Source organism: Spongiibacter taiwanensis, assembly GCF_023702635.1.
GTDB classification, from domain to species: domain Bacteria; phylum Pseudomonadota; class Gammaproteobacteria; order Pseudomonadales; family Spongiibacteraceae; genus Spongiibacter; species Spongiibacter taiwanensis.
This window is the reverse complement of record NZ_CP098455.1, coordinates 1604457-2065829: the sequence shown is the minus strand read 5'-3', so window position 1 is coordinate 2065829 and position 461373 is coordinate 1604457. Positions and strand designations below refer to the sequence as shown.

Here is a 461373-nt window from a genome sequence, read left to right as displayed (position 1 = left end):
GTGGGAACGTTTGAAAAATGTTTCTAAAAAAGTGATACCTAAATACACACTTTGACCATTGTATGCATGCTAATCAGTTTTGGCAACGGGGTGGGTCAAGATTTCCGGGCGTGAAAAGTGGGCCGCAGGCGGCGAATGGCGCGGGTTTTGAACAAAATGACGGCCACTGTCTTGTTGACCAGAGGGGAAGGAAGTGAAGTTAGGGGGTGTTACCGGGTGTATCAGTCGCGGGTGGCGATTGAGCGATTGTAGGCGTCGGTCAGGCGGTTATAGCGCTCAGCGACGTCTTCGAGCTCGGCAACGGCAGCATTGTAGAGAAAGGTGTCGTCGCGGGGCTCGCACTGGGATAAGGCTAACCCGGCACGGCTCAGGTAGCGTTTAACTTCCGCGCCAAGTGCTTTGACCTCTTCGTAACTGACCTCGCCGATTTCAGGGATGTGGGGCGCACCGGCGGTGGCTTCTTGGGGGCAGTGGGCGCTTGCCAGCGAAGGCAGTGCCACCGCAATCAGCAGTGCGAACAGCTTGGGTGTGGACTTGGCGATTGTGTTCATAAGCTGGGCGATAGTAGTGAGGTCTTGGAATCTAAAATACACAAAAATAGCATTGTGTGCACTACTTGCGATGAAGATTTTGCTCAATTGCCAATAATATTTGGTGTTAGAGTGTGTCTTGGAAGAATTTCGATACAAATCGGCGCTATTTGCCGGGGTTTTAGGATGGGGTCTGAATATTATTTTCGCTCTGCTGCCAATGCGAGGCGCGACCGAGCCGCAGGAACAGCCCCAGCATAATCAGGCTGCGACTGCCATTGAGGCAGGCAAAACTCAGCCAGAGTCCGTGGTTGCCCCAGTTTTGGGTGAGGTACCAGCAGGGCAGGTAGATACCAAAAACGCAGAGCAGCATGGCCCACTGCATGGCTTGGGTGCGCAAGGCGCCAATAAAGATGCCGTCAAACAGGTAGCTGGCCACCGAGATCAGCGGAAAGGCCAGCATCCAGGGGTAGAACTCGCCGGCCAGTAAGCGCAGTGCCGGCAGGTCGGTCATGGTGTGAATGATGGGCTGTTTGAGCAATGCCAGAATCAGGGTGGCCAGGGCGGCGCTGAGCAAAGACCACTCGGCGCAGGCTCGGCACATGGCGAAAAATGCCCGCCGATCCCGCTGGCCGAAGGCGCGGCCGCAGAGGGCCTCTGCGGCATGGGCAAAGCCGTCCATGCCGTAGGCGCTGGCCATCACCAGCTGCAGCAAAATGGCGTTGGCGGCGAGGATTTCGTCGCCGAGTCCGGCACCTTGCACGGTGAAAAACAAGAAGCCAAACAGCAGCGCGGCGGTTCGGATAAAGATGCGGCCATTATCGGCGAGAAACTGTTTGCCGCTCTGCCTCGCCTGCAATACGCCGCGCCAGCCCTGTCGACCCAGTTCGCCTAAGGCCCGCCGGCAAATGACCAGACCAATAACCAGGCCCGCCATTTCGCTGCACACGCTGGCCCAGGCGGCGCCGGCACTTTGCCACTGCCATTGCACAATAAACAGGTAGTCCAGCAGGATGTTAAGGCTGTTGATCAGCACGGCAATGGCCAGTGGGGCTTTGGTGTTGCGCTGGCCGATCAGCCAGCCGCTAATGCCGTAGCTGCACAGCACCGCCGGGGCGCTGAGCAGGCGAATGCTCAAATACTCTTCGGCCAGCGGGCGAAGCGAATCGGGGGTGTTGATCAGGGCAAGGGCAAATTTGGTAAGAGGGAGGTGCAGCAGTGCAATCAGCAGGCCGAGGATGCCCCCCAGCATCAGTGCCTTTGCGAGCACTGCGCTGCTCCCGCTGGGGTCGGCCTGAGCGCTGGCGCCGGTGGTGCCCATGCGCAGAAAGCCAAAGCTCCAGAAGATAAAGGTCAGCACGCTACTGCCCAGGGCGGCGGCACTCAGAAACTGACCGCTACTGAGGTGGCCCAGCATGGCGGTATCGGCCAGCCCTAGGGCAGGAATTGACAGGTTGGCCAGAATCATCGGCCAGGCAAGTTGCCAGATCTGGCGCCGGTGGTCGCGGTGTGAGCGTGTTGGTGGAGTCGGCATTGGCGAGTCTGTCGGCCTCAGTAAAAGCGCCAGTGTAAAAGAAAAATGCACCGTTGCCGTGCCGATTATCAGCCAGGCCAAGCCTGCGGCAAGATGAAAATTACCCCAACGGTAATCCTTTGTTTCCCAAGATGTTGTGGCTGTTTCCCAGATTGTCCCCTTGACCTAGTAGAGACGGGCGATTTCGGGGGGTGGGGCCCATTGAGGCTGGGTTTCTAGAGTAGCCTTGACTAGGTGATCGTGTTTATAATTGCGGCGTTTTGTCGCACCCAAAGCCACGGCGTGGTGTCGCTGAGCAAAATTCCCGGGATAACAAGAACGGTCAACCGCATCGCTGTGCGGCGCCCAAAGTCTTGCCCGACCTGTTTAGAAGCTAATGATAAAAAATTGTTCCTTCAGCAGGATGGAAAGTTCACGGCCAACGCAGAGATGCGCCAAGGGTTTTTTAAACTGTACACGGAGACACGGGAGATGCTTCAACAAGCGAAACGGCTGTCAAAGCTGGCGCTTAGTCCTGTGCTAATGCTGTTGAGCCTGGTGAGTTCAGGCGTCTGGGCTGCCGAACCGGCACAGCGTTGGCAGACCAATATGACGCCTGGCGTAACTGAGGTAGGGGCGAAGATCTACGACCTGCACATGTTCGTTTTCTGGATTTGTGTGGTTGTGGGTATCGTTGTTTTTGGTGTGATGTTCTATTCGGTATTTGCTTACCGCAAAGAGCGTCATCAGGAGCCTGCGACCTTCCACGAGAATACCAAGCTTGAAATCGCGTGGACGATTGTTCCCTTCATCCTGCTGATCTTCATGGCAGTACCGGCTACCAGCACCCTGATCGAGATCTACAACACCGACGACGCTGAAGTCGATGTTCTGGTCACTGGCTATCAGTGGAAGTGGAAGTACGAGTACATCAATCCCGACGGCGACAATGTCAGCTTCTTCTCCAACCTGCTGACTGACAAGGCGGAAATTGGTAACACCGAAGAGAAAGGCTCCAACTACCTGCTGGAAGTGGACGAGCCGCTGGTGTTGCCAGTGAACAAAAAGATTCGTTTCCTGGTCACCGCAAACGACGTACTGCACGCCTGGTGGGTTCCTGCCCTGGCGGTGAAGCGCGATGCGATTCCCGGATTTATCAACGAAGCCTGGACCATGCCCACCGAGACCGGCGTATACCGCGGCCAGTGTGCGGAGCTTTGTGGTCGGGACCACGGCTTTATGCCGATTGTGGTTAACGTGGTCACCGATGCCGAATACCAGGAGTGGATGGGCAAGAAGCAGGCCGAAGTGGCTGAGCTGAAAGAGCTGATGTCCAAAGAGTTCACCATGGACGAGCTGGTTGCTCGCGGTAAGGGCGTTTATGACCGCTCCTGCGCGGCCTGTCACGGCGCCAACGGTGAAGGCGGCGTGGGTAAAGCCATCGCAGGCAGCCCCATCGCGACCGGTCCGGTTAAGGATCACATTGATGTGCTGGTTAACGGTGTGCCCGGGACTGCCATGCAGGCCTTTGGTACTCAGCTGAACGAGGTCGATCTCGCAGCCGTTATCACTTACCAGCGCAACGGGTTTGGCAACAATATGGGCGACATGTTGCAGCCAGTTGATATCTACAAATTCAAGAAAGGTCAGTAGGAGGATTCACCATGGGTGCTCACGGACCTGCTAAAGGTTTCAGTCGGTGGTTATTTACCACCAACCACAAGGACATCGGAACGATGTACCTGTGGTTCAGTTTCGCCATGTTCCTGCTTGGCGGTTCTTTCGCGATGATCATTCGCGCCGAGCTGTTCCAGCCCGGTTTGCAGATTGTTCAGCCCGAGTTTTTCAACCAGATGACCACCATGCATGGTCTGGTGATGGTGTTTGGCGCCATCATGCCGGCCTTCGTGGGCCTGGCCAACTGGATGATCCCGATGATGATCGGTGCGCCAGATATGGCGTTGCCCCGGATGAACAACTGGTCTTTCTGGATTCTGCCGCCAACCTTCGCGTTGCTGGCAGCGACCTTGTTCATGGAAGGCGGCGGTCCTAACTTCGGTTGGACTTTCTACGCACCGCTGTCCACTACCTATGCACCGCCGAGCGTGACCTTCTTCATCTTCGCGGTTCACGCCATGGGTATCTCCTCCATCATGGGTTCCATTAACATCATCGCTACTGTAGTGAACATGCGCGCGCCCGGCATGACCTACATGAAAATGCCGATGTTTGTCTGGACCTGGTTGATCACCGCCTTCCTGCTGGTGGCAGTAATGCCCGTACTGGCTGGCGCGGTCACCATGATGCTGATGGATATTCACTTCGGTACCAGCTTCTTTAACGCCGCTGGTGGCGGTGACCCGGTTCTGTTCCAGCACGTGTTCTGGTTCTTCGGTCACCCCGAGGTATACATCATCATTCTGCCCGCCTTCGGCGTGGTGTCTGAGGTTATTCCGACCTTCTCTCGCAAGCCGCTGTTTGGTTACGACTCGATGGTTTACGCCACGGCGTCGATCGCCTTCCTGTCGTTCATCGTGTGGGCTCACCACATGTACACAGTGGGTCTGCCGATTGCCGGTGAGCTGTTCTTCATGTACGCCACCATGTTGATTGCGGTACCGACGGCGGCCAAGGTGTTCAACTGGATCACCACCATGTTCAAGGGCTCCATTACCCTTGAAACGCCGATGCTGTTTGCTATCGCCAAGGTGTTCCTGTTCACCGTGGGTGGTTTCTCCGGTCTGATGCTGGCGATTGCGCCCGCTGACTTCCAATACCACGACAGCTACTTCGTTGTTGCTCACTTCCACTACACCATGGTGGCCGGTGCGATCTTCGCCCTGTCTTCAGCCGTGTACTACTGGCTGCCCAAGTGGACCGGCAAGATGTACAACGAAACCATGGGTAAGGTGCACTTCTGGGTGTCTTTCCTGGGCTTCAACCTGACCTTCTTCCCCCAGCACTTTGTGGGTCTGGCAGGTATGCCCCGTCGTATCCCCGACTACAACCTGATGTTTGCAGACTTCAACATGATGTCTTCCATCGGTGCGTTTATTTACGGCTCCAGTCAGTTGCTGTTCCTGTTCAACATCGTGCGGACCATTACCCACGGTAAGCCAGTGAACTCCGACAAGGTCTGGGAAGGTGCAACGACGCTGGAGTGGACAGTTCCCTCCCCTGCGCCGTACCACACCTTCACCACTCCACCGGAAGTGAAGTAACGCGATTGGTGCGATAGAGGGCGGCATGGCGCAAGCATTGAATGGCAAGGTAATCAAAACCACCGGCAAGCTACTGGTGCTGTCGGTGGCCATGTTTGTCTTTGCCATGTGGGTCATGCCGCCGCTGTACAACGCCTTGTGCGAAGTACTTGGGATCAACGGAAAAACCGGTGGCCGGTACCAGGTTGTAGACAGTGCAATCGATACCAGCCGAGTGGTTAAAGTGCAGTTTGTTGCACAGAACAATGAGCTGATGCCTTGGGAGTTTGCGCCCAACACCAGTCAGGTCGAGGTTCACCCTGGCGAGCCTGCCCAGGTGACCTACTTTGCAAAGAATACCCAGGGCCACGATATGGTGTCTCAGGCGATTCCGAGCATCGTCCCCTCAAGGGCGGCGGAGTACTTCCACAAGACGGAATGCTTCTGTTTTAACCAGCAACCGCTGGGTGCCGGTGAAGCGGCTGACCTGGGTCTGCAATTTATTGTCGACCGGGATCTGCCCAAAGACATTCACGTGATCACGCTGTCGTACACGATTTTTGATATAACTGAGATGGCGGCCAAGCAGGCTCCTGTAACCGCCGCGTCGAATTAGGAAGAGAAGTTTCTCTCGCGAGAAAACGGAGATAGTAACAATGGCAGGTCAAAGCAATACCGGGCACGAAACCTATTACGTGCCAGAGAGTAGTAAGCTTGCTGTAAGTGCAACCATCGGTCTGGTTACCGCTGTTTATGGCGCAGCCAGCGTAATCAACCACCACAGCTACGGCGCAGGCGAAGAGAGCAACTCTTCCTTCATTCTGGCGGCGGGCCTGGCCTGGTTGTTTGGAACCCTGTATGTGTGGTTCCGCACCACCATTACCGAAAACCGTGCCGGCATGAACAGTGCCCAGCTGAAGCAGTCCTACGTGATTGGCATGCAGTGGTTTATCTTCTCAGAAGTGATGTTCTTCGCCGCCTTCTTCGGCGCGCTGTTCTACATCCGTAACCTGGCTGGTCCCTGGTTGGCAGGTGAAGGTGCAGGCACCATGAACTCGCTGCTGTGGCCTGGCTTTGAATACAGCTGGCCGCTGATGAACACGCCTCAGGATGCCATCGGTGGTGTTCAGGCCCAGGCCGCTGCAGGTCACCTGGCCAATGCGGGTGAGTTTACCGGCTCTGAGAAGCACCTCTCCTTCCCCGGCTTCTCTAACATCGGTCACTGGTTGCCGCTCTACAACACCATCATCCTGCTGGCGTCGAGCTTCACCTGTCACATTGCTCACATGGGCATCAAGAACAATGACCGCAAGAAGTTCAACACCTGGCTGACCATCACCGTGGTTCTCGGGGTGATCTTCCTGTTCCTGCAATACAAGGAATATCACGAAGCCATTGTTGAGTACGGCATTCGTCTGAACAGCGGTGTGTACGGCACAACCTTCTTTATGCTGACAGGCTTCCACGGTTTCCACGTGGCTATGGGTACCTTCATGCTGCTGGTGCAATTGCTGCGCTCAGTCCGCAAGGGCCACTTCAGCGCCAACGACCAGTTCGGCTTCGAGGCCTCTAGCTGGTACTGGCACTTTGTTGATGTGGTGTGGGTATTCCTGTTCCTGTTTGTCTACATCATGTAAACCAACAGAAAACAGCGGTTAGCAAGGAGGCCGGGCGTCGAGCAGTCGATCCCGGCCTCTTGTTTGAAGGGCCGGGTGAGTTTGCGTTGCTCTGCCAGAAAGGGAAAGGTTTTAGTCAGCTTGGGGTACGGCGTCGCCGCTGTCGAGATAGCGTTGATCCCAGGGCGCGTTCGAGCCGAGTTGGCCGGTGTAAACACCGTAAAACAGAAAGCCCATCAGCAAGGTGGCAAGTATCAGGCGAACGCCGAGTGAGTTCCAGGTGCGCATGGTTTTACCCTGATCCTTCAGCAGAAAGAACAGGCCGCTGAACAGGCTGATGACCAGGGCAACAAACAGAATCATGATGACGACTTTCAGCCACATAGCATTTCACCTCCAAAGACTTGGTCGCAGTATACACAACCCCAACGATTAATGAGCCCACACCCGACCCGCTTCAGATGGCAGCTAGACTGGAAGTCACTTCTGGCTATCGTGCTGTTTCTGCCGATTCTGGTGGGTCTTGGCATGTGGCAGCTCAACAGGGCCGATGAGAAATCGGCGCTGCTGGAGAGTTACCAGCAGCGCCAGCAAATGGCGCCGGTGGCGCTGTCCACCTTAAGCCAATATCCCAACTATCAGCCGGTATTGGCCGCGGGCATGTTTGACCCCAACCGTTACTGGCTGCTCGACAACCGCATTGTGCAGCGCCAGTTCGGCTACCAGGTCATCGGCTTGTTTCAGTTGCGCGACGGTGGTGCCGTGTTGGTTGACCGGGGCTGGATTGCCGGCGACCCCAGTCGTCGACAATTGCCCAAGGTCACTTTTCCTGCAACTGAGGTAGAATTGCGCGGGCAATTGTATCTGGGCGAGGACAAGCCCTTTAGCCTGGGCGAGATGGCGCAGGATCAGTGGCCCCGCCTGCAGCAATGGTTGGATGTTGAGGCGCTGCAGCAGGAAATGCCCGCCCTGCTGCCCACCGTGCTGCAATTGAATGATCAGAGCCCCAGCGCCCTGCGTATTCAACGCATTGTGGTGAACGTCAGTCCGGAAAAGCATACCGGCTACGCAGTGCAATGGTTTGGTATGGCGCTGGTACTGGCCATCATTTTTCTATGCCGCAATAGCAACATCCTGGCGCTGTTGCGGCGCAAAACAACATCGAGCGACGAGAATTCATGAGCGACGTAAATCCTGGCACCAGCAAAAAACAGGTGGCCCTGATTCTGGCGATTCCGGTTTTGGTGGTGGTGCTGTCCAGCATCCTGTTCCTGATGGCCAAAGAAAATGTCATTAACTTTGGCACCGTAAACCGGGGCACCCTCATTCGCCCACCGGTGCCGCTGCCGGAGCTGCAATTGAGCCGCAACGATGGCAGCGAGTTTATGTTTGATCTGCCCGATTCGCGTTGGTTGTTTGTGGTGGTCGGCGGCACGGATTGCCGCGGTGCCTGCGAGAAAATGCTGTATCTGACCCGCCAGACCCACATCGCCCTTGGCAAAAAGACCAACCGGGTCGAGCGGGTGTATCTCGCCCTCGATGGCACGGTGTCGCCATCGCTGCGGGACTTCCTCGAGCGCGAACATGAAGACATGACTATTCTTTATGCCCCCGCCAGCCCCTTTCTCAAGGCCTTTGAGCATCTTGAGATCAACCCGCGAGATCCGCGTGCCTTTTATGTTGTCGATCCGCTGGGCTGGGCAATGATGTACTACCGCGCTGCCAATACCGACCAGCTGGAATTGGCCGCCCTGGGCAAAGATGTATTGAAAGATATGAAGCGGCTACTGAAATAGCCGGGCGTAACAATTTTTGGTTTTGGTAAACGACGATGGGATTTTTTAATTTGGCAACCGAGCGCAAGGCAGGGTTCCGGCTGACATTGATAGCCTGCCTGGTAGCAGTGATTGTGTTGGGCATGGGGGTATTTACCCGCTTGGCCGACGCAGGTTTGGGGTGCCCGGACTGGCCCGGTTGCTATGGTCACATTCTGTGGCCAAATGAGGATCATGAAGTGGTTGCGGCCAACGAGGCCTACCCCGACATGCCGGTTGAGCACGACAAAACCTGGCCGGAAATGGTGCACCGTTACCTGGCCACCAGCCTCGGTCTGTTCACCATTGCCATTGCGGCCATGGCGCTGCGACGTCGTCGCACCGACCCGAACCAGCCGGTAAAACTGCCGCTGTTCCTGTTGGGCTTTATCATTCTGCAGGGGATGTTCGGTATGTGGACTGTCACCCTGAAGCTCTGGCCCCAGGTGGTGACCGCCCACCTGCTTGGCGGTTTTACCACCATTAGTCTGCTGTGGTTGCTTTGTTTGCGGTTAAACAACCACCGCTGGCGCCTGCAGCCAGCCCAGAAGAGCTTGCTGACCAGCCTGCGGCCCCTTGCCGTGCTATCGCTGCTGGTGGTGATTGGTCAGATCGCCCTGGGTGGCTGGACGACCTCCAACTATGCCGACATCGCCTGCCCGGACTTTCCCATCTGTCAGGGAAGCTGGATGCCGCCGATGGACTTTGCAAATGGCTTTAATGTGTTCCAGCATATCGGACCCAATTATCTGGGCGGACAGCTCGACAATGCGGCGCGGGTGGCAATTCACTTCAGCCATCGCGTGGGAGCCATTATTACCACCGTGGTGCTGCTGCTGTTAATCTTCCGCCTGCGGGCGCTGGCCACCGCCCCGGCCCGGCGTCTTGCCACCGCCATACTGGTGGTGCTGATCGCACAGATACTGTTGGGTATTAGTAATGTGGTGTTCGGCTTTCCCATTGCGGTTGCCGTGACCCACAATCTGGTCGGGGCACTTTTGCTGCTGACCATGGTGACACTTAATTATCTGCTGTTGACCGCCAAGGTTCAGCAGGGGAGCGTGCGCATATGAGCACTCAGGCAGCTGCTACCGCCAGCGTTTCATGGCGGGACTACTACGAACTTTGCAAGCCCAATGTGGTGCTGTTAATGTTGCTCACCTCGGTGATCGGCATGTTTATGGCCGTGCCGGGCATGGTGCCGCTGCGCGTGCTGATTCTCGGCAATCTGGGCATTGCCTTGTGCGCGGCCTCGGCCGCCGCCGTCAACCATCTGGTGGACCGCCGCATTGACCTGATCATGGCGCGCACCAAGAATCGCCCCATCGCCACTGGCCGCCTGCCAACCCGAAATGCCGCTCTATTCGCCGGGGTGTTGGGTGTCGCGGGCATGGCGGTATTGCTGATCTACATTAATGCCCTCACCGCCTGGCTGACCCTAGCCTCCCTGTTGGGCTATGCGGTGGTCTACACCCTGTTTCTCAAGCGCGCCACCCCACAGAATATTGTCATCGGCGGTATTGCTGGGGCGGCGCCGCCGCTGCTGGGCTGGACTGCGGTTACCGGTGAAATCCACGGCCACGCCCTGCTGCTGGTGCTGATTATTTTCGTTTGGACACCCCCCCACTTCTGGGCGCTGGCCATTCACCGTCGGGATGATTACGCCAAGGTGGATATTCCCATGCTGCCGGTCACCCACGGCATCGGCTACACCAAGCTGCACACCCTGCTTTACACTTTGCTGCTGTTCGTGGTCACCCTGCTGCCCTTTGCCACCGGCATGAGCGGCCCGCTGTATTTGCTGGGCGCGGTGTGTTTGGGCGCGGGCTTTATTTACTGGGCGATTGTGCTGATACGTGGGCAAAATCCCAAGGCGCCGATGGCCACCTTCAAGTACTCAATCGTATACCTGATGGCGTTGTTCATTGTGATGCTGCTGGATCACTACCTGTACCCCGCTGTCACCGTCTTCGAGGTCAGACAATAATGGCTGGTTCCAACACCCACAGCGCCAAACAGCGGCGTGGCATTCGGCTCACCGTGGCGGTCATCATTGCCGTGGCTGCGGTTTTGGTTGGCGGTTTTTTCTATGCCTTTACCAAGGCCCGGGTAATGACCGTGGAGGAGCTGAAGGCAGAAGGCGCCTATCTCTACGAAAACCCCCGCCTGCTGCCCAAGTTTGACCTGGTCGACGATCAGGGTCAGGAGATCACCCCAGCCTCCCTGCAAGGCAAATGGAATCTGCTGTTTTTTGGGTTTACCTACTGCCCTGATGTCTGCCCGACGACTTTGGCCCAGTTGAAGAACTTCTATCAGGAGCTGGACCCGGCGGTGCAGGCAGACACCCAGATCTGGCTAGTGAGTGTTGACCCGGCCCGGGATACTCCCGAGCAGCTGCACAGCTATCTTGAATTCTTCCACCCGGAGTTTCGCGGGGTGACCGGCGAATTTCTCGAGATTCACCGCTTTGCCACGGCGCTGAATATTCCCTTTGCCAAAGTCCCGGGCGGCGGTGACAGCTACCTGGTGGATCACAGCGCCAATGTGGCGCTGGTTAATCCCAAGGGACATTCAATGGGTTTTTTCAAAGCGCCGCTGGAAATTAGCCGCCTCAAGCGCACCTTCCTCACCATTCGCGAACACTACTAAAGAAAGCTGGTGCGCCAGTTAACTTGGCGTGATCAGTTGTTGCGGCGGTAGGCAGGCCCAAATTGAGCCAGCAGGAAAATCAGGCTGGCCGCGCAGACAATGGCCGGTCCCGCAGGCAAGTCCCACTGCCAGGCGCCAGCCAAGCCAAAGCCGACGGCGAGGATGCCTGCAACGCTGGCCAGCACAGCCGTTTGCTCCGGGCTGCGGGCAATCCGCCCTGCCGCCGTCGCGGGAATAATCAGCATGGCGGTGACCAGCAACACCCCCACAATCTTCATCGCAATCGCGACGGTGGCCGCCACCATCAACATCATCAGCAGACGCAGGCGGTTCACGGGTAAACCTTCAATGGCTGCCAGTTCTGCGTGGGCTGTGATGGCCACCAGTTTGCGCCAGAAGCCCAGCAGCAAGCCCAGCACCAGTGCGTCGATCACCGCCAGCTTGATCAAATCCTCGCTCATCACGGCCATCAAATCGCCAAACAAGAAAGCGGTCAGGTCTAAGCGTTGCTGATCCATCAGTGACAGCGCCACCAAACCCAGCGCCAGGCTGCTGTGCGACAGAATACTGAGCAGGCTGTCGGGCGGCGTGTTGTGCCAAACCTGCAGGCCAAACAGGGCAAGGGCTAGTAGCAGACAGCACAGCAGTACCGACAGCTGCAGATCGAGTTGCAGGGCCACCCCAACCGCGACACCCAGCAGGGCCGAATGGGCCAGGGTGTCGCCGAAGAAGGCCATCCGCTGCCATACCACCAGACTGCCGAGGGGGCCAGCGGTGATGGCAAGCAGCAGTCCGGCGAGAAGCGCGTTTAACAGAACATCAATCATGGTGGTGGTCGTGCTCGCAGACCACGTCACCGTGCATGTCGTGGCGATGATCGTGGTGGTGTTGATACAGGGCCACTGCCTCGGCGTGGCGGCGGCCAAACAGTGACAGGTAAGCAGGATCGTTGCTGACCTGTTCCGGGTGACCGTGGCAGCAAATGTGCTGATTCAGGCAAATGACGGTATCGGTTTGCGCCATCACCCAATGCAGGTCGTGGGATACCATTAAAACGGCGCAGCCCAGGGTGCGGCGCAGTTCGCCAATCAGCTCATACAGCTCGGTCTGGCCGGTGATATCCAGTCCCTGGGCGGGTTCGTCCAGTACCAGTAACTGCGGGTTGCGCAGCAGCGCCCGGCTCAGCAATACCCGCTGGGTTTCGCCGCCGGAAATATCATGCAGGGGGGAGTGGCGCAGGTGTTGGATATTGGTCAGCCCAAGGGCGCGGTCGACCTCTTTGGGGCTGGCATTGGCCATGCGCAGAAATCGCTCCACGCTGACCGGCATCAAGGGGTTCAGGCTCAAGCGCTGGGGCATGTAGCCAATGCGCAGATCACTACGGCGATGGACCTTTCCTGCGGAAACGTTAATCAGCCCCAGGGCGGCTTTAATCAGCGTGGTCTTGCCGGCGCCATTGGGGCCGATCACCGTCATGATTTCGCCGGGATGCAAACTCAGGTCGATGTTCTCAAGCAACACCTGACGCCCCTGCAGCAAGCACAGGCCGTCCAGTTGCAACAGCGCCTTGGTCATACTGCTTGACCCTCATCGCACTGCTGACACAGTCCGGCAACCTCAACGCACTGCCCGGTTACGGTAAAGTGTTGGCGCTTGGCGGCAGTATCGATGGCTGCATTAATGGCCGACGAATCCATTTCAATGGCCACGCTGCAGCTCTGGCAAATTAAAAAGTGCCCTTCGTGCCGATGGCTGGGGTCGTTGCAGCCGACAAACGCGTTTAAAGACGCTATTCTATGCACCAACTTGTGTTCCAGCAGAAATTCCAGAGCGCGGTAAACCGTCGGTGGCGCCGGCGGTTTGGCTTGGCCCTCCGCCAGGCGCTCTAAAATGCCATAGGCGCCAATAGGTTTGTGGCTGGACCAAACGATAGCAAGTACGGTCTCTCGAATAGGCGTGAGGCGACTGTCACGGCGCTGGCAAATTTGCCGGGCAGTGGCCATGGCGCTATCGACACATCGTTGGTGATTGTGTGGGGCGGTAATGTCTTCGGGCATGTTGGGTGAGCTTGTCAGACTTGACCGCAGATGACGCCCGAAATCGATTCTGGGCCAATCACGCCAGCGGCGCATAAAGTTAAAATGTTATAATATTGCATTTGTGGCATGCTCACAATGGGGATGGGGTGTTGAAAGGTTTTTGTGTTTGGCTATTACTGTTGGCGGTCATTGCTGCGCCGGTGCGCGCAGATGACAAGCCGCTGGTGCTCAGCAGTATCATGCCGATCCAGTTGATGGTGGCCGAAATTGGTGGTGATGCCATCAACAGCGACCTGCTGATTCCCCCTTCCCTGTCCCCCCACGATTTTCAGCTCAAGCCCTCGGATGCCCAGCGCCTGCGCGAGGCCTCCGCCGTGATTTGGGTGGGGCCGGCAATGGAGCCCTCGTTGCGCAAACTGCTTCGCAAGCTCGACCATGCCACGGCGCTGTTTCCGGTTATTGGTCACGACGACGATGCCCACGTATGGCTGGACGGTGACAAAGTGCAGCAAATCGCGCACCGGATCGCCAAGGTCCTTTCCGACAAGATGCCGATCAGAAGTGCCTTTTTCCACGCCAATGCCGCCCGTTTCGGCGCAGAGTTTCGCGCTTACGATAAGCAGCTGGCGGCGGACTTTCAGCGCTTCCCGCCCCGTCCCTACCTGATCCTGCACGATGCCTTCTCTCGCTTTGAGAGTCATTACAATCTGCCCCGGGGGGCGGTGGTGATGAAATCAGACGAGCACATGCCCGGTGCCCGGCATGTGGTGGAATTGCGCAAGCGCCTTCAGGCGGGGGAGTTTCAGTGTGTGTTTCGGGAGCCCCAGTATTCTGCTTCGTTACTGCAGGCATTAACGGCAGATTTGTCGGTGCCAGTGATAGAGGTGGACCCGCTAGGGGTAGAAAGGAACAAAGCTGACGGCTTTTTAAGCTTATACCGTCAGCTGGGTGAGGCGTTTCTACGTTGCTTTCGGCAATCGGGCGTCTGAGCCCCCTGATTGGCCATTCCCGCTAATTATTTAGCGAACGTAGGCAGTTTTGCGCCAATCTTCTCATCGAGCTCCACGCTCAAGGTTGCCGACACCAATCCCAGAGTTTCGCTCAGGGCGCGGTCGGTGCGGGCCTCGCTGGCCACTTCTACCTCATTGCGGGGCTGTTCTACTTCCATGCTTGTGTTGTAAGCAATCACCAGCGACTGGTCGGCAGCTTTTTGTTGTGGCTCGTTAGCAGTCGCCAGGGTGCTGGCAAGCAAAAGCATCATTGCGCTGGTTGCGGTTTTCATGGTGTTACTCCTCATGCTAGTGGGCGTCTCGCCCGGAACAAGGTGTTTTTGTCACCTTGTGTTACGTAAGGTAACACAACATTGATCACCATGGAGGTTAATCTTTGGTAATTTCTCCCATGTGCCCGCATATTCGCCGTTCTGGGACGTTTCCTCCCTGTTTATTTGGGTAACACTTTAAGCTCGTTTGGGGCGGCGGCAGGGTCGCTGGCAGCGTGATACACTCCTGTTCCCCAAATTTGAAAAAAGAACGCTCCCGCTATGACTGCTCCTGCCCCGCTGGTACTGGTAGATGGGTCTTCCTATCTCTACCGCGCCTTTCACGCCATGTTCAAAGCCGATCTGCGCAACTCCGCTGGCCAGCCCACCGGCGCGGTGCGGGGGGTGATCAGCATGCTGCGGCGCCTGCAGAAGGATTACCCCGACAGCCCCATTGCGGTGGTCTTTGACGCCAAGGGCAAAACCTTTCGGGATGAGATGTTTGAGCAGTACAAGGCCCAGCGCCCGCCCATGCCCGATGACCTGCGGCTGCAAGTGCAGCCCATTAACGACATCATCGACGCCATGGGTCTGCCCCGGCTGGTGATTGACGGTGTAGAGGCCGACGACGTGATCGGCACCCTGGCCGCCCAGGCGGGCAGCGAGCGGCCGGTGATTGTCTCCACCGGCGACAAGGATATGGCCCAGTTAGTGAATGCTCACGTCACCCTGGTCAACACCATGACCGAAACGGTGCTGGATGAGAGGGGTGTAGAGGAAAAGTTTGGCCTGCCGCCCCGCCTGATCATCGATTATCTTGCCCTGATGGGCGATAAAGTCGACAACATCCCCGGTGTTCCTGGCGTCGGCGAAAAAACCGCCCTGGCTCTGCTGCAGGGGCTGGGCAGCCTGGAAGAGATCTACGCCAATCTGGATAAAGTCGCCGAGCTGGAGGTACGGGGCGCCAAAAGCCTGGGCAAAAAGCTGGCCGACAACCGGGAAATGGCCGAGCTGTCCTACAAGCTGGCCACCATCAAATGCGATGTGGAGCTGGAGCTCGATCTGGCCGCCCTCACCCCGACCCCGCCCGACAACGACAAACTGCTGGCCCTGTTTCAGGAAATGGAATTTAAGTCCTGGATTGAAGAGCTGTCTGGTGGTGATGCCGGTGATACGGACGATGGCGGCGCGGCCAAAACGGCTGCCGAGACCGATTATCAGTTAGTACTCACTCAGGCGGATTTCGACGCCTGGCTTGAAAAGCTCAAGGCCGCCGAGCTGTTCGCCTTTGATACCGAAACCACTGCCCTGGAATATATGCAGGCCAGAGTGGTCGGCGTGTCCTTCGCCGTTACCCCCGGCGAAGCCGCCTATGTGCCCTTTGGTCACGACTATCTGGATGCCCCCGACCAGCTCAGCGAGGAGCAGGTACTGGGCGCCCTCAAGCCCCTGTTGGAAGACCCCAAGGTGGCCAAGCTTGGCCAGAACCTGAAGTACGACGCCCATGTACTGGCCAATCACGGCATCATCATGCAGGGCATCAGTGATGACACCATGCTGGAGTCCTACGTGCTGGACTCCACTGCCAGCCGCCACGACATGGACAGCCTGGCCCTGAAATACCTGGGTCACAGCACCATCCATTTTGAAGACATTGCCGGCAAAGGCGCCAAGCAGCTTACTTTTAACCAGATCGCCCTGGAGCAGGCCGGCCCCTATGCCGCTGAGGATGCCGACATTACCCTGCGTCTGCATCAGGCGCTGTCCGCCAAGCTGGAGCAGCACCCCTCGCTGATGTCGGTCTATCGCGAAATTGAACTGCCGCTAGTGCCAGTGCTCACCCGCATTGAACATAACGGCGCCTTGGTCAGTCGGGATATGCTGGCCAAGCAGAGTCAGGAGCTGGGCGAGAAGATTCAGGCCCTCGAGCTGGAAGCCCACGAGCTGGCGGGCGGGCCTTTTAACCTGTCCTCCCCCAAACAGCTGGGCGAAATCCTGTTTGAAAAGCTGGAAATCCCGGTCATTAAAAAGACCCCCAAGGGCGCGCCCTCCACCGCGGAAGAGGTGTTGGTGGAGCTGGCCCACGACTACCCCCTGCCCAAGGTGATACTGGACTACCGGGGCATGGCCAAGCTCAAATCCACCTACACCGACAAACTGCCCCTGCTGATCGACCCCAAAACTGGCCGCATTCACACCTCCTACCACCAGGCGGTGGCGGCCACCGGGCGGCTGTCCTCCTCCGACCCCAACCTGCAAAACATCCCCATCCGCACCCCCGAGGGGCGGCGCATCCGCAAAGCCTTTATTGCCCCCGAGGGCTACAAGATATTGGCGGCGGACTACTCCCAGATCGAGCTGCGCATCATGGCCCACCTCTCTGGCGACAAAGGCCTGATCGACGCCTTTGCCAAAGGCGAGGATATTCACCGGGCAACGGCGGCGGAAGTGTTTGGTGTGGCGGTCGATGAAGTCAGCGACGAACAGCGCCGCAACGCCAAGGCCATCAACTTCGGTTTGATCTACGGCATGTCGGCCTTCGGTCTGGCCCGCCAGCTCCATATTGGCCGCAACGAGGCCCAGGAATATATCGACCTCTACTTTGCCCGCTACCCCGGCGTGCTGCGTTACATGGACGACACCCGCAAACTCGCCGCCGAAAAAGGCTATGTAGAAACCCTGTTTGGCCGCCGCCTGCACCTGCCAGAAATCAACGCCAGCAACGGCCAGCGCCGCCAGGCCGCCGAACGCACCGCCATCAACGCCCCCATGCAAGGCACCGCCGCCGATATCATCAAGCGGGCCATGATTGCGGTGGATGAATACCTCGCCAGCGAAAAACCCGACGCCAAAATTATTATGCAGGTGCATGATGAACTGGTGCTGGAAGTGGCCGAAGAGCAGATCGATGCCGTCAGCAAAAAAATTGAAGCGCTAATGGCTGGGGCGGCCAAACTGGATGTGCCGCTGGAGGTTGGTTTGGGTGTGGGGGATAACTGGGATGAGGCGCATTAGGGATAGGCTTTTTCTAGGCGGTGGATGATTATAAGGCTTACCCGCTATCCCATGCTGGGCTGCTGAGAAGCGAATGCCTCGTGTTCGAGCTGCATGTAGGACAGTACCAGCCCCTCGCGTTTTGCGCGCTCTGACGCAGAAATAAATCTTTCTCTAGCGGGGTTGGTTTGGTCTTTGCTAGCAATTTTAAATACTTGGTAGATTGCTTTTTCGATTATTGAGTTTCCATAGCTCCTGCGTTCACTTTCAACAATTTGCTCGAAGGAGTATTGGTTGGTTGCGTCTTCGAGATAATTCAGTGTGCGAACGGATATAGAGGCCGCATCTTTTAGGCACAAGTGACGAAGGACTCTGACCAGCATTCCCAGCGGGTTTGGGTTGTGTATAAGAACAACATCTAGCGCCCGAGTATTGAGCTCATCTAAATATTTAGGCTTATAGATAAAACGCTTTGTCCTCCAGTTCATAAGAATCGCATCCCAGTTCAAAACCGTTGTTTCGAGTAGGGATGATATACCGTCATAATTGACATGGCCGTGTCTTATTGCCCAAGTTTCTCTAGCGTTCCAAATATCAATAGGTTGTCCATATTTATTAAGCCTATAGCCACCGAATTTATTCCTAACTGCCCCCAAATGTTCAAGGAAAAAAATAAGTGACTCCCAGTCTCCGTCAACCACCAAATCGATATCCGATTTAAACCCCTTTTTCCCGAAGAGGCCTATGTCTCGAATTAGCCCTCCAAATATATAAAGATCCCCCACGGGGATTTTGTCACACAGCAAATCTAAAAATCCTCCAATACCACTGTAAGGAGATTCAAGTTCGGAGAACATATCTTGGGTAGCGTCGAGATTCAGAGAAAATTGGTTCTCTCTCACTTGTTTATGTTGCAGGCCCTTGCCAAAGAGCCTTTCAACTCTCTCTCTTAGCGCTACTGCAGAGGGGGCCGGTGCGTGCGATACAAAAGTCATACGGACATTAGCTCCCTGTACTCTTCATATTTCTTTATAAGGTATGTCTCAGTCATTCCAGAAAGTGCGTCACACATTAATTGGCATTTTGCATAACCACTAGAGTCGGTGTCGTTATAAACCCGTCGGTAATTTTCTGAAACTTCGCCAAATATGTATCGCTCAAATGGCCTGCCAGCATCGTCGCCATTGATTACCGCAGAAGACAGCATATCCATCATTCCTTTGATGTAATTGCTACCCTGCAGTTCCAGTTTGAGGACATCTCTATTTTGGAAGCCATATCGTCGGTCAAAGTCTTTGACGGCTTTGCATAACTGAGCGCTTTCAGAGTTCTTAATAAGCTCAAATCCTGGAGTTATACTTCCACTCATTATCTTATCGATATTGGAAACAAAGCCAGTAGTAGCAGAATTTATCATATGAAAAATCGCATTTACGCGAAACATCTGCATTGACATATCATTGAGCTCTTTAGAGCTTAATTTTTCTTTCTTGAATATTAGGTTTTTCTTTTTAGATTCGGAAATAACCTTTTCTATTACTGAATCTTTTTCAGGCCAACTATCCAGATGATCGATTAGATCATAGAAAGATGCATAACCTTTTTTTACCGTATCTTCGGCGTCGATAATAGAATACGCAATGTCGTCGCACGCTTCCATGATGTATGCAAATGGGTGTCTCACGCCCTCATTGAGACCGGTGTTTTCCCAGACCTCTTTTGCTATTTCTCTCTCGCTGTGGAACACGCCGTATTTTTTATAGCCACCTTTTTTCTCTTCCGGTGATCCGTATATGCTTGGATACTTCAATAATGCTGCCAATGTGCTTACGGTTAGGTTTAAGCCGAATTCATCGTTTAGTAATTGCAATCGTGTTAGTAGGCGGAATGTTTGAGCGTTGCCATCAAAGCTCAAAAAATCGCTGGGGACTTGATCAATTTCTGAAGCTTCCCAAAGTTTTTCTCCGCTAGCCTCAAACCACTGCTGCATCGCTAGCTCACCCTGATGGCCGAACGGTGGATTTCCTAGGTCGTGAGCTAAGCCAACGGCTGCTAGGACCGCTGGTACGTTTCGCTTTACTTTGAGGCTTTCGTGGTTTGGCCCAAATACTTCTTCAGCGTGTTCGAATGCTAATCTGACACCGATGCTTCTGGCCAGATTGCTTACCTCGTGAGAGTGAGTGAGCCTGTTCCGAACGGAGTCGTTTTCCTCCATCGGGAAAACCTGGGTCTTGTCGGCTAATCTTCTAGTTGGAGAAGCGAATAAGATGCGGTCGTAATCTCTCTCTAGCTCCTCTCTCCCGGTGCCAGTGCCGGTTATTTCGCTGGAGCCGTGCAGTTCTTTCCGTCGAACAGGGTTTAGCAGCTTTTCCCAGCTGAGCATAGAGTGCCTGCCTCTTAACTATATGATAAATATGGGGTTTGGCCTTTCGGCGAATTTTGTCAGTCGTGAGGGGTGTAAAAAGATGATAACTGGTCTGCGGGATTCACGGAATGTTTAATGGCACTTTTGTGTCGATATTTGGATGTTGATGCATTTCATTTTATGTGGGCTGGGGCAGGTCTCACATTTGACATTGAGGTCAAGGCGCTAGAAGGTCTTGTACCCATTATCGGATTCAAGCCATGCCAACGGAAGTTCAGCTAGTTTCAGCCGCCCCGGTTCTTGCTTCTCTGGATATTGAGAAATCCGTCGCTTTCTACTGCGACAATCTCGGCTTTACTCGTATCTACGCCGAGGCAGGCATCTATGGCATCGTTCAGCGGGATCAGATCGCCCTGCACTTCTGGGCCTGCCAAGACCCGGCCATTGCCAGGGCGACCAGTTGCCGTATTGGGGTTCAGGGAATTGAGGCCTTGTATCAGTCCTGCTCTGACCTGGGCGTTGTTCACCCCAATGCGCCCCTGGCGGAAAAGCCCTGGGGCGCAAAGGAGTTTGGCGTGCTCGATCCGGATGGTAATCTGGTGATCTTTCACCAGTAAGCAACCCTCCCTGCGAAGACCCTCCATGACCAAGCTCTACATCATCAAAGTCGGCACCACCTTTGCCGCCACCGCCCGGCAATATGGCGATTTCGATAACTGGACCGGCGCCGTGCTGCGGGAAGCAGGTTGGGACCCTGTGGTGGTGGATGCCGAACATGGCGAGCCCCTCCCCGCCATCAAGACCTGTGCGGCGGCGGTGATTACCGGCTCTCATTCCATGGTCACCGATAATCTGCCCTGGAGTGTCCGGCTGGAGGGCTGGTTGCAGTCGCTGCTTGCTGCCAACACGCCGATACTGGGTATTTGCTACGGCCATCAAGTGCTGGCCAAGGCGGCGGGTGGGCAGGTGGATAATCATCCGGGCGGTATCGAGATCGGTACGGTGGGTATTAACCTGCAACCAGCCTGTGACGATGATCCGCTGTTTCAGTCCTTGCCGCCCGCTTTCCCTGCCCAGGTCACCCATCGGCAAACGGTAATGACCCTGCCCGAAAACGCCACCCGCCTGGCGGCCAACGCCTTTGAGCCCAATCACGCCTATCGCATTGGCGGTTGGGCCTATGGGGTGCAGTTCCACCCGGAATACACCGCCTCGATTATGCGCTCCTACATTGAGCAGCAGCGCGAGCGGCTGGAGGCTGAGGGCTTGGATGTATCCGCGCTACTGGCGTCGGTTACAGAAACGCCTGCCGCCACGCAGGTGCTCAAGAACTTTGCTCACCGGGTTGCGGCTCGGGTGGCGGGTTCTTAAGGGTTGTCATATAAATCAATCATTATTGATATATTTATGCTGATAATCGCCAATAGCTATCACTTATGATAGTTAATCGGCGCTAGTAAAAAACCATCACTAGTGATATAAAATTGAGTGGAAATCCTGTTTTCGCTCATTAATGATATGAAAATTACCCATCTCACCCCCCATGCCACGGCGCTGGAAGAATTCGGTCAGCGCTTGGCCAGACAGCGCAAGAACAAGGGCTTTCGCCAGGAGGAACTGGCGGAGGCAGCCGGCATTGGTGTGGCCACCCTGCGGCGGATGGAAGGCGGGCTGGATGCGCATTTCAGCTCCTGGATCAAGGTGCTCGCGGCGCTGGGGGAAAGTGAATCCCTGGATACCTTGCTGCCCACCGAGTTGAAGTCGCCCCGGCTGGCGGTGCAGGGCAAAGCAGGAAGCGCAAAACGTCGCCGCAGCGGTGCTGAGGTCGAGCCGGGCGCTGCCGAGGGCTTTCGCTGGGGTGATGGTCTGGTGGCGGAGCCGTTAACCGACAAGCCGGCGGACAAGCAGCCTTGAGCGAGGTAAAACAGCCATGAGCGAGATAGCAAAGCCATGAGCCAGGCCGAAGTTCGTCTCTGGGGTACCACCATTGGTTATGTCGCCATGGAGCCCGGCGAGACCCATGCCCGTTTTGAGTACGACCCGGACTTTGCCAATGCCGGTATCGAGTTGGCGCCCCTGCATATGCCGGCCAAAGCCGGGCAAATCTATCAGTTTCGCCACCTTCATCCCCGCACCTTTTACGGCTTGCCGGGCCTGCTGGCCGACAGCCTGCCGGACAAATACGGTCACCGCTTGATCAATATCTGGCTGGCCAAAACGGGCCGCAGCGAGGCCGACTTTAATGTCGTAGACCGGCTCTGCTATGTCGGCCAGCGGGCCATGGGGGCGCTGGAGTATTTTCCCTCCACACCGATCAAGGCCGCGCCGGATCAGAAACTGGAAATGGAACAACTGGTGGAGCTGGCGGCCCTGGCCTTTGCCGACAAGGAGGCGCTGGATGCCCACCTGAGCAGTGATATGGCCAGCGACGACTTGCTGGATATTCTCAGCGTGGGCACCTCGGCCGGTGGCGCACGGGCCAAGGCGGTGATTGCCTACAACCCCGTCAGCGGCGAGGTGCGCTCTGGCCAGTTGGATTTACCGGCGGGCTTTCAGCACTGGCTGATCAAGTTTGACGGGGTCAGATTCAGCGGCGACTGGGGCATTGCCGACCCCGCCGGTTACGGCCTGCTGGAATACAGCTACGCCCAGGTCGCCCAGCGCTGCGGCATCAAGATGATGGAATCTCGCCTGTTCAGCGAAAATGGTCGCCACCACTTTATGACCCGCCGCTTTGACCGGGGCGAGAATGGTGCCAAGCATTTTATGCAGACCTATGGTGCCATCGCCCACGCCGATTATTACGAGTCCGGTGCCTATTCCTACGAGCAGGTGCTGCTGGATATGAAGCGATTGGGCATGGGCAAAGACCAGCTGGAAGAACAGGTGCGGCGCATCATCTTTAATCTGGTGGCCTGCAACCAGGATGACCACGTGAAGAACATCAGCTTTATGATGGACCGTCGCGGCCAGTGGTCCCTCAGCCCCGCCTACGACCTCTGCCACGCCGAGGGCAGCGACTTTACCCGCCACCACCAGCTCAGTGTGAATGGCAAGGTTACTGACTTTACCCTGGCCGATCTGCGCGGCATTGCCGAGTATGCAGGGCTGCCTAGAGGCCGGGAGAAGCTGATTTTGCAGCAGACCCTGGATGCCTTTGCCGACTGGAAGCAGGAAGCCAAGGCCCTGGAGATTCCCAAAAAACTGCGCCGCCATGTGCAGAAAACGCTGCGGCTGAGCTGGTAGCGTGCCCTCTGCCACATTATGTGGCCCCGGCCCCTGATCATAGTCCGGGGCTGGCCCCGAGCCGGCATCCATAGGCCCACTACGTTAGCAACATACGGGATACCCGCGTTCGCGGGCATGACGATATTCCAGGCTTTCGTAAATTAGGGCTCGCCCCGGCAAATTCTGTACTGATGTTTGCTGTGGATTCCGGCTCGCAAAAAGCGCGTCCGGAATGACGGGAGCGGATTGGGTGTTGGAGAGTCGCGGTCGGCACCCGCTCCTGCAGGGTTGGTGGGCCTTGGCCAGGGCGGAGCTGATCCTGTCGGCTTCTGGGCTGTACGCCCTGAATGGTTTTGCTGAGTTCGTCACCCCGGCCCCCGAGCCGGGGTCCAGGCAATGACCCGGAGTATGAGTTGCAGTGGCTCTGGATTCCGGCTTGCAAAAAAGCGCGTCCGGAATGACGGGAGCGGATTGGGTGTTGGAGAGTCGCGGTCGGCACCCGCTCCTGCAGGGTTGGTGGGCCTTGGCCAGGACGGAGCTGATCCTGTCGGCTTCTGGGCTGTACGCCCTGAATGGTTTTGCTGAGTTCGTCGCCCCGGCCCCCGAGCCGGGGTCCAGGCAATGACCCGGAGTATGAGTTGCAGTGGCTCTGGAGTCCGGCTTGCAAAAAAGCGCGCCCGGAATGACGGGAGCGGATTGGGTGTTGGAGGGTTGTGGTCGGCGCCTGCTCCCGCTGGGTAGGCTGGACCCTGGTTAAGGCGGATCTGGTCCTGCCGGCCTCTGGGCTCGGCGCCCTGAATAGATTTGCTGAGTTCGTCACCCCGGCCCTCGGATCATAGTCTGGGGCAGGCTCCGAGCCAGGGGCCAGTGTTTGTACGCTTTTAGTAGCGCGCCCTTATTCTGCAGGCGTGATTTCGTCTACTGGCTCGTCGCCGTCAATGCCGCCTTCCAGGCTTAGCCAAATATCGAGCTGTTCTATCAAGTCTTCCAGGCCTTCGCCACTGGTGGCCGAAAACAGCTGGGCCGATACCAACCCACCGTACACCTGCAGTTGCTTGCGGACTGCCAGCAGAGTGCTTTTGGCCGGGCCGCGCTTGAGCTTGTCGGCTTTAGTGAGCAGGATGCGCACGGGCATGCTGCTCTGGGCCGCCCAGTTGAGCATGGTGGTGTCGAATTCGGTAAGCGGGTGGCGCACATCCATCAGCAATACCAGCCCGGTGAGCGCTTGGCGGTGCTGCAGGTAAGACTCGAGGTTTTTCTCCCACTCCTTCTTTACCGCCAGGGGCACCTTGGCAAAGCCGTAGCCCGGCAAATCCACCAGCCGCTGATGGCCTGCTTCGTCGAGGGTAAAGAAGTTGATCAGTTGGGTGCGGCCCGGGGTTTTACTGGTGCGGGCCAGTTTGCCGTTGCCGGTGAGACGGTTGATGGCGCTGGATTTGCCGGCGTTGGAGCGCCCGGCAAAGGCCACTTCGGCACCGCTGTCGGCGGGGCATTGGCTGAGCGAGGGGGCGCTTTTCAGGTAGGTGGCGCGGCGGTAATTAATACTGGGGGCTGAAGACATCAGGAAATCGCTGTTTAATAGGGCGTTGAGGGGGGATTTAATGCCCCTGTAGCGGGTGTGGGAATGGCCCTCCCCGTAACTAGTTGTGTATAATGCCGCAGTTTTTAGATGGGGTCATCCGCAATCGCTGAGGCCCGACAATAGGGGGAAAAGGTGAAGAAAGTTCTGTTGGCAGTCCTTGCCGTGGCCGCCGTCTCTGCTGTGTCGGCTCAAGATCGCGATATCCAAGCGTTGTACAAGAAAAGCTGTTATGCCTGCCATGCTTTTGGTGCCAATGGCGCGCCAAAAACCGGTGCCGTTGATCAGTGGGCGCCGCGTATGGAAAAGGGCATGGAAACCCTGGTCACCCATGTGAAGGATGGTTTCAACACCATGCCACCCAAGGGTTTGTGCTTTGACTGTAGCGATGCCGAGTACAAGGCTCTGATCGAATTGATGGCTGCGCCCCAGTAAGGGCGGGCTGCACCTGGATTCCACTTATTAGAAAGAGTAAGGGACAATGAAAAAATCTCTGGTAGTTATTTTGGCCTCTCTGCTGTGCACTTCTGCTGCAGTGGCAGTGGAAGGCGATGCCGCCGCAGGGAAGGCAAAAACCGCCTCCTGCGCTGCTTGCCACGGCGCTGATGGCAACAGCCCCGCTCCCACCTTCCCCAAACTGGCGGGCCAGGGCGAGCGCTACCTGATCAAGCAGATCGAAGACATTAAATCCGGTGCCCGTCCGGTGCCGATGATGGCTGGCCAGGTCGATAACCTGTCTGAGCAGGACATTGCCGACATCGCCGCTTACTACGCGTCCAAGCAAGGCAGCACGGGTCAGGCTGATCCCAAGCTGGCTGAAAAAGGCGCTGCCATTTACCGTGGTGGTATCGCCGAGCGCGGTATTCCCGCCTGTTCTGGCTGTCACTCGCCCACTGGTCAAGGCATGGCGGCGGCGGGCTTCCCGGCGTTGGCGGGTCAGTATGCCGAGTACACCGTTGCCCAGCTGAAAGCCTTCCGGGCGGCAGCGGATGGCCGTGAAGGTCGCAGCAACGACGGCGAAGGCAAGATGATGCGCACCATCGCTTTCGAAATGAGCGATTCTGAAATCGAAGCGGTAGCGAGCTTTATCCAAGGCCTGCATAAGTAATCGGGGCTAACCAAAAAGGCGGCTACGGCCGCCTTTTTTATTGCGATAGATGACAGTGATTGAACAGGGATAGTCAGCGGCGGCGAAACCACCCGGCCGTTATCGGGTCTCAAAGCCCTGACTATCGAGTTGGATGACGAGGACAAAACAATGAAACGCATCTTTAGTACTCTGCTGGCCACCCTGGCCATTGTGATGATCGCCGCTTGCAGCAAGAGCGCCGACGCACCTGCACCGGCCAAAACGGAAACCAGCACCCAGACTGCGGCGGCGCCCCAGCCGACCACCGCCCGGGAAGGTGAAGGGTTTATTCGCATCGCCCAGCCGGTGCGCACCGATGCTCCTGGCAAAATCGAAGTGACTGAGGTGTTCTGGTATGGCTGTAGTCATTGCTTTGACTTTGAGCCGATGCTGATGGCCTGGGCCAACAAGCTGCCTGAAGACGTGTCCTTCCGTCATTCACCGGCCATGTGGAACGACCTGATGGTGCTGCATGCGCGGGCTTTCTACACCGCCAAGGCGATGGGGGTACTCGAGAAGGTTCACCAGCCGATCTTTGATGCCATTAACCTGCAAAAGAATCGTCTCGACAGCGCTGAAGCGATTGAAACCTTGTTTGTCGATCACGCGGGTGTGGATCCTGAAGCCTTCAAAAGCACCTTTGGCTCTTTCGGCGTGAACGCCCAGGTGACGCAGGCCGACGCACGGGCCCGGGCCTACGGCATTGCCGGTACGCCTGAGCTGATTATTAACGGTAAATATCGCATCACCGCCCGGGCGGCGGGCGGCAAGGCCGCCATGCTGGATGTGGCTGATGAGCTGATTGCCAAAGAGCGGGCGGCCATGAAGTAAGCCGCCAACAGGCGCTCAAAAAAACGGCCAGTACCTTCTCGGTGCTGGCCGTTTTTTTATGTCTGGCAATTGGCGAAGAAGCGCAAAGACGCCGAGTTATTGCGGCGGGTTTTGATCCGGCGCTGGCGCTGACTCATCGCTGGTCGGTGGCGGCGCGGGCTGCTCTGTGGCCTGGCTTGCTGCAGGCGGCTCGGCGTTGCTCGCCGCACTGCTACTAGCCACCGCAGCGTAGCGCGGATCAAAGAAGTTCTTCTGGCAAAAGGCCATGCGCTTTTCTGGTGACGGTCTGGCAATGCCCTTGGCAGCCAGGCGGGCGATTTCCTTTTCGACCTTTTCGCAACGCAGTGCCAGACCGCAGTCGTTGGCAATCTGAATGCTCAGGCCGGGCCGGGCGTTAAGCTCCAGCATTAGCGGGCCGAGGTCTTTGTCCAGCACCATGTCTACACCCAGGTAACCCAGGCCGGTCAGCTCGTAGCAGCGGGTGGCCAGGCTCATAAACCCATCCCAAAAGGGCAGCTGCACGCCGCGCACCGGGTTGGTGGTATCGGGGTGAATCTGAATTTTCTTGTTCTGCCAGGTGCCGTCCAGGGTGATGCCGGTGGCCAGATCGACCCCTACACCAATGGCGCCCTGGTGAAGGTTGGCCTTGCCGCCGGACTGGCGGGTGGGCAGGCGCAGCATGGCCATAATCGGATAGCCGCGCAGCACAATAATGCGGATATCGGGCACACCTTCATAGCTGATGGCGGTGAAGATGGGGTCGGGTTTGACCCGGTATTCCACCAGCGCCCGGTCACGGTGACCGCCCAGGGAGTAAATGCCGGACAAAATGCCGGACAGCTGAAACTCAATGTCTTCTGCGCTGAGCATCTTGCCGGAGGTGGTGCGGTAGTAGCCCTCAAACTGGTCGGCGATGACCATAATGCCGTCGCCGCCGGCGCCCTGGGCCGGTTTGATCACAAAATCCCGGTGACCTTTGACGATATCGCCAAGCTTGGCGATGCCCTTTTCCGAATCGATGATGCCGTACATGGGCGGCACATGAATCCCGGCGTCACTGGCCCGGCGCTTGGTTTTGATCTTGTCATCTACCAGCGGGTAAAGGTGGCGGGAGTTGTAGCGCAACACATAGTCGGCGTTGCGCTGATTGATCCCCATGATGCCCTGCTCGCGCAGGGACCGCCAGGTACTGAACAACGACATTATTTCTGCCTCTCAAGCATGGCTTTGAAGCGGAACAATTCCATCAGTCGATAACCCCGGTAGTGGCCCATTGCCAGCATGATGGCCATAAAAATCAGCAAAACGCCGGGGAAAGTGAACACGAAGTACACCCAGGGTTGATAGGTCATCAACAGGTGGGCCAGGGTGGCGGCAAACAGGGTGCCAATGCCCACTTTCATGCTGTTGAGGCCGCCCCGCTCTTCCCAGACAATCGACAGGCGCTCTATCGACATGGTGAGAATAACCATTGGGAACAGCGCGATCGACAGGCCTTTATCCAAGCCGAGTTGATGACCGAGCACGGCGATAAAGGCCATCACAATCACGACAAAGGTCAGTACCACCGACAGCCGCGACAGCAACTGCAGGTGCAGGTGTTCGAGGTAGGAGCGCAGCGACAGCCCCAGCGCCGAGATAAAGGTGAACATGATAATGCCCCACATCACCTGGGTTTCCCGGAAGGCGAGGCCGATCAGTACTGGGGTAAAGGTGCCTAGGGTTTCAATGCCGATAATGTTGCGCAGGAACAGAATCAACAGCACCCCGATCGGGATCATCATGATGATCTCGAAGGTGGTTTGCGACTGGAGCGGCAGGTCGTACAGCGACAACGCCCACATCATGTTGTTTTTGCGCTCGGCAATCGACTGGGCCAGCATGATGGAGTTCATGGTCTGCTGGTTGGCGTTGATCTCTACCTTGAGCTGACTACCGCCGTCGACATCGGCGATGGAATCGGTGCCTGTCCACCAGACAATACGGTCATTGGGCAGGCCCTGGGCGCCGGTTTCCGGATTGAAGTACAACCAGCGTTTGCCGTTGTAACTGCGCATCCACAACTCGGGGGACTGGCTGGTGCCGGTGACCAGGCGCAGGGTGTGCACCTGCTCGACCGGAATGTGCGCCGCTGACAGTAGCAGCTCCAGCACCTGGGATTTGCTCTCCTGGGAGTAGTCGTTGGCCAGCAGCAGGCGGGAGTTGTGGTTGTCGGTATCGTTGATCAGCTTGATGGCTTCGCGGATAAAGGTTTCGATATCGGCGGAGTGCTCGCGAATGGGTTTGAGCAGGGCCTCCACGGCCACTTTCTCTACCCCTTCAAGCTGGGGGCTTTCCCGGAATTGGGGGCCGGGCTCTTCGTTGGAGAGGCGGGCGTTACTGCGCTGCGTGAGCATCAAGCGGTAAAACAGCTGCTGTTTGCCCTCGGCCCGGCGCGCGGACCACACCGCCTTGCGGTTGTGTTCCATCACATCAATGTTCACGCCATAGTTCTTGGAAATGAAGCTCTCGTTCAGGGTAATGAACTTGCTCCAGCTCGGCGGCACATACATTTCTACCTTCACCGGCGTGTTGGGGCGAGCGTTAAAGCTGACCTTGGTGTCGATGACCCACACCGGCTCGGTGGTTTTGGCAGAGACAGGAATATTGGCCACGAACAGTTGCCAGGCCACACTGATGGCGCCGATCAAAAACAGGGCTGCCGCAATAATCTTTACGTGAAGCTTTACGCCTTTCATTCCTCGTTATCCTTAGCACCAGTGTCCTCTACCGGTGCTTTGCACAGTTCAATGCTTTGCAAGTTGGCCGCGCTGGGGTCAACCAGCGCCTTGAAGTCAACCAGCGGCTCATGGCCGATCAGTACTGGCTTGGAAAATTGTCGCCGGTCGGCCAGGTTCGCTTCCACCTTGCGGTGCTCCCCGCCAATACACAGGTCGAGTTCGAGCACAGGCCGGCGGGCGTAGTCTTTCTCGTCATCATCATAGTCGCTGGCGCGACGTTTGATGCGAATATGTTTTTTGAGCGCGTGACTCATGGATTTCAGGCTGTTGTCCGGCATCACCAGATCGAAGTGGACCATGTCCTCTTCGTCATCGCCGCGGCCCTTTTCAACCCGGATATTGATGGCGTTCACCGACACGCTTTCGGCGCCGGTGTCGACTTTCGCGTCGAAGGTCACGTCAAAATCTTTGATGTACACCTGCTCTGACAGACCGAAAATACGGTTATTGTTGGCGAGAGCCTCGCCGGCGAACAGCAGCAGACAACCTATTGTTATAGCGGGGACGCGCACCCGGCCCTCCATACCCTGTGAGTTTACGCGCTTAGGATAGAACACTGGTCAGAACAATAGCCAGCTTGACGCAGCTGAAATGATTGGTGCTTTTCAGCAAATCCCGTTTTTCTCGGCCTGTGCACTATCGTGAAAGGTGTTAGTCAGCCAAATCCTTAAAAAGTGCGAGACTGATTTGTCGGGCCTGACTGTGATCGACAATCGGCCCGGGGTAGTTCTTTAGCGCGGGCGGTTGATGCAGAGCCTTACCGCTCAACCCGGCAAGCTCGGGCACGTACTGGCGAATAAACTTGCCCTCAGGGTCAAAACGCTGGCCCTGGGTGGTCGGGTTGAAGATGCGAAAGTAAGGCGCGGCGTCGGTGCCAGTTGAGGCAGCCCACTGCCAGCCACCATTATTGGAGGCGAAATCGGCGTCCACCAGATGCGCCAGAAAGTGCTTCTCTCCCCAGCGCCAATCGATATGCAGGTCTTTGCATAAAAAAGACGCGGTAATCATCCGCAGACGGTTGTGCATCCAGCCCCGTTCTTTCAGTTGGCGCATGGCGGCGTCGACAATGGGAAAGCCGGTACGCCCTTCCCGCCAGGCGTCGAAATCGTCCTGGTCGTAGCGCCAGGCGATGTGATCGGTGTGGGGCTGAAATGCCTTGCCCATCACCACCCGCGGGTAGTGGTAGGCAATGTGCCGGTAAAAGTCCCGCCACAACAGCTCATTGAACCAGGTGCCGGGGCCAGATTTGGTATCCCATATGGTGTCACCACATTCCGAATACAGTCGCGCGAGACACTGCTGGGGGCTGACCAGCCCCAGGGCCAATGCCGGAGACAGTTCTGAGGTGCCGGCTTCGCTGGGCAGGTCCCGGCGCTCTTTGTATTTTCCGGCCTGTTTGCTGCAAAAGCGGCGCAGCTGTGCCAGTACCTCGCTTTCGCTGGCGGCCCAATCGTCGGAGGAAACCTCCTCGCCAAACACCGGGCAGGTGCTCGGTTCTATGGGCTCGCCCTTGGTCTTGGGGCGGCGCAGGCATTGGGGAAAGTGCTGGCGCAGGTGATCCCGGCAGCGGCGCGAGAAGGGAGTGAACACCTTGTAGGGATCACCGTCGTCTTTGCTGATCTGCAGGGGGCTGGTGAGGCTGTCATCCAGCAAGCGGAAGCGGCCTTCAAGTGCGGCAGCGCAGGCATCGTCCCGGCGAATTTCATCCACCAGCCATTCCCGGTGGGCAAAGACTTCATCGATGTTGAATTTGTCGCAGTAGCCGACCAGGGCCTGGGGCACCTCGCGAAAGTGCCAGGCATTGACGATATCCAGCGGAATGCCCAGCGCCGCGAGCTGGGCTGCCAGCTCGTCCAGCGCCCGGCGCAGAAAGTGGCGGCGCATGGGCGCGGTCACGTGCTCATCTAACTGGGCGGGGCACAGGAAATACACCCCGCGCACCTGTTCATGTTGCTTGCATGCCTCGCTCAGTGCCTGATGGTCCAGGCAGCGCAGATCATTGCGAAACCAGACGGCCGCGATGCTCATGGGGTCAGTTCCTTACAGGCCAAGGCGCAGTTTGAGATTGCGGGGATAGGGTTCGAAGTAATACTGATCGAGCAGATAGTCGATGTGATACTTCTTCAGAAACAGGGCCAGCATTTCCAGTGGCACCAGAAGGGGCAGCAGACCGCTGGCGTAGTCCTTGATGACCTGGGTGAGCTGGGCCCGATCGTCGCTGTCGAGATGATTTTTGAAGAAGCCCTGAATGTGCATCAGGGTATTGGTGTGGTTTTTGGTACTCGCCGGGCGCTTCAAGGCAAGCATAAAGCGGTGAATGTACTCTTCGGCGGCCGCTTCCAGGTTGTCAGGGTTGGCGACCAGTGGCCCCAGTTCCCGATAGATCTGCTGGTTGTGTGCCAGCAGCAGGAATTTATGGCGGCGGTGAAATTCCTGCAGGCCGTGAGTGCTCAGCCCGTCTGCCATCAGCGCCTGCCAGCGGGCGTAGGCGACGACCCGCAGCACAAAATTTTCTCGCAGGCGGACATCGTTAAGGCGGCCGTTTTCTTCCACCGGCAGTAATGGCAGGGCTTCCATCAGTTCTCGGGCATAAATGCCCACACCGACTTTGCCCAGGCCGCCGCCCTCTTCGGCCACCACCGGTACCCGCTCCATGCCGCAGCTCGGTGACTTGGCGCAGAGGATATAACCACTAATGTGGGTAAGCTGGCTGGCGGTGTCCCGGGCAAAGACTTGCATTTGCTCGGTGATATCAACACTGGGATCGTTGCTGCGTTGCAGCCGGGGTGCTTCGGGGTCGCCGACCAGGCGAATGGTGGGGCGGGGTACGCCCAGGCCAATGGCCTGCTCTGGGCAGACGCGAATGAAGTCAAAGTGCTGGGCCAGGGCGTCGGTGGCAAAGGGCAGGCGCTTGTGGCCACCGTCGTAGCGGACCTCGTCACCCATCAGGCACGCGCTAATTCCGATGTGAATAGGGTCGGGTAAGTTCATGGCGGCTGGTTGGCGATAATCTCGTGGCAGAAGGAACAAACGAGTTACTACTACGCCTGACTTTTCCTTGCGGATCAAGCCCTGCTGCCTTTGTCAGGCGCTCAGTGGGAGGGGGCGGATGGGTCGGGCTCGCCGGTTTGCTCTTGCCCCGCCATAAAACGAATCAGCGCGGCCAGGTCGGCTTCTGAGCAGTTCATGCACATGCCTTTGGGCGGCATATTGTTGTAGCCCTTCACGGTATGCGCGACCAGGGTATCGATGCCCTGTTGCCAGCGGGGTGCCCAGTCCGCCTGATTACCGGTGCGCGGCGCTTTGCCTGCGCCAGAGCTGTGACAGCCATAGCAGCTCTGAATGTAGAGGCTTTTTATTGCGGGGTCGGCAGGCATCAGGGACTTGCTGGACGCGACCTGATTGGCGGCGCCCGAGGCGCTAGTGTCGCCTTGGCCGCAGCCCGCCAGTGCCAGCAGAGTGAATAAACCGATCAGGATTCGACGCACGATTGGGTCTCAGCTGGCCTTTTTGCTGTCGGCCTCAAAGCCGAATTGGGGGTGCTCTTCTTCAGACTGGCGATCAATGGCGCCAACGTCCAGCAGTGGTGCGGCATCGATATGCTGGGCGTCCATCATTTGGGCGAGACGTTGCAGCGAACTGAGAATCTGAGTCTGTTCCCAGTCGTGCAGGTCGCCAAACTGGCGCTTGAAGTAGTCCTGCAGCGGTGTGGGGGCATTGCGAATCAGCTCAAAGCCCTCATCGGTCAGGCAGGCAAATACCTTGCGCTTGTCCTGGCTGGAGCGGGCACGGGTCACCAGACCGCGCTTTTCGAGGCGATCGATAATACTGGTGACGGTGGCCTGGCTCAGGCTCACCTGGCCTGCAATGTCGCTGATGATCGCGTCGCCCTGGTCACGCAGGGTTTGCAGAATCAGCATTTGCGGCGCGGTGAGGCCCGCCGTTTTCATCAGGTATTTGGAGTGAAGATCGATGGCCCGGGTAACCCGGCGCAGTGAAACCAGTACTTCTTCTATACGGTCCATCAAATTTTTCTGCATGGCTGGAAACGCCCCAATAGTAGCCCTTTTGGTGATTTTTCGCACATAAATTGTGCTGTACTGTCAATATTTGCGTTTGGCATCCGCGGGATGTCTCGCTATAATACTTCGTGTTCAAAGTAATTGAAACGGAGGTTGGGTTCTCATTTGTCAGGATTTGTACCACTATACGCGGTTGTAGAAGTGGTAAAGCCTTGAAAATCTTGCGCAAATGTTACGAACACAAATGAATTGTGTTGAATGTAAATAAAGCGACTTCGGAAGACGCTTCGGTGCACCATTTTCGTCAGCCCACAGCGGAAGATGGTTACGCTCTCAACAAATTGGTGGAGAACAGTCCACCCCTCGACCCTAATTCGGTCTACTGCAATCTGCTGCAGTGCACCCACTTCGCCGAGACCTCAGTTGCTGTTGAGGAGAATGGCGCGCTGGTGGGCTTTATCTCTGGCTACATCCCCCCGGGCAAACCCGACACGGTGTTTGTCTGGCAGGTTGTAGTGGATAAAAGCCAGCGCGGCCGTGGTCTGGCGAAGAAGATGCTCCATGCCATTGTCGAGCGGCCCGCTTGTGCCGCGGTGACGCACATGGAGACCACTATTACCCCCGACAATGAGGCCTCTTGGGCGCTGTTTCGCAGTTTTGCCCGGGATAAAGGCGCCGACATTGTCGATCGCATTTGGTTTGAGAAAAACGCGCATTTTGGCGGTCAACACGATAGTGAAGCCTTGCTTCGCATTGGCCCCTTTGCCCGTGATTCACAACAGACATCCTGAGAAAGCCGAGAGGAAAAAATCATGAGTATCTTCGATCAACTGGAATCGGAAGTGCAGTGTTACGCCCGGTCATTCCCGGTCACCTTCAACAAGGCCAAGGGTGAGCATCTTTACGACATCGACGGCCGTCAGTACATCGACTTTCTGGCGGGCGCCGGCACGCTGAACTATGGCCACAACAACGACGTGATGAAGGCGGCGCTGATCGACTACATCAAAGAAGATGGCGTGACCCACGGTCTGGACATGCACACCGCAGCCAAGGCCGAGTTCCTGAAAGCGTATAACGAGATCATCCTGAAGCCCCGGAACATGGATTACACCTTCCAGTTCACTGGCCCCACCGGCACCAACGCGGTGGAAGCGGCCATGAAGCTGGCCCGTAAAGTGACTGGACGCAATACTATTGTTTCCTTCACTAACGGTTTCCACGGTGTGACCCTGGGCAGTGTGGCGGCTACCGGTAATGGTCACCATCGCGGCGGTGCCGGTGTGGCGCTGGGCGATATCAACCGCATGCCGTTCTGTGGCTATCATGGCCGTGACGTAGACAGCCTGAAGATGATCGACAAGTTGTTGAGCGACCCCTCTTCCGGTATCGATCTGCCTGCTGCCATGCTGGTTGAGCCTGTGCAGGGCGAGGGTGGTCTGAACGTGGCCACCAACGATTGGCTGCAAGGCCTTGAGAAGCTGTGCCGCAAGCACGACATTCTGTTGATTGTCGATGACATCCAGGCCGGCTGTGGCCGTACCGGCACCTACTTCAGCTTTGAGCCCTCAGGCATCAAACCCGACATCATTACCCAGTCCAAATCCCTGAGCGGCTATGGTCTGCCCTTTGCCATCGTGCTGCTGCGTCCTGACCTGGACGTGTGGGAGCCCGGTGAGCACAACGGGACATTCCGGGGTAATAACCACGCCTTTATTACGGCGGCAGCAGCCCTGCGTCACTACTGGAAAGATGACAGCTTCTCTAAGGAAATCACCGAGAAAGCGGGCATCGTCAGCCACCGCTTCAAGAAAATTGCGGATCGCTACGGCGTGACCCGTCTGCAGCCTAAGGGTCGCGGCATGATGCAGGGTCTGTCCTGTAAAGACGGTGACACGGCTGATGCTATCGCCAAAGCCTGTTTCGAGCGCGGTCTGATCATCGAGACCTGCGGCAACCTGGGTCAGGTGGTGAAGTGTTTTGCGCCGCTGACCATCGACAAGGGCGAGCTGATCAAGGGGCTGGATATCCTGTCAGACAGCATCGCCGAGGTCTTTGACGAGAAGGTCAGCAAGGCTTCCTAAATCCGACGCAGTGGGGCGCGTTGTAGCGCCCCCTGTTTTATCAGCTACTCGGTAACGAATTTAACGGACGCAAACATGATTGTTAGAACTCTGAAAGACTGCGAGAACTCTGAACGCAACGTTGAAGGTGGTAACTGGAAATCGGTGCGCATGTTGTTGAAAGACGACAAGATGGGCTTTTCTTTCCATATCACCACCATTCGCGCCAATACCGAAACCCCCATCCACTACCAGAATCACCTGGAGTCGGTGTACTGCATTTCTGGCAACGGCGAAGTGGAAACGGTTGAAGATGGCAAGGTGTACCCGATTGAAGCGGGCACGCTCTACATTCTCGACCAGCACGACAAGCACCTGCTGCGCGGCGGCAGTGAAGACATGATTATGGCCTGTGTGTTTAACCCGCCGATTACCGGCAAGGAAGTACACGACGAGAACGGCGTTTATCCCCTGGTGGATGAGGCCGGCTAAGGAAGATTGACTCTTTCAAACTTTGAATCAGCCAATCAACGGAGATCAACATGACACATAGTGTCGAAAAAATCGGTGGAACGTCCATGAGTGATTATGCCGCGGTGCGGGATAACATCATTCTTGGTGGTGAATACAAGGAAAAGCCCTTCGGTCGGATTTTTGTGGTGTCAGCCTACGGTGGCGTGACCGACTTATTGCTGGAAAACAAGCGCAACGGCAACCCCGGTGTGTACGGCCTGTTTGCCGAAGAAGGCAGCGAGCCCCTGTGGCGTGAAGCCTTGGAAGAGGTGCGGGTACACCTGCGTAAAATCAACGCCTCCCTGTTCACCACCCAGGAAGAGCTGGATGAAGCAAACGAGTTCATTGAGGGGCGTCTGAAAGAGGCTGAGCGTTGCATGGACAACCTGCACCGACTCTGCCAGCACGGCCACTTTGGATTGGAAGACCACCTGCTGACTGTGCGCGAGATGCTGGCCAGTATCGGCGAGGTTCACAGTGCGTGGAACACCGCCAAGTTGCTGCGCCGGGACGGTGTGGCCGCGCGTTTTGTCGATCTATCGGGCTGGCGCATGGAAGTCGCTGTACCGCTGGATGAGCATATTGCTCAAGAGCTGGCAGGGATTAATCTGGATCGTGAGTTGCCCATCGTTACCGGTTACGCGTACTGCAAAGAGGGCTTGATGGCCACCTTTGACCGGGGCTACAGCGAGATGACCTTCAGCCGCATGGCGGTGATCAGTCGTGCCTCGGAAGCGGTAATCCACAAGGAATACCACCTCAGCAGTGCTGACCCTCGTCTGGTTGGCGCCGAGAAAGTCGTGCCGATTGGTCGCACCAATTACGATGTTGCCGACCAGCTGGCAAACCTGGGGATGGAAGCGATTCACCCCCGTGCAGCCAAAGGCCTGCGTCAGGATGACATTCCCCTGCGGGTGAAGAACACCTTTGAGCCAGAGCATGCCGGTACCCTGATTACCTGTGGTTACACCAGTGAGAGCCCCTGTGTGGAAATTATCGCCGGTCGCAAGCAGGTGTATGCACTGGAGGTATTTGATCAGGACATGGTCGGCAGCCTGTGGCAGTACGAGCAGAAGGTGCTCAATGCTATCCAGCGTTTCAAAGGCACAGTCATTACCAAGGACATCAACGCCAACACCATTACCCACTATCTGGGCGCCAGCCTCAAGACCGTGAAGCGTATTGTGAAGGCAGTGAGTGAAGAGTTTCCCAGCGCCGAAGTCAGCACTCGCAAAGTGGCCATCGTGTCGGCGATTGGCAGCGATATGAAGGTGCCGGGCATGCTGGCAAAAACCGTCTCTGCGTTGGCCTCTGCTGATATCAGTGTGCTGGCAATGCACCAGTCCATGCGACAGGTAGATATGCAGTTTGTGATCAACGAGGACGATTACGAGCAAGCGGTGGCAAGTCTGCACAGCTGTCTGGTTGAGGTTCATGATCACGGCGAGGCGATATGTGCCGCTTAGGCATTCTGCTATTTTTCCTCACCTTTTCAGTTGTTTCTCAAAGTGCGCCTGACCAGTCTGGTCAGGCGCCTTCGGCTGAGCAGTTGGAAAACAGTGTTGAGGCCCTGGACGAGCCCTTGTACTCGCCGTTTATCGAGCGCTACATGCTCGATGAGCTGCGTCAGCTACGTGTTGATATGGAGCGGAAAGACCGGGAGCTCGCTGAACAACTGGTGCAAAAAGAGCTGAGCTTGTCCGACCGGGCAATGAGCTACTCCAATACCACCGTCACCTACTTTTTCTATCTGATTGCCGCGGTCAGTTCGGCGCTGGTGTTAATTGGCTGGAATTCGCTGCGGGAAGTAAAAGAGAAAGTGCACAGCGCCGCCAGTGAGCAGGTTGCCGAGTTGGTGGAAAAGTATGAGGACCGGCTGCGCAAAGTGGAAACTCAGCTCAAGAATGAAACCGAGCTGATCGAACGAAACCGGGACGAAATCAGCCTGACCCAGGAGGTTCACTCCCTGTGGCTCAAGGCCAGTCAGGAATCCTCGTCGGCCGGCAAGATTTCAATCTATGACCAGATCATTGCATTGCGCCCGGGTGATGTAGAAGCCTTTACCTTTAAGGCGGATGCGGTGCTGGAACAGGGTGAGGCCCAGTGGGCCATCAACCTCTGTCACCAGGCCCTGGCCCGGGAAGACAACAACGCCCACGCCTTCTATCAGCTCGCCTGTGCCCATGCCAGCTTGCAGCATCTGGATGAGGCAGCCCGTTACTTTGCCAAGGCGGTCGCCCAGTCAGAAAGTTACCGGGAAGAACTGCACCGGGATGAAGCCCTTGCCGCACTGCGAGGCCACGGCCCCCTTCAGGAGATGCTCAGCCCTGATCTGGAGGAAGCCGAGTGAGTGTGCTTCGCCAACACCAATAACAAAAGGTCCTGCCCATGATGGTTACCGCATGGAGTTTCGTCGCATTTCTATTGATATTTGTGGGGATCGGCTTGTCGTCGGTGTTGGCCAATAAGCATCACAGCAGTGATTATTATCTTGCCAGCAACAGCGTGAAGCCCTGGCTGGTCGGCCTGTCGGCGGTTGCCACCAACAATAGCGGCTACATGTTTATCGGTGTCATCGGTTACACCTACAGCGTGGGGCTGTCGGCTTTCTGGATGATGGTCGGCTGGATTCTGGGCGACTTGATGGCTTCCAGTTTTGTGCACAAGCGCCTGCGCTCAATGACGGGTAACACCGGTGAAGTGAGCTTTATCGGCGTGCTGGCCAACTGGGGCGGCGGTAGAAATATCGCTTATCAGCGCCTGGCGGCGCTGGTGTCGCTCACCTTGCTGCTGGCCTATGCTGGGGCGCAACTGCTAGCGGGCAGCAAGGCGCTGCAGGTCTTGTTTGGTTGGCCAAGCTGGGCTGGGGCAGTAGCCGGCGCGGTGCTGGTGGCGCTGTATTGTCTGGCCGGCGGGATTCGCGCCTCAATCTGGACCGATGCCGCCCAGTCCTTTGTCATGATTGGTGCAATGGGTCTGTTGCTTTGGGTTGCGGTCGCTAACCTCGGCGGATTTGGTGCCACGGTGGATCAGCTGCAGGCGGTGCCGGACTACATGAACTGGTTCCCTGAAGATCTTGCCATGCCCGGCGCGGCGGGGGCGGTGTTGTTCGCCCTTGGCTGGTTGTTTGCTGGTTTCTCAGTGGCGGGTCAGCCCCACGTGATGGTGCGCTTTATGACCCTGTCAGACGAGGGCAGCATGGGTCGAGCGCGCTTTTGGTATTACGGCTGGTTTACCGCCTTCTACCTGATGGCCACCAGCGTTGGCCTGCTGTCCAAGCTGTACCTGCCGGATATTGGCAGTTTTGATGCGGAACTGGCGTTGCCGACCATGGCCCAGGAGTTGCTGCCGCCGGTGATGGTGGGGCTCATTCTGGCGGGGGTGTTTGCGGCCACCCTGTCCACCGCTGACTCACTGATACTCAGCTCGTCTGCCGCGCTTACCCACGACCTGTTGCCACACAATATTGAGCGCCCCCTGTTGATCAAGGCAGCGACCCTGTTCGTTACCTTGTTCGCGCTGGGCTGGGCGCTGTTCAGCGCCCAGAGCGTGTTTGGCTTGGTGGTGATGGCCTGGTCGGGGCTGGCCAGCTTCTTTGTTCCGCTGTTGATCGTGCTGATTTTTGGTGGTCGCCCCGGCGGCGTTCTCAGTGTTGCCATGGCCTTTACTGGGCTGCTAACAGCACTTTTATGGCGCTATGCTGATCTGCATAATATGATTTATGAGGGGTTGCCGGGAATGATGGCCGGGGTGGTGTGCTATCTCATCTTTCGCAAGATAGGTGCCCGGCCCGCGCAGCCCCAGGCTTAGCAAAATGAGATTTGCGAACTAACAGGCCTTAGAACTGCAGCCACAGGGGCTGTTGTTCACTGCCGAGAAACCCGAGGTATTGTCGCTCCACAAATTTGCCTTCGGCATTGCGCAGCGGGTCAGTTTCAATCTCGGCGTAGAGGGTAAAGGGCACTGCCGGATGCAGGCCGGTTTCCCCCAAATGCACCGCGGCCTCATACTGGCGATGACCCCGGGTCATGGACGACGCGCCATAGGCGTGCTGGTACAGGCCCCAATCGTTGATGGCGTATTTCTTCCAGCGCTCTTTGTCACTCGCCGGTGGCGCTCCCTGCCAGCGAAAACGGGTTTGGCGGATACTGGTAATGCCGCCACTGCGACCCAGGTGAATGCGCTCGTTAACCAGCTTGCTCAATAGGCCCGTGTGAAAATACACTCGCAGCTGATCATAGCCGCCGCTGGTCTTTTCAGCCGGGGCATCACAGCCGATAAATAACCACTCCCCTACTATCTTCAAATACAAGCGGGTGTCGGCCTGCTTGTCGGCGATAAAAAAGGTGGCTTCGTCCCACTCACCCTCGGAAAAGACGCCATCCAAACTCGGCTGGCTGCTACTGTGGCGAATCTCACCCAGAGTCTGACCGGCAGGCAACTCACGCTTGGCGGCTTTGTGGCTGCGTGCGCTTTTGATCTTGCGCTCGATCTCGCTGGTATCAACAGACCGGCTGTCACCACTTTTGCGGCGCTGGTAGGCGGCGCTATCGATTTTTGCTAGATACAAACGGCGAAAGGTATCGCCTTCATGCAGGGCTGCCTGATAGTCAGACTCGGCAACCTGCTTGGGCAGGCTGACCCTCCTTGGGCTGCCTTTGCTTTGATTCGCGGCACTTTGGATTACGCTATTGGTGGTCGAAGCGGCTTGGTGCGCTGAGTCGTCACGCATAAAAAAATAAAAGATGATGGCGCCAACGATCAGTGCGTCCACCAGCAGGAACAGTATCAGTGTCTGGGGCCGAAAGCGGGCCGGGCGGATGGCTTTCTCTGTTGTACTCGCGCTGGTGCGAAAGATCCAAGGCTTGCGCTCTTGCAGCTCGGCTGTCATTGCGTCGATTGCCGTCTTGGCCTCCAGCAGGTCGCACTTGATGGCGTCCCGGTAAAGTTTAACGGCCTCGACCTGGCGGCCTTCGGCAATCGCCTTTTCAATGTTGTGAGACTGCAGTGCGGTTAGGGTCATGGCACTCCATTGCTCCTGAGAATGGCAGAGGGTTCCCGCCCGGCTTGTTAGGCGAGCCGTCAGCGGAGGAAGCTGGATGCACTAACGATACCCCAACTGCGCTGCGCTTCCGTTATTGGCTCGATGAATGGGGTGTCGGTGTTTTGCAAAACATCACCAGCATCAGAATCCCGGCCACCAGCACTGCGATTGACGAACTGGCCAGCAAGGGCTCGATTTTCTCTGGCGCAACGATACCGCCATAAAGCAGGTAGAGTCCGGTGAACATCCCGAGCGCTCCCAATTGATGCAAATAGAATTGGATGGTCGCCAGGGTTTTGTTAATGCCGTCCAGCCACAATTTATGGCACAGACCGTAGATAAATGACACCACAAAGCCTACCAGCAAAATATGCGCATGGGTCACCATCTGCCCGTGGTTGTGGGAGGCTGCCATCATGTTGCCAAGGACCATACCGAGAATGCCGTATACAAGACTGCTAATGACAAACTTTTTGTCCATAGTGGTTGCTCGAAAAAAGAAAGGTGGAGGGAATGCTGCGGCGGCTCCTATCGCTGGGGCGCAGCAGGCCCTAGCATATAAGAGGCTACTTTGAATAAACAGTGGCTCGCATTTGCCGCGCCCCCAATCGGCCCTGCCAATACAGTGGCGTAGTGGTTTAGTCCTCGATAACGCCGGCCTTGTCCTCGGCATCCCGCTGACGTTGGTATTCATCAAACGACCGATTCGCCTCGGCAAGGCATTCGTCATACTGGGATGGCGGGACTTTGCCGCATTCCTGGCGATTGCTCTGTTGAATTGCCTCATAGCTTCCCCGGTAGGTGCAGGCGCTGGCGCTGATGGCAATCGACAGCAAGCAAAGCAGCGGCAAGGGGGAAATGCGGATGTGATTCATAGCACTATCTTCCTGAGTCGGGCAGGGTTTATCCCCCAAGCCCCCGCATCAGCAGGGCAAAGGGAATTTCTGTGATGACGGCGACGACCGGGACGGCAATCGATAATTTCATCGCCGGGCCGCGCTCGTACTCCAGGCCGTAACGCAAAATAGAGAAGGGAATCACCAAATAAAAGATGTAGCCAAGCAGTGCAAAGTCGGTAGGTAGCTCCATCAGGCGGAGTCCGGCGGTGATCAACAGGATCAGAATGCCCGGCACGATAATAAAAACAAATGCCAGCCACCAGGTGATGTCGTAATCGCTTTTGGTATTGATGAACTTGTAGATCCCGAGAAGAACTATTGCGCCAATGATCGCGTGCAGTATGACAAATGTCCCTAAAAAACGCTCGTGTCACCTGAAGATAGAAGATTCTTAGTCGAGCGAGTAGTGAGCAAAAAAGAGCCAGTACCGACTCAGATTCGCTCACAAACTTTGATGTTGGCTCGCAATCTCGATTGCAGCTTGTGGCCGTTTAAATGTTTAAGGCTCAGGTTGTTTCGGCTGAGGGTCTTTCTTCAGTGCCACAACCAGGCTAAGAATGGCGATGCCACACAAGCTAAGCAATCCCCAAGCGGCACTTGAGCCGGCCTGAACGAGGAATAGCATTGATATGCCAAGCGAGATCGCGGCAGCAATAATCATAATTTGATTGTTGGCATTCCATGCTCCAAAAATATACAGGGCGGAGCTGGCCAGTAATAAATAGGCGATGCCGCCTATATGTTGGCCAGTTTGATACATTTGCATGCCTTCAAACATCCCGCCTCCAAAGCCTTGCATATCGACATAGGCCAGCGGCATGAACCAAAGAATGATGGCTGAGACACCTAAAAGAATTCTAAGAGTTTTCTTGTCCATTTAACTTCTCCCTAAGTAATGATGGAACGCTTAACTACCTTGTTCGAAATGGTCTCTTTTAGTCCTCCTCCTTTTGGGTTCCGGTCGACAAAGATTGTGCAAATATGATCGTTATTACTTTGGCAGTTTGCCTGTGTAGGCTTGTGTTCAGCGGTAGTGCGGCAGCGCAAAAATGTGGGGCGTCGTCGCCGCCAGAGTGCTCAGGCGTTTGAATGGAGTGCCTGGCAATTGTTGGCGCAGTAGAGGGGGCGTTTATCATAGGAAAGCTCACGTCCATTGTGAGTACAGCTGGTAGATTTCGAATTTAACAACGGCGAACTGGGTGCCTACTACCTGACTGCTCTGGATCGAGTTTTATCTTTTTTTATCAGTGGTGCAAGTCTACTTCCGAAAAAAAAGGCGGCCGAAGCCGCCAAAAGATAACGAACTTTTTTACTTGATGAACAGCAGTTCCCGGTACTTGGGCAGCGGCCAGTATTCGTCGGCCACTTCGCCTTCGAGGGTGTCGGCGTGGTCGCGAACTTCGTCCATCAGCTTGCGCACTTCATAAGCCAGGAAGTTCATGTGGTCATCCGTGCTGGCGAAATCGTGCATCTCCAAGGCGGCTTCGAGCTTGGCGACGGCGGCCAGCATGGCATCGGCTTCGGCGGCCACTTTGGCGGCGGGGCCATTGCCCAGGCTGACACCCATGTCTTTCAGGGCGGCGCCGGTTTTGCTCAGCTCGGACAAGTAGCTGATCGCAGCGGGGTAGATCAGGGTTTTGGCCATTTCGATGACCAGCTTGGCTTCTACCTCAATGGAGAGAATGTACTGCTCAGAGTAGACGTCGTAGCGGCTTTTCAGCTCAACCGGGGTGAACACGCCGGCCTTGGAGAACAGGCTGACGACTGCCTCGTCGCACAGCTCTGGCAGCGAGTCGGCGGTGGTGGGCAGGTTTTTCAGGCCGCGCTCTTCCACGGCAGCCTTGTGCCATTCGGCAGAGTAGCCGTCGCCACCGAAGATCACATTGCCGTGCAGCTCCATCAGCTCTTTCAGCACGCTAATAACGGCTTCGGTCTTGCTGGCGCTGCTGGCCAGTGCACCCTCGAGGGTATCGGCCACCCAGTTCAGAGAGTCGGCCAGCATGGTGTTCATGGCCACTAGCGGGCCGTGGACAGAGGCTGAGGAGCCCACCGCGCGGAATTCAAAGCGGTTGCCGGTAAAGGCAAAGGGCGAGGTCCGGTTACGGTCGCCGGGGTCGCGCTCAAAGGTTAGAATCTGGGACAAGCCCAGGTCCATGTAACCGCCCTTGGCAGAGGCTTCCAACTTGCCGCTCTTAATGTCCATAAACAGCTTTTCGAGCTGGTCACCCAGATACACAGACAGGATGGCCGGGGGCGCTTCATTGGCGCCGAGGCGGTGATCGTTGGATGCTGAGGCGATGACGGCGCGCAGCATTGGGCCAAAAAGGTGCACTCCGCGAATAACCGCACCACAAAAGAGCAGGAAGTTCAGGTTCTCATTTGGGGTGCTGCCAGGGTCCAGCAGGTTGCCCTGGGTGCTGTTGCCAACTGACCAGTTCACGTGTTTTCCCGACCCATTCACGCCTTTAAACGGCTTTTCGTGCAGGAGGCACATAAAGCCGTGTTCTTTGGCGGTGGACTTCAACAGCGTCATCAGCAGCTGCTGGTGGTCGGCAGCAATATTTGCTGACTCAAAATAGGGCGCGATTTCGAATTGGCCGGGGGCGACTTCGTTGTGATGGGTCTTGGCAGGGATGCCCAGTTTGTACAGCTTGTCTTCCAGGTCCTGCATGTAGTTCTGCACGCGGGCGGGAATGGCGCCAAAGTAGTGGTCGTCAAACTCCTGCCCTTTCGGTGGCTTGGCGCCAAACAGGCTGCGGCCAGCCAGGACCAGGTCGGGACGAGCATTCGCCAGGGCTGCATCGACCAGGAAGTATTCCTGCTCAGCGCCGCAGCTTGAATTCAACGGTGCAATATCGGTTTCGCCCATCAGCGCCAGCACCCGCTGGCCGGCCTTGTTCATGGCGGCGTTGGAGCGTAGCAGGGGGATTTTCTTGTCCAATGCTTCGCCGGTCCAGGACATAAACACGCTGGGGATCATCAGCGTGGCGCCGTTGGCGGTGTGCATGATGTACGCCGGGCTGGTGGGGTCCCAGGCAGTGTAGCCCCGGGCAGCGTTGGTCATCCGCAGGCTGCCGTTGGGGAACGAGGAACCATCGGGCTCGCCCTTGATCAGCAGGCTGCCGGTGAATTCGGTAATGGCTGCGCCTTCCGGGCTGGTGATGATAAAGCCATCGTGCTTTTCCGCTGTGGCGTTGGTCATCGGGTAGAAAATATGGGAGAAGAACTTGGCCCCTTTGGCCATCGCCCACTCTTTCATCGCGGCAGCGACCACATCGGCGGTTGCCGGGTCCAGGGGCGCACCGGTTTGGAAGGTGTTCTTCATGGCTTTGAAAGCGTTCTTTGACAGCGCTTCTTCCATGGTTGCCAGGTTAAACACGTCGCTCGCCCAGATTTTGTTCAGGGGCTGGGTCGCGCTTACCTGCTTGGGTTGACGATTCAGAATGGAGGAAATGGCAGCCGCGCGGCCGGGGTTCGCACTCATAGGGCGCTCCTAGATCAAAAAACAAACACAAAAAGTTATGGATTCGATTTGAGAGGTCGTTGGCGGAGGGCAATGGGAGTGAAACTGGCCAGCAGTCAGCGATTTCCCCTGGGGATGGGGTCTCTTATCAAAAAATGCCCAGCAATTTTCGGTCCAAAAGTCTTGCTTAGCGCCCTTTGTTACAGATTTTTTTCACTGACCTGGGCGCTAGCACCAATTTCACCCTTTCAATGGCCACTCTGCCGAATTTGGGCAGTGGCGGCTGGGAACTCTGCCGGGATGCTACCGGACAAAGTGCGTGGTGGCTGACGCACTTTCAGCCGGCTCTGCGCAGGAGGAAACACAATGACAACGCTAACAAGATGGGTTTCGTCACTCGGCCTGATGGCCGCACTGATACTGACCGGTTGCACCAGTCCGGGTGAACCAGCCACCCTTGAGGAAAAACTGGCCAAGCACGGTTTTGCCCAGGGCGAGGCGATTCGGGAAGTCAAAAATTATCGGATTGATGGCTGGAACTACCTGGATACCGAACACCTGATTTTTAGTGCCGGGCCGAGCGGAGACTACATGGTAACCCTCAGCCAGTCCTGCACTGATTTGCGCTCTGCTGAAGACATTGCCTTTACCTCAACCAACAACAATCTGACCGCCTTCGAGAGCGTGGTTGTAGCGACCCCCACCGGGCGCCGCCGCTGTCCGATAGAGTCGCTCCATACGCTCAGCAAGCTGGCGCCCTAACACGCCGATTTCTGCACCGGTTTACCGCCCGCTGACCTAACGATTGGTCGGGCGGCTTGCTGGCAAAATCGAGAAATGTGACGTAGTTAACGACCCTGAACCCTTATCGGGGTAAGTCCTGATGCGTCCCGGCGAGCAAAGCCGTTTTACTGGCGCGACACAAAACATAAGACATATTCCATTGGTTAGATGGAATGGCGCCTGAGGTTTAACAATGAAAAAGGTAAATGCAACGCTGATCATGCTGCTCAGCTGCGTGGTATTGGCTGCCTGTGGCGGCGGTTCTGGCGGTAGCGCCTCCAACAATACGAGCGGTGACAGCCTGGTGGAGGGTGACAACAGCCCCGGCTCGAGCAACGAAGAGGGGGACGGCAGTCCAGCCGACCCTGAACCCGAACAGCCTTCTCCTGAAGAACCCGGCACCGCCCAGGATCAATGGCCCCAAGCCGGGGAAGTGATTCCCGACCAATATATTGTGGTGTTGAACAAGCTGACCAGCGCCGATCTGCTCGGTCTGGGGCTGCTGGACCTGCCGCTGGTGGACCAGTTGCTGTCATTGGTCGAGGGCTTGGGCGGCACCTTGCTGACCACCTTCGACAACGCCCTGAATGGCGGGGTGATTCAACTGCCGCCAGAATTATTGGGCCTGCTGGAGGCCAGCCCGCTGGTGGCCCTGGTTGAGCCCGACCGGATCGTGGCGGCCACGGCCAGCCAGTCCAACCCGCCCTGGGGGCTGGATCGCCTCGACCAAAGCGATCTGCCACTGGACAGTTTCTATGAATACTTTGGCGATGGCTCCGGGGTAAACATCTATATTCTCGACACGGGCATCCGTGCCAGCCACCAGGATTTTGGTGGCCGGGTGGCCAGCGGCAGAAACTTTGTCAGCAGTGGCTTTTTATTCTCCTCGGTCGATCCCGCCGACACCGATGATTGCAACGGCCACGGCACCCATGTCGCCGGCACTGCAGCCGGGCAAACCTGGGGGGTGGCCAAGGGTGCGACTTTGTATCCGCTGCGGGTACTCGGCTGCGGTGGCTCGGGCAGTACCTCGGGGGTGATTGCTGCCATCGACTGGATGATTGCTAACCATCAATTACCGGCGGTGGCCAACCTGAGTTTGGGCGGCTTTTCCAGCACGGCGCTGGACCAGGCGGTTGAGTCAGCGGTGGATGCCGGCATTACCATGGTGGTCGCGGCAGGCAACAATAACGTGGATGCCTGCGGTGAGTCCCCCGCCCGGGCACCCAAGGCGATCACCGTGGGCGCCTCAACAATCGATGACCAACGCGCTTCCTTTTCCAACAAAGGCACCTGCGTCGATCTGTTTGGTCCCGGCGCGAACATTCGCTCCGCCTGGTACACCGGTGACTCGGCGGTGGCCGACCTCAGTGGCACGTCCATGGCGGCGCCCCACGTGGCGGGTGTGGCTGCGCTGGTGCTGGAAATGGATGGTGGCGCTTCGCCCGCCGATGTCGCCCAGACGCTTCAGGACAGCGCAATCAGCAATCGCCTGGCCAATGTGGCGGGCAGTCCCAATCTGCTGTTGCAGTTGGCGGTGGATGATGGGGTAGACCGGCCGCCGGTCGCCCGCCTGGCGGTGAGCTGTGATGACCTGTTGTGCAGCTTCAGTGCGGCGGCCTCCAGCGATGATCAGGGCATCAGCCAATACCGTTGGCAATTTGGTGATGGTGCCACCGCCAGCGGGGCCAGCGCGAGCCATCGCTACAGCGGTTACGGCGAGTATCAGGTGAGCCTGTCGGTGACCGATAGCGCGGGACAAAGTGATAGTGCCGGGCAAGCGCTGGTATTGAGTGAGGCGCCGGAAACCCCCTGCAGTGAGTGCGATGCCTTCTCCGGCGAATTGGCGAGCGGCGGGCGCGCCTATTACGATTCCAGCTTTGGCTTCCGCAGCGATGGTGGCAACTTTGTCGGCTTCCTGGAAAGCCCGGAAGGCGCTGACTTCGACCTGTATCTGGAAAAACTGACCGGATTTATATTGCAGTCCTGGACCGTGGTCGCCAAGTCCGAGTCACCCGGTGGCAGTGAAGCTATTGACTACAATGGCACCTCCGGTCAGTACCGCTGGCGGGTGAATGCCTTCTCGGGAAGCGGCCAATACCAGGTTTATCTGGCCAACCCTTGAGTCCGGTCAGTATTGCCAGGTGGAGCCGGCTAATGAGCGCCTGCCCGACACAGGGGCAGGCAGCGCTGGTGGGCCAGACTGAACTCGCTCTGACTGGCGTCAAAGTCCCAGCGTTGCAAGGTGCAGTGGTGGGCGCCGTCGCCGCATTCGTGCTCAATCAGGTTAACGGAGTTGGGCACACTGTCGCGCAGCCGGTGTGACAGTGCCGTGCCTGCCTGGGCTGTCCAGGCGAGGCGCTGGCCCGGCGCCCCCAGTTTGGCCACGTAGGGCAGGTGAATATGCCCGGCCAGCACCAGATCTACCCCGGCCTGAACCCAGGCGTCGACCGCTTTGCGATGCCGTCGCACCAGGTTTTCCCGGTCTTTTTCTTCAATCACTTTCACTGGATGGTGCAGAGCAACCACCCGCAATTGCTCGGGGCTGGCCGCGGCGAGGCGCTGACTGACGTGGCGAATCTGGGCCATGCTCAACTCGCCATCCACATGGCGGCGGGGCCGGGTTGAGTTCACCCCCAGCAGCATCAACGTCGGGCTGAGAAATTCCGGTTCCAGCTCCCGGTTGATGGCCTGTTGGTAATGCAGATAGGGGCGCAGCCCGCGCCGCAACAGGTTGAACAGGGGGATGTCGTGATTGCCGGGCACGGCGAGAACGGGTGCCGGCAGGGAGTCGATAAAGGCACTGGCCGCGGCAAATTGCCGGGGCCGGGCGCGCTGGGTGATATCGCCGGTGAGTACGATCACCTCGGGTAGCAGGCGGTGGCTCAGCGCCAGCAAGGCGCGTTGCACATCGTCCATCTCGGTGCCGAAGTGGGTGTCAGAGATGTGAAGGATTCTGGTCATGTCGCACGATCCTTACTGGGTATCAGCACCGAGAGTTTCTGTTCTGCCACGGCAAAGTGCAATGGGGTCGTCAGCCATTGTATCTCCCCGTCTGTGGCGACTTTGACTCGCTTGCGGCGACCGAGCATCACCGTCATTCGGCGCAGTGGAAAGCTTTCAATCTGGTCGGCCTCACCCAGGCGACTGATCAGCCCGCGCAGCAACAACCCATACAGTGACAGGCGACCCCGAGGTCGGGCAGCAATCGCAACCAGCTTGCCATCGCCAATGGCGTCGGCGCCGTCGACACCCACCTGATGCAGCTGCAAGGGGTTGTTGTTGATCAGCACCGAGACGCTGTGCATCTGGGTCGACACGCCGTCTCGCTGCAGGCTGATATGTAGCCGCCGATGGGCTTGGCTCAGGGTCACCAGGGCCGACAGCAAGGCTACTGTGCGGCTGCGCCCGTAGCGTTGCTTGTAGGCCTCCCGGTCTTCTAGCAACTTGGGGTACAAGCCCAAGCTGGCGTTCACCAGAAACACCCGTTGATTGACCAGCCCCAGCTGTACCGGTTTGACCTCGGCGGTGGCCAGTGCCAGCGCCGCGTCCGCCGGTGATTCGGGAATCCCCAGGGAGCGGGCAAAGTAATTGAAAGTGCCTCCCGGGATGATTCCCATGACGATATCACTGCCAAGCACCGCCTGGGCAACCGTATTGAGGGTGCCATCCCCTCCCGCTGCCACCACAATGCCGCCTCGCTCCCGTGCCTGGGAAACGGCCCGGGCGGCGGTTGCGGCCAGCGTGGACTCCGAGTCGATAAACTCGAAGGGTTGTGCCGCCTCGGTCAAGGTCTGGCGGATTTGCTGGCGCAGTGTCGAGCCTGCCTGGCTGCCTGCGCCGTCGTTGAGCACAATGAAATACGGCCCTTGTGGGCGCTGCTCGCTCATGCTGATGTCCCCAGCTGTGCTATTTCAAAGAAGACCGTGCAGGCTGGCAGGGGTTCCGACAGTCGCACGTGCGCGTAACCGCCCGCGTGTCACCCCCGCGTATCACCAGAGTGTAGCTGCGCGGGGGCACATTCGGCGCAAGGGTTCGCTTGCGCCGGCGAAATCGATAGACTTGTGGGCTGATTCGATACTGGGAGTTGTCCTACATGAATGTGACCGAGGCGATCAAAGCGCGCCGTTCCATCCGCGGGTTCAAGCCGGATCCGATCCCCGATGATCTGCTTCGCGACATCTTGGATGTGGCTCGCTTCGCCCCCTCCAACTGCAACACCCAACCCTGGCACCTGACCGTGGTGTCGGGCGAGGCTCGCCAGCGCCTGCGTCAGGCAATACTCGATGAAATCAATGCGGGCAAGGCGCCCAGTCCCGTGTTTACCCCGGGCGATGTGAATCTGCAGGGACCGCTGAAAGACCGGCAATACCAGTGTGCAATGGATTACTACGGGGTGATGGGCATTGAGCGCCACGAGCGCGATAAACGCACTGCCCTGGCGATGAAAAACTTCGAGTTTTTCGACGCGCCCCATGTGGGCTTTGTTTCCATGCCCGCTGATCTTGGTCCCACCAACGCGGTGGATGTTGGCATCTTTCTGCAAACGCTGATGTTGGCACTGGTGGAGCGCGGCCTGGCCAGCGTGCCCCAGGGCGCCCTGGCGCTCTACCCCGATCCGGTCAAGGCGATTGGCGGAGTGCCTGAGGGATACGGCATTATTTGCGGCCTGTCCTTTGGATATGAAGACGTTGGCGCCCAAATCAACGACGCCATTATGGGCCGGGCCGACATTGACGATATTGTCACTTTCATTAGGGCCTGTTAACACTAATTGAATTGCACCTGCTGGAGGGCATTTTTGCCCCCAGCTAGGCGGAGGAAGCGTAGTTTGGTTATTCCAAATAAGCGACCGAGAACGACGCTGGGGGCAAAAATGGCTGCAGCCCTTTGGGTTGTGGCTAAAAATCCACCACTCGTCGTCATTCGTCGTTCATTTGGAGTAACCAAACCTCTCTCCTCATTTCCGCGCGGCGTCCGCTAGATTGGCGAATTTTTAGCCACAACAGGCGTAATCCAATTAGTGTTAACAGGCCCTAAATAGGCCGGCATTATCTTGCTCACAGCGCGCCCTCTTTGGCGCCGCGATGCAAATTGTCACGGGGTCGGGCTATCGTCGCGATAACCGCCCCGACTGATTACCCCCGCATTGTTCCGGACGGCTCCGGTTTTCGTTGACGGGGCGCACCGTCATCACTCGCCGGGCCCGGCACACCACCCTGACAACCGTGTGACCGCCGCCAGGCACGCACCATCGACAGCACTGACATACACGTTACCGTGAGGATTTCGCACCGATGTGGATAGAAACCCGCTGCCAGTTTCATTTTGATATTGCCGTTCCCTCCCCTTTTTTGCTGATGTTGCGGCCCCGAAGTGGCGCCCAGCAATGGATTTCCCGGGAGTCGTACCAGCTTGCGCCGATGGTACCGGTGGAGGAATTCACCGACCTCTACGGCAACTTGTGTCAGCGTCTGGTCGCGCCGGTGGGCGACTTTCGTATCGAGACCAGCGCCACCGTTCACACCACCGACGAAATGGACAGCCAGCCCGGCGCGCCCTTCATCGATGTGCAGCAACTGCCCACCGATGTGTTGATTTATCTGCTGCCCAGCCGCTTTTGTGAAACAGAATCTTTCAACGCGCTGGCGGGGACCATTACCGCCGGTGCGCAACTCGGCTATGATCAGGTGGCCGCCATTCAGCGCTGGCTGCGCACTAACATTGCCTATTTGCCCGGCAGTAGCACAGTGCCGGTATCGGCAGAGACGGTGAATGAACGAGGCTATGGCGTGTGCCGTGATCTGGCCCATCTGGGGATTGCCCTGTGCCGCAGTCTGAGCATTCCCGCGCGGATGGTCGTGGGCTGCCTGAAAGGGCTCGAGCCAATGGACCTGCATGCCTGGTTTGAGGCCTTTGTGGGTGGCCGCTGGTACACCTTCGATGCCACCCAGGCCACGCTGTGCAGCGGTTATGTTGCCTATGCTTACGGCAGAGATGCGGCCGACGTAGCGATTTATACCCAGTTCGGGCCGCCGGTACTGCCGTATTTTCAGCAGGTCACGGTAACCAATCCCGATGAATCTCATCAGTCTTAACGGAGCAATTTATGTTTGAGTGGATGGCAAGTCCTGAGGCGTGGGTAGCGTTGTCGACCCTGATCGCCTTGGAAATTGTGCTTGGTATCGACAACATCATCTTCATTTCGATTCTGGTTGGTCGCTTGCCGGAGTCACAGCGACAAAAAGCCCGCCAGATCGGCCTCGGCTTGGCCATGGTGACCCGTCTGGCCTTGCTGTTCAGCCTGACCTGGGTGATGGGGCTGGTGGAACCGTTGTTCACCGTACTGGGAGAAGCGATCTCCGGCAGGGATATTATTCTTATTGTGGGTGGCCTGTTCCTGTTGGCCAAATCCACCCACGAGATTCACGCCAGCCTGGAGGTAGAGGAGCACAGCGAGGGTGGCTCGGCCAAGGCGGCCAGCTACACCGCCATTCTGCTGCAGATTGCAGCGCTGGATGTGGTGTTCTCCCTCGACTCGGTCATCACCGCAGTGGGTTTGGTGGACCACCTGATGGTAATGGTGATCGCCATTGTGGTGTCGGTGGGGGTCATGCTGTTTTCTGCCAAAGCGATTGGCAACTTCGTTGATGCCAACCCCACCATCAAGATTTTGGCCCTGGCGTTTTTGCTGATGATCGGGCTCACCCTGATGGCAGAGGGCTTCGACGTACATGTGCCCAAGGGCTACATCTACTTTGCTATGGCCTTCTCCTTTGCGGTGGAGTTGCTCAATATCCGCATGCGCAACAAACGCGCCTCGGCGGCATTACATTTGCAGAAAAAAATCAAAGACGGGTGAGGTTTAACGATCAAGCCAATCTTTGAGCCCCTGCCAGGCAGTGGGTGAAGTGAGGCTTTAGGGAAACGAAGCGCTTATGATCAATCGGTTGCCGCCCTGGGTAGAGGGCGGTGCTTTTCTGTTAACGCTGCTGGCAGGCATGGTCAATGCCATCGGCCTGCTGGGGTTTAGCCACCAGGCTGTCTCCCATCTTACCGGCACGGCAACTCTGCTGGGTCAGCAACTGGCGTCGATGAATATCAGCGTGGCCCTCCACCTGCTGCTGATTCTGATCAGCTTTGTGATCGGTGCGGCCCTGTCCGGTTGGTTGATAGAAAACACCGCGTTAAAGCTGGGACGCCATTACGGCAGTGCTCTGATGTTAGAGGCGCTGCTGTTGCTCCTCGGTATGTGGGCATTGATGGCCGGCTGGAGCGCGGGTCACTTCTTGGCGTCGGCGGCCTGTGGTTTACAAAATGGGCTGGCCACCACCTTCAGCGGCGCGATTATTCGCACCACGCATGTGTCAGGGATTTTTACCGACCTGGGCTTGATGCTCGGTGCTCGCCTGCGCGGTCAGCCCTTGGACCGGCGTCGGGCCAGATTGTATTTGTTACTGGTGACGGGCTTTATTCTTGGTGGAACATTGGGCAGCGTGATATTTCTGGCCTGGCAGTTCTTGGCGCTGCTGGTACCGGTGTTGCTGGCCGTATTGCTGGCGGGGCTGTATTGGCGGCTGCTTGCACAAAGTGACGCGGTGTCAACTCAGGAGACGGGGCGGTGATAGCGTGGCTGGTGGTGGGTTTTGTCGTTGTGGTGCTGATTTTGCTGGCGCTCATTTACGGCGGCGGTGCCAAGGTCGAGGATATGCCCTATGAAATGGGCAAAGCCCTGTTCAGCCCGGCAGAACGCGCTTTTATTGGTGTGTTAGAGCAGGCGGTTTCGCCCCAGTATCGGGTGTTTGGCAAGGTGAGGGTGGCCGATGTCATCAGCGCCAAACGCGGCATGCTACCGAAACAGCGAACTGCTGCTTTCAACCGGATTAAGGCAAAGCATTTTGATTTTGTGCTGTGCCGCACCGAGGACCTGAAAGTGGCAGCCGTAGTGGAGCTGGATGACAGCAGCCACGACCGGGAGGACCGCCGTCAGCGGGATCAGTTTTTGCGCCGGGCCTGTGCGGCAGCAAAATTACCGCTGCACAACATCAAGGCGCGGCACAGCTACAACATCGCGGACTTGCGAGCCCAACTGATGCCCGGCGAAAGTCTGGGTAGTCCGGCTCGCACCGGCCGCAAGTCGGCGCCGATCCGAGTGGAACCCTCTCTGGGGCTGACCCTGCCTGCAGCGCCCTCCCTCGGCAATTGCCCCGACTGCAACAGCCCGTTGACCGAGCGCGTGGCCGAGCACGGCGACCTGGCGGGGCGTCGTTTTACCGTATGCGGCCGTTTTCCGGTGTGCCGTTATATTGAGAAAGAACCCATCCTCTAGTTCTCATGGCGCAAGCTTGTTGGCATTCAGAATGCCCAGCAAGGCCTGCTGCTGCGTTGCAGCCCGGCGTTAGACGCTATCGGCACGCGGGCAATCGCGCTACGCTCTTGTTCGCTGCCCCGGTCACTGCGGCGCGTCGTTTGCAATCGACCGGTGGCACGGGTCCAAAAATAAGGAGAAGTTGATGATTGCGTACACCATGCTGGGCTCGGCGGATTTGGCCAAGGCAGAGGCCTTTTACACGCCGCTGTTTGACCTGTTGGGCAAGAAATTGTTGATGAGCACTGAGCGCGTTCGCGCCTGGGGCGATGCGGCCGGCCCGATGTTTACCGTGTGCTATCCCTATGACGGCCAGCCAGCCGCACCCGGCAATGGCGTGATGGTGGCCATCGGCGCGGCCAATACCGAACAGGTGGCCCAGCTGCACGCCAAGGCGCTGGCACTGGGCGCGACCAATGAGGGTGATCCCGGTCTGCGGATGGCGCCCTTCTACTGCGCCTATGTGCGCGACCCCGATGGCAATAAGCTCAACTTCGTTTGCATGGCGCAATAGGCCAACTCGATGAGCAAAGCCCAGGTGGAACTCATTTACCGGCAGGAATCGCGCCGGGTGTTTGCCACCCTGGTGCGCTTGCTCGGTGATTTTCAACAGGCCGAAGAAGCCTTGCAGGATGCGTTTCTGGCGGCGCTGAAGCAGTGGCCCGACCAGGGTGTGCCGGCCAATCCCCGAGCGTGGCTGGTGTCGGCGGGCCGCTTTAAGGCCATCGATCGACTGCGCCGGGATGCCCGCTTTGATCTGGGGCTGGATGAGCGCGCCGATCAACTTGAGGGCAACTCACCCGACCCTGCCGACTGGGACGATGACGACATCGAAGATGACCGGCTGCGTTTGGTGTTCACCTGTTGTCATCCCGCCCTGGCGCAAGATGCGCGGGTGGCCCTGACTCTGCGTGAGGTTTGCGGCCTGACCACCGAGGAAATCGCTCGCGCCTTTCTGATCAGCCCCTCGACCCTGGCCCAGCGCATTGTGCGCGCCAAAACCAAAATCCGCGACGCGGGTATTCCCTATGAAGTGCCCGCCGGTCCAGCATTGGCTGAGCGGCTTGAGGCGGTGTTGCAGGTGGTCTATCTGCTGTTTAACGAGGGCTATAGCCCGGCGGCAGGTGATAGCGCGGTGCGCGGTGATCTGTCGGCAGAGGCCATTCGCCTGGGCGAATGGTTGGTGACCCTGTTGCCCGAGGCGGAGACCCGGGGTTTGCTCGCGTTGATGTTGCTGCAGGAATCCCGGCGAGAGGCGCGCAGCGATGCCCAAGGGGAATTGATATTGCTGTCGGATCAGGATCGCCGCCGCTGGAATCGCCAGTTCATCGAACGCGGTTGTGCCTTGGCGGCAGAGGCTCTGCAAACCCCGGGGTTTGGCGTGTATTCCTTGCAAGCGGCCATCGCGGCAGTACATGCGGAAGCGGCGAGCGAGGCCGACACCGATTGGCGGCAAATTGTGGGGCTGTACGATGTGTTGTTGCGGTTGTCACCCACGCCAGTGGTGGCGTTGAACAGAGCGGTGGCACTGGGCATGGCCCAGGGGCCGGCGGCGGGTCTGGCGGCGGTGGATGCCTTGCTCGATGCCGGGCAGTTGCTGGACTATCACCTGGCCCATGCGGCCAGAGCCGATTTTCTACGGCGTCTGCAGCGTGTTGATGACGCGATTTCAGCCTATATTCAGGCGCTGAATCTGGCCAGGCAGGGGCCTGAGCAGCGCTTTTTGCAGCGCCGCATTGACCAGCTTCGCGCCGGTTGTGGCAAATAATTTCTGCCGGACTGTCGAATTGCCGCGTTGACATTCGACTAGAGGTGAAAGGGACACTCACCGGTGTCATCCCCATGGCCAAATTGAGCAGTGGCCAAAATGAGAAACGGCCGAATTTAGAAATCGCTGTATTTAGAAATGGCTGCATTTAAAAATGGAGAGTCACAAATGAAATACCTGTGTCTGGTTTACGGCGAGGAGTCGTTGATGGCCACCATGGATGATCGGGAGTGCATGGCCTGTGTGTCCGGGTTGATGGACAGCGGCCATTTTGTGGCGGGGCAGGCCTTGCAGCCGGTGGCCACGGCGACCAGTCTGCGGGTGCGCAATGGTAAGGTCAGCGTGACCGATGGCCCCTTTGCCGAGACCAAGGAGCAGCTGGCGGGCTTTTACCTGCTCGAAGCCCGGGACCTCAATGAGGCGCTGGATAAGGCCGCCAAAATTCCGCCTGCCCGTATTGGTACCATCGAAGTGCGACCAATTCGCGAATTGCAGGGCTGAGCGGGGCAAATAGCAGCAAGGTGCGCAAGAATCGGGTCGATCGTGTTGGCTGTGATCGCTAAAGTGCCATCTACTCCCTTAGGGTTCAGCGAAAGGCGCGACCATAATGAGCAAGGCAAGCACTCCGCAGAGCACAATCCCGCTGTCGACGTTGTCTGCACGGGCTGGTCACGGACAGACTAACTATCAACGCATCGCCCTGGCCATCGACTTCCTGCAGCACCACTTTACCCGTCAGCCCTCCCTCGATGAGGTGGCCGCGGCAGTGCACTTGAGCCCCTTTCATTTTCAGCGCCTGTTCACCGAGTGGGCCGGGGTGAGTCCGAAGAAATTTATCCAGTATTTAAGCCTGAATTACGCCAAGGGCTTATTGCAGGAGCCCCGATCACTGATGGAAACCGCCCATTCGGCGGGCCTGTCGGGTAGTGGCCGATTGCACGATCTGTTTGTGAAGATCGAAGGCATGACCCCCGGGGAATATCGCCAGGGCGGCGAGGGCCTCACCATCCGCCATAGTGTTGCCGATAGCCCCTTTGGCCAGGTGTTGGTGGCGTCTACTGATAAAGGGGTTTGCCATCTGGCCTTTGAGGACGAGACGACAAAGGCGCTGGCCGAATTGCAGCACCGTTTTCCCAAAGCGAGCTATGTGGCGGGTCAAGACGCGCATCAGCGGGCGGCCCTGACTATCTTTCGTCCCGCTGGCGAAACCGGCGGTACGCAGCCTGTCCCGCTCAGCACAATAAAACTGCATCTGCAGGGCACCCCCTTTCAGTTAAAAGTCTGGGAGAGCTTGCTGCGAATTCCCGAAGGCCAATTGCGAAGCTATGGCCACCTTGCCCACGCATTGGGTCAGCCCAAGGCATCCCGGGCGGTGGGTACCGCCATTGGCAGCAATCCGGTCGCCTTTTTAATTCCCTGCCATCGGGTGATTCAGGCCAGCGGCAAGCTGGGCGGCTATCGTTGGGGCCCCACCCGAAAATCTGCCCTGATCGCGTGGGAGGCGGCGCGATTGCACGGCCGTGCTGCCGAGGCTGGCGGGGAGTAATGTCGGGTGACAATGCTTTCCAACATTGATTGGTCTGAGGTGGGTGCGGCTCTGGATGCCAAGGGCTTCGCCCAGGTGTCGGGGGTGCTGCCACCCGATATTTGCCAGCAGTTGATTGCGGGTTACACCGACTCCGGCTATCGCAAAACGGTGGTGATGGCGCGCCATCGCTATGGTCTGGGTGAGTATCGCTATTTTGACTATCCCCTGCCCAACGTGGTGGAAAACCTGCGGCAAGCGGTTTACCCCCATCTGGTGCCGGTGGCCAATCGCTGGATGCAACAGCTCAACATTGCCCGGGAATTTCCCCCCTCACTGGACGCACTGTTGGCCCAGTGCCGGGCCCAGGGGCAGTGCAAGGCCACCCCACTGATTTTGAAATACGGGCAAGGCGGATTTAATACCCTGCACCAGGATATTTACGGTGAAGTGTATTTTCCGCTGCAGGTGGTCTTTATGCTCAACAACCCACGTACTGATTTTGGTGGCGGTGAGTTTGTGCTCACCCAGCAAACCCCTAGAGCCCAATCGGCGGCCCGGGTGTTCAACCTTGGCTTGGGTGACATGCTGATTTTCGCCACTCGCTTTCGGCCGGTGAAAACTGCGCGCGGGTTTTCTCGAAGCCCAATGAAGCACGGGGTGAGTGAGGTGCACTGGGGGCATCGCCACACCCTGGGGGTGATCTTTCACGATGCCCTCAGTTGAGCCTCGCCGATGCTAGCGCACACGGCGGTCAGCGGTCGGGCCCTGCGAGGATTGATCCGCCGGCGGCAAGTTTGCCTGGCGGGCAATGCCCGCTTGAAAATATACGGCAGCCTGGCGTGCGCCTCGGGCCAGCGCATGAAGCGCGCTAACCGGGTGTTCTTTCGGAATGCGGCCGAGGCTCGGGCGGCGGGCTTTCGGCCTTGTGGCAACTGCTTAAGGCAGGACTATCAGCGATGGATTTGTTCGACTCATTAGACGATGCGATCAGCCTGCTCCCCTGTGACGGTGACGTTTTCTACCACGAGGTGGTGCTGTCTGCCCCGGAGGCTGATGCGCATCTGGCTCAGCTGCTGGCCGACATCGAATGGCGCTGCGACGAGGCGGTGATCTTTGGCAAGCGGATTGTCACCCGGCGCAAGGTGGCCTGGTATGGCGACCGGCCCTTTCAGTACACCTACTCCAACACCAGCAAACAGGCCCTGCCCTGGACCGACCAATTGCGGGCGCTGAAGTCATTGGTGGAGCGGGAGACCGGCGAGACTTACAACTCCTGCCTGCTAAACCTCTACCACGACGGCTCCGAGGGCATGGCCTGGCACAGTGATGCCGAGATTGATCTTAAGCGGGATGGCGCGATTGCGTCCCTGAGTTTGGGTGCCTGCCGCAAGTTTTGCTTCAAGCACAAAGTCAGCAAAGAAGTGGTCGCGGTGCAGCTGCAGCACGGCAGCTTGTTGGTGATGAAGGGGGCGACCCAGCGCCATTGGCTGCACCGCCTGCCGCCCACCAAAAAGGTTCACGAGCCCCGGGTGAATTTGACCTTCCGCACGATCAATACCACCGATTAAGGGTTCGGGCTCACCCGGTTACCCTGGGAGTCTTCCAGCCAGACATCGGAGCGGCGGGTGTCGATGTGGCCTCTTACGGTGTAGGCCTCGCCGGGCTTGGGGGTAAAGGTGATGGTCTTCTGGACCGTGCGCTCATCGGCAAAGCGGCCCTCGACCTCCGAGGGGAAAAAGATCAGCCCCACCAGGGTGAAGGTCTGCTTACTGGGCAGTACCTGACGCGATAGCATGTTGGGCGTAAAGTCGTGGGGGTGGCCGAGGTTGGCGGCTTTGCTGGCCATCCAGCTACTGGCAATGCCCTTGCCATCGATGCGCTCAAGGAGAAAGTAATGGGCGCTGGTCGGCTTCTTGTTGCTGTAAGAATCTTGAATGGTGGCGGTGGGGCCTTGATAGCCCTCGGGCACAGGGTCGTAGACCGAGCAGGCGCTCAGGATCAACAATAGTGCCGTTAGCAAAGGTCGTTTCATGGACAAATTCCTTTTGTCGACAATCCCTGATGGCAAAGTAAAAGCGCGTGGGCCTGCTTTGCGACTGCGGTTGGCTCTGTGCCGTATACCGTGGATTGTGAGTGTAATACATCGGTGGCTCGGCGCCAGCCCGATGCGTCAAATTGTTGAAGTATCACTACATTTTCAGGATGGCGCAACGCAAAAACATGACAAATATTTGAAGCGGGTCGCGCAGCCCGCAGGGCCGCTGTGTCATAAAGGGCGCCAATGCAATTGCCGGGGAGCATGATCAGAATGCCATCAATACGGCTTGTGATGTTGGGCATGCTGCTTTGGGTGCCACAGGCTTGGGCCGAGCTTCACTCTGGCGATACCGGGGTGAGCGAGCAGTGTTTTGTGCTGCAATGGCAGGAGTCAGCGGCCATTGCCGCGCTATTCGACAAGGCCGGGGTGACCGGCACCTTTGCCATGCTGGACCCACAGGAGAAGCGCCTGGTCGGCTTCGATCATCGTCGGGTCAAACAGCGCTTTGTGCCAGCGTCATCATTCAAAGTCGCCCATACCCTGATCGGTCTTCATGCGCAGGCGGTGACCAGCGTGGACGAGGTATTGCCCTGGGATCGCTCTCCCCAACCCTTTCCCGGCTGGGAGCAGGATATGAGTCTGCGTCAGGCAATTGCCGTATCTAACGCCGCTATCTATCAGCAACTCGCGCGCCGGATCGGGCCGGAGGTCATGCAGCGCGAACTCAATCGGCTGGGTTATGGCAACGCCGATATCGGCAGCGAAGTCGACCGCTTTTGGTTGGACGGCCCCCTGCAAATCAGCCTGTTGGAGCAGCTGCGCTTTCTGACGGCGCTAGCCCAGCAGCGCCTGCCTTACCGCCCGTCGTCCCAAGCCGATGTGCGTGAGATCATCGCCCAACCTGCCCCGCCTGGGGTAGCCCTGTTTGCCAAGTCCGGCTGGGAGAATGCGCCCGGCCCGGGAGTGGGCTGGTGGGTTGGCTGGGTGGAGAAAGACGGCAAGGTCTATGCCTTTGGCATGAATATGGATATTCAGTCGCCAGACCAAGCGGCGCAGCGCGAGGCCCTCGCCCGGGCCAGCTTGTCCCTGCTGGGGTTGTTGTAACGAACTAGCCGCGCAAACCCTTGGCGCTTGGCCCTTGGCCCTCGGCGTTGCTTTACTCCACCGCCAAAGCCGGGTTAATTTCAAAGGCTGTAAACCGACCTCAGGCGACCGGCCCTGCCATGTCCTACACCTGCCGTCTCGGCGATAGTCAGTACCGTTTCCATAACCTGGCCGATTTGATGGCCAAGGCGACCCCGCTGCGCAGTGGCGATGTACTGGCGGGAATCGCCGCCCGTTCCAATGAAGAGCGGGTGGCGGCCCAGATTGCCCTGGCGGATTTGCCGCTCACCACCTTCCTGCAACAGCCACTGGTGCCCTACGAGACGGACGAAGTCACCCGGCTGATTTTCGATTCTCACTGCCCTGCTGCCTTTGCGCCGGTCAGTCATTTAACCGTAGGTGGGTTTCGCGACTGGTTGTTGGATATGAAGGTGGACGGACCGATGTTGGCGGCGCTGGCACCGGGGCTGACCCCGGAAATGGTGGCCGCCGTCAGCAAGCTGATGCGGGTTCAGGATCTGATTCTGGTGGCCAGCAAGTGCGAGGTGGTGACTCGATTCCGCAATACTCTGGGCTTGAAAGGCCGGTTTGCCACCCGCCTGCAGCCCAACCACCCCACCGATGATGCCGCGGGCATTGCTGCCAGTATTGTCGACGGCCTGCTGTATGGCAGTGGCGATGCGGTGATTGGCATCAACCCGGCCAGCGACAACCTGCAAACCGTTTGCCGCTTGCTATCGATGTTAGATGAACTGATTCAGCGCTTTGAAATTCCCACCCAGAGCTGTGTGCTCACCCATGTCAGCAGCACGCTGGAAGCAATGGATCGGGGTGCGCCGGTGGACCTGGTGTTTCAGTCCATCGCCGGCAGCGAGGCGGCAAACCGCAGCTTTGGTATCGATCTGGCACTGCTGGCCGAGGCTCGCGCCGGGGCGCTGTCGCTGCAGCGGGGCAGCCTCGGTGATAACGTAATGTACTTTGAAACCGGCCAGGGCAGCGCGTTGTCGGCCAATGCCCACCACGGTGTCGATCAGCAAACTATGGAGGCTCGGGCTTATGCGGTGGCGCGGGCATTTTCACCGCTGCTGGTGAATACCGTGGTGGGCTTTATCGGCCCCGAGTACCTCTTTGATGGCAAACAGATTCTGCGCGCAGGGCTGGAAGATCATTTTTGCGGTAAGTTGCTGGGCCTGCCGATGGGCTGTGATATCTGCTACACCAATCATGCCGAAGCGGATCAGGATGATATGGATATGCTGCTCACCCAGTTTGCGGCGGCCGGAGGTAACTTCATCATGGGTATTCCCGGCAGTGATGACATCATGCTCAACTATCAGGCCACCTCTTTCCACGATGCGTTGTATATCCGCCAGCTGCTGAATCTTCGTCCAGCGCCGGAATTTGAGCAGTGGTTGCTGGAGACCGGCATATTTGCTGAGCCCCACCGGCTCGCTGCCGGGGGGCAATTGCCGCCGCGCTTTGCCGACGCCCTGCGCTTGGTTGGGCGGTCGGGAGATGAGCAATCATGATTGAGCTTTGCGCAAAGGCGTCGGCCACGAGGAAGGCTTATGACGGATGATCCCTGGCAGGGTTTGCGGCAGTTCACTCGCGCCCGCATTGCCCTGGGCCGGGCGGGGGCATCGCTGCCGACCTCGGCAACGCTGGCCTTTCAGCTGGATCATGCCCGGGCCCGGGATGCGGTACACCAGTCGCTCGATGAGGCGGCGCTGCTTGGCGGCTTGAGAGATCTGTTTGGCGCGGCATCGATTCTGCACAGCCGAGCGCCCTCCCGGGCTGAATATCTGCAACGGCCAGACCTGGGGCGCCAGCTCAATGAAGCGGACTGGCAGCAGCTGGCAGAACAACACAAAGCTGATGCCGCAGCGGCAGACGTGGTGCCGATAGTGACCGACGGTTTGTCCGCCACCGCGATTAACCGGCATGCCCTGCCCTTTCTTGCGGCGTGGCAGGCTGAAATGGCCGAGGCCAAGGTTGTTGTGGCGCCGCCGCTGCTGGTGCATCAGGGCCGGGTGGCTATTGGCGACGATATTGGTGAGGCCCTCGACGGGAAAATGACCTTGTTGTTGGTCGGCGAGCGCCCGGGCCTGAGTTCGCCAGATAGCCTCGGGTTGTACCTCACCTATCGGCCCCGCCGGGGCTGCAGCGATGCCCAGCGCAATTGCATCTCCAATATCCGGCCCGAGGGGCTGTCTTACGAACGGGCAGCCCAAACCTGCTGCTATCTAATTCAGCAAGCCCTTAGCAAAGGGGTGACCGGGGTCGGCTTGAAGGACGATTCTCAGCAGCTGGAGGCCGACACAGAATCGGCAATTCCGTTTTTGCGCTAGCGTCTGCATCGCACCGGTGTGGTGGCAAACCCAGCACTTTGTGACGTAGCGGCGAAATCATTGCTAACTAGTTCGCTTTACTGTGTGCGGCCCTTGCCATTGGCTGCGCTGGCGCGGTAATAATGCGATTTTGGTAGCCGGTCTTTGCTGCCCTTCCGTCCTATTTCCACTGCTTATTCCGCACCGGAGCATAATGTGATTGCCCCTCCACTCCCCCACGACGAAGCCCAACGTCTGAAAACGCTGCGCGCAATGAACCTGCTCGACACCCCTGCCGAGGAGCGATTTGATCGCCTGACCCGCATCGCCCAGCGCTTGTTTGGCGTGCCGATCTCACTGGTAAGTCTGGTGGACGAACAACGGCAGTGGTTCAAATCCTGCCAGGGTCTGGATGCCTCCGAGACACCCCGGGATATTTCCTTTTGTGGTCATGCGGTGCTGGGTGACGAGGTGTTCGTGGTCTCTGATGCCCGTGAGGATCAGCGCTTTTTTGACAACCCCTTGGTGCAAGGCGAACCCCGAATTCGTTTTTATGCCGGGTGCCCGCTGCGGGCAATGGACGGTCGCAAGCTCGGCACGGTCTGCATTATTGACCGGCAACCCCGGGAATTCAGCGAGGCAGACAGCCGCATCCTCAGCGACCTCACCCTGATGGTCGAGCGGGAATTGGCCGCCATTGAAATGGCGACGGTCGACGAATTAACCACCCTGGCCAACCGGCGCGGCTTTCTTATGCTGGGCCAACACATGATTGATGTTTGCCGGTTGCGCGAAGATCCGGCAACGCTGGTGTATTTCGACCTGAACAAGTTCAAAGGTATTAACGATACCTTTGGGCACGCCGAGGGTGACCGTGTTCTCTCGACATTTGCCGCCACCATGCGCCGAAGTTTGCGCAGCACCGATGTGCTCGCACGGCTGGGTGGCGACGAGTTTGTGGTACTGCTACCGGGGGCGAGTATGGAACACGCCCGTGAACTGATGGCGGGTTTTGAGCAGCGCATGTGCGAGCATAATCAGCAGCACCAACCTGAGCGGGGCTATGAAATCGCCTTCTCTTGGGGCGCAGTAGGCTTTGACGCCGAGGCACATCACAGCATCGACCAGTTAATGGCCGCTGGCGATGCGCTGATGTACGAGCAGAAAAAACAGCGCTGATTTTGACACGGCTGCCGTGGGCTGCCTAAATGAAGCGACAAGCCTCAAGACCTGAGAAGAGCCTCATTAAGGAGATCATGTGAGCGAAATCAGCTATCCCCTCAAAGGCAGTTGTCAGTGTGGCCAGGTCAGTTACACCCTGAAAGCACCGCCTCTGAAAGTGGTTGCCTGCCACTGTCGGCAATGCCAAAAACTCTCCACCAGTGCCTTTAGCATCACCGCACTGGTGAATACCGACGATGTGGAGTTTGTTGGCGAGCTAGTCGAATGGCAGCGTCTGGCTGAAAGCGGCAATAAAAACTACGCCAAGTTTTGCCCCGGCTGCGGCAACCGCATGTACCACTATAATCCCGATGCGCCAGACACCCTCAAGCTCAAGGCCGCCAGCCTGGAAGACACCCGGGTGCTACAGCCGACCGTGCACCTGTGGGTGAGTGAAAAGCAGGACTGGTTTCATATACCAGATGGCGTGGAAACCTTCGACAAACAGGGTGGCGTTTGACGTCAGCCCGCCCGTAGGTTGCTGCACAAACGTAGTGTAGAAAAGCACCCGTGTATTTAAGGCAATGTATCTGCCCTGCCGCAGACACATTGCGCTCAGTTATCGGGAAAGTGAGCAACGCCTTAACCGCAAAAGGCGGCAACACTGACGGGTGTTTCATGCCGTGAAAGGGTATGAAATACTTGATCGATTGCTGATAAGGCTTCACGGACCGCATACTATAACGCCGAACCACATAAATTTTTGAACGGAATCGAGAAAAGGTGAACGTGGCATGGGTGAATACTCCTCCCTGAGATCTACCTATCAATGGCCATTCCATGGCCGACAGTCTCATTATCGTGAACGTTTCACGATTTCGCCAATACCGTGGCTGGCTGAAAAAATTCATGTTGATTTTCAACAGGTTGCAAGGCCGCAAGATAAATCGTGAAAATTATGATGACTTCACGCTAATAATTATTATGAGGCCATTGGCCTCATTAACATGCTGTTAGAGCTCAATCATGGACTTGATGCATGAACGATAGAATCAATGAAGAAATAGATCAGCCCGTGATTGTCAGCGGGTTGATTTCAGGTATGAGTATCGGGACGTGGCAGGAAGATTACCATCTCACCGGTCGCGACTACGAACATCTAAAGAATGGAAAGCCTGTCACTTTCAATTGGGCGAACTCGATTCTGTTAACCTCAATTGGTATAGGCCTAACTCTGCTCGGTAAATATATATCCCAGCAGACAAATCCATCGGTGGTGATCTACAAAGGAGAATGGATAGGCCTTGGTATTGGCATAGCCATATCAATCATCTTATACGTTATTGGGCTCTGTTTGCCCGATGATAGAAAAAAGTTAATGAGAAAGCTCAAAGACCATTTCGATAACTCCCCCAAAATGCGTCAAATGATGAAGGAGGGAGAAAAATGATTACGCGAGAAAATTTGCCAAAAAGCTATGTTCCCTATGAGAGCCTTGTGATTTGCAGTAACACAATGAAAGGCGGCGGCCATATAGTCGCAGTTGGAGATGAATTGCCGTTGGTTATTGGCAGTGGAGAAAAACCACAAATCTGGCTTCAGGCTATAAGCAATCCAGAAACCAAAGAATTTGTTTCCATAGTCGAGGCTTCAGTATCTAAGCACCCTGCAGTTGAGCTGCTTGAAAAGCACGGAAGTATAGAAATCAAAATAGAAAACAAGATAGTGCTTGTGGTGCGACAGGAATCGCCAGAAAAAGGCGTGGTGACCCAGATGGATCTCAGGCCCATTGGGCTAAATCTATATGGAGATAAGTCAAGCCTGAAAGTTGGTGGGTCTAATTTTTCAAATAATACAATGTCTGGTGGTGGAGTTCTAATTGGCTTTGGTGGTTGAAAGCTCTAACAATCGCAGTCAATCCGACGGCTTTTTCGTTCCGCCTGCGGCTCCACTACAAATCCGCGGTTGCTGCGGGCGTTATGAATATGAGTAAACGACCCAACTTCATATATATGGCCGGAATGATCCCTGTTCTCTTTGTTGTGGGCCTTCTGTTATTCCTTACGTTCGATAACCTGCTGTCTGGTAGGGCTGTGTATGGAGCCAAGTTTGGGAATGCATTTGAGGTTGAGGGGGTTGCTGCAATTTTAGTGAACCTGGGCATATTGGGGCTTATTGTCTGGCTGGGCTCTTACTTGGCATTCCTTGTAAAGCGCAGCCCAAAGCTCATGCAGTTTCATAGAGCTGCTGGGGTCGTTAGCAGTGTTCTTATAGCAGTTGGGTTGGTCTATGGGCTTTCATAACAAGCGGCGGCAGCCGGATCAAATTTCCGCTCGTTCCTCGCTTCAATTTGCCCGCTGCGCCGGGCGTTATGCATAAGGAGATCAGATGGAAGTAACCGTACTAAAGCAGCTGGCAAACGTGTTATCAATGGATAGCTCATGGCTCTTAATATGCCTAGGAGCTCTTTGGGTATATAAAATCCTAAAGAGTAAATATGAGCAGCATAAAATTCGAAAAACGGAGACACTCGGCAATATAAAGGAATATTTTGACTTGCCTCAGAGCGAGAGAAATATATTCCTTAAGGAGCTTCTCTTCGAAGATCATTTTGGAAAACTATTATCTTGGCAAGAAATATCATTTTTCTTAGAAAGACGATCGCCTATTCAAAAGATAAAAAGGTATATGTCCTGCAAAAAATATATTGATATATGCTACGAATCTGGCTCTCTATCTGTTAAAAATGGAATCAACTTAAATAGAAGAAAATGGCTTTTCCTGGTTATGTACTTTGCCACAGGTATACCAGCTTTATATATGCTCTTAGGGGCTAATTACGTATTTTCAAATAATGGCCCTGAACTATATGCACCGTGGGCAATTGTGACATTAAGCCTAGCAACCCTTGCGGGAATATTTATGGCAGAAAATATCGCTACTGATACAGCCAAACAGTTAGTTTCTGAGTCAAATGCATAACAAAGCCAAGCACAATCGCCAGCGCAAAAGGAGCGCTGGCTGGACCTCGCTGTCGCTCGGCTTGTATTTGTGGCGATATAGGCTCCTCGAGTGTGGAGGAAAACAATGAATCGTGGAGTGATTGCGGCACCAGCAATAATAAACATTCAAGGCAATGGCTTTACGATGGAGAGAGGGTTATCTCTCGAGGAGATTCGTTATTACGCCTTGTACTGGGACAGAGTTGTAATACCGGGTAACAATTTGGTTTACATTGGGCTTCCTGATGAGGATATATTAATCGAAAGTGGAGTCATAGAACGCCCCCGGGTAGGGTTTCAGGGATCTTTCGGTGGTGCGGATTTAGGCCATGCTTTCGCCGTAGCGCAATCTCTGGTTGCGAAAAAGCTTATAGAAGAAGACAAATCCATAGATTGGGCGCTTCATCAAATTGGTAACAAATTGAACATCCCTCAAGAATATTGTGAGGAAAAGCATTCGCTTCGATTTGAACTTATCAATTTATTACCAGTTCCTGAGGGTGAAGTTCCAATTCCAGACATATTAGAATTTAAGGAACGCAGAGGTGACGAGCTAGAGGCTCTTCACCAGGCAATCGAAGCGGCATATGTTGAGGCCCTCAAAAACCCAGATCCAGATCTTGGTTCTGCTGTTTCCATCAGAGAGCTTAGGGCCAGCATTGATAACTTGAATGTAGTAGCTGATGAACGCTGGGAAAAAACTTCGAAATTTGATTTTTCTGCGTCATTTAATTTAGATGGTGGCAAGTTTATCCAGTCGGTTGCAGGAGGCGCAGCTTTCGATTTCTTTACAAATGGGTTTACGATGCCAGTTGGTACAATAGCTGGTGGGTTAGCTTCTTTATTCAAATTAAAGGCATCATATGGCGCTAGCTTTAAGCCAGCTGCCAATAGTTCAACACTTGCTTTTTTATCTCATGCCAGCGATGAAGGCATCATCGGTGAATAAGTCTATAACAAACACATCTTGTTCGCCCCTATGAGGCTGGGACCTCCATTCCGGCGCTTCGCGCCTCCACTGCGGCTCCAAATGCGGGCGTTGGGCGGCAAGAAGCGATGGAGGTTGAGGGACGCAATGAGGAAGCTTAATTCGCTATGGACTGTATCTCTGGTTGCCTGGGCTTCTGCAGTAGCCGCAGTTGACTATCCGACGCTTGGAACCGTTCACGGCACTGTTGACAACGACGCAATTCGCTTTGACTGTAAACCGGATTCAAAAGAAACCATTTCTTGTGACTTTATTCAGGTTTCAACGACGCATGCAGCAAAGGAATCCGATTGGCCAAAGCGTAAACGGGCCGCAGAAACGAGCTTCAAGAAAATGACGCCCGCCGAGTTGAAGGAAGAGCTATCTGGAGTATGTAAATTCACAATCCAGCTTGAAGGAATTCTTGCTGGAACGGTCGAGCCACCTGATCCAACAATGTGGGCTGCGCTGTCTGCTGAAGAAGTTAAGTTTTTTGAAAAATCGGCCGTAGCATCAAAAAGGATGTGCGATAAGCCGAGTGCTGAAAATTTGGCCGCAATTGGCAGGGTATCGTTTGAGAGAGAGCTGCGGACATGCAAGATTTCGATCAATCCGTTCACGCAGAGATTTAGAAAATCCTCCGGCGGTTGGAGTGTCATCAGCGAGCCGACTGGGGAGTGTGGAATCGTCCAGCTTTCAAAGTTTGAAAAGGCAGAAAATATTTTCTGGAACTACACGTCACGCAAGGCCGTGACCAACCCACAGAATGAAATGTTGCTGGGCATCAAGTGCAGCGATTTGGATGAAGGCGTTTATCCCTACGTGTGGAATGGCTCTGACAAGCACATGCAGTGCGATTTCATTGATTATGAATAGGTCGGTGGAGTTGCCGCCCAACAAATCGTTGCACCGGACATTTGACCCGCTGCCCATTTTTGCTACCGCAAAAACTGGCATCGCCTCAAATGCCGTTGAGCTCAGGCATTAGGATAAGTAATGGAGCTTGCGTTAAATATTTCGTCCATCCTTGGGGATACTGGTCAATTTCTACTCGGCCTTTTTACGATTGCGATTTCTATTTTCGCGCTGACTAAAAAGAGAAAGGTCACGGCGAGACCAATATCCTGAATGGGCGTGTTTGAGCGCCTCCGGTTTTCCTATCCCCTCGAAAGGTTCTCGTCTGATTTCTTTGATAAGGGTATTAATTCGTTTCAGTATTTGTTTGTCTGTTCTTTGCCAGTAGCGGTCATCTTCCCACTCCTTCTCCGCAAAAATTAATTTCTTTCAACCAGGTCCCTTTCTTGCCCTTTGCCATCCTCAAGCTCGGCAATAGACTCGATCAGACGGCGAATATTTTTGGGGCTCCTCAGCAGATACGCTGTGTCTTCCAAGGCTTGGTAGTCGTCCCAGATGCCAACGCCCGACCGCTAACGCGGTCGGGCAACAGGTTGGTCTGCGGCTTTGCTCAAGCGGCGTGAACCTTCAGCTTCTGCTCCATTTCCTCCAGCACTTCACCGGTGTACACCGCAATGCGCTGCATGCTGGGCACGCCGTAGCGGCATGAGGTGAAGCCCACCGCGTAGTGTCCGGCATAGCTCAGGAAGGTAATGTTCAGGGCCTGGCCGTCCATGACCGCGGAGATGGGGTAAAAGGCCTCCATCTGGGCGCCGTTCATGTACATGGGCTTCTTAGGGCCGGGAACATTGGAAATGATCAGGTTGTGCACCGGGGTCAGGCGGCCGGCCAGGTTTAATCCGACTTGACCAAGATAGGGCCCGAGCAGCGCGGCGCCGAGTAGCTCCCGGCTGGTTTTATCCGGCAGGCCGCGCAGGCGCTCCTTGGACAAGGACGTGGAGCGATGAATGGCGTGGAGGCGGTCGTAGTGGTCGGCAATGCCGGTGTTGAGTTTGGCCAACAGAAAGGTAATGGCATTGCCGACCGATTCGTTGTCTCTGATGGAAACCGGCACCCCGGCGGAGAGGGATTTTTCCGGCAGTTCGCCGCGCTCAATCAAGTAGCGGCGCAGGGCGCCGGCGGCCATGCACAGGGCAACGTCATTCATGGAAACGCCTTCATGCTTGGCGATGCGCTCCAGCCGGGAGATTTCAATCAGCTGGGTGGCTACCCGGCGGGATTGCTGCAGCCGCACGTTGAGCGTGGTTTTGGGCGAGGTGAAGGGCCTCACGTTGTCATCGCTGCGGTTGAGGTAAATGTCGCCCAGTGCCCAGGCGAGCTTGTCTAACCGGGGTAGCGCAAAGCGACTTTTTTTAGTTGCCGATTCAGGTGGGGGTGAGGGACGGGGTGGAACTTCCCACCAGATCGGCGTGTTAGTGTTTTTGGGGTCGGGACTCAAGAAGCGTTCAATCATGGCGATGGCGCCCATGCCGTCTACCTGGGAGTGGTGCAACTTGAGAAACACGGCAAAGCGGTTGCGCTCGAGACCCTCAATCACGTGCATTTCCCACAGTGGGCGGGTGCGGTCGAGGGGGTTGGAGTGCAGGCGCGAGGCGAGAATGCCCAGCTCCCGTTCGCCGCCGGGCGCGGGCAGCGCTGAGTGGCGCAGGTGGTAGTCCAGGTCAATCTGGTGGGGGGCGAGCCGCTCCCAGTCGGGCAGCAGGCCCGGTTTGAGGCGCAGATTAAAGGGCTCCTCAAAGTGTCTGGATTGACGCCAGCGGTCCACCATATTGCGCAGATACGTTGCCGGTGCATTTTTGGGGAGGTGCCAGGTGGTCAGCATGCTGACCTGGGCGCCACTTCGGGGTGTTTCGGCGAGCAGAAAGCCCGCATCGGCGAGTTTCATCATGGTAATTGCACCTTCCGTTGTTGTTTCTTGTCGTTATTGTTGCGCTGTGTCGAATATCAGACAGCCGCAGGTCTCCCGCGAGGGTATCGCTGGGTGTGTTCCGTAATGCAGGATCGGAATGTGGTTGCAGCCGCTTGTTATCGTTGGTTTGCGTGCCGCGTCGGTGTTGCCGTGGTTGTTGTGTTGCCCCTTACGGGACTTGCTCAACACGCTGTAAATTATGCCTCAGCACCTGGTGCAGGAGGATTACCCCACAGGTCACAGTTGGATTTCGCTGTGTTATAGGCGAAAGCTTAGTTCAGCGTTTGCGCCTTTGCCCGACGGATTTTTGTGGCCAGGTCATCGCGGATCGGCAGCCTGGCAAAGGGGCTGATATTGCTGCCGCCGGTATTGCCGCTGGGCACCAGGCCGATGGCGGTTTTGCTGGCGGCACCAACAATGCGCAGGACTTGCCCGGCAGCCTCCCGCCAATCACGCTGGTGAAAGGCCCAACGCAGCATTTGATAGTGGGCACTTACATGCAGGGAGGTGCAGGCCTGCCCGAGAATGTGAGCATTTTCCAGATGCTCAAAGGCTGTCTGTGCCTGGCCTTCGCTGAGGCAGCGTCTGGCGGCGTTGAGCTCCGCAGTCACCTCCGGGGCAATCGCCCGGCGGTAGGATGTTTTCTGCTGTGCCATTTATTTCGCTCTGGGGTGGGGGTTGCTGGAAAAGGTCAGCCGAAACTGGCTGCGCTGCCACAGGGCGGCAAGGGCGAACAGCTGCAGATTCAGCATCATCAATAGCCACCACTCAAAGGCATTTTCTACCCGGTTGTAGGTCTCTCCCAGCAGACCATCCAGGATCAGGGAGAATATCGCCACCGCCAGGGTGAATAGAGAGTAGCCCAACATCGCCCGGCCCGCCCGTTGCAGGGGGCTGCGGATCAGACCTGCGGCGCAGGCGACAAAACAAAAGAAACTCAGCGCGATATACATCACTACGCCAAAGCGGCGTAGCAGACGGAAGGTGTCGCCGGCGTGGCCCAGTGACAGGGTGTAGACCACCAGCGCCGCGGCGGCCGCCCACCCGAGCCAGGGCAGTGCTTTGCCACCGCTGCTGCCCAGGGAGGTCAGCCACTGCCGGCTGAGCTGCCAGACCAGCCCCTGAAGCACGCAGGTGGGAATAATGCCGCCCTTGAATACAAAATAGGCCACACCCTGACGGCCAGTTTTGCTGATGCTGACGCAGTCCGCCCAGTAGGGGTTGCACCAGTCGATCATCCCCTGCCAGCTCGCCAGCCACCAGCAAAGGTGGATGGTGACCAGGCTGAGGGCGGCGGTGCAAAAGGCGATGGGTGCCACCGAAACAGCAGGGCTTGGTGTCATGGTTCCTCCGCCGGGTTGTTAAAAATCGACCCGGCCTTTGATCAGAATCTGGTAGTTGTCGATATTGTCGCCCTCGTCCAGCGGCCAGGCGATATCGATGTGGGCGACCCGATCAATGCGAAATTTTGACGGGCTGATGCGCAGCCCCATGCCGATATTGCTCAGCACCCGCTCGTCCACATCGGGGTCGTCGCTGTCACTGTCCCAGGTCCGTCCGGCATCAAAGTAAATTGCCCCGCCCAGCCAGGCCAGATTGAGTAGATGGATATCGGTGAAGTGACGGCGCTCGGCGGTAAAGGTCCATTGATGATTGCCGCGCTGAATGTCGCTGGGGTAGCCGCGCAGGGCGTCGCCGTCGCCGGTGGTGAAGGAGCGGTCATCGCGGATATTGCGCGCCAGGTTGTATTGCAGGTTGATAAACCAGCGATTGTTGGGGTCGATGAACTTGAAGTAGTCCAGGTTAAACGAGTAGATCGCCTCCTCCGGCAGATCGGTATCCAGATTGTAGCGGCCGCTGCCCTCCGCTCGGGTCCGCACCAGGTGGCTGTGCCCGGCATTGGTCGAGTAAGACAGGTTGTAGTTGTAGATAGCGGCATTGCGGTCGCTGCCGGCACTTTCGCTGGCGTAGCCCAGCGTTACGCTGCTGCGTAGGCCAATGGGAATATCTTCCTGACGGTGACTGCGGGTAATGTTGGAGGTGGTCCAAAAGCGGTCTTGCAGGTATTCCCAGTTTACCCAGGGGTAGCGCAGTTCAACATCATCTGGCGGGCTTGAGGGGTCCATTACTGCAGTGAACTCGTCAATTTGCTCGGTATAACCGATGCGCCAGCGATGTACTTCATTGTTCTCCAGGCCGGCTGACCAGCCCCAGAACGCGCTGTTGTTGATCGATTCGCGCTGGTAGCGATTGATGACCACATCATCGCGCTCTACATTCTCGGTGAGGCGAATCTGGTCCGTTGACGCCCCAGCGCCCCAGCGGCTATCGAGTTTGTAAAAGGGCCGCTTGAGGTTTACCGAGAGCTCGTCGCCATCGGAGTTGTCGTAGTAGTCCAGCGCCAACTCCAGGTGCTGGGTGATCAGGTCAGGAGCGTAATAGGAAAAACCGTAACCGTCCCGGTCGTCGTTTTCGTAATACCCCACGCTGAGTTCCTGACCGAGGCCGAACAGGTTGTTTTCGGTCAGGCCGGCGCCCACGCTGTTGTCACCACCGGAGCGGGATGCCGAGCCGCTGGCGTACAGGGTCCACACATCCCGCACCACGGTACGCAGGCGAATGCCATCATCGCAGACCTCCTCGGGCACAATCATGGCATCTACCAGATAGCCGTTCTCCCGGAGTTGGCGCTCGTTCTCGTAGAGCTCGTCGGGATTCAGGGGCTCGCCGGGGCTGAGCAGCATCTGCTTCTCCAGCGTGCCGGGCTTGGTGTCGATGTGCAGAAAATTGAACAGCCGGTAGATGGCGTAGTTTTCGTCAGGGTTGTTGGGGTCAAATATCGGCAGGACCTCGTAGTCGATCCCCTTGATGGGCATCCCCTTGTACTGGTCGTAATCGATTTTCTCGCGGGTTTCCACAAACTGAAACAGTGCCGGATCGCCTCGTGGCAGCAGGCTTTGGCATTGCTCACTGGGTTGCCGAGCTTTCTCGGTCTCACGGGTTTCTGTGGTTTCCTCGGCGCCGCTTGCTGTGCTGAGGGCAAGCAACAGCAAACTGGTCAGCGCCCGGGGGCAACGCAAGCGTTGAGGTGCAGACAGAATCTTTTTATACGGCATAGTCGGCGGTTCGGCCTTACATTGCGAGGGACCGGATACAGCTACTCTAGACTCGACTGCTCGGAGCGAGCTGTCAAGCAACCAGAACGTGGTTGAGACAGCTTGCGGTAGAGCCAGATTTACGTCGAGACAGTATCAAGATAGCAAATCGCGTCAGGTATTGTGTCGTAGCGGAGCACAAATGGGGTATGGTTAGACGATACCACCCCGCCCAGCAGCGGGTTTTTGCGCAATGGCGTGTGGCTGGCCGCCTCTGGCCCGCAACAGTTCAACACTCAGGGAATGACGGTATGGGACGCTTGCTACGTTTTTTGATCAGTCATGGCCTGGCGGTGGTGATCGGTTTTGCGGCCGGAATTTATGCGTTACCGATTTTGACCGCCCCGCCCTCACCAGACGAAATCACTTTGCAGCAGGCGGCGGCACGGGCTGAGTTCACCACCTATTTCAACCGCGATGTTGCCGGTAGTGACGCCCTGCACTGGGGCGAGGGAGTGGTTGCCATTGGGGGCGATAGCATTTCCCTGATGGGCAAGCTATCGCCGGGGCCCGATTTTGGCCTCTACCTGTCGCCGGTGCCGATTGCGGACAAAGCGGGATTTCTCGCCCATCAGGCTTCGATGGTGCGGGTGGGGGATATTAAAACCTTTGAGCATTTTGTGGTGCCGGTGGCTGGGGATATCGATCCGGCTGATTATCGGAGTGTAGTGGTCTGGTGTGATTCATTTAGGCAATTTATCACATCGGCGACCTATCAATAGGAGCTAACAGGTGTTGGGCCTGTCAGTTCAAGGATGAAAACACAAATGACAATCTCACTGGCGTTGCTCAGCGGCGCCCTCTCCCTCCCGGGCGCACTGATGGCTGGGGAGGCCATTTCTGTTACCCACAAGACCGGTGTGGTGGCCAGCAGCCGCTGCGCCGAGATGGAGCAGTCCGATCGCTACCCCCTTGCGCGGGATATTTGCCAGTCCATTGAGGTGCGCGACGAGACTCACCGGGTAAAGGGAGCCGTTGGCGCTAATTTCGGTGTGGAGTATGTCATCAGCGGGCTGGCCGACCAGGAGTGCCACACCCTCAGTCATGTACTCTTTCATCCCGAAATGATGACACCCTCTGGTGAGCCGCGCAGCTACTACGAGCGGCGCCAGCGTATTGGTGCCTGTGCCGGTGATCCCGACCTGTATGCCGACGTTTACAGCTGGTACATCGAGGAGCCCTGGGAACTGGTTGCCGGCGAGTGGACCTTTAAAGTGCTGCTCGACGGCAATGAGCTGATCAGCGAAACCATCACGGTGGAGTAGTTAGTTCAGCCAGGGCCAGGCGAAGTTTGCTCAGCATCGACGGGCTTGTCCAATCCGCTTTACCCTCAAACCGAAAGCGCACAACGCCACGGGTGTCCACCAGATAGGTGGTGGGCAGCCCGATGGGTTGCAGCCGCTGACTGTAGCGGGTGCTGATATCGAGCAGGACAGGAAAGTCGATGGGGTGCAGGGCGACAAACTCGCGAGTTTCTTTGAGGCTGTCACCTGAATTCAGCGCCACCATCGCCAGCTCGGTGTTGGCAAACTGCTGCCGCAGGCGATTCAGTGACGGCAGCTCCTCAAGGCAAGGGGCGCACCAGAGCGCCCACAGATTAATCAGCAGTGGCCGGTCTGGCTTCAGGTTGACGACCTGATCATTCACATCCAACAAGCCCAGGTCAGTGGGCAAGTGCATGTCGGTTACCGGGATGAAAAACTTCTCGCCAGCGGCCCCGACGGGGAGCAGGCAGATCAATAACAAGATGACGCGTGCAGGCAGCATGATGGAAGTTTAGGTCGACCCGAAAAAGCCGAAGTATGCCATAACCGAGTCATCACCCCCGCCTTTGCCCACTCAGGGCCAAAACGCGGAAAAGTTTTGGTCCGGGTGCCTGCCAATGATTACCATAGCGGTTTTTATGGCCACCGCCTTGGGCCGCAACGCTAGGGATTCGGTTTGACAGATATCGGCTTGGAAGAAATCTTGCGCCTGGAGGGTGAGGTGCTGGTACTGATGCCCAGTGACACCGCCGCCCGGCAGTGTCGCGATGCCATCGCCCGCCTCCGCGGCGAGCAGGATCAGGCCTTTCTGGAAAGCATTACGATTGTGCCGCCGGATCAGTGGTTGGCAGGCCTGTGGGACAACTGCTTTGCCGACCGTCAGGTGCTGCGTCCCATTCAGCTACTGGCACTGGCGAGAGGCATTATTGAAGCCAGCCCCCACTACCCCGCAAATTGCCTTAACCCCTTGGCGATTACTCGCCAGTTTGTCGATGCCTTCCAGTTGCACGCCGCCTATTGTCTGGGTGACCGCCGGGAGGATTACCTGTTCAGCCCGGAGTACCAGGCATTTAGCGAGTGGCGCGAGGCACTGCAAGACACCCTGGACACGCAGCAGGCCCTCAGCAGCCAACAGCTACCCCATTATTTGCTCGCCCAGCCTTCCCTGGCCCTGCCTGACCATATTGTGATCAGTCCCGACCTCGAATTTCCACCGGCGATGCAGCGATTTCTGGACCACTGTGGTTGCCACTGTCAGCGCTGGCGCCTGGCTGTACGTCGTTCAATGAGCACCCCCAGACTGGTGAGTGTGCAGCAGCAGCGCCAGGAATGTGAGCAGGTGGCCACCTGGCTGGCGAAAACCTTGCCCGACCGGGCGCCCAGCGACCTGATCTGTATCGCGGTGCCCGATATCGAACGCTACCAGGCTGACCTGCAAAGCGCCCTCGCCCGCTATCTTTATCCGCAAACCTTGTTCCCCCCGGTTGGCAGCGGAAGTGATCCGGACGTTGCCGCGCCTGCCATTCGCGAGCCCTGGGTGTTTGAGGGCAGTGAGAAAATTCTGTCTTTTCCGCTCATCAGTGCGGCCTGGGATGTTATTTCCCTTGGAAATTCCTCGGTAGAAACAGAGAAGTTAAGCCGCATTTTGCGTTCTCGTTTTATCCGTGGCTGGCCTGAGCATCGCAGTGATCGCGCAAGTCTGGATCTGCGTTGGCGAGAGTACCTTGGCCCGGAAACCACATTGGCAAGTGCATTGGCGCTGTCCCGGCATAGCCCGACAGTGACAGACGAAATGCTGGAGCCACTGACAGCCATTGCGCAGATCGTCGGCCAGGCCCCCGCACGCCAGTTACCCTCCAGGTGGGTACGCTTCTTTGACCAGCTGCTGCTGGCCGCTGGCTGGCCCAATGCCGACAATGACGATTTGGTCGTACAACAATGTCGACGGGGCTTCAGCCAGGCAATGGATGTGTTTCGGGCCCTGGATCGTCAGCTCGGCGAAATTGCTCAGGGAGATGCCCTTTCCTGGTTGCAGCATATCCTTGCGAGCAAGCGCTTTTCCATTGCCCGCGACTGGTGGTGTCCGGTGCGGATTATGTCTTACGAGGATGCGATTGGCCGGGAGTTTGACGCTATCTGGATTATGGGGCTGGACGACAGCGCCCTGCCCCGCCGCGTTGAACCGTCGCCATTTTTGCCTCTGCACTTGCAGCAGCGCGCGGCGATTCCCGACGCGAGCGCCGCGACCCGGCTGGCAGCGGATAAAAAGGTCTTGAATGCGCTGCTAGCGGTGGCGCCTGAGGTCATGGTCAGCCACTGCCAGCAAAATGAAAACGGTGCGCCGCTGGCGGCCTCCCCCTTGTTGAGCATGGCAGCGTCGGCCCCTCCCCTGACATCGGCACTGGGCTTTCAGTGCTCTGCCGACCTTATTCAGCCGCAAAACGATGCGGTGTCTCCAGTGGGCGTGGCCGAACGTGAACAACTTCGTGGCGGCACCGGGCTGTTCAAAGAGTATGCCGCCAGCCCCTTCCTCGCTTTCTTGAAATACCGTTTGCAGCTGGCCGAGTTTCCCCAGCCACGAGAGGGGCTGGATCAGCGAATTCAGGGCGTTCTGGTCCATGACAGCCTGCAGTTTTTCTGGCAACAAACCGGCGACAGCGCGGCGCTGGCAAGCCTTACTGCGACCCAGCTTGCTGTGCGTGTAGAGGAGTGCGTTGTGCGCGCATTTGCCCATCCGGAGCTGCGCAGTGGTCGCTATGGCGACACGCTGAAGCAGTTAGAGATCCGGCGCTTGTGCAGCTTGCTGGGTGCCTGGCTGGAAAAAGAACGTACGCGCCTGGAGCCCTTCACGGTGATTGCTACTGAACAGCAGCGGGAATATCGATTGATGGGAATTCCGCTTCGCTTAAGGGTCGACCGAATTGACCAGATTGGCGAGCATCGATTGGTGATCGATTACAAAACCGGTCGGGTAGAGGGGCGAAATTTAAATGTAGATCAACTGAGCGAGCCCCAGTTACCCATTTACGCGCTGGCCGAGGCCGACGCCGGGGCGCCCGTGGATGGGGTGATGTTGGCGCAGGTGAAGAGCGTTGATGAACTCAGTATTCACCTGCGCAGTAACTGGACAAATAGCGTGGTAAAGAAAGTGCCCAGAGACAAGGACGTGGATACCCCTGAAAAATGGGCCGAAGAGTTAAGTGCATGGGAAAGGGCGCTGACAACCATGGCGGAGGGCATTCTTGGCGGCGATATCGGTCACGATTTCAGTCAGGATCATCAGCGAGGCTTCAGCGCTTACCTGTTACCGCTTTTGCGGGGTGAGGGCGCCGCTGATGGCGAGTCAGCCGGGGAGGGTGCGCAATGAGTCATGGGTTGCCGCCGGATCAGGCGCATCGGGATCGGGCCGTGGATCCCCGTGTATCGGTGTTGCTGAGGGCGCCCGCGGGCTCCGGCAAAACCGGTGTTCTGTTGCTGCGTTACTTGCGTTGCCTGCTCACGGTGGCGCATCCGGAGCAGGTGGTTGCCATTACCTTCACCAACAAGGCAGCAGGTGAGATCAAAGAACGGGTTATCGGCGCTTTGCAGCGGGGCAATGCCCCGGCAGAAAATGCCTTCGAAAGCGACATAAACGAAGTGGTAGAAAAAGTGCTGCAGCGCGATGCCGAGCTGGGATGGCAGCTGCTGGAGAATAGCGCCCGGCTGCGCATCGCCACCTTTGACAGTTTTTGCGGCAGTCTGACTCGTCGCATGCCCTTGCTTTCAGGTATGGGCGCAGCACGTCCTTTGACGGATACCGATGCACTGTATCGCCAAGCAATTTTAACACTGTTTCGACAGCTGGACTCTGCGCGCTGTCCCCCCGATCTTGCCGCCTCGCTATCGCGATTGCTGGCTTACGGCAACAACCGCATAGAGAGCCTGTTACCGCTGCTGGCGGCATTGTTGGCCAAGCGGGACCAATGGTTGGGTGACATCCTCAGCGGCGATATCGATGCGATGGAAGAGGCCTTGGCAGCGGAAATTCGCGGTCGCTATCAACAGCTGATCGCCGTGCTGCGCAAGCGTGAATTGCCGGTGTTGTTGAGTGCCTTTATCGAAGCTTCGTCAGCAGTGGAAGAGCATGCCTGGGCCGCCGTGCTTGATCTGGACGAGGTTGATCACGATGAGCACATTCCGCTGTTACAGAAAGTGGCCGAATCGCTGCTCAATACCAAAGGTGAAATGTACAGGCCGGGCGGTGTGCAGCATGCCAAGTTTCGCAAGGGCCAGCCCGGCACCCAGGCCTTGAAAGATTGGTTGGCCCAGCGCGAGGCCCAGGGTGACTATCCCGAGGTAACGGCGTGCCTGGGAGAGCTGGCCAGTTTGCCCGCGCCCGGTCTGCCTGAGAGCAGTCGGGAGCTGGTAGAGGATTTTCGCTGCGCGCTGCGTTATCTCGCGGCTTACCTGCGGCTGGAGTTTGAGCACCAGGGCGGTGTCGATTTTGTGGAGATTGCCCAGCGGGCGATCTTTGCGCTGCGTCCCGGGCAGGTTGGCGACGAAGTCGGTGAGGCGCTACTGGTGGAGGACCGCATTGAGCATATTCTGGTCGACGAGATGCAGGATACCTCAGTGAGCCAAATCGAGCTGTTGAGTAACCTGTGCCAAGACTGGCAGGAGGGCGATGGTCGCAGCGTGTTTTTCTGCGGCGATCTGCAGCAATCAATTTACGCCTTTCGCGGTAGCCTGGTGGCTTTGTTTGACGACCTGATTCAGCAGGCTCGCTTTGCTAACCGGCCCCTTGAGCTACTTCAGCTCACCGCGAATTTTCGCTCATCTGCGACCCTGGTGAATTGGGTGAACAGGGGTTTTAGTCGTCTGTTTGACGAGCGCGGTGGCCAATATACCCCGGCCATTGCTCAGCGCAGCAGCGACGGCTGTCTGCATATCCACCCCTATGTGCAAGCCTATCAGGTTAATGCAAAAGGGCAGGTTGGCCAGCAGGAAGCGGCGGACATCGTCGCGCTCATTCAGCGCCGTCAAGCAGAGGATCAGGCGACTGGCAAAGTGTCCAGCATTGCCATTCTGGCCCGCAGCCGCCGCCATTTAGCGGCCATCGTCCCGGCTCTGAAGGGGGCGGGAATTGCCTTTTCAGGCCAGGATATCGACACGCTGGTCGAGACGCCGGCAGTGTTGGATTTTACCGCGCTGCTGCGCAGCCTGTGGCACGAGGCAGATAATGTGGCCTGGGCGCGGCTGGCACGTGCGCCCTTTGTTGGCCTCAGCTGGGAAGACCTGCGCTTGCTGCGCCAACCGGGCGGCTTATTGCGAGACGCGCTGTTTAACGCCGATGGGATTGCACTGAGCCCCGAGGGTCGCCGTCGGGTGAAACGGGTAACCGAGGTCATTGCCTGGATTGAAGCCCAGCCCCAGAGCCGGGACCTGCGTTGGGCATTGCGCACCGCCTGGCATCAGCTCGGTGGGCCAGCCTGTGTGACCGAGACCGAGTATCGGGATGTTGAGCGGGTGCTGGCATTGCTGTCACAACATGCTCCCGCCGGATTGCTGGAAGATATCGGCGCCTTCGAGTCGGCTTTGCAGCGTTTGTTTGCCACGCCGCCGGTGGCGCCGGTGGAACTGATGACAGTACATAAATCCAAGGGGCTCGAGTTCGACCTGGTGATACTGCCGGGCCTTGGCGGCCGGGGGCGCAATGAAGACAGCCCCCTGTTGGTGTGGCAGCGCCTTGGGGAGCATATGGTGTTCGCGCCCAAGCCCCAGGCGGGCGACGATCAGGCGGCGCGATTCTACCGGTTTTTTGATGGCCAGCGCCGCGCGGCGCTGGCCGAAGAACTGGATCGTCAGCTGTACGTCGCCCTTACCCGCGCGAAGGTCGAACTGCACCTGTTTGGTCTGGCGAGCGAGGACAAAAACGGCGAGATCAAGGCAGAATCCGCGTCCTTTCTGGGGCGTTTGTGGGAGGAGCTTGGTCCGTCCTTTGATTGCGCAATGCGCTTTGAGCAGGATGACGAGAAAGGTACTCGATGCGTACCTCTCGCTCCGCGTATGGAAAATTTTGCGGTGCAGCTTCAGCGTGACTACCAGGCCCCGGCGCTGCCGCTGTCGCCGCTGCAGCAGGCCCAGCGATTTAGCGAAAATGCGGTGCTTGAGGACAATATCGAGGAGCGGGCCACTGGGATCGTTTTCCACGAACTGATGGAAAAGCTGGGTCGCGGCGGCGTGGAGGAGGGCCTCTATGCTGATCGGGCCAGGCTTGGCCAGCGCATTGCGCTGCGATTACGTCATCACTGCCATCCGGAGCCGGGCCTGAGCGACAGCGTCGACAAGGTGCTCGGCCTGCTGGATAACACTCGCGACTGCGAGGTTGGCCAGTGGATACTGGGTAGTTTTGCCTGGCAGGCCAACGAGCAAACCCTGCGGCGCCTGGTAGGCGGACAGTGGCAGAGCCTGATCCTGGACCGGGTCTTCCTGGAAAGTGATCCAAAGGGTGACAAGTGCTGGATAATTGACTATAAAACCGCCAGGGGCAGTGGTGACCTGGAAACATTTTTTGCTGGCCAGGCAGAGCGTTACCGTCACAAGATGACAATATACCGCAATGCCCTGGCGGCAACTGGGGTACAATGCCCGATCGTTACTGCCCTGTATTTCCCCGCTCATCGGCGGCTGTTGATTCTGGATTGATATGCGCCGCTGGCGCCAATGAGTAGGATTTTTCTGTGATTTCGAGACTATTTCTGGTTGTTTGCCTGCTGTTGATGGCAGGCTGTGCCAGCATGACTGGCAACACGCCACCGCCGCCACCGCCGCCGAGCCCCGATCCAGTGAACCTCCGTCAGGCGGTGGACAAAGTCGAGGCCGCTGCGGAAGAGGAAGAGGCAGCGCCAACCAATAAAAGTACTCGTAGCGCGCCGACCTTTACCATGGCCACCCCCACCGCCCGCCGCATGTTGCTGGGCAAATGGTACGGGGTTGCCAAGAGCGCTGACGGTGGCAGTAAAGAGTGGCTGATCGAGCGGCTGGTAGACGGCACTTACCGGATAGATTTTCGCTTCAATCAGGCCAATGGGGTGGTGACTTCCCAGTCTGAGGTGGGCTTCTGGGGGGTGTCTGAGGATATCTATTTCCGGATTTTTCGCGGTTGGGTGCAGGCCGACGGGATGAAAGTAGCCGATGCCACAGACCCGGACCACTACGATGCCTATGAAATTCTGGCGTTGAGCAAGAACTACTTCCGCTATCGCCACCTCGGCCTGTCTGAAATCTACACCGTGAAGAAAATGCCAGACCACTTCCAGCTGCCGGTGGCCAGCAATGTGCAGCCCTCCGCCCCGCTGAAATTTGAATTCTGATCCGTCGTTAAATTGAACGCCCACTGAAAAGGCCCTTAAAGAAGGGCCTTTTTTTTCGCCAGTCTCTGGCTGCGCGACGCGACCGCGCTAGAAATGCAGGTTAAACAGGTCGATCACACCGATGGCAATCAGATACGCGGCGACAATGTAGTTAAGCAGCCGCGGCCGAATCAGAATGGCAACGCCAGCGGCAATTGACAGCAGCGGGATGAGGTCCAGTGTGATAGTCATAGTGTATTCCTTCGTTAGCCATCGTTGGCATTAGCCCGTTATTGAGTTTGGAGCTGAAAATCCCAGACTGGTTCAGTGGCGCTCAGTCGTCTGGAAAGCCGGTCAGTGGGAAGAGGTGGCGATAGGGGCGACCTTCGTCAATCACGCGGGCGACCGCGTTGCGGCTGAACAGGCGATCCCGGTAGCCGTGCAGGAACTTCAATTTGGACGGAATAGGGTGGGCCCAGTTTGCGTAAAACAGAAACGGCGCTGCTGCGCAGTCCGCCAGGGAAAACTTCGCTCCCGCGGCCCAGGGTCGGGTGGCCAGCGCCCGGTCGAGCCATTGGTAGCTTTGCTCCAGCTGAAAGCTGGCTTCTTCCTCGGCCAGGGGGTCCCGCAATGCCTCATCGCGCAGCGCGTTGTAGACCAGCCGTTGTTGCGGGGTGGCAACATAGTTATCGAAGAAACGATCCATAAATCGTACCTCCAGGCAATCGGGTCCCGCGGGTAGCAGGCGCGGGCCTGACTCAAACTGTTCGTCGAGGTACTCAATAATGCAACTGGCCTCGGCAATTTGCTTTTCACCATCGACCAACAGCGGAAAGCGCTTGATCGGCCAGCGCTTGGCAAACTCAGCGAGATTTTTTGGCTCTTCCTTCGTCAGTAAACGCAGTGAAAAGGGAATGTCCTTTTCGTACAGCGCAATAATGACTTTTTGGCTGTAAGAAGAAAAAGGGTGGGCAAATAGTTCCAGTCGCATTCAGTTCTCCATGGCAAGTGACAGCGCTTCCCGGTCGACCGAAGGGCTGCGGCCAAGTATACCGACTAATGGGGTTTATTAGAGCCTGTTCACACTAATTGGCTGGCTGTCAGTCCTTGGCGGGGCGTTGCTAGCAATGCCTCAGGTTGCGGAATTAGCGGGAAAATTGCGCGTCCAGAAAGGCAAACGGGTGGAGGGCGGCGGACGATCATGGAAAAAGGGCGGCCAATGCTGGCCGCCAAGTTCCAGGGTGAGTCTTACAACGATCAGGCCGGCTTGTTGTTGAGGTTGGCGGCATGGGCCGCCGTTTCCCGGCGGATCGTGCTGGCAGCCAGCATCAGGAACACAATGCCGAGCACGGCGGCGGTGGGAATAACGGTAAGCATGGCGTAGCGCAGGCCGTCGTTACCCATAGTGGGCGCCAGCATGTCGCTGATAAAGCCAATGCTCACTGGCCCCAGCCCCAGGCCGATCAGGTTAAGGATCAGGTAAACCACCGCCGACGACATGGCCCGCATGCGGTTGGGCACCAGATTGTGGGTGACCGCAATAATGGGCGGCAGGTAGGTGGTCAGAAATACCCCGGGGATGATGTAGAGCAGCAGCCCGGCGGTGGCATTGCTGACCAGAAAAATGCCAATCAGCAGGGGTAGGTATACGGCGATGGAAATGGCCGTCAGCCACAGGTACCAGCGTTCGTCACGGCGCCCCAGGCGGTCGGAAAAATAGCCTACCAGCCAGGTTCCCAGACCGCCGCCGACCCCGAGAATCAGGGCAAACCAGGTTCCGACGGTGGCGGTGCTCAGGCCGTGAATGCGGATAAAAAATGACGGTAACCAGTTGAGCAGACCATAGCCGGCAAAGGCGATAAATGCGGCCGCAACCGCCATGTAGCGGAAGGTGTGCAGCTGCCACAGGGTGGCGAACACCTTCATCAGCGAGGGCTGGTCGGCATCGGCCTGGCTTGCGCCGGCGTCGGTTGCACTTGGCTCATCGGTGCGGCCCCGACGGGGTTCATGGAGAAATACCCGGATGATAATGGCCAGCAGCACACCCGGAATACCCACCGCCAGAAAGGCGATGCGCCAGCCGAAGAATTCGTTCAGCCAACCACCGGCGAGAAAGCCCAGCAAAATTCCGATATTGACCCCCACCGTGTAAATGCCGATGGCAGTGGCGCGTTCGTAGCGGGAGAAAATATCCGACAGCATGGAGTGGGATGGCGGGCTGCAACCGGCTTCACCCACGCCGACACCGATGCGCACCAGCAGCAGTTGTACATAGCTGGACACCATGCCGCTGATGGCGGTGAAAAAGCTCCACACGCCAACGGCCAGTGAGATGATATTGCGGCGATTGCCCCGGTCGGCCCAGCGCGCAATTGGCAGGCCCATCACCACATAAAAGACCGCAAAGGCGAAGCCGGTCAGCAGGCCGAGCTGGGTGTCTGAAAGGGACAGCTCTGCTTTGATCGGCTCCTGCAAAATGGCCAGAATCTGCCGGTCAATAAAGTTAAACACATAGGCCGTCATCAGCAGCCCCAGGGCCAGGTAGCGGGTGCGAGGCTGATCGTAGGGGTCCCGGTTGGGGCTGTTGCCAGGGGGATTCGGTGTCATGGTTATTCTCACTCAAGCGGTGGGGCCCTAGCCCCGGGTCAGGCGGTCGGCAGCGTCCAGAAAGCGTTGCACCAGACCGGGTTCGGCGTAGTAGGCATCTTCACCCCGCTGGCGGGAGTACTCGTAGAGCACGGCCAGTTTCCAGTTGATGAACACACGGTACCAGCGCAGGCCAGTGATATCCCGGCCGCTTTGCTCAGCATAGCGCTGGGCCAACGCGGAGGGGCTGGCAAAGCCGGGTTCGAGCACGGCGGTGGCCAAATCCTGGGTGGGGGTGCGGGGCGCGCCTTGCTCGGGGTAACAGTTGAGGAAGTAGGCCAGGTCCATCAGCGGGTCACCCAGGGTGGCCAGCTCCCAATCGAGTACCGCCAGTAGTGTTGCCGGGCCCTGGGCGGCCCACATTACGTTGCCGATGCGGAAGTCGTTGTGAATGATGGTGGCGCCGCTTTCGCCGGGAATGTCAGCGGCCAGCCACTGGTCCAGCTCAGCAAAGGCAGTGGGCACTTTACCTTGATCATCGGTGATCAGGCTGCGAATGCGGCGGTAATGGCGGGCATTAAAGCCTTCCGGCTTGCCGAAGTCGGCCAGGCCACAGGCCCGCCAGTCGACCCGGTGCAGGGCGGCCAGGGTATCGATCAGTGTTTCGCCCATTGCCTGATGAATGTCGGGGGACGACAGGGCCGGAGGGGTACGCTCGGTGATCACTTCACCCGGTACAAAGTCCATCACATAAAAGGGCACGTCGAGCACTTCCAGCGCGCTGTCCACTGCCAGCACCCGGGCCACGGGCACGCCGCTGCCTGCCAGTGCCTGTAGTAGCCGCGCCTCGCGTAGCACATCGTGGGCGCCAGGCGGCAGGGGCGGTGGCGGCGGCCGCCGCACCACGACCTGGCGTTTGCCATCGCTGACCAGATAGGTCAGGTTGGAGTGGCCATCGCCAATGGGCTTGGTGGTAATCGGGCCGTGCAGCACATCGCGGGTTTCAAGGAAGTCCCGCAAACGGCCCAGGGTGGTGTCAGTCCAGGTCCAGCTCATGTCATTACTTCCCGCTCAGGCCCTTTTTATTCTGGGCAGATAAATATTCAACGTAGGACTTGGGCCAGTGGGTTTCAAATTGGCCCGCCGCGTCATGGCCGTCGATCTGCGCATTGCAGGCAGCCTCCATGATCATGGTGTCCATTTTGTCGTTGGTGGGCAGACGCACCAGGCCGAAGCGCTGCATTTCCAGGCGGGTGGTATTGCCGCTGGTGTCGAGAATGTCGGCCTGCAGGCGCTGCTGGCCCATATCGTCGTCGTACTCGGCGTGGTGCTCGATCCGGTCGATGGGGGTCATCACACCGTCTTTGACCACGTAGCCGGCAAAGCCCATTTCGCCCTTGGCAATGTAGATCCAGCCGTTCACCACATGACTGCCGTCGGGGGTGTAGGCAATCAGCCATTTCCAGTGGTGGGGAACGCCCCACTGGCGACTGCCCCAGGAGTGATCCCGGTGGCCAATGCGATCCCACTCAATCCGGCGGCCGTCAAACTCGAGAAAACCTTTTACCCGGCCGGTCTGTTCAAAGCGGTTGAGGGCAAACCACTTGGGCAGGCCCTGGGGGTTTTGATGAAAGCTGAAGGCCTCGTGGATGGCGGTGAATTCGTACTCCAGCTTGACCCGCTCGCTTTCGTAGCGAAGCACAGCGGTTTTGCGCACTTCCGGTTGGGTGAGGGTGAGGCCGTTCAGACTGAAGTTGTCGAAATCCATGTCATCGCCCACTTCGCCGTGACCAAATTCGAGCACGTGGGGCTTTTCGTCTTCGCCCCACACAATCACGTTAAAGCCAGCCTGGCCCGTGCCTGCCAGATACAGGTAGGCCTGAAAGCCCAGCTTTTCATCGGGCATGATCATTTCCCAGAACAGGGAGTCGCGCATTTTGCCGCCGGGGGCGGGACGGTGGCGCAGGTCGTCCTCGGGCTGGTAGTTGGCGGTGGGGGCGCCCTCGGCAAGGCGGATGGCGTATTCTTGATTGCTTGACATAGTGACTCCGTTACATGGTGAGTGGCAGCGCGCTTCAGTATTGAATGGCGGCGCGTCCGACCCGTTCTTTGGCAATAATCTGCTTCATGATCCCGGCGGTACCATCGCCGATTTCCAGTCCCATCACATCGCGCAGGCGCTGCTGATGGGGCAGGTCTTTGCTCCAGCCATAGTGGCCGAAGGTCAGCAGGCATTGGTGTATGGTTTCCACCGCCTTGCGGGGGCCCATCCATTTGCACATGGCCGCCTCGGCGGTATGGGGCAAATCGGCATCGCGCAGGGCGAGGGTGTGATAGCAAAGCTGGCGTATGGCCGCGGTGGTGGACTCGGCTTCTGCCAGCGGAAAACTGACTCCCTGAAACTGGGCAATGGGGCGACCAAAGGCTTCGCGCTCTTTGCTGTAGGCCCAGGCTTCGTCCAGCGAGGCTTGGGCGGCGCCGCAGCACTGCAGGCCGATCAGGGCGCGGCTGTAGTCAAAGCCCTGCATCACCTGGGTGAAGCCCTGGCCCTCGTCACCGAGGCGGTAGCGGGCCGGAATTCTCACGTCATCATAGAAAATTGAGCCCCGGCCGATGACGGTGCTGCCGAGGTCGTCGTAGCGGCCCCGGCTGATTCCGGGCAGGTCGTGGGGGACAAAAAAGGCGCTAACGCCATTGGCGCGCTCGCCGTGATCGGTGCGGGCGAATACCACCGAGGCATCGCTGCAGTCGGCAAAGGTAATGGACGCTTTTTCGCCATTGAGCAGGTAGTCGTCACCGTCCCGCCGGGCCCGCATTTGCAGGGCGGCGGCATCGGACCCGCCCCGGGGCTCGGTCAGGCAGATGGCGACAATCGCCCGACCCGCCACCATTTCCGGCAGCCATTGGGCCTGAATGTCGGCGCTGGCGTGGCGAGAAATAATGGCGCCAAGCAGGGATACATTGACCGGCAGTGCTGACAGATTGAAGTCGCCGTAGGCCATCCGCTCGGCAATCAGCCCGGCGGTGACGGCATCCAGGCCAAGCCCACCGAGATTTTCTGGCAGGTCGCTGCCGAGAAAACCGAGGCTGCCCATTTGCTTAACCAGCTCGCGATCCAGCACGCCGAGCTGCTCCCGACGCTGGTAATTGGGCGCCAGCACGTCGGTGGCGAAATCGCTGACCGCGTTGGCAATCTGTTGCTGATCGGTAGTAAGGATCATTGCTTAAAAACTCTGCTCGGGGCGGCTGGCGTACTGCTTGCGCAATTCCAGCTTGCTGATTTTGCCGGTGGGTGTCAGCGGCATGGCATCAATAAAGAGGATTTCCTCCGGCAGCCACCACTTGGCCACGTGCTGGGTCATGTGCTCGCGGAGGGTATCGGCATCCAGGGCCGAATCGCGGTTTTTCAGGGTGCACAACAACATGGGCCGCTCTTGCCAGCGGGGGTGGGGCACCGCGATTGCGGCGGCCAGCTCGATATCGGGATGGCTGATGGCGGCGGCTTCCAGCTGGGGTGAGCTGATCCACTCGCCGCCGGACTTGATCACATCCTTGGCCCGGTCGACGATCTGCATGGTGCTGTCGGGATAGATCACCGCAATATCGCCGGTATCCAGCCACTCCCGGGTTTGCTCTTCGCTCTCGCCGATGTAGCGGCCAAGGACGGTGGGGCCGCGAACCTGCAATACACCGGCGGCGACACCGTCGTGGGGCAGGGGCTGGCCGTCTTCATCGACAATGCGCAGGTCGGCGTGCAGCCCGACCCGGCCCTGGCGACCGATGGTAATCGCCCGGCGCTGGTCATCGCTGTGCTGACTTGCGCCGGGCGGCAGCGTGGCCCGGGTGGCGCCGGGGCTTTCGGTCATGCCCCAGGTCGTGCGAACCTGAATGCCCCGGGACGCCAGCTCGTCGAACAGGCGCTCGGGAATGGCGGTGCCAGCGACCAGCGCGGTATCCAGTGCAGGCAGGGTAATGCCACGGCGATCCACTTCTTTCATCAGATCGTTCCACACGGTGGGTACGGCACCGGCGATGGTGACCTGCTCCTGCTCCATCAGCTCGACGATGCCTTTGGGGGTGAAATCCCGACCGGGCAAGACCAGCTTGTGGCCATTCATGGGGGCAGAGAAGGGCATCATCCAGCCGTTGGCATGGAAGATGGGGGCCACCGGCATGGCGCAGACGAGCTCGCCATTGCGGGCGTTGCCATACATGTCGGCCATGGTCATGTTCATGGCGGTCAGGGTGAGGCTGCGATGGCTGTAGGCAACCCCTTTGGGGCGGCCGGTGGTGCCCGAGGTAAAGCACACTGTGGCGGCGTCGTTTTCGTCAAAGCTGGGCCAGGCCAACTGGTCGTCAAACCCTGCCTTGAACGCGCTCAGTGCCACCGCGTTGGGCAACGTAGTGGCGGGCATGGCCTCGCCCTCATCCAGGTAGATCCACTGGCTGATATGGTCGCTGCTGGCGGCGATGGCCTCGGCCAGCGGCTGAGTATTGGCATCGTAGAAGCACACCCGGTCTTCCATCAGCGCAATCATGTAATTGAGATCATCCACCGTCAGCCGGGGATTGAGGGTATGCAGCGGCGCGCCAATACCCAGCACCGCATAGAACACTTCCAGGTGGTTGTTGGTGTTCCAGGTCAGCGAGGCGAAGCGGGTTTCGCTGCTGAAGGGTTTGTCCAGCAGGGCGTTGGCCAGGGTTTTGGCCCGGCTGCGAATTTGCTGCCAATTGCTGTGTTCGATGCTGCCGTCGATGCGGCGGGCGACCACGGCGGTCTGGCCGTGGTGATTTGCTGCATAGTCGATGAGCCGTGACAGCAGCAAAGGCACATCCATCATTGATCCTTGCATTGGGCTTATCTCTCAGCGCGTTAGCAATTGCGGTAATTGGGGGAACGTTTTGTGCGGAAGGCATCAACGGCCTCCCGGTGATCGGCGGTGCCAATCAATAAATTCTGTTGCCGGTCTTCAATGGCGACGGCGGATTCCAGGCTGGGAGCATCGATCAGCGCGTTCAGCGCGTCTTTGGTCAGACGCAAGCCCAGCGGCGATGCCTGTAACATTTCATTGGCCAGGTTCAGGCCGGTGTCGAGCAGTGCCTCCAGCGGGACAACATCGGAGACCAGACCCATGTTCAGCGCCTGTTCGGCCTTGATAAAGCGGCCGGTCAGCAGATACAGCGACGCATTGGACAGGCCAATCAGGCGGGGCAGGAAATAGCCCGAGCCCATGTCGGTGCCACTCAGGCCGACCTTGAGGTAGGCGGCATTCATTTTGGTGTTGTCGGCGGCAATACGCACATCGGCGGCCAGGGCCAGGGAGAAACCACCGCCGCAGACCGGGCCGTGACACAGGGCAATAATGACCTGGGGACAGCTGCGCATTAAGCGGATCAGGCTGGAGGCCTGGCGCTGGGTTTCGTACTGGGCCACTTCCCGGCCTTCGCCAGCGGCGAAGGCGCTTGAGTCGAGGTCGGCACCGGCGCAAAAGGCGCGGCCCTCTCCGCGAAGTATCACCACGCGGCAGGTGTAGTCTTCCTGCAGGCCGGCAAAGTAATTCGATAAGTCAGTGAACAGCGCCTTGTTCAGCGCGTTGAGGTTTTCGGGGCGGTTCAGACTGACAATGTCAATATTGTCTCTGCGCTCGACCTGTAATTGGGAAAAGGTGTGGGCCATGGGGAAAAGCTCCTGGCGAGGTGAGCCGGTCCCGATGCCGCTCGCGGCATCGGGGGGCGGTTTTAGGTCAGGTGATTAGTAAGACCAGGACACGGTCGCGCCAAAGGTTCTTGGCAGGCCGTAGATGTTGATGACCTGGCCAGGCAACGCGAGGATGGTGCTGCGGTACTCTTCGTCAAAGACGTTGTTGGCCCACAGGGCGAAACGCCAGTTGTCTTTGTTGATGGTCGCGCGCAGGTTGGTCAGGCCGTAGCCGTCTTCTTTGGTGAACGGCGCAGTGCTGCCGTATTTGGCATTGGCTTCGCCGGGCTCGTGGTAGAACTTGCTCATGTAGGAGTAGTCACCGCGCAGCACCAACTCCATGCCACCACCAATTTCAAACAGGTACTCGGCGCCCAGGTTGAAGGAGTGCTCGGGTGCGCGAACCATGCGAGTGCCTGAGTAGTCGACGGCATCGCTGGCAACGTAGTCTTTGTACTCGGCATCGGTGTAGGCGTAGGCCAGACTCAGGGTCAGGGCGTAGGTGGGGCGGTACATCAGGTCCGCTTCCAGACCGCGAATCTCACTTTCACCAGCGTTATCGATCAGCGAAGGTGTGCTGCCGTTGGGCAGTTGCACCACGCGGGATACCTGAATGTCGGTGTAATCAAACTGGTAGATGGCGCCGTTGAAGGTCAGCGAGTTGTCCAGCCACTGGGATTTGAAACCCAGCTCAAGGGCAACCAGCTCTTCCGGATCAAATACCTGGCCGGCCTGTTCTGCTGTCAGCGGGGTGTACTGATAACCGCCGGACTTGAAGCCCTGGCTGTAGCTGGCGTAGACGCTGGCATCGTCGCTCAGTACATAATTGAACACGATTTTCGGGTCGGTAGAGGTGAACTCGCTGGTCGGATTCACGGTGGTGAAATCGGCGCTCACCAGGGGCGAGCTGTCGTTGGTTTCACCGTACATCACCGATTCTTTTTCGTCCTTGGTGTAGCGCAGACCCAGGGTCATATCCAGTTTTTCGGTCAGCATGATGGTGGCCTGGCCGAAGTAAGCGGTGCTCTTGGTTTTGAAGTCACCGCCGGTGAGGTCGCGTTGACCACCGGGCACGGTGGGGTCGTAAATCACCGAATCCTCACCGTAGAGGAAGGTGTCGGTGTGGGTGCTTTCGTCGTTGAAGTAGTACAGACCGACGATCCAATCGACTTTGCCGTCAAAGGACAGGTTGCCGTCCGGGTTGGACACAAAGCGCAGCTCCTGACTGGTTTGCTCTGATTCTTCGTCGGAGATCTGACGGATCACATCCAGATCGGTGTTATCAAAATCCCGGTCGTCGCTGTAGGTCATTTCCCGGTACGTCGAGATCGATACCAGGGTGCCTGCATCAAAATCGTATTCCACCCGGGCGTTGAAGGAATCAATATCCCGGCTGTAATCGGTATCCGAGCTGTAGTACTGCTTGTAGGGGTTGCTCGACTTGGTTGGTGTGCCGGTGCCCAGCAGTATGCCGTTGGGGTTGGTGGTGGAGCCGATGCTTTCGCCCTGGAAGGAGTCGCCGGTGTCCCGGGCGAATTCCCCAATCAGGTCAACGCGCAGTCTGTCAGAGGGCTTGAATTGCAGACGTCCGCGACCACCGGTGTTGTCCAGGCCCTGGGGGTTTTCGCCACTGTTCAGGTTGGTCATGTAACCTTCCCGGTAGCTGTCCCACAGCGAAATCCGGCCCAGCACGGTGTTGTCTTCATTCAGGGGGCCCGACACGGCGCCGTAGACATTGCGGCTGCTGTAATTGCCGATGCCGGCTTCCGCTTCCGCTTCAAATTCTTCAGTGGGGGCCTTGGTAACCACGTTGACAACCCCGCCGATGACGTTGCGGCCGTACAGGGTGCCCTGGGGACCTTTCAGTACTTCGATCCGTTGGACATCTTTCAGTGTGCCCAACACGCCACCGGTGCGGCCCAGGTAGGCTTCGTCGACAAACACACCGATGGAGGATTCTGAGCCGGGGTCAAATTGGCGAGTACCAATCCCGCGGATATAGAGCTGAGGGCGGCTGGTGCCGAACCCGCCTGCATAAAAGCCGGGGACTTTGGGGGCAACGGCACTGACATCAACAATGCCGCCATCGCGAATTGCCCGCTCGTCAAAGGCGGAGATACTGGCAGGAATATCCTGAATGCTTTGGCTGCGTCGTTCAGCCGTCACCACAACCTCTTCTATTGCGGTGCTTTTCTGGGTTTGTGCAATTAGTGGGGCAGTGGCTGGGACGGTTAGAAATACGATGCCTAGCTTCTGTAGTGCGTTTTTCATACTCAAGGCCCTTCGGGTTTTATTTTCACAAGTTATCGAGGGAGTTAAGCGATGGGCTCAGTTGTTGGTACTGAAGCGCCCCGGAAAGAACACGTATGCTGGTAAGAGATAACACATGGCCACCGATGCGGCCTTCTCTGTGAGCATTCCCTGTTATTTTCTCTGCTGAGAACTCACTCGTGCTGAGCATACTAACGGCGCGTTCTGTGGAGAGTCAACTAATTTGTTTGGCGCAAACAAGTTTAAATGTGTCTGAAACAAGTCGTTGTCAGATTGTTTTCTTATAAGCGCAGAGGTGTTGTTCATTGCGCCATTCAAGCAGCCTTATGGCAACGGTGTGCGCTATTAAGATATTGTTTTTAAATAAAAAATGCTTTTTTGGCAGCAGAGAGAGATGAGTTGTTTGGTAACACTCCGGCATGAGAAGTGCGTAGTATCTACGCAAAAAGAGGCGGGAATTGGCTAAAAATATATTTGCTCAAAACAAATAAGTTTCTTGTTTAGGCAATTATTGCTTTCTATAATTGCATCGGACTTCAGGGCTGCCGGTGCGACAAAGTGCGCCGCTGCCACGACTGACAGGAAGTGCCGCTATAATAAGCCGTTAATTTGATGAGCCCAGAACCATGTGCCCCACTGACAATGCCCCCCGACTGACCCAGGCGGAACGGGTCGCGATATCCGATAAGAAAATGCTGCAGGCTGCTACCGAGCTGCTGTTGGAATTTGGGACCGAAAAGATCACCTTAAAGGAAGTCGGAGAGCGGGCTGGCTATAGTCGCGGCCTGGCCAGTGCGCGTTTTGGCTGCAAGGAAGAGCTCTACATTCGCATTATGGATGCCCACCGGGAGCTGTGGTTTTCCACCTTGATCCGCCACACCGAAGGTATGACCGGGCTCGACGCCATCGTGCACCGGGTCGATGCAATTGAGGCCATTATTGTAGAGAACCCGGAGAACGTGAAGGTGATGTATACCCTGTGGTTCGATGCCCTGGGTCACCCTTCGGTGCTGCGCAACGAGTTACTGCGCTACAACACCGAGTCCCGCAACAGCCTGACCCGCATTTTGCTGCAGGGGATCGCCGAGGGGGAGTTTTCGCCAGAGCTGGATATTCAGCAATTTGTCACCGATTTCTACAGCCGGGTTTACGGCATGATTTATCAGTGGCTGGTCACTCCCGAGCTGGTGGATGTCAGTAAATCCATGTCGACGCTGAAAGGGTTCTGTCGCAGCAGCCTGGCCAAGCCTGCGTCAGCTTAGGTCGCAAACCACTGGGCGGCCAGTGGCACGACCACGGCAGTAAACGCGCCGGTCAAGCACAGTGCAAGACTGGAAAAGGCCCCGGCAACAGGGCTGCGTTCAAAGGCCCGGGAGGTGCCAATGGCGTGGGCAGCCAGGCCCAGGCAAAAGCCCCAGATCCGATCATCCTCTACCCCCAGTTTTTTGAATAACCACTCCACTGTCACGATGGCCACCACCCCGGTCAGAATGACCGATGCCACGGCGACGGTAATCAGCCCGCCGATGCCCTCGGTCACTGCGATCGCGATGGGGGTGGTGACCGATTTGGTGGTCAGCGACAGCAAAGTCTGCTGATTGGCACCAAACAGCCAGGCCAGGGCCAATGCTGACAGGCAGGCAAAGCTGCCGCCGATAACGGTGGTCAGCAGCAGCGGACCGGCGATGTCGCGCAGCAGGTGCAGCTGCCGATACAGGGGAATAGCCAGCGCCACGGTGGCGGGGCCAAGCAGGAATAACAGCCAGTTCACGTCCTGATAGAACGCGGTGATATCCCGGTCCAGTAGCACCAGGGCCAGGGCGATCAGCGCGGCGCCGCTGGCGGTAGGGTGAAGCAGGGCGAAGCGGCCGCTGCGTAGATACAGTTTCAGCGACACCACATAGGCGCCCAGCGCCAGGGTCAGCGCAAACAGCGGACTGTTGAGCAACTCAGTCATGCTTCTCTTGCCGGCGCTTGCTGAGCCATCCCAGTATCAGGGCGCTGAATACCAGCGTGGCCAGGGTGCCCAGCGAGATAGCCGCGATGAATCCCGGCCACTGGTCGGCAAACTGATCGCCGAGAAAAAACATGCCCGCCGCCGGGACCATCAATAACAGAGGCAGCAGGTCGATCAGGCGCTGGCTGCCGGTTTCGAGGTCTTTGGGCACCTCACCACGAATGCAGAGGTAGCCGAACAGCAGAAACATGCCGATTACCGGGCCGGGTAGGGGCAGGTCGAGCAGACGTTGCAGCACCTCGCCCAGCAGCTGGAAGGCGAGCAGGGTAAAAAAGCCTGCCAGCATCAGCGCTTGACCCAGGGCAGGGCGGCGATGATCGCGGCGCCGGCCAGGACGACAAAACAAATCAGCGACCAGTTGGGCATACTCAGCCCGAACAGGGTCCATACCACTTCAGCGCAATTGCCGTCACCCATCATCAGGGTGCGGAAGGCTTCGCCAAAGGGCAGGTTGGCGAACATGTATTCCAGGCTGGGGCCGCAGGCGGGCACCTGGTCAGCGGGCAGAGACTGCAACCAGACCTGTCTGCCGGCGACGGCAGCGCCGCCAGCGCAAAACAGTGCGACCAAGCCCGAGGCAAGGTAGCGGCCCTTGCGGCCGGGGTTGATCAGCGCTGCCGCCAGGCCAGTCAGCCCGGCCAGCACATAGAAGCCGCGCTGGGTCATACACAGCGGGCAGGGATTCAAACCATCGAAGTATTCGGTGTAGAGCGCATAACTCAACAGGGCTGCACAGGCGGCAGCAACAAGGGCATAAATCCAGCGGGCGGTCAGCGGCATGATGGTCCTGCTTGGCAATCAATGGGTAATGAGGCGGTTATTGTACGGGCAAGTCGCCGAGCCTGTCGTTAACGCTAAGGCGATTCTGTCAGAGCCTCAAAGCCGTCGCAAAGTTCCTCGATCAGTTGCGGGTACATCTCCAGAAAGCGGGCTTCAATGGTTGGCATCTGCCGGGCCAGGGTGGGCCCGCAGTTGGCCAGCGGGTTGGCCCGAACAATGCGCTGGCCGATGCGCTTGAGCATGGCTTCAATGCGTTGCCAGTCCGACATGCCGCTGAGCACATCGTAGTCCGCCAGAATTTGCATCTGGCGGCTGGCGGCCCGGGGAAAGTCAGCGGCGTGATCGAGTACCTGGCGATAAGTGCGTTGATTGAAGGCGGGCAGGGGGTCGGGGTGAAGTCGCGGCCACTGGGTGCTCAAACAGTGGTCGAAGCACAAATCCAGCATGATGCCGCCGTAGCGCCGATATTCCTTCGGCAAGTCTTCCAGGCACTGGCGGGTGAGGGGGTGAGTATCGGTGAGGGCGTCGATGCGCCGGTGCAGGCGAATACCCACTTCCCAGGGGTGGGGGTGAGCGCCGCGCAGGGGGCCTTTGACAAAATCACCCAGCAAACCGCCAATCAGCAGCCCCTGATCGTCAAAGCCGCTGCGGCGGGCAACCGCATCGGCCAGATGAAAGTGGGCCAGATAGTTCACAGTTGCTGGTACTGGGCGTAAAACCGCGCCAGGTAGTCCTCGAAGGTTTCAGTGGAGGCCGCTTCGGCCTCGGCCAAATCGGCCAGCGACTGCTCGCGCATCGCCTTAAAGCGCTGTACTTCGTCCTCGCTCAAGCCCTGGCCCCGGAAGGCCTCAGCGTGTGCAAGGGAATACCCCATGGCCAGCTCGTGAAAGCTCAGCCCCTCAGCTTCCAGTTTGGCAACGATCTGGGCGGAGGGGGTTAAGGCCGGATTCTCAACCTTGGCGCGTTGGGCCTGCCAGCTGGCCATATAACGCTCGCTTTGGTGGGCGCGATCGAGCAGGGCGGCGGTTTCGCGAATTCCGCCGAGCAGATCTTCCGCCCAATCCTTCAATCGCCGAGGGGTGCCCCGATCCATCAGCGTCAATCCGGGCTGGCGGCCGTCGTCGACTACCGCCAGCATATTGTCGATGGTGGCGGCATTGACGCTGTCGTCGCAGAGCGGGCTGGTGTCACAGAAACAGAACAGCAGGAAGGCGTCGAGAAAGCGGATCTGCTCGGCATTAATGCCCACCGGCAGCATGGGATTCACGTCCAGGCAGCGCACTTCAATGTATTCCACGCCGCCGCGCTGCAGCGCGCCCAGGGGGATTTCGCCGCTGGCGGTGACCCGCTTGGGACGAATCGGGCTGTAAAACTCGTTTTCGATCTGCAGCAGGCCACTGGAGAGTTGCTGGTCGGCGGCAATGCCTTCATAGCCAGGGTAACTGGTCACAATCGCCTTGCGCAGGGTGTTGATGTAGTTGTCCAGGCGGTTGTAACAGATGTTGAGCCCCTTCTGGGCATCGCTCTGATAGCCAAGGTTGCCCATGCGCAGGGAGGTGGCCTCGGGCTTGTAGAGGGTGAATTCACCGAGTTGCTGCAGGCTGTGTTGGCGGCCGTTCAGAAAACAGCGCGATACCGCTGGCGCCGCGCCAAACAGATACACCAGCAGCCAGGCGTAGCGGCGGAAGTTGCGGATCAGGCCAAAATAGCCCTCGGTGACAAACTCAGTGTAGGTGCGGTTGCCGCCTTCTTTCGCATACAGGGCTTCGAGCAGGGCTGGGGGCAGGGAGAAGTTGTAGTGAATCCCCGCGATGGTTTGCATTTTGCGACCGTAGCGATGGCCCAGGCCAAGCCGGTAGCGGGTTTTCATCTGGGCGGGATTGCTGCTGCCGTATTGGGCAACCGGAATATTGTCGTCGCTCTCCCCCAGAATGCAGGGCATGCTGGCGTTCCACAGAAACTCCTCGCCAAGCTCGCGGTAGGCAAAGCGGTGTATGGCGTCGAGTTCGGCCAGCGTGTCGTCGATGGAGTGGCTGACTGGCGTGATGAACTCCAGTAGGGCTTCCGAAAAGTCGGTAGTGATCGACGGGTGGGTCATGGCGGCGCCAAATGCCGCTGGGTGAGGGGTGTGGGCCAGTTTGCCGCCCCCATTCGCTCTCAGGCTTTCTTTCTCGATGCCCCGCCGAATGTCGGTGAGCATGGACAGGTTGTCGGCCTCGGCCAAAAAGGCCAGCCGGGACATTCGCGGTGTTGCCAAAATTCTGTCCTCAATGGAGCAGCGAAAGGCCGCTAAGTGTAATTCCGTGCCAGAGCTTGAACAAGCGCCATAGAGAGACGCCTGGGGGCTCAGGTCATTACGGTGGGGGCGAAAAACTTTTTTTGTAGGGGATGTGAACTTTCCTGGAGCGGCAGCGCTCTAAGTTTCCGAAGTCTCCTACTCTAGGTAAGTTTTTAGGGCGCCCATTGGGCGCCCATTTTTTTGCCTGTCAGTTGACCCCAGTCAGCGGCACCAACGCAGCAGGCGATTATTGGCAGGCATGGCAACATCGTCGGCCAGGGTCAGGCCAATCGACTGGGCGAGATCGTTCACCGCCTCAATATCCCGAATCCCTTGCTGGGGGTGCGTCTGGCGCAAATGCGCATCAAAGCGGGCATTACTTTCCGAGGTGAACTGGCCGCCGTAATTGAAGGGGCCGTAGATCACCAGGGTGCCAGGCCGCTGCAGGGTCTGGTCGATGCCGCGAAACAGCGCTTCGACCATGGCCCAGCTCATGATGTGGCAGGTGTTGGCGGTGTAAATGCCGTCAAAACGCTGAGCCGGCCACTCCCGGGTGACATCCAGCGCAATGGGGGCGGGGAGATTGCTTAATCGGGCCTCAGTCCGCCAGGCGTTAATGCCGGGCAGATTAAAATGCTGATCGCTGCATTGCCACTGCAGCTGCGGCATCGCCGCGGCAAAGTGCACAGCGTGCTGGCCGGTGCCGCTGCCCACCTCCAGCACGTGCTGGGTGCTGTCGAACCATCCGCTGAGCCTTTCCAGAATCGGCCCTTTGTTGTTTTCGCAGGCTTGGGAAAAAGGTTTGTCCATGAGGGTCCTACCGCAAAGTGGACCGACAGGGTAACCGGGCGGCCGGGGCGCCGCCAAGTTGGGTGGGGCGGGGCACACCCGCCCGGTGGGTTCAGAAGTAGCCGAGGATACCGATGGCAAGACCGGAGAATTCTGTCTGCCCCTTGTCGATATACTGCATGTATTCGATATTTAGCTGCACCCGGGTGCTGGGTAAATTCATGTCTATGCCGACACCGTAAGAGATATCTTTTTCTTTGGCGGTCGCTGAGCCGTTGCCGGAAGCTCGTAATGTTCCTTCTGTACGGCCCAGCATCAGGTAAGGATAGAAATAGTCGCCCAGCTGATATCCCGTTCTCAGGTAGGCGCCGACCATCTTGTCCACCTCGAAATCGGCGTAGTAGAGATCATCATCGACGGTGAAGAACACGCGCTCGTCCTGAGTACCTTCGCCGTAACGCAGTTCGAGTGAAAACATTTCGTTCACCACAAATCCCAGTCGACCGTAGGCCATAGGCAGGTCGATATCCAGGCCCTCGTCCGAGACCTCCGTTTCGGCATAGTTTGCACCCAGGTAAATATAGGGCAATTTTTCGGCGTGGGCGGTGGTGGCGAGGGTGGCACAAAACAGCAGGGGCAGGAGGTGTCCTTTCATCAGCGAGTCATCCGTGTTGAGGTTGTTGAAAAATTCGAACGGACTTTAACGGCGGGGCTTTAGGGCTAGAATAGGTGGAAATGCCTACCGCGGGCCTTGATGGGGAAAAGTGTGATGCAGTACTGGTTGATGAAGTCCGAGCCCGACACCTTTGGTATCGACGACTTAAAAAGCAGGGGGCGGGAGCATTGGGATGGCGTGCGCAATTATCAGGCGCGCAACTTCATGCGCGACCAGATGCGCAAGGGCGATAAGATTTTTTTCTATCATTCGGCCTGCAGTGAGCCAGGTATTGCCGGCATTGCCTCGGTGGTGAAAGAAGCCTATCCGGATCACACCGCCCAGAATCCAGAGTCCAAGTACTACGACCCCAAAGCCAGCGCCGACGACCCCCGCTGGTATATGGTTGACGTGAAATTCGAGAAAAAGCTCAAGCGATTGATCCCCCTCGGCGAGCTAAAGCGGAACCCGGCCCTGGAAGGCATGACCCTGCTGAAAAAGGGCAATCGACTGTCGATTATGCCGGTGGAGGAGGCCCACTGGCAGGCGATTCTGGCGATGGTTTAATGATAAGCGGAATGCCTGACGTCTAACCCAGAGGCAGTCCAGGGACCGGGCTGAAGGTTTGACGGGTGCCCATCGAATCTTTCGCGTCGCCCCGGCCGCCGAGCCGGGGACGCAAAAGTTTGATAAAGCTTGGCTCGCCTGAATACTTACCTGCGTCCTGCGTCCTGCGTCCTGCGTCCTGCGTCCTGCGTCCTGCGTCCTGCGTCCTGCGTCCTGCGTCCTGCGTCCTGCGTCCTGCGTCCTGCGTCCTGCGCTCAGAACACCTCCAGGGGATCCACATCCACCGACCAACGCAGATCGGCCTTGCGGCGCTGCCTTTCTCCCTGGGCGATGGCCAAATCCAGGGCCTGGTGGAGTCGCTGGCGTTGGCTGCTTTGAAAAATGATGCTGGCGCGATAGCGGCCTGCCCGGCGGGCCATTGCGGCGGGGAGGGGGCCGATCACATCACAGCCGGGGACGGCGCCGTTGGCGTGGTGACTGACCTGCTGGAGAAACTGCATGGCCTGGTCGAGTTGGCGGGCATCGCAGCGCATTACTGCCATATAGCCGCAGGGCGGCAGATTGAGGAGTTTTCGCTCGCCGAGCAATGCCTGGGCGAATTCGGAATAGCCCCGCTGGACGAGGTCGAGCAGCACCGGGTGTTCGGGACAGTGGGTCTGAATCAAAACGGTGCCGGGTTTGTCGCCCCGGCCCGCGCGCCCGGCGACCTGCAGCAGTAATTGGCCGCAGCGCTCGGCGGCGCGAAAATCCGGGCTGAACAGGCCGCCGTCAATGTCGACCACGGCAACCAGGGTGACGTCGGGAAAATGATGCCCCTTGGCCAGCATTTGGGTGCCCACCAATATTCCCGGCGCTCCCTGTTGAATATCGGTCAGCAGGTTGGTCATGCTGCCTTTATTGGAGGTGGTATCCCGATCGATGCGGATTACCGGTGCCTCGGGGAAGTGCTGTTGGAGTGCCAGCTCCAGTCGCTCGGTGCCGGGACCGTCGTAGATCAACGATGTATTGCCGCATTGGGGGCAGTGGGTGGGCAGTGCCTTGCGGGCATCGCAATGGTGACAGCGCAGTTCCCGGCGGCGAAAGTGAACGGTCATGCGAGCATCGCAGGCATCGCAGTCGGCCATCCAACCGCAACTGTGGCACTGCAGCAGCGGGGCGAAGCCGCGGCGGTTCAAAAACACCAGGCTTTGATTGCCCTGGCGGAGATTGTCGCTGAGTTGATCGATGACCAGTGGGCTCAAACCCTGTTCCAGGGTTTGCTGGCGAATATCCAGCAAACGCAAGGTCGGCGCCTGAGCTTGCCCCGCGCGGTTGACCAACTTCAAATGTTGATAGCGCCCAGCCTGGGTGTTGTAGAGGCTGTCGAGGCTGGGTGTGGCGCTGGCTAGCAGCACCGGGCATTGCCAGTCAGCTGCGCGCTTTACGGCAATGTCCCTGGCGGAGTAATGCCAGCCGTCTTGTTGTTTATAGGAGGGGTCGTGCTCCTCGTCCACAATAATGACGCCGAGTCGGGCGAAGTCGCTGAGCACTGCCGAGCGGGTGCCCAACACAATCTGACGCTCGCCGGTGCGAATCGCTTGCCAGTTGTTCAGCCGCTCACTGTCGCTGAGGCCGGAGTGCAGTGCACTTACCTGACCTGGAAAGCGGCGTTCAAAACGCGCCAGCGTTTGGGGTGTCAGGCCAATTTCGGGAATCAGAACGAGGGCTTGGTCGCCGCGCTGAAGGCACTCGGCAATGACTTGCAGGTAGACCTCGGTCTTGCCGCTGCCGGTAACCCCTTCCAGCAAAAATCGATTGAAGGCGCCAAGGCCGCCAACCACGGCCTGCACGGCGCAGTGCTGTTCCTCATTGAGGGTCAAAGGGCGGTCGGCGGTGGGCGGTGGGGGCGGTATGGGTGTGCAGGCCTGCAAATATTTGCCCCGGATAAGCTTGTTGAGAATATCGCCGGTGTAGCCCATGGCTTTAATTTGGCGCTTGCTTAGTTGGCCGTGCTCTGTCACTGCTGCGAGTAGCGCTTGCTGCTGGTGGGCCCGTTTGGACAGCGGTGGCAAGTCAGCGATTTCAGGGTTGAGCTGCCAGGCGGTGAGGGTTGCCGCCTTGGGCGTTTCGGCCCGGCGCAGCAGCACGGGCAGCATTTGCTGGAGGCACTCCCCCAGCGGATGGTGATAGTAGCGGGCGGACCACTGGGCCAGGTCGAGTAGATCCTTGCCGATGGCAGGCTGGTCATCATCGAGGCGCTGGACCACCGCTTTGAGTTTGCTGGCATCGACGTCGCTGTGGCGGCGGATCGCGGTGACCAGGCCAACGACCCGGCGGTTTCCGAAGGGCACCAGTACCCGCTCTCCCGGCCGGGGCGCCGGCCAGCTCTCGGGCCAGAGGTAGTCAAATTGCTTGCGCAGGGGACTGGGGTTGGCGACGGTGACCAGTTTTTGCATTTTCTAGGCGCCAGCGGGGCAAGATCAGTTCGGGGTGCCAGTGTATAGGACTTGCCGGGGGAAAAGAAAAGCGCGCTGGGCGGGTGCTCGATGGCCCAATTCGCCTGTGCCCAGGGGTGGCGGGCGATATCGCGGCTGAGCGCTTGCTTCTGGGTCGCATTCTGTTAATATTCGCCGCCTAATTTTTGATCACGTCTACCCGGCGCGGTGCCCGACAATACAGATCGGGTTAGCGGCGCCCCAAGAGGAATGACCCATGCAAGCCGATATCCATCCGAAGTATGAAGCAATCAGCGTGACCTGTAGCTGTGGTAACAGCTTCCAGACTCGCTCCACCCTGGCTGAAGACCTGCACGTTGATGTGTGCTCAGCTTGCCACCCTTTCTACACTGGCAAGCAGAAAATGCTGGATACCGGTGGTCGCGTGGATCGCTTCCGCAAGCGTTTCGGTAGCCGCGGCGTTAAATCTTAACAGTGTATCTTGTAGAGTGGCGCGATTGGGTCACTCTGATACACCGAATGCCCGGCCAGATTCTGCCGGGCATTTTTGTTTGTCTAGTCTGTTTCTGGGTTGGCATTGGCCACACCGCCGATTGTCCTCCCCAAACTACCCTTTCACCTGCGCGGGTAGTGTCCATCACGGACGGCGATACCCTCCGGTTGGGCGATGGTCGACGTCTCAGATTGCTGGCGATTAATGCGCCGGAGCTGGGGCGAGAGGGGCGCTCCGACGACCCCTTTGCTGTCACAGCCAAGCAAACTCTGGCAGCTAAGATCACAAATCAGCGGGTGTTTTTGCACGACCATGGCGAGGATCGCTACGGTCGGCGTCTGGTATCAGTATTTCAGCGCGCTGATGGCGGCCACTTGGGGGCCGAGATGTTGGCCGCTGGTATGGCCTGGTATATTGCCGTGCCACCGCAGGTTTCACCTTATCGGGCGTGTTTGCGGCGGATAGAAGCGATGGCTGCAGCGCAGAAGATCGGCGTATGGTCGCAGCCGGCGCTGCGATCGACGGCGCTGACGATGCGCGATCAGGGGTTTCAGCGCGTAACCGGGCGCCTGCTGCGTATTGACCGCAGCCGCAGCGCGATGTGGTTGGAGATGGAGGGCGATTTGGTACTGCGGTTGGCAAACGCAGATCGGCCCCATTTCTCGCAGGACCTCGATACCTTGGTGGGGCGTCAGCTTGAAGTGCGGGGCTGGCTGATGTCACGGAGACCGCCCCGGCCGGAAATGGCGCGCTTTAAAATGGATTTGCGTCATCCGGATATGCTGAACTGTTTGGATTGCCCATAACAGATTGGCAATGTGAAAACAGTGGTAGAAAAGTGGTGTTTGAGGCGCTGCCCTGGCGGGTGGCAGGTTGGCCTCAACGGTAAGAATTGGGCTCGTCGGCTGTGCGCCGGGGAGCGACTGACTGGGAATTGAGCATGTCCAAAGATGTAAAACAAGCGGCTCTGGATTATCACGCCCTGCCCACACCGGGCAAAATCGGTATCACGCTGACAAAACCAGCCGAGACCCAACGCGATTTGTCATTGGCCTACAGCCCCGGCGTTGCCGAACCCGTACGGGAAATTGCCCGTGATCCGGTCAATGTTTACAAGTACACCAGCAAGGGCAACCTGGTTGCGGTAATTTCTAACGGCACTGCCATTCTTGGCCTGGGTGATCTTGGCCCCATGGCCAGCAAGCCGGTAATGGAAGGCAAGGCGTTGCTGTTCAAACGTTTTGCTGACATAGACTCGATTGATATCGAAGTGGATGCCGAAGACAGTCAGGCGTTTATCGATACCGTTAAGCGGATTTCGTGCACCTTCGGCGGTATTAATCTGGAAGACATCAAAGCGCCCGAGTGCTTCGAAATTGAGCGGCTGCTGATCGAGCAATGCAATATCCCGGTTTTTCATGATGACCAGCACGGCACTGCTATCGTGACTGCGGCCGGTATGCTCAATGCCCTGGAAATTCAGGGTAAAGACATTGCCTCGGCCAGGATTGTTTGCCTGGGTGCCGGTTCGGCGGCTATCGCCTGTATGCGTCTGTTAGTCGCGCTGGGCGCGCAGTACCAGAATATTTATATGATCGACCGTCGCGGTGTGATTTACCCCGGACGGGAAGGATTGAACAAGTACAAGAAAGAGTTCGAGAACGACACCGACGCTCGCACCCTGAGCGACGCCATCAAAGATGCTGACGTGTTTGTGGGGCTCTCTGGCGCAAACCTGCTCAGCGAAGACATGCTTCGCTCAATGGCGCCCAAACCCATCGTGTTTGCCTGCTCGAATCCCGACCCCGAGATTCAGCCTGAACTGGCACTGTCGGTGCGGGATGACCTGATTATGGCCACGGGCCGGTCTGATTACCCCAATCAGGTGAACAATGTGCTGGGCTTCCCCTTCATCTTCCGTGGCGCGCTGGATGTTCGTTCGACCGCAATCAATGAAGAGATGAAAGTGGCTGCGGTACATGCCATTCGTGAGCTGGCCAAGGAGCCCGTGCCCCAGGTGGTGATTGATGCCTGTGGTGTTGAGGGCTTGAGCTTTGGCCCGGAATACATCATTCCCAAGCCGGTGGATCGCCGTTTGCTGGGTGTGGTGTCGGCCGCCGTTGCCCAGGCGGCGGTTGATAGTGGTGTGGCGCAGCTGCCGTACCCGGCCCACTACCCCCTGAAGTAACTCTCCCGGCCGCCCTGGTTTAGCGGAGCGGCCTCCCTTCTTTTTTCCGCCCGGCTTGTGAGCTCGGTGCGGCTGACCCACAATCCCCAGACAGCGATCGTATGTCGGCGTGGGATAATAATGATGACTAAGCGTGTATTTGTTACCGGTGGTGCATCCGGTCTGGGGTTGGCGCTGGCGCGCTGTTTTGCCCGAGGGGGCTATCGTGTCTGCATTGGCGATATTCAGTCTGCTCGTGGGCAGTCGTCGTTGGCGGAATTGGCGACCCTGGTGACACCCGATTGTGATCCCCATTACCTACATTGCGACGTGACGGATGACGCTTCAATTGCTGAAGCGGCAGCGTGGTTGTTGGCGAATTGGGGCGGTGTGGACGTGGTGGTTAACAATGCCGGTGTTGCTGCCGCGGGCAGTATAGAGGGCCTGTCCGTTCAGGATTGGCACTGGCTGCTGAATATCAATCTGCTCGGGGTGGTCAGGGGGTGTCAGGTTTTTGCGCCCCTGCTACAAACGCAGGGGGGCGGTCACATCGTCAATGTTGCATCGCTGGCGGGGCTGGTCCATCCGCCGAGTATGTCAGCTTACTGCGCCTCCAAGGCCGCAGTGGTTGCTCTGTCGGAGTCCCTTGGTTACGAGCTGGCGCCGGTAGGGGTATCGGTGTCGGTGGTTTGCCCATCGTTTTTCCGCACCAACCTGGCCGAGTCGGTGAGAGCCTCCGATGAAAGCGCCCGCTTGATGACCGAAAAATTGGTGAACCGAGCAAAGCACAGCGCCGATGAGGTGGCGGCGGTTATTTACAAGGGTATCCAACGGCGAGACCCGCTGATTATTCCCCAGGCCGAGGCCCGGGCAATCTTCCGTCTGAAACGGTGGCTTCCCGGCGGCCTGTATCGGCGTTTGATGCTCAGCCGAACGGCGGGCATGGCGGCTCGCCGGGGCTAAACGCCGCGCTGCTACAGGGTAGCCAGTAGTCCGTTAACTCCCATTACCAGCAGCGCCAGTGTGCCAACAAGAAATACACTGAAGCGCACCATCACCACATTGGATGTGCATTGAATAATGCTGTGCACAATGCGGCTGGCAACATAGAACCAGGCGAGGTAAAGGTTCAGGCCCTGATCCAGGCCGGCGACCGCCATGGCAACTGCCATCGCGTAGAACAGTGTTGGCTGCTCCATCAAATGATTGTAGTTGTCGGCTTTGAACTGCACCCGCCGGTCCAACTGGGTGGCAAGTTCCGCAGTGCGCTCGCCAGCCGTGGGCCCGAGACGTGCTTTCTTTATGGCGGGTAGCCGAGCCGAAGCCATCCAGAACAAAACGACGATACTCCACAGCACCAGAATAAACACCGGCGTGAGCATGGGGGAAATGGGATTCATGTTTGCCTCCATCGTATTGTTATGCTTGAGTGCAGCGTAAAAGATAGCAGTCCCGCAACTCAAAACAACAACGAGGGTGTTATGCATTTGTCGCGACCGAATATATTAATCACGGGAGCCAGCTCGGGTTTGGGCGAGGGTATGGCCCGGCACTTTGCCGCAAAGGGTCATCATCTCGCATTGTGCGCGCGCCGGATTGAGCAGCTAGAATCCTTGAAGGCCTCCCTTTGCGCGGCGCATCCCGATATTACGGTGGTGGTGCATGCCTTGGATGTCTGCGATCACCAGCAGGTGTTCTCGGTGTTTGAACGAAGCCGGGAGCAGCTCGGTGGCCTCGACCGGGTGGTTGTGAACGCTGGAATGGGCAAGGGCGCGTCGCTGGGCATCGGGCATGAAGCGGCTAATCGTAAAACAGCGGAAACCAACTTTCTCGCGGCGATAACCCAATGCGAGGCAGCAATGGCGATTTTCCGTCAGCAGGGACGCGGGCATTTGGTCACCATCTCGTCCATGAGTGCGCTGCGCGGGTTTCCCGGCTCGGGCAGCGTTTATGCCGCGACCAAAGCCGGCTTGCGAACCCTGTCTGAAGGCTTGCGCGCCGATGTTTACGGCACGGATATCCGGGTCAGCTGCATCTTACCCGGGTTCATCCTCACACCTATCAATGAAGACCTCAGACGGGCACCCTTTCGAGTTGGTCTGGAGGAAGGTGTGGCAGCGATGGTCAGGGCCATCGATACAGAGAAAGGGGAGGCCTGGGTGCCCGCCTGGCCTTGGCGACCAGTGGGCTGGGTGATGAAATGGTTGCCGCTGCGGGTGTTGGCCAAAATGCGCTAGGGGCAAGGCGAGATGTGCCTGAGGTCTATCATAGGATCAGCGCAGGGACCGGGCTGAAGGTTTGATGGGTGCTCATCGAATCGTTCGCTATGAAACGCTCTTTCGAGTCGCCCCTAATACTTTCCCGCGTCTTCAAGCCTCCTCTCGCAAAAATACCCACTCCCTTGCTGTCGATTGCTCGGGGCTGAAGTAGTAGCCCTCACTGTCAAAGGCCTTCAGGCCCTCGGGGTCGGTGAGCCGATGTTTGATAATGTAGGCGCTCATCAGCCCTCGGGCTTTCTTGGCGTAGAAGCTGATAATTTTGTATTTGCCGTTTTTGCAGTCTTTAAACACTGGGGTAATAACGTCAGCGTTGAGCTTGCCGGGCTGAACGGCGGAGAAATATTCCTTTGAAGCCAGGTTGATCAGCACCGGGCCGGCTTCCTTCAACTGTTTGTTCAGGGCTTGGGTCAGACGGTCGCCCCAAAACTGGTAGAGGTTGTCGCCGCCAGTGTTTTGAAAGCGGGTGCCCATTTCCAACCGGTAGGGCTGGATCAGGTCGAGTGGCCGCAACAGACCATACAGGCCTGACAAGATCCGCAGGTGGTCTTGGGCAAAGGCGAAGTCGTCCTCGGTCAAGCTGTCGGCATCCAGGCCGGTGTAGACATCGCCGCGAAAGGCCAGGGCGGCAGGCTTGGCGTTGGTGGGCTTGAAGGGTGTTTTCCAGTTCATAAAGCGCTGGTGGTTCAGCTCACCCAATTTGCCGCTGATGCTCATCAGCGAGGAAATCTGCTCGGGGTTGAGCTGTTGCAGCTCGCCAATCAGTTGCCGGGATTGTTTGAGAAAATCCGGCTGGGTGTGCTGGTCGATGTGGGGCGGCGTGTCAAAATCGAGGGTTTTGGCGGGGGAGATAACAACTAGCATGGTTTTGATCGGTTCCTGATATCGGTCATGGGCGGGCGCGCAAACAGGCTCAGGCCTGAAGCATATCTTGCCACCAGTTCAGCGGCTCGCCGGTTTCGGCATGGTATACGTTGCCGTACATCCATTGGACGGGTTTGCCTGCGGTCATGCGGTTGATCAGTGCCTCGATGGCTTGAAAGCCCACGCCAAAGTGAATGCTGTACACCAGCGCCCGCTCGGTGAGAATGTCCTGGCTGCCGCCAAGTTTTTCCAGCTCGGCTGTGAGTTGGTTTTCCAGATCGGCATCGGGCTGCTTAAAAAAGACCCGCAGCGCCAGAATGCCGCTGCGCTGCACCAGCTCAAAACGTCCCCGGGAGTCAGGATTGATGCGCACAATGTCCTGCGCGGCGATACCCCGCACAAACAGGGGGGATTTGAGCAGGCGGTATTCGTTTTCACCCTCGGCAGGGGTGGCCAGGATTTGTTCGAAGATGGGTTGGCGATTTTCGGGGTGAATCCCGGCAAGCAATTCGACCCGGGTTTCCTGATCGGCGAAATCGGCGTTGGTCATACGAAAAAGGCCCTGAACAAAAGGCGCCTATGATACCGATTTTGATGGCGCTGGGTCACCGGCTACGCCGCCGACCCAGCGCAAAGGGGCTTAGCGATTGCCGCCGAGCAGGCCCGGCATACTGAAACTGATGGCACTGGCGGGGGCGCTGTACATCTCGTCCGGTCGCTCCTCCTCGCCGATGGACACCAGCTGCAGGCCTTGGGCCTGCAGCAGGCCGCGGTGGCTGTGGTTGCGATAGATGTTGTCGAGGGCCAGGAGGCGGGCGCCCTGCTCATTGTTCATGGCGTTGGCGAAGCGGCGGAAGAATTGCGCCATGGCCTCGCCGGCCTTTACCACTGCGGGGTCGTTGGTCAACACCACGGAATAGTCCTGGCGACCGTCATTGATCACAAACACTTCGCCGTCGATGCCGGCAATTTCCCGGGTTTCACCGGTGCCGGTGATCGTGACGTCGCCCTGCTGGGGGATGCGGTCCTGGTCGGGTTTGTTGCGCATGGCGCTGAGAACGGCGCCCATCTGGTCCACATCCATGACCATTTGCCGGTCACCCTGATTGATGACCGCCACCGCCCGGTCGCCGCTGATCAGGGAGTAGCCGCCGCGGCTGGTATCGAGGCGAATGTGGTTGGCGTCCCGGTAGCTCAACACCACCGTGTCTTTGCCCATGGTATAACGGGCGACAATATCGGCGCTGGCGGCGTTGGCCAGCAGCCCCATCAAAATCGTTATCGTAAGTTTGCGCATGTCGTGCTCCTGACTTTGGCACCGAGAGCGAGTGCTCCGCCGCACTTAGCTGGCTATAATGTGCCGCTTAATTCTAATCATCTGCAAACCATGAAGAGCCTGGACATCATAGACCGCTTCACTGAGGGGCTTGGACGCGCGCTGGCCTGGTTAATTCCCGCAATGATGATTATTACCGCTCTTGTGGTGGTATTGCGCTATGGCTTCCAAACCGGTGCTACCGGTTTGCAGGAATCGGTAACCTATCTTCACGCCGCGGTGTTTATGCTGGGTGCGGGCTACACCCTGCGCCACGACGGTCACGTTCGGGTCGACATTCTCTACCGGAATTTTTCTCCCCGCAATCGGGCGTGGGTGAATTCGCTGGGCACAATCGTGTTTTTATTCCCGCTTTGTGGACTGGTCTTGCTGGGGAGCTGGGAGTTTGCCGCCCAGTCCTGGGCTATTCGGGAGCGGTCGGTGGAACCGGGCGGCCTGCCCTTTGTGTACGCGCTCAAGTTTTTGCTGCCGGGCATGGCGATTTTGCTCACCCTGCAGGGTGCGGTTGAGTTGGTAAAAAATGCCCGGATTCTGCTGTGTGGCGACGCGCCAGAGGCTGACGAGGACAACCACCATGCTGGTTGAGGCCATGCCCCTGCTGATGTTTGCCACCATCTGCCTGGTGCTGTTACTCGGCTATCCGGTGGCCTTCAGCCTGGCCGGTACCGCCATGATCTTCGCCGGGATCGGCATTGCAATGGGCCAGTTTGATCCCAGCTTTCTCGCCGCCCTGCCCAGTCGCCTGTTTGGCATCGTCAGCAACACCACCCTTATCGCCGTGCCGCTGTTTGTGTTGATGGGGGTGCTGCTCGAAAAGAGCCGGCTGGCGGAGCAGTTGCTGGGCAATATGGCGGCTTTGTTCGGTCGGCGCCCGGGTGGGCTGGGCTTTTCGGTCATTCTGGTGGGCATGCTGTTGGCCGCCAGCACCGGTATTGTCGGTGCCACGGTGGTGACCATGGGACTGCTGTCATTGCCCACCATGTTAAATCGGGGCTACGACCCGCGACTCGCCACCGGGGTGATCTGCGCCACCGGCACGCTGGGGCAAATTATTCCGCCTTCAATTGCCCTGGTGCTGCTGGGCGATACCCTGTCGAGTGCCTATCAGCAGGCCCAGCTGGATATGGGGGTGTTCAGCCCGGACACCCTGTCGGTGGGCGATTTGTTTATCGGCGCGCTGCTGCCCGGGCTCGGTCTGGTTGCCATGTATCTGGGCTATATGTTCTGGGTGTCCGTGCGCAGCCCCGACCGGGCGCCGGCGGCGCTGGATCTGAATCCGCCTCCGCTGTGGCGGGTATTGCAGGGCTTAATTCCCCCGGTACTGCTGATTTTTACCGTGCTCGGATCGATTCTGCTCGGTGCGGCTACCCCCACGGAAGCGGCGGGGGTGGGGGCCTTGGGCGCGGCGCTGCTGGCTGCCGCCAAGGGGCAGCTGGGCCTGCCCCGGCTTGGTGAGGTAGGCCGGGAAACCCTGAAAGTCACCTCGATGGTGTTTATGATCCTGGTCGGCGCGGCGGTGTTTTCGCTGGTATTTCGGGGTTTCGGCGGCGATGAGCTGATCGAGCATTTCTTTGCCGGCCTTCCGGGTGGAGTGATGTCGGCCACCATCGTGGTCATGCTGGTGATTTTCCTGCTTGGCTTCATTCTCGACTTTATCGAGATCACCTTTGTGGTGGTGCCGATTGTCGGCCCCATCCTGCTGGCAATGGGGGTGGACCCCATCTGGCTCGGCATCATGATCGCCATCAACCTGCAAACCTCCTTCCTGACCCCGCCCTTCGGTTTTGCCCTGTTCTACTTGCGGGGTGTCGCGCCGGCGTCGGTGCCCACCAGTGCCATGTACAGGGGCATTATTCCTTTTATTATCATGCAGTTGTTGATGTTGCTGGTGCTCGCCCAGTGGCCCCAGTTGGCCACCTGGTTGCCGGCGTGGGTAAAAGGCGGCTGAACCACCTGGTAACCGCTGGAAACAGTCTGTCGCCACTAAAGCGCATTCTACAAGTTAGTGCGCACTTTCTAGATTTTCCGGGGTAGTTTGCCCTTCTGGGGACCCATTTTGGTCATTGACATTACCCAGGGTGCCACGTTAACTAGGCCGCGGTTTTGAATGCCCTGATAAGGAATACGCTATGCGCGATATCGACGATACGCCCCTCCCTACTGGCGAGTTGGCCCTGCAAACCCTGGCGATGCCAGCGGACACCAATGCCAATGGCGATATTTTTGGTGGCTGGTTGATGTCCCAGATGGACCTCGCCGGCGGCATTACAGCCGGGCGCCGGGCCGGTGGCCGGGTGGCGACCGTCGCGGTAGAGGGGATGGCGTTTTTGACGCCGGTTAGCGTGGGCTCGGTGGTGAGTTGCTACACCGAAATCGTCGACGTGGGTCGCAGCTCGATTCGCATCCGCGTAGAGGTGTGGATCACGGACGATTATCACAACGATCCGGCCAAGGTCACCGAGGGTGATTTCGTGTTTGTGGCCATTGACGACAATGGCCGCACCCGCTCGGTCGACTGATTGTCGGGTCGGCCCCGTTAATATTCTTGAATACTGTCAGCGCTTGGGCGGGATCGCATAGGTCCCGCTGGCCTGGGCGACTGGCGCCTCCATGCCCTCCGAATACAGCAGCACATTTCCTATCGCCAAGGTGCGACCGCACTTCAGTAATTCGCAGCGGGCGATAATGTCCCGATCGGCCGCCGGTTTGCGCAAAAAATGGATATTCAGGTTGGTGGTTACCGCAAGGGGCTGCAGGCCGATTTCGCCGAGTACCGCTGCGTAGAGCGCCAGATCAGCCGCCGCCATCAGGGTGGGCCCAGAGACCGTTCCGCCGGGGCGCAACTCGGCGGGGCCGATTGGGTGACGGATGGTCGCGCTCATGGTGTCCAGAGACTCCACCCGGCAGCGAGTCTGGGGAAAGGCCTCGCCAAGAAAGTGGTTGAGGGAGTCGACCGTTACCGTTGTCATCACTTATAAATCCCGCGCTTCGCTGTAAGCCTGTTCAGAAATGCGATTGTAATTGCGCGCCCCGTCCAGAAAGGCGCTCCAGCTCCGGTAGACCTTCCCGGTAAAGGCATCACCTTCTGCCAACTCCTGCAAATAATCGTCCGATGCTGTGTGGAGTGCCTTTAATACCGCGTCGGGCAGGCGCCGAACCTGGACCTGGTGTTTGTTGATCAGCTCAACCAGGGCCGCGTTATTGCGGGCGGTGTATTCGTCCAGCATATCGGCATTGGCGTAGCGGGCGGCCACTTCAACCACCTTTTGCAGGTCCTCTGGCAGCGTTTCAAAGGCCTGCTTATTGATGATCAGCTCCAGGGTGGAGCCCGGCTCGTGCCAACCCGGGTAGTAATAATATCGGGTCACTTCGTGAAAGCCGAAGGCCAGATCATTGTAGGGCGCCACCCATTCGGTGGCATCAATTACCCCGGTTTGCAGCGAGGTATAGAGCTCGCCGCCAGGCAGCGTCACGGCGGCGCCGCCGAGCCGGGTCCAGACCTCGCCGCCGGAGCCCGGAATCCGCATTTTCAGGCCTTTGATATCGTCGACCGTAGTGATCTCCCGATTGAACCACCCGGCCATTTGTACCCCGGTATTGCCGGCGGCAAAGGGCACCAGATTAAAGGGGGCATAGGCCTCTCGCCACAGCGCCATACCGCCGCCGTGGTAAAGCCAGCCGTTCATTTCCTGGGCGGTCATGCCAAAGGGCACCCCGGTGAAGAAAATGGCCGAGGGCAGTTTGCCTTTCCAGTAATAGGCCGCGCCGTGGCCCGCTTGCACGCTGCCTGCCGAAACTGCATCGAACACGCCCATGGCGGGCACCAGTTCACCGGCGCCGTAGACCCGGATTTGCAGGCGCCCCTGGCTCATGGTGTTAACCACCTCGGCAAATTTCTCCGGCGCGGTGCCCAGTCCCGGAAAGTTTTTGGGCCAGGTGGTGACCAGCTTCCAGTGAAATACCTGTTGTTCGCCCTCACTCGCCGCCACGCTGTTTTCGGTGTAGTGGCGCCCACGCTCGGCAACAAACAGGTAGCTGACCGCCACCAGCGCGGCAACCAGGCTCAGGATGATCAGCGGGTAGACGTTTTTTTGTTGGCTCATTTACCAAGGCTCATTGTTTTATTCGGTTGTGCAAGTGCGGAGTGCTGAAGGGGAGACGCCCGCCCGTCCAGCGTTTGCCTGCTCCCGTCACAGCAGCTCCAGATTGGCATACTGCAGCACCAGCCATTTGCTGCCTTCGTCCTCAAAATTCACCTGCACCCGGGCGCTGGCACCCTGGCCCTCAAAACTTAAAATGACCCCGGCGCCGAAGATGCTGTGCAACACTCGCTGGCCCAGGGCAATTCCGTTGGCGGCCGCCTGCTGGCTGATGCTGGTTGAGGCAAAACTGCTGGGGCGAGTAACGGTGTTGTTCAGGCGAACTTCGTCGATCAGCTCGTTGGGAATTTCCTTGATAAAGCGCGACAGGCTGTTGAAGTTTTCCTGGCCGTGCAGCCGGCGGGATTCGGCGTAGGTCAAAAAAAGCTTTTGCTCGGCCCGGGTGATGCCCACGTAGGCCAAGCGGCGCTCCTCTTCCAGCCGGGTCGGGTCTTCCATCGACATTTTGTGGGGGAACAGGTTTTCTTCCACCCCGGCAATAAACACTACCGGGAATTCCAGGCCCTTGGCCGAGTGCAGGGTCATCAGCTGCACGCAGTCCTCGTGCTCGTCGGCCTGCTGTTCGCCGGCATCGAGGGCGGCGTCGTCCAGAAACTGGCGCAGAATATCGCCGTCCTCATCGTCGGCCTGGTAACTGCGGGCGGCGCTGACCAGCTCGTGCAGGTTGTCGACCCGGGCCTGACCCTTCTCGCCCTTTTCCTTTTGGTGAAACTCGATCAGCCCGGAGCGCTCGATCACATAGTCAACCTGACCGTCCAGCGGCATCTCCCGGCTCTGCTGGGCCATGTCTTCGACCAGCGACAAAAAGCTGCGCAGGGCGTTGCTGGCCCGCGCTGCCAGCAGGTCCTGCTGAATGATCGCCACGGCAGACTGCCACAGCGACAACTGATGCTGGCGGGCGTAATCCCGCAGGATTTCCACCGTGCGATTGCCAATGCCCCGGGTGGGTGTGTTGATGACCCGCTCCACGGCGGTGTCGTCATCGCGCAGGGCGATCAACCGCAGATAGGCCAGGGCGTTTTTGATCTCCAGCCGGTCGTAGAAACGCTGACCGCCGTAAATGCGGTAGGGCAGGCCCGCACGAATCAGAAATTCTTCCAATACCCGGGATTGGGCGTTGCTGCGATAGAGAATGCCAACATCGGCCCGCCGGTAATCGTCTTTCAGCAGCGACTCGATGCTGTCGACAATGTAGCGGGCTTCATCCTGCTCATTGAAACCCGCAAACAGCTTGATCTGCTCGCCGTCTTCGCCGCTGGTCCACAGCTCTTTGCCGAGCCGTTGACTGTTGTTTTTGATCACCGCGTTGGCGGCGTTGAGGATGGTGGCGGTGGAGCGGTAGTTTTGCTCCAGACGGATAATGCGGGTGTCGGCAAAGTCCTTGGAGAACTGTTGGATATTTTCGATGCGGGCGCCCCGCCAGCCGTAAATAGACTGATCGTCATCGCCCACCGCGGTAATGGCCATGCCCTTGCCCGCCAGCAGGCGCAGCCAGGCATACTGCACGGCGTTGGTATCCTGAAACTCGTCCACCAGCACATGCTTGAAGCGGCCCTGATAGTGGGCCAGCACGGCGGGGTTATCTCGCCACAACTCCAGCGCGCGCAGCAACAGTTCGGCAAAGTCCACCACTCCTTGCTGCTGGCAAATTTCCTCGTAGCGGCGATACACCTGCAGCATGGTCTTCACGTACAGATCGCCACCGTAATCGTCTATATGGGCGGCCCGGCGGCCCTCGTCTTTGTGGCCATTGATAAAGTACGCCGACTGCCGCGGTGGCCAGCGGCTGTCGTCCAGATTCAGTTCTTTGTGAATGCGTTTGAGCAGGCGAAGCTGATCGTCGCTGTCGAGAATCTGAAAATTACTGGGTAGTTTGGCCTCGCTGGCGTGGGCCTTGAGCAGCCGGTGAGCCAGGCCGTGAAAGGTGCCCACCCACATACCGCCGTGAAGGGGCTGGCCGAGCAGCTGCTCGATACGGCCCTTCATCTCCTTGGCTGCCTTGTTAGTAAAGGTCACCGCCAGAATGCTGTAGGGCGAGAGGTTCTCGATTGCGATCTTCCAGGCGATGCGGTGCACCAGCACCCGGGTTTTGCCGCTGCCGGCACCAGCCAATACCAGAGTGCCGGGGCTGTCTGCCGTCACTGCGTCGCGCTGGGCGTCGTTGAGCCCGTCTAAAATATAAGATACGTCCATGGCGCCGTATTCTAGCGGGTCTGGCCTCAGCTGACACGGCGCAATTTGGGGTGTGTGGCCAAAAGATCCAGGCCGGTGTTTGAGGGCGGCCTTTGCCTTCAGGCTTGCGGCCGACTATAGTCGGCATCATGGTGGACATTTTTTGCACATAAAAACGGCGTTAAAATATTAATTTTCCAATTAATTTAGAAGGTTATAGGGTTTTTTTGGTGGACATTTTTGGCGACATTTCGTGGCTTAAAAAATCGGTTTGTCGGGTTGAGACAGAGCGATTTGGGCCCTTTTTGTTCGAGCCCGGTGTGGCCCTTGATGCGGTCCATTTGCTGTACCAACGGGTAGAAGATGCCCAGCAGCGCTTCAAAAGTTCGCCTTTGGCCCAGGTTGCCAATGCTTTGGAAAAAGAGGTGGTGGTGTCCAGCGTTTTTGGCACCAACACTATCGAAGGGGGGGCTTTGGATGAAGCGCAGATTCAGTATGCCCTTGATCTGGACCCCGCCTTGATCGAAGAGGAGCAGCAGCGCCGGGTCGTCAATATCAAGGCGGCCTATGAACTGGCCAAGCAGGAGTGTAGCCAGGCCGACTGGCAGCCCACGCTGGCGTATATCTGCTCAGTGCATCACCTGATTACCGAGGGCTTGGTAGATGAAAATAACGTTCCGGGGCAGCTGCGGGATAACCCAAAGAGCAAGATAACGCGCGTCGGCGACGGTGAACACGGTGGGGTATACAAGCCGCCGCAGAATGGTCGGGATGTGGCGAAGCTGTTGGCAGCATTGATTGAATGGAATCAGTCGCTGGCCAGGCAGGGGGTGCCTGCGCTCATTCGGGCACCGCTATTTCACCTGTACTTTGAGTGGATACATCCCTTCTGGGATGGCAATGGTCGGGTGGGGCGGGTGCTGGAGGCCAGCATTTTGCTGGCGGCGGGTTTTCGCTATGCCCCCTTCGCCCAGGCCAATTACTACCTGAACCATATCCACCAGTATTTTGCCTTGTTTAACCATTGCCGTAAGCAGGGGGAAAACACCGCCTTCGTCGCTTTCTTTCTAGAAGGGATGCTCGAGAGCATCAACCGCCTGCACAATCGGGTGAATGCCCTGGTGGAGTTGCTGTTGTTCCGCAACCTGCTGCGCGACCGCCACGAATCGCGAGACATCAATCCCCGCCAATACGCCATCGCGGTTGAGTTGCTGAACCGGGGCGCGCCGGTGCCGCTGGACCAGTTTCGCGCCAGTCCCTGGTATAAAGTGCTGTACAACAGGCTGACCAGCAAGACGATGCAGCGGGATATGCGTCAGCTGCGTTCGCTGGGCCTGATTCACCTGGATGAAAAAGACCGGCTGTGGCCGGGGTGTATCGAACCGGATGCAGAGATCAAGCGGCCATAGCGGCTTCGCGCCGCTCTCGGCCGTGCCAGACTACAGCGCGTAATTCAGCCACAGCACCACCGTGTCATCGGGCGTCGGCGAAGACACGCCCCTCAGGTAGCCAAGTTTGTAGCCCAGTCCCAGCAGGCGGCCGCTGAGGGCGGGTCCCACCTGTTGCTGGCGCTCATTAAAGTCGCCCATGCGGTTGAGGGGGCCGTGGCTGATAAAGCTCTCCAGGGCAATCGAGTGATTGGCATCCAGGCGGTAACCCAGCGCGTAGCGTGAGCTGATCTGCCAGCCGGGCTGGGGGTTGTTATCAAATTGCTTGAAGGTGAGCAGCACGGCGGTGGCGCGCCAGCGATCAGCCAGCCGCCATTGGTTGGTCCAGTGCAGGCCAAGGTCCTTTGGCGCATCGCTGTCGCGGGTGACCAGGTCAAAGCGCAGGGCGCTGTCCCAGATGCCATTGGTTTTGCGGGTGTCCTGGAATTGCCATTGCAACTCCACCCGGGCCTGGTCAAAGTCCAGGTCGTCCTGGTTGTCCCGATACTGGGCGACCAGGCGCAGCCGGTATTGATCGTTGAAAGCGTGCTGATAGTGCAGTCGGTGGGCAAAGTTGTCGCTGCGGCCGTCTTCTCCGAGAGCGTTGGCGTAGCGATATTCCACGCTGCGGTCTGTCGGGTTAATGGCTGGGCCAAACACGCCGCCGGTGTTGCCCGCGTGGACGGGTGCCAGGGGAAAAATGATTGCGGCAAGTAGCGCGGCGCGGCGCCACAGTCGTGTTGTTTGCATGGTGTATTCCTTTTCCTGTTCGGTGTCAGTGGCCGCGTCCCAGGCGGTAACCGCAGCTTCTGACCGTCTCGATAAAGCTTTTGTTGTGATCTGGCTGATGGGGGGTGCCGCCGCCTCAGGGTCGACAATGCGTCGAAGTTGAAAACCTTACACTGCTGATCGTCGGCGTCAGCCTGCACGCGGCCCATTCTTTCGTCAATATCCCGCCGCGCGGTCGGCTGCGGAATTATCGTGCCGGGATGCCTCGTTACCCAGCGTGGCAGAATACCCGCGAATGAAAGGCAGTGCGGAGGTTGTCGACGCGTTGGCGACGCAAATGCTCTACAATCCAGCGTATTATCAGGGCCCGGTCGCAGCGCATGCCCGCGGGCAGAAGAAGATTTCTCGGCGCCAGATGCAGGGCTTCTGCCCGAGACAGGAGAGCAGCAGTGAAGCCACGCAATATCATTCGCGCCATTGAAAGTGCCCGGGAGGGCCTGCGCCGCAGCGAGCGGTTGGTGGCGGATTATATTCTGGCCAACCGCAGGGAAGTAATTCATATGCGCATCGTCGACCTGGCCCAGGAGGCCCACGTGAGTGAGCCGACCGTGGTGCGTTTTTGCCGGGCAGTGGGTTGCGATGGCTTTCAAAACTTCAAGCTCGCACTGGCGCAGCACATTGCCCACAGCCCCGAGTACGAGGCCTTTACCTTCACTGACGACGACAGCGCCCGCCAGTACACCTTTAAGGTGTTTGATGCGACCATGGAAGCGTTAAAAAAGGTGCGGGACAGTATCGAAGTAGACGCCATTGAAAAGGCGGTTGAGCTGCTTGCGAATGCGCGGCGGGTGGAGTTGTATGGTTTTGGCGCCTCGGCGGCGGTGGCCAGCGATGCCCAGCACAACCTGTTCCGTTTGCAGATCAGCGCCAGTGTCTATTCCGACCCCCATATGCAAGCGATGTCGGCCATGTCCCTGCACAGTGACGATGTGGTGGTCGCCATCTCCCAATCGGGCCGTACGCGCTCCCTGCTCGACGCCATTAAATTGGCTCGCCAGAGCGGCGCTGTGGTCATTGCCCTGGCGCCAAGCGGCAGCCCGGTGGCCGAGGCCAGCGATTTGCCGATCTACATCGATGTGGATCTGGAAGAAGGAAACTACACACCTCTGCCGTCGCGGCTGGCCCATATGACCGTGCTGGACATTCTGGCGGTGGGCATTTCTGCAAACAAAAAAGGGCTGCGTGAGCACTTGGCCACGATTGAAGCGGGCCTGCAGGCCCTGCGTCTGGAAGATAAAAATCCTTAGTTCTGTCGGTGGATTCCCATGATCAAGCGTTTATTCCTTGCGATCTTTTTTGCCGCCGTCGCGATTGTGGCGGTGGCGTTTGCCGCGTCGCTATTTTTGGACGGCTCGCCAAATCGGGCTCGCTACGATATCTATGTCGATGCCCAGAACCGGATTTTCATTAACGGTGAGCGCGGCACCGAAGATCGGGTCTACGACCTGGCTGGTGATATGACGGTGGATTTCAATCTGGAGCGTCACCCCGAGGCGACGTTGGGGTTCTGCTTCCGCTATCGGGGTTGCGACCGGGATTAAGGCGCGAGCTGTCAGGGTGGTGTCTGGCCTTTAAGACCGAAGCGCCGCCACTAACGCCGTGCGGCTGTGTACACCGAATTTCTTGTAGATGCGGCGTAGATGATTCTCAACGGTGAAGTACGACAGCGAGAGCTTGTCTGCAATTTCTTTGTTGCTGTGGCCTTGCAAAATTTCACATATCACCTGTTGCTCACGTTTGGTGGCGCAGGCCAGGGCGGCCTGCAGGCCATCCCCGGCGGACTCATGTTTGTCTCGCCGAAGGGCTTCCAGGGATTGGTCGAGGATGAAATCACGGCCGAATAGCATCCACTCTTCCATGCAGGCGATAGCGCTCTCGACGTTCATGTGTCGGCGCTGGGTCATCATTTGCAAACCGATGACCAGATGCAGATTGCTTGACAGCGAGTGAACCATACTGGCGGTTTCCTGGTAGCCGAAACCGCCTAGCCCCTTCCAGTAAACACTGTCACCGCGATGTTCGGCACCACTGGGGCGTGAAGGCCGCTCGCGCAATTTAACCGAGAAGCCATTCTGCTCTACGCCGGTACGGGGGATCTGCTGCAGAAAGGAATCATACTTATGCAGACGCTGGCGATAGGCCTGCATCGCCTCAGGCAAGGTATTTTGCTGGTGTAGAAAGAGGATATCGCCGCCGTCGCGCTTGTCGTACAAAAACAGGCTGATGCCGTCGGCTTTGCTGCGTTGCAGGGTTTTGCGGGCATAGGCCAGGCTGGCGATGTCAAAGCGATTATTGAGCATAGGCGATGTCGATAATTGGTGCTGAATCTGATTGTTTTTTGGACAGCGCAGTCATTGTGTTACACCTTTGCAGAAATATCAATCACCGGGAAATTGTCCTCCAAGCCAATGCAAATTGACGGATTTCCGTCTATTACCCCACCGCAGTGTCATTGCTAATGTCACTCAGCAGGTAGCTTGCCTGCCAAAAAAACAAAAATGAATTCGTGTGACAGAAGGCTGTGGCCCGCGTCGCAGCCCGTTGAGGACTTCAGATATGAAACCGTCTTTCCAGAAAAGTGCACTTGTCATCGCGGTCGCCAGTGCCGCAGCGCTCCCAAAGTTTGTTGATGCCGCCCCCGCATTGGAAGAGGTTGTGGTGACGGCTAACAAGCGGGCTGAGAATATTAATGATGTGGGATTATCCATTGCTGCTGTGACTGGCGAGCGAATGGCGGAACAAAAATTGACTTCGCTGGAGGAGATCTCCTCTGTAGTCCCCGGCTTGGTGTTCTCGTCGAGTACCTCGAACACGCCGATTTTTACATTGCGGGGTGTCGGATTTAACGAACAGACTCTGGGTGCCTACCCCGCCACCAGTCTGTACATTGATGAGGCGCCGATGCCCTTCCCGGTATTGGCTAGTCATGCGGCCTACGACCTGGAGCGGGTGGAAGTGCTCAAGGGGCCACAGGGCATTCTGTTTGGTCAGAACGCTACCGGCGGCGCGATCAACTTCATTGCCGCCAAACCCGGTGAAGAGTTTGAAGCCGGCGGTGATGTGGGTATTGGTAACTACGGTCGTCAGGAGTTCAATGGCTTTGTCAGTGGTCCGGTCAGCGAAACCGTGGGGGCAAGGTTTGCCTTCACCAGCCTGAGTGCGGATGAGTGGCAAAAAAGCGCCACCCGGGATGACGAAAATGGTGCGGAGGACTACAAGGCTGGCCGTTTGATTTTAGAGTTTGCGCCCACAGCATCGTCCACCTATTTGCTCAACATCAATGCCTGGCAAGACGACAGCGACCCTCAGGCTCAGCAGTATGTGGCTTTTAACCCGGCGATTAAACAGGATGCGGCAACCGGCAATCCACCGGCCAATGTCGCCAAAATCGCGGCCCAGCAGTTCAGCCGTGAAGACAATGAATCGGCCGATTGGGCGGACTACATTGATCCCTATTCCGACCGGGACTTCTTGCAAATTGTTGCCCGGGGCGACTGGGATCTCAACGACGAGCTCACTTTGACCGCGCTGACCACCTATCAGGATTTTGAGCAGGAACAGGCGACCGATGGTGATGGCCTCGCTCTTGTGCAGTTTGACCTGGCGCCGAGCTATGGCGAGATCGAAACCTGGATTTCCGAGGTACGACTGTCGTCTGTGAATGCCACGACCAAATGGGTGATTGGTGCGAACGTGGAGCAGAGTGAGACCAGTGAGGATCAGACCCTGCGCTATATCGATTCGACCAACTACACTGACCAGAACGCCTACATCAACTCCAGTGGCATCGCCCTGGAACAGGACATCAGCGCCTATGCGGTGTTTGGTAACGTAGACTTCAGCGTTAGCGATGCGATGACGTTGAAAGTGGGGGCACGCTACACCGACTCGACCATCGAGGTGGAAAGCTGCAACTACGCGGCCGCCAATATGCCCGGCGCCATCGATGCTGGTGATGGCTCCAATGTGGCGACCCTGTTCAATGCCCTCGGGAATATGCTGGGCACGGCGCCCTTTGATCCCATTGGCATCGGTGACTGCTATACCCTCAATGACAATCAGGTACCCGGTGATGCCTACCAAGATGAGCTGAGCGAGGACAATGTGTCCTGGCGCTTGGGTCTCGACTACGTCCTCGATAATGAGACGCTGGTTTACGCCAATATTTCGAAAGGTTTCAAATCCGGTAGTTATCCAGCACTGGCGGCCGCCAATTTCTTCCAGCTCGACCCGGTCACCCAGGAATCGGTACTGGCTTATGAGGCAGGTTTTAAAAGCTCGCTCATGGGCAACTCGGTCCAACTCAATGGCGCGGCTTTTCTCTACGACTATAAAGACAAACAGCTGCGCACCAAGGTTCTCGACCCGATCTTTGGCTTCCTTGATCGGCTGGAAAATGTGCCCGAGACGGAAATTTACGGTGTTGAGGCAGATATCACCGCCCAGCTTACCGAGCGCCTGAGAGTCTCCGCGGCCTTCACCTACCTGCAGTCAGAGGTGAAGAAATACCAGGGTGCCAGCTTCACCAGTGAAGCGGTGGTCGACAATGGCCAACTGGTGCTGGCAACCGGCGAGGAAGATTTCTCTGGCGACCCCATCCCGTTCACCCCCGAGCTGACCTACATGGTGGATGTTGAATACACGATCCCCCTCGATGGCGGCGACGAGTGGTTCGCCGGTGTCAATCTCAATGGCCAGACGGAGTCCGACGCCGCCTTTGGTGGCAGCCGCCTCACCTACACCCAGGCGCAACGGGATGCGGGTGCCAAGTCGATTACACCAAAGTTCAACGAAATGGACGCTTACAGCATTGTGAATGCCCGTCTTGGTTACCGCTCTGCCGATGGCCATTGGCGTGTAACCCTCTGGGGCAAGAATATTCTCGACGAATATTATGTGACCAACGTCATCGCCTCCTCCGATACCTCGGCACGTTTTGTCGGCCGTCCCAGGACCTTCGGTATCAGCGTGGGTTACACCTTCTAACGCCACTTTGCACGATCACCTTGATTGCGGTCCCGCACCCAATGGGGCCGCTTTTTTCACCACCAATACTTGAACAGTACAGGAGCGTTGTGATGCCTGAACTCACCACCGAGTACATGAGCGAAAACATTGAGCGATTGATCTCCAACCCTGATATCTACAAGTGGAATCAAAGCTTTTACTTCAATTTTTACGATCGCCACCAAAAGACAGGCGGCTTCTTTCGCATAGGTGTTCTGGAAAATGTCGGCGAGGTGAATTGCTTTGCCATTTTCTTCCGTGACGGCAAACCGTTATTCACCCGGGTGAATATGAACCTGCCCTACACCGAGCAACGCCTTGATCCGGGCATCACCGTGGCTGGCATTACCATGAAATCAACCCGATCCCAGCAGACTGCCATCGTCAAAGTCGACACCGATGACTTCAAAGCGGAGTTGGAGTGGGACCTGATTCACCCAATGGGAGACAGCATTGCGCTGAGCAAAAATGCCCAAGACGATGCCATTGCCCGGGAGCTGACTTATGTGCACCCGGAGGGCTTTTGCAAGGTGACGGGCGACATCCACCTTCGTACCGGTGAAGTGATCACTATTGATGACAAGGGCTTTCGCGATCTAAGCGTGGGGCCCCGTAACTGGACCGGCTTAATTCATTATCGCTTGGCCTGGCCGATTTTTGATAACGGGGTTGGCTGTGTGGCTGTGCACGGCATTACCACCGGTGGTGACAGCTACCAGAAAATCCTCCACGACGGTGAGCAATGGCTGACTCTGGAAAAGGTGGAGGAGCAAATCACCTATGAAGACGACGAAATTGGTTTCAAGCACGTGCATTGGAAGGTGTGGGACGAAAAAGGACGCTTGTGGGACTTTACCGGCAAACCCCTGTTCCGATGGATGTTCCCCTATGACTCCTTCATGTTTGTCGAGCAGATGATGGAATACACCCTGGCGGACGGCACCAAAGGCTACGGCATGGGCGAGGGCGGATTCAGCTTTCCCTGGCAGGGAAACGGAAATTGAGATTGGCGGCGGTGCAACAAGCAGTGAGAAAATAACGATGACCGATACTAGCGAACAAAATAATGCCTTAGTCGAGCCGCGATTGGCTTACATCCTCGACCGCAAAATTGCCCACAGCAAGCGTGGCCCCTATCGGCCCAAAACGGCAGAGCAGGTTGAGGCAGCACTGGAGCGTCTGCTCAACGCAGAGGGCTTTGATGACGTGCGGGTTTCCCGGGTGAAGCGGATGACCGGAGGTGCTTCCAAGGAGCAGTTCTCCTTTGCCTTGGACCACCGTGATGCGCCGAGCGCGCAGACCTATGTGCTGCGCATGGACCCCCTTGAAGGGATCGTGGAAACCTGTCGGCTACGGGAGGCAGAGCTGCTGCGGGCCCTGGCCAGCGAGTTTCCGGTGCCGCCTGTGCTGGCAGTAGATGGTGAGGGCGAGCACCTGGGTAACCCGGGTTTGATCACCGGGTTTGTGCCCGGCGTGACCAAGCCCACTGATATGGCTGGCCAGAGCGTTTCTGGCATCGGCTCCAGCTACGGCCGTTATGCCGAGATTATCGCGCCCCAGTTTCTGAAAACCCTGGTGGGACTGCATTCGTGGCAGGGCTGGCGCCAAGCCGAGCTGCCAAATTTTGTGATGCCCGCTGCCAATTCAACCGAGGCGGCTCTCTATCAGGTAGGACTCTGGTCCCGGGTGTGGCGTGAAGATCTGGTCGAACCTGTGCCGCTGATAACCTTGACTGAGCAATGGTTGCGCGCCAATGCGCCGGTCTGCGAAGCGCCCTGCCTGGTCCACTGTGATTACCGGGTGGGCAACTTTATGTTTGAGGAGCCCTCGGGCCAGATCACCACGATTCTGGATTGGGAGTTGGCACACTTTGGCGACTTCCACGAAGACCTGGCATGGATTCTCCAGCGCCTGTTTGGCAGTTGGGATGAGAAGGGCCATTTTTTGGTGTGCGGCTTGATGGAGCGAGAGCGCTTTCTTGAGGAATACCAGCGCCTTTCTGGCCGGACCATCGATCCTGCCGCGCTGCGCTACTACGAAATCATGAATGCCTGGAAGTGCGCGATTATGGATTTAAGCAGCGCAGTGATTGCTGGCCAGCGGGCCAACAATCATCAGGATTTGCTGATCACCTGGCTTGGCGCGGCCGGGTCGGTGTTTCTGGCGCAAATCGGAAAACTGATCGGAGAGGAGGTGAATCATGCTGCCTGATATTGCCAATCGCCTGTCGAATTTGAGCAAAGCACTGGAGACCGTGATTGTGCCGGCCATTCCCGACGATAACCCCTTTGCCAAAGAGCAGGCTGCGCTGATGCTTGGCCATCTGGCGATGTTGTCCGAGCAGTGGGACGCGGTGTATCTCTATGAGCGGGGATCCCTCCACAACATGACTGCACTGGCCCGACGTCTGATTGCTTGCACTGACGGTTTGCCGGCCAGCGCTGCTCTCGATCGGTTGGCGGCGCTATTGCAGGATCAGCCCGAGTGCCTGCCGCTGACGGCGTCTGGCCTCAACGCAATCACTAAAGAAGTGGGCACCGCTGTTGATCAGCTGATCGAGGTCGCCTTCAGTGAGGCAGGTCAGCATTACCGGGACTGCGTAACCTCCCAGGTGCTGCAGTACAACCGTTTGCAGGCAACTCGCGAGCGCATCTGGTTTCGGCGCCACGGAATGGACCCGGATGAAAAGGAGTTAGGCACCCTTGAAGAAATGCTCCACACCACCAAGTACCTGCTCGATGGTGATCTGTCGTGAGGGAAATGGGCCGGGCTGTATGGCCAATCGGTGCGGGCCAGCGCAAAGGGTTAAATAATGTGCGCGTAAATCAGCGGGCATGAGGATAAAAGGGACGACTTGATATGAATTTCGCAATATTTCGACAGCTGGCCTTGGGGCTAATTGCACTGCTTTCACTAGGGCTGACCTGGTATTTCGGTTATCTGTGGGTGGCTGCAGGCGGCAATATTCTGAACGTGTTCAGCTTCTTTGCCGATGCTTTCCAATCCGGCCCTGCCGCCGCCTTTCTGACCATCGATCTGTTGGCCTGCTGGCTCGCCTACATGATCTGGGTGGTGGCCGATGCGTCGCGCATTGGCCTCGGTCGCGGCAAAGGCTGGGGCTTTTTGGCGCTCTCCTTTCTCGGTACCTGCTTTGCCTTTCCCATTTACCTGATTGTCCGGGAGCGGCACCTGGCGCGTCAGGCGCATTGAAACTGTATCCCGGCCTCCAGTTTTCGTATGCTGGGGCTCAATGACAATAACGGGAGACAGGGACAGTGACAATGCAATCAGCCAAGGGGCACGGCGCCAACAACCGTGAGACGGCGCCCGGAGTTTGGCGCTTACTGCAGGCAATAACCTGGGCGGGCCTATTGCTGGCTGGCAGCTGGAGTGTGGCGGTGCAGGCCGCGGGTCAAGGGGGGCCATCGTCGGCACCGCTGACCGAGGCTCAGGTAAAGCGTTATCTGCAAATAGAAATAGAGCTGAACCAACTGCTGCGCCGCTATCAAGCCAATGCCGCCCAGTATGAGGATGCGCCCCGGGCCTTTGCCCTGGCTGAAGAAAAGCACCTGGCCAGCCGGGGGTTTAGTGAGGCGGACTGGGATTCTCTCGAAACTCGCATTATGAATGCCAGCACGGCGATTACCGATTACCCCGATTTGGTCAATGACCGCGCCGAGCGCAAAAGTGAAGTGGACGAAGTCTGCACCGAGGCGCAGGCGATGGCAGGTCAGCAGGGCCAGATGAAGGCCGAGCAAAATGCTGAAGCCCAGGCCATGGCTGCGCAAATGCGGGCGGCGGGCATTGATGAGGCGAAAGTGCAGGAGGTGCTGCGCCAGTTTCGGAATATGCCGACCGTGGCCGAGGTGCGAGCCGACCAATGTCAGCAGATGGCGCCGGTGGCGACGATGATCCACGAAGATGAGCGCCGCTGGATAGAAACCAGTCGTCCGGACTGGCCGGCGGTGCGTCCTTACCTGGAGGAGCTGGACCAGCTGACCGATTGGGCGGCGGGTAATACTGACCAGCCGCCGGTCATCAACTAGCTCAGTTGGCGAAGGGCCGCCAGGACAACGCTGTGTGCAACTGGGACTCCGGCATTTTGATCATCATCTTGGTCAGCATCACCGGATTCACCTTCATCATCTCCATACCGAGCATGCGCAGCAGCGCCGAGCGAGCGGCCGGATCTTCCAGGTAGTTGATGTAACCGACCATGTGTTGATACACAAACTGCATAAACCAGCCGTCAATGTCCTCGGCCAGGGAGGCGCTGATTTCCATGTAACGCGGGGTCTGGGTGTAATCCCGGTTCAGGGCCATGTTGTAGAGCAGCTTGATAAAACTCCGATCAAACTTGCCGACGTCCACGCTGGGGCCATACATGGTTGCCACGTTGGCGATTTCTGCCTGCACCCATAGCTTGGGAGCCAGATCCAGTGGGTTGGTGATGCGCAGGTTGTAGATGCCGTGGTCGGCAAACAGCTTCTCGGAGTAATCAACAAAGTCACTGTTGCCCGGCGACAGGCCGCCGGTTGCCCACAGACTGAAGCGCTGGTCGAGGGAAATGCCCGCCGCGCGAAATTCATCCATCAGCCAAATCGGGTACATCATCGCTGTCAGCCCACCCAGGCTGTGCCCGGCCACATTGATGTGGGCGTCCTCTTCCTGAGCGACCCCTTTGAGAAACTCCAGAATCGTTTTGCCCTTGTATTTCAGCTTGTTCACATCCTTCATAGTGAAGGAGGCGCCCGCCAGAATGGCGGGATCGGCATCGTCGGCAACCTTGGCCTGGGGCGATACCAGAGTCCAGGGCACCATGTTGCTCACGTCCATATCCTGAACCAGGATCGATGACCAAGAGGTGGGGTTGGTACCCCGAAAGGCCAGGGTGTACACGGCTTTGCCTTCGGCCTCGGCCACCGTGTTTTTGGTGATCATGGCCACGGTGGTGCTGAACAGGTCGAGCAGATTGCCACCCACCGCAGGGCCCCAGACAATTTTCTCCTCCGGGGTTACCTTCTTGGCGATTTTGCGAATGGCATGGCGGATGCCGATGCCTTCCAGGTTGTAATAACCGGCATAGGTGACATAGGCCAGACGGATCATCAGATCGATGCTGGCGCGTTCTTCCTTCCCTGGCTGAATCAGCATGGTGGGCTCCTCGGGGTAATGTGCGCTGAATGTGGCTGGTGAGTGTGGGTGGTAAGAGTGGGTTGTGGTTGCGATCAGTGATGGTAGCGCCGGCCCTTTCATCTCGACAAGAGTGAAATAGCGGCTTTTGATAACGATAAAGGTAGTATTTTTCTGTGACAGTCGTGTGTCGTTGTGACTTTTGTAATGGCAAATCACGGCCGCGGTTCGGTATCTGATGCGGTGGTCATTGGGGATTTTTTGCAACTGACTGCCGGGGCCGGAGTTCGTTTGTCGGCGGCAGGACCTTGCAATTGCGCGCTAGATTGCCGATATTGGATAAATCTAACGCTGATAGGCAGATGGCGCACGATAGCGTCTGCTCAGTCGAAGCAGGCTGGTTCGGTGCTGGCCAGCAAAATGAAGCGTTAGTAAGAAAAATTGCGCGATAAAAATATAAACCGCACCCCAAAAGGAAAGCCGCCATGGGCACTCAAGTCAAAGATACCTTTTGTCGAATTTGCGAGCCCCTGTGCCCGATGAAGGCTGAGCTCAATGAGCAGGGCGAGGTCGTCAAGCTGGTGCCCAACCGGGAGCACCCTATCAGTACGGGCTTCTCCTGCCACAAGGGGCTGTCTTTCACCGAAGTTCATCACGACCCCGACCGGGCCAATTACCCCATGCGTCGCCGCAATCCTCGCACCGAGGCCAAGGGGGATTTTGAACGGGTCAGCTGGGACGCGGCGCTGACGGATATCGGCAAGCGTCTCACCGCCCTGAAAGAAAAATACGGCGCCGACAGTATCGGCACCTATTACGGCAACCCCATCGCCTTTAACACCAAGGCGTTTCTGCCAGCCGTGTCGCTGGCGGCGAAGTTGGGCAGCAGTCGTTGCTTCGGGGCGTCCACCCAGGACATGGCCAACAAACCCGTGGCCCTGGCCGCCATGTACGGTAGCAGCCAATGGACCATTCCCGACTTTGCCAACACCGATTTTCTGCTCTGTGTGGGGGGTAACCCCAAGGTGTCGCACTGGACGTTGGTGTCGACCCCCAATGCGATGGGCGTGCTGCGAGATATCCATCAGCGCGGCGGCAAGGTGGTGTTTGTAAACCCGCGCAAGATCGAATCCAGCACACCAAAAACCGGGGAGGTGTTACAGGTAAAGCCCGACAGCGATGTATACCTGCTGGCGGCGCTGATTCACCATATTGATCAGCGCGGCGGCTTTGACGACGCGATCATGGCGAAGTATGGCAAACGTATTGACGAGCTGCGGGCCTTTGTTGGCCAGTATCCCGCCTCGCGCGTTGCCGATGTGGTGGGGGTCAGTGTCGAACAGATTACCGGTCTGGCCGAGCAGTTTATGGCGGCCAGATCGGCCAGTGTGTATATGGCCACGGGTGTGAACCAGAGTCGCCAGGGCACCCTGGCCTATTGGCTGCTGAACATGCTGTCCTTTGTGACGGGGAATTTGGGCAAGCCTGGTGGCAATTATTATGCTCGGGGCTTTCTGCCCGTGAGCACCAGCGAAGTCGCCTCAACCGACGTGTTTTTTGATACGCCGCTGGGCGAAATGCGCCACAGTTATGGCGCCCTGCCCGGCAATTTGATGGCCGATTTTATGGAGTTGGAGGAGAAGGATAATCCGGTACGGGCACTGATCGTGCTGTCGGGCAATCCGCTGTTGTCCATTTCCGGCGAGCAGCGCCTGCGCAAGGCCTTTGAGAAACTGGAACTGATTGTCTGCATTGATCTGTACCGCAATGCCACCGGCGAGATGGCGGACTATGTACTGCCCGCCTCTGATTGGTTGGAGCGGGAAGATATCAATCACGTGGGCAACGGCGCCCAGCCCAAGCCCTATATTCATTACACCGATGCGGTGGTGGCGCCCAAGTATGAGCGTAAGAACGACTGGTGGATTTTGTCGCGTCTCGACCAGGAGTTGGGCCTGAGCGAGGTGGAGGGCGACCCTGGCGACGGCGGCGAGGTGCTCGACGGTTTTCTCAGCGCGGGTAATCTGGACCGGGCCGCACTGCGGGCCGAGCCCTTTGGCAGCAAGTTGCTGGAGCCCGCCGACAAAGGGGATTTCTTTGATTACCTGCTGCGCCACCCGGACAGGAAGGTGGATTGCTGCCCGGATATTTTCAGTGACTCGTTGGTGCGGGCCGAAGCGATCTTCACGGAGCTGGCCAGCGAACCCCGCGACCTGCTCAAGCTGATTTCCCTGCGCACCAACTACATGCACAACGGCGCGCTGGATACCACGCTGAAATTTGATGACAGCCTGCGCTCGGGGGTGGTGGCCATGAGCCACGGCTATGGCCATCAGTACGCGGGTGCTTTGTCCCGTGCCCAGGCTCGCCCCGGAGTAAACGTCAATCAACTGTTGCCTACCGGCCCCGGCAGTTACGAGAAGTTAAGCAATATGTCGCACATGAACGGGGTGGTGGTGCAGGTCGAGGCCCGGGTGTAGCCCTAGATATCTTTGGCGGCCACCACCGGTCGACTTTCCCGGGTTGCCCGGTAGAGCAGGTCGGGCTCTCTCGGGTCGTTGGGGCAGATAATGATATGGTCGTCGTGCACTTCCTTGATGACCCCAGCAAAGGGAAAATCTCCCAGGGTTTCCGGCACCCGATAGCTCACCGTATCGCCCACCTTGAAGGTGTCGGGATCAAAATTGAAACTGAAGGGGCACGATTCGCCCTGCTCGCCCATATTCTGCATTGCACTACCCATCTGTTGTTATCGCTGTGGTTTTGGCCCCGGCATGATCGCCGGTCGCATCGCAGGGTCCATCTTAGGTGTTTTGCCGACAAATCTCACCCACTTATCTATCGCGAATAGGTTGGCGGGTTGTCGAGGATGCGGCGAGGGTGCGGTGCAAAAATGGGCGATATGGACGGAAGTTCGGCGGAAGATTATTGGAGCAAGGCCAGCACGGCGCTGGGGTTACTGTTGGCCTGGGCGGTGGCCGACTGACGGATTCCGGGCGCGCTTTTCAGCGCACCTGGATTTGGCATCTTCACATTGAATCTACTGTGCTACTTAAGTGGCAAATAAATATCCGTCACATCATTGCTGGCAGGGCCGTTCTCGGTCACGCTCACATAGTGAAAGAACACCGGAAAATCCCGGGTTTCCTCGTCGGTGGTGGGCAACCAGTCCCGGTACAGGTAGTAAATGCTGTCATCCAGATTCTGGTTGCTGCCGGTATGGCGCAGCACCGCGCAGCGGCCACCGGGAATTACCCCGTTTTTTACGCCAAAAGCGTTCTTCGGCACCTGGCCGTCATGCTCGCCACACACATCCCAGCGAAAATCCGCTGGCGGAGTGGTGTTGGGATCGCTGTAGGGCACCCCAAAGGTCTTGCACTTGGCCACCGGCGATAAGCCGGTCTGTTTGCGCCAGGCAATAAACTGCCCGGCGGTTTCCATTACCTTTTCGGCGGGGCCACGGTGCTCCAGCAGGGCAACCGGGGTCTCGGGAAAATCGACAATACGAACATCCATGGGTGAGGCTCCAGAATAGGGGTGCGCAAAGGCAAAGCGACTGTGCCAGGTTGGCCAGTCGGGTTGGTTGCGAAACTGGGAGGGTGTCTGCTGAAACTCGCGCTTAAACGCCCGAGAGAAAGCTTCCAGGCTGTCAAAGCCCGCCGCAAAGGCCAGCTCGGTTAGGCTGGTTTCCGGCTCAAAGGCCACCCGGTAAGACACCGGGCGCAGCCGCGCCAATTGAATGAACTTGGCCAGGCTCTTGCCCGTGGCGGCGCTGAACACGCGATGGAAGTGATAGGGCGAGAACGCCGCCACCGCGCTCAATTGGGTCAGCGACAGATCGCCGTCGAGGTGCTCGTAAATATACTCGCACACCCGTTGCAATCGTTGCTGGTAGCGTTGTTTGGCGTTGTCGGTCACTGACAGTCTCCGGTTTCGAGTGGCCAGAATGACAGTCTTGGCTAAAGCGCGCTTGATCGTACTTGCTAACTTGTCTGCATCCGTGCACACAGCTTGCAAGGACTAGATATCGTGGGCGGAAACAGAATCTGCCGGGGCGTGACTTGATTTAAGAAAGCCTCAAATATCGTCATACCCGCGAACGCGCGGTATCCAGTATGTTGCTAACGTAGCTGGTTTTCTGGATGCCCGCATAAGCGGCGCGCTACACCTTTTTCACAAATTCCGACTTCAGCTTCATGGCGCCAATACCGTCTATCTTGCAGTCGATATCGTGGTCGCCATCCACCAGGCGAATGTTTTTCACCTTGGTGCCCACCTTCACCACCAGAGACGAGCCCTTCACCTTCAGGTCTTTAATCACTGTCACGGTATCGCCATCGGTCAGCGGATTGCCGTTGGCATCTTTGATGGCCGCATCGGCCTCGGCTGCAGCTGCCTCGGCGGGTGACCACTCGTAGGCGCATTCGGGACAGATAATCAGCTGGCGGTCTTCGTAGGTAAATTCAGATTCGCATTTGGGGCAGGGCGGCAAGCTCATGGGCACCTCTCCATGGGTAAAGGGGCGGCAGTATAACTGCTACCGGCCAGAGCGGGGTGTTAGATGGTCTGCCGGTTATACCCGCTGATCAGACCACACCGCAAACTCGTTGCCGCTGGGCTCGGTAAAGTGAAAGCGACGACCACCGGGAAAGGTAAACACCGGCTTGATAATGCGACCGCCCGCCAGGCACACCTTGTTCAGCGTAGCCTCCAGATCGTTGCTGTAAAACACCAGCAACGCTGCGCCATTCTCGGTAGACGAAAACATATTGGCCCGAAAGAAACCGCCATCCAGCCCCTGGCCAGAAAAGGCAGTGTAGTTCTCGCCGTAGTCCACAAAGCTCCAATCAAAGGCCTTGCTGAAGAATGCCTTAGTTGCGGAAAGGTCCACCGCAGCGAACTCCACATAGTTCAGGGTTTCGTGTTGGTTCATACATCCTCCGGCAGGGCCAGCAGCACATTGGCTGGCTAGAGGCGGGCAGTGTAACAGGCTGGGGCAAGGTGCGGGGGAGAAAGTGGGGTGGGAGGCAGGGCGGTGTTTATTTAGATTTGCCTCTACGCAGGTCTCGAACCATAAATGAACTGCCGGGGCCGCGTTTCATTTCAAAAAGGTCTATGGCTTTGAACAAGCTGCTTAAATTCTTGAAGCCATAGTTTCTGGTGTCGAAAGAGGTTTGGTTGGAAATATGCGACCCTACCGGGCCGAGCAGGGCCCAGCCGTCATCGTCAGCATTGGCATCAATGGCTTGGCGCAGCAGATTGATCAGCTTTGTATTGGATTTTAAATTCTTTGACGCAGCCGGGTTTGGTTCGCTTGAACTTGGCTCGTCATCCAAAAATAAGAACTTAGAGCAAGCATTCACAAAAGGTGTGGGTGTTTTCCTTTCGCCAAAGCCCAGCACTACCTTCCCCTCCGCTAATGCCCGAGTGACCATTGGCGTAAAATCGCAATCCGATGATACAAAGCACATCACGTCAATATTTTTGGTGTACATCACATCCATCGCATCAATTACTAGCGCGATATCTGACGCGTTCTTTCCTTTGGACAAATCATACTGCTGGACTGGCTGGATCGCATATTCATGGAGTAAATCCTCCCAGGGCTTGATGGAGGTCTTCTTCCAGTTGCCATAGGCTTTGCGAATGGTCACCACGCCATACTTCGCCACCTCGCTGAGAATATCCTCAAATTTGCTGGCGGGGGCATTATCGGCGTCAATGAAGAGAGCGATTTTTTGTTTGTCTTCGTTCATCAAATTAGACCGAAAAAGTTATCAGAAATACTTCATTCTTGACGCCAGTGTGGTGGGGCGATTCGTGGCAGTCAATTCTCTCCTGTGCACATCGGGTCGGAAAGAAAAAAAGGCGTTGAAGAGAAGTGCGGCCCGCCTTGCCTGCCAATTTTATACTGCTCATCAATCTATCGATGCGCTGCTTGCTGATGCAACGAAATATGGTTCTCGCTTTATGGCCTTGTTGGCGATTTTACTCCCACACCTCGATATATCTTCGCCTCGGAAATCTCTTTCGGTCTTTTCTTTTGGCATTTAATACCAACTTCCATTTTGGCAAGTGATCTCTATACCAAGGCCTGTAGTAAAACGAAGTGTCAAGCGTCTTTTCGATGGTAAAGCTGAATGAGAGGACAGTTTTTCTATCTTCGATACAGTGGCTCAAAACGGCCCCTCTAGCCCACAAAGGATAGTGATCGTTTCGACCCGCGCCATCAAAACCACTTCTGTGTATTTCAGCAAGACCAGTGCCTAGTAGTTCAAATTCTTCATCAAAAATAATCTTGCATGAAAATGCTTTACCTCGCTTTGGAGGATATTCACTGAAGATCATTACGGCGTTTTTATACCTATGTCTTCGGTGCGCCACATAAACCAAATAGAAGATACCCGACGCGGCACAAAAAGCACCTATCCACCCATCGATTTCGTTGTATTCAAGTAGGTTCGACAGCCCAAAATATGCAAGAAAAATCGCAGCTAGGATGTGCCATCCTTCGGCTAAATCTTCCCAAACAGAACTACCGATAAATGGGATTGCTATTCCATCAGACATGATCGGGTCGCTATCAGCGTGTTAATGAGGCCAACAGCCTCATAGTAATTATTAGCGTGAAGCCACGATTTTCTGAACGCCTATAACGAGCTATTAAATTATCCATATCTGATCAATGGCTTGCGCAGGTGGGTATTGGCAGGATGCTAAAAATCATGGTTGGCGTCCTCTTCCTTGACGAATTAATTCCATTTATTGCTGCTGGATTCCGGCTCGCTGAGCAGCGCGTCCGGAATGACGAAATAGACCTGTCGCTCAGTTGAAAAGTATTACTTTCAGCATTGCATGGCAGCCCCGCTCGGGGAATACTTTTCTAGCGTCTAGCGTCTAGCGTCTAGCGTCTAGCGTCTAGCGTCTAGCGTCTAGCGTCTAGCGTCTAGCGTCTAGCCAACTATAGCCCCTAACGCCCGCCCAGCCAAACCTACACCGAAGCATACAACGTCCGATCCGACAGCCATCTTTCAATCAATGGCTTGGCATGCTCCGGCCGTTGCTTTAGCAACCACTCCGCTGCGTCCTTGACGCCATCGAGCAAGTCTTCATCCCGTTGTAAATCGGCAATGCGAAAGCTCATTAGGCCAGTCTGGCGGGTGCCGAGCACTTCGCCGGGGCCGCGCAGTTGCAGGTCTTGCTCGGCGATGACAAAGCCGTCGTTGCTGTCCCGCAGTGCCGACAGGCGCTGACGGCCATTGCGGGACAGGGGTGCCTGGTAGAGCAGTACGCAAAAACTTTGCTGACTGCCCCGGCCGACCCGGCCTCGGAGTTGGTGGAGTTGGGCAAGGCCGAGGCGTTCGGCGTTTTCGATAATCATCAAAGACGCGTTGGGCACGTCTACCCCAACTTCGATCACGGTGGTGGCAACCAGCAGGTCCAGCTCGGCGGCTTTGAAGGCGGCCATGACCTCGGCTTTTTCCTTGGGCTTCATGCGGCCGTGGACCAGGCCGATGTTGAGATTGGGCAGGGTCTCTTTGAGTTGCGCCCAGCTGGCTTCGGCGGCCTGGGCCTGCAGTTTGTCTGACTCCTCAATCAAGGTGCATACCCAGTAGGCCTGCTGGCCTTTGGCGCAAACCGCATTGAGGCGTTCGGCAATCTGATCCCGGCGGGCGTTGTCCAGCACCACGGTGGTGACCGGGGTTCGACCGGGGGGCAGTTCGTCGATAATCGAGGTATCGAGATCGGCGTAGGCGGTCATGGCCAGGGTGCGGGGAATGGGGGTGGCGGTCATGATCAGCTGGTGGGGTTGGCCGACCTCAATGCTGGCTTTCTGTTTGAGTGACAACCTTTGATGCACACCAAAGCGGTGTTGCTCGTCGATAATTACCAGGCCGAGCCGGGCAAATTCCACATCGTTTTGAAACAGGGCGTGGGTGCCCACGGCAATATGGGCCTCGCCGCTGGCGATCAACTCGCTTTGGGCGTTGCGGGCTTTGCCCTTTAGTTTGCCGCTCAGCCAGGCTACGCTCAGGCCCAGTGGCTCCAGCCAGCCGCAAAAACTGTGGTAGTGCTGCTCGGCCAGAATTTCAGTGGGCGCCATAATCGCCACCTGAAAGCCGCTGCTGATGCCGCGCAGGGCGGCCAGGGCGGCGACCACAGTTTTGCCGCTGCCCACATCGCCCTGTACCAATCTGAGCATGGGGGTCTGACTGGCCAGGTCAGCCGCAATTTCCTCGCTAACTCGCTGCTGGGCGCCGGTAAGGGGAAAGGGCAGCTGGGCGAGGAACTGCTGGTTCAGGTCGTTTGGGCCATCCAGTGCCGGCGCGCCAAAACGGCGGGTCTCATTGCGCAGTTGTTGCAGGGCCAGGTTGTGGGCCAGCAGTTCTTCAAAGGCCAGACGCTGCTGGCTGGGGTGCTGGCCCTCCTGCAATTGATACAGTGAGGCATCGGTGGGCGGGTGATGCAGGTAGCGTAGGGCTTCGGCCAGGGTCCAACGGCCGGGCAAGACCTGGGGCGGCAACCATTCAGCCACCGGGTGCTGCTCCAGGTAGCCCAGGGCCTGGTCGGCCAGCTTGCGCCAACTGGTTTGTTGCAGGCCTTCGGTGGAGGGATAAATCGGGGTAAGCCGCTCCTCCACGGCGACCGGGTCATCACCGGCCAGCAGCTTGTATTCCGGATGGTAAAACTCTAATCCGGCGGCACCCCGGCGGGGTTCGCCAAAGCAGCGCAGCCGGGTGCCGGCAACCAGTTGCTGCTTTTGCGCGGCACTAAAATGAAAGAAACGCAGAGTGGTGGTGCCGGTGCCGTCTTGCAGGCGGCACACCAGACTGCGGCGGCGACCAAAGGCAATATCGGCGGCCACCACCTTGCCTTCGATGACCACATCCTGGCCGAGCTGCAGCGCGCCGATGGGGGTAATGCGGGTGCGGTCCTGATAGCGCAGCGGCAGGTGAAACAACACGTCCTGAATACTGCGAATGCCGTAGTCGTGGAGCTTGGCTCGCATTTTGGGGCCAACGCCTTTGAGCAGGCTGATATCGAGCTGGTGGAGCGCCTGGGTCATCAGGCCGCGCTGGCAGAGGTCATCTTGGGGGCGGCGTCTTTGATGGCCTGGCTGATCACATCAATGGCCTGATGCCGGGGAAAGCTCGCCCGCCAGGCCAGGGCCACAGTGCGGGTAGGGGGCTTGTCGAAGGGCCGGGTGCAGAGCACGCCTTTGCCATAGGGGGCTACCTGGGCCGAAGACATGGGCAGAATAGTAATGCCGAGCTTGGAGACCACCATGTGTTTGAGGGTTTCCAGTGAGCTGCCCTCCACCACGGATTGCAGCAGGCGCTCGTCTCGGGTGGCGTGCTTGCGCAGATTGGGGCAAGCCTCCATGACCTGATCCCGAAAGCAGTGGCCCTCGCCGAGCAGCAGCACATTCTCGTTATCGAGGTCGCTGGCCTTGAGGGTTTTCTTCTTGGCCAGGGGGTGGTCGCAGGGCAGCAGGACCACAAAAGGTTCGTCGTACAGGGGTTGGGTGACCACTTCCGGTTCGTTGAAGGGGAGGGCAACTATGATGGCGTCGAGGCTGCCATTGCGCAGCCGTTCGCGCAGGGCGCCGGTAAAGTCCTCTTCAATATAGAGCGGCATATTAGGCGCGTCTTTGCGGATGGCGGTGACGCAGCGAGGGTAGAGGTAGGGGCCAACGGTGTGGATCGCCCCCAGCGAAATGGGGGAGCCCAGGGGGTCGCGGCCCTCGTCGGCCAATTCCCGAATGCGGTCGGCCTGGCTCAGCACCACTTGGGCCTGGCGTAAAATCTGCTCACCAATCGGGGTGGCTTTGACCTGGCCCCGGTTGCGCTCAAACAGGCACACTCCCAATTCGTCTTCCAGCTTTTTGATGGCCACGCTCAAGGTGGGCTGGCTGACAAAGCACTTTTCGGCCGCTTTGCCAAAGTGGCCGGTATCGCGCAGGGCGAGAATGTAGCGCAGTTCTGTCAGCGTCATGGTTGGGCCCGGGTCGAGTTGCAGCCGCTATAGTAACGCGAAGCGCGGGTCATCGGGCTTTAATCACCCACATGCAGCAGAATTTTGCCAATGTGCTCGCCGCCTTCCATGCGGTTGTGGGCTCGGCCCACCTGGTCGAAGGGGAACACGCTGTCGATCAGGGGGCGCACATCACCGCGCTCAATCAACGGCCAGACTTCCTCTTCCAGCTCCTTGGCGATGTTGGCCTTTTGGCTGGCGTTTTGGGCGCGCAGGGTGGAGGCGGTGAGGGTCAGGCGCTTCATCAGTACCGGAATAAAATTGATCTGAGATTTGAAGCCCTGCTGATAGGCGATGTTGACGATGCGGCCGTCGAGGGTGGCCAACTCCAGGTTCTTTTGAATGTAGTCGCCGCCGACCATGTCCAGAATCACGTCGATGCCCCGGCCGTTGGTGGCCTCTTTCAGAGCACTGACAAAATCCTCCTCGTTGTAATTGACTGCCTTGAGTGCGCCGAGGTCTTCGCAGGCGGCGCATTTTGCCGGGCTGCCTGCCGTGGCATACACCCGGGCACCCATGGCTTTGGCCAGGGGAATGGCGGCGCTGCCAATGCCGCTGCTACCGCCGTGAACCAGAAAATTTTCTCCGGCCTCAAGCTTGCCGCGCTGAAACACGTTGTGCCATACGGTGAACAAAACCTCGGGCAGGGCGGCGGCCTCTAGGGCGGTGACGCCATTGGGAATGGGCAGACACTGTTTGGCGGGCACAATGGCGTGGTCGGCATAGCCGCCGCCATTGCACAGGCCGCAAACCAGGTCGCCCTTCTTCCAGCGTTTGACGTCTTTGCCCAGGGCGATGATCTGGCCCGACACCTCCAGGCCCAAAATCGGGCTGGCGCCGGGGGGCGCGGGGTAGCGGCCCCGGCGCTGCATTACGTCGGGGCGGTTAATGCCGGCGCCGATGACGCGCACCAACACCTCGTCGGCCTTGGGGACGGGCATGGCCTCTTCGACAAGGCGCAGGCTTTGGTCAGCCTCATCAACCTGCACAATGCGGCGGCTCTTGGAATTTGTTGCCATGGTGCTTGCCCTCGGGACGGCGAAATTTGTAAGCTTCGAGTTTGTGCCCCGGTTTTCGGTTTCGTAATGCAACTGCCGCGTTTCGGAAGTCGGGGGCGTAGAGAATCTGCCAAAGTTTTCCTGAGTGTGCAACGACCGTTGTAGCACCGTCAAAAACTAAACTCAGAGTTGGGCTACCGGGTAAATGGCAACAAAAAGTCTGTTGATTGTAGGGTGTGGTGACATTGGCGCGGGCCTGGCCGGACATTTTCTGGGTGAAGGTTGGCGGGTGATGGGGCTACGCCGCCATGCTGAAAACCTGCCGGCGGGTGTTGAGCCGCTGCAGGCGGACATCAGTAGCGCGGAGTCGGTGGTGAAGCTCGGCAAGCTGCGGGCAGATTACGTGGTGATGACCCTCACCCCCCAGAATTACCGGCCCGAAGGCTATGAAGCCATCTTCGAACAGGGCCTGGACCACATTCTCAATGCCCTTGAGCCCCCCAAGTTGCTGCTGTTTGTAAGCAGTACCGGGGTTTACGATCAGCACGACCACTCCTGGATTAATGAAGATAGCCCGACGCTGCCCAATCGCTTTTCCGGCAAAAGCCTGCTGGCAGCAGAGCAGCGCATTGCGCAGACGGGCTGGCCGAGCAGCATTATTCGTTTTGGTGGTATTTACGGTCCGGGCCGGTTGCAGATGATCAACAAGGTGCTGGAGGGCGAGTGCGCGCCGCCGGAGCCGCTGCACTACACCAACCGAATTCACCGGGATGACTGCGTCGGCTTTATTGTGCATTTGCTGGCGCTGGCCAATGCCGGCCATCGCCTTGAGTCGTGTTATCTGGGGGTCGATGATGAGCCCGCCAGCATTCAGGATGTGCAACGCTGGCTGGCGGAGTTATTGCGGGTAACCTATCGGGCTGATGGTGAGGTGGTAAAACGCACTGGCAGCAAGCGCTGCAGTAACCGCCGTCTGCGCGACAGCGGTTATGAACTAAAGTATCCGACTTATCGAGAGGGCTTTCTCAGCGTCATTAGCGATCGGCGGGAACACTGAGCGCCAGGGCGACGCTTGGCGCTTGCCCTTGGTTGCGGGCCTTACAGGCTGAGAATCACTTCCACTTCGATCATGGCGCCCCGGGGCAGTGCGGCAACTTGTACGCAGGCGCGGGCCGGGAAGGGCTGCTTGAATACGCCGGCCATCACTTCATTCACCTGGGCAAAGTCGCCCAGATCGGTCAGCGAAATATTCACCTTCACCGCGTCATCCAGGCTGCCGCCCGCTGCGGCCGCCACCGCAGACAGGTTGGCAAAGACCTGTTTGGCCTGCTCAACCACACCGCCTTCAATCATTTCCATGGTTTCGGGAATCAGCGGAATTTGCCCTGACAGGTAAACCGTGTTGCCCACTTTCACTGCCTGGGAGTAGGGGCCAATGGCGGCGGGGGCTTTGTCAGTGCTGATGATTTCTTTGTTGCTCACGGGATGAATCCTTTTGCTGGTGAGTGTTAGGCCTAAGTAAAAGTGCTTTGCCGGGGGAGACGCTGGACGGGAGGCTGACGCTCGGGAGACGCAAAAGTGGTCACGGCTTCGCCGCGTTTTGTTGGCATCTCCCGTCTAGCGTTTGCCGTCTCCCGTACTAATGCTTCTCCCGCTCTACCTTAATCACCGCCGGAATATTGCGAATCCGGCGCATAATGTTGGCGAGATGGATGCGGGAATGCACGCCGATAATCAGGTGGATGGTGCTGATTTTGGGGTTTTCGTCTTCAACGCTGATCTTTTCGATGCTGCCGTCGGCGCCGTTTACCCGGGTGGCTAACACAGCAATAATGCCGCGCTGTTTGCTCAGCTCAACTTTGAGTTCGACCGAGAAGTCCCGCTCGATGCTGTCGGACCAGGTGAGGGGTACCACTCGCTCGGGCTGGCTACTCAGGGCAATGCTGTTGTGGCAGTTTTCGCAGTGCACCACCACGCCTTTTTCTGAGCTGACGATGCCGACAATGTGGTCGCCGGGAATGGGGTAACAGCAGCGGGCGAAGTTAACCAGGAAGCCCTCGGTGCCGTGAATGACCATGGCTTCGCGCATCAGGGCCGGGGGTACATCTTCGCGGCCAGTGTCGCGGATTTCATCGCGCAGGTTTACCAGTTGCTTGGCGGTGAGGTAGGCCACCCGGTTGCCCATGCCGATCTGCTCAAAAATACTGTCGATGTTGCGGGCATGGGTGGAGTGCACCAGTTTCAGCAATTGCTCGTCGTCGAACTCGGCCAGGTTTTCTGACAGGCTCGCCAATGCGCGGTCGAGCATACGCTTGCCAAGGTTTACTGCCTCGTTGCGGCGCTGGTGCTTGAGGAAGTGGCGAATGCCGGAGCGGGCCTTGGCGGTGACCACAAAGTGCAGCCAGGCCGGGTTGGGCTGGGCGCCGGGGGTGGTGACCACTTCAACAGTCTGGCCGCTTTGCAGGGGTTCAGACAACGGTGCCAGGCGGCGGTTAATGCGGCAGGCCACACAGCTGTTGCCGATGTCGCTGTGCACGGCGTAGGCAAAGTCGACGGCGGTGGCTCCGGCGGGCAATTCCATAATGTCGCCCCGGGGGGTGAACACGTAGACCTCGTCCGGGAACAGATCGATTTTGACGTTCTCGATAAATTCGAGGGAGTCGCCAGCGCGTTGCTGCATTTCCAGCAGGCCCTGTACCCACTGCCGGGCCCGGGCGTGGCTGGAGTTGCGTTTGGGTTCGGTTTCGTTGGCCTTGTATAGCCAGTGGGCGGCGATGCCGTTATTGGCCATCTCTTCCATTTCGTGGGTACGAATCTGGATTTCGATGGGCACCCCCTGCATACCGAATAGAACGGTGTGCAGCGATTGATAACCGTTGGCCTTGGGGATGGCGATGTAGTCTTTGAATTGGCCCGGCACCGGTTTGTACAGGCCGTGGACGCAACCCAAAACCCGGTAACAGCTGTCTACGGAGTCGACCACAATACGGAAGGCATAGAGGTCCATGATTTCGCGCAGGGACTTACGCTTGTTGCGCATCTTGCTGTAGATGCTGAACAGGTGCTTTTCCCGTCCTAATACCTGGGCACTGTGGCCCTCTTCGGTCAGGCAGTTTTCGATGGTCTCGCGGATCGACTCCATCACCCGCTTGCGGTCGCCGTAACGGGCTTCGATGGCTTTGCGGATGCGCCGGGCACGCATCGGGTGCATCGCCTGAAAGCCCAGGTCTTCAAACTCTACCCGCACTTTGTGCATGCCCAGGCGCTGGGCAATGGGGGCGTAAATCTCGAGGGTTTCCCGGGCGATGCGGCGGCGCTTGTCGGCGCGGAGCACGCCGAGGGTGCGCATGTTGTGCAGCCGGTCGGCCAGCTTGACCAAAATCACGCGGATATCCTTGGCCATGGCCAGGGCCATTTTCTGGAAGTTTTCCGCCTGCTGCTCGGCCTTGGACTGGAACTCGATCCGGGTCAGTTTGGATACGCCATCCACCAGCTCGGCCACGGTTTCGCCAAACTGATTGCTCAGGGCCTGCTTGGTCACGGCGGTGTCTTCGATGACGTCGTGGAGCAGTGCGGCCATCAGGCTCTGGGCATCCATGTGCATTTCGGCAAGGATGCTGGCTACCGCCAGGGGGTGGGTGACGTAGGGCTCGCCACTGCGCCGACTCTGACCCTCGTGGGCCTGTTCGGCGTAGTAATAGGCGCGTTTGATCTGTTGGACCTGCTCGGCAGGCAGGTACTCGGAAAGGGTATGGGCTAGGGCGTCAACGGTCTGCGCTGGCGCGGGTCTGCTTCTGGCAGGATTGAAAATACTGTATTGATGCATCCGCACCCCAGCCGTTCACGGTTATAGCGCCGCGTTGCCCAACTCAGCTTCCAGGTCCAGCTCGGGCTCTTCCTGCTGCTGGTCAGCGGCCATGATTTCTTCGCGGGTGATTTTGCCGTCGGCAATTTCGCGCAGGGCCAGTACGGTGGGCTTGTCACTTTCTTCCTGAACGCGGGGTTCTTTGCCGCCAGTGGCAAGGGCGCGGGCGCGCTTGCTGGCAACCATCACGAGTTCAAAGCGGTTATCCACTGCCGACAGACAGTCTTCAACGGTAATACGGGCCATGAGTTTTTCCTGAAATGCATTTACTACGGCGCCGAAACTGCGCCGACAAGGTTGACAAGTTTAACAAAGCCGCTGCCCTTATGACAGTAGCGCTGTGAGTAATGCCTGATGTCGTGCTTGCTGGGGGGCTAATTGCAGGCGGTGACTGCGGACAATGGCGCAGAGGTCAGCCAAGGCCACTTCGAAGTCATCATTGATCACGATGTAATCGCCCTCACTGTAGTGGGACATTTCCTCAACGGCGGCCTGCATGCGCCGCTCGATAACACTGCTGTCATCCTGGCCGCGACCCGTCAGCCGCTCGAGCAGCGCCTCGCGAGAGGGGGGCAGAATAAAGATCGATACCGTCTGCGGCATCAGTTTGCGAACCTGCTGGGCGCCCTGCCAGTCGATTTCCAGAATGACGTCTTCGCCTTTAGCGAGTTGGGCTTCAACCCAGGCCTGGGAGGTGCCGTAGTAGTTGTCGAATACCTTGGCGTGCTCTAAAAACGCGGCCGCGTCGAGCATCTCGCTGAACTGCTGGTGGGATACAAAGTGGTAGTTCACACCGTCTTGCTCACCGGGTCGCATGGTGCGGGTGGTGTGGGAGATAGAGACGCCGAGATGGTCGACGCTGCTGAGCAGCTTGGCCACCAGGCTGGTTTTACCGGCGCCGGAGGGGGCGGAAATAGTATAAAGGGTGCCGTGTTGACTCATGCTCGATCCCGAATAACTGCCACTGTGCTGACCGGGCTCGGCAATGAACCGCTGGGGCGAAGGTGGCGGACTTGGTTTCAGGGGCGCGGTTTATGTCGGTTGTTCGCCCCGGCTGGGCCATTCAGTGTACAAGAAAATTTCCCGGCAAACCCCACTCCAAACCGGAAAGCACTGCTTAAAATAATGTCCGCAGCCACAGGCGCAGGGCCGGGCCGCGATTGACCAGCATGGCGAGGAAGATCAGCCCGCAGCCGGTGATCTGCAGGGTGCTCATCCGCTCGCCCAGCCATAACGCTGCCAGTAAGGCGGTCCACACCGGTTCCAGCGTCATGATAATGGCGCTGTGACTGGGGGGTGCCATGCCCTGGGCATGGGTTTGAACCCAGAAACGCACACAGGTAGCAAACACCAGGCTGGCGGCAAACCAGCCCCAGATATCGGCTGGCTGCGTAAAACTCCACTGCTCAAAACCCAGTGCGCCGATACCGGTAATGGCGCCGGTAATCAGCAGCTGTATGGCGGTGAGGGGGAGCGCTGGAATCCGCGCCGCGGCGTGGCTGTTCAAAATAAACATCAATGCCAGAAACAGTGCCGCCATCAGAAAGCACAGTTCGGCCATGCCAAGGCTGAAATGGCTGTCGAGGGACAGGCAGGCCAGGCCTGCGACGGCCACCGGAATCGCCAGATACACCGAGGGCGAGGCCCGCTCGCCAAACAGCAGCGTCAGCAGCGGGACCGACACCAGGCCGAGGCAGGTCAGGAAGGCCCCGACCCCGACGTGCTCAGTGGTTTTCAAACCGATAACCCAGAACACCATGGCAATGCCAAACAGACCGCCCACCACGGCGGCATTGCGCCAGTCTTTGCTGGACAGCCTCGCCAGCTGCCGGCGACCCCAGAACGCCAGAATGAGGCCGGCCAGGGAAAAGCGCAGTGCCATAAAGGACAGAGGCGCAAAACCACTCAGGGCTTCTCTGGAGAATATCCAACCTGCTGCCGCAGTCAGGCTGGCGAGCAGCAACAGCGCGTCGGCTTTGAGGTGATTGTGGGGGGCTTGTGAAGATGCGGTTGTCACGGGTGGTTCCTGGTGGCGCCGGGGCGGCGAGCAATTGCCGCGTGTGGGGGCGCAGGTTACCACATTGATTTGCGCCAGAACTGCGATTTCTGACCGGTTTGCTTAGCGGATTGTCGCGACGTGGAAATTCACTGTTGGTAACTTATTTGTTTGGGCTGCAAGGCTGCTTTGTTCTGGCTTCGGGGCCTCGCTGTCATGACCGCAGAAGCGGGTATCCCTTGATGTGTCCTGACGGGTGGCTCGGTGTGCCCACCTGCGCGCACTGCTGTCCGGTATAGATTGAGCCGCGGCTTTAAATCGTGAGCGGAAACAGAATATGCCGGGGCGAGACTTGACTTGCGAGAGCCTGAAAGATGGTCATACCCGCGTTCGCGAGCATGACGATATAAAAATTATTCCGGACAGTAGTGGGCTTTCGCGAGCAAGGCGAGGCCTGGTTTTGCTGATTAAAAGGTGAGAAGAGATGCTCGCCAGTTCTGAACCGGCGTTACTCCAGATTCTGAATCTGTTCCCGCATTTGCTCGATCAGCACCTTTAACTCCACTGCGGCCTGGGTGCTGTCGACCACGACAGCCTTGGAGGACAGGGTATTGGCCTCCCGGTTGAGTTCTTGCATTAAGAAGTCCAGCCGGCGCCCCACCGCGCCGCCCTTGCGGATCACCCGGCGCACTTCGGCAACGTGGGTGTCGAGGCGATCCAGTTCTTCATCCACATCGGCCTTTTGCGCCAGTAGGGCAATTTCCTGCTCTAGCCGCTCCGGGTCCAGCTCGACCTGCAGCTCAGCCAAACGTTGCTGCAGCTTGGTCTTTTGCAGGTTGACGATATCCGGCATTTTGCCGCGCACTTCGGTGACGATGGCCTCGATGCTGTCGAGGCGCTGATTTACCAGTTCGCCCAGGGCCTTGCCCTCGCGCTCGCGGTTTTCGACGTGGCTGGTCAGGGCCTGTTCAAAACTGGCGGCGAGCTCCTTCTGGATAGCATCGCCATCGATCTCAGCGCTCTCCATCACCCCGGGCCAGCGCATTAACTCCAGCACGTTGATGGGGGCGGCGTGGGCGATGTCGGAGCGCAAACTGTTAGCGGCCTGCAAAATCTGGTTGACCAGCTGGTTGTTGAGTTTGAGGTCTCGGCTTTGCTCCTGCATTTGAACGCGCAGGCTGCATTCGAGCTTGCCGCGTTGCAGCTGCTTGCGCAGGCTGTCGCGCAACACCGGTTCCAGCTGGCGCCAGGCTTCGGGAAGTTTGAAGCTCAGTTCGAGGTAGCGGTGATTCACGGAGCGCAGCTCCCAGGTGGCACTGCCCCAGGAAAATTCGCTGCGCAGGTGGGCGAACGCGGTCATGCTGGATACGGTCACGGAAATACCTCAATACCTCTTGCTCGGACCGGCAGTCTATCAGTTTTTGCCCTGGGCTATCTGCTGTTTGGCTGGGGGTTGTGCAGTGCTTCCTTTATACTCTGCGCCTCAGTGAATTCAGCGAGGTGAACAATGCAGCGTCCCAGTCAGCGTCTTTTTGATGAGAAACGAACCCTGCGCATCCAGCGCGGTTTTACTTGCCATGCGGAGGGGTCGGTGCTGATTGAAACGGGCAATACCAAGGTGATTTGCACCGCCTCGGTCGACCAGGAAGTACCGCGCTTTCTGCGGGGTAAGGGGCAGGGCTGGATCACCGCGGAGTATGGCATGCTGCCTCGCTCCACGGGCAGCCGCATGATGCGCGAAGCGGCCAAAGGCAAGCAGAGCGGTCGCACTCAGGAAATTCAGCGGCTCATCGGTCGCTCCCTGCGGGCGGCGGTGGATCTGAAAGCCCTCGGTGAGGTGACCATCACCCTGGACTGCGATGTGATTCAGGCCGATGGTGGTACCCGCACCGCGTCTATCACCGGCGCCTATGTGGCTCTGGCTGATGCCATTGCCAGCTTGCAGGCCCGGGGTGTGATCAGCGGCCAGCCGCTGCAGAAAATGGTGGCCGCCGTTTCTGTCGGTGTGTTTAAGGGGCAGCCGGTGCTGGACCTGGATTACCTAGAGGACTCCGCCGCGGAAACCGATATGAATGTGGTGATGGACGATCAGGGCGGCATCATCGAGGTGCAGGGCACCGCCGAGGGCATGACTTTCAGTCGGCAAGAGATGGATGCCATGATGGATCTGGCCGAGAAGGGTATTGGCGAATTGATTGCTGCCCAGCGCCAGGCTTTGGCAGAAAGCTAGCCGTCCATGCGGTAAACAGGGTCACACTCAGAGCGTGTGGGTGAGTGCGGGCCGGTTGGGAAATAAAAAATGGGAGGCCTTGGCCTCCCATTTTTGTTTGTGCAGTGTGATCAATTGGGGTGATTACCAGGTCTCGTCTTCCGGCATTTCATAGTCGTAGTCCATGATCACCGGCGCGTGCTGACCAAATTGCTGCACTTTATAGATGGCGCCAAACTCAACCCGGGGCTTCATTCGCTCGGAGACCACCTGATAATCCACCCGCCAGCCGTTTTCGCCGGGGGTGCCGTCGGGCCACCAGCTGAACTCGTCTGCATCCGTTGTTACCAGGCGGAAAGCGTCGGAGTAGCTTTGCTCCCGGAACAGGCGATCCATCCACTGCTGTTCTTCGGGCAGGTTGCCGGATACACCGTGGTTTTCCTTCACGTTCTGCACGTCAATGCTGCGGTGGGCGATATTCCAGTTGCCGCAAATAATGAAGTCCCGACGCTTATTGCGCACTTTGGTCAGATGGTTCATGTACTGCTCAAAGAACTGATTTTTGCGCGCCTGGGCATTGGCATCCAGGTTGTAGGCGGACGGGGCCAGCAGGCTGCCAATACTGATGTCGTCGAAATCGGCCTGGATGTAACGGCCTTCCATGTCAAAGTCGAGAAAGCCCAGGCCGGTCATGATGGCCTTGGGCAGCTTGCGGGTATAGATCGCCACGCCGTTGCTTTTGCCGTCGGCGGCGTCGAAGAAATAGGGGTTGTACTCTCTGGGGAAGTAAACATCGTCCCGGAGCTTGTACTCGGCAATGCCCAGATTCTGCAGGCAAATGATGTCGGCGTCCTGCTCGGTCACCCAATCAAAAAAGCCTTTTTTTGCGGCATCGACAATGCTGTCAGCGCAAAAGCTGATAATTCTCATCTGAATCCTGTTTTACCTGTATCGGGCGCCTTTTTGTGGTGGCGCCTGGAAGTGCTTATAGGTCTTAATTTGATTTATTGCAGCGCGGTGAGATGCCCGGTAAATAAATCGTAAGCTGGTTTACTGCTTTAGACTACCTTTAAAAATTAGATACAACAATCAAATGGGAATTCTACCGTTAATCCGGCCAAAAGAGGAACGTGATATTGATATTTGGCGCCATTTCTATGGGGTTTGCGTAGGATAGGGTGAGGTTTTAGGTGGTTGGGCGTAAAATACGCCGGTTGTTAAGTTGGCTACCCGGAATCCTTATGAGTATTGCGCCCTACCAGTCTGCCTTTATCGAACAGGCGATAAAGAGCGAAGCCCTCGGCTTCGGTGAGTTCACCCTAAAGTCTGGCCGTCTGAGTCCCTACTTTTTTAATGCGGGGCGGTTTTGCAGTGGCGCCGCCCTCGCGGCGTTGGGGCAGTGTTATGCCGACGCGATTGTTGCGGCGGGTATTGAGTTCGATCTGCTGTTCGGGCCGGCCTACAAGGGGATTAGCCTGGCAGCGGTGACCGCCTATGCCCTGGCCGATCGTCATGGGCGTGATGTGCCCTACGCCTATAACCGCAAGGAAAAGAAAGACCACGGCGAAGGCGGGACACTGGTTGGTGCGCCGCTGCAGGGGCGGGTGTTGATTATCGATGATGTGATCACCGCGGGGACGGCGATCCGCGAGGCCATTGGCATGATCACCGGCGAGGGCGCTGAGGTGGCGGGTGTGGCCATCGGACTGGATCGTCAGGAGCGCGGCCAGGGTGAGCGTTCGGCAATTCAGGAATTAGAGCAGGACGAAAAACTTCGAGTCGTCAGTATTGTCAAACTGGCTGACATTGTTGAGTATCTGGAACGCCAGTCTAACGATGAAAATCTGGTGGAGAGAATTCGGGCCTATCGCAGCCAGTACGGCGTGGCGTAAACCCAGGCGGTTTTTCTTTCTCCTACATGCTTCATGGCGCCTGGCCCCGGCTGGGCGCGGAGGGAAATATGCTGAAATCGATCACCACGCTGGTGCTGCTGGCCGGGCTTTCGCTGGCTGCCGTGGCGCAGAATATTTACTACCGCTATCCCGGCCCGGGTGGCTCGGTGGTGATTGATGACCGGATTCCCCCCGATGCGGTGCCCCGGGGTTACGATGTCATTCGCGAGGACGGCAGTATTGTCAAAACCGTTCCTCCGCAGCTCACCGAGGCTGAGCGCAAGTCCCATGCACAGGAAATGGCGATTGCCAAGGCTCGGGCTGAGGCTGAGCAAAAGATGCGCGAGTGGGATGAATCACTGTTGCTGCGCTACAGCGATGTGGAAGACATTGAAGTTGCCAAGCAGCGTGCCCTGAACGATATCAAGGTGCGTATCAGTATTCTGAAAAGCAACCTGCGCGTGATTAAAGAGCAAATCCTGACTAATCAGGCCGAGGCGGCTGAGCTTGAGCGTCAGGGTGTGGCCGTGTCGGAGAATATGGCCAAGACCCAGGAGTTGTTGCGCCGGGAGTTGGCGGCAACCGAAGAGCAGATCATCACCCGCACCGCCCAGCTCGATTCGGTTGAGAGCGAGTATGAGCGAGACAAGGCGCGCTTTTCTATTTTGCAGGAGCGGGTTGAAAAACGTCGCTCCCTCGCCTCGCCCAAGTCCAGCAGGGCTCACTGAGCCGGTCGATTAACGAAACACCAGCTGTTGCAGCAGCGGCCATTGCTCGTCCCAGCCACTGGTGGGGAGCTTGCGAAAGTCGCTGCGTACAAACTGGCTGATTTTGCCTTCTGCCGATGCAATCAGCAGGTTGGCAGTGGCGCCGGCGGTGGCCTGGGTGCGCAAGCCCTCGCGCAGTTCCGCCTCGCGGAGTATCTGTTTGATCTGGGTTTCCAGGCGCTCGTAGAACTGCACCACCCGATCCCGCAAACGGGCATTTTCCCCCGCCAGGGCATCGCCATTGAATATCCGGGTGATGCCAGGATTCTTTTCAGTGAAGCCCAGCAGTAACTGCAGAATATTGCTGATCTTTTGCAGCGCGCCAGCCTCTTCTTTGGCGATGAGGCTGACCCGGGTAAACACGGCGTCTTCCACAAAGCCAATCAGCCCCTCGAACATTTTTGCCTTGCTGGGAAAGTGTCGATACAGGGCAGCTTCGGACACGCCCACCTCGGCGGCCAGCTTGGCCGTGGTGATGCGGGCGCCGGGCTGGGTTTCCAGCATGGTGGCCAGGGCCTGAAGAATGTCCTCTTTGCGCGAGCTCTTGGCGGCCATTACTTACCCGGCGCGCTTGTTGGTGATCAGGGTGCCGACACCTGTGTCGGTAAAAATCTCCAGCAGCACTGCGTGGGGCACCCGGCCGTCGATGATGTGCGCGCTCTGCACACCGGAATTGACCGCGTCCAGGGCACAGCGAATCTTGGGGAGCATGCCGCCGTAGATGGTGCCGTCGGCAATCAGTTCATCCACTTGCTCGGTGCGCAGGCCGGTCAGCACTGTGCCCTCTTTGTCTTTCAAACCTTCGATATTGGTCAGCAGCATCAGTTTTTCCGCCTGCAGGACCTCGGCGACTTTGCCTGCCACCAGATCGGCATTGATATTGTAGGAGGCGCCATCCGGGCCCACCCCAATGGGCGCGATGACGGGAATGAAGTCGCTGTTGACCAGCATGTCCAGGACATCGGTGGAGATGGCGGCCACTTCGCCAACGTGGCCGATATCGATAATTTCCGGCGCGGCGGTTTCGGGGGTCTTTTGAGTAATTTTCAGTTTTCTGGCCCGGATCAGCTGGCCGTCTTTCCCGGTTAGGCCGATCGCCTTGCCGCCATTGGCGTTGAGCAGAGAGACGATTTCTTTATTGACGGTGCCGCCCAGTACCATCTCAACCACGTCCATGGTTGCGCTGTCAGTAACGCGCATGCCATCGACAAAATGGGATTCAATCTGCAGGCGTTTGAGCAGATCGCCGATTTGGGGGCCGCCGCCGTGGACCACGATGGGGTTCATGCCCACCAGTTTCATGAGCACGATATCTCGGGCGAAATGGGCCTTGAGCTCGTCGTCGATCATCGCGTTGCCACCGAATTTGACGACGATGGTGCGGTTGGTAAATCGCTGAATGTAGGGGAGGGCCTCGGTAAGGACCTGGGCGACATTTCCCGCTTCGCTGCGGCTCAGTGACATGGCTATCTCGCTTGTTCTGGTTGGTGTAGGGTCGGGCGGCGAATTCGCGGGCCGCGTGATTGCGCCGGTCCCGCTAAAAGCCGCTATTAAAGACCATCTGCCAGCGTGGGATCAATCTCTGCCAGCACGCCGCGAAACCGGTTGCGAATGCCCTGCAGGGCGGTTTCGCTGTCTGCTTCAAAGCGCAAGCTGATTGCCGGCCCGGTGTTGGAGGCTCGGATCAAGCCCCAACCGCTGCGAAAGTCGGCTCGCACGCCATCGATGTCAGTAATGCTGGCGTCGCTAAAGTCCTGGCGGGCCTTAAATGCCTCAATTAGCTCGAACTTTTTCTCGTCTGCTACCGGCAGCAGAATTTCGCCGGTGGCAAACAGGCTGCCCAGGTTCTCCAGCGCGGCGTCCAGGGTGGTGCCGCCCAGGGACAGGGCTTCGAGCAGCCGCGCGGCGGTGTACATGCCGTCATCAAAACCATACCAGCGTTCGTTGAAGAAAATATGGCCGGAGAATTCGCCACCCAGCGGTGCGCCGGTCTCCAGCATTTTTTGCTTCATAAAGGCGTGGCCGCTCTTCCACATCAGTGGTCGGCCGCCCAGCTCAAGGATGTTTCGGTGCAGCAGGCGAGAGCATTTGATGTCGAAGATAATCTGGCTGCCGGGGTTGCGATTGACCACGTCTTCGGCGAGCACCATCAGTAGCTGGTCGGCAGCCGGGCAGCGTCCCCCGGCGCTGACCACGGCCAGTCGGTCGCCGTCGCCATCAAAGGCCAGGCCGATGTCGGCCTTGTGCTTGGCGACAGCGGCCTGCAATGCACTCAGGTTGGCGGGGATGGTGGGGTCCGGCGGGTGGTTGGGGAAGTTGCCATCGACTTCGCAAAAAAGCGGAATGACTTCGCAGCCCAGCTCCTCGAACAGTTCCGGCGCGGTATCCGAGGTGGCGCCGTTGCCAGCATCAATCACCACCTTGAGTGGGTGGGCCAGCACCACGTCCCGGGCGATACGGTTGATGTAGCGTTGTTGAATGGTGTCCTGACTGAGGCTGCCCTCGCCCTGGCTGAACTCCTCGTCTTCAATCCGCCGACGCAGGGCCTGAATGTCGTCCTCGGCCAGGGTGTTGTACTGCAGGTAAATTTTCATGCCGTTGTGATCGCCGGGGTTGTGGCTGCCGGTGATCATCACACCGTTGCCAATATTCAACTCCCTGCAGGCAAATTGCAGCATGGGGGTGGCGATCAAACCCAGATCAATCACGTTGATACCGGTGCTTTGCAGGCCAGTGAGCAAGGAACGGCGAATACGCGGGCTGCTCAAGCGACCATCGCGACCCAGTAGAATTTTGCTCTCGCCCCTGGCCAATGCCTCGCTGCCGATGGCGCGCCCGATCAGCTCGCAGCTGCGGTCATTGAGGTCTCGCTCGGCCCTGCCGCGGATGTCGTAGGCCCGGAACGCGCTCAGTGCCAGGCCGGTGGCCTGTCCTTCATCCAGTTCCGGTAGGGGCGGCGGCTCGTTGGTACTGGGAGTGGGCGCTTTTGTCGGGCTGGGCGCTGCCGGTAGGGGCTGAGGCTCCACTGCTGCCGGGGCCTTGGTTTTGATGGTCTTTTTGGCGGGGGGTGCCGATTGCGGAATGCTTCGGCTGCGGATCAGAAACACCGCATGGCTGGCACTGATCAGCGCGACACAGAGCAGGCACACCAGCCATAGCAGGGTGGTGTCGGTCTCGAGGGAGCGGATCAGCGCCTGCTGGGGAAACACTTCCACGGTCCAGCCCGGGACGGGCAGCGGCCGGCTTTCCATGTACTGCTTGAATTCAGTGTTGTTGGCGGCGATGACCACCTCGCGGCGCTTTTTGTACGTCTGCACCAGCTGGTGGTTAAAGGCCTCGCCGGCCAGGCCGGTGAGCAGGCTCCTGAAATAGCTGGCGGGGAAGGAGACAAATACTGCGAGCTGGGGAGACACCTGTTGAGAAAAACTGATCAGCCAGGTGTCTTGGGCATTGTATGCCTCAACGGCCACGTCCTTGCTGGTGAGGGTTTTGCTCAGCAGGTCAATTTCAATGTGGTTGCGCAGCCGGTTTGTTTGGCTTTTCTCGTCGGCGATGCCCTGGGGGCCAATGTGGATTAATTGTGCGCTCACCGCCTCGGGAAACGCGCTGCGCAGGCTTTCTTCGTAAATTTTGAGGGTGTCCCTGTTGGGGCTGGAGGCGGCCAACTGGGTCAGGCCGCTGTGTTCGGCCTGGCTGGCTACCCTGGCGCGCATACGCTGGATCAAGTTGCGAATGACCACGGCCTGATGGTCGGCATTGGACCCCGTGACGGCGGTGATGCGTTGGGTCATCGCTCTGGGCTGTTCGACCTGGGTGACCCAGTAGAACGCGCCTAGTATTGCACTAATGCTGAAGATGGCGGAAATGAGGATGTCGCGCTGGTTTCCAGAGACGCCTCGCTTTTTGGTGCCAGCATCGCCTTCATTTTTCTTTTTTCTCATGCTGTCGCGGTGATCCCTTTGGCTGCTGTTGCCGATAATTGAATCAGGAAGAGGGTTGCGCCGCCGCTCTGGCGTGCGGGTAATGCTGGGCCACTAGCGCCATTAGCTGACGGGCAAGTTGGGACTTGGCCATTTCCGCAAACGCCTGACGTCCTTCTGGCCAGAATACCACCACCTGGTTTTGGTCAGCATTGAATCCAATACGATTATCTGACACGTCATTGGCAATGATCATATCCAGGCCTTTGCGGGTCATTTTGTCTCGGGCGTAGTGCTCCAGGTCGCGGGTTTCCGCCGCAAAGCCCACCGTAAACGGCCGCCGGGGGTGGCTGGCCACCGTGCTGACGATATCCGGATTGCGCACCAGCGCAATTTGCATCTGCTCGGCAGCCTTTTTGATTTTGTGTTCTGCTACCGCCACTGGCCGGTAATCGGCGACCGCCGCGCAGGCGATAAACACGTCGCACTTGCCCAGGGTATTTAGTGAGGCGGCGAGCATATCCTCGGCGCTGATGACATCGACCCGGGATACCCGGGCAGGGCAGGGCAGATTGGTTGGGCCGCTGATCAGGGTCACGCGGGCCCCTGCGTCGGCAGCGGCCTGGGCCAGTGCGTAACCCATTTTGCCGGAGCTGTGGTTGCTGATGTAGCGCACGGGGTCGATGGCCTCCCGGGTGGGGCCGGCGGTGATGACCACGGACACGCCGTCCAGGTCTCGACTCTGAAACAGGTCGGCCGCCCTGCGGGCGATGTCCTCGGCTTCCAGCATGCGACCGGGGCCCACATCGCCGCAGGCCTGTTCTCCCGCGGCGGGACCGAACAGGTGCGCCTGGCGGGATTTGAGCACGGCAATATTGGCCTGGGTCGCGGAGTCGCGCCACATGGCCTGGTTCATGGCAGGCGCCAGGGCAATAGGCGCGTCGCTGGCCAGGCACAGTGTGGTGAGCAGGTCATCGCCCCGGCCACTGGCCAGGCGGGCGATAAAATTGGCACTGGCGGGAGCGACCAGAATCAAGTCGGCCCAGCGGGCCAGCTCAATATGGCCCATGCCCGCTTCGGCTTCCGGGTCGAGCAGGGTGGTGTGCACCGGATTGCCGGACAAGGCCTGCAATGTCAGCGGCGTAATAAACTCCTGCGCGGCCTGGGTCATCACGACTCTGACGTCGGCGCCCGCGTCTTTGAGGCGGCGAATAAGTTCGGCGCTTTTATAGGCGGCGATGCCGCCGGTCACGCCAAGGAGGATTTGTCGGTTGCTCAGTTGCTTCATGCTTGTGCCAGCCGCTGGTTTGGCGGCTATTATGACAGCTATGGGGCGCGGGCAAAATGCAGCATGGTGGCCGCGCCCAGGAAAATGTCGGGTGTCCAGGGAGGGACTATGGCAATTCGCGATTGGCCGGAATCTGAGCGGCCCCGAGAGAAGCTGTTGCAACGCGGCCCGGCGGCGCTGTCGGATGCCGAGCTTCTCGCCATTTTTTTGCGTACTGGGCTGCCGGGGCGTTCAGCTGTGGACCTGGCGCGGGATTTACTCAATCAGTTTGGTAGTTTAACGGCGCTGCTGGGCGCCAGTCGCGGGGCCTTTTGCGACGGTCCCGGACTGGGGCTGGCCAAATATGCCCAGCTGCAGGCGGTACTGGAAATGGCCCGGCGTTACCTTGCCGAGGAAATCGGGCGGGATGTGGTGCTGAGCTCGGCGGCGGCGACGCGGCAGTTTTTGCAGGCCCAGCTGCGAGGGGAATCCCGGGAGGTCTTTGCAGCGATCTTTCTCGACAGTCAGCACCAGCTCATTACCTATGAGCCGCTGTTTTTTGGCACCTTGGATGCGGCCGCGGTCTACCCGCGTGAGGTGGTAAGCCGGGCGCTGGCGCTTAACGCTGCGGCACTGATCATTGCCCACAACCACCCCTCGGGGGTGGCCGAGCCCAGTGATGCAGATCGGCGAATTACCGCCCGCATTCGCGATGCTCTGGCGCTGTTGGATATCCGTTTGCTGGATCACTGTATTGTGGCAGGCCGGGAAGTGGTATCGCTGGCTGAGCGCGGCCTGCTTTAGTGGCGCCAGATTTCTCGTGTTTCTGGTTGGCAATCTGGTTAATGATGGCGGCGGGTTTGGCTGTTTTTTTGCCGCCAGGCATTGCTTGGGGGCGGGGCTTCTGGTATAAAGTCGCGCTCCATTTGGGCCGTATCCCCACGCGGTGGTCGACTGCCACTGTTTTCGGTAGCTGTGCGGCGGGCCTGTAAAGAATTCGAAATGTTTGCGCCCTTCCTTAGTAGAAGGGTTGAAGAGGCGAGAGTAGCATGTCCAGAGTATGCCAAGTTACTGGCAAGCAGCCGGTAACCGGAAACAACGTATCCCACGCAAAGAACCGTACCCGTCGTCGGTTCCTGCCTAACCTGCACAGCCACCGTTTCTGGGTAGAAGCTGAAAAACGCTTTGTGACCCTGCGGGTGTCCAGCAAAGGCATGCGTATCATCGACAAAAAAGGTATCGACGCGGTGTTGGCTGATCTGCGCGCCCGCGGCGAAAAATATTAAGGAGAACGGTCATGGCAAAGAAAGGCGCTAGTGAAAAGATTCGTCTGGTATCCACTGCCGGTACCGGTCACTTCTACACCACTACCAAAAACAAGCGTAACACTCCGGACAAGTTTGAAATGTCCAAGTACGACCCCGTGGTACGCAAGCACGTCCCCTACAAGGAAGCCAAGATCAAGTAATTGATCGCGCACGCCGAGTAGTGAAAAAGCCGCGCATGTCGCGGCTTTTTTGTGTCTGAAATATGGGCGCTGGGGTTGGAGCGGGCCCGGTTGAGGCCTTGCGCGGCGGCTGTTAAAAAGCCGCGGAATAGCTCAGCGCCAGGCTGATATGGCGGGCCTTTTCCCAGTCGAGGCTGTCGCCGCCCAGGGTCAGGCTGAATTGCCCTCCAGAGAGCGAAAAGAAAAGCCCTTTGCTGCGAAAGTCGTAGCTGAGCTTGCCCGTCAGGCCGCCCCGGGTCTCCTGAATGCTGAGCCTGGAAAAGACATGGCGATCTATGCTGAAGACCTCGGCGCCGATACCCAGCTTGCCGGGTGCTGGCGTGTACAGGGTCGACAGCGTGTAGCGGGCGGGAAGGCGCTGGCTGTCATCGCGGTAACCCTCGATCCCGGAAACGGTGGGGCGGGAGTCAATGGTGCCGTTCTCATCAAAGGACACCGTCGCAGTATCGGCATCGGCGGTGGTAAAGGTCTGGTCCTTAAAGCGAATCCAGCTCAGGGCGTCTCTACCTTGAAGAGTGACGCTGAGGGCGTCGGAAAGCTGCCAGTAGAGATCAACGTCGAGGCCAAGACCCTGGCCGTAGTTGTCCTCCTCGGGGCGATCGAGCAAGGTATCCCGGCTGTAGCTGTAGTCCAGCCGCAGTTGGGCTTGGTAGCTGTCCTCGAGGGTGCGCACCTGGCCCTTCAGGTAACCGTTGGTGGTTTTTGATGCATGGAAGTAGTTGATCCGCCAGCGACTGCGCAGTGACGGGGAGTGGTGAAGCATTTTTGCCAGCCCCAGGCCCTGGGAGACAAGGTGGTTGGCTTTCAGATCAACGTTATACAGGCGGTTCTGGGGCAGTGGCAGGTCATTGCGCAGCAGGTAGGCCAGCTCGGCGGTATCGCCATTGAACTTCATGTAGTAGTCATAGCGAACGAAATAACTCAGTGACCAGTCACCTTGGGTTTGACCGATTTCAAACTGGTTGTGGGTAAAGGCGAACTCTCCTCGATCAACAGCTGGGCCGTCGAGGTCGTGGATCAACTGGTCGATGGGGGAGATGTCGCTGTAGCTTTCACTGAAGACGCTACTGAAAATCTCCCGGGGCTCTGCGTCGACAGGGTTTGCGAGCAGCGCAGTGGCCAGCGCAGCACAGCGGAGCATGAGGGGCGTCGTTGGGTGGGGCTTCACGATAAATGGGACTCGTCGGTAAAATTTGAGGTTGAGCGAAAAAAGGGGAGGTCAAAGACCTCCCCTGCACGGACTACGGAATCTCAGCCTGATTTACAGGGCGGATTCAAAGGTGCCGTCTGTGTAGCGGATGACCACGGTGCCAGACTCGTCATCGATGTCTGCGTATTTCACGTCATTCTGTGAAATGGTGCCGCTCAGGTTGGTTTCCTCATCTTCGGTGAGTGACATGATGACATCGTCATGGTTGCTCACAGTCAATGTCTGGCCACCCTCGTAGCTGAAGTTCAGCTGCATACCGCCATAGCTGAGATTCAACGTGCCCTTGCCGGTCTCAAGGCCAGTGCGGCTGGCATCGAAGTCGACAGCGATGTCGTCGGCGACGCCCGCCAGGTCCACGCTGAACGAGATCGACAGGCTTGCGGCGGCATAGTCATTGGCCGTTTCTTCGTCGGTGCATTCGTCCTCATAAGTGAACTCAAGTGAGTCGTAATTTTCCGAGCGAGATAGTGAGCACGTTTCACCGAAGTTGCTCAGCATCGCTGTGAGGCTGGCGCTCAGTTCGTTGCCATTGGCGTCGCTGAATTCACCAGACAGCGTGAAGCTGGCGTCATCAATTTCGATGGTTTCGGTGTACTCTTCTTCTTCAAAATAGGCGTCGTTTTGGAAGCCATTCTCGTAGCGACCGTCCTCGACAATGGTGGCAGAGCCGATTTCCAGGCCCATGCTGCCGGTAAAGGCAACCGGGTTGTCACCGGTGAGCTGCTCCAATGTGACGCTCAGCTGCGCGTTCAGGTCAGTGACAGAGAAGTCGTTATCCCACTCCTCTTCGTAGCCTGGGTCAGACTCACCAGTGAAAGTTTCTTCTTCGCGATTGTCGAAGTCACCCGAGAGCGATGAACCCTCGTCGATGGCGAGTGAGACGTTGTCAGTGGCCGCACTGCCCGAGAGACTGAGGTCGAGGGTAATATCGGCGGTCCATACGGTGGTGTCGCCATTCTCGGTCTCGTCAAAGGCCAGGTCCGAGCCATCGCTGGCGCTTAGGTCAACGGCAACCGTGGTCTCGCCGACAACGACATCTTGATCGACCACATAGGTGGTGGTGCCGCCGCTGGAGCTGATCGCTACGGTAATGCCCTCAGCCGTGAAGGTGCTTGGCGGGGTTTGCTCGTTGTCGAGCGCGTCATAGTAGGCTTCGACGGCGCCACCAATGGCAACCAGTGACAAGGCCATCGCTTCGGCAACCGCGCCGGCATCGCCATCAACGGCTGCGGCGGCAAGGCTGACTTCATCGGCAAAGGCCTGTTGGTTTTCGGTCAATTCACCGGCGTTGGCCAGATCGCGAATCTGTTTAACAAATAATTTGGCTGCGGCCAGTCCTTCGCTGGTGACAGGGATATCGCCCTGGCTCTGCTGGGTGCCGCCACTTGCTGCCGCTGTTTCCGCATTGGCAACGCTGGTGCTGGTTTGGGTAATGTTTTCGCCCTCGGTATCAACGCCGTCCAGACCCTTGATTTTGTCGAGGATCAGTAATGCCTCTTGTAACATTTCTTCCAGAGTGGTGGCTGCGGAATCGCTTTCCTCTGTAGGGGCGATACCGCCGTCGGAAAATTGGGTCACGAAGGCGGTCAGAGCCTGTTCAACGGTGGCGCCGGGGTTGTCCGCCAATGCCGCCGCGATGGCGCCGGTGGCTCTCAGGTTGTTCTCCAGTGCCTCCTTACTGGCGCCATTCACTGCTTCCGCTGAGGTTAGGTCCACAATAGGTTGACCGATCAGGCTGCCGACAATGCCTAGGCGCCCAGCCACTTGGGCATTAGCGCCGGCGGCGGCATCCGATGCCCGGGCCCCTGATAAGACCCGTTGCAGAGTCAGTTTGGCGGCGATATCGGTGAGGGGGGTCAGGTTTGCACTGACGCTGTCACCGCTGGCACTGGGTAATACCCCGGAAAGGCTGAAATTTGAGGCCAAGGGATAGGTGTCCCCAAAGCCGACATCCTCGGCACACTGCACCAGGTCACATTTCATCACGGTGCCGTCAACAGCGGTGATTTCCAGGAAGATGGCGGTGCCTTCCTCGTAGTCGCCATTGAGTTCAAGAGAGTAGCTGCCGTCTTCGCCCGTTGTTGCGGGCTCTGCCAGTGGCGTTAGGCGATCGACTTCGCCGGTGTCGCTGATGGGGTAAGCATTGACGATGCCGCCCACGATGATCCCTTTGGAGGAGGTGCCGGACACTTCGGCAGAACTTCCGCCGCCACCGCCGCCCCCACCGCCACCGCCACAGGCGGCAAGAGAGGCACTAACGGCCAGAGGCAGGATCAGTTTTCGAAACGCAGGCTTGATTGTCATAGGTCTACTACTCCATGTTTCTCCCCGGTGCGGGGAGGACGTCCTTTAGGCAAAACTCGGGCTGGCCCCAGTTACCCAAAGGCCTTTTTTTGATTTTGGAAGTTGATGTGACGCGGCAGAATTATTAGAAAACGCTGTACCGGGTCAGTCATCCTTTGACTGCTAAGGCGCAGCCTAAAGTTATTGATAGCTTGGCCCTATTAACATTTCAAGAAAAATTCACAAAACAGTCATTTTTCCATCGGTCGCTTGACTTCCACGATGCGATTTAAGCGATGTGTTTAGCCGGCTGATACCAGTGATTCCGCTATAGGCAATATTTGCGCATCAGCCCCTGCAGCAGCGCAATGCTGGGTTTGATGTGGTCGAGGGGAATAAACTCATCTGGCTGGTGGGCCTGGTCGATATGGCCGGGCCCCATCACCAGGGTTTGCAGGCCCAAGTTTTGAAAGAAGGGCGCTTCGGTGCAAAAGCTGACGGTTTCGGGATGCTGGCCAGTCAGGTTGCGGACGACCTCAACCAGATCCGAGTCCAGTGGTTGCTCAAAGGCGTCGATGCCGGGCATCAACGGGGTAATGCCAATATTGATCTGCCGGCGCTGGGCAATGGCTGCCAATCGACGTTCAATCTCCTGATGCAGCAGGCCGTTTTCCATGCCGGGAACGGTGCGCAGGTCAAAGTGCAGTTCGCAGCGGCCGCAAATGCGGTTGGGGTTGTCGCCGCCGTGGATACAGCCCAGATTGAGGCTGGGGGTTGGATAAGCGAAGCCGGGGTGGCGATGTTTTTCCTGAAGCTCTTTGCGCAGGGCCATCAATTCGCTCATGACCTCATGCATTGCTTCCATGGCGCTGTTGCCGAACAAGGGGTTGGAGCTATGCCCGGAGCGGCCCTCAATGACCACGCTCTCCATGATGATGCCCTTGTGGGCGTAGATTGGTTTGAGCCCGGTTGGCTCGCCGACAATGGCGTAGCGGGCGCCGGCCACATCGTCTTTTACCAGGGCCCGGGCGCCATCCATGCTGCTTTCTTCGTCGGCGGTGGCCAGAATAATAATCGGCGCCGTTAACGGCTGTTCTAACAGAGGTTTTATGGCTTCAATGGCTAGCGCAAAGAAGCCCTTCATATCGGCGCTACCAAGGCCGTAGAGGCGGTTGTCCCGCTCGCTCAGTGTAAAGGGGTCGCTGTGCCACAGGGCGTCGTCGCAGGGGACGGTGTCAGTGTGGCCGGCCAGTACCAGACCGCCGGTGCCACTGCCCAGAGTCGCGATCAGATTCGCTTTGTGGGGCTGGGTTTCCAGCGGCATGACCCGCACGTCAAAACCCAGCGGTTCCAGCCAATTGGCCAGCGTGTCGATGACGGGCCGATTCCCCATATCGCGGCTGCTAACAGTCGAGCTGACTGATGGGGTGCCCACCAGTGTGGTCATCATTTCAAGTAAGTTGGGCGCGGACATGGAGTGACAGCCAGGCGAAAATGTTGGCGACATTGTAGCGCTAATGGGGGAAGTCTGGCAGCGGGCCGACAACCGCGGCAAGGCGGTTGTCGGCCACGCGGGATCAGCCGAGGAAGGCTTTGAAGATAAAGAAGAACACGATGGCCAGACCGGCACCGGCAGGCAGGGTGATGATCCAGGACATGAAGATATTACGGATCACGCGCAGATTCAGTGCGCCAATCCCCCGGGCCAGACCGACACCCAGAACGGCGCCCACCAGGGTGTGGGTGGTCGACACAGGCAGTCCGGTTGCTGAGGCCAGAACCACCGTCGAGGCAGCACCCATTTCCGCGGCAAAGCCCCGGCTGGGGGTCAGCTCGGTGATTTTGGTGCCGATGGTGGCGATGACCTTGAAGCCGTAGGTGGCCAGGCCAAAGACGATGCCGCCGGCACCGAGCAGCAAGACCCACCAGGGCAGGGCAGACTTCGCGGCAATTTCACCGCCGGACTGGATCACGCTCACCACAGCGGCCACCGGGCCAATGGCGTTGGCAACGTCGTTAGAGCCGTGGGCGAAGGCCATGGCGCAGGCGGTGAATACCATCAACACGGCAAACACGCGCTCGACCGCGGCAAAGCGGAAACGGCCGTCGCCAATGGGCTCATCCTTGATGCGGCGAAGGAACAACTGGCCCACGCCCACGATGATCAAACCCACCACCAGCGATGCCAGCACGCACTGGGTGAAATTCAGTCCCAGGCCGATATGCTTGAGGCCCTTGGTCATAGTGACCATGGAGATCATGAAGCCAACCAGGAACAGGTAAAATGGGATGTACTTTTTCGCGGCTTCAAAGGGCTTGTCGGCGTTCAGAATCAGCTTCTGAGCACTCATGAATAGCCCGAAGGATATGGCCCCGGCGAGCACCGGCGAGACCACCCAGCTCGATACAATCTGTCCGACGGTGCCCCAGTCCACCGCGTCAACGCTGATGCCGACGGCGGCAAAGCCCACCAATGCGCCCACGATTGAGTGGGTGGTGGATACCGGCCAGCCCATGACGCTGGCCACAAAAAGCCAGGTGCCGGCGGCCAAGAGTGCCGAGAGCATCCCGAAGACCAGGAGCCCGGGATTATCGGCCATGACGTCGGGGTCGATGATGCCCTTGCGGATGGTGTCGGTAACTTCACCCCCCGCGAGATAGGCGCCGCAGAACTCGAACACCATAGCGATCAGAATGGCCTGTTTGATAGTCAGGGCTTTGGAGCCCACCGAGGTGCCCATGGCGTTGGCCACATCGTTGGCGCCGACGCCCCAGGCCATAAAGAAGCCAAACAGGCAGGCGAGTAGGAGCAGGAGTTGTCCGTGCTCTGCGATGATAGACATGGAAAGTCCTTATCTTTCTAAAAAGTTTATTAACAGGCCCTAGCGTGCAATCACAATTTCGAGTCGGGAGCCGACTTTTTGGGCGCCGTCTGCGATCTCGCCGATCATGCCCACCACCTGATACAGGAACATGGCATCCACTGGCGGAATGTCTTGCTCAATGGCAAACAGGGCGGTGCGAACCTCAACCTGGCAGGTGTCGGTGTGTTGCTCCAGTGAATCCAGCTCTTCGATCAGCTTCTCCACGAAGGACGCCTCGGGACCGTTGAAGCCGGTTTCCAGCAATTCGTCCAATTCTTCAATGGCGGTGTGGGCCTGCTTGGAGGTGGCGATCACCTTGGTGACGAAGTCGCGGATTTTCTCCGCTATTTCTGCCGGGATCTTCATTTGTCGGCCGATCATCAACCCGGCAACATCTTCTGCCCGGTTGGCAATGCGGTCCTGCATGCGTAGCAGCTCGAGGAGATCGGTGCGAGGTACCGGCAGAAACAGGCTGTTGGGGAGGCTGAGTCGCAAGCTCTTTTTAATTCGGTCGGCCTCTTTTTCCAGCTTCGAGATGGCTTGTTGGTGTTGCTGGGCATCGGCCCAGTTGTTGGCCAGTACAGCGTCAAAGAAGTCGCCTAGCCGTTCCGCTGCCTGATGGGCCAGCTTCATGTGGTCCTGAACTGGGCCGAAGGGGGACTTACCGAACAGGTTGTTGAGCTTGTTTAAAGGCACTGAATCTACTCCTCTGGGTCCGCGGTTGGCGGAATTATAAATTCCCAGGGCAAGGCTAACCATCAATTATGACAATAAGAAGTCATGGTGGCGCCGACACTGGCCCCGTTGTCATAATGGCGGCTGCGTTGAAATCCAATTTGGAGCCGCTATGCAAGGCCACATGAAATTGTCAGGTCCACTGGAAACCGGGGTGCTGCTGCGGCAATTGATCAGCGACAGCGTGATCGATCCTGCCCTGGCCAAGTCGGTCCGCCTGGAGCCCCAGCGGCGTGGCGGCAAGCCGCTGCACCCCATCAATCATCTTGCCCTGCAGCAAATCCCCGACGCCCGCAAACCTGGGCGAAATCTCAGTGTCGACAGCCTGCTGAATTGGCTCTCTGGCCATTGTGGGCAGGCGTTTCAGCGCATTGACCCGCTGAAGATCGATGTCACCGAGATCACCAAGGTGATGTCCTTTGCCTTTGCCCAGCGTCACCGCATTCTGGCGGTGAACGTGGCACCCGACGAAGTGGTCATCGCTGGCGCAGAACCCTTTGTGAATGGCTGGGAGGCCGATCTGCAACAGATCTTGCGTAAGCCGATTCGCCGGGTACTGGCCGACCCCCAGGACATCGACCGCTATACCGTGGAGTTTTACAGCCTCGCTCGCTCGGTGCGTGGTGCCAGCGGCGCTGCCCGGCAGTCCGGCGGCTCAGCTAACCTTGAGCAGTTGCTCGAAATCAGTAATTTCAAGGACCTGGATGCCAATGATGGCCATGTGGTCAATATTGTCGATTGGTTGTTGCAATATGCCTACGATCAGCGGGCCAGTGATATTCACATCGAGCCCCGGCGGGAGCTGGGTAACGTTCGCTTTCGGATCGATGGTGTGCTCTACGATGTGTACGAACTTCCTGCCTCCGTCCTGACGGCGGTGGTCAGCCGGCTGAAAATTCTGGGCCGCATGGATGTGGCCGAAAAACGCCGGCCCCAGGACGGTCGCCTCAAAACCAAGAACCCGGCCGGTGAAGAAATTGAACTGCGGCTGTCCACCCTGCCCACCGCCTTCGGCGAAAAGCTGGTGATGCGGATTTTCGACCCCGAGGTCTTGCTGCGCAGTTTTGACGAACTGGGCTTGCGCGGCGATGACCTGAGCCGCTGGGAGGGCATGATTCGGGCGCCCCATGGTATTGCCCTGGTGACCGGCCCCACCGGCTCGGGCAAAACCACCACCCTGTATTCCAGCCTTAAGCAGATCGCCAGCAGTGAGGTGAATGTGTGCACGATTGAGGACCCCATCGAGATGGTGGAGGACGCCTTCAATCAAATGCAGGTGCAGCACAATATCAATCTGGACTTTGCCAGCGGGGTACGCGCCCTGCTGCGGCAGGACCCGGATATTATTATGATCGGCGAAATTCGCGATGTAGAAACGGCCGAAATGGCGGTGCAGGCGGCGCTGACTGGCCATCTGGTGCTGTCCACCCTGCATACCAACGATGCCCCCTCCGCTGTGACCCGACTGACCGAGCTGGGGATTCCCGCCTATTTGATTCGCGCCACGGTACTGGGTGTGATGGCTCAGCGGCTGGTGCGCACCCTGTGCCCGCACTGCAAAGAACCAGCGCCGGCCGAGGAAGCGGCTTGGGCAACATTGACGGCGCCTTGGAAGGTTGCCATGCCCAAGCAGTTCTATCACGCTCCGGGTTGCCTTGAATGTCGTAATACCGGCTTTTATGGTCGTCAGGGTATATATGAAATTTTGCCGGTGGAGGGGGCGGTGCAAAGCGCGGTAGTGGATGACATGGGCCTGGATCAATTGCGGCTTGCTGCGATGAAGAACGGCATGCGTACCCTGCGTCTGAGTGGCGCCCAAAAGGTCGCAAAGGGTGAAACCACCGTCGCCGAGGTGCTGCGAGTCGCGCCGCCCATTCATCAGTAAGCCCTTAAAATAGTATCGCCGCGGGCCCGGCCCGCCAGCAGAAAATAATAGCGAGCAGAACAAATGGTTGAAGCAACAAAGGTCGAACTCGCCCTGAAAGCCTCGGACATACCGGAGGTGCTGGCGGTTGAGTTGCGGCTGGGGTGGCAGCGGCTGCTGGAGCGCTGTGACAGTCGGCAGCAACAGTGGTATGCCAAGGCGCTCACCGGGCCGTGGCAGGGCGAGATGTTAAAGGCCTTTGCCTGCAGTCCCGGCTTGCTGGAGTACTGCACCCGGTTTCCCAATATTCTGATGACCCTCGCCGACGATGGGACGCTCTGGCAGCCCTTGCCTGCTGAGAGTTGGCGCCCAACACTGGACGCGGCCTGCGCGGAGGCGTTAACCCCGGAGGAGTTCGCGGACCGCCTGCGGGTGTTCCGGCATCGCCATTGGGTGCGCATTGTCTGGCGGGATGTGAATCGGCTGGCCAGCATGGAAGAGACCGTGGCCGACCTGTCTCACCTGGCGGATGCGGCGATTCAGGCCGCGGTGGATTTTCACCACCAGCGCTTGGTCACTGAGTGGGGTGAGCCCCGTAGCGGCGACGGTGAGCCCCAGCATTTACTGGTCATTGGCATGGGCAAGTTGGGCGCCTGCGAGCTCAACCTGTCGTCGGATATTGATCTGATTTTTACCTTCCCCAAAGGTGGGGAGACCGTCGGTGGCCGTCGCAGTGTCTCTAATCAGGAGTTCTTTATTCGCCTCGGCCAACGGGTGATCAAGGCCTTGGATGCACCCACCGCGGCGGGCTTTGTGTTCCGTGTTGATATGCGGCTGCGGCCCTACGGCCAAAGCGGGCCGCTGGTGATCAGCGCCGAAGCCCTGGAGGAGTATTACCAGGATCAGGGGCGGGACTGGGAGCGCTACGCCCTGATTAAAGCCCGGGTAGTGGCCGGTGATGCGGCAGCCGGTGCAGAGTTAATGGCAAATCTGCGGCCCTTCGTCTATCGCCGTTACCTCGACTTTTCCGCCTTCGAATCCCTGCGTGAGATGAAGTCGATGATCCAGCGGGAGGTGCAGCGTCGGGGCTTGCAAGACAATATCAAGCTCGGCTCTGGCGGTATCCGCGAGGTGGAATTTATCGCCCAGTGCTTCCAGTTGATTCGCGGCGGTCAGGAAACCGAACTCCAGGCTCGGGGTCTGCTGACCATCTTGCGGCAGCTGCAGGTCAGCGAATATTTGCCCCACCAGGCGGTGACCGAGCTGGTGGAGGCCTATCGATTCTTACGCAACACCGAACACGCCATTCAAGCCTGGCGGGATCAGCAAACCCAGCAGTTGCCCTCTGCGGCCGAGGCCCGGGCGGGTTTGGCGCTGGCGATGGGCTTTGCCGACTGGGCTGCCTTTGAAACCGAGTTGCAGCGCCACCGGGAGGCGGTGGCAGAGCATTTCTCTCGCCTGATTGCGCCACCAGAGGATCAGAGCCAGGCGCATCGCGATGAGTTGCAGCACTGGCGCGCGGTGTTGGACGAGCCGGAACAAGAGGCGCTGCAGCAAGCGCTGGAGGCGGCGGAGTTTGAGGATGCCCAGGAGGCGGCCCGGTTGCTCAATGCCCTGCTCAATGGGTCGGCGGTGCAGCGGATGCAGCCGAGCAGCAAAGACCGGCTGGATGACTTTATGCCCCAGTTGCTCGAGGCGCTGCGCGAGGCCCAGCAGCCAACGGTGGCATTGCTGCGGATCATCCCGCTGATTGAGGCGGTGCTGCGGCGTACTGCCTACCTGGTGCTCCTGATGGAAAATCCGGGCGCGCTGGCCAGGCTGGTGCAGCTCTGCGATGCCAGTCCGTGGATCTCCCGGCAATTGGCAGCCAACCCGGTATTGCTCGACGAATTGCTCGACGCGCGCAGCCTCTTTCATCTGCCCGAGAAGGCGGGCTTGCGCAGTGAGTTGCGTCAGCGTCTGCTGCGCATCGACGAAGGTGACCTTGAGGCGCAAATGGAGGCCCTGCGCTATTACCGTCTGGCCCACGTGCTGCGGGTGGCGGCGTCTGAGGTCACGGGCAGTCTGCCGCTGATGAAAGTGAGTGATTACCTGACCTACATTGCCGAAGTGGTGCTGGAAGCCGTGCTGGATTTCGCCTGGCAGGGATTGACCGAAAAGCACGGCCACCTCACTGCCGACGGTCGGCGCCACTTTGTGATTGTGGCCTACGGCAAGCTCGGTGGTATTGAACTGGGTTATGGCTCCGATCTCGACCTGGTCTTTGTCCACGACATGGATGCCAATGCTGTCAGTGATGGTGAGCGGCCCGTTGACAGCAGCACCTTCTTTACCCGCCTCGGTCAGCGGATCATCCATATTCTTACCGCCCACACCCGCCTGGGGGATTTGTACGAGGTCGATATGCGTCTGCGGCCGTCGGGCAATTCCGGCTTGCTGGTCAGTTCGTTCAAGGCATTTCAGGAGTATCAGGACAAACAGGCCTGGACCTGGGAGCACCAGGCGCTGGTGCGCGCCCGGGTGGTGGCCGGAGATGAACATCTGGCGGCCCAGTTCAGTCGGCTTCGCCGGGAGGTGCTAAGTCGGCCCCGGGATGTGCCCGTGCTACTGGCGGAAGTGGTGTCAATGCGGGAAAAAATGCGCGGCCATCTGCTTCCCGCCGGCGGCGCTGAAAAAAACGCCCAATTTGACTTGAAACAGAGTCCGGGAGGTATCGTTGACATTGAATTTATGGTGCAATACGCGGTTTTAGCGTGGGCCCATCAGCACCCGCCGCTCGCCGAATATACCGATAACATCCGCATACTGGAGTCGCTCAATACCGAAGGGCTGATTTCCTCTGCAGATGCCCAGGCGTTGATTGACGCTTACAAAGCGTTTCGCAGTCAGGCGCACCGTCTCAGCTTGCAGGAGCAAAAAGGACGGCTCGCCTCAACCGCGCTGCCTGAACAACGGGCAGCGGTCATGCGCTTATGGCAATCGTTGATGGAATCTGAAAATTGAGTTGATGCGGCTCGGGTGGACATTGCCCGCCGTGCAGTGAGTGTTCTGAGGAGTACAAAACATGTCCATGGCTGATCGCGATGGCCTAATCTGGTTTGATGGCGAAATGCTTCCCTGGCGGGACGCAAAAGTTCACGTGCTGACCCACACCCTGCACTATGGCATGGGCGTGTTTGAGGGTGTCCGTGCCTACCATACCCGCGACCGGGGCACCTGCATTTTCCGCCTGCAGGAGCACACCGACCGCCTGTTCCGCTCGGCGCATATCATGAATATGCCGATGAGTTTTTCCAAAGACGAGATCAACGAAGCCCAGCGCACGGTGGTCCGGGAAAATGGTCTCGAAGAAGCCTACCTGCGGCCGATGGTGTTTTACGGTTCTGAAGGCATGGGCTTGCGGGCAGACAACCTGAAAACCCACGTGATTGTTGCCGCCTGGGACTGGCCAAGCTATATGAGCCCGGAAGCGCGGGATCGGGGTATCAAGGTGCGCTGCAGCAGCTACACCCGCCACCACGTGAACATTTCCATGTGCAAGGCCAAGGCCAATGGCCATTACATCAACTCGATGCTGGCCCTGCGCGAAGCCCTGGATAGCGGTTGCGAAGAGGCGCTGCTGCTCGACAACGAAGGCTACGTTGCCGAGGGTAGCGGCGAGAATGTGTTTATTGTTCGCGACAACGTGATCTATACCCCCGAGCTGACCAGCTGCCTCGACGGTATCACCCGCAACACGATCTTCAATTTCTGTAAGGAGTTGGGGCTGGAGTTGCGCGAGAAGCGCATTACCCGGGATGAAGTCTACGTTGCCGACGAAGCTTTCTTCACCGGCACCGCCGCCGAAGTGCTGCCGATCCGCGAACTGGATGGCCGCAAAATCGGTGAAGGCAAGCGCGGCTCCATCACTACTACCCTGCAAAGCATGTACTTTGATCAGGTAAAAGGTTGTCGGGAGCAGTTTCCCGAGTGGCTGTCACCGGTTCGCTGACACCGGTTGGCTGTGTTGAAAAAGGCGCTGTTTTCGGACAGCGCCTTTTTTGTATGTGCGTATTGAAGCGTTGCGGCCGTTTACTTCAGATATCTAACGGCGATGTATCTGGGGTGAGGGCCGCTTTTGTTTGTGACGCGCCGTATTATGATTCGGCCGTTTCGATGGTAGGGAACGTAGAACTGCGCGTGCATCACCGGCACTTCAACCCGTCGCCCGATATCCAGATCAACAATCATCATCTTTAGCGGCTTTGATTGTTCACTTTCGACAAAATAAGCATCCGAGAGGCAGCACACTGTGCCGGTGAATTCGGTATATCGGGCGGATGCCTCATTGTGAAGATGCCAAACAAAAAACGGCATCAGGAACAGGATGGGAATCGTTGCCATCAATGCTAAAGGGTGATCCTCAAACCAGATTTTTAGCCGGTCAACAAAGCTGATGCGTAATCGTTTGGGGGTGACCATAATTGAGCGCGCTGGTAGGGTGGCCTTTGGGGTTGTTTGGGGCGTAATCGCTTCGGGAGCTTCCGCCAAAATCACCTGAGGTGGCGTTTCAGCCGCTGTATTTGCACTCCCCGCGAATCTCCAGTTCATTCAGCACCGCGATGCGCTCGATCACGGTGAAACCATTCGGGCAGAATTCTTTTAGCTGCGGCTGGTTCTCCAGCTGACGTTCGATGTCCTCGAGTTGGTCGTCGCGGCGGTCGCGGCGACCACTGCTACCCTGGGGCGGTTGGCCCATTTGGGTGATGGGTCGCACGGGACGCTCAGGCAAGGTCACCACGAAGCGGAACAGGCGAATATCGCCCTTCAGGGTGTCGGTGTAGAGTTTTCCCTCAATACCTTCTGGCGGTGGCTTGCGTGGGCCGCTGCTACAGGCCGTTATGGCAAGCAGGCCGGCGAGCATAACGAATCGAAGGGCGGTGAGGTGAGAAACAAAGCGTGTCATCAGGGCAATATGTCCAGTCAAAATAGCTAGGCTGGGCAGAGTGTAGCACGCCGTTGTGGCCGGGTTAGGTTTGCTTCACGAGGGGCGATGGGGCGCCCGCGGGGCTGTGTGGATTTCTCCCGGGGTCGTGGTTACAATCCTGTAACCTAACCTCGGCCTTCTGTTGCCCTGTGTGTTCGGTGGTATAACGACAAGCCCTTTTTCATCATGAGTCGAGTCTGAAATTATGTCCGCTTCATACGCGGCTCAACCCTGCCGAGCCACCGACCCTCAGACTGCCAGCAGCTCCAGGGAGCAGGTTCAGCCCGCCCGCCCCCTGAAAATCTGTCTGCTCGGCTACCGCAGCGCGCCCTTCAGTGGTGGTCAGGGCATTTACCTGCGCTACTTGAGCAAAGCCTTGCTGGAGGCCGGCCATCAGGTTGACGTGATTTCTGGTCAACCCTACCCCGATTTGGTCGACGGCGTTCGGCTGATCAAGCTGCCGGGCATGAACTTATACGAAACCGGTCTTGGCTCGCTGCGGCTCCACCATCTGCGCTCCTGGACCAACATCGTGGAATGGACAGGTAAACTGAGTGGTGGTTTCAGTGAGCCTTACTGTTTCGGTCGGCGGGTGTACAAATATCTGCGCCGCCACGGCCGGCACTACGATGTGATTCACGATAATCAGTGCCTGAGCTATGGCACCTTGGCCCTGCAGAAAAAGGGTTTTCCCCTACTGACCACCATTCACCACCCAATTACCCATGATCGGGATATTGCGTTGGCAGCAGCCAAGACCGAGGGCGAAAGAAAACTCATTGCCCGCTGGCACAGCTTTCTGGACATGCAGCGCAAAGTTGCCCGCCAGCTTCACCATATTGTGACGGTGTCGGAGCGGTCGCGGCAGGATATTGCCGGCGCTTTTGCTATTCAGCCCGCGGCGATTCATTTGGTGCACTGCGGGGTGGATACCGAGGTGTTTCGGCCAATCCCTGAGATAGCAAAAATTCCCCGCCGAATCATGGCTACGGTATCGGCTGATCAGCCGCTCAAAGGCGTGACGTTTCTGCTGCGCGCGCTCGCCGAGGTGGTGCGGCATTATCCCGATGTTGAATTACTGATGGTGGGTAAGCCCAAGGCCGATGGCGAGGCGGAGCGGTTGATTGAGCAGCTGGGTCTATCGCCCAATATCCGCTGCGTTCGTGGCATCGACACCGACACCTTGGTGACCCACTACAATGAGGCTGAGATTGTGGTGGTGCCTTCATTGTACGAGGGCTTTGGCTTGCCCGCAGCGGAGGCCATGGCGTGTGGCACCGCGGTGATCTCCAGTGATGGGGGCGCGTTGCCCGAAGTGGTGGGCGATGCCGCCGAGACGGTGCCCGCCGGACACAGCGACGCGCTAGCTCGCGCGCTGATCAACCTGCTTGCCGATGATGGCCGCCGCCATGCCTTGGCGGCGGCGGGGCGTCGACGGATTGAGGGCATGTTTTCCTGGCGGCGGGCAGCCGAGGAAATGGTGACGCTCTATCGCACCACCTTAGTGGGTCAGTCAACGCAGGCTGGGGAATAACGTGCCAGGATGAAAACCGTTGATTTCAGATACTTTGCGCTTGCGCCGGGCGATTTGGTGCTCGACCTCGGCTGTGGTGAGGGGCGTCATGTGCTGGCGGCTTACCTTGAAGGAGAGGTGACCGCGGTGGGGGTGGATATTAACGGTGTGGATTTACAGCGAGCCCGTGACAAGGCGGCGGATTTTATTGATGCCAACGATCCGCGTCGCCAGCATTGCCTGACCCAGGCAGATGCCTGTCGCTTACCCTTTGCCGACCACAGCTTTGACAAGGTGATTTGCTCGGAGGTGCTGGAGCACATCGACCATTATGAGGCGGTCATCGGCGAGATCAGTCGGGTGCTCAAGCCAAACGGGGTGTTTTGTGCTTCGGTGCCCCGGGAGTGGCCCGAGCGAATTTGTTGGCAGTTGAGCAGTGCCTATCACCAGGTAGAGGGGGGGCATCTGCGTATTTTTAATGCGGCTGAGTTGCGTCGACAGATTTCCGATGCCGGTTTTCATTGCTTTCGGCGGCATTGGGCTCACGCCCTGCACTCTCCTTACTGGTGGCTAAAGTGCCTGTTGTGGGGGCGGGACGATCACTGGGCGCTGCGCAGCTATCACCGGCTATTGGTGTGGGATTTAATGAAGCGCCCCGCGCTGACCCGCTGGGTGGAAAAGGGCTTGAACCCGGTGATGGGTAAATCGGTGGTGATGTATTTTCGCAAAGGGGCGTCACATTGAGTGAGTTGCTGTTAGGCCCCGGCCTGTTTCCAAACGCGCTGTTGCGGCCCACGGTGGAATTTATTCAGCGCAGCCAGCTCAGCGATGGCTGCATCCCCTGGTTTTCAGGTGGCCACGCCGACCCCTGGGACCATGTTGAAGCCGCCATGGGGCTCGCCATCGGCGGTGAGTATGATGCCGCTGCCGCCGCCTATCGCTGGCTCAAAAATGTGCAGCTCCCCGATGGTAGTTGGTGGGCGAGCTACCAGGATGGTGTCGCCGCAACCGATGGCCACCGGGAGACCAACTTCGTTGCCTATATTGCCACCGGCCTCTGGCACTTTTATCTGATTACGCGAGACCGGGCCTTTTTACTGGAAATGTGGTCTTGTCTTGAGGGCGCAATCGATTTCGTGCTTGCCCAGCAGAGCCGCTACGGTGACATCAATTGGGCGGTCGATCATTGTGGGCAGCCTCTGGACGATGCGCTGCGCACCGGATGCTGTTCGATTTTCAAGAGCCTTGAGTGCGCCAGTAATATCGCGGTGACCTTGGGTGAGCATCGCCCGGGGTGGCGGGCAGCCCGAACCCAGCTTGGCCGGGCGTTGCGGGAACATCCAGAGCGGTTTGACCGAACCTGGGACAGCAAGGCGCGCTACTCCATGGACTGGTTTTATCCGGTGCTTACTGGGGTGATTCCTGGCGCCAAAGGCTTGGCCCACTTGCAGGCCCGCTGGCGCGAATTTGTGGAGCCCGGTTTGGGATGTCGTTGTGTGGCAGACCAGCCTTGGGTCACGGTGGCCGAGAGCAGCGAACTTTGCCTGGCGCTGCTCGCCGCTGGCGATCACGCCCGGGCGGTTCAGGTGTTCAGTTGGCTGGATCAGTGGCGCGGCCAGGGCGGCGAGTACTGGACGGGATATCAACTGGCGGAAGACCTGCTCTGGCCCGACCAGCGTCCCACTTGGACGGCGGCGGCGGTGTTGCTGGCGGCCGATGCCTTGACCGAATACAGTCCCGCGTGCCGCCTGTTTACCTCGACCAATTTGCTCGATGATTCCGCCATCTGCGCATCAAGCCGATCCTCAGAAAGTCGGTTTTTATAGCTTATATCAAGTAGTTATTTGAGCTTGTTCACCTTGTGTTTTGCCGGGCTGCGGTCGGTTTTTGTGAACCGGTCAGCACAATCCCCTTGCTCGATTCAGATCGCTGTCACATTTTAGTGCATTCGTGACGAAGTGCCGTTGAGCCACCAGATCGTCCCTTGCAAAATGCCGGAGCAGTTTCGATGCGCTCGCGTTGCGGCGGGCGCCGGAGGTGTTTATGAGCTGTCAGTCGTGACGATTGAGGGCAACGATGTTACGAAAGGGATGGATGAAGCATATGAATTTCAAACAAGTCGCAATGGGAGCAGCGCTGGTTGGCGCAGCAATGGGTGCACAGGCGCAACTGCCGGTTGTGGGTGATCTGCTTCGCGGTGGCCTGCCGCTGGTGGGTGATGTACTTGGCGGCGATCTGCTCGGCGGTCTGCCGGTGGTTGGCGGCCTGGGCGGCGACCTGCCCCTCGTGGGTGACCTGGCAGGTGGTGACCTGTTAGGTGATCTGCCGGTGGTTGGCGACCTGCTCGGTGGCGATCTGTTGGGTGGTGGTTTGCCGGTAGTGGGCGATCTCGCTGGTGGCGACTTGCTCGGCGGTGGTTTGCCCGTGGTAGGCGACCTTGTTGGTGGCGACCTGCTGGGCGGCGGTATCCCGGTGATCGGTTCTCTGGGCGGTAATGGCATTCCCGTTGTGGGTGGCTTGCTGAATGGCGGTTTGCCACTGGGCGCGCTGCCGCTGGACGTTCTGGCATTGCCGACTTTGCCGGTAAGCGGCCTGCTGCTCGGCGGTCTGCTGTAAGACGCAATTGAGTAAGCAGTAACAAACCCGGCATCTTGCCGGGTTTGTTCTTTCTACCCCACACCTACCTGTCGGGAATCAGCGTTCTTCCTTGTCTTGGTATTCCACCAGTTGGCGATGCAACTGCTGACTGATGGCCTTGGGTGATCCGCTGTTGCGAGCGAGCAAGCGATAGGCCATGGGAATGACAAACAAGGTAAACAGGGTGGCGGCAGTTACGCCGAAAACCACCACAATACCAATCACTGAACGCGATTCGCTGCCCGCACCCGATGCCATTAACAGCGGCACTGCCCCGGCCACGGTGGTGATCGCCGTCATCACAATGGGGCGCAGCCGCTGTTGGGCGGATTGCAGCACAGCGTCGTCAAAGGCCACACCCTGGTCGCGCAGCTGGTTGGCGAATTCCACCAGCAAGATCCCGTTTTTGGCCGCCAGGCCAACGAGCATGATCAATGCGATCTGGCTGTAAATATTCAGGCTTTCCCCGGTGAGGTAGAGGCCCAGCAGAGCCCCCGCTACCGCCAGTGGCACGCTGAGTAGAATCACGAAGGGATGAATAAAGCTTTCGAACTGCGCGGCGAGTACCAGATAGACCACCAGCATGGCCAGAGCGAAGGTGAATATCACGGTGCCGCCTGCCTCCATGTAATCCAACGATTCCCCTTTGTAATCGATCACGGCCTCTGGCGTTTTTTCGCGCGCCAGGTTTTCCAGATAGGTCAGTGCTTCGCCCAGCGAATAGCCTGGCGCCAGACTGGCCTCGATGGTGATGGCGCGAACCCGGTTGTAGCGATTGAGCACAGCAGCATCACCTAGCTCCCGCAGGGTGACCAGGTTGGCCAGCGGAATCAGCCGACCGGTGTCGGCACGCACGTAGATGTTTTCCAGGTCGGAGGGGCTGCGCTGGCTGTCGAGTTCACCTTCGAGGATCACGTCGTATTCTTCGCCGCCCATCATAAAGGTGGTGGCCGTGCGCGAGCCCAGCAGGGTTTCCAGAGTGCTGTTAATCTCCTGGGTAGATACGCCCAAGGTGGCCGCTCGGGCGCGATTAACCGTGACCTCCAGCTGGGGCTTGGTTTCCCGATAATCGCTGTCTACGCCGAGCAAGCCCGGATTGGTCTGGGCCTCGGCGAGAATAATATCCCGCCATTTGGCCAGCTCGGCGTAATTGCTGCCACCGAGCACAAACTCTACCGGTTTGTTAAAGCCGTGGCCGCCCAGGGCCTGGGGCTGAATAGGAAACACGCTCAGGCCAGTAAAATCACCGAGCCGTTGGCGAATGTCGGCTACGATTTCGCCACCGGGGCGGCGTTGGCTCCAATCGTTTAGCACCACGATGCCAATCGCCTGGTTATAAATGTCGGCGCCGCCGCGGCCGCCCGGTGCGCGCAGCAGCAGGCGGCGAATTTCCCCGTTGTCGACCAGGGGCATCAGGCGCTCTTCGACCTCACCCAGCTGGGCGGCGGTGTAGTTGTAAGACGAGCCTTCGGGGCCGCGCATCACCAGGAAGATCACCCCCCGGTCTTCGGTGGGGGCGAACTCAGCGGGGACTTTCTGTAGGAAGAAAATGCACAGGCCGATGGTGGCAAACAGAATGGCGCCAGATACCACCGGGCGGCGCTGGCTGGCCTCCAGGGTACGCCGGTAACTGCCTTCCATCCGATGCAGTAGCCCTTCAACAAAATCGGCCAGCTTGCCGTGCATGGCTTCGCGCTTTAGCAGTTTGGAGCACAACATGGGTGACAAGGTCAGGGCGACGATGCTGGAGAAGATCACCGCCATGGCCATGGCGACGGCAAATTCGCCAAACAGCCGGCCGATGTCGCCCTCCAAAAACGTGATGGGCGCAAACACGGCGACCAGCACGGCGGTAGTGGCGATGACTGCGAAGCCCACCTGGCGAGCGCCGCGATAGGCCGCCACCAGGGGCGGTTCACCGTCGAGGAGGCGTCGGTGAATGTTCTCCAGCACGACGATACTGTCGTCCACTACCAGGCCGATGGCCAGCACCAGGGCCAGCAGGGTGAGAAGATTGATGGTGTAGCCCAGTGCGTACAGTGCTGTGAAGGTGGCAATCAATGACACCGGCACGGTCAAGGCGGGGACCAGCATGGCGCGGAAATCGCCGAGGAAAATAAAGATCACCAGCACCACCAGGCCGGCGGCAATGAACAAGGTGCTGTAGACCTCGCTGATGGCGCCGCTGATAAATACGGAGCTGTCGTAGCTGGAGCGCAGGTGGGTGCCCTCGGGCAGGGACCGCCTCACGGCATCGGCCTCTGCCTTGGCGGCTTCGGCAACGGACAGGGTGTTTGCGGTGCTCTGTTTGATGATGCCCACACCCACCATGGGCACGCCATTACCCCGGAACAGATTGCGGTACTCGCTGGCGGCCAGCTCGATGCGGGCAACGTCGCTGAGGCGCAGCAGGTACCCGCTGTCTTCCTTGCGCAGCACCAGGTCGGCGAAATCTGATTCGGTCTGGTATTGCCGGCTAATTTTAATGGTGAAGTCCCGGTTGATTGACTTCAGGGTGCCGGCGGGGAGTTCTACGTTCTCCCGGCGCAGGGCTGCCTCGACTTCGCCGGCGGTGATATTCCGCGCGGCCATCGCCTCGCGGTCCAGCCAGATGCGCATGGCGTAGTCCGGGCCGCCGCTGACCCGGATACGGGCGACCCCGTCGACCGCCGAAAAGCGATCAACCACGTAGCGGTTGGCGTAATCGGCCAGCTCAAGCAGACTCATTTTGGTAGAGGTTAAGTTGAACCAGACAATCACGTTGTCGTCGGCATCGGCCTTTTGTACTTGGGGGGCTTCGGCTTCGTCGGGCAGGTTGCCCATCACCCGTGACACCCGATCGCGAACATCGTTGGCAGCCGCATCGATATCCCGGTCCAGCTCAAACTCGATATTGATCGATGAAAAGCTGTCCTGGCTGGCGCTGCTGATGGTTTTGATGCCCTCCACACCGGAGATGTTGTCTTCAATCACCTGGGTGATTCGTGACTCTACCACCTCGGCTTAGGCGCCAATATATTGAGTGGTGATCGACACAATTGGCGGATCAATGTCCGGGTATTCCCGCAGGGCCAAGCGCTCAAAGGACAGTAGGCCGAAGGCTACCAGTAGCAGGCTGACAACCGTGGCGAACACGGGGCGTTTCACTGAAAGATCTGATAGCAGCATGTTGGGCTTCGCAAAGAGTCGTGGTTACCTGGCGGGTGATTGTCCGGTCAGTCTTGCGGGGCAGCGCTGTCGCTTTGGGGTGCTACGGAAGCACCGTCGCGCAGCATGTCATAGCCCTGGTAGATGACCTTGGTACCGGCGTTCAGTCCGGCGCGGACTTCAACCAGTCCGGGCTGGCGCAGGCCCAGTTCAATTTGCTGTTTGCGCGCGGTGTTGCTGTCGTCCACCACCCAAACAAAGTGCTGGTCTTGCACGCTCTGCAGGGCTTCTTCTTTCACCATCAAGGCCTGACGTTGTTGGGTGATGAGCGCCAGGCGCATCAGCATGCCGGGCTTGAGTTGTCCGTCGGGGTTGGCCAGTTCGGCTCGCACATTGATGTTGCGGGCGACCCGGTCAATGCGGCTGTCGATTGCGGTAATCGTCCCGCTAAAGCGGCGCTGTAAGGCTTCGCTGTAGGCTTCCACGGTTTGCCCTTTGGCAATGCTGGTGAGGTAGAGGGCAGGAATCTGAAAATCCATTCGCATCACGCTGGTGTCATCCAGGGTGGTAATGACCTCACCCGGTGTCACCAGGGCGCCGGGGCTGACCTGGCGCAGGCCCACCTGTCCGGCAAAGGGGGCCGTGATGTTGCGCTCGGCAATCATGGCCTCCACCTCCTTGATTCGAGCCAGGGCTTGCAGCTTGGCAGTCTGGCGTTGGTCGTACTCGGTTTGGGCGGCCACCTTGCGCTGAATGAGTCCCTCCAGGCGTTTCAACTCTCGCTCTTGCTCCGCAAGATCGGCCTTGGCGGCGGCCAGCAGTGCCTGTTCTTCCTGTTGCGCCAGGGTGGCCAGGAGCTGGCCTTCGCTGACGGTGTCGCCATCGCTAAACTTCAGTGAGGTGATCTTTTCACTGACGCTGGCGGTGACGTCGATAGATTCACGGGCGAGCAAGGTACCCAGCGCCTGAATGCGCTGCTGGATTTCCTGAGGCGCGAGTGTTTGAATCGCTACGGCTGCAGGTGGCCGTGGGGCGGCTTGGGTAGCGTCAGTGTCGTTACAGGCACTGACCAGCAGCAGTGGCGAAAGCAGACACAGCAATGAGCGCATGCGGGCGGGCATGGGGTGTAGAACTCCTGAGGCAAAAAGGGTTGGCGTCAGATCGTGCGCCGTCATCTGCGCCGAAGCTAATCGGCGTCAGGTGAAACGACTAGCGGATTGAGCGCGCACCAAAGGGTTTACCATACCACCAAAAAGGGTAATTGCCTTCTTAGAAAGATAAATTTTGGTGTCGGTCAGATCAGCTGCGCTGGGCCAACTTCTCCGCGGCCCGCTGGGCGGCGGCTTTCACCTGGGCGGGTGCCGTTCCACCAATGTGGTTGCGCGCGTTTACTGAGCCCTCAAGGGTGAGTACGTCGAAGACGTCCTCGTCGATCAGGGTGCTGAACTGCTGCAGCTCGGCCAGACTGAGTTGGGATAGGTCGCGACCTTCCTTGATGCCAAAGGCGACGGATTTGCCGACGACTTCGTGGGCGTCGCGGAAGGGCAAGCCCTTGCGTACCAGGTAGTCGGCCAGATCGGTGGCCGTGGAAAAGCCCCGCAGAGCCGCCTCCCGAGTGACCTCGGCATTCACGGTAATTGCCGGTGCCATATCGGCGTAGGCCTTGAGGCTGTCGCGTAGGGTATCAATGATATCGAACAGGGGCTCTTTGTCTTCCTGGTTGTCCTTGTTGTAGGCCAGGGGTTGGGATTTCATCAAGGTCAGCAGGCTGAACAGATGGCCATTCACCCGGCCGACCTTGCCCCGAATCAGTTCTGGCACGTCGGGGTTTTTCTTCTGGGGCATAATGCTGGAGCCGGTACAGAACCGGTCGGGCAGGTTCACGAAGTTGAACTGGGAGGAGGTCCACAGCACCAACTCTTCGCTGAAGCGCGACAGGTGGGTCATGATCAAACTGGCTGCCGCGGCAAACTCAATGGCAAAGTCGCGATCGCTGACCGAGTCCAGAGAGTTTTCGGTGGGGCCGTCAAAGCCGAGCAGCTGTGCGCTGTAATGCCGGTCGATGGGGTAGGTGGTGCCCGCCAGGGCAGCGGCGCCCAAGGGACATTGGTTGAGTCGTGTGGCACAGTCCTGCAGGCGGCCAAAGTCCCGCTCCAGCATTTCATTCCAGGCCAGAATATGGTGGCCGAAGGTGACCGGCTGGGCCGTTTGCAAGTGGGTGAAGCCGGGCATGATGGTGTCGGCCTCCCGGGTGGCCAGGTCGATCAGGCCCGATTGCAGTCGAGTCAGTTCGCCGACAATTACGCCGATTTCATCGCGCAGGTACAGGCGAATATCGGTGGCAACCTGGTCATTGCGTGAGCGGCCGGTGTGCAGTTTTTTGCCGGTGATGCCGATCTTGTCGGTGAGCCGGGCCTCGATGTTCATGTGCACATCTTCAAGGCTGACCGACCAATTAAAGTTGCCGGTTTCAATTTCTTTGCGGATGGCTTCCAGCCCGCTTTGAATCTGTTGCAACTCGTCGTCGCTGAGCACCCCTACCTTGGCCAACATGGCGGCGTGGGCCAGCGAGCCGTTGATGTCGTGGTGGTAGAGTCGTTGATCAAAGGTCACTGACGCGGTGAAGCGCTCGACGAAAGCGTCGGTTGCCTCGGAAAAACGGCCGCCCCAGGGTTTGATGCTGGTCTCTTCATTGCTCATCGGTTGCTTTCCTGTACTGGCCGCGGCGACGGCCATGCTGCTCGGTTGATTGCGGGTGCGAAAAGGCGCGCATTATACCAGCAATAGCGGCTTGGCGTTTAGCCTCGCGCCGGCCTTGTTGGTGCCCCTTTCGCAGGCCGGACATTGCTGGCCGTATGTGTACTTACGTCATGTTCTTGTCACAAAGTCTACGGATACTTGCCGCCTGAATAATCCATTCGTTAGTTGAGGGCGGACAATGGCCGAGGTTTCTTCTCCCCGGGCGCGCTTGGTGGAACTGCTGTGGCAGTTAAAGCAGACCTACGACAAGCACGGCGACGGCGGTGTGCGTTACGTGCATTTCAGCACGCTGCTTAAAGATAGCCAGTATCGGCGAGAGCTCATTGATCAGGCTGCGATCAGTGGAAACGCAGAAATTCGTGAACTCGGTAAGCGCTTGCGCCAACTCAACGTGGACGGCGAACTCACTCACACCAGCTCGGCAGGTGACGCGGGTTTACCTTTCAATCCCGATATCGCGGAAACCATCACGGCGGGGAGGCCAGGTAACGCGGACAACGCCACCGATAAACGGCAGCGCTCGATGTTGGGCTTGGTAGCCGCGGCGGCGGTGGCCTGCCTTGCCGCAGGCCTGGTCTTTATCTTTGGCGGCGGCACCAGCAGCAACGTGGAGTCGGTCGCTGGCCCGCTGTATGGCAAACATCACTGGACCGCCGACCGGATCTGGCAGCTTGACGGGGTGGTGTATGTGGAAGCCGGTGGCCTGTTGACCATCGATGCGGGCACCGTGGTTCAGGGCGCTGCCGGCAGCGCCCTGGTCGTCACCCGGGATGCGCGTATTGAAGCTCGGGGCAACGCCAGAGCACCCGTGGTTTTCACCAGCGCCAACGCGCCAGGAGAACGCCATGCCGGGGATTGGGGCGGTCTGGTATTGCTGGGCGCGGCGCCGGTGAATAATCGCTACGCCCAGATTGAAGGGGTTCCTGCCGATGACAGCCGCGGCGCATTCGGCGGCGGCCGCGCCGAAGATAGCTGCGGCGTGCTGGAGTTCGCTCGCATTGAATACGCCGGCTTTGAAGTCTATGCCAATAATGAACTCAATGGCCTGACCCTGGGCGGCTGCGGCAGCAACACGATTCTGCGCAACGTGCAGGTGCACCGCTCGCTGGATGATGGTGTGGAAATTTTTGGTGGCAGTGTTGATTTGAAGAACGTCATTATCACCGGCGCGGGGGATGACTCCCTCGACTGGGATATGGGCTGGCAAGGCCGGGTGCAGCATCTGCTGGTGGTGCAATACCCCGACGTTGGCGACAACGCCATCGAAGCGGATAACCTCGACAGTGATCATCTGGCCAAGCCCCGCTCTGAACCCCTGCTTTACAATGTCAGCTTGCTGAGCATGCGCAGCGGCGAGAAGTTTCAGCGGGGCATGACCCTGCGCCGCGGCACCGCCGGGCACTTTCACAATGTGCTGATCAGCGGTTTCTCTGGCGAAGCCATCGACATTAAAGATTCGGCCACCAGCGCCAATGCCAGCGACGGCAGCCTCAGTTTCAGCGGTTTGGCGATCAGCAATGTGGGCCCCGGCGGCAATACCTTTTTTGCCGATGAAGCGGGGGCGCAGAATGATGACAATGGCCTGGACGAGCTGAGCTACTTTCGCAGCCGTGGCGAGCTGTTTGCCCAGCCTCTGTGGCAGGGCAACCCGGTGGATTACACCGTGGCGGCACTGCAGTTGCCGGTGGATTCCCCCGCCGGGCATGGCGCAGTGGCGATTCCCGAAGGTGAGTTCTGGGACGAGGCCGCTACTTATCGCGGCGCCGTTCGCCCCGGTACTCAGCCCCAGTGGTTTGACGGCTGGACCCGCTTCGACCCCAACTGATTTTCAAGCAAGCATGTATTCATCAAGCGGCGCCTGGCGGTGTCGCTTTTCAGCGGCTTGCCAAGTCCTGCTATGATTCAGCCATCCCAGCGGGCAGGCGTTTCATTGTGGCAGTGACTACCTCAAACAAACTGGTCGACGAGGGCGCCGGGCCAGCGCGCCCGGCGCCCTTTGTTGGTGATGTGTGCAGCCCCACATCGCTGCTCATGCTGGTGCTGTTGTCCGAATTGCTGGCGGTGGCCTACACCGTTCTGTTATCCGGTGTGCGCCAGTTCGATTTTCTGCTGCTCGCCTATGCCTCCTTGTTTTTGCTGTGGGGAACCCTGGGCGCCGCCGCGTTGCTTTGCCGACTTCGTGGAGTTTTTGCCCGGCTGGGCACGGCCCGCAGCGCCGGGCTGAGTTTTATCGTTTGCCTGTTGTGGGTCGCGCTGCTGAGTGTGTCGTGCCAGATGATATTGTCCGCCACCGGCAACGAGGGGATCGCAGGCCTGGATTGGTGGTGGATTCTCGACAGTCTGGTGTTGGCGACCATTATCATTGGCATCAGCCTGCGGTATATCTACTTGGGCCAGCAGCTGCGTGAGCGGCAACAAAGCGCATTGAACGCGCGACTGGATGCCCTGCAATCCCGGATTCGTCCTCACTTTCTTTTTAACACCCTGAACAGTATCTCCAGCTTGATTGTGGTTGACCCCCAGCGGGCAGAGCAGGCCGTTGAGGATCTGGCGGCGCTGTTTCGGGCAAACCTCAGTGGCAGCCAGAAGCGGGTGAGCTGGTCTGAGGAGCGGGCGCTATGTCAAAGCTACCTTCGCATTGAGCAAAACCGCCTCGCCGATCGACTACAGGTGGACTGGCAAGAAACTGCGTCACATTCCCCGGTGCGGGTCCCGTCACTCATTTTGCAGCCGCTGTTGGAAAATGCGATTTTGCATGGCATTCAGCGCCTGCCCGGCGGCGGTACTCTGCATGTGCAGGTTGTTCATCGTGACGGCATGATCACCGTGGAGATTCGCAACCCTTGTCCGCCGCTCGCTGCCAGGGGCGCTGGCAATGGCCAGGGAGGCAACAATATTCGCCAGCGTCTGGAAGCCCTGTACGGCAGCCGGGCTTCGCTGCAAATGCACTCCGCAGAGGATTATTTTGTTGCGCGCCTGAATTTGCCCACCACAGGCCCTGCTGGTGAGGTGGCCCCATGATGAGTGTCATGGTGGTGGACGATGAGCCCCTGGCCCGGCAGCGGATGCTGCGTTTGCTTGCATCCGTGGGCGAGGTGGCGCCGGTGACCGAGGCGGAAAACGGCGAGCAGGCGCTGAGCTGTTTTGCCGAGACGCCGGTCGATGTGGTGCTGCTCGATATCGAAATGCCCGGCATCAATGGTCTGGCGGTGGCCCAGCAATTGATGGCTCGGCATACAAGCGCCGAGCAACCAGCACCGGCGGTCATTTTTTGTACGGCATACGATGAGCACGCCATCGCTGCTTTTGAGGCGCAAGCGGTAGCCTACCTGTTAAAACCGGTGACGCGGGACAAGCTGCGTCAGGCGCTGGCTCGCGCGTCCCGTTTGAACCGCGCCCAGCTCAACGCGCTCGATGCCACGGCTATTGCTGAGAGAAATTCCGTAGATGGTCGGGAGTTCTGCGCCCGCAGCGCTGCCGGGATGCAACGCCTGCCCTTTTCCCAGGTCCGCTATTTTCACGCGGATAATAAGTATGTGTCTGCCGTGCACACAGGCGGCGAATTGATTCTGGACGACAGTTTGAAAGAGCTTGAAGATCAGCTCGGCGCTGCAGTTCAGCGGGTTCATCGCAATGCGCTCGTTGTGTGGGCCCAGGTAACGGGGATGCGCCGCAGCGCTGCCGGGCGCTACCGGGTGGTGCTGCGCGATGTTGATCAGGGGCCGGTGATCAGTCGTCGCCACCTGTCGGCGTTCAAGGCGCGGCTGGGCCAGTCTGGGCAGGGCAGCGGGGACTAACGCGATTTTATCGCTTCCCCTTGCTGGCGTATGATAGCCGGCTCTTGTCGTCCACCCTCCAACTTGCAGGAAGAAGCTTATGCCCCGCCAGACTGTTCGCATCGCCACCCGAGAAAGCCTACTGGCGCTGTGGCAGGCCGAATATATCAAAGCGGCCCTGGAACAGGCCCATCCGGGGCTGGCAGTGGAGCTGGTGGGAATGACCACGCGAGGCGACCAGTTACTTGACTCGCCGCTTTCCAAAATCGGCGGTAAAGCGCTGTTCGTTAAAGAGCTTGAGCAGGCCATGCTGGAAGACCGGGCCGACATCGCCGTGCATTCGATGAAGGATGTGCCGATGGAGTTTCCTGAAGGATTGGGGCTGGCCATTATCTGTGAACGGGAAGACCCCCGGGACGCCTTTGTCAGCAACCATTTTGCTTCCCTTGATGCCCTGCCCCAGGGTGCCCACGTGGGGACATCCAGCTTGCGCCGGGAATGCCAGTTAAAAGCGCTGCGCCCAGATTTAAACGTCTCCAGTCTGCGGGGCAATGTGCAAACCCGCTTGCGCAAACTCGATGAAGGGCAATTTGACGCGATCATTTTGGCTGCAGCCGGGTTGATTCGCCTGAGGCTGCAAGATCGCATTGCCCAGCTGCTGCCCGTTGAACAAAGCCTGCCCGCCTGCGGCCAGGGCGCTGTCGGGGTGGAAACGCGCAGTGATGATGCCGAGCTAATCGCGTTGCTGCAGCCCCTGCACGATGCTGCTACCAACCGTGATGTTCTCGCCGAGCGGGCAATGAACCGCCGACTGGAAGGGGGGTGTCAGGTGCCGATTGCCGGCTATGCCATTGTTGATCCGCAGGATCCCACGCAGCTTTGGTTGCGGGGCCGGGTGGGTACACCTGACGGCACCACCTTATTGGTGGCGGAGGCCCGGGGGCCGCTGGATAACCCTGAGGCGCTGGGAATTGCTGTGGCTGAAGATCTGCTGGCGCAGGGCGCCGACGCTATTTTGCGAGCGGTGTATGGCGATCAATCCGCGGGTTGAGCTGCCGGGCCTGCGAGTACTGGTCACCCGGCCGGTGGATCGGGCCGAGACCTTGCTCGACGCGCTTCGCGATGTCGGAGCCCAGGCCTGGCATTGCCCGCTGTTGCAGATTTTGCCGTTGGCGGAAGATAACCCGGCACTGCGCCTGAGCCGGACACGGATCCTGGACCTGGACCTGTATCAGCGGGTTATCTTTATCAGTGTCAATGCCGTGGCTCAGGGAATGGCGCTGATTGATCAATACTGGCCCCAGTGGCCGCAGCGGGTGGTGCCCTACGCCATCGGGGCGGCAACTGCCGAGGCGTTAGCCCGTTGGGATCTGCCGATACGCTGTCCTGATCAGTCCGTTGATAGTCGGACAATGACCAGCGAGGCCTTGTTGGCGTTGCCGGATTTGCAGAACCTGACCGGGGAAAAAGTGCTGATCGTCCGCGGTGTTGGTGGACGGGAATCCCTCGCGCAAGGCCTGACTCAGCGAGGCGCAAAGGTGGACTATGCTGAATGCTACCAACGGCAGGGTCCGGATCTGGAGCATGGCGAACTGCGCGCATTACTGGTAAAACATCAGATCAACGCGGTCTGCCTGAACAGCGGCGAGACACTGGCGAATTTTCACCGGCATTGCCCGCCAGGTGAACAGACAAATAATGTAACGCTGGTCGTGCCCAGTGAACGGGTGGCGCAACTGGCTCATGATTTGGGTTATGCCAGGGTGGTGCAGGCGGAAAATGCTGGCACGGAAGCGACCCTGATGGCCCTCGGCGAAATTGAGAGAGGATAATGAGCGGCGATAAACCAGACACGCCCACTCCCCCCGATGCGGAATCTCCGCTGGGATCAACCGGCGCCAGTGATGCAGCCGTGTCAGGCAAAACCGAAGGTGGCGCGGAAGACAAACCCGCCCCGCCTTCGACCCCACCCTCTGCGCAGAGCAGTGCCGCTTCAGACAAGCCTGCAGCCGCGCCGGTGACTGGCAAATCCAAGTCCCGTGGCAGCAACAAGCCCGGTGGTAAATCGGGGTCGTCGGGCCGTGGCGCCCTTCTGGTGGCATTACTGGCGCTACTGGTTGGCGTTGCGGCACTGGGTGCCAGCGCCTGGATGTACCAGCAGCAATACCTTTTGCCCGAGCCGCCGGACCCGTTGTTGGCGGCGCTGAAAACGGACGTGGAGCAACTTGAGAAGCAGCAAAACCGCTTGCTTGGCAGCCTCGAAAGTCAGCGGGAGAGTCTCTCTCAGCTTCGCGCCGATCAGCAGCAGCAGGTGTCGCAACTGCTCAGTCGCAGCCAGGCGCTGACTGCCCAGGTAGATAAGCTGGCCACCGTCGATCGCAAAGACTGGTTAGTTGCCGAAGCGGAATATTTGCTGAGGTTGGCCAATCAGCGATTGCAGTTGGGCCGAGATGCCAAGGCTGCAGGCCAGTTGTTGGCCAGTGCCGATCGCGTGCTTGAAGAGATGGATGATCCCGGTCTGCACACGGTGCGTGCCGAAATCGCCCGGGAGCTGTCTGCCCTGCAAGGGGTGGCGCAGTTTGACACCGAAGGGGTCTATTTGCGTCTTGAGGGCTTGTCTCAATCTTTCAGCAGTCTTTCCCTGTTTGATGCGCCCCGTTACGAAGCTGAACCGGTTCCTCCCGCCGACAGCAACTGGCAGGACCGCCTGGCCAATGGCTTTCGCCGGGCATGGGAAAAACTGCGCAGTTACATTCGCATTCGTCATCGCGAGGAGAACTTTCAACCGGTGCTGGCACCTGAGCAGGAAGCTGCGCTGGGTTACAGCCTGCAGTTGATGGTCGAGCAGGCGCAGATGGCGCTGCTGGCAGAGCGCCCGGCGCTGTATCAGCGCTCCCTGGGTCAGGCCAGAGAGTGGTTGACCAAGTACTACCAGCTCGATGACCGCTTGCAGGGTATTTTGCAGCAGCTCGATGAGTTGATGGCGGTGCCGCTGGATCGTCAAATGCCTGATATTTCCGCGTCGCTGGCGGCCTTGAAAACCTTTATCGATAGCCGGCGTTGGCAGCAAGAGGTGGGTGGATGAAAGTCTTTTTCGCCGCCTTATTAACGTTGTTAGTGGCGGCCGGCCTGGCCGCTGCAATTCAGTATGATCCGGGCTACATCCTCATTGCCTATGGTCAGACCACTATTGAAATGACCTTGTGGATTGGTCTTGGTCTGCTGGCGGTGCTGTTGGTGGTGGGTGTGGTGCTATTTATCGCGCTGCGTCGGGGTGCCCGCCTTTCAGATCGGGTAGTCAATTATCTTGGCAATCGGCGTTTGCGCCGTGGCCGGAGCAAAACCACGCTGGGGTTGATCGCCTTCGTTGAGGGCAATTGGGTAAAGTCGCGGCGCTTGCTGGTCGAGTCTGCCGAGGAAACCGATGCGCCGTTGATCAATTACTTGTTGGCAGCCAGGGCGAGCCACGCACTGGGCGAAAGCAAAGCCACTCGCCGTTATCTGGGTCTGGCAGAGGGAACCACTGCCAAAGCCGGCATTGCGGTGGAGCTCACGCAGGCTGAGCTGCTGCTCGACAATGGTCAGTTAGAGGAGGCGCTGGCAACCTTGACTCGGGTTCGGCGCAATGCCGCTCGCCACCCTTCGGTGCTGCTATTGCTAGAGCGGGTCTACCTGAGATTGAAGGACTGGGCGGGGCTGTTGGCTCTGCTACCGGAGCTTGCCAAGTATCACCTTCACCCAGAGGAGCGCCTGCGCGAGCTGGAACGTGAGGCATTGTTGGGTGGGCTGGAGAAGACTGCGCAAAAGGGGGACATTGATGAGTTACAGGCGTGGTGGAAATCCCTCAATAAACCCCAGCATCGAGATGTTGAATTGGTTGCCGCTTATGCCCGTAAACTGCAAGGCATCGACGAAGCGGTTGCCGAGGCATTTTTGCGCCAGGTGCTAAAGAATCAGTGGTCTGAAGAGCTAATCGCAATTTATGGGCGTCTGCAGGGCAGTGACCCCGGCCGGCAATTGGCGGCCGCTGAGCAATGGCTTCGGGAGCAGCCTGCCAACCCGGAGTTGCTTCTGGCCCTTGGGCGAATCAGCCTGCGCAATGAGCTGTGGGGAAAAGCGCGGGAGTACTTTGAGACTGCCTACGCCAAGGGGCGCGGCTATGAAGTGTGTCTGGAACTGGGCCGGCTGCTGGTCAATATGGGTGAGCGTGATCAGGGCGAGCGCTTTACCCGAGAGGCACTGGAAACGTTCCCGCAAGCCTTGCCGCCGCTACCGCAACCGAAAATCAGTCACTAGCCACATGCTCGTTGTCGGTCACTCGCAAAGAAAGCCGCCGCCTTCTGTGCTGGTAATCCGCACGCCGGGGCTTGCCGGGCAAACGGCGTAGTCGTAGCGCATGATCTGGTGGTGGTAGCGAGCCTGCACACCTTCAGCGGCGATTTCAAACTCGTGGGTATAAAACGGATTGTCGGGTTGCAAGCCCTCGCCACAGCGACGGTCTAATGCCTGGGGATTTGGCGAACAATAGGCGACCCGAATCGGGTGCGCGCACAGATTTCGCCATAACATGGCGTTCCCTTCATTGCTTACAGAGAGGCAGCCCATGGCCGAGGGTGCGGCTGTCGCAACGCCGGAGAGAGCACAGCAGGCAAGTGCCAAAAAACAGTGGTTTTTGTGCATCGTGTGGTCTTAGTTCACTAGAAGAATCACCGAGCGCGCCGGTCGGTTTGCAGTGGGCCGGCTGGTCGGTTCGAAGAAGAATAGTAACTGGCCGGGCCTCGCGCAAGTAACGACGTCGCATTTAGCAGACAATGACCCACTGCCGCTATTTCGCCTCGGAATGTAAAAAACGCAAGCGAAAAGGGGAGAGTCCATGAATATCGAAAAGCTTGAGGCGATGCTCGCCAAGGGGCAGGACAGCAGCCTGTTGCGCATGGGGCTGGCCCAGGCCTATTTGGATGCCGATCAGGTTGCCGACGCCATTTCCCACTTGCTGAAATGCCTGGAATTAGATGCCGACTACACCGCCGCCTGGAAACTGCTGGGCAAGGCCCGTTTGGCAGCGGGTGATATTCAGGGGGCGCGACAAGATTGGCAGCGTGGGCTGGCCGTCAGTCAGCGCCGAGGTGACCGACAAGCCGAAAAGGAGATCGGGGTCTTTCTGCGGCGACTCGATAAACAGTTCCCCTCAGAATAGTCGCCGCCAGCCGATATCGATGCTGTAAATTTCATTGCTCAGGGTAACCTTCTGCCCGGGGAAGCGCGGATTTTCCCCGGTGATGGTCTGCTTGGGCACAATGTTCAGGGCGATATCAACGCTGGTGGTGTTGTTGAGTTTCCAAGACAGGCCGGCGTTGTAGCGCTGATCAAACACGGCGGTGGACAGCAAATTGGTGACGACTTCGCTGCGGCGCAGGGGCTCTTGCAGCACGTCGGTATAGCCCAGTCGGAGGGTCAAAGAATCGCTGGCCTGGTAGTGAATTCCTGCTTTGATCGCGGTCAGGTCATCCCAGCCAAAACCGGGGCCATTGTCATCGCCGTAACGGCCGGCGGCATTCCCGGGATTGCCAAAGGCGCCGACGTTGGAAAAATAAATACGCTGGTAGTCGACCAATACCGTGAGCTTCTTGCTGGCCTGCCAGGCGAAACCAAACTGGATGTTGGCGGGAATGTCCAGGTTGCCTTGCTCCGGTAGCAGACCGGCATACTCCTTATGCTTCTGCATGTAGCCCTTAGATTGCAGCGCAATGCCACCTGAAAGCGAGTCGGTAATGTCGACGCTTGCGCCCAGTTTTATCCCGTAGCCGAAGCTGTTGGAATGCCCATTATTACTTAGTTTGTCGGGGCGGGCAGAGGCGGGGCCGAATAACTGAAATCCGTTGATCTCGATGGTCTGATAAATCAGTTCCGGGCTGATGCCCACGCGCAAGCGGGAGTTGACCTGGTGCGACCAGGTGGGCGCAATAAAGACCTGGGCGATATCCGAGCCAGTGTCACCAAAGCAGAAGTAGCCCTGTCCCGGCGTGCCCGGTGGGCAGTTGGGGTTGTCGAAGGCTTTGTAATTGATGTTGATGCCGCCGTTGCCGTAAACCACCAGGCCAATGGTGGTGTCATCATCCACCCGTTTGTGAATCGCACCGAAGGGAACGGGAAAGATTCCCCCGATTTCTGCGGGAACATCAGGCTCGGCTTCGCGCGAACCGGGAGCCAAGGGAAATGCCCCCGGTGGTGCCGTGTTCAGGTCGACCTCGTCAGCCTTCGCAGTCTGCCTGGCGCTCAAAAAGATGCTACCAATACCCCAGCCGTCGTGGGGTAGAGAAACGGCGCCTGCCGGATTGATGGCCATTACCATCCCGTCCTCGGCGAAGGCGGTGCCCGCGCCGGAGAGGGCACGGTTGTTGGCGCCGGCGCCATTCAGGTAACTTCCCAGTCCAGCCTGGGCGTCGCTGGCAGCAATCCCGGCAATGAGTAAGAACGGCAGCATGAAGCCGGTGCCAAAGAATCTCACTTGTCCCCTCTCCCAATTCGATACGTTTTGATTTTATGTTCGCTTACGAAATGTAAGTAGTTACACGATTTGCGGCTAAATGTGAAGCAGATTGCGCGCCGGTGCAAGCTTCGATGTCACCTTGGGGCGACCGCAGGAGCGCGGCCACCGGGGCCAATAACGCGGTATCAATGCTCCTGCGGCGAGGCGCCTTGTCGATATACAGAGACGAGATGCGGTGGCGAGATGTGTTGCCCAGGCATCATCTGTTCGGGGTTCTGCAGTGGCGAGAGGTCGCCATCGTTTGTGCGTCAACCCCGCTCACGAACCATCCCCGGTAAAGGTCCCCGGAACTACCCTCCTTTAGTATGGCGCGACGGGTTAATAAGGGCGCTAATCTGGAAGTTGGTTTTTACGCTTTGTAACAAGTTTTGTGTCGTAGCGCTGAGTAGGCGGATTACCTTTGGTAACAAACGATCAGATTAATGCGCTTTTCTCGTGGCTCTGTGCAATAGGGTTGGCTGATATTAGCTGTTATTGGTCCTTGCTGAATACACGCTGCGGTCTATTATGAAGTAGGCCGCTTTAGGTAGTGCTGGTTTTGTGAAAAAGCGGTTAATCAATAATAAAAAAGTCGATTTAACAGTGAGTTATCTTTTTTCGGTTGGGCATGGGTGTGCCTTTGGTGAATCTCTGGTGCGCCGGGGTGATAACTTGTGGTGTCGGGGGTCATGGAGTGATCCGATTGTTAAGTCGGCGAGTATTTTTTGATTTTCGCTAAATTGAGGTAAGTAATTACCCTTAGTTAGATGGATTTTTATGTAATTTAGCGAGAAGTAGATGTGTAATAGATAACAGTCTCGCTGCACTGTTAAGTGAGATGGATAAATATAACCAAGGTGATTGTATGAAAAAATTAAACTTACCCGCACTGCTTGCTTCTGTGCCCGTTGGACTGATCGGTGTCAGCTCGCTGTCATCAACCTTGAGTCATGCGGCACAGCTGGAAGAGGTTGTTGTTACGGCTACTCGGCGTGCAGAGAGCATGGATGACGTGCCTCTGGCGATCTCAGCCATCTCGGGTGACGATCTCACCAAGAGTGGTATTTTCTCCACCACCGACCTGAACCGGTCTTCGCCTAACCTGCAGGTTTCCTCTGCCTACGGTGAGGCTCAGCCAAACTTCTCGGTTCGCGGTGTGGGTGTTGGTACGGAATACAACGCCAACGCGGCTTCGCCAGTCGGTGTGTATGTTGACCAGGTGTATCAGACCTTCCGGGCGTCCCACGGTCAGCAGCTCTATGATATGGAGCAGATTGAAATTGTACGTGGACCCCAGGGCACGCTGTATGGCCGAAATACGACCGGCGGTGCGATCAACTTCATCACCAATAAACCCGACCTGGCTGAGAACAACGGCAATTTGACAGTGGGTATTGGTAACTACAATCGTCGTACCTTTGCCGGCGCTTTTGAATTCACGCCGGTGTCAGATGTTTTTGGCGTGCGCCTGGCAGGCACCTGGGTAGAACACGACCCCTATGTTGAAAATAAACTGGAGGCGGGGCCCAGCACTTTCGCGGCAGGCGGAGCCTCGGGCCTGAATTTCAACAGTGGTAAAGACCCCGGTGGATACGAGAACTCAGGCTTGCGGGCCACCTTCCGCTTCCGCCCGGACAGTGAAAAAGACTTTATGTTGAAGGTGTACACCGGCGAAAGCGAGGGGGGTACCGAGGTGCCCATCGCCACCGGGCAATCCAAATCCAATGATGTCATTGATTACACTAGCCCCAATTTCTTGCTCGGTTCCTACTTCCAGGCTGTGAACGGGATGGCGCCTGGCTTACTGCCCGAATCCTACAGTCGGCGGGCGCGCGGCCTTGACGACCGTGAGGTGGAGGTTGATAGCGTTGGTGAAGTGAATATTGAGGCAGAGGGTATTGTTTTTACCTCGGATATTGGCCTGAGTGACACCCTGAGCTTTATTGCGGTTGCTGGCTATGACTCAGGTGAATACCACCAGGATCCGACCACCGATTGTGACGGTACGCCGCTGGCCCTGTGCACCATTGGTTACAACTCAGAGTTTGACGCCTTCAACCTGGATATGCGCTTTGACTACCAGGACGGTCCGCTGAAATTGATTGTGGGCGCCTTCTATGGCGAAGACAGCATTACCAACGACAATAAGCCCAATTTCTTCAATTTCACCCGGGATGTGAATGCGGCCTTTGGTCTGCCCACCAGTTACTGGAACCCGGGCGGCCTGATTATCGCAGGCGACCTGCCAACTGGAATCACCGGCACTCAGCACAATGTGCAGGACCGGGAATCCTGGGCTGTGTATGGCGAAGCAAACTACGAGTTGGTGCCTGACGTAAACCTGACGGTGGGTCTGCGCTACTCAGACGATACGCTGGAATACAGCGAAGGTCGGTCAGTGTTTTATGATGACGCAGGCACCGCGCGGGCGATTTTCGTCTCCGACTTTGTCAATGGCGGCGCCTTTGCACCTTACTTCCTGGAAGATGTATATCGTTCAGACGGTACACTGGTTGCCACGGCTGACCAGTTGAATGGCGGCGCACCGATGCCGAATGATCTGTCTGTGGATGGCTCGTCCGATGATATCTCGGGCCGGGTCATTCTGGACTGGCACTACAGCGACGACGGTATGGTTTACGCCAGCTACAGCCGTGGCTATCGCGCCGGAACGATGAATGGTCTTTCGTACTCCAGCGCAGCTCAGGTTTACTTTGTGGAGCCTGAAGAGGTGGATGCGTATGAAGTGGGCTTTAAATCCACTTTGTTTGACAACACCTTGCAGTTAAATGGCGCGTTGTTTTACTACGACTACATTGGTCAGCAAGGCCAGGTGGTCGATGGCACTGCGACCGCCTTCCTGGTGTCTCTGGATGGTCAGATCACCGGTGCCGAAATGGATGCCACCTATGTGGCGTCTGACACGCTGACATTGAAGGCCTCCTTGGGTGTGCTGGATACCGAGTACGATGATGGCAAGTGCCCGGCGGGTGGCCTTAACGGTGCATTCCAGTCTGGTAACTGTATCGCCTCTTCTGGTGGTAACCCTGCCAATGTCGGCGGCAACCCCTTCCCCTACGCGTCTGAGTTCACCTTCAATGCCAGCTTTGACTGGGATATTGCTGAGGTCAACAACGGTGTGGTGACGCTGCATGGTGATGCCGCCTATACCGGTCAGTATTACTATGATGCCTTTGAGGACTACTCCGACTCAGCGGTGTCTTCCGTTGCCACGGGTAAGTACACCGATGGTGAGGGGGAGTACTGGACCTACAATGCTCGCCTTAGCTACCTGACCGCAGACTATGGTGTTGCGTTCTGGGTGAAAAACCTGACTGACGAAGAGGTTTATGCCTTCGGTATTTCTATCGAGAACCTGTTCGGTAACGGCTATCGGATGCTTGCACCGCCGCGCACCTTCGGTGTGGAAGTGCAGTACTTCTTCTAAGCCCATGTCTTGGCTTGCTTTGGCTGACCGCGTGCGGTCAGCCTTTTTTTTGCGCCGTGATTGCGCAACCACCTCAAACAATCAAAGCGGCTGCTTCAGGCGGCGATATTGCTCCGGGGGCTGACCGAACCAGCGTTTAAAGGCCCGGCGGAAATTAGAGCTGTCGTGGTAATTCAATAGACCGGAGATAGCATCGATCGACAGCGTGGTGTTGCTGAGATAGCCGGTCGCCAGCGAGATCAGTACTTCTTCCCTAACTTGGCGGAACGTTACCCCCTCTTCAGCGAGGCGTCTGGCCAAGGTGCGTTGGCTGACAAACAGCAGTGCCGCCACGTCGGACTCCAGCATTTGATGGTTGGGGTTGGTCAGTAGTAGTTTACGCACCCGGTTGTGGGTAGAGCTTTGCTCGGTTTTTAACTCTTCCAGCAGTTCGCGACACTGGCTGAGCGCGTGCTCATAATTAATGTGATCGGCTGACGCGTTGGCGGTATGCATCAGCGAAATCGGAATTAACAGGGAGCTCTCGGATTGGGAGAAATTGACCTTGCAGGGGCAGACCTCTTCGTACAGCTTGTGATAGCTGGGGGCGGGATAGGTGAGGTTGAGTACCGCATCGGTCAACGGGCGGGCCAAGATAAACTCACTGATTGAAAGCAGCGTCAGAAATAGCGCCTCATTACACAGGCGGTATATCTTTTGCCCTACCCGCGGGTCGGCGTAAAGCTCGCATCGCAGGCTGTCCTTGTCGGTATTAATTTCGATCTGAGTCAGATTCATACGCAGCGGCACGTAGTTTTTAAAGGCGTTGAGTCCGGCAATTAACGTTGGGCTGCTATGCACTAGAAAGCCGAGGGGGCCATGGGTAGGCGGTGTCAGTTTCTGGCCAAAGTACAGACCAAAAGCCGGGTTGCCACTGATATCCAGGGCGTTGCTCAGAATTTGAATTTGCTGATGCCCGCTAAGCAAAAAGTCGTCGCTTAACAGAGCGGAAACTGGCACCCCGGTACCCGCCAGCAGGCGGTCCAGCTGTTTTTCCTGCAGACCCAGGGTGCGTGCGGCAATTCGGGAGTATGTTGTGGGCAATGAGGGAATTTCGAGGCTGTGCTCAAATTTTGTCATTGAGATTCCTGAACTTTCAGCATGCGCTAAAAGTTTCCGCCAAAAAGCCTTTAGTGGCAAGAAATGACTTATTATTGATGAGAAATGACCTGTCTTGGTTGTGGGAAAAGGGGATAATCGTTTGTGATCACGGAGTAAAGCCCTGAAATGCTATTGGGCTGATAATAGTTTGCGACGGGTTCGCAGGGATAATAAACACTTAAAGGTGATTTGAATTATGTTCGATTATCTACGTTACTACTTTTCTCCCCTGGTGCAGGTGTGTACTGCCATCGGGATTGTTGTTGGCGGAATCTACGCCTGGTTTGGTGTTTCGACGCTGATCCTGTTTTCGGTGTTCGACACCATTCTGCCCCGAGACACAAAAGAGCGGTCTATTCGCAATCGTCAGCTCGCCGAGATTCCCGTTTGGCTGGGTGCGCTGTTCTCAGTGGGTCTGTATCTTGTGCTGGCTTGGAAAATTGGCCAGGGCGGAATGACCACTGCCGAGCTGATCGGCGCCACTCTGTCGGTTGCTTGGCTGGGTGTAATCGTCGGCGTTCCTACCACCCACGAGCTTTATCATAAGCAAGGTGTGTTGCAGCAATTCATTGGGATCTATTCTCAGGTTATTTACTTGGATTCGTCTCGCAATATTGCGCATATGGTCGGTCATCACCTGGATGTGGGCACCGAGCAGGACAGCGATACTGCTAAGCGGGGTACTACCCTTTACTCCTTTGCGCCAGCAGCGGTCATTCACAGCACCAAGACGGCCTGGCGTTTGGAGAGTGATGCGCTGGAGAAGCGCGGTTACGCTCGCTGGGGCATTCATCATCGGGTGTGGAAAGCCGTTGTCGCATTGGTCGTATTCCTCGGTGTCCTGTTCGCACTGGGTGGTACCACTGCGGTAATCTGTGGTGTGGCCGGGGCGTCGTTGGCGCGCATTTGGATTGAAACCTTCAACTACTTCCAGCATTACGGTCAGGTGCGCCTGCCCGGCAAGCCGGTTGGACGTCGTCACGTGTGGAACCACTTGGCTCCCCTCAGCCGGGTGACCGCCTATGAGATCACCAACCACGCTGACCATCATCTGGATGCCTATATTCCCTACTATCGGCTCAAGCCCGATACGTCGGCGATTGTGCTGCCCAGCGTGTTTGTATGCTTCCTGTCAGCACTGATTCCGCCGATTTGGCACAAGTTTGTTATCATGCCTGCGCTGAAAGAATGGGATCTGAAGTTTGCCAGTGCTGAAGAGCGGGAGCTGGCTAGGAAGCAGAACTTGGAGGCAGGCTGGCCAGACTGGTTTGGTGAGCCGGCTGAAGATCAGAATACGCCCCTGCAAGGCGCGGCGTAAGATGTGCTTCTGATCAAGGCTTCAATGCCGTAAACAAAAAAACGCCAGCGTTACGCTGGCGTTTTTTATTGGAAGTTTCGAAAACAGGTTTGGCGTTACCCCGTAACCTTTCCGGGGGTCTATCTCAATGCCCCTAGCCCGATGCCCCTGCGCTACAATCCGGCTTAGTGGCGCCATTTGCTCCTCAATTCTCACCATATGCGCGCGCTGCTGTCCGGAATGATTTTTATGTCGTCATGCTCGCGAACGCGGGTATGACGATATTCAGGCATTCGTAAATCAACTGTCGCCCTCGGCAGATTCTGCTTCCGCCTACAGTGTAAAGTCCTTGCAAGCCGTGGCTCACTTTATTCCGGGCAGCAGTATATATGCGTGGGGGTGTAGTATTCCCCGTGAAACGTGTCACTCATCGGGCAAAACACCTGCGCGGCAAATATGGTCAGGATGTGTCTCCTATTCCCACGCCAAGCCCTGGCCAAGGCTGGTCGACCGCGTTGCGGTCGGCCAGTGGCTTAGAGGGCCTGGGCAGGGCTCAGGCCTCGGTTGAGGAGAAGGCCGCTTTGATCAGAATGAAAATCGCAATCAGCGAAATGACAGCAAACACCAGCGCGGGGGCTAAACCGATAATGGCGGCAAGGTTGGTCTCACCTAGGCGATTGTCGCCAAAGGTCAGCGCACGATTGGGGGCAACCAGCGCGGCGAGATAAAACAGGGTATTGGCGTAGCCGGTACCAATCAGCATCCAGCGCAGCTTTCCTGCGGTGGCCTCGGTAATACCCATCGAGTGAATTACCAATGCGACAATGATGATCAACATGCCGTTTAGCATGCTGCCAATGTGAGTTCGCACCCAGCCATCGGTATTCCCAGGAATACTGAATTCAATAATAGAGCCGGGAATGATCTCCAGCCCGCCAACCAGGCTGACTAACAAGCCGACTCCCGCTAGCATCCCGATAAACAAAATAGTCGCCCCGTGGCCGATCATTCGCCGTTGTGTTGTTAGCATGCTTTATTCCCCTTTTTTATGGCATTTGCTTTTATGGTCTTAGCGGCTCACGTTATTGGTGGTGAGCCTCCGGTATTCTCCGAGCACCGCAGAATGAAAGCAACCGTAAGCATGCCTGGTGGGAAATGAGAGTGGGGAAATGAGGGTGGGAAAATGAGCTGCCTGGCATTACTTTGCGCAGATTCGCTTGTGCTGACATGTTGTTCACCACCACTATGTAGCCAAGGAATCGAGATGGTGGACCTTTTGTGACTCTGACAACGCTGTTGCTCTTAACTGCTGTCATGGCCGCCCTGGCGGCTGTGCCCAGTGTCAGTGTGTCGCTGGTAGTGCTGCGCGCCGCAACTGGCGGTTTTGTCGGTGGTGCAGCGGTCGCGTTAGGTGTGGTCATTGGCGACCTGATATTTGTGCTGCTTGCGCTAACAGGCATGGCGGCCATCGCTGAGCTACTGGGCAGTCTGTTTGTGGGGGTAAAAATCCTGGCGGCTATTTACCTGATCTATCTTGGTCTACGCCTGTTGCACAAACCACTGATGCAGCCCGTTACGACGGCGCCGCGGGTATCCGGCAGCGGCTTTTGCGGAGGGGTTGCTGCGGGACTGCTGGTGACGCTGGGTGATATTAAGGCCATCCTTTTCTACGCCAGCCTGTTTCCTGCGGTAGTGGATGTTGGTCAGATCGGCGCTGTTGAGATTTCACTGATTGTCATTGTTACGGTGGTGGCGGTCGGCGGTGTGAAGTTGGCCTACGCTGCCACTGCCCGGCACCTTGTTGGGCGCTGGCTTCGGTCAGGCCGTCAGCGGCCGCTGGAAAGGGCAGCGGGCCTGGGGATGGTCGGTGCGGGGGGCTATCTGCTGGTGCGGCACTGATCGGACTTTTTCAAGGTAAGTTATCAGGGGATTTGCGGACAGGCGTTGGGTGAAAAGCCCTTAGAATGTCTCATTGCGAAGGGGCAATGTCATGGGCGGGAGCGAAAATTGAGACGAGTGGTGAGGCACTACTTGCTGTTGAGCGTCGCCTGGCTGGTATTGCTGGCCGGCATCATCTTGCTGTTTTCACCGATTCCCATCGGTATTCTCTTTATTGGTGTGGGTTTGTCATTGTTGGTATCGACCAGTGATGCGGTCGCGCTGCGCTTGCGGGGCTACCGTGAGCGTAACGAAAAATTCAGCCGGCAACTCAATCGCATTGAAGACCGACTGCACCACCGCCTGAAGTTTGTTCAGGTGGCGATGCATAAAACCCGCCCCGTTGTGCCCTCGGAGCGGGATGATAGAGCCTGTTAACAGAACAGGCTCGGCTATATGAGCTGCTTGAGCAGGGCCTGGAAGGCCGCCTCCCGGTCGCCCAGTAACTGCTGATACTCACCGAGAATGTTCTGCTTTTCTTTCAGGGCGGCAATATCGTCGCCGTAGTCGGCTTTGATCTTCTGCTGCACTTCACTTTTTACCGAGGCGAGCTCTGACTTGAGCTTGGCGCCGAGGACATCACCCAGAATGCTGTCGAGATTCGACTTCAGCTTCACAATGGGGTCGTCCACGGTACCGTTGACGTTCAGGTCCATCACCAGTTTCGACACACCTTCAAGGGCGGTGGCCAGGGCCTTGGCCGTGTCGTTGCCCTCGGCGGCGTTGGCGACCAGTAGTTTGGCCTGGTTGACGAGTCCTTTCACCGAGCCACTCAAGTCATCACCATTGATGGCAAACTTGGCCGCGATATTGGCCAGGCCCTGGTCGAGCTCGAGGGGTAAATCCGGGCTTTTTGACAGGGCAACGCCTTTCAGGGCGAGTTGCTCCAGGCCCATGTTGAAGACGCTCTTCAGGGTATCGTTTCGCTGGTCAAATACCCCGTCGATAAGCAGCTGGGCCTTTTGCTCCATACCGCCCTTGATGGCCATGGTGATGGGCTTGTTCCAGTAATCCTGTTTGTCAGTAACATCGTTGATTTCACCGGCATAGGCGAGCTTTTCGCCGCCAATCACCTGATAGCCGTCAATCAAGATCTGACGAATCAGAATGTTCACTGGCAGTTCACCGCTGCCCTGAGGTTCTGGCGCCGGCTCTGATTTGGCCATATCGCCAACGGTTTCCTTGTACAGGGTGAGGCCGCGCTGGACGAAGTTATTGACCTCGTCACCCAGCAGAAACTTGAGCATCCCCTCTGCGCCCTGGTCCAGGCCGTATTTTTTCAGCATGCGGTCGGCCTGATTGGCAGGCAGGTTGGCCGCTCGACTGGTCAGCTCGCCGACCTGGGCGAGATCGGATTTGAGATCGCTATTGAGGCTTTTGAACTGGCTCAACTCTGCTTTGATGTCATCCCGGAGTTGCTTTGCACCGGCGATTCGCTCAATGGGATTCTTTTTCTTCAAGGCTTCCCAGCGCTGTTTGAATTCGTCGACCTTGGCCTGATCGGGCATGTCGGCGGACTTTTCCTTCCAGCGGGATTGGATGGTGTTCAGGTCGCTTTGAATGCTGTCGACCTCTGCCTGGATCTGGGATTTCTCCTCGGCGAGCAAGGCGCTGGCATTGGGAATCTGGATGCTGGGCAAGCCGCCAGCCTCATCTTCTGCCGGCGGTGGCATGGCGCCGTCGAGTGTGCCGGGGGTGCTGCGTTCGGTGTACATCTGCAGGCCGGAAAGCACGACTTTATCGGCAATGACCTGCTTCTTCAGCAGCGCTTTGATGTCGACATCGGCTGACACCAGCTCGCTGTTGATCAAATTGCGCATGGGTTCTTTCGGGTTTGCCACGACGAGTCCGTGAATGGCCAGGTGAGTGGGGTAGAACTGAATATCGACACTGTCGACTTCTACTTTTGCGCCGACCTGTTTGCTGCCTTCGGACTCAATCATCAATTTGGCGATGGGTTCCAGCGCGAACACCACCACAACAACGGCCAGTGCAACGATGGCGAGCAGGCCGCGAAGAATCCATTTCCACATGTGCGTATCTCCAGACAAAGTTTTTGCGTGGGTCGCTCGCCGGGGTGCTGAAAGGGGCGGCGCTGACCCAACCGTAGCCAGACAGGATAACGGCTTGAGCCACCTGCGCAAGGCGTAGCGCGATGGGGTGGCCAGGAATGCGATGGCGCCCCGCATTTCGCGAGGAAAAGCGCGTGGCTCAGTCGAGCCAGTATTGCCCCGGCCACTGGGCCCGGCGGCAAAGGGATAATGCCAGTTGGCCGGTGTCGGCCGACAGGTTGGACCACAGGCATTGGGGGTGGAGGTGGCGCTTATGCCACAAGGCCAGATTGCCGCGGGTTGGTGCAGAAAGCGCGATCAAAAAAGCACTGCCACTGCCTGTGAGGGTGACTGGGGGTGCGAGGCGGACATGGCGGCCACTGATCTGGTCAACCCGGCTCGGATCTACCCGGGTGGCCTGCAATACGGCCACTCGCTGGCCGAGCTGGGGTGGAGGTTGGCTTCCTGCCGCCAATTGCCAGTCGCCCTTGCTGGTGAGTTGGGCATGCCAGTAGCTGCCCTGACGGCTGAGCGGCAGACTCTCCAGCACCATGTCGCTGGCGGGATAGCTGATGCACAGGGGAATGTTTGCGGGCGCGTTCAGCCTGCGGCCGTCCCGAAGCGTCACCTGGCCGGCCACCAAGGTGGCTTCGCAGCGCAGGCAGTTGCCGTTGCGACAACTTTGGCTGAGCTTCATCCCTGATTCTGTGCAACTTTGCAGCAGGGATTTATCGGGGCTGACGATGATGTCGAGACCGGGCTGCTGAACCTGCAAACGGTGCCCGGCCATGGCGCTAACGCTGCAGTGCCCGGCGCAGGCGGGGCAGTAATTGGCTGAGGGCCTGGCCCCGGTGACTGAGCTGGTTCTTTTGTTCAGGAGGGAGTTGGGCGCTGCAGCATTTCAGATCGGGGATATAAAACAGGGGGTCGTAACCAAAGCCGTTGTCGCCCTGGGGCTGGTCGACAATCTCTCCTTCCCACACGCCCTCACAGATGACCGGGGCGGGGTCATCGGCATGCAGTACGAAGGCCAATGCACAGTGAAAGTGAGCCCGGCGATGGGTGTGTGTGGCCAGTGCTTGCAACAGTTTGGCATTGTTGTCTGCATCGCTGGCCTGCTCACCGGCGTAGCGGGCGGAATAAATACCGGGGGCGCCGCCGAGGGCGTCAACGCACAGGCCCGAATCATCGGCCAACGCGGGCAGTCCAGTCTGGCGGGCAGCATTACGGGCCTTGAGAATGGCGTTTTCGATAAAGCTCAGGCCAGTCTCTTCGGCTTCAACCACGGCAAACTCGCTCTGGCTGTGCACTTCCATAGCCAGCTCGCCCAGGATTGCGCCCAGCTCCTTGAGTTTGCCTTTATTGCCGCTGGCGAGAACGACCTTGGTGGGGTTGGCATTACTCATCGACATACAGCTTTTTGTTGAAGTTAATATCGTAACTGCGGGTATTACCTTCGGCGGTTACCTGCAGGCGAAAATCCCGTTGCTCGGTGTTATCAATCTCGAAACTGGAAATGTAGTAGATCGCCTGCTGCTCGATCACTTCCAGAAAATCCAGTTCGGTGCGGTGAATCAAATCTGACGTGCTGCCGCTTACCTGTGCGCGAACCGCTTCGCTACCGCTGTCACCCTGGCGACGCACGGCAACGTTGAGTAAAAATTTATCGTCACCCCGGACAATGCCGTAACTTTGCGCGACGTCTGCTGCCAGGAAGCTGGTATTGAGAACGGTGAAGTAAACGGTATCGGCGCCGAATTGCTTCTCGGTTGGGGTGGGCGGCGGCGCGCCGTCCTGAGCCCACAGCCCGCTGCTGGTCAACGACAGCAATATCGTAATCAAAATGCCGCGCAGCATAATGCTCTCCTGAGTGTTTATTTACTGATGTGGTAAACCGCCGTCACGCTGAGCAGGTTGGGCATGCGGGCACACAGTGCCCCCTGGCTGTTGCTGGCATCAATGTAGCGGCTGTTCAGTATGCGAATTCCCTTGTCCTCGCAGAGCTGGTCGAAATCTCGCACCGTGCAGAAGTGGATGTTGGGGGTGTCGTACCAGGTATACGGCAAAAACTTGGACACCGGCATTTTACCTTTCGTCCCCAGATACCAGCGGCTGCGCCAGTAACCGAAGTTGGGGAAGGTCACCACGCATTCGCGGCCCACCCGCAGCATTTCATCAATCACCAGATGGGGATAGCGCAGAGTCTGCAGGGCCATGGTCATGACGACCATGTCGAAGCTGTTATCCCGGAAGTTGGCCAGACCGGTGTTGAGGTCGTGCTCAATGACATTGACCCCCCGGGCCAGGGCCTGATTGATATTGTCGTGATCAATTTCCAGACCGATACCAAAAGCGCCGCGCTGGTCACGCAGCGCGGCCAGCAGCGTGCCGTCGCCGCAGCCCAGGTCGAGTACCCGGGCGCCCTGCTGAATCCACGGTTGAATCAGGGTGAGATCATGACGCATGGTTGATCTCCTCTTTGACCCGCTGCATGTAACTGTGGAAGGCCTGCATATAGCGGGGAATGGGAATGAGGAAGGCATCGTGGCCGTGGTCGGCTTCTATTTCGGCGTAGCTCACCGGGCGGTTGGCGGCGACCAGGGCGTCGACAATCTCCCGTGATCGGGCCGGGGAAAAGCGCCAGTCGGAGGTGAACGACACCACAAAGAAGGAGCACTTGGCGTGGCGGAAGGCAGCCACCGGGTCGTCGTCATACTCCCGGGCCAGGTCAAAATAATCCAGCGCCCGGGTCATCAAGATGTAGGTGTTTGCATCAAAGCTGTTGGCAAAGGTCTCGCCCTGATGGCGCAGATAGCTCTCTACCTGAAACTCCACCGGGCCTACCGAGCCCAGGCGCAAATCCCCCGCTTTGAGCTCGCGGCCAAACTTCTGCTTCATGCCGTCTTCGGACAGGTAGGTGATGTGGCCCACCATGCGCGCCAGCGCCAGGCCGGTGCGGGGCAGCGTGTTGTGCTCAAGGTAATCGCCGCCGTGAAAGTCGGGGTCAGAGGTAATCGCCTGACGGGCGACCTCATTGAAGGCAATATTCTGGGCGGAGAGCTTCATGGCTGAGGCAATGACCAGGCAGTGCCGAACTTCGTCAGGGTATTCCAGCGACCAGCGCATGGCCTGCATACCTCCGAGGCTGCCACCGACAATGGCGGCCCACTGGTCGATGCCGAAGTGCCTCATCATCAGGCGCTGGCTTTCAACCCAATCCCGGCAGCGCAGGTGGGGAAAGCTGGCCCCCCAGGGTTTGCCCGTGGCGGGGTTGATAGAGCGCGGTCCGGTGGAGCCGTGGCAGCCGCCGATGTTGTTGATGCTCAGTACAAAGAAGTGATTGGTGTCGATGGGTTTGCCTGGGCCGATACAGCTATCCCACCAGCCGGGTTTGCGATCTGCTTCGCTGTGGCGACCCGCAGCGTGATGGTGGCCGCTAAGGGCGTGGCAGATCAACACGGCGTTGGATTTGTCGGCGTTGAGTTGGCCGTAGGTCTCAAAGACGATGTCGTGTTGGGGAAGGTCAACACCGCAGGACAAGCGCAAGGGCTGATCGAAATGCAATGTCTGGGGGGTGACGATGCCCACGCTGCCCGGTGTGGCGAGGCTGTCGGGGGAAGATGTCTCTGTCATTTAGCCCTTTGTCCTTATTTGAACGATGGGGTATGTCATTCAGGGTGTTGGGCCGGTGATGCCCAAGCCTTCCGGTATTTGCTTTGGTGCGGCGATTTTAAGGGTTTTCTGCCGACTTTGCTCACCCGATGTGATGCTAACCGCGTGCTTGGCGACATCAAACTGACTGGCCACAAAGGCAATCAATGCCGTGTTGGCTTTGCCCTCGGCGGGCGGTGCGGCAATGCGCACCTTCAGACGGTGGCCGTGTTGCCCGCTAAACCCACTGGATTTGGCGCCGGGTTGAATATGGCAGTGGAGCAGGAGATTGTCACCTTGCCACTGGAAAAACGCGTCGGTCATTGAATTATCGGCGCTTTTCTTGCCAAGCGCATCCGGCGGCTTGCCGCGGTTCTTCGGGTTTGCCCACCGGCCCTTTACCGATTAAATGCCTAATACCAGCGCCGGGTGGAGACCCACGGAGGCCGCCATGTGGCGCAGAATCACCTCGAGTACATTGATCAGCAGGAACACCAGAATTGGTGAAAAATCGAGGCCGCCCATATTGGGTAGCAGCTTTCGGAACGGCGCCATCACCGGCTCGGTGAGTTGCTGTAACAATTGCACGGCGGGGTTGTAACTGCCCTGGGCCACCCAGCTCAGAATGATGCTGGCGATGATGGCAACGAAGTAGATGTTGAGCAGTGCGCCGCACAGTCCCAGCACGGACCACAGCAGAATTTGGGCTGGGTTGGGGAACAGGCCAAAGTAGAGCTGGGCGAGCAGGGTAATACCAATGGCCTGGACGATCAGGGCGCATAGCAATGACGCGCTATCAATACTCCACAGTGGCGGCAAAATTCGCCGCAGGGGCAGCACCACTGGGTTGGTCGCCTTCACCAGATGTTGGCAAATAGGATTGTAAAAATCGGCTCGCACCAGTTGCAGCAGCATACGCAGCAAGAAGGCCAGCATGACCAGCGTGATGACGGTGTTCAGCAGCAGGATAGTAATTTCATTTACGGCAGACATCAGTTCTCTTCCAGCTCCTTTGCCAATTCCTCGGAGCGCACCTTGGCGCCATTGAGGGCTTTCATAAACAGGCCGCGCAGGTCACCGGCCTCAAATATGCCAATGGCGCGTTCAGTGGTGCCATTGGGTGAGGTGACCCGGCGGCGCAGCTCGGCAGCGTCCACCTCACCGTTAATGGCCATTTTCGCCGCGCCCAGGGCGGTCTGCAGTGTCAGCTTCTCGGCCAGTTCTGGAGACAAGCCAAGCTCCCGTCCAGCGGCCTGTATCGCTTCCATCACCAGAAAGAAATAGGCCGGACCGCTGCCCGACACAGCGGTAACCGCGTCCAGTTCCGTCTCGGTGTCTACCCACAGGGCAATGCCGACGGCCTCAAGAATCTGCTGGGCCTGCTGGCGCTGCGTATCAGACACCTGGTTGTTGGCGAACAGCGCGGTGGCGCCGGTCTGCACCAGGGCCGGGGTATTGGGCATACAGCGAACGATGGCCTGCCGGCCGCCAAGCCACTGATCCAGACTGGCGCTGGTGATGCCGGCTGCAATGGAAATAATGAGGGGCTTGCGGCCAGATTCAAGTAGCGGCGCGATCGATTTGGCAACGGTGGCCATAATCTGGGGTTTGACCGCCATGACCACAATATCGGCGGCGTTGACCGCTTCGGCGTTGTCGGCGGTGGTGTTAACGGGGCCCAGGGCTGCGAGTTTTGCCAGGCTGTCGGGGTTGGGGTCGCTGGCCCACAGGCTTTGTGCTGTAAATCCGCTGGCCAGCAGGCCACCGATAATGCTGGCAGCCATGTTGCCGCCGCCAATAAATGCGATGCTTGGTGCGCTCACAGATTCTCCAATCGGGTCAGTATCGGCGCGCTGGGGTCGCCGTGGGGGTCGCTCTGGCGACCGCATGGAGGCCGCAGTATATCAGGCTGGGCCAGTGGGTGAGAGTTGCGGGTTATTGCCGGGGTCCAAAGATATCACTGCCAATGCGGACGATGGTGGCACCCTCGGCGATTGCGGCCTCCATATCGCCGGACATGCCCATGGACAGGGTGTCCCACGGACACTCGGGGAGCTGCTGCTTGAGTTGCGCCAGCAGTGTGCGCACGGCGGCAAAGCTGGCCCGTTGGGCGGCGGGGTCTTTGGTGGCGGCGGGGATGGCCATCAGCCCCCGCAGGCGAATATTCGGCAGCGCAGCGATGCTGCTGGCATCAGCCAGCACCGCTTCGACGGCAAAGCCCGACTTGCTCTCCTCATTGCTGATATTGACTTGCAGGCAGATGTTGAGCGGTGCCAGATCGGTCGGGCGCTGCTCGCTCAGCCGCCGGGCAATTTTCAGGCGGTCAACGCTGTGTACCCAGTCAAATTGCTCGGCAATCTGGCGGGTTTTGTTGGATTGGATGGGCCCAATGAAATGCCAGCAAATCGCCTCTCCGGCCAGTTCCTGTTGTTTGTTAAGGGCTTCCTGTAGATAGTTTTCGCCAATGTCGTTGACACCCTCGGTCAGCACCGCTGCGATTTCCGCCGCGCTGCGGGTTTTACTGACCGCCATCAGTTTGACACTGCCTGCCTGACGACCTGATTCTTTCTCGGCAGCCCAGATTCGCTGGCGAATTGCTGCTATATTTTTGCTGATAGTGGTAGCGTCAGTCATAAAGTCTCTGCTGTCTCTGGAAACCGTTTCCCTATCGGGTTAATAATGCTGAGGCCTGCCGGGTGCCACTGCGTCAACGATAATACGGTATGGCGCATTGTGCCGTTTTTGGCCGTTAAGGAATGTTATGGATATTACTGAATTACTGGCCTTCAGTGCCAAGCAGAATGCGTCCGACCTCCATTTGTCTGCGGGACTGCCGCCGATGATCCGGGTAGATGGCGATGTCCGCCGGATCAACCTTCCCCCCCCTTGAGCACCGCGAGGTGCATGCGCTGATCTACGAGATCATGAACGACCGTCAGCGCCGGGATTACGAAGAGTTTCTGGAAACTGACTTTTCTTTTGAAGTGCCGGGGGTGGCGCGCTTCCGGGTGAACGCCTTCAACCACAATCGTGGGGCGGGCGGTGTGTTCCGGACCATCCCCTCCAAGGTCTGGACCCTGGAAGATTTGAAAATGGGTCAGGTCTTCAAGGATGTCTCCATGCTGCCTCGGGGGCTGGTGTTGGTCACCGGGCCCACCGGCTCGGGCAAATCCACCACCCTGGCGGCGATGATTGACTACATCAATGACAACAAATTCGAGCACATTCTTACTATCGAAGACCCCATCGAATTTGTTCACGATTCGAAAAAGTGCCTGGTAAACCAGCGGGAAGTGCACCGGGACACCCACGGGTTTAACGAGGCGCTGCGCTCAGCTCTGCGGGAAGACCCCGATATTATTCTGGTGGGGGAGCTGCGGGACCTGGAAACCATTCGCCTGGCCCTGACTGCGGCGGAGACCGGTCACCTGGTATTCGGTACCCTGCACACCACCTCGGCGGCCAAAACCATCGACCGGGTGGTGGACGTCTTCCCCGGTGAAGAAAAGGCCATGGTGCGCTCGATGCTGTCCGAGTCCTTGCAGGCGGTTATCTCCCAGACCTTGATTAAAAAACCGGAAGGTGGCCGGGTGGCGGCGCACGAAATCATGATCGGCACGCCGGCCATTCGAAACCTGATTCGGGAAGACAAGGTGGCGCAGATGTATTCGGCCATCCAGTCCGGCGCCAATGTCGGCATGCAAACCATGGATCAATGTTTGAAAAATCTGGTACAGAACCGCCAGATCAGCAGGGACGCTGCCAAGACCCGGGCGCGATTCCCGGAGAATTTTTAACACTCTCCACCTAGCTGGAGGCAAAAATGACCTCCAGCTGGTGCAATTCAATTAGTGTTAACAGGCCCTAGGAGCTGTCCCTTGGAAATCGAAAAACTGCTGCGGGTAATGCAGGAAAAAGGCGCATCAGATCTGTTCATCTCGGCGGGGGTGCCTCCCTCCATCAAAATAAATGGCCAGATTGCGCCGTTGAGCAGCAATTCGCTGAGTCCTGAGCAGACCCGGGAAGTGGTGATGGGGGTCATGACCGAGCAACAGCGCCGGGACTTTGTCCGGGACAAGGAATGTAATTTCGCCATCAGCGCTCGCGGTATTGGCCGGTTTCGGGTCAGCGCCTTTTACCAGCGCAACCTGGTAGGCATGGTGTTGCGCCGCATTGAAACCCAGATTCCCACCACCGATGAGCTGGGCCTGCCCGATACCATCAAGGACCTGGCGATGGCCAAGCGGGGCTTGATTATCTTTGTTGGCGCCACCGGCACCGGTAAATCCACATCCCTGGCGGCAATGATTGGGCACCGCAATAATAATTCCAAGGGGCACATCATTACGGTGGAAGACCCCATTGAATTTCTGCACCAGCACCGCGGGTGTATCGTGACCCAGCGGGAGGTGGGGATTGATACCGACTCCTTTGAAATTGCGCTGAAGAATATGCTCCGGCAGGCGCCGGATGTGATTATGATCGGCGAGGTGCGTACTCGGGAAACCATGGAGAACGCCATTACCTTCGCTGAAACCGGGCACCTGTGTTTGTGTACGCTGCACGCTAACAATGCAAACCAGGCGCTAGATCGGATTCTGCATTTCTTCCCGCCAGAGCGTCACACCCAGTTGTGGATGGACTTGTCCCTCAACCTGAAAGCCATGGTTGCCCAGCAATTGGTGCCCACCCGCAATGGCGATGGCCGCCGGGCCTGTGTGGAGATTTTGCTGAATACGCCGCTGGCTTCAGATCTGATTCGCAAAGGCGATGTTGCCGGCTTGAAAGACCTCATGCGCCAGTCCACCGAGCAGGGTATGCAAACCTTTGATCAGGCGCTGTACGATCTCTACACGCAGGGCGAAATCACCTATCAGGATGCCATCGCCCATGCCGACTCCGCCAACGACCTGCGCCTGCTAATCAAGTTGGGCGCTGATAACCGGCCGGAAACCATCAAACAGATGGCAGGCAAACTGAGCATGCAGGAAGACGACAGCAAGAGCCCTCCGCGAGGCGGGAGCTTTGGTGCTGGGACTGGGCGTCGCACCTGATTCACTTTTGATTTTTTTGGACTGTATGCATTTTGATGTGCCGTCGAGGAATCTGCGGGACATACAGTTCACTGCATTGATTGAAGTTGGCCGAAATTGACTAATTATGGACCTCTTCCAGAACGTTCTAGCTTGGTTGTTTTGGGATATGTTCACGCTAATTTGATTGCTGCTGGCGGTCATTTTTTCCTCCAGCTAGCGGAACGCCTCCCGGCCCGTCGGGTTGAGGCTAAAATTGCGCCACTGTGCGTTGCTCGGACCCAAAGCACTCGCTTTGTTCGCGGGGCCAACTTTCGTTTATTTGGAATAACCAAACTGTTCTCCTCTCGTCCGCGCTCGGCGTCCGCTGGATTGACGCTTATTGGCCACAATATTGGCAATCAAATTAGTATGAGCAGGTCCTGGCTAGCTCTGACGCAATAAAACGCTTCAATCAGACTATGGCCGACCCAGTTGGCGATGGTTGGTGTGTCCCTTGCCAATGCTTGCCCGATAAAATTCACTCCGCGCCGTCGACTTTGCTCGTTTAGAAATTCTGTTAGTGGCTTGTGCTGGCCACTATGTCTCATGCGGATCTTTTTGTGATGCCCTAGGTATGACCTGTTGGATAGGGATTAGGCGGAAGTTAATTAATCATCGATCTAAGTAGTGGTTAATACCTATTTTGACTGTGACACATTTGCCTGAAGATAATTGTGTTTAGTGACTAATTTATCAATATTACATTACATGAATAATTTTAATAGGTGGTAGTGCGATGAAACTCTCTAAATCAATCAGGTTGAAGCCGCTCATATCGGGTATCCGTCTGAATTCCAAAGCAACGATATTGAGTGGGTTGGTTGTTTTTTCCTCTGTTCCGGTCCTGGCGCAATCCGGTAAGTCGTCCGGGTCTGTTATTGAAGAGGTTGTTGTTACCGCTCAAAAGCGTCAGCAGTCGATCAGTGATGTTGGTATGTCGATCACGGCGCGTAGCGGTGAGCAACTGCAAGAGCTGGGAATTGGCGATGTAGCTGGTCTTATGAAAGTAGAGCCTAGTTTTATGGTTTCTCAGGCTTCCTATGGTACGCCGGTGTATTCCATTCGTGGTGTGGGTTACAACTCAGAGTCTCTGGCTGCCAGCCCAACGGTCAGCGTATATGTGGATGAGGTTGCTTTCGCGTTTCCCGCGTTGACCAAGGGCGCCACCCTTGATCTGGAGCGAGTGGAAATTCTCAAGGGTCCTCAGGGAACCCTATACGGGCAGAATGCAACAGGGGGGGCAATCAATTACATTGCGGCAAAACCCACCAGTACCTTCGAGGCCGGCATTGAAGGCACTTACGCGCGTTTTGACGCGATTAATGTTAATGGCTTTGTCAGCGGTCCCTTGACTGACACGCTGGGAGCGCGCTTCGCCTTTGACGTGTCGGATGGTGGTGCTTGGCAAGAGAGTTTTACACATGGTGGCGAGCTTGGTGACACCCGGCAGCAAAAATTGCGTTTGCTGCTCAGTTGGGCGCCCACTGACCGGCTCGATGTTGCGGTGAACCTGAATACCTGGACCGATGAGTCGGACACGCCAGTGACCCAGTTGATTGATCTCAACCTCCAGGATCCTACCCAGGCGGATCAAGTTCCTGATCTGGTCAATGCGCCCTTCGCACCCAATGATGCCCGTGCGGCAAACTGGTTTCCCGGGTTGCCACATGAGAATGATCAACAATTCTATCAGGCGACAGTGCGGGCTGATTACGAGGTTTCAGACGGCCTGACGCTGACTTCGCTGTCTTCGATCCAGGATTACGAACAGGATGACTGGATTAACAATGACGGGGTTGCCGTTGATGGCAATAGCCAGCGTCAGCGCGGCACGGTCGAGTCCTTTTCTCAGGAGTTTCGTGCCAGTGGTGTAGCGGTGCAAAGCCGGATGGCTTGGTTGCTGGGTGTAACCTACGCTAAAGACGAGACCGAAGAGAATTCGCTGGGTCGCTTGCCTTACACCACGCCGGCCTTTGCGTTTACGGCATTTGGTCTTGAGCCCTTTGCTGAGATCAACACCTACGCCCAGCCCACGGCGACGACCAAGGCGGTGTTCGGTAACATCGAATTCGATCTCCTCGACAATCTAAACCTGCAAGCGGGAGCACGCTACACCAAGTCCGAGATCGACTATGAGGGATGCCTGTCGGGAGATGCCGAATTTACGGCAGGTATGAACTTCATTCAGGGCTTTGTCAAAGGCGACGATGCTGAGCCGGTAGCACCGGGCGAGTGCCTGACCTTTGACTCGACCTTCACCCCCGGCATGGTGAATTCCTCTTTGAATGAGGATAACGTCTCCTGGCGGCTCGGCCTGAATTGGCATCCTTTGGAAAACACACTGTTATATACCACTGTCAGCAAAGGCTTTAAGGCCGGGTCGTTCCCGACGCTGCCCGGCACGGGTGAAGTGCAGTTTGAGCCGGTAAAGCAGGAGGAACTGCTCTCCTATGAGGTGGGTGTTAAGTCGACTGTGACGCCGCAGTTTGTGGTGAATGGCGCCGTATTTAAGTATGACTACAAAGACAAACAGCTTCGCGGCCGAATCCTGGATCCAGCGCAAGTCTTTGGTGTGATCGACGCTCTGGTCAACATTCCCGACTCGTCAGCCCAGGGGGCTGAGCTGGAAATGATCTGGATGCCTGTTCAGGGCCTGCGGCTGAATTTGGCGGCAACCTACCTGGACGCGGAGGTCGATGGTGACTTCTTCACCATTGATATCTATGAAACCGGGTCAGATGCGACCAATTATGATGGCTACAGCTTCCCCTCTACTCCTGAGTGGACTGTGGTGGCAGGTGCCCGCTATGAGTGGCCGCTGAAGGACAATCTGCTTGCCTTTGTGGGTGCAGATTACCGTTATCAGACGGAAGCGCCGAGCCTGTTCCAAGATCGAGCTACTATCGGGGAGCATCCCTCTTTGGAATCTGACGAATACGGCTTGTTGGATTTGAGAGTCGGTGTGGCGACGGCTGACGGCCGCTGGACGGTTCAACTGTTTAGTCATAATGCCTTGGACGAGTACTACGCGACCCATGAAAACCGCATCTACGATACTTCTGTGCGTTATGCAGGTAAGCCTGTGACCTACGGCATTAAAGTCGCCTACCGGTTTGAGTAGGGTATTTTAGGGATTGCCTCAGGCCGGGGAGTAAGGGAATTAAGGGCGTAGGCCGGTACTGGGTTTGCGCCTAGATCTGACGAAACCAGCTCTCCAAAATGATAGCCGCGCTGCGGCTATCTACATTCTCTTGCTTGAATGCCTTGGAGTGGCGCTGTTCAAGAATGTCGCCCTTGGCTTCAAAACTGCTTAAGCGCTCATCGCTGAATTCCACCGGCAGACCAAAGCGGCCGTGCAGGCGGTTGCCAAATTTGCGCGCCCTGGCGGAAATGTCTGATTCACTACCATCCATGTTTAGCGGCAGGCCCACGACCAGCGTGTCGGGCCGCCACTCCTTAATCAGTTTCTCCAGCTCGGCCCAGTCCGGAATGCCATCCTTGGCCTTCAGGCTGGGCAGGGAGGTGGCGCTACCCAATAAGGATTGACCCACTGCGGCGCCGATCCAGCGAGTGCCAAAGTCGAAGGCGAGAACAGAAATCGGTTTGACCATGAGGAGAAGTGATTTTTCCTGAGGGTGGTAGGGAGCGAGCCGGGCTTCAGGCGTGGCCGCTGTCGGAGCCCAGTTGAATAAAGCTGATTCCCAGCTTGGCCAGGGCGGCATCGACCCGCTTGTCGGCGGGCACTTCAAACAGGATCGCGTCCTCGGCAGGTAGGGTCAGCCAGGTATTCTCCGCCAGCTCGGCTTCGAGTTGGCCTGGCCCCCAGCCGGCATAGCCGAGGGCAATCAGCGATTGTTGGGGGCCGCTGTCCCGGGCGATGGCGTCGAGAATATCCAATGAGCTGGTCAGGCTGATTTCGCTGCTGACGTCCAGGGTGGCATCCCATTGCTCCCGGCCGCGGCGATGGAGCACAAAGCCCCGGTCGGTATGCACCGGGCCGCCGGCGTAGACCGGCTCGGCGTGGGTATGGCGGTGCTCTTTTAGTTCCAGTTGCTCGAGCACCTGGTCCACGCTCATATCCAGTGGCCGGTTGATAATCAGGCCCATGGCGCCCTCTTCATCATGCTCGCATAGATAGGTAATACTGTGGGCGAAGATGCCCTCCCGCAGTGAGGGCAGGGCGATCAGAAAGTGGTTCTTTAGCGACGCGAATGAGCTGTTCATATCGCTAGTATGGGAGAAGATTGGCCAAACACAAGTAGAAATCTGCGTCAGCGGCAGGGGGCTTGGCCCGGATGCGCCGGGTTGATGATCAACTGCCGCGGGCGTTGAGGGCGGCCTTTTCAAAGCGCCAGGTACGGACGATGCCGAGGCGATTTTTGCCATCCAGCACCTCGGCGGGAATCGCCTCGTAGGGCGCCGCTAAGCGTACAATCCGGTTGGCGGCCCGATCCAGCAGGGTGACGCCGGAGCTGCGCAGAATCTTAACCTGGTCAACGCTGCCATCGGGCTTGAGCATTAACAGCAGTCGCAACTCACCCTCAATGCCGCGGCGCCGGGCTTCCTCGGGGTAATTTGCGTTACCGATTCGCTCGACCCGTTGCTCCCAGCGATTCAGGTACAGGGCGTCCGGCGAGCCTTTGGCGGCCACTGAGGTGATGAACTTGGGGCGGGGCATGTTGGCATAGGCCTGGTTCAATTGTGCGAGCTGGGCTTCCAGGGCAGAGATGTTGTCGCTGATTTCCGTGATGTCATCCTGCTGTTGCCATTGGCGCTGTTGCAATACCGTTTTGGTACTGTGCGACGAGCTCGATCGGCTGCTGGGGGCCGTGGTGCTGATGGTGTCGGACTGTTGGGGGGTGTTGTCGCTGCGCGCCATTTTCAGCGCTTGCTCGCTGATATCGTTGTTGTGAAAGGCGCTGTCAGTTACGGCGCTCAGCTCGGCTTTTTCGTCGAGGGTGCCGCTGCCCTGCTGGTCGTGCTGGGCCAGGTAATCGGCTTTGTCGGGGGCTTCCAGGCTTTGGTAGCTGGCCACCGTTATTTCCAGGGTGGGCAGTTTGACGTCGGCTTGCTCGGGGGCAAAGCGGATGCCGAGGATCAGCGCGATATGCATCGCCGTCGCGAGCACCAGAATGAAACCCAGCCGCTCCGGTGGGCGGTGATCTTCCTGGGGCATCATCAACAGGGGCTGCTGGATCGCGCTCATGCGGCGGGGCTGCCCCGCAGGGCGAGCTTGCTGGCTAGGCAATCCATCAATTGGCCGGCGATGTCGGTGCCCATTTGGTCGTCGATTTCGCGGATGCAGGTGGGGCTGGTGACATTGATTTCGGTCAGGGCGTCGCCGATCACATCGAGACCGACAAACAGCAAGCCCTTCGCTCTGACGGTATCTTTAACCTGCTCGGCGATCCAGCGGTCCCGATCGGTGAGCGGCTGGGCGCGGCCGGTGCCGCCGGCGGCCAGGTTGCCTCGGGTCTCGCCCTTTGCGGGAATTCGGGCCAGGCAGTAGGGCACAGGCTCGCCATCAACGAGCAGTATGCGCTTGTCGCCGTCTTTGATGGCGGGCAGGTATTTTTGCGCCATGATGTTGGTGCTGCCGTGGTTTGTCAGGGTCTCAATAATGACCCCAAGATTTTTCTCTTCAGGCAGCAGGCGGAAGATCGAGCTGCCGCCCATGCCGTCCAGTGGCTTCATAATCACGTCGCCATGCTCGGCATGAAAGGCGCGCAAACGGGCTGGATCCCGGCTGACCAGATGGGGTGGTACGCACTGTGGAAACTGCAGTGCGAACAGCTTTTCGTTGCAGTCGCGCAGGCTTTGGGGGCGATTGACCACCATGGCGCCCTGCGTTTCAGCCAGCTCCAATATGTGGGTGGCGTAGAGAAACTCGTTGTCGAAGGGAGGGTCCTTGCGCATCAAAATGGCATCCAGCTCCCCCAGGGCAAGATCCCTTTCCTCGCCTAACTCATAGTATCGGGCGGGGTCGCGAAAGGTGGAAACGGTGCGAGTTTTCGCCCGCGCCTGGGCGCTACTGATATAGAGGTCCGCTGGAGTCATGTAATGCACCTGCCAACCGCGGCTCTGGGCTGCCCACAGCATGGCCAGGGTGGAGTCTTTTTTGTAGCTGATATCCTCGATGGGGTCCATCACGACCCCAAGGCTTATACTCATTGCGTACCCCGTCTCTATGGTGGTAATAATGCGTCGGGAACTTCTGTGCGGCCCGGGTCAGACTTGGGCGGGCTGGCGCGCCACAATGGCGAGAGTTTTCCCTGACTTACATTTGATGTTTAAAAGTGACGCTTATTGTAAGTCAGGAGCGCTAAATTAGCGTAATGTGGCCCAGTGCCGCAATTTCGGATTTCCCAAACCGGTATGGAAGTTGGTTTCGGGGTGAGGTGTCTGCGGGTGGCAGGCGGCCTGAGACGGATGAGCCGTCGGTTGGCTGCTTTGACATAAAGACATCGCAGTAGTCGTTGAAGGACCGCAACCCAGTATTTTCAGCTGATCGTTAAGGGCGAAACCAATGGATGCCGATTTTTCAAATCTGAAAGTGATGATTATTGACGATAGTAAGACTATCCGTCGCACCACAGAAACCTTGTTGGCAAAAGAAGGTTGCACCGTGGTGACCGCAATCGATGGTTTTGATGCCCTCGCCAAAATTGCAGACACCAAACCCGATATCATCTTTGTGGACATCATGATGCCCCGGCTGGATGGCTATCAAACCTGCGCCCTCATCAAGAATAATAGTGAATTCAAATCGACTCCCGTCATCATGTTGTCAAGTAAAGATGGTCTTTTCGACAAGGCAAAAGGGCGGATCGTTGGTTCAGATCAGTATTTGACCAAGCCTTTCAGCAAGGTCGAGCTGCTCGATGCCATCAATGCCCACGTCTCCCAGGCTCAGGCATAATCCTTGCTAACAACATGCTTGTTATCATGTGAGACGATTCGCGTTCGTTGGTGGTAGCCCCATTCGGTCCAGCCCGGTCAGTGTGACCCTTTCGGCAATTAGGGGCGGCCCTGATGCAGTGCGAAGTCTTAATGCAAGGCGCAGCAGGCGCCATGGAAATCGGCGGAGCCGCCTAGGCGGAACGCCGAGAGTGCCGGTAGTTTGGAGGAAAGAATGCCGCGGGTTTTGATTGTTGACGATTCGCCCACTGAAATTTTTAAGATGACTGAAATCCTCAATAAAAACGGGTTTCAGGTGCTCACCGCCGAAAATGGCGAGCAGGGCGTTGCGATGGCCAAGGCCGAGCAGCCCGATTTGGTGCTGATGGATATTGTCATGCCGGGGCTCAACGGCTTTCAGGCCACCCGCCAACTGAGTCGGGATCCCGACACCAGCAGTATCCCCGTCATTATTGTGACCACCAAAGATCAGGAAACAGACCGCCTGTGGGGGCAGCGTCAGGGAGCGAAAGGCTACTTGACCAAGCCGGTAGATGCCCGCGCCCTGATTAACGAGATTCGTTCGGTAATGGGCTGAACAGACGGTGAGCGACTCAGCACACACTTCCTTTCACTACCTCTGCGAAATGGCCGCACTGGCTCAGGCGGCCGAGCTGTCGCTGCCGAGCCAACGTGACAATCGCGCCTCCGCCTGGAGTGGCATCGGTTTTCGTGTCGGCGGCCAGTACTGCGTTGCCCCGATGGGCGATATCACTGAAGTGCTTCACGAGCCATTAGCGACCCGTCTCCCCGGTGTGCAGAGCTGGGTGCGCGGGGTGGCTAATGTGCGTGGCCGTCTGCTGCCGCTAATTGATTTGAGTGCATTTCTGGGCATGGCGCCTTGCTTGCGGGGCAGGGTCCTGGTGTTGGAACGGGACGAGATTTATACCGGACTGATTGTTGAAGAGGTGCTGGGCATGCAGCACTTTGACAGCAGTCTGTATGCCGATGGCGAGGGGCCGTCGGATTCGGCTTTGGGCAAGTACTTGCGCGGCAGTTACCGCCAGGGCGATCGTGAGTGGCTGGTCTTTCGCCCCAACCGCTTGCTGAACGACAGAGATTTTTTCCAGGTTGCCGCCTAGGCAGCCGGTTATTTCACACATTCAAACCTGCTGGAGTTGGGGTAAATGAAAACATTCAATCAGGGCGCCTTGACGCGACTGCGAACAAACCGGGCGGTTAGTGTGCTGGTCATACTGATCCTCATCGGGTTTGTGGGTGCGGGCCTGAACACCTTCATTATTCTTCGGGATGCGGGCTACGATCAGCGCTATCTGGAGCTCAGCGGCGAGATGCGACTGTACGCGCAGCAGATTGCCAACAGCTCGCGGGAAGCGGCGTCAGGTTCTGCTACCGCCTTTGATGAACTCGCCAGCGCCAGTGCGAACTTTAATGCGGTGCGCAAGCAACTCAGTGAAGGCAGTCGCGAGCTGCCCTCGCCCTCGGGCATGCTGGCCGAGGAAATCAGCGAGTTGAATCAGCTCTGGGCCAGACTCGATGGTTCGGTGCAAACGATCATTGGAAACCGCGACCGGATTGTGTTGCTGAACATGGTTGCCGATCAGCTGGATCAGCTGCTGCCCTCCATTCAAAGCGGTTACGGCGAAGTTGTCGATATTCTGCTGAGCAATGGTGGCGATGCTGATCAGGTTGCCGTGGCCCAACGCCAGATCTGGCTGGCCGAGCGAATTGGCCGCAACATCGACCGGATCATTGCCGGCGATGCGGGTGCCGAACAGGCGGCTCAGCAGTTTAAAGAGGATACCTCGCTGTTTGCTGGTGTTCAGGCGGCCATGCTCAGTGGTGATAGCAGCCTGAATGTGAAGCGCGTGAACAATGCGCGGGCACGGGCGCTATTGAGCGAGATGGTGGCAAGCTACGCCACCATCAGTGAGTCGATGGAGCAGGTTTTCGCGATTTCGCCTCAGTTGCTGCGTTCGGCCCAGGCCGCTAACGCCATTGTGGTGGATGTCCCTCAGATTACCCAAATCAGTACCCAATTGTCGGCGGCGATCGCCGCATTGGAAGACAAGCGACCCCTGTCGGTGCTAACGGCATTGCTATTTGTTGGCCTGATCGTGATCTCGCTGGGCCTGCTGGGTTGGCAGTCGGTACAGAATGCCCAGCAGCGTTTGCGTGAAACCGCCGAAACCAATGAGCGAAACCAGACTGCGATCTTGCGTCTGCTGGACGAGCTGGCGGATCTTGCCGACGGGGACCTGACCACCTCGGCCACGGTTACCGAAGATTTTACCGGTGCCATTGCCGACTCGATCAACTACACCATTGACCAGCTGCGGGTACTGGTTTCGCAGATTAACGATACCGCCGTGAGCGTGTCCTCTGCGGCCCAGGCGTCACAGTCCACCGCCCTGAACCTGGCTCAGGCTTCAGAGAGCCAGGCCCAGGAAATAGCCGGTGCGTCGGCGGCGATCACCGAAATGGCGGTGAGTATCGACAAGGTATCCTCCAACGCCCGGGACTCTGCCGCGGTAGCACAGCGCTCGGTAGCCATCGCCAATACCGGCGCCGAGGTGGTGCAGAATACGATCAAAGGCATGGATAACATTCGCGAGCAGATCCAGGAAACGTCGAAGCGGATCAAGCGACTGGGTGAGTCCTCCCAGGAGATCGGCGACATCGTATCCTTGATCAACGACATTGCTGACCAGACCAACATTCTGGCACTTAACGCGGCGATTCAGGCGTCGATGGCCGGTGACGCCGGCCGGGGCTTCGCGGTGGTTGCCGACGAGGTACAGCGCCTTGCGGAGCGTTCTTCCGGGGCGACCAAACAGATTGAGGCGCTGGTAAAAACGATCCAGTCCGACACCAACGAGGCGGTTATTTCGATGGAGCAAACCACCTCCGAGGTGGTTCGCGGTGCCCGCCTGGCACAGGACGCGGGCGCGGCCCTGACCGAAATCGAGACGGTTTCCCAGGAACTGGCGGAACTGATCCAGAACATCTCCAGCGCGGCGGCGGACCAGGCGGAATCGGCTGGTCAAATTTCCAGCACGATGAAAGTTATCCAGGAGATTACCTCGCAGACTTCGGCAGGTTCCACCGAAACCGCGCGCTCGATTGGTGCCCTGGCGGAAATGACCAACGACCTGCGCAGCTCGGTAGCGGGCTTCACGCTGCCGGAGCAGGGCAGCTAATCGGGGCTGCCGGAGCGACTCATGATTGATCATCGGGATTATGTCGCACTTGACTGGGTAGCCGGCGAAATCGCCGCCAACCTGGCCCAGTGCGCGTCGGCATTGGGGGAGTATCTGCACGACTCCGCTGCCGATATTGCCTTGGAGCGGGCTGAGGGTTTGTTGCTTCAGGCCCGTGGCAGCCTGCGGATGATCGAATTTAGCGGCGCGCAGCGCTTGCTCAATGAAATGGCCGAATGCGTCGCCAACCTCGACGACAATGCGCTGACCGAGCAGCAGCGGCTCCGGCGTATTCAGGTGCTGCAGGTCTTATGCGATGAGGTGCCGGCCTATCTGGCTCGCTTGCGTCGCTCGCGCTGGGAGCTGCCGGCGTCGTTGATGATTATGTTTAACGAACTGCGCTCGGTGATGGACCGGCCGCTGTTATCGTCAACACTGCTGTTTACCCCCGAAATCAAAGACCCTTTGAATTACAGTCAGCGCCCTGCCGACTTAAGCGACACGAGTTTTATCGAGTTGGCGGGGAAGTTGCGGCAAATGTACCGCCTGGCCCTGGCCGCCTGGGAACGCGGCGAAGCGCCGGAAAACAGCGTGACCTACATGGCGAAAGTCGCCGGCCGGGCCACCCGCCTGTGCGCGGGCACGCCCCAAGAATCGCTGTGGCTGGCCTCGCTGGCGCTGTTTGAGGGGCTGGCGAATGAGTCAGTAGTCAGTTGCAGTGCGGTGGATGCCATTATGGTTCGGCTGGGCTCGGCCCTGGGGCTGCTTGCCGAGCTGGGCGCCGAAGCGGCTCAGGCGCCGTTGAATCAGTCGCTGATTAAAGATGTGTTGTTTTACGTCGCCTGTTCGCCGGGCGAATCTCGTTTTGTCACTGAGGTTCAGCGCCTGTTTGTGTTGGACAAGGTGTTGGCCGACCGCGACGTTAATCTGGAGAATGCGGCGGCCGCGGAGGCCCTCACTAAGGTGGCCGCGGGTATAGCCGCCGATATGCGCTTGCTTGCCGAGCGCCTGGAGAATGGCGAGTTTCATCCGGGGCGCTTTGATCTGCGGGAAATGTCGGACGCCTTGGCGATCATTGGTGCCGGGGAAGTGCTTCACTCCCTTGATGCCATGGCGCCGCTGTTCGGCGCTGAGCTGGCCGTCGAGCAGCAACAGAACGCGGCCAAAACCCTGGTACTGCTGGCGGATACTCTTGCCGCTGAGCGAGAACTTCCCCGCACAACCCTGTTCCGCAGTGATCCCGAGGCGCAACTGGAGTTGGATTCGGCCCTGCAGGCGCTGTCTGCTCAAAGCCGGGAGGTGTTGGCCGATGCCCAGGAGCAATTGCTCAGTTTTGTCGCCGACAAATTTACCCTCGATACCATTGGTCAGCTGCCCGCACAGCTAGCCCAGTTGGTTGCCGCCTTGAACCTGGCCGAGCTGAACCGCCCGGCGGCGGTCTTGGCGCGCTGTCTGGTGTTCATCGACGAAAGGCTCTTGAAAGCCGGCTTCCAGCCCGGTTGGGAAGAGCTTGATGCGCTGGCAGACGCGATAGCCGCAATCGACTACTACCTCGAGCGCATTGTCAGCAGTTCTGATGCGGAAGACGGTGCACTGATGGCCGTGGCCGAGGAATGTGTTGCTCGCCTCGGTTACCCCGTGAGTGATCCTCTGAGTGCTGCAGACGGTATAGCGGAGCTGGTTTTTGCTCCGGCCGAGCTGCCCCCGCAAGGGCAGGGCGAGGTCGGTGCAGAGACAGGAGCCATTACCGAAGCGGCGCCCGGGGCCGGCGACGAAGCGAATGCGGCCCCTGACCAGATTCACGAGCCCGCAGCTGAAATAGCCCAGCCCCCATTTGATGAGGCGTCATCTGGCGAGGCGGTGACGGAAGGTGAGGCTGGTCAGCTACATCACTACCCCGATGGGGTCGACCCGGAAATCGCCGAGGTGTTTTTGGAAGAGGCGGGCGAGGTATTGGCGCGCCTGGCGGAGTTACTGCCCGCCTGGCATGGCCAGCTCGATAATGCCGACACCCTCGCTGACGTCCGGCGGGCCTTCCACACCCTGAAGGGCAGTGGCCGCATGGTGCAGGCTGATCAGGTTGGTGAGCTGGGTTGGGCGGTGGAAAACATGCTCAATCGGGTGATCGATGGCCGCTTTGCCATGGATGGGCCCCGCTTGGCCGTGGTTGAGGCCGCGGCGGCGCTGACGCCAGACCTGTTGCAAGCGTTCCGGCAGGGCTTGTTTGGCCCCGGCAGCAGCGAGCTTGATGCCTTGATTCAAGAGGCCAAAGTCCTCACCGAGCAGCAGTCTCCGGCGCTGTCCGCGGAGGAGGCCACAGTGCTGCCGCTCGTGTCCGCACAGGACGGCGACGCGCCCGAGGGCGAAGCGGCACCTGAGGAAGCGATCGAATATCCAGAGGTGCTGTCGGAGCCGCCGGCGGATGACAGCCTGCTGGGGATCTTTATTAATGAGGCCGACACCCACCTGACGCTGCTCGAAGAGTATCTGGCGGAGGTAGACAGTTACCCGGTAACCCTGACCGACGCGGTTCAGCGGGCGCTGCATACCTTGAAGGGTGCATCGAACATGGCCGAGGTGTGGGCGATCGCCAACCTGGTCACACCCCTTGAGGGCTTGGTCAAGGAACTGCGCTCCATGCGGATCGCCGCCGACGAGGCGCTGATCGCGATGATGAAGGACGTGGTTGACTATAGCCGCGGCCTCACCGAATCCCTGCGGCGGCAACCCCTCAGCGCCTTGCGCACCCCGGCTGAACTGCTTCAACGCTTGGAAGAGTTGTCGGCCGAGATGTTGTCTCAGGCAGAAATGTCAGCCTACAACAGCCAGGAAGGGCAGCTTGCACCGGGCGCGTTGAACAGTTTTCTGGCCAGTTTTGGTGATGAGTTGCTGCTTATTGGCGACCAGTTGGCCAGTGGTCAGATTGGCTCTGCGGAACAGCTGCGTCGCATCGCGCCGGGACTGGGGGGCTTTGCCTATCGCGCCGAAGAAATGGGCGCGGAGGCGATTGCCGAACTCAGCCACGCCTTGCAGGTTTTACTGGGTCATGCCGAAGACCCGGTTGCCGACGCGCTAACGGCCCTGGCCGCTGAGGCGGTCGATCAATTGGTCGAGCAGCTTAATCAGATTGCCGCTGAACAGGCCCCCAGCGAAAACGCCGAGCTGCTGGCGCGGATGCGCGATTTTGATCCCGCGACAAGCGGTGAGCCACCCCTGTTTCCGGTGGAAGAGGTTGATGAAACCGAGGCTGCCGACGTGGTGGATGTGACCACCATTGATGTGGACAGCGCGCTGCCGGCGGATGCTGTCGAGCCTGACGGTGATGGGCTTCACGTCGACGAGACTATGTCCGAGATAGCGCCCGAGATGGTGCCCGACACGGCGCCTGAGCGGGTGGCTGAGATGACGCCGGGCCTGTTCGATGACGATATGGATCCTGAAATCCTGCAGGTCTTCCTGGAGGAAGCGGGTGATTTGCTTGAGGTCATCGACCAGTCCATTCACAGCTGGTCAGAGAATGGCCAGGATTTGAGCGCGCTGGATAAAATTCAGCGCAGCCTGCATACCCTCAAAGGCGGGGCCCGGCTCGCAGGACTGTCTGCGCTGGGGGATGTCAGCCACGAATTTGAGACGGCGATTACCGACGCGCTCGGGCAAAGTGAACAAGATCACCCGGCCTTGCTGGCGCAGTTAAACCAGTACCAGGATCAGTTGGTGCAGATGGTCGATGGGGCCAGACAGCCCGCGTCAGTGTCTGTCGCACCGGTCTCGGCCGAGCCCGAGGCCCGCCACAGCGATTTGGCTGAATTCGATTTTGCGAAGGCGTTTGCGCCCAAAGCACAGCCCAAGCAAAGCGACGCGCTGCTGGTGGGTGGCGAGGAAGAGGGAACGGGGCTGGCGCCGCTGCGCGGTCCCCAGGAAATGATCAAGGTTTCGTCCCAGTTGCTGGAACGGCTGATCAACCTGGCGGGTGAGACCTCGATATCTCGCGCCCGGAGCGAAGAGCAGGTTGGCGAAATTCAGGCGTCACTGGAAGAAATGGAAATTACCGTCGAGCGCCTCCAGGATCAGGTGCGGCGGATGGATATGGAGACCGAGGCCCAGATTCTGTTCCGCCAGGAGCAGGTTGGCAGCGAGGGGGCTGACGGCTTTGATCCGCTGGAGTTTGACCGCTATTCCCAATTGCAACAGTACTCCCGCTCCTTGCTGGAGTCGGCGTCGGATTTGACGGACCTGCGCAGCACTTTGCTGGAAAAGAGCCGGGACATGGAAACCCTGCTGCTGCAGCAATCCCGGATTCATGCCGACCTTCAGGAAGGCTTGATGCGTTCCCAGATGGTTCACTTCTCCCGCATGGTACCCCGGCTGCGTCGCGGGGTCCGCCAGCTTGCCAGTGAGTTGGGCAAACGGGTGGAGTTTAAGGTGTATAACGCCGACGGCGAGATGGACCGCCGGGTGCTGGAGCGGATTATTCCGGCCCTGGAGCACATGCTGCGCAACTCGATTGACCACGGGATTGAGCCCGAGGCCGCGCGGCTGGCAGCGGGCAAGGCGGCGGCCGGCGAAGTGGCCATGCGCTTTGATCGCCAGGGTGGCGACGTGGTGATTGCGATCAGCGATGATGGCGGCGGGGTCAACCTGGCGGCGGTGCGCGACAAGGCCCTGAAGATGGGGCTGATCACCGAGGATGCAGTCCTCAGTGAGCGCCAGTTGCTGGAGTACATTTTCCATGCCGGTTTCAGTACCGCCAGCAATCTGACCCAGATATCCGGGCGGGGTGTGGGCATGGATGTGGTGCGCGCCGAGATCAAACAGCTGGGCGGCACCATTGATATTCGCACCGAGGCCGGTCGCGGCACCCGCTTTGAGGTTCGCCTGCCCTTTACGGTGTCGGTCAACCGGGCCCTGATGGTCAGTGCCGCCGGCGAGCCGTATGCGGTGCCCCTCAACAACATTGAAGGGATCGTGCGGGTCAGCCCGTACGAGCTGGAGGTTTACTACCAGGACGACCTCCACCTGTTTGAATATGCTGGCCAGCAATATCACCTGCGTTATCTCGGCGGTTTGGTGGGCCAGGCCACACCCAAGCTGGAGGGGCAGGTAGACCTGAAGCCGGTGCTGCTGATTCGTAATGCTGAGCCACCAACGGCGGTTCAGGTGGATTCGCTGATGGGATCACGGGAAGTCGTGGTGAAGTCACTCGGGCCGCAATTTGCTTCGGTGCCGGCGCTGTCTGGTGCGGCGGTGATGGGGGACGGCCAGGTGGTGGTCATTCTGGATATGCTCGCCGCCATTCGGGCCGACTCCGCCCGCCGGCTGCAAGCAGGCGACGACGCCAGGCTGCCCGCCCAGCCCGTCAGCGGTAATCTTCTGGTGATGGTGGTGGACGACTCGGTCACCGTGCGCAAGGTCACTTCGCGCCTGCTCGAGCGCCAACGAATGGATGTACTGCTGGCCCGGGACGGGATGGAAGCGGTGACTCTGGTGCAGGATATAGAACGCCTGCCGGATGTGGTGCTGCTGGATATTGAGATGCCGCGGATGGATGGCTTTGAAGTGCTGGTGCGTCTGCGGGGTAACCCGCGTACCCAGGATATTCCGGTCATTATGATCAGCTCGCGCACCGGCGAAAAACACCGGCAGCGCGCCGATGCCCTGGGTGTCCAGCAATTTCTGGGTAAACCCTACCAGGAGACCCAGCTGCTGCAGGCCATTAGCCAAGTCAGTCAGGCTGTTCAGGTAAACGCCAATGAATGAATTACCCCAAAGCCTGCCGTGCTTGCTATTGCCGTTGCAAAGTGGCGGGCTGATTATTCCCAACGCCAATGTTGTGGAAGTGGCGCTGGCAGGCCAGCTCAGTTCGGCAATATCTTCGCCTTTTATTCTGGGCATGATGGACTGGCGGCAAGCGCAAATTCCGGTGATGAGTTTTGAAGGCTTGTTGGCGGGCCGCATGCCCAACAATCTGGCGCTGCGTCAGGTGGCTATTCTTCGGGGGCTCCACCACCCCGGGCAGCTTCCCTATTACGGCCTGGCGCTGGCGGCGGTGCCCCAGGTGGTCCACATTGGTGCCGACGATTTGCTGCAGGTCGAGGGTGACGCGCCGACCGCCTGCCATAGCCGGGTTGGGCTCGGAGGGGCGACGCTGATGGTGCCCGATTGCGCGGTGATTGAGCAGCGCCTGCTAGATGCGTTCTCTCCGGCCGAGGCGCTGGAGTAATTTCCCCGGCCGGTTCAGGCCATATCGCCCCAACAGAATTGCAGAATGCTGATGGCTGCCAGCGGCGCCGTTTCGGTACGCAAGACCCGCGGCCCCAGCTGAAGCCCGGCAAAGCCCTGGTTCAGGCAGGCCTGCACCTCGTCGTCGGTGAGGCCTCCCTCCGGGCCGATCAGCAGGGCAACACTGGCAGGGCCTGGGCTGTCGCCGCCAAGGCGCTGGGCGGCGGTGGGGTGGAGTACCAGCTTGCGTTCACTGCGCAAGTTGTCTCGCCACTGGTCCAAAGGCTGTAGGGGCGCGAGTTCTACCAAGCGGTTGCGGCCGCTTTGCTCGCAGGCGCTGATCATCACCTGTTGCCAGTGTTGGGCTTTTTTCTCCAGCCGCTCGCCGCTAAGTTTGACGTCGACCCGCTCGCTGGTAAGGGGGCTGATGCGACTGACCCCCAGCTCGGTGGCTTTCTGAATGACCAGGTCCATGCGATCCCCCTTGGAGATGGCAATGCCCAGCTCAATGAATAGCGGGGGAGGCGGCTCCGCTGAGGCGTTCGGCGGATCGACCCGGCACTGCACGCCCTTCTTGCTCACCTCGGTAATTTGCGCGGGATAGTTCAGCCCGTCGCCGTTGAATAACACCAGGTTGCGGCCCGCCTTCATCCGCAACACCTGGCCGAGGTAATGCGCGGCCCGGCTGTCCAGCGCGTGTTCGCCGGGGCTCAGTGAGGCGGCGGTATAAATTCGCGGGATGCGCATCAGAGGGTCTTAATAAAGGCTTTGGAATTGCGCTGAAAGTTGTACAGCTGCTTCTTCGCCGGCGGCAGGTCGTCAACGGTGCACTGGACGTAGCCCTGCTCCTGAAACCAGTGGGCGGTTTGGGTCGTCAAAATGAAAACACTAGTCAGGCCCCGCTGTTTGGCCTCCCGCTCAACCTGTTCGAGTAAGCGTTCGGCCCGGTCGGCGCCCCGATAATCGGGGTGGGTGGCCACGCAGGCGATCTCGCCGGTGGCCTGCTCCGGGTAGGGGTAGAGGGCGGCGCAGGCGATGACCATGCCGTCGCGAACCAGAATTTTGAAGTGGTCTATTTCGTTCTCGAGCAGCTCTCTAGAGCGTTTGAGCAAGACTCCCTTGGCCTCAAGCGGCTCGATGATGCCCAAAATACCGCCGACGTCGTCGATGTCGGCCGTTACCATTTGCTCGTAGTGCTCCTGGGTGACCAGGGTGCCCGCGCCGTCGCGGGTGTAGAGCTCCCGCAGCAACGCGCCATCTTCGCAGAAGGACACCAAGTGGCAGCGATCAATGCCCATGTCACCGGCGTCCACCACTGCCTGCACAATGCTGTCGCGCTGCAATTCGCTGCGCTCGCTGACAATGCGGTCAACATCCCGGAACTCGCACTGCCTGACCAGCTCGCCATCGAGGTCCATCAGGCCGTCACTTTCAGTGAACAAAATGAGCTTGTCGGCCTTCAATGCCACCGCCGTGTGGACTGCGACATCCTCCGAGGTGAGGTTAAAAATCTCGCCGGTGGGGGAGTAGCCTAGTGGCGAGAGAATCACAATGTGCTGGTTATTGAGTTGGGTTTGCAGGGCATTGGCATCCACCTTGCGCACCATGCCGGTGTGCTTGAAATCGACGCCATCCACCACGCCGATGGGCCGTGCGGTAACGTAATTTCCGCTGCAGACCCGGATGGCTGCGCCGTGCATGGGCGAGTTGGCGACCCCCATCGATAGCAGGGCTTCGATTTGCGCCCGCAAAGACCCTGTGGCCGCGGTCACACAGTGTAGCTCGGCTTCTCCGGTGACCCGCAAATCGTTATGAAACTGGCTTTCGAGCCCGGCCTCCGCAACCCGCCCTTCGATTTGGGGGCGGGCACCGTGAACCAGTATCAGCCGCACGCCCAGGCTGTTAAGCAGGGCGATGTCGTGCACAATATTGGCAAAATTCGGGTGGGCAACTGCCTCCCCGCCAATCATCAAGACAAAGGTTTTGCCGCGATGGGCGTTAATGTAGGGAGCCGAATTGCGAAACCACTTAACGTAATCGGTTGGTTCAGACATAACGGAGCCGGAAGTTCGGTGATCAAGGGCCTATTTTGTGTTCAATGTCAGAGGCTTACAAGGCATTTTTATGTGCGCCTCAGCGGAGCGGGCGAGTGACTGATACCGAGGGCTCGTCGACGGCGCCGCCAGACGTGGCAGCAGATGCAGCGGCGGAGGCCTGGCGGGCCGATATGCTGGCGATGCTCGATGCTCATTTCATAGCAGCGCGCGAGCGGGTGGATGAGGCCTACCACCATCATTTCGCCTCCCTGGGCAGCGTGTTGAAACGGCATTGGCAGCACCGTCGGGACGTGCCGGCGGATTTGCTGACCTTGCCCCGGGGTCTCTGGCAAGTGCTGAGTGGTCGCCGTGGCCCTCGTCCCCTGACAGGGAAAGAGCAGGCGGTGGCCGAGATTATGGCTAGGGAGGTATTAGACTTGCCGGGGCTGCAGCAAAAGCTGCTGTTTCATCTGGAAGGTCATCCCGACTATCGCCCCGATGCCATTGCGCAGCTGCAAGCCGAGCTGGCGCCATACGATGCCGATGAGGCCCTGCGCCGGCTGCACCTGGCGGTGGCCCAATGGGGGCAACGCCACGACAACAGTCGCGAGTTCCTGATGTTTCTCGGCCTGGGTTTGCTGGGGCGCAGTTTGAGCGACAAAATTGCCTTTGGCAGTGCTTCAGTGCTGGGTGTTTCTCTGGCGAGCAGTGCCTATCTCAGTCAGCAGGGCGCCCTGTCGGCGCTGTGGGCGAGCTGGTTTGGGGTGCCGGGCTGGGTTGCCGTGAGCGGCGCCATTGGCGGCTTTGCGGTGGCCATCGCCGCGACACCACTGATATCGCCGTTTCTGGAATACGGCTTTAATCGCTGGGGAACCCGGCGTCGGCTGCTGCAAATGGTTGATGCGGTTCACCGGGAAATTCGCGCACCGCTCGGTGACCGTCTGTGGCGGGTGGGCGCCTACCTGCAGTTTATCCCCGACTTGGTTCAGGTGTTGAGAATGCTGCGCTAGGCGGCGCTCCAGTCATTTTTGCTGCCCTGTCAGCGGCAAAAATTCCTAAAAAAGCATATGACAGCTTGGCTGATTTGCCCCTAAATACCGGTTTTTCTGGGGTGCCGCCGGTGTCCGCTGATCTGCTTTCTGTTCTTCCTTCCTCCGCTGATATTTTTGATCAGTTGGCTGACGCCTTGGCTGCCGAGGGCTACGCGGTTATGCCTGACGCGTTGCCGCCGGCGCTAGCCGCCGACTTACTGCTGCGGGTGACGCGTTTTGACGATGATCAGTTCCGCTCGGCGGGGGTCGGGCGGCAAGGGGATTACCTGCTCAACCCCTTTGTGCGCAGCGACGAAATTCACTGGTTGTCTGATGCCGATGGGGCGGAGAGGCAATACCTCGACTGGATGGAGCAGTTGCGCGGGGCGCTGAATCAGCGCCTGTTCTTGGGGTTGTTTGACTACGAGGCCCATTTTGCCCGCTATCAGCCCGGCGCGTTTTACAAGAAGCATCTGGATGCATTCAAGGGACGCAGCAATCGGGTGTTGTCGACCGTGTTCTACCTGAATCCCGGTTGGCTGGAAGCCGATGGGGGGCAATTGCTGATCTATGGCGACAGCGACGAAGTGGTGGACCGGGTAAACCCGCTGATGGGGACCCTGGTGGTCTTTCTCAGTGACAAGGTGCCCCATGAGGTGCTCGCGGCGAGGCGCAACCGCTTCAGCATAGCCGGGTGGTTCCGGGTGAATAACAGTCTCAACCAGCACCTCGATCCGCCCAGGTAGCCTCGGGCGTTGGGTCGGCTACAGTCGGCGCAATATGCCCAGGCTGTCGCAGCGATCCACCGCTTCAAATAGCCCAGAGGCCAGCGCCAGGCGATAAATCGCGATGGGTGCCTGGCCGCCCTCTTCGGCATGCTCGAACAGGTCATGAATAGCCAGCAAACCGCCCCGGCGCAGATGGCAGACCCAGCTGCGGTAGTCCTCCAGCGCGCCCTTGAGGCTGTGGCCACCGTCAATAAACAGCATGCCCAGCGGGGTTTGCCAGCGCTGGGCCGCCAAAGACGAGCTGGCCACGATGGCCACGGTGTAGTCGCTCAGACCCGCGGTTTGCAGGTTGCGGCGGAAGTGTTTGAAGCTGTCGACCTGCTGCGCGTCGCTGTCAAACAAACTGGGGTCGTGGAACAGCTCGCCGGGCTGGTGCTCCTCAGAACCGCGATGGTGATCCACGGCATAAACCAGATTGTTATGTGCCTTGCAGGCAGCGGCGAGGTAGAGGGTGGATTTTCCGCAGTAGCTGCCCACCTCCAACACCGGACCCACTGTGCTGGCCTGGGCAGCTGCCCGGTAAAGCGCTTCGCCTTCGTTGGCGCTGAGAAAGCCTTTTACGCTGTTGATGTCGATACCCAGCGGAGCGAGGGGGCAGGGCATTAGCGCAACCTCACAGCTCGGCTTCCATCGATTCCAGCGTTTCCTGAAGCTCGAGCCACTGACCTTCGCTGTCCTCGTTTTGCTGTTTTAGAGATGCCTGGGTAGCCAGCAAGGTTTTCAGCTGCTCTTTCTGGGCGGCTTCGTACAGGCTGGGGTCGGCCAGTTGCTGCTCCAGATCGGCGAGCTGTTGGCTGAACTTGGCCATCTGGCTTTCCAGCTGTTTGATCTGCTTGGTCAACGGCGCCAATTGCTGGCGCCGCTGGGCGGCCTGCTGGCGGGCCAATTTCTTGTCTACATTGGGAGCAGAGCTTGGTTGCGGGTCGCTGTCGTCGGTACCGCGCTCCCGGGTCAGGAGCCACTGCCGGTAGTCGTCCAAGCTGCCTTCGTAGGCCTCCGCCCGGCCATTGTCGACCAGAATCAGCTCGTCGACGGTGTTGCGCAGCAGGTGGCGGTCGTGGGAAATCACCACGATGGCGCCCTCAAAGTTTTGCAATGCGCCGGTGAGGGCCTGACACATTTCCAGGTCCAAATGGTTGGTGGGCTCGTCGAGCAGCAGCAGGTTGGGGCGTTGCCAGACGATCAAGGCCAGCGCGAGGCGGGCCTTTTCGCCGCCCGAAAAGTGCTCGCAGCTTTGTTCGGCCTGCTTGCCGTGGAAATTAAACCCGCCGATGAAGTTGCGGATATCCTGCTCGCGGGCCTCGGGCCGCAAACGCTGCAACTGCAAAATAGGGCTGGCGGCCAGATCCAGCGACTCCAGTTGGTGCTGGTGGAAGTAGCCGGCATAAAAGTGTTCACCCTGTTGGCGCTGGCCCGACAGTGTCGGGACTGTGCCCGCCAGGGCCTTCATCAAGGTGGATTTACCGGCCCCGTTAGCGCCCAGCAAGCCAATGCGGCTGCCGGGGTGCAGGCTGAGATTAATGTTTTTAAGGATCGCGCTGTCGCCGTAGCCCAGCTGGGCCTGGGACAAGGTCAGCAGTGGGTCAGAAAATTGCTTCGGCGGCAAAAACTGGAATTTAAATGGAGAGTCGACGTGGGCCGGGGCAATTTCCGCCATTTTCTCCAGGGCCTTTAGGCGGCTCTGGGCCTGTTTTGCCTTGCTTGCTTTGGCCCGGAAGCGGCGCACAAAATCTTCCATGTGGGCGCGGACCGCTTGTTGCTTCTCATAGGCCTGTTGTTGCTGGGCCAGGCGCTCGCCGCGCTGACGCTCAAAGGCGCTGTAGTTGCCGCGATAGCGAGTGAGCGTTTGCTGCTGCAGGTGCACAACAAAGTCGCAGCAGGCGTCGATGAAATCCCGGTCGTGGGAAATCAATAGCAGGGTGCCGGGGTAGCGGCGCAGCCACTGCTCCAGCCACAGGCTCGCATCGAGGTCGAGGTGGTTGGTAGGTTCGTCGAGCAGCAGCAGGTCGGAGGGGCACATGAGCGCCTGGGCCAGATTGAGGCGGATGCGCCAGCCTCCGGAAAAGCTGTTGACGGGGCGCCGAAGGTCCTCCTGCTTGAAGCCGAGCCCCTGTAGCAGGCGCTCGGCGTCGCTGGGAATCTGGTAAGCCTTGATCAGATCCAGCTCGGCGTGGAGCTCGGCCAGGCGGGTGTCGCTGCGGCAGCTGGCCAATTCCCGCTCCACCTCTCTGAACCGCCGGTGGCCATCCATGACATAATCGAGGGCCGGGCGCTCGCTGCTGTCGAGTTCCTGCTTCATTTCTGCGATTTGCCACTGGCTGGGGATGGCGCAGAGGCCCTGGTCCTGCTGGAGGTGCCCGTTTAACAGCATGAACAGGCTGGATTTACCACTGCCATTGGCGCCAACCAGCGCCATATGCTCGCCGGGATTGATGCGCAGGCTCGCCTCTTCTAGCAAAGGTTTGCCGCCGCGTTGTAAGCTGAGGTCTTGGAGTTCAATCATGATGGGGCAGGATTATAGCGTGGTAGCGAAGAGCTGATGCAGACCGGCGCAAAAGAAAATCTCTCTCGTAAGCTCTGGGCCTATTGCTCCCGGGTTTATGAGTACCCGGGGGTGGAAAGCGAATGCCTGCGGCTCCAGGACGAATGCAATCTGGATGTCGTGCTCTTGCTGGCGGCCGGGTTTTGCAGTCAGTACAGGCTGGCCTGGAATCGGCTCATCTTTACTGAGCTGCGCGCCGAGTCTGCTGACTTGCGCCGGGATTTTATCCTGCCGATCAGAAATATGCGGCGCCGGGCCAAAAGTATTGCGACCCCGGCGGTTTACGAGTCGCTGAAATCTGCCGAGCTTGCCCTCGAGCGTTGGCAGATAGACCACATCGGCCAGCGCCTGGAAGAGCTGCGTGAACTCGACGGCGAGATGGCCGAGGACATGGAAGGGGCGCTGATGGTGTGCGTTCCGCCCGATGACCGGGGCTTGCAGGAGCGTTTGCTGGGCTTGGCCTCGTTGCTCAACAGTGCCGGCCGAATTGGCGACAAGCCCGCCGATTAAATCTTGTCAAATAGGCTGACCAGTCGGTCTTCCGGTTTGTCCGGGTGGCTGGGAATGTCGCTCATGCGTCGATTTGCCCTTCGCTGCCGGATGGGTGGCTCCGCCTTTGGCGCGGGTACAACTTTTTGCTCTCGCTCAGTGGTCGGCGTCTGTTTGGCGGGCTTGGCGACTGCCGTTTTCGCCTCATCGGCCACGGGGGCGGGCGGGTTTGCGGCAGCGGCTTGTGAGGGCGCCGGTGACCGCGGTGCTGCCTCGGCGGGAGTGGTGCTTATTGCGGCCTTCGCCGTGGGGGTAGCCTTCTTGGCTGCTTTCACTGGCGTGCTCTTTGGTATCGCTTTGGCTTTGGCTTTGGTTGCTGGTTCGCTGGATTTTGTGGTGGTTTTCGTCGGCGATGGCGACTTTTCGCTGGTTTTTTTGCTTTCCGGCTGACTGCTGGGCTTGGCTTGCTTGGCCGGCGTTGCTTTAAGGGAGGCCTGCATCGCTTTTAAAACGGCGCGCTCCCGGCGGATATCCAGTTTTAAGGCGATCCCCTCGCTGCGCAATTGTGCCAATGCCTGCTGGTGTTCATCAAAGGTGGCTTTGGCTCTGCTTTCGGCGTCTTCGGCACGCTTCTTTATAGAGGGGCTGGCGTCCTTGGCGGCACTGACCTTTTCTTTTGCGGCATCGAGGGCGGCGCGGCTTTTGTCCGCTTTGGTTTTCAGCGTTTCCAGTTTCTTTTCAATGTCTTGCAGCTGCTTTTCGAGTGTATCAACGTGTTTGTCTCTGAGATTGTCCAGGCGAGACTGAAGCTGCTTTAGTTCGGCAAGCGGATCAAGTCTGGTATCGCTTTTTTTATTATTGCGGACCATGCTGTTAGACCTTGAAAATAGTTTGAATACCATGAGGCTCGATTATACGAATTTGTTTCTTGTGTACCAGATTCTATCCCCCGGTGTCTATGGGGGAACGCTTGTGGCAGACTGTTGTCCTTTACTCGGTTGGCACTGCCGATTCTTTTCGATAATAGGGAGTTACATGAAAAAATCACTGTTTTGCGTCGCAATGGCGACTGGTCTTCTGGTGGGCTGTACCGGCGGCGAGGATTCCGAGCCAAAACTGGATTCTGAAATCGCGAAAGTCAGTTACGGGATTGGCGTGAACATTGGCTCCCGCTTTGGCGACGACCTCCCTCTCGATGTAGATGCGTTTAGCGCCGGGGTCTCAGATGCCCTCGCCGGTGGTGATCTCAAAATGACCGACGAAGAGATCATGAGCACCCTGCAGTCCTACCAGCAGAAACAAATGGCTGCCCGCCAGGCCGAAGCCAAGGCGTTGGGCGATAAAAACCAGGCGGAAGCTGAAGCCTTCTTCGCCGAAAATGCCGAGAAAGAGGGTGTTGTCACCACCGACAGCGGCCTGCAATACATGGTCTTGGCAGAAGGTGAAGGGGATAAGCCCGGCGAGGAAGACATGGTGGAAGTGCACTACCGCGGCACGTTGCTGGATGGTAGCGTGTTCGACAGTTCTTACGACCGCGGCCAAACGGTAAGCTTTCCTGTGAATGGTGTCATTCCCGGTTGGACCGAGGCCCTTCAGTTGATGTCGGAAGGCGCCAAGTACAAGCTGTTTATTCCGTCTGAATTGGCCTATGGCGCGGGTGGTGCAGGCGAGATGATTGGTCCAAACGCCGCGTTGGTGTTTGAGGTCGAGCTGATTGACGTGGTTGATGAAGAAGCTGAAGAAGGCGCGGCGAAATAGTCGCCAGTCCTTTCCAGAATGGGTTCGATTCCATTGAGCCCAGAATAAAAAAACCGGCGCATGCGCCGGTTTTTTTATTGCTACGAAGACCCAAGGTGACCAGCAATCCGTGCCGATCGGGCGGTGCAGGACATCCGTGTCGCACCTATGTCATCCCTGACGTTGGTTAGAATAACAACTCCGCTTGTTTGCATCATCGGAGATATGCGTTAGTTGGTGTGAGACATCTGCCATAACGCCGTGAGGAATGGGCGGCATTCAGTGAAGTGCGGCCTTCATGGCGTCATCAATGGCGGTGTAGCGGAAAGTAAAGCCACTGCTGAGCAGGCGCTCGGGAATAACGCGCTGAGAGGCAAGTAGCAGGGTACTCATTTCGCCGAATAATGCCTGGGTGACGATTTTGGGGGTATTCAAAAATGCCGGGCGGCCGAGGGCGGCGGCCACGCTGAGGGTGAACTCCCGATTGGTCGCCGGCACTGGGGCGACCAGGTTGAAGGGCCCGGCAAGGGCGCGATGGTCCATGATATGCAAGATGGCGGCTATAACGTCCTCGCGGGCAATCCAGGCCTGCCAGTGAGCGCCCCCGGCAAAGGTGGCGCCCAGACCGAGGCCGAATGGCAGGCGCATGGTCGCCAGGGCGCCGCCGTCGGCGGGCGGGCCAAGGACGATTCCCAGGCGCAGGATGGCGCGGCGGAATCTGCCGTCGTCGGGGACGGCGGCTTCCCAGTCTTGGCATAATGTGGCGGCAAAATCGCCCCCCGGCGGCGCGGATTCGGTCAGTTCAGTGTCGCCTGCGTCGCCATAGTAGCCGATGGCAGAGCCGCTGATGACCAGCGTCAGGCAGTCCTGCCAATGTTTTTGCGCGATGTCCATCAGCGTCTCGGTCAGTTTGATGCGGCTATCCCGCAGCGTCTGCTTTCGGCGAGCGCTCCAGCGCCGGGCTGCAATGTTGGCACCCGCAAGGTTAATGATGGCCTTGGGTCGCAGATTTGCCACCGCAGAAAGGTCGCAGCATATCAGTCGTTCCGGGGCGAGATCCTTGAGCAGTTGCTGGGTTCGGCCGGGGTTTCTGCTCAAGGCGATCACGCCGTAGTCGTTTGCCTGCAATGTCGCGCAGAGCGCACGACCAATAAAGCCGCTGGCGCCGCTGACCAGAATCCAGTCTGCTGTTTGGGTGTCAATTTCCGTCATGATGCTTTCGACCTGAGTTGATGATTGACCTTCATTGACGCGAAGGGGGCGAGGCGTTCGGCCACCCAGCTGACGAGTTGCGTTACCTCCTCTGACCGTGGTGCGCTGCCCGGGATTATTGCTGCGGGTTGGGGGCGTCGGTCGAACCAGAGCAGGCCGCAATGCTGTCGAGATAAGCCTGGGTCGCTGGCGAGCCAGACCATGGTATCGGCGCCCATCCGATTGTCGCGAAGTTGGCTCAGCAATTTCTGCCTGAATGCCGGCAGTGATTTGGCGACTCCTGGGGTATCGGCCCATCCGGGGTGCATGGCAAAGCTGAGGTAGTCAGCGTGAGGGGCGGTGTGCTGGGTGAGTGTCAGCAGGGCCCTCTTGGCGCGGGCGTAGGCTTTGGTGCCGCGAAATTCGGTGCGCTGAAATTGCATATCGTCGAGGTGGAGGCTTTGCAAGTAGAGTCCTCCCGATACCACATTGATGATTCTGCTGGTTGGGCACAGGCTCGGTTCGAGATGCTCTGTCAGTAACGCGGGGGCCAGCAAATTGACCGCCATGCTGAGCTCGTTGCCATCGGGGCTTTCCTGGCGATGATCGTACAGCGCACCCGCGTTGTTGATCAGGATATCGATCTGCGGGGTGTGCTTGCAGATTGCGGCCGCGGCAGCGGCGGTATCTGTCAGGGAGGCCAGGTCGGCGCAGTAGATTGTCACGCTGGATGACGGTACGCCGGCCGTGTCGCTGATCGTCTCCGCCGCTGCTGCCAGCCGCTGGTTGTCGCGGCCGAGCAGAATCAGATGTGCGCCCAGGCGCGCAAGTTCGCAAGCGGCAGACAGACCCAGACCAGAGGTTGGGCCGGTCACCACGGCTGTTTTGCCGTCCAGGCGGTAACTGTGAGATTTTTGCGGCATGTTCTGGTAACCGCGCTTGCCAAAGTCCGCCATTTTGCAAAGCACCAGGCGATGCTTGAGATGCTCGCCAGGCCGAATTTTGGTGGGCGGTGCCATTGGGGTGAGGGCAGTGGTTAATCCCGCCGCCGCCTTCCTGCCAATGCGTTGCAGTACCGGGCGCATTACCGGTTTGCTCCAGCCGGAAAGACTGCTGAGGGTCAGCTCTGCTCGGTAGCGGATTTCGGTTTGGTTGTTGCCGAGCGCCTGAAAGTCTAGGGTATCCAGGGCATGGATACCCTTGCCGCTCCCCTCCAGCTGCAGGCGCCGGTGGGGACTAATGACCTTCTGGCGATAGATCATCGTGCTCTGGCCCAGGGGCAGATTGAGGGAGATCCGATAGGTCGTGCCCGGCGCGACCGGCCCCGGGGTGATTTTTTCGGCTCGGGAGACGCCGGGGTCCCATTGCTCGATGGTCGAGAAATCGGCCAGATAGGAAAAGCATTCCTGCAGGGATCGCGGTACGACGATGCGCTCTTCCAGTGTGTGTTTCATGTTTGCTGCCCAGTTGCGTGCCTGAGTGAGTTTACGCAAGGGGAAATGGCGCTGGATCAGCCCTCAGCGGGGTGGGCCCAAGAAAAACTGACGTGCTTAGTCCTCTGGAAGTAAGCGGTTCAGCTTGCCGATCAAACCCTGGATCTGGTCGAGGTTTTGCTCGGGTCTTTTGGCGACGCCATCAAAAATCAGTGCAATCAACATGTCCGCAATTTCCAGGCTGCTTTCCCGGGTTCGGTTGCCTGACAATGCGTCCCAAAGGTAGTGCTCGGTGGTGCCAAATACCACATTGCGAACGAGCGTGGCGGGAATGTTGGCGGCGATTTCGCCCGATGCTTTTCCCTCTTTTACGATCTTCATCACGCAGTTAGTGTAGCGGCGGTTGAAGTCGTGGACCTTTTCCAGCAGCTCGAGGTGTGAGCCCCGGGACTCACACAAAATGACGGAGCACAGGTTTTCGTTGTCAAACAGGTAGGCCATGTGCAGGTGAATGGCGTAGCGCAGTTTGTTGCGTGCGCCGTCGATGGCGTAAATTCCCTTCTCGAGAGAATCGAGGTTTTCCTCATAACAACTCTCGATGACCCGCGCCATCAGCGTCCGCTTGTTCTGGAAATAATGAAGGACGGTGCCCTCGACAACACCGATGCTGTCTGCGATCTCGGAAATGGTGGCATCTTCATAGCCGCGCCGTTCAAATACGTCTCGGGCTGCCTTCAAAATTTCCTGTTGGCGATACTCTCGGGATTGTCTCGGCTGTCGTGGCCGCGGAGTGCCGGATTTAGTTTGCTTGCTCAAGGGGTACGGGCTCGTTGATCATTTTTATTGTTCACCTCGCCTGGCTGATGGTGTGTCGGTCCTTGGGCGGGGCAGTGGTGACGTATCTTAGTCGTCAAAGGATGTTACCTCAACGCTGTAGGGAATTCCCAATTCCCGCACCGATGTTGTGGCAATTTGGCTCGCGTATGGCGATCCACCAGTATTTGCTATACTCCCGGTTTTTGTGCGAGACAGCAGAGTTTGAGGCGGGCTATCCCGGCTTTCAGACCAACAAGGGATCACATGGGTAAGCCTTCTTCGCCAGAACCGCAGACTGAAAAAGCAGTAGCGACTCCCCGTCAGCGGGCGCGTCGTATGCCTGCAGAAGAGCGTCGTCAACAAATATTGAACTGCGCGATAGAGGTGTTTTCGGAAACCGGTCTAATCAACGCCAAGCATACCGATGTTGCATTTAAAGCAGATGTCTCGATACCGACGGTGTTTCATTATTTTCCCACTCTTGAGGCTCTTCAGGAGGCAGTGCTAAAGGAGCTGCATACTTTCTTTGTCGAGTCGCTGATCAAGCCTCAACAAGAGCGCTCCGACCTGCCGGCGTACGAGCGGATCGAACAAATTCTTCTCGCCTTCGAGAAGATTATCGACGACAAGCGCCCCTATGTGACCGTGTGGTTGGAGTGGAGTGGTTTTACCCGGGGTTTCACCTGGGAACTGTACATGGAGTTTTATCGGGAGGCGACCAGCGAGCTGCGTAAGATGATTCTCGATGGTCGTCACGATGGTTCGATCAGCGCAACAATTAATGCTACCGATGCTTCTCGGGTTGTGATGGGGATGGCGCACACGGTTGCCCATTTGCGCTTTTCGCAGAGTTCCGCAAGAGTCGTCCGTAAGACGGTTCACTCGCTGGTGATGAGCTACCTCGCCAGCGCCTAAATCTTTACTCTCCTTATATTTTTTGCATGGCTGCCCAATAGGGTGGTCTCCTGCTTTAGCATACCTGCTCACATATTTTGCCGGGCATCGAGCGCCTGTGTGGTCGAGCATTCGTCGACGCCCTTGTTGACTGAATTTTCAATAAGAACTAAATTAGGGGTCGGTTTGCATCCCTCCCTGATTGCAAGCAGGCGGTCCAGATGCCTGTTGTGGATGAAATAATAAATGGGACTGGGGCTTGGCAATCCGCGCCAATGTTGAACGCTGGTGACTTGACGCTCTCAATCGCTGCCGCTTGATGGCTGCGCCGATGGGGCGGGTCGCAACTGAAAAAAATAGTTATCGTGAGGACGCTGTTATGGCCGCTCAACCTGTACCGCGCCAGTACGCCATGTGGAAATTGATGGCATGGTCTGGCCCAATATTTTTTATTGGCTTCTTCGTTATGTGGGGGCTGTTGGCCCGAAACTTTCCGCCGATGGCGGCATCCACCTCTGCAGAGGGCATGTGGGAACACTATAAAAACTTGCAGATGGAGATCCTGATTGGGATGTCCGTGTGTATTGTTCTCGGGTCTTGCTACATGACGTTTGGTGCGGCTGTATCTCGGGTGATGCGCCGTATTGAGGACGGTGAAGAGGGAATGCTGTCCAACATCGAAATGCTGGGTTCAACCATTACCTGCTGCCCCATTATTGTCGCGTGTGGCCTGTGGCTGACCGGCGGCTTGCTGGTTGACTCGCTGGCACCAGAGACCATTCAAATGCTCTATATGGGCGCGTGGATGATCATTGATTTGGCCTACATGGTGACCAGCTGGCAGATTATCGCCTGTTCTGTGTGTTTCATGCGCGATAAGCGCGAGAAGAAACTGGTGCCCAATTATGTTAGCTGGTGGGGTTTTGTCACCGTGGCCTCGTTCTTCCCGGTAAGCTTGATCCCGTTCTTCAAAACCGGTCCGTTTGCTTTCCACGGTTTGTTTAACTTTTGGGTGGCTTTCCCCACGTGGTACATTTGGATTGTGTTAATGTCGATCTACGTGATCAAAGCGGTGTACCGTCTGGAAGCTGAGGAAAAGGCCAGTGAGTCAGTGAGTGCCGGTCTTCGTGGTGCTTCGGCAACGGCTTAGTGCCTCAATCGCCGTTTAGCAGGATCGACAGTAGCCCCGCCGGGGCGAAGCCAGCTATGCGGCGACCCCTGCCCCCAAAATAATTAGTGTGGATTATGAGTTCTGTGGTTGCAGCTAAAGAGCGTCGTATCCCAGGCGTTGAAGGTGTCTGGGTGTTTGTCGGCGCAGATATGTTCTTTTTTGCCGTGCTGTTCATGTCATTTATGATGGAACGGGCAAAGGCAGTGGAGACTTTCGAAGCGTCCCGCCTTCTCCTTAACCAGGACATCGGCGGGATCAATACCCTGATTCTGCTGACCAGTTCCTGGCTGGTGGTCCGCGGCGTGCAGGCGGCGAAGGTCGGTGATTACGACCGGGTTCCCCGGTTCCTGCTCGGCGGCCTGCTGTTTGGTGTCGGCTTTCTGGTGTCTAAAGTGTTTGAATATGGCGCCAAATTTGGGGCGGGGATTACCCCAGTCTCCAATGACTTTTTCATGTTTTACTTTGCCTTGACCGGGATTCACTTGCTGCATGTTATCGGCGGTTCTGTCGTGCTTTTAGTGTTTTATCTTCGCGCTCGTGGCAACCGAATCAATGCTAATAATGTTGCCCATCTCGAGGCCGGTGGTATTTATTGGCACATGGTCGATTTGCTGTGGATTATGTTGTTTCCCTTACTTTATCTGCTGAAAGCCTTATGAAACTAAATGCTTATGGTGGCTCGGCCACGGTAGTTTGGGCCCTGCTTGTCGCTGCCAGCGTGATTACAACCTGGTTTTTGTCTAAAGATGCGTTCACGCCAACGGTGGCGGCGGTAGGCAGTATTGGTATTGCCGCCTTTAAAATCCGCTTGGTGCTGATCCACTTTATGGATCTGAAAGAAGCGCCCTGGCCGCTCCGAATGGTATTTGAAGCCTGGACCGCCGTCGTCACTTTGGGGATTTTGGGTTTGTTTATCTCCGGGGTGCAGTAAGGTCGCGCCGGTTTTTTTACCGAAAGAATTTAAATAATAATGAGGTAATGGGCGCGGCCGGCATGTTCTGGTTGATGGTCTTTGATCTCCTTTCAATCGCGTCACTTTTCCATGCAGGAGTCTGTCATGTCTAGCAGTGTCATTATTGCTACCAAGGCGGCGATGTGCCTCACCTGGGCGGCCTTTATCCTCGCCCTGGCCGCCTTGCTGCCACCGGCGATCAATCAGATTGCCCTCTATTTTGGGGTATTCGTGCTGGTGGCTCACGCGCTGGAATACGTTTTCGTAAAAGCCAAGTTCGCGAGTGTTGCAGGAATCGGACTGGTGCCGACGCTGCTGTTTGGATTTGCTCACTGGCTGCCGTTGGTGAAAGCTCGGCAACGTTAAGCTGAGTCCGGGTAGCAGGAGCCGAGCGTGGACCTGGCGGGTGCGAAAGGGCAGGGGATACTTGCCAGCTGGGTGTTAACGATTATCCGCGCGCTGGAAAAGCAGAGTGGCCTGTTGCGGGATGACATTCTCGGCGCCGCGCAGCTCGATGGCGAGCGCCTGCAGCAGGGCAGTAATCGCTATAGCCAGCAGGAGGTGACGCAACTTTGGGTGTGTGCCCGAAAGCTCGCCCACAACCCGGCCTTCGGCCTCTGCGTTGCTCAGGAGGTCAAGCCGGCGAGCTTTCATGTGGTGGGACACCTGATGGCCTGCAGCGTGACGCTGCTACGGGCTTTAGAGCGCCTTGCCCGATATTGCCGTTTGCTCTCGGATGCCACTACCGCCCGGTTGGTCAGCAGAGGCGAGTTGATCACCCTGGAATTTCTCTACGATCTGGACAAAAACCCGCCCGTAGCGCAATCCTACGACACTGTGCTAGCCAGCATTCTGCATTTGCTGCGGGAGATATCTGGTGATCGCATCGATCCTCACTCGGTTAACCTGCGCTACTCGGATACCGCTCTCGATCCCGCCTTTGAGGCGTTCTTTTCTTGCCCGATAGCGTACGGTGCGGCGCAGGAGTGCTTGACCTTTAATCGCGCTGATTTGGAAAGGCCCATCTTGGCTGCCGATGAAGAACTGGCCAATTTGCTGGAGGCGGTTGCCCGGGAGCAATTGGAGCTGCGAATGCAGGACCGGCTCCCCCTGCGGGTGAGAGATGCCCTGGTGGCCCAGTTTACCGATGGCGCACCGTCCAAGGCGAAAACCGCGCAAATGCTGCATATGAGCGAGCGCACCATGCTTCGTCGCCTCAAAGAACAGGGCGAGACCTACTCGGGGGTACTCAATCAGCTGCGGGAGGAGCTGGCTTTTCAATATCTCCGTCAGGGCCATTTGAGCCTTGGTGAGATTGCCGAGCGCCTGGGATTTTCAGACTACTGGGCCTTCAGTCGGGCCTTTAAACGCTGGACGGGCAAGACGCCGGGGCGCCACGCCAAAGGGGCCGAATAAGCGCGCTTTTCACAATCGCCCCGCCTGACATCCGGCTGATTGCACCGTGAACTCGTGTATCGGTTTGTGCCAAATAGTGAAATTTGGCCTTTTTGGTACAGCGCTGGCCCGTCGAGTGCTATCTGTAGCTCTGCATCCTCCGTAATCTCCTTCTAAGCCTGCGGTGAACATTCCGTCGCGGGCATGAATAACCAAAATAACGAGATGTGGAGTACCGATTGATGTCAGACATGGCTGAACTTCCTACCGATCTTGACGGCCTGTTGGCGGTGGCTCGTCAGCAGGCGGGCCTGAGCGAATTTGGCGACACCGAGTTTCTAAAGGGTTTGTCGATCTTGCTCGACGCGCTGCCCAGGGAAGCCAACCTGAATGCCACCGGCAAGCAAATGGTGTACGGCGGCATTATCCGTCTGCTGACTAACCGTTTGCGTTACGCCGAGGATGTGCGCAAACACCTGGAGATTCTGGACGAAAAGATCGTCAAGCCGATCATTATTACCGGGCTGCCCCGCACCGGAACCTCAAAACTGCAGCGCGTAATGTCGGCGGATCCCCAGGTGCAGCGACTGGATTTCTGGAAAGAACTGTTTCCTGCACCCTTTCCCGATGAAGAGCCGGGCAATCCCCAGGGCCGGATCGATGCCGCTCTGCAAATGGAAACGGCGCTGTCAGAGAACTTTCCCGGCTGGATGGCGCGCCATCCCATGGAGGCCGAGGAACCCGACGAAGAACTGCATTTAATGGAGATGGCCTTCGACAGCATTATCTCCTGGCTGTTTGCCCGCACGCCGTCGTTCTATGACTACGTTGCCAGCAGCGACCAACGCGGCAGCTACAAAGTGACCCATCAGATGTTGCAGTACCTGCAGTGGCAGGACGGCAACACCGAAGGTCGCCCCTGGATTATGAAAACGCCGGTGCATCTTGGCTCAATGCCAATGCTGTTGGAGACCTTCCCCGACGCCATTATTGTCCACTGCCACCGCGATCCCCGGGATGTGATTCCGTCTTTTGCTTCGCTGATTGAAGAGGGCAGAAAGATTGGCAGCGACACGGTTGACCCGGTAGAAATCGGCCGCGATGTGTTTGCCTACTGGGCTGACCAGATGGACCGCAATCTGCAGGCGCGTGAGTCACTGCCCGCCGACCGCATTCTGGATATCGATTACCTGGATATCGTCAAGGATGTGAACAGCGTGATCGAGAAGGTCTATGCCAAAGCGGGCAGAACGCTGACTGCCGAATCGCTGGCCGCCTTTAACAACTACGAAGGTCGTCGCCCCAAGGGCTACTGGGGAACCTATGAGTACACCCCGGAGCAGTTTGGTCTGTCGCTTGATGACATAGACACCCGCTTCGCGACCTATCGCCAGCAATTCATTTTGAAATAAACAGGATCATGCTCATGCTACCCAAGACCAAGGCAGACAATTTGCCCACGGGCTTCGCCGACCCCGAAATCTGGCTGACCATCAGCCAGGAAATTGCGGCCCTGCAAAAGTGGGTATGGGAAGACCCGCTGATCAAAGACGAACATACCCGCGCCGAGGGTGTGCGCTATCTGACCCGCTTGATTGCCGGTGCGCTGCCCATGACCCTGGATACTTCATCGGTGGAGTATCCTCAGTTTTTCCATTTTCTCAGCACCCGTATTCACTACGGCTTGCCTGCGACTGACTGCTTCTATGTTTGGGCACCGGTGCACGGCGACTACACCTACAAGATTCGCGGTTTCAAGGGCGATGCCCGGGTGTTCGATATTGAAACTCGCAACAACCACTTTGCCCATATCGCTGACTGGACGGTGGTGGATCGCAAAAGCGATTTCGAGACCGACGAAAACAACGAAGTCGAGATTATTCTGAGCCGCCACGAGCAGCCTGGCAACTGGGTCAAATTACCTGAGGGCTACGGCAATATTATTTTCCGCCAGTACTTTTATGATTGGGAAAATGAAGCCGCTGCCAACGTGACTATCGAACGGGTGGGTGCAGAGTATCCGGCGCCAGGTATTACCGCAGAAGAGATCAGAGAGCGTTGCGGGCTGTTTATCGACTGGTTGAAAATGCTGCCAAATCGCTTCGCCGAAGTGTACCGCTCTTACTACGACGCCCCGCAAGACAGGCTGATCTTTGACTCCATCGACTTCGGCTGGGCTGATCTGCGTTACGGCAAAGGCACTTACGAGTGTGGTCCAGATGAGGCCATTATCATGGAAGTCACGCCGCCGAAAGCGCACTACTGGAGCACCCAGCTGTGCAGTCATTTTTGGGAGGCCAGGGATTACCACCAGCGCCAATCGTCTCTCAATGGGCATCAGGCAACTTTGGATAAAGACGGCGTACTCCGCGCGGTTATTGCCCACAAGGATCCCGGTGCGGCCAACTGGCTCGACACGGGCGGTCATGAGCGTGGCTTGATCTCGATTCGTTACTACAAGGCCGATGGCACCCCGGTGCCGACCCTGCGCAAAGTCAAGTTTGCTGACTTGAGCAAAGAGCTCGACCCCGCGACACCCATGATCGGCCCCGAAGAACGCCAGAAAGTTCTACTTGCCAGGGCCCGTTCCATTCCAAAGCGTAATTTTGATTGATACCACGACGAACAATAAAAAGGAGCAGTAGCATGTTGTTAGACGTTAAGAATCTGTTTTCTCTCGACGGTAAAGTTGCCCTGGTTACCGGTGGCGGTACCGGCATGGGGCGTCGCATTGCCTTCACCCTGGCTTCGGCGGGTGCCAAGGTGATTGTTGGTGCCCGCCGCCAGGAAATGGTGGAAGAGGTCGCGGCCGGTATTCGAGAAGCCGGTGGTGATGCCACTGCCGTGCGTCTGGATATTTCCGATGTCGCCAGCATCAAGGCGGCCTTTGACCAGGCAGAGCAGACTTACGGCATTGTCGATGTGTTGGTGAACTCGGCGGCCCAGATTGATTTTGCGCCCTTTCCCATGATTGATGATGCGGCCTGGAATAACCTGATCGACGTGAACTTCAGCGGCACCATGCGCATGTGTAGAGAGTGCACGACCCGCCTGCTGGAAGCAAAAAAGCCGGGCTCTATTATTAACATCAGTTCTGTAACGGGTCTGCAGACGCTTAAAAATGTGCCCTGTTATGGCAGCCTGAAAGCGGCGGTTATTCAACTCACCAAACAGATTGCGGCGGACCTGTTTAACACCGGCATTCGCTGCAACACCATTGCCCCCGGTTACTTTCTGACCGAAATGGTAGAGGCCTATTTCGAAACAGATCAGGGCAAAGAGGAAATCTCTCGCCTGCCTTCCAAGCGGGTTGGCAAGGTGGAAGAGCTGGATGGTCCGGTGCTGCTCTTGGCCAGTGACGCGTCCTCATTTGTTAACGGTGTGGTGCTGCCAGTAGACGATGGCCAGGTATTGCAGCTGGCGTAATGCAATCTGTAAGGCTGAAAATTCAGTAAGGAAAATAATAATGAGCGAACAGCAGAACAAAGAAATTGTAGAGGGCTTCTGGCAGGCGTTTTCGGCCAGTGATGCGGATAAAACCCTGTCCTATCTGTCGGATGATGGCTTCTCCTGGTGGATTGCCGGCGATCCAAAAGAGTTTGCCCTGGCTGGCACCCGGGACAAAGCGCAATTCGCTGAGCTGTTATCCGGGGTGCTCAAAGAGGCGCCCGACGGTTTGCAAATGACGCCCTCTGCCTGGACTTGCCAGGGCGAGCGGGTCGCCGTGGAAGCCGAGTCCTATGGCTATGTTAAAGGTAAACTCTACAACAACCTTTATCATTTTCTGATGACGGTCAGGGACGGAAAAATCTGTCAGGTGAAGGAATATCTCGATACCACTCATGCAACTCAGGTGCTTTGTTAGCGCCGATAAGGTAAATCGCTATGACGAAAAAAATTGGTGTCGGCATTATCGGCGCCAGCCCGGAGCGGGGGTGGGCGGTCGACGCCCACATTCCTGCCTTGGCGCAGATTCCCGAAGCAGAACTGGTGGCTGTCAGTACCAGCCGCGCTGAATCGGCCCGAGCGGCGGCAAGCCAGTTTGGCGTGGCGTTGGCTTTTGATAATGCCGAGGCGCTGGTCGCTCGTCCTGAGGTTGATCTGGCGGTGGTGACCGTCAAAGTGCCCTATCACTTTGAACTGGTCAGCGCGGCGTTGAACGCGGGCAAGGCGGTGTACTGCGAATGGCCCCTGGGTAATGGCGTTGAAGAGGCCGAAGCGCTGGCAAAAATGGCGGCGGAAAAAGGCGTTTATAACGCGGTGGGGCTACAGGCAAGATCTGCGCCGGTAATCAAATACGCTAAAGCCCTGGTGGCAGAGGGATATGTTGGCGAGGTGCTGTCCTCCACCATTGTCGCCGATGGCATCAACTGGGGCGCCGATGTACTGGACTGCTACCGCTATCTGCTGGACAAAGACAACGGCGCGTCCATGTTGACCATTCCCTTCGGTCACACCATGGATGCCTTTTGTTCGGTCCTTGGCGAGTTCGCCTCTCTGAACGCGACCACCGCAACCCGGCGCAAGCGCGTCAAAGTGGTGGAAAGCGGTGAAATGATCCCCGCTACCGTGGCCGACCAGATTGCCCTGACCGGCGAGTTGGAAAGTGGCGCGGTCGCGTCCGTGCATTTTCGGGGCGGCTTTTCCCGGGGGACGCACTTTTTGTGGGAAATCACCGGCACCGAGGGTGATCTGGTCATCACTGCCGGCGGCGGTCACACCCAAATGTTGCCACTGGCGATTCAGGGCGCGCGCGGCGAAGAGGCACTGGCACCGCTTACCATCCCCGACGCGTATCAGTATCCGAATTTGAATCTGGACGATGGTCCGCCAGCCAGTGTGGCCCGGGCTTACAGCACGCTGGTGGAAGACTGGCTGCGGGGTGGGCAAACGCTGCCCAGTTTTGCCGATGCGCTGTTGCGGCATCGCATGCTGAAGGCGATTGAATTGTCTGCTAGTACCGGCAGTAGAGCCTCTTATCTCGATTGAGAATTTGGCTGCTCATTTATGTGATAGTGTTATGACTCGCATCTTGAAGATGATGGGGCTGTGTTGCTTTGCTCCTTGGTCCAAATTGCTGGTCGCAATTTGTCGAACTTGGAGAGGTCAGCGTGGCCCGCGAGCGCAGCGAGTGCTGTGGCCATCTCACCGATCAGGAGAACCAAATTAAAAAGCCACCCGGGTATGGGAATGGGGCTTTTTGGATTGGAGATGACAGCGATAGAGGATTGACTCAAAACAGCTTGTGGCTGTTTTGACCCCTTCGGGGCGCCTATCGGCGGTCCAAATTGCTGGTCGCAATTTGTCGAACCTGGAGAGGCCCTCACCGATCAGACGAACCAAATTAAAAAGCCACCCGAGGGGTGGCTTTTTAATTTGGCCCGCCCGAGAGGATTCGAACCTCTGACCTTTGCCTCCGGAGGGCAACGCTCTATCCAGCTGAGCTACGGGCGGAAATCGGTGACGCGCGGTTGCCGGTGGCAAGGGCGGGTCTTTTGAGAGCGGCGAACTATAGCAAAGCCAAAAAGGATGGGCAATACAGCGCTTGGTTGGTGGGTGCTTACATCGGTGGGCAGAGAGAACTCGAGGAGGCGCTCAAGGCCCTGTGAGGGGGACGAGCCGCGAAGTTGATGCAAATCAGGCCGCGCTGACTATTTCGATATATTCCACCCCACCGCTGAGGCAGTGCTTCATCAGGGCATCCCGATCGCGACGGTAGGTATCTACTGCTGCCAGTTTAACGTGACCAAAACCTCTTAGCTTCTGCACCAGCTCGACGATTTCGATGGCGGTATCGCGATTTTCGAGTGTCAGCTTACCGAGTAACGATTCGAGTTCCTGAATAAATTCTTCAATAAGTTGACGCTCTATTTTGCGCTCGCTGGTATAGCCGAAAATATCCAGTTTAGTGCCCCGCAGGGATTTAAATTTTGCCAGCAATCTAAAGGCGGGCATCATCCAGGCACCGAAGGTGCGCTTACGGGGATGGCCTGTGTCGCGATCCTTTTGGGATAGCAGTGGCGGCGCTATATGGAATTGCAGTTTGAAGTCGCCCTCAAAGGTATCCTGCAGCTGTTTGATAAAGTCGCCATCACTGTAAAGGCGGGCGACTTCGTACTCGTCTTTGTAGGCCATGAGCTTGTGCAGTGCCTTTGCGACCGCAACGCTTAGCGCTAATTCCTGGATGGTGTTTTCACCAAGGAGTGCAGCCTCTGCCTGACGTACTTTTTCGATAATATCGGCATATCGCTTGGCATAATTGTCATCCTGATATTTGCGCAGGTGCTGATAGCGAAATTCGATGATGTCGTCGAGCTGTTCCAGCGGTTGCCAGTGCTCAGCGTCAACGCCAGATATTGCCCGTACTTCTTCCGGTGCAACCGCGCTGCGGCGTCCCCAGAGAAAGGCCTGTTTGTTGAATTCAATCGCCACACCATTGAGCTCAATGGCGTCTTCAATGGCCTGGGCGCTCACCGGAATGTAACCGAGCTGGTAGGCGTAGCCGAGCATGAAGAAGTTGCTGGCCACTGCATCACCGAGCAGGTGGGTGGCAATCTGACTGGCTTCGACAAAGGTGACTTTGTGGGCGCCAACTTCCTCCAGCAGGATGTTCTTCATTGATTCTTTCGGAAACTGAGCGTCGGGGTTGTAAACAAATTCGGCGGTGGGTGCGTCGGTGTCGTTAATCACCGCGTAGGAGCGCTCGGTATTCAGTTTGGCAATGGCCTCGTCGCCGGCGCTGACGACCAGATCGCAGCCCAATAGCAAATCCGCATCCCCGGCGGGAATACGCACGGCATGGATATCCTCTTGCTGCTGGGCGATGCGCAGATGGCTTACCACCGGGCCAAACTTTTGCGCCAACCCGGTCTGGTTCATGGTCGCGCAGCCCTTGCCTTCAATGTGAGCGGCCATGGCCAGCACCGCGGTAATGGTGAGTACACCCGTGCCGCCGACCCCGGTGACCACAATATTCCAGGGTTGGCTCAATACCGGCTGTGCTGGCTCGGGCAGGGGGACAAATTCCTGTACTGCGGCGGCGGCTTTGTTCTTCTTCAGGTTGCCACCAATCACCGAGACAAAGCTGGGGCAGAAGCCGCTCACGCAGGAATAGTCTTTGTTACAAGCACTTTGATCGATCTCCCGCTTGCGACCCAGTTCGGTCTCTGCCGGTAAGACAGACAGGCAGTTAGATTTTTTACCGCAGTCGCCACAGCCTTCGCAGACCGCTTTGTTGATAAAGATCCGCCGGTTGGGGTCTTCCATTAATTTCTTCTTGCGGCGACGGCGTTTCTCGGCGGCGCAGGTTTGTTCGTAAATCAGCACGCTGGTGCCGGTGACCTCCCGCAGCGATTTCTGGATTGCCATCAGGTCGTCCCGGTGATCAATGGTCAGGCCATTTTTGGCTTTGAATTTAAATTTCTCCGGATGATCGGAGACCAGGGCGATCCGCTTGATGCCCTCGCCACGCAACTGCTGAATAATCTGCTCAACGCTCAACTGGCCGTCGATGGGTTGGCCACCGGTCATGGCAACGGCGTCGTTGTAGAGGATTTTGTAGGTAATGTTGGCGCCGGAGGCAACGGCCTGGCGGATGGCCAGTAGTCCGGAATGGAAGTACGTGCCGTCACCCAAATTTTGAAACACATGCTTGGTATCGGTGAAGGCTGCCTGGCCAATCCAGCTCACCCCTTCGCCGCCCATTTGGGTAAAGGTATGGGCGGGGCGGTTTTCCATAAAGGTGCTCATGTAATGGCAGCCAATGCCGCCAAAGGCGACGCTGCCGTCCGGCACCTGGGTGGAGGTGTTGTGAGGGCAGCCGGAACAATAGTGCGGGCTGCGGGTAATCTTGTCTCGCTTGCTGGCGATGGATTGTTCTTTCTGATCATAGAAGCGAAGGCGCTTGTCGATTTCCTCGCTCTGGTAAAAACGCCGAATCCGCGAGGCGATGGCCCGGGCCACCATGGCCGGTGTCAGTTCGCTCAGGTTGGGCAGCAGGTCTTTGCCGTGCTCGTCAAATTCGCCGATAACCCGGGGGCGTTTGTCCACCGACCAGTTATACAGTTGGCCGGTGAGCTGGTCCTCAATTACCGAGCGCTTCTCCTCGACCACCAGGATTTCTTCCAGGCCGTCGGCGAACTGATGGGTGACCACTGGCTCGAGCGGCCAGGGCATGCCCACCTTGTACACCCGCAGGCCAATTTTGGCGGCGGTGTTGTCGTCAATGCCCAAATCTTCCAGGGCCTGCATGACATCGAGGTAGGACTTGCCGCTGGTGATAATGCCCAGCCGCGGTTGCGCGCTGTCCAGCACAATGCGGTTCAGGTTATTGACGCGGGCGAACTCGCGGGCGGCGTAGATTTTGTATTTGTTCAGCCGTAATTCCTGGGCCAGTGGGGTATCGGGGAACCGCACATGCACGCCATCAGCGGGCAATTCGAAGCTGTCGGGCATGACAATGTTAATGCGGTGGGGGTCGATTTCGGCAGAGATAGCCGAATCCATATTTTCGGTGATGGCTTTCAGGCCCGCCCAGCAGCCGCTGTAGCGGGATAGCTCCCAGCCGTAAATGCCGAGGTCGAGGACTTCTTGCACATTGGCGGGCGCCAGTACCGGCATGGAGGCACCCATGAACATATGCTCGGACTGGTGAGGCAGGGTAGAGGATTTAGCGGCATGGTCGTCGCCGGCTACTGCCAGCACCCCGCCGTACTTTGAGGTGCCTACCGCATTGGCGTGTTTGAACACGTCCATGCTGCGGTCAACACCAGGGCCTTTGCCGTACCACATGCCAAACACTCCGTCGTACCTTGCTCCGGGCAGTAAGCCCAGTTCCTGGGTGCCGCGCACGGCGGTGGCGGCGAGGTCTTCATTGATGCCGGGCTGGAATTTGATGTTGTGCTTATCGAGATATTTGCGGGCCTTCCACATGGACTGATCGACGGTGCCCAAGGGGGAGCCGCGATAGCCGGAGACAAAACCCGCGGTATTCAGACCACGCTCGGTGTCCCGCTGGTGTTGGAGAATGGGTAGGCGCACCAAGGCTTCGATGCCGGTGAGGTAGGCGCGGGTGGTATCCAATGCATATTTGTCGTCCAGGGATATTTTTTTATGGTGCATTCTTGGGGCTCCAGCTTGGACAGGTGTTGAGAGGGTAGATTATCCGGCTCATCTGGGAAGGTTTATGCAAAAGTCGGCCGGAAAGGTCGGAAATGGAAGGGCTAATTCGCTTTTGGTTGGTTGGGTGGATGAAAATGCCCTGCATGGACTTCGGTTCGCATGCTGAATTTGAATTGAAGGGGGGATGGGGCTAGTTGTCCCTCTGCTCTTCAGGTGGCGGAAATGCGCTTTTTTTGGGGCTGGAGACGGGGGCTTCGTCTCGCAAGACGCATTGTGCCAAGGCCAGGCTGGTTATGGAGTAATCGGATTCATGCCGCTATAATGCCCCGCGGAGAGCAGGCCAACGCGGGTCGCTTTGCTAGGGGAGAGGATGGAATAGTGAAAAAAGTGTTGTTGAAACAAGTTGCATCGGCGGTAGCGCTGTTAGTGTTGGCGCTGTCTGCATGGGCATTGACCGATAAGCAGCGGGACGAAGTCTCATCTCGAATTGCCCCCGCCGGTAAAGTGTGTCTGCAAGGTGACAGCGGCTGTGGTGCTGCGATGGCAGCCTCAGGCGGTGGTGCGAAATCTGGCAAAGAAGTTTACGAGGGCAGCTGTCAGGGTTGTCACGCTACGGGTGCAGGCAACGCTCCTAAAATGGGTGACACGGCGGCCTGGGCGCCTCGGATTGCTCAGGGCAACGATACACTTTACACCCATGCCATCGAAGGTTTGAACAATGTCGGTATGATGCCCGCCAAAGGCTTGTGCATGACCTGCTCCGATGACGAAATCAAAGCAGCTGTGGATTATATGGTCGAGAATAGCCAGTAACACAGCTACTCTTGTAGCAGTGCAGAAAGCCGCGATTCCCTCGCGGCTTTTTTTGGCTGCTTTTTGTTACCGTTGTCCGGCCTGATATTTCCCGCTTGCGGCTCCAATCTATTGACGCACCCGTATAGGCGTTATTAGGTTGATAAAAAATAACGATTAAGTTGAGCGCGGCATGATTCGATATTTCCCCATTTTCACTCTGTTTGTCTGCCTGTTGGTCGCCTGTGGTGGTGGTTCCTCAGGGGATGGCTCAGGCCGGTCTGGTGCCGATAATGAAGGTCTCGGAGAGGCGGGCTCCGAAGAACTGTCATTTTCTGCGCCACAGGCTAACCAGATTCGTCCCGGCGCTTTAGTGACCGCCGATGGCTCTCAGTGCACCAGTAATTTTCTGTTTTATCTGAACGATGAGACGGTTTATCTCGGGGTGGCTGCCCACTGCTTCAGCCCGGATACCAATTCGGGGGTCGATCCCTGCGAAGCCCGGAGCTTGCCGGTGGGCTTTAATGAGATTCAGGTTGAGAACGCCAGCAGGCCGGCGGAGCTGGTCTACTCCAGCTGGGTCGCGATGCAAGAGGTCGGGGAGTCGCCCGGGTCGGCGGCATGTGAATTTAATGATTTCGCCCTGGTGCGGTTGGCCGGGGAAGATATTGCCAACATTCATCCGGCGGTGCGGGAAGTGGGCGGTCCGACAGCGCTGGAGTCGAACCTTGCCGGTCCCGGTGACCCAGTGGTGCTATTTGGCCGTTCGGATTTTACGCTGGGCAACCGCGAGCTGCAGGTCCGGGAGGGCCAAGTCGTGGAAGTGCTGGGTGGCGGCTGGGCCTATGACATTGTCGCCGATGGTTCAGTGTCACCGGGGGATAGCGGTGGCCCTGTGTTAACCGGCGATGGCCGTGCCCTCGCGGTGGTTAGCACCTTCACTCTAGTGCTGGGGTCCGGCAGTCTGGCGGGGCCGGTTCGGGCAGGGGTTGTCAATTTGGACCGAGCGTTGGACTACGCCAAAGAACAGGGCTTTATTCATGCCGATGTGCGCTTGTTGACCTGGTCGGCGTTCTCGCCGCCGGCGCTTTGAATGTCGGGCAGTGTTTGGGCTGCCAGTGAGTCTGCGGGGTGTCGCAGAGTGCTGCCGGCCAGGGGGATGGTAAGCTGTAAGGCCGTGCCGCTGTCGGCGTCCAGGACCACTAGCTCGCCGCCGAGCTCTTCCATGCGCCGATGCAGGTTCAGCAGGCCATGCCCCCCCTTACGGGCGCCATTGAGCCCAATGCCATCGTCCTCCATCATGGCGACCAATTTCCCGTCAGCACAGTCGATGGTTACCGTGAGCCGTGTTGCTTTGGCGTGATTAATCACATTGCTGACAATTTCTCGGATGATCGATACGAAGTTCTGATAGATGCCGTAGGGAAGGCTGGGGTTTTCCCGGGTATCGTGAACCCATTCCAGACTGATATCGACATCGCTCAGGCGGCTCTCGCATTCGTAGCGCAAGTCGGCCAGCATCACCGCCACTTCGGTGTTGCGTCCGGTCAGCCCGTTAACAATGGTGCGCATTTCCGCGATGGCCCCGCGAATGCTTTGGCGGGTGCTGGGCAAGTCCTTGCGGTGCAGGCCGGCCAGCAGACTCGAGCCGATATTGTCGTGGAGATCTCGGGCGATTCGCGCACGCTCACTGTCCACCCCGTGTTGAAATGCGTCCCGGCTGCCCCGCGCGTGGTTCAGCATATCGAGTAGCTCCCGGACTAAGGCGCGGTCTTCGAGGCTGAACAGCCTTCGGCCGCCCATGGCATAACTGAGCTTCAGTCCTTTGCGATCGGCATCGCCGGGAACCTGCAGGTGCAGCCCGCTCTCCTCAAGGCGCACGTCGCTCCCGGTGCTGTCGCTGGTCTCACAGTGCAATGGGTCAAAACAGCGGATTAGCAGCGACTGCCATGCCTGATTGCGCTGTGCCGTATTGCTGGCAAAGGAAATCTGCACGACTTCATTGAACCACTCTCGTCGGGGCAGTCGCGCGGGTTGAGCGAGTCTGTCCCAAAGGGTGCTGCGTAGTGGTAGCCAGACAAAGGCGGCGGCGATCACGGCCAGGCCGAGGGCCCGCTCGTTAGAGAGCTGCAGGGACATGGCGAAGAGCAGGTCGAACAGGCTGATGATGACCAGGGCGAGGACTGAGCTGAGCACCCGGGACCACCACTTTCCCAGGCCAAACAATCGATAGCGCAAAATGCCAAAGGCAAGACCGACGTACAGCAGTAAGAACAGCAAAAAGCTGTACCCCTGAATTTGGCCGGTCTGCATGCCCAGAAACTGTGGCACAAAAATCAGGCCACAAAAGGCGCTGCTGGTCAGCAGCCAGGAGATCAACAGCCACTGTAGCGCGGCGCGGCCGAGGGGGTCCTCGCGGGTCCCTCGCCATTGCAGATAGGCCAGTGCAAAACTGGCCAGCATGGCCAGGAGCACCGGCCAGCGACGCCCCAGCATCATCGAGTCAATCAGGCCGGTTTGTTGCAGGGAGAACCACACAAGGGCGGCAGCAAGAAATAGGTTAGGCACCCGGACCGGGCCCAGCCGCTTGGGGTAGGTCCACAACAGGGCGACTAAAGTTGCGGCAAATAGGAGTCCGCCAAGAAAGTTCAGGTCGCTCAAGGTGCGAAATAATGCACCGTTGATGGCCAGTTCTCGGGTGCTGTACACGGCGGCGAGGCTGGCGAACAGGAGTGTGCTGGCGCCACTCAGGGTAAGGTAGCGAGCGCTGGCTTCTTTGGGCCGAAAGGCGCCCACGGCGGCGGCAATCACCCAGGCACTGAGACCGACGATGATTTGCACCCAGAAAGAAGGCGGCAAATCCGAGGCTGGGCGATAGTCTTGCAGCTCGGTAGTGTGGTGATTGCCGTGTTGGTCGACCAGGCGGAAGTCGGTCGACTGAATAGCGAGAAAGAGTTTTTGCTGGCGTTCAATAAACCGATCGTAAGCCGAATAGCTGGGCAGATTGCCATCGGGCTCCTCGATAAAATCCTCCGGTTGTAGCAGTAATAGCTGGTTGCCGTCGGTGATCCCAATGATGATAGTGCCGGCAGGTAAGTCGCTTCCCAGTGGCGTGCTCAGCAGCGTGGCGGCATTGTCTTGCCAACGCAGGTCCAGGTTGCGCCAGGGTTGCTGGGTCGCCAGCCAAATGTTGGCGGAAGAAAAGGCGATGCCGAGAAGGGCGGCCAGGGCCAGCCAGGCGAGGGGGGAAAGTCTTGGCAAGCTCAATTCAATGTCTCTATTATTTTGCCCAAGGGCCGTCTTTTTGGGGGGCGGGCCCGGCAACCCCCGCATTTAGGGGGTGCCTATCATTCGAGGGAGCGGGCAGCATTGTCATTTAAAATCATAATATCATGGTTGAGGCGGTGCCCGGACAGCGACTGTGATCTCGTAGAGCCCTCATGGAATCCATTCTAATCGTTGAAGATATACCTGAAGTTAGGCACTGGCTTGGCGGTGTTGCCGATTCCGCTTTTCACGCGGCCTACGTGCATCTAACAGACAGTGTTCGTGGTGCAGAAGAGTTGATGCGCAGTATTTTGCCGGACCTCGCGTTGATTGATATTGGCCTTCCCGATGGCAGTGGCATCGACGTCATTCGTCGCATCAAACAGCTGGCGCCTAACAGTGTCTGCGTGGTGACAACCATTTTTGATGATTCCGAAAACCTGTTTGCTGCCTTGAAAGCGGGAGCAGATGGGTACTTGTTAAAAGATGAATCCGAGAAGGATTTCAGTGACCGGTTGAAAGGCATTATGCGGGGGCAGCCGCCTTTGTCGCCCAGCATCGCCCGGCGGATGCTGACCTTCTTTCGGCCGACTGATGAGCTTGGGGTGGCGCTGACTGAGCGAGAGAAGGAGGTATTGAGCCTGATCGCCAGGGGATACAGCGTGAAGAACTGTGCTGAGTTGCTTGGGCTGAGCCACCATACCGTGGCGGACTATGTAAAAGCGTTATATCAGAAGTTGCAGGTTAACTCTCGGGCTGAGGCGACCTTGAAAGCCATCGATATGGGCTTGGTGAGTTCTGATTCCCAGTAGTATTATCGTGATTGAGTTTTGATGTTGTAGTGAACAATAGGCAGCTGCGCGCGTAATAACAACCAATAACAGCGAAAGCCTGCCAGTCTTGAGAATACCCCCAATGATGTTGAGAACAGCGTCCTGTTTCGAAGGACCCGTTGCCCCATTCGCGTTGCTAGTCAGTGCAATGGTAGTGTTTCCTGCACCGGCCCTAGCCGGTAGTGGCTACAGCCGAATCCCGGAAGAGATTTTAGTGACGGCCCGCAAGCGGGAAGAACTCGGGACCAGCGTGCCGGTGGCGATCTCTGTGTTTTCAGGGGATGAGCTGCGCAAATTAGGCTTGCGAGATGTTCGCGGCCTGGACGCTTTTGTGCCTGGACTCACGGTATCGGATAGCGGCTTTAATACCCCGGTTTTTACCCTCCGTGGCGTCGGATTCAACGACGTTACGTATACCGCGAGCCCAGCAGTGGGCTTGTATATCGATGAATTCAGCCTGCCCTACTCGATTATGGCGAAGGGGCCGTTGCTGGACATCGAAGGGGTGGAGGTCTTGAAGGGGCCCCAGGGCCTGTTCTTCGGTCGCAATGCCACCGGCGGTGCCATCAATTTGCGACGTCATCGACCTACCGAACTCGTCGAAGGGGAGGTGAGCTTTAGCTATGGACGATTCGAGCGCACAGAGGTCAGCGCCGTGTTGTCTGGCCCGCTGACCGACACGCTGCAGGGCCGCATTGCGGTGCAGGACAGCCGGTCACAACAGGGCTGGCAAATCAGCAACACCCGCCCGGGCGACCGTTTGGGTAAGGAAGACCGGCAGGCGCTTCGGGCCATGCTGACCTGGCAGGCGTCAGACGCACTTGATATTGAACTGGCGGTGGACACCTGGTCTGACCGCGGCGAGCCCCAGGCTGCTCAGGCGATTTATTACAATGCCCAGCTGGTCAATGCGCCGCCCCAGCGCGCGGAAGACTATCCCTTTATTGATCCGACATCCCGAAATAACCGGCTGGCAGACTGGCCAGCGGAGCAGGGGGCGCCCTTTGTCGAGTGGCAGCTGGATGATCGTTTTCGCCTGTTTACGCTGAGGGCGGATTGGTTGCTCGCTGACAATGTGCGGCTGAGTAATCTGGTCAGCCATATAAAAATGGTGTCGGACGAGTCGAAGATCGCGCAAACCGGCTTTGATTTTGATAACTCGGAGCAAGACATCAGTGCAAGCATCCACTCCCTGGGGCTGGAAAGTCGTCTGTCAGGAGAGTGGCGCGATGGCGATGTGAATGCGATGGCCGGGGTGAATTACAGCCGGGACCGGGGGCATGAGTATCATCGCCAGTATATTGGTTATCAGAGCGCGGCGCTGGCTAGCCCGGCAACCGGAGGTCGCTCCCTATCTGACAAGATCTTTTTTGTGGGGGATAACCTCGTCACCCAGTGGGCGGGCTTTGCCAATGTGCAATGGCAATTAGGCCCGGCGCTGAGTGTTTCGCTGGGGGCGCGCCACACCCGGCAGAAGCACTTTTTTACCGGTTGCGCCGGTGACGACCCCGAGGTGCAGACCCTTGGCCCCGGTGTGCCCACATTCATCGGGGCGGTGTTTCCCACCGTGAGTCAGGCTACCGCGGCGAGCTATGAGCAAGAAACCGGTCAGCCCGGCGATCCGCAATTTTCGACCACTCCCGGCGAGTGTGTGACGGTGGCAGAAAACGGCAGCTTTGACCCCTTCGCTGACACCTTGGACGAACAAAACACCAGTTATCGCGTGACTTTGCAGTGGCAGCCCGATCAGGGGCAAATGTGGTATCTGTCCGCGGGGCGCAGTTTCAAGGCGGGTAGCTTTCCCGTGCTGACGGCGGCCAGTCAGGCGCAACTGGAGCCGGTCACTCAGGAGGCGCTTGATGCATGGGAATGGGGCGGAAAATTCTCACTGTTTCAGGAGCAGCTGCGACCGGAGTTCGCTGTGTATTCGTATCGCTACACCGACAAGCAATTACTCGCCAAGGTGCGTGACCCCATTTTCGGCCCGCTGCCAGTGCTGCGCAACGTGCCCGACTCGGCGGTGCTGGGAGCAGAGCTGAGCGCGCGCTATTTGCCTAACGCAGTGAAAAGCCTGGCCTTGGTGGCTGCGGTGTCTTATACCGATACCGAGGTACGCCGGTACCGCGGCTACAACACCGACGGCAGTGATCCGGATTTTGATTATGCCGGCAGGCGATTTAACTTCGCGCCGCTGTGGGAATATAACCTGCTCGTCAGTTATCAATGGCAGCTCGGTGGTCAAAACTGGCTGCGTGCTAGCCTCGATTACGCCTTTAAAGATGAGACCAATTCCACCCTCGACGGCGACCCTTGGTATCGTCACGATGATCATGGACTACTCGGCGCCAGTCTGACCTTTGGTGACCAGCAGGCGCGCTGGGAGCTTGCCGCCTTTGTCCGCAATATCACCGATGAGTTTGTTACCCGCTCGGTATTTCGCAATGGTGACGGCGTGTCGCGGCTGACCGGAATGCCCCGGACTTACGGTGTCAGTGTGCGCTACCGACTACCTTGACCCCCCCCTTCTTTGGGATGCCGCCCACTCGAGGCAACTGTTAGCCTTGAGCAAATTTACGCAAGGTGGATCTCGATGAAAAAGTGGTTGGTAGTTGGGTGTGTCAGTCTTTTGGTTGCGTGTGCAGGGGTTGCCACTAAAAAGGAAGCCGAGCCGGTATTGCTCGATAATCCTGCGGTCTTCGCTGGCAAGAGCGAAGTCGTTCTCGGTGACTTTCGGGTGACCTTTGTCACCTTCGACAAAGCTTCTGCGGTTGCCGAGAGCCCCATGTTCAGCTCGGATCGCGGTTATGCGCGAACCAGCCTGCGTGCCAAGCTCGTCGATGTTCCGGAAAGTGTGATGCAAGATCTGACAGACAAGGTGTATCAAGACTTTGTTGCCAGCTTGTCGGCGAAGGGCTATCGGCTTGCCGATCGCAGCGTGCTTGCCGCCAACGCCGAATGGCAAAAATTGAAAGTGCTGCCGAGCCCCCAGGTTGATACCTCATCGTTCAAGGCCATTACGGGTGGGAGTCAGGAGACTGCGACGTTTGCGCCAACGGGTTTGAGCCTGGTTGACCTCAATGCTGGCAAGGCCATGCCGTATCAGGCTTATTTTGCGGCAGAGCAAATTGGCACGCCGGTACTCGGCGTTCACTACACGGTGCATTTTGTGTACTTTGGTAGTGAGACCGAATACACCTCCAATGCTGCTTACGACTATAAGGGCGCGGAGTATTCTGCGGAGGTAACCGCTGGCCAGGGTATCCAGGTAACGCCGGGCTCGGGTGTGGTGTGGATGATGGGCGCCGCGGGTACCTTCAATAACCCCAATGGCAAGGTCACGCTTGGCGCGCCAGTGTTAATTCCGGGCCCCTTCGGGATCAGCAAAGATGCAACCAGCGGCATGCAGAAAGCGGCTAACGTGTTTTCTTCGGCGCTGGGAATGGTGTCAGGCGGCTCTTCTTCGGCAAAGGATATTGAGATTAAGGCCGATCCAACGCGTTATGCTGCCAATGCGGAGAAGGCATTGCTGGAGACGAATCAGCGCCTGCTCAGTTCACTTGCCGGTGCGCGTTAATCGAACATACTCTTGAGGCTGGCCAGGGTCTGGTCAGCCCGCTTTTGGTTGACGGCCGGGTTGTTGTCTCCCCGGCCTTCCCATTCGACATCGTCCTTGGGCAGCTCATCCAGAAAGCGGCTGGGTTCGCAGCTGCTCATTTCTCCAAAACTTTTTCGCTTGGCGCAGTAGGTCAGTGTCAGGCTGCGTTGTGCCCGGGTAATGCCGACATAGCAGAGTCGTCTTTCTTCCTCGACCATGCCATCGTCGACGCTGTTCTGGTGAGGCAGTAAGCCTTCCTCTAAGCCGATCATAAAGACATGGGGAAATTCCAGGCCTTTGGCAGCGTGGAGGGTCATTAACTGCACCTGGTCGGGGCTCTCTTCTTCATCTTCCTGGCGCTCCAGCAGGTCGCGCAGCACCAGTCGGCTAATTGCCCCTTCCACGTCAACCTCGTCCTCGTCATTCTTCAGGCTCTTTTCCAGCGAGTCGATTAGCGTGGTGACATTGCCCATGCGCCGTTCGGCCACCGCCACTGAGGAGCTGTTCTGAATCAGCCAGTCGAGATAGTTGATGTCATTGCAAAGCTGACGTATGGCCGCAACCGGGTCGTCTTCATAGCAGCGGCGTCGCAGGCCATCGAGCCAGCGGGTGAATTCTTGCAGTCGAGTGACGGCCGCTTCGGACAGCTGCTGGGCCAGGCCAAACTCCTCACAGGCGCTGTACAAGCTGATTTCCCTGTCGGTAGCGTAGCGTCCCAGACTCTCCAGGGTGCTGGTACCAATCTTGCGGCGGGGCACGTTGATGATGCGCAGAAACGCGTTGTCGTCATTCTGGTTAATAATCAGCCGCAAATAGGCCATGATGTCTTTGATCTCATTTCGACCGAAGAATGAGGTGCCGCCGCTGAGTTTGTAGGGTATTTGATGGGCCTGGAGCTTTAGCTCTAACAGTCGGGATTGGTGGTTGCCGCGATAGAGCACCGCATAGTCGCCGAAGCGGCCCCGGGTGCGCAGTTTGTGGTCCAGAATCTCGGTCACGACTCGTTCGCACTCGGCGTCGTCGTTGCGGCAGCGAATGATGCGGATCGGTTCGCCGTAGCCCAGGTCTGACCACAATGCCTTGTTCAATTCGTGGGGATTATTGGCAATGACGACGTTGGCGGCCTTGAGTATCCGGGCGGTGGAGCGATAGTTCTGCTCCAGCATGACCACCTTCAGGTGGGGATAGTCCTTGCCGAGCAAAGACAGATTCTCGGGTTTGGCGCCGCGCCAGGCGTAGATCGATTGGTCATCGTCGCCGACCACGGTGAGGCCCTGGCGGTCGCCGACTAACTGTTTAATCAAGCGGTATTGTGCGGTGTTGGTGTCCTGGTACTCGTCGACCAGCATATAGCGAATTTTGTTACGCCATTTGTCCAAAATATCCGGCCGGTCGCCAAACAGCTGGGCCGGCAACATGATCAGGTCGTCAAAATCGAGGGCGTTATAGGCTTTCAGAGCGTTCTGGTAGCGGGCGTAGGCCTGGGCGCAGAGCATGTCGGCAGGCCCCTCTGCCTGAGCAATGGCCTCCTCGGGCAGAACAAAGTCGTTCTTCCAGTTGGAAATACGATGCTGAATCATCTCCGCCTTGTCGGTCTCGCCGCCGTGATCGTGGAGCAGTAAATCCCGGATCAGGGCCTGGGCGTCCTGGGCATCGAAGATAGAGAAGCCAGATTTATAGTTCAGCGCGGCGTATTCCCGGCGCAGAATATTCATCCCCAGGTTGTGAAAGGTGGAGACGGTCAGGCCCTTGGCGGCTTGGCCTTTCACCAATTGGCTGACGCGTTCCTTCATTTCTCTGGCGGCTTTATTGGTGAAGGTCACCGCGGCGATGTGTCGCGCAGGAATGCCGCACTGCTCAATCAGGTAGGCCATCTTGCGAGTGATCACACTCGTCTTTCCGCTACCTGCCCCGGCGAGCACCAGCAGCGGACCGTCGATGTAGTGGACCGCTTCGCGTTGTCTGTCGTTGAGTTTGCTCACTGGGGCGGGGCATCCGAAATCGTGCTGGAAGGCGCCGCATTGTAGCAGCGGCATGGCACCGGGGGTACCGGCAATGCCCCTGATATGGCTGGGGTCGAGCCCCATTTCGTAGCTCCGCCGATGTAAGTTATCGGTCGGATTTTTCTTGTATACACCCTTTACTTACCTCAATGAAGCGCGTCGTAATTTCGAGGAGGGCTCAAACCTTCAGCTCGCATTAATGTGACAGCTAAAGATGTCCCCGGCTCGGGGTGTTCGGGATCTATCAGGGGGCGTCTCTTCTTGGGGAGTCTTTTAACTGTGCAAAATTATAGTTGCGGGCAATTATTGACGGTGCACATTCTAATGACTAGATTTTGATGGGGTTCTCAGACGATGAGAGCCTAGCAGGAACAAATAAATATTACTTGGAGGCAATCGTGAAGAAACTTACCTTGGGCATAGGGATAGCGGCATTGGCAGCATGTGGTGGCGGTGGCGGTGGCGGTGGCGGTGGCGGTGGCGGTGGCGGTGGAACGCCCGATTCTGAAACGGGGATCTTTACGGACAGTGTCGTTGGTGGAATTGCCTATAGCACAGCAACGCAAGAGGGAGTTACCTCTCAAAAGGGAGAATTTTCTTACCTGGATGGCGAAGATGTTACCTTTTCAATTGGCGCTTTAACCTTTCCGGCCGTTCCTGCCGCAACGCAAATTACACCTTTGGACCTTTCTGAAAATTCCGCTGTAGTGACTAATATTCTGCAGTTGCTTCAATCATTAGATTCGGACGGTAACCCTGACAACGGCATTACCATAACCTCCGAGGCTAGAGACGCCTTTGCTAATGCAACGTTGGCGATTTCCTCGCCCAGCTTTGATGAAGACGTGCAAGATATCCTCGATACCATTGGTGAGGGCGTGACATTGGTATCTGAAGAACAGGCCAACGCCCATTTCTTTGGCTCGCGGCAGGCCGACCTCCGGGGCAGCTGGGTTTTCAGCGAAGGCGCCGGTAAGCGCAATGTGCTGACCTTTTTTGATGGGTATTATTTGATCATTCATGAGCATAGCGACGATGCCCAGCAGACGGCAGGCTCTGCAGAATACGGCACCTACAGCTGGGATATTGAAGATGGTGAATTCGATATTGAACTGATTGCCCAGTCCGATGGCTCTGGGGGACTCTATGACGATGGTGACAATATTGGCACCGTGTCGGTGGTGGGCGACACATTGAGAATGAGCTTTCTGGATACGACAGAAACCGTGGAATTTCAGCGGGTGGTTAACGAACAGGGCGGCTTAGAGGGGGCATGGATCCTAAATGAGGATTCACTCATCGGTATGCCGAACACGAACATCCTGACCATTTTGCCTGGCAACCAGTACGTGATTGCCCACACAGGTAATACCGAGAGCTATGAGGGGCAGCAGGCCCAGGCCCTTTCGGGAGAGTTTGGGACGTATACCCTCAACGGTAATGGTGTCTTTAACCCTGATGCGTCGGTGGATACTGATGGTGATGGCGGACTTTTCAATGGTGAACCTGATGCCGATAACCGGGTTCGGGTTGCTGCCGAGCGTTGGGGTGATTTGGTCTTCTCTGCCATTACTAACCCTGAGGATGCAGGAGCATTTCGACGGGTAGGTCGCTTCCAGGTCACCCTGTCGGCCAATTATGGTTCTAATCAACCTAATGACCTAGGCAACGTTTTTGCGGAGCGTGGAGGTGATGTGTTCTCTGCTACGGAGCTGCTCGGTAGTTGGCAGCTGACCTATACCTCGCCTGCGGTGTTGGATGTGGCGGAGTGCGGAACGGTGATGACTGTGGTATTCGCTGCCGGCGGTGAGGGGACCATCCAGTTTCCACCCAACGAGTGTAATGACTTTGACGGCAATGATGTCAACAGCATCAGCTGGTCAATTAATGATGCTGGCACTCTGAGTTTTATGGAGAACGATGCCTCCGAGGATCATTACTTGTGGGACCTGGTAAAGGTTCTTGGTAGTGAAGGCGCTGTGCTAATCAGTGTATCCACGCCTGATGGCCAGGGTGACGCAGGGAATGAGTTCACCGAAGGTACCTTGCTACCCCTCGCTCAGTAACCAACGGGTGCCGACAACTGACGGCTCACGTGCGCCAGCCCCAGGGCTGGCGCTGTTGCATGTGGTTTTCGTGCAGGGGTTGCTTGCTGATCGAAATACGCCTGGCGCAAATGATGCTAAATGCTCCGCCGGGCTGCATTTAAAAAGTCTCAGGCTGGATTGTTTCTGGCCTAATGTATGCGCCGCGCTCGCGGAACCAGATCTGGCTCATCTGGGGCGATCAAACTCCCTAAGCTAGAAATCTCCCCGGTAAGCAATGGCCTCCTGTAAGTGGACTAGCGCGATACGGTCGCTGTCTGCAAGATCGGCAATGGTGCGGGCCACTTTGATAATCCGATGGTGTGCCCGGGCACTCAGATCGAGTTTCTGTTCAGCCTGAATCATGAAGTTTTTCTCATTAACACCCAGGTGACAGTGGTCACTCACTTCGGCGGCTTCGAGCTGGGCATTGCAGCGCGGCCCTCGGGCTAGCTGTTTGCATCGCGCCCGGCAGACCCGTTCTCTGACCGTTGCGCTGGATTCTCCCGGGGTGCTGGATTGCAAAATCCCCGGCGGCAGCCGGGGAACGGTTAAGCGCAGGTCGATTCTGTCCAGCAGCGGCCCGGACAGGCGCTGACGATAGCGCTGAATCTGGTCCGGGGTGCAGCGGCATTCCCGGGTGGGGTCCCCATCAAAGCCGCAGGGACAGGGGTTCATGGCAGCGATCAATTGGAAGCGGGCGGGAAAGGTGAGCTGCTGGCTGGCCCGGGAGATCGTTACCTCGCCCGACTCAAGGGGCTCGCGCAACACTTCCAGCACTTTGCGCGGGTACTCAACGACTTCATCTAAAAATAAAATCCCGTGATGAGCCAGCGAAATTTCCCCTGGCTTGGGCTGGCTGCCACCGCCCACCAGCGCGACCGCCGAGGCGGTGTGGTGGGGTGCCCGAAAGGGCCGCCGCAATTGCAGTGGTTTGCCGGCCACCGATTGCACGATGGCAATGTCGCGCTGCTCCTCGGCATTGAGGGGCGGCAGGATGCCGGGCAGGCGGTTGGCGAGCAGGGTTTTGCCTGTGCCGGGTGGGCCGCTCATCAGCAGGCTATGGCCGCCAGCGGCAGCGATTTCCAGAGCGCGCTTTGCGGATTCCTGGCCGCGGACATCGGCAAGGTCGGGATACGCTGCCGCCATCACCTCGCCGTCGGGGGTTAATTCAGAGCCGAACGGCAGTGCGGTTTGTCCGGCCATATGGGCCACTACGGCCAATAGCGAGGGGGCTTCGCGCAGATCGGATGCGTCGATAATGGCCGCCAGCCCCTGGTTGCCGGCAGGGACCACGAGCACTTTATCTTCAGCGGCGCAGGCTACAGCGGCGGGGAGGGCGGCATCCACCGGGCGCAGCTCACCACCGAGCCCCAGCTCGCCGAGAAATTCGTAGCCATCGATGCTGTTGAGAGGCAATTGCCCCGAGGCCACCAAAATGCCGATGGCGATGGGTAAATCGAAACGTCCGCCTTCCTTGGGTAGGTCGGCCGGGGCGAGGTTGACGGTAATGCGGCTGACGGGAAATTCGAAGCGCGAATTGATCAGCGCAGAGCGAACTCGGTCTCTGGCTTCTCGCACGGTTGCCTCTGGCAGTCCGACTATATTAAAGGCGGGTAGGCCGCTGGAGAGGTGCACCTCGACCGTGACTAACGGGGCTTGAACGCCGAGCTTGGCTCGGCTGAAAACGGTGGCAAGTGGCATAGACTCATCCTTGAGCGCTGCGCGTGTTCGGTTTGGCTGGCCCGGGCTGCCAAATCGCCCAGACCGGCATGGCATTTTACGGCTTGTCGGGTGAGCTCGGCTCCGGGGTATCCAGCTGCGCGCTGAGTTCGGCCAGTTGCTTCTCCATATCCTGCAGTTTGGCCCGGGTGCGATTGAGCACAGCAACCTGGGCGTCAAATTCCTCCCGGGAAACCAGATCCATCTTGCGCAGACGGGCCTGCACCAGGGCTTGCAGCTTCTCTTCAATGTCTTGCTGTATCGCCGGGCCTTCTTTCATCAGGCGGTTGGCGGTGTCGGCAATTTGGCTGAAAAAATCGGGCTTATTCATAAACTCATCTGGGTTTGCACTGTGAGGTGAAGTGTAGCGCAAAAGCGCGCCCGGCTTTACTGTTGTATGCTCATTGCCGTCACACTGGCTCATCGATGGTATGGATATTGCTCTGGTTTTGGGGCAATTGAGGTGGGGGTGGCAAGGTGGTTGTCTCGCCCTAGCACAATGAAAAATAAGGATTTTGTTTGAACGCCCCCAATCAAATCAGTATGAGCGCCGACATTGCCGGGCAAAGTGCGACGGCGCCGTCCTGGCATGCGGCCATTGAATTAGGCTTGCGTCGCGGACCGCTGCGCACGGATGTGTACCATGTACTGCATAAGGGGCCGCTGCGTATTCAGCGGCCTTTTTATCCAGAGGGTGATCTCTGTCATTTATATCTACTGCATCCGCCGGGTGGGATGGTGCCCGGTGATGAACTGCAGGTGGACCTGGCCCTTGAGGCGGGTAGTTCAGCGCTGGTGACCACCCCGTCGGCGGGCAAGGCCTACAGGAGTGATCGCCAGAAGACTCCCCAGTTGCAAGGTATTTGCGCCCGAGTTGAAGAGGATGCCTGTCTGGAGTGGCTGCCCCAGGAGACGATTATTTTTGACGGTGCCGAAGCTGAGCTTCGTAATGAGTTCCACTTGGCCGCCGGGGCACAACTATTGGCTTGGGATATTGTGGTGCTTGGCCGCCGTGCAAGCGGTGAGTCATTTGACGAAGGGCGCTGCTTACAGCGATTTACTATTCTAAAAGAGGGGCGGCCGCTGCTGAGCGAGCGCACCCTGTGGCAGGGTGGCAGTGCCCTACTTGATGGGCCCTGGGGAATGGCGGGCCGCTGGGTAAGTGGCAGTCTGTTTGCCACGCTCACCGCAGATCGGGCGTTGCTGGATGAATTGCGCGATGGCCTCGCTGCTCAGCCTTACTATGATCAATGTCAGGCGGAGTGGGGGCTGTCCCAACGGCGGGATCTGTTTATGGCGCGCTACCTGGGGAATTCGCCGGAGCACTGCCGGCGTGGGTTTACCTATTTGTGGGAGAAGCTGCGGCCCTTGTTGAATGGTCGCCCGGCCTGTCGGCCGCGGATTTGGAATACTTGAAGGTGGTCGGGAGACGCTTGACGGGAGACGGAAGAGGCTAAGACTTGCGGCTTCGCCGCTGAGAGCTCGGGCGTTGGGTGCAGTAATAGGCGCATTGGAAAGAACTCGTCATTCCGGACGCGCCTTTTGCGATCCGGAATACAGTGGGGTTTGAACACAGGAGCAACTGGGCCCCGGCTCGGGGGGCGGGGCGACGAAGCGCGGAGTGGGTCTGACGTCGGATGTCCGACGCGGCGCCTCTGGAGGATTCCAAGCATCTGTCATTCCGGACGCGCTGTTTGCGATCCGGAATCCAGCGGGATTTGAACATGGGAGCAGCTGGGCCCCGGCTCGGAGGCCGGGGCGACGAAGATCGGAGTGGGTCTGACGTCGGGTGTCCGACGCGGCACCTCCGGAGGATTCCGAGCATCCGTCATTCCGGACGCGCCTTTTGCGATCCGGAATCCAGCGGGGTTTGAACACGAGAGCAACTGAACCCCGGCTCGGGGCCGGGGTGGCGATGAATAGAGATTGGCGTTGAAATAAAAAAAGTGCGCTAAATGCTTGACATGCGCCGGTGCCAAATCATGCTCGTCTAGCGTCTAGCGTCTAGCGTCTAGCGTCTAGCGTCTAGCGTCTAGCGTCTAGCGTCTAGCGTCTAGCGTCTAGCGTCTAGCGTCTAGCGTCTAGCGTCTAGCGTCTAGCGTCTAGCGTCTAGCGTCTAGCGTCTAGCGTCTAGCGTCTAGCGTCTAGCGTCTAGCGTCTAGCGTCTAGCGTCTAGCGTCTAGCGTCTAGCGTCTAGCGTCTAGCGTCTAGCGTCTAGCGTCTAGCGTCTAGCGTCTAGCGTCTAGCGTCTAGCGTCTAGCGTCTAGCGTCTAGCGTCTAGCGTCTAGCGTCTAGCGTCTAGCGTCTAGCGTCTAGCGTCGCTGGCGTGACGTCAGAACTGTCAGTAAAAACATAACGGAAGCAGAACCATGGAATTGAGTCCCAGAGACAAAGATAAATTGCTTATTTTTACCGCGGCGCTGCTTGCTGAGCGGCGCAAGGCCAAGGGTCTGAAGTTGAATTACCCCGAGGCTATTGCCCTGATCACCGCCGAGGTGATGGAAGGCGCGAGGGAGGGTAAAACCGTTGCCGAAATGATGAGTGCCGGTAAGCAGGTGCTGAGCCGCGCCGATGTGATGGACGGCGTTGCTGAAATGATTCACGAGGTGCAGGTGGAAGCCACCTTTCCAGACGGGACCAAGCTGGTCACCGTTCACAACCCGATTGTTTGAGGGGGTACAGGATGATTCCCGGAGAGATTCAGGTCGCGAGCAGCGGCGATATTACGCTAAACGAGGGGCGCCAAACCCTGACCCTGGAGGTGGCCAACAGTGGCGACCGGCCGATTCAGGTGGGCTCTCACTACCATTTTGCCGAGACCAATCTGGCCCTCAAGTTTGATCGGAATGCGGCCCGCGGCTTTCGGCTCAACATTGCTGCAGGCACGGCCGTGCGCTTTGAGCCTGGTCAGAGCCGGGAGGTGGAGCTGGTGGCTTTGGCCGGAAAGCGGGAGGTCTATGGTTTTCGCGGTGACACGATGGGGCCGCTGGATCAGGGAGGCAAGCCATGAGCACGATTGATCGCCGCGCCTACGCGGATATGTATGGCCCCACCCTGGGCGACCGGGTGCGGCTGGGGGACACCGAGCTGTGGATTGAGGTCGAGAAGGACTACACCACCTACGGTGAAGAGGTGAAGTTCGGCGGCGGCAAGGTCATCCGCGATGGCATGGGCCAGAGCCAGGTGTCTTGCTACGACACGCCCGACACCCTGATAACCAATGCCCTGATTCTTGATCACTGGGGGGTGGTGAAGGCGGATATTGCGATCAAGGCCGGCCGCATCATGGCCATCGGCAAGGCGGGCAACCCGGATATCCAGCCCGATGTGGATATCGTGGTGGGGCCGGGCACCGAGGTGATCGCCGGGGAAGGGCAGATCGTTACCGCCGGGGGCATCGACGCCCATATTCACTTTATCTGTCCCCAGCAAATTGAAGAGGCGTTGATGAGCGGGGTGACCACCATGATTGGTGGAGGCACCGGCCCGGCCACCGGCACCAACGCCACCACCTGCACGCCGGGCCCCTGGCATATCGGCAAAATGTTGCAGGCGGCGGAGAGCTTCCCCATGAACCTCGGCTTTTTGGGCAAGGGCAATGCCAGCTTGCCTGAAGCGCTGGAAGAGCAAATCAAGGCTGGCGCGATGGGGATGAAGCTCCATGAGGACTGGGGTACCACACCGGCGGCCATCGACTGCTGTTTGAGTGTGGCCGAGAAATATGATGTGCAGGTGGCGATTCATACTGACACCCTGAATGAGTCGGGTTTTGTTGAAGACACGCTGGCGGCGTTCAAGGGTCGCACCATTCACACCTACCATACCGAGGGGGCTGGCGGCGGACACGCGCCGGATATTATCAAGGCCTGTGGTTCCAGCAATGTGTTGCCGTCTTCTACCAACCCAACGCGCCCTTACACCGTGAATACCGTGGACGAGCATTTGGACATGCTGATGGTGTGCCACCATCTCGATCCCAATATTCCAGAAGATGTGGCCTTTGCCGATTCGCGGATACGTAAAGAGACTATTGCGGCGGAAGACATCCTTCACGACCTGGGTGCGTTTTCGATGATTTCCTCTGATTCCCAGGCGATGGGGCGGGTAGGTGAAGTGGTGTGTCGCACCTGGCAGACGGCCCACAAAATGAAAGTGCAACGCGGGCCGCTGCCGGAAGATTCTGACTACAGCGATAACTTTCGCGCCCGTCGTTATATTGCCAAGTACACCATCAACCCGGCTATTGCCCAGGGCATCGCCCATGAGGTCGGCTCGCTCGAAGTCGGCAAGCTGGCAGATATCGTGCTGTGGAAGCCGATGTTTTTCGGTATCAAGCCGTCCATGATTCTCAAAGGCGGCGCTATTGCTGCGGCGCCGATGGGCGACCCCAATGCGTCGATTCCGACACCTCAACCTGTGCATTACCGGCCGATGTTTGGCGCCTATGGCAAGGCTTGTATTGCCACCTCGGTGAGCTTTGTCAGTCAGGCTGCGTTGGATGCGGGTATTGCCGCGGAGCTGGGCCTGGAGCGGCCGCTGGTGGCGGTAAAAAACTGCCGCAGCGTCACCAAGGCGGACATGGTGCTCAACGACTACCAGCCGGTGATGGAAGTGGATGTGAACACCTATGAGGTCAAGGCCGATGGTGTAGTGCTGACCTGCGAGCCGGCAACCGAATTGCCTTTGGCCCAGCGCTACTGTTTGTTTTAGCTTGCTGGAGACGCGAGACGCAAGAGATGCGCTGTGTGTTCTAAAGAGGTCAGTGCCATTTTTGCTGATGCGTTGGATACCGGCTCGGTGGCCGGTATGACAAAAGGGTGTGGTGATGTTGGGTGGGATGCTGCTGTCCCTCTGCCCCGGATCGAGTCCGGGGCAGGCTTTGAACCGGGGGCCAGATGGCCTTGGGTGGTGTTAATTAATGATGACTTGTGAGAGATCAATGCTCGAATGTTTTGAATTTACGCGGGGCGCCACAACAGCTGATGGCGCGCTGGAAATCGTGCTCTGCTATCAAGAGCGGCAACGCAGCCGCTTTCGCGCCAAAACCCTGTGTGGTAAAGACGTTGGTTGGTTTGTCGAGCGCGGCGAAGTGCTCGCCGATGGCGATGTGCTGCTGGCCAGCAGCGGCGAAAAGATTGCTGTGGTGGCCGCTGAGGAGACCGTATCGCAGGTGCAGTCTGACGACCTCCATCTGCTGACCCGAGCGGCCTACCATCTGGGTAACCGCCATGTTCCCCTGCAGATATTGCCGGGGGAATTACGCTACCAGCACGACCATGTGTTGGACGATATGCTGCGTGGTCTTGGCTTGGCGGTGGTGGTGACGGAGAAGCCCTTCCACCCCGAGAATGGCGCGTATCACGGCTCTGGTCACGCCCACGGGCATGATCACCATGATCATCACAGCCATTCGCATCATGGTCATACTCATGGCTAATGCGCCGCTGCTGCACCTGATGCAGTTGGTCAGCCCCGCCTTGCCTGTCGGTGCCTACGCCTACTCACAGGGGCTGGAGTTTGCGGTCGACCAAGGCTGGGTTAACAGTCTGGCGGCAGCCGAAGACTGGATTGGCTCAGTGCTGGAGCACAGCCTGGGGGGGCTGGATCTGCCCGTGCTCCAGCGGCTTTATCGCGCCTATGCTTCGGCGGATACGTCCGCGGCTACCTACTGGAATGACTACCTGCAGTCGGCCAGAGAGTCCCACGAATTGCTGCTTGAAGATGTGCAAATGGGCGAAGCGTTACATCGTTTGCTGGTGTCCCTGGACATCGCTGCTGCGAAGGTTTGGTCGGAAGAGCACAGCCCGAGTTTTGCTACGGTATTTGCCCTGGCCGCGGTCCACTGGCAGGTCAATGAGGCGGATGCCATGCAGGGCTTTGCCTGGAGCTGGCTGGAAAATCAGGTGGCCGCCGCAATAAAACTGGTGCCATTGGGGCAGACCGATGGCCAGCGCCTGCTGTTAGCGTTAATGCCTCGCCTGGAGCGCGCCGTTGCGGCGGCTAAACAGCTTGTCGACGAAGATATCGGTGTGGGGCTGCCTCGTCTGGCCATGGCGTCGGCACAACACGAAACCCAATATTCAAGATTGTTTCGCTCGTAAACCCCGAGCGTGATTGATTAGGAGACAGAGAAAATGAAGAAACCGGCATTGCGTCTGGGAATTGGCGGCCCGGTGGGCTCAGGTAAAACGGCGCTGGTTAAGTGCCTCTGCGCGAAGTTAAAAGATCGATTTAATATCGCCGTTATCACCAACGACATTTATACCCGGGAAGATGCGGAGTTTTTGCTGCGTCACGAGGTGCTGGCCCAAGATCGCATCTTGGGGGTCGAGACTGGGGGGTGCCCCCACACGGCCATTCGCGAAGATGCCTCCATGAATTTGTCGGCGGTGGCGGAATTAAACAAGCGCTTTCCTGACCTGGAGCTGATTCTGATCGAAAGCGGCGGCGACAATCTGGCGGCCACCTTTAGCCCGGAATTGTCCGACCTGACCCTGTACGTAATCGATGTGTCTGCTGGCGACAAGATTCCCCGTAAGGGTGGCCCCGGCATCACCCGGTCCGATTTGCTGATCATTAATAAAACTGACCTGGCGCCGTTAGTTGGCGCCAGTTTGGAGGTGATGGATCGCGATGCTAAAAAGATGCGCGGCGCCAAGCCCTTTGTGTTTACCAACCTCAAGTCGGAGTCGGGCCTGGACGACGTGGTGAACTTTATTATTGAGCAGGGCATGCTGGGTCAGGCGGCCTAAGCGGGAGAATTGTTCATGGATGTACAGGTGCTAGAAACCGTATTGATGCTGGGTTTTGCTGCCGGGGTGCTGCATGCCTTTGACCCGGACCACCTGGCGGCGGTCAGTGGACTCAGCGGTGGTGATGGCAAGCGCAGTGTGGGCTTTGCCCTGCACTGGGGGCTGGGTCACGGCCTGGCGGTATTGATTATTGCCTTGGCGGTGATGGTATTTGGCGCGGCGGTGCCCGAGGCCTTCAGCGCCGCGGCCGAGTCAGCGGTGGCGTGGATGCTGATTCTGATCGGCGCCCATACTTTCTACCATTTGTGGCAGCAGCATTATCGCGGCCGAGTTTATGGTGGCCATCGGCGCAATGCTGCGCTAGTGGGGCTGGTTCACGGCAGTGCCGGGTCGGCACCCCTGCTGGCACTGATTCCTGCAGCCCAGTACACCTCGGCGGCGTGGGGACTGTTGCATGTGCTGCTATTCAACGTCGGCTTGCTCCTGGCGATGGTCGGTGTTGGTGCGGCGTTGCGGCGCGGTCTGGCGGTGGCGGCCAAACGAGATGGTCGCTTGCAGCTGTCCTTGCAGGGTGGTCTGGCCATGTTTGCCGTCGGCTTCGGAACCTTCCTTCTGGTGGGCGGCTGAGCCGCCCGGCCTGCGCTGACGATGTTGCGTTGAAATGGTGCGCGCGATAGTACGTGTATCGAAATTCCCGCCATTTAGATCTCTTCGCCATCTCTGCGAAGTCGGGCGAACCTCACTCAGGTTGATAAATAACAATGACTTAGGGTGAGATTGTCTGCACGTTAAACCAAAAATAAGCCTGAATGTTAAATTTTGGTGCACCGGCGTTATTGTGGTGCTCCCGCTGGCCGCACTGAGTTGGTCTGCTGCCCTCTTGCGCAACTCAGGTGCGTCTTTCGGTTTCATCTTTCATTCTGGCGTCAGTCCGGCCTTTTCACCGGTAGTGCCCTGTGGCCAAAGCGTGGATGGGCTGCCAAACGCCGTTGTTAGGCTTATTTCCTTCTGGGTTGTTTCATCATTGATGCCCGATGTTGTGTCGAGCACCTGTGCCGTTGGCGGCGGGCTGTCTGGCCCCTTGTCGTGTAATTGGCACCATTTCTGCTTTGTCACCGCTTGGAATGATGCAAGTTCATTCCGCTAATGGAATGAACACACAACAAAAACACTCAAGTTAGATGGAGCCTCGGAATGGAAAGTCGGAACCCGATAAAGGCGATTGCTAAACGCAGTGGTATCGCGTTGGCCGCCGCAACCCTCACCCTAAGCGCCTCGATCGCCCAGGCAGCAGACACGATTAAAGTGGGGGTGCTGCACTCCCTGTCTGGCACCATGGCAATCAGTGAAACCACCCTGAAGGACACGGTGTTGATGCTCGTCGAAGAGCAAAACAAGAAAGGCGGCCTGCTCGGTAAAAAGCTGGAACCGGTGGTTGTTGATCCCGCCTCGAACTGGCCGCTGTTTGCTGAAAAGACCAAAGAGCTGCTTGAGAAAGAGAAGGTTGACGTTATCTTTGGTTGCTGGACTTCCGTATCGCGGAAATCAGTGCTGCCCGTCATTGAAGAGTTGAACGGCCTGCTGTTTTACCCTGTGCAGTACGAGGGTGAAGAGTCGTCCAAGAATGTGTTCTACACCGGTGCTGCGCCCAACCAGCAAGCCATTCCTGCGGTGGATTACCTGATGAGCGAAGCCGGCGGTTCAGTCAAGCGTTGGGTACTGGCGGGTACTGACTACGTTTACCCACGCACCACCAACAAGATTCTTGAGTCTTACCTGAAAAGCAAAGGCGTCAAATCAGAAGACATCATGATTAACTACACGCCCTTCGGTCATTCCGATTGGCAAACCATTGTGTCTGACATCAAAAAGTTTGGCTCTAAAGGCAAGAAAACGGCTGTCGTGTCGACCATCAACGGTGATGCCAACGTGCCGTTCTACAAAGAACTGGCTAACCAGGGTGTATCTGCAGAAGACATTCCCGTGGTGGCATTCTCGGTGGGTGAAGAGGAGCTGTCCGGCTTCGACACTGGCCCGCTGGTCGGTCACCTGGCCGCATGGAACTACTTCATGAGCGCGCCTTCCGACGCCAACGATGCCTTTATCGATAAGTGGATCGAGTTTATCGGTGACGACAAGCGTGTAACCAACGACCCGATGGAAGCGACCTATATTGGTTTTCAAATGTGGGTGAAAGCCGTTGAGAAGGCGGGTACTACCGATGTCGATAAAGTCAGCTCAGCGATTATCGGTATTACTGTGCCCAACCTGACCGGCGGCATGGCGACCATGTTGCCCAACCACCACCTGACCAAGCCCGTGCTGATTGGTGAGATCCAGGAGGACGGCCAGTTCTCTATTGTTTGGCAGACCGAAGAGCCGGTGCCGGGCGATGCCTGGACCGACTTCCTGCCAGAGAGCGCCAAACTCACTGCGGACTGGCAAGATCCTAAAATCATGTGCGGTAACTACAACACCGAGACCAAGAAGTGCTCGGGTCAGAACTACTGATCCGCGACTAAGCACTTAACCAGATCGCGGGCTCCAGTCAGGCCGACTTGGCTGCAGGCTGGAGCCCGCTCACTGCGGACCTGTCTCAATGAAACAACTTATTTTGTGGATCAGTCGGCTCATGTCGGTGCTGATCCTCTGCCTGTTTACCAGCGTCAGCCATGCTCAGGATGAGCCGGCGATGCCTGCTGAGCGCGAATCGCTGTTCAAACAGCTGATTGACGCGCGTTCCAATACGCAAAAAGAAGCGGTGATCAATCAAATCGCGAATTCTGGAATGGAAAATACCGTTGAGATTTTACGGGCCCTCCAGAATGGTGACCTTTACTACACCAAAGACAATGACACCCTGGTGTACACTGCCAAACATCCCGACGGTTATTCGGTGACCAGTGTGGAGACTGGTGAGGCGCTGGGGGTGGTCGGACGCAGAGATGTGCGTCGGGTCAGTATCAACAATCAGCTCCGGGGCGTCTTGCGGGGATTGATCGCAGAGATTGCGCTGCGAAGCCCTGACGAAAACGTACGTTTGCAGGCCGCGCAAAACCTGGTGCGCAGTCCCGCAGCGGAATTTTTGCCCGCCATTGATCGGGCTCTGGCAACTGAAGAAAGCAAAAAGGTGGCTGAAGCGCTGCGCTTGGCCGCGGCCATGGTCAACATTCACTCCGATGAGCAGGCGGATCGCCTCAGCGCGTTAGAGGCCATGCGCGGAACATTGGACAGCGATGTCATGTCCTTGCTGGCTGGCATGCAATTAAAAGACAGTGATGGAAACTTCCTCGAAAAGGATGAGCAGGTTAGGGCTGTCGCCGAGGAGGTGCTTATCGAAATGCGCTCCTCTGCCGAGTTATACAAGCTGATTGAAAATACCTTCTTTGGCCTGAGCCTGGGGTCAGTTTTGCTACTGACGGCGGTGGGCCTGGCAATCACCTTCGGCGTCATGGGGGTCATCAATATGGCCCACGGCGAAATGATGATGCTGGGTGCTTACACCACCTATGTGATTCAACAGATTATGCCCAACCACATTGATATCTCGATTATCGTGGCGATCCCGGCTGCGTTTTTGGTGTCAGGGGCGGTGGGTATTGCGATTGAGCGGGGCATTATCCGTCATCTTTATGGGCGCCCTCTGGAAACGTTGTTGGCGACATTCGGTGTGAGCCTGATTTTGCAGCAGGCGGTACGAAGTATTTTCTCGCCGCTGAACAAATCGGTCACCACGCCCTCCTGGCTGAGCGGCAGTTGGGAAATTAATGGCGCCCTGTCTCTTACCTACAACCGGCTGTTTATTATCGTGTTCAGCCTTATCGTGCTGGTTGGCCTGGTGCTGTTGATGAAGAAAACCTATATGGGCTTGCAAATGCGAGCGGTCACCCAGAATCGCGCGATGGCGAATTCAATGGGTATCCGCAGTGCCTGGGTAGACGCGCTGACCTTTGGTTTGGGCTCGGGGATCGCCGGCATCGCCGGTGTGGCGTTGAGCCAGTTGACCAACGTCGGACCCAACCTGGGCCAGAACTACATCATCGATTCCTTCATGGTGGTGGTGTTTGGCGGGGTCGGTAACTTGTTCGGTACCTTCTTCGCGGCGATGAGTCTCGGGGTGGCCAATAAATTTATGGAGCCCTTTGCTGGTGCTGTGCTGGCAAAAATCTTTGTGCTGATTTTCATCATTCTGTTTATCCAGTGGCGGCCACGTGGCTTGTTTGCCATTAAAGGCCGGTCGGTGGGGGATTGATGCGATGAAAAGTGAACTGATGGAAAAAAGCCTGCTGCTGAAACTGCTGTTGTCTGACCGGGGCGGGCGTTATGTGATGCTTACCCTGCTGGCGGCGATGGTGCTGGTGCCGGCGCTGAACCTGTTGATGCCGGCGGGCAGCTTTCTGCATATTCCCACTTACGTCGTGGTTTTGCTGGGCAAGTACCTTTGCTACGCCCTGCTGGCGCTGGCGTTGGATTTGGTCTGGGGCTACTGCGGAATACTGAGCCTTGGCCACGGCGCTTTTTTTGCTCTGGGCGGCTATGCCATGGGCATGCATCTGATGCGTGAAATCGGTGACCGGGGCGTTTACGGTAATCCCGTTTTGCCCGACTTTATGGTGTTTCTAAACTGGACCGAATTGCCCTGGTACTGGTACGGCTTTGATAATTTTTTCTTCGCCATGTTCATGGTGGCCCTCGTACCCGCCGCCCTGGCATTCGTGTTTGGCTGGCTGGCCTTCCGCTCTCGGGTGACCGGTGTCTACCTGTCAATTATTACCCAGGCAATGACCTATGCATTGCTGTTGGCGTTTTTTCGCAACGACATGGGTTTTGGCGGCAATAACGGCTTGACCGATTTTAAAGATCTGCTGGGTTTTAGTCTGCAATCCGATGGAATGCGCTGCATTCTGTTTGCCTTGTCGGCGCTGTTTGTTGTGCTGGCTTATATGCTGTGTCGCTGGATAGTGACCAGCAAGTACGGTCGGGTGCTGGTGGCGATTCGGGATGCAGAAAGTCGTACCCGGTTTATGGGGTACCGGGTGGAGCATTTCAAACTGTTTGTGTTTGTGGTTTCTGCCATTCTTGCAGGTATTGCCGGCGCGCTGTATGTGCCCCAGGTGGGAATTATCAACCCCGGTGAGTTCTCGCCCATTAACTCTATTGAAGTCGTTATCTGGGTGGCGATAGGTGGGCGCGGCACGTTGTATGGCGCGGTGATTGGCGCTGTTGCGGTGAATTACGCCAAAACCTATTTTACTGGCGCCTTTCCCGAGGTGTGGTTGTTTATGCTCGGCGCGTTATTTGTGGTGAGCACGCTGTATTTGCCCCAGGGCATTGTGGGTGTGGTCAACCAGGTCAAGCAGCGTCGGCTGGAACGGGGTGGCGGCGCATCCGGCCCCGGTGATGCGCAGGAGGCCCAGTCATGAGTGCGGTCAGTAAACCCGGATTTCATAGTAATGAACTTCAAAGTCTGTTGTACCTGAACGGTGTGACCAAAAGCTTTGATGGTTTCAAGGCAATTAATAGTTTGTCACTGGATATTGCGCCCGGTGAGTTGCGCGCCATCATTGGCCCAAATGGTGCCGGCAAAAGCACCATGATGGATATCATTACCGGCAAAACCCGGCCTGATGCGGGTGAGGTACGATTTAAAGACACGATCGATCTCACCCGTCACGATGAGGCGGATATCGCTAATTTGGGTATCGGTCGTAAGTTTCAAAAGCCCACCGTGATTGAGAGTTTGACCGTGTGGGAGAATCTTGAGCTGGCTCTGGCGGGTAACCGCGGTGTGCTGAGTTCGCTCTTGCACAAGCTCAGTGGCGCCCAGCGCGATCAGATTGATGAGACCATCAAGCTGGTGGGCTTGGCGCGCAAGGCGGGCGATGAAGCGGGCTCGCTCTCCCATGGTCAAAAGCAGTGGCTGGAGATTGGTATGCTCATTATTCAGGAGCCGGAGTTATTGTTGGTCGACGAGCCGGCTGCGGGAATGACCGATCACGAGACCATGGAGACCGCTGCCCTTCTCAAAGAGATCAACAAGGATCACACCGTGATTGTGGTTGAGCACGATATGGATTTTATCAAGGCGTTGGATACCAAGGTGACGGTGCTGCATGAAGGCAGCGTTCTGGCTGAGGGCAGGCTCGAAGTGGTGTCGGCCAATCCCCGTGTTATCGAAGTTTATTTGGGGCGCTAACGATGTTGCTAGTGGACAATGTTGATTTGTTTTACGGCGCCAGTCAGGCGCTTCGCCAGGTAAATATCTCGGCAGAGAAAGGCAAAATCACCTGTATTCTCGGGCGCAATGGGGTGGGTAAATCTTCCCTGGCCAGGGCCATCACCGGTCGCCACCCGATCCGCGGCGGGTCAGTGGTATGGGAAGGGGTGGACATCAGCAAGCTCAGCTCGGCAGACCGGGCTCGGGCCGGCATCGCCTATGTTCCGCAGGGACGAGAGATCTTTTCTCAGCTAACAGTTCAGGAGAATCTCTACACCGGTTACGCGCCTCTGAAGCGAAAAGACCGGCAGGTGAGTGCTGAGATATTTGATTTGTTTCCGGTACTGAAAAGCATGTTGAAGCGGCGTGGGGGGGATTTGTCCGGTGGTCAGCAACAGCAATTGGCGATTGCCCGCGCGTTGGTGACCAAACCCCGTTTGCTGGTCTTGGACGAGCCCACCGAGGGAATTCAGCCGTCGATCATCAAAGATATTCAGAATGTGCTGTCGATTCTGCGTCAGCAGGGAGAGATGGCGATTGTGCTGGTTGAGCAGTACTTCGATTTTGCCCGTGCGCTGGCTGATGAGTATGCGGTGATGGATCGCGGTGAAGTCATTTTGTCTGGCGCGGGTGCCGATATGGTTGAGGAAGACGTTCGTCGTCATATGACGGTGTAATAAGGCCTCAATCGCGGCGGCTCAGTTAACAGTCCGAGGCTGGGCGGGTTACACTTCGGGCACACTTTTTTAGGACGATTCCACATGAAGCGCATTCTTCCTTTAATGCTGGGCTTGCTGCCCTTGGCGGGTTTGGCCGCAGATTTGAAAATTGGTGCCGGTGAGAGCTACCTGGTCAGCAAGGATTCCGCCCAGCTGGTGATAGACCACCTGGAAATTGGCGATGCGGCACATATCCGGTTTGCGCCCGGTGTGGCGGCTTGGCGGGTGCAAGCGAAAACCGCCAGCATCGGGGATGGCGTTGTCATCGATGGGCGCGGCGAAATGGGCGCGGCCGGTGTCGGTGGCGTATCGGCCAGTGACTGCGCGAATCAAATCAGCGGTCAGGCCGGTGCCCACGGCGCCCCCGGTGGTGATGGCGTATCCATGCGCCTTCAGTTGGGGCTGCAGTCATTGGGTAGTTTGAAAATTATTAGCAGTGGCGGCGCTGGCGGTGCGGGTGGCAGCGGTGGTGATGGCGCTGATAACCGGGATGACTGTGCCGGTGAGAAAGGGGGTGACGGCGGCGCTGGGGGGGATGGCGGCCCCGGTGGCAATGCAGGTGATGTCACGGTGCTGTACCGGGTATTGGGCGGCAAGCTCGAGCCTCTGGATGTGGCGCAACGAATCAAAATTGAAGCCAATGCAGGTGCTGGCGGCAACGGCGGCCGCGGTGGCAGTGGCGGCAGTGGTAGCGGCGGCTACTACATTACCAAGAAAACCCTGACCGGCAGCCGTCAGTGGGTGTCCGGTGGCGAGAGTGGTTTGTCGGGCAGCGTAGGGCAGTCGGGTGAACCTGGCCGGGAGGGCGGTGTGATGGTCGACTCCCTGATGGTTGCGGCGGCGCCGGCACCCGCGGTACCAAGTCGCGCCACGTCGGAGATTGAAAAGCGCCTCGAGTCCCTTGAGCGCCGAGTAAAAGCCCTGGAAAGCGCCCGCTGATCTTCTCCCCTCCTATTCCCGCCTCTGCCGAGCACTGAGGCGGGTTGCTTCTTTTCTGCTCCTCTCCCTTTTTGATGTTCCTATTTTGGTGCTTGGTTTTGCACCGGTTCGGCTTTCATTGCCGGCCAGGTTAGATCGCGGTGCGATGGTGCCAATTTGGTGCGAAAAGTGCGCCGTGAATCCCTGTGCACCGCTTTGAGCCATGGGCATAAGGTCTAAGCGCCTGTTTTAAATTGTGAATTTTTACCAATTTGGCCGGCCTTGAAGGGCCTGATTCCCACCTAATCTCAAGTTGCTGCGTGAATTTGATGCGTTATGGGGTATTCGAACCGCAAACCGCACCAAACTAGTGCCTTGGTGCTGGTTGTGGGGTGGCCGGATTCTTCTGCCTCTAACACCCGCTTTGCATGTTGTTCAGCGAATAAGACTAACTATTTGATTTTAAATATAAAAGTAGGAGTTGGCATCGAAAATGCTTTTGAGTTGCCAAGATGGTGTGTGATCACTCTCTTACAAACCTAAGTGGAGACTTAAGACATGAAAAATGTAAAAACCCTTCTCGCAGCTGGCGTAGCTGCTGCTTCTATGACCATGGTGGCTGCTCCTGCTTCGGCTGAGTTGTCTGCCAGCGCTTCTGTTGCCAGCATGTATCTGTGGCGTGGTTTTGATCTGAGCGATGGTTCTCCTGCCGTTTCTGGTGACATTACTTACAGCGCAGGTGGTTTCTACACCGGTATCTGGGGTTCTAGCGGTGATGACACTTACGGCCAGGAAGTGGATTACTACGCCGGCTTTGCTACTGAAGTCGGCCCTGTGAGCGTTGATATTAGCGTTTGGAATTACACTTACACCGGCCAAGGCCCCGGTTGGGACCCAGACGAAACTGGTGTCACCTCAGATGCAGGTGATACTTGGGGTGATTTGAGTGAAATTATCATCGGCTTGGGTGTTGGCCCTGTTAGCCTGACCATTTACGACAATGTTGCTGGCGCTCCCGGTTACTTCTACTACACCCTGGGCTACGACGTCGGCAGCTTCTCCTTTATGCTGGGTGGCGCTGACAGCGATGACGAAGATAGTAACTACGCTCACTTCGATGTCTCTTATGCCTACAACGATAACCTGAGCTTTACTTTCAGCCAGATGATTGACGAAGACAACGACGATGATCTGAAGTTCGTTGTGTCTTACAGCCTGCCCATTCTTTAAAGCGACGTTGCCGGCTCACCTCCCGTGAGCCGGCAATTAATATCAATAAGCAATTTCTGATGTGCGACTCGTGCACATTGAAAGGAGATATCCGATGAAATTGATTACGGCTGTTATTAAGCCATTCAAACTCGACGATGTGCGTGAAGCGCTGTCTGATATCGGTGTGCAGGGCATTACCGTGACAGAAGTGAAAGGCTTTGGTCGCCAAAAAGGTCATACCGAGCTGTACCGTGGCGCTGAATACGTAGTCGATTTTCTTCCCAAAGTGAAGATCGAAGTTGCGGTTGCCGACGGCAATGTGGATCCAACAATCGAAGCGATCAGCAAGTCTGCCAACACTGGCAAGATTGGCGATGGCAAGATTTTTGTGACGCCGCTGGAGCAGGTTGTGCGTATCCGTACTGGTGAAACCGGCGAAGACGCTATCTGATGATGGCCTTCTGGCTTTCGCTCTAATCCAACAAAAAATTTGTAGAAAATTCCCTTTGGAGGGCATGTGATGGAAGACATCATACAGGTCAAATACGCCCTGGACACATTTTACTTTCTGGTGTGTGGCGCGTTCGTAATGTGGATGGCAGCAGGCTTTGCCATGCTGGAGTCCGGTCTGGTCCGGGCAAAAAATACGACTGAAATTCTCACTAAAAACGTCGCATTGTTTGCGATCGCTTGTACCATGTACCTGTTGATGGGCTACATGATCATGTACGGCGGATCTGAAGGCGGCGTTCTGCCTGATGCTTGGTTCGGCAATGCGATCTCTGATGCCAGCGTAGAAGAAGTATTGGCCTCTAACGGCGATATCTACTACTCCGGTTCCTCTGACTTCTTCTTCCAGGTGGTGTTCGTTGCTACCGCCATGTCGATTGTTTCAGGTGCGGTTGCTGAGCGCATGAAACTGTGGACTTTCCTGGCCTTCGCCGTGGTGATGACAGGTGTTATCTATCCGTTGCAAGGCATGTGGAAATGGGGCGGCGGCTTCCTGGATGCGGCTGGTTTCTCTGACTTTGCCGGTTCTGGTGTGGTCCACCTGTGTGGCGCCTCTGCCGCTCTGGCTGGTGTGCTGCTGCTGGGTGCTCGTAAGGGCAAGTACGGCGCCAACGGTCAGGTCAATGCGATCCCCGGTGCCAACCTTCCGCTGGCTACCCTGGGTACCTTCATCCTGTGGATGGGCTGGTTCGGCTTCAACGGCGGCTCTGAGCTGATGGTGTCCAACATCGACGAAGCCAACGCAACTTCTCAAGTGTTCGTCAACACTAACGCTGCTGCCAGTGGTGGTCTGATTGCTGCGCTGATCGTTGCTCGCATCCTGTTCGGCAAGGCTGACCTGACCATGGCCCTGAACGGTGCTCTGGCTGGCCTGGTTGCCATCACTGCTGAGCCGCTGACGCCGAGCCCGATTGCGGCAACCCTGATCGGTGCCGTTGGTGGCGTGATCGTGGTGTTCTCGATCCTGGCGCTGGACAAGCTGAAAATCGACGATCCGGTTGGTGCAATCTCCGTTCACGGTGTGGTTGGTATCTGGGGCCTGATGGCAGTGCCTCTGACCAATGGTGATACTTCTTTCGGTAGCCAGATCTACGGCACCGTGGTGATCTTTGCCTGGGTATTCGGTTCCAGCCTGGTGGTGTGGGGCATTCTCAAAGCAGTACTCGGCCTGCGGGTTACCGAAGAGGAAGAGTACGAAGGCGTCGACATCTCCGAGTGTGGGATGGAAGCCTACCCAGAATTCACCAACAAGTAAGTCTCCCCCGTTTGGTGATACTTATGGGCGCTCATTGAGCGCCCTTTTTTATGAGCGGCTTGTCGCCTTTTCGGCCCCTTGATCTGTCCCTGCCCATGACGCTGTGCCGACAAGGTGCTGCGCTGCCGGTAGGGCGATTAGGGGCGGGTTTTGGCAACAGGGCTTCCCTGCCCGCCCACCTCGCTTGCCAAGTGCCTGAGGCTGGGCTAACGTAGCCGATCAAACAATATAAAGCCGAAGGGAGACTGTTCGGGTATGAAATTAGTCAGTGCTGTGATTAAACCGTTTAAATTGGACGATGTTCGCGCTGCGTTATCGGAGATCGGTGTGCAAGGCGTCACAGTGACCGAAGTGAAAGGGTTTGGCCGGCAAAAGGGACACACCGAGCTGTATCGTGGGGCGGAGTACGTGGTGGACTTTCTCCCCAAGGTGAAGCTGGAGATTGCCATTGCCGACGCCTTGTTGGAGAAGGTGATCGATACGGTTTCCAAGGCTGCCAGTACCGGAAAGATCGGCGACGGCAAAATTTTTGTCACCGACCTTGAGCAGGTCATCCGTATCCGCACGGGTGAGACTGGCGAGGACGCGATCTAAGCCCCTGCGATATTTTCACCCCCCTTTTCGGCCGCTCGTCCGAGCGGCCCACCTGCTTTCATTTACCGTCTGTGTCATTTCCTTCGTTGCCGGAAGTGGTGCTGGTAGCTTGTCTGTGCTCTTTGCGAGTTTGGCTTAAGCAAAAAGTTTTTAATAATAAAAAAAACTAATCCGGACGTTGTCATCGAGTCATTCATAGCAGTATAAATCGCTTGTGAAAGGCCGGTCGTTTTTCCGGGGAGGAGTCGTGATGGGTAACCGAATTTCAGCACAGGCAGACAAAAAACAACTTAACAAAGGCGCAGCGAAAGTGCTGACCTCCCATGATCGAATGAGGGATCAGCTCGCCAAGGATGTTGAGGCCTTTCTCGCTAAGGGTGGCGAAATACAGCACCTGGAGCCTTATATGCGTAGTGCGCTGCTGGATAGCGATCAGGACGCATTCTAGTCTCCCTGTCGCCGCGACAATGCGGCGATTATGCCAGGGAGCTGCCGCCAGTCATCAAAGTGGTCATCGGCCTCAGGGCTTGGTGGCCACGCCGTTTCCGTGAGGCGAGCCTGCACTGCCAATAACCCCACGCGCTTCGCTCCTGCAATATCATCTTCCAAATTATCACCAACATGGACCGCTTGGCCGGGTGCGCACCCGGCGTCTGCCAGTGCCTTTTCAAAGAGCGCTGGATGTGGCTTGCTCAGGCCGATTTCCTCCGCCCGGTAGGCACCGCGAAAGTATTGGCCGATGGGCATGCGGGTCACGTCCGCATTGCCATTGGTGAGGGCGATTAGGTGATAAGACTGGGCCAGTTCAGCCAGTGTTTGCTCGCTGTTGGCAAAGGGATGCACCCGCTGACGCGCCTGTAAAAATATAGCGAAGGCTTGCCTGGCAATGTCCTCACTTTGTTGTGCATGACCGGTTTCTTCCAACAGCGATTGCAGGCTCTCTAGCCGCCAGCGGCTGACATTATGGCGCAACTCCGGCCTGGCTTTTAGAAAATCCTGTCGCTGCCGGCGCAGCATGTCCGGGGTATAGCGTTCACATAGGGCCGGCGCCAGATCTTGGAGAGCCTGATAAAAGGTAAGCTCCGCCTTTATGAGCGTGGGGGTGACCGGCCAGACGGTGTCGTCCAAATCAAAGCAAATGAGTTTGATATCAGTCATTTTGGTGCTTCTTGCCGGCACGTGGGTGTGCCTGGTCGTAAATTTTGGATAAATGCTGAAAGTCCAGGTGGGTGTAGATTTGTGTGGTTGACAGGTTGGCGTGCCCAAGCAGTTCTTGCACGCCGCGTAAATCGCTGCTGGATTCGAGCATGTGACTGGCAAAGGAGTGACGCAGCATGTGCGGATGCACGTGCCCTGGCAAACCCTGTTGTTTGCCGCGCAAGGCGATCCGCTGCTGAATGCCGCGGTGACCCAGTCGTCGACCCCGTTGACTGATAAAAAGTGCGGCTTCGTCGCTTGCAACCTGGTCGCGCCTGGTCAGCCACTGCTTTATTGCGTTAATGGCCATTTTTCCTACTGGCAACGCGCGGCTTTTCTTGCCCTTGCCAGTCACAACAATGATGGCTTCAGAGATATCGATATCCGGCAAGTTGAGGGCGGCCAGCTCGGCGAGTCGGAGACCGGAGGAATAAAACAGCTCCATGATGGCGCGATCGCGGTAGTCGATCCATTCCTCCAGCGGGAACTCAAGTAAGTGGGCCAGGCCATCCACATCCATGGTTTTGGGTAGCCGCTTGCCTGCCTTGGGGGCCGTTACCGCCTTAGCGGGATTCGACTTGCCATCGAGGTGGCGAATATTGAACTGAAAATAACTGCGCAGCGACGAGAGGCAACGTTGGATACTGCTGGCAGACTTGCCCTGGCGTCGCAGTAGCGATAGAAATCCGCGGACCTGGGGGATGTCGGCTTTTGCCAAATCACACTGGTCGTGCTGCTCGCAAAATGCCAGGAACTCGTTCATATCCCGACGGTAGGCGTTGATGCTGTGGGGGGACAGCCGCTTCGCCGCTTCAAGGTAGTTAAGAAATGCACTGACGCGCTGTTCGCCGTTCACGCTCGACCCAAACCGAAAATTTGGTCCAGCTTAGAACCTTGTGCAAAACAGCTCAAGGTAATTGCGTACCTGTATTGACGAGTAAAACGTGCTAAAACATCGGCACATAGTGAAACTGGGCCCGGATGGGCTCAGCGGGATGTCACGGGATATACGGAGAAGCTTCAGGTATGCGGGCCTCGGCATTACACCTTGTCTCAAAATCACCACCCTGGTGGCTTACATTGCCAGAGGATTTCTATTGTCAGGCCGACGGCACTGAGCTCGATGGTGACTTTCCGGTGAAGGTCTACGGCTCAGCGATGGTTGACCGCGTCCTGCGCAGTGGTCTGGGGGCCATGATTAGCGGGGCCATGTTGCCCGGCATCCTGTTGGGCAACGATCGCTTGTCCCAGCGTAAGCATCTGGATTTCTATGCCGGTCTGGCTGAGGCGAGGGATGCGCAAAAAGTCTTTGCTGCGCCGCCAAGTGTCGCAATGGAAGAGTGTCCGCCACCCCGATTAACGAGAGTCCCTCGGGGTGTCTCCGCGGTCGAGTTGTGTTTCGACAGTCCGTTTAAACCGCTACTGAAAGACCTCCATGCTCAGTATTTGCAGCAAAGCAAAAACCTTCGCGCGAGCGCTTTACATTGGCGCCATCCGGGCAGTCCACGGCCGACCATGATTCTGGTGCATGGCGTGCTGGAGAACTGGTACACCTTCAACGCATCCTTTTTCTCGCTCAAGCGCTTTTACGATCAGGGCTACGATATCCTGCTTTACACCTTGCCCTTCCATGGTCGTCGGGCTGAGCGCTGGCATCCCTTCAGTGGCTACGGTCTTTTTTCTGGCGGGTTCGCACAGCTCAATGAGGCGATCCTCCATGCGGTAAGCGACCTGCGGGTTTACTTTGATTATTTGCTCGACCGTGGCGCCCCGAGTGTTGGCATCAGTGGGCTGAGTTTGGGCGGGTATATCAGCGCGCTGCTCGCAGTTGTCGAGCCGCGCCTGGCATTCTGTATCCCCAATTCCCCCTTGGTCGCACCGGTTGACACCATGCGTGGCTGGCAACCGACGGGCCGCCTGTTGGACCTGCTAAATGATTATTCCGGACTCAGCCCCCTGGCTCTGCGGCGTGGGATGGCGATTCATAGTCCGCTGAGCTATCAGCCGGTGCTCGACCCGGAGCGGGTCATGATTATTGGCGGCGCCGGCGACCGATTCACGCCGCCGCGGTTTGTGCGCTTGCTTCATGCCCACTGGCCCGAATCCTATCTGCACTGGTTTCCCGGCAATCACATGGTGCATTTGGGGCGGGCGAAGTACCTAGATTTGATGATGCGCTTTATGGATAGCCACTGTCAGGGAATGCTGTCGCCCGCGCCCTGATTTGGGCGGCGCGCTCGCCGGGGCGGGGTTGGCCTGCAGGGGGGAGCGCTGTGAGAGTGTCAGCTGAAATTGGCAGGAAGGCAGCCGCCTTCTTGGCAGCGCCTTGCCATCCGTTGCCCGGTTCTCGTCCTGAGAATGCCTTCCATGCCAGGGGCTCGTCCTGAGCCTTTAGAAAAGATAGTCCGCAGGTTCATAAATGCAACAAACCTCTGAATTGGGCGGTAGTTGCGGCTTTTCCGAAAAAGCGATATGGCAACAGCAGCGGGTTCAGCTGGCGTTGATCTGTTGCAAAGAAGGGGAAATTAAGTGGTGCCCAGAGGCGGAATGTACCCACAGTAGTTGTAGGCCATTGAAATTGCATAAATAACCTGTAAGAGACTGAAATTACGGAGTTATTATGCCATTTACTGTTACACAAGCTGCTACACAGCAGAAGAGAAGTACCCACCAAAACGCAAGTTATCTGCACCAAAGAAAGTCGTCCCCATACTGGTATGTCCGCAAGCGAATACCTGACTCTTTGATTGGTCACCCGAGTTTGCTTACAAAATGCGGCAAGGCGCGGAAGGAGCTGACGCAATCAACAGGTAAGCTGGTTAAGCGCGAGGCTGCGGTAGTTGCATCAGAAATTCTAGATCGCTGGGAGGCGGAATTCCTTGCTCTTTCAGGCCGCTCACCTGATCCCATTGCAGATGTTCGATCTTCATCCTCTGAGCTCGTGGAACAGTTTGATTTCTCCTTTGCGGGTAAAAACTCGTCCGTTGTCAGCGAGTTGTTTGAGTATGCGGTTGGAATTGCACAAATACTGTACAAAGTTCGCAGAGGACTGGGCCATGAAATCGGGCAAAGCTACATCATGAAAAACCTGGGTTCGCTAACCCTGGAAGAAGTGGACGACCTCAATAATCCGATAACTGAAGAAATGCTACAGCAGAACTTTATTGAAAAAGCCTGTGAGGTATTGGGGAGTTCGGCTCGTGCTCGTCAGTTTGGTCACGTGATATTTCAACGTGCAATTGCGGCTGAAAATAGTGCATTAGAAGGAATTTCCCTGAGCACGGTGCTGGATTCATATCTGAAGCTTCGTGAAGAGAAAGGCGCGAGAAAATCGGCACTAAGTGATGTTCGGCGGGTGACGGAGCTATTTGCAAAATCTTGCCTGCCTAACGGTATGAGAACTGCTCAACATATCGTGAGTAAAGAAAATGTTAGAGAATTTGTAAGGGTAGCTCAAGCCGAGTGGCCGAATTACACCACTTGTACCAACAATATATCGGCATTACATACAGTGTTTGATCACGGCATCGTCCACTTCGATGTTCCAGGCAATAATCCGTTCAAAAAGGCTAAATCGCTGGTTCCTAGGCCGAAGGACGGGTTGAGGAAAGCTCATAAAAATCGAGCTTACGAAGAGCTGGAGCTGACGAAGATGCTACCGAGCTTGGCCAGATTTAGCGAGAAGGCGCGCTCCTATGATGCTCAAATGGTTTTTGGCTGCGCAGTGCTTGCTCTGTACTCCGGGATGCGAATAGAGGAAATCTGCCAGCTAAAAAAAAGCGACATCAAATTTGTCGATGGTATTGAAGTTATCAGTTTGCCCCATTCTAAATCTTCGGCGGGAATCAGAGATATACCATTAAATCGCGGCTGCCGAGAAGCTGTCTCATATTTCAAGACTTTACCCCGAATTGAAGGAGATGCGTATCTGGTGCCAAACCTGAATGAATTTGATGGTCGGCGTTCCAAGAAAGTTTCTGACTACTTTGGGCGCTGGAAAAAGAGCTTCTTTGACGGAGATAGCCACAAACGGGAGTGTACCTTCCATAGTTTTAGGAGCACCGTGATAACGGCGCTCGACCGTGCGGAGGTCAGTAATGAGAATATCTCACTTCTGGTGGGTCATGAAGATGGTCGTGGGACCCTTGCCAAAAGAACATACTCGGCAGGTCGAACCATTAAATCCTTGGTCGAGCCAGCTTCCCGCATGGACCATGGTGACGACCTATTTAAGCTTGCCCAAGAGCTGCTTGAGAAGCTGAAAGTTTAAACCTTCGATGATTTGCTCTGAGTGCCTTTGAGTGCTCTCAGGGCTTCTCGCTCCTCCCTGAATAGGTTTCTTACCTGACTGGCCTGCCAATGATCTCGGTCAGTCAGGGTTTTAACCCGGTAAGGCGAATGCGTCAGATGGGAGGCTATGGCGTTGAGGCTCATACAGCCCACCAGGATAACGCCATTAGGCGGCTGCCCCCCAGAGCATCCCCCCCCATCGCCGTGATAATCACAAAAATCGGGGCAAACTGACTTCAACACCTCGACCTTCTTCAGCTCTCTCTTTTTCGCCTTACAGCTCTTAGCTGCCAATGTCGCCGGTTGCGTATTCCTTTTCAATTTAACCATGTGAAACGGGGGCTCTACGGATTTTAACCCCCTAATAATAAATAAACTCATGCAGCCGCGAAAGTATGGCTGGCCTGATGACGTTGAGTTACTTAGAGGCTAAGGACAGAGACTGATTTCTGGTTAAAAAACAACCTATTTTGCGTGCCATAGGGTGGCAGCGTTGAGTTAACTATTGTCTATTGATAAGGAGGGACAATATGAATCTTAGAAACATGAAGTGTGATCTGAAGAAAACTTGTGATGATCAATTTTTAACCACCGATCCAGTTCGGAATGAATATATCAAGTGGCTGCAGTCCATCGATTGCAAATACCATTTAACAATTACCTTCGGTTATGGCTTGTCCGAATCCAAGAGCAGAGAGCTACTCGATAGGCTGATCCACTATTTAAACTTGAGGATTTATCGGAAACGATACTCACAATCCCGGCAAGAATTTTTAGAAGGGGTGGCAGTGATGGAAGATTCCAAGGGGATGGATACAGTTCATTTCCACATTCTATTCAAAGATCAGCCGCATCTTCCGGCTGCGGATGAATTTCGGGGAAAAGTGGCTAAGGAGATTGAAGCCTGTAATCGACATAGCGATTCAAGAATTCAACATTTCGAGCTCCAAGAAACCTATCTCTCGCCCTATACCAGTCTGGAAGCGTATCTAACCAAGGTGTTTGAGCAAGCGTCGTATGACAAGAAACCTGGTGATCGCTTTGGCCTCTTGGGGCCAGATGGCGTCAGTTTCGGGGAGAGAACCATAACGAGTATGGGCATGCATAGCCACGGAGCTTTCCGTAACTATTCTGCCCGTTAGTATCCCAAGTGTTAGACCTTCTTCCTGATACTGGGCTTGCTAGTGCCAATCAGAAGTTGTCTCTATCCCATATTGAATATTGGCGTTTGTAATTGGTAGTCAGAATCTCCACGTCACAATGCAACGCTTTGAAATACTCAATATTTCGTAGGAGATCGCTGCCGTCAAACATCAAAATCATCAATTTAAGCTTGCCGGGGAGATTTTCGTCAGCATCTTTCATGCTGGCCAGGAGGTTTTCATGGCATGCAGTTAAGTCGACCCCTTCCCATTCGCCAAGCCAAATCCGCGTCACTCTGTCGCGGTCGGGCTCGATATCAAGCATTTTTTTGCGCAGATGCTCTCCAACGGGGTTCTCTTCCATATGCAGGGTTGCAGCCATCAAGAGGCCGTCTGCGAATATTGTTGAGCTGTCCCGAGGCAACCAGACATATCTGCGTCCTCGGTATGACCCCATCCATGCGGGCCTACTGCCTTCAAGGAAATCTAATGATCCGTATCCCTCGCACATTCCTCCATCATTGGGGTGCGCTTTACCTACCAAAATTTGTGCTGAAACTGTCGCCATTTAAAATCCTCCTTTTCTTCGTATTTCCCCATCCAAGGGTCGAAGTGGGTAGTCGCTGCTTCTTGGCGACGAGTAATCTGATCGTCAACTAAGGCTAGATTCTACCGGTTTAGAACATACGCGATGCTTTTCTCGTGTCGTGTCGTGTCGTGTCGTGTCGTGTCGTGTCGTGTCGCGTCGTGTCGCAAAGCAGAGCGGTACGAGCGCGAGATAGCACGCGAAAATTCAGCGCCCGGTGTCGTTGAAGCTACCGGGAAGATCATTCTTCTGGTGTTTCCTTACTAATGTAGTGAGAGTTTTTTGTGCTCGATTGGCCGTGTCTGCTGCTGCCTCTAGTTTTCGAAGCGCCCTGTCAACGCTGCTTTTTGTTTTTGCTGGACGGCGCAGGTAGTAGCTCGGATTGAGGTTGGTCCGGCGACACTCATCATTAATGATCTCTTCGACCGAAATGCACTTGTTGATGCAGTACGGTCTACTAGGGTGGCGAAGAATTTCTTCTGTTTCTTGCCTAAGTATGTCCAATTCATATCGGACAGCGCTGCTGTCGTCGGCGAAAGTAACGGTACTGGCTTTTTTGGTATTGGGTTTGCGCAGTACTACCAGGGCTTTGTCGCTTTCGCCTTGCAGATCGGAATTCAGGGCACTCACCGAGACAATGCTGCCTGCAAGAACCAGCGCTCGTCTCACTTGGGCATCGTATCCGCCCCTGTAAAGCCAGCCACAAGGCACAATTAGGTAGGCATGCCCATCAGGTTTTAGTTGTCTCAGCGTGTGCTGAATCCACAGTGAGAGGCCTGCAGTACTTGGTAGCTGTCCCTGCCTGGGTGCTACAAAGAATGGAAATTGACTGTTCAACTTTAGAATGAGCTTTTCTTCCAGTTTTGCTCTGGCCGGTGGTTCGGTCACGATCAAGTCGAATGCATTTTCGTCTCGCAGAGTGCAATTCTCGCCGGAGGTAGAGGGCTGGCATGCCTCAAGCAGGTAGTCGCAGTGTAGGAACGAAGATTTGTCCCCTTCTGCAATCAGTAGCCAATGACTTATTAATCCTACTGTCGGGTTAGGGTCATTCAGAGTGATGCTTGTCCGCTCAAAGTGGTCGAATTTAAAGGTAAGGCCGCAATTGCTATCCAACAAAGCTATGCCGGTGAGGTCTCCAAGCTTCGATTGCAAGTAGCGATGGTAGGCGAGCTTTAGTTCAGGTCTTTTGTAGGCGTGCACGGCGTATTCAGAGCGCGTAGCCGCAGCAAAATCGGCCACGAGCCCCCTGTGTCGGACCACCTCCGCTGCTATGCCAAGTATCGCCTCCAAAGGCAGCTTATCGAGGTCAGCGAAGTGCCAGGGCCGCTTAGGCTCTGCAATTTGTAGCTGCAGCAGCTCCCTTGCTAACGTCTGCCTGCATAATACGGGGGTATTGCGATGGGCTAGGATAAGCTTCAGCAGTTGAGGGTGTTCCGCAGCTAAAGCCAGTATGAATGAAATGGTCGAGAAAAAATCATCCGGCTTTAGCTGCCCTTTGCAGTCACTTTGAAGGGCGAGCAGGCGCCGCTGGGCAAAAGTCATGTGTCACTACCATCCCAAATTAGATCGAAAATCAACTGAGATGCCGTCTTGTATTGTTGCTCCGCGAGGGCCATTGTGGCGTCAACCGCGTCGGTTCGCGCTCTAGCTAGCTCAACAACGGCCTGCTGCTGCGTCTTGCTAAGTGAGGGGACAGTCAGTCTTTTTAGGTCCGATGCTCGCAGACTGGGTATCCGGCTGCCGACGACTAGACCCATTTGGCGAAGAGATTCGCCAGAATTGAATAACTCTGCAAGAAAGCAGCTATTCAGTCCCGGCTCGCGGGGACGAATCACCACTAAATTGGCTCCAGGAAGCAATTGCTGGTTCGCAACCTGAGGGCCAATTACTACCGCTCGGATGCGGCCTCTCGCCGATAAGACGACATCTCCAGCGCAAACGATAAAGCGGCTAATATCACTCTTTTTCAACCAGACAGGTAATAACTCATCGGACAACAGGTCAAGCTGCTCAGCAATCGCATTGGCAGTAATTAGCTTCGCTTTTGGCGCATCTTCGAGCGGCGATTTAGAGTAGTGACTCAAAGTCGCCCCCATGAAAATATCGGCTAGGTCGCTAAGCTTCTGATCTCTTTGCTGCCGGGTCGGGCTTTGTCGGGGCTCTGAGGACATACTCAATAATCGTAAATGATTTACGATTTACAGTAGTGTTGTAATGAGGTAATGTCAACAGCCAGCTCGCTGGTAGCAATTAACTGTCGAAATTGGTTAGCTGTGGCAAAGAATTCAACGAATAAAAGGACTTACACTCAGTGAGTAACTCTCTCACCCTGCAACAACTCGAATCCTTCCTGTGGGAAGCCGCAGACATCCTCAGGGGCAACATGGATGCCTCTGAGTACAAAGATTACATCTTCGGTATGATGTTTCTAAAGCGACTCTCCGACGCCTTTGAGGAAGCCAAGGAAGGGGTGGTCCAGTATTACATCGGCAAGGGCAAGACCGAAGCCCAAGCCCGTGAGCTTGCCGACGACGAAGACGAATACGACAAGACTTTCTACATTCCCCCGGTATCCCGCTGGGACGCCATCAAAGACCTGAAGCACGATATCGGTGCTGAACTGAACAAAGCGACCGAAGCCATCGAAGAATACAACGCCTCATTGGAAGGCGTGTTGGTATCCATCGACTTCAACATCAAGAACAAGCTGTCAGACAAGAAGCTGCGCGACCTGTTGAGCCACTTCAGTCGCCACCGTCTGCGCAATGAAGACTTCGAACGTCCTGACCTGTTGGGCACCGCCTATGAATACCTGATCAAGATGTTTGCGGATTCAGCGGGTAAGAAGGGCGGTGAGTTCTATACCCCGTCTGAAGTGGTACAGCTACTGGTGTCCTTACTGAAACCCCATGCGGGTATGCGTATTTACGACCCCACAGCGGGTTCTGGCGGTATGTTGGTGCAAACCCGCAACTACCTTGCCCGCAACGGTGAAAACCCGTCTAACCTGTCCCTGTTCGGTCAGGAAATGAATTTGAACACTTGGGCGATTTGTAAGATGAATATGTTCTTACATGGTGTCTACAGTGCCGACATAGCCAAGGGCGATACCCTGCGGGAACCCCAGCACACCCAAGGTGGTGAGTTGATGACCTTCGACCGGGTAATTGCCAATCCGCCCTTCAGCCTGAAGAAGTGGGGTAAGGAAGAAGCGGATGCCGACAACTATGGTCGCTTCCCCTACGGTACACCCCCGAAAGACGCCGGTGACCTTGCTTTCGTGCAGCACATGATTGCCAGCCTGAACGCCGAAGGCATGATGGGGGTCGTTATGCCCCATGGTGTGCTGTTCCGGGGTTCCAGTGAGAAGGAAATTCGTAAGGGAATACTCAATGATGACCTGTTGGAAGCCGTCATCGGTCTACCGTCAGCCCTGTTCTACGGTACTGGTATTCCCGCTTGTCTATTGATCATCAACAAGAACAAACCGGCTGACCGCAAAGGCAAGGTGTTGTTCATCAACGGCGAACTGGAATTTGAAGAAGGCAAAAATCAGAACAAGCTTCGCCCACAGGACATTGAAAAGATCGTTCAGACCTTTGATGCTCCTTTCGATAGTGGGAAAGCCGAAATCAAACGGTACTCAAAGGTGGTGACCTTGGCGGACATTGCCGACAACGACTACAACCTGAATATTCGTCGTTATGCCGATACCAGTCCACCCCCGGAAATCTTCGATGTTCGGGCGATACTGCATGGCGGCATTCCCGTGCGCGAAGTGGAAAGTGAGTATATTCGGGAAGAAATACTGGAAGACTTTGATGTCAGTACGGTCTTTGTGAAGCGGGATGCTGACTACTTTGAATTCAGACCTGAAATTGATTCCAAGGAAGCCATTCGGGAAGTCGTGGGTGATGTGGACGCCAAGGTCATCACCCAGCTTGAGCGGTGGTGGGACAAATACCGGGTGTCGTTGAAAGAACTGGATTCACAAGTGGTAGAAGCTGAAGAAGTGATGAAGGGTTATCTGACGGAGCTGGGTTATGAGTAATCCAATTCCTGAAGGGTGGTCTTTATCGAAAATTGGTGATTTTGCTACTGAAATAAAAAGTAAAAATTCGGACTTGAAGCCAATGCCGGTACTGTCTGTCACGAAGTATAAAGGGTTTGTCTTGTCCCTTGATTACTTTAAGAAGCAGGTTTTTAGTCGCGACACCAATACTTATAAAATCGTAAAGAAAGGACAATTTGCCTACGCGACTATTCATCTAGATGAAGGGTCGCTTGGCTTATTGGATGCTGTTGAAGAAGGGCAAGTGTCCCCTATGTACACAGTATTTAAGACTAAAGGGATCGATAAGACCTATCTATTCAATTTGCTAAAGTCCGATGATTTCATGAGATTGTATCCAGCCCTTGGGCAGGGATCGATTAATAGAAGGGCATCGATTCCTTTCAAAGTTTTGGCAGACGTTGATTTCGCTTGTCCCCCACTTCCCGAACAAGAAAAAATCGCTGCCATCCTGTCCACCGTCGATGATGTGATCGAAAAGACCCGCGCACAGATCGACAAGCTGAAAGACCTTAAAACAGGGATGATGCAAGAGTTGTTGACCAAAGGGATTGGGCACACTGAATTCAAGGATTCGCCAGTAGGGCGGATACCGGTGGGGTGGGATGTGAAGCCATGCAGTCAGATTTGTTCAAAAATCACCGATGGTGAACATCTTTCACCAAATTATTGTGATAGTGAATTTCCAATATTGTCGGCTAAAGATGTTCGAGAATATGGAGTTGATATTAGCGGGGCAAAGTACGTATCGAAAAATGATTTTGAGAAAATGTTGAAGCGATGTAATCCTGAATATCAGGACGTATTGATTGTTAGTCGTGGTGCGACAATCGGAAAAACAACGCTCAATATTTCTAGAGTGAAGTTCGCATTGATGGGTAGCGTTATATTGCTTAAGCCCAATGAAAAATGTTTTGGTGGTTTTCTCGCCCTTTACATTGCGTTGCCAAGTGTGCAGCAGAATATGTTGCAGTTATCAGGTTCATCGGCGCAACAAGCGATTTATCTGAAAGATATCAAAGATATGCTGACGCCAGTCCCGCCAATGGACGAACAGCTAAAAATTGCTACTGCAATTGATTCTATAGATAGGAGAATTCAGGCATCTAATAAGAAATATATTGAATTGGGATTGCTGAAAAAAGCCCTAATGCAAGACCTGTTAACCGGCAAAGTCCGGGTCAATGTCGATAATAAGGAGTCAGCAGTAGCCTGATTTCGGGCGCTGCCAATACGATGTTTCAGGACGAACTCGACAAAGTAGAACAACCCGCCGTAGACCAGCTAATCACGCTTGGCTGGGACTACATACCCGGTGCCCAGCTGTCGCCCGACAATTCAAGCGAACGTGCGTACTACCGTGATGTGCTGCTGGTTAATCGTCTTGAAGCTGCCCTTCGTAAACTCAACTCATGGATCAGTGAAGAAAATCTTCGCAAGGTCATGCGGGAAATTACCCACCCGAATTATGCCGGGTTAATGGAGTACAATCACGCCATCTATCAGATGATGGTGAACTACCTGTCGGTCGAACAGGACTTGGGTAAAGGTCGCAAAGGGCAGACCGTCAAGATCATCGATTTCGAAAATTCCGCCAATAATGACTTTCTGTGCACAAGCCAGTTCAAGATTGAGAATAACGGCAAGAACATCATCCCCGATATACTGTGCTTTGTGAACGGCATTCCCCTGGCAGTGATCGAATGCAAATCACCTTATGTGGCGGATGCCATTGGTGAAGGCATCAACCAGCTGCGCCGCTATGCCAATCTACGGTACCCAGAAGAACATGAAGGGGCTGAAAAGCTGTTCTGGTACAACCAACTGATGGTCAGTACCTGTCGGGATCAAGCCAAGGTCGGCACGATCAGTTCCAGCGCCCAGCATTATGGTGACTGGAAAGACGCCTATCCGTTCACTGATGCTGAAATTTGCGACAGACCAAAGTACGAAGTGCGGGAAATGGCATCACCAGTTTGCTACGAAGGTGAAGTCAGTGTTGCCACTCCCGTGACAGCCCAACAGCGACTGATTGCCGGGATGTTCAGTCCCGCTAACTTCCTAGACCTGATTCAGAACTTCACTATCTTTGAGGCGGTCGATGGTCGTTTGATCAAGAAGGTTGCGCGGTACCAGCAATACCGGGCGGTGAATAAGGTCATAGAACGGCTTAAAACGGGCGTAGACCGCAAAGAAAAGTCCGGGGTCGTATGGCACACCCAAGGTTCAGGAAAGTCCCTGACGATGGTTATGCTGGCGATGAAGATGCGCCGTGACCCTGAACTGAAGCAATACAAGTTGGTGTTCGTCACCGACCGTACCCAATTGGATACACAGTTATCGGCAACCTTCGGTAATGCCCAAAGTGAGACGATCTACAACGCGAAATCCGTAGCTTCCCTGAAAGAACTACTCAGCAAAGATTCGTCTGACATCGTGACCGCCATGGTGCAAAAATTTCAGGATGCGGAAGCTGAAGGCGACTTCAAAGACCTGAACCCCAGCGACAAGATCATTGTGATGGCAGATGAAGCCCACAGAACCCAGTTCGGGAATCTGGCGGCAACGATCAATGCAGCTTTGCCCAATGCCCCCAAGATCGGTTTCACCGGTACACCGTTGTTAAAGACCCAGAAGATGGATCAGGCATTCGGTGGCTATATCGACCAGTACAAGATCAATGAAGCTGTCGAAGATGGGGCAACTGTTCGTATCATTTACGAAGGGCGTCAGGTACAGACTGATGTAGTCGGTGATTCACTGGATGCCCTGTTTGAAGAATACTTCAAGGACTACAGCCCGGAAGAAAAGAAAGAAATTAAACAGAAGTACGGCGTTGAACGGGCAGTGCGTGAAGCACCCAACCGGATACGCTGGGTCTGTATTGATCTGCTGAACCACTACCGTGAACACATTCAGCCCAATGGCTTTAAGGGCATGATCGTGGTCGGTAGCCGTTATGCCGCCACCTTGTACAAGAAAACACTAGATGAACTGGGTGCACCACCGTCTGAAGTGATCATTAGTGGTAAGCATAACGATGAACCGATCTATGCACCTTATACCAATAGCGCCGACCACAAGCGGATTATCAACAACTTCACCAAGCCACTGGGCTCTGGTGTAGGTGACGACAAAGAGAAAACAGACCCGACTGCCTTCCTGATTGTAAAGGATATGCTACTCACGGGATTTGACGCGCCGATTGCGCAAGTCATGTATATCGACCGCAGTCTGAAAGACCATACGTTGATGCAAGCCATTGCGCGGGTGAACCGAACGTGCTCTTCACCTAATGGGAAAGGGGTAAAGCAGGCAGGATTCGTCGTGGACTACTACGGTCTGTCAGATCACCTGACAGAAGCCCTAGATATGTTCAGCAGTGACGATGTTGAAGGTACTTATCATTCCCTGAAAGACGAAATACCCAAGCTGAAAGCCGCCCATACCAATGTGGCGAAAATCTTCAGCACCGTAAAGGGTGACGACATCGATGATTATGTCCTGTTCCTGAAAAACGAAGATACCCGACAACAATTCGAACTGGCGTATAAGAAGTTCGCCAAGCAGATGGATGTGATTCTCCCTGATGTGGCGGCGAAGCCATTCGTGCCTGACCTGAAATTTTGGGGCAAGGTGCAGAGTGCAGCCCGAAACCGCTACCGTGATCCTGGGCTGAATATCAGTGATGCCGGTGAAAAGGTACGGAAGTTGGTCGAAGACCATATCATCAGCACTGGGGTAGACCCCAAGATTCCCCCGGTTGACCTGATGGCGGCAAACTTCAAGGAAGAAATAGATCAGATCAAATCACCCGAATCCCGTGCCAGTGAAATTGAAAGTGCTATCAAGCACCACATCACGGTCAACCTTGAAGAAGACCCTGAATTCTATAAATCGTTGAGTCTTCGCCTACGGGAAATCATTGAACAGACCAATGGCAAATGGGAGCAGCAATTGGAATTGCTGTTGAACTTGGTCTCCAGCATCGAAGGTGAGCATCAAAAAGCGGCTGACGATCTCGGGCTGACCAAGACCGAATTGGCCTTCTACAACATCCTGATGAAGGAAGTGACACAGCATAGCGATGATGGTGTGCTAACCGATGAAATACACGAAGAAGTCAAAGCGACCAGCCAGTCACTTGTGCAGACCTTCGACGAAGCGACCCGGATAGTAGATTTCTTCGCCAAGCCTGACGAAGTAAAGCGGATGAAGAAGGAAATCAAACGGGCGATATTGGATTGCTCCTACGGTGACAAAGCGATTGTGGCGGTTGTGCAAGACCGGTTCATGGAACTAGCAAAGACTAAGTTCAGATGATGGTTGCCATTAAGCCAGAATACCGGGAAGCCAACGGCTTTATCGCCGAAGTCATTCGGACTGAACGCCGAAAGACGGCAGACATCCGTGTAGAAGATGGTGCAGTGTCGGTGGTAGTTCCTGGTGATCTACCCGTCGAGCGTATCGATTCACTACTGAAGGAAAAGCGTAAGTGGATCAAGGAAAAAATCGCTCTGCATCGACAGGCCCAACCCACCAGTGAAAAGCAGTTTGTGTCTGGTGAAGCCTTCCCCTACCTGGGGCGCAACTATCGTTTAAAGGTCGAGAAAGGCCCATTTCAGCCTGTGAGGCTGATTAATGGCCGACTGGTAGCTACGGTGCCCGAAGGCAAAGAACAGCCCCATATGATCCGTAATGCCCTGGTGCGGTGGTACAAACGCCAGGCTGAAGTGAAGATAGTCGAAAAAGTAGAGCGCTATTCTGCGGCGGTAGGCGTGGAGCCAGCAGGGGTGGGCATCAAATCCTTCAAATCTCGCTGGGGAAGTTGTACCGCGAAGGGGCGGCTCGAATTCAACTGGCGGATAATGATGGCACCGAATCGTTGCGTAGACTACGTGGTAGTCCACGAGCTATGTCATTTGAAGCGGCACGATCACTCGGCTGAGTTTTGGGAAGAGGTTGGGCGGATTTTGCCCAGCTATGAAAAAAGCAAGGAGTGGCTTAGAGACAATGGAATTCATCTTCTTTTTTAGTTGTCGCACCCACAAAGTGGTGATGTGGCATTGAGACATTTACGCCGAATACTTCTAGTTCTTTCGCTGCTAGCCTCGACCGGAATGTGGGCCGCTTATGCCCTTGAATACACTAGCATTTATGTTGGAAAGCAGCTTGCGCTAGTAGCTGTCTGGTGGGAGCGATCCGAGGAGCTCCTGCGTTCAGAAATTTGGCTGGCTATCGAGGAGGACCGGCTCGACGATGCCGCGACCCTTATTGAGATGAACAGGGGCTATGGCTACCCACATAACAACGAGTGGGATGCAGAGGTTGCTCGAAGATCAACTTTTTTCTATGCGGCGAAAAGGGCGCCAGAGGACATCTATCGTGGCCTTGCCTATGGCGAAATGGAAAACGCTGTTTCCACCTCGGTAGCCATCACGAGTGACTTTTTTGTTATCGGTGATTTTCGTGATCTTGCCAACCAGGCTTATCAGGTCTCTCAAGGAGAGGAGTTGGATAAGCTTGTCACTGGGTTGGCTGCCATTGGTATCGTAACGACCTTCGGCACGCCAATAGTCGATGGCGGCGTTTCCCTGGCCAAAGCTGCAGCCAGGCAAACAGCTAAGCAGTCGGCAGGGTTTAGACGGCTATTATCAAGCAAGGTGACGAGCGCTGTTGATTTCGCTGAGCTGAAAAGAGTTTTAAAAGGCTCTGAGTTTTCTCCATCAGGAATGGAAAGGCTTTCCCATGGTATTAAGAGGGCCCTGCACTTCGAGAGGGTCTCGGACTTTTTCAGCGATTTGGGGGTTATCGTAAGAAACTCGGGCGGGGTGCAGAATTCGTTGTTTTTGGTGAAGAAGGTATCAGACGCGGATTCTTTGAAAGCTGTAAAACGCGCTTCAGCTGGACTAGGCGACAAGACGGCATTAATGGTCAGGCTTGGTGGTGAACGCGTAATTAAGGTATTTGGGCGATTATTTCAAAAGCTTCTCTGGCTAATTGGCGCAATTTTGGGGTCGCTACTCAGTATTTTGCAGATATTGATATTAATTGTGCTTGGGCGATGGAGCGGCGGTGGTGGCGCAAAAATTTCTGCGGCAACCAATTGAACCTCATGCTTCCTCTCCACTAATTCTCTGTGAAATTTAATGCCTATTCCGCAAAATATAGTTTTGTGGAATAGAAATCGCCCGTAATTGTTGGCTGTGACGATACCTGCTACAATTTAATCCACATTTTATTAATTTAATTGATAAAAAGAGGAATAGATATGGCGGCAGTTGATGCAGTGAAGACCCTGGATGAGGTACGCGATGTTGCTCGCCTGCTCAAAAAGCATCGTGGCGAAATTTATTCCGATTTATGGGTGTTTGGAGTCAATGTTGCTCTGCGCATATCTGACCTTTTGCCGCTGACGATGGAGCAGGCCAAATCTGGAATGTTGGAGTTGCAGGAGGGGAAGACTGGAAAGTTGAGAAAAATCACCCTCAACGATACTGCCAAGGCAATTGTTAACAAACGGATTGTCGCCAACCCTGATCACATCTACCTTTTTCAGGTCGACAGTAACCGGGCAAGGAATAAACCTCTCAGCCGCTCGGCAGTTTCAAAGGCCTTCGCTGAGGTAGGTGAGATTCTCGATATTCAGTTGGGCACCCACAGCATGCGCAAGACTTTGGGCTGGGTGATGCATTCCCAAGGCGCCAGTATCGAGCGAGTTTGCAAGGTCTTAAATCACTCTCATCCGGCAGTAACCATGAGGTATATCGGGCTGACAGATGCTGATACTCAAGCCGCTTACAGTGAGTTTGAAATAAGGATTTAGCGGGGTGTTTATGGCAAAATTGCGGGGCTAAAATTTAGCAGAAATTGCCACACATTTTATGCAATTCAGTGCTACACATTTGCTGGCAGCTATCACATATCTTCTTGATTTTAAGGTGCTTTTTGATTAGTGGTGCCCAGAGGCGGAATCGAACCACCGACACGAGGATTTTCAATCCACTGCTCTACCGACTGAGCTATCTGGGCACAAGATGCGAAGCCGATCGGCTGCGCAAGAGGCGCGTATTAAACCTGTTCCAAAACGGCGAGTCAAGCCTTTGAAAGCAAAGTGCTATTTGCTGGGGGGAACGTACCCCTCGGCTTGCTCAAAGTCTTCTCCGGCGAGGAATTTTTCCATTTCCTGTTGGAGGAATTTGCGAGCGCCCGGGTCCATCATGCTGAGCTGCTTTTCGTTGATGAGCATGGTTTGGTGGGCCTGCCATTCGGTCCAGGCTTTTTTGGACACGTTTTCGAAGATGTCTTGCCCCTTGGCGCCGGGGTAGGGGGGCTTGTCCAGGCCTTCCAGGTCTTGCTGATATTTTTTGCAGAATACGGTGCGGGTCATGAGTCGGTTTCCCTTAACAGGTCTGGCTGTAATGCGATGCCCAGCAATTTCTTCACTGGGGCGGCCAGGCCGATTTTCTGTTGCGGATGCCCGTTATACCAAAGCTGTTGGCTGCCTTCCATGACCGCATTGGGGGCGGCCGTCAGGCGGACGTGCACCGGATGAATATCGAGGTGGAAGTGGCTAAAGGTGTGGCGCAGGGGCGCCCATTGCTGAATGTTGTGGGTGCCGGGCCATTTCTCGTTGAGATAGTCGGTAAGGGATTCGTTGGTGGTAATCTCTGGCAGGCTCCACAAACCTCCCCATATTCCCTGGCTGGGGCGCTGCTCCAGCAGGATTTCCCCATCCGGGTTTTCCAGCAACAGCATAATGGTGCTGCGCTCGGGGATGGCTTTCTTTGGCTTTTTGCCGGGAAATTCTGCCTGCGTTGATTGGGCATTAGCCTGGCAGTCGGCCGAAACGGGGCAGTGTTCGCAACTCGGTTTGCTGCGGGTGCACAGGGTGGCGCCCAAATCCATGATGGCCTGGGTGTAGTCGGCGACCCGTTGGTGGGGGGTGAGCTCCTCGGCCAAATCCCAGAGCGAGTTTTCCACTTCCTTGAGGCCGGGCCAGCCGGGCAGGGCGGCGTGTCGCGTCAGCACCCGTTTAACATTGCCGTCGAGAATGGGGGCGCGTCCGCCGCAGGCAATGCTGAAAATGGCACCGGCGGTAGACCGGCCAACCCCCGGAAGAGCTTGAATGTCGTCCAGAGTGGCGGGAAAGCGTCCGCGGTATTCGGCGGCGATGACATGGGCGGCCTTGTGCAGATTGCGAGCCCGGGCGTAATAGCCTAGCCCGGTCCACAGTGCCAGCACCTCATCGGTGGATGCGGCCGCCAGTGCCTCGACATTCGGAAAGCGCGCCATAAAGCGCTCGTAATAGGGAATGACTGTGGTGACCTGGGTTTGCTGAAGCATAATTTCCGACACCCACACCCGGTAGGGGTTGATGTCTTGTTGCCAGGGCAGGTCTTTGCGGCCGTGCTGGTCAAACCAGCTCAGCAAGCGATCGCTGAAACTCGGCTTCACGCAGGGCGGTGCCAGCGCCAAATGGCGCCCTGAGAGTGAAAGCCAATTTCGGCAAACAGGTCACTGAGCTCCGGGGCGCTGGCCAGGTTAGCGGAAATCGAGCTGATCTCCGGGGGCAGCGCTTTGAGGGTTTGAATCAGTAGCTGACGCGCAGCGCCCCGGCGCCGGGTAATCGCCCGCACAGTCAGCCTGGCCATTTCGTAGTCGCCGCTGTGGATTGGTGTCAGGGTGAGGGCGGCAATCAGGCGACCGTTGAAGCGGCCCGCGACGAGTTGCAGTTTGCCCTGCTGGGCTTTTTGCAGGAGGCCGGAGATGTCCTCTGGGTAGAGTAGGCTCAGGTCGTGACGATCCTGATCTTGGCAATCTTGAATGAATTCGGCGTAAACGGGCATCGTTTCTGGTCTGCTTGATGTAATGCGGGTCGGGATTTTTTATAATGCGCTATTGTAAGCAATTTCCCCTTGAGGCGTCGATGAACGAGCGCAAGGCGACGGTCAGTCGCAACACCCTCGAAACCCAGATTACGGTAAGCGTCAATCTTGATGGCACCGGCAAGTCCCAGTTTGAGACCGGTATTCCCTTTCTTGATCACATGATGGATCAAATTGCCCGCCACGGCATGATCGATCTGGATATCAACGCGGTTGGCGATTTGCACATCGACGACCACCACACCGTTGAAGATATTGGCATCACCCTCGGCCAGGCCTTTGCCGAGGCGGTGGGCGACAAAAAAGGTATTGCTCGCTACGGCCACGCCTATGTGCCGCTGGACGAGGCATTGTCACGGGTGGTAATCGACTTCTCAGGCCGCCCCGGCCTTGAGTATCACGTGCCCTACACTCGCGCCAGCGTGGGTGGTTTTGATGTCGATTTGTTCTCTGAGTTCTTTCACGGCTTTGTCAATCACGCCAAGGCCACGCTGCACATCGATAATTTGCGCGGGGTGAATACTCACCACCAGGCTGAAACCGTGTTCAAGGCGTTTGGCCGGGCGCTGCGAATGGCGCTGACGGTGGATGAGCGTATGGCGGGCATCATGCCCTCCACCAAAGGCTGTCTGTAGAGGTTCGAATGGCAAAAGCATCTGTTGCCGTTATCGATTACGGTATGGGCAACCTTCACTCCGTGGCCAGTGCCCTGGAAAAGGTCGGTGATGGCGTCAAGGTGATGGTCACCGACTGCCCAGACACTATTCTGGGTGCCGACCGGGTGATCTTCCCCGGTGTGGGGGCCATCCGCGATTGCATGGCGGAAATCAAGGCGCGCGACCTGGACGAAGTGATTCAGGAAGTGGCAGCGCAAAAGCCCCTGCTGGGTATCTGCGTGGGAATGCAGGCGATGATGGAATCCAGCGAAGAAAATGGCGGTGTTGAGTGTCTGGACATTTTGCCTGGCGCGGTGAAGTTCTTTGGCAAGCACTTGGTGGATAGCCAGGGTGAACGGCTGAAAGTCCCCCATATGGGCTGGAACAATGTGCATCAGCTGGATGCCGCCCACCCCCTATGGAAGAACATCGCCAACGACGGGCGCTTCTACTTTGTTCACAGCTACTATATTGATGCGCCGGAGTTTGTCGCGGCTACCTGTGAATACGGCTTGCAGTTCCATGCCGCGCTGAGCTGCGACAACGTGTTTGCCGTGCAATTTCACCCGGAGAAAAGTGGCGACCACGGCCTGCAATTACTACGCAATTTTCTCGACTGGGATCGGCCCCAGGCGTTTTTCCCGGTATCCGAGTAAGTTTTCAGATTAGGTTTTCATTATGTTGATTATTCCCGCGATTGACCTTAAGGACGGCGCCTGTGTGCGTCTGCGCCAGGGCGAAATGGACGATGCCACCGTGTATGGCAGTGATCCTGTCGAAATGGCTGCCCGCTGGGTAGCCCAGGGCGCCCGCCGCCTGCATTTGGTTGATCTGAACGGTGCGTTTGACGGCAAACCTGTTAACGGCGAGGCGGTGATGGCGATTGCCAAGGCCTACCCGGAGCTGCCTATTCAAATTGGTGGCGGTATCCGCAGCCTGAAAACCATCGAGCAATATCTCGAAGCTGGCGTGAATTACGTCATCATCGGCACCAAAGCCGTTAAAGAGCCTGAGTTTGTCACCGAGGCGTGCCGCGAATTTCCCGGTGCAGTGATTGTCGGGCTCGATGCCAAAAATGGTCTGGTGGCCACTGACGGCTGGGCAGAGGTTTCCTCCATTCAGGCCACTGAACTGGCCAAGCGATTTGAGCAGGATGGCGTTAGCTCGATTGTTTACACCGACATTAGTCGTGACGGCATGATGCAAGGGGTGAATATCGAGGCCACCGTGGCCATGGCCCAGGCCAGCGGTTTGAAGGTAATTGCCTCCGGTGGGGTAACTAATATGGACGATATTCGCGGCTTAAAAGCTGTGGCAGAGGCAGGGATTTTGGGCGCCATCACCGGCCGCGCCATCTATGAGGGTGAGCTCGATCTGCAGGAAGCTCAGGCTTTCTGCGATGGCGCTCTCTGAGGCAGCGGGGGAGCAGCACAAATGGGTTTGGCCAAACGAATTATCCCCTGCCTGGATGTAGACAAGGGGCGAGTAGTCAAAGGCGTTAATTTTGTTGGTATCCGCGATGCGGGTGACCCGGTTGAGGTGGCCAAGCGTTACAACGAGCAGGGCGCTGACGAAATTACCTTTCTCGACATTACCGCGACCTATGAGGGGCGAGAGACCACCGTTCACACCGTTGAGCAGATCGCTGCTGAGGTGTTTATTCCCTTGACCGTTGGCGGCGGCATTCGCGAGATCAAGGATATCCGCACCATGCTGAACGCCGGTGCTGACAAGGTCGCCATCAACTCGGCGGCGATTACCAACCCGGACTTTGTCAGAGAAGCCGCTGAACGCTTTGGTTCCCAGTGTATTGTGATTGCCATTGACGCCAAGCGTGTGGATGACAACCCGGATGGCAGCCCTCGGTGGGAGATTTTCACCCACGGCGGCCGCAAGCCCACCGGCATTAACGCGGTGGAATGGGCGGTAAAAATGGTGGCTAACGGTGCTGGCGAGGTGCTGTTGACCAGCATGGATGGCGACGGCACCAAGAAAGGCTATGACCTGGCCTTGACCCGGGCAATTGCCGAGGCGGTATCCGTGCCCGTTATTGCCTCAGGCGGGGTCGGTAACCTGGACCACCTGGTGGATGGTATCCTCGAGGGTAAAGCTGACGCGGTGTTGGCTGCCAGCATCTTCCATTTTGCTGAATACAGCGTGCCCCAGGCCAAAGCCTATATGGCCGAGCGGGGCATTGAAGTCCGTCTTTGAGTGGCTGCGAGGGCAGTGGCCCTCGCGCTGAACTTACTCTGCGGCCATAGGCGCGTCTTGAAGAGCCGCCTTGGCTTTGTTCATAAAGTGAAGCCCTTTCAAGAGATTCAGTGCTTCATAAAGCTGGTTGTCTTCTGCGGCCAGGCTGTTGCTGCGCTCTTTTGCAAAGCGGGTGACCCCGCTACTCTCTTCACCATCGTCCCTGCCCAAATGCCCGGCCAGATCGGCCTCGGTGACCTGCTTGCCTGCTTGCAGGGTTTCGACTTTTGCGCGCTCGACATAAATGTCAGGGACAATACCCTGGGCTTGGATGGAGCGTCCGCTCGGGGTGTAGTAACGGGCGGTGGTCAGCTTGATCGCGCTGTTTTCAGATAGTGGTAATACGGTTTGTACTGAGCCCTTGCCGAAACTTTGGGTACCCATAATGACTGCGCGGCGGTGATCTTGTAGCGCGCCGGCGACAATTTCGGATGCGGACGCGGAGCCGCCGTTAATAAGAACCACCATCGGCGTGGTGTCAGCGGGCTCGCGTTGGCCTGCCATAAAACGGCTATAGGCATTCGGCAGCCGACCTTCTGTGTAAACAATCAGCCCTTCGTCCATAAACAGGTCGACCACCTGGACGGAGGCTTGCAGCAAGCCGCCGGGGTTGTTGCGCAGATCCAGCACCAGGCCTTCCAGCGGTTCCGCGCGCGCTTTCAGTTTGGCCAGCTCTTTACGCAGGTCGGTGCCCGTGCGGTTCTGGAATTGGGAGATGCGGATATAGCCGTAGCCGGGCTCGAGCAGCTCGCTGCGGACGCTGGCGACGGTAATAATGTCGCGCTTCAATTCCACTTCAAAGGGCGCATTCGTGCCGCTGCGCAGAATGGTCAGGGTGACCTTGCTGCCTTTGGGGCCGCGCATCAGGGTGACCGCTTCCTGCAGGCTCAAGCCTTTTACCGGCTTGTTATCGATTTGAATGATCAGGTCTCCAGGCTGGATGCCGGCCTTTTGGGCGGGGGTGTCATCGATCGGAGCGACCACTTTGACAAAGCCATTCTCCTGACCAACCTCAATACCCAGGCCACCAAACTCGCCGGTGGTATGGCTTTGCAGGTCGGCAAAGGATTCTTCGTCCAGGTAATCCGAGTGGGGGTCCAAGCCACTGAGCATGCCGCGAATGGCATTTTCCAGCAGGGTCTCGTCGTCCACCTCTTCCACATAGCTTTGGCGAATCTGGTTAAACACATCCGCGAAATTACGCAGGGACTGCAGTGGGAGCCTGCCCTCAGATACCTGCTGCTGTTCGTTGGCCTCTGTGGGGCTTTCGTCCTGGGCAAGGGCGGTCAGTGGCAGTGCCAAGCTGAAAATGGCGGCTGCAAGGAGGCCTATGTGACGAGATTCCCGCATGAATATGTTCCCGATATTGAAAAAATAGCCGTCATTGTAGCTCGCTTTGGCTAGGAATGCCGCCGCAGGCAAGCGCTTCAAGTCGCTTATCAGCACCGCTTATCGACACCAGGGGCTGGGGTTAATCGGCCGTCCTTTCTGGCGAATTTCAAAATAGAGACCTGCCTGGCGTTTGCCGCCGCTATTGCCGAGGGTGGCAATGGCATCGCCACCCTTGACCCAGTCGCCCTCCTGGCGGAGCAGGCTTTGGTTGTGGCCGTAAAGACTGAGGTAACCGCCGCCGTGGTCGAGAATGATCAGCAGGCCGGTGCCGCGCAACCAGTCGGCAAACACCACGCGGCCGTTGTGAATGGCCCTGACTGCCTCGCCTTCCCGGCCGGCAATCTGTACGCCCTGCCAAGTGACGGCGCTGCCCTGGCGAGAGGCGCCGTAGCGGTTCAGGTGTTTGCCGGGAACTGGCCAGCGCAGTTTGCCGCGCATTTTGGCAAAGGGTTCGTTACTGGCAGGAATGGCAATATCGGCCACATTGATATCTTCATCGAGCCGCTGCAGCACTTGCTCCAGGGCTTTGCGCTCGTCGGCCATGGACTTTAATGAACCCTGCTGACGGCTCAGTTCCTTATCCAGTTTGGCGATCTGCTCTTTGCGCTCGCGCTGCTGCTTCGCCATTGCGTTGCGCTGCTGTTCAAGGGTTTCGCGGGTTTCCAGCAGCGCGTCCTGCTCGCTCACAATTGCGGGCACCAGCGACTCGAGTTCTTGCAGGGTGTCACGGTATTGGGCCAGCTTTTCGCCTCTAGCCTGATTGAAATATTCGTAGTAGGTGAGGTTGCGGGTGAGCGTGTCGGGGCTTTGTTGATTGAGCAGCATCTTCAGCGGTGTTTCCTGGTTCAGCGTATAGGCTTCGCGAACCTGCTCGGCAATGCGATTTTTCTGGCGTTGTTGCTGAGCCTGTAATTCTGTCTGCCGGCTGCGCAAGGTCTGCAGCTTGCGCTCTTGTTGCGCCAGTTGCTGCTCCGTTTTGCGCAGCGTTGCGGCCAGGGTGCCGATTTCTGTCTCAATGTGCTGCAGCTTTTTAGCGGCGCGACTTCGGTCTCCCTGAGTGTCTTTGATATCGTCCTTGAGCTGGGAGATTTTGGTATTCAGCGCATCGATTTGCTGGCGTGTTTTGGTGTCGTCGGCCCGGCCTGCCGGGCTGGCCAGCACGCTGCAGACGAACAGAGCAAGCAAAGCGGGTTGGCGCAAAATACCTGCGCTCCTTCTGGTGTAATGGTCGGGGCGGCGTTAGCGGCTGGTCACCAGGTTTTCGCCGGTCATTTCTGGCGGCTGGGGCAGTCCCATCAATGCCAGCATGGTGGGGGCAATGTCCGCCAGGCGGCCGCCGCTGGCCTTGAGGCTGACGTTCCGGTCACCCACATAGACTAGCGGTACCAGCTCCGTGGTGTGTTGGGTGTGGGCCTGACCGGCATCGTAGTCCTGCATCTGTTCACAGTTGCCGTGATCGGCGGTGATCAAACATTGTCCGCCCACTTCCAGCACCGCTTCGGTGACCCGCTTCAGGCAGCCGTCCAGCGCTTCGACCGCCTTTACTGCCGCATCGAATACCCCGGTATGGCCGACCATGTCGCCATTGGCGTAATTGCAGATGATGGTATCGAAGGTGCCGCTGCGGATGGCAGCGACCAGTTCGTCGGTCACCTGCGGAGCACTCATCTCCGGCTTGAGGTCGTAGGTGGCAACGTCGGGAGAGGGGATCAGCTTGCGCTCTTCGCCTTCGTAAAGGGCCTCGCGACCGCCGCTAAAGAAGAAGGTCACGTGGGCATACTTTTCCGTTTCGGCAATGCGCAGCTGGGTTTTACCGGCTTTTTCCATCAGCTCGCCATAACTGTTGCTGATGTTGTCTGGCTGATAGGCCACCAGGGCATCGATGTCATCGGCGTATTGGGTGGTCATCACGTAGCTGGACAGGGCGGGGCGTGGGCCTCTGTCAAAGCCGTCGAAGTCCTTGTCGACGAAGGCTCTGGTAATTTCGCGGGCGCGATCGGCGCGGAAGTTCATGAAGATGACGGCGTCGCCATCGCTGATGGTGGCGGCCTCCTGGCCTTCAGCGGCGATCACGGTTGCGCTGACAAACTCGTCATTTTCGTCCCTGCCATAAGCGGCATCGAGGGCAGCGCTGGCATTGTCGAAACGGTACTCAGCGGCGCCGTTGCGCAGCAGATTGTAGGCTTTTTGTACCCGGTCCCAGCGGTTATCCCGGTCCATGGCATAGTATCGGCCCACCATGGAGGCCAGGCGGCCACAGTCGAGCTCGGCAAACTTGGCATCGACTTTTTCCAGTGAGGCTTTGGCGCTGCGCGGCGGCGTATCGCGACCATCCAGGAAGGCGTGCAGATACACCTTCTTTGCGCCGCGTTTGGCGGCAAGTTCGATCATTGCCACCATGTGGTCTTCGTGGCTATGAACTCCGCCGGGTGATAGCAGGCCAAGAATGTGTACCGCTTTGTCTGAGGCCACCGCCTGATCAACGGCGTCGGTGTAGGCGGCGTTGTTGAAGAAATCGCCGTCGGCAATTTCTTTGTCGATCCGGGTAATGCTCTGATAGATGATGCGGCCGGCACCGAGGCTCATGTGGCCCACTTCCGAATTGCCCATTTGCCCGTCGGGCAGGCCCACGTCCAGCCCGGAACCTGAAATCAGGGTGCGGGGCGCCGACTGCCACAGCGCGTCCCAGGTTGGGGTGGCGGCGTGGAAAATCGCGTTATCCTCTGGCGCTTCCCGATAGCCAAAGCCATCCAGAATGATGAGCACAACGGGTTTTTTCGCGGGGGATTGGGCTTGAGAGTCAGTCATCGGGCTTTTTTTGAGTCACGTTTTGGAATGTGGATTTAAGGTCTTGAAATCGTCAGACAGGCCCCCCATTGTAACTTCTCCAACCAGTCGAGGCTATGTGAGCGGGTGAGAAATGCGGGTGGCCGGTGTATACTCGCGCTTTTGTCTGTCCGGCGCTCAGGCTGGAGTAATCGAGAGTTTTCATGGAAAAGCTGATTCTGTTTGTTGGCGAGCAATGGCTGCTGGTAGCGGCCTTGGGTAGCTGTCTTTTTATGCTGAGTTATCACGAGTCCCGCCGTTCGGGACGGCAGTTGACGCCTCAGCAGGTGGTTAATCTGGTGAATCAGCAGCAGGCGGTGGTGATCGATTTACGTGATAAGGGCGAGTACACCAAGGGTCATATTCTGGATTCCGTGAATGTGCCCTTTGCCAAGCTGGACGACGAAATTGATCGCCATGTCGATGCCAAGGACAAACCCCTAGTATTGGTCTGCAAACTTGGACAACACTCCAGCGCAGCCGGCAAAAAGCTCGCTGCCAAGGGCTTCTCCCAGGTTCATCGCCTGAAGGGCGGCATTGGTGAGTGGCAGGCAATGCAGATGCCGCTGGTCAAATAGTCGGCGCGACACGTTAGTCAGTCAATTTCGCAAAGGGGAACGCAGCACGTTATGGCAGATGTCACCATTTACACCACGCGGTTCTGCCCCTATTGCATTCGTGCCAAGCACATTTTGAATAGTAAGCGTGCGCAAGTGAAAGAAATTCCGGTCGATGGCGACAGGGATATGCGCCGCCAATTACTGGAGCGCACCGGGCAATCGACGGTGCCGCAAATCTGGATCGGCGAGCAGCACGTGGGTGGCTGCGATGAGTTGATGGCCCTTGACCGGCAGGGGCGTTTGGACTCGATGCTCGCTTCTTAAGCGTTAATCACGATAACTAAATCTACACAGGACTTACCATGGCTGAACAAAATCAGGCGCAGGCAAAATTCGCCCTTAAGCGCATTTACACTAAAGACGCATCCTTTGAGGCTCCCAACAGCCCGGTGACATTCACCAAAGCGTGGCAGCCGAAAATGCATGTGGACCTGAATACCCGCAGCCGCCAAGTGAGCGAGGGCAATTTTGAAGTGGTCCTCACGGTAACAGTGACCGCTAAGTTGGAAGAAGAAACCGCCTATTTGGTGGAAGTGCATCAGGCGGGTTTGTTCCTGGCGGAAGGTGTTGAGGGTGAGCAAATGCGCCAGATTCTCGGTATCGCCTGCCCCAATATGCTGTTCCCCTATGTGCGCGAAGCCATCGACTCGGCCGTGGTCAAAGGTGGCTTTCCTGCCGTCGCACTGCAGCCGGTGAACTTTGAGGCGCTGTACCGCCAGGCGGAAGCTGAAGCGGCCAACAAGCAGTCTGAAGAAAGCACTACCACCCACTAATTATTGTCGGTTTTCGGGGCGCGCGCCGTGTTTCATATAGCTTTGCATGAGCCACGCATTGCGCCCAACACCGGGAATATCATCCGGCTGGTGGCCAACAATGGCTGCCAGTTGCATCTGATTGAGCCCCTCGGCTTTGATCTGGAAGAGAAAAAATTGCGCCGCGCAGGGCTCGACTATCGGGACATGGCCCGGGTGCACCGCTACCCTGATTATCCCTCCTTTGTCGCTGCGATGGCGGGGCGTCGTATTTTCGCGCTGACCACCAAGGGCACGCGCAACTACGCCGATGTTGCCTTCCAAGCAGACGATGTTTTGTTGTTTGGTTCCGAGACGTCGGGGCTGCCCCAAAACATTCGCGATGGGCTGGGTGCGGAGCACTGCTTACGAGTGCCGATGATGCCGGGGGCGAGGAGTTTGAATTTGTCTAATACCGTGGCATTGGTGAGTTACGAGGCTTGGCGACAGGTAGGGTTTTTGGGAGCTTAGCGCTCTGGGACTGATTTGGGCCGAATCCTGACGGCTTGCTCGTGCTGCTGGGGCCGGGGCCAAAGCGACCTTGTTCGGCTATTGCTTTGTCGGGCTTCTATTCCCTGGCGGGAGCTGTTTTTTTCGCCCAGCTGGGCGAAAAAGGCCTCCCAAGGCAAAAAGCCAACAGCAAAACGTAAACCCATTCGCCGTCGGCGCCCGCTCTCACAGGGGCAGTAACCAGAATCAGTCCTAGGTCGGGACACGCAGACCTTGGCGCATTAGGAAGGCTCGACGAGAATCAATCCTCGTCATCCCCCCCCATGCCAAGCTCTTTGATCTTCCGGGTCAGGGTATTGCGCCCCCAGCCCAGCAAGTTCGCGGCATCCCGACGGCGGCCGTGGGTATGTTTAAGTGCGGCTTCGATCATGATCTTCTCGAACTGCGGCACAGCCCGGTCAAGCAGTTTGTCCCGGCCTACCATCAGTTCCTGATCGGCCCAACGGCGCAGATTGTCCTGCCAGTTGGAGGCAGGAGCAGCCTCACCCTGGGGACGCTCCAGCAGCTCGGGCGGCAGATCGTCAATGTGAATCTCGCGACCGGAGGCCATAACGGTCAGCCAGCGGCAGGTATTCTCCAATTGGCGAACATTACCGGGCCACTCCAGCTGACACAGATACTCTTCCGTTTCCGGGCGCAGGCGTTTGGGCTCTACGCTGAGCTCGTTGCCGGCCCGCACAAAAAAGTGCTGCATCAGTTTGGGAATGTCTTCACGCCGCTCCGAAAGCCGAGGCAGGTGAATGCGAATAACGTTGAGCCGGTGGAACAAGTCTTCCCGGAAGGTGTTGTTCTTAACCAGCTTCTCCAGGTTTTGGTGGGTGGCGGCGATAATCCGCACATCCACTTTGACTGGGGTGTGACCACCAACACGGTAGAACTCGCCATCGGCGAGCACGCGCAGCAGTCGGGTTTGGGTGTCGGCGGGCATGTCGCCGATTTCATCAAGAAACAGGGTGCCGCCATTGGCCTGCTCGAAGCGGCCCCGACGCTGGGCACTGGCGCCGGTAAAGGCGCCTTTTTCGTGGCCGAACAACTCCGACTCCATCAGGTCCTTGGGAATCGCGGCCATGTTCAAGGCGATGAATGGCTTGCTGGCCCGCGGGCTGTGGCGGTGCAGCGCCTGGGCAACCAGCTCTTTACCAGTACCCGATTCACCGTTGATCAGCACGGTGATATTGGATTGGGATAACCGGCCGATGGCCCGGAAGACCTCCTGCATGGCAGGAGCTTCGCCGATGATTTCGGTGCTTTCCAGCGGTGGCTCTTCGGGCAGCTGATTGCGATTTTTGGCAGCGTGTTGCACGGCCCGCTGGGTGGTGGCGACCGCATCGTCCACATCGAAGGGTTTGGGTAGGTATTCAAAGGCGCCGCCCTGGTAAGAGGCCACGGCGCTGTCCAGATCGGAGTGGGCGGTAGTGATAATCACCGGCACACCGGGATGAATCTCATTGATCCGCGAGAGCAATTGCAGACCGTCCATGCCGGGCATGCGAATGTCACTGATAATGGCATCGGGCACATCACCCTCGAGTTCGGCCAACAGGTCGTCGCCGCTTTCGAAGCTGCGGGTGACGATACCCGCCTGATTGAGGGCCTTCTCCAGAACCCAGCGAATCGATCGGTCGTCGTCGGCAATCCAAACTGCAGGGGTATCGCTCATGATGCTTGCTCCAGCGGTATAAATAGCGAGAACTCGGTGTGCCCGGGCTCGCTTTTACACTCTATAAGTCCGTTGTGATGATTGAGTATGGATTGGGCAATGGATAGCCCGAGGCCAGAGCCCTGGGCCCGGCCGCTGACCATAGGCAGGAAAATCGACGCGCGTAGATCCTCCGGAATGCCTGGCCCGTTATCGACAATGTCCACCCGACATACCAGTCGATAGCGATGGGAGCCAATCGTAAATTGGCGCATGCTGCGGGTGCGCAGTATTACCGTGGGCTCGCCATCCTCGGGTGGGTCCTGTTTCAGGGCCTGCTGGGCATTGCGCATGACGTTGAGGAAGGCCTGAATCAACTGCTCCCGGTCACCCAGTACGTCGGGGATGCTGGGGTCGTAATCGCGGATGACCTGCAGATAGCCATCGCTCTCGGCTTCCACCAACTGGCGGACCCGCTCCAGCACCTCGTGAATATTCGTGTTCTGCTTTTCCGGCGCCTTGTGAGGCCCAAGCATGGTGTCGACCAGATTGCGCAGCCGGTCGGCCTCTTCAATGATGATGTTGGTGTAATCGTGGAGGCGGGCGTCGCTCAACTCTCTGGCCAAGAGCTGGGCTGCGCCGCGCAAACCGCCAAGGGGGTTTTTGACTTCGTGGGCAATGCCGCGAATCAGTGCCTGGCTGTTCTGCTGGGAAGACAGCAGCCCCTCTTCCCGGCTAATCCGCAGGAGGCGGTCCAGCGGCTGCAACTCGATAATCAGCGACGTGCGCTGGCCTTCCAGCACCGGTGTAACAGCATAATCCACGGTAATCTCAGCACCCGAGCGCAAGGTCAACACGGTTTCGCGCTTGGTGTAGGCCTCACAGTTGTTAATCGCATCGAGCAACTTCACTAGGGTGTCTTCCTGTTCGTGGAACAGGCGGGTAATGGCCTCGCCATGAATGCGTTGGTCGGAGACCGCCAGCAGGGATTCCGCCGCCGGGTTGATGTAGCTCACCGTCAGGTTCGGCTCGACCAGCAGAATCGCTGTTTTGAGATTGTCGAGAATGTGGTGGTGAATGTTATTCGGGGGCATAGCGTCGCCGGGGCTCTAATTATACGCAAGGTTAGCAATTTCCAGGCCAAAGAATATTGCGCCGACAAGGGGCTTAACCGCGCGAAAAAGCCGCCAAGTACCATAATGGTGCGGCCTCCCGGCAGGACTTCCTGCTAATCCAGTCAATAGCCCAGGTCGGACGAGCGCTTAGTGTGCCCCAAAATAGTGCTCATGCAACTATTTTGCGCGTGCCGTTGCCTAGTTGTTGGGCCAGTACACGGTGATGCGGCTCTCATCCTGGCGCTCCACGCGATTCTTGGGGTCCAGTAGGCGGGCCGAGATCAGCCGCTGTCCGCGATTCAGGTGGGGGATGTTGACCTGGGTTTGCCGACCCTTTTGCAGCACGTTGCCGTCGAGACGGAACTCGATCTGGTAGCCGGGCGGCAAGGGGCGATCCAGAGAGAGGTTGACGCTCGCGCCCAATAAGCCATTGGCGAGCACAGCGCCATCAGCAGGCTGGGTGATGCGAATATTGGGAATATCCTCTGACACCGCCGCTTTCTCGGGTGCCGCGGGCTTGGCCTCGGGAGTGACTGCCGGGGTGGTGTTGGCGGGAAGAAGGTCGACCCGCTCACTGCCTTTTTGCGGCGTGTCACTAAACACCGGGGTCCCCCGGGAGTCGGTGGATCGATAAATTTCTGCGCTAACCACTGTCGTCAGCGAGAGGCTCAGCGCCATGCAAGCCAGGTATTTCATTGCGGGGTGCTCTTCGGTGTCGACCTTGCCAGTATTCTCCCTGCCGTCCTGACTCGCAATAAAAATCAGGCAAAAAAAAGCCCGCCAGAGGCGGGCAAAAAGACCTGGAGCGTGTGGATTACACGCTGTAGTACATAGCGAACTCGACCGGGTGAGTGGTCATGTTCAGATTTTGGATATCTTCCTGCTTGAGGGCGATATAAGCGTCGATCATGTCGTCGTCAAACACGCCACCGGCCTTGAGGAAGTCACGGTCAGCATCCAGTGCTTGCAAAGCCATTTCCAGGCTAGAAGCAACAGTGGGGATGTTGGCAGCTTCTTCTGGGGGCAGATCGTACAGATCCTTGTCAGCGGCATCGCCGGGGTGGATCTTGTTCTGAATGCCGTCCAGGCCAGCCATCAACATGGCCGCAAAGGCCAGGTAAGGGTTGGCAGAAGGGTCGGGGAAGCGAACTTCAACGCGGCGTGCTTTCGGGTTGCTAATGAAAGGAATCCGGATAGAAGCGGAGCGGTTACGGGCAGAGTAAGCCAGCATAACGGGCGCTTCAAAACCGGGAACCAGACGCTTGTAAGAGTTGGTTGACGCATTGGTGAAGGCGTTGATGGCGCGAGCGTGCTTGATGATACCGCCAATGTAGTACAGGGCAGTTTCAGACAGGCCGCCGTAAACGTCACCGGTGAACAGATTCTGGCCGTCTTTGCTCAAAGACTGGTGAACGTGCATGCCGCTGCCGTTGTCGCCAACCACAGGCTTGGGCATGAAGGTCGCCGTTTTGCCGTAGGCGTGAGCAACGTTGTGTACGCAGTACTTCAGTACTTGTACTTCGTCAGCTTTCTTCACAGCAGTGTTGGGGCCAACACCGATTTCACACTGACCTGCAGTACCCACTTCGTGGTGGTGTACTTCAACTTCCAGATTCATGTCGGTCATGGCGTTACACATGGCAGCGCGCAGGTCGTGCAGGCTGTCGACGGGGGGAACGGGGAAGTAACCGCCTTTCACACCGGGGCGGTGACCCATGTTGCCTTCGTCGAAGTTGTCGCCAGACTGCCAGGCAGCCTCGTCAGATTTGATGGCGTAGCTGGCGCCTTCCATGCTGACTTTCCATTTTACGTCGTCAAACACGAAGAATTCGGGCTCGGGACCAAACAGTGCGGTGTCAGCGATACCAGTAGAGCGCATGTAGTCTTCGGCGCGCTGGGCAATGGAGCGTGGGTCGCGGTTATAACCCTGCATAGTGGAGGGCTCAACAATGCCGCAGCGGATGATGATAGTGGACTCTTCGGTGAAGGGGTCCATTACAGAGGCGCTGTCATCCGGCATCAGGATCATGTCAGATTCGTTGATGCCCTTCCATCCAGCGATGGATGAGCCGTCAAACATTTTGCCATCTTCAAAGAAGCTGGCGTCAATTTCGCCGATGGGCAGAGTTACGTGCTGCTCTTTACCCTTAGTGTCGGTGAAGCGCAGATCAGCCCACTTCACATCGTGATCGGCGATCATTTTCAGAGTGTTCTCTGACATTCGTTATCTCCTCCAAATAGAGAGTATTTTTAGAATCGGTTGGGCCCGAAATTCGCGATTATATTCTCATTGCACTGGGCCCGCATAGCGCGCCCTTTGTGTGTGCCCTTTGAAGCAAAATGCGTGCCATTAAATTGCGCGCATTTTCACGCTGTTTATCTCGCTTTCCGAGGGTGGTGCTTAAAAAATGTGCAGAAAAATAGGGGTAAAGCTTTATTTTGGTGCGTTTTATGGGTTTTGTGCTTGATTTTGGTGCGTTCAGGCTGCCGATTTGAGCTCTGACCCACAGCGGCAAGTTCGCTATAATGCCGCCTCATTTTTCCACCCCCGCCGGTCTGTTCCATGAAGTTCGTCATCAAGTTATTCCCCGAAATCATCATCAAGAGCAAGCCAGTTCGCAAGCGCTTTACTCAGCAATTGCGGGATAACGTCAAGAAATTGCTCAAGCCGCTGGATCCCAATGTGGTGGTCACCCGGGAGTGGGATCGCCTGACCGTCGACAGCGACAGGGATGATCCCGCCTTGGTCGCCGAGATGAGTGACGTTCTGGCCAATACCCCCGGCATCGCCCATTTTCTGGAAGTGGCGGAATACCCCCTCGGCGATTTCGAGGACATTTTCCAGCGCACCCGTCTCGCGGTGGGGGATTCCCTGGCCGGCAAAACCTTTGTTGTCAGGTGCAAGCGCAGCGGCAATCACGATTTCAGCTCCACCGATGTCGAGCGTTATGTTGGCGGCGGTCTCAACCAGCATTGCCAGACCGGCGGCGTTGATCTGCGTAACCCCCAAATGACCGTGCGCCTCGAAATCCGAAAAGAGCGACTGTATATCGTGCGTCGCCGCCACGAGGGGCTGGGCGGTTTTCCGATGGGCAGTGTCGATGCGGTAATGTCGCTGATCTCCGGCGGCTTCGACTCGACCGTTTCCAGCTTTATGACCATGAAGCGCGGCCTGCGCACACACTTCTGCTTTTTCAATCTGGGCGGCCGCGAGCATGAAATGGGTGTGCAAGAGGTGGCGCTGTATCTGTGGCAGAAGTTCTCGGCATCCCATCGGGTGAAGTTTGTATCAGTGCCCTTTGAGCCCGTTGTGGCGGAAATCTTGAAGAATGTCGACAACTCCCAAATGGGGGTGGTGCTCAAGCGCATGATGTTGCGGGCTGCATCGCAGCTCGCTGCCCAGCTGGAAGTGTCGGCGCTGGTGACGGGCGAGAGCGTTGCCCAGGTGTCCAGCCAGACCCTGGCGAACCTTTCAGTCATCGATAGCGTGACCGATACCCTGGTGCTCCGACCGCTGATTACCAGCGACAAACAAGACATTATTCGCATCGCCGCCCAGATCGGCACCGAGCAATTTGCGGCGAGCATGCCGGAATATTGCGGCGTGATTTCCGTGCGCCCGACGACCAAGGCAAAGCCGGAGCGCATTGTCGCGCAGGAGGCCAATTTTGACTTTGCGGTGCTCGATGCCGCCGTAGCAGCGGCCCGGATGATCACCATTGATGATTTGGCCGACGAGGAATTTGCCAAGGTCGATGTGGAGGTACTGCCGGTACCCCTGCCGGACGCTGCCATTATCGACGTGCGCCACCCCGACGAGATCGAGCGCCGCCCCCTGCGGGTAGGGCAGACAGAAGTGCTTGAGATCCCTTTCTTTGAACTTCACAGTCGGGCGGGGGATCTCGACCCCAAGCGCTGTTATCAGCTGTACTGCGAGAAAGGCGTCATGAGCCGGCTCCATGCGGCCCATATGGCTGAACAAGGTTTCAACAACATCAAGGTGTATCGACCCGCATGACGACGTCTGACATCGCACCGCTGTTTGCGGTGGAAATTAAACCTCGCTGGGCCGACCAGGACCCCTTCGGCCATATCAATCATGTGGCCTACTTCCGCTATCTCGAGGAGGCGCGAGTCGCCTGGCTGCTGGCGGACCCGATCGCGGCGATCTCTAATGAAGGTGATTATGGTTTGATCATCGCCCACACCAGCCTGAATTACCGCCGGGAGTGGCACCACCCTAATGCATTATTGGCGACCGGGCATGTGCTCAGCGTGGGCAGCGCCAGTGTGAAACTGCGCCAGCAACTGCTGGAGCCAGAGAACGGCCAGGTAGTGGCCGATGGCGATATCACTCTGGTGTGGATGAACTTGCGCAGCCGAGCCAGCGAGCCCCTGCCCGCTGCGGCAAAACAAAAACTACTCGCCCACCTGTTACCTGAGGGCGTTTAGGGCCTGTTAACAGGCCCTAGTTGGCCTTCTGGCTGGCCGTGCCCAGATTAAAGTTGTAGATCTTGAAGTGCTGATCTTCCAGGGTCAGCGTGGCGGTCATCACCGCGTGGCCGTTTGAGAAGGTGACATTGCTCCCATAGGTCAGTCGCGGCTGCTCGCTGAATATCGACAGTGCAGCGCTCAGCCGAGTCAGCTTGGGAGGCTCCATGCTTTCAAAGCGGCCCAAGTGGCTGTAGTGATCCATCAGGGATTGCAGTTGCTCTTGACTGACCTGCTGTCTGGCCGCCCGAGCCAGCAGTGCCTCTAGCGCCGGCGCCTGCCAGGTTGAGATATCGTTAAGCGCTAGCTCCAGGTAACGGCTGGCATTGGCCTGGTAGTGCTCCTCCACTTCGCCGCTGTAGTAGTACAGGCTGCCAAACAGAAGAATGCCGGCGATCACAAACACTTTCAGACTGATATTTTTCACGGTTCCTGCCAATCATTTTTTTGAAAAATAGTTAGCGCGTTAGGGCCACTAAAAAAGTGCTCCCAGGGCGCTGAACAGGCCGAGACTATGCAGGAAAACAATCAGAATGCCAATTGGCGCAATGTAACGCAGCAGCCAATACCAGGCCGCAAAGGCGGGCCCACCCTTCATACCGGTCTCGTCGAGCACCACCTTGCGCGGCAGGCGCCAGCTCACAAACAGGGCGATCAGCAGGCCGCCAATGGGCAACATGATGTTGGCCGTCAGATAATCGAGCGCATCAAACACTGCGCCGTAATGAATGGACGCAACGCCCCCAGCCCAGGCGATGCCGCCCAGCAAAAAGGTGCTGGGTACACGTCGCCAACCCCGTTTTTCCATCCAGGCCACGCCGGGTTCAATAAGCGAAATTGACGAGCTCAGTGCAGCGATGCTGACCAGCGCAAAAAACAGGCTGCCGAAAAACACCCCGCCGCTCATATTGGAAAAGGCAATGGGCAGAGTAACAAACATCAGGCCGGGGCCCTGGCCTGGTGTGAGGTCGTTGGCAAATACCAGGGGGAACATGGCCATACCGGCCATCAGAGCGATCCCCGTATCGAGCGCAGCGATAGTCAGCACAGTCTTGCCGATTGAGGCATGGCCGGGGAAGTAGGCGCCATAAGCCATGATCGCCCCCATCCCCAGGCTCAGGGTGAAAAAGGCGTGGCCCATAGCAATCAGCACCGCGTTGCCGCTCAAGCGGCTGAAATCGGTATCGAACATAAAATGCAGGCCGGCTTTGAAATTGCCATTTATCGCGCTGTAGCCGACCAGCAGCAGCAGGAAAATCAGCAGTAGCGGCATCAGAATTTCCACCGCCTTGCCGATCCCCCGGGTGACCCCGGCGGCAACCACCGACGCGGTCAGCAGGCTGAACAGGCTGTGCCAGATAAATTGTTGGCCGTCGCTGCTCAGTAAGTTGCCAAAGTGGGCTTCGATCTCTTCCGCCGGTGCGCCGCTATAGCTGCCGCTGGCGCTTTGAAACACGTACTCCAGTGCCCAGCCTGCCACGACGCTATAAAACATCATGGTCATCAGCCCGGCCACCATGCCGACCGCGCCAACCACGCCCCAGGCACGACTGCCGCCAGCGTCGCGACTCAGGCTGAGCATACTGTGAATGGGATTACTGCGCCCCGCTCGGCCGGCCATGATCTCGGCGATCATCACGGGTATGCCGATACACAAAATGCAGGCCAGATACACCAGGACGAAAGCGCCGCCGCCGTTTTCACCCGTGATATAGGGAAATTTCCAGATGTTTCCCAGCCCCACCGCTGACCCCGTGGCGGCAAGAATGAAAGTCCAACGGGATTTCCAGGTGATGCTGGCAGCTTGGTTCATGGTGGCAGTGAGCCCCTCTGCTGGGTGACGGAGCAGTGGCGTACGGCTCCGGCAAATTGGTTGATTTCTGCGTGCATTGACCGTTGCAGCGCTAGGCTACGTTCTGCAACTGCGAGGAAGGCTGCAAGAAGAGTGCCCCCGGCGACACATATCGACGGCATATAGTGTTCTGCGAAACACTTTTTGTTAGCTCGGGATTGTAGCGGCAAACAGAACAATGCGCAAATGCCGTGGCTTACCGGGCAAACGGAGGGGCTAGAACTGTCGGCGGTACGACAGTACCGGGGTGATTTGCACATTACTGCCACGGATGGCGGGAATGCTGCCGGAGTTATTGCCGGGGTTCTTGACCGGGTCCGACCAGGCATAAGTGGCGCCGACGGGGAACTCATGGGCCCACCAACCCCCGCAATGCATTCCCGCACGGCGTTCCGCTAGCGGGAGCCAAAATGACCGCCAGCAGTAACCGTTGAATTAGTATGAGTAGGTCTTAGCTCACCGAGCGGTCTCTTCCGGTCCAAAATGGCTGTCGCAATTCTGTTTTCAGCACTTTACCTGCTCCGGACATCGGTAGCGCGTCGATCACCTGCATGCTTCTGGGACATTTGTAGCCAGCGATGTGTGATTTACAGTGCTCGTACAGCTGGTCCTGAGTGAGGCTGTTGTCAGGGTGTAAAACGACAACGGCGTGAACTTGCTCGCCCATTTTCTCACAAGGAATACCAATCACAGCGCAACTGGCAACTGCGGGATGTTTGCAAACGATATTCTCGACTTCGGCGCAGTACACATTCTCGCCGCCAGAGATAATCATGTCTTTAAGGCGGTCAACAATAAAAATGTAGCCCTCGTCGTCCATGTAACCCATGTCGCCAGTGTGCATCCAGCCATTGATTAATGCCTCTTTGGTCGCATCGATCTTATTCAGGTAGCCCTTCATCATACTGGGCCCCCTGGCAATAATTTCGCCAATCTCACCGCGCGGCAGTTCCTGGTCATTAGCTCCTACTACACGGGTTTGCACGTGGAGCGCGGCTCTTCCACCGCTTCGGAGGCGGCCGAGGTGACGCTGCTTGGGCCTATGCATATCGGCAGGTAACACTGCCATCACGGCCGACATTTCCGTCATCCCGTAAACCTGTGTCAAATTAGCGCTTGGAATGATTTTCATCGTTCGGTCAAGCAGCGTTTCCGATGCGGGTGAGGCACCGTAAATAATATTCTTTACCGAGCTCGAGTCTGACTTGCACGCCTCAGCTGCGCCGACAACACTCTGCAGCATGGCCGGGACCAACAAGAGGTCGGTCAATTGGTGCTGCTCAACCAGCTGCAATACGGCCTCTGGATCAAATGCACTCAAAAAGACGTGACTGCCGCCACGAATCAGCAATGCCATCGTGGTCATCATGTCGGCGAGATGGAACATTGGCGCTGCGTGTAAGCCAACTGCGCCCTCACCAAAAACGCCTTCAGCCAACAAGGCCATAGCAGAACTGAAAACATTGGCATGGCTAAGCATGACGCCTTTCGGTGCCCCCGTGGTCCCACCGGTGTAAAAAACCCCCAGCAGATCATCGCCACTGGCCTGCGCATCGTCGATGGGAATGGCTGCGTCAATGAGCTGATTGAGATTAACGGTCTTGTTGGGCGCGATATGGTCGCCATTGTAAAAAACTGACCGTAGTGACGGAGCACCTGCGAGAATATCGCCGGCCTTCTGAGAGAAATAGTCATCAATGATCAGGGCCGAAGATGATGAGTCATTGAGGGAGTAGATGATCTCGTCATTACTCCACCTGAAATTAATCGGATTGACCGCGGCGCCAAGCCAGGCAATGGCTAAATAGGCTTCCAGGTAGCGATCGGAATTCAGTGACAGAATAGCAATTCGGTCTCCCTTCTGTACGCCGTGCATTGCAAGGGCGCCCGCCAGCTTTGACACTCGCTGCTTCAGTTGCAGAAAAGTCTGGGTGCGCTCGCCGTGACGGGTGGCGATGCCGTGGGGGTGTTGCTGCACGGCGCGATGAAGCCCTTGCGTAAATTGCATGTTTCTTCTCCATTATTATGACCGTTGAGAGGGGCGACGCGTATCACTCCGGACGCTTATCAGTAGGTGATTCCCGCGGCCACCGCCTGGGTGCGAGTCGATGCCAATTTAGCAATCCACCTTCATAATTACCGACTTGGTTTCGGTGTAGTGGTCCAGTGCGTCTTCGGCATTTTCCCTCCCCCAGCCCGATTGTTTGAAGCCACCAAAGGGAATGTTTGGGTCAGGGGAGAGCTGAGTATTTACCCACACCGTGCCCGCATCCAGGCTATTGGAGAGCTGGTGGGCCTGCTGCAAACTGGATGTGTAGACATGTGCTGCGAGACCGTAGCTGGAGTCGTTGGCCAGTGCGGCCACGTCATTTAGGTCATCGTAGGGAGTGGCACACAGAACCGGTCCGAAGAACTCCTCCCTGAAAGCGGGGTTTTGACGATCCTCGGTTACCAAAATACTGGGGCTGATGAAGTATCCGCTATCTCCATGGCGAGTGCCCCCGGTGAACAGGCTCGCGCCGTGGCGCACACTGTCATCGACACGAGCAAGAATGCCATCCATTTGTTTTTGGCTGACCACTGGTCCCAGCAGCGTCTCAGGATCGAGACCTGGGCCGATTTTAAAGGTCTCGGCAACGCTCGCGATTCCTTCCAGTATGCGGTCGAATTGCTTGCGAGGCGCAAAGAGGCGGGTGCCGGCGAAACAGATTTGTCCTGCATTTGCATACACTGCCTGGGCGGCGCCGGGGATTGCCAATTCCATGTCGGCATCGGGGAGAATAATCGTCGGGGATTTGCCACCCAATTCCAGCGTGACGCGCTTCAGGTCGTGAGCAACGCTACGGACAATGGACTTGCCCACTGCAGTTGACCCGGTAAAGCTAATTTTATTGATGCCTGGGTGTTCGACGAGTGCCTGGCCGGTTTGGCCGTCTCCCAAGACAAGATTAAAAACCCCAGGCGGAAACCCCGCTTCGCTTATCAGTTCCGCTAATTTTAGTGCACTGTAGGGTGTCTGCTCTGCGGGTTTGAGTATGACGGTGCATCCCGCAGCTAATGCCGGGGCCAGTTTCCACGCAGCCAGAACTAAAGGGAAGTTCCAGGGTACGATAGCGCCGACGACACCAACCGGCTGGCGACGGGTATACGCATGGTGTGAATCAAGTGGCTGCAGCGCAGGCGAAAGTGATTTGCCGGAAAGTTTGCTGCACCAGCCGGCAAAATAGCGAAACCAGGTGATTGTCATCGGCACATCAACCGAGCTGGAAAAGGCGATGGGTTTTCCGTTGTCGAGCGATTCAATCTGGCCCAGCTGACTGGCATTTTCTTCAATCAAGCTGGCCAGCCGGTGCATCAAACCCTCCCTGACCATGGGCGGCATATTGCGCCAGTGTGGGTTGTGAAACGCCGCCCGGGCGGCGCTGACGGCTGCGCCGACGGTATGCTGGTCGCCGCTGGGAATCTCACCTATTTGTGTGCCATCGGCAGGATTGATAACGGGGATAACGCGATCGCCGCCCCCAACCCATTCGCCATTTATGTAATGCTGTGAGGGTGGAAGCTCGATGTTTGCTGTCATTTACTCTGCCTCTTCCTGACGTGTTGTTAACAGTACGTCAGGTAGTGTGGGGCATGCATAGCATCTCGCCACCAAACTTTGGTCTGGCAGTGGGCAATCGATCAGCCGGTCATTTCACGACCGAAGATCCGCCGCGCGATCACCCAGGTTTGGATCTCATTCGCGCCTTCGTAGATTTCGCCAATTTTCGCATCCCGGTAAATCGATTCCAGTGGGAAATGGGCTTGGGGGCCTGATAAGGTTTTTACAAATCCGTATGCACCACAAACCTGGATAGCGTCTCGCGCGATATCGCAGGCCACTCGTGAGCCAGCCAGCTTGGCCATGGCGGCCTCGGTATCTGCAAGCTTGAATTTGTCGTAGAGCAGTGCCGCTTTGTGGCAAAGATTGCGGGCAGATTCAATTTGCAGGGCGTAATCGGCAAATTTGTATTGCCAATGCTGAAAGCGAGCCAGCTCCTGCCCAAAAACCTTGCGTTTGCCCATGTAGTCGGTTGCGAAGTCGAAGGCGGCTTGTGACATGGCGCAACCAATGGCGCCGATTCCCATGCGACCTTGCACAAGTGCCTGAATGGCCGTGCGAAGTCCGCCCCCTACTGTACCCACCACGGCCTCGTCGGAGGCAAACGCATTGGTAAAAGTCACGTCGGCAGTCTGCTGAACATGATTCCCCATTTTCAGATCGGGATCGCAAACGCTGACCCCTTCCTGGCTCATATCGACCAGCAGCATGGTAAGGGCGTCCCCTGTTTTACAGAGCGTTAAAATCAGGTCGCCGCAAGGAGAATTGGTTATCCAGCGTTTGGTGCCATTGATGCGGTAACCGCCATCGATCTTCTCGGCGATAGTTTCAACAGACTTGGCCGACAAATCAGTGCTGGCGCCAGGTTCAGAGGTGGCAAAACAGCCCACAAACTCGCCGCGCACCAGCTTGGGGAGATACGTTTCTCTGATACTGGGCTGAGCATTGTTGAGGGTGCTCCCCACTAGAATAGCCTGGCCATCATAGAACGCCGATGCCAGGCTGGGGCAGTAGTAACCGAGCTCCTCTAAAACCGTCATGGTTGCCAAGGTAGGAAATTCCAACCCGCGGCCACCAACATCGGCGGGAAAAGGAATTTCGAACAGGCCAGCCGCAGCCATGGCGTCAAATTCCCTGCGCGCGAAGGTGTTCTTGGACTCTGGTGTGGTATTGAGCCGGTGGGCGACGGGGCGGATCACGTCCTCTGCAAACTCGCGCACTTCTTTGCGGATCTTAAGGGTCTCTTCTGGGGTGAAGATATCGTTGAAAAGGGTGTCTGCATGACGCTTCATGATTTTCGATCCTGGGTAAAGCTCTTTGGTAGGCTCCAGTGTAAGGAGCGGCAGATTGACAAAAACCCGACTTTAGTTAGGGCCTGCTGATAAAACCCGCAGGGTGACTGCGCAGCCCTTGTCAGAATCACTGTCCGGGTAAGGGGTAGGTGCTGACAGCAAAGGGGGTTATAACAAAATATCAAGTTCTCCGGCTTTCCACATCATGGCCGCCTGCCGCGGCGGCCCTCAGAATTGTACTGAGCTGCCGCGCAACGATTCTGTTTTTGGCTGTTGGTGCGGGTATGCATCGGTCAACAGAGTCTGAAGGCCAAGGATGCAGGTCATGCCTGCCGGACCGAATTTTTGCCGATCATTAGCGAGTACGAAGGGCTGCCATGCAGTCCGAAATCCCTTGTGCTGCGGCCCTTCGGGAGTGTCCACGCGGGCGCTATGAGTGTGACCTTATTTGCCGCATGGACCGCTATGGTGACCGAGTCACTGACGCAAAAAGAGAGAGAATTATGACGAGCCAACAGGGCCCGCTTCGGGGCTTGAAAGTGATTGAGATCGAAGGTCTGGGGCCGGCGCCTTTTTGTGGAATGATGCTGGCCGACATGGGCGCAGAGGTGATTTCTATCACCCGCAAGTCCGCCAAAATGGCTCGCCCTCATGCGATAAGTGAGCGGGGAAAGCGCAGCATCGCCGTGAATTTGAAGTCAGAGGCGGGGGTGGCCTTGGTGCTTCGCCTGTGCGAATCCGCCGATGTACTCATCGAGGGGTTTCGACCAGGGGTTGCCGAGCGTCTTGGCATCGGCCCCGAGCAGTGTCTGACGGCGAATCCCAAACTGATATACGGCCGGATGACCGGCTGGGGGCAAGATGGTCCGTTGGCGCAGGCTGCAGGTCATGATCTGAACTATATTGCCCTGTCAGGGGCGCTGCATGGCATGGGGCATCCAGATAGGCCGCCGCGTCCACCGCTCAATTTAGTGGGTGACTTTGGTGGCGGAGGCATGTTTCTGGCCTTTGGGATTCTGTGCGCCGTCTACGAGACGAGCCGTTCTGGCAAGGGGCAGGTAATTGATGTTTCGATGGTGGAGGGATCTGCCAATTTGATGCACATGATGTACGCCTGGATGGCAGAGGGCCGCTGGCAGGATGAGCGGGGCGTCAATCTGCTCGATGGTGCGGCCTACTTTTACGATAGCTACGAAACAGCCGATGGCAAGTTCATCACGATTGCTGCCCTTGAGCCCCAGTTTTATGCGCTGCTACGGGACAAGCTCGGCCTATCGAGCGCGGAGTTTGATGACCAGCATAATCGCGAGCGGTGGCCAGCCCTTAAGCAGAAAGTTGGAGAGATCGTTCTGACTCGTTCGAGAGACGAGTGGTGTGAACTGCTTGAAACAACGGATGTTTGCTTTGCCCCTGTGCTGTCTATGCGCGAAGTGCTTAACCATCCCCATAACCGACATCGCCAGAGTTTCTACGAGGAGCAGGGGGTGCTCCAGCCCTCGCCCGCACCGAAGTTTAGCCGCAGCGCCCCTGCCCGCCCGGCCCCTCCGCATTTCGCCGGTGAAGACAACATCGCGGTGCTTGCTGAGCTCGGCTACAACGAGGATGACATTAATAATTTGATCGCAACAGGCGTTCTTGTTTGATCTGGTCTGCGCTGGGGGGACGTCAACAGGATGCACGGCCGACCGCTGTCCGGCGTTCGGTGGCAAAAAAGAGACAAAAAGGAAGCAAAGGAGAGTGTTATGCCGTTTCAACTCAGTGACGAGCAACAGTTAATTCAGCGTGCTGCTCGGGATTTTGCTTGCGGAGAGCTGGCGAACAATGCGGTGGCGTTAGATCAGGGTGTCGGCCAAGACATCTTCTTCAAAAATCTAAAGGCTCTCGCGGAGCTCGGTTTTATGGGTTTGAACATTGACCCTGAACTCGGAGGCTCGGGGGCAGGAAGCATTGCCTTTAGTTTAGCCATTACCGAATTGGCCAAGGCGTGTGCATCAACTGCCGTGACGGTTTCGGTAACCAACATGGTGGCGGAGGTCATTCAGTCAGTCGCCTCCGCTGAGCAAAAGGCCTTTTACTTGCCAAAGATTTGTAGTGGCGAATATCCGGCGGCGGGCTTTTGTTTGACAGAGCCCGGTGCGGGCTCCGACCCTTCTGCAATGCGAACCAGTGCCGCTTGGAATGGCAGTGAGTGGGTGCTCAATGGCGCCAAAGCTTATATTACCAGCGGCGAATTCGCCGGTGTGTTTGTTGTGTGGGCCGTCACCGACAAGAATGCGCCGCGGGGAAAGGGTATTTCGTGTTTTCTGGTGGAGCGGCAAACACCCGGACTTGTTGTTGGTCCAGCGGAAGACAAAATGGGGCAGAAGGGGTCGGCAACGAATCCGGTCTACTTTGATGACTGCCGCATTCCCGCTTCGGCGTTGATGGGCGAACTCAACCGAGGTTATCAGGTAGCGCTGGGGGAATTGGCGGGAGGCCGAATAGGCATTGGGTCGCTGGCGCTGGGTGTCGGCATGGCGGCGATGGAATATGCCCGCGACTACGCCAGGGAGCGTGAGCAGTTTGGCCAGCCCATTGCGAACTTCCAAGCCATTCAGTGGATGTTGGCTGATGGTTTTACTGAACTAGAGGCGGCCCGCTTGTTGCTAATGCAGGCGGCATACCTGAAAGAGGCCAACCTGGATTTCGCGTCTCAGGCGTCCATGGCAAAACTGTTTGCCACCGAAGCAGCAAATCGTGCCTGTTACTCTGGTCAGCAGATCCTGGGTGGCCATGGATACAATCGGGAGTACCCCCTGGAGCGCTTTGCCAGGGATGTTCGCATCACGAGTATCTATGAGGGCACTAGTGAGATTCAACGAATGATTATCGCCAGGAAGTTGTTGGCGTAGGCCGTTCCGGGGATATGGGTGGCTGCGCTCTGGAGTGGGTACTTTAAGTAAATGATAGTGCCGAAAAGTGTGGGCGCAAATTGGGATCGGAGTTGGGTATTGGGGCTAGAGCTAAAAGGGGGCGCGAAGCGCCCCAAGCGGTGGATTTCGGCACTGTACCTCAAAGAGGCAATGCGAGGGGTGGAAGCAAGGCGGAGCCCGCTGACAACTGGCCCAAAATTAGACTCAGAACCACATCCGGCCGAATTTGGTCATCAGGTAGCTGGCCACTAAAGGCATCTCCAGTCCCATCGATTTTCAGTGGTGCAGATAGGATCGGGGCCGCCGGAACATAGGCCAAGCCAGGAGAAACCAGCGTGCCGCCGCCGAGGAGGTAATTGGGTAGGTTGGCTGGCCTGGTGAATAAGACCTCTAGCACGGGGACAAACCCCTGAGCCAAACTAATGTCTAGCGAGGTCGGTACCAGCTTGGGGATATCCTGAAAAGCTGGCGAGACGATTGTCGCAGCAAAAAGGAGGCCATCCAAACTCCCGCTCAACTCATTAGGGTTGAGCGTGCGCAACAGATGGGCGCTGTCAGTAAGCTGATCTAGAGGCAGTGCGCCAACAATAGCGCTGTCCAGGCTTGCGCCATTCAGCAGATCGCCAACAACAGGAATCTGAGCATTGGCGCTCGCGGCAATGGAAAGTGTTATAGACGAAAGGAGGCGCTTGGTCGGCGTATTCATTTTATTATCCTGACTGCTTTATTGAGTGACACCGCGCGGATCAGCCTCGCAGTATCCATGGTGCTGACACAGTAAGCGATTGCGATATCGACGGCACCAAACCAAAGTTTGGTCGTTGGTGCCGGAGCGCGGCTCAGGTGCGAGCGATGTGGCCGGTGTGGTGATCGTGCGTACTGGCTAGCCAATCGCTCTGTAGGCCATACCTATGGTTAGGGTATGCTTGGAGCAAGACGGTTAGTATGGCAAGAAAATGTTTAGTCTCGGGGCCGTTATGACAGTTTATTCCTTTGTTTTCATTTATTTTTCCTGCATTTCTGCAGCCGGCGTCGCGCTTGCCATCCTACGCAGCGCCAAGCTCAGGTTGCCGGGATGGTTAGGGACGGCGCACGGTATGGTCGGACTCGCTGGGGTGGGTATATTTTTTGTGCTTAACCTGCTGCAGTCTGAATCTGATGGCTTGGATGGCCGCGTTTGGTGGTCCCTGGTAGCATTCACTGTCGGTCTGTTTGGCGGCCTGATTTTCTTCCGCGTATTGTTTCGTCGAAAGTTTTCTGTGCTCGCCGCCATAGCGCATGGGGCGGTAGCTGTGCTGGGGTTAGCTTTATTATTTCCCGTTGCTTTCCCGGCTAGTTGATAGCCCGCTATCTTGATATTCAACGCTGGGAGCTCATCCCTCGCGCTGAATGCGTCAGTAGTCAGAAGGAATGAAAGAGAATAATAATTGAGCGATGAAAAATTCTTTGCATAGTCACGAGCCCCCTAATTTCGGCTTTTCGGTTGTCAGCACCCGGGCATACGAGCAAATCACGGAATCGCCGCTCCCGCCCTCAAAGGTCAGCCAGATTGTGGCGCCCACTGGATACGGCAAAACGGTATTGCTGACCGCTCTCTATAATGATGCGGTAAGCCGTGGAATTTCGACCTTCTGGATTTGCCTTTCTGATTTCGATGACACCAGTGAAAGGGTTCTGGCGCGCTTTGAGTATTTCATGAACCCGGATGTCGACTCACACTTTCGTACTGAGGATATGCACAAGAGCGATGAGCCGGTTGAGCAGCGGCTGGACCGGGTCATAGAGTTCTTTAGTCGTATTGAAGGTCCGGTGATGTTGTTCATTGACAACCTGGATTACTGCATTGACGAGACGTTGGGCGCACTGATCAATCATTTGGTGTTTGGCACTGGCAGCCAGTTTTTCCTCATGCTCGCCTCGACAAAAGAGCCCATGGTGAATTTCAGTCGCGCGATGCTAGCAGGGTTGGTTGCGCGGTATGGGTTTGAAGAGCTCGGCTTAAACCGTGACGGTGCCAGGCAGCTTTTCGGTCAATCACTTGCCGACGCTTTGGGAGAGCGAGGGCTTGAGCGTGCCGTTGAAGTCAGTGAGGGTTGGCCGGCCGCTCTGCGGCTAATGCAGATTATCCTGGCGAAGTCATCTGCGCCCGAACAGATGCTGGAGGAATTTTCCGGCGCCGACGCGGATTTGGCGCAAATGCTCAGCGAGCAATTGATTGGCAGTTTCGATCCTGAATTCAGCAAGTTTTTGTTTACGATTTCCCTAGTAAAGAGTTTCACCGGCCCCTTATGCCAAGTACTGTGCCGGGGGCAGAACACGGACGGCTTTCTTCAGCAACTGATCAGCAATAACCTTTTTATTATCCCCTTGAGCCGGCGGCGCGATGAGTATCGACTGCATTCGCTGTTTCGTGGCTACTTGATCGACCAGGCTCGACAGCGCCTGGGTGAGCCATATTGCCGGCAAACCTTGTTGGCCGCCTCCTCCTGGTTTGAAGAACGCGGAAGGTGGGTAGAGGCAATTGACTATGCTCTGGAGGCTGCTGACAACCGTATTGCGGTGGCCTGTCTTGAGCGAGTTGCCGCCAATTTTGTGCGGGATAAGGGGGACTTGAGTAAATACATAAATTGGGTTGAGCGCATATTGGCATCCGGCGGCGAGCCCGGCCTTGAAACGGATTACTGGTATGTGTGGGCGCTGGTTTTTCATCGTCGTTACGACTACGCCGAAAAACAACTCGACCGGTTGTCTCGACGGCTTGAGTCGGGCACGGGAAGCCAATTAGCCGGAATTCGTCGGCGAGTGGATATTATTAGAATCACTTGCGCGACCTACACTGATCATCATGAAGAAGCTAGAAGGCAGGGCCTGGTCTGGCTAGAAGAGCGCGGCGAGGATGATCCTTTTGATGTAGCCACAGTAGCATGTGGGGTTGGAATCAGTTTTGCTCAAGAGTTTGATTTCCTGAATGCGCGGAAGAATTTCGCGATCGCTCATAGCAGCATTCGCCAGTCATCCAGTGACTATGGAATGGCATGGGTCTCCGTTCTGTCGGCCCTGGTTGAGATACACGAAGGGGATTTCGGCCATGCGTATAACAAGTCGACAGAAGCGCTGAAGCGTGTTCGGCAGACCTCGGGGGACTACGCGGGCATAGTGAGTACGCTAGCTTCCTGGGCAGCTTTGGCTGCGGTGGAAACGGGGAGAGACGCCGAGGCGGCGGAATTTGTCCGGCTGAGCATGGGGCGGCTTCAGACTCACGGCGTGGTCGATACTGTCGCACATGCGCTGAATACGGCGGTGAAGCTGTGGGCAGGTCCCCTTGGAGACGGTATTTCCATTTCCAAATTGCGCGACATTGCCGAAGGATTCCCGCAGCGTCTCTCAGTGATGTTGTCCTGCTTCATCATCCAGCGATTACTCCGCCTGGGGCGCCTCGATGGCGCGATTGACGAAGCGAAGCGAATTGGCCTGGGGAGTGAGACAGCTCGCGAGAATCGGTTTCCGCTCACTCGCTTCTTGCTTGATCAGACTCAGTCTGATCTTGAAGTTGTTCAGGGACGATTGGCTCAAGCGGATGCACGAATCGCGAGAATGGTGGAGCACGCCAAAGAACAAGGTCGCTATGGGCATTTAGTGGAGCTAACCTTGTTGCAAATGACGTCGGCGCTGCGCAGCGCCCATCCCGAGAACGGAGCCAAATACTTAGTGAGGGCGGTGACCTTCGCAGCGAAGCGACGCTACTTTCGGCCGTTTCGCGAGCGCTCAGACTTGATTGCCGGGCTGGTAAACGAAAGCAAAGCAAAGAACTGGGGGTTTGCCTCTGCGGAAGAAAAAGAGTTCTTTGCCGAGCTGTGCAAGGGCTTGCCGATTGCTAACTCGTCGGTATTGGAGCAGATTGACGGCCTCGACGGTGAAATGAAGCTGCTTGAAACGCCAACGCCGCGGGAGCTTGAACTATTGCAACTGATCGATGCTGGGCTGAGCAATCAACAGCTTGCCGACCGACTTTTTGTGTCAGTTGCCACCGTGAAATGGCACTTGTACAACCTGTACAGCAAACTCAACGTAGCCAATCGTGCTTCTGCAATTGCTAAAGCGCGGGCCCTGAATCTCATCTCCAATTAAGGAATCTCTGCATAACCTGGTGAAACCCCAGGCTTTGCCTTGACGTGCTCTGGACGCCGTTGCCGCTCTCACCAACAACCTGCCTTGGCCCTCGCGCAGTGTCGTCGGAGTGCCGCATCACGTGCCAGAACGCCCCAAGGACTCCGTTGAGGCATTACCAGGTCGTGCGGGGGCTCCTTAATAGGCCCTAGATAAAAGCAAGAGGCCTTCTGGTCGTCGATCTACTGCCAATTCGTGTCTTGCATCGGCGTTTTTTAGGAATTGCCAAACTTACGGATGGGGTGAAGTTAGCCTCCTTTCGGCATTCTGTTCGTATCCGCAAACTCAGGGATTACCCGCCGTCTAAATTGCCAGGGGGCTTGCTATGTTCGACTATGCTAAATACTTACTTTCGCCGCTGATTCTTGGCTTGCATGCATGGGGGCTTTTGAAAGGGGGGGCTTATGCTTGGCTGGGATTTGGCATCCTCATGTGGGTGCTCGCATTTGATGCCTTTCTAAAGCCCAGCCACCATGTGCGTGACAAGCGCTTTCCGGTACTTTATGACCTGATCATTTCGGTCACTGTGTTGGCCTGCTTCGTGAACATCTATTTTTATGCGTACTTGGTTGGCAGTGGCCATTTTGCCAATGCGACTCAGGCTTTAGGTGCTTTTTTAGGCACGGTGATGATCGGCTTTGTCATCGGTGCGCCGCCAGTGCATGAGTTGTTTCATCGAGAAAACTATCTGTTGCGAACGCTTGGTCGAGTGGGGCAGTGCCTGGTATTTGATCCCTGGCGGGAAATTACCCATGTGGTGACCCATCATTTGCATACCGCGACACCCACTGATCCGGACTACGCGCGCCGTGGCGACACCGTGTACGGCCACTTTCTGCGGACCTTCCCCGGTCAATGGAAAGAGTCCTATCACCTCGAAAAAATGATGTGGACAAAGCGCGGGCGCAAATGGTTCGACCTGCGCAATGCCTGGGTATTTAAGGTGACCTATTTTTCAGTGTTCGTCCTCACGCTTTTTTGGGTGGGTGGTTTGATGGGGGGCGTACTGGCCTGTCTGGCGCTCATCCTAGGGCCGCGGATGATGCTAGAAGTCTTTAACTACTGTAACCACTATGGCCTCGTTTCGGCGACCCCTGGGCGTTTTAAAAAACACCACACGTGGAATCACCTGACGCCATTTACCCGAATTCTGGCGCTGGAGATTACCAATCACGCCGGCCATCACGATGACAGTTACAAGCCGTTTTATGCGCTGGAGCCCGATGAGGGGGGGCCGAAGCAACCTCCGTTTATCCTCTGTGTCTTGATGGCTTTTGTGCCCCCCCTTTTTATGATGGCGATGAAGCCGCTGCTTAAACATTGGGACGAGCATTATGCCAACCCGCAAGAGCGCGAGATTGCTGCGCGCGAGAATGAGCGAGCTGGCTGGGATGAAATGAACGACGGCGGCTCCCCCGTGGCGCCGTGGATGACGACCGCTTGAGGGAGAAGAGTTGGGGATGGGTGTAATGGAAGGTCCTGTAGAAAACAGACGTACTCAAGAGCGGCCGAAGATAAATATCAAAGTGTCTGGGGAACACAATGCGGCGTTCTCAATCAGTCCTAATGATATGCTGCTAAAAGCGGCGCTAGAGCAGAATATCGATTATCCCCACAGCTGTCGGGTTGGGGTTTGCGGCCAATGCAAGACAAAGTTACTTGCTGGAAAGGTCAGCCCCATGGTGGACTTGGCCCTGTCGCCACTTACAAACCAAGAGATTCTCGATGGATATTTTCTGGCGTGCCAGGGTAAGGTGCGCGGGGATATCGAAATCGAAGTCAGGTTGGGACATCACCATGTGTTTCCGGAGCAGCAGATATCTGGCCGCGTGAGTTTATGGAAGCGCCTGCCCGGCGATGTTATTGAGTTGCGCATTGCGCTAGAAAGTCCTTTTTTTTACGAGGCGGGTCAGTATGCATACCTCGCTGAGTCTGGCTCCTTCACTCGCCGGTGTTTCAGTTTCTCTGACGCGCCCCCATTGGACCCCAAAGTGGGGGCAACCGAAGTCGGATTTTTGATTAAGCGGCTGCCCGGCGGTCGCTTCTCCGAATGGCTATTCGAAAAAGATCGAACCGGAATCAAAATGTGGCTGCACGGGCCGTATGGTGTCATGGGGGTAGATGAGCCAAATGCAGACGGCCTGTGTGTGGCAGGTGGTACCGGGCTCGCCCCTGTGCTTTCGATTGTCGAACATCGCCTTAGAACGTCTGCGACAGCTTGCTTTACCGTGGTATATGGCGTGCAGAAACAGGCAGACTTGTTCGGCATGGACAAGCTGACGACGTTGGCATCGCGGCACCCCGGACGCTTATCCATCTTGCCAGTTCTCTCCCATGAGCCCGAAAATTCGGATTGGACCGGTGCGCGGGGGCTGGTAACCCAGCCACTCGATGAAAATTTAGGCGTCGATTTCGGCTCAGTGGCCAGCTTTATTTGTGGCAGTTTGCCTATGGTGGCCGCAGTTGAACAAAGATTACTGGCCTTGGGAGTTAATCCTGAGCGCATTCATGCTGATAAATTTTTGCCAAGTGGCTAAAAGGAAAAACCATGAAGAACGGTGCCTTAGCTTACGTTGAAATAGATGAAGCATCCTTGGTTGGGCGATTAGTTGTGAATCGCCCACACGTTCTGAACGCGCTAGATGTGGCTACTGCTCAGGCCATTCGTCTCGCAGCAGATCAGCTGAACCAGCGTCAGGATTTGCGCTGTATCGAATTTAGTGGTGCAGGGCGCGCCTTTATGGCCGGCGGGGATTTATCCGCATTCGCTGACGATTTCGCAAAGGCTGACAATGTTGTTCATGCCTTGTTAGATGCGCTCGAACCGGTTATCGCAACCTTTCAGACGCACTCAGCACCCGTGATTGCCAGTGTTCACGGTGCGGTCGCTGGAGCCGGCCTAAGCCTGTTGGCGGCCTGTGACTTGGCGGTCGCTGGCGCCAGTACGCGATTCTTGCTGGCCTATAACCAGATTGCTGCTCCTCCCGACTGCGGTGGTAGCTATTTCTTGCCCCGCCTTTTGGGCGAGCGCAAAGCGGCGGAACTGATGTACCTGGGGGAAAACTGGAACGCACAAGATGCGCAAGCGGCTGGGCTAATTAATAAAGTGGTCGCCGATGAGGAGCTGATATCGGTGACAGCGGATATGGTGGCAAAAATTGCTGCCGGCCCAACCCTGGCCTTCACGCAATATAAAAAGCTAGTAAGAAACGGCCGAGATAGAAGCCTGGACGCTCAACTGGCAGCAGAGCGTGAGGCATTTTGCGCAGCCACGAAAACCGCAGATTTTAGAGAGGGTGTGTCGGCCTTCTTAGCGCGCAGGGCGCCAGCTTTTCTGGCGCGCTAGCCTCGGGTCTCCACAGTAAATCGAGCTGGCCGGAGGCGGCTTATGTATTGTGGAGCCCGCTACCACACTGCCCAGACTAACAAGAATAATCAGACAAATACTAACAGGGGGTAACAATGGCCAGTCATTCGGTCACCGGAAAAGTCATCATGGTCACCGGCGCAGGTGCAGGCTTTGGCAAGGCTGCGGCCGAAAAGCTGGCATCAGAAGGTGCGAGTATTGTCGCGCCCGATATCGATGCTAGCGCCCTCGGCGCGACGCTAGATACCTGTCGGCGGCTCGGTGCAAAGGTGGTGGGTGGGTGCCACGATGTGAGTAGCGAGCGCGATTGGGAGCAGGTGCTTAGCAAGGCGGAATGCGAGTTCGGCAAGCTGGATGGTTTGATTAACAACGCCGGCTATATGCTGACCAAACCGTATCTGCAGACCTCGCTGGATGAGTTTCGCAAGATTCATCGAGTAAACGTGGAAAGTATCTGGATTTCAGTACAGGCAGCATATTCGCTGCTCAAGAAGGGGGCCAGCGAAAGCCCTGGCGGCAGCGCATCGGTGATTAATGTGTCATCGATTTATGGCCAGGTTTCTGGCTTCGCCCAGTCGGCTTATTGTGCAACTAAAGGGGCCGTCCGGATGCTGACTAAGTCCCAGGCCGTTGAGTTTGCTCGCGCCGGTGATGGCATCAGAGTGAACTCCGTACACCCAGGCCCGGGAAATACCGCGTTGGCGCAAACTGGCATCGCGCAGATGATGGCGGCGGGAATGGTCGCATCGGAAGATGAAGCGCTGACTTTTCTTCGTACGCTGATCCCGGCAGGTAGATTTGCTGAAGCGGAAGATATTGCTGACCTGATGGTGTTTCTTTGCAGTGATGCCTCCCGGTATTTTACGGGTGCGGAATTTACTCTTGATGGTGGTTATACAGCGCTGTAGGAATAGGTCCTGGCTGATGTATAAGACTAAACCCCAACCCGGGTGACGCCTATTCACCAATGCCAAACTTAAGGTTAGGGATTTGGCTGGGATGATTTTCTAAAATTTCACAATAATAATTTTTTGTGGGGTAGGTCACTGTGAAGATAGCAGAATTTAAGATTAATCCATTGGCGGCACAAGTTTCCCGGCCTGCCAGTATGGCAGCACTGTGTTGTTCCCTGTCTTTGATTGCTTCGATTGTTAATGCGCAAGATGTCGCGTCGTCTAAGAAAAAGTCAAATCGACTTCTTGAAGAAGTTGTCGTTACGGCCCAGAAGCGTGAGGAAAACTCACAAGACGTGCCGATCACGATGGCCGCGATTGGGAGTGAGAAGCTCGAAGCATTTGGTATTGAAGACACCGCGGATCTGCAGAAAATAACACCAGGGCTTACTTTCACCGAGCAATATGGGTACACCTTGATTTATTTGCGAGGTGTAGGCAGCGAGGCTTTTCTGCCCAATGCAGAACCTAGTATTGCGACCTACGTCGATAGTATCAATATTGCCAGCGCACATGGAAAGCAGGATGCAATTGGACCTGTCGAACGGATAGAGGTTTTGAAGGGGCCCCAAGGAACGCTGTATGGCCGAGCCGCTACTGGTGGTGCTATTAGTATTATTTCCAAGTCGTTGCCGACCGAGGGCTACACTGCTCAGTTGACGTATAACCAGGGCAATTACGATGCGCAGCATGTGATTGCTTACGGTGATGCAGCATTAACCGAGGATTTCGCCGCCTCTGTTGCGTATTATCACGACGAGCGCGGACCCTATGGCTACAACGAGGTTAACGGTTCGCGATCGTATGTCGATTTTCATGAAAAAGATCCGCTGGATGATTATTCTGAAAGTGTGCGGGTGAAAATGCGCTACTTCCTGGGCGATGACATTACCTTGACTGCAATTTATCAGCAGTCTGAGCAAGTGATTGCAGAATCTCTTCGCAACGAAAACATACGTCCGGGCGGTTTGGCCCTGGGCGCGACACCTGATGAACCCGACCGGATTTCCCACAACAATGTGAACGCCTATGTATCCAGCGAGAGTGATTTATTTGGCTTTATCGCGCAGTGGAATGCAGGCCCAGTAGACGTCAAGTTTGTTTATTCTGACCAAGATTCAAATGTGATGAATGACCTCGGTGCGCACACCGATTACGATGGCACTGAGCAGGAGCGCACCAGTTTTCATACCTATGACGAACCCACCTGGCAGGAGACCTACGAGCTACAAGTGAGCTCGAACGACCAAACGTGGTTCTCTGACAAGCTGAAGTGGGTGGCTGGATACTATCATCTCGAGGGCGGCGGTGGATTTGATCGTATCTTCTTCAATGTTTCTGGCGCTACAGCCGTGGGCAGCGTGGTGGCGGCACTGCCTGAGTCGGTGCGTAGTATCGTGGGTCCAATCGTCGACACCCGAGTCACGCTGGAGTCAGGCGGGAATATCACCATTGAGTCAGATTCGGTATACGCGCAGGGCGATTACAATATTACAGAGAGCCTGATCGCCACTGCCGGTTTGCGTTATCAAGAAGAGACGCGCGGCTTGGTGCGTAACTATTTAGACGTTGTTGATCCTACGTTGGGTGGCTTTGAGGGAGAGGCGTTAAAGTATTACCGAAGCGACGATCGAAGCCGCAATATCCATGTGGCCGATTTTGCGGTCCCTGATTTGAGCGATAACTCTCTTGCGCCTCGGTTTGCACTGCAATGGTTCGCAACTGAAAATATACAGCTATTTACTTCTTTGTCTCGCGCGTTTAAGTCCCAAACCTACAATATCTTAAACTTCTTCTCTGCACCTGACGCGGTGGAAAAGTCGACAACGACCGCTTTGGAGTTTGGTTTTAAATCCGACTTGTTTGATGACACGCTGCGCCTTAACGGCGCGATTTTCAAGTCGGTGACGAAGAACCCTATTTCCTCTGTGGTTTCCCTGACCTCTGGTGGCGTGGTTCGATTCTTCAATGCGGGGGAGTCTGAAACTGAGGGTGCCGAGCTGGAGGCGCTTTGGCAGCCTATGCCCGAGCTTAATCCGGGCTTGGCAATCAACAGTGGCGTGTCATATATCGATGCACGCTATACCGACTACAAAGACGGCTCGGCATTTGATGAGGATACTGGCCTATTTTATGGACCAGGTAGCTTGACCCAAATGCCAGGTCGCGACTTTTCCGGAAATCGCATTGCGCGTACTCCGCGATTTAGCTCCAACGTGGCGATAAACCAGTACCTCACCTTTGGCGAGTTCGGTGACATTGAAATAGGACTAGATTACGCCTTCAAAAGCGAGTTTTTCCTCACCTCTGCAGAAAATCCCAACGTGATGCAGCCTCAGTACGAGCTGTGGGGCGGACGCCTTTCATGGATATACGAACCAATGGGGATCACGGTTACAGGTTATGTCAGCAATGCTAAAGACGAGCTTTACGCTGTTCAGGTAATGGAAAATGACTATGGTGTTCAAGCAAATTACGGCGCGCCCAAACTCTACGGCGCCAAAATCAAAATTGAGCTCTAAGCACTGGTAAGAATCTTGGTGAAATCGACGCTAATGTAAGCGGCAGCGCTGATCACCACGCCCTTTCTCAGAGTCGGCCACGGCTCTGGGATTTTTTTCTTTCCATACTGGAAATTTAGAACGACGCTCTTTGTTGCGGAAAATCTCACTACCTTTTGTCATTTGGAGCAACGCTCCAGCCCAGGCCTAGGGAGGCCCTGCACAACCCGGTAATGCCTCAGCGGCGTCTTTGGGGCGTACTGGCAAGGAGCTGCGCGAAGATCAAGGCTGGTTGTCCTTGGTGTGGTCCGACACTCGGCGGTCCGACGTTTCGGCGATGCAGCGCCGTCCAGTGCGCCCCAAAGGCCCGCCCTCCGGCAAAGCCTGAGGTATCACCGGGTTGTGCAGAGCCTCCTTGGTTTCGCTGACGCCCACGGATTATCTCGACAAGGTGTAAGCAAATGAGAGGCCGGTTGGGCTGGGGAATTTATCCGTGTCGGTACTGGCGGGCCCTCTTTTGCTCGGCTGCGCTGTTTAGAATTGGCGGCGATAGGACAAGGCGGGCGTAATTTGAGCATTGTCACCTTGGATGGCGGGAATGCTGCCGGTATTGTTGCCCGGGTTCTTCACCGGGTCGGCCCAGGCATAGGTTGCACCTGCCGTAAACTCGTGGGCGTCCCGCCATCGGTAGCTGGCATTGGCCACCACGTGATTGCCGGAAATGGTAGCGAAGCCGGGATTGAAACGATCAGGTTTCACCAGCTCTTGCAGTGCTCGGGAGGCGCCCATGCGTAATGTCCAGGTGTCATTGGGAGCCCAGGCGAGGCCGGCTGAAATGGTGGTCAGATGATTGAAGCCCAGCGGCAGCGATACATTGAGTCGCTGGCCGTCAAAGAGGCCGCCTTCGGCCTGAAAGTCAAAATCGACATCGTCGAGCATGTGCTTCCACAACGTGCGGCGCAGATCGACCACCACGGAGATTGAGGGCGACAGACGATGGGAAATACCGATCACCGCAGCTTCTGGAAGCTGAAAGTTCCGTATGCGGCCCCGGCCTTGCAGGGGAATTTGGTTGCCGAGCAAGTCCACGGCGGTCAGCTGGCCGTTGCCTTTTAGATCCCCGACCCGCGTAGGGGCATCATAGGCGGCCGCTAAAATAGTGTTTTCACTCAATTGCCAGGAAGCACCAATCCGGCCGCCAATCCCCCAAGCCTGAAGTTTGGATTGCACCGGGCTGTTCTGCACAAAATCCATATGTACGCCTGCGACGTTGGGGAGAGCCGTTAACGCGCTGAGCCCACCACTCACGCGGTGCTGGGCCTGCAGCATCCGCACTTGCTGAATATCGAACAGGTTGGCGAGATTAGCGCCGAGTCTTACAACATCTAACGCAGCGCCCACTTTAAGCCGCGGGTGAGGCTGCCAAGCCAGCGCAAAGGGGATTTTGAGGGCGATTAACCGGGTGCTGGCGGGTAGCCCGGTATCGACATTGCCCGTGCTGGTGCGAGACAGGAACGAGCGGTCGCGAAACTCGCTGCCAAATCCGGCGGCAGCGAAGATCCCGGTGCCAAAAGCCCAGTGCTCAGCGCGATAGCTGTAGGCCAGTTCGGGTAGATCGTAGGGGCCACGGTTGTCGCCCAGGTGGGAATTGCGGACAGATTCATGGGTATTGCGGTTGTGGATATCGAGGTTGACGTGGATTTCCGAGTTCTGCCCCATGAACTCGTGCCCGAGCGGGTTACTCATCAATTCGGCCGGATTGAGCATCATTGCCGCGGCGCCAGTGGCGTGGGCAACTCCCGCGCCGGCAAATCCTCGGGCAACGGGGCCAAAACCCTCCATTCGTGCGACCTCCACCGCTTGACTGCTGGTCGACGACAATCCCAGCAGCAATCCGGCAGCACAGATCACTTGGCGATGGTAGCGCCGCCAGTCGGTTGTTCGGGGGCGGTGCGTTGACGAGGCAGTCCTTGCTGGCATCTCTGAATCTCTTGATTGACTAAGGCTGGGTTGGCAACGACCGGGGCGCAATCGTGTGGGTCGCAGTAAATCCCGCCGCGGCGAGGCAAGGCGTTAGCGAGAGTCGTAATACGGGAGGCTGAAGAGTGCAACGATAGGCACCCATTTTGCAAGACCTGTCATCAGTGCTGGTGTATACTGCGCGCCCAAATTTCTCCTACGATGTTCTTTCCCCATGATTAATGATCTGCGTAATATCGCCATTATCGCCCACGTTGACCACGGCAAAACCACCCTGGTGGACAAGCTGCTGAGCCAGTCGGGCACCCTTGACCGTCGCAATGAGGGTGCCGAGCGCATCATGGACTCCAACGACCAGGAGAAAGAGCGGGGCATTACCATCCTAGCCAAGAACACGGCCATCCGCTGGAATGACTACCGAATCAACATTGTGGACACCCCCGGGCACGCCGACTTTGGTGGCGAAGTAGAGCGGGTGCTGTCGATGGTCGACAGTGTATTGCTGCTGGTCGACGCGGTGGACGGCCCCATGCCGCAAACTCGTTTCGTGACGCAAAAGGCCTTTGAGCGCGGCCTCAAGCCGATTCTGGTGGTGAACAAAGTGGACCGCCCCGGCGCGCGCCCGGACTGGGTTATCGATCAGGTCTTTGACCTGTTTGACCGTCTTGGTGGGACCGATGAACAGCTCGACTTTCCGATTATCTACGCCTCTGCTCTGAATGGCGTTGCCGGCCTGGAGGCCGACGAACTGGCCGACGACATGACTCCCCTGTTCCAGATGATTGTCGACAAGGTGCCGGTACCTGAGGTGGATGTCGATGGTCCGCTGCAAATGCAAATTTCAGCGCTGGATTACAACAGCTATGTTGGTGTTATCGGCGTTGGTCGGATTACCCGCGGCAAAATGCGCCCCAACGAGCAGGTTGTGGTGGTAGGCGCCGATGGCAAGCAGCGCAAAGGCCGGGTGTTGACCGTGATGGGTTACCACGGTCTAGAGCGGGTGGAAGTCGAAAAGGCCCAGGCTGGCGACATCGTGTGTATCACCGGTATCGAAGGTCTGAATATTTCCGACACCTTGTGTAATCCGGAGAAGCCCGAAGCATTGCCGCCGCTGACTGTCGATGAGCCGACCGTGAGCATGACCTTCCAGGTGAACGACTCACCCTTCGCTGGCCTGGAAGGCAAATTTGTCACCTCCCGCAATATCCGTGAGCGCCTGGATCAAGAGCTGATTCACAACGTGGCACTGCGCGTTGAGCCCGGCGAATCGCCCGACAAGTTCAAGGTCTCGGGTCGTGGTGAGCTGCATTTGTCGGTATTGATCGAAACCATGCGCCGGGAAGGCTTTGAGATGGGGGTGTCCCGGCCTGAGGTAGTGCAGAAGGTCGTCGACGGCGTCAAGATGGAGCCCTACGAACAGGTGGTTATCGATGTCGAAGAGCAGCATCAGGGTTCGGTGATGGAAGAACTCGGTCTGCGCAAGGCAGAGCTGACCAACATGGAACCCGACGGCAAAGGCCGGGTGAAACTCGAGTTTATGGCACCCGCCCGCGGCCTGATTGGCTTCCGGGGCCAGTTCCTTACCCTGACATCCGGTAGCGGCATCATGACCACGGTCTTTGACCACTACGGTGAGGTGAAAGGCGGTGAAATGGCCGGTCGCCAGAACGGTGTACTGGTGTCGATGGTGAAAGGTAAAACCCTCGCTTACGGTCTGTTCAACCTGCAAGACCGTGGCCGGCTGTTCCTGGGTCATGCTGAAGAGATCTATGAAGGCCAAATCGTGGGCCTGCACTCCCGCTCCAATGACCTGGTGGTTAACCCGACCAAGGCCAAGCAGCTGACCAACGTGCGCGCCTCCGGCACCGACGATGCGCTGACATTGACCCCGCCCGTGCGCCACACCCTGGAACAAGCGTTGGAATTTATTGAAGACGACGAGCTGGTAGAAGTAACACCCAAAAGCATTCGTCTGCGCAAAAAACTGCTCACCGAAAATGAGCGCAAGCGAGCCGGCAAATAATCGACGGACCGCTTTAAGCGCTGGGACGCTGTTTCTGCCCTGCGCTACACTCAAAGGCACTGCCGGTTTCCGGTAGTGCCTTTTTTATGGCCCAGCATGTGTAAAGGCCGAGTGAGCAAGGAGATGGTGACGTGCAAGCTCTCTACCCCGACATCAAGCCCTACCAAACCGAGCGTCTGGCGGTGCAGGCGCCCCATGCGCTGTACCTGGAACAGGCAGGAAGCCCCGATGGCATTCCCGTGGTGTTTCTTCACGGCGGTCCCGGCGCGGGCCTGAACCCCAAAGCACGAAGCTTCTTTGACCCCCAGCGCTACCGCATTGTGCTGTTTGATCAACGGGGCAGCGGCCACTCCGAACCCCACGCCTGCCTGGAAAACAACACAACCCAGGCCCTGGTCGACGACATGGAGACCATTCGAAAACACCTGGGTATTGAGCGCTGGGTCGTGTTTGGCGGGTCCTGGGGCTCCACCCTGGCACTGGCCTATGCCCAGGCCCATCCGGAGCGGGTGGCGGCGATGATCTTACGCGGCATTTTTCTGTGCCGGCCCCACGAGCTGGACTGGTTTTACACTGAGGGGGGCGCCAGCCGCATCTTCCCCGATTACTGGCAGGATTTTGCCGAAGGGGTGGTCCGCCGGGAGGGTGAGAGCTGGACAGCGGCCTATCACCGCACCCTGCATGGCGATAACGAAGTGGCGCGCATGGCCGCGGCCAAAGCCTGGAGCCAATGGGAGGCGCGCTGCAGCACACTGCGCCCCAACCTCGATATTGAACAGGTGATGACCGACCCTCACGCTGCCGTCTCCATGTCCCATATCGAAACCCACTATTTCATGCATCAAGCTTTTCTCGGTGAAAACCAGCTGCTAGAAGGAATGGATGCGATTGGCCATATTCCCGGGATAATTGTTCATGGACGCTACGACATGATTTGCCCGCTGGAGAATGCAATTGAGCTCCACCACCGCTGGCCCGCATCGGAGTTGCATATTGTCAGAGACGCAGGGCACTCAGCTTTCGAGCCCAGTGTGGCTGACGCCCTGGTAAAAGCCACTGATGAAATCGCCGATATGTTAGAGGACGTCATTTGAATGGCCGCGCAGGAATACCCAGAACCCCGTCAACCTCAAAGGAGTTAATGTGAAAGCGTTGTTGCAACGGGTGCGGTATGCCCGTGTGGAAGTGGACCAGAATGTCGTCGGCCAAATCGATCAGGGTTTGTTGGTATTTCTGGGGGTAGAGAAAGGCGACGACCAGACCGCCATGGAGAAGTTGATTACCCGGATACTGGCGTACCGGGTGTTTGCCGACGAGGACGGCAAGATGAATTGCTCTCTCACTGACATTGCTGGCGGCTTGTTATTAGTCTCCCAGTTCACCCTGGCGGCTGATACGCGCAAGGGACTGCGACCGGGGTTTTCGACTGCGGCGCCGCCGGCTCAGGCTGAGCCTCTGTTTGATTATGGGGTGGCGTTTGCCCGCGAGAAACACACCAACGTGGCGGCGGGGGTATTTGGCGCCGATATGCAGATTTCGTTGCTGAACGATGGACCGGTGACTTTTTTATTGGAGGTTTGATGGGCGAGCCCTTCGCGCTCGGGGTGTTGTCTGTTGGGTCTTTTACCTTTACTGAGAGCGTGCCGAAATCCCAACAATAAAAACTAAACCCTCCCGTTAAGTGTTCAAAATTCACAATCCCGATTCCTATCCAGAACTCTCCATCAGCGTCGGGCGTCGAAGCCCCCAGAAACACAACATTCGCTATGGAGAGGTTTCCTATGAAAACATCGTCAAAACTCGTTTGGGCGCTCGGTCTGAGCACAGCTGTTCTCAGTGGTGCCGCGATGGCTAAACCCTTCAATTACACTTATGTAGAGGGGGGAATCGCCGATGTGGAAGACGACGGCGACAAGGATGCCGATTACACCTACCTCGGTGGTTCGGTGGCGCTGGATCCCCAGCAGCAGTTCCTGCTGCGCGGCTCAATCGGCAATCTGGATTACGGCCGCAATCTGGAGTTGGACACCTATAGCATTGGTGTGGGGCACCCGGTGAAGATTTCTCCCACCACTGATGTGCTGTTTGCCTTGGACTACAGCTTCGGTGAAACCGACAGTCGCAACCCTGCATTGGACGGTGTTGATGTGGATACCCTCACGGGCTCGGCAACCAGCCGCACCTGGTTGACCAACAACATTGAGGGTAATTTGATGATCGGTGTGGCCCAACAGGAAGTGGGTAGTGAAGACGATTCGGGTGCCGAAATCGGCGCAGGTTTGCGGGTGTATTTGATTCCCCAGTTTTCCATTGCTGCCAACATCAGCCGCAGTTTTGTCGGCGATCTGGATCGAGATCTGATTGGGGTCAGCGCCCGTCTGGATTTCTAAATTTCCAGGTGCCGTTAGTAAAAAACCGACCGCATCGCGGTCGGTTTTTTTTGGCCTTCTGAAAGCGCAGCGACGATTTATCAGGCGGTGCCTTTATCCCGAAGCTTTTCTGCCAGGGTTTTGCCGGTGAGCAAGCATGGGGTTTCGAGCCCGGCGGGGACCGACATAAAGCGGCGCATGGCCGCCGGATTTTGCTGCCGTTCTTGCAGAAGCTGAAAATCCCAGCGCAGTCGTTCTGGATCGTGGCAGTCGAATACCAGCCGTTTACTCTCTGCTGACACGGGCGAAATCAGCTCCAGGTAAACCTGCCGTCGTGCCTGGGAGTAGCGGTCAAGAATGTCGTCACTGACCTCGCCCCGGGTCACGGCAGCCAAGGGCTCGATCAGCGTAAAGGCGTCGTACAGGGCGCCCATCAGGCCAAAGCCACTGGTGGGGTTGGTGATGTGGGCAGCATCGCCCAGCAACAGCACGCGGTTTTGGCGGTAGGTGGGTGCCGTGCGCTGGTGCATGTTGTAGGCGGAGTGCAGCACCAGCTCAAAGGATTTGTCACCGGGCAAGATGGTGCGAATAAAGTCGGGAATCCGCTCGGCGGCGGTCTCTTCCGGGAGCGTGCGATCCTCGGCGTAGGTGACGCGCCACAAATCATCTCGACCGAGGTGGTAAACCACGGCGCCATAGACCGGATCGATTAAATACCCCGACTCCCAGCCATGGGCAGCAAAGTCATAGTGAATGTCGGTGGCAACAAAGCGCTGGGGCCAAGTAAACCCTTGAAAGGGCAGGTCGAGGGATTTGCGCACCGCGCTGCGGCCGCCATCGCAGCCGACCACCCAGTCGGCCTGATAGGTTTCGCTGCCATCGGGGCCGTTGACCGCCACGCTTACTCCCTCTGGCGACTGATTGAGGCCGATGAACTCCCGGCCCCATTGAATCTTGGCGTTGGCAAAACGCTGCAGATGCTTAAACAGAATTTCGCCAATGAGATCCTGGCCGAGGGTCAAGCTAAAGGGGCGGGAGGTCAGCTCGGCAACACTGCTATGGTCGTGAACCACCGTTTCGCCAGTGGAAAATATTCGCCAGCCACGCCGATCAACGAGGTTGCCCGCGGCGAGCATGTCATCAAGTACGCCGAAGTATTCCAGGCCGCTAAAAATGGGCCAGGCGTAGGCAATGGCTCGGGGGGTGTAGGAAATGGATTCGGTTTTTTCCAGTACGGTGACGTCGACACCGGCCTGGGCAAGGCCGAGCGCGCACATCAGGCCGGCGGGTCCGCCGCCGATGACAATGACTTTTTGATTCATACGGTGGCCTTTTTAGATTGGGCCGGCGGCGAGTTTTAATTGGGCCAGCGGCCAGGCATTATTGTATTTGTGTCACAGTCATTGATTCTGCTGTTTGGTGGCCGCCAGTTCAAGCCGCCATCCGCGTTGGCGCCACCAGGCGCAGGCCTGTTTAGAGCAGGCCCCGCTGTTGAAAGCGCTGGCGTTTGCGATAGGGGAATACGTCGGCCACATAGCCGGCACGGATTTTTTGCTGCAATTCCCGCCAGTAATCTGGGTCGTACAGGTCGCTGTGAAGCTGGTCGAATACTTTTTTGGCGGCCTGATTACCCGAAAAAAACAGGCGGAACTCCTCGGGGAAAACATCCTCGGGTTTCACTTCATACCAGGGATGGGTTGCCATGGCCTGCTCCTCGGTTTGCGGTTCGGGCAGACGGCGGAAGTTGCAGTCGGTGAGGGGGCAGATTTCGTCGTAATCGTAAAATACCACCCGGCCATGTCGGGTGACCCCGAAGTTTTTCAGCAGCATGTCACCCGGGAAAAGATTACCGGCAGCCAGCTGTTTGATGGCTTTGCCATACTCATCCATGACGCTGTACAGCTGGTCTTCACTGCAGTCCTTGAGGTAGAGGTTCAGTGGCACCATCTTGCGCTCAATGTAGACATGCTTGAGCACCAGCACATTGCCGTTTTCCTCGATTAGCGACGGCACTTCTTTGTAAAGCTCTTCCATCAACTCATCGGAGAAACGGCGCCGATCAAAGGCCAGGTTATTGAACTCCTGGGTATCGGCCATACGCCCACCACGGTCCCAGCGTTTTACCAGGCTGTAGCACTTCTTGACGTGATCCCGGGTCATTTCCTTGGGCGGCGTGAAGCGATCCTTGATCACTTTATAAACGTAATCAAACTCCGGTCGGGTAAATACCAGCATGACCATCCCCTTGATGCCGGGGGCGATAATGTAGGGGTCGCTGCTTTTCAGTGTGTCTTCAACGGCAAAGCGGAAGAACTCGGTCTTACCATGTTTCGGCATGCCAAGAGCGTTATAAAGCTCGAATACTTCTTTGTGTGGCATCAGCCTGCGTAGGAAGGCCACGTACTCGGAGGGAATTGACGCGTCGACCATAAAGTAGCTGCGGCTAAAGCTGAACAGAATGGAAATGTCGTCGGGGTCGTAGAGCAGGGTGTCGACGTAAATTGCTTGGGTTTCCTCGGTGTGGAGAATCGGCAGAACAAAGGGAAGGCTGAACTTGCCGCTGACCACCCTGCCAACGAGGTAGGCGGCCTTATTGCGAAAGAACAAGGACTCCAGGGTTTCTACCCAGATCTCGCCGCTGTTCTTGGGGATGCGGGGTATCAGATCCCGATTGACCACGTCGACGATAAAGCCGATATCGCGCTCGAGGTTTTCCCAGGGAATATTGAATTCACAGCTGAGCAACAGTTTGCGCAAGATGTCGGCGGCGTTATCACCATCAAAGCGGTAGATGTTGAGAATGGACTGGCTCGACATGGGGCCGCTGTGGCCCGACGGCGTCATGGCAAAGGTATGCTGATCGCGAATTTTTTCGTGATGAAATACGTGGCAGTAGATGGAGTTGAAAAAGGACTGGGCGATCTCGTAGTTGTCGTGGTTCTGGATCAGCTCCGCGTACTCTTCCTTGGCAATGGTCCAGTTTTCCCGGTCTTCCACGCTGCCACCGGTAATGGTGTAGGCCGCGTCAGCCACGATGGCGCGCTTCTGTTTCCACAGGTCCAGCCGGTCGCGCATGGCTTTCTGGCAGGCGTGCCAATCGGCGGCCTCAAAGCGGGCCTGGGCGCCGAGAGTGATGTTCTTGTACTCGGCGAAGAAGGCATCAAAGCCATTGAGTATGGCCATAGCCAGGCGGCGGGTAACGGCGGTCACGGTGGCGGTCCTTGTTATGGCCCGCGCGGCCGGAAGTGTCCACGCGGATGTTGAAGGCAGTTATTGTTTGTCAGGGGCGGTGAAAAGGCAATCGGCAGTCTTGCGCACCGCCGTTGCCTGTACAGACCTTAAATCAGTGCCTTGCTGGCAACGATGACACCGGTTTCGTCGGCGTAGAGGTAGTTGCCGGCGCTAATGTCGATGCCACCAAATTTCACGGTTACGCCAAGCTGCCCTTCATTGCGTTTGTCGGTTTTGCGGGGCACGCTGCCCAGTGCCAGTACGCCCAGGTTCATGGGGGCAATCTCTTCTACATCGCGCAGGTAGCCAAAAATCACGATACCGGCCCAGCCGTTTTTGACTGCCGCGGAGGCGAGGTTGTCGCCCAGCAGGGAGCGCCGGGGTGAGCCGCCGCCATCAACCACCAGTACGCGGCCCTCACCCGGCTGTTTGACCTGTTCGGCAACTAGGGAGTTGTCTTCAAAACATTTGATGGTTTCGACCTTGCCGCCAAATTGGTGGATGGCGCCGTAGTGCGTAAATTGCAGCTCGATAACCTGAACGGCGTCGCCGTGTTCGTCGCAGAGATCGGGTGTGGAAATAGGCATGGTGGCTCCTTGGCGTGGGGTTGGTCGATGGATTGAGCAAAAAATTGGCCAGCATGGCTGTACGGTTGGCCGGCCTGGGCGGGTGTCAGCCCTCAATCAGTCTGACATACTCCGGGGCGATGTCGGCATCAAAATAAGCCATGCCCAACTTCTGAAGGTATTCCTGGCGGTCGGCCTTCATCAGGTTGATCTCCGGGGCGGCCAGACCATTGGCCTCATACATGCCGGCCAGATGGGCCAGATAATGTTCGCCCTCATCAATGATCAGCAGGCTGGCTGCGCCGACATCGGGTTTTACCTGTGTGTTGAGCGCCTCGGGCAAGGCCACTTCTAATACGATGGGTTGCTCGTCGCCTTCAATGCGTACACCGCGCTTGCGTACGGTTTGTTGGGCCCAATAAAAGGCAAGTGCTTTGCTTGGGGTCAGAAACACGGGCTCTATAGACTCGGTGTAATCGTTACCAATGGTCGCCATGGTTTTTTTGGCTGCAGCGTTGAGTGCCTCGTCGCCTGAGCGCTTCAGCCCCTGCTGCATTATCGACGCCAGTAACGCCGAGGAGGTGCCGTGATACCAGATATTGTTGGTGACAAAACCCTGATCGGTAAGTCGCGTGTCGGCATCGTTAAGAAAAGTGGGGGTGTCGGCCATGAGAGCTCATTTCGTTAAGTCAGTTTGCAATAGCAGCAAAGTCTAGCGCACAAATGGCGCGCGTAAAAAAGGCGGCTTCCATATTTGGAGCCGCCTTCTTTTAATCTTTTGCCCAGTGGCAGTGTGTTGCTGACTGGGCAACGCCCCGTAGTGACATGGTCACGACTGGGGCGTTAAACACGCTCTAATCAGCTGAACTGGTTAGAGGTGTTTTTGGCGCCACCGGCTTTCAGAGCGTTCTCGCCAGCGTAGTACTCTTTGTGGTCGTCACCGATGTCAGAACCTGACATGTTCTGGTGCTTAACACAGGCAATACCCTGACGGATTTCTTTGCGCTGTACGCCGGCCACGTAACCCAGCATGCCTTGCTCACCGAAGTACTCTTTGGCCAGGTTGTCGGTAGACAGGGCCGCAGTGTGGTAAGTCGGCAGAGTGATCAGGTGGTGGAATACGTTTGCTTCGCGAGAAGTGTCCGCCTGGAAAGTCTTGATGCGGGCATCCGCTTCGGCGGCCAGTTCGGAGTCGTCGTACTCGGCAGACATCAGGTTGTCGCGGTCGTAGGCAGACACGTCTTTGCCGGCTTCAACCCACGCATCGTAGGCTTGCTGACGGAAGTTCAGGGTCCAGTTGAAGGAAGGCGAGTTGTTGTAAACCAGCTTCGCATCGGGGTGAACCTTGCGAATGTCGTCCATCATGCCTTTGATTTCGTGAACAGTCGGTACCGCAGTCTCGATCCACAGCAGGTCAGCACCGGCATTCAGGGCTTCGATACAGTCAAATACGCAACGCTCGTGGCCAGTGCCTTCGCGGAACTGGTACAGACCAGAAGGCAGACGCTTGGGACGAACCAGCTTGCCGCCACGGTTGATCACCACGTCGCCTTCGTTCATATCGGCCACGTCGATTTCTTCAACGTCCAGGAAGGAGTTGTACACGTCACCCTGGTCGCCGGGCTCTTTAACCACCGCGATTTCTTTGGTCAGGCCAGCACCTTCAGAGTCGGTACGGGCAACGATCAGGCCGTTGTCCACACCCAGTTCCAGGAAGGCGTAGCGCAGGGCGCGCAGTTTGGCGTGGAAATCAGCGTGGGGAACGGTCACTTTACCGTCCTGGTGACCACACTGCTTCTCGTCAGCAACCTGGTTTTCGATCTGCAGACAGCAGGCGCCCGCTTCGATCATTTGCTTGGCCATCAGGTAAGTGGCTTCAGCGTTACCGAAACCGGCGTCGATGTCGGCTACGATGGGCACAACGTGAGTCTGGTGGTTGTCGATCTGGTCTTGGATTTTCGCTTCTTCAGCGGCATCACCCGCTTCGCGAGCCTTGTCCAGGGCGCGGAACAGACCGCCCAGTTCACGGGCATCGGCTTGACGCAGGAAGGTGTACAGCTCACGCACCAGGTCAGCAACGGCGGTTTTTTCGTGCATGGACTGGTCGGGCAGGGGGCCGAAGTCAGAGCGCAGCGCGGCAACCATCCAGCCAGACAGGTAGAGGTAGCGGCGCTCAGTGCTGCCACCGAAGTGCTTCTTGATGGAGATCAGCTTCTGTTGGCCGATAAAGCCGTGCCAGCAACCCAGAGATTGGGTGTACTTGGTTTTGTCTTTATCGAAGGCGGCCATGTCAGCGCGCATGATGTTGGCGGTGTACTTGGCGATGTCCAGGCCAGTCTTGAATTTGTTTTGCGCGCGCATGCGAGCAACGTATTCGGGGTTGATAGCGTCCCAGCTGCTGCCTGCCTGCTCTTTGAGTGAGGCAACGGCTTGGATGTCTGCGTCGAGAGATGACATAGTAGGTCCCTGTAATGTTGCGAGGTGGGTGGATTAACGGGGTCGATTCTACGGGTGCGCTACAAATTTTTCTAATTTATAGATTTTATTCTCGTTATTTTATTGGGGAATGTTTTCGATGAGGCGGCTCGGCTGAATGGGATTGTTAACTCGCTGTCAGCAAAGAGAATTTTAGGGGCTGAAAAGGCCATTTTTTATTCGCAGTATGAATAACAATAATAATCTGGATAAATTTGTAGAATTATTGCTGCCTCTTTAGCATGGTCGCTTCTGTAAAATCGTTTCCGCTGCACCAAAATCTGTGTCGTCTATGATGGCAGTGATGCCTCGCGGCGGCTTCTCACATCTCAAGGAGTGTTTATGTCCACCCAACGCGTTCAACACAGTGGTTTGCAAATTGCCGATGTGCTCTATCGCCTGGTCAATGAGGACATCATTCCCGGTACCGGTATAGAAGCGGATGCATTTTGGGCGGCGTTGGCCGACATCCTGGCTGAACTGGCCCCGGAGAACAAAGCCCTGCTGGCGAAACGGGACCAGATTCAAGCCCAGATTGATGCCTGGCACCGCGACAATACGCGCTTTGACGCGGCGGCTTACAAGGCCTTCTTGCAAGATATTGGCTACCTGTTGCCCGAGCCTGGCGATTTCAGCATCACCACCGAAAATGTAGACGACGAGATTGCCCGTCTGGCTGGCCCCCAGCTGGTGGTGCCGGTAATGAACGCCCGTTACGCCTTGAACGCGGCCAATGCCCGCTGGGGTAGCCTGTATGACGCGCTGTATGGCACCGATGTGATTTCTGAAGAAGGCGGTGCTGAGAAAGCGGGCGCCTACAATCCGGTGCGCGGCGCCAAGGTGATTGCCTATGCCAAGGCCTTTCTGGACAAGCACGCGCCACTGGCCAGTGGCAGCCACGCCGATGTAACGGCCTACGCTGTTGAAGGCGGTGCGGTAGTCGCCAAGCTGGGCGATGCCCAGTCTGGCCTGAAAGACCCGGCCCAGTTCGCGGGTTACTGTGGCGACGCCGCCGCGCCCACCAATGTGCTGTTGGTCAACAACGGTTTGCACATTGATATTCAGATTGATGCCAGCCACCCCACCGGCCAAAGCGATGCAGCCGGTGTTAAAGATGTGGCGCTGGAGTCGGCTCTGACCACCATTCAGGATTGCGAAGACTCCGTCGCCGCCGTCGATGCCGAAGACAAGGCGCTGGTCTATCGCAACTGGCTGGGCCTGATGAAGGGCGACCTGCAGGAAGAGCTGCAAAAAGGTGGCAAGACCATCACCCGTAAAATGGTGGCAGACCGGACCTTCACTGCGCCCGATGGCGGCGAGAAAGTGCTCCACGGCCGCAGCCTGTTGCTGGTGCGCAATGTTGGCCACCTGATGACCAACCCGGCGATTCTGGATGCCGAGGGCAACGAGATTCCCGAAGGCATCATGGATGCCATGGTTACGGTGTTGGCTTCCATCCATGACCTGAAGCAAACCGGCAGCCTGCGCAACTCCCGCACCGGCAGCGTTTATATCGTTAAGCCGAAAATGCACGGCCCGGAAGAGGTCGCCTTTGCCGCCAAGCTGTTTGGCCGGGTGGAAGACGCCCTGGGGCTGGCCCGCAATACCCTCAAAATCGGCATTATGGACGAAGAGCGCCGCACCACGGTTAACCTCAAGGCCTGTATTGCAGCAGCTAGCGAGCGGGTGATCTTCATTAATACCGGCTTCCTTGACCGGACCGGTGATGAGATTCATACCTCCATGGAGGCCGGTGCTTTTGTGCGCAAGGCCGACATGAAACAGCAGGCCTGGATCAAAGCCTATGAAGATTGGAACGTGGACATTGGCCTGGCCTGTGGCCTGAGCGGCCGCGCTCAGATCGGCAAAGGCATGTGGGCCATGCCCGATGAAATGGCGGCGATGATGGAAGCCAAAATTGGCCACCCCAAAGCCGGCGCCAACTGCGCCTGGGTACCGTCACCGACCGCGGCCACCTTGCATGTGATGCACTACCACGATGTAAACGTGCTGAGCCTGCAAGAGCAGATCGGCCAGCGTCAGCGCGCCGCACTGGACGATATTCTGACCATCCCCGTCGCTGCTGAAACCAACTGGTCTGCCGACGAGATTCAAAACGAGCTGGATAACAACGCTCAGGGCATCCTCGGTTATGTGGTGCGCTGGATCGACCAGGGTGTTGGCTGTTCCAAAGTGCCGGACATTAACGATGTGGGCCTGATGGAAGACCGGGCGACCCTGCGTATTTCCAGCCAGCACATTGCCAACTGGCTTCGCCACGGCATCTGCTCAGAAGAGCAGGTGATGGAAACCCTCAAACGCATGGCTGCGGTGGTGGACCGTCAGAATGCCGGTGACCCGCTGTATCAGAACATGGCGCCCAACTTTGATGACAATGTGGCCTTCCAGGCAGCCATTGATCTGGTGATCAAGGGCTGTGAGCAGCCCAACGGGTATACCGAGCCGGTGCTGCATGCCCGCCGTCGTGAGTTCAAGGCGCGGCAGGCCTAAGTTGTTTTAAATAGCCAATTTCGATTTCCTGTCAGTGAGTTTGGCCCGGGCTGGTTCCGGGCCTTTTTTTGTCTGCCGCGTGCTGGCCGTGGTCTTGCTGAGGCGTGGGCTATGGAAGTAGCGACAAGACTTGCCCATAATCAGCCAATCTTATTGCGCCTGGTCAGAATATTTGCGTCATGAATCTATCCCGGATCGATCTAAATTTGCTGGTTTACCTGGACGTGTTGCTGCGGGAAAAGAACGTCACCCGGGCCTCGGAACAGTTGGGCATTACCCAGCCTGCGCTGAGTAATGGCCTTCGTCGCCTGCGAGACCTGTTCGACGATCCGCTGCTGGTGCGCACCAGCGAGGGCATGACCCCGACAGAGCGGGCGCTGGAACTGCAGCCCCAGGTGCGCAATATTCTCGCCTCGGTAGAGCAGGCGGTGTTGCCGGTATCGGCCTTTGAGGTATCGGAGAGCGCGCGGGTTTTTCGCATTATGGCCAGCGATTATGCCGAGTCGACCTTGTTAACCCAGTTGCTGTTCAAGCTTCGAGACGAAGCGCCCAACATTACGCTGGATATTCTGACCCCCAGTGATGTGACCTTTCAGGATCTGGAACAGGGCAAGATCGACATGGCCTTAAACCGCTTTGACCGGCTGCCCCAGTCCTTTCATCAGGCCACAGTGTGGCGAGATAATTTTTCCTGCCTGATGAGCGCCGATAACCCCGCTGCTCGCCACTTTGATATGGACGCCTTCCTGGCTGCGCCCCATATCTGGGTGAGCAAAACGGGAATGGGGGTCGGCCGCGGGATGAGCCAGCGGGACAGCCAGCGTCTGGGCTGGGTGGACGAAGCTCTTGCCGAATTTGGTCACGAGCGCCAGATTCGGGTGTTTACCCGCCACTATCAAGTGGCCGCGCTGCTCGCCCGCCATCGCGATCTGATTGCTACCCTGCCCAGCCAGATGGCGCGCCTCTACGAGGACGACACCCATCTGGTGATTCGCAAGCCCCCATTTATGATTATTCCCATTGAGCTAAAACTGGCTTGGAGCCCGCTGCTCCAGCACGACCCCGGGCATATCTGGCTGCGCCGCCGCATTGTCGATTTGGGTCAGGAAATCATCGCCCAAGGCCAGGTGTGAGCCGAATGGCACATACTTAAGCCTGTTACCTCCGCGTAGGCCTACTCCTGCCCGGAATCATTTTTAGATCGTCATGCTCGCGAACGCGGGCATCCATAGACTCAGCCACGTTAGCAATACACTGGATACCCGCGTTCGCGGGTACGACGATATTTGAGGCTTTGGTAAATCCAGTCTCGCCCCCCGGCAGATGTTGTTTCTGCCCACGATGTAACGTCCTTGCAAGCCGTGGTTCAATTTATTCTGGACAGCAGTGCGCCTTGGCGGGAATGACAATCTGGGCGACATTTGTCTAAAGTTAAGTGCCATCCAGGTGTGAGCTCATCTATATCGGTAAATTCCCCGCGCAGGGGTGACCTCGCCAGCCAAAGCTGGCATTCTGTTGCGTTCATTTTAACGGGAGGCCCCCATGAACATTGCAAACAACTGTGTTGTGGCATTTCACTACACACTGACCGACGACGAAGGCAACGAACTGGATTCGTCCAAGGGCAAGGAGCCTCTGGCCTACCTCCACGGCCACAGCGGTATCATCCCAGGGTTGGAGCGCGAGCTGGAAGGGAAAGTCGCCGGTGATGCGATGAAAGTCACGGTGCAGCCCGCTGACGGTTACGGCGAGTTGAACCCCGAATTGGTGCAAGCGGTTCCCCGTGCAGCCTTTCAAGGTGTAGATCAGATTGAAGTGGGTATGCAGTTCCAGGCCCAGGGCGCGGGTGGTCAAGTGCAAATGGTGGTGGTGAAAGAGGTCAGCGACGAGCTGGTCACCGTGGATGCCAACCACCCTCTGGCGGGTCAAGTGCTGCACTTTGACGTGAGCATTGAAGGTGTTCGCGAGGCCACTGAGGAAGAAATTTCCCACGGTCACGTCCACTAAGATGACGAGGCGCTGGTCGCCTCGCCCTCTGCATTACCTCCGGGGTCGGGTACTGACCCCCTTTCTGGCAAGAAACCTGCTTATTACTCTTTACCGCGTCGTACTCGATGGTATTGGAACGACTGATTAAGAGGGGATTCTGCGTTTGTCATTGCCTGCCCGCCCTGTCGATCTCGCTGATTTTCTGGCACAGGAAGTGTTGCCACCAGGCTATGCGAGTCAGGCGGAAACCGTTTGGCTGCCCTTCCTCGATGACGTGCGTGGCGCGGTCGAGGGTGGACGGCTCAAGGTGCTGGGTGTTCACGGCGCCCAGGGCTGCGGCAAATCCACGTTGGCCGCGCTGATCAAATGGTACCTCGAGGGGCACTGCGGTTTGCGGGTTGCCCAACTGTCCCTTGATGACTGCTATCTCACCCGCGACCAGCGGCAAGACCTTGCCGGGTCAGTACATCCCTTGTTTGCCACGCGTGGCGTGCCCGGCACCCACGATATTCCCTTAGCCTTGTCAGTTATTGCCAATTTAAAAGCGGTTGGCGGTAGTGATGTTGCGCTGCCGCGCTTTGATAAAGCCCTCGATGACCGAGCGCCTCCTGGTAGCTGGCCGGTCGTGACCGGGCCGATTGATCTCATTGTGCTGGAGGGGTGGTGTGTTGGCGCCACGCCACAGGGTGCTTCTGCCTTGTCTGTGCCGATAAATCAGCTTGAGGCAGAGGAGGATGCTGAGGGAGTCTGGCGCGAGGCGGTGAATGCGCAGTTATCGGGGCCCTATCAGCAATTGTTCGCCGAGCTGGATTATCTATTGATGTTGGCTGCACCGGACTTTGACTGTGTGGCGGGCTGGCGAACCCAACAGGAAGAGAAGATGATTGCCCGCAGAGGCGCCGAAGGGGCAGGGGTGATGACACCGGCTCAGGTGCTTCGCTTTATACAGTTTTATCAGCGTCTCACCGAACATTGTCTGGCAGAGCTGCCTGACCGTGCCGATTGTGTGATGCGTCTGGGGTCGGACCGGGAGGTCCTGTCAGTGCAGTATCGGAGAGGTTTGCAAGATGACTGAGATTCGCCCGGATATGGTTTTCACGGATTTAGACGGCACCTTGCTTGATCACGACAATTATTCATTCGCCGCCGCTGGCGAGGCACTCGCCTTGCTCAACACGCGAGGGGTGCCGTGGATAATGAATACCAGCAAAACCTGCGCGGAGCTGCAGTCACTGGGCAAAGCGCTTGGAAACGACTACCCCTTTATTGTTGAAAATGGTGCGGCGGTGCTGGGCGATTTTCCCGGTGCCACGGAAGAGCTCCACGGCCTGCCTTGCCGCCGCTTTACGACGCCTCGTCACGTCATTGTTAACCTGTTAGAGCAATGGCGGGAGAAATATCGCTTTACCTTTTATGGGTTCTTCGACTTGGACGCGCCCGCCCTGGCAGACATTGCCGGGCTGAGCGTCGCCCAGGCGGAGCTGGCGTTACAGCGAGATTTTTCCGAGCCGATCAGTTGGCAAGACAGCGACGAACGTTTGCAACAGTTTCTGACTATTCTTAACAAGGCGGGCTTGCGCGCGCTGCGCGGTGGTCGCTTTATCCATGTGATGGGTGATACCGACAAAGGCCGGGCAATGACCTGGTTGGCACGGGCGATGTTTCCGGAGCAGGCGCCCCGGGTCATCGCCCTTGGCGACAGCGGAAACGATGTGGCCATGCTGGCGGCTGCAGATATTGGTGTAGTAATCAAATCTAGACACCATACTGCACCTGATATACCCGCCCCGAAGGGGCAGCTGATTTACACCGACGAGATTGGCCCGGTGGCTTGGAACACCCAGATTAAGGCCTTGCTTGGGGCTTGATCGACACGCTGCGCCGCGCTTGATCAAAAGGATAAGACGAATAAAGGATTCGATATGGGTGATTTTTATCAGAACGGTGTGATCACCACACTGCACAACCTGGTCGACAGGCCCATTGAGGCTTTGGAGGCAGACCTGGAGCGTTTTGCCACGCGTCGGCCCATGGCCCTGGTGTTGCCGTCGCTGTTCTCCGAGCTGGAGGGGCCGGCGCTGGCCGCCATCATCGACGAAATTGCCAAGGTGAACTACCTCGACGAAATCATTATTGGCCTCGATCAGGCCGATGAGGCCCAGTACCGCTATGCCCTGGACTTTTTCAAACGTCTGCCCCAGCGGCACCGGGTGTTGTGGAATGATGGTCCGCGCCTGCGCGCCCTGGATGAGCGCCTGCAAAGCCGCGGGCTGGCACCGATGGAGCCCGGCAAGGGCCGCAACGTCTGGTATTGTCTGGGCTATGTGCTCAGTTCAAACCGGGCTGAGGCAGTGGCCCTCCACGATTGCGATATTCTCACCTATGACCGGCGCCTGTTGGCTAACCTGTTTTACCCCGTTGCCCACCCGGCTTTCAGTTACGAATTTTGTAAGGGCTACTATGCCCGCGTGGCCGACGGCAAGATCAACGGCCGGGTTAGCCGCTTGCTGGTGACCCCGCTGATTCGCTCGCTAAAGAAAGTGTTTGGCGACCTGGAATACCTGGAGTATTTGGACAGCTACCGCTACCCGCTTTCGGGTGAATTCTCCATGCGCAAGGACGTGCTCACCGATTTGCGTATCCCCAGTGACTGGGGTTTGGAAATCGGGGTGCTGTCGGAGATGTATCGCAATTATTCCACTAACCGAATCTGTCAGGTGGATATTGCCGATGCCTACGATCACAAGCATCAATCGCTGTCGGCGGATGATGACAGCGGTGGCTTGTCAAAAATGTCTATCGATATCGCCAAGGCGATATTTCGTAAATTGGCAACTAACGGCGTGGTGTTTACCAGTGAAACCTTCCGTTCCATCAAGGCCACCTACTTTCGGGTGGCTCTGGACTTTGTGGAGAGCTATCGCAACGACGCCATTGTGAACGGCCTGGAATTGGATTTGCATCGAGAAGAACAGGCCGTGGAGTTGTTTGCCCAGAATATTGTGAAGGCGGGCACGACCTTTTTGGAGAACCCGATGGAAACGCCTTTTATTCCCAGCTGGAGCAGGGTGTTCAGTGCGGAGCCGACGCTGCTCAAAGACTTGCTGGAGGCCGTGGAGGCGGACCAGAAAGCGTTTTCCTAAAGCCCCAAGCTGAGGATTGCTGATGGATAGTACCCCCCAAGCTCATCTGCGCCAGCGACTGCTGACCCATTTGCAGGTGATGTATCCCGAGTGGGATCAGGCCCAGTTGGCCGAAGAGATCATCGCCCTGATGTACCTTGATCAGCGCTGCTTTCGGCCCGAATCCCATCGTAATCTGTGGGATGAAAGCAGCGTCATGGTCATCAGTTATGGCGACTCGATCCTGCGTGAAGGGGAGTGGCCGCTACACACTTTGCACGATTTTTTGCGCAAGGAGTTGAAGGGCTTGATCAGCGGCGTACACATTCTGCCCTTTTACCCTTACAGCTCCGATGACGGCTTTTCGGTGATCAACTACGTGGAGGTGAATCCGTCGCTGGGTGAGTGGCAGGATATCAGTGCCATTGCCCGGGATTTTGATTTGATGGCGGATTTGGTGATCAATCATTGCTCCAGCCGTAGCCAGTGGTTTGAAAACTTTAAACAGCGAAAATCGCCCGGCATTGATTACTTTGTGGAGGCCGACCCCTCGCTGGATTATTCTGCGGTTGTGCGCCCCCGCACCAGTCCACTGTTGGCCGAAGTGCAGACCCTGGACGGTAAACGTCATGTCTGGTGCACGTTCAGTCACGATCAGGTGGACGTTAATTTTCAGAACCCCCAGGTGCTGCTGGAATTTATCCGCATCGTGCGTCATTACCTTGATCAGGGGGTGAAGATCTTTCGCCTGGATGCAGTGGCCTTTTTGTGGAAGGTGCCCGGCACGACCTGCCTGAATTTGGATGAAACCCATGAGGCGGTGCGGCTGTTGCGCACAGTGATCGAGCATGCCGCGCCCGACGCCATTCTTATTACTGAGACCAACATTCCGCTAAGAGAAAACCTCGCCTACTTCGGCAACGCGAACGAAGCCCATCTGGTTTATAACTTCTCGTTGCCGCCGCTGCTGCTTAATACACTGGTTAGTGGCAGTTGCCGGGCGCTCAAGTCTTGGATGATGGGCATGCCGGCGGCTCAGGATGGCACCACGTATTTTAATTTTATTGCCTCCCACGATGGCATTGGTTTGCGCCCGGCGGAGGGTTTGCTCAGTGACGAAGAGCTTGCCGCGCTGGTTGCGCTGATGCAGCAGAGCGGTGGCCGCATTTCCTGGCGGGCACTGGGCAGTGGTGAAAACCGCCCCTACGAAATCAATATCAGTCTGTTTGATGCTATGCGCCGCAGTATGAGCGGGGGCGAGGACGGCTTTCAGGAGGCGCGCTTTCTGTGCGCTCATGCGCTGATGCTGGCAATCCAGGGGCTGCCAGCATTTTATATTCACAGCCTGCTGGCAACGGAAAACGATGAGAATAAAGTGCTGCATACCAGTCACAACCGTTCCATCAATCGCCATCAGTGGCAGCTGGATTCGCTGGAAGAAAAGCTGAATTCAGACACTCACCACCGGCGAATTTTCGCCGAGTTAAAGCAGCTAATCGCCCTCCGGTCTAAGCAGCCCGCCTTTCACCCCAATGCCTCCCAGTATCCATTGCACCTCGGTGATAGCGTGTTTGGCATTCGGCGTGAAACGCGCAGCCGGGATGAGCGGGCGCCACAAATTGTGCTGGCGCTCTATAACGTCACCGGTGAAGTGCAGCGCATTCCAATGGCGGAGCTTAACCTGGAAGAGGGACAACACTGGCGAGATCTGTTTACCGGCGCCGACGTTGTTGGTGACGAGGGTTACCTGCGGTTGCCGGCCTACGCCTATTGCTGGCTAGAGGCGCGCAGCAACTGAGCGGTGTCGGGCTGGCCACTGATCTTAGCGTTTTGGCTTTGGAACGGTTCAGGGGGGCAGGGGCTTTGAAGAGCGGAGTGAGTCTGGCGTCTGACGCGGTGCCTCTGGAGGATTCCAGCCCGGACGCGTCTTTTTGCGATCCGGAATCTAGCGGGGTTTAAACATGGGAGCAGCTGGGCCCCGGCTCGGAGGCCGGGGTGACGATGAATAGAGATTGGCGTTGAAATAAAAAAGTGCGCTAAAGGCTTGACGTGCGCAGGCGCCAAATCATGCTTTTCCAGCGTCCAGCGTCCAGCGTCCAGCGTCCAGCGTCCAGCGTCCAGCGTCCAGCGTCCAGCGTCCAGCGTCCAGCGTCCAGCGTCCAGCGTCCAGCGTCCAGCGTCCAGCGTCCAGCGTCCAGCGTCCAGCGTCCAGCGTCCAGCGTCCAGCGTCCAGCGTCCAGCGTCCAGCGTCCAGCGTCCAGCGTCCAGCGTCCAGCGTCCAGCGTCCAGCGTCTAGCGTCTAGCGGTTATGCCGCCGCTCAATCAGATCCTCGACAACCGATGGATCAGCCAGTGTGGAGGTGTCACCGAGGCTGTCCAGCTCATTGGCCGCGATTTTGCGCAGAATGCGGCGCATGATTTTCCCCGACCGGGTTTTGGGTAGTCCCGGCGCCCATTGGATCAAATCGGGCTTGGCGATGGGGCCAATTTCCTTCACGCACAATGCGGTGAGCTCTTTAATCAGTGCGTCATCCCCCTGGGCATCGTGCATCAGGGTGACGTAGGCGTAAATGCCCTGGCCCTTCACATCGTGGGGGTAGCCGACCACCGCGGCCTCGGCGACTTTGTCGTGCAAGACCAGGGCGCTCTCTACTTCGGCGGTGCCCATGCGGTGACCGGAAATGTTGAGCACGTCATCGACCCGACCAGTAATCCAGTAGTCGCCATCGGCATCCCGGCGGGCGCCGTCACCGGTGAAGTAGTAGCCTTTGTAGGCGCTGAAATAGGTGTCGATCATGCGCTGATGGTCACCGTAAACGCTGCGAATCTGGCTCGGCCAGGAGCGTTTGATAACCAGCAGCCCCTCGCCCGGGCCGTCAATCTCTTTGCCGTCGGTATCCAGCAGGGCGGGTTCCACGCCAAAGAAGGGCTTGGTTGCCGCGCCGGCCTTCATCGGTGTTGCGCCCGGAAGGGGCGTGAGCATATGGGCGCCGGTTTCAGTTTGCCACCAGGTATCAACAATGGGGCAGCGGCTATCGCCCACCACCCGGAAATACCACTCCCAGGCTTCTGGGTTGATCGGCTCCCCCACGCTGCCCAGCAGGCGCAGACTGTCTCGCTTGCTGCCGGTGACAAACTCGTCGCCAGCGCCCATCAAGGCGCGAATCGCGGTGGGTGCGGTGTAAAAGGTGTTTACCTGATGTTTATCAACCACTTGCCAGCAGCGGGAAGCATCGGGGTAGGTCGGCACACCTTCGAATAATAAGGTGGTGGCGCCATTGGCGAGGGGGCCGTACACAATATAACTGTGACCCGTGACCCAGCCCACATCGGCAGTGCACCAGAAGACCTCGCTATCTTTGTAGTCGAACACATACTTGTGGGTCATGGCGGCCTGGAGTAAATACCCGCCGCTGGTGTGCATTACCCCCTTCGGCTTTCCGGTTGAGCCGGAGGTGTAGAGGATAAACAGCGGGGCCTCGCTGGGCATCGGCGTGGGCGGGCAATCCGGGCTCGCTTCGGCGCAGGCGTCGTGATACCAAATGTCGCGTTTGTTATCCCAATTTACCGCGCCGCCGGTGCGTTTTACGACTAGGCAACTGGTGATACTGGGGCATTCGGCCAGGGCCTTGTCTGCATTGGCTTTTAGTGGAATGGTCTTGCCGCCTCGGACGCCTTCGTCGGCGGTGATCAGCATTTTGCACTCGGCATTTTGAATGCGGTCTTTTAGTGCCTCCGGCGAAAAGCCGCCGAACACCACCGAGTGAATGGCGCCAATGCGGGCGCAAGCAAGCATGGCATAGGCGGCTTCGGGGATCATTGGCATATAGATACACACCCGGTCGCCTTGGCTCACTCCCTGGGATTTGAGCACATTGGACAGGCGGCAAACGGCGTCGTGTAGCTCCCGGTAGCTGATGTGACTGCTGTCGTCGGGGTTGTCGCCCTCCCAGATAATCGCAGTCTGGTCGGCCCGTGTTTCCAGGTGCCGGTCAATGCAGTTGTAGGCTACGTTCAGGGAGGCACCATCAAACCAGCTCGCTTCGCCCTTGGTAAAGTCGTAGTCGCAGACGGTATTCCACGGCTGGTCCCAGCTCAGAAATTGCTTAGCCTGCTCGCTCCAGAACGCGTCGGGTTGCTCAATGGATTGCTGATACAGGCGGGCATAGTCATCGGCGTTGATATGGGCCTGGGCGGCAAAGTCGGCAAAGACTGGGTGAATGTGTACTTCGCTCATAGCTTGGGCTCTCCAAATTGTTATCGTTGCGGGAGATTTCTGGCGATGGCCGCCCTTGGCAACCACCGGGATGATGCCAGCATAGCGAGTCAGCAGAGGGGATAGAAGGGCTTATAGACCAAAGTCTGAGAGGAAAGGCAAACGATATGGCGGCCGGAAATGGGCCGGACAAAAACACAAAACCCCGCCGCAGCGGGGTTTCGGCAGTACCAGAACGCTTAGGCCACTTGGACCGGAATGGCGTTGCTTGAGTGACTGACGGTGTTGTCGGGATTCATATAAATCAGGCGTGGCTTGAAGTTGATCAATTCCGCCTCGGTGTAGCTGGCATAGGCGCAGATAATAATGGTGTCATCCACGTTGGCCTTATGCGCGGCAGCACCATTGATAGAAATAATGCCGCTGTGGTCTTCGCCGCGAATAGCGTAGGTGGTGAAACGCTCGCCATTGGTGACGTTGTAAATTTGGATTTGCTCGAACTCGCGGATTCCCGACATGTCGAGTAATTTGCCATCGATCGCACACGAGCCTTCGTAGTCCAACACGGCGTGGGTGACTCGGGCTTTGTGAAGCTTCGCTTTCAGCATGACAGACTGCATAACGCTGTTCCTTTATATCACTTGCTGGCCATAAATCAGTTAGCGGCCAGCATTCCCCAATCGGAGCTGGGGTTTACATTCAGGGTGACATTGTCGATGAGACGCGTGCCCCCCAATTTTGCTGCGGCGAGAATAACGATCTCTTCGGTGTCGAGAGTTATTTCCCGCAGGGTGCGGGCGTCGCAAATAGAAAAGTAGTCGGGTTCGAAGCCGCGCGCCCGCAATTTGGCCTGGGCGTGAAGCTCCAGATCGCTGTAGCTATCATAGCCGCAGGCGATGGCGTCCCGGCACTCCCGCAAGATCTTGTGCAGAGCCGGTGCCTGGTTGCGCTGGCGGTCATTTAGGTAGCCGTTGCGAGAGCTCAGCGCGAGGCCATCGTCCGCTCTGGCTGTGGCAACCCCCACGATGGTGATGGGCATGCACAGGTCGCTGACCATCTTGCGGATGATGCTGAGCTGCTGGAAGTCTTTTTGGCCAAATACTGCATACTCGGGCTGGACGATGTTGAACAGCTTGCTCACTATCGTTGATACGCCGTCAAAATGGCCGGGACGGCTGGCACCACAATGGGTTTCGGAAAGTGCTGGAACAGCCACTTTAGTGTGGACGGCCATGCCCTCGGGGTAAATTTCTTCCACCGTCGGCAGAAACAGGAACTGGGTGCCTTCGGCAAACAGCTTCTCTTTATCTGCGGCGATCGTGCGGGGATAGGTGCTCAGGTCTTCATTGGCACCAAACTGCAGCGGGTTAACAAAGATGCTGACGACAACCACGTCGGCAAGTTGGCGCGCGCGCCGGACCAGCTGAAGGTGACCGTCGTGAAGGTTGCCCATGGTAGGCACGAAAGCAACGCTTTTGCCGGCCCGCTTTGCAGCGAGCAGGGCGGCGCGGAGTGACGCGGCTGTGCTGTACGTTTTCATACCACCTAACTTCCCAATCTCATACTTCGCCAAGTTTTGCGAAGGCAGTTTGCTGTGAAGTCAGTCCGCGCACACCGCGGGCTGGCGACCAAAACACTGGCTGATCAGAGGGCAATTTCGACGCCCACATTGTTCATAATCTGATCAGACTGGCCAGTGGCGGGCAAGTATGCCGGAATCAGAATACCGGTTCAATGCCTCGTCGGCAAAAAAATTACCGCATTGTTACCTAGGTGTTTGTTCCTATCGGTAACGGCATTGCAATTCAGCAACTTAGCTGAATGTGTGCTCATCGGCGGGGAAGCTGCGCTCTTCTACGGCGTTTTTGTAGCGAACCAGGGCGTCTTCGATGCTGCTGGCGCCGTCGGCGAAGTTGCGTACAAACTTGGCGGTTTTCTCGGTAACGCCGAGCAGGTCATGGAGGACTAACACCTGGGCATCGGTGACGTTGCCGGCACCGATGCCAATAACGGGAATGCTCAGCGTCTCGCTGATCTGGGCGGCCAGTTTTTGAGGCACGCACTCGAGCACCAGCAATGAGGCGCCGGCCTGCTCCAGTGCCAGGGCATCTCGCAGCATGGCCTCGGCCTTGTCGTCTTCCCGTCCCTGAACGCGGTAGCCGCCCAGCAGGTTGACGGATTGGGGTGTGAGCCCCAGGTGCCCGCACACCGGGATACCCGCGCGATTCAGTTTTACGATGCTGTCGCACAGCCAGCTGCCGCCCTCCAGCTTCACCATGGCGGCGCCCGCTTGCATCAGCGTGGTTGCATGGCGCAGGCAGTCGTTTTCAGTGTTGTAACTACCAAAGGGCAGGTCGGTGATGATCAGCGGTTGTTGCACGGCTCGCGCAACACAGCGGGTGTGGTAGGCCATTTCCTCGACACTGACGGGCAAGGTGGACTCGTGGCCCTGCACCACCATGCCCAGGGAGTCGCCCACCAAAATGGCGTCGATGCCGGCTTTCTCCACCAGCTTGGCAAAGCCGGCGTCGTAACAGGTGATGACGGCAAAGGCTTGCTTCGCCTGCTTCTTCTTCAGCAGGGAGGGGATGCTTACCTGACTCATAGGGGCCTCGAAGTCGCTCAGAAAAAAGTCGGATTGAAATAATGCCTGCCGCTGCGCAGATTGAGCAAGTAATCCAGCAGCTTCCGGTACTCATCGTCATTGTTGGCAAAATCAATATCGCTGGCATTGATGATGACCAGGGGTGCCCCGTCGTACTCGTGAAAAAACTGGCTGTAGGCTTCGTTCACCCTTTCGAGATAGCCGGGGCTGATGTCCTGCTCGAAGCCGATGGCGCGGCGGGCAATCCGTTCTTTCAATACCTTGACCGGGGCTTGTAGATAGATGACCAGGTCGGGTTGGGGCAAATCCACCGACAATTGTTGGTACACCTTCTGGTAGAGGTCGAGTTCGTTCGGGTCCAGCGTCAGCGCGGCGAACAGGGGGTCTTTCTGAAACAGAAAGTCGGTTACGCAGGTTTGCGTAAACAGATTCCGCTGGCGCAGATCGGCGATCTGCTGGGCGCGCTGAAACAGAAAGAACAGTTGGGTTGCCAGGGCGGCGTTGGCCCGGTTGGCATAGAACCGCTCCAGAAAGGGATTCTCCTCGGCTTTTTCCAGCATCAGCTCGCCATCCAGGGAGGCGGCAAGCTTGTGGGCGAGGGTGGTTTTGCCCACGCCGATGGGGCCCTCGATGGCGACGAATCGCGGCGCCGATGTAGCGCTCAGGATCGGCTCATTGAGTAGGTGTCTGCTGGTCATTGGGGCGAAATCAGCCAGAGGGTGTTTGCGGCCAGGTAGTCTAACGCTGGTGCCATTTCGATGCCAGGTGGTGTCGCGCCGAGGTCGGCAAGGGGGGCCAGTACAAAGGGGCGGTCAGCTATGCGGGGGTGGGGCAGGACCAGGTCGCTGGTGTTTTCCTGCCGATCGCCAAACATCAACAGATCGAGATCCAGCGTCCGTGGCCCCCAGTGGATATTTCGGCGGCGGCCATGGTCGGCCTCGATGCGCTGCAGGTGGGTGAGCAGCTCCCGTGGTTCAAGCGTAGTTTCCAGTTTTACCGCAGCATTTATGTAGTCGTTTTGGGTGCCGGGGCCAACGGCTGTGGAGCCGTACAGGCGGGAACGGGTCAAAAGCCGACTTTGCGGCAGTGCCGCAAGTGCAGTGATGCCACTTTGGATCTGGGCTTTGGGGTTGTCGAGGTTGCTGCCCAAACCGATAAAGCAAGGGGTCATTGGGGAGGTCTGGGAGCGCTGCTGCGCCGGCGTCTGCGGCGGGGGCGCTTGCGCGCTTCTGGTTGTCCCGGCTTGAGCATGGCACTGCGGGTTTCGGGATGGCTCTCCTGAAAGGCAATCCACCATTGGCCGAGGCCGGTGGGAATCTCGCCTGCTTGTTCGCGCAGCAGCAGGAAGTCGAATCCGGCGCGGAAATAACGGTGCTCCAGGAGTTGTTCGGCCCGTTTGCCGCTGCGCTTTTGTAGGCGGAACTGTAATTCCCAGATATCGCGCATTGGTAGCGAGAAGCGTTTTGGAATCGCCACGGTTTGCTGCTGTTTGTGCAAGACCCGCTCTGCGGCCTGGTGCAGGGCGGGAATCTCGGGCACGCCGGAGGCCATGATATCCGCCTGCAGAGTGTGTACCGCGGGCCACAATAGCACGGCGTAGATATAAGCAGGGGTGACGGGTTTGTCTTCGGCAATTCGGGCATCTGTATTGCTAAGCCCCTGCTGGATCAAGGCTTCGGCACCATGCACCTGCTTGTTCAGCATGGCCTGGGTGGCCGGAAACATGGGGGCAAACAGGTGGTAGCGCTGCAATAGGGCATAGGTTTGCAAGCCGTTACCCGACATCAGGAGCTTCAGTACTTCATCAAACAGTCGGGCCGGGGCGATATCTTTGAGCAGCGGCGCCAACTCGGGGATCGGTGCTTCGGTTTCGGCTTCAATGTCAAAATCCAGTTTTGCCGCAAAGCGAATGACTCGCAGCATGCGAACCGGATCTTCCCGGTAGCGCGTTGCCGGGTCGCCAATGACGCGAATCAGGCGGTCATTGAGGTCCTGCAGGCCACCGACATAGTCGTGAACGGAGAAGTCCCGAGTGGTGTAATAAAGGGCGTTGATGGTCAGGTCGCGGCGCTCGGCGTCTTCCGTAACCGATCCGTAAATATTGTCGCGCAGCAGCATACCGGATTCGCTGCGGGCAGACTGATGCTTGCTCTCTTTCTCGGTGTGATTGCCTCTGAAGGTGGTGACTTCAATGACTTCCCGGCCGAAGCGAACATGAACAATTTTGAAGCGACGGCCAATGATGCGGCTGTTGCGGAACAGGTCCCGGACCTGCTCCGGGGTGGCATCGGTTGCAATGTCGAAGTCTTTGGGTTGGCCGCCAAGCAAAATATCCCGCACGCCGCCGCCGACCAGAAAGGCGTCAAAATTTGCCTGGTTCAGCCGGTTCATCACTTTTAGTGCGTTATCACTGATAATGCGTCGGGAAATGATGTGCTCATCCCGGGGCACGACAATATGGTTTCTAACGGCACTGCGTTTAGAAGACTTGGGTAGCTTGTCGGTGAGCTTTTTCCACAGCCCGGCTACGGAGCTTGATGTCATTGTGAGGGTGCTTTGCCTTTTTCAGAAGGCGGGGATTTTAACATAGGGTGAAGGTATGTGCTGCGGGAAGGTTTTGCAATTTTCCAGACCCTAGAAATGAAGAAGGGGAAAACATTGTCTTCCCCACCCAGGTCTTTTTATTGCTCTCTTATTTTTATTTTTCTCAGTTTGTTATTTTTATTAGTCATGTCTTATTGTTTTTTGAACGTATAAAAGCATTTGCTGTGCCAGGTTTTTAAATTTCTTTATTTTCAGGTGGTTAGCGAAATTTTGGTATTTCTGGAAGCGGATTTGAATGTGAATTTGTTACCGATATAAACGGCATTCGTTACAGTGGGCAGGAATAGGTAACGCTCTGGCGCTAGCTGCCAGAGCGTGCACTGGATTTCTTGCGAGGGATGCCGAGACGCTGACGGCGCTCCCACAGACACTTTCTACTGACTCCCAGTTTTTGGGCCAGTTCCGTCTCGCTCATGGAGTCCTGGTGCTCGAGAACGAAGTGTTGGAAGTAATCCTCCAGTGACAAGTCCTCGTTGGGGTCGGTGGCGCGGCCCCGCTGGCGAGGGGGCTCCTTCTTGCTGGTATCGCGGTTTTGGCGATTAATGGGTTCGGGCTGGCGGCCCCGAATCTGGTTGATGTCTACCAGCTCCAGATCAATATCGAGCAGTTCGTTGTCGATCTCCTCGCCGTCACACAGAATCACCGCGCGCTCTACTGCATTTTCGAGCTCGCGAATGTTGCCGGGCCACACATAGGTGGTGATGGCCTGTATCGTTTTTGGGCTGAAGTGCATAGGTGGTTTGCCTAGCGCTTCACAGCGCCGGTGGAGCAGGGTTTCGGCGATTTCCAGAATATCCTTGCCTCGTTCCCGCAGCGGTGGCAACTCGAGCTTCATCACATTGATTCGGTAGTAAAGGTCTTCTCGAAAGCGCCCGGCCTGGGCCATTTCTTTGAGATTGCGGTGAGTCGCGCAAACCAGCCTGACATTCACTTTGCTGGACTCCACCGCACCAATACGGCGAATCTCATCTTCTTGAATGAAGCGCAGTAAGCGGGCCTGGGCCTCCAGTGGCAGCTCGCCGATTTCATCCAGAAACAGGGTGCCACCATCGGCGGCTTCGATCAGACCGATGCGGTTGGCATTAGCGCCGGTAAAGGCCCCCTTCTCATAACCAAACAGCTCAGACTCGATCAGCGTTTCGGGGATGGCCGCGCAGTTAACACAGACAATCGGCTTGCCCGCCCGGTCGCTTTGCTCGTGAATGGCCCGGGCAACCAACTCTTTACCCGTGCCGGTTTCGCCGTGAATGAGCACGGTGGCGCTGGTGGGTGCGACCCGCTCAATGCGCTCGTATACCCGGCGCATGGCCGGACAGCCACCAATCATACCGCTGCGATTGGCAGTGGTTTTGGATGGGCGGGCGGGGCGCTGGGTGCCGCTGTTGGTCTGAATGATGCGAGCGACGGTATCGAGCATCTCGTCGTGGTCAAAGGGCTTTGCGATGTAGTCGATGGCGCCCATCTTCATAGTGTCGACGGCGGACTTGAGGCTGGCGTAGCTGGTCATGATCAACACCGGCGATTCGGTTTTGTTGATCAGTTCGGTGCCCTGGGCGCCGGGCAGGCGGAGGTCGCTGATGATTAAGTCGTAGTGGTTCAGGCTCTCAGAGGTCAGCGCTTCTTTGACAGAGATGGCCTCGTCGACCGTGTAGCCATTGCGCTCCAGTAATCGCCGCAATGCAAGACGGATAACATCCTCATCTTCGACGATCATAATTCGTGCCATGCCCTTCTCCCGATCTACCGTGCTTGGGTTACCACTGAGCCGAACAACATAACCGTTCCCCGACGAATTTTCTAGATTGACCGCCCCTGTCAGCTGGGCTGGGATGCCGGGCTGCCTGGGGTCGCCAACGGCATGTGGATGTGAATCCGGGTGCCGATATTTCCCTGATCTGCAACCGGGCTCTCGATAGTAATCTCCCCGCCCAGATCACGAATGATGCTGTACACCAAGGCCAGGCCCAGGCCGGTGCCTTTGCCCGGTTCTTTCGTGGTGAAAAAGGGTTCGAAAATGCGCTCTTTCAGCGCGTCATCGATGCCGTGACCCCGGTCGGCAATGGTGATGTGGGCCATTTGCGAGTCGGTGCTTTCGGCAGCGGTGACGGTAATCATGCCATCGAGGGGGCTCGCGTCCCGGGCGTTTGACAGCAGGTTGACAAAGACCTGAAGCAGGCGCTGGGCATCGCCCATTACCCACACCTCGTCGGCGCAATCGTTGTTGTAGTGAATCTGGTGGGCGGCGCTGTCCAGTTGCAGAAGCTGCATGGCTTCGCTGACCGAGTGGCGAATATTGACGGCTTCAATAGCCTGGGTGGGATCTTCCCTGCCAGTGTGAGCGAAGTTCACCAGACTGCGCACAATGCTGGTAATGCGCTGGGTCTGCTTGATGATTTGCGATGCGGTCTCGAGGCTTTCCGGGTTGTCGGTATCGTAGCGTAGATTCTGGGCGAGGGAGGCGATACCCGTGACTGGGTTGCCAATTTCGTGGGCGACCCCTGCAGCTAAGCGACCGATGGAGGCCAGCCGCTCCTGGTGGGCGAGTTCATTTTCCAGCAACTGGTTTTCGGTAACGTCCTCTACCACGACGATCTTTTCGTCCCGGCCCATGATTCCGGACTCGGTTTTGTGAAGGTTGAGCCAGCGCATGCCGGCGTCGGTTTCCAGGCTGCGCTTGCTCCAGTGTAAGTCCTCGCTGACGAAGAAGGCTTTGAGCAGGGTTGCCCAGCTGTGTGGCAAGCCGCTGAGGTGGGAGCCGGTGATATCGCCGCCGCGAACGTGGGTGATCTCGGACATGGACATATTCCAGAGCAGTATCTCCTGGTCTTGTCCCAGTGCGCACACCCCAATCGGCAGGTTTTCCAGGGTCTCCCGGTGGTAGCGCCGCAAGCTGTCGAGGTCGGCGGCCAGGCCGGTCAGGTGGCTTTGATATTGTTCCAGGCGCTCCTCGATATAGTTGATGTCCTCACTCTCTCCCATCAGGTTTTCGGTATAGGGGAGGGTTCGGTCAATGACCCGGCGGGCGCTGGACGGGCCAATCAGCGCGGACAGGTTCACTTCGATGCGGTCACGAATTCGCCGCAGTGCGTAGGGGCGCGTTTCAGACTCGCGCAGGTTGAGCTCCTCAAGGGCGCGATCGAATTCTTGATTGGCCGCACTTTCACCGAGAATTTGCTGTAGTCGCAATTTCATTTGTCGGGCGTCATGAAGGTTAAGCGACTGGCGGCTGGGTCGGTTAAGGTCATCCAGGGTACAGGCCTCGGCGGCGCTGCGTTCTTCGGCGGGGGTTTCGGTGAAACTCGAGACCAGTAGAAAAACGAGAGCGTTGCAGACCAGTGACAGGGTCGCAACGGTAATCCAGTGCTGCTCCGGTGGTAGCTCAAACACATTGAAGTAGCGAGTGAATACCCCTTCCACGCCGGCGAGCATGGGTAGCAGTAAACCGACGGCCCAGATACCGAAGCCTACGCAAAGGCCGCTGATAAAGCCGGTCCGGTTGGCGGAGGGCCAGTACAGAATGGCGACGATAGCCGGTAAAAACTGACTGCCGCCACTGAGGGAAATCATCAGCAGTTCGGTCAGCGATTCCTGGCTGGGAAGCAAATTGTAAAACAGATAGGCCACTAAAATGATGGCGGCAATTAACAGCTGGCGCGTCCACAGCAGCCAGCGATAAATATCGACCTCCTGGCCAGGGGGGCGGTAGACCGGCAGCACCAAATGGTTGAGGCTCATGGAGGCCAGGGCGAGTGTGGCAACAATAATGACCCCGCTACCCGCCGAGACGCCACCGAGGTAGGCGGCGATAACCAGCTGGGGATTTTCTAGATGCAGTGGGATGCCGAGGGTGAAGTAATCCGTGGGCACCGAAAGGCCGGCGGCTTGCCCGGCCCACAGAATCGGCAATATTGGTAGGCTCATCAGCAACAGAAACAGGGGGAGCGCCCAGCTTGCGGTGGTCAGGTTGCCGCTGCGGGAGTTTTCGGTGAAAAGCATGTGAAACAGGTGGGGCATGCACACCGCTGCTGCAAAGAACATAACCAAAATCAGCCGTTGAGCGTTGGCCTGGGTTTTGGTGTTCAGGTCGGTCAAGGCTGAAGGGTGGTTGATCAACCAGTCCTGCATTTCGCTGAGGCCGCCAAAAATGGACCAGACGGCGGCTGCGCCCAACATCAGCATGGCGAGCAGTTTCACCAGCGATTCGAACGCCATACTCACTACCAGTCCTTGGTGACTGTCTTTGTGAGTCAGGCTGCGCGATCCAAACAGAATGGTGAAAATGGTGATCAGGACGCAGAAGGTAAAGGCGCCCACTTCACGGACGGAAAACAGGTCGAGGAAGAGGTCTCCCTGGTTGCCTAACAGTTCGGTGGAGTCGGCCACCGTACGAATTTGGATGGCAAGCAGGGGCAGAACAGACGCTGCCATAAACATCGTGACCAGCGAGCCCGCGAGCTGGCTGCGAAAGCGAAAGCTCAATAAGTCGGCTAGGGAGTTGAGCCGGTAGGTTTTGCAGATGCGGTGCAGGGGCGCCAGCAGCACTGGCAGCAGCACCATCGCCGCTGAAATGCCAATGTAGTAGTTGAGAAAGGCATAGCCATAGTGCTGGGCAAAACCGACTGCGCCGTAGATGGCGAAACTGCTGGCATACACCCCGAGGGACAGGACATAGACCAGTGGGTTGCGACTCAGCCATTCCGGCAGGAGTTGGCGCTCTGCCGCGTAGGCGATGCCGAATAACAGCAGCAGGTAGCCGACGCCAATCAGGAATAAGGCATTGATATCAAAGGTCATCGTTTCGCCGCTGTCGTTGGCTGAGGTAGACGAAGCCGATAGTCACTAGCCAGATCAGATGGTAGCGGTACCAGGCTGCGCCACCATCCTGCAGCCATTGGCCCAGGGCTGGGGCAAAAACGAAGGCGAAACTGACCAGCAAAAGAAGGGATGACTGTATTTGCATGCTCGCTGGGTCGCACTTTGGTGAGGCGGAAATGGTACTGGAGCCAGTGTAAAACTGCAAAAGCCACAGGCAAACCGCGGTTTGAGGCTTTCTAGCTGGCGCCACTTGATGGTCGCCAGCGGAGTCGCGTGGTAGGTGGAGGGGTGATGGGGGCGGCGGTGTCAGGGAACGAGAATTTCCTTTTGATGTGGAATGGCATCCGGCTGCCAGCGCTGAGCGGCCCAGTTGAGGATGTCGGTTGGCTGCTGCAGTTCTGCAGGCGGGGGTGTTTGCCCCAAATAGGCGAGGCAGCGGCGCAGATTATCACTCGGCTGGGTGTCATCAATGGCAGGAGCGCCCCGTTGTTTGCTGAGTTTCTCGCCAACCTGTCCGGCCAGTACGGGGATATGTAAATATCGCGGCGCAGGTGCGCCGAGTCGTTCCTGCAAATACAGCTGGGTGGGCGTTGCGTCGAGAAGGTCGATGCCACGAACGATGTCGGTAATGCCGCTGTGCATATCATCGACGACCGCCGCCAGATGGTAGGCGTAGAGTCCGTCCCGTCTTCTCAGGATGGGATCGCCGCCTACCTGGCGTAGATTCTCACTTTGAGAGCCTTGTAATCGGTCGACAAACTGAATGTGCCGGTCTGCGACTTTTAGTCGAAGCGCGGCGTTTCCCGGCTGGGGGGGCGCAATGCAGGAAAGTTGATGGATGCCGTGAAAGGGGGCCAGTTGCCGCCGGGAGCAACTGCACTCAAACAAATCGCCTTGCAGGCGCAGTTGGTTCAATGCCTGATCAAAGTTCTCACTGTGTTTGCTCTGCCAGATGATGTCGCCCTGCCAATGCAATCCGTGTTGCTGCAGGCTCTGAATGATTGCCTGGCTGGCGCCTGCTATTTCGCGGGGAGGGTCAATGTCTTCTATTCGCAGTAGCCATGTGCCCTGATGGGCGGCGGCGTCGAGGTAGCTGGCCAATGCGGCTAAGAGCGAGCCCAGATGAAGGGGGCCGCTGGGAGAGGGGGCAAATCTCCCGATGTAATGCGGAGTGGGACGGGAACCAGTAGCAGGCATGGCCTTCCGTGAAGTACATCGATCGGGCGAGGCGCCGCTCGCCCGATCAGTGGATGGGCTTAACCTCGTTCCTGGCGCTCTTTGATCTCATCCAGGGTTTTGCAGTCGATGCACAGAGTGGCTGTCGGGCGAGCCTCTAGACGCTTGATCCCGATTTCTACCCCACAAGTGTCGCAGAAGCCGTAATCATCCTCGTCGATAAGGTCGAGGGTGGCGTCAATTTTCTTGATCAGCTTGCGCTCGCGATCCCGGGTGCGAAGTTCCAGGCTGAACTCTTCTTCTTGGGTCGCTCGATCCGCCGGGTCTGGGAAGTTGGCGGCCTCGTCCTTCATGTGGCTGACCGTGCGGTCAACTTCTTGCATCAGCTCGGATTTCCACGAGTAAAGAATCTGCCGAAAATGATTCTTTTGGTCCTCGTTCATATAGGCTTCACCCTTCTTCGCAACGTAGGGGGTGAAGGTCTTTAAGCTCTCAGTTTCTTTTTGCTTTGCAGCCATGGGTGGCCCTCATTTATACAAGCCTTTTAACCGCATACTGCGGACTTGCCGGTGGCGCTATGCCACCAAACGGGCAAAACTACCAGATAAATGCACGCCACGCCATACGAAATTGGCAGACGCCGATTCCAACGGCTTAACGGCTACTGTCGGGCCCGGTAGGCGTGCCTTTGGGGCCTTGCTATCATCTCGGCGAATTCGTTTAGTGGAGGTCTACTGTGACCCTGAGTTTTGCCCCCCGGGTTGCCGAGATTCAGCCGTTTCGGGTTGTCGAGGTATTGACGCGAGCCAAGCAGCTTGAGGCAGCAGGGCGCGATATTGTTCACATGGCGGCGGGGGAGCCGGACTTTGCCACCGCCGAGCCTATCGTCGATGCCGCGGTGGCGGCCATGCGAGCGGGGTTGACCAAATACACCCCCGCAGCGGGCATTCCCGAATTACGGCAGGCCATTTCGGACTACTACCGCAGCGACTACCAGCTGGATATTTCGCCTGAGCGGATTGTGGTGACGGCCGGAGCTTCCGGCGCGCTAATGTTGCTCGCCTGCCTATTGGCGGCGCCGGGTGATGGGGTGTTGATGGCCGACCCCGGCTATCCCTGTAATCGCCAGTTTTTTCGTATGGTTGAGGCGCAGGCTCAGCTGGTGCCGGTGGGGCCCGAGCAGCGCTACCAGCTGACGGGGTCGATGGCGGACGACCATTGGCAGGTCAACACCCGAGGGGTGATTGTGGCATCCCCTGCAAATCCCACGGGTGAGGTGCTAAGCCGTGAACAGCTCGTCGGTTTGTCTGAGGTGTGTGCGGCGCGGCAGGGCTTTTTGATTGTGGATGAGATTTACCACGGTCTGAGCTATGACGGTGCTGCGCCGAGTGTGTTGTCAGTGAGCGATGACGCCTTTGTGATTAACAGTTTTTCCAAGTACTTCGGCATGACGGGCTGGCGTTTGGGGTGGATTGTTGCGCCACCAGAGGCCGCTGTTGAGTTGGAGAAGATTGCTCAGAACCTGTTCATCTCCCCGCCGACTGTGGCGCAGTATGCCGCGCTGGCGGCTTTTGCACCGCAAACCCGGGTGGTACTCGATCAGCGTCGTGCGGAGTTTGCGCGTCGGCGAGACTTCCTCTTTCCCGCCTTGACGGACCTGGGATTTGCGATTCCGCATAAGCCGGCCGGGGCATTTTATCTCTATGCTGGTATCGATCATTTCAACATGACCACCCAGGCCATGTGCATGAGTTTGTTGGAGGAGCACGGCATTGCTATCACGCCGGGCATCGACTTTGGTGACCATATGGCTCAGCAGCATGTCCGGTTTTCATACACAACCGGTATGCCGCAATTGGAGGAAGGGGTAGAGAGGTTGCGCCGAATCTATGGATGAAGCAGCTCAGCGGGCCGGGGTATAAGTCCCCTGGGGCTCACCCAATGTGGTGTCTTTATTGCTCAGCGCGGTCGCCATTGAGTTGACGATCGCCCGTGCCCGATGTTTCGCGGCCTCGGCGGTAGGGCCGGAAAAGTATTGATCGACACTGCTCTCAAAGAGAAAGAGCCAGCGCTGAAAGTGGTGGGGCGTGATGGCAGTGTGCCGATGAATGGCCAAATGGGTTTCAAAAGTTCTCCCCTGGTAGCCCAGCTTGCCGAGCAGTTGCACCTCCCAAAAATCGCAGACTTTGGGCAGGTGTTTTTCCAGGTCGAACTCAACCACCTGGGTGAAGTAAAACCCGATGATGTCGTCAGCTAAGACCCGTTGGTAGAAGTCCCTCAGCAGGTGCTCGAGGTGTTTTCGCTCGGTGATATCCATCGCTATTTTCGCGCGCCGGAGTGGATGGGGAGGGAGGTGTTATGGGCTCAGGTTACCGCGCCCAATTGGCAAATGCTATGATCAGGGGTTGTTGTAGAGGTCAGTGCTGTACTGGCGCGAATGTGAGTTGGGGTTGTGGTTTGCAGTCGGTAATCGAAAAGCTGGGAAAATACCGGTCGCGCCGGCGGTGGTGGCGACGCTGGGTGAAGCGCTCGGCAGTGGCTATTGTGCTGCGCGAACGGGATGGGCAGACCCAGGTATTGATGATCAAGCGCGCGGAGCGTGTGGGCGATCCCTGGTCTGGCCATATGGCGTTCCCCGGCGGGCGAATGGATCCCGGTGACCGAACAGGCTTGCGCACGGCAATGCGAGAAACTCACGAGGAAATCGGCATTCAGTTGGAGAAGGCAGGCAGCTGCATCGGGCGCCTTTCAGACATTGTTAGTCGGCCGCACTCTGGGCGGCGGCCAATGGTGGTTACCCCCTATGTCTTTCATCTCCATACCCCGGTTGGCATAGAAACCAATCATGAGGTTGCCGAAGCGTTGTGGGTGCCCATGACGTATTTGCAGGCCCTGGAAAATCGGCAAACAATGCAGTTTCGTCGGGCGGGGGTGTCGATGGACCTACCCTGTTATGACTTTCAGGGTAAGCGCATATGGGGAATGTCCCTGCGCATGCTCGACGAGCTGATGGCGTTAATTCAGTCGTAGGGACGATGGGCTATTCCGCCAGGTTCTGAATTTCTTCCAGGTCTAAGGGCCCATCTTGCCGATGCTTTTGTTGAAGGAAGATGCGCGTGTCATTCATGAGCTCGCGGGCTTTTGGCTGGGGCTTTTGGGCCTCTTTGAGCCGGGCATCGCCAAGCTCGCCATCCATCCATTGCAAAAAGAGCGATGCCAGAATGGGTGATTTCTTGCTATCGAGGTATTGCCAGCGGGCGCCATCGACAATGTTGCCTGACACGGTGCCCCCTTTGACCTCTAGCCAATAGACGCCGCAGCTGGGCAGGTAAAAGTCCTCGACCCGGCCAAAGCTGATATTGGGGCGAAAGGGGTCGAAACCGTCCTCTGGCAGCTCGCGAATTTTGGTCAGTGCCATAATCCAGGTGCTGCCGGGCGGGAACTCATCAACCTCGGGGCGGCACAGGTCGTCCTTCTTTCCCCAGATTCTGAGGGTGTCCCGGTAATCTGTTCCCTTGAGAATGTCCAGAACGCTTAGGTCCAGGCTATTGCCTTGGCGTTCGGTGACGGCGCCAACAACGACCAGGTCTGCGTCGGGATAAACCGATTTGAACGGCCCTTGCCAGAGACACTCGCAGGCGCTTGCGGTGCCATGCAGGCAGAGCAGCATCACGAACAGAAGGTAGCGGCAGGCAGCGGTCATATCAGATGAAGCTAGCTGGGATCAGGGTGGGCAGGATAAAAGGTCGGGGAAAGGCTTGTAAAGCCAGAGAGGGCTGCGGCGGGCTCTATTGCCAAGCCGCAGCAAACTGCCAGGCCTTAAATGTCGATGACCACGCCGAGATAGAGGCCGTCGATGGTCAGCCCCGCTTCTTCATCGCCATCTTCCAGGCTCACATCGAAGGTACGGTAGTTCAGCTCAATGGCGGCAATACCCACTTCATAGCCGATGCCAACAGTGAAATCGGTGACGCCATCGCCGCTGTAGGAGATCAGGTTGCCAACTGCTGAGGCGTAAAGGCCCGTGAAGGGCAGATCAAAGCGGGCATTGGCATAGGCCATGGGCAGCGGCGCATCCAGGTCCAGGGTGCCTTCCCGGCCGGCGGCTTGCAGTCTAACTTCGCCATCAAATACGCGGATGGACATACCCACGTCCAAGTTTACCCAATTGTCGAGAATCTCGTAGTACAGGGTGACATCGGTGTGGCCGAGGTCGGTGGTGGAGGAAATATCGTCACCAGCGGTGTAGGTATCGCCTTCGAAGTTGAAGTCTCGCGTCAGGGTATTGCGCTCGGAAATTTCCATCTCGGTGCGCTGCAGGCGCACGTTTGGCAGGATGGGTACGGGGTGCTCCAAGGCGACAAAGAAGCTGTTGCCGCTGTCATCGTCGTAACCCAAGTCCCGGGTGACATCAATTTCGTCGCTGTCATTGGGGCCGGAGCGCACGTCACCGTCCCAGCTTTGTTTCCATACATAGGCGCCAGCGGTCATGCCGATAATATCGGCCTGCGCCCCGGCGGCAGCAACCGAACTGAGCAGCGCGGCGGCAAGTAGCTTTTTGTGCATTGTCTTCCCCTTGCTTGGTGGTGTGATATTAGTATTAAAAAGACAATAGTGACTTAGTGGGGGCGGGTAAAGCCTATCGTCCCAGTAATATTGCCATCTGCTTGGCAAAGTAAGTGAGAATGCCATCGGCGCCGGCGCGCTTAAATGCCAACAGTGATTCCAGCATAACGGTATCGCGGTCCAGCCAGCCTTTTTCAAATGCAGCGCAATGCATCGCGTACTCACCACTGACTTGATAGGCATAGGTGGGAACGGCCAGTTCATCTTTTACTCGCCGGATAATATCGAGGTAGGGCATGCCGGGCTTGACCATGATCATGTCGGCGCCCTCGGCGATATCCAGGGCGCATTCATGTAGGGCTTCGTCGCTGTTGGCGGGGTCCATTTGGTAGCTGTATTTATTGCCGCCGCCCAGGTTTCCTGCTGAGCCCACCGCGTCTCTGAAAGGCCCGTAATAACTTGAGGCATATTTCGCCGAGTAGGCGAGGATTCTGGTGTTCACATGGCTGGCGGATTCCAGGGTTTGGCGAATGGCGCCAATGCGGCCGTCCATCATGTCTGAGGGCGCGACCACGTCGGCACCGGCATCGGCCTGGGCCAGGGCTTGGCGCTGCAATGTCTCAACAGTGCGATCATTCAGCACGTAGCCGTTTTCGTCGATGATGCCGTCCTGGCCGTGAAGGGTGTAGGGGTCCAGGGCCACGTCGGTGATCACCCCGAGTTCGGGGGCAGCATCTTTTACTGCTTTTATTGCTTGCTGGGCCAGTCCGTCGGGGTTGTAAGCCTCTTCGGCGCCAAGGGATTTTTTATTGGCGCTGACTACCGGAAACAGCGCAATCGCGGGAATGCCAAGCTCCGCCAGCACCTTGGCCTCATCCGCTAACAGATCCAGGCTCAGCCGCTCGATGCCTGGCATGGAGCCCACCGGCTGGCGGGTATCCTGACCTTCGCAGACAAACATGGGATAGATCAGGTCATCGACGGTGAGGGCGTTTTCTCGCATCAATCGCCGACTGAAATCGCTGGCTCGCATCCGCCGCATTCTGGTGGCGGGAAAGGGGCCTCGGTGCAGGGATTTGTTCATGGCGTTCTCGTCACAGGGTTTTGAAAACCGCTTCGGCGGCATCCAGGGTGGCTTGGATATCAGCATCGCTGTGGGCTGCAGAGAGAAAGCCCGCTTCGTAACAGGCCGGCGCCAGATAAACGCCGTGCTCCAGCATACCGTGGAAGAAACGATTGAAGCGTCCGATATTGCCGGCCATGACTTGCTGATAGTTACAGACTTTTTCCTCTTCCGTGAAAAAGACGCCAAACATGGTGCCAACATGGTTGCTGGTCATGGCGATGCCAGCAGCGTCCGCCCGTTGGCGAAGCCCCTGAACCAAGGCATCGGTTTTTGCAAAGATCGGTTCGTAAAATCCGGGCTGGCGAATCTGCTCGATCATCGCCAGACCGGCGGCCATGGCCACCGGGTTGCCCGACAGTGTACCGGCTTGATAAACCGGGCCGCTGGGTGCCAATTGAGACATCACCTCTGCGCGGCCGCCAAAGGCCGCCACCGGCATGCCGCCGCCGATGACTTTGCCCAGGCAGGTAATGTCCGCGGTGACGCCGTAATAGCCCTGTGCGCCAGCCAGGCCCAGGCGAAAACCGGTCATGACCTCGTCAATAATCAGCAGGCTGCCAGCCTCGTCGCAGCATTGGCGCAGACATTCCAGAAAACCGGGGATAGGCGGCACGCAATTCATATTGCCGGCCACGGGTTCGACAATCACGCAGGCGACCTGGTCGCCGATTTCGGCGAATGCCTGTTTGACGCCGTCAATATCGTTGTAGCTCAGGGTCACGGTGTGCTCGGCCAGTGCCGCGGGCACCCCGGGGGAGCTCGGCACGCCAAAGGTCAGTGCACCCGAGCCGGCTTTAATGAGCAGTGAGTCAGAGTGACCGTGATAACAGCCCTCGAACTTGATGATTTTGTCTCTGCCGGTGGCGCCCCGGGCCAAGCGAATGGCGCTCATCGTGGCCTCGGTGCCCGAGTTGACCATGCGCACCATGTCCATGCCGGGCACGATGTCGCAGAGGGTGTCGGCCATGCGGGTTTCAATTTCGGTGGGCGCGCCAAAGCTCAAGCCGTTTTGTAACTGTTCGGTGACCGCCTTGATAACCGCGGGATGGGCGTGGCCCAGAAGCATTGGTCCCCATGACAAGACATAGTCAGTGTAGCGCTTGCCATCGGCATCGAAGATGTAGGGCCCCTGGGCCTTTTCAATAAAGCGTGGGGTTCCGCCAACCGCTTTAAATGCGCGAACGGGCGAATTGACGCCGCCGGGAATATGTCGCTGGGCGGCCTGAAACAGAGCTTCGTTGCGGGACATGCTGACTCCTGACTTTTTGCGAGGGCTCATTATCCCGACAAAGGTCGTTACTGGCCATCCCCGTCGGCAGAGAAGTAAGCCTGCCGAGCGCGATTGACCCGCGGGGCCAGCAGCAGGGTTGAAACCATGGTGGGGATCGCCATCATGCCGTACATGCCAATCACCAGGCCGTTAACCAATTCCAGGGAGACCGTCGCTCCGGCGATGATTAACAGCAGGTAGGCGGGGGTGTAATAGCGCTGACGATGGGCGCCTAATAAAAAGCCGGTGCATTTGGCGCCGTAGAACCAGAATGACACGATGGTGCTGAAGCTGAGCAGCCCCACCATGATCAGCAACAAAATATCGCCGGTTTTGGGAAATACCTGAGCGATGGCGTTTGCGGTGAGAGTGACCCCGGTCACGCCGTCGGTGCTCTGCCAGGTGCCGGTCAGGAGGATGATCAGAGCGGTACAGGTGCACATGAGCAGGGTGTCGATGACTGGGCCCAGCATGGCCACCAGGCCTTCGCGAATGGGCTAGTCGGTTCGAGCTGCGCCGTGGGCCATGGATTCGGTGCCGATCCCTGCTTCGTTAGAGAAGGCGCCCCGGCGCACGCCGATCATGATGGTGCTGCCGAGGGTGCCGTCAACAACCGCCTGACCGGAAAATGCGTCGCTGACAATCAGGGCGGTTAACCACATCCAAAACACCGCGCCGGGACCGACGGTGCTGATCGTAATCGCGACACCGGCAATATTGCCCAGCCCCAAGGTGCTCGATAGCGCGGTGGATAAAGCCTGGGCGTGGGACACATGGCCCGGGTCCTGCGGCCGGTCGAACTTGCTGCGCAAGAAGTTAATGGCATGAGGGAAGTAGCGAAAGCAGGCTAGTCGAGAGTAACAGGTCAGAAACAGACCGCCGCCCACCAGCAGAACCACCGTGGGGGCGCTCCATATAAAATCTGCAAACCCGTTCAGGGCAGATTCCAGGATGCTCAGTGACATTTCAGCGCCCGGCTCCGCGGGACGGCCCTACGGTAAGGCGCGCTGCAGCCTCTCGTCTTCGACATGTCATGGCGGCTAAGCTTATCCGTCTGGCGGCTGTCATTCGAATTGCCAGTCGGCCACCCGGTGCTTAAAAGGGTTTAACCACCACGAGAATGACAATGCCCACCAGTGCCAGCACCGGGGCCTCATTAAACCAGCGGTAAAATACGTGGCTGCGGCGATTGGTATCGTTGGCGAACTGACGTAGCAGTCGGCCGCAGACATGATGGTATGCAATCAACAGTACGACCAGGCCAATTTTGGCGTGGAACCAACCGGCCGAAAGGTAATAGTCTGGTGCCAGTGCAACCATCCACGCTCCCAGAATCAGGGTAATGAGTGCAGAGGGGTTGGCAATACCACGGTATAGTTTGCGCTCCATCACCTTGAAGCGCTCCCGGCTGGTCAGGTCTTCAGCCATCGCGTGATAGACAAACAATCTCGGTAAGTAAAACAGTGCCGCAAACCAGCAGACCACGGCAATAATGTGAAAGGCTTTCAGCCAGAGCATGGCGCGCTTCCTTGAGTGATCAATAATGCTCAGCGGTTCGGGCGCTACCCGCGGGGCACTGGGGCAGGGCGGTAAAATAGCATACAATGCGTGCTTTGCCTTCGTGGGCGCCGCCCACTCGTCGTTATTTGAATCGTCTCCGCAATTCTCCTTTGACAGGACACTGGCAGCAATGAGCCCAGAAGTACGCACCCGTGCGAGGCGGCGGCTGCGGTTATGGTGGTTACTCAGTCATCGCCGCACCCGTCGCCAGCTCGGTACCCTCGAAGATTGGAAAACACGCCTGGTGTTCTGGGTGGGGGCGCTGACGGTCGGGTTGGTGATTCAGGGTTTTGCCTGGCTTTCGGAAGAGAGCTTTGAGGTTTTTCATCAGGTTTTTCAGCGCTATCCGTGGCATTTTTTGTGGATCACGCCGCTGGGTTTGATGACCATCGTTGCAATTATGAATCGTGGCGGCAAAGCTGCCAAAGGCAGCGGTATTCCCCAGGTACTTTTGGTTCACAAGCAGAGCTATCACTGGCTTAGAGAGAGTTTTCTTTCGCTTCGGGTTGCGCTGCTCAAGGTCTTCTTAACCTGCTTCGGGTTGCTGGTGGGCGCGACGGTTGGCCGCGAGGGTCCCAGTGTCCACGTGGGCGCCGCGCTGATGTACAAGTTTGGTGTCTGGGCGAAGCTGAAGCGGCGGCAGGTTGAGAGTGGCTTGATCGTGGCAGGTGGTGCCGCGGGGGTATCGGCGGCATTTAATGCCCCGTTGGCCGGGATCGTGTTTGCGGTAGAAGAACTGCAGCAGTCGATGGAAGCGCGCAGCTCGGGGACCTTGATTCTGGCCATTATCCTTTCTGGGGTGGTGGTGCTGGCGTTTGCCGGGCACTACAGTTACTTCGGCGTGCCCGATGTCAGCGCCATGAGCTTTGATCACTATCCCTATTTGATTATTACCAGCTTATTCTGCGGGTTGTTGGGCGGCCTGTTCAGTTTTGCGCTGGTTGAGGGAAACCGAGCTATTGCGCCACTTATCGCCAGGGCGCCGATGCGGGTTGCCCTGGTGATTGGCCTGATATTGGCCGCCATGGGCATCGCCTCGGGTGGACTCACCATGGGAAGTGGTTATCTGGAAGCCAAGTCGCTGCTGGCGGGCGAAACCGAGGGAAGTTGGTACACTGCTTTTGGGAAAATTGCGGCGACCGCGCTGACCTACCTGAGCGGCATTCCAGGTGGGATTTTTTCCCCCAGCCTGGCCTCTGGTGCTGAGCTGGGTGCTGCCATGGGGGCGCTGTTTAGCGATGTGTCGCCAGTGGCACTAATTTTGGTGGGTATGGCCAGTTACTTTGCCGGTGTGGTGCAGCGACCAGTGACCGCTTTTGTGATTGTGTTGGAGCTCACCGGCAATAATCATGATATTTTGCCGGCCTTGATGGTGGGGGCATTGGTGGGTTCAGTGGTATCCAAATTGGTGATGCCGGAGCCGATTTACCATGTGCTTGCCCGGGACCTGCTGCGGGGGTGGGAAGCCATGATGAAACCCCGTGAGCCGGAAGCGGGTCAGAGCAGTAGCGATGCGGCGGCGCTGGAGCGAACCGGCCCCCAGGTCTTGGATCGAGATAAATGAAACCCTCAGGTGGGGAACGGAGGACAGTACAGTGCTGAAAGTTGGAATCGTTGGCGGTACCGGTTACACCGGTGCGGAATTGTTGCGATTGATTGCCGCTCACCCCGATGCCGAGGTGGCAATGATCACCTCCCGGGCGGAAGATGGTGTGCCGGTAGACGAGTTGTTTCCAAGTTTGCGGGGCTATGTGGACCTGCGCTTTACCGTTCCAGATGTCGCCGCCCTGTCCAGCTGTGATGTGGTGTTCTTTGCGACGCCTCATAATGTGGCGATGAACCTGGTGCCAGAGCTGCTGGCTGCCGGTACCCGGGTTGTGGATTTGTCGGCAGACTTTCGAATTCGCGACGCGGCGTTGTGGTCGAAGTGGTATAACGAAGAGCACTTGTGCCCCGACGTGCTGGCCGAGGCGGTATATGGTCTGCCTGAGACTAACGCCGCTGCGATTGCCGACGCCAAGCTGATTGCGTGTCCCGGCTGCTACCCTACTGCGGTGGAGTTGGGCTTCATTCCTCTGCTGGAGAGCAAACTGGTTGATCCAAGCCGGTTGATCGCCAGCGCTGCCTCCGGGGTCAGCGGGGCGGGCCGGCAGGCAAAGGTTGACAATTTGTTTGCCGAACTTTCCGAGAGCTTCAAGGCCTATGGTGTGGCCGGACATCGTCACTTGCCTGAGATCGAGCAGGAGCTGATGGTCGCCGCGAAGGGGCCGGTATCACTGACCTTTACGCCGCACTTGCTGCCCCAAGTTCGGGGTATTCATGCCACATTGTTTTCCGAGGTGAGCAACCCTGACACCAGCGTCGAGCAGCTGCAAAGCCTGTTCGAAGAGCGCTACGCCAATGCGCCCTTTGTCGACGTCATGCCGCCGGGTAGCCTGCCGCAAACCCGCACGGTGCGCGGCGCCAATATGTGCCGGATCGCGGTGCACAAACCCCAGGGGCGCAACACGGTGGTCGTGTTGTCGGTAATTGATAATCTGGTCAAAGGCGCCTCCGGTCAGGCGATCCAGAATATGAACATCATGTTTGGGTTGCCGGAGACGGCAGGGCTTCAGGGTGTGTCGCTGCTGCCCTGACCGGCGGCAATTCTTGATCAATTTGCTCAGGAATACGATAATTTTGGCTAACGTCGCTTACAGCGGCCCGTTAGAAATAGAGGTGACATTATGTCTGCGGTTGAGCAATTTACGCCCACCGTACTGGCGTTAACAGAACGTGCGGTAGCCAAGGTGAAAAGCCTGGTTGAAGAGGAAGCCAATGACGAGCTGAAATTGCGGGTCTTTGTGACTGGTGGTGGCTGCTCTGGCTTTCAATACGGCTTCACCTTTGATGAGCTGGCTGACGAAGACGACACCTTGATTGAAAAAGATGGGGTAACGGTGTTGGTGGACCCGCTCAGTTATCAGTATCTCGAGGGCGCCCAAGTGGATTACACCGAGGGCCTTGAGGGCTCTCGGTTCGTCGTCAGTAACCCGAATGCCGCCACTACCTGCGGTTGTGGCTCGTCTTTTTCTATTTAACCTGCCGCTACTCACTAGTCTGCCCCCACTGCGGGGCAGCGCTTCCCTCCTGACGTACTGATCACGTCATTAGTAGAATTACTCACTGCACTCTGCCGCGTTCTTGCAATAATGGACCGTAGTTTGTTGCTCGGCAAAGGAGCGTGTCGGCGATGTAAACTTGCGTCTACCAAGGGGTTCGCCATGTTGCGACATATCATGGACACTCTGTGCACCGAAAGCACCGGCCACGTGCTGATCGTCGATGACGACGAAACAGTTCTGACCGCATTTTCAGCGGTGCTGGGTCAGTGCCAGAAAATTTCAGTCGCCCGCAGCGGCCGCGAAGCCCTCGAGCTGTTATCACCCGATATTGACTTGATCCTGTTGGATTATCGACTGCCGGATATGGACGGTCTGGAAGTGTTGCGAGCAATAAAGCAGTTTCGCGAACGGACGGGGGTGGCGGTCATTATGATTACTGCGGATAGCGATGAGGTGCTCGAGTGTGAAGCACTGCGTCTGGGGGCTATCGACTTTTTGAGAAAGCCCTTCTCGTCTGCGGTGTTGCAAGCCAGAGTGGCTGTTCACCTTGAGCGCCGCCAATGTCTCAAGCAGATACTGCAAATGGCGCAGCACGACGAGCTCACGGGCAGCTTGAGTCGCCGTGCGTTTTTTCTTGAAGCTGCGCGTGAATTCAGCCGGGCAAAACGGCACGGTACCGGGTTCAGTCTGCTCTACTTCGATCTGGATAAGTTTAAGGCGATCAACGATAACTTCGGTCATTCTGTAGGCGATCGTGTGCTGAAAAGCTTTGCGCAAACGTGTATGGCTCGCAAGCGGGAGCACGATCTGTTTGGCCGAATTGGTGGTGACGAATTTGTGATGCTATTGACCCGGACCAATCTGGCCAATGCGCGTACGGTTGCTGAGGATATCTGTAGGCTGGCAAACAAGGTGTCAGTGGCCGTGGATGAGGGGTTGGTCGTCCAGCCCTGCGTGTCGGTGGGAATCTCCGCAATGCGCCTGAGTGACACGGCGTTGGAGGATGTGGTCCACCGTGCAGATATGTCGGTATTTGATGGCAAGTCATCTGCGGTGAGCTCGGAGAATACTGTTTCGCGTGCGCGGACCAAGGGCTCCAACCTGCACTGATTGCCCCCTTCTAGCGATTCCTGTGGTCGTCAGCTTTCGGGTGTGGATAACTCTCGTCAAGATTTTATGCGGCAGCGCTGATTCTGCGAAATGCCGCTGACTCCATTTTGTTGCAATCCGTTAATCCAGATCAATTTCAGGAGTGTCGCCCCCGGCTTAAATGGCATCAGGTCATTTTCGAATCTGAGGAAACACTATGAAAACGATTATTATCGCGACTCCCCTGACCCTTGCTCTGGTTCTGGGAGCACAGGCTTCTGCAGCGTTTGAAGCGGGGGATATTCTGGTGCGAATAGGTGCAACCACTACCGATCCCAGGGAGTCCAGTGAAGAGGTTGAACTCAATCGGTCTATTATCAGCCTGAGCGGCGGACGATCCGGGATTGGGCTAAACAGTAACACCCAGCTGGGCGCGAACATTGAATATTTTCTAACCCCGCAGTGGGGTGTCGAGCTGCTGGTCGCAACCCCTTTCGAGCACGAGGCGGAGGGAACTGGTGAATTGCAGGGGCTGACGATAGCCGAGTTTAAGCACCTCCCGCCGACACTGAGCCTGGTTTATCACCTTCCGCGCATCGGTCGCGCACAACCCTATGCTGGGGTTGGGCTGAACTACACCTTCCTTTTTGACGAGGAAATCACCGCCGAGGCCGATGCTGCTTTTGCTGGACTGGGCTTAAATGATGGCAAATTGAAACTTGACGACTCGTTCGGTGTGGCCGTTCAGCTGGGAGTGGATTTTCATATCGATAATCACTGGCTGGTGAATGCGTCAGTCAGGTGGATTGATCTGGAAACCGATGCAGAGATACGTTTCGCTGGCGGGAATAAAGTCACCAGCACCATTGAGGTTGACCCCTTTGTCTACACCCTGTCGGTCGGGTATCTGTTCTGATTTCGCTGGGGTAATCAGGCGGGGTAGATTGCGCCCAAGATGCGTTGGCCGCGGGCGCCGGTAACCGCTGGCACGTTTCCGGGTTGGCCTAACAGGGTTTGTCGGGCGAGCCAGGCGAATGCGCAGGCCTCGACCCAGTCTGGATCAATGCCGAGTTTGCTGGTGGTCGCTATTTTGCAGCTGGGCAATTGTTGGTGTAGCGCAGCCAGCAGTGCCCGATTGTGCGCCCCGCCGCCGCACACAAACACTTCGGTGGTTGCCGGGGCATGTTGCTTGATTGCCAGGGCAATACTCTTTGCTGTGACCTGCAATAGGCTGTGCTGAACATCTTCGGGATTGAGTCGGGGCAGGGTCTGGAGAATGGTGTCGAGGGCGGCTGGGTTGAAGTCTTCCCGGCCAGTGCTCTTTGGGCCACTGGTCGTAAAGAAAGGTTTGTCGAGAAACGCAGACTCGAGCTCAGCAATTGGGTTGCCGCTGGCCGCCCATGCGCCGTCACGGTCGAAAGGCTGGCCTCGGTGTTGCTGAATCCAGCAATCCATCAAGACATTGCCGGGGCCTGTGTCGAAGCCGCTCACTCGGCCATCACCGGTGAGTACGGAGATATTTGCCATACCGCCGATATTCACAATCACGCGATTGACCCCGGTCTTGTGCATCATTGCGGCGTGAAACGCAGGGACTAGTGGCGCGCCCTGCCCGCCAGCGGCAATATCGCGGCGGCGAAAATCAGCTACCGTGGTGATGCCACTAACTTCGGCTAGCGTATTGGGGTCGCCAATCTGCAGCGTAAATGCCTCCCCATGAGGGGTGGTGGGTGCCGGTGGCCGATGGCGAACGGTCTGACCATGGCTGCCAATAGCGCGAACCTGAGTGGTGTCGATCTGCGCTTGCTTGCATAACTGCATCACACAGTCGGCCATCGCGAGTGCGAATAGACGGTCAGCGCGTCCCAGGCGGTCGATTTCGTTGTCGGTGCCGTGGCAAAGCGACAGCAACTCGTGCTTGAGTGGTGACGGGATGTCGAGGCAGAGGTGGTGCTTGAGAGTGAGTTGGTCGTTGTCGAAGGACACCAGCGCGGCATCAATACCGTCCAGGCTGGTGCCCGACATCAGGCCGATGTAGAGCTCAGGCATTAACCTGCATCGCTACCGGAAGTGTAATTCCGTTGGGCGGCGTAGGTTCTGAGCTGCATTTGCATGCCGCTGATTTGCTGCTTGAAGGCCGGCATTTCGCCGCTGCCAACCCGGGTCGGTGGAGGCAGTTTGTCGACGATGGTCGCTGGATTGCGGTGTACGCCATTCATCAAGAATTCGTAGTGCAGGTGCGGGCCGGTAGCATAGCCAGTGGAGCCCACCCAGCCGATGGTTTCGTGTTGCCGCACCCGGGAGCCTTTTGAGACGGCGCGTTTGTGCAGGTGCAGGTACTTGGTCACGTAGGCTTCGCCATGCTTAATAAAGACGTAGTTACCATTGGCCTTGGAGTAGCCTGATTCTATGACGCGACCATCGCCAGCGGCATATACCGGTGTGCCGCGGGGCGCTGCATAGTCAATGCCCCGATGAGGGCGAACGGTTTTGAAAACCGGATGCAGGCGCTTCGGGTTAAAGCCGGAGCTGATGCGGGTAAAGTCGAGGGGCGCACGGAGGAAGGCTTTGCGCATGCTTTCGCCCTTCTCGGAGAAGTAGTCGACTTCGCCTTCATTATTGATATAACGATAAGCTTCAAAGGAGCGCCCTTGGTTGAAGTACTGGGCGGCCAGGATTTGGCCGCTGCCGAGGAGCTCACCATTGAGGTAAAGCTCTTCATAAATGACTATAAAGTAGTCATCCTTGCGAACGTCGTAGACGAAATCCAGCACGCCGCCGAAAATGTTGGCCAGCTCCATGATGATGCCTTGCCCAACACCCGCCTCATGAGCAGCCTTGTAAAGGGAGCTGGTGATGGTGGCGCTGGCAACGCGTTGCCGGACCTCCGGGGTTTCTGCCAGCTCGGTGGTGCTAAACCCAGCGACGCTGCGCTCAAAGACCAGGCTATTTAGCTTGTCGATCTGAAAGCTCATGGCATCGAGCTTGCCATCGTCATTGATTTGAAATGACAGCTTTTGGCCGGGGCGAATTTTGCTGAGGGCGCTGGCCTTGGAGGCGCTGCTAAGTAGCTCGTGAAGGTCTTGGGCGGTAAGGTTGGCCCGCCCAAAAATAGCCGACAGAGAGTCGCCGGGCTTAACCGTGATATCCAGCCAGGGCTTTTCGGGCTCGACCTCTGCGAGAGGTGCCTCGTTAATCGGGCTCTGCGGGCGGATCGGGCTGAGCTCAAGGTTTAGCGGAATCGCGGTGCGTTTTGCTTCGGCATTTTCGCCCGGCAAAAGTAAAAGAGCGATGCCCACCGCAATCAGGGTCGATGCGGCCAATGCGAGGTGGTGTCGCGGGAATTTGGCGGTGGACGGTTTTACGGCGTGCCGCTTTGGTTTCCAGTTTCGCATAGTGTTAGAAATGTAAATTTGTCACAGTGTATAAATTTCGCGCAGTATAGCAAATTACCATTGGGACAAAAGCCCGTACAAACCGAAAGTTAATGTGATTTCTAGCTAGCATGGGCCGCTAAGGCTTGGCTGTGCTTGCTTTTCGAAGTCGTTGTTGTATCTTGCCCGATCTCCAAATCACTGATTGGCCTCAGATTGCGGGCCGAATTTCGGTAGCGCCGAAATATAGAAGAAGGTAAGACGATATGACCGGGCTGGATACGGGCTTTGTGGCGGATCTCGAGGCGAGAGGCTTGATTGCTCAAATGACGGGCGAAAATGGCCTTGGAGAGTATCTCGCCAGCGCATCCCGAACCCTGTATTGCGGCTTTGATCCCACGGCTGACAGTCTTCATATAGGACACCTAGTGCCGCTGTTGGCGCTGAAGCGCTTTCAGATGGCCGGACATAAGCCTATCGCCCTGGTTGGCGGTGCAACCGGGCTGATCGGCGATCCCAGTTTCAAAGCGCAGGAGCGCCAGCTAAATACGCCCGACATTGTGGCAACGTGGGTGGAGCGCTTAAAGGGACAGCTGTCGCGCTTTATTGATTTTGATTGCGGCGCTAACTCGGCGGAGTTGGCCAACAATCTGGATTGGTTTGGGCCGATGACCGCCTTGGAGTTTTTGCGCGATATCGGTAAGCACTTCTCTGTTAATAGCATGATTGCCAAGGAGTCGGTGAAGCAGCGTATTGATCGGGAAGGCTCCGGGATTTCGTTCACTGAATTCAGCTATTCGCTATTGCAGGCCCTGGATTTTGCCGAGCTCTACAAACGCCGCGAATGCACCTTGCAGCTCGGTGGTTCTGATCAGTGGGGCAATATTACCGCGGGGATTGACCTGGCTCGCAGGATGCATGGTGCGCAGGTTCATGGAATGACGATGCCGTTGGTGACGAAAGCCGATGGCACCAAGTTTGGTAAGACCGAGTCGGGAACCGTTTGGCTGGACCCTGCCAAGACCTCTCCATATGCCTTTTACCAGTTCTGGCTGGGGACTGCTGATGCAGACGTGTATAAGTTCCTCCGCTATTTCACCTTCCTTCCGGTTGAAGAGATCGCCGAGATCCAGCGTCAGGATGAAGAGGCTCAAGGTCGCCCGCGGGCTCAGGGGGTTTTGGCTGCAGAAATGACGGGATTGATCCACGGTAAGGAAGGGCTAGAGGCGGCTCGGCGTATCACTGAGGCGCTTTTCTCTGGGGCGCTGCAGGATTTGTCTGAGCGAGACTTGCAGCAGCTGGCCCTTGATGGTCTCCCTTGTGCGGATGTTGAGCGGGCGAGCTTGATGGATATGCCGCTGACACAACTATTGGCGGATGTTGATCTGGCGCCGGGCAAGCAAGTTAAGGATGCCTTGGGTCGCAACGCGGTATTCATCAACGGTGAGTCAGTGGGAATCGAGCAGAATATGCAGTTGCCGGCGCTGTTCAGTGTCGAGCGCGCATTCTTCGGTCGCTACTTTGTTGTTCGCCTGGGTAAGAAGAAATACCAGTTGCTGGTTGTTTCTTGAGCTGTAAGTGCTCGCCACTGCTCGGTTTTTGCGCAAGTTGAGTGGTTTCTAATCGATTGTCATCTTTTTGAAAAATTCTTTTAAAAACCCGTTGACTCTGAGTTGGTCGTCTCTATAATGCGCCTCCTCAACTGCTGAGGCAGACGCGCTAGGGCGAAGGTTCTAGGGCAAATTGCTAAGGTGGTTGAGCTAGCAAAAAAGTTTAAAAATACTTGTTGCTAGGCGGGACGAAGTCTGTATAATACGCGTCCTCGCTTCGGGAGAAACCTGAAGCAAATCAAAACCCTGGCGGTTTTGAGTTGTTTAAAAAGAAGAGATTAGATAATTCGTGTGGGCGCTTGTTGATGGGTATTTGCGACATAAATATTCAGAAGCAAGTGACTCGTAAATTCATGAATTTGAATACGATTCTGAGCTTCTGAGCCGAGATTTTGGATAGTAAAGCAGGTTTTGCGTAACTATCCCATCATGCGAAAGCTGATGTAAAAGATTGAACTGAAGAGTTTGATCATGGCTCAGATTGAACGCTGGCGGCAGGCCTAACACATGCAAGTCGAACGCGAAAGGTCTTCGGACTGAGTAGAGTGGCGGACGGGTGAGTAACGCGTGGGAATCTACCTGGTAGCGGGGGATAACTCGGGGAAACTCGAGCTAATACCGCATACGCCCTACGGGGGAAAGGAGGGGATCTTCGGACCTTCCACTATCAGATGAGCCCGCGTCAGATTAGCTTGTTGGTGAGGTAAAGGCTCACCAAGGCGACGATCTGTAGCTGGTCTGAGAGGATGATCAGCCACACTGGGACTGAGACACGGCCCAGACTCCTACGGGAGGCAGCAGTGGGGAATATTGCGCAATGGGGGAAACCCTGACGCAGCCATGCCGCGTGTGTGAAGAAGGCCTTCGGGTTGTAAAGCACTTTAAGCAAGGAGGAAAGGTTGTCGGTTAATACCCGGCAGCTGTGACGTTACTTGCAGAATAAGCACCGGCTAACTCCGTGCCAGCAGCCGCGGTAATACGGAGGGTGCAAGCGTTAATCGGAATTACTGGGCGTAAAGCGCGCGTAGGCGGCTTCGTCAGTCAGATGTGAAAGCCCCGGGCTCAACCTGGGAACTGCATTTGATACTGCGGAGCTAGAGTATGGTAGAGGTGAGTGGAATTTCCTGTGTAGCGGTGAAATGCGTAGATATAGGAAGGAACATCAGTGGCGAAGGCGACTCACTGGACCAATACTGACGCTGAGGTGCGAAAGCGTGGGGAGCAAACAGGATTAGATACCCTGGTAGTCCACGCCGTAAACGATGTCAACTAGCCGTTGGGGAACTTGATTCTTTAGTGGCGCAGCTAACGCACTAAGTTGACCGCCTGGGGAGTACGGCCGCAAGGTTAAAACTCAAATGAATTGACGGGGGCCCGCACAAGCGGTGGAGCATGTGGTTTAATTCGATGCAACGCGAAGAACCTTACCAGGTCTTGACATCCTAGGAACTTGGCAGAGATGCCTTGGTGCCTTCGGGAGCCTAGAGACAGGTGCTGCATGGCTGTCGTCAGCTCGTGTCGTGAGATGTTGGGTTAAGTCCCGTAACGAGCGCAACCCTTGTCCTTAGTTGCCAGCACATTATGGTGGGAACTCTAAGGAGACTGCCGGTGACAAACCGGAGGAAGGTGGGGACGACGTCAAGTCATCATGGCCCTTACGACCTGGGCTACACACGTGCTACAATGGGCAGTACAGAGGGCTGCAATATCGCGAGATGGAGCCAATCCCTTAAAACTGTTCGTAGTCCGGATTGGAGTCTGCAACTCGACTCCATGAAGTCGGAATCGCTAGTAATCGCGAATCAGAATGTCGCGGTGAATACGTTCCCGGGCCTTGTACACACCGCCCGTCACACCATGGGAGTGGATTGCACCAGAAGTGGATAGTCTAACCGCAAGGGGGACGTTCACCACGGTGTGGTTCATGACTGGGGTGAAGTCGTAACAAGGTAGCCCTAGGGGAACCTGGGGCTGGATCACCTCCTTAACTTGAGCGCAACGAAGTTGGCAAGTGCTCACACGAATTGTCTAATCTCCATTGGTTGAAAGCGATACCTGAATCGTCGCGTTAGCGGCGTGTTCGACCCGACTATTGGGGCTATAGCTCAGCTGGGAGAGCGCCTGCCTTGCACGCAGGAGGTCAGCGGTTCGATCCCGCTTAGCTCCACCATGCTGCAAGTGCTCGCGGACCTAAACAGGCTACTACCCGAGTTTGTTTGTGAGTAAGAATTTGGGTCTGTAGCTCAGGTGGTTAGAGCGCACCCCTGATAAGGGTGAGGTCGGAGGTTCAAGTCCTCCCAGACCCACCAAAATGGCTCTGCTCGGCGTTGCCGAACTGCTCATGTGCTAATCGCACACTACGCAGTCCGGCGCCTTGATCAGCGACATTTTGGTTCATGGTTCGAACGCAGTGGTAATTAAATCCCGTATCGCTTTTAAAGACTAGAAATAAGCCTTCTTGATGAAGTATGTAGTATCGAGTGGGTTTGTTTCTGGTTTTTGCAATCAGATGTTCTTTAACAAGGTAATTAAGCTGAAACAAAACACTGTTTTCTCAAGTGTTGTAATAATCCGGCGAAAACCTGATCACGCAGCAAGTCGCGTGTGATCAGTAGCAGTTTCTTGATGATATGGCGATGGCGAGTCTATTTGCTTATATGGTCAAGCGACTAAGCGCATACGGTGGATGCCTTGGCAACTAGAGGCGATGAAGGACGTTGGAGCCTGCGAAAAGCGTGGGGGAGTCGGCAACCAGACTTTGATCCCGCGATGTCCGAATGGGGAAACCCACCTAGCATAAGCTAGGTATCTCTTGACTGAATACATAGGTCTTGAGAAGCGAACCAGGAGAACTGAAACATCTAAGTACCCTGAGGAAAAGAAATCAACCGAGATTCTCTTAGTAGCGGCGAGCGAACGGGGATCAGCCTGCAAGTGATAGCTTGTGTGTTAGTGGAACGGTCTGGAAAGTCCGGCGATACAGGGTGATAGCCCCGTACACGAAAACACGCTTGTGGTACTAAGCTTGCGATAAGTAGGTCGGGACACGTGTTATCTTGACTGAAGATGGGGGGACCATCCTCCAAGGCTAAATACTACTAGTTGACCGATAGTGAACCAGTACCGTGAGGGAAAGGCGAAAAGAACCCCGGAGAGGGGAGTGAAATAGAACCTGAAACCGTATGCGTACAAGCAGTAGGAGCAGACTTGTTCTGTGACTGCGTACCTTTTGTATAATGGGTCAGCGACTTAATGTATGTAGCAAGCTTAACCGTTTAGGGGAGGCGTAGGGAAACCGAGTCTTAATAGGGCGATTTAGTTGCATGCATTAGACCCGAAACCCGGTGATCTATCCATGGCCAGGTTGAAGATGCCGTAACAGGCATTGGAGGACCGAACTCACAAATGTTGAAAAATTTGGAGATGAGCTGTGGATCGGAGTGAAAGGCTAATCAAACCGGGAGATAGCTGGTTCTCCTCGAAATCTATTTAGGTAGAGCGTCGTGTCTTACCCTGGGGGGTAGAGCACTGTTTGGGCTAGGGGGTCATCCCGACTTACCAAACCCATGCAAACTCCGAATACCCAGGAGTACAATCACGGCAGACAGACGGCGGGTGCTAACGTCCGTCGTCAAGAGGGAAACAACCCAGACCGCCAGCTAAGGTCCCAAATCTACGTTAAGTGGGAAACGATGTGGGAAGGCTCAGACAGCTAGGAGGTTGGCTTAGAAGCAGCCATCCTTTAAAGAAAGCGTAATAGCTCACTAGTCGAGTCGGCCTGCGCGGAAGATGTAACGGGGCTAAACGTAGAACCGAAGCTGCGGACGCGCTTTGCGCGTGGTAGAGGAGCGTTCTGTACGCCTGCGAAGGTGTGTCGAGAGGCATGCTGGAGGTATCAGAAGTGCGAATGCTGACATGAGTAACGACAAGGGGGGTGAAAAACCTCCCCGCCGGAAGACCAAGGTTTCCTGCCCCATGTTAATCAGGGCAGGGTTAGTCGGCCCCTAAGGCGAGGCAGAAATGCGTAGTCGATGGGAAACGGGTTAATATTCCCGTACTTGTTATAACTGCGATGGAGGGACGGAGTAGGCTAGGCGAGCACGGCGTTGGTTGTCCGTGTTTAAGCTAGTAGGCTGGGGGATTAGGCAAATCCGGTTCCCTAAGGCTGAGAGGTGATGACGAGTCCTCTTTTGGACGAAGTCGTTGATGCCATGCTTCCAAGAAAATCTTCTAAGCTTCAGGTTATAACAAACCGTACCCCAAACCGACACAGGTGGTCAGGTAGAGAATACCAAGGCGCTTGAGAGAACTCGGGTGAAGGAACTAGGCAAAATGGTACCGTAACTTCGGGAGAAGGTACGCCGGCTTTGGTGATGGGACTTGCTCCCTAAGCTGAGGCTGGCCGAAGTGACCAGGTGGCTGCGACTGTTTATCAAAAACATAGCACTGTGCAAACACGAAAGTGGACGTATACGGTGTGACGCCTGCCCGGTGCCGGAAGGTTAATTGATGGGGTTAGCGTAAGCGAAGCTCTTGATCGAAGCCCCGGTAAACGGCGGCCGTAACTATAACGGTCCTAAGGTAGCGAAATTCCTTGTCGGGTAAGTTCCGACCTGCACGAATGGCGTAACGATGGCCACGCTGTCTCCACCCGAGACTCAGTGAAATTGAAATTGCGGTTAAGATGCCGTATACCCGCGGCTAGACGGAAAGACCCCGTGAACCTTTACTATAGCTTCACAGTGGACTCTGATATTACTTGTGTAGGATAGCTGGGAGGCTTTGAAACTCAGACGCCAGTTTGAGTGGAGCCAATCTTGAAATACCAGCCTGGTACTATTGGGGTTCTAACTCAGGTCCATGATCTGGATCGAGGACATTGTGTGGTGGGTAGTTTGACTGGGGCGGTCTCCTCCCAAAGTGTAACGGAGGAGCACGAAGGTGCGCTAATCACGGTCGGAAATCGTGAGGTTAGTGTAATGGCACAAGCGCGCTTAACTGCGAGACTGACAAGTCGAGCAGATACGAAAGTAGGTCATAGTGATCCGGTGGTTCTGTATGGAAGGGCCATCGCTCAACGGATAAAAGGTACTCCGGGGATAACAGGCTGATACCGCCCAAGAGTTCACATCGACGGCGGTGTTTGGCACCTCGATGTCGGCTCATCACATCCTGGGGCTGAAGCCGGTCCCAAGGGTATGGCTGTTCGCCATTTAAAGTGGTACGCGAGCTGGGTTCAGAACGTCGTGAGACAGTTCGGTCCCTATCTGCCGTGGGCGTTGGAGATTTGAGGAAAGCTGCTTCTAGTACGAGAGGACCGAAGTGGACGAACCTCTGGTGTTCGGGTTGTCACGCCAGTGGCATTGCCCGGTAGCTATGTTCGGACGGGATAACCGCTGAAAGCATCTAAGCGGGAAGCCTCTTCCAAGATAAGATCTCCCTGGGAACTTGATTCCCCTAAAGAGCCGTTCAAGACCAGGACGTTGATAGGCAGGGTGTGTAAGCGTTGTAAGGCGTTGAGCTAACCTGTACTAATTGCTCGTGAGGCTTGACCATATAATCAAGTGGTCTTGCCATCGTAGAAAATCAAGAAACTGCAGCGGATTGTTGCAACGGTCGGAGTCAGATCCGGCAGCCTGAAAAGGCAACTGAGAAAACAGTATTCAGCTTAGTTACCACCCTATTTGGTCGTGCCGAGAGCATGTCAACGCGACAGTGAGACTCAACGCATACCAAGCCAGTTTGCCTGGCGACCATAGAGACACGGAACCACCTGACCCCATCCCGAACTCAGAAGTGAAACGTGTCATCGCCGATGGTAGTGTGGGGTTTCCCCATGTGAGAGTAGGTCATCGCCAGGCTTCTAAATAAAACACCCCGGTCAGCGCAGCTGTCCGGGGTTTTTTATTTAGGATCGCGAGGAATCTCTGTTCCGTTAAGCAGCTCGCAGAGCTGCCATGTGACAAGCGATGCACCGAAGGTGCCAGCTTGGTGTGCCGCAGCGTAGCGGAGGCATCCCAAAGGGATTGCGTACCCACAGCACTCGCTATCGCTCGCGGGGCAGGCTCAGCACTGCTCGCAACACAATGTAGGTCATCGCCAGGCTTTAATTAAAAACCCGAGGTTCGTTAGAGCCTCGGGTTTTTTCATGGGTCTCTGGAAGTGGAGTCCACTAGGCTCTGCCCTACGGTGAGGGCTCGCGCCATCCTTGGCGCTCGGGGATACGCCCCGCTTCCGCTGCGCTACAGCGCCCAAATCAGCTCCTGCTGATTTGTCGCCAGGCTTCTAAACTAAAATGCCCTGATCAGTAATGGTCAGGGCATTTTTTATGTGGATTTTAAAGCGCTGGGCAACTGGCGCTGAGAGCCTGCCCCGCGAAGCGCTTTGGGTACCGACGGCAATGGCTCGCGCCACCCCTGGCGCTCGGTCCTGCGGACCGTCTTCGCTGCGCTACGACGCCCAAATCACTCGCTGCGCTCATGGGGCAGGCCCTCGCCAGTACCGAAGGCGGCCCCCTTCTAAATAAATGGCCACAGCACTCCCTGCGGTCGCGGGCCACATTGACACCCCGGTCAGCGTTAGCTGTCCGGGGTTTTTTATTTAGGGCGCGACGACCTTCTGCCACTAAATGCCGGGCTCATGTGAGTCGTGCGCGACCCCGGAACCGATGTTCCGCAGGAACCGGTTTGGACGCCGTAGCGCAGCGAAGGCGCCCCGCAGGGGTGGCGATCGCTGATCGCCATCAATGTAGGTCATCTATCAAGCCTCCGTCCCTTCCACCAGGCTCTGCCCTAAGGCAATGGGCTCGCGCCACCCCTGGCGCTCGCTCCTAGGGGCCGTCTTCGCTCCGCCACGATGCCCAAATCACTCGCTGCGCTCATCGGACAGGCTCAACAAGGCCGAAGGCTGTCCAATTCTTATAAATGGTCAAAGCGTTCCATGCCGTTGCTGTCCACACTGACATCCGTTAAGCACCAGATGTGCTCAAAATGGTGATTATCCTCGGTCAAAAATTTGATCGTTAACTATCCTGCGCCAATACTTTGCGTCTCCCGTCTCCCGTCTCCCGTCTCCCGTCTCCCGTCTCCCGTCTCCCGTCTCCCGTCTCCCGTCTCCCGTCTCCCGTCTCCCCCCGACGCATTTCCAATAGACGAAAAAAAGCCCCGCTGGCATCGCCAGCGGGGCTTCGCGTCAGACTTAGGCGACTAACTTACTTAGCGGCCTTCTTCTCTTTCTCTTTAGCAATGACGGCTTCTGCCACATTAGCTGGGCAGGGCGCGTAATGGGAGAACTCCATAGAGAACTGGCCCCGGCCAGAGGTCATGGTGCGCAGAGTACTGATATAACCGAACATTTCTGACAGTGGCACATCGGCTTTTACGCGAACACCGGTGGCGTTGGGTTCCTGACCGGAGATCATGCCGCGACGACGGTTCAGGTCACCGATGACATCACCAACGTGATCCTCGGGGCTGAAGACGTCCACTTTCATGATGGGTTCCAGCAGCTGCGGACCGGCTTTCGGCATGGTTTGACGAAATGCGCCTTTGGCGGCGATTTCGAAGGCGATAGCCGATGAGTCAACAGCGTGGTAAGCACCGTCGTGCAGGTTGATGGCAACGTCCAGTACCGGGAAGCCTGCCAGCGGGCCGGTGCCCATCATGGACTTAAAGCCTTTCTCAATAGCGGGGAAGAATTCCTTGGGAACGTTACCGCCCACCACTGTTGAGGTGAAAGTGAAGCCCGTGTTGGGTTCGCCGGGTTTGATGGTGTAGTCGATTTTACCGTACTGACCGGAACCACCAGACTGCTTCTTGTGGGTGTAGCTGTCTTCCACTTCCTGGGAGATGGTTTCGCGGTAAGCCACCTGGGGCTGACCAACGACCAGCTCAACGCCGTAGGTACGCTTGAGGATGTCGACTTTAATATCCAGGTGCAGTTCACCCATACCTTTCAGGATGGTTTCACCAGAGTCTTCATCAGTTTCGACGCGGAAGGTCGGGTCTTCTGCCACCATCTTGCCGATGGCGATACCCATTTTCTCGGTCGAGCCCTTGTCTTTCGGTGCAACCGCAATGGAGATAACAGGCTCTGGGAACACCATGGCTTCCAGAGTACAGGGGTGGTCTTCGCTACACAGAGTGTGACCGGTCTGTACGTTCTTCATGCCGATGATGGCGATGATGTCGCCTGCAGTTGCGTGAGTCAGTTCGTTACGCTCGTCCGCCTGCATTTCACACATCCGGCCGACGCGTTCAGTCTTGCCGGTGAATGAGTTGAGGATGGTGTCGCCTTTGTTCAGCTGTCCGGAGTAAATCCGTACGAAGGTCAGGGCGCCAAAGCGGTCGTCCATGATCTTGAATGCCAGAGCGCGGAAGGGCTCGTCTGGGGAAACCGTGGCGTATTTGCCAGTGGGGTTGCCTTCTTCGTCGGTCAGCGGCTGCGGGTTAACCTCAGTCGGGCTGGGCAGGTAGTCTACGACCGCGTCCAACAGCAGTTGCATGCCTTTGTTTTTAAAGGCAGAGCCACAGTAGGTCGGGAAGAAGTTCAGGTGCAGTGTGCCCTTGCGGATGCAGCGTTTGAGGTCGTCGATGGAGGGCTCTTCGCCGTCCATGTAGGCCATCATCAGGTCGTCGTCCATTTCCACGGCAGTTTCGACCAGCATTTCGCGATAGGTTTCGACATCGTCTTCCATATCGGCGGGCACGTCTTTAACTTCGTAGTTTTCGGGCTGGCCAGAATCGTCCCAGACGTAAGCTTTGCGGGTGAGCAGGTCGACTACACCGACAAACTCATCTTCGCGACCAATTGGCAGGGTCATGATCAGCGGGTTGGCGCCCAGCACCTTTTTGACCTGCTCGGTGACGCGCAGGAAGTCGGCGCCAACGCGGTCCAGCTTGTTAACGAAAATCAGACGGGAAACTTTAGAGTCGTTCGCGTAGCGCCAGTTGGTTTCGGACTGGGGCTCAACGCCGCCGGAACCACAGAATACGCCGATACCGCCGTCCAGTACTTTCAGTGAACGGTAAACTTCCACGGTGAAGTCAACGTGTCCGGGGGTGTCGATAACGTTCAGGCGGTGGCGATTCCACTCACAGGTAACGGCTGCAGACTGGATAGTAATGCCGCGCTCGGCTTCCTGCTCCATAAAGTCAGTGGTGGATTCCCCTTCGTGAACCTCACCAATTTTGTGGATTTTACCGGTCAGCTTGAGAATACGCTCGGTAGTGGTGGTTTTGCCGGCATCAACGTGGGCGAAAATACCGATGTTGCGGTAGAAGGATAGGTCTGTCATGGCGCTCTCTAAATAAGCTGGGTTAAAAAATAGGCCGCTACAATATAGAAATTGGAGAAAAATTTCTCCTCCAATTTGGCGTATCGCCCATTTTAGCGACGGATTTTTACAAAATTGCCTAAAAAACTGTCCGCCAGAATCGTGGGGCGCCAGCGCGGCGGGTTAGCAGGCAGAGAAATAGGTGGTTAATTCGGATTCGGGACTGGCCTCCGGCGCCTTTTATGGGCCGTCAGCCTCATAGCCTCGGCCTCTCGAGGCCAGGGCAGGCGTTGGCCAGCGTTTTACCAGCCTTAATTAAACCCCCTTTATGGGAAGCGCACTGTATGCCCTGGTTCTGCCTTGTCCAGCAGAAAGCTGCGGCATTTGGTTGTGAGCGGCGTCGGCCTGCCAGGCGTCTGGGGATCACGCTCTGCGCCGCGCAAGAAGGACTGCGCCGGCTCCCGCAGCCCTTGGTCAGAAATTCCAGCTGACTTCTACGCCGTAACTTCGAGGTTCACCAGCGATATATTCGTCAAAGCCGAAGCTTGCCTGCAGATTGAGAGCGTAGACGTGGTACTCCTTGTCGAGCAGATTTTTGCCCCACATTGAAATGCTATAGCTGCCATCATTGGTGTACCAGCCGAGCCGGCCGTTTAGCAGCCAATAGGCGTCTTGGCGGATTTCGTCGTAGCCGTATTGGTCGTTATAGGCGCTGAACCATTGCTCGTCTTGGTAGCTAGTGTTCGCGTTGACGCTGAGATAGCCTGAGTCGGTGACCAGTAGGTCATAATCGACTGAAAGGTTGAAGTTGATTTTGGGCGCCGAGATCAGCTCATTGCCCGATAAGTCGACCTGGTCGCTTGGGTCGCCGAGGGTCTCGGTGTTGGCGAGTGTAAGCTCGGAATATTCCGTTTGAAGATAACCCAGGCCCACTTGAAAGGTCAGTCGTTCAGTCGCTCGCAGCCATAGCTCTGTTTCCAGGCCGGCGATGCTCGAGGCGCCAGCGTTTTCCAGAAAGTTGGAAATGCCAACAACATTAATAAATTGCTGGTCAGTGTAGTCGTAATAAAATGCCGCAGTGTTTAGGCGCATTTGCCCATTGAGCAAATCTGCCTTGGCACCAATTTCATAGGCGGTAATGTATTCAGGCGCGGCGTAGGCCGTGGCCAGCGGCCTTTCCTCGTAATACACGCCACCATTAAAGCTGCCGGCTCGGTAGCCCCGGCTGATGCTGGTGTATACCATCCATGATTCATCAAAGCGGTAATCGGCCCCGATTTTTCCGGTCCACTCCTTTTCTTTCGCGTTGAGCTCTGGGGCTGAGTCCAGGGTGAACGGGCCATGGGTGTAGCCCCCGGCAGTAACGGCGGTAACGGAGCTGGGGTTGGCAATAATATCCACTAGTGCCCCAGGCGATAGGGGGATGCGCAGCCAACCATTGTCAACGCCGGTGCTATTGCCGGGTAGCCAGGTGCCGACGGGGGTGCCGTCATCGCGGTAACGAGACAGGTTCAGGTAGGGCATGGTGTTGCGGTCTTGGGTATACCTCAAGCCAATATCAATACCGAAGGCGGCGGTGACATCAAAACGCAATTGGGTGTATGCGGCGGCGCTTTCCTTCTCGGTGCTCATGCGCTGGATGATCTCGCCTACGTCTAGCAGAAAGGGGGCGTCGCTGGCAGCATCGGGTTTGGCGATAACAACCCGAGGGTCGGGCAGGTCCCGGAAGATGTAATACGCATTCTGCATGTACAGCTCCTCATAGCCGTAATACAGGCCGGCAATAAAATTAAAGCGGCCCTCCAGGTTAGAGGTGATGCGGAGGTCTTGGCTGTAGCTTTGAGAGTCTGAGGCCCAAATAATTTCTAGCAAGCCCGTCGGGCCGCCGTCGGTATCTTGCTCTTGATAATAATCGGCATCCAGAAAAGCACTCACGGAAGTGAGCGTATAATTGTCCGCATTGTAGTTCAGGGTCAGCACGGCAAGGTCAGTGTGTGTGGTCAGTGCGCCAGATCTGTTGGCCTCGGTTTCATGGAAGTCCAGGTTTTGAGGTCGGTCGTAACCCGTGTAATTGATATAGCCAGTGCCATTGGGGTCTAGGCCTCTGACGTCGGTTCGGCCCATTCCTTTTGGGGTGGTGCTGCTGCCGTCGCTTTTTGCAGATGAAAGCTTTAGTGCTGCGTCCCAGCGATCATTGATGAGCCAGTTGAGAGCCACTCGCCCGCCGCGAAAGTCGCTTTCCGCGCCGTTTCTGCTCTGTCCTTTAATCTCCATCCACCCGTCATGCTTTTTCAGGCTGCCGGATGCGCGCAGTGACAATGAGCCTGGGACCAGTTCTGTCTCTGCCGCGGCTTCCAGTGAGTGGGCGTTGAAGCTGCCTATTCCGGCTTTGATATATTGGCGCGCTTCGCCGTCAAAACCGGGGGTGCGGGTAATGATGTTGATGGCGCCGCCGGTGGTGTTTTTTCCGTACAACGTGCCTTGCGGGCCTCGCAAAACTTCAAGCCGCTCGACATCGAAAAAATTGGCACCGTGGCTGTAGGTCGGGCCCAGATAGGCTTCATCAACATAGACGCCTATCGGGCTTGCCTGATTGGAACTGTAATCCGACATGCTGACGCCGCGAATGGCAAATATCGGTTGAACTTCGCCGTAAGCACCACTGACTTGCATGTTGGGCACCTGGGCGCCGATATCATTGGCATTATCAAATCCCAGTTTTTCCAGTGCGTCTCCGCCAAGGCCTGTGACAGCAACAGGGATGTCCTGCGTGCTTTGGCTGCGCTTTTGAGCGGTAACCAACACCTCTTCCAGCATTGGAGTGGCGAGTAGAGAATGAGATAGGAGAAGCGATGCTGTTGCCAGGATGTAGTGTCGGAGGTGCAAATGCGGGCTGCGTGTCATTGGTTTGGCTTACCTCGATATTGTTGTAATGAAGGGGGCTACCTGACGCGATCCGTTACGGTAGTGAAATTCGTTTTGGCAAGTTATGGCCGGATGTGAGAGATGGCTGGTCGTTTTGGTCAATAGATTGAAACCGGTGAGTGCCTCTTCCAGCCGTCGGTGTTGCGGCATTTGTTGCGGTAGTGCGCGTCGCCGAGCTGGCTGGTGGCGGCTTTTATTTGGGCGAGGAGATAGGAATGGCGTTGGGGAATTAGTCGCAGGGCTTTGTGGAGATAGCTCAGAAAGCGGCAGCTTCTCGGCTTGCTCTGGCGATTAGCCAAACCACCCGGCCCGGGTCAGATCTACCTTCAAGTTCAGGTGCGGTATACCCAGTTTCTTCCCAGCAGGCGAACAAATACTGTTATATTTTTTGACCTGAATGGGCCGTGGCGGGAGGGGCCGCCTGGTGCCCGTCGATCAATGATAATAAAGGAAGCGCAGATGCAATATACCTCCCAGCAATCCCAAACCCTTGAACCGACTGGCTATGCGGAGTGGTTTCGGCGCCGCGCGGCGCGGGCCCCGGAGCGATCGGCGTTGAGCTTTAAAGGGCAGACCTGGAGCTACGGCGAGATGCAGCACGAGATCGAGCGGCTGTCGACGGTGTTTGACAGTCGTGGGATCGGCAAGGGTGATCGCATTGCCTATCTCGGTTTGAACAACCCGGTCACCTTGTTTGCCGGCTTTGCAGCGGCTCGCGTTGGCGCGATTCTCGTGCCGCTCAACTTCCGGCTAGCGGTCGCAGAGCTGGTGGCGATTATTGAAGATGCGGGTGCGGCGGCGGTGATTGCTGATGCCCACTACGCCAGGGCGCTTTCCTCGGCACAGAATCAGCTTCCCTGTGAGCACTTCTTCACCTTTGGGGATGATTGCGACGGCTGGTTGCGCTTGGAGCCGCTGTTATCCGCCGTTGGTGCAATTGTGCCAGCGCTGGATTGTATGCCGGACGATATTGTCACTCTGATGTACACCTCGGGTACAACGGGTGTGCCCAAGGGGGTGATGATCAGCCATCGCAATATCTGGGTGAATAATATGAACTGGGTGCTGACCAGTGACTTCACCTCCAAGGATGTCACGGTGGTCTGCGCCCCGCTGTTTCATGTTGGCGGCCTGTGCGTGGTCTTGTTGGTGACCCTGTTTGTTGGCGGGCATCTGGTACTGCAGGAGAGTTTTGATCCCGCCCTGTACCTGCGAGATATGGAGGAATATCGCGCCACGGTTTCCTTTGCGGTGCCTGCCATGTTGTTGTTTTCGAGCCAGCATGACGACTTTGCCCAAGCGGATCTTTCGGCCATGCGGTTAATTGTGGCCGGCGGGGCGCCGGTGCCTGAGCCGCTGTTGAAAACCTACGCTGCCAGGTCCATACCCATCAGTCAGTGCTATGGCATGACCGAGGCCACGGCAGGGTTGACCTTTCTTGAGACCGAGCGGGGCCAGTCAAAGCTGGGTTCGTGTGGTCGAGCAGGTCCTTTAAATGAGGTGAAGCTAATCGACGCTTCGGGTGCGCGTATTACCGAACCTGGAGTGAAGGGCGAGTTGTGCGCTCGAGGAGGCAATATAACCTGCGGGTATTGGAATCAGCCTGATGCAACCAAGGCTGCCCTTGATGCAGAAGGCTGGTATCGAACCGGTGATGGCGCCTATTTCGACAGCGAGGGGTTCTACTATATATGCGACCGCATAAAGGACATGATTATCAGCGGCGGTGAGAATATTTACCCGGCGGAAATTGAAGGGCTGCTGTATGAGCATGCGGATATCGCCGAAGTCGCCGTGATTGGTGCGCCAGATGAGAAGTGGGGTGAAAAAGCCGTCGTCGTAGCGGCCTTGCAGCCTGGTGCGACACTGGATTTAACGGCTGTTGTGGCGTTTTTGGAGCCCAAGTTGGCGCGCTACAAATTGCCGAAGGTGCTAGAGCTGGTTGATGCCTTGCCTCGAAACGCGAATGGCAAGGTGGTGAAAACGGCCTTGCGGGCGCGTTTTGGTAAGGCGTGACGGGCCCGGACAAGCAATGAGTGACGGATATGTCAGGGCGGCGCCGCTTTGCTATTATCCCCGACGTTACGGTTGGGGGTGGGCTGAGTGGCTGACAACAAATTAATTGAATTGCTGGCAGATGGCGAATTTCATTCCGGTGAAGAGGTGGGCGCACTGCTTGGCGTCAGCCGCACGGCGGTCTGGAAGCAGGTCAAAAAATTGGAATCGCTCGGCCTGGCGCTGGAAAGCAAAAAGGGGCGGGGGTATCGCGTCGTTGACGGCTTGAGCTTACTCAGTGCAGATGCAATCAGGAGCGCGCTGCCTGCAGGTGTGTCTGAATCATTGCCGGTGCTGGATATTTTCCAGGTGGTGGACTCGACCAATACCGTGGCCGCAGCCAATGCTCCTGGTGTGCCGGGCTATCGCTACTTGTGTCTGGCGGAGCAGCAAACCGCCGGCCGGGGGCGGCGCGGGCGAGTTTGGCAAAGCCCCTTCGGTCGCAATGTTTACCTGTCGTTGGTGTGGCAGTTCTCCTCCGGTGCGGCCGCCCTCGAGGGCTTGAGTCTGTCTATTGGGGTGGCGGTGGTTCGCGCTCTGCGCGATGCCGGTGCCGGGGAGGCTCAGCTGAAATGGCCCAACGATGTCTTGTATCACGGTAAAAAAATTGCCGGAATCCTGTTGGAAATGCAGGGCGACCCGGCGGGTATCTGCCAGGTCATTATTGGCGTTGGCGTTAATCTGGATTTGCGTGGCGCCAGCACCGCCGAGATTGGTCAGCCGTGGAATGACCTTTATTCCGTGGTGGGAAAGGTGGATCGCAATCGGTTTGTGGCTCTGCTGGTGACTCATCTTATCAACGTACTTGAGGAATTCTCTCGCTCGGGGTTTGCCCAGTTGCGGGAGGAATGGGGGGCTCTCGATGCCTATCGCGGTCAGGAAGTGGCTATTCACCTGGGGGAGCAGATGCTGATTGGTTGCGCTCAGGGGGTGGATGAGAGTGGCGGGCTCAAGGTGGATATCGACGGCAGTCAGCGGGTTTTTCGCGGCGGCGAGATTAGCCTGCGGAGTATGGGGTAGTGCCTTCTTCTATAAGTCGGCTGGAGCTGGATGTCGGCAATAGCGCAATCAAATGGCGCAGCATGGCGGGGGCGAACCGCCTCAACGGTGGCCGGGTCAGTGATTTCAACGAACTTGCGGTGCTCGCCCCGGATACCTCGCTCATTTGGGTGGCGTCGGTCGCAAATGATGCGCGCAACCAGGCGCTGCGGGGGCTCTTTGAGTCCCGCGGTGCCAAAGTGCAGTTTGCCCAGTCGGCCTCCTCCCAGGCTGGTGTGCGCAGCGCTTATGCTGATGTCGCGCGTATGGGCGTTGATCGATGGCTGGCCATGTTGGCAGCCTATAACGAATGTCAGCGGGCTTGCGTGGTCATCGATGCGGGTTCAGCGTTGACCATCGATTTAGTCGATACGGGCGGGCAGCACCTTGGTGGCTACATCATCCCTGGTGCAAATATGATGTTACAGGCCTTAGCTCAAAACACTGGCCGGGTGCGCTTCGATTTGGAAGATCTTCCCAGTGACAAACCCGGAGTCAGCACCGAAGAGTGCGTTCATCACGGTAAGTGGCTGGCCTTGGTGGGCGCGGTTCAGCGCGTCTTGGCTGAGGCGGCACACCGTTGGCGGCAAGATTTTTCGGTTGTTGTCGCCGGGGGGGATGGCGCTCAAATCGCCGCGTTGGTGGGGCAGGCGGCGAGCGAGTGGCTGATCCGGCCGGAGTTGGTGATGGACGGCCTTTTTTTTGCGATGGCAGACAATTGGGGTGCACCCTAAATGCGTTGGTTTTTTGCGTTGCTGATTCTGGCAAATATTGGTTTTTACTTCTGGCGGGCATCAGAGGGCGGTGGGCCGCCGGAGGTCGCCGGGGTGGGTGTGGCGGCTGAGGGGCAGCCGATTGTATTGCTGTCTGAGGTTGAGCTGCCGGATGGTGGTGTTGGCGCAGGGGCGCCCGAAAGCCTGCTAAGTGCATCCTCCGGGAGCTCGCCAGATGGCGGGGCAGAAGACGTGGCGCCGGTTGCGGCGGAGTGCTGGACCGCGGGTCCTTATCCGACTTTGGCGGCAGCTCGACTCGCCGCCGATGGCCCGGGCGATTTGAAAATTCGGGGAAAGGAGCTTAGTCGATCGGTAGAGTATTGGGTGTATCTCGGTGTGTATGAAAGCTATGCGGTGGCCAATGCTGAGCATCAGCAGCTGCGCAAGAAAAAGATAGACAGCTTCGTCATTCGCAACGGCCCGCTGGAAAATGCGGTTTCCCTCGGCTTGTTTAGCGACCCAGATCGGGCAGAAGTGCAGGCCAAGCGTATGCGGCAGAAGGGCTACGACGCCAAGGTGCGTAAGCTTGAGCAGCGCGATATCACCTACTGGCTTTCCCTTGAGGGGGTGCCTGGTTCGCCTGGTTGGGAGGCTGCTTATAGTCAATTGATTGATAAGAAAAATGCTGAAATTTCGGTAGAGAAAAAAAGCTGTAATCTCGTTGCGTCTTGGGGTGAGTTCGACTAGAATGCCCGCCTCGTTTGAAAGCGACGTGATTTCTGCGCTGGCGTAGCTCAGTTGGTAGAGCAGCTGACTTGTAATCAGCCGGTCGGGGGTTCGACTCCTCTCGCCAGCTCCAATCACTCCGCTTGCAGCTCAAAAGAATTGAAGTGCTTGTTGGTAATTTATTGACAAGTTATTGAGCGCTAAGCAAAATGTTTCGCTTTTTTGTGGTGGGGTTCCCGAGTGGCCAAAGGGATCAGACTGTAAATCTGACGCGCAAGCTTCGGTGGTTCGAATCCACCCCCCACCACCACTACTTGCTGAAATAGTGCCGGCGAAAAAGTTTTTTTAGCGGGTATAGTTCAATGGTAGAACCTCAGCCTTCCAAGCTGATGGTGCGGGTTCGATTCCCGCTACCCGCTCCAGTTTGCGCTGGCTGTTAAACGATTGCGGTGCTCATATAGCTCAGTCGGTAGAGCACTTCCTTGGTAAGGAAGAGGTCACCGGTTCAAGTCCGGTTATGAGCTCCATTATTTATGGCGACAAAAGCCGAGTGGTCGGCTTTTGTCTTTTTGTAGTGACTAGACGAAAAGGTCCGCTAGGAGACTGTCGCAATGGCAAAGGAAAAGTTTGAACGTAGTAAGCCCCACGTCAACGTGGGCACCATTGGTCACGTTGACCATGGTAAGACCACTCTGACAGCAGCGCTGACCCGTGTTTGCGCAGAAGTGTTTGGTGGTACCGCGGTCGCGTTTGACGGTATCGACAACGCCCCTGAAGAGAAAGCGCGTGGTATCACCATTGCGACTTCTCACGTTGAATACGATTCCCACGAGCGTCACTACGCCCACGTAGACTGCCCCGGACACGCCGACTACGTTAAGAACATGATCACTGGTGCGGCCCAGATGGACGGCGCGATCCTGGTATGTGGTGCCACTGACGGTCCAATGCCCCAGACGCGTGAGCACATCCTGCTGTCTCGTCAGGTAGGCGTACCTTACATTGTTGTGTTCCTGAACAAAGCTGACCTGCTGGCAGAAGACTGCGGCGGCGTGGGCACTGAAGAATACAACGAGATGCTCGAGCTGGTTGAAATGGAGCTGCGTGAGCTGCTCGACACTTACGACTTCCCTGGTGATGACACCCCGATCATTCCTGGTTCAGCCCTGATGGCCCTGAACGGCGAAGACGACAACGAGCTGGGTACTACCGCGGTTAAGAAACTGGTTCAGGCGCTGGATACTTACATCCCTGAGCCCGAGCGCGCGATCGACCAGCCCTTCCTGATGCCAATCGAAGACGTATTCTCTATCTCTGGTCGCGGTACCGTAGTAACCGGCCGTGTAGAGCGTGGCATTCTGAAGACTGGCGACGAAATCGAGATCGTGGGTATTCACGCCACCACCAAAACCACCTGTACCGGTGTTGAAATGTTCCGCAAGCTGCTGGACGAAGGCCGTGCTGGTGAGAACGTCGGTGTGCTGCTGCGTGGTACCAAGCGTGACGAAGTTGAGCGTGGTCAGGTTCTGTGTAAGCCTGGCTCAATCAAGCCTCACACTCGTTTCGAAGCAGAGGTTTACGTACTGTCTAAAGAAGAAGGTGGTCGTCACACCCCGTTCTTTAAAGGCTACCGTCCTCAGTTCTACTTCCGTACCACTGACGTAACGGGTGCGTGTGAGCTGCCGGAAGGTACTGAAATGGTAATGCCTGGCGACAACGTCAAGATGGATGTAACGCTGATTGCACCTATCGCGATGGAAGAAGGTCTGCGCTTCGCGATTCGCGAAGGTGGCCGTACTGTTGGCGCCGGTGTTGTCGCTAAAATCGTCGAGTAATTCGATATTTTGAGCAATTATGCCGACCTTTTGGGTCGGCAACTGTAGGCCAGTAGTTCAATTGGTAGAGCACCGGTCTCCAAAACCGGGGGTTGGGGGTTCGAGTCCCTCCTGGCCTGCCACTTACGTAGACACCGCTTCGCAGACGCGAAGTGGTGTTTTGCGCTTAGCAAAAAGGATATGGTCGGATCAATGGTAGCTAAGGCGGAAGACGCTGGTCGGCTTGACGGTCTCAAATGGCTGGTGGTGTTGCTGCTGGTGGCGGCAGGTATCGGCGGTAATATTTATTTCTCTGGCGAGTCGCTGCTGTATCGGGTGTTGGCTCTGTTGGCGCTGGCGGGTGTTGCCGGATTTATTGCTTCGCTCACTGTTAAAGGTGCGGCATTTGTTGCGTTGTTGAAAGGCGCGCGCACCGAGATTCGCAAGGTGGTCTGGCCAACACGCCAGGAGAGTACGCAAACAACCCTGATTGTTGTGGCATTTGTCTTGATTGCCGCTTTGATCCTGTGGGGCTTGGACTCTCTGCTGGGTTGGCTGGCCTCGATGGTAATCGGCTAGAGGTGGGGTGATGGCAAAGCGTTGGTATGTAGTACATGCCTACTCCGGGTATGAGAAAAAAGTTGCTTCGGCACTGAAAGAGCGAATCGTCCTTTCTGGTCTTGATGAGCGGTTCGGCGAGGTGCTGGTCCCCACTGAAGAGGTGGTGGAGATGCGAGGCGGGCAGAAGCGCAAAAGTGAGCGCAAGTTTTTCCCCGGCTATGTGCTGATCCAGATGGAGCTCGATGACGAGACCTGGCATCTGGTGAAAGAGACTCCTCGGGTCATGGGCTTTATTGGTGGGAAGGCGGACAAGCCAGCCCCCATTACTGAAAAAGAAGCCAACGTTATTCTGCAGCGTGTGGAAAGTGGTGATAAGCCCAAGCCCAAGACGCTGTTCGAGCCCGGCGAAATGGTTCGGGTTATCGATGGCCCCTTCAACGACTTTAATGGCGTTGTTGAAGAAGTGAACTACGAAAAGAACCGTCTGCATGTGGCGGTGCTGATTTTTGGTCGTTCTACCCCGGTCGAATTGGATTTCGGCCAGGTCGAGAAGACTTAAGGCGCTGGATGCTGGGCGGGAGACGGAAAACGCTAAAGCTACAGCGTTCCCCGTCTCCCATCACGCGTTTAGCGGACATAACGGGGAGCCGTTGATAAGTCGCGAGACTTTGAGGCGTTATTACCCAAACAGGAGAAAACAATGGCAAAGAAAATTCAGGCTTATATCAAGCTGCAGGTGGCCGCTGGTGCCGCCAACCCCAGTCCACCGGTTGGTCCCGCTCTGGGTCAGCACGGTGTGAACATCATGGAATTCTGCAAGGCCTTCAATGCTGAAACGCAAAGCATGGAAAAAGGCATGCCGATCCCGGTTGTGATCACAGTTTACTCTGATCGTAGCTTCACTTTTGTGACCAAGACGCCGCCGGCATCTTACCTGCTCAAGCAGGCTGCAGGTGTTAAGAGCGGCTCTGGTACCCCCAACACCAAGAAAGTGGGCAAGGTGACCCGTGCCCAGCTGGAAGAGATCGCCACCCTGAAAATGCCCGACCTGACTGCGGCAGATATGGATGCGGCTGTTCGTACTATTGCTGGTAGCGCCCGTGCTGCCGGTATCGAAGTGGAGGGTGTGTAATGGCTAAGCTGAGCAAGCGCCAAAAGGCAATTCGTGAAAAGCTGGTTCCCGGCAAAACATACTCTGTCGCTGAAGCTGTTGCCCTGCTGAAAGAGGTTTCTACTGTGAAATTTTCTGAAGCGGTTGATGTTGCCGTTAACTTGGGTGTTGATGCGCGTAAATCCGACCAGGCTGTTCGCGGTGCGACCACGTTGCCCCACGGCACCGGTAAAGAAGTGCGCGTTGCGGTGTTCACTCAGGGCGACAACGCCGAGAAAGCCAAGGCTGCTGGTGCTGATTTCGTCGGCATGGAAGATCTGGCCGAGCAAATCAAAGGCGGCATGATGGATTTCGACGTTGTAGTAGCTTCTCCAGATGCGATGCGCGTTGTGGGCCAGTTGGGTCAGGTTCTGGGTCCTCGTGGCCTGATGCCAAACCCTAAAACCGGCACTGTGACTCCCGATGTTGAAACTGCAGTGAAAAATGCCAAGGCTGGTCAGGTTCGTTACCGCACCGACAAAAACGGCATCATTCACGGTGCTATCGGCAGCATCAAGTTTGAAGCCAACGCGCTGCAAGAAAACCTGGAAGCGCTGCTTTCAGATCTGAAGCGCGCCAAGCCCTCTTCAGCCAAAGGCGTTTACCTGAAGAAAATCACGCTGTCCTCCACCATGGGGCCCGGCCTGGTAATCGATCAGAGCAGCCTGTCGGCGTAATTGTTATTGGTCGGCGCTGCCATTGGTAGCGCTGGCTTTGAATTTCGGGGTGGCAGTATCGCTCCGAAAGCTTTGGGGTCTTTGACATTGACCTGCTGTGTCAAGAAACAAAGGCCATCAAAGACCGTAGGTGGAGAAATGCCTGAAAGGGTTGATTTCCTTAATAGGTGTGTCGCTTTGGCGACCTTACCGGCACCGACCTACGCAGATGGTGGAACGGATTTGTTCACCAAGTAAGGGTTCGCGCGGAAACGCACGGATTTACGGTAATTAACTGACAAATCCAGGAGTTATCCAAGTGGCATTAAGACTCGAAGACAAGAAAGCAATTGTTGCTGGTGTTAACGAGACTGCCGTAAGTGCATTGTCGCTGGTTATTGCTGACGCCCGTGGGTGTTCGGTAAGCCAGATGACAGAGCTCCGCAAGCAAGCCCGTGCGGCGAATGTGGATGTGCGCGTTGTGCGTAACACATTGGCCAAGCTGGCTCTGAAGGGTACTGATTTTGAGTGCGCTGAGACGGCCTTTAAAGGTCCCTCTCTGTTGGCGTTCTCGATGGAAGATCCCGGTGCTGCGGCGCGTATCTTTAAAGATTTTGCGAAAGACCACAAAAACTTTGAAGTAAAAGCACTGGCGGTAAGTGGCCAATTGATGGGTGCAGACCAACTGGACGTTCTGGCCAAGCTGCCGACCCGCGAGCAAGCACTGTCCATGCTGATGAGTGTGATGCAAGCGCCGGTAACCAAGCTGGTTCGTACCATGAACGAAGTGCCTGGCAAATTGGTTCGTACACTGGCCGCAGTTCGCGATCAGAAAGAAGCTGCTTAATCGCAGCATTTGTTAACGGTTTTTATTTTTTAGTACTGACACAGTAGGGAGTTTTAACATGGCTCTGTCAAAAGACGACATTCTGAATGCAATCGCTGAAATGAGCGTGATGGACATCGTAGAGTTGATCTCTGCAATGGAAGAAAAATTCGGCGTTTCTGCCGCTGCTGCTGTAGCCGCTGCACCTGTTGCCGCTGCTGCTGACGCTGGTGCTGCCGCTGAAGAGCAAACTGAGTTCGACGTTGTTCTGACCAGCGCTGGTGAGAAGAAAGTTAACGTCATCAAAGCAGTTCGCGCCATCACTGGCCTGGGTCTGAAAGAAGCAAAAGAAATGGTAGATGGCGCGCCTTCTACTGTTAAAGAAGCTGCTTCTAAAGACGATGCAGAAAAAGCGAAGAAAGAGCTGGAAGAAGCTGGCGCAAGCGTCGAGCTCAAGTAAGTTGCTTGTTGACCGGCGACGGTCAATCTCAAGCGAGGCTGGCGGGTTTTCCCGCCGGCCTTTCGCTGTTTGAGAATTTTCGGTTGGGTTAAGTCCTGACCCGTGGCAGCCGCGTGTTGCTGCACTAACGATGCTTACGCCGATTGCGTCTGCGTCAGGTAATGATGCTGGGGAGTACTGATGGCTTACTCGTACACAGAGAAAAAACGTATCCGCAAGGACTTTGGCAAGATGCCGCACGTCATGGACGTGCCCTTCCTCCTTGCGATCCAGTTGGATTCCTACAAGAAGTTTACGCAGCAGGGTGTGCCCGCTGCCGAACGTGGTGAGCATGGCCTGCATGCCGCGTTTAAATCAATATTCCCAATCGTCAGTTACTCCGGCAATGCTGCGCTGGAGTATGTGGATTACGTTCTGGGTGCTCCCGCTTTTGATGTGAGCGAGTGCCAGCTGCGGGGAGTAACCTACTCCGTGCCCCTGCGGGTAAAAGTTCGGCTGATCATTTACGACAAGGATTCAGCGAACAAAAGCATCAAAGATATCAAAGAGCAAGAAGTGTACATGGGCGAGATTCCGCTCATGACCGAGAACGGCACGTTTGTGATCAACGGCACCGAGCGGGTTATTGTTTCCCAGCTGCATCGCTCGCCAGGTGTTTTCTTTGATCACGACCGCGGCAAGACCCACTCTTCAGGCAAGCTGCTGTACTCCGCCCGGGTGATTCCTTACCGCGGTTCCTGGTTGGACTTTGAGTTCGACCCCAAGGACCTGGTCTACGTCCGTATCGACCGTCGTCGTAAGCTGCCGGCGACCATTCTGCTGCGCGCTCTGGGTATGACTGCCGAGGAAGTGTTGGGTGTGTTCTTCGACGTGAACACCTTCAAGCTGTCCGATAAAGGCGGTTTTACCATTGAGCTGATTCCCGAGCGTCTGCGCGGTGAAGTGGCGACCTTCGATATTTGTGGTAAAGACGGCGAGGTTATCGTTGAGACCGGTCGCCGTATTACTGCTCGTCATATCCGCCAGTTGGAGAAATCCAACCTGAAGGAACTGGAAGTGCCGGTCGAGTACCTGATCGGTCGCTCTCTGGCAAAAGACATCATTGATACCAAAACCGGTGAGCTGCTGTTCAACTGCAACACAGAAATCACCGCCGAAATCCTCGAGACCTTGTCTGAGGCAGGCGTTTCTGAAATCGAAACCTTGTACACCAATGAACTGGATTGCGGTCCGTTCATCAGTGAGACCCTGCGCATTGACCCCACTGCTAGCGAGTTGGAAGCGCTGGTGGAAATCTACCGGATGATGCGCCCCGGCGAGCCGCCGACCAAAGAGTCTGCTGAAAACCTGTTCCAGAACCTGTTCTTCTCTGCAGAGCGCTACGACCTCTCTGCCGTTGGCCGGATGAAGTTCAACCGCCGTCTGCACCGTGAAGAGATTGAAGGGGCCGGCACGCTGGACAAAGACGATATCGTTGCCGTGCTGAAAACGCTGGTGGATATCCGTAACGGTAAAGGTGTGGTCGACGATATCGATCACCTGGGTAACCGCCGTATCCGCTCGGTGGGCGAAATGGCCGAAAACCAGTTCCGCGTGGGTCTGGTTCGGGTGGAGCGCGCCGTTAAAGAGCGTTTGTCCATGGCTGAAAGCGAAGGCCTGATGCCTCAGGATTTGATCAATGCCAAGCCGGTGGCTGCTGCGGTGAAAGAGTTCTTTGGCTCTTCTCAGCTGTCCCAGTTTATGGACCAGAACAACCCGCTGTCGGAAATCACTCACAAGCGTCGTGTTTCCGCGCTTGGGCCGGGCGGTCTGACCCGTGAGCGTGCGGGCTTTGAGGTACGTGACGTACACCCCACCCACTACGGTCGGGTCTGTCCTATCGAGACGCCTGAAGGGCCGAACATCGGTCTGATCAACTCGCTGGCAACTTACGCGCGTACCAATGAATACGGTTTCCTCGAGAGCCCCTACCGCAAAGTTATCGATGGCAAGGTCACCGATGAAATCGAGTATCTGTCGGCTATTAACGAGGCCGAGCAGGTAATCGCCCAGGCGTCTGCGGTGATGAACGACAAGGGCGAACTGACCGACGAGATGGTTGCGGTTCGTCACATGAACGAATTCACCGTAATGCCGCCAGAAAAAGTGACCTACATGGATGTATCGCCCAAGCAGGTGGTCTCCGTCGCAGCGTCACTGATTCCCTTCTTGGAGCACGATGATGCTAACCGGGCACTGATGGGCTCGAACATGCAGCGTCAGGCGGTGCCGACTCTGCGTGCCGACAAGCCGCTGGTAGGGACTGGTTTTGAGCGTTATGTGGCTTCCGACTCCGGTGTGTGTGTGGTTGCCCGCCGCAGTGGTGTGATCGACAGCGTCGACTCTTCGCGCATTGTTGTGCGGGTGAACAACGACGAGGTTCAGGTCGGTCAGCCGCCGGTTGATATCTACAACCTGACCAAGTACACCCGCTCTAACCAGAACACCTGTATCAACCAGCGTCCGATTGTGCGCGAAGGTGATACGGTTGAGCGCGGCGATATCATGGCGGATGGCCCGTCAGTTGACCTGGGTGAATTGGCCCTGGGGCAAAACATGCGTATCGCCTTCATGCCCTGGAATGGTTACAACTTTGAGGACTCCATTCTGGTGTCCGAGCGGGTTGTTCAGGAGGATCGCTTCACCACCATTCACATTCAGGAACTGACCTGTATTGCCCGTGACACCAAGCTGGGGCCCGAGGAAATCTCCGCGGATATTCCTAATGTTGGTGAAGGCGCGCTGGCGAATCTGGATGAATCCGGCATTGTTTATATCGGTGCAGAAGTGGGCCCCGGCGACATTCTGGTCGGCAAAGTTACGCCAAAGGGCGAAACTCAGCTGACACCGGAAGAAAAGCTGCTGCGCGCTATCTTCGGTGAAAAGGCTTCTGACGTTAAAGATACCTCCCTGCGGGTGCCCTCCAGCACCAAGGGTACGGTCATCGATATTCAGGTGTTCACCCGTGATGGCCTGGAAAAAGACAAGCGTGCCCTCGAAATCGAGAAGATGCAGCTCGACCAGTTCCGTAAGGACCTGAACGAAGAGTACCGCATCGTCGAAGAGGCAACCTACGCTCACCTGGCGCGTTCACTGAAAGGCCAGAAGGCCCTGAGTGGCCCCGGTGTGAAGAAAGGCGATGCTCTGTCTGACGCACAAATGGATGCTTTGAAGAAGGATGATTGGTTCAAGCTGCGTATGGAAGAGGAGGGTCTCAACGCCCTGCTGGACGATGCGGAGAAGCAGCTGGCCGCTCACCGCAAGAGCCTGGAAGAGCGCTTTGAAGACAAGAAGCGCAAGCTGACCACTGGCGATGATCTGGCCCCTGGTGTGCTGAAAATCGTCAAGGTTTACCTGGCGATCAAGCGTCGCATTCAGCCCGGTGACAAAATGGCAGGTCGTCACGGTAACAAGGGTGTTATCTCGGTCATCATGCCGGTTGAAGACATGCCCTTCGACGAAAACGGTGAGCCGGTGGACATCGTGCTGAACCCGCTGGGTGTACCCTCGCGGATGAACGTTGGTCAGATTCTGGAAACCCACCTGGGCCTCGCAGCCAAAGGGCTGGGTCGTAAGATCAATGACATGCTGACGCAGCAGCGTGCAGTGGCCGAAGTTCGCAACTTCCTGGGCGAAATTTACAACGACGGCGCAGGTCGGAAAGAAGAGCTGGATAGCTTCAGCGATGCTGAAATTGTCGAGCTGGCCAGCAATTTGCGCGGCGGCGTGCCCATGGCAACTCAGGTGTTTGATGGCGCCGATGAGGGTGAAATCAAGAAGCTGCTCAGCTTGGCCGAGCTGCCGGAGAGTGGTCAGTTGAAGCTGTATGACGGCCGTACCGGGATGGAGTTCGACCGTCCGGTGACCGTGGGCTACATGTACATGCTCAAGCTGAACCACCTGGTTGACGACAAAATGCACGCGCGTTCTACCGGATCGTACAGCCTGGTTACCCAGCAGCCGTTGGGTGGTAAGGCCCAGTTCGGTGGCCAGCGTTTCGGGGAAATGGAGGTCTGGGCGCTGGAAGCTTACGGTGCCGCCTATACCCTGCAAGAGATGCTGACCGTCAAGTCGGACGACGTGAACGGTCGTACCAAGATGTACAAAAACATTGTTGATGGTGACCAGCGGATGGAGCCGGGCATGCCCGAGTCTTTCAACGTACTGGTTAAAGAAATCCGCTCCCTCGGTATCAATATCGAGCTGGACACGGAATAACACCCACAACATTTGGCAAGGGGCGCCGACTTGAAAAAGTGCGGCGCCTGATTAAACCCCTTGCGGAGGAACGGCCTTGAAAGATTTATTGAATCTATTGAAACAGGGACAGCAGACCGACGAATTCGACTCTATTCGGATTGGTCTGGCGTCACCGGAGCTGATTCGCTCCTGGTCATTCGGCGAAGTGAAAAAGCCGGAAACCATCAACTATCGTACCTTCAAGCCCGAGCGGGACGGTTTGTTCTGCGCCAAGATTTTTGGCCCGGTGAAAGACTATGAGTGCTTGTGCGGTAAGTACAAGCGCCTGAAGCACCGCGGCGTAATCTGTGAAAAATGTGGTGTTGAAGTCGCGCTGGCCAAAGTGCGTCGGGAGCGCATGGGCCACATTGAGCTGGCCAGCCCCGTCGCTCACATCTGGTTCCTGAAGTCGCTGCCCAGCCGGATTGGTTTGCTGCTGGATATGACCCTGCGGGATATCGAGCGCATTCTCTACTTCGAATCCTATGTGGTGACTGACCCCGGCATGACGACGCTGGAAAAGGGTCAGCTGCTGAGCGACGAGCAATACTTCGACGCCATGGAAGAATTCGGTGATGACTTCGTTGCCAAAATGGGTGCCGAAGCCATCATGCACCTGTTGATGGAGCTGGACCTGAACGAAGAGATTAACCGTCTTCGTGAAGAGGTGCCTGCCACCAACAGCGAAACCAAAATCAAGAAGCTGTCCAAGCGCCTGAAGCTGATCGAAGCGCTGGCCGATTCCGGTAATAAGCCCGAGTGGATGATCATGAAGGTGCTGCCGGTACTGCCACCGGACCTGCGTCCGCTGGTGCCGCTCGATGGTGGTCGTTTTGCCACCTCCGACCTGAACGATCTGTATCGTCGGGTGATCAACCGGAACAATCGTCTTAAGCGTCTGCTCGATCTGAACGCTCCTGACATTATCGTGCGCAACGAAAAGCGTATGCTGCAGGAGTCGGTGGATGCACTGCTGGATAACGGCCGCCGCGGCCGCGCCATTACCGGTTCCAACAAGCGTCCGCTGAAGTCGCTGGCTGACATGATCAAAGGTAAGCAGGGCCGCTTCCGTCAGAACCTGCTGGGTAAGCGCGTCGACTACTCTGGTCGTTCGGTTATCGTGGTGGGTCCGACCCTGCGTCTGCACCAGTGCGGTCTGCCCAAGAAGATGGCTCTCGAGCTGTTCAAGCCCTTTATCTTCGGCAAGCTGGAAGCCCGCGGTCTGGCGACCACTATTAAAGCCGCCAAGAAAATGGTTGAGCGCGAGCCGCCAGAAGTGTGGGATATCCTGGCTGAGGTCATTCGCGAACACCCCGTGTTGCTGAACCGGGCGCCGACCCTTCACCGCCTGGGTATTCAGGCCTTTGAGCCCGTGTTGATTGAAGGTAAGGCTATTCAGCTGCACCCCCTGGTGTGTGCGGCCTACAACGCCGACTTCGACGGTGACCAGATGGCGGTCCACGTGCCGCTGACCCTGGAAGCCCAGCTCGAAGCCCGTGCTTTGATGATGTCGACCAACAACATCCTGTCGCCTGCCAACGGCGAGCCCATCATTGTTCCCTCCCAGGACGTGGTATTGGGTCTGTACTGGATGACCCGCGCCCGGGTGAATGCTCCCGGCGAGACCATGGCTTTTGCCAACCCTGAAGAAGTGCACCGCGCCTACGTCACTGGTCGCGCGCACCTGCAAGCGCGCATTAAGTGCCGCCTGCACCAGGTAAGCTTTGATGAAAACGGCGAGCGCAGCGAGACCCGCTCCGTAGTGGATACCACAGTGGGTCGTGTGCTGCTGTGGAGAATCGTGCCAGAGGGTCTGCCATTCTCCATGGTTAACCAGACCATGACCAAAAAGGCGATCTCCCGCCTGCTGAACGAGTGCTACCGCCAGGTCGGCTTGAAAGCCACGGTTATTCTGGGTGACCAGCTGATGTACACCGGTTTTGAGTATTCCACTCGCTCCGGTGCCTCCATCGGTGTTAACGATTTTGAAATTCCCGAAGCCAAGGCCAAGATCGTGGCTGCGGCGGATGCCGAAGTGGTCGAGATCGAGAAGCAGTATGCCTCTGGTCTGGTTACCCAGGGTGAGAAATACAACAAGGTGATCGACATTTGGTCTCGCGCCAACGACCTGGTTTCCAAGTCGATGATGGAGGGGCTGTCCAAAGAGTCGGTTATCAACCGCGATGGCGAAGAGGAAGAGCAGGACTCTTTCAACTCCGTTTACATCTATGCCGACTCCGGCGCACGGGGTTCACCGGCCCAGATTCGTCAGTTGGCGGGTATGCGGGGTCTGATGGCCAAGCCGGATGGCTCGATCATCGAAACGCCCATTACCGCGAACTTCCGTGAAGGTCTGAACGTACTGCAGTACTTCATCTCGACTCACGGCGCGCGTAAAGGTCTGGCTGATACCGCATTGAAAACCGCGAACTCGGGTTACCTGACCCGTCGTCTGGTCGATGTGGCCCAGGATGTGGTGATCACCCAGGACGACTGTGGTACGGATCAAGGTCTGTTGATGACCCCGGTTATCGAAGGTGGTGACATCATCGAGACCCTGGGTGACCGCGTGCTGGGTCGTATCGTCGCCAAAGATGTGCTGGTGCCCGGCTCCGATGACCTGGCCGTTGCCGCTGGTGTGATGCTGGACGAAAAGTGGGTAACCACTCTGGAAGAGATGGGTATCGATGAGATCGAAGTGCGCTCGCCGATTACCTGTAACACTCGCCACGGTGTGTGTTCCATGTGCTACGGCCGGGACCTGGCGCGCGGGCACCTGGTTAACCGCGGTGAATCGGTCGGTGTTATTGCTGCCCAGTCCATCGGTGAGCCCGGTACTCAGCTGACCATGCGGACCTTCCACATCGGTGGTGCGGCTTCTCGGGCCACTGCCGTGGACAGCGTACAGGTTAAGCAAGACGGTAAGGTTCGTCTGCACAAACTGAAATATGTTGAGCGTGAAGATGGCTTCCTGGTAGCAGTAAGCCGCTCAGGTGAGCTGGCGGTGACCGATGCCAACGGCCGTGAGCGCGAGCGCTACAAGCTGCCCTATGGCGCCATCATTAAAGTGGCGGACCGCGCCGAAGTGAAGGCCGGCACCATCGTGGCGACCTGGGACCCTCACACTCACCCCATCGTGACGGAAGTGGCAGGTATCGTGAAGATGTCTGGCATGGAAGAGGGGATTACCGTTAAGCGTCAAACTGACGAGCTGACTGGCTTGAGCAGTATTTCGGTGATGGAGCAGTCCGAGCGCCCGGCAGCGGGTAAGGATATGCGTCCGGCGATCACCCTGGTTGATAAGCAAGGTGAGGAGCTGTGCCTGGCGGGTACCAACGTACCGGCGCACTATTTCCTTTCCGACCTGGCAATCGTGTCTCTGGAGAACGGTGCCGAGGTGAAGGTAGGTGACATCATCGCCCGTATCCCGCAAGAGAGCTCCAAGACTCGGGATATCACCGGTGGTCTGCCGCGGGTTGCCGATCTGTTTGAGGCGCGGAAGCCGAAAGAGCCGGCCATTCTGGCTGAAATCTCCGGTACCGTGAGCTTCGGTAAAGAAACCAAGGGCAAGCGTCGCCTGGTGATCACGCCTGCCGATGGCAAGCCATTGGCTGATGGCAGCGATCACTACGAAGTGCTGATTCCCAAGTGGCGCCAGCTCACCGTGTTCGAAGGTGAACAGGTAGAGAAGGGTGAGATCGTTTCCGAAGGTCCGCTGAGCCCCCACGATATCCTGCGCTTGAAGGGTGTTGAGGAGCTTGCCAAGTACATCGTTAACGAAATTCAGGACGTTTACCGCCTGCAGGGTGTAAAGATCAACGATAAGCACATCGAAGTGATCTGTCGCCAGATGCTGCGCAAGGTCAATATCCTGGCCGCCGGTGACTCCTCCTTCATCAAGGGCGAGCAGGCCGAGTACGTACGGGTCGAGGAAGAAAACGAAATGTTGGTTGCCGCCGACAAGATCGTGGCCTCCTACGAGCGTGAGCTGCTGGGTATCACCAAGGCATCGCTGGCGACTGAGTCCTTCATCTCTGCGGCCTCCTTCCAGGAGACCACCCGGGTGCTGACCGAGGCTGCCGTGACCGGCAAGCGCGATCACCTGCGTGGCCTGAAAGAGAACGTGGTTGTTGGTCGTCTGATTCCGGCGGGTACCGGTCTGGCTTACCACAAAGAGCGCAAGCTGAAGCGGGAAGAGGCGGCGCCTAGCGTGTCTGCCCAGGACGTCGAAGCGGCGTTGACTGAGGCCCTGAGCGAAAATAATTGAGTGAAAGGGCCTAGCGGCCCGGCCTCTCTTGACGGGAGGGGAGCGCGTCTTTAGAATTCGCGCTCCTCTTTTTCTATATACTGCCGAGTCGTGTCGGCGGTGCAGTGGTCATCACTGGTGTGCTGGCCTTTTGTTTTGGAGTTTATTAATGGCAACGATCAATCAGTTGGTCCGTCAGCCGAGAAAACGCAAAGCGGCTAAGAGCGACGTTCCTGCCCTGCAGGCCTGTCCTCAGCGTCGTGGTGTGTGTACTCGTGTTTACACCACTACTCCTAAGAAGCCTAACTCAGCGCTTCGGAAAGTATGTCGTGTACGCCTGACCAATGGCTACGAAGTTTCATCTTACATTGGTGGCGAAGGCCACAACCTGCAGGAACACAGCGTAGTGCTGATCCGCGGCGGTCGTGTTAAAGACCTCCCCGGTGTGCGGTACCACACTGTTCGCGGCAGCCTTGACACCTCTGGTGTTAACAACCGCAAGCAAGCTCGTTCCAAGTACGGTACCAAGCGTCCTAAGTCCTAATCGGGTCGCCAACATCATTTATTAACCTTGAGTAAGGCCAGATCCTTCGCCATTGAGAGCAAGCAGTATCTGGATTTACCTGAAAGTTGAGGAAAGCACGTCATGCCAAGAAGACGCGTCGCCGCGAAGCGAGAAATTCTGCCGGATCCCAAGTTCGGAAATCTCACTCTCGCCAAGTTCATGAACCACGTTATGGTTAGCGGTAAAAAATCGGTTGCAGAGCGCATCGTCTATGGAGCTCTGGACCTGGTTGAAGAGCGGCTGAAAAAAGATCCCATCGAGGCTTTTGATGAGGCGTTGGAGAATATCGCGCCCATGGTCGAAGTAAAATCTCGCCGCGTTGGTGGTGCCACCTATCAGGTGCCCGTTGAAGTGCGTCCAAGCCGTCGGACTGCGCTGGCCATGCGTTGGTTGGTAGATTACTCCCGCGGCCGCGGTGAAAAATCCATGCGTCAGCGTTTGGCTGGTGAGATTATCGACGCTTCCCAGGGCAAAGGCTCTGCAGTGAAGAAGCGCGAAGATGTTCACCGCATGGCAGAGGCCAACAAGGCTTTCTCTCACTACCGTTTCTAATCGCCTACATTCAATCCACTTTTTGGGGAATTTATTGTGGCACGTAAAACGCCTATCGCCAGATACCGGAATATCGGTATCTGTGCTCACGTAGACGCTGGGAAAACCACCACTACCGAGCGCGTTCTGTTCTACACCGGTCTGTCTCACAAGATCGGTGAAGTGCATGATGGTGCGGCGACCATGGACTGGATGGCGCAGGAGCAGGAGCGCGGTATTACCATTACCTCTGCGGCCACCACCTGCTTCTGGGCTGGTATGCAGCAGCAGTTCGAGCAGCATCGAATCAACATCATCGATACCCCTGGGCACGTTGACTTCACTATTGAGGTTGAGCGTTCCTTGCGGGTGCTTGATGGTGCGGTGGTGGTGTTGTGCGGCAGCTCCGGTGTGCAGCCTCAGACCGAAACCGTCTGGCGGCAGGCTAATAAATATGAAGTTCCCCGCATGGTGTTCGTCAATAAGATGGACCGTGCTGGCGCTAACTTCACTCGCGTGGTGAAGCAACTTCGTGATCGTCTGGGTGCCAATGCGGTCCCCATGCAGATGACGATTGGTGCCGAAGAAGAGTTTCGTGGTGTTGTCGACCTGGTCAAGATGAAATCCATTATCTGGAGCAATGACGACCAGGGCATGACTTTCACCTACGAAGATATTCCTGCGGACATGCAGGATATCTGTGAAGAAATGCGCGAGTACATGGTGGAGGCGGCGGCCGAAGCCAATGAAGAATTGATGGAAAAATATCTCGAAGAGGGTGAGCTCTCTGAAGAAGATATTAAAAAGGGTATCCGCATGCGGACCCTGGCTAATGAGATTATTCCTGTTTTTGGTGGCTCGGCCTTCAAAAACAAGGGTGTTCAGGCGGTGCTGGATGCAGTGATCGAGTACATGCCGTCGCCCACCGAAGTTAAGGCCATCGAAGGTACCCTGGACGACAAAAACGAAACTGTCGCCAAGCGTGTCGCCGATGACGATGCGCCTTTCGCTGCGCTGGCTTTCAAAATTGCCACGGACCCCTTTGTGGGCACTTTGACCTTCTTCCGGGTTTACTCCGGTAAGTTAGAGGGTGGTACGGCGGTCTTGAACTCGGTGAAAGGTAAGAAAGAGCGTGTCGGCCGGATGGTGCAAATGCACTCCAATAACCGGCAGGAAATCAAAGAGGTTTTGGCTGGCGATATCGCTGCCGCCATCGGTCTGAAAGATGTGACCACGGGTGACACGCTGTGTGATCCGGATAATGTCATCATTCTTGAGCGGATGGAGTTCCCTGAGCCGGTAATCTCGGTGGCGGTGGAGCCCAAATCCAAGGCCGATCAGGAAAAAATGGGTATTGCACTGGGCAAGCTCGCTCAGGAAGATCCCTCTTTCCGCGTTAAGACTGACGAAGAAACCGGGCAGACCATTATTTCGGGTATGGGTGAACTGCACCTGGATATCCTGGTCGACCGGATGCGTCGCGAGTTTAACGTTGAGGCGAATATCGGCAAGCCCCAGGTGGCTTACCGGGAAGCGATTCGCAACACCTGTGAGATTGAGGGCAAGTTTGTTCGTCAGTCTGGTGGTCGTGGTCAGTTTGGTCATGTGTGGATCAAATTTGAGCCGGGTGAAGACGCCAATGCCGAAGGTCTGGAGTTTGTAAACGAAATCGTCGGTGGTGTGGTTCCCAAGGAATACATTCCAGCTGTTGAGAAGGGTATTTCTGAGCAGATGCAGAACGGGGTGCTGGCGGGATATCCGCTGCTCGGCCTGAAGGCGACTCTGTATGACGGCTCTTACCATGACGTTGACTCCAACGAGATGGCGTTTAAAGTCGCTGCCTCCATGGCAACTAAGCGATTGGCGCAGCAGGGTGGTGCGGTACTGCTCGAGCCGATCATGAAGGTTGAGGTGGTAACGCCTGAGGAGAATATGGGCGATGTGGTGGGTGACTTGAACCGCCGTCGCGGCATGATTCTCGGCATGGACGAGAGTATTTCCGGCAAGGTGGTTAACGCTGAAGTGCCCTTGGCTGAAATGTTTGGTTACGCCACTGATTTGCGTAGTGCTACTCAGGGTCGCGCAACCTTCACTATGGAGTTCGAGAAGTACGCAGAAGCTCCGCGCAACATTGCTGACGAAATTATCGCCAAGAATAAAGGCTGATTTTCAACATCTTAGATACGAGGATATAAGTCGTGGCAAAAGAGAAATTTGAACGTAGTAAGCCCCACGTCAACGTGGGCACCATTGGTCACGTTGACCATGGTAAGACCACTCTGACAGCAGCGCTGACCCGTGTTTGCGCAGAAGTGTTTGGTGGTACCGCGGTCGCGTTTGACGGTATCGACAACGCCCCTGAAGAGAAAGCGCGTGGTATCACCATTGCGACTTCTCACGTTGAATACGATTCCCACGAGCGTCACTACGCCCACGTAGACTGCCCCGGACACGCCGACTACGTTAAGAACATGATCACTGGTGCGGCCCAGATGGACGGCGCGATCCTGGTATGTGGTGCCACTGACGGTCCAATGCCCCAGACGCGTGAGCACATCCTGCTGTCTCGTCAGGTAGGCGTACCTTACATTGTTGTGTTCCTGAACAAAGCTGACCTGCTGGCAGAAGACTGCGGCGGCGTGGGCACTGAAGAATACAACGAGATGCTCGAGCTGGTTGAAATGGAGCTGCGTGAGCTGCTCGACACTTACGACTTCCCTGGTGATGACACCCCGATCATTCCTGGTTCAGCCCTGATGGCCCTGAACGGCGAAGACGACAACGAGCTGGGTACTACCGCGGTTAAGAAACTGGTTCAGGCGCTGGATACTTACATCCCTGAGCCCGAGCGCGCGATCGACCAGCCCTTCCTGATGCCAATCGAAGACGTATTCTCTATCTCTGGTCGCGGTACCGTAGTAACCGGCCGTGTAGAGCGTGGCATTCTGAAGACTGGCGACGAAATCGAGATCGTGGGTATTCACGCCACCACCAAAACCACCTGTACCGGTGTTGAAATGTTCCGCAAGCTGCTGGACGAAGGCCGTGCTGGTGAGAACGTCGGTGTACTGCTGCGTGGTACCAAGCGTGACGAAGTTGAGCGTGGTCAGGTTCTGTGTAAGCCTGGCTCAATCAAGCCTCACACTCGTTTCGAAGCAGAGGTTTACGTACTGTCTAAAGAAGAAGGTGGTCGTCACACCCCGTTCTTTAAAGGCTACCGTCCTCAGTTCTACTTCCGTACCACTGACGTAACGGGTGCGTGTGAGCTGCCGGAAGGTACTGAAATGGTAATGCCTGGCGACAACGTCAAGATGGATGTAACGCTGATTGCACCTATCGCGATGGAAGAAGGTCTGCGCTTCGCGATTCGCGAAGGTGGCCGTACTGTTGGCGCCGGTGTTGTCGCTAAAATCGTCGAGTAATTCGAGCGAAATAGAGCCCTGCGGGGCTTTGAGGGAGGAGGCCTGAGCGCCTCCTCCTTCCGTACAGGCGGCGATATGTCGCTACGTGAAAAGTGAGATTGTTAGTTTTCTGAAAACCGACGAATAGTTGTTGACAAGGTCGGTCTAGGTCATTAACATTCCGCTTCCTTTTTTCGGGTTGCCAGTGCCACTGTGCCGAGCGCAACCCGAGTTTTTTATCGGGATGGGAGTTAGGTCAGGTGCAAAATCAACGGATTCGCATTCGTTTAAAGGCTTTTGATCACCGTCTCATTGATGCGTCTACGCAAGAGATTGTAGACACTGCTAAGCGCACCGGCGCGCAGGTAAGAGGTCCTATTCCTCTGCCGACCCGGAAAGAGCGTTACACAGTGTTGATTTCTCCCCATGTGAACAAGGATGCGCGTGATCAGTACGAGATCCGCACCCACAAGCGCATGTTGGATATCGTAGAGCCTACAGAGAAAACTGTAGATGCATTGATGAAGCTGGATCTGGCAGCTGGTGTAGAAGTTCAGATTAGCCTCGGCTAACAAGCAACAACATACTGAATTATCAGACCCGCTCAGGGGCTGGCCCTGGGTTGTGTAACGCGTGAGAGCGCGGCCATAGAGGGTGGTAGCCCCGTACACTGAGAGGTTGGAGCAATGACTATTGGTTTGGTCGGTCGTAAAAGCGGCATGACCCGCATTTTTACTGACGACGGCGTATCTATTCCGGTAACGGTGATTGAGGTTGAGCCCAATCGCGTTACCCGTGTCAAGGCGGCAGATGCAGAAGGCTACAGCGCGATTCAAGTGACCGCTGGTGCCCGTAAAGCATCACGCATCTCTAAAGCAGAAGCAGGTCACTTCGCGAAAGCGGGTGTTGAGGCTGGTCGCGGTCTTTGGGAGTTTCGTCTGAGCGAAGACGAGCAGGCTCCCGAAGTGGGTGCCGAGCTGACCGTTGCCGCCTTCGAGGCGGGTCAAAAGGTTGATGTTACTGGTCAGTCCAAAGGTAAAGGTTTCCAGGGCGGTGTAAAGCGCTGGAACTTCCGCACCCAGGACGCAACGCATGGTAACTCGCTGTCGCATCGCGCGCCGGGTTCCATCGGTCAGTGTCAGACTCCGGGTCGTGTTTTCAAGGGTAAGAAGATGGCTGGTCACATGGGTGCTGAGCGCGTAACCGTTCAGACTCTTGAGATCGTGCGTGTCGACGCTGAGCGCAACCTGATCCTTATCAAAGGTGCAGTTCCAGGTGCGCCGGGTGGTGACGTACTGGTACGTCCTGCTGTGAAAGCTAAAAAATCCTAGGGGGCTAAGCAGTGGAATTAAGTATTGCGAAACCCGGTAGCGGGGCAAGTGGAACGGTTCAAGTTTCTGATGCCACGTTTGCTCGTGAGTTTAATGAAGATCTGGTTCATCAGGTTGTAACTGCCTATCTGGCGGGTGCTCGTCAAGGTACTCGTGCCCAGAAAACCCGCTCTGAAGTGAGTGGTGGTGGCAAGAAGCCCTGGCGTCAAAAGGGTACTGGTCGTGCCCGTGCGGGTACTACTCGCAGCCCAATTTGGCGCACCGGTGGTGTGACCTTTGCTGCCAAGCCGCAGGATCACAGCCAGAAAGTTAACCGCAAAATGTACCGTGCAGCATTGCGCTCCATTTTGTCTGAGCTGGCTCGTCAGGAGCGCCTGGTGGTGGTTGAGGAGTTTGCTCTCGAGCAGCCCAAAACCAAGCTGCTGGTCAAGGCCCTGGGTGAGTACGGCTTGAGCGATGCATTGATCGTAACCGAAGAGGTGACTGGCAACCTGTATCTGGCTGCCCGCAACCTGCACGCTGTCGATGTTCGCGACGTAAGTGGCGTTGATCCGGTGAGCCTGATCGGCTATGAAAAGGTTGTAATGACCGTGGCTGCACTGAAGAAATTCGAGGAGCTGTTGGGATGAATACAGAGCGTATTTACAAAGTCCTGCTCGGCCCGCACGTTTCCGAAAAGGCAGCGACTAGCGCAGAGCTGAACAATCAAGTGGTGCTGAAGGTGCTGCCTTCTGCGACCAAGCTTGAAGTCAAGAAGGCGGTCGAAAAGCTGTTCAAAGTGAATGTGCTGGATGTTCGTACCGTCAATATGAAAGGCAAAGTTAAGCGTAACCGTTTCGGTTTGGCAAAGAAGTCAGATTGGAAGAAAGCTTATGTGCGCCTTGAGCAAGGTCAAGACATCGACTTTGCGGTTGCTGAATAAGTCTGGAGCTGAGTCAAATGGCAATTGTAAAAAGTAAACCGACTTCTCCCGGCCGCCGCTTTGTTGTTCGGGTCGTTAATGACGAGCTGCACAAAGGTGGTCCGTTCAAGCCGCTGGTAGAAAGCCAGTCGCGCAATGGCGGTCGCAACAACAAAGGTCGTATCACCACTCGTCACGTTGGTGGTGGTCACAAGCAGCATTACCGGATCATCGATTTCAAGCGCAACAAAGACGGTATTCCCGGTGTTGTTGAGCGTCTGGAATACGATCCCAATCGCACGGCTTTTATTGCTCTCGTGCTTTATAAAGACGGCGAGCGTCGCTACATCATTGCGCCCAAGGGTGTGTCAGCTGGTGATGAGGTGGTTTCTGGTGAAGCCGCATCCATCAAGCCCGGCAACACTTTGCCGCTGCGCAACATCCCAGTGGGTAGCACTATTCACTGTGTTGAAATGAAGCCTGGCAAAGGTGCCCAGTTGGCGCGCAGCGCTGGCGCGGCAGTGCAGCTGGTAGCGCGCGAAGGTCAATACGCCACCCTGCGTCTGCGCAGTGGTGAAATGCGCAAGGTGCCCTCAGAGTGCCGTGCGACATTAGGTGAGGTTTCCAACAGCGAGCACAGCTTGCGTAAGTTGGGTAAAGCCGGTGCGGCGCGTTGGCGCGGCGTTCGTCCCACCGTTCGCGGTGTGGCAATGAACCCCGTCGATCACCCACACGGTGGTGGTGAAGGTCGTACTTCTGGTGGTCGTCATCCTGTTACTCCTTGGGGTGTGCCGACTAAAGGGTATAAGACCCGTAAAAATAAGCGTACAGACAAACTGATTGTCCGCGATCGTCGCAAGTAAGCGATTCGTAGCAATCAGAGTAAAGAGGAATAGCTTGTGCCACGTTCATTGAAAAAAGGCCCGTTTATCGACCTGCATCTGTTGAAGAAGGTTGAAACGGCAGTAGAGAAAAACGACCGTCGTCCGATCAAAACCTGGTCGCGTCGCTCTATGATCCTGCCCGAAATGGTGGGTTTGACTATCGCGGTCCACAACGGTCGTCAACATGTCCCTGTGCTGATCTCTGAGGACATGGTAGGGCACAAATTGGGTGAATTTGCTGCGACTCGTACCTACAAAGGTCACGCAGCTGATAAAAAGGCCAAGCGTTAAGCTTGGGCTGAGAGAGGCTATCAAGATGGAAGTAGCGGCACGTTTAAAAGGCGCGAGAATCTCTGCACAGAAAGCCCGCCTGGTTGCAGACCAGATCCGCGGCAAAGGTGTAGAGGAAGCGCTGGATACATTGACGTTCAGCTCTAAGAAAGCGGCCAGCATCATCAAGAAGGTGCTGAACTCTGCGATTGCCAATGCCGAGCACAACGAAGGCGCAGATGTCGACGAGCTGAAGGTGTCGACCATTTTTGTGGACGAAGGTATGACCATGAAGCGTCTGCGGCCCCGTGCGAAAGGGCGTGCTGATCGTATTCTTAAGCGGTCTTGTCATATCACCATTAAAGTTGCCGACAGCGAAGGCTAGTAGGAGAGAGACCACATGGGTCAGAAAGTACACCCAACCGGCATTCGGCTGGGAATCGTAAAAGATCACAACTCTGTTTGGTACGCGGGCAACAAGCAGTACGCGAAGCAGTTGGTTACCGATATGGAAGTGCGTGAATTGCTGCAAGAGAAACTTGCGCACGCATCGGTTAGCCGCATTGTTATCGAGCGTCCTGCACAAACTGCGCGGATCACGATTCACACTGCTCGTCCTGGCATCGTTATTGGCAAGAAGGGCGAAGACGTTGAGAAACTTCGCGTCGAGCTGGGCCAGCGTATGGGTGTACCTGTGCACATCAATATTGAAGAAGTGCGCAAGCCCGATCTGGACGCCAAGCTGGTTGCCCAAAACGTGGCACAGCAGCTGGAGCGTCGGGTGATGTTCCGTCGCGCGATGAAGCGCGTGGTTCAAAATGCGATGCGCCAGGGTGCTGAAGGCATCAAGGTACAGGTAAGCGGTCGTGTAGGCGGCGCAGAAATTGCCCGTACCGAGTGGTACCGCGAAGGCCGTGTACCTCTGCACACACTGCGTGCTGATATCGACTACGCAACATACGAAGCTGCGACCACCTACGGCATCATTGGTGTCAAGGTTTGGATCTTTAAGGGTGAAATCCTGGGTTCCAGACACGAAGTAGTTGAGTCGAAAGCGAAGAAAGGTTCTGAGTAAGGGTTAGGCAAATGTTACAGCCGAAGCGTACAAAGTTTCGCAAGCAGCATAAAGGTCGCAACCGCGGACTCGCGGATCGCGGCAGCCGGGTCAGCTTTGGTGAGTTTGGCCTGAAAGCGGTGGGTCGCGGTCGTATCACTGCGCGCCAAATCGAAGCTGCTCGTCGTGCCATGACACGGCACATTAAGCGTGGCGGAAAAATCTGGATTCGTGTTTTCCCAGATAAGCCAATTACCGAAAAGCCCCTCGAAGTTCGTCAGGGTAAAGGTAAGGGTAACGTTGAATACTGGGTAGCCCAGATTCAGCCAGGAAAGGTTCTTTACGAGGTGGAAGGTGTTAGCGAGGAATTGGCGCGTGAAGCATTTGCTTTGGCCGCTGCCAAGATTCCCGTCCAGACCACGTTTGTTAAGCGGGTGGTGATGTGATGAAAGCACTTGAATTGCGCGAAAAATCGGTCGACGAGTTGAACTCGCAACTGCTGCAGCTGCTGGAAGACCAGTTCAAGCTTCGCATGCAGAAAAGCACCGGGCAGTTGGCACAGACGCATCTTCTGAAAAAGACCCGTCAGGATATTGCACGTGTAAAAACTGTGCTCCAGGAAAAGGCAGGTAATTAAGATGTCAGAAGTCACTAAAAGCGCCCGTACCGCCACCGGTAAAGTCGTAAGCGACAAGATGGATAAAACCATCACCGTCTTGATCGAGCGTCGCGTTAAGCACCCGATCTATGGCAAGTACATTACGCGGTCTTCCAAGATTCACGCTCATGATGAAAAGAATGAGTGCAAGATGGGTGACCTGGTAACGGTTTGTGAAACTCGCCCAATCTCCAAGCAGAAGTCCTGGGCTCTGCTGCGGATTGAAGAAGTATCCACTCAGATTTAATTGGCCGGCGGCCTATGTGCGATGCACAGTTGACGGGTTTGGAGTAAGAAATGATTCAAACAGAAAGTTATTTGGAAGTTGCGGATAACAGTGGCGCACGTCGCGTTATGTGCATCAAGGTGCTGGGTGGCTCTCATCGCCGTTATGCCCGTGTCGGTGATCTGATCAAAGTGACTGTCAAGGAAGCGATTCCCCGTGGCAAAGTCAAAAAAGGTCAGGTAATGACAGCGGTCGTTGTTCGCACCAAGAAAGGTGTTCGTCGCGGTGACGGTTCGTTGATCAAATTCGACGATAACGCTGCGGTACTGTTGAACAACAATCTCGCCCCTATCGGCACCCGTATTTTTGGGCCGGTAACACGCGAACTGCGCGGCGAGAAATTTATGAAGATTATCTCTCTGGCGCCCGAAGTACTGTAAGGCGCTGGGGCAGGAGACGGCTGAGGTCAGGTTATGCGTAAGATTAAACGTGAAGACGAAGTAATCGTCTTAACCGGAAAAGACAAAGGCAAACGCGGCAAGGTCCAGAAAGTTCTGGATGACAACCGTGTTGTTGTTTCCGGCATCAATATGGTGAAGAAACATCAGCGTCCCAATCCCCAGCTGGGCGTGCAGGGCGGCATTGTTGAGAAGGAAGCGCCGATCCAGGTTTCCAACGTGGCTATTTACAACCCGGCCACCAAAAAGGCGGATCGCGTCGGTTTCCAGGTTGCGGAAGACGGCACTAAAACACGCGTGTTCAAATCCAGCGGCGAAGCGGTTGACGCGTAGGGGTAATTGAGAATGTCACGACTGAGAGAAATTTATCAAAACGAGCTTCGGCCCAAGCTGAAAGAAGAGCTTTCTTTGGCTAACCCGATGGAAGTGCCCAAGATCACCAAGATCACTCTGAACATGGGTGTGGGTGAAGCGGCAGCCGATAAGAAAGTGCTGGAAGCAGCCCTGGCTGATCTGGAGCGCATTTCCGGTCAGAAGCCAGTGGTCACTAAGGCGCGTAAATCCATCGCGGGCTTCAAGATCCGTGACGGTTGGCCGATCGGTTGCAAAGTGACACTGCGCAGTGAGCGCATGTACGAATTTCTTGATCGTCTGATTAGCGTGGCCATTCCCCGGGTTCGTGACTTCCGTGGTATCAGCCCCAAATCTTTCGATGGTCGCGGTAACTTTGCGATGGGTGTAACAGAGCAGATCATTTTCCCCGAGATCGATTACGACAAGGTGGACAAACTGCGCGGTCTGGATATCACCATCACCACCACCGCTCGCACTGATGAGGAAGGTCGCGCTTTGCTGAAGGCGTTTAACTTCCCGTTTAAAGGTTAAAGGTAGAAGTTTATGGCTAAAGAGTCGATGAAGGCCCGCGAAGCAAAACGCGCGCGCACCGTACAGAAATACGCTGCGAAGCGTGCTGAGCTGAAAGCGCTTATCCAGAACCCTGAAACAAGTGACGAACTTCGCTGGGAGGCACAGGTTAAGCTGCAAAAGCTGCCCCGTGATGCCAGCCCTACTCGTCAGCGTCGTCGCTGTCAGGTAACCGGTCGTCCCCACGGCGTTTATCGGAAATTTGGCCTTTGCCGTAACCAACTTCGCCAAGCCGCTATGCGCGGTGATGTGCCCGGCCTGGTTAAATCCAGCTGGTAATAGAGACTTTTGCTGCCGTACTTGGGTGTGCGGCGTGTAATGGGAGCAAAACATGAGCATGCAAGACCCACTGGCGGATATGCTGACCCGCATCCGCAACGCTCAGATGGCAGGTAAAACTGTCGTTGAGATGCCGTCTTCTACCCTGAAGCAGGCGGTAGCGAAAGTGTTGGAAGACGAGGGCTACGTTGGCGGATACCGTGTTGAAACTACCGGTGCCAAGTCGACTCTGCTGGTAGAGCTGAAATATTTTGAAGGCAAACCGGTCATCGCTGAGATTCATCGTGTGAGCCGTCCTGGTCTGCGTTCCTACGCAGGTAAAGATACATTGCCTTCCGTTCGTGCGGGCCTCGGTATTGCGATTGTTTCAACCAGCCGTGGTGTGATGACCGACCGCGCAGCTCGCGCTGCTGGGGTTGGCGGCGAAGTGCTTTGCACCGTTTTCTAACGTGACAGTTTAAAGAGTTCTAAAGATGTCTAGAGTAGCGAAAAGTCCAGTGGCTATCCCCAAAGGGGTTGAAGTCAAACTCGACGCCAGCAGCATCGCGGTCAAGGGCAAGAACGGTAATCTGTCCATGGCCCTGCACGGCGACGTTGAAATCAAGCAGGAAGACGGTCAGCTGGTTTTTGCCGCCCGTGAAGGCGCCAAAAATGGTTGGGCGATGGCTGGTACCTCCCGTGCCCTGGTAAACAACATGGTTGTCGGTGTGAGCGAAGGTTTCCAGCGCAAGCTTCTGCTCAACGGTGTTGGTTATCGTGCGAAAGCCGCCGGTAACAATCTGAATCTGGTGTTGGGTTACTCCCACCCGATCGATTACACCTTGCCAGAGGGTGTGACTGCAGACACGCCGACACAGACTGAAATTGTGTTGACTGCCAGTGATAAGCAGTTGTTGGGTAAAGTGGCTTCCGAGATTCGTGCGTTCCGTCCGCCCGAGCCCTACAAAGGCAAAGGTGTTCGTTATGCTGACGAAAATGTTCGTCGCAAAGAAGCGAAGAAAAAGTAAGGGCTAGGTTATGAGCGATAAGAAGGTTTCAAGATTACGTCGTGCACGCCGCGCTCGCTTTAAAATGCGCGAGCTTCGTGCGGTACGTCTGTGCATTCACCGCACTCCTCGGCACATGTACGCCCAGGTAATCGCGGCTGAAGGCGATAAGGTTCTGGCAAGCGCCTCAACCTTGGACAAAGATTTACGCGCTGGAGCAACTGGCAACATCGCTGCAGCAGCTAGTGTGGGCAAGCTGATCGCCGAGCGCGCTAAAGCCGCAGGCGTCACCCAAGTCGCATTTGACCGCAGTGGTTTCAAGTACCACGGTCGTGTAAAGGCGTTGGCGGATGCAGCCCGTGAAAGTGGTCTCGAATTCTAAGGTTTAGGCGATGGCGTATAACGAGCAGAAAGACAAAGCAAACACTGAAGGCCTGCAAGAGAAGCTGGTTCAAGTGAACCGGGTTGCCAAAGTGGTTAAGGGTGGCCGGATTTTCAGTTTCACTGCCCTGACAGTTGTTGGCGATGGTAACGGCAAAGTGGGCTTCGGTCGCGGCAAGGCTCGTGAAGTGCCTGTTGCTATCCAGAAGGCCATGGAAGCAGCACGTCGCAACATGGTTCAGGTAGACATCAAAGGTGACACTATTCAGTACCCGGTTAAGGGTGCCCACGGTGCTTCCAAGGTCTACATGCAGCCCGCTTCCGAAGGTACAGGTGTTATCGCCGGTGGTGCGATGCGTTCTGTGCTGGAAATTGCCGGCGTTCACAACGTACTGGCCAAGTGCTACGGCTCAACCAACCCGGTGAACGTGGTACGTGCAACAATCAAAGCCCTGCAGGGTATTTCCTCTCCCGAAGAAGTTGCTGCCAAGCGCGGCAAGTCGGTTGAAGAAATCCTGGGCTAAGGAACAGGCGGGACTGATGATGAGCAAGATTAAAGTAACTCAAGTGCGCTCTGTTGCTGGGCGTCTGAAAGCGCATAAAGCGTGTGTCGCCGGCCTGGGTCTGCGTCGTATCGGCCACACTGTTGAAGTGGAAGACACCCCATCAGTGCGTGGCATGATCAACAAAGTTAACTATTTAGTGCGTGTTGAGGGATAAGTGATGAGCGATCTGCGGTTAAACACGCTGAGTCCTGCTCCCGGCCGCGTCAAAGACGCCAAGCGGGTGGGTCGCGGTATTGGCAGTGGTCTGGGTAAAACAGCAGGCCGTGGCCACAAAGGTTTGAAGTCTCGTTCAGGTGGTAGCGTGCGTCCAGGTTTCGAAGGCGGTCAAATGCCTTTGCAGAAACGCCTGCCCAAGTACGGCTTTACTTCTCGCGTTGCTCGGGTAACTGCCCAGATTCGCAGTGCCGAGTTGAATGCCATTAGCGAAGACGTGATTGATCTGGATGCGCTGAAGCGTGCGGATCTGATTTCTCGCAATATCGAGCGTGCGAAGGTGTTTTTGTCTGGTGATGTGACCAAGGCGGTGACACTGAAAGGCTTGGCGGTTACCAAAGGTGCCCGTGAAGCGATCGAGAAGGCTGGCGGTAAAGTCGAGGAATAAGGCAGAGACTCATGGCGAAACCCAGTCCATTAGCAACTGGTAAGCAGTCCGGTCTAGGCGAGCTCATGGCTCGCCTTCGTTTTCTGTTGCTGGCGATCATTGTGTATCGCATTGGCACCCATATTCCGGTGCCCGGCATCAACCCGGATCAACTCGCCGCTCTGTTTAATCAGAATCAGGGCACCGTGCTGGGTTTGTTCAATATGTTCTCCGGCGGTGCGCTGGAGCGTATGAGTATCCTGGCGCTGGGCATCATGCCCTACATCTCTGCCTCTATTATCATGCAGTTGATGTCAGCGGTGAGCCCGCAGCTGGAAGCGTTGAAGAAAGAAGGTGAGGCCGGTCGTCGTCAGATCAGTCAGTATACCCGCTACTTGACCGTTGTTCTGGCGCTGTTGCAGGCAACCGGGATGACCGTAGGCCTGGCGAATCAGGGGCTGGCTTATAACGCCGATATCGCCTTTTATTTTGTCGCCGTGGTGTCTTTGGTGACGGGTGCCGTGTTCATGATGTGGCTTGGCGAACAGGTGACCGAGCGGGGCATCGGCAACGGTATTTCCATGCTGATTTTTGCCGGCATTGTGGCTGGCTTGCCAGCAGCTGTGGGGCAGTCGCTGGAGCAAGCCCGGCAGGGAGAGCTGAATATCCTGATTTTGCTGGGTATTCTGATTCTGGCGGTAGCGGTTGTTTATCTGGTGGTGTTCATTGAGCGCGGCCAGCGACGGATTACAGTGAACTATGCCAAGCAGCAGCGTGGCAACAAAATGTACCAGGCGCAGCAGAGTCATCTGCCACTGAAGGTCAACATGGCGGGTGTTATCCCGGCGATCTTCGCTAGCTCGATTCTGCTGTTCCCCGCGTCGATCGCCCAGTGGGTGGGTCAGAGCGGTGAAGGTATGGAGTGGCTGCAAGAGTTGGCGCTGGCAATCGGTCCAGGTCAGCCGCTGAACATCCTGCTGTTCACCGCGTTGATCGTGTTCTTCTGTTTCTTCTACACCGCGTTGATGTTCAACCCGGATGAAGTGGCAGACAACCTGAAGCGTTCTGGTGCCTTTTTGCCTGGCATTCGCCCCGGAAAGCAGACGGCAAGTTATATTGATGACGTGCTCACGCGTCTGACCATGTTCGGCTCCTTGTATATTGCCGGCGTGTGTTTACTGCCCCAGTTTCTGGTAGTGATGTGGAATGTGCCCTTCTATTTGGGTGGCACCTCACTGCTGATCGTGGTGGTAGTGGTGATGGATTTCATGGCGCAAGTGCAATCACATATGATGTCGCATCAGTATGATTCGGTCATGAAAAAAGCAAACCTCAAGAATTATGGTAGCGGCGCGCGCTAAGCGCCGTCACCTTGGGCGTTGATTGGAGTAGCACAATGAAAGTACGTGCATCAGTAAAGGCCATGTGCCGCAAATGTAAAATTGTTCGCCGTAAAGGTGTGGTTCGGGTGATCTGCAGTGCAGAGCCCCGTCACAAGCAGCGGCAGGGCTAAGCATTCTGCAATGGGTGGGCTTGATTTGAGAGCTTGTTGCAGCTAGACTACCGCGCCTTTCGCGCAGTGGGTCTGCTGTGCCCGTTAATTTTTGCTAAGCGTTAATCGTATAAAGCTTATTGGAGTAACCTGAATGGCTCGTATTGCGGGTGTCAACATACCAGATAACAAGCACGCGGCTATCTCGCTGACTTACATCTACGGCATTGGTCGTACTACAGCGAAAGCGCTGTGTGCAAAAACTGCTGTCGCAGAAGACGCTAAGATTTCTGATCTGTCAGAAGAGCAGCTGGATGCACTGCGTAACGAAATCGCGAAAATGCCGGTTGAAGGCGATCTGCGTCGTGAAGTGTCCATGAATATCAAGCGTCTGCTTGATCTGGGTTGCTACCGCGGTCTGCGTCACCGGAAGAGTCTGCCGCTTCGCGGTCAGCGCACCAAAACTAACGCGCGTACCCGTAAAGGTCCTCGCAAGCCGATTCGCAAGTAATTGCCAATCGCTCCACTAGTGTAGCTACACCGCTGTGTAGTGTTGATATTAGAGATAGGAAGTAAACATGGCCAAGCCTGGCAAACAAGCTCCACGGAAAAAGGTCAAAAAGACCGTCGTGGACGGCGTCGCCCACGTGCACGCATCCTTTAACAACACCATCGTGACCATCACTGACCGCCAGGGCAACACCCTGAGCTGGGCAACTGCCGGTGGTAGCGGTTTCCGCGGTTCGCGTAAGAGCACCCCCTTTGCAGCCCAGGTTGCTGCTGAGCGTGCTGGCAACGCAGCGAAAGAATATGGTCTGAAGAATCTGGACGTTGAAGTAAAAGGTCCCGGTCCCGGCCGTGAGTCAGCAGTTCGTGCCCTGAACAACTGCGGCTACAAAATCACCAACATCACTGACGTGACGCCCATTCCACACAATGGTTGTCGTCCTCCCAAGAAACGTCGCGTTTAATTAACAGTTGAGGAATACAGAACATGGCTAGATATTTGGGCCCAAGCTGTAAATTATCCAGACGGGAAGGTACCGACCTGTTCCTGAAGAGCGGCGTTCGTCCCCTGGATTCAAAGTGCAAAGCAGAAACAGCTCCTGGCATGCACGGCGCTCGTCGTGGTCGTTTGTCTGACTACGGTGTGCAGTTGCGCGAGAAGCAGAAAGTACGTCGTATGTACGGCATTCTGGAAAAGCAATTCCGTAGCTACTACAAGAAAGCGGCCAGCAAAAAAGGCGCAACCGGTGAAAACCTGCTTCAGCTGCTCGAAAGCCGTCTGGACAACGTGGTTTACCGTATTGGTTTCGGTTCCACCCGTGCCGAGTCCCGTCAGCTGGTTTCTCACAAATCCGTTCTGGTGAACGGTGCCGTGGTCAACGTGCCTTCTTACCAGGTTCAGCCCGGTGATGTGGTGAGCATTCGTGAGAAGTCAAAAAACCAGCTGCGCATTCAATCTGCTTTGGCTTTGGCTGCCCAGCGTGGTGATATTGCCTGGATTGATGTGAACGCTAGCAAGCTGGAAGGTGTCTTCAAGAACGCGCCAGATCGTAGCGACTTGTCTTCCGAGATCAACGAACAGCTGATTGTTGAGCTTTACTCGAAGTAAGTTAATCCCAGGACAATCTCACTACAGGTGATCTATGCAAAGTGCAGTGAACGAATTTTTAACACCTCGGGTTATTCAGGTAGAAGAGCTTGGTGCGACTCGCGCTAAAGTCACTCTTGAGCCGCTTGAGCGCGGTTTCGGCCACACACTGGGCAATGCCCTTCGCCGTATTTTGCTGTCCTCCATGCCTGGCTGTGCCATTGTTGAAGCCGAGATCGACGGCGTGCTTCACGAGTACAGCGCCATGGAAGGTGTGCAGGAAGACGTTATCGAAATCCTGCTGAACCTGAAAGAAGTTGCTGTTGTACTGCACGGCAAAGATCAGGCAGTACTGACCTTGAGCAAAAAGGGCCCCGGCCCGGTGACTGCGGGTGACATTCAGACGGATCACGAAGTTGAGGTGATGAACCCCGACCATGTTATCGCTAACTTGAATAGCGATGGCGAAGTGAATATGCGTCTGACGGTTAACCGTGGTCGTGGCTACGTTCCCGCCGATGCGCGTGAAAGTGGTGAAGAGGAAACTCGCTCGATTGGTCGCCTGCACCTGGATGCGAGCTACAGCCCCATTAGCCGAGTGAGCTATGTGGTTGAGAGCGCACGTGTTGAGCAGCGTACTGACCTGGATAAGCTGGTACTGGACCTCGAGACCAATGGCACGATCGAAGCAGAAGAAGCGATTCGTCGCGCTGCCACGATTCTGCAGCAACAGCTGGCGGTATTTGTTGATCTCGAAAGCGAAGGTGAGTCTGAGCCCTCTCGCGAAGAGAACGAAGTGGATCCGATTCTGCTGCGTCCGGTGGATGACCTGGAGCTGACAGTTCGTAGCGCCAACTGCCTCAAAGCAGAGAACATTTACTACATCGGTGATCTGGTGCAGCGCACCGAGGTCGAGCTGCTGAAAACGCCAAACCTGGGCAAAAAGTCGCTGACCGAGATCAAAGATGTACTGGCGTCCCGCGGCTTGTCTTTGGGATTGCGTCTGGATAACTGGCCCCCTGCGAGCCTGAGAAACGACGATCGCGTTCTCGCCTGATCGTTACGCGTTTGAACAGTATTTGCTGAGATAGCAATTTTATTTAAAGGAAAACGACATGCGCCATCGTCAAAGCGGCCGTCAACTGAACCGTAACAGCTCACATCGCAAAGCGATGTTCCGTAACATGACGGCTTCCCTGGTGGAACACGAGCTGATCAAGACCACTCTGCCCAAAGCGAAAGAGCTGCGTCGTTATGCGGAGCCTCTGATTACTCTGGCGAAGGAAGACAGTGTGGCAAATCGCCGTCTGGCTTTCGATCGTCTGCGCAGCGACGCTGCAGTGGGTAAGCTTTTTAGCGAGCTTGGTCCCCGTTATGAAGGTCGTCCCGGCGGCTACCTGCGCATCATGAAGTGTGGTCTGCGCACTGGTGATAAAGCGCCGATGGCTTACGTGGAGCTGGTTGATCGCCCCGAAGTAGAAGACGAGGACGGCGACGAGGATTAATACTTCGTCCCGCGCCAAAAGAGCCGACCTCAGGGTCGGCTTTTTTTTGCCCGGTGTTTTCTACCCATTGACAAGAGGTCTGCGGCGGGAGGATAGTGACCGTAAAGCTAATCTAAAGTGTTAGTTTTACTTTGTGGCATTCTGGCTGACCCAGGAGGTGGGCCCATGAATCAAACCGCCCTAGGCCATTCCGCGAATGGCGCCGCGGACCGTCGCAGCAAGCGCTTGCCGCCGGTACCGGTGAATTATGAGTCGTTGCTCAACGACGCGCAGTGTGTGGGTATTCGAAACCTTGAGGGTTTTGGCTGGCAGCTTTACTTCATTCGGCGGCCACTGTTTCAAACACCCACCGTGGTGATGGTGGGCCCTGATGAAGGTGGCTACGCCGTGCTGAATTCAGAAGGCTGCCTGGACCGCCAGCGCGATCTGGTGATTCGTTGATCGCCCGCTAGCCGGTTTGAAGGTCGGCTTGATGCTGGTTGAGGAGCGGCGCCAAAAAACGGCCAGTATGGGAATGGGCCTGTGCGGCGACCTCTTCGGGAGTGCCCTGAGCGATGATCTCGCCGCCGCCACTGCCGCCTTCTGGTCCCAGGTCGACCAGCCAATCCGCCGTTTTTATCACGTCCAGATTATGCTCGATTACCACAACCGTGTTGCCATGGTCTCGCAAGCGGTGCAGGACCGTTAGCAATAGCTGAATATCTTCGAAATGCAGCCCCGTGGTGGGTTCATCGAGAATATAAAGAGTGCGGCCGGTATCTCGCTTGGATAGCTCTTTGGCAAGCTTGACCCGTTGTGCTTCGCCGCCCGACAGGGTGGTGGCGGCCTGGCCGAGACGAATATAGCTGAGCCCTACATCCATCAGGGTTTGCAGTTTTTTGGCGATAGCCGGCACATTCTCAAAAAAGCGGCACGCGTCCTCGACAGTCATCTCAAGGACCTGGTGGATATTGTGCCCTTTGTAGAGAATATCCAGGGTTTCCCGGTTGTAGCGCTTGCCCTGACAAATTTCGCAGGCCACATAGATGTCGGGCAGAAAGTGCATTTCCACCTTGGTCACCCCGTCGCCCTGGCAGGCTTCACAGCGGCCGCCTTTCACATTGAAACTGAAGCGGCCGACCTTGTAACCCCGTGAGCGGGCCTCTTCGGTGCCGGCAAACAACTCCCGAATTGGGGTGAAAATGCCGGTGTAGGTTGCCGGATTGGAGCGGGGTGTCCGGCCGATAGGGCTCTGGTCGATATCGATACATTTGTCTAAATGTTCCAGCCCCAGAATGTCATCATGGGCGCCGGGGACCAGGGTGGTGGCGCCGTTTAACTGGGTGGCGGCAAGTGGGTGCAGGGTATGGTTGATTAAGGTCGATTTGCCCGAGCCCGAGACACCGGTGACGCAGGTCATCAGGCCCAGGGGGATTTCCAGGTCGACCTTCTTCAAATTGTTGCCGCTGGCGCCCTTTAGCTGGAGACTCATTCCCTTTTTGGCGGTGTGGCGTTGTTCTGGAACCGCGATGCGCCGCGCGCCGGACAAATACTGGCCAGTGAGCGACGCTTTGCTGCGCAGGATCTGTTGCAGACTGCCTTGAGCGACCACCTGGCCGCCATGGACCCCCGCACCGGGACCGATATCAATAATATGGTCGGCGGTGCGAATCGCATCCTCATCGTGTTCAACCACAATTACCGTGTTGCCAATGTCGCGCAGGTGACGAAGGGTGTTAAGTAAACGCTCATTGTCGCGCTGATGAAGGCCAATTGACGGTTCATCGAGAATGTACATCACACCGACCAGGCCGGCGCCAATCTGACTGGCAAGCCGAATCCGTTGGGCCTCACCGCCGGACAAGGTGTCTGCGCTACGGTCGAGAGACAGGTAATTCAGGCCCACATCCACCAGGAAGCGGAGACGATCATTGATCTCTTTGAGGATTTTTTCGGCTATTTGGGCGCGGCGGCCCTCCAGTTTCAACGTGGCAAAGTAATTCTGCGCTTCGCCTACCGGCATGGCCGCCACACCGGGCAGGGTGCGGTTATCAATAAATACATTGCGCGCTTCGCGGCGTAGGCGGGTGCCGCGACAATCCGGGCAGGAATGGGTGCTAAGAAACTTGGCGAGTTCTTCCCGGACGGTCTGGGACTCGGTTTCCCGGTAGCGCCGCTCCATGTTGGGAATCACACCCTCAAAGCGATGTCGCCGTTGAAAGCTGTCGCCCCGGTCATTGACGTAGGTGAAGCTGATTTCTTCGCTGCCACTGCCGTGGAGTATTTTCTTGCGATGACTGGCTGACAGGTTTTCAAAGGGCTCATCGATATCAAAACCGTAGTGGTCGGCCAGTGACGTCAGCATATGAAAATAGTAAACGCTGCGTCGGTCCCAGCCTCTGATTGCGCCGGTGGATAGGGACGCTTCGGGGTGTTGCACAATGCGGGATTCGTCAAAGAACTGGCGCACACCGAGGCCATCACAGCTACCGCAGGCGCCCAGAGGGCTGTTGAAGGAAAACAGCCGGGGTTCGAGCTCCGACAGGCTGTAGCCGCAATGGCGGCAGGCAAACTTGGCAGAGAACACCAGCTCGGCCGCCTTGGGGTTGTCCATGTCGGCCACGGTGGCGATGCCGTCAGTCAGCTCCAGCGCGGTTTCGAAGGATTCGGCAAGGCGCTGGGCCAGGTCGTCGCGGACTTTAAAACGATCCACCACCACTTCGATATTGTGCTTTTTCTTTTTATCCAGAGTGGGCAGGTCGTCTAGGTCGCAGACGATGCCGTCAATGCGGGCGCGAACAAAACCCTGGCTGCGCAGTTTTTCCAGCACGTGGAGGTGCTCACCCTTCCGGTTCTGGATGACCGGCGCCAGCATCATCATTTTGCTGCCCTCGGGCAGGGCCAATACGGTGTCGACCATCTGGCTTACGGTCTGGGCTGCCAGCGGTTCATCGTGATCCGGGCAGCGCGGCTCGCCCACCCTGGCAAACAACAGGCGCAGGTAGTCGTAGATTTCGGTGATGGTGCCGACGGTGGATCGGGGGTTGTGAGAGGTCGATTTCTGCTCGATGGAGATCGCCGGTGACAGACCGTCGATATGATCGACATCGGGCTTTTCCATCATCGACAAAAACTGCCGCGCATAGGTGGACAGCGATTCCACATAGCGTCGCTGCCCCTCGGCGTAGAGCGTGTCAAAGGCGAGAGAGGACTTTCCCGAGCCCGATAAACCGGTGATCACGACCAGTTTGTCCCGCGGTATTTCCAGATCAATGTTCTTCAGATTGTGAGTGCGGGCGCCGCGAACAATAATCTGGTCCATACCTCTACCTTCTTCACACGGGAAACCGCACATTATACGTGGGCGGCGATGATCGGCGCAAAATGACTGGCAGAATCTTCCCTTTGGTCAGCCCGGGCCATGCTGGTACTATATCCCCCTGTTTTACCCCGCTCAGGAATTCCCCGTTTGTCCGCCTCTGCTATGACCGCCACCGAGCGCCGTGCGATTGCCTCTTTGGCGCTGGTGTACGCTTTTCGCATGCTCGGTTTGTTTAGTTTGCTGCCGGTGCTTGCCATCTATGGCGATGATTATCAGTACAGCACCCCGATGCTTATCGGTGTTGCCCTCGGCATTTATGGGCTGGGCCAGGCTTGTCTGCAATTGCCGATGGGAATGTTGTCGGACTGGTTGGGACGCAAGCCAGTGATTGTCTGTGGGTTGTTGCTGTTTGCCGCGGGCGGCCTTATCGCGGCGGGAAGCGACAATATTTTCTCGGTGATTGCCGGGCGTCTGCTCCAGGGTGCCGGTGCGATTGCCAGTACCCTGACCGCGCTAATGGCAGATCTCACCCGGGAGCAACATCGCAGCAAGGCCATGGCTGCGATTGGTGGCAGCATCGGCGTGTCCTTTGCGGTGGCGATGATTGGCGGGCCTGCGTTAGCGGCAGTAGTGGGTTTGTCCGGGCTCTTCCTGAGCACCTCCATACTGGCCCTCATCGGCATCGGTATTGTCATCTTTCTGGTACCTACTCCAGGCCGTCCACACCGGGATGACCGTACGCAGGCGATGGGCACCATGCTGGTTCGGTGTATACGGGACCCACAGCTGATGCGACTGAACGTCGGAATTTTTTGTCTACACGCCGTATTGATGGCGATCTTTGTGGTTGTGCCAGGAATCTTGCTGACCCAGGGGATGGCCGTCGGCCATCACTGGAAGGTGTATCTTCCGGTGATGGGCTTGGCGTTCGTGCTGATGTTGCCGCTAATGATTGCCGCGGAAACCAGGGGCAAGGCACGGCCGGTGTTTTTGCTCGCCATCGGGGTGTTGGCGGCGAGTCTGGCCGCCGCCGCGCTGTATGGGGCGGGCTTTTGGTGGTTTGCGCTGACCCTGCTTTGTTTCTTTCTGGCCTTCAATTTACTTGAGGCCAGTTTGCCCTCGTTGGTCAGCAAAACCGTGTACCCCGGCGGCAAGGGCACTGCCATGGGGGTGTATTCCAGTTTTCAGTTTTTGGGGGCGTTCTGTGGTGGCGCCTTGGGTGGCTGGCTTGCTGGCTATTGGGGGGCCAGTGCGGTGTTTGTCGCTGCCGCTGTGCTGGCGTCGGCATGGTTGATACTGGCTTGGGGAATGGTGGCGCCCCAGGCCAGCCAGAGTCTGGTGCTTACCTGGCAATTTGGTAAGTGGGATGGTGTTCGTCTGCGGGACGAGGTGATGGCCCTGGCGGGCGCCATTGAACTGACCGTCATCGAGAAAGAGCAAATGGCTTACCTGCGCGTCAGCGACCGGTTTGACACCGGGCAGCTTCCAGAGGATCTGGAAATACGCCGCTGATGTCGCTAAGTGGGTGGGCGATCCGGTATAGTGAGGCCTGCGGGTCTACGACAGAAATAACAGGAGAGAGCGCATGGCGCGTGGCATAAACAAAGTGATTTTGGTGGGCAATCTGGGTCAGGACCCGGAGACCCGATACATGCCCTCTGGTGGCGCGGTGACCAATGTGACACTGGCAACCAGTGAGACCTGGAAAGACAAACAGACTGGCCAGCCTCAAGAGCGCACCGAGTGGCACCGGGTGGTATTTTTTAACCGCCTTGCCGAGATTGCCGGCGAGTACTTGAAGAAGGGCTCCAAAGTCTACGTTGAGGGTTCGCTGCGGACTCGCAAATGGCAGGGTCAGGATGGTCAGGACCGCTACACTACTGAAATCGTGGCGGCCGAGATGCAAATGCTGGATAGCCGCGGCGGCGGTGGTGGGTATGATGATTATTCGTCTGCACCCCAATCCAATCAGCGGCCTCCCCAGCAGCAGCGCCGGCCCGCGCCGCAGCAAAATACGCCCCCCGTCAATGAGCCCCCGCCGAGCGGCGGCTTTGATGACTTTGATGACGATATTCCATTCTAAGTCCTCACACATATATTATGGCCCGGGTTCCTCCCGGGCTGAGCACTGCACTGCCTGCACCTTCTGAGCGAGCTGGTCCGGCTTGCTGGCCTCCGACGACAACATCCTTGCCAATATCCAGTCCCTTCAGTACTGTTGTACGCCCGGCGACAGTGTCCAAATCGCTGTTAAAACAACCTCTTGGCGCAAGCCAATCAACGTGAACTCACTGCTGTGAATGTGATTTTAATTTCTGAGGGTGGTGCCATCTCGCAGGGCATGCTCAGTCAATTTTCTCTGCGCGGGCGGCAAATGCAGCTTGTCTCCGCCGACCGGCTGTCAGAGCTTGATCCGGCCCGCCTGGGCGACGCCTGTGTGGTCGATACGGGCTTTGTTTCTGGCATCACGGCACCGGCCATGTCAGAGCCTGAGCTGGTATCGCTGATCGAGGCGCGGCAAAAGTTTTATGCGCGTTGTGGCGAAGTGGGGGCGAGGCTGGTCTTGCTCAGCGACGGCCGGGTCTTTGATGGGATGGCTGATAGTCCCCATGCGGAAAACAGTGTTCCCATGCCGGTATCTGACGTTGGCGAGCAGCTGCGCCGTTTAGAGGATGTTTTGCTGGTGACCGCCCCTGGCGCGCTGGTGCTGCGTACCAGCGCGTTGATTTCGACACAGGGAGACGACTTTTTGGGTCGTTGCCTTGCGGCATTTCGTGAGGGGCGGAATCTGAGCCTGGATCACGCCGTGTCAGCATGCCCGACGGCGCTACCCGATTTGGCTCGGGTGGTGTCGGCCATTGTTGACCAGTTGTCCTGCGGTGCAAGCTGCGCCGGCATCTATCACTATACGAGCAGTGGCCAGAGCACGGCCTACGAGTTTGCCGAGGTGGTCTATGCTTTTGCTTCCCAGTTGCTGGACTTGCCGATCAGCGAGGAGCAGGCCCTGGCGGTATGTGATGGGGGGGAGGGCTGGCATCCGCTGGTGCCCATGATGCGTTGCGATGGGGTGCTGTTTGACTTCGGTATTAAGCAGTTGCCCTGGCGAAGCTACCTGCCCAAGATGATCAAAGCCCTGTGCGAGGAGTTGGCAAAATGAGTGCTGCCGCGGAATTTGAAGCCTTGAATATTGCTGTGCTGACGGTCTCGGATACCCGGGATGAAAGCTCGGATACTTCTGGCGATTACTTGGTTGATGCGCTGACCGAGGCGGGGCATCGACTGACGCAAAAGGTCATTGTAAAAGATGATATCTACCAGATTCGCGCGCGGGTGTCGGCCTGGGTCGCCGATGCGGGGGTCGATGCCGTGTTGATTACTGGTGGCACCGGGTTCTCGGGGCGCGACTCGACCCCCGAGGCAGTGAGTGTGTTGTTCGATAAAACGATCGATGGTTTCGGGGAATGCTTTCGCGCAGTGTCTTTTGACGAGATTGGTTCGTCGACGATGCAGTCCAGGGCCATCGCCGGTTTGGCCAATAACACGGTGATTTTCTGTGTGCCGGGTTCGACTGGCGCCTGTCGTACCGCCTGGACGCGCCTGATTGAACAGCAGCTCGATAGTCGCCATCGCCCCTGCAATTTTGTTGGGGTGCTGCGAACTCGAAAGCGCGAGGGGGTGTAGTTTTGGCATTGAGGTCGGTTGAGGATGCATTGCACTATTTGTTGGCGGATGCCCCTCAACAGGGCGTAACGCGGAAAAATATTGCGCGATCACTGGGCGCGGTGTTGGCCGAGCCCGTGCTGGCCGAGATGGATGTGCCGCCTCAGGCCAATAGTGCAATGGATGGTTATGCGGTCTGCCTTTCTGCGCTGCCCGAGGACCGGGTGTGTGCGGTGAGTCAGCGGGTGCCAGCCGGTGTTGCCCCGGAGCCGCTGGTGGCGGGAACGGTGGCCAGAATCTTTACGGGGGCGGTGATCCCCCCGGGTGCCGATTGCGTGATCGCCCAGGAGGATTGTGAAGTCCTGAGTGATGGTAAAGTGCGCCTTCCTGAGAAAATGAAGGCTGGCCAACATATTCGCCCCCAAGGGCAGGACATCCGTGCGGGCAGTGAGATATTACCGGCAGGGCGCCGGCTGTCGGCGGCTGATCTGGGCTTGGCGGCGTCTCTCGGGCTGGCCCAGCTTCCGGTGAGTCGTCCCTTGAAGGTGGCCTTGCTGTGCACCGGTGACGAGTTGGTGGAGCCCGGCCACCCTCTATTGCCAGGTCAAATTTACAATTCCAATCGGCCAATGCTCAAAGCCTTGTTATCGGGCATTGCCGACCAGGTGCTGGATCTGGGTATTGTTGCTGATCGGCCGGAGGCGACTCGGGCGACGCTGCTGGAGGCCTGCGAGCGGGCTGACGTGGTGATCAGTACGGGTGGGGTATCCGTCGGCGAGGAGGATCATATTCGCCAGCAGCTCGAAGAGATGGGTGCCTTGCAGTTTTGGAAGCTGGCTATCAAGCCTGGCAAACCCCTGGCCTACGGACGTATTGGCAACGGTGTGCCGTTTTTCGGTCTGCCCGGCAATCCGGTATCGAGCTTTGTCACCTTTGCGTTGTTGGTCCGCCCCTACCTGCTGCGAATGTTGGGGGTGGTAGACGTGCAGCCCCAGCAGTGGTGGGCGCGGGCGGATTTTGAATGGCCCAAGGCGGGTACGCGGCAGGAGTATTTGCGGGCGCGGGTGACGCCGGGCGAGACGGGGCCTGAAGCCTGCATTCATCCCCAACAAAGCTCCGGAGCACTGAGTTCGGTGGTATGGGCCAATGCGCTGGTGGTGGTTCCTGCTGGGCGCACGGTGTCCAAAGGCGATCCGGTATCGGTGCTGATGCTGCGCGATTTGCAGTAAGATGAAGCGATCAGCCACAAAAAAGCCCGCAAAAGCGGGCTTTTTTGTGGCTGATCGCCGTGGGCGAGGTTTAGCCTTGGTAGCGTTTGAACACCAGGCTGGCATTGGTGCCGCCAAACCCAAAGCTGTTGGACATCACGCTGTTGAGCGTCACGCCTTCCTGCTTGGTCTGGGCAATGGGCACGCCGGCCGCTTCGGGGTCCAGGGTCTCGATATTGGCTGAGGCTGCGATAAAGTTGTGCTGCATCATCAGCAGGGAGAAGATGGCTTCCTGTACACCGGTGGCGCCCAACGAGTGTCCCGCCAGGGATTTTGTGGAGCCGATCACCGGGATCGACTTGCCCTCGTAGGCCTGCTTGATCGCCTTAAGCTCCTGCATATCACCGGCGGGGGTGGAGGTGCCGTGGCTATTGATGTAGTCGACCTCATCCAGGCCTTGAAGCGCCAGGCGCATGCAGCGTGCCGCGCCTTCGCCGCTGGGGGCAACCATGTCGTAGCCGTCAGAGGTCGCGCCGTAGCCTACCAATTCGCCGTAGATTTTCGCGCCGCGCGCTTTGGCGTGCTCCAATTCTTCCAAGACGATCATGCCCGCACCGCCGGCGATAACAAAGCCATCGCGGTTAGCGTCATAGGGGCGTGAGGCCTTTTCCGGGGTCTCGTTGTACTTGGTGGACAGGGCGCCCATGGCATCAAACAGGCAGCTCAGGCTCCAGTGTTCTTCTTCACCGCCGCCGGCGAAAACCACATCCTGTTTGCCGAGTTGAATCAATTCGGCGGCATTGCCAATACAGTGAGCGCTGGTCGCACATGCAGAGGAGATGGAGTAGTTCACACCCTTGATTTTGAAGGGTGTTGCCAGGCAGGCCGACACCGTGCTGCCCATGGTCTGGGTAACGCGATAGGGCCCAATGCGCTTGACGCCTTTTTCCCGGAGGATGTCGGAGGATTCGATCAGATTGGCTGAGGAGGCGCCGCCGGAGCCGGCGATAATGCCGGTGCGCTCATTGTCGATGTCTGATTGCTCAAGGCCGGAATCGGCGATGGCCTCTTGCATGGCGATGTAGGCAAACGCCGCGGCATCACCCATAAAGCGCAATTGCTTGCGGTCAATCATGCCGGCTTTGTCGAGATCTTTGATGGAGCCGGAAATTTGGCTGCGAAAGCCCATTTCCTGGTAGGTCTCGTTAAAGGCGATTCCGGATTTACCTGTTTGCAGGGCGCTCAGGGCCTGCTGCAGATTATTGCCGATGCTAGAGACGATGCCCATGCCAGTGACGACAACTCGTTTCATTGCGAACCTCTTGTTCTATGCACTTTAGAAAGGTGTAAAGCTGACTCAGCCGAAGTCGGCATCGCGGCTGAAGAGCCCGACGCGCAGGTCTTTGGCGCTGTAGATGGTTTTCCCGTCCACCAGCACTTCGCCGTCTGCGATACCCATGATCAGTTTACGCTCAATCAGGCGTTTGAAACTGAGTTTGTAGGTAACCAGTTTGGTGTCGGGAAGAATTTGGCCAGTGAACTTGATTTCACCTGCACCCAGCGCCCGGCCTTTGCCCTCATTGCCACGCCAGCCGAGGAAGAAGCCAACCAGCTGCCACATGGCATCCAGGCCGAGGCAGCCAGGCATGACCGGGTCGCCGATGAAGTGGCAATCAAAGAACCAAAGATCGGGATTGATATCCAGTTCGGCAATCAATTCGCCCTTGCCATAGGCGCCGCCTTCGCTGCTTATGTGGGTGATGCGATCGAGCATCAGCATGTTATCGACCGGCAGTCTTGGGCCATTGGGGACGAAAAGTTCGCCGTGACCGCAGGCGATAAGTTCCTCTTTGGTGAAGCTGTTTTTTTCGGTTAACGACATGTAACTGGACATTATTGGTTGTGAAAGTTGGCGCGCATCTTAGCACAGTGACCCGGGCTGCACAGTAAAATGTCGGGTTGGCGTGATGTTTGCTGTCATAAATTATTAACCCTCCCCCAGTATAAGGGGGAGTCATTGCGAAACGGCGAAGGGCTTGTGACAATGCTTCACCGCCTCACGCTTGAGTCAAGGAGTTGGGTTAATCCCTTAAGGACAGAATATGATTAGAAAATGTTTGTTCCCCGTCGCCGGTTACGGCACTCGATTTTTACCTGCCACAAAGTCCATGCCCAAAGAAATGCTGCCAGTGGTGAATAAGCCCCTGGTGCAATACGGCGTTGAAGAAGCGATCGACGCCGGGTTGAAGCAGATCGCCTTCGTTACCGGTCGTGGCAAGCGTGCCATTGCAGACCACTTTGATATCAGCTACGAGCTGGAGCACCAGATTGCTGGCACCAGCAAGGAAAAATACCTGACCTCCATTCGCAATGTGCTGAACAAAGGCACCTTCATGATGACCCGCCAGCGGGAAATGAAAGGCCTGGGTCACGCAGTGTTGACCGCCGAATCCCTGATCGGCAATGAAGCCTTCGGCGTGATTCTGTCGGACGATTTGTGTCTGAACAAAGATGATGATGGTGTGCTGAAGCAAATGGTGAAGCTGTACAACCAGTTTCGCTGCAGCATCGTTGCCATTCAGGAAGTCCCCATGGATGAGATCGACAAGTATGGGGTAATTGCTGGTGACGATATGGGCAATGGCCTGTTTCGGGTCAGTGATATGGTGGAGAAGCCCGCCCCCGCGGATGCGCCATCCAACTATGCGGTCATCGGTCGCTATATTTTGACACCAGATATCTTCGATATTATTCGCGCCACTCCTCCTGGCAAAAACGGCGAGATTCAGCTGACCGACGCGCTGCTGACCCAGGCTAAGGCGGGCTGCGTGCTGGCGTACAAATTCCGTGGCCGTCGTTTTGATTGCGGAAGTGTGCCAGGCTTTATCGAAGCGACGAATTTCGTTTACGAGAACATCTACGGCGAGGAGTGATCGTGACCGAATTAACGTGCTTTAAGGCCTATGATGTTCGCGGTCGGATTCCCGATCAGTTGAATGAGGATGTGGCCTATCGCATCGGCCGCGCTTTTGCCGACGTGATTCAGCCCAAGAAAGTGGTGGTGGGACACGATATCCGCCTTAGCAGCGAGGCCATTAAAGGCGCGCTGAGCGATGGTTTGCGTGATGCCGGTGTGGATGTCTATGACATCGGTTTGTGTGGCACGGAGGAAATCTACTTCGCCACTTCTCACGCGGGCATGGATGGCGGCATTGCGGTGACGGCCAGCCACAACCCGAAAGACTACAACGGCATGAAGTTTGTCCGGGAAGAATCCAAGCCCATCAGTGGCGACACGGGCTTGCTTGATATCAAGGCGCTGGCCGAAAAGAACGATTTTGGTCCGGCTGCGACGCAGCGTGGCTCCCTGCGGCCGCTGGATACGGCCAAGGCCTACATCGAGCATTTGCTTAGTTATGTGAATGTGGCGGATCTGAAGCCGCTCAAAATCGTGGTCAATGCCGGTAATGGTGGCGCCGGTCGGGTGATCGATTTGATCGAGCCCTATTTGCCCTTTGAATTTATCCGGGTGCATCACGAGGCCGATGGCAACTTTCCCAACGGCGTGCCCAACCCCCTGCTGATCGAGAATCGCCAGCCGACAATCGATGCGATCAAGGCCCATGGTGCCGACTTGGGTATTGCCTGGGATGGCGATTTTGACCGCTGCTTCTTCTTCGATGAGACCGGCGATTTTATCGAAGGTTATTACGTGGTGGGCCTGCTTGCAGAGACCTTCCTGCTGTTGTCCCCGGGTGAAAAGATCGTTCACGACCCGCGCCTGACCTGGAATACCATCGATATGGTCCAGGCTTCCGGTGGTGAGGCAGTGCAAAGCAAAACCGGCCATGCCTTTATCAAGGAGCGTATGCGCAAGGAGAATGCGGCGTATGGCGGCGAAATGAGTGCCCACCATTACTTCCGCGACTTTGCCTACTGCGACAGCGGCATGATTCCCTGGCTGCTGGTCACCCAGTTGATGTCGGTGAAATCGGCTAGCCTGTCATCGTTGGTGGAAGAGCGGGTTGCCTGCTTCCCCTGCAGTGGTGAGATCAATCGGGAGGTCGCTGATGCGGCGAGCACGATTGCCGCCATCGAGGCACGCTATGCTGCTGAGGCGACCGAAGTGGATCGCACCGATGGGCTGAGCATGTGCTTTGGTGATGCCTGGCGCTTTAATGTGCGGATGTCTAACACCGAGCCAGTGGTTCGCTTGAACGTGGAGAGCCGCGGCGACATGGCGCTGATGAAAGCGAAAACGGAGGAGTTGTTGGGGCAGTTGTAGTCTGGCAATGACCTTGCAACCCAACAAAAAAGGCGCCATTGGCGCCTTTTTTGTTGGAAGTTGGGTGTCTGGCGCGATGCTATCTCTGCGTATCGAGGCCGCGTCGTTCCTTACGCGTTTCTTGCGATCCGGAATCCAGCGAATTTTGAGTTCGGGAGTCACTGGGCCCCGGCTCGGAGAGGGGAGTGGGCCTGACGTCGGACGTCTGCAGCGGCACCACCGGAAGATCCCAGGCAACCGTCATTCCGGACGCGCTGTCTGCGATCCGGAATCCAGTCTTTGAGTCCGGGCGGTACTGGACCCCGGCTCAGAGGCCGGGATGACGATGAATAGAGATCGGCGTTGACGTAATTAAAGTGCGCTAAAAGCTTGACGTGCGCAGGCGCCAAATCATGCTTTTCCAGCGTCCAGCGTCCAGCGTCCAGCGTCCAGCGTCCAGCGTCCAGCGTCCAGCGTCCAGCGTCCAGCGTCCAGCGTCCAGCGTCCAGCGTCCAGCGTCCAGCGTCCAGCGTCCAGCGTCCAGCGTCCAGCGTCCAGCGTCCAGCGTCCAGCGTCCAGCGTCCAGCGTCCAGCGTCCAGCGTCCAGCGTCCAGCGTCCAGCGTCCAGCGTCCAGCGTCCAGCGTCCAGCGTCCAGCGTCCAGCGTCCAGCGTCCAGCGTCCAGCGTCTACTTCTGCGCCTTCGCATAACGGGCCAGCAACTGGGCCGTCGAGCTGTCAACGTTGTCGGCTTCGCCATTGGCAAGGCCGGCCATCAGTAGTTGGCTGATTTGCTTCCCTCTCTCCACGCCCCACTGGTCAAAGGGGTTGATATTCCAGGTGAAGCTGGCCGCGATAAGGCGATACTCATAAAGCGCAATCAGGCTGCCCAAGGCGGCAGGAGAAAGTTTATCCATCAGAATGGTGGTGCTGGGGCGATTTCCCAGCATGGCCTTATGGCGGGCCAGGCTGGCAGCCTCATCGGCGGGGCTGCCCTGGGCAAGTAAGTCGGCTTCAATTTCGGCGGACGACTGGCCGCTCATTAACACCAGGCTCTGACCAAAGCAGTTGGCGAGAAGGGCCTGATGTTGATCGCCGATAGGGTTGTAAGACGTCAGCGCGGCGATGAAGTCACAGGGAATGGCGTCGCCGCCCTGATGCAGCAGTTGATGGAATGAGTGTTGGCCATTGGTGCCCTCGGTGCCCCAGATGACATTGCCGGTCCCGAAGCCCAGGCGATTGCCATCTTGGTCAACGGACTTGCCAGCACTTTCCATAAACAGCTGCTGCAAATACGTGGGCAGCAGGCCCAGTCGGTGCTCGTAGGGCAGGATCGCGTGGGAAGTGTAGCCCCAAAAGTTTCGGTACCAGACATCAAGCAGCCCCAGCAGCAGCGGAATGTTTTCCGCCATTGGCGTCTCTGCGACGTATTGGTCTACGGCGTAGCCCCCTTCAAGGAAGGCCTCAAAGGCGGGCATACCATAGCTGAGCGCCACGGCCAAACCAAACCCTGACCACACCGAGAAACGCCCGCCGACCCACTCGGGCACGGCGAGTATCTGGTCGGGGGTGATGCCAAAGCGGGCGGCTGCTTCGGGTTTGGAGGTGACCGCCATAAAGTGGGCTGATATGTCCTCTTGGCCTAAAGTTTCGCGGAGCCAGTGCATCGCTGCCTCGGCATTGGCGCGGGTTTCCTGGGTGCCAAAGCTCTTGGAGGCGACCAGAAACAGGGTGGTTTCTGCGGGGATCACGCCGAGAATGTCGGTGATCACGCTGGGGTCAATGTTGGCTGCAAAGTGGGGTTTGAGCTTGCTGCTACCGTGATTGGACAGCGCGTCACACAGTAAGCGCGGGCCAAAGTCAGAGCCGCCGATCCCAATGTTCACCACGTCGGTGAAGGCTTTGCCAGTGGCGCCTCGGCGAGTGCCGGAATGCACCTCGGTGACCAGGCGCTGCATGGTCTGGTACATGGTGTCGATGGCCGGGTCGCCGCTGGCGTGCTCTTTGCCCCAGCGGCGCAAGGTTGGGTAGCAGGCTTTGCGGTCCTCGGTGTTGTTTACCGGCGCGCCCTGGCGCAGTGCAGCTAATTTGCTCGCCAGTCCGCCTGCCTCTGCCAGTGCGCAGAGGGTGTCTAAAATGTGGCTATCGAGGTGGTGCTTGGAGTAATCGACAAACAGGTTGCCAACCTCGCCGCTGAAGCGCTGGGCGCGCTCGGGGTCAGATGCAAAGCGACTGCTGAGCGAAATCGCAGCCGCGTCCTTGGCGAGTTGATCTAGGCCCTGCCAGGCTTGGGAATGGTTAAGGGGTGCTTGGTTGCCGTCCTGAGTCACAATATCATCCTGTTAGTGTAGTGGCGGTTTGCTGCGAGCGTCCTGCAGAGTAATGCAAAAAGTTTACCGTTTTTAGTGAGTTGCCGTCAGGCGGGGGAGGGATAAATCTTACCTGCAACCTCCGACATGCCTGCTGAAGAGGTGGTCGGTAATTCAGGTGGGGCAGGGGGAGGATTGATTTGGCGCTAGCTATTTCTGCCCAGTGCGATGTCAGCCAGCGCAGTCAAAGCCGATTTGTAATGGTTGTCTTTCAGCTCGCTAATGGCTGCGATGGCCGCATTGGAGTAGGTCTGGGCGGCATCTCGGCAGTATTGCAGTGCGCCGCTGTCGGCGACCGCGGTTACGATGCTGTCGAGGTGGGCAGCTGATTTTTCGGTAATTGCCTGGCGCACCCGATCTGCATCTGAGGGCTTGCCATTTTGCATCACAAAGATCAGTGGCAGTGTCGGTTTGCCTTCGGCCAGGTCATCACCGATGTTTTTGCCGGTTTCTTCGGGGTTGCCGGCGTAATCCAGTACGTCATCGACCAACTGAAAGGCGATACCCAAATTCATGCCGTAACTGTGCAGGGCGCTGCGGGTTGCGTCATTCTGATTGCTGAGAATGGCGGCACCACTGCAGGCGGCGGCAAAAAGCACGGCGGTTTTACTGCGGATCACCGAGTAGTAAGTGGCTTCGTCGGTATCGGCTTGGCCAGCTCGGGTGAGCTGCAGGACTTCGCCCTCTGCAACCGTATTGGTGGTGCTCGACAGCAGGCCCATCAGCGGCATATTGCCGATATCCACCAGAATCTGGAAGGCCCGGGAGTACAGGAAATCTCCCACCAGTACGCTGGGTGCATTGCCCCAGTTGGCATTTGCGGTGGGGCGGCCCCGGCGCAGGTCTGACAGGTCCACCACATCGTCGTGCAGCAACGTGGCGGTGTGAATAAACTCGATGACCGACGCCAGCTTGATGTGATGTTGGGTGATCTCGCCAATGGTGCCAGCGCTCAACAGGCTGAGCAGAGGGCGCAGGCGTTTGCCGCCAGCATCAACGATGTAATGCCCGATATTCTCAACCAGGGGAACGTTGGAGTGGAGCTGGTCGATGATAAAGTCGTTTACCGCGTCAAATTCGCTGGCGACGACTTGCCGGATTTGCTGCATCTTCACTGGTTGGAATGGTCTGGCGGAGTCGGCTGGCATCGTATGAGCGCCACCCGGGGCTGTCAAGGGATGGTGAGTTTTTAGCACTTCTGCCTTGGTGGCTATTGTTTACGTTGGCGATTCTGCGTACAATTCGCGCCCCTGAAGCAAATCCGCACGCCCGATACTCGGTGCGGTGCGGTGCCTGGACTTGTTCTGGGTGGCTCCGGCCACGTCAGTCCCAACAACGATTTGCATTGCAAGCAGGCTCTTGGAGAAATTGCCCATGTACGCAGTAATTGAAAGTGGCGGTAAACAGCACCGCGTGGTTGAGGGTGAAACCCTCAAGCTGGAAAAGCTGGAAGTCGCTACCGGCGAAAGCGTAACCTTCGATAAGGTTCTGCTGGTTAAAGCTGGTGAAGAATTGAAAGTTGGCGCTCCCTATGTAGAGGGCGGCAAAGTGACGGCCGAGGTGGTTTCTCAAGGTCGCCACGCCAAGGTGAAAATTGTTAAGTTTCGCCGTCGTAAGCACAGCATGAAGCAGGCTGGTCATCGTCAGTGGTTCACCGAAGTGAAAATCACTGGTATCAGCGGCTAAGGATTAGGAGAAACTCTAATGGCTCACAAAAAAGCTGGTGGTAGTACCCGTAACGGACGCGATTCCGAAAGTAAACGCCTTGGTGTGAAGCGCTATGGCGGCCAAACTGTGACGGCGGGCAGCATTATTGTCCGTCAGCGCGGCACCAAGTTCCACGCGGGTGAGAACGTGGGTTGTGGCACTGACCACACGCTGTTCGCCAAAGCGGAAGGTGTGGTGAAGTTCGAAGTGAAGGGCCCGAAAAACCGCAAGTACGTCAGCATCGTCGCTGCCTAAGCTTAACGGCGCAG

Annotated in this window: 424 protein-coding genes, 9 tRNA genes, 3 rRNA genes and 4 pseudogenes; 261 read left to right on the top strand and 179 right to left on the bottom strand. The window is 57.0% G+C overall.

Annotated elements, in window-relative coordinates; all coding sequences use genetic code 11:
- Positions 1 to 221: 221 nt before the first annotated feature.
- Both NCG89_RS09560 and NCG89_RS09555 read right to left on the bottom strand, forming a co-directional pair.
- Entirely contained in the window at positions 222 to 551 is a 330-nt protein-coding gene (locus NCG89_RS09560) for a hypothetical protein (protein WP_251086300.1), read from the bottom strand.
- A 160-nt stretch (positions 552 to 711) separates the two neighbouring features.
- Positions 712 to 2064: an MATE family efflux transporter gene (locus NCG89_RS09555; protein ID WP_251086299.1), complete on the bottom strand. Its 1353-nt coding sequence runs from the start codon at positions 2062 to 2064 to the stop codon at positions 712 to 714.
- Between the two features lie 471 nt (positions 2065 to 2535).
- Between NCG89_RS09555 and coxB the strand changes: the two genes are divergently transcribed.
- From coxB to NCG89_RS09535, 4 genes are read left to right on the top strand one after another with little or no spacing between them, the layout of a single operon-like run.
- The gene (coxB, locus tag NCG89_RS09550; protein WP_251086298.1) at positions 2536 to 3696 is read left to right on the top strand and encodes a cytochrome c oxidase subunit II; all 1161 of its coding nucleotides are present in this window, start codon (positions 2536 to 2538) and stop codon (positions 3694 to 3696) included.
- An 11-nt stretch (positions 3697 to 3707) separates the two neighbouring features.
- Entirely contained in the window at positions 3708 to 5264 is a 1557-nt protein-coding gene (gene ctaD, locus NCG89_RS09545; RefSeq protein ID WP_251086297.1) for a cytochrome c oxidase subunit I, read from the top strand.
- A gap of 25 nt (positions 5265 to 5289) precedes the next feature.
- The gene (locus NCG89_RS09540; protein WP_251086296.1) at positions 5290 to 5859 is read left to right on the top strand and encodes a cytochrome c oxidase assembly protein; all 570 of its coding nucleotides are present in this window, start codon (positions 5290 to 5292) and stop codon (positions 5857 to 5859) included.
- A gap of 40 nt (positions 5860 to 5899) precedes the next feature.
- Complete coding sequence (locus tag NCG89_RS09535) at positions 5900 to 6880, top strand: cytochrome c oxidase subunit 3 (protein WP_251086295.1); 981 nt, start codon at positions 5900 to 5902, stop codon at positions 6878 to 6880.
- A 111-nt stretch (positions 6881 to 6991) separates the two neighbouring features.
- Here NCG89_RS09535 and NCG89_RS09530 read toward each other — a convergent pair whose 3' ends face one another.
- Positions 6992 to 7243, bottom strand: a complete 252-nt coding sequence (locus NCG89_RS09530) for a DUF2909 domain-containing protein (protein WP_251086294.1) — start codon at positions 7241 to 7243, stop codon at positions 6992 to 6994.
- Between the two features lie 51 nt (positions 7244 to 7294).
- On the opposite strand from NCG89_RS09530, the gene NCG89_RS09525 reads away from it, so the two are divergent.
- The 5 genes from NCG89_RS09525 to NCG89_RS09505 are packed head-to-tail and all read left to right on the top strand — an operon-like array spanning position 7295 to position 11322.
- Positions 7295 to 8041 carry an SURF1 family protein gene (locus tag NCG89_RS09525; RefSeq protein WP_251086293.1) on the top strand — a complete coding sequence of 249 codons (747 nt, stop codon included), beginning with the start codon at positions 7295 to 7297 and terminating at the stop codon, positions 8039 to 8041.
- A complete protein-coding gene (locus NCG89_RS09520; RefSeq protein WP_251086292.1) occupies positions 8038 to 8655 on the top strand; it encodes a redox-active disulfide-containing membrane protein in 618 nt (205 codons plus the stop codon). The genes NCG89_RS09525 and NCG89_RS09520 overlap by 4 nt, the downstream gene beginning before the upstream one ends.
- A 35-nt stretch (positions 8656 to 8690) precedes the next feature.
- Positions 8691 to 9746 (top strand): COX15/CtaA family protein, encoded by a 1056-nt coding sequence (locus NCG89_RS09515; RefSeq protein WP_251086291.1) that lies wholly within the window; start codon positions 8691 to 8693, stop codon positions 9744 to 9746.
- Entirely contained in the window at positions 9743 to 10660 is a 918-nt protein-coding gene (gene cyoE, locus NCG89_RS09510; RefSeq protein WP_251086290.1) for a heme o synthase, read from the top strand. Before NCG89_RS09515 ends, cyoE begins: the two co-directional genes overlap by 4 nt.
- On the top strand, positions 10660 to 11322 hold the full coding sequence (locus NCG89_RS09505) for an SCO family protein (protein ID WP_251086289.1): 663 nt from the start codon (positions 10660 to 10662) through the stop codon (positions 11320 to 11322). The genes cyoE and NCG89_RS09505 overlap by 1 nt, the downstream gene beginning before the upstream one ends.
- A gap of 32 nt (positions 11323 to 11354) precedes the next feature.
- Here NCG89_RS09505 and NCG89_RS09500 read toward each other — a convergent pair whose 3' ends face one another.
- From NCG89_RS09500 to NCG89_RS09490, 3 genes are read right to left on the bottom strand one after another with little or no spacing between them, the layout of a single operon-like run.
- A complete protein-coding gene (locus NCG89_RS09500) occupies positions 11355 to 12179 on the bottom strand; it encodes a metal ABC transporter permease (RefSeq protein WP_349631917.1) in 825 nt (274 codons plus the stop codon).
- Positions 12142 to 12897, bottom strand: coding sequence for a zinc ABC transporter ATP-binding protein ZnuC (znuC, locus tag NCG89_RS09495; protein WP_251086288.1), 756 nt, complete (start codon positions 12895 to 12897; stop codon positions 12142 to 12144). Before znuC ends, NCG89_RS09500 begins: the two co-directional genes overlap by 38 nt.
- Complete coding sequence (locus NCG89_RS09490; protein WP_251086287.1) at positions 12894 to 13379, bottom strand: Fur family transcriptional regulator; 486 nt, start codon at positions 13377 to 13379, stop codon at positions 12894 to 12896. The genes znuC and NCG89_RS09490 overlap by 4 nt, the downstream gene beginning before the upstream one ends.
- A gap of 128 nt (positions 13380 to 13507) precedes the next feature.
- On the opposite strand from NCG89_RS09490, the gene NCG89_RS09485 reads away from it, so the two are divergent.
- Positions 13508 to 14350 carry a metal ABC transporter substrate-binding protein gene (locus NCG89_RS09485; protein WP_251086286.1) on the top strand — a complete coding sequence of 281 codons (843 nt, stop codon included), beginning with the start codon at positions 13508 to 13510 and terminating at the stop codon, positions 14348 to 14350.
- A gap of 26 nt (positions 14351 to 14376) precedes the next feature.
- Here the strand turns inward: NCG89_RS09485 and NCG89_RS09480 are convergent, their stop codons facing one another.
- Positions 14377 to 14643 (bottom strand): hypothetical protein, encoded by a 267-nt coding sequence (locus NCG89_RS09480; RefSeq protein ID WP_251086285.1) that lies wholly within the window; start codon positions 14641 to 14643, stop codon positions 14377 to 14379.
- Between the two features lie 261 nt (positions 14644 to 14904).
- Here NCG89_RS09480 and polA point away from each other — a divergent pair, with 261 nt between their 5' ends.
- Positions 14905 to 17637 (top strand): DNA polymerase I, encoded by a 2733-nt coding sequence (gene polA, locus NCG89_RS09475; protein WP_251086284.1) that lies wholly within the window; start codon positions 14905 to 14907, stop codon positions 17635 to 17637.
- A 44-nt stretch (positions 17638 to 17681) separates the two neighbouring features.
- Here the strand turns inward: polA and NCG89_RS09470 are convergent, their stop codons facing one another.
- Positions 17682 to 18611, bottom strand: coding sequence for a nucleotidyltransferase family protein (locus NCG89_RS09470; protein WP_251086283.1), 930 nt, complete (start codon positions 18609 to 18611; stop codon positions 17682 to 17684).
- On the bottom strand, positions 18608 to 19999 hold the full coding sequence (dgt, locus tag NCG89_RS09465) for a dGTP triphosphohydrolase (RefSeq protein ID WP_251086282.1): 1392 nt from the start codon (positions 19997 to 19999) through the stop codon (positions 18608 to 18610). Before dgt ends, NCG89_RS09470 begins: the two co-directional genes overlap by 4 nt.
- Positions 20000 to 20241: 242 nt before the next feature.
- Here dgt and NCG89_RS09460 point away from each other — a divergent pair, with 242 nt between their 5' ends.
- The 4 genes from NCG89_RS09460 (at position 20242) to NCG89_RS09445 (ending at position 23227) form a co-directional block, all read left to right on the top strand.
- Positions 20242 to 20598 carry a bleomycin resistance protein gene (locus tag NCG89_RS09460; protein WP_251086281.1) on the top strand — a complete coding sequence of 119 codons (357 nt, stop codon included), beginning with the start codon at positions 20242 to 20244 and terminating at the stop codon, positions 20596 to 20598.
- Positions 20599 to 20623: 25 nt separating this feature from the next.
- A complete protein-coding gene (locus NCG89_RS09455; RefSeq protein ID WP_251086280.1) occupies positions 20624 to 21352 on the top strand; it encodes a glutamine amidotransferase in 729 nt (242 codons plus the stop codon).
- A gap of 147 nt (positions 21353 to 21499) precedes the next feature.
- On the top strand, positions 21500 to 21895 hold the full coding sequence (locus NCG89_RS09450) for a helix-turn-helix domain-containing protein (protein ID WP_251086279.1): 396 nt from the start codon (positions 21500 to 21502) through the stop codon (positions 21893 to 21895).
- A gap of 36 nt (positions 21896 to 21931) precedes the next feature.
- Positions 21932 to 23227, top strand: coding sequence for a type II toxin-antitoxin system HipA family toxin (locus NCG89_RS09445; protein WP_251086278.1), 1296 nt, complete (start codon positions 21932 to 21934; stop codon positions 23225 to 23227).
- Between the two features lie 877 nt (positions 23228 to 24104).
- Here NCG89_RS09445 and yihA read toward each other — a convergent pair.
- Positions 24105 to 24770 (bottom strand): ribosome biogenesis GTP-binding protein YihA/YsxC, encoded by a 666-nt coding sequence (gene yihA / locus NCG89_RS09440; protein ID WP_251086277.1) that lies wholly within the window; start codon positions 24768 to 24770, stop codon positions 24105 to 24107.
- 153 nt (positions 24771 to 24923) lie between these two features.
- Between yihA and NCG89_RS09435 the strand changes: the two genes are divergently transcribed.
- From NCG89_RS09435 to NCG89_RS09425, 3 genes are all read left to right on the top strand, one after another.
- Positions 24924 to 25223: a c-type cytochrome gene (locus NCG89_RS09435; protein WP_251086276.1), complete on the top strand. Its 300-nt coding sequence runs from the start codon at positions 24924 to 24926 to the stop codon at positions 25221 to 25223.
- Between the two features lie 46 nt (positions 25224 to 25269).
- On the top strand, positions 25270 to 25896 hold the full coding sequence (locus tag NCG89_RS09430; protein ID WP_251086275.1) for a c-type cytochrome: 627 nt from the start codon (positions 25270 to 25272) through the stop codon (positions 25894 to 25896).
- 150 nt (positions 25897 to 26046) lie between these two features.
- Entirely contained in the window at positions 26047 to 26748 is a 702-nt protein-coding gene (locus NCG89_RS09425; protein ID WP_251086274.1) for a thiol:disulfide interchange protein DsbA/DsbL, read from the top strand.
- A 96-nt stretch (positions 26749 to 26844) separates the two neighbouring features.
- On the opposite strand, the gene NCG89_RS09420 is transcribed toward NCG89_RS09425, so the two are convergent.
- The 7 genes from NCG89_RS09420 to NCG89_RS09390 all read right to left on the bottom strand — a co-directional run bounded on the left by NCG89_RS09420 (position 26845) and on the right by NCG89_RS09390 (position 33553).
- Positions 26845 to 27951, bottom strand: coding sequence for an alpha-L-glutamate ligase-like protein (locus tag NCG89_RS09420; RefSeq protein WP_251086273.1), 1107 nt, complete (start codon positions 27949 to 27951; stop codon positions 26845 to 26847).
- Positions 27951 to 29486, bottom strand: coding sequence for an inactive transglutaminase family protein (locus tag NCG89_RS09415; protein WP_251086272.1), 1536 nt, complete (start codon positions 29484 to 29486; stop codon positions 27951 to 27953). The genes NCG89_RS09420 and NCG89_RS09415 overlap by 1 nt, the downstream gene beginning before the upstream one ends.
- On the bottom strand, positions 29483 to 30040 hold the full coding sequence (locus NCG89_RS09410) for an ATP-dependent zinc protease family protein (RefSeq protein WP_251086271.1): 558 nt from the start codon (positions 30038 to 30040) through the stop codon (positions 29483 to 29485). The genes NCG89_RS09415 and NCG89_RS09410 overlap by 4 nt, the downstream gene beginning before the upstream one ends.
- Positions 30041 to 30179: 139 nt before the next feature.
- Entirely contained in the window at positions 30180 to 31556 is a 1377-nt protein-coding gene (gene phrB / locus NCG89_RS09405; RefSeq protein ID WP_251086270.1) for a deoxyribodipyrimidine photo-lyase, read from the bottom strand.
- 12 nt (positions 31557 to 31568) lie between these two features.
- Positions 31569 to 32474 carry a YbgA family protein gene (locus NCG89_RS09400; protein ID WP_251086269.1) on the bottom strand — a complete coding sequence of 302 codons (906 nt, stop codon included), beginning with the start codon at positions 32472 to 32474 and terminating at the stop codon, positions 31569 to 31571.
- Between the two features lie 146 nt (positions 32475 to 32620).
- The gene (locus NCG89_RS09395) at positions 32621 to 33016 is read right to left on the bottom strand and encodes a c-type cytochrome (RefSeq protein WP_251086268.1); all 396 of its coding nucleotides are present in this window, start codon (positions 33014 to 33016) and stop codon (positions 32621 to 32623) included.
- Between the two features lie 9 nt (positions 33017 to 33025).
- Positions 33026 to 33553 (bottom strand): MarR family winged helix-turn-helix transcriptional regulator, encoded by a 528-nt coding sequence (locus NCG89_RS09390; protein WP_251089375.1) that lies wholly within the window; start codon positions 33551 to 33553, stop codon positions 33026 to 33028.
- Between the two features lie 248 nt (positions 33554 to 33801).
- On the opposite strand from NCG89_RS09390, the gene ectA reads away from it, so the two are divergent.
- The 6 genes from ectA to NCG89_RS09360 all read left to right on the top strand — a co-directional run bounded on the left by ectA (position 33802) and on the right by NCG89_RS09360 (position 39936).
- Positions 33802 to 34341 (top strand): diaminobutyrate acetyltransferase, encoded by a 540-nt coding sequence (ectA, locus tag NCG89_RS09385; RefSeq protein WP_251086267.1) that lies wholly within the window; start codon positions 33802 to 33804, stop codon positions 34339 to 34341.
- A gap of 21 nt (positions 34342 to 34362) precedes the next feature.
- Positions 34363 to 35634, top strand: a complete 1272-nt coding sequence (gene ectB, locus NCG89_RS09380) for a diaminobutyrate--2-oxoglutarate transaminase (protein WP_251086266.1) — start codon at positions 34363 to 34365, stop codon at positions 35632 to 35634.
- Between the two features lie 75 nt (positions 35635 to 35709).
- Positions 35710 to 36105: an ectoine synthase gene (locus NCG89_RS09375; RefSeq protein WP_251086265.1), complete on the top strand. Its 396-nt coding sequence runs from the start codon at positions 35710 to 35712 to the stop codon at positions 36103 to 36105.
- A gap of 50 nt (positions 36106 to 36155) precedes the next feature.
- The gene (locus tag NCG89_RS09370; protein WP_251086264.1) at positions 36156 to 37592 is read left to right on the top strand and encodes an aspartate kinase; all 1437 of its coding nucleotides are present in this window, start codon (positions 36156 to 36158) and stop codon (positions 37590 to 37592) included.
- Positions 37580 to 38476, top strand: a complete 897-nt coding sequence (locus tag NCG89_RS09365) for a TPR end-of-group domain-containing protein (protein ID WP_251086263.1) — start codon at positions 37580 to 37582, stop codon at positions 38474 to 38476. Before NCG89_RS09370 ends, NCG89_RS09365 begins: the two co-directional genes overlap by 13 nt.
- A 41-nt stretch (positions 38477 to 38517) precedes the next feature.
- Positions 38518 to 39936: a sodium/proline symporter gene (locus NCG89_RS09360; RefSeq protein ID WP_251089374.1), complete on the top strand. Its 1419-nt coding sequence runs from the start codon at positions 38518 to 38520 to the stop codon at positions 39934 to 39936.
- A gap of 28 nt (positions 39937 to 39964) precedes the next feature.
- Here NCG89_RS09360 and NCG89_RS09355 read toward each other — a convergent pair whose 3' ends face one another.
- The 6 genes from NCG89_RS09355 to NCG89_RS09330 form a co-directional block, all read right to left on the bottom strand.
- Complete coding sequence (locus NCG89_RS09355) at positions 39965 to 41149, bottom strand: hypothetical protein (RefSeq protein ID WP_251086262.1); 1185 nt, start codon at positions 41147 to 41149, stop codon at positions 39965 to 39967.
- A gap of 112 nt (positions 41150 to 41261) precedes the next feature.
- Positions 41262 to 41651: a TonB-dependent receptor gene (locus NCG89_RS09350; RefSeq protein WP_251086261.1), complete on the bottom strand. Its 390-nt coding sequence runs from the start codon at positions 41649 to 41651 to the stop codon at positions 41262 to 41264.
- A 157-nt stretch (positions 41652 to 41808) separates the two neighbouring features.
- Positions 41809 to 42045 (bottom strand): hypothetical protein, encoded by a 237-nt coding sequence (locus NCG89_RS09345; protein WP_251086260.1) that lies wholly within the window; start codon positions 42043 to 42045, stop codon positions 41809 to 41811.
- Positions 42046 to 42073: 28 nt separating this feature from the next.
- Entirely contained in the window at positions 42074 to 42304 is a 231-nt protein-coding gene (locus NCG89_RS09340) for a hypothetical protein (RefSeq protein ID WP_251086259.1), read from the bottom strand.
- A gap of 264 nt (positions 42305 to 42568) precedes the next feature.
- Entirely contained in the window at positions 42569 to 42946 is a 378-nt protein-coding gene (locus NCG89_RS09335; protein ID WP_251086258.1) for a hypothetical protein, read from the bottom strand.
- Between the two features lie 432 nt (positions 42947 to 43378).
- Positions 43379 to 45553 (bottom strand): glutamine synthetase III family protein, encoded by a 2175-nt coding sequence (locus NCG89_RS09330; protein ID WP_251086257.1) that lies wholly within the window; start codon positions 45551 to 45553, stop codon positions 43379 to 43381.
- 345 nt (positions 45554 to 45898) lie between these two features.
- Between NCG89_RS09330 and NCG89_RS09325 the strand changes: the two genes are divergently transcribed.
- Positions 45899 to 46294 (top strand): DUF6491 family protein, encoded by a 396-nt coding sequence (locus NCG89_RS09325; RefSeq protein WP_251086256.1) that lies wholly within the window; start codon positions 45899 to 45901, stop codon positions 46292 to 46294.
- 214 nt (positions 46295 to 46508) lie between these two features.
- Complete coding sequence (locus tag NCG89_RS09320; protein WP_251086255.1) at positions 46509 to 48440, top strand: S8 family serine peptidase; 1932 nt, start codon at positions 46509 to 46511, stop codon at positions 48438 to 48440.
- Between the two features lie 29 nt (positions 48441 to 48469).
- Here NCG89_RS09320 and NCG89_RS09315 read toward each other — a convergent pair whose 3' ends face one another.
- Complete coding sequence (locus NCG89_RS09315) at positions 48470 to 49279, bottom strand: metallophosphoesterase family protein (RefSeq protein WP_251086254.1); 810 nt, start codon at positions 49277 to 49279, stop codon at positions 48470 to 48472.
- Entirely contained in the window at positions 49276 to 50205 is a 930-nt protein-coding gene (locus NCG89_RS09310) for a diacylglycerol/lipid kinase family protein (protein WP_251086253.1), read from the bottom strand. The genes NCG89_RS09315 and NCG89_RS09310 overlap by 4 nt, the downstream gene beginning before the upstream one ends.
- Before the next feature lie 206 nt (positions 50206 to 50411).
- On the opposite strand from NCG89_RS09310, the gene NCG89_RS09305 reads away from it, so the two are divergent.
- From NCG89_RS09305 to NCG89_RS09255, 12 genes are all read left to right on the top strand, one after another.
- Entirely contained in the window at positions 50412 to 51083 is a 672-nt protein-coding gene (locus NCG89_RS09305; protein WP_251086252.1) for a nitroreductase, read from the top strand.
- A gap of 529 nt (positions 51084 to 51612) precedes the next feature.
- Positions 51613 to 52413, top strand: coding sequence for a transglutaminase-like domain-containing protein (locus NCG89_RS09300; protein ID WP_251086251.1), 801 nt, complete (start codon positions 51613 to 51615; stop codon positions 52411 to 52413).
- Positions 52414 to 52424: 11 nt separating this feature from the next.
- The gene (locus tag NCG89_RS09295) at positions 52425 to 53177 is read left to right on the top strand and encodes a TerC family protein (protein ID WP_251086250.1); all 753 of its coding nucleotides are present in this window, start codon (positions 52425 to 52427) and stop codon (positions 53175 to 53177) included.
- Between the two features lie 76 nt (positions 53178 to 53253).
- Entirely contained in the window at positions 53254 to 53940 is a 687-nt protein-coding gene (locus NCG89_RS09290; RefSeq protein WP_251086249.1) for a YoaK family protein, read from the top strand.
- On the top strand, positions 53937 to 54644 hold the full coding sequence (locus tag NCG89_RS09285) for a DUF2726 domain-containing protein (protein WP_251086248.1): 708 nt from the start codon (positions 53937 to 53939) through the stop codon (positions 54642 to 54644). The genes NCG89_RS09290 and NCG89_RS09285 overlap by 4 nt, the downstream gene beginning before the upstream one ends.
- Positions 54645 to 54828: 184 nt before the next feature.
- Positions 54829 to 55197 carry a VOC family protein gene (locus tag NCG89_RS09280; RefSeq protein WP_251086247.1) on the top strand — a complete coding sequence of 123 codons (369 nt, stop codon included), beginning with the start codon at positions 54829 to 54831 and terminating at the stop codon, positions 55195 to 55197.
- 9 nt (positions 55198 to 55206) lie between these two features.
- Complete coding sequence (locus tag NCG89_RS09275) at positions 55207 to 56451, top strand: RNA polymerase sigma factor (RefSeq protein WP_251086246.1); 1245 nt, start codon at positions 55207 to 55209, stop codon at positions 56449 to 56451.
- 168 nt (positions 56452 to 56619) lie between these two features.
- A complete protein-coding gene (locus NCG89_RS09270; RefSeq protein WP_251086245.1) occupies positions 56620 to 56952 on the top strand; it encodes a YciI family protein in 333 nt (110 codons plus the stop codon).
- Between the two features lie 106 nt (positions 56953 to 57058).
- Positions 57059 to 57997 carry a bifunctional transcriptional activator/DNA repair enzyme AdaA gene (locus tag NCG89_RS09265; protein ID WP_251086244.1) on the top strand — a complete coding sequence of 313 codons (939 nt, stop codon included), beginning with the start codon at positions 57059 to 57061 and terminating at the stop codon, positions 57995 to 57997.
- Between the two features lie 12 nt (positions 57998 to 58009).
- Positions 58010 to 58702: a 2OG-Fe(II) oxygenase gene (locus NCG89_RS09260; protein WP_251089373.1), complete on the top strand. Its 693-nt coding sequence runs from the start codon at positions 58010 to 58012 to the stop codon at positions 58700 to 58702.
- 9 nt (positions 58703 to 58711) lie between these two features.
- A complete protein-coding gene (locus NCG89_RS16935; RefSeq protein WP_432757875.1) occupies positions 58712 to 58957 on the top strand; it encodes an Ada metal-binding domain-containing protein in 246 nt (81 codons plus the stop codon).
- A complete protein-coding gene (locus tag NCG89_RS09255) occupies positions 58936 to 59547 on the top strand; it encodes an alpha-ketoglutarate-dependent dioxygenase AlkB family protein (protein WP_251086243.1) in 612 nt (203 codons plus the stop codon). The genes NCG89_RS16935 and NCG89_RS09255 overlap by 22 nt, the downstream gene beginning before the upstream one ends.
- On the opposite strand, the gene NCG89_RS09250 is transcribed toward NCG89_RS09255, so the two are convergent.
- On the bottom strand, positions 59544 to 60011 hold the full coding sequence (locus tag NCG89_RS09250) for a hypothetical protein (protein WP_251086242.1): 468 nt from the start codon (positions 60009 to 60011) through the stop codon (positions 59544 to 59546). The two genes, NCG89_RS09255 and NCG89_RS09250, sit on opposite strands and share 4 nt — an antisense overlap.
- Positions 60012 to 60287: 276 nt before the next feature.
- On the opposite strand from NCG89_RS09250, the gene blaOXA reads away from it, so the two are divergent.
- The 5 genes from blaOXA to NCG89_RS09225 all read left to right on the top strand — a co-directional run bounded on the left by blaOXA (position 60288) and on the right by NCG89_RS09225 (position 65129).
- Complete coding sequence (gene blaOXA / locus NCG89_RS09245) at positions 60288 to 61121, top strand: class D beta-lactamase (RefSeq protein WP_251086241.1); 834 nt, start codon at positions 60288 to 60290, stop codon at positions 61119 to 61121.
- 119 nt (positions 61122 to 61240) lie between these two features.
- On the top strand, positions 61241 to 62650 hold the full coding sequence (locus NCG89_RS09240) for an ethanolamine ammonia-lyase subunit EutB (RefSeq protein WP_251086240.1): 1410 nt from the start codon (positions 61241 to 61243) through the stop codon (positions 62648 to 62650).
- A gap of 39 nt (positions 62651 to 62689) precedes the next feature.
- Positions 62690 to 63469, top strand: coding sequence for an ethanolamine ammonia-lyase subunit EutC (gene eutC, locus NCG89_RS09235; RefSeq protein WP_251086239.1), 780 nt, complete (start codon positions 62690 to 62692; stop codon positions 63467 to 63469).
- Positions 63470 to 63664: 195 nt separating this feature from the next.
- Positions 63665 to 64627 carry a sensor domain-containing diguanylate cyclase gene (locus NCG89_RS09230; RefSeq protein ID WP_251086238.1) on the top strand — a complete coding sequence of 321 codons (963 nt, stop codon included), beginning with the start codon at positions 63665 to 63667 and terminating at the stop codon, positions 64625 to 64627.
- Positions 64628 to 64706: 79 nt separating this feature from the next.
- Positions 64707 to 65129 (top strand): GFA family protein, encoded by a 423-nt coding sequence (locus tag NCG89_RS09225; RefSeq protein WP_251086237.1) that lies wholly within the window; start codon positions 64707 to 64709, stop codon positions 65127 to 65129.
- A 79-nt stretch (positions 65130 to 65208) separates the two neighbouring features.
- Here the strand turns inward: NCG89_RS09225 and NCG89_RS16930 are convergent.
- Positions 65209 to 65346, bottom strand: a pseudogene (locus NCG89_RS16930) (integron integrase); the annotation flags it as partial.
- Between the two features lie 302 nt (positions 65347 to 65648).
- On the opposite strand from NCG89_RS16930, the gene NCG89_RS09220 reads away from it, so the two are divergent.
- The 6 genes from NCG89_RS09220 to NCG89_RS09195 all read left to right on the top strand — a co-directional run bounded on the left by NCG89_RS09220 (position 65649) and on the right by NCG89_RS09195 (position 69454).
- The gene (locus NCG89_RS09220; protein ID WP_251086236.1) at positions 65649 to 66059 is read left to right on the top strand and encodes a hypothetical protein; all 411 of its coding nucleotides are present in this window, start codon (positions 65649 to 65651) and stop codon (positions 66057 to 66059) included.
- Positions 66056 to 66505, top strand: a complete 450-nt coding sequence (locus tag NCG89_RS09215; RefSeq protein WP_251086235.1) for a hypothetical protein — start codon at positions 66056 to 66058, stop codon at positions 66503 to 66505. Before NCG89_RS09220 ends, NCG89_RS09215 begins: the two co-directional genes overlap by 4 nt.
- 89 nt (positions 66506 to 66594) lie before the next feature.
- Positions 66595 to 66912: a hypothetical protein gene (locus NCG89_RS09210; protein ID WP_251086234.1), complete on the top strand. Its 318-nt coding sequence runs from the start codon at positions 66595 to 66597 to the stop codon at positions 66910 to 66912.
- An 85-nt stretch (positions 66913 to 66997) separates the two neighbouring features.
- Positions 66998 to 67591 carry a hypothetical protein gene (locus NCG89_RS09205; RefSeq protein ID WP_251086233.1) on the top strand — a complete coding sequence of 198 codons (594 nt, stop codon included), beginning with the start codon at positions 66998 to 67000 and terminating at the stop codon, positions 67589 to 67591.
- 105 nt (positions 67592 to 67696) lie between these two features.
- Positions 67697 to 68560, top strand: a complete 864-nt coding sequence (locus NCG89_RS09200; RefSeq protein WP_251086232.1) for a DUF6236 family protein — start codon at positions 67697 to 67699, stop codon at positions 68558 to 68560.
- Positions 68561 to 68686: 126 nt separating this feature from the next.
- A complete protein-coding gene (locus NCG89_RS09195) occupies positions 68687 to 69454 on the top strand; it encodes a hypothetical protein (protein ID WP_251086231.1) in 768 nt (255 codons plus the stop codon).
- 171 nt (positions 69455 to 69625) lie between these two features.
- Here the strand turns inward: NCG89_RS09195 and NCG89_RS09190 are convergent, their stop codons facing one another.
- From NCG89_RS09190 to NCG89_RS09170, 5 genes are all read right to left on the bottom strand, one after another.
- Entirely contained in the window at positions 69626 to 69793 is a 168-nt protein-coding gene (locus NCG89_RS09190; protein WP_432757889.1) for a type II toxin-antitoxin system YoeB family toxin, read from the bottom strand.
- Between the two features lie 250 nt (positions 69794 to 70043).
- Complete coding sequence (locus tag NCG89_RS09185; RefSeq protein WP_251086230.1) at positions 70044 to 71381, bottom strand: wax ester/triacylglycerol synthase family O-acyltransferase; 1338 nt, start codon at positions 71379 to 71381, stop codon at positions 70044 to 70046.
- Positions 71382 to 71674: 293 nt separating this feature from the next.
- Positions 71675 to 72058, bottom strand: a complete 384-nt coding sequence (locus tag NCG89_RS09180; RefSeq protein ID WP_251086229.1) for a DUF3703 domain-containing protein — start codon at positions 72056 to 72058, stop codon at positions 71675 to 71677.
- Positions 72059 to 72745 (bottom strand): hypothetical protein, encoded by a 687-nt coding sequence (locus NCG89_RS09175; protein ID WP_251086228.1) that lies wholly within the window; start codon positions 72743 to 72745, stop codon positions 72059 to 72061.
- Between the two features lie 18 nt (positions 72746 to 72763).
- Positions 72764 to 74518 (bottom strand): BamA/TamA family outer membrane protein, encoded by a 1755-nt coding sequence (locus tag NCG89_RS09170; protein ID WP_251086227.1) that lies wholly within the window; start codon positions 74516 to 74518, stop codon positions 72764 to 72766.
- A gap of 290 nt (positions 74519 to 74808) precedes the next feature.
- Here NCG89_RS09170 and NCG89_RS09165 point away from each other — a divergent pair, with 290 nt between their 5' ends.
- Together NCG89_RS09165 and NCG89_RS09160 are read left to right on the top strand one after the other, a co-directional pair.
- Positions 74809 to 75279 (top strand): DM13 domain-containing protein, encoded by a 471-nt coding sequence (locus tag NCG89_RS09165; protein ID WP_251086226.1) that lies wholly within the window; start codon positions 74809 to 74811, stop codon positions 75277 to 75279.
- Positions 75280 to 75324: 45 nt separating this feature from the next.
- Positions 75325 to 75822: a DUF3859 domain-containing protein gene (locus NCG89_RS09160; RefSeq protein ID WP_251086225.1), complete on the top strand. Its 498-nt coding sequence runs from the start codon at positions 75325 to 75327 to the stop codon at positions 75820 to 75822.
- Here the strand turns inward: NCG89_RS09160 and NCG89_RS09155 are convergent.
- Positions 75809 to 76324 (bottom strand): TlpA disulfide reductase family protein, encoded by a 516-nt coding sequence (locus NCG89_RS09155; protein WP_251086224.1) that lies wholly within the window; start codon positions 76322 to 76324, stop codon positions 75809 to 75811. The two genes, NCG89_RS09160 and NCG89_RS09155, sit on opposite strands and share 14 nt — an antisense overlap.
- A gap of 174 nt (positions 76325 to 76498) precedes the next feature.
- Between NCG89_RS09155 and NCG89_RS09150 the strand changes: the two genes are divergently transcribed.
- The 3 genes from NCG89_RS09150 to NCG89_RS09140 are packed head-to-tail and all read left to right on the top strand — an operon-like array spanning position 76499 to position 83174.
- Entirely contained in the window at positions 76499 to 79189 is a 2691-nt protein-coding gene (locus tag NCG89_RS09150) for a PD-(D/E)XK nuclease family protein (protein ID WP_251086223.1), read from the top strand.
- A complete protein-coding gene (locus tag NCG89_RS09145; protein ID WP_251086222.1) occupies positions 79186 to 82506 on the top strand; it encodes a UvrD-helicase domain-containing protein in 3321 nt (1106 codons plus the stop codon). Before NCG89_RS09150 ends, NCG89_RS09145 begins: the two co-directional genes overlap by 4 nt.
- Before the next feature lie 35 nt (positions 82507 to 82541).
- On the top strand, positions 82542 to 83174 hold the full coding sequence (locus tag NCG89_RS09140) for a hypothetical protein (protein WP_251086221.1): 633 nt from the start codon (positions 82542 to 82544) through the stop codon (positions 83172 to 83174).
- A gap of 87 nt (positions 83175 to 83261) precedes the next feature.
- On the opposite strand, the gene NCG89_RS09135 is transcribed toward NCG89_RS09140, so the two are convergent.
- The 9 genes from NCG89_RS09135 to NCG89_RS09095 all read right to left on the bottom strand — a co-directional run bounded on the left by NCG89_RS09135 (position 83262) and on the right by NCG89_RS09095 (position 93603).
- Complete coding sequence (locus NCG89_RS09135; protein WP_251086220.1) at positions 83262 to 83405, bottom strand: DUF3096 domain-containing protein; 144 nt, start codon at positions 83403 to 83405, stop codon at positions 83262 to 83264.
- 82 nt (positions 83406 to 83487) lie between these two features.
- A complete protein-coding gene (locus NCG89_RS09130; protein ID WP_251086219.1) occupies positions 83488 to 84144 on the bottom strand; it encodes a glutathione S-transferase family protein in 657 nt (218 codons plus the stop codon).
- Positions 84145 to 84410: 266 nt separating this feature from the next.
- Complete coding sequence (locus tag NCG89_RS09125) at positions 84411 to 85760, bottom strand: spinster family MFS transporter (protein WP_251086218.1); 1350 nt, start codon at positions 85758 to 85760, stop codon at positions 84411 to 84413.
- Between the two features lie 27 nt (positions 85761 to 85787).
- Entirely contained in the window at positions 85788 to 86795 is a 1008-nt protein-coding gene (locus NCG89_RS09120) for a phosphotransferase family protein (RefSeq protein WP_251086217.1), read from the bottom strand.
- A 4-nt stretch (positions 86796 to 86799) separates the two neighbouring features.
- The gene (locus tag NCG89_RS09115; protein WP_251086216.1) at positions 86800 to 87780 is read right to left on the bottom strand and encodes a DUF7064 domain-containing protein; all 981 of its coding nucleotides are present in this window, start codon (positions 87778 to 87780) and stop codon (positions 86800 to 86802) included.
- Between the two features lie 34 nt (positions 87781 to 87814).
- Complete coding sequence (locus tag NCG89_RS09110) at positions 87815 to 88960, bottom strand: acyl-CoA dehydrogenase family protein (protein WP_251086215.1); 1146 nt, start codon at positions 88958 to 88960, stop codon at positions 87815 to 87817.
- A gap of 3 nt (positions 88961 to 88963) precedes the next feature.
- A complete protein-coding gene (locus NCG89_RS09105) occupies positions 88964 to 90592 on the bottom strand; it encodes an AMP-binding protein (protein ID WP_251086214.1) in 1629 nt (542 codons plus the stop codon).
- A gap of 20 nt (positions 90593 to 90612) precedes the next feature.
- Complete coding sequence (locus tag NCG89_RS09100) at positions 90613 to 91416, bottom strand: enoyl-CoA hydratase/isomerase family protein (protein WP_251086213.1); 804 nt, start codon at positions 91414 to 91416, stop codon at positions 90613 to 90615.
- Positions 91417 to 91491: 75 nt separating this feature from the next.
- Positions 91492 to 93603 carry a TonB-dependent receptor gene (locus tag NCG89_RS09095; RefSeq protein ID WP_251086212.1) on the bottom strand — a complete coding sequence of 704 codons (2112 nt, stop codon included), beginning with the start codon at positions 93601 to 93603 and terminating at the stop codon, positions 91492 to 91494.
- A 731-nt stretch (positions 93604 to 94334) separates the two neighbouring features.
- On the opposite strand from NCG89_RS09095, the gene NCG89_RS09090 reads away from it, so the two are divergent.
- Positions 94335 to 94970 (top strand): TetR/AcrR family transcriptional regulator, encoded by a 636-nt coding sequence (locus NCG89_RS09090; protein WP_251086211.1) that lies wholly within the window; start codon positions 94335 to 94337, stop codon positions 94968 to 94970.
- Here the strand turns inward: NCG89_RS09090 and NCG89_RS09085 are convergent.
- The 7 genes from NCG89_RS09085 to NCG89_RS09055 form a co-directional block, all read right to left on the bottom strand.
- Positions 94967 to 95665 (bottom strand): LrgB family protein, encoded by a 699-nt coding sequence (locus NCG89_RS09085; protein WP_251086210.1) that lies wholly within the window; start codon positions 95663 to 95665, stop codon positions 94967 to 94969. The genes NCG89_RS09090 and NCG89_RS09085 overlap by 4 nt on opposite strands.
- The gene (locus tag NCG89_RS09080; RefSeq protein WP_251086209.1) at positions 95658 to 96011 is read right to left on the bottom strand and encodes a CidA/LrgA family protein; all 354 of its coding nucleotides are present in this window, start codon (positions 96009 to 96011) and stop codon (positions 95658 to 95660) included. The genes NCG89_RS09085 and NCG89_RS09080 overlap by 8 nt, the downstream gene beginning before the upstream one ends.
- Positions 96011 to 96505, bottom strand: a complete 495-nt coding sequence (locus NCG89_RS09075; RefSeq protein ID WP_251086208.1) for a disulfide bond formation protein B — start codon at positions 96503 to 96505, stop codon at positions 96011 to 96013. The genes NCG89_RS09080 and NCG89_RS09075 overlap by 1 nt, the downstream gene beginning before the upstream one ends.
- 74 nt (positions 96506 to 96579) lie before the next feature.
- Positions 96580 to 97200: an acyl carrier protein phosphodiesterase gene (locus NCG89_RS09070; RefSeq protein WP_251086207.1), complete on the bottom strand. Its 621-nt coding sequence runs from the start codon at positions 97198 to 97200 to the stop codon at positions 96580 to 96582.
- Positions 97197 to 98762 (bottom strand): glutamate--cysteine ligase, encoded by a 1566-nt coding sequence (gshA, locus tag NCG89_RS09065; protein WP_349631916.1) that lies wholly within the window; start codon positions 98760 to 98762, stop codon positions 97197 to 97199. Before gshA ends, NCG89_RS09070 begins: the two co-directional genes overlap by 4 nt.
- A gap of 243 nt (positions 98763 to 99005) precedes the next feature.
- A complete protein-coding gene (locus NCG89_RS09060) occupies positions 99006 to 99593 on the bottom strand; it encodes a DUF938 domain-containing protein (protein WP_251086206.1) in 588 nt (195 codons plus the stop codon).
- Positions 99594 to 99684: 91 nt separating this feature from the next.
- Positions 99685 to 100227, bottom strand: a complete 543-nt coding sequence (locus tag NCG89_RS09055; RefSeq protein ID WP_251086205.1) for an outer membrane beta-barrel protein — start codon at positions 100225 to 100227, stop codon at positions 99685 to 99687.
- 114 nt (positions 100228 to 100341) lie between these two features.
- Between NCG89_RS09055 and NCG89_RS09050 the strand changes: the two genes are divergently transcribed.
- The gene (locus NCG89_RS09050; RefSeq protein ID WP_251086204.1) at positions 100342 to 100794 is read left to right on the top strand and encodes an EVE domain-containing protein; all 453 of its coding nucleotides are present in this window, start codon (positions 100342 to 100344) and stop codon (positions 100792 to 100794) included.
- A 254-nt stretch (positions 100795 to 101048) separates the two neighbouring features.
- Here NCG89_RS09050 and NCG89_RS09045 read toward each other — a convergent pair whose 3' ends face one another.
- Entirely contained in the window at positions 101049 to 103229 is a 2181-nt protein-coding gene (locus tag NCG89_RS09045; protein WP_251086203.1) for a primosomal protein N', read from the bottom strand.
- A 256-nt stretch (positions 103230 to 103485) separates the two neighbouring features.
- On the opposite strand from NCG89_RS09045, the gene rpmE reads away from it, so the two are divergent.
- From rpmE to NCG89_RS09025, 4 genes are all read left to right on the top strand, one after another.
- Complete coding sequence (rpmE, locus tag NCG89_RS09040) at positions 103486 to 103701, top strand: 50S ribosomal protein L31 (protein WP_251086202.1); 216 nt, start codon at positions 103486 to 103488, stop codon at positions 103699 to 103701.
- Positions 103702 to 103859: 158 nt separating this feature from the next.
- Positions 103860 to 104528, top strand: a complete 669-nt coding sequence (locus tag NCG89_RS09035) for a thermonuclease family protein (RefSeq protein WP_251086201.1) — start codon at positions 103860 to 103862, stop codon at positions 104526 to 104528.
- Positions 104529 to 104662: 134 nt separating this feature from the next.
- On the top strand, positions 104663 to 105910 hold the full coding sequence (locus NCG89_RS09030; RefSeq protein WP_251086200.1) for a malic enzyme-like NAD(P)-binding protein: 1248 nt from the start codon (positions 104663 to 104665) through the stop codon (positions 105908 to 105910).
- Between the two features lie 120 nt (positions 105911 to 106030).
- Positions 106031 to 106852 carry an SDR family oxidoreductase gene (locus tag NCG89_RS09025; RefSeq protein ID WP_251086199.1) on the top strand — a complete coding sequence of 274 codons (822 nt, stop codon included), beginning with the start codon at positions 106031 to 106033 and terminating at the stop codon, positions 106850 to 106852.
- Between the two features lie 11 nt (positions 106853 to 106863).
- Here NCG89_RS09025 and NCG89_RS09020 read toward each other — a convergent pair whose 3' ends face one another.
- The gene (locus tag NCG89_RS09020; RefSeq protein ID WP_251086198.1) at positions 106864 to 107289 is read right to left on the bottom strand and encodes an MAPEG family protein; all 426 of its coding nucleotides are present in this window, start codon (positions 107287 to 107289) and stop codon (positions 106864 to 106866) included.
- A gap of 141 nt (positions 107290 to 107430) precedes the next feature.
- On the opposite strand from NCG89_RS09020, the gene NCG89_RS09015 reads away from it, so the two are divergent.
- Complete coding sequence (locus NCG89_RS09015; protein WP_251086197.1) at positions 107431 to 108126, top strand: SDR family oxidoreductase; 696 nt, start codon at positions 107431 to 107433, stop codon at positions 108124 to 108126.
- Between the two features lie 132 nt (positions 108127 to 108258).
- On the opposite strand, the gene yaaA is transcribed toward NCG89_RS09015, so the two are convergent.
- From yaaA to NCG89_RS09000, 3 genes are all read right to left on the bottom strand, one after another.
- On the bottom strand, positions 108259 to 109029 hold the full coding sequence (yaaA, locus tag NCG89_RS09010) for a peroxide stress protein YaaA (protein ID WP_251086196.1): 771 nt from the start codon (positions 109027 to 109029) through the stop codon (positions 108259 to 108261).
- Between the two features lie 49 nt (positions 109030 to 109078).
- Entirely contained in the window at positions 109079 to 109579 is a 501-nt protein-coding gene (locus NCG89_RS09005) for a DUF4265 domain-containing protein (RefSeq protein ID WP_251086195.1), read from the bottom strand.
- A 90-nt stretch (positions 109580 to 109669) separates the two neighbouring features.
- A complete protein-coding gene (locus NCG89_RS09000) occupies positions 109670 to 110326 on the bottom strand; it encodes a hypothetical protein (protein ID WP_251086194.1) in 657 nt (218 codons plus the stop codon).
- Positions 110327 to 110386: 60 nt separating this feature from the next.
- Here NCG89_RS09000 and NCG89_RS08995 point away from each other — a divergent pair, with 60 nt between their 5' ends.
- The 3 genes from NCG89_RS08995 to NCG89_RS08985 all read left to right on the top strand — a co-directional run bounded on the left by NCG89_RS08995 (position 110387) and on the right by NCG89_RS08985 (position 112884).
- Entirely contained in the window at positions 110387 to 110950 is a 564-nt protein-coding gene (locus tag NCG89_RS08995) for a TRAP transporter small permease subunit (RefSeq protein ID WP_251086193.1), read from the top strand.
- Positions 110940 to 112313: a TRAP transporter large permease gene (locus tag NCG89_RS08990; protein WP_251086192.1), complete on the top strand. Its 1374-nt coding sequence runs from the start codon at positions 110940 to 110942 to the stop codon at positions 112311 to 112313. Before NCG89_RS08995 ends, NCG89_RS08990 begins: the two co-directional genes overlap by 11 nt.
- Positions 112314 to 112494: 181 nt before the next feature.
- Complete coding sequence (locus NCG89_RS08985; protein ID WP_251086191.1) at positions 112495 to 112884, top strand: acyl-CoA thioesterase; 390 nt, start codon at positions 112495 to 112497, stop codon at positions 112882 to 112884.
- 36 nt (positions 112885 to 112920) lie between these two features.
- Here NCG89_RS08985 and NCG89_RS08980 read toward each other — a convergent pair whose 3' ends face one another.
- The 3 genes from NCG89_RS08980 to uvrD form a co-directional block, all read right to left on the bottom strand.
- Positions 112921 to 113334, bottom strand: coding sequence for a PaaI family thioesterase (locus NCG89_RS08980; protein ID WP_251086190.1), 414 nt, complete (start codon positions 113332 to 113334; stop codon positions 112921 to 112923).
- Between the two features lie 3 nt (positions 113335 to 113337).
- Positions 113338 to 114468: a TRAP transporter substrate-binding protein gene (locus NCG89_RS08975; protein ID WP_251086189.1), complete on the bottom strand. Its 1131-nt coding sequence runs from the start codon at positions 114466 to 114468 to the stop codon at positions 113338 to 113340.
- A gap of 87 nt (positions 114469 to 114555) precedes the next feature.
- Positions 114556 to 116718 (bottom strand): DNA helicase II, encoded by a 2163-nt coding sequence (gene uvrD, locus NCG89_RS08970; RefSeq protein WP_251086188.1) that lies wholly within the window; start codon positions 116716 to 116718, stop codon positions 114556 to 114558.
- Between the two features lie 299 nt (positions 116719 to 117017).
- Here uvrD and NCG89_RS08965 point away from each other — a divergent pair, with 299 nt between their 5' ends.
- Positions 117018 to 118106 (top strand): Fic family protein, encoded by a 1089-nt coding sequence (locus NCG89_RS08965; protein WP_251086187.1) that lies wholly within the window; start codon positions 117018 to 117020, stop codon positions 118104 to 118106.
- 30 nt (positions 118107 to 118136) lie between these two features.
- On the opposite strand, the gene NCG89_RS08960 is transcribed toward NCG89_RS08965, so the two are convergent.
- A complete protein-coding gene (locus NCG89_RS08960) occupies positions 118137 to 118874 on the bottom strand; it encodes a hypothetical protein (RefSeq protein WP_251086186.1) in 738 nt (245 codons plus the stop codon).
- A 428-nt stretch (positions 118875 to 119302) separates the two neighbouring features.
- Here NCG89_RS08960 and NCG89_RS08955 point away from each other — a divergent pair, with 428 nt between their 5' ends.
- Entirely contained in the window at positions 119303 to 120160 is an 858-nt protein-coding gene (locus tag NCG89_RS08955) for an SIS domain-containing protein (RefSeq protein WP_251086185.1), read from the top strand.
- An 18-nt stretch (positions 120161 to 120178) separates the two neighbouring features.
- On the top strand, positions 120179 to 120454 hold the full coding sequence (locus NCG89_RS08950) for a hypothetical protein (RefSeq protein ID WP_251086184.1): 276 nt from the start codon (positions 120179 to 120181) through the stop codon (positions 120452 to 120454).
- A gap of 30 nt (positions 120455 to 120484) precedes the next feature.
- Here NCG89_RS08950 and NCG89_RS08945 read toward each other — a convergent pair whose 3' ends face one another.
- On the bottom strand, positions 120485 to 121213 hold the full coding sequence (locus NCG89_RS08945; protein WP_251086183.1) for a response regulator transcription factor: 729 nt from the start codon (positions 121211 to 121213) through the stop codon (positions 120485 to 120487).
- Positions 121214 to 121469: 256 nt separating this feature from the next.
- Between NCG89_RS08945 and NCG89_RS08940 the strand changes: the two genes are divergently transcribed.
- The 6 genes from NCG89_RS08940 to NCG89_RS08915 all read left to right on the top strand — a co-directional run bounded on the left by NCG89_RS08940 (position 121470) and on the right by NCG89_RS08915 (position 127966).
- On the top strand, positions 121470 to 123899 hold the full coding sequence (locus NCG89_RS08940; RefSeq protein ID WP_251086182.1) for a TonB-dependent receptor: 2430 nt from the start codon (positions 121470 to 121472) through the stop codon (positions 123897 to 123899).
- Positions 123900 to 123991: 92 nt separating this feature from the next.
- On the top strand, positions 123992 to 124924 hold the full coding sequence (locus NCG89_RS08935; RefSeq protein ID WP_251086181.1) for a DUF7064 domain-containing protein: 933 nt from the start codon (positions 123992 to 123994) through the stop codon (positions 124922 to 124924).
- 37 nt (positions 124925 to 124961) lie between these two features.
- Positions 124962 to 126131, top strand: a complete 1170-nt coding sequence (locus NCG89_RS08930) for a phosphotransferase family protein (protein ID WP_251086180.1) — start codon at positions 124962 to 124964, stop codon at positions 126129 to 126131.
- On the top strand, positions 126121 to 126675 hold the full coding sequence (locus NCG89_RS08925; RefSeq protein ID WP_251086179.1) for a hypothetical protein: 555 nt from the start codon (positions 126121 to 126123) through the stop codon (positions 126673 to 126675). The genes NCG89_RS08930 and NCG89_RS08925 overlap by 11 nt, the downstream gene beginning before the upstream one ends.
- Before the next feature lie 104 nt (positions 126676 to 126779).
- Entirely contained in the window at positions 126780 to 127130 is a 351-nt protein-coding gene (locus tag NCG89_RS08920) for a DUF2834 domain-containing protein (RefSeq protein WP_251086178.1), read from the top strand.
- A gap of 65 nt (positions 127131 to 127195) precedes the next feature.
- A complete protein-coding gene (locus NCG89_RS08915; RefSeq protein WP_251086177.1) occupies positions 127196 to 127966 on the top strand; it encodes a hypothetical protein in 771 nt (256 codons plus the stop codon).
- A gap of 1 nt (position 127967) precedes the next feature.
- On the opposite strand, the gene NCG89_RS08910 is transcribed toward NCG89_RS08915, so the two are convergent.
- Entirely contained in the window at positions 127968 to 129074 is a 1107-nt protein-coding gene (locus NCG89_RS08910) for a lipase family protein (RefSeq protein WP_251086176.1), read from the bottom strand.
- A 464-nt stretch (positions 129075 to 129538) separates the two neighbouring features.
- Here NCG89_RS08910 and NCG89_RS08905 point away from each other — a divergent pair, with 464 nt between their 5' ends.
- Positions 129539 to 131533: a molybdopterin-containing oxidoreductase family protein gene (locus NCG89_RS08905; protein WP_251086175.1), complete on the top strand. Its 1995-nt coding sequence runs from the start codon at positions 129539 to 129541 to the stop codon at positions 131531 to 131533.
- 2 nt (positions 131534 to 131535) lie between these two features.
- On the opposite strand, the gene NCG89_RS08900 is transcribed toward NCG89_RS08905, so the two are convergent.
- From NCG89_RS08900 to NCG89_RS08860, 9 genes are all read right to left on the bottom strand, one after another.
- On the bottom strand, positions 131536 to 131784 hold the full coding sequence (locus NCG89_RS08900; RefSeq protein ID WP_251086174.1) for a hypothetical protein: 249 nt from the start codon (positions 131782 to 131784) through the stop codon (positions 131536 to 131538).
- 317 nt (positions 131785 to 132101) lie between these two features.
- Complete coding sequence (locus NCG89_RS08895) at positions 132102 to 132971, bottom strand: AraC family transcriptional regulator (RefSeq protein WP_251086173.1); 870 nt, start codon at positions 132969 to 132971, stop codon at positions 132102 to 132104.
- Positions 132972 to 133215: 244 nt separating this feature from the next.
- The gene (locus NCG89_RS08890) at positions 133216 to 133551 is read right to left on the bottom strand and encodes a zinc ribbon domain-containing protein YjdM (protein ID WP_251086172.1); all 336 of its coding nucleotides are present in this window, start codon (positions 133549 to 133551) and stop codon (positions 133216 to 133218) included.
- Between the two features lie 75 nt (positions 133552 to 133626).
- Complete coding sequence (locus tag NCG89_RS08885) at positions 133627 to 133986, bottom strand: VOC family protein (RefSeq protein ID WP_251086171.1); 360 nt, start codon at positions 133984 to 133986, stop codon at positions 133627 to 133629.
- A gap of 106 nt (positions 133987 to 134092) precedes the next feature.
- Positions 134093 to 134809, bottom strand: a complete 717-nt coding sequence (locus NCG89_RS08880) for an NYN domain-containing protein (RefSeq protein WP_251086170.1) — start codon at positions 134807 to 134809, stop codon at positions 134093 to 134095.
- A 232-nt stretch (positions 134810 to 135041) separates the two neighbouring features.
- Positions 135042 to 135623 carry a hypothetical protein gene (locus tag NCG89_RS08875; protein WP_251086169.1) on the bottom strand — a complete coding sequence of 194 codons (582 nt, stop codon included), beginning with the start codon at positions 135621 to 135623 and terminating at the stop codon, positions 135042 to 135044.
- A 421-nt stretch (positions 135624 to 136044) separates the two neighbouring features.
- A complete protein-coding gene (gene recG / locus NCG89_RS08870) occupies positions 136045 to 138120 on the bottom strand; it encodes an ATP-dependent DNA helicase RecG (RefSeq protein WP_251086168.1) in 2076 nt (691 codons plus the stop codon).
- The gene (locus tag NCG89_RS08865; protein WP_251086167.1) at positions 138120 to 139049 is read right to left on the bottom strand and encodes a hydrogen peroxide-inducible genes activator; all 930 of its coding nucleotides are present in this window, start codon (positions 139047 to 139049) and stop codon (positions 138120 to 138122) included. The genes recG and NCG89_RS08865 overlap by 1 nt, the downstream gene beginning before the upstream one ends.
- A gap of 59 nt (positions 139050 to 139108) precedes the next feature.
- Entirely contained in the window at positions 139109 to 140107 is a 999-nt protein-coding gene (locus NCG89_RS08860) for an NAD(P)H-quinone oxidoreductase (RefSeq protein WP_251086166.1), read from the bottom strand.
- 184 nt (positions 140108 to 140291) lie between these two features.
- Between NCG89_RS08860 and NCG89_RS08855 the strand changes: the two genes are divergently transcribed.
- Positions 140292 to 141143 (top strand): SDR family oxidoreductase, encoded by an 852-nt coding sequence (locus NCG89_RS08855; protein WP_251086165.1) that lies wholly within the window; start codon positions 140292 to 140294, stop codon positions 141141 to 141143.
- 41 nt (positions 141144 to 141184) lie between these two features.
- Here the strand turns inward: NCG89_RS08855 and NCG89_RS08850 are convergent, their stop codons facing one another.
- From NCG89_RS08850 to NCG89_RS08825, 6 genes are all read right to left on the bottom strand, one after another.
- The gene (locus NCG89_RS08850; protein ID WP_251086164.1) at positions 141185 to 141568 is read right to left on the bottom strand and encodes a RidA family protein; all 384 of its coding nucleotides are present in this window, start codon (positions 141566 to 141568) and stop codon (positions 141185 to 141187) included.
- Positions 141569 to 141725: 157 nt separating this feature from the next.
- Positions 141726 to 143912: a bifunctional GTP diphosphokinase/guanosine-3',5'-bis pyrophosphate 3'-pyrophosphohydrolase gene (spoT, locus tag NCG89_RS08845; protein ID WP_251086163.1), complete on the bottom strand. Its 2187-nt coding sequence runs from the start codon at positions 143910 to 143912 to the stop codon at positions 141726 to 141728.
- A gap of 21 nt (positions 143913 to 143933) precedes the next feature.
- Positions 143934 to 144197: a DNA-directed RNA polymerase subunit omega gene (rpoZ, locus tag NCG89_RS08840; RefSeq protein ID WP_251086162.1), complete on the bottom strand. Its 264-nt coding sequence runs from the start codon at positions 144195 to 144197 to the stop codon at positions 143934 to 143936.
- 78 nt (positions 144198 to 144275) lie between these two features.
- Positions 144276 to 144893, bottom strand: a complete 618-nt coding sequence (gene gmk, locus NCG89_RS08835; RefSeq protein ID WP_251086161.1) for a guanylate kinase — start codon at positions 144891 to 144893, stop codon at positions 144276 to 144278.
- Between the two features lie 175 nt (positions 144894 to 145068).
- Complete coding sequence (locus NCG89_RS08830) at positions 145069 to 145968, bottom strand: DMT family transporter (RefSeq protein ID WP_251086160.1); 900 nt, start codon at positions 145966 to 145968, stop codon at positions 145069 to 145071.
- A 487-nt stretch (positions 145969 to 146455) separates the two neighbouring features.
- Positions 146456 to 147307: a YicC/YloC family endoribonuclease gene (locus NCG89_RS08825; RefSeq protein ID WP_251089371.1), complete on the bottom strand. Its 852-nt coding sequence runs from the start codon at positions 147305 to 147307 to the stop codon at positions 146456 to 146458.
- Positions 147308 to 147454: 147 nt separating this feature from the next.
- Here NCG89_RS08825 and rph point away from each other — a divergent pair, with 147 nt between their 5' ends.
- Entirely contained in the window at positions 147455 to 148177 is a 723-nt protein-coding gene (gene rph, locus NCG89_RS08820) for a ribonuclease PH (RefSeq protein WP_251086159.1), read from the top strand.
- Positions 148178 to 148300: 123 nt separating this feature from the next.
- On the opposite strand, the gene NCG89_RS08815 is transcribed toward rph, so the two are convergent.
- Entirely contained in the window at positions 148301 to 149086 is a 786-nt protein-coding gene (locus NCG89_RS08815) for an exodeoxyribonuclease III (protein ID WP_251086158.1), read from the bottom strand.
- 311 nt (positions 149087 to 149397) lie between these two features.
- Between NCG89_RS08815 and pyrE the strand changes: the two genes are divergently transcribed.
- Positions 149398 to 150048, top strand: coding sequence for an orotate phosphoribosyltransferase (gene pyrE, locus NCG89_RS08810; protein ID WP_251086157.1), 651 nt, complete (start codon positions 149398 to 149400; stop codon positions 150046 to 150048).
- A 68-nt stretch (positions 150049 to 150116) separates the two neighbouring features.
- On the top strand, positions 150117 to 150776 hold the full coding sequence (locus NCG89_RS08805) for a hypothetical protein (RefSeq protein ID WP_251086156.1): 660 nt from the start codon (positions 150117 to 150119) through the stop codon (positions 150774 to 150776).
- Positions 150777 to 150785: 9 nt separating this feature from the next.
- On the opposite strand, the gene slmA is transcribed toward NCG89_RS08805, so the two are convergent.
- The 4 genes from slmA to coaBC form a co-directional block, all read right to left on the bottom strand.
- A complete protein-coding gene (slmA, locus tag NCG89_RS08800) occupies positions 150786 to 151370 on the bottom strand; it encodes a nucleoid occlusion factor SlmA (protein ID WP_251086155.1) in 585 nt (194 codons plus the stop codon).
- Positions 151371 to 151373: 3 nt separating this feature from the next.
- On the bottom strand, positions 151374 to 152279 hold the full coding sequence (gene argB, locus NCG89_RS08795) for an acetylglutamate kinase (RefSeq protein WP_251086154.1): 906 nt from the start codon (positions 152277 to 152279) through the stop codon (positions 151374 to 151376).
- A gap of 86 nt (positions 152280 to 152365) precedes the next feature.
- Entirely contained in the window at positions 152366 to 154756 is a 2391-nt protein-coding gene (locus tag NCG89_RS08790) for a phosphomannomutase/phosphoglucomutase (protein ID WP_251086153.1), read from the bottom strand.
- A gap of 43 nt (positions 154757 to 154799) precedes the next feature.
- Complete coding sequence (gene coaBC / locus NCG89_RS08785) at positions 154800 to 156023, bottom strand: bifunctional phosphopantothenoylcysteine decarboxylase/phosphopantothenate--cysteine ligase CoaBC (protein ID WP_251086152.1); 1224 nt, start codon at positions 156021 to 156023, stop codon at positions 154800 to 154802.
- A 108-nt stretch (positions 156024 to 156131) separates the two neighbouring features.
- On the opposite strand from coaBC, the gene radC reads away from it, so the two are divergent.
- The 3 genes from radC to rpmG all read left to right on the top strand — a co-directional run bounded on the left by radC (position 156132) and on the right by rpmG (position 157470).
- Positions 156132 to 156806: a RadC family protein gene (gene radC / locus NCG89_RS08780; protein WP_251086151.1), complete on the top strand. Its 675-nt coding sequence runs from the start codon at positions 156132 to 156134 to the stop codon at positions 156804 to 156806.
- Positions 156807 to 157051: 245 nt separating this feature from the next.
- Positions 157052 to 157288: a 50S ribosomal protein L28 gene (rpmB, locus tag NCG89_RS08775; RefSeq protein ID WP_251086150.1), complete on the top strand. Its 237-nt coding sequence runs from the start codon at positions 157052 to 157054 to the stop codon at positions 157286 to 157288.
- An 11-nt stretch (positions 157289 to 157299) separates the two neighbouring features.
- Positions 157300 to 157470, top strand: a complete 171-nt coding sequence (gene rpmG, locus NCG89_RS08770; RefSeq protein ID WP_251086149.1) for a 50S ribosomal protein L33 — start codon at positions 157300 to 157302, stop codon at positions 157468 to 157470.
- 112 nt (positions 157471 to 157582) lie between these two features.
- Here rpmG and NCG89_RS08765 read toward each other — a convergent pair whose 3' ends face one another.
- The 5 genes from NCG89_RS08765 to NCG89_RS08745 all read right to left on the bottom strand — a co-directional run bounded on the left by NCG89_RS08765 (position 157583) and on the right by NCG89_RS08745 (position 164562).
- Positions 157583 to 158650 carry a hypothetical protein gene (locus NCG89_RS08765; RefSeq protein WP_251086148.1) on the bottom strand — a complete coding sequence of 356 codons (1068 nt, stop codon included), beginning with the start codon at positions 158648 to 158650 and terminating at the stop codon, positions 157583 to 157585.
- Between the two features lie 120 nt (positions 158651 to 158770).
- A complete protein-coding gene (locus tag NCG89_RS08760) occupies positions 158771 to 161023 on the bottom strand; it encodes a hypothetical protein (RefSeq protein ID WP_251086147.1) in 2253 nt (750 codons plus the stop codon).
- 307 nt (positions 161024 to 161330) lie between these two features.
- Positions 161331 to 162476, bottom strand: coding sequence for an acetylornithine deacetylase (gene argE / locus NCG89_RS08755; RefSeq protein ID WP_251086146.1), 1146 nt, complete (start codon positions 162474 to 162476; stop codon positions 161331 to 161333).
- A 103-nt stretch (positions 162477 to 162579) separates the two neighbouring features.
- Positions 162580 to 163845, bottom strand: coding sequence for an inorganic phosphate transporter (locus NCG89_RS08750; protein WP_251086145.1), 1266 nt, complete (start codon positions 163843 to 163845; stop codon positions 162580 to 162582).
- A gap of 39 nt (positions 163846 to 163884) precedes the next feature.
- Complete coding sequence (locus NCG89_RS08745) at positions 163885 to 164562, bottom strand: TIGR00153 family protein (RefSeq protein WP_251086144.1); 678 nt, start codon at positions 164560 to 164562, stop codon at positions 163885 to 163887.
- 163 nt (positions 164563 to 164725) lie between these two features.
- Between NCG89_RS08745 and tfpB the strand changes: the two genes are divergently transcribed.
- The 3 genes from tfpB (at position 164726) to NCG89_RS08730 (ending at position 170456) form a co-directional block, all read left to right on the top strand.
- The gene (gene tfpB / locus NCG89_RS08740) at positions 164726 to 166486 is read left to right on the top strand and encodes a type IV pilus assembly ATPase TfpB (protein ID WP_251086143.1); all 1761 of its coding nucleotides are present in this window, start codon (positions 164726 to 164728) and stop codon (positions 166484 to 166486) included.
- A 63-nt stretch (positions 166487 to 166549) separates the two neighbouring features.
- Positions 166550 to 169468 carry a bifunctional [glutamate--ammonia ligase]-adenylyl-L-tyrosine phosphorylase/[glutamate--ammonia-ligase] adenylyltransferase gene (glnE, locus tag NCG89_RS08735; RefSeq protein ID WP_251086142.1) on the top strand — a complete coding sequence of 973 codons (2919 nt, stop codon included), beginning with the start codon at positions 166550 to 166552 and terminating at the stop codon, positions 169466 to 169468.
- A 61-nt stretch (positions 169469 to 169529) separates the two neighbouring features.
- Entirely contained in the window at positions 169530 to 170456 is a 927-nt protein-coding gene (locus tag NCG89_RS08730; protein ID WP_251086141.1) for a branched-chain amino acid transaminase, read from the top strand.
- 80 nt (positions 170457 to 170536) lie between these two features.
- Here the strand turns inward: NCG89_RS08730 and NCG89_RS08725 are convergent, their stop codons facing one another.
- A complete protein-coding gene (locus tag NCG89_RS08725; protein ID WP_251086140.1) occupies positions 170537 to 171055 on the bottom strand; it encodes a hypothetical protein in 519 nt (172 codons plus the stop codon).
- Positions 171015 to 171410 carry a hypothetical protein gene (locus tag NCG89_RS08720; RefSeq protein WP_251086139.1) on the bottom strand — a complete coding sequence of 132 codons (396 nt, stop codon included), beginning with the start codon at positions 171408 to 171410 and terminating at the stop codon, positions 171015 to 171017. Before NCG89_RS08720 ends, NCG89_RS08725 begins: the two co-directional genes overlap by 41 nt.
- Before the next feature lie 226 nt (positions 171411 to 171636).
- Here NCG89_RS08720 and NCG89_RS08715 point away from each other — a divergent pair, with 226 nt between their 5' ends.
- From NCG89_RS08715 to NCG89_RS08700, 4 genes are all read left to right on the top strand, one after another.
- A complete protein-coding gene (locus tag NCG89_RS08715) occupies positions 171637 to 172965 on the top strand; it encodes a glycosyltransferase family 4 protein (protein ID WP_251086138.1) in 1329 nt (442 codons plus the stop codon).
- A gap of 9 nt (positions 172966 to 172974) precedes the next feature.
- On the top strand, positions 172975 to 173688 hold the full coding sequence (locus NCG89_RS08710) for a class I SAM-dependent methyltransferase (protein ID WP_251086137.1): 714 nt from the start codon (positions 172975 to 172977) through the stop codon (positions 173686 to 173688).
- A complete protein-coding gene (locus tag NCG89_RS08705; protein ID WP_251086136.1) occupies positions 173685 to 174770 on the top strand; it encodes a prenyltransferase/squalene oxidase repeat-containing protein in 1086 nt (361 codons plus the stop codon). The genes NCG89_RS08710 and NCG89_RS08705 overlap by 4 nt, the downstream gene beginning before the upstream one ends.
- A 277-nt stretch (positions 174771 to 175047) precedes the next feature.
- Positions 175048 to 175560, top strand: a complete 513-nt coding sequence (locus tag NCG89_RS08700; RefSeq protein WP_251086135.1) for a hypothetical protein — start codon at positions 175048 to 175050, stop codon at positions 175558 to 175560.
- A gap of 78 nt (positions 175561 to 175638) precedes the next feature.
- On the opposite strand, the pseudogene NCG89_RS08695 reads toward NCG89_RS08700, so the two are convergent.
- The 3 genes and pseudogenes from NCG89_RS08695 to argH all read right to left on the bottom strand — a co-directional run bounded on the left by NCG89_RS08695 (position 175639) and on the right by argH (position 181428).
- Positions 175639 to 178749 (bottom strand): annotated as a pseudogene (locus NCG89_RS08695) (efflux RND transporter permease subunit).
- 47 nt (positions 178750 to 178796) lie between these two features.
- Positions 178797 to 179849 carry an efflux RND transporter periplasmic adaptor subunit gene (locus NCG89_RS08690; RefSeq protein ID WP_251086134.1) on the bottom strand — a complete coding sequence of 351 codons (1053 nt, stop codon included), beginning with the start codon at positions 179847 to 179849 and terminating at the stop codon, positions 178797 to 178799.
- 178 nt (positions 179850 to 180027) lie between these two features.
- On the bottom strand, positions 180028 to 181428 hold the full coding sequence (gene argH, locus NCG89_RS08685; RefSeq protein WP_251086133.1) for an argininosuccinate lyase: 1401 nt from the start codon (positions 181426 to 181428) through the stop codon (positions 180028 to 180030).
- Positions 181429 to 181666: 238 nt separating this feature from the next.
- Between argH and NCG89_RS08680 the strand changes: the two genes are divergently transcribed.
- From NCG89_RS08680 to NCG89_RS08650, 7 genes are all read left to right on the top strand, one after another.
- Positions 181667 to 183313 carry a beta-helix domain-containing protein gene (locus NCG89_RS08680; RefSeq protein ID WP_251086132.1) on the top strand — a complete coding sequence of 549 codons (1647 nt, stop codon included), beginning with the start codon at positions 181667 to 181669 and terminating at the stop codon, positions 183311 to 183313.
- Between the two features lie 113 nt (positions 183314 to 183426).
- Positions 183427 to 184509 (top strand): sensor histidine kinase, encoded by a 1083-nt coding sequence (locus tag NCG89_RS08675; RefSeq protein ID WP_251086131.1) that lies wholly within the window; start codon positions 183427 to 183429, stop codon positions 184507 to 184509.
- On the top strand, positions 184506 to 185285 hold the full coding sequence (locus NCG89_RS08670; RefSeq protein ID WP_251086130.1) for a LytR/AlgR family response regulator transcription factor: 780 nt from the start codon (positions 184506 to 184508) through the stop codon (positions 185283 to 185285). The genes NCG89_RS08675 and NCG89_RS08670 overlap by 4 nt, the downstream gene beginning before the upstream one ends.
- Before the next feature lie 79 nt (positions 185286 to 185364).
- Positions 185365 to 186315 (top strand): hydroxymethylbilane synthase, encoded by a 951-nt coding sequence (hemC, locus tag NCG89_RS08665; RefSeq protein ID WP_251086129.1) that lies wholly within the window; start codon positions 185365 to 185367, stop codon positions 186313 to 186315.
- The gene (locus tag NCG89_RS08660; protein WP_251086128.1) at positions 186293 to 187096 is read left to right on the top strand and encodes a uroporphyrinogen-III synthase; all 804 of its coding nucleotides are present in this window, start codon (positions 186293 to 186295) and stop codon (positions 187094 to 187096) included. The genes hemC and NCG89_RS08660 overlap by 23 nt, the downstream gene beginning before the upstream one ends.
- The gene (locus NCG89_RS08655; RefSeq protein WP_251086127.1) at positions 187096 to 188349 is read left to right on the top strand and encodes a uroporphyrinogen-III C-methyltransferase; all 1254 of its coding nucleotides are present in this window, start codon (positions 187096 to 187098) and stop codon (positions 188347 to 188349) included. The genes NCG89_RS08660 and NCG89_RS08655 overlap by 1 nt, the downstream gene beginning before the upstream one ends.
- Complete coding sequence (locus tag NCG89_RS08650; protein ID WP_251086126.1) at positions 188346 to 189560, top strand: heme biosynthesis HemY N-terminal domain-containing protein; 1215 nt, start codon at positions 188346 to 188348, stop codon at positions 189558 to 189560. Before NCG89_RS08655 ends, NCG89_RS08650 begins: the two co-directional genes overlap by 4 nt.
- Positions 189561 to 189578: 18 nt before the next feature.
- Here the strand turns inward: NCG89_RS08650 and NCG89_RS08645 are convergent, their stop codons facing one another.
- Positions 189579 to 189833 carry a hypothetical protein gene (locus tag NCG89_RS08645; protein ID WP_251086125.1) on the bottom strand — a complete coding sequence of 85 codons (255 nt, stop codon included), beginning with the start codon at positions 189831 to 189833 and terminating at the stop codon, positions 189579 to 189581.
- 304 nt (positions 189834 to 190137) lie between these two features.
- On the opposite strand from NCG89_RS08645, the gene NCG89_RS08640 reads away from it, so the two are divergent.
- The gene (locus NCG89_RS08640; RefSeq protein ID WP_251086124.1) at positions 190138 to 190461 is read left to right on the top strand and encodes a tetratricopeptide repeat protein; all 324 of its coding nucleotides are present in this window, start codon (positions 190138 to 190140) and stop codon (positions 190459 to 190461) included.
- Here NCG89_RS08640 and NCG89_RS08635 read toward each other — a convergent pair.
- The gene (locus tag NCG89_RS08635; RefSeq protein ID WP_251086123.1) at positions 190453 to 191772 is read right to left on the bottom strand and encodes an OmpP1/FadL family transporter; all 1320 of its coding nucleotides are present in this window, start codon (positions 191770 to 191772) and stop codon (positions 190453 to 190455) included. The two genes, NCG89_RS08640 and NCG89_RS08635, sit on opposite strands and share 9 nt — an antisense overlap.
- An 886-nt stretch (positions 191773 to 192658) precedes the next feature.
- On the opposite strand from NCG89_RS08635, the gene NCG89_RS08630 reads away from it, so the two are divergent.
- On the top strand, positions 192659 to 195241 hold the full coding sequence (locus NCG89_RS08630) for a TonB-dependent receptor (RefSeq protein ID WP_251086122.1): 2583 nt from the start codon (positions 192659 to 192661) through the stop codon (positions 195239 to 195241).
- A gap of 81 nt (positions 195242 to 195322) precedes the next feature.
- Here the strand turns inward: NCG89_RS08630 and NCG89_RS08625 are convergent, their stop codons facing one another.
- On the bottom strand, positions 195323 to 196360 hold the full coding sequence (locus tag NCG89_RS08625; RefSeq protein ID WP_251086121.1) for an AraC family transcriptional regulator: 1038 nt from the start codon (positions 196358 to 196360) through the stop codon (positions 195323 to 195325).
- A gap of 217 nt (positions 196361 to 196577) precedes the next feature.
- Here NCG89_RS08625 and NCG89_RS08620 point away from each other — a divergent pair, with 217 nt between their 5' ends.
- Positions 196578 to 197699, top strand: a complete 1122-nt coding sequence (locus NCG89_RS08620) for an alkane 1-monooxygenase (RefSeq protein WP_251086120.1) — start codon at positions 196578 to 196580, stop codon at positions 197697 to 197699.
- Between the two features lie 532 nt (positions 197700 to 198231).
- On the opposite strand, the gene styC is transcribed toward NCG89_RS08620, so the two are convergent.
- Entirely contained in the window at positions 198232 to 198708 is a 477-nt protein-coding gene (styC, locus tag NCG89_RS08615; protein ID WP_251086119.1) for a styrene-oxide isomerase StyC, read from the bottom strand.
- 248 nt (positions 198709 to 198956) lie between these two features.
- On the opposite strand from styC, the gene NCG89_RS08610 reads away from it, so the two are divergent.
- Together NCG89_RS08610 and NCG89_RS08605 are read left to right on the top strand one after the other, a co-directional pair.
- Positions 198957 to 199577: a LysE family translocator gene (locus NCG89_RS08610; RefSeq protein ID WP_251086118.1), complete on the top strand. Its 621-nt coding sequence runs from the start codon at positions 198957 to 198959 to the stop codon at positions 199575 to 199577.
- A 108-nt stretch (positions 199578 to 199685) separates the two neighbouring features.
- A complete protein-coding gene (locus NCG89_RS08605; protein ID WP_251086117.1) occupies positions 199686 to 199994 on the top strand; it encodes a hypothetical protein in 309 nt (102 codons plus the stop codon).
- A 14-nt stretch (positions 199995 to 200008) separates the two neighbouring features.
- Here the strand turns inward: NCG89_RS08605 and NCG89_RS08600 are convergent, their stop codons facing one another.
- From NCG89_RS08600 to NCG89_RS08555, 10 genes are all read right to left on the bottom strand, one after another.
- Positions 200009 to 201649 carry a TIGR03545 family protein gene (locus NCG89_RS08600; protein ID WP_251086116.1) on the bottom strand — a complete coding sequence of 547 codons (1641 nt, stop codon included), beginning with the start codon at positions 201647 to 201649 and terminating at the stop codon, positions 200009 to 200011.
- 178 nt (positions 201650 to 201827) lie between these two features.
- Entirely contained in the window at positions 201828 to 202457 is a 630-nt protein-coding gene (locus tag NCG89_RS08595) for a 2Fe-2S iron-sulfur cluster-binding protein (protein WP_251086115.1), read from the bottom strand.
- 4 nt (positions 202458 to 202461) lie between these two features.
- Positions 202462 to 203079 (bottom strand): RdgB/HAM1 family non-canonical purine NTP pyrophosphatase, encoded by a 618-nt coding sequence (gene rdgB, locus NCG89_RS08590; RefSeq protein ID WP_251086114.1) that lies wholly within the window; start codon positions 203077 to 203079, stop codon positions 202462 to 202464.
- Positions 203066 to 203524, bottom strand: a complete 459-nt coding sequence (locus NCG89_RS08585) for a DUF4426 domain-containing protein (protein ID WP_251086113.1) — start codon at positions 203522 to 203524, stop codon at positions 203066 to 203068. Before NCG89_RS08585 ends, rdgB begins: the two co-directional genes overlap by 14 nt.
- A 17-nt stretch (positions 203525 to 203541) precedes the next feature.
- On the bottom strand, positions 203542 to 204132 hold the full coding sequence (metW, locus tag NCG89_RS08580; protein WP_251086112.1) for a methionine biosynthesis protein MetW: 591 nt from the start codon (positions 204130 to 204132) through the stop codon (positions 203542 to 203544).
- Positions 204122 to 205300 carry a homoserine O-succinyltransferase MetX gene (metX, locus tag NCG89_RS08575; protein ID WP_251086111.1) on the bottom strand — a complete coding sequence of 393 codons (1179 nt, stop codon included), beginning with the start codon at positions 205298 to 205300 and terminating at the stop codon, positions 204122 to 204124. Before metX ends, metW begins: the two co-directional genes overlap by 11 nt.
- Positions 205301 to 205339: 39 nt before the next feature.
- Entirely contained in the window at positions 205340 to 205642 is a 303-nt protein-coding gene (locus NCG89_RS08570) for a DUF167 family protein (protein WP_251086110.1), read from the bottom strand.
- 81 nt (positions 205643 to 205723) lie between these two features.
- Positions 205724 to 206311, bottom strand: coding sequence for a YggT family protein (locus tag NCG89_RS08565; protein WP_251086109.1), 588 nt, complete (start codon positions 206309 to 206311; stop codon positions 205724 to 205726).
- Positions 206311 to 207102, bottom strand: a complete 792-nt coding sequence (proC, locus tag NCG89_RS08560) for a pyrroline-5-carboxylate reductase (protein WP_251089370.1) — start codon at positions 207100 to 207102, stop codon at positions 206311 to 206313. The genes NCG89_RS08565 and proC overlap by 1 nt, the downstream gene beginning before the upstream one ends.
- Before the next feature lie 151 nt (positions 207103 to 207253).
- Positions 207254 to 207952 (bottom strand): YggS family pyridoxal phosphate-dependent enzyme, encoded by a 699-nt coding sequence (locus tag NCG89_RS08555; protein WP_251086108.1) that lies wholly within the window; start codon positions 207950 to 207952, stop codon positions 207254 to 207256.
- A gap of 127 nt (positions 207953 to 208079) precedes the next feature.
- Between NCG89_RS08555 and NCG89_RS08550 the strand changes: the two are divergent.
- The 3 genes and pseudogenes from NCG89_RS08550 (at position 208080) to NCG89_RS08540 (ending at position 213514) form a co-directional block, all read left to right on the top strand.
- Positions 208080 to 209115, top strand: a pseudogene (locus NCG89_RS08550) (type IV pilus twitching motility protein PilT).
- Positions 209116 to 209196: 81 nt separating this feature from the next.
- Positions 209197 to 210372, top strand: a complete 1176-nt coding sequence (locus NCG89_RS08545; protein WP_251089325.1) for a PilT/PilU family type 4a pilus ATPase — start codon at positions 209197 to 209199, stop codon at positions 210370 to 210372.
- Between the two features lie 829 nt (positions 210373 to 211201).
- Entirely contained in the window at positions 211202 to 213514 is a 2313-nt protein-coding gene (locus tag NCG89_RS08540; protein ID WP_251089324.1) for a TonB-dependent receptor, read from the top strand.
- Between the two features lie 70 nt (positions 213515 to 213584).
- Here NCG89_RS08540 and ruvX read toward each other — a convergent pair whose 3' ends face one another.
- The 4 genes from ruvX to gshB all read right to left on the bottom strand — a co-directional run bounded on the left by ruvX (position 213585) and on the right by gshB (position 216564).
- Positions 213585 to 214004: a Holliday junction resolvase RuvX gene (gene ruvX, locus NCG89_RS08535; protein ID WP_251089323.1), complete on the bottom strand. Its 420-nt coding sequence runs from the start codon at positions 214002 to 214004 to the stop codon at positions 213585 to 213587.
- Positions 214005 to 214050: 46 nt separating this feature from the next.
- Positions 214051 to 214617 (bottom strand): YqgE/AlgH family protein, encoded by a 567-nt coding sequence (locus NCG89_RS08530; protein ID WP_251089322.1) that lies wholly within the window; start codon positions 214615 to 214617, stop codon positions 214051 to 214053.
- Between the two features lie 88 nt (positions 214618 to 214705).
- Positions 214706 to 215599, bottom strand: coding sequence for an energy transducer TonB (locus NCG89_RS08525; protein ID WP_251089321.1), 894 nt, complete (start codon positions 215597 to 215599; stop codon positions 214706 to 214708).
- Positions 215596 to 216564, bottom strand: a complete 969-nt coding sequence (gene gshB / locus NCG89_RS08520) for a glutathione synthase (protein WP_251089320.1) — start codon at positions 216562 to 216564, stop codon at positions 215596 to 215598. Before gshB ends, NCG89_RS08525 begins: the two co-directional genes overlap by 4 nt.
- Before the next feature lie 355 nt (positions 216565 to 216919).
- On the opposite strand from gshB, the gene pilG reads away from it, so the two are divergent.
- From pilG to NCG89_RS08490, 6 genes are all read left to right on the top strand, one after another.
- Positions 216920 to 217312, top strand: coding sequence for a twitching motility response regulator PilG (pilG, locus tag NCG89_RS08515; RefSeq protein WP_251089319.1), 393 nt, complete (start codon positions 216920 to 216922; stop codon positions 217310 to 217312).
- Positions 217313 to 217525: 213 nt separating this feature from the next.
- Entirely contained in the window at positions 217526 to 217888 is a 363-nt protein-coding gene (gene pilH, locus NCG89_RS08510; protein ID WP_251089318.1) for a twitching motility response regulator PilH, read from the top strand.
- Positions 217889 to 217895: 7 nt separating this feature from the next.
- A complete protein-coding gene (locus NCG89_RS08505; RefSeq protein WP_251089317.1) occupies positions 217896 to 218432 on the top strand; it encodes a chemotaxis protein CheW in 537 nt (178 codons plus the stop codon).
- 45 nt (positions 218433 to 218477) lie between these two features.
- Positions 218478 to 220511, top strand: coding sequence for a methyl-accepting chemotaxis protein (locus NCG89_RS08500; RefSeq protein WP_251089316.1), 2034 nt, complete (start codon positions 218478 to 218480; stop codon positions 220509 to 220511).
- Positions 220512 to 220532: 21 nt separating this feature from the next.
- The gene (locus tag NCG89_RS08495) at positions 220533 to 226268 is read left to right on the top strand and encodes a hybrid sensor histidine kinase/response regulator (RefSeq protein WP_251089315.1); all 5736 of its coding nucleotides are present in this window, start codon (positions 220533 to 220535) and stop codon (positions 226266 to 226268) included.
- Positions 226261 to 226731 carry a chemotaxis protein CheW gene (locus tag NCG89_RS08490; protein ID WP_251089314.1) on the top strand — a complete coding sequence of 157 codons (471 nt, stop codon included), beginning with the start codon at positions 226261 to 226263 and terminating at the stop codon, positions 226729 to 226731. Before NCG89_RS08495 ends, NCG89_RS08490 begins: the two co-directional genes overlap by 8 nt.
- Positions 226732 to 226745: 14 nt before the next feature.
- Here the strand turns inward: NCG89_RS08490 and NCG89_RS08485 are convergent, their stop codons facing one another.
- Together NCG89_RS08485 and argA are read right to left on the bottom strand one after the other, a co-directional pair.
- The gene (locus NCG89_RS08485; RefSeq protein WP_251089313.1) at positions 226746 to 227477 is read right to left on the bottom strand and encodes a 16S rRNA (uracil(1498)-N(3))-methyltransferase; all 732 of its coding nucleotides are present in this window, start codon (positions 227475 to 227477) and stop codon (positions 226746 to 226748) included.
- Positions 227477 to 228784: an amino-acid N-acetyltransferase gene (gene argA, locus NCG89_RS08480; protein WP_251089312.1), complete on the bottom strand. Its 1308-nt coding sequence runs from the start codon at positions 228782 to 228784 to the stop codon at positions 227477 to 227479. The genes NCG89_RS08485 and argA overlap by 1 nt, the downstream gene beginning before the upstream one ends.
- A gap of 95 nt (positions 228785 to 228879) precedes the next feature.
- On the opposite strand from argA, the gene NCG89_RS08475 reads away from it, so the two are divergent.
- Positions 228880 to 229776: a hypothetical protein gene (locus NCG89_RS08475; RefSeq protein WP_251089311.1), complete on the top strand. Its 897-nt coding sequence runs from the start codon at positions 228880 to 228882 to the stop codon at positions 229774 to 229776.
- A gap of 65 nt (positions 229777 to 229841) precedes the next feature.
- Positions 229842 to 230543 (top strand): 2OG-Fe(II) oxygenase, encoded by a 702-nt coding sequence (locus NCG89_RS08470; RefSeq protein ID WP_251089310.1) that lies wholly within the window; start codon positions 229842 to 229844, stop codon positions 230541 to 230543.
- A gap of 18 nt (positions 230544 to 230561) precedes the next feature.
- Here the strand turns inward: NCG89_RS08470 and NCG89_RS08465 are convergent, their stop codons facing one another.
- A complete protein-coding gene (locus NCG89_RS08465; RefSeq protein WP_251089309.1) occupies positions 230562 to 231188 on the bottom strand; it encodes a class I SAM-dependent methyltransferase in 627 nt (208 codons plus the stop codon).
- 10 nt (positions 231189 to 231198) lie between these two features.
- Positions 231199 to 233088, bottom strand: a complete 1890-nt coding sequence (locus tag NCG89_RS08460) for an ATP-binding cassette domain-containing protein (protein ID WP_251089308.1) — start codon at positions 233086 to 233088, stop codon at positions 231199 to 231201.
- Positions 233089 to 233124: 36 nt separating this feature from the next.
- Here NCG89_RS08460 and NCG89_RS08455 point away from each other — a divergent pair, with 36 nt between their 5' ends.
- Positions 233125 to 233637, top strand: coding sequence for a TIGR02444 family protein (locus NCG89_RS08455; RefSeq protein WP_251089307.1), 513 nt, complete (start codon positions 233125 to 233127; stop codon positions 233635 to 233637).
- On the opposite strand, the gene NCG89_RS08450 is transcribed toward NCG89_RS08455, so the two are convergent.
- Positions 233634 to 234485 (bottom strand): hypothetical protein, encoded by an 852-nt coding sequence (locus NCG89_RS08450; protein WP_251089306.1) that lies wholly within the window; start codon positions 234483 to 234485, stop codon positions 233634 to 233636. The genes NCG89_RS08455 and NCG89_RS08450 overlap by 4 nt on opposite strands.
- Positions 234486 to 234651: 166 nt before the next feature.
- Between NCG89_RS08450 and bamJ the strand changes: the two genes are divergently transcribed.
- A complete protein-coding gene (gene bamJ / locus NCG89_RS08445; RefSeq protein WP_251089305.1) occupies positions 234652 to 235374 on the top strand; it encodes a BamJ family beta-barrel-assembly machinery protein in 723 nt (240 codons plus the stop codon).
- A 258-nt stretch (positions 235375 to 235632) separates the two neighbouring features.
- Here bamJ and NCG89_RS08440 read toward each other — a convergent pair whose 3' ends face one another.
- The 3 genes from NCG89_RS08440 to NCG89_RS08430 all read right to left on the bottom strand — a co-directional run bounded on the left by NCG89_RS08440 (position 235633) and on the right by NCG89_RS08430 (position 238715).
- Complete coding sequence (locus NCG89_RS08440) at positions 235633 to 236565, bottom strand: TIGR01777 family oxidoreductase (protein ID WP_251089304.1); 933 nt, start codon at positions 236563 to 236565, stop codon at positions 235633 to 235635.
- Positions 236562 to 237998, bottom strand: coding sequence for an SDR family NAD(P)-dependent oxidoreductase (locus NCG89_RS08435; protein ID WP_251089303.1), 1437 nt, complete (start codon positions 237996 to 237998; stop codon positions 236562 to 236564). Before NCG89_RS08435 ends, NCG89_RS08440 begins: the two co-directional genes overlap by 4 nt.
- Positions 237999 to 238094: 96 nt before the next feature.
- The gene (locus NCG89_RS08430; RefSeq protein WP_251089302.1) at positions 238095 to 238715 is read right to left on the bottom strand and encodes a TetR/AcrR family transcriptional regulator; all 621 of its coding nucleotides are present in this window, start codon (positions 238713 to 238715) and stop codon (positions 238095 to 238097) included.
- A 342-nt stretch (positions 238716 to 239057) separates the two neighbouring features.
- Between NCG89_RS08430 and NCG89_RS08425 the strand changes: the two genes are divergently transcribed.
- From NCG89_RS08425 to NCG89_RS08375, 11 genes are all read left to right on the top strand, one after another.
- Complete coding sequence (locus NCG89_RS08425; protein ID WP_251089301.1) at positions 239058 to 239708, top strand: TetR/AcrR family transcriptional regulator; 651 nt, start codon at positions 239058 to 239060, stop codon at positions 239706 to 239708.
- A gap of 358 nt (positions 239709 to 240066) precedes the next feature.
- Positions 240067 to 240837: a hypothetical protein gene (locus tag NCG89_RS08420; protein ID WP_251089300.1), complete on the top strand. Its 771-nt coding sequence runs from the start codon at positions 240067 to 240069 to the stop codon at positions 240835 to 240837.
- Positions 240838 to 240932: 95 nt separating this feature from the next.
- Positions 240933 to 241517, top strand: a complete 585-nt coding sequence (locus tag NCG89_RS08415) for a cytochrome c oxidase subunit 3 (protein WP_251089369.1) — start codon at positions 240933 to 240935, stop codon at positions 241515 to 241517.
- Positions 241514 to 241789, top strand: a complete 276-nt coding sequence (locus NCG89_RS08410; protein ID WP_251089299.1) for a cytochrome C oxidase subunit IV family protein — start codon at positions 241514 to 241516, stop codon at positions 241787 to 241789. The genes NCG89_RS08415 and NCG89_RS08410 overlap by 4 nt, the downstream gene beginning before the upstream one ends.
- A gap of 126 nt (positions 241790 to 241915) precedes the next feature.
- Positions 241916 to 242176 carry a DUF1145 domain-containing protein gene (locus NCG89_RS08405; RefSeq protein ID WP_251089298.1) on the top strand — a complete coding sequence of 87 codons (261 nt, stop codon included), beginning with the start codon at positions 241916 to 241918 and terminating at the stop codon, positions 242174 to 242176.
- A gap of 27 nt (positions 242177 to 242203) precedes the next feature.
- Entirely contained in the window at positions 242204 to 243226 is a 1023-nt protein-coding gene (locus NCG89_RS08400) for an AraC family transcriptional regulator (protein ID WP_251089297.1), read from the top strand.
- Positions 243227 to 243447: 221 nt separating this feature from the next.
- A complete protein-coding gene (locus tag NCG89_RS08395) occupies positions 243448 to 244617 on the top strand; it encodes a sulfotransferase family protein (protein ID WP_251089296.1) in 1170 nt (389 codons plus the stop codon).
- A gap of 14 nt (positions 244618 to 244631) precedes the next feature.
- Positions 244632 to 245819, top strand: coding sequence for a DUF1214 domain-containing protein (locus tag NCG89_RS08390; RefSeq protein ID WP_251089295.1), 1188 nt, complete (start codon positions 244632 to 244634; stop codon positions 245817 to 245819).
- 32 nt (positions 245820 to 245851) lie between these two features.
- Positions 245852 to 246631: an SDR family NAD(P)-dependent oxidoreductase gene (locus tag NCG89_RS08385; RefSeq protein WP_251089294.1), complete on the top strand. Its 780-nt coding sequence runs from the start codon at positions 245852 to 245854 to the stop codon at positions 246629 to 246631.
- A gap of 40 nt (positions 246632 to 246671) precedes the next feature.
- On the top strand, positions 246672 to 247070 hold the full coding sequence (locus tag NCG89_RS08380) for a nuclear transport factor 2 family protein (RefSeq protein WP_251089293.1): 399 nt from the start codon (positions 246672 to 246674) through the stop codon (positions 247068 to 247070).
- A gap of 20 nt (positions 247071 to 247090) precedes the next feature.
- Positions 247091 to 248194, top strand: a complete 1104-nt coding sequence (locus NCG89_RS08375) for a Gfo/Idh/MocA family protein (RefSeq protein ID WP_251089292.1) — start codon at positions 247091 to 247093, stop codon at positions 248192 to 248194.
- A gap of 388 nt (positions 248195 to 248582) precedes the next feature.
- Here NCG89_RS08375 and NCG89_RS08370 read toward each other — a convergent pair.
- Positions 248583 to 248659: transfer RNA gene (locus NCG89_RS08370), tRNA-Arg, on the bottom strand.
- A 183-nt stretch (positions 248660 to 248842) separates the two neighbouring features.
- Complete coding sequence (locus NCG89_RS08365; protein ID WP_251089291.1) at positions 248843 to 252325, bottom strand: indolepyruvate ferredoxin oxidoreductase family protein; 3483 nt, start codon at positions 252323 to 252325, stop codon at positions 248843 to 248845.
- 378 nt (positions 252326 to 252703) lie between these two features.
- Here NCG89_RS08365 and NCG89_RS08360 point away from each other — a divergent pair, with 378 nt between their 5' ends.
- Together NCG89_RS08360 and NCG89_RS08355 are read left to right on the top strand one after the other, a co-directional pair.
- Positions 252704 to 253138: a c-type cytochrome gene (locus NCG89_RS08360; RefSeq protein ID WP_251089290.1), complete on the top strand. Its 435-nt coding sequence runs from the start codon at positions 252704 to 252706 to the stop codon at positions 253136 to 253138.
- Between the two features lie 172 nt (positions 253139 to 253310).
- Positions 253311 to 254210 carry a S1 family peptidase gene (locus NCG89_RS08355; protein WP_251089289.1) on the top strand — a complete coding sequence of 300 codons (900 nt, stop codon included), beginning with the start codon at positions 253311 to 253313 and terminating at the stop codon, positions 254208 to 254210.
- Here the strand turns inward: NCG89_RS08355 and NCG89_RS08350 are convergent.
- Positions 254156 to 256384 (bottom strand): sensor histidine kinase, encoded by a 2229-nt coding sequence (locus NCG89_RS08350; protein WP_251089288.1) that lies wholly within the window; start codon positions 256382 to 256384, stop codon positions 254156 to 254158. The two genes, NCG89_RS08355 and NCG89_RS08350, sit on opposite strands and share 55 nt — an antisense overlap.
- Positions 256385 to 256557: 173 nt before the next feature.
- Here NCG89_RS08350 and NCG89_RS08345 point away from each other — a divergent pair, with 173 nt between their 5' ends.
- The 3 genes from NCG89_RS08345 (at position 256558) to NCG89_RS08335 (ending at position 260791) form a co-directional block, all read left to right on the top strand.
- A complete protein-coding gene (locus NCG89_RS08345) occupies positions 256558 to 257196 on the top strand; it encodes a response regulator (protein ID WP_251089287.1) in 639 nt (212 codons plus the stop codon).
- 169 nt (positions 257197 to 257365) lie between these two features.
- Positions 257366 to 259732: a TonB-dependent receptor gene (locus NCG89_RS08340; protein WP_251089286.1), complete on the top strand. Its 2367-nt coding sequence runs from the start codon at positions 257366 to 257368 to the stop codon at positions 259730 to 259732.
- Between the two features lie 75 nt (positions 259733 to 259807).
- Positions 259808 to 260791 carry a hypothetical protein gene (locus tag NCG89_RS08335; protein WP_251089285.1) on the top strand — a complete coding sequence of 328 codons (984 nt, stop codon included), beginning with the start codon at positions 259808 to 259810 and terminating at the stop codon, positions 260789 to 260791.
- On the opposite strand, the gene rep is transcribed toward NCG89_RS08335, so the two are convergent.
- Positions 260788 to 262794 carry a DNA helicase Rep gene (gene rep / locus NCG89_RS08330; protein ID WP_251089368.1) on the bottom strand — a complete coding sequence of 669 codons (2007 nt, stop codon included), beginning with the start codon at positions 262792 to 262794 and terminating at the stop codon, positions 260788 to 260790. The genes NCG89_RS08335 and rep overlap by 4 nt on opposite strands.
- Positions 262795 to 263213: 419 nt before the next feature.
- On the opposite strand from rep, the gene NCG89_RS08325 reads away from it, so the two are divergent.
- Positions 263214 to 264881 carry a hypothetical protein gene (locus NCG89_RS08325; RefSeq protein ID WP_251089284.1) on the top strand — a complete coding sequence of 556 codons (1668 nt, stop codon included), beginning with the start codon at positions 263214 to 263216 and terminating at the stop codon, positions 264879 to 264881.
- A 234-nt stretch (positions 264882 to 265115) separates the two neighbouring features.
- Here the strand turns inward: NCG89_RS08325 and NCG89_RS08320 are convergent, their stop codons facing one another.
- Together NCG89_RS08320 and NCG89_RS08315 are read right to left on the bottom strand one after the other, a co-directional pair.
- Positions 265116 to 266603: a YifB family Mg chelatase-like AAA ATPase gene (locus tag NCG89_RS08320; protein WP_251089283.1), complete on the bottom strand. Its 1488-nt coding sequence runs from the start codon at positions 266601 to 266603 to the stop codon at positions 265116 to 265118.
- Positions 266604 to 266679: 76 nt separating this feature from the next.
- Positions 266680 to 266952, bottom strand: a complete 273-nt coding sequence (locus NCG89_RS08315) for an accessory factor UbiK family protein (protein WP_251089282.1) — start codon at positions 266950 to 266952, stop codon at positions 266680 to 266682.
- Between the two features lie 188 nt (positions 266953 to 267140).
- Between NCG89_RS08315 and NCG89_RS08310 the strand changes: the two genes are divergently transcribed.
- The 19 genes from NCG89_RS08310 (at position 267141) to NCG89_RS08220 (ending at position 285246) form a co-directional block, all read left to right on the top strand.
- Complete coding sequence (locus NCG89_RS08310) at positions 267141 to 268037, top strand: urease accessory protein UreD (protein ID WP_251089281.1); 897 nt, start codon at positions 267141 to 267143, stop codon at positions 268035 to 268037.
- A 953-nt stretch (positions 268038 to 268990) separates the two neighbouring features.
- Positions 268991 to 269293 carry an urease subunit gamma gene (ureA, locus tag NCG89_RS08305; protein ID WP_251089280.1) on the top strand — a complete coding sequence of 101 codons (303 nt, stop codon included), beginning with the start codon at positions 268991 to 268993 and terminating at the stop codon, positions 269291 to 269293.
- An 11-nt stretch (positions 269294 to 269304) separates the two neighbouring features.
- A complete protein-coding gene (locus NCG89_RS08300; RefSeq protein WP_251089279.1) occupies positions 269305 to 269631 on the top strand; it encodes an urease subunit beta in 327 nt (108 codons plus the stop codon).
- Positions 269628 to 271331 carry an urease subunit alpha gene (gene ureC, locus NCG89_RS08295; RefSeq protein ID WP_251089278.1) on the top strand — a complete coding sequence of 568 codons (1704 nt, stop codon included), beginning with the start codon at positions 269628 to 269630 and terminating at the stop codon, positions 271329 to 271331. The genes NCG89_RS08300 and ureC overlap by 4 nt, the downstream gene beginning before the upstream one ends.
- Before the next feature lie 229 nt (positions 271332 to 271560).
- Positions 271561 to 272058 (top strand): urease accessory protein UreE, encoded by a 498-nt coding sequence (gene ureE / locus NCG89_RS08290; RefSeq protein WP_251089277.1) that lies wholly within the window; start codon positions 271561 to 271563, stop codon positions 272056 to 272058.
- Entirely contained in the window at positions 272015 to 272722 is a 708-nt protein-coding gene (locus NCG89_RS08285; protein ID WP_251089276.1) for an urease accessory protein UreF, read from the top strand. The genes ureE and NCG89_RS08285 overlap by 44 nt, the downstream gene beginning before the upstream one ends.
- A gap of 33 nt (positions 272723 to 272755) precedes the next feature.
- Positions 272756 to 273373 (top strand): urease accessory protein UreG, encoded by a 618-nt coding sequence (ureG, locus tag NCG89_RS08280; RefSeq protein ID WP_251089275.1) that lies wholly within the window; start codon positions 272756 to 272758, stop codon positions 273371 to 273373.
- Between the two features lie 15 nt (positions 273374 to 273388).
- A complete protein-coding gene (locus NCG89_RS08275) occupies positions 273389 to 274000 on the top strand; it encodes a HoxN/HupN/NixA family nickel/cobalt transporter (RefSeq protein ID WP_251089274.1) in 612 nt (203 codons plus the stop codon).
- A 567-nt stretch (positions 274001 to 274567) separates the two neighbouring features.
- On the top strand, positions 274568 to 275884 hold the full coding sequence (gene urtA, locus NCG89_RS08270) for an urea ABC transporter substrate-binding protein (RefSeq protein WP_432757886.1): 1317 nt from the start codon (positions 274568 to 274570) through the stop codon (positions 275882 to 275884).
- Between the two features lie 88 nt (positions 275885 to 275972).
- Positions 275973 to 277625 carry an urea ABC transporter permease subunit UrtB gene (gene urtB / locus NCG89_RS08265; RefSeq protein WP_251089273.1) on the top strand — a complete coding sequence of 551 codons (1653 nt, stop codon included), beginning with the start codon at positions 275973 to 275975 and terminating at the stop codon, positions 277623 to 277625.
- Positions 277626 to 277641: 16 nt separating this feature from the next.
- On the top strand, positions 277642 to 278796 hold the full coding sequence (gene urtC / locus NCG89_RS08260) for an urea ABC transporter permease subunit UrtC (protein WP_251089366.1): 1155 nt from the start codon (positions 277642 to 277644) through the stop codon (positions 278794 to 278796).
- A complete protein-coding gene (urtD, locus tag NCG89_RS08255; RefSeq protein ID WP_251089272.1) occupies positions 278793 to 279569 on the top strand; it encodes an urea ABC transporter ATP-binding protein UrtD in 777 nt (258 codons plus the stop codon). Before urtC ends, urtD begins: the two co-directional genes overlap by 4 nt.
- Before the next feature lie 2 nt (positions 279570 to 279571).
- A complete protein-coding gene (urtE, locus tag NCG89_RS08250) occupies positions 279572 to 280267 on the top strand; it encodes an urea ABC transporter ATP-binding subunit UrtE (RefSeq protein WP_251089271.1) in 696 nt (231 codons plus the stop codon).
- Between the two features lie 84 nt (positions 280268 to 280351).
- Positions 280352 to 281248: a hypothetical protein gene (locus NCG89_RS16870; RefSeq protein WP_285236398.1), complete on the top strand. Its 897-nt coding sequence runs from the start codon at positions 280352 to 280354 to the stop codon at positions 281246 to 281248.
- Positions 281249 to 281785: 537 nt separating this feature from the next.
- On the top strand, positions 281786 to 282457 hold the full coding sequence (locus NCG89_RS08240; protein WP_251089270.1) for a TorF family putative porin: 672 nt from the start codon (positions 281786 to 281788) through the stop codon (positions 282455 to 282457).
- A 94-nt stretch (positions 282458 to 282551) separates the two neighbouring features.
- A complete protein-coding gene (gene glnK / locus NCG89_RS08235) occupies positions 282552 to 282890 on the top strand; it encodes a P-II family nitrogen regulator (protein ID WP_251089269.1) in 339 nt (112 codons plus the stop codon).
- Positions 282891 to 282959: 69 nt separating this feature from the next.
- Positions 282960 to 284204 (top strand): ammonium transporter, encoded by a 1245-nt coding sequence (locus NCG89_RS08230; RefSeq protein WP_251089268.1) that lies wholly within the window; start codon positions 282960 to 282962, stop codon positions 284202 to 284204.
- Between the two features lie 255 nt (positions 284205 to 284459).
- Positions 284460 to 284798 carry a P-II family nitrogen regulator gene (gene glnK / locus NCG89_RS08225; RefSeq protein WP_251089267.1) on the top strand — a complete coding sequence of 113 codons (339 nt, stop codon included), beginning with the start codon at positions 284460 to 284462 and terminating at the stop codon, positions 284796 to 284798.
- A 250-nt stretch (positions 284799 to 285048) separates the two neighbouring features.
- Entirely contained in the window at positions 285049 to 285246 is a 198-nt protein-coding gene (locus tag NCG89_RS08220; RefSeq protein ID WP_251089266.1) for a hypothetical protein, read from the top strand.
- On the opposite strand, the gene NCG89_RS08215 is transcribed toward NCG89_RS08220, so the two are convergent.
- Entirely contained in the window at positions 285243 to 285956 is a 714-nt protein-coding gene (locus NCG89_RS08215; RefSeq protein WP_251089265.1) for an HAD family hydrolase, read from the bottom strand. The two genes, NCG89_RS08220 and NCG89_RS08215, sit on opposite strands and share 4 nt — an antisense overlap.
- Positions 285949 to 286851, bottom strand: coding sequence for a tyrosine recombinase XerC (xerC, locus tag NCG89_RS08210; protein ID WP_251089264.1), 903 nt, complete (start codon positions 286849 to 286851; stop codon positions 285949 to 285951). The genes NCG89_RS08215 and xerC overlap by 8 nt, the downstream gene beginning before the upstream one ends.
- A gap of 224 nt (positions 286852 to 287075) precedes the next feature.
- Here xerC and NCG89_RS08205 point away from each other — a divergent pair, with 224 nt between their 5' ends.
- The 3 genes from NCG89_RS08205 (at position 287076) to NCG89_RS08195 (ending at position 291427) form a co-directional block, all read left to right on the top strand.
- Positions 287076 to 288218: an alpha/beta fold hydrolase gene (locus NCG89_RS08205; RefSeq protein WP_251089263.1), complete on the top strand. Its 1143-nt coding sequence runs from the start codon at positions 287076 to 287078 to the stop codon at positions 288216 to 288218.
- 397 nt (positions 288219 to 288615) lie between these two features.
- Complete coding sequence (locus tag NCG89_RS08200) at positions 288616 to 290265, top strand: site-specific integrase (protein WP_251089262.1); 1650 nt, start codon at positions 288616 to 288618, stop codon at positions 290263 to 290265.
- A gap of 550 nt (positions 290266 to 290815) precedes the next feature.
- The gene (locus tag NCG89_RS08195; RefSeq protein WP_251089261.1) at positions 290816 to 291427 is read left to right on the top strand and encodes a hypothetical protein; all 612 of its coding nucleotides are present in this window, start codon (positions 290816 to 290818) and stop codon (positions 291425 to 291427) included.
- A gap of 49 nt (positions 291428 to 291476) precedes the next feature.
- On the opposite strand, the gene NCG89_RS08190 is transcribed toward NCG89_RS08195, so the two are convergent.
- From NCG89_RS08190 to NCG89_RS08180, 3 genes are all read right to left on the bottom strand, one after another.
- Positions 291477 to 291995, bottom strand: a complete 519-nt coding sequence (locus NCG89_RS08190; RefSeq protein ID WP_251089260.1) for a hypothetical protein — start codon at positions 291993 to 291995, stop codon at positions 291477 to 291479.
- Between the two features lie 225 nt (positions 291996 to 292220).
- Entirely contained in the window at positions 292221 to 293555 is a 1335-nt protein-coding gene (locus tag NCG89_RS08185; RefSeq protein ID WP_251089259.1) for an N-6 DNA methylase, read from the bottom strand.
- Positions 293552 to 294184, bottom strand: a complete 633-nt coding sequence (locus NCG89_RS08180; RefSeq protein ID WP_251089258.1) for a restriction endonuclease subunit S — start codon at positions 294182 to 294184, stop codon at positions 293552 to 293554. Before NCG89_RS08180 ends, NCG89_RS08185 begins: the two co-directional genes overlap by 4 nt.
- 140 nt (positions 294185 to 294324) lie before the next feature.
- Here NCG89_RS08180 and NCG89_RS08175 point away from each other — a divergent pair, with 140 nt between their 5' ends.
- The 6 genes from NCG89_RS08175 (at position 294325) to NCG89_RS08150 (ending at position 302911) form a co-directional block, all read left to right on the top strand.
- Positions 294325 to 296064, top strand: a complete 1740-nt coding sequence (locus tag NCG89_RS08175) for a type I restriction-modification system subunit M (protein WP_251089257.1) — start codon at positions 294325 to 294327, stop codon at positions 296062 to 296064.
- A complete protein-coding gene (locus tag NCG89_RS08170; protein WP_251089256.1) occupies positions 296057 to 297301 on the top strand; it encodes a restriction endonuclease subunit S in 1245 nt (414 codons plus the stop codon). Before NCG89_RS08175 ends, NCG89_RS08170 begins: the two co-directional genes overlap by 8 nt.
- 20 nt (positions 297302 to 297321) lie before the next feature.
- Positions 297322 to 300408 (top strand): type I restriction endonuclease subunit R, encoded by a 3087-nt coding sequence (locus tag NCG89_RS08165; RefSeq protein ID WP_251089255.1) that lies wholly within the window; start codon positions 297322 to 297324, stop codon positions 300406 to 300408.
- On the top strand, positions 300405 to 301121 hold the full coding sequence (locus tag NCG89_RS08160; protein WP_251089254.1) for a M48 family metallopeptidase: 717 nt from the start codon (positions 300405 to 300407) through the stop codon (positions 301119 to 301121). Before NCG89_RS08165 ends, NCG89_RS08160 begins: the two co-directional genes overlap by 4 nt.
- A gap of 24 nt (positions 301122 to 301145) precedes the next feature.
- On the top strand, positions 301146 to 302195 hold the full coding sequence (locus NCG89_RS08155; RefSeq protein ID WP_251089253.1) for a hypothetical protein: 1050 nt from the start codon (positions 301146 to 301148) through the stop codon (positions 302193 to 302195).
- A 161-nt stretch (positions 302196 to 302356) separates the two neighbouring features.
- Positions 302357 to 302911 carry a tyrosine-type recombinase/integrase gene (locus NCG89_RS08150; RefSeq protein ID WP_251089252.1) on the top strand — a complete coding sequence of 185 codons (555 nt, stop codon included), beginning with the start codon at positions 302357 to 302359 and terminating at the stop codon, positions 302909 to 302911.
- A gap of 130 nt (positions 302912 to 303041) precedes the next feature.
- Here the strand turns inward: NCG89_RS08150 and NCG89_RS08145 are convergent.
- The 4 genes from NCG89_RS08145 to NCG89_RS08130 form a co-directional block, all read right to left on the bottom strand.
- Positions 303042 to 303117: transfer RNA gene (locus NCG89_RS08145), tRNA-Phe, on the bottom strand.
- 85 nt (positions 303118 to 303202) lie between these two features.
- Positions 303203 to 303475: an oxidative damage protection protein gene (locus tag NCG89_RS08140; protein ID WP_251089251.1), complete on the bottom strand. Its 273-nt coding sequence runs from the start codon at positions 303473 to 303475 to the stop codon at positions 303203 to 303205.
- Positions 303472 to 304542 (bottom strand): A/G-specific adenine glycosylase, encoded by a 1071-nt coding sequence (gene mutY, locus NCG89_RS08135; protein ID WP_251089250.1) that lies wholly within the window; start codon positions 304540 to 304542, stop codon positions 303472 to 303474. The genes NCG89_RS08140 and mutY overlap by 4 nt, the downstream gene beginning before the upstream one ends.
- Positions 304539 to 304934, bottom strand: a complete 396-nt coding sequence (locus NCG89_RS08130; RefSeq protein WP_251089249.1) for an acetyl-CoA sensor PanZ family protein — start codon at positions 304932 to 304934, stop codon at positions 304539 to 304541. Before NCG89_RS08130 ends, mutY begins: the two co-directional genes overlap by 4 nt.
- Positions 304935 to 305014: 80 nt before the next feature.
- Between NCG89_RS08130 and hisB the strand changes: the two genes are divergently transcribed.
- From hisB to hisF, 4 genes are read left to right on the top strand one after another with little or no spacing between them, the layout of a single operon-like run.
- Positions 305015 to 305608, top strand: coding sequence for an imidazoleglycerol-phosphate dehydratase HisB (hisB, locus tag NCG89_RS08125; protein ID WP_251089365.1), 594 nt, complete (start codon positions 305015 to 305017; stop codon positions 305606 to 305608).
- 8 nt (positions 305609 to 305616) lie between these two features.
- Positions 305617 to 306285, top strand: a complete 669-nt coding sequence (hisH, locus tag NCG89_RS08120; protein ID WP_251089248.1) for an imidazole glycerol phosphate synthase subunit HisH — start codon at positions 305617 to 305619, stop codon at positions 306283 to 306285.
- 22 nt (positions 306286 to 306307) lie between these two features.
- Positions 306308 to 307042: a 1-(5-phosphoribosyl)-5-[(5-phosphoribosylamino)methylideneamino]imidazole-4-carboxamide isomerase gene (gene hisA / locus NCG89_RS08115; RefSeq protein WP_251089247.1), complete on the top strand. Its 735-nt coding sequence runs from the start codon at positions 306308 to 306310 to the stop codon at positions 307040 to 307042.
- Between the two features lie 21 nt (positions 307043 to 307063).
- Entirely contained in the window at positions 307064 to 307840 is a 777-nt protein-coding gene (gene hisF, locus NCG89_RS08110; protein WP_251089246.1) for an imidazole glycerol phosphate synthase subunit HisF, read from the top strand.
- Positions 307841 to 307873: 33 nt separating this feature from the next.
- Here hisF and NCG89_RS08105 read toward each other — a convergent pair whose 3' ends face one another.
- The 3 genes from NCG89_RS08105 to gpmM all read right to left on the bottom strand — a co-directional run bounded on the left by NCG89_RS08105 (position 307874) and on the right by gpmM (position 312079).
- Entirely contained in the window at positions 307874 to 309229 is a 1356-nt protein-coding gene (locus NCG89_RS08105; RefSeq protein WP_251089245.1) for a S41 family peptidase, read from the bottom strand.
- Between the two features lie 99 nt (positions 309230 to 309328).
- Positions 309329 to 310471, bottom strand: a complete 1143-nt coding sequence (locus NCG89_RS08100; protein ID WP_251089244.1) for a murein hydrolase activator EnvC family protein — start codon at positions 310469 to 310471, stop codon at positions 309329 to 309331.
- A gap of 39 nt (positions 310472 to 310510) precedes the next feature.
- Positions 310511 to 312079: a 2,3-bisphosphoglycerate-independent phosphoglycerate mutase gene (gene gpmM / locus NCG89_RS08095; RefSeq protein WP_251089243.1), complete on the bottom strand. Its 1569-nt coding sequence runs from the start codon at positions 312077 to 312079 to the stop codon at positions 310511 to 310513.
- 182 nt (positions 312080 to 312261) lie between these two features.
- Between gpmM and NCG89_RS08090 the strand changes: the two genes are divergently transcribed.
- Genes NCG89_RS08090 through NCG89_RS08075 form a run of 4 tightly spaced genes read left to right on the top strand, consistent with a single transcriptional unit; the run spans position 312262 to position 313979 of the window.
- On the top strand, positions 312262 to 312675 hold the full coding sequence (locus NCG89_RS08090; protein WP_251089242.1) for a rhodanese-like domain-containing protein: 414 nt from the start codon (positions 312262 to 312264) through the stop codon (positions 312673 to 312675).
- Positions 312676 to 312726: 51 nt separating this feature from the next.
- Positions 312727 to 312981: a glutaredoxin 3 gene (grxC, locus tag NCG89_RS08085; protein WP_251089241.1), complete on the top strand. Its 255-nt coding sequence runs from the start codon at positions 312727 to 312729 to the stop codon at positions 312979 to 312981.
- Between the two features lie 38 nt (positions 312982 to 313019).
- A complete protein-coding gene (secB, locus tag NCG89_RS08080; RefSeq protein ID WP_251089240.1) occupies positions 313020 to 313490 on the top strand; it encodes a protein-export chaperone SecB in 471 nt (156 codons plus the stop codon).
- A 27-nt stretch (positions 313491 to 313517) separates the two neighbouring features.
- On the top strand, positions 313518 to 313979 hold the full coding sequence (locus tag NCG89_RS08075; RefSeq protein ID WP_251089239.1) for a tRNA (cytidine(34)-2'-O)-methyltransferase: 462 nt from the start codon (positions 313518 to 313520) through the stop codon (positions 313977 to 313979).
- 280 nt (positions 313980 to 314259) lie between these two features.
- Here the strand turns inward: NCG89_RS08075 and ntrC are convergent, their stop codons facing one another.
- From ntrC to glnA, 4 genes are all read right to left on the bottom strand, one after another.
- Entirely contained in the window at positions 314260 to 315678 is a 1419-nt protein-coding gene (ntrC, locus tag NCG89_RS08070; protein ID WP_251089238.1) for a nitrogen regulation protein NR(I), read from the bottom strand.
- Positions 315675 to 316751, bottom strand: coding sequence for a nitrogen regulation protein NR(II) (gene glnL, locus NCG89_RS08065; protein WP_251089237.1), 1077 nt, complete (start codon positions 316749 to 316751; stop codon positions 315675 to 315677). The genes ntrC and glnL overlap by 4 nt, the downstream gene beginning before the upstream one ends.
- Before the next feature lie 219 nt (positions 316752 to 316970).
- Positions 316971 to 317468 carry a DUF4124 domain-containing protein gene (locus NCG89_RS08060; RefSeq protein WP_251089236.1) on the bottom strand — a complete coding sequence of 166 codons (498 nt, stop codon included), beginning with the start codon at positions 317466 to 317468 and terminating at the stop codon, positions 316971 to 316973.
- 118 nt (positions 317469 to 317586) lie between these two features.
- Positions 317587 to 318993 carry a glutamate--ammonia ligase gene (glnA, locus tag NCG89_RS08055; RefSeq protein ID WP_251089235.1) on the bottom strand — a complete coding sequence of 469 codons (1407 nt, stop codon included), beginning with the start codon at positions 318991 to 318993 and terminating at the stop codon, positions 317587 to 317589.
- Between the two features lie 342 nt (positions 318994 to 319335).
- Between glnA and thiI the strand changes: the two genes are divergently transcribed.
- A complete protein-coding gene (gene thiI / locus NCG89_RS08050) occupies positions 319336 to 320790 on the top strand; it encodes a tRNA uracil 4-sulfurtransferase ThiI (protein ID WP_251089234.1) in 1455 nt (484 codons plus the stop codon).
- The gene (locus NCG89_RS08045) at positions 320787 to 321224 is read left to right on the top strand and encodes an acyl-CoA thioesterase (RefSeq protein WP_251089233.1); all 438 of its coding nucleotides are present in this window, start codon (positions 320787 to 320789) and stop codon (positions 321222 to 321224) included. Before thiI ends, NCG89_RS08045 begins: the two co-directional genes overlap by 4 nt.
- A 16-nt stretch (positions 321225 to 321240) precedes the next feature.
- On the opposite strand, the gene NCG89_RS08040 is transcribed toward NCG89_RS08045, so the two are convergent.
- The 5 genes from NCG89_RS08040 to NCG89_RS08020 all read right to left on the bottom strand — a co-directional run bounded on the left by NCG89_RS08040 (position 321241) and on the right by NCG89_RS08020 (position 328008).
- On the bottom strand, positions 321241 to 321690 hold the full coding sequence (locus NCG89_RS08040; RefSeq protein ID WP_251089232.1) for a hypothetical protein: 450 nt from the start codon (positions 321688 to 321690) through the stop codon (positions 321241 to 321243).
- Between the two features lie 48 nt (positions 321691 to 321738).
- Positions 321739 to 323076, bottom strand: a complete 1338-nt coding sequence (locus NCG89_RS08035) for a sodium-dependent transporter (RefSeq protein WP_251089231.1) — start codon at positions 323074 to 323076, stop codon at positions 321739 to 321741.
- A gap of 490 nt (positions 323077 to 323566) precedes the next feature.
- Positions 323567 to 325093 (bottom strand): acyl-CoA synthetase, encoded by a 1527-nt coding sequence (locus NCG89_RS08030; RefSeq protein ID WP_251089230.1) that lies wholly within the window; start codon positions 325091 to 325093, stop codon positions 323567 to 323569.
- Positions 325094 to 325231: 138 nt separating this feature from the next.
- Positions 325232 to 326695, bottom strand: coding sequence for an aldehyde dehydrogenase family protein (locus tag NCG89_RS08025; protein ID WP_251089229.1), 1464 nt, complete (start codon positions 326693 to 326695; stop codon positions 325232 to 325234).
- A 101-nt stretch (positions 326696 to 326796) separates the two neighbouring features.
- A complete protein-coding gene (locus NCG89_RS08020; protein ID WP_251089228.1) occupies positions 326797 to 328008 on the bottom strand; it encodes an acyl-CoA dehydrogenase family protein in 1212 nt (403 codons plus the stop codon).
- A gap of 503 nt (positions 328009 to 328511) precedes the next feature.
- On the opposite strand from NCG89_RS08020, the gene NCG89_RS08015 reads away from it, so the two are divergent.
- Positions 328512 to 329651 (top strand): CaiB/BaiF CoA transferase family protein, encoded by a 1140-nt coding sequence (locus NCG89_RS08015; RefSeq protein WP_251089227.1) that lies wholly within the window; start codon positions 328512 to 328514, stop codon positions 329649 to 329651.
- A 99-nt stretch (positions 329652 to 329750) separates the two neighbouring features.
- Positions 329751 to 330899, top strand: a complete 1149-nt coding sequence (locus NCG89_RS08010; RefSeq protein WP_251089226.1) for an acyl-CoA dehydrogenase family protein — start codon at positions 329751 to 329753, stop codon at positions 330897 to 330899.
- A gap of 160 nt (positions 330900 to 331059) precedes the next feature.
- Here the strand turns inward: NCG89_RS08010 and NCG89_RS08005 are convergent, their stop codons facing one another.
- Complete coding sequence (locus NCG89_RS08005) at positions 331060 to 331626, bottom strand: hypothetical protein (protein ID WP_251089225.1); 567 nt, start codon at positions 331624 to 331626, stop codon at positions 331060 to 331062.
- 271 nt (positions 331627 to 331897) lie between these two features.
- On the opposite strand from NCG89_RS08005, the gene NCG89_RS08000 reads away from it, so the two are divergent.
- The 7 genes from NCG89_RS08000 (at position 331898) to NCG89_RS07970 (ending at position 341929) form a co-directional block, all read left to right on the top strand.
- The gene (locus NCG89_RS08000) at positions 331898 to 332260 is read left to right on the top strand and encodes a hypothetical protein (protein WP_251089224.1); all 363 of its coding nucleotides are present in this window, start codon (positions 331898 to 331900) and stop codon (positions 332258 to 332260) included.
- A gap of 241 nt (positions 332261 to 332501) precedes the next feature.
- Positions 332502 to 335048 carry a helix-turn-helix transcriptional regulator gene (locus NCG89_RS07995; RefSeq protein WP_251089223.1) on the top strand — a complete coding sequence of 849 codons (2547 nt, stop codon included), beginning with the start codon at positions 332502 to 332504 and terminating at the stop codon, positions 335046 to 335048.
- A 364-nt stretch (positions 335049 to 335412) separates the two neighbouring features.
- Complete coding sequence (locus NCG89_RS07990) at positions 335413 to 336531, top strand: fatty acid desaturase (protein WP_251089222.1); 1119 nt, start codon at positions 335413 to 335415, stop codon at positions 336529 to 336531.
- 25 nt (positions 336532 to 336556) lie between these two features.
- Positions 336557 to 337624: a 2Fe-2S iron-sulfur cluster-binding protein gene (locus tag NCG89_RS07985; protein WP_251089221.1), complete on the top strand. Its 1068-nt coding sequence runs from the start codon at positions 336557 to 336559 to the stop codon at positions 337622 to 337624.
- 74 nt (positions 337625 to 337698) lie between these two features.
- Positions 337699 to 338433, top strand: a complete 735-nt coding sequence (locus NCG89_RS07980; protein ID WP_251089220.1) for an enoyl-CoA hydratase/isomerase family protein — start codon at positions 337699 to 337701, stop codon at positions 338431 to 338433.
- A 149-nt stretch (positions 338434 to 338582) separates the two neighbouring features.
- Positions 338583 to 339362 (top strand): SDR family NAD(P)-dependent oxidoreductase, encoded by a 780-nt coding sequence (locus NCG89_RS07975; protein WP_251089219.1) that lies wholly within the window; start codon positions 338583 to 338585, stop codon positions 339360 to 339362.
- 140 nt (positions 339363 to 339502) lie between these two features.
- Positions 339503 to 341929: a TonB-dependent receptor gene (locus tag NCG89_RS07970; RefSeq protein ID WP_251089218.1), complete on the top strand. Its 2427-nt coding sequence runs from the start codon at positions 339503 to 339505 to the stop codon at positions 341927 to 341929.
- A 513-nt stretch (positions 341930 to 342442) separates the two neighbouring features.
- Here the strand turns inward: NCG89_RS07970 and NCG89_RS07965 are convergent.
- Entirely contained in the window at positions 342443 to 343888 is a 1446-nt protein-coding gene (locus tag NCG89_RS07965) for an OmpP1/FadL family transporter (protein ID WP_251089217.1), read from the bottom strand.
- Between the two features lie 214 nt (positions 343889 to 344102).
- On the opposite strand from NCG89_RS07965, the gene typA reads away from it, so the two are divergent.
- From typA to NCG89_RS07945, 4 genes are all read left to right on the top strand, one after another.
- The gene (gene typA, locus NCG89_RS07960) at positions 344103 to 345911 is read left to right on the top strand and encodes a translational GTPase TypA (protein ID WP_251089216.1); all 1809 of its coding nucleotides are present in this window, start codon (positions 344103 to 344105) and stop codon (positions 345909 to 345911) included.
- Positions 345912 to 346042: 131 nt separating this feature from the next.
- Positions 346043 to 347005 carry a prolyl aminopeptidase gene (gene pip / locus NCG89_RS07955; RefSeq protein WP_251089215.1) on the top strand — a complete coding sequence of 321 codons (963 nt, stop codon included), beginning with the start codon at positions 346043 to 346045 and terminating at the stop codon, positions 347003 to 347005.
- 49 nt (positions 347006 to 347054) lie between these two features.
- Complete coding sequence (gene dtd, locus NCG89_RS07950) at positions 347055 to 347492, top strand: D-aminoacyl-tRNA deacylase (protein WP_251089214.1); 438 nt, start codon at positions 347055 to 347057, stop codon at positions 347490 to 347492.
- Positions 347493 to 347692: 200 nt separating this feature from the next.
- On the top strand, positions 347693 to 348301 hold the full coding sequence (locus NCG89_RS07945) for an outer membrane beta-barrel protein (protein WP_251089213.1): 609 nt from the start codon (positions 347693 to 347695) through the stop codon (positions 348299 to 348301).
- A gap of 80 nt (positions 348302 to 348381) precedes the next feature.
- Here NCG89_RS07945 and NCG89_RS07940 read toward each other — a convergent pair whose 3' ends face one another.
- From NCG89_RS07940 to NCG89_RS07920, 5 genes are all read right to left on the bottom strand, one after another.
- Positions 348382 to 349602: an FAD-dependent oxidoreductase gene (locus NCG89_RS07940; protein WP_251089212.1), complete on the bottom strand. Its 1221-nt coding sequence runs from the start codon at positions 349600 to 349602 to the stop codon at positions 348382 to 348384.
- Between the two features lie 151 nt (positions 349603 to 349753).
- On the bottom strand, positions 349754 to 351490 hold the full coding sequence (gene aceK, locus NCG89_RS07935; protein WP_349631931.1) for a bifunctional isocitrate dehydrogenase kinase/phosphatase: 1737 nt from the start codon (positions 351488 to 351490) through the stop codon (positions 349754 to 349756).
- Between the two features lie 128 nt (positions 351491 to 351618).
- Positions 351619 to 352098, bottom strand: a complete 480-nt coding sequence (gene rraA, locus NCG89_RS07930; RefSeq protein ID WP_251089211.1) for a ribonuclease E activity regulator RraA — start codon at positions 352096 to 352098, stop codon at positions 351619 to 351621.
- 85 nt (positions 352099 to 352183) lie between these two features.
- Positions 352184 to 352747 (bottom strand): hypothetical protein, encoded by a 564-nt coding sequence (locus NCG89_RS07925; protein WP_251089210.1) that lies wholly within the window; start codon positions 352745 to 352747, stop codon positions 352184 to 352186.
- A gap of 188 nt (positions 352748 to 352935) precedes the next feature.
- Positions 352936 to 354534, bottom strand: a complete 1599-nt coding sequence (locus NCG89_RS07920) for an isocitrate lyase (RefSeq protein ID WP_251089209.1) — start codon at positions 354532 to 354534, stop codon at positions 352936 to 352938.
- Between the two features lie 360 nt (positions 354535 to 354894).
- Between NCG89_RS07920 and NCG89_RS07915 the strand changes: the two genes are divergently transcribed.
- The 7 genes from NCG89_RS07915 to NCG89_RS07885 all read left to right on the top strand — a co-directional run bounded on the left by NCG89_RS07915 (position 354895) and on the right by NCG89_RS07885 (position 363972).
- On the top strand, positions 354895 to 357063 hold the full coding sequence (locus tag NCG89_RS07915; RefSeq protein ID WP_251089208.1) for a malate synthase G: 2169 nt from the start codon (positions 354895 to 354897) through the stop codon (positions 357061 to 357063).
- A 179-nt stretch (positions 357064 to 357242) separates the two neighbouring features.
- Positions 357243 to 358196 carry a LysR family transcriptional regulator gene (locus tag NCG89_RS07910; RefSeq protein WP_251089207.1) on the top strand — a complete coding sequence of 318 codons (954 nt, stop codon included), beginning with the start codon at positions 357243 to 357245 and terminating at the stop codon, positions 358194 to 358196.
- A gap of 409 nt (positions 358197 to 358605) precedes the next feature.
- Positions 358606 to 359070, top strand: a complete 465-nt coding sequence (locus NCG89_RS07905; protein WP_251089206.1) for an FKBP-type peptidyl-prolyl cis-trans isomerase — start codon at positions 358606 to 358608, stop codon at positions 359068 to 359070.
- Positions 359071 to 359215: 145 nt separating this feature from the next.
- Positions 359216 to 360127: a hypothetical protein gene (locus tag NCG89_RS07900; RefSeq protein WP_251089205.1), complete on the top strand. Its 912-nt coding sequence runs from the start codon at positions 359216 to 359218 to the stop codon at positions 360125 to 360127.
- Entirely contained in the window at positions 360120 to 360920 is an 801-nt protein-coding gene (locus NCG89_RS07895) for an HAD-IIB family hydrolase (protein ID WP_251089204.1), read from the top strand. The genes NCG89_RS07900 and NCG89_RS07895 overlap by 8 nt, the downstream gene beginning before the upstream one ends.
- Positions 360921 to 360974: 54 nt before the next feature.
- The gene (locus tag NCG89_RS07890) at positions 360975 to 362195 is read left to right on the top strand and encodes a glycosyltransferase family protein (protein ID WP_251089203.1); all 1221 of its coding nucleotides are present in this window, start codon (positions 360975 to 360977) and stop codon (positions 362193 to 362195) included.
- Positions 362196 to 362217: 22 nt separating this feature from the next.
- Entirely contained in the window at positions 362218 to 363972 is a 1755-nt protein-coding gene (locus NCG89_RS07885; RefSeq protein WP_251089202.1) for a sugar phosphorylase, read from the top strand.
- A 501-nt stretch (positions 363973 to 364473) separates the two neighbouring features.
- On the opposite strand, the gene acs is transcribed toward NCG89_RS07885, so the two are convergent.
- From acs to dksA, 12 genes are all read right to left on the bottom strand, one after another.
- Positions 364474 to 366411 carry an acetate--CoA ligase gene (gene acs / locus NCG89_RS07880; RefSeq protein ID WP_251089201.1) on the bottom strand — a complete coding sequence of 646 codons (1938 nt, stop codon included), beginning with the start codon at positions 366409 to 366411 and terminating at the stop codon, positions 364474 to 364476.
- A gap of 218 nt (positions 366412 to 366629) precedes the next feature.
- Positions 366630 to 367010, bottom strand: coding sequence for an aspartate 1-decarboxylase (gene panD / locus NCG89_RS07875; RefSeq protein ID WP_251089200.1), 381 nt, complete (start codon positions 367008 to 367010; stop codon positions 366630 to 366632).
- A 35-nt stretch (positions 367011 to 367045) separates the two neighbouring features.
- Positions 367046 to 367930 (bottom strand): pantoate--beta-alanine ligase, encoded by an 885-nt coding sequence (panC, locus tag NCG89_RS07870; RefSeq protein WP_251089199.1) that lies wholly within the window; start codon positions 367928 to 367930, stop codon positions 367046 to 367048.
- A gap of 273 nt (positions 367931 to 368203) precedes the next feature.
- On the bottom strand, positions 368204 to 368995 hold the full coding sequence (panB, locus tag NCG89_RS07865) for a 3-methyl-2-oxobutanoate hydroxymethyltransferase (RefSeq protein WP_251089198.1): 792 nt from the start codon (positions 368993 to 368995) through the stop codon (positions 368204 to 368206).
- Positions 368996 to 369012: 17 nt separating this feature from the next.
- Positions 369013 to 369693 carry a deoxynucleoside kinase gene (locus NCG89_RS07860; protein WP_251089197.1) on the bottom strand — a complete coding sequence of 227 codons (681 nt, stop codon included), beginning with the start codon at positions 369691 to 369693 and terminating at the stop codon, positions 369013 to 369015.
- Complete coding sequence (folK, locus tag NCG89_RS07855) at positions 369690 to 370166, bottom strand: 2-amino-4-hydroxy-6-hydroxymethyldihydropteridine diphosphokinase (protein WP_251089196.1); 477 nt, start codon at positions 370164 to 370166, stop codon at positions 369690 to 369692. The genes NCG89_RS07860 and folK overlap by 4 nt, the downstream gene beginning before the upstream one ends.
- Positions 370163 to 371539 carry a polynucleotide adenylyltransferase PcnB gene (gene pcnB, locus NCG89_RS07850; RefSeq protein WP_251089195.1) on the bottom strand — a complete coding sequence of 459 codons (1377 nt, stop codon included), beginning with the start codon at positions 371537 to 371539 and terminating at the stop codon, positions 370163 to 370165. Before pcnB ends, folK begins: the two co-directional genes overlap by 4 nt.
- A gap of 361 nt (positions 371540 to 371900) precedes the next feature.
- Positions 371901 to 373325 (bottom strand): sigma-54-dependent transcriptional regulator, encoded by a 1425-nt coding sequence (locus NCG89_RS07845; RefSeq protein ID WP_251089194.1) that lies wholly within the window; start codon positions 373323 to 373325, stop codon positions 371901 to 371903.
- A gap of 89 nt (positions 373326 to 373414) precedes the next feature.
- Entirely contained in the window at positions 373415 to 376393 is a 2979-nt protein-coding gene (locus NCG89_RS07840) for an ATP-binding protein (protein WP_251089193.1), read from the bottom strand.
- On the bottom strand, positions 376383 to 376559 hold the full coding sequence (locus NCG89_RS07835) for a hypothetical protein (protein WP_251089192.1): 177 nt from the start codon (positions 376557 to 376559) through the stop codon (positions 376383 to 376385). Before NCG89_RS07835 ends, NCG89_RS07840 begins: the two co-directional genes overlap by 11 nt.
- Before the next feature lie 161 nt (positions 376560 to 376720).
- A complete protein-coding gene (gluQRS, locus tag NCG89_RS07830; protein ID WP_251089191.1) occupies positions 376721 to 377611 on the bottom strand; it encodes a tRNA glutamyl-Q(34) synthetase GluQRS in 891 nt (296 codons plus the stop codon).
- Between the two features lie 59 nt (positions 377612 to 377670).
- On the bottom strand, positions 377671 to 378108 hold the full coding sequence (gene dksA, locus NCG89_RS07825; RefSeq protein ID WP_251089190.1) for an RNA polymerase-binding protein DksA: 438 nt from the start codon (positions 378106 to 378108) through the stop codon (positions 377671 to 377673).
- Between the two features lie 218 nt (positions 378109 to 378326).
- Between dksA and NCG89_RS07820 the strand changes: the two genes are divergently transcribed.
- The gene (locus NCG89_RS07820; RefSeq protein WP_251089189.1) at positions 378327 to 379487 is read left to right on the top strand and encodes a pyridoxal phosphate-dependent aminotransferase; all 1161 of its coding nucleotides are present in this window, start codon (positions 378327 to 378329) and stop codon (positions 379485 to 379487) included.
- Between the two features lie 6 nt (positions 379488 to 379493).
- Here the strand turns inward: NCG89_RS07820 and NCG89_RS07815 are convergent, their stop codons facing one another.
- Entirely contained in the window at positions 379494 to 379907 is a 414-nt protein-coding gene (locus NCG89_RS07815; RefSeq protein ID WP_251089188.1) for a group III truncated hemoglobin, read from the bottom strand.
- A gap of 122 nt (positions 379908 to 380029) precedes the next feature.
- On the opposite strand from NCG89_RS07815, the gene NCG89_RS07810 reads away from it, so the two are divergent.
- Positions 380030 to 380620, top strand: coding sequence for an NUDIX hydrolase (locus NCG89_RS07810; RefSeq protein WP_251089187.1), 591 nt, complete (start codon positions 380030 to 380032; stop codon positions 380618 to 380620).
- A gap of 10 nt (positions 380621 to 380630) precedes the next feature.
- On the opposite strand, the gene NCG89_RS07805 is transcribed toward NCG89_RS07810, so the two are convergent.
- The 6 genes and pseudogenes from NCG89_RS07805 to hemJ all read right to left on the bottom strand — a co-directional run bounded on the left by NCG89_RS07805 (position 380631) and on the right by hemJ (position 386070).
- Positions 380631 to 381293, bottom strand: coding sequence for a hypothetical protein (locus tag NCG89_RS07805; protein ID WP_251089186.1), 663 nt, complete (start codon positions 381291 to 381293; stop codon positions 380631 to 380633).
- Positions 381294 to 381409: 116 nt separating this feature from the next.
- Positions 381410 to 382156 (bottom strand): TIGR04219 family outer membrane beta-barrel protein, encoded by a 747-nt coding sequence (locus NCG89_RS07800; protein ID WP_251089185.1) that lies wholly within the window; start codon positions 382154 to 382156, stop codon positions 381410 to 381412.
- 73 nt (positions 382157 to 382229) lie between these two features.
- On the bottom strand, positions 382230 to 383240 hold the full coding sequence (gene hemB / locus NCG89_RS07795; RefSeq protein WP_251089184.1) for a porphobilinogen synthase: 1011 nt from the start codon (positions 383238 to 383240) through the stop codon (positions 382230 to 382232).
- Positions 383241 to 383250: 10 nt separating this feature from the next.
- Positions 383251 to 384531, bottom strand: coding sequence for a glutamate-1-semialdehyde 2,1-aminomutase (gene hemL, locus NCG89_RS07790; protein WP_251089183.1), 1281 nt, complete (start codon positions 384529 to 384531; stop codon positions 383251 to 383253).
- Positions 384532 to 384578: 47 nt separating this feature from the next.
- Positions 384579 to 385517 (bottom strand): annotated as a pseudogene (locus tag NCG89_RS07785) (alanine:cation symporter family protein).
- 130 nt (positions 385518 to 385647) lie between these two features.
- Entirely contained in the window at positions 385648 to 386070 is a 423-nt protein-coding gene (gene hemJ, locus NCG89_RS07780) for a protoporphyrinogen oxidase HemJ (protein ID WP_251089182.1), read from the bottom strand.
- Positions 386071 to 386242: 172 nt separating this feature from the next.
- Between hemJ and NCG89_RS07775 the strand changes: the two genes are divergently transcribed.
- From NCG89_RS07775 to NCG89_RS07755, 5 genes are all read left to right on the top strand, one after another.
- On the top strand, positions 386243 to 387676 hold the full coding sequence (locus NCG89_RS07775) for a chloride channel protein (RefSeq protein ID WP_251089181.1): 1434 nt from the start codon (positions 386243 to 386245) through the stop codon (positions 387674 to 387676).
- A 31-nt stretch (positions 387677 to 387707) separates the two neighbouring features.
- A complete protein-coding gene (gene argC / locus NCG89_RS07770) occupies positions 387708 to 388748 on the top strand; it encodes an N-acetyl-gamma-glutamyl-phosphate reductase (protein ID WP_251089180.1) in 1041 nt (346 codons plus the stop codon).
- A gap of 90 nt (positions 388749 to 388838) precedes the next feature.
- On the top strand, positions 388839 to 389192 hold the full coding sequence (gene erpA / locus NCG89_RS07765) for an iron-sulfur cluster insertion protein ErpA (RefSeq protein ID WP_251089179.1): 354 nt from the start codon (positions 388839 to 388841) through the stop codon (positions 389190 to 389192).
- 183 nt (positions 389193 to 389375) lie between these two features.
- On the top strand, positions 389376 to 390326 hold the full coding sequence (locus NCG89_RS07760) for a GGDEF domain-containing protein (protein ID WP_251089178.1): 951 nt from the start codon (positions 389376 to 389378) through the stop codon (positions 390324 to 390326).
- A 196-nt stretch (positions 390327 to 390522) separates the two neighbouring features.
- Positions 390523 to 391221, top strand: a complete 699-nt coding sequence (locus NCG89_RS07755; RefSeq protein WP_251089177.1) for an OmpW/AlkL family protein — start codon at positions 390523 to 390525, stop codon at positions 391219 to 391221.
- A gap of 14 nt (positions 391222 to 391235) precedes the next feature.
- Here the strand turns inward: NCG89_RS07755 and NCG89_RS07750 are convergent, their stop codons facing one another.
- Both NCG89_RS07750 and NCG89_RS07745 read right to left on the bottom strand, forming a co-directional pair.
- Positions 391236 to 392354 carry an anhydro-N-acetylmuramic acid kinase gene (locus NCG89_RS07750; RefSeq protein WP_251089176.1) on the bottom strand — a complete coding sequence of 373 codons (1119 nt, stop codon included), beginning with the start codon at positions 392352 to 392354 and terminating at the stop codon, positions 391236 to 391238.
- Positions 392354 to 393628, bottom strand: coding sequence for a peptidoglycan DD-metalloendopeptidase family protein (locus NCG89_RS07745; protein WP_251089175.1), 1275 nt, complete (start codon positions 393626 to 393628; stop codon positions 392354 to 392356). Before NCG89_RS07745 ends, NCG89_RS07750 begins: the two co-directional genes overlap by 1 nt.
- A gap of 317 nt (positions 393629 to 393945) precedes the next feature.
- Here NCG89_RS07745 and tyrS point away from each other — a divergent pair, with 317 nt between their 5' ends.
- The 6 genes from tyrS (at position 393946) to rrf (ending at position 401150) form a co-directional block, all read left to right on the top strand.
- Complete coding sequence (gene tyrS, locus NCG89_RS07740) at positions 393946 to 395250, top strand: tyrosine--tRNA ligase (RefSeq protein ID WP_251089174.1); 1305 nt, start codon at positions 393946 to 393948, stop codon at positions 395248 to 395250.
- A gap of 492 nt (positions 395251 to 395742) precedes the next feature.
- Positions 395743 to 397276: ribosomal RNA gene (locus NCG89_RS07735) — 16S ribosomal RNA — on the top strand.
- Positions 397277 to 397383: 107 nt separating this feature from the next.
- Positions 397384 to 397459, top strand: a tRNA-Ala gene (locus tag NCG89_RS07730).
- A 62-nt stretch (positions 397460 to 397521) separates the two neighbouring features.
- Positions 397522 to 397598 (top strand) — tRNA-Ile (locus NCG89_RS07725).
- 350 nt (positions 397599 to 397948) lie between these two features.
- A 23S ribosomal RNA gene (locus NCG89_RS07720) occupies positions 397949 to 400845 on the top strand.
- A 189-nt stretch (positions 400846 to 401034) separates the two neighbouring features.
- A 5S ribosomal RNA gene (rrf, locus tag NCG89_RS07715) occupies positions 401035 to 401150 on the top strand.
- Together the 16S, 23S and 5S rRNA genes with 2 tRNA genes alongside form the textbook arrangement of a ribosomal RNA operon.
- Before the next feature lie 1349 nt (positions 401151 to 402499).
- On the opposite strand, the gene fusA (NCG89_RS07710) is transcribed toward rrf, so the two are convergent.
- On the bottom strand, positions 402500 to 404584 hold the full coding sequence (gene fusA, locus NCG89_RS07710; protein ID WP_251089173.1) for an elongation factor G: 2085 nt from the start codon (positions 404582 to 404584) through the stop codon (positions 402500 to 402502).
- Positions 404585 to 405037: 453 nt separating this feature from the next.
- Entirely contained in the window at positions 405038 to 407368 is a 2331-nt protein-coding gene (locus tag NCG89_RS07705) for a TonB-dependent receptor (RefSeq protein ID WP_251089363.1), read from the bottom strand.
- Positions 407369 to 407947: 579 nt separating this feature from the next.
- Here NCG89_RS07705 and NCG89_RS07700 point away from each other — a divergent pair.
- The 51 genes from NCG89_RS07700 to NCG89_RS07450 all read left to right on the top strand — a co-directional run bounded on the left by NCG89_RS07700 (position 407948) and on the right by NCG89_RS07450 (position 445038).
- Complete coding sequence (locus NCG89_RS07700; protein WP_251089172.1) at positions 407948 to 409504, top strand: acyl-CoA synthetase; 1557 nt, start codon at positions 407948 to 407950, stop codon at positions 409502 to 409504.
- 87 nt (positions 409505 to 409591) lie between these two features.
- A complete protein-coding gene (birA, locus tag NCG89_RS07695) occupies positions 409592 to 410563 on the top strand; it encodes a bifunctional biotin--[acetyl-CoA-carboxylase] ligase/biotin operon repressor BirA (RefSeq protein ID WP_251089171.1) in 972 nt (323 codons plus the stop codon).
- Positions 410563 to 411315, top strand: coding sequence for a type III pantothenate kinase (locus NCG89_RS07690; protein WP_251089170.1), 753 nt, complete (start codon positions 410563 to 410565; stop codon positions 411313 to 411315). Before birA ends, NCG89_RS07690 begins: the two co-directional genes overlap by 1 nt.
- Positions 411316 to 412041, top strand: a complete 726-nt coding sequence (locus NCG89_RS07685) for an SPOR domain-containing protein (protein ID WP_251089169.1) — start codon at positions 411316 to 411318, stop codon at positions 412039 to 412041. It abuts the gene before it with no gap.
- 36 nt (positions 412042 to 412077) lie between these two features.
- Positions 412078 to 412153, top strand: a tRNA-Thr gene (locus NCG89_RS07680).
- A 93-nt stretch (positions 412154 to 412246) separates the two neighbouring features.
- A tRNA-Tyr gene (locus tag NCG89_RS07675) sits at positions 412247 to 412330 on the top strand.
- 38 nt (positions 412331 to 412368) lie between these two features.
- Positions 412369 to 412442: transfer RNA gene (locus NCG89_RS07670), tRNA-Gly, on the top strand.
- A 29-nt stretch (positions 412443 to 412471) separates the two neighbouring features.
- Positions 412472 to 412547: transfer RNA gene (locus tag NCG89_RS07665), tRNA-Thr, on the top strand.
- 84 nt (positions 412548 to 412631) lie between these two features.
- Positions 412632 to 413855 carry an elongation factor Tu gene (tuf, locus tag NCG89_RS07660; RefSeq protein ID WP_251089157.1) on the top strand — a complete coding sequence of 408 codons (1224 nt, stop codon included), beginning with the start codon at positions 412632 to 412634 and terminating at the stop codon, positions 413853 to 413855.
- 46 nt (positions 413856 to 413901) lie between these two features.
- A tRNA-Trp gene (locus tag NCG89_RS07655) sits at positions 413902 to 413977 on the top strand.
- Between the two features lie 70 nt (positions 413978 to 414047).
- Positions 414048 to 414413 carry a preprotein translocase subunit SecE gene (secE, locus tag NCG89_RS07650; RefSeq protein ID WP_251089168.1) on the top strand — a complete coding sequence of 122 codons (366 nt, stop codon included), beginning with the start codon at positions 414048 to 414050 and terminating at the stop codon, positions 414411 to 414413.
- A 10-nt stretch (positions 414414 to 414423) separates the two neighbouring features.
- On the top strand, positions 414424 to 414954 hold the full coding sequence (gene nusG / locus NCG89_RS07645; RefSeq protein WP_251089167.1) for a transcription termination/antitermination protein NusG: 531 nt from the start codon (positions 414424 to 414426) through the stop codon (positions 414952 to 414954).
- Positions 414955 to 415095: 141 nt separating this feature from the next.
- Complete coding sequence (rplK, locus tag NCG89_RS07640) at positions 415096 to 415527, top strand: 50S ribosomal protein L11 (protein ID WP_251089166.1); 432 nt, start codon at positions 415096 to 415098, stop codon at positions 415525 to 415527.
- Entirely contained in the window at positions 415527 to 416222 is a 696-nt protein-coding gene (gene rplA, locus NCG89_RS07635) for a 50S ribosomal protein L1 (protein WP_251089165.1), read from the top strand. The genes rplK and rplA overlap by 1 nt, the downstream gene beginning before the upstream one ends.
- Positions 416223 to 416520: 298 nt before the next feature.
- Positions 416521 to 417048 carry a 50S ribosomal protein L10 gene (gene rplJ / locus NCG89_RS07630; RefSeq protein WP_251089164.1) on the top strand — a complete coding sequence of 176 codons (528 nt, stop codon included), beginning with the start codon at positions 416521 to 416523 and terminating at the stop codon, positions 417046 to 417048.
- A 58-nt stretch (positions 417049 to 417106) separates the two neighbouring features.
- A complete protein-coding gene (rplL, locus tag NCG89_RS07625) occupies positions 417107 to 417487 on the top strand; it encodes a 50S ribosomal protein L7/L12 (RefSeq protein ID WP_251089163.1) in 381 nt (126 codons plus the stop codon).
- Positions 417488 to 417667: 180 nt separating this feature from the next.
- The gene (gene rpoB / locus NCG89_RS07620; protein ID WP_251089162.1) at positions 417668 to 421744 is read left to right on the top strand and encodes a DNA-directed RNA polymerase subunit beta; all 4077 of its coding nucleotides are present in this window, start codon (positions 417668 to 417670) and stop codon (positions 421742 to 421744) included.
- A gap of 76 nt (positions 421745 to 421820) precedes the next feature.
- On the top strand, positions 421821 to 426032 hold the full coding sequence (rpoC, locus tag NCG89_RS07615) for a DNA-directed RNA polymerase subunit beta' (RefSeq protein WP_251089161.1): 4212 nt from the start codon (positions 421821 to 421823) through the stop codon (positions 426030 to 426032).
- Between the two features lie 148 nt (positions 426033 to 426180).
- Complete coding sequence (gene rpsL / locus NCG89_RS07610; protein ID WP_251089160.1) at positions 426181 to 426555, top strand: 30S ribosomal protein S12; 375 nt, start codon at positions 426181 to 426183, stop codon at positions 426553 to 426555.
- 102 nt (positions 426556 to 426657) lie between these two features.
- The gene (gene rpsG / locus NCG89_RS07605; RefSeq protein ID WP_251089159.1) at positions 426658 to 427128 is read left to right on the top strand and encodes a 30S ribosomal protein S7; all 471 of its coding nucleotides are present in this window, start codon (positions 426658 to 426660) and stop codon (positions 427126 to 427128) included.
- Between the two features lie 36 nt (positions 427129 to 427164).
- A complete protein-coding gene (fusA, locus tag NCG89_RS07600) occupies positions 427165 to 429273 on the top strand; it encodes an elongation factor G (protein ID WP_251089158.1) in 2109 nt (702 codons plus the stop codon).
- A 32-nt stretch (positions 429274 to 429305) separates the two neighbouring features.
- On the top strand, positions 429306 to 430529 hold the full coding sequence (tuf, locus tag NCG89_RS07595) for an elongation factor Tu (protein WP_251089157.1): 1224 nt from the start codon (positions 429306 to 429308) through the stop codon (positions 430527 to 430529).
- A gap of 239 nt (positions 430530 to 430768) precedes the next feature.
- Positions 430769 to 431080, top strand: a complete 312-nt coding sequence (rpsJ, locus tag NCG89_RS07590) for a 30S ribosomal protein S10 (RefSeq protein ID WP_251089156.1) — start codon at positions 430769 to 430771, stop codon at positions 431078 to 431080.
- A gap of 114 nt (positions 431081 to 431194) precedes the next feature.
- A complete protein-coding gene (gene rplC / locus NCG89_RS07585; RefSeq protein WP_251089155.1) occupies positions 431195 to 431839 on the top strand; it encodes a 50S ribosomal protein L3 in 645 nt (214 codons plus the stop codon).
- Between the two features lie 11 nt (positions 431840 to 431850).
- Positions 431851 to 432468 carry a 50S ribosomal protein L4 gene (gene rplD, locus NCG89_RS07580; RefSeq protein WP_251089154.1) on the top strand — a complete coding sequence of 206 codons (618 nt, stop codon included), beginning with the start codon at positions 431851 to 431853 and terminating at the stop codon, positions 432466 to 432468.
- Positions 432465 to 432761: a 50S ribosomal protein L23 gene (gene rplW, locus NCG89_RS07575; protein ID WP_251089153.1), complete on the top strand. Its 297-nt coding sequence runs from the start codon at positions 432465 to 432467 to the stop codon at positions 432759 to 432761. The genes rplD and rplW overlap by 4 nt, the downstream gene beginning before the upstream one ends.
- Before the next feature lie 17 nt (positions 432762 to 432778).
- Entirely contained in the window at positions 432779 to 433603 is an 825-nt protein-coding gene (gene rplB, locus NCG89_RS07570) for a 50S ribosomal protein L2 (RefSeq protein WP_251089152.1), read from the top strand.
- A 36-nt stretch (positions 433604 to 433639) separates the two neighbouring features.
- Positions 433640 to 433915, top strand: a complete 276-nt coding sequence (gene rpsS, locus NCG89_RS07565) for a 30S ribosomal protein S19 (protein WP_251089151.1) — start codon at positions 433640 to 433642, stop codon at positions 433913 to 433915.
- A gap of 25 nt (positions 433916 to 433940) precedes the next feature.
- Positions 433941 to 434279 carry a 50S ribosomal protein L22 gene (gene rplV / locus NCG89_RS07560; RefSeq protein WP_251089150.1) on the top strand — a complete coding sequence of 113 codons (339 nt, stop codon included), beginning with the start codon at positions 433941 to 433943 and terminating at the stop codon, positions 434277 to 434279.
- Between the two features lie 15 nt (positions 434280 to 434294).
- On the top strand, positions 434295 to 434969 hold the full coding sequence (rpsC, locus tag NCG89_RS07555) for a 30S ribosomal protein S3 (RefSeq protein WP_251089149.1): 675 nt from the start codon (positions 434295 to 434297) through the stop codon (positions 434967 to 434969).
- A gap of 11 nt (positions 434970 to 434980) precedes the next feature.
- Positions 434981 to 435394, top strand: a complete 414-nt coding sequence (gene rplP / locus NCG89_RS07550) for a 50S ribosomal protein L16 (protein ID WP_251089148.1) — start codon at positions 434981 to 434983, stop codon at positions 435392 to 435394.
- Positions 435394 to 435585, top strand: a complete 192-nt coding sequence (gene rpmC, locus NCG89_RS07545) for a 50S ribosomal protein L29 (protein WP_251089147.1) — start codon at positions 435394 to 435396, stop codon at positions 435583 to 435585. The genes rplP and rpmC overlap by 1 nt, the downstream gene beginning before the upstream one ends.
- 1 nt (position 435586) lies before the next feature.
- Positions 435587 to 435853, top strand: coding sequence for a 30S ribosomal protein S17 (gene rpsQ / locus NCG89_RS07540; RefSeq protein WP_251089146.1), 267 nt, complete (start codon positions 435587 to 435589; stop codon positions 435851 to 435853).
- Positions 435854 to 435903: 50 nt separating this feature from the next.
- On the top strand, positions 435904 to 436272 hold the full coding sequence (rplN, locus tag NCG89_RS07535; protein WP_022960536.1) for a 50S ribosomal protein L14: 369 nt from the start codon (positions 435904 to 435906) through the stop codon (positions 436270 to 436272).
- A gap of 33 nt (positions 436273 to 436305) precedes the next feature.
- Positions 436306 to 436623 carry a 50S ribosomal protein L24 gene (gene rplX / locus NCG89_RS07530; RefSeq protein WP_251089145.1) on the top strand — a complete coding sequence of 106 codons (318 nt, stop codon included), beginning with the start codon at positions 436306 to 436308 and terminating at the stop codon, positions 436621 to 436623.
- A 12-nt stretch (positions 436624 to 436635) separates the two neighbouring features.
- Positions 436636 to 437175: a 50S ribosomal protein L5 gene (gene rplE, locus NCG89_RS07525; RefSeq protein ID WP_251089144.1), complete on the top strand. Its 540-nt coding sequence runs from the start codon at positions 436636 to 436638 to the stop codon at positions 437173 to 437175.
- A gap of 12 nt (positions 437176 to 437187) precedes the next feature.
- Positions 437188 to 437493, top strand: a complete 306-nt coding sequence (rpsN, locus tag NCG89_RS07520) for a 30S ribosomal protein S14 (protein WP_251089143.1) — start codon at positions 437188 to 437190, stop codon at positions 437491 to 437493.
- A 52-nt stretch (positions 437494 to 437545) separates the two neighbouring features.
- Positions 437546 to 437941, top strand: a complete 396-nt coding sequence (gene rpsH / locus NCG89_RS07515) for a 30S ribosomal protein S8 (RefSeq protein ID WP_251089142.1) — start codon at positions 437546 to 437548, stop codon at positions 437939 to 437941.
- Positions 437942 to 437966: 25 nt separating this feature from the next.
- Positions 437967 to 438500 carry a 50S ribosomal protein L6 gene (gene rplF, locus NCG89_RS07510; RefSeq protein WP_251089141.1) on the top strand — a complete coding sequence of 178 codons (534 nt, stop codon included), beginning with the start codon at positions 437967 to 437969 and terminating at the stop codon, positions 438498 to 438500.
- 10 nt (positions 438501 to 438510) lie between these two features.
- The gene (gene rplR / locus NCG89_RS07505; protein ID WP_251089140.1) at positions 438511 to 438861 is read left to right on the top strand and encodes a 50S ribosomal protein L18; all 351 of its coding nucleotides are present in this window, start codon (positions 438511 to 438513) and stop codon (positions 438859 to 438861) included.
- 10 nt (positions 438862 to 438871) lie between these two features.
- Positions 438872 to 439384: a 30S ribosomal protein S5 gene (gene rpsE, locus NCG89_RS07500; RefSeq protein WP_251089139.1), complete on the top strand. Its 513-nt coding sequence runs from the start codon at positions 438872 to 438874 to the stop codon at positions 439382 to 439384.
- Between the two features lie 19 nt (positions 439385 to 439403).
- Complete coding sequence (gene rpmD / locus NCG89_RS07495; RefSeq protein ID WP_251089362.1) at positions 439404 to 439580, top strand: 50S ribosomal protein L30; 177 nt, start codon at positions 439404 to 439406, stop codon at positions 439578 to 439580.
- 12 nt (positions 439581 to 439592) lie between these two features.
- The gene (gene rplO / locus NCG89_RS07490) at positions 439593 to 440027 is read left to right on the top strand and encodes a 50S ribosomal protein L15 (RefSeq protein WP_251089361.1); all 435 of its coding nucleotides are present in this window, start codon (positions 439593 to 439595) and stop codon (positions 440025 to 440027) included.
- An 11-nt stretch (positions 440028 to 440038) separates the two neighbouring features.
- Positions 440039 to 441367, top strand: a complete 1329-nt coding sequence (gene secY, locus NCG89_RS07485; protein WP_251089138.1) for a preprotein translocase subunit SecY — start codon at positions 440039 to 440041, stop codon at positions 441365 to 441367.
- Positions 441368 to 441402: 35 nt separating this feature from the next.
- Positions 441403 to 441519 (top strand): 50S ribosomal protein L36, encoded by a 117-nt coding sequence (gene rpmJ, locus NCG89_RS07480; RefSeq protein WP_251089137.1) that lies wholly within the window; start codon positions 441403 to 441405, stop codon positions 441517 to 441519.
- A gap of 133 nt (positions 441520 to 441652) precedes the next feature.
- Entirely contained in the window at positions 441653 to 442009 is a 357-nt protein-coding gene (rpsM, locus tag NCG89_RS07475) for a 30S ribosomal protein S13 (RefSeq protein ID WP_251089136.1), read from the top strand.
- A 67-nt stretch (positions 442010 to 442076) separates the two neighbouring features.
- Entirely contained in the window at positions 442077 to 442469 is a 393-nt protein-coding gene (rpsK, locus tag NCG89_RS07470) for a 30S ribosomal protein S11 (RefSeq protein WP_251089135.1), read from the top strand.
- A 23-nt stretch (positions 442470 to 442492) separates the two neighbouring features.
- Positions 442493 to 443113 (top strand): 30S ribosomal protein S4, encoded by a 621-nt coding sequence (rpsD, locus tag NCG89_RS07465; protein ID WP_251089134.1) that lies wholly within the window; start codon positions 442493 to 442495, stop codon positions 443111 to 443113.
- 34 nt (positions 443114 to 443147) lie between these two features.
- The gene (locus NCG89_RS07460; RefSeq protein ID WP_251089133.1) at positions 443148 to 444149 is read left to right on the top strand and encodes a DNA-directed RNA polymerase subunit alpha; all 1002 of its coding nucleotides are present in this window, start codon (positions 443148 to 443150) and stop codon (positions 444147 to 444149) included.
- Between the two features lie 58 nt (positions 444150 to 444207).
- Complete coding sequence (rplQ, locus tag NCG89_RS07455) at positions 444208 to 444597, top strand: 50S ribosomal protein L17 (protein WP_251089132.1); 390 nt, start codon at positions 444208 to 444210, stop codon at positions 444595 to 444597.
- Positions 444598 to 444762: 165 nt separating this feature from the next.
- The gene (locus tag NCG89_RS07450) at positions 444763 to 445038 is read left to right on the top strand and encodes a hypothetical protein (RefSeq protein ID WP_251089131.1); all 276 of its coding nucleotides are present in this window, start codon (positions 444763 to 444765) and stop codon (positions 445036 to 445038) included.
- A gap of 7 nt (positions 445039 to 445045) precedes the next feature.
- Here NCG89_RS07450 and uvrA read toward each other — a convergent pair whose 3' ends face one another.
- Positions 445046 to 447898 (bottom strand): excinuclease ABC subunit UvrA, encoded by a 2853-nt coding sequence (uvrA, locus tag NCG89_RS07445; protein ID WP_251089130.1) that lies wholly within the window; start codon positions 447896 to 447898, stop codon positions 445046 to 445048.
- A 147-nt stretch (positions 447899 to 448045) separates the two neighbouring features.
- Between uvrA and NCG89_RS07440 the strand changes: the two genes are divergently transcribed.
- The 5 genes from NCG89_RS07440 to NCG89_RS07420 all read left to right on the top strand — a co-directional run bounded on the left by NCG89_RS07440 (position 448046) and on the right by NCG89_RS07420 (position 452787).
- Positions 448046 to 449410 carry an MFS transporter gene (locus NCG89_RS07440; RefSeq protein WP_251089129.1) on the top strand — a complete coding sequence of 455 codons (1365 nt, stop codon included), beginning with the start codon at positions 448046 to 448048 and terminating at the stop codon, positions 449408 to 449410.
- Positions 449411 to 449483: 73 nt separating this feature from the next.
- On the top strand, positions 449484 to 449981 hold the full coding sequence (ssb, locus tag NCG89_RS07435) for a single-stranded DNA-binding protein (protein WP_251089128.1): 498 nt from the start codon (positions 449484 to 449486) through the stop codon (positions 449979 to 449981).
- Positions 449982 to 450194: 213 nt separating this feature from the next.
- A complete protein-coding gene (locus NCG89_RS07430) occupies positions 450195 to 451055 on the top strand; it encodes a sugar nucleotide-binding protein (protein WP_251089127.1) in 861 nt (286 codons plus the stop codon).
- Positions 451052 to 451579: a molybdenum cofactor biosynthesis protein B gene (moaB, locus tag NCG89_RS07425; protein ID WP_251089126.1), complete on the top strand. Its 528-nt coding sequence runs from the start codon at positions 451052 to 451054 to the stop codon at positions 451577 to 451579. The genes NCG89_RS07430 and moaB overlap by 4 nt, the downstream gene beginning before the upstream one ends.
- Before the next feature lie 2 nt (positions 451580 to 451581).
- On the top strand, positions 451582 to 452787 hold the full coding sequence (locus tag NCG89_RS07420; protein WP_251089125.1) for a molybdopterin molybdotransferase MoeA: 1206 nt from the start codon (positions 451582 to 451584) through the stop codon (positions 452785 to 452787).
- Positions 452788 to 452857: 70 nt separating this feature from the next.
- Here the strand turns inward: NCG89_RS07420 and fabB are convergent, their stop codons facing one another.
- Positions 452858 to 454078, bottom strand: a complete 1221-nt coding sequence (gene fabB / locus NCG89_RS07415) for a beta-ketoacyl-ACP synthase I (protein ID WP_251089124.1) — start codon at positions 454076 to 454078, stop codon at positions 452858 to 452860.
- Between the two features lie 45 nt (positions 454079 to 454123).
- Positions 454124 to 454648 (bottom strand): bifunctional 3-hydroxydecanoyl-ACP dehydratase/trans-2-decenoyl-ACP isomerase, encoded by a 525-nt coding sequence (gene fabA, locus NCG89_RS07410; RefSeq protein WP_251089123.1) that lies wholly within the window; start codon positions 454646 to 454648, stop codon positions 454124 to 454126.
- A 220-nt stretch (positions 454649 to 454868) separates the two neighbouring features.
- Between fabA and galU the strand changes: the two genes are divergently transcribed.
- Positions 454869 to 455699 carry a UTP--glucose-1-phosphate uridylyltransferase GalU gene (galU, locus tag NCG89_RS07405; protein WP_251089122.1) on the top strand — a complete coding sequence of 277 codons (831 nt, stop codon included), beginning with the start codon at positions 454869 to 454871 and terminating at the stop codon, positions 455697 to 455699.
- A gap of 2 nt (positions 455700 to 455701) precedes the next feature.
- The gene (locus NCG89_RS07400) at positions 455702 to 457051 is read left to right on the top strand and encodes a phosphohexomutase domain-containing protein (protein WP_251089121.1); all 1350 of its coding nucleotides are present in this window, start codon (positions 455702 to 455704) and stop codon (positions 457049 to 457051) included.
- A 158-nt stretch (positions 457052 to 457209) separates the two neighbouring features.
- On the opposite strand, the gene NCG89_RS07395 is transcribed toward NCG89_RS07400, so the two are convergent.
- The 3 genes from NCG89_RS07395 to NCG89_RS07385 form a co-directional block, all read right to left on the bottom strand.
- Complete coding sequence (locus NCG89_RS07395) at positions 457210 to 457737, bottom strand: hypothetical protein (RefSeq protein WP_251089120.1); 528 nt, start codon at positions 457735 to 457737, stop codon at positions 457210 to 457212.
- Positions 457718 to 459358, bottom strand: a complete 1641-nt coding sequence (pgi, locus tag NCG89_RS07390; RefSeq protein WP_251089119.1) for a glucose-6-phosphate isomerase — start codon at positions 459356 to 459358, stop codon at positions 457718 to 457720. Before pgi ends, NCG89_RS07395 begins: the two co-directional genes overlap by 20 nt.
- Positions 459359 to 459543: 185 nt before the next feature.
- Positions 459544 to 460545: a polyprenyl synthetase family protein gene (locus NCG89_RS07385; protein WP_251089118.1), complete on the bottom strand. Its 1002-nt coding sequence runs from the start codon at positions 460543 to 460545 to the stop codon at positions 459544 to 459546.
- Between the two features lie 226 nt (positions 460546 to 460771).
- Here NCG89_RS07385 and rplU point away from each other — a divergent pair, with 226 nt between their 5' ends.
- Entirely contained in the window at positions 460772 to 461083 is a 312-nt protein-coding gene (rplU, locus tag NCG89_RS07380; RefSeq protein ID WP_251089117.1) for a 50S ribosomal protein L21, read from the top strand.
- An 18-nt stretch (positions 461084 to 461101) separates the two neighbouring features.
- A complete protein-coding gene (gene rpmA, locus NCG89_RS07375; protein ID WP_251089116.1) occupies positions 461102 to 461359 on the top strand; it encodes a 50S ribosomal protein L27 in 258 nt (85 codons plus the stop codon).
- Positions 461360 to 461373 lie beyond the last annotated feature (14 nt).

Coding starts and splice junctions, on each gene's coding strand:
- NCG89_RS07750 (WP_251089176.1), bottom strand. CDS start 392,354: ATGCCTGAGCTCTACATCGGCCTGATGTCGGGCACCAGCCTGGACGGT.
- NCG89_RS16870 (WP_285236398.1), top strand. CDS start 280,352: ATGAAGCGCATTCTTCCTTTAATGCTGGGCTTGCTGCCCTTGGCGGGT.
- tfpB (WP_251086143.1), top strand. CDS start 164,726: ATGAAATTGTCAGGTCCACTGGAAACCGGGGTGCTGCTGCGGCAATTG.
- hemB (WP_251089184.1), bottom strand. CDS start 383,240: ATGAACAAATCCCTGCACCGAGGCCCCTTTCCCGCCACCAGAATGCGG.
- hisH (WP_251089248.1), top strand. CDS start 305,617: ATGGCAAAAGCATCTGTTGCCGTTATCGATTACGGTATGGGCAACCTT.
- NCG89_RS09280 (WP_251086247.1), top strand. CDS start 54,829: ATGATTGCGTACACCATGCTGGGCTCGGCGGATTTGGCCAAGGCAGAG.
- NCG89_RS07685 (WP_251089169.1), top strand. CDS start 411,316: ATGCGTTGGTTTTTTGCGTTGCTGATTCTGGCAAATATTGGTTTTTAC.
- NCG89_RS09090 (WP_251086211.1), top strand. CDS start 94,335: ATGTGCCCCACTGACAATGCCCCCCGACTGACCCAGGCGGAACGGGTC.
- NCG89_RS07990 (WP_251089222.1), top strand. CDS start 335,413: ATGTTCGACTATGCTAAATACTTACTTTCGCCGCTGATTCTTGGCTTG.
- NCG89_RS08680 (WP_251086132.1), top strand. CDS start 181,667: ATGGCCGAGGTTTCTTCTCCCCGGGCGCGCTTGGTGGAACTGCTGTGG.
- NCG89_RS08805 (WP_251086156.1), top strand. CDS start 150,117: ATGCTGAAATCGATCACCACGCTGGTGCTGCTGGCCGGGCTTTCGCTG.
- NCG89_RS09125 (WP_251086218.1), bottom strand. CDS start 85,760: ATGACACCGAATCCCCCTGGCAACAGCCCCAACCGGGACCCCTACGAT.
- NCG89_RS08275 (WP_251089274.1), top strand. CDS start 273,389: ATGGATGTACAGGTGCTAGAAACCGTATTGATGCTGGGTTTTGCTGCC.
- NCG89_RS09240 (WP_251086240.1), top strand. CDS start 61,241: ATGTCCTACACCTGCCGTCTCGGCGATAGTCAGTACCGTTTCCATAAC.
- NCG89_RS08090 (WP_251089242.1), top strand. CDS start 312,262: ATGGAAAAGCTGATTCTGTTTGTTGGCGAGCAATGGCTGCTGGTAGCG.
- NCG89_RS08105 (WP_251089245.1), bottom strand. CDS start 309,229: ATGCGGGAATCTCGTCACATAGGCCTCCTTGCAGCCGCCATTTTCAGC.
- panB (WP_251089198.1), bottom strand. CDS start 368,995: ATGAGTCAGGTAAGCATCCCCTCCCTGCTGAAGAAGAAGCAGGCGAAG.
- NCG89_RS08555 (WP_251086108.1), bottom strand. CDS start 207,952: ATGACTGACGCTACCACTATCAGCAAAAATATAGCAGCAATTCGCCAG.
- NCG89_RS08730 (WP_251086141.1), top strand. CDS start 169,530: ATGTCCATGGCTGATCGCGATGGCCTAATCTGGTTTGATGGCGAAATG.
- NCG89_RS07775 (WP_251089181.1), top strand. CDS start 386,243: ATGAGCCCAGAAGTACGCACCCGTGCGAGGCGGCGGCTGCGGTTATGG.
- NCG89_RS07860 (WP_251089197.1), bottom strand. CDS start 369,693: ATGACCAGCAGACACCTACTCAATGAGCCGATCCTGAGCGCTACATCG.
- NCG89_RS09445 (WP_251086278.1), top strand. CDS start 21,932: ATGAGCCAGGCCGAAGTTCGTCTCTGGGGTACCACCATTGGTTATGTC.
- NCG89_RS08725 (WP_251086140.1), bottom strand. CDS start 171,055: ATGAACTGGAGATTCGCGGGGAGTGCAAATACAGCGGCTGAAACGCCA.
- NCG89_RS08005 (WP_251089225.1), bottom strand. CDS start 331,626: ATGAATACGCCGACCAAGCGCCTCCTTTCGTCTATAACACTTTCCATT.
- rplL (WP_251089163.1), top strand. CDS start 417,107: ATGGCTCTGTCAAAAGACGACATTCTGAATGCAATCGCTGAAATGAGC.
- recG (WP_251086168.1), bottom strand. CDS start 138,120: ATGACCCAGGCGCTCCACCAGCTCGATATCAGCCTGCTCAAAGGCGTT.
- NCG89_RS08720 (WP_251086139.1), bottom strand. CDS start 171,410: ATGACACGCTTTGTTTCTCACCTCACCGCCCTTCGATTCGTTATGCTC.
- NCG89_RS09130 (WP_251086219.1), bottom strand. CDS start 84,144: ATGCGACTGGAACTATTTGCCCACCCTTTTTCTTCTTACAGCCAAAAA.
- bamJ (WP_251089305.1), top strand. CDS start 234,652: ATGAAAAAATCACTGTTTTGCGTCGCAATGGCGACTGGTCTTCTGGTG.
- NCG89_RS08450 (WP_251089306.1), bottom strand. CDS start 234,485: ATGGTCCGCAATAATAAAAAAAGCGATACCAGACTTGATCCGCTTGCC.
- rdgB (WP_251086114.1), bottom strand. CDS start 203,079: ATGTCGATGAGTAATGCCAACCCCACCAAGGTCGTTCTCGCCAGCGGC.
- NCG89_RS08185 (WP_251089259.1), bottom strand. CDS start 293,555: ATGACTTTTGCCCAGCGGCGCCTGCTCGCCCTTCAAAGTGACTGCAAA.
- NCG89_RS09155 (WP_251086224.1), bottom strand. CDS start 76,324: ATGCTGCCTGCACGCGTCATCTTGTTATTGATCTGCCTGCTCCCCGTC.
- NCG89_RS08300 (WP_251089279.1), top strand. CDS start 269,305: ATGATTCCCGGAGAGATTCAGGTCGCGAGCAGCGGCGATATTACGCTA.
- NCG89_RS09365 (WP_251086263.1), top strand. CDS start 37,580: ATGTGCCGCTTAGGCATTCTGCTATTTTTCCTCACCTTTTCAGTTGTT.
- NCG89_RS09490 (WP_251086287.1), bottom strand. CDS start 13,379: ATGCCCGAAGACATTACCGCCCCACACAATCACCAACGATGTGTCGAT.
- ectB (WP_251086266.1), top strand. CDS start 34,363: ATGAGTATCTTCGATCAACTGGAATCGGAAGTGCAGTGTTACGCCCGG.
- NCG89_RS08010 (WP_251089226.1), top strand. CDS start 329,751: ATGCCGTTTCAACTCAGTGACGAGCAACAGTTAATTCAGCGTGCTGCT.
- rplP (WP_251089148.1), top strand. CDS start 434,981: ATGTTACAGCCGAAGCGTACAAAGTTTCGCAAGCAGCATAAAGGTCGC.
- NCG89_RS07945 (WP_251089213.1), top strand. CDS start 347,693: ATGAAAACATCGTCAAAACTCGTTTGGGCGCTCGGTCTGAGCACAGCT.
- NCG89_RS09005 (WP_251086195.1), bottom strand. CDS start 109,579: ATGACCAACGCCGATTTCGCCGATCAGGAAACCCGGGTCGAATTGCTT.
- NCG89_RS08375 (WP_251089292.1), top strand. CDS start 247,091: ATGACGAAAAAAATTGGTGTCGGCATTATCGGCGCCAGCCCGGAGCGG.
- nusG (WP_251089167.1), top strand. CDS start 414,424: ATGGCAAAGCGTTGGTATGTAGTACATGCCTACTCCGGGTATGAGAAA.
- NCG89_RS09290 (WP_251086249.1), top strand. CDS start 53,254: ATGATCAATCGGTTGCCGCCCTGGGTAGAGGGCGGTGCTTTTCTGTTA.
- NCG89_RS08660 (WP_251086128.1), top strand. CDS start 186,293: ATGGCGATCAATCCGCGGGTTGAGCTGCCGGGCCTGCGAGTACTGGTC.
- NCG89_RS09175 (WP_251086228.1), bottom strand. CDS start 72,745: ATGACACCAAGCCCTGCTGTTTCGGTGGCACCCATCGCCTTTTGCACC.
- glnK (WP_251089269.1), top strand. CDS start 282,552: ATGAAATTGATTACGGCTGTTATTAAGCCATTCAAACTCGACGATGTG.
- NCG89_RS07805 (WP_251089186.1), bottom strand. CDS start 381,293: ATGACCGCTGCCTGCCGCTACCTTCTGTTCGTGATGCTGCTCTGCCTG.
- rph (WP_251086159.1), top strand. CDS start 147,455: ATGCAGCGTCCCAGTCAGCGTCTTTTTGATGAGAAACGAACCCTGCGC.
- NCG89_RS09540 (WP_251086296.1), top strand. CDS start 5,290: ATGGCGCAAGCATTGAATGGCAAGGTAATCAAAACCACCGGCAAGCTA.
- NCG89_RS09250 (WP_251086242.1), bottom strand. CDS start 60,011: ATGAAACGACCTTTGCTAACGGCACTATTGTTGATCCTGAGCGCCTGC.
- NCG89_RS09355 (WP_251086262.1), bottom strand. CDS start 41,149: ATGACCCTAACCGCACTGCAGTCTCACAACATTGAAAAGGCGATTGCC.
- NCG89_RS09135 (WP_251086220.1), bottom strand. CDS start 83,405: ATGACTATCACACTGGACCTCATCCCGCTGCTGTCAATTGCCGCTGGC.
- NCG89_RS09265 (WP_251086244.1), top strand. CDS start 57,059: ATGAGCAAGGCAAGCACTCCGCAGAGCACAATCCCGCTGTCGACGTTG.
- rplA (WP_251089165.1), top strand. CDS start 415,527: ATGGCTAAGCTGAGCAAGCGCCAAAAGGCAATTCGTGAAAAGCTGGTT.
- hemL (WP_251089183.1), bottom strand. CDS start 384,531: ATGTCCCGCAACGAAGCTCTGTTTCAGGCCGCCCAGCGACATATTCCC.
- blaOXA (WP_251086241.1), top strand. CDS start 60,288: ATGCCATCAATACGGCTTGTGATGTTGGGCATGCTGCTTTGGGTGCCA.
- fabB (WP_251089124.1), bottom strand. CDS start 454,078: ATGAAACGAGTTGTCGTCACTGGCATGGGCATCGTCTCTAGCATCGGC.
- NCG89_RS08815 (WP_251086158.1), bottom strand. CDS start 149,086: ATGAGAATTATCAGCTTTTGCGCTGACAGCATTGTCGATGCCGCAAAA.
- NCG89_RS07940 (WP_251089212.1), bottom strand. CDS start 349,602: ATGAATCAAAAAGTCATTGTCATCGGCGGCGGACCCGCCGGCCTGATG.
- NCG89_RS08945 (WP_251086183.1), bottom strand. CDS start 121,213: ATGCTCAATAATCGCTTTGACATCGCCAGCCTGGCCTATGCCCGCAAA.
- NCG89_RS08890 (WP_251086172.1), bottom strand. CDS start 133,551: ATGAGCTTGCCGCCCTGCCCCAAATGCGAATCTGAATTTACCTACGAA.
- rplQ (WP_251089132.1), top strand. CDS start 444,208: ATGCGCCATCGTCAAAGCGGCCGTCAACTGAACCGTAACAGCTCACAT.
- rpoB (WP_251089162.1), top strand. CDS start 417,668: ATGGCTTACTCGTACACAGAGAAAAAACGTATCCGCAAGGACTTTGGC.
- argE (WP_251086146.1), bottom strand. CDS start 162,476: ATGTCCGCGCCCAACTTACTTGAAATGATGACCACACTGGTGGGCACC.
- rpsK (WP_251089135.1), top strand. CDS start 442,077: ATGGCCAAGCCTGGCAAACAAGCTCCACGGAAAAAGGTCAAAAAGACC.
- rpsQ (WP_251089146.1), top strand. CDS start 435,587: ATGTCAGAAGTCACTAAAAGCGCCCGTACCGCCACCGGTAAAGTCGTA.
- NCG89_RS09295 (WP_251086250.1), top strand. CDS start 52,425: ATGTTTGAGTGGATGGCAAGTCCTGAGGCGTGGGTAGCGTTGTCGACC.
- NCG89_RS08645 (WP_251086125.1), bottom strand. CDS start 189,833: ATGTTATGGCGAAATCTGTGCGCGCACCCGATTCGGGTCGCCTATTGT.
- rpsE (WP_251089139.1), top strand. CDS start 438,872: ATGGCGTATAACGAGCAGAAAGACAAAGCAAACACTGAAGGCCTGCAA.
- NCG89_RS09315 (WP_251086254.1), bottom strand. CDS start 49,279: ATGACCAGAATCCTTCACATCTCTGACACCCACTTCGGCACCGAGATG.
- NCG89_RS08160 (WP_251089254.1), top strand. CDS start 300,405: ATGATGGTTGCCATTAAGCCAGAATACCGGGAAGCCAACGGCTTTATC.
- cyoE (WP_251086290.1), top strand. CDS start 9,743: ATGAGCACTCAGGCAGCTGCTACCGCCAGCGTTTCATGGCGGGACTAC.
- coxB (WP_251086298.1), top strand. CDS start 2,536: ATGCTTCAACAAGCGAAACGGCTGTCAAAGCTGGCGCTTAGTCCTGTG.
- NCG89_RS09030 (WP_251086200.1), top strand. CDS start 104,663: ATGTCCAAAGATGTAAAACAAGCGGCTCTGGATTATCACGCCCTGCCC.
- gluQRS (WP_251089191.1), bottom strand. CDS start 377,611: ATGCCTGCTACTGGTTCCCGTCCCACTCCGCATTACATCGGGAGATTT.
- NCG89_RS08150 (WP_251089252.1), top strand. CDS start 302,357: ATGGCGGCAGTTGATGCAGTGAAGACCCTGGATGAGGTACGCGATGTT.
- rplU (WP_251089117.1), top strand. CDS start 460,772: ATGTACGCAGTAATTGAAAGTGGCGGTAAACAGCACCGCGTGGTTGAG.
- rplC (WP_251089155.1), top strand. CDS start 431,195: ATGACTATTGGTTTGGTCGGTCGTAAAAGCGGCATGACCCGCATTTTT.
- NCG89_RS08285 (WP_251089276.1), top strand. CDS start 272,015: ATGATCATCACAGCCATTCGCATCATGGTCATACTCATGGCTAATGCG.
- coaBC (WP_251086152.1), bottom strand. CDS start 156,023: ATGAAGCAACTGAGCAACCGACAAATCCTCCTTGGCGTGACCGGCGGC.
- NCG89_RS09025 (WP_251086199.1), top strand. CDS start 106,031: ATGATGACTAAGCGTGTATTTGTTACCGGTGGTGCATCCGGTCTGGGG.
- NCG89_RS07755 (WP_251089177.1), top strand. CDS start 390,523: ATGAAAACGATTATTATCGCGACTCCCCTGACCCTTGCTCTGGTTCTG.
- NCG89_RS08390 (WP_251089295.1), top strand. CDS start 244,632: ATGCTACCCAAGACCAAGGCAGACAATTTGCCCACGGGCTTCGCCGAC.
- NCG89_RS09255 (WP_251086243.1), top strand. CDS start 58,936: ATGGATTTGTTCGACTCATTAGACGATGCGATCAGCCTGCTCCCCTGT.
- rpmE (WP_251086202.1), top strand. CDS start 103,486: ATGCAAGCCGATATCCATCCGAAGTATGAAGCAATCAGCGTGACCTGT.
- NCG89_RS09430 (WP_251086275.1), top strand. CDS start 25,270: ATGAAAAAATCTCTGGTAGTTATTTTGGCCTCTCTGCTGTGCACTTCT.
- NCG89_RS09310 (WP_251086253.1), bottom strand. CDS start 50,205: ATGAGCGAGCAGCGCCCACAAGGGCCGTATTTCATTGTGCTCAACGAC.
- rpmJ (WP_251089137.1), top strand. CDS start 441,403: ATGAAAGTACGTGCATCAGTAAAGGCCATGTGCCGCAAATGTAAAATT.
- rpsD (WP_251089134.1), top strand. CDS start 442,493: ATGGCTAGATATTTGGGCCCAAGCTGTAAATTATCCAGACGGGAAGGT.
- gpmM (WP_251089243.1), bottom strand. CDS start 312,079: ATGACTGACTCTCAAGCCCAATCCCCCGCGAAAAAACCCGTTGTGCTC.
- fabA (WP_251089123.1), bottom strand. CDS start 454,648: ATGTCGTTAACCGAAAAAAACAGCTTCACCAAAGAGGAACTTATCGCC.
- NCG89_RS08640 (WP_251086124.1), top strand. CDS start 190,138: ATGAATATCGAAAAGCTTGAGGCGATGCTCGCCAAGGGGCAGGACAGC.
- urtE (WP_251089271.1), top strand. CDS start 279,572: ATGTTGCTAGTGGACAATGTTGATTTGTTTTACGGCGCCAGTCAGGCG.
- NCG89_RS09505 (WP_251086289.1), top strand. CDS start 10,660: ATGGCTGGTTCCAACACCCACAGCGCCAAACAGCGGCGTGGCATTCGG.
- urtA (WP_432757886.1), top strand. CDS start 274,568: ATGGAAAGTCGGAACCCGATAAAGGCGATTGCTAAACGCAGTGGTATC.
- NCG89_RS09320 (WP_251086255.1), top strand. CDS start 46,509: ATGAAAAAGGTAAATGCAACGCTGATCATGCTGCTCAGCTGCGTGGTA.
- NCG89_RS08920 (WP_251086178.1), top strand. CDS start 126,780: ATGAATTTCGCAATATTTCGACAGCTGGCCTTGGGGCTAATTGCACTG.
- NCG89_RS09325 (WP_251086256.1), top strand. CDS start 45,899: ATGACAACGCTAACAAGATGGGTTTCGTCACTCGGCCTGATGGCCGCA.
- NCG89_RS08130 (WP_251089249.1), bottom strand. CDS start 304,934: ATGCCCGTTTACGCCGAATTCATTCAAGATTGCCAAGATCAGGATCGT.
- NCG89_RS08460 (WP_251089308.1), bottom strand. CDS start 233,088: ATGATTGAACTCCAAGACCTCAGCTTACAACGCGGCGGCAAACCTTTG.
- NCG89_RS09060 (WP_251086206.1), bottom strand. CDS start 99,593: ATGGACAAACCTTTTTCCCAAGCCTGCGAAAACAACAAAGGGCCGATT.
- NCG89_RS08485 (WP_251089313.1), bottom strand. CDS start 227,477: ATGCGCATCCCGCGAATTTATACCGCCGCCTCACTGAGCCCCGGCGAA.
- NCG89_RS07985 (WP_251089221.1), top strand. CDS start 336,557: ATGGAAGGTCCTGTAGAAAACAGACGTACTCAAGAGCGGCCGAAGATA.
- NCG89_RS09180 (WP_251086229.1), bottom strand. CDS start 72,058: ATGGCACAGCAGAAAACATCCTACCGCCGGGCGATTGCCCCGGAGGTG.
- NCG89_RS07925 (WP_251089210.1), bottom strand. CDS start 352,747: ATGGCCGACACCCCCACTTTTCTTAACGATGCCGACACGCGACTTACC.
- rplR (WP_251089140.1), top strand. CDS start 438,511: ATGAGCGATAAGAAGGTTTCAAGATTACGTCGTGCACGCCGCGCTCGC.
- NCG89_RS09080 (WP_251086209.1), bottom strand. CDS start 96,011: ATGCTGGCAGGCTTTTTTACCCTGCTCGCCTTCCAGCTGCTGGGCGAG.
- NCG89_RS09075 (WP_251086208.1), bottom strand. CDS start 96,505: ATGCCGCTGACCGCCCGCTGGATTTATGCCCTTGTTGCTGCCGCCTGT.
- NCG89_RS08865 (WP_251086167.1), bottom strand. CDS start 139,049: ATGACGCTGACAGAACTGCGCTACATTCTCGCCCTGCGCGATACCGGC.
- NCG89_RS08165 (WP_251089255.1), top strand. CDS start 297,322: ATGTTTCAGGACGAACTCGACAAAGTAGAACAACCCGCCGTAGACCAG.
- pcnB (WP_251089195.1), bottom strand. CDS start 371,539: ATGACATCAAGCTCCGTAGCCGGGCTGTGGAAAAAGCTCACCGACAAG.
- slmA (WP_251086155.1), bottom strand. CDS start 151,370: ATGGCCGCCAAGAGCTCGCGCAAAGAGGACATTCTTCAGGCCCTGGCC.
- NCG89_RS07895 (WP_251089204.1), top strand. CDS start 360,120: ATGACTGAGATTCGCCCGGATATGGTTTTCACGGATTTAGACGGCACC.
- NCG89_RS09470 (WP_251086283.1), bottom strand. CDS start 18,611: ATGACTTTTGTATCGCACGCACCGGCCCCCTCTGCAGTAGCGCTAAGA.
- NCG89_RS08690 (WP_251086134.1), bottom strand. CDS start 179,849: ATGCCCGCCCGCATGCGCTCATTGCTGTGTCTGCTTTCGCCACTGCTG.
- secE (WP_251089168.1), top strand. CDS start 414,048: ATGGTAGCTAAGGCGGAAGACGCTGGTCGGCTTGACGGTCTCAAATGG.
- NCG89_RS08960 (WP_251086186.1), bottom strand. CDS start 118,874: ATGCAAACAACACGACTGTGGCGCCGCGCCGCGCTACTTGCCGCAATC.
- NCG89_RS08220 (WP_251089266.1), top strand. CDS start 285,049: ATGGGTAACCGAATTTCAGCACAGGCAGACAAAAAACAACTTAACAAA.
- rplX (WP_251089145.1), top strand. CDS start 436,306: ATGCGTAAGATTAAACGTGAAGACGAAGTAATCGTCTTAACCGGAAAA.
- NCG89_RS09120 (WP_251086217.1), bottom strand. CDS start 86,795: ATGAGCTGGACCTGGACTGACACCACCCTGGGCCGTTTGCGGGACTTC.
- NCG89_RS09560 (WP_251086300.1), bottom strand. CDS start 551: ATGAACACAATCGCCAAGTCCACACCCAAGCTGTTCGCACTGCTGATT.
- rplV (WP_251089150.1), top strand. CDS start 433,941: ATGGAAGTAGCGGCACGTTTAAAAGGCGCGAGAATCTCTGCACAGAAA.
- rplF (WP_251089141.1), top strand. CDS start 437,967: ATGTCTAGAGTAGCGAAAAGTCCAGTGGCTATCCCCAAAGGGGTTGAA.
- glnL (WP_251089237.1), bottom strand. CDS start 316,751: ATGCCCCCGAATAACATTCACCACCACATTCTCGACAATCTCAAAACA.
- NCG89_RS08910 (WP_251086176.1), bottom strand. CDS start 129,074: ATGCTGATTCAGCCAGGGAAGGAAGAACGCGCCAGCATCGATCTGATG.
- NCG89_RS08465 (WP_251089309.1), bottom strand. CDS start 231,188: ATGCCCTGCCCCCTCGCTCCGCTGGGTATCGACATCAACAGCGTAAAA.
- NCG89_RS07910 (WP_251089207.1), top strand. CDS start 357,243: ATGAATCTATCCCGGATCGATCTAAATTTGCTGGTTTACCTGGACGTG.
- rplN (WP_022960536.1), top strand. CDS start 435,904: ATGATTCAAACAGAAAGTTATTTGGAAGTTGCGGATAACAGTGGCGCA.
- NCG89_RS07835 (WP_251089192.1), bottom strand. CDS start 376,559: ATGCAAATACAGTCATCCCTTCTTTTGCTGGTCAGTTTCGCCTTCGTT.
- NCG89_RS08930 (WP_251086180.1), top strand. CDS start 124,962: ATGACCGATACTAGCGAACAAAATAATGCCTTAGTCGAGCCGCGATTG.
- rpsM (WP_251089136.1), top strand. CDS start 441,653: ATGGCTCGTATTGCGGGTGTCAACATACCAGATAACAAGCACGCGGCT.
- NCG89_RS08345 (WP_251089287.1), top strand. CDS start 256,558: ATGGAATCCATTCTAATCGTTGAAGATATACCTGAAGTTAGGCACTGG.
- NCG89_RS08935 (WP_251086181.1), top strand. CDS start 123,992: ATGCCTGAACTCACCACCGAGTACATGAGCGAAAACATTGAGCGATTG.
- NCG89_RS08180 (WP_251089258.1), bottom strand. CDS start 294,184: ATGTCCTCAGAGCCCCGACAAAGCCCGACCCGGCAGCAAAGAGATCAG.
- panC (WP_251089199.1), bottom strand. CDS start 367,930: ATGAAAACGTACAGCACAGCCGCGTCACTCCGCGCCGCCCTGCTCGCT.
- NCG89_RS09045 (WP_251086203.1), bottom strand. CDS start 103,229: ATGCAAAAACTGGTCACCGTCGCCAACCCCAGTCCCCTGCGCAAGCAA.
- NCG89_RS07385 (WP_251089118.1), bottom strand. CDS start 460,545: ATGCCAGCCGACTCCGCCAGACCATTCCAACCAGTGAAGATGCAGCAA.
- hisB (WP_251089365.1), top strand. CDS start 305,015: ATGAACGAGCGCAAGGCGACGGTCAGTCGCAACACCCTCGAAACCCAG.
- NCG89_RS09300 (WP_251086251.1), top strand. CDS start 51,613: ATGTGGATAGAAACCCGCTGCCAGTTTCATTTTGATATTGCCGTTCCC.
- NCG89_RS09515 (WP_251086291.1), top strand. CDS start 8,691: ATGGGATTTTTTAATTTGGCAACCGAGCGCAAGGCAGGGTTCCGGCTG.
- NCG89_RS08140 (WP_251089251.1), bottom strand. CDS start 303,475: ATGACCCGCACCGTATTCTGCAAAAAATATCAGCAAGACCTGGAAGGC.
- glnK (WP_251089267.1), top strand. CDS start 284,460: ATGAAATTAGTCAGTGCTGTGATTAAACCGTTTAAATTGGACGATGTT.
- NCG89_RS09420 (WP_251086273.1), bottom strand. CDS start 27,951: ATGTCGTTGTTCAGTACCTGGCGGTCCCTGCGCGAGCAGGGCATCATG.
- NCG89_RS08200 (WP_251089262.1), top strand. CDS start 288,616: ATGCCATTTACTGTTACACAAGCTGCTACACAGCAGAAGAGAAGTACC.
- NCG89_RS09555 (WP_251086299.1), bottom strand. CDS start 2,064: ATGCCGACTCCACCAACACGCTCACACCGCGACCACCGGCGCCAGATC.
- NCG89_RS09345 (WP_251086260.1), bottom strand. CDS start 42,045: ATGAATCACATCCGCATTTCCCCCTTGCCGCTGCTTTGCTTGCTGTCG.
- NCG89_RS08990 (WP_251086192.1), top strand. CDS start 110,940: ATGCTGGTTGAGGCCATGCCCCTGCTGATGTTTGCCACCATCTGCCTG.
- NCG89_RS09260 (WP_251089373.1), top strand. CDS start 58,010: ATGCTTTCCAACATTGATTGGTCTGAGGTGGGTGCGGCTCTGGATGCC.
- NCG89_RS09100 (WP_251086213.1), bottom strand. CDS start 91,416: ATGGCCCACACCTTTTCCCAATTACAGGTCGAGCGCAGAGACAATATT.
- NCG89_RS07845 (WP_251089194.1), bottom strand. CDS start 373,325: ATGGCACGAATTATGATCGTCGAAGATGAGGATGTTATCCGTCTTGCA.
- hisF (WP_251089246.1), top strand. CDS start 307,064: ATGGGTTTGGCCAAACGAATTATCCCCTGCCTGGATGTAGACAAGGGG.
- secB (WP_251089240.1), top strand. CDS start 313,020: ATGGCTGAACAAAATCAGGCGCAGGCAAAATTCGCCCTTAAGCGCATT.
- NCG89_RS08900 (WP_251086174.1), bottom strand. CDS start 131,784: ATGCAGAATATGGGCGAGCAGGGCGAATCGTGCCCCTTCAGTTTCAAT.
- rpmC (WP_251089147.1), top strand. CDS start 435,394: ATGAAAGCACTTGAATTGCGCGAAAAATCGGTCGACGAGTTGAACTCG.
- NCG89_RS09195 (WP_251086231.1), top strand. CDS start 68,687: ATGAGGAAGCTTAATTCGCTATGGACTGTATCTCTGGTTGCCTGGGCT.
- uvrA (WP_251089130.1), bottom strand. CDS start 447,898: ATGGACCAGATTATTGTTCGCGGCGCCCGCACTCACAATCTGAAGAAC.
- NCG89_RS08320 (WP_251089283.1), bottom strand. CDS start 266,603: ATGCCACTTGCCACCGTTTTCAGCCGAGCCAAGCTCGGCGTTCAAGCC.
- NCG89_RS09105 (WP_251086214.1), bottom strand. CDS start 90,592: ATGCAAGGATCAATGATGGATGTGCCTTTGCTGCTGTCACGGCTCATC.
- NCG89_RS07700 (WP_251089172.1), top strand. CDS start 407,948: ATGCAATATACCTCCCAGCAATCCCAAACCCTTGAACCGACTGGCTAT.
- rplW (WP_251089153.1), top strand. CDS start 432,465: ATGAATACAGAGCGTATTTACAAAGTCCTGCTCGGCCCGCACGTTTCC.
- rplB (WP_251089152.1), top strand. CDS start 432,779: ATGGCAATTGTAAAAAGTAAACCGACTTCTCCCGGCCGCCGCTTTGTT.
- rpsC (WP_251089149.1), top strand. CDS start 434,295: ATGGGTCAGAAAGTACACCCAACCGGCATTCGGCTGGGAATCGTAAAA.
- rpoZ (WP_251086162.1), bottom strand. CDS start 144,197: ATGGCCCGTATTACCGTTGAAGACTGTCTGTCGGCAGTGGATAACCGC.
- NCG89_RS08885 (WP_251086171.1), bottom strand. CDS start 133,986: ATGAACCAACACGAAACCCTGAACTATGTGGAGTTCGCTGCGGTGGAC.
- NCG89_RS09425 (WP_251086274.1), top strand. CDS start 26,047: ATGAAACGCATCTTTAGTACTCTGCTGGCCACCCTGGCCATTGTGATG.
- hemC (WP_251086129.1), top strand. CDS start 185,365: ATGCCCCGCCAGACTGTTCGCATCGCCACCCGAGAAAGCCTACTGGCG.
- NCG89_RS08335 (WP_251089285.1), top strand. CDS start 259,808: ATGAAAAAGTGGTTGGTAGTTGGGTGTGTCAGTCTTTTGGTTGCGTGT.
- glnE (WP_251086142.1), top strand. CDS start 166,550: ATGGTTGAAGCAACAAAGGTCGAACTCGCCCTGAAAGCCTCGGACATA.
- fusA (WP_251089173.1), bottom strand. CDS start 404,584: ATGACAGACCTATCCTTCTACCGCAACATCGGTATTTTCGCCCACGTT.
- NCG89_RS09270 (WP_251086245.1), top strand. CDS start 56,620: ATGAAATACCTGTGTCTGGTTTACGGCGAGGAGTCGTTGATGGCCACC.
- NCG89_RS08490 (WP_251089314.1), top strand. CDS start 226,261: ATGAATGAATTACCCCAAAGCCTGCCGTGCTTGCTATTGCCGTTGCAA.
- NCG89_RS09455 (WP_251086280.1), top strand. CDS start 20,624: ATGACCAAGCTCTACATCATCAAAGTCGGCACCACCTTTGCCGCCACC.
- tuf (WP_251089157.1), top strand. CDS start 412,632: ATGGCAAAGGAAAAGTTTGAACGTAGTAAGCCCCACGTCAACGTGGGC.
- NCG89_RS08020 (WP_251089228.1), bottom strand. CDS start 328,008: ATGAAGCGTCATGCAGACACCCTTTTCAACGATATCTTCACCCCAGAA.
- NCG89_RS08215 (WP_251089265.1), bottom strand. CDS start 285,956: ATGACTGATATCAAACTCATTTGCTTTGATTTGGACGACACCGTCTGG.
- NCG89_RS09480 (WP_251086285.1), bottom strand. CDS start 14,643: ATGAAAACCGCAACCAGCGCAATGATGCTTTTGCTTGCCAGCACCCTG.
- NCG89_RS08715 (WP_251086138.1), top strand. CDS start 171,637: ATGTCCGCTTCATACGCGGCTCAACCCTGCCGAGCCACCGACCCTCAG.
- NCG89_RS08380 (WP_251089293.1), top strand. CDS start 246,672: ATGAGCGAACAGCAGAACAAAGAAATTGTAGAGGGCTTCTGGCAGGCG.
- metW (WP_251086112.1), bottom strand. CDS start 204,132: ATGCGTCATGATCTCACCCTGATTCAACCGTGGATTCAGCAGGGCGCC.
- NCG89_RS07840 (WP_251089193.1), bottom strand. CDS start 376,393: ATGACCTTTGATATCAATGCCTTATTCCTGATTGGCGTCGGCTACCTG.
- ureE (WP_251089277.1), top strand. CDS start 271,561: ATGCTCGAATGTTTTGAATTTACGCGGGGCGCCACAACAGCTGATGGC.
- NCG89_RS08025 (WP_251089229.1), bottom strand. CDS start 326,695: ATGACAGCAAACATCGAGCTTCCACCCTCACAGCATTACATAAATGGC.
- rraA (WP_251089211.1), bottom strand. CDS start 352,098: ATGCCTATTTCCACACCCGATCTCTGCGACGAACACGGCGACGCCGTT.
- NCG89_RS08875 (WP_251086169.1), bottom strand. CDS start 135,623: ATGTCTGATGGAATAGCAATCCCATTTATCGGTAGTTCTGTTTGGGAA.
- NCG89_RS08940 (WP_251086182.1), top strand. CDS start 121,470: ATGAAACCGTCTTTCCAGAAAAGTGCACTTGTCATCGCGGTCGCCAGT.
- NCG89_RS09400 (WP_251086269.1), bottom strand. CDS start 32,474: ATGGGTGACGAGGTCCGCTACGACGGTGGCCACAAGCGCCTGCCCTTT.
- NCG89_RS08860 (WP_251086166.1), bottom strand. CDS start 140,107: ATGGCAACAAATTCCAAGAGCCGCCGCATTGTGCAGGTTGATGAGGCT.
- NCG89_RS09000 (WP_251086194.1), bottom strand. CDS start 110,326: ATGCGCAAACTTACGATAACGATTTTGATGGGGCTGCTGGCCAACGCC.
- NCG89_RS08710 (WP_251086137.1), top strand. CDS start 172,975: ATGAAAACCGTTGATTTCAGATACTTTGCGCTTGCGCCGGGCGATTTG.
- ssb (WP_251089128.1), top strand. CDS start 449,484: ATGGCGCGTGGCATAAACAAAGTGATTTTGGTGGGCAATCTGGGTCAG.
- NCG89_RS09145 (WP_251086222.1), top strand. CDS start 79,186: ATGAGTCATGGGTTGCCGCCGGATCAGGCGCATCGGGATCGGGCCGTG.
- NCG89_RS08565 (WP_251086109.1), bottom strand. CDS start 206,311: ATGTCTGCCGTAAATGAAATTACTATCCTGCTGCTGAACACCGTCATC.
- NCG89_RS08600 (WP_251086116.1), bottom strand. CDS start 201,649: ATGTGGAAATGGATTCTTCGCGGCCTGCTCGCCATCGTTGCACTGGCC.
- rplE (WP_251089144.1), top strand. CDS start 436,636: ATGTCACGACTGAGAGAAATTTATCAAAACGAGCTTCGGCCCAAGCTG.
- yaaA (WP_251086196.1), bottom strand. CDS start 109,029: ATGCTAGTTGTTATCTCCCCCGCCAAAACCCTCGATTTTGACACGCCG.
- NCG89_RS09085 (WP_251086210.1), bottom strand. CDS start 95,665: ATGACTGAGTTGCTCAACAGTCCGCTGTTTGCGCTGACCCTGGCGCTG.
- NCG89_RS09460 (WP_251086281.1), top strand. CDS start 20,242: ATGCCAACGGAAGTTCAGCTAGTTTCAGCCGCCCCGGTTCTTGCTTCT.
- NCG89_RS08500 (WP_251089316.1), top strand. CDS start 218,478: ATGAAAACATTCAATCAGGGCGCCTTGACGCGACTGCGAACAAACCGG.
- NCG89_RS08365 (WP_251089291.1), bottom strand. CDS start 252,325: ATGCACCATAAAAAAATATCCCTGGACGACAAATATGCATTGGATACC.
- NCG89_RS09335 (WP_251086258.1), bottom strand. CDS start 42,946: ATGGACAAGAAAACTCTTAGAATTCTTTTAGGTGTCTCAGCCATCATT.
- NCG89_RS08495 (WP_251089315.1), top strand. CDS start 220,533: ATGATTGATCATCGGGATTATGTCGCACTTGACTGGGTAGCCGGCGAA.
- NCG89_RS08880 (WP_251086170.1), bottom strand. CDS start 134,809: ATGAACGAAGACAAACAAAAAATCGCTCTCTTCATTGACGCCGATAAT.
- NCG89_RS08950 (WP_251086184.1), top strand. CDS start 120,179: ATGATCAAGCGTTTATTCCTTGCGATCTTTTTTGCCGCCGTCGCGATT.
- NCG89_RS08585 (WP_251086113.1), bottom strand. CDS start 203,524: ATGCTGCGCGGCATTTTGATTACGATATTGCTGTCGTTGACCAGCAGC.
- NCG89_RS08825 (WP_251089371.1), bottom strand. CDS start 147,307: ATGACCGCGTTCGCCCACCTGCGCAGCGAATTTTCCTGGGGCAGTGCC.
- NCG89_RS09305 (WP_251086252.1), top strand. CDS start 50,412: ATGAATGTGACCGAGGCGATCAAAGCGCGCCGTTCCATCCGCGGGTTC.
- NCG89_RS08170 (WP_251089256.1), top strand. CDS start 296,057: ATGAGTAATCCAATTCCTGAAGGGTGGTCTTTATCGAAAATTGGTGAT.
- NCG89_RS08395 (WP_251089296.1), top strand. CDS start 243,448: ATGTCAGACATGGCTGAACTTCCTACCGATCTTGACGGCCTGTTGGCG.
- ureG (WP_251089275.1), top strand. CDS start 272,756: ATGAAGAAACCGGCATTGCGTCTGGGAATTGGCGGCCCGGTGGGCTCA.
- NCG89_RS08905 (WP_251086175.1), top strand. CDS start 129,539: ATGGGCACTCAAGTCAAAGATACCTTTTGTCGAATTTGCGAGCCCCTG.
- urtB (WP_251089273.1), top strand. CDS start 275,973: ATGAAACAACTTATTTTGTGGATCAGTCGGCTCATGTCGGTGCTGATC.
- NCG89_RS08975 (WP_251086189.1), bottom strand. CDS start 114,468: ATGAGCCAACAAAAAAACGTCTACCCGCTGATCATCCTGAGCCTGGTT.
- NCG89_RS07975 (WP_251089219.1), top strand. CDS start 338,583: ATGGTCACCGGCGCAGGTGCAGGCTTTGGCAAGGCTGCGGCCGAAAAG.
- ruvX (WP_251089323.1), bottom strand. CDS start 214,004: ATGGTCAAACCGATTTCTGTTCTCGCCTTCGACTTTGGCACTCGCTGG.
- NCG89_RS08570 (WP_251086110.1), bottom strand. CDS start 205,642: ATGACCGACGCGTTTTTCCAGTGGCAAGGTGACAATCTCCTGCTCCAC.
- phrB (WP_251086270.1), bottom strand. CDS start 31,556: ATGAGCATCGCGGCCGTCTGGTTTCGCAATGATCTGCGCTGCCTGGAC.
- pilG (WP_251089319.1), top strand. CDS start 216,920: ATGGATGCCGATTTTTCAAATCTGAAAGTGATGATTATTGACGATAGT.
- argH (WP_251086133.1), bottom strand. CDS start 181,428: ATGAGCAATGAAGAGACCAGCATCAAACCCTGGGGCGGCCGTTTTTCC.
- gshB (WP_251089320.1), bottom strand. CDS start 216,564: ATGAGTATAAGCCTTGGGGTCGTGATGGACCCCATCGAGGATATCAGC.
- acs (WP_251089201.1), bottom strand. CDS start 366,411: ATGAGCGAAGTACACATTCACCCAGTCTTTGCCGACTTTGCCGCCCAG.
- rpmD (WP_251089362.1), top strand. CDS start 439,404: ATGAGCAAGATTAAAGTAACTCAAGTGCGCTCTGTTGCTGGGCGTCTG.
- NCG89_RS07915 (WP_251089208.1), top strand. CDS start 354,895: ATGTCCACCCAACGCGTTCAACACAGTGGTTTGCAAATTGCCGATGTG.
- NCG89_RS08655 (WP_251086127.1), top strand. CDS start 187,096: ATGAGCGGCGATAAACCAGACACGCCCACTCCCCCCGATGCGGAATCT.
- folK (WP_251089196.1), bottom strand. CDS start 370,166: ATGACCCCTTGCTTTATCGGTTTGGGCAGCAACCTCGACAACCCCAAA.
- NCG89_RS08195 (WP_251089261.1), top strand. CDS start 290,816: ATGAATCTTAGAAACATGAAGTGTGATCTGAAGAAAACTTGTGATGAT.
- typA (WP_251089216.1), top strand. CDS start 344,103: ATGATTAATGATCTGCGTAATATCGCCATTATCGCCCACGTTGACCAC.
- NCG89_RS09205 (WP_251086233.1), top strand. CDS start 66,998: ATGGAAGTAACCGTACTAAAGCAGCTGGCAAACGTGTTATCAATGGAT.
- proC (WP_251089370.1), bottom strand. CDS start 207,102: ATGGCTGCCAGCATTATCGGTGGCCTGCTGGCCAGCGGATTTACAGCA.
- NCG89_RS09210 (WP_251086234.1), top strand. CDS start 66,595: ATGAGTAAACGACCCAACTTCATATATATGGCCGGAATGATCCCTGTT.
- NCG89_RS08925 (WP_251086179.1), top strand. CDS start 126,121: ATGCTGCCTGATATTGCCAATCGCCTGTCGAATTTGAGCAAAGCACTG.
- rplK (WP_251089166.1), top strand. CDS start 415,096: ATGGCAAAGAAAATTCAGGCTTATATCAAGCTGCAGGTGGCCGCTGGT.
- NCG89_RS08625 (WP_251086121.1), bottom strand. CDS start 196,360: ATGACAAAATTTGAGCACAGCCTCGAAATTCCCTCATTGCCCACAACA.
- NCG89_RS09220 (WP_251086236.1), top strand. CDS start 65,649: ATGAACGATAGAATCAATGAAGAAATAGATCAGCCCGTGATTGTCAGC.
- NCG89_RS08045 (WP_251089233.1), top strand. CDS start 320,787: ATGACGACGTCTGACATCGCACCGCTGTTTGCGGTGGAAATTAAACCT.
- NCG89_RS09535 (WP_251086295.1), top strand. CDS start 5,900: ATGGCAGGTCAAAGCAATACCGGGCACGAAACCTATTACGTGCCAGAG.
- NCG89_RS09375 (WP_251086265.1), top strand. CDS start 35,710: ATGATTGTTAGAACTCTGAAAGACTGCGAGAACTCTGAACGCAACGTT.
- NCG89_RS09215 (WP_251086235.1), top strand. CDS start 66,056: ATGATTACGCGAGAAAATTTGCCAAAAAGCTATGTTCCCTATGAGAGC.
- radC (WP_251086151.1), top strand. CDS start 156,132: ATGGCAATTCGCGATTGGCCGGAATCTGAGCGGCCCCGAGAGAAGCTG.
- ureC (WP_251089278.1), top strand. CDS start 269,628: ATGAGCACGATTGATCGCCGCGCCTACGCGGATATGTATGGCCCCACC.
- erpA (WP_251089179.1), top strand. CDS start 388,839: ATGTCTGCGGTTGAGCAATTTACGCCCACCGTACTGGCGTTAACAGAA.
- NCG89_RS08455 (WP_251089307.1), top strand. CDS start 233,125: ATGCAGACCGGCGCAAAAGAAAATCTCTCTCGTAAGCTCTGGGCCTAT.
- NCG89_RS08230 (WP_251089268.1), top strand. CDS start 282,960: ATGGAAGACATCATACAGGTCAAATACGCCCTGGACACATTTTACTTT.
- NCG89_RS08015 (WP_251089227.1), top strand. CDS start 328,512: ATGACGAGCCAACAGGGCCCGCTTCGGGGCTTGAAAGTGATTGAGATC.
- NCG89_RS08410 (WP_251089299.1), top strand. CDS start 241,514: ATGAAACTAAATGCTTATGGTGGCTCGGCCACGGTAGTTTGGGCCCTG.
- rpmA (WP_251089116.1), top strand. CDS start 461,102: ATGGCTCACAAAAAAGCTGGTGGTAGTACCCGTAACGGACGCGATTCC.
- NCG89_RS08650 (WP_251086126.1), top strand. CDS start 188,346: ATGAAAGTCTTTTTCGCCGCCTTATTAACGTTGTTAGTGGCGGCCGGC.
- NCG89_RS09520 (WP_251086292.1), top strand. CDS start 8,038: ATGAGCGACGTAAATCCTGGCACCAGCAAAAAACAGGTGGCCCTGATT.
- hemJ (WP_251089182.1), bottom strand. CDS start 386,070: ATGCTCTGGCTGAAAGCCTTTCACATTATTGCCGTGGTCTGCTGGTTT.
- NCG89_RS09160 (WP_251086225.1), top strand. CDS start 75,325: ATGACAATCTCACTGGCGTTGCTCAGCGGCGCCCTCTCCCTCCCGGGC.
- argA (WP_251089312.1), bottom strand. CDS start 228,784: ATGTCTGAACCAACCGATTACGTTAAGTGGTTTCGCAATTCGGCTCCC.
- NCG89_RS08530 (WP_251089322.1), bottom strand. CDS start 214,617: ATGAACAGCTCATTCGCGTCGCTAAAGAACCACTTTCTGATCGCCCTG.
- NCG89_RS09055 (WP_251086205.1), bottom strand. CDS start 100,227: ATGAAAGGACACCTCCTGCCCCTGCTGTTTTGTGCCACCCTCGCCACC.
- rpsH (WP_251089142.1), top strand. CDS start 437,546: ATGAGCATGCAAGACCCACTGGCGGATATGCTGACCCGCATCCGCAAC.
- NCG89_RS08855 (WP_251086165.1), top strand. CDS start 140,292: ATGGCAACAAAAAGTCTGTTGATTGTAGGGTGTGGTGACATTGGCGCG.
- uvrD (WP_251086188.1), bottom strand. CDS start 116,718: ATGGACGTATCTTATATTTTAGACGGGCTCAACGACGCCCAGCGCGAC.
- NCG89_RS09415 (WP_251086272.1), bottom strand. CDS start 29,486: ATGAAAGGCGTAAAGCTTCACGTAAAGATTATTGCGGCAGCCCTGTTT.
- NCG89_RS08355 (WP_251089289.1), top strand. CDS start 253,311: ATGATTCGATATTTCCCCATTTTCACTCTGTTTGTCTGCCTGTTGGTC.
- panD (WP_251089200.1), bottom strand. CDS start 367,010: ATGCAGTCTGTCATGCTGAAAGCGAAGCTTCACAAAGCCCGAGTCACC.
- dgt (WP_251086282.1), bottom strand. CDS start 19,999: ATGCTCAGCTGGGAAAAGCTGCTAAACCCTGTTCGACGGAAAGAACTG.
- tyrS (WP_251089174.1), top strand. CDS start 393,946: ATGACCGGGCTGGATACGGGCTTTGTGGCGGATCTCGAGGCGAGAGGC.
- NCG89_RS08750 (WP_251086145.1), bottom strand. CDS start 163,845: ATGTCTATCATCGCAGAGCACGGACAACTCCTGCTCCTACTCGCCTGC.
- urtD (WP_251089272.1), top strand. CDS start 278,793: ATGAGTGCGGTCAGTAAACCCGGATTTCATAGTAATGAACTTCAAAGT.
- ntrC (WP_251089238.1), bottom strand. CDS start 315,678: ATGAGCGATACCCCTGCAGTTTGGATTGCCGACGACGACCGATCGATT.
- NCG89_RS08435 (WP_251089303.1), bottom strand. CDS start 237,998: ATGAAACACACACTGGAAGAGCGCATCGTCGTACCGCGATCCCTGCAG.
- pilH (WP_251089318.1), top strand. CDS start 217,526: ATGCCGCGGGTTTTGATTGTTGACGATTCGCCCACTGAAATTTTTAAG.
- secY (WP_251089138.1), top strand. CDS start 440,039: ATGGCGAAACCCAGTCCATTAGCAACTGGTAAGCAGTCCGGTCTAGGC.
- NCG89_RS08315 (WP_251089282.1), bottom strand. CDS start 266,952: ATGAATAAGCCCGATTTTTTCAGCCAAATTGCCGACACCGCCAACCGC.
- dksA (WP_251089190.1), bottom strand. CDS start 378,108: ATGGCTGCAAAGCAAAAAGAAACTGAGAGCTTAAAGACCTTCACCCCC.
- NCG89_RS09390 (WP_251089375.1), bottom strand. CDS start 33,553: ATGGACCGTATAGAAGAAGTACTGGTTTCACTGCGCCGGGTTACCCGG.
- NCG89_RS07760 (WP_251089178.1), top strand. CDS start 389,376: ATGTTGCGACATATCATGGACACTCTGTGCACCGAAAGCACCGGCCAC.
- NCG89_RS07450 (WP_251089131.1), top strand. CDS start 444,763: ATGAATCAAACCGCCCTAGGCCATTCCGCGAATGGCGCCGCGGACCGT.
- NCG89_RS08700 (WP_251086135.1), top strand. CDS start 175,048: ATGAATTTCAAACAAGTCGCAATGGGAGCAGCGCTGGTTGGCGCAGCA.
- rpsL (WP_251089160.1), top strand. CDS start 426,181: ATGGCAACGATCAATCAGTTGGTCCGTCAGCCGAGAAAACGCAAAGCG.
- NCG89_RS08630 (WP_251086122.1), top strand. CDS start 192,659: ATGAAAAAATTAAACTTACCCGCACTGCTTGCTTCTGTGCCCGTTGGA.
- NCG89_RS09185 (WP_251086230.1), bottom strand. CDS start 71,381: ATGATGAAACTCGCCGATGCGGGCTTTCTGCTCGCCGAAACACCCCGA.
- ureA (WP_251089280.1), top strand. CDS start 268,991: ATGGAATTGAGTCCCAGAGACAAAGATAAATTGCTTATTTTTACCGCG.
- NCG89_RS16935 (WP_432757875.1), top strand. CDS start 58,712: ATGCTAGCGCACACGGCGGTCAGCGGTCGGGCCCTGCGAGGATTGATC.
- NCG89_RS07460 (WP_251089133.1), top strand. CDS start 443,148: ATGCAAAGTGCAGTGAACGAATTTTTAACACCTCGGGTTATTCAGGTA.
- NCG89_RS09360 (WP_251089374.1), top strand. CDS start 38,518: ATGGTTACCGCATGGAGTTTCGTCGCATTTCTATTGATATTTGTGGGG.
- rpsG (WP_251089159.1), top strand. CDS start 426,658: ATGCCAAGAAGACGCGTCGCCGCGAAGCGAGAAATTCTGCCGGATCCC.
- NCG89_RS08670 (WP_251086130.1), top strand. CDS start 184,506: ATGATGAGTGTCATGGTGGTGGACGATGAGCCCCTGGCCCGGCAGCGG.
- NCG89_RS09330 (WP_251086257.1), bottom strand. CDS start 45,553: ATGAGTGCGAACCCCGGCCGCGCGGCTGCCATTTCCTCCATTCTGAAT.
- NCG89_RS07815 (WP_251089188.1), bottom strand. CDS start 379,907: ATGGATATCACCGAGCGAAAACACCTCGAGCACCTGCTGAGGGACTTC.
- metX (WP_251086111.1), bottom strand. CDS start 205,300: ATGACAGAGACATCTTCCCCCGACAGCCTCGCCACACCGGGCAGCGTG.
- NCG89_RS08765 (WP_251086148.1), bottom strand. CDS start 158,650: ATGCTCCGCTGTGCTGCGCTGGCCACTGCGCTGCTCGCAAACCCTGTC.
- NCG89_RS08420 (WP_251089300.1), top strand. CDS start 240,067: ATGGCCGCTCAACCTGTACCGCGCCAGTACGCCATGTGGAAATTGATG.
- NCG89_RS07965 (WP_251089217.1), bottom strand. CDS start 343,888: ATGCCAGCAAGGACTGCCTCGTCAACGCACCGCCCCCGAACAACCGAC.
- NCG89_RS08440 (WP_251089304.1), bottom strand. CDS start 236,565: ATGACGGAAATTGACACCCAAACAGCAGACTGGATTCTGGTCAGCGGC.
- thiI (WP_251089234.1), top strand. CDS start 319,336: ATGAAGTTCGTCATCAAGTTATTCCCCGAAATCATCATCAAGAGCAAG.
- NCG89_RS08980 (WP_251086190.1), bottom strand. CDS start 113,334: ATGACAACGGTAACGGTCGACTCCCTCAACCACTTTCTTGGCGAGGCC.
- NCG89_RS09200 (WP_251086232.1), top strand. CDS start 67,697: ATGAATCGTGGAGTGATTGCGGCACCAGCAATAATAAACATTCAAGGC.
- hisA (WP_251089247.1), top strand. CDS start 306,308: ATGTTGATTATTCCCGCGATTGACCTTAAGGACGGCGCCTGTGTGCGT.
- gmk (WP_251086161.1), bottom strand. CDS start 144,893: ATGAGTCAACACGGCACCCTTTATACTATTTCCGCCCCCTCCGGCGCC.
- znuC (WP_251086288.1), bottom strand. CDS start 12,897: ATGACCAAGGCGCTGTTGCAACTGGACGGCCTGTGCTTGCTGCAGGGG.
- NCG89_RS08525 (WP_251089321.1), bottom strand. CDS start 215,599: ATGAGCGCGATCCAGCAGCCCCTGTTGATGATGCCCCAGGAAGATCAC.
- NCG89_RS08060 (WP_251089236.1), bottom strand. CDS start 317,468: ATGAAATACCTGGCTTGCATGGCGCTGAGCCTCTCGCTGACGACAGTG.
- NCG89_RS09275 (WP_251086246.1), top strand. CDS start 55,207: ATGAGCAAAGCCCAGGTGGAACTCATTTACCGGCAGGAATCGCGCCGG.
- NCG89_RS09020 (WP_251086198.1), bottom strand. CDS start 107,289: ATGAATCCCATTTCCCCCATGCTCACGCCGGTGTTTATTCTGGTGCTG.
- NCG89_RS08790 (WP_251086153.1), bottom strand. CDS start 154,756: ATGAGAAAAAAGAAAAATGAAGGCGATGCTGGCACCAAAAAGCGAGGC.
- NCG89_RS08000 (WP_251089224.1), top strand. CDS start 331,898: ATGACAGTTTATTCCTTTGTTTTCATTTATTTTTCCTGCATTTCTGCA.
- NCG89_RS09115 (WP_251086216.1), bottom strand. CDS start 87,780: ATGTCAAGCAATCAAGAATACGCCATCCGCCTTGCCGAGGGCGCCCCC.
- NCG89_RS07905 (WP_251089206.1), top strand. CDS start 358,606: ATGAACATTGCAAACAACTGTGTTGTGGCATTTCACTACACACTGACC.
- galU (WP_251089122.1), top strand. CDS start 454,869: ATGATTAGAAAATGTTTGTTCCCCGTCGCCGGTTACGGCACTCGATTT.
- NCG89_RS08620 (WP_251086120.1), top strand. CDS start 196,578: ATGTTCGATTATCTACGTTACTACTTTTCTCCCCTGGTGCAGGTGTGT.
- NCG89_RS09530 (WP_251086294.1), bottom strand. CDS start 7,243: ATGTGGCTGAAAGTCGTCATCATGATTCTGTTTGTTGCCCTGGTCATC.
- yihA (WP_251086277.1), bottom strand. CDS start 24,770: ATGTCTTCAGCCCCCAGTATTAATTACCGCCGCGCCACCTACCTGAAA.
- NCG89_RS08595 (WP_251086115.1), bottom strand. CDS start 202,457: ATGGCCGGGCACCGTTTGCAGGTTCAGCAGCCCGGTCTCGACATCATC.
- spoT (WP_251086163.1), bottom strand. CDS start 143,912: ATGCATCAATACAGTATTTTCAATCCTGCCAGAAGCAGACCCGCGCCA.
- polA (WP_251086284.1), top strand. CDS start 14,905: ATGACTGCTCCTGCCCCGCTGGTACTGGTAGATGGGTCTTCCTATCTC.
- NCG89_RS08415 (WP_251089369.1), top strand. CDS start 240,933: ATGAGTTCTGTGGTTGCAGCTAAAGAGCGTCGTATCCCAGGCGTTGAA.
- NCG89_RS08425 (WP_251089301.1), top strand. CDS start 239,058: ATGGGTAAGCCTTCTTCGCCAGAACCGCAGACTGAAAAAGCAGTAGCG.
- rpmG (WP_251086149.1), top strand. CDS start 157,300: ATGGCAAAGAAAGGCGCTAGTGAAAAGATTCGTCTGGTATCCACTGCC.
- eutC (WP_251086239.1), top strand. CDS start 62,690: ATGACGGATGATCCCTGGCAGGGTTTGCGGCAGTTCACTCGCGCCCGC.
- NCG89_RS09370 (WP_251086264.1), top strand. CDS start 36,156: ATGACACATAGTGTCGAAAAAATCGGTGGAACGTCCATGAGTGATTAT.
- moaB (WP_251089126.1), top strand. CDS start 451,052: ATGAGTGCTGCCGCGGAATTTGAAGCCTTGAATATTGCTGTGCTGACG.
- NCG89_RS09110 (WP_251086215.1), bottom strand. CDS start 88,960: ATGATCCTTACTACCGATCAGCAACAGATTGCCAACGCGGTCAGCGAT.
- ctaD (WP_251086297.1), top strand. CDS start 3,708: ATGGGTGCTCACGGACCTGCTAAAGGTTTCAGTCGGTGGTTATTTACC.
- rpsN (WP_251089143.1), top strand. CDS start 437,188: ATGGCTAAAGAGTCGATGAAGGCCCGCGAAGCAAAACGCGCGCGCACC.
- NCG89_RS08035 (WP_251089231.1), bottom strand. CDS start 323,076: ATGAACCAAGCTGCCAGCATCACCTGGAAATCCCGTTGGACTTTCATT.
- argB (WP_251086154.1), bottom strand. CDS start 152,279: ATGTCACTGAGCCGCAGCGAAGCGGGAAATGTCGCCCAGGTCCTTACC.
- NCG89_RS09165 (WP_251086226.1), top strand. CDS start 74,809: ATGGGACGCTTGCTACGTTTTTTGATCAGTCATGGCCTGGCGGTGGTG.
- NCG89_RS08385 (WP_251089294.1), top strand. CDS start 245,852: ATGTTGTTAGACGTTAAGAATCTGTTTTCTCTCGACGGTAAAGTTGCC.
- NCG89_RS09525 (WP_251086293.1), top strand. CDS start 7,295: ATGAGCCCACACCCGACCCGCTTCAGATGGCAGCTAGACTGGAAGTCA.
- NCG89_RS07800 (WP_251089185.1), bottom strand. CDS start 382,156: ATGCACAAAAAGCTACTTGCCGCCGCGCTGCTCAGTTCGGTTGCTGCC.
- grxC (WP_251089241.1), top strand. CDS start 312,727: ATGGCAGATGTCACCATTTACACCACGCGGTTCTGCCCCTATTGCATT.
- NCG89_RS09170 (WP_251086227.1), bottom strand. CDS start 74,518: ATGCCGTATAAAAAGATTCTGTCTGCACCTCAACGCTTGCGTTGCCCC.
- rpmB (WP_251086150.1), top strand. CDS start 157,052: ATGTCCAGAGTATGCCAAGTTACTGGCAAGCAGCCGGTAACCGGAAAC.
- NCG89_RS08340 (WP_251089286.1), top strand. CDS start 257,366: ATGGTAGTGTTTCCTGCACCGGCCCTAGCCGGTAGTGGCTACAGCCGA.
- pyrE (WP_251086157.1), top strand. CDS start 149,398: ATGAGTATTGCGCCCTACCAGTCTGCCTTTATCGAACAGGCGATAAAG.
- styC (WP_251086119.1), bottom strand. CDS start 198,708: ATGCTAACAACACAACGGCGAATGATCGGCCACGGGGCGACTATTTTG.
- NCG89_RS07395 (WP_251089120.1), bottom strand. CDS start 457,737: ATGCGAAGGCGCAGAAGTAGACGCTGGACGCTGGACGCTGGACGCTGG.
- NCG89_RS09350 (WP_251086261.1), bottom strand. CDS start 41,651: ATGGACAAAAAGTTTGTCATTAGCAGTCTTGTATACGGCATTCTCGGT.
- NCG89_RS07885 (WP_251089202.1), top strand. CDS start 362,218: ATGGATAGTACCCCCCAAGCTCATCTGCGCCAGCGACTGCTGACCCAT.
- NCG89_RS07890 (WP_251089203.1), top strand. CDS start 360,975: ATGGGTGATTTTTATCAGAACGGTGTGATCACCACACTGCACAACCTG.
- NCG89_RS09015 (WP_251086197.1), top strand. CDS start 107,431: ATGGCCCGGCACTTTGCCGCAAAGGGTCATCATCTCGCATTGTGCGCG.
- NCG89_RS08240 (WP_251089270.1), top strand. CDS start 281,786: ATGAAAAATGTAAAAACCCTTCTCGCAGCTGGCGTAGCTGCTGCTTCT.
- NCG89_RS08405 (WP_251089298.1), top strand. CDS start 241,916: ATGTCTAGCAGTGTCATTATTGCTACCAAGGCGGCGATGTGCCTCACC.
- NCG89_RS08760 (WP_251086147.1), bottom strand. CDS start 161,023: ATGACAATCAAGCCTGCGTTTCGAAAACTGATCCTGCCTCTGGCCGTT.
- NCG89_RS09050 (WP_251086204.1), top strand. CDS start 100,342: ATGCAGTACTGGTTGATGAAGTCCGAGCCCGACACCTTTGGTATCGAC.
- NCG89_RS09450 (WP_251086279.1), top strand. CDS start 21,500: ATGAAAATTACCCATCTCACCCCCCATGCCACGGCGCTGGAAGAATTC.
- glnA (WP_251089235.1), bottom strand. CDS start 318,993: ATGTCAGAGAACACTCTGAAAATGATCGCCGATCACGATGTGAAGTGG.
- NCG89_RS08985 (WP_251086191.1), top strand. CDS start 112,495: ATGCGCGATATCGACGATACGCCCCTCCCTACTGGCGAGTTGGCCCTG.
- NCG89_RS07920 (WP_251089209.1), bottom strand. CDS start 354,534: ATGTCATCTCTCGACGCAGACATCCAAGCCGTTGCCTCACTCAAAGAG.
- NCG89_RS08190 (WP_251089260.1), bottom strand. CDS start 291,995: ATGGCGACAGTTTCAGCACAAATTTTGGTAGGTAAAGCGCACCCCAAT.